Genomic DNA, 458,374 nt, shown 5'->3' on the forward strand with positions numbered 1-458,374 from the left:
CCACGTGGGGCCAGCCGCGACCGATCAACGACCCGGCCTCCCAGCGCTGCACCATCTCGGCGTCGCGGATGTCGGCGCGCACCATCAGGAAGGAATTGATAGCCGCCAGGATGGCGCCCACACCGATGCCGACCAGGACCAACCGGATCCCCGCGCTCACCCCGTCCCTCCGGGACAACGCGTAGACGGCAAGGGCCGTCACCACCCCGCCGACGACGGCAGCCACGGCGGTCTGCAGCAGCCCGCCGCCGAGAAGCAGGATCTGGATCACCGCGCCGGTCGCCGCCCCGGTCGTGAACCCGATGATGTCCGGGGATCCCAGGGCGTTGCGGGACAGGCTCTGGAAGACCGACCCGGCGATGCCGAGGCTGCCGCCGACCAGCGCTGCGGTGAGGAACCGGGGCAGCCGACGGCCGCGCACCGTCCGCACCACCCGCTCCTCGCCGTCCCCCACGAGCGCCCGGAAGACGTCGTCCGGGGCCACCTCCAGGGTGCCGGTAGTCATCGTGACGATGCCGATGACGGCGGTGACCAGGGCCAGGACGAGACCGACCCCAAGCGCCCGCGGAGCCACCCGCAGCGAGAAGGGCCCGAGCCGCAGCACCCAGCCGCTGACGATGGTGCGTCGGCGCGGCGAGCGCCGCCACAGGTTCAGGGTCGTCACAACGAGGCCATCCTCCGCGAGCGGACCAGCATCACGAAGACCGGCCCACCGAGCACGGCCGCCGCGATGCCGGTCTGGAGCTCACCCGGCGCGATCGCCCAGCGCCCGACCGTGTCGGCGGCCACCAGGAAGGCCGGCGCCACCACCAGGACCGTGGGCAGCAGCAGTCGCTGGTCGGGGCCGACGAGGGAGCGCACGATGTGCGGGGCGGCCAGTCCGACGAAGCCGATCGGCACGGCGGCGGCCGTGGCTGCCCCGGCGAGGAGGACGACCGCGATGGCCGCCCCCGCGCGGGTCACCCCCGGGTTCACCCCCAGCGCGCGGGAGGCGTCCTCGCCCAGCGCGATCGCGTTCAACGGCCTGATCAGGACGAGCGTGATCGCCACACCCGCCAGCACGAACGGGAGGACGATCACGGTCACGTCCAGGCCCCGCCCCTGCAGGCTCCCCACGGCCCAGTACCGGAACTGGTTGAAGGCCGCCTGGTTCCCCAGCAGCATCGAGTTGGTCAGGGCGAGGAGCAGCACGCTGATCGCGGCGCCGGCGAGCGCCATCCGCACGGGGGTCCCCTGGCTCCGGTGGGCGGTGCCCAGCAGGTAGACCAGCACCGAGCTGAGCGCGGCCCCGATGAAGGCGAACCACAGGTAACCCCCCACGGTGGTGACGCCGAGGTAGCCGATGGCGATCACGACGGCGAACGCCGCCCCGGCGTTCACGCCCAGGAGTCCGGGCTCGGCCAGGGGGTTGCGGGTCACCGCCTGCATCAGGGCCCCGGCCGCGCCCAGGGCCGCTCCCACGACGATGCCCAGCACGAGCCGTGGCACCCGGGACTTCACGACGATCAGGTGGTCGCTGTTGGTGGGGTCGTAATGGAAGATCGCGTCGATCGTGGTGCCGAGCGGCACGGGGTGGGAGCCGATCGCCAGGCCTCCGACGCCGGCCACCGCGAGCGCGACGACCGCCAGGCCGACCAGGAGCCCAGCCCGCGCGGCGTTCCGGCCGGCGGTGGGTCCCGCAGCGGTGTATCGGGCCGGGCGGCGGGACCGTCCCGGCCTGGCGGGACCCGTGGGGCCCGCGCCAGGTCGGGACGGGGCGGGGTGACTCACTCGCCGCCGAGCCCCGCAACGATCGCGTCGATCATCTGCTTGCCGGAGTAGTAGTCGATCCGGAACGAGGTCGGGCCGGTGGCGTACACCTGTCCGTTGGCCACCGCCGGCGTGTTGGCCAGCAGCGGGTCGTTCACCAAGGAGTCGGCCTGCTCGTCGCCGCCGGCGATGACGAAGACCACCTCGGGGTTGGCGAGGGCGGCGGGCAGGTTCTCGGCGGTGAAGAAGCTCACGTCACTCCGGACCTGGTCGGCGAGGTCCTCCGGGCCGACCACGTAGTCGAACCCGAGACCGATCAGGATGGCCGCCTGCGAGCTCTCCGCGCTGAACACGCCACCGCCGTCGGCCCCGTTGTATGCCAGGGCGGTCGCGGTCTGGCCCGGGAGCGTCAACGAGGCCGCCGCCTCGTCGACGTAGGCCTCGAAGTCGTCCAGGGCCACCTGGACGCCGTCCTCGGCACCGGTCGCCTCCCCGAGGGTGACGGCGAGGTCCTCCCAGGTGTGGGCGCCGTAGTCCAGCATGATCGTCGGCGCGATCTCGCTGAGCTGGTCGTAGGAGTCGACCGTGGCGTCGGCGCCGACGGTGGAGCCGATGATCAGGTCGGGCTCCATCGCCTCGATCGCCTCGATGTCCAGCGCCAGGTTGGGTAGAGCACCTCGACACCGCGCTCGTCGGCGACATCGGCCCACTGCGCGAAGAAGCCCTGGTCGTCGGTCAGCGGCCCGGTGCCGGTGGCCGCGCTGGCGCTCACCGGCGCGTCGATCGCCAACAGCGTCCCGGTCAGCGTGATCGAGGTCGAGACGACGACCGTGGGCTCCTCCGGGATCTCCGTGGTGCCGGACTCGTGCTCGATCGTGCGGGGCCACTCCCCCGCGGCATCGTCCGCAGCGTCGTCCTCGCCCGTGGCGTCGTCGGCGGATTCCTGGCTGTCGTCGGTGCCGTCGTCCCCGTCGGTGGCGACCTCCTCGGGAGAGGTGTCCTCCGACTCCGCGTCGTCAGCAGAGGAACATGCGGTCAGCACGAGGGCCGCGCTGCACAGGGCAGCCACCAGGGGGCGGAAGGCACGGGGACGATGGGTCAGACTCACGGAGAGCACCTTTCAGGAACGAGACGGGAACGCCAGACGACAAAAACATTAGGCGTGCCTTACCTCCGACGAGGACCACGTATGACCTCCATCACGCGGCCGAGCCGTGGCGGCGCCCGGCACCCCTCCCGGCAACTCGTGGCAACCGCTGTCCTAGCGCGCCCGGCGCCGCTAGATTCCGGCATATACCCCTCGGCGAACCCGGCTGGGGCAGCAACCGACACGTTCGCGTGTCGCCCGACAAGGAGCATGCATTGACCGAACACGCGGGGCTTGAGACCCAACTCTCTCGGGAGAAGGACCCCTACCGTCTCGACCCGGAGAACATCCAGGACCCACCGAAGACCTGGAAGGGCAGCCTGCGCTTCCTCGGCCCCGGCATGATCACCAGCGCCGCCGTCGTGGGGTCGGGCGAGTTGCTCACCGCCACCGCGCTGGGCGCCCAGGTCGGGTTCGTCCTGTTCTGGCTCGTCTTCGTCTCCACCTTCGTCAAGGTGTGGGTCCAGGTCGAGCTCGCCCGGTGGTCGATCTCCACGGGCAAGCCCGCCATCAACGGCTACAACGACGTCCCGCCCAAGATCGCCGGCCGGGGCTGGATGGCATGGCTGGTGCTGTTCATGTTCCTGCAGTTCCTGATCGGTCAGGCCGGGGTCATCGGCGGCAGCGCGCTCGCCTTCTCGATGTTGCTCCCCATCGGGGGCGATCCGTTCTCCACCATGTCCATCGGCATCTGGGTGCTCATCCTCGTGCTGGTCGTCATCGCGATCCACATCTCCAACCGCTACGAGATCGTCGAGAAGCTGTCCACCGTGCTGGTGGTGCTGGTCACCCTGTTCGCCGTGGTGATGGTCTTCCTGGTGCAGTTCACCGAGTTCTCCTGGAGCATCGCCGACCTGGCGGGTGGGATGCGCCTGCAGATCGCGGCCGGCGGCATGGGCGTGGCCCTGGCGATGTTCGGGATGACCGGTGTGGGGGCCGGTGAGATCACCGCCTACACCTACTGGACGGTCGAGAAGGGCTTCGCCGCCTGGACCGGACCCAACGACGGTTCCGAGGCCTGGGCGCAGCGCGCCCGCGGCTGGATCAAGGTCATGAAGCTCGACGCCTGGGTCTCCTGGGTCATCTACACCGTCTCCACCGTCGCCTTCTACATGCTCGGCGCCGCGGTGCTGCACCCGCAGGGCCTGAACCCGCAGGGCACCGAGGTGATGGAGGTCATCTCCAGGATCTTCAGCGGCACGGTCGGCGAGTGGGGCGGCGTGGTCTTCCTCTTCGGTGCCGGCGTCGCGCTCTACAAGACGATCATCGCCAACGTGCCCAGCCTGGGCCGACAGGTCGGCGACACGCTGTCGGTCTTCGGCGCCTTCGACTGGACCGACATGCACAAGCGCGACACCTGGATGCGCGTCATCATGATCGTGCTGCCGATCACCTGGGGCACGCTGGCCGTCGTGGTCAACTCGCCCCTGGCCCTGGTGATCGTCGCCGGCATCCTGAACTCGCTGTACCTGATGGGCGTGGCCGTCTCCACGCTGTACCTGTCCCGGACCGAGACCGACCCGCGGGTCAAGGACGGCAAGGTGTTCACCACCCTGCTGATCGTCTCGGCGATCGCGATCTTCTCGGTCGGGATCATCTCTCTCATCGACATGTTCTGAGCCAGGAGGCAATCGTGCAAGCTGTCGTCGTTCACGGAGCCGGAGACCTGCGGGTCGAGGACGTGCCGGACCCCACCTGTCCCCCGGACGCTGTGCTGGTCCGGATGGAGTGGGGCGGGGTGTGCGGGTCCGACCTGTCCTACTGGAAGAACGGGGCCTCGGGGACCGCCATCCTGCGGGACCCCCTGGTCCTGGGCCACGAGGTGGCCGGCCGGGTCGCCGAGATCGGCGCGGCCGTGGACCCCGCCGCCCTCGGGGACATCGAGGTCGGCACCCCGGTGACGGTCCACCCCGCCACCCTGGTTGGGGACGAGGGCCTGCCCGAAGACCTGGCCGACCGGACCAACCTGTGGCCCCAGGTGCGCTACTTCGGCTCGGCCGCCTTCCAGCCGCACGAGGCGGGTGGCTTCAGCGAGTTGCGGGCCGTCCGGCCCGACCAGCTCCGCCGGCTGCCGGACGGGGTGTCGACCCGGGAGGCGGCCCTGGCCGAGCCGCTGGGCGTCGCGATCCACGCCCTGCACCGCGCCGGGGACATCACCGGCCGGTCGCTGCTCGTCAACGGCTGTGGTCCGATCGGGTTGCTGGCCGTGGCCGCGGCCCGCGCCATGGGCGCCCGCCACATCACGGCCGCGGACCTGTCCCCCGCGGCGCTCGACCTGGCGACCGCCCTCGGCGCCGACGCGGTGGTGGACATCTCCGCCGGCGACGCGCTGCCGGCGGACGTCGAGATCGCGGTCGAGGCGTCCGGGGCCCCCAGGGCCCTGGGCGGGGTCATCGCCGCGGTCCGCCGCGGCGGCGTGCTGGTCCAGGTGGGCAACCTGCCCGCCGGCGAGGTGAGCGCGGCGCTGGGCAACATCGTCACGCGGGAGATCGACTACCGGGGCTCCTACCGGTTCGTCGACGAGATCTCCGAGGCGCTGACCATGCTGGCCGGCCCGGTCGACTTCACCCCCGTGATCACCCACACCTTCGACCTGGCGCAGGCCCAGGAGGCGTTCGAGGTGGCCGCCGACCGGTCCACCGGCTCCAGCAAGGTCCTGCTCCGACTCAGCTGATTCCCCACCACGCACCGCCCGGTGGCGTGCCACCGGGCCGTGTGTAGTGTGAGGAGTGCCGAACGCGCCCACGGCGCGCACCCGCTTCAAGTGGAGGTTCCAGATGGCTGACTATGCCCTTCCCGACCTGTCCTACGACTACGGGGCACTGGCCCCGCACATCTCCGGCGAGATCATGGAGTTGCACCACTCCAAGCACCACGCCGCCTACGTGACCGGGGCGAACACCGCCCTGGAGAAGCTGGCCGAGGCCCGCGACAAGGACGACTTCGCCAGCGTCAACATGCTGGAGAAGAACCTCGCCTTCAACCTGGGCGGGCACGTGAACCACTCGGTGTTCTGGAAGAACCTGTCCCCGGACGGCGGTGACAAGCCCGAGGGCGACCTGGCCGCCGCGATCGAGGACCAGTTCGGCTCCTTCGACGGCTTCCGGGCGCACTTCACCGCCAACGCGACCGGCATCCAGGGCTCCGGCTGGTCCATCCTGGCCTGGGACAGCGTGGGCCAGAAGCTGATCATCGTCCAGCTCTACGACCAGCAGGGCAACCTGCCGATCGGCCTGGTCCCGCTGCTCCTGCTGGACATGTGGGAGCACGCGTTCTACCTGGACTACAAGAACGTCAAGGCCGACTACGTCACGGCCTGGTGGAACATCATCAACTGGGCCGACGTCGCGACCCGCTTCGAGGACGCGCGCACCAAGACGGCGGGTCTGATCGTCCCCCAGTGACGCGCCTGCCGGGCGCCGCCCGCCCGACCTGACGGTCGGCATACGGCAACCCGCACGACAGGACCCCGCGGACCGAGCGTCCGCGGGGTCCTGTCGTGTCCCCAGATCCGGTGCAGGACGGCCTGTTCCCTTGACAGGGAGCCCCCTCCTCTGGTGAGACTTCGGCACCAGACATCACGCGAGGGGGACACCACGTGGAGACAGAGACCGGCCTGGCCATCATGGGAGTACTGGGGGTCGCCTACGGCCTCGGGGTGGCGTTCGCCCCCGCCAGCCTGCGGGAGGGCCCGCACTGGGGCCGCCTGGTCCAGGGCGGCGCGGTGTTCCTGCTGCTCCTGCTGGTCGTCCTCGTCGGCATCCCGTACCTGAGAGGGGACTCATGAGCACGCAGGACAACGCCGCCCAGAGCGTCTTCAAGACTCCGGGCGCCCAGCTCACCGCGCTGCTCGCGGTGGTCTACGGCATGGGAGTCGCCTTCGGTCCCCAGCTGTGGGACCAGGAAGGGTTCTGGGACGTGTGGCTGATGGCCGGGGCCGCGGTGGTCGGGTTGTGCTTCATCGCGACCATCGTCGTCCCGCTGGTCCGCGGGCTCCGCTGACCCCGGCCCACCCTCCGGCGAGGGTGGCGTCCTGCGGTCAGCGACCGCCGGGCATCTCCATCAGGTCACTCTCGGCCGGAGCCTGGACGTCCACGTCCTCGCCCCAGCTATTGATCGTCATCTCGGTCTTGACGTCCGCCATGTCGAAGGCCACCTTGCGCATCAGGTCGTTGTCGTCGACCCACACGTCGTAGGCGATCGTGTCGGGCATCCCGGCGACGCTCTCCTGACCGCTGGCCTCCATCGCCGCGGCGGTGTCCACGTTGAGCGTGTAGTGCTCCATGGACTCGCCCTCGATCTGCTCGGTGCCGACCAGGGTGATGCTGGTGGTCCCCTCGTCCCAGGCGTCCCAGGTGCTCTCCATGTCGATGGCCGACGTCGGGTCCTCGCCACCGCCCAGGGCGAGCTCCTCGGGGCCCATCCGTATGTACTTGCCCTCGCCGGTCATCTCCGGGATGGACATGTACATGGAGCCGTCCAGCATGATCATGTGGACCTGCCCGAGCTCGGCGATCTCCATGGTGGCCTCCATCGCCGGGGAGTTCCCGCGCATGTCGGCCTGACCGGTCATCGTGATGTTCTGGCCCTGGCCCTCCATCGACATGTCGAACGCGAAGGACCCGAGCACGTCGTTGCCGGGGGCCTTCAACCGGGCCATGAACTCGTCCTTGTCCACGTCCGAGCCCGCGGCGGTGCCGCCCTCGTCCCCGGAGTCCCCGGTGTCACCACCGTCCTCGTCCCCGGTCTCCTCACCGGTGTCGCCGCCCGTGTCCCCGGTGTCGCCACCGTCCTCGTCCCCGGTCTCGTCGCCGGTGTCCCCCTCGTCCACCGGCTCGTCGGCGCCCTCGTCGGACCCCTGGGACTGGCTCGGCTCGACGACCTCCGGGGCGTCGCTGTCCCCGCAGCCGGCCAGCACCAGCGCCAGGCCGGCCACCGCCAGGCCGCTCGTCCGGGTCTTGGTCAGAAGCTTCATGGGTGTCCCTCTCGATCAGGTGATCGCCGTTTCCGTACGATCTGCTCGTCCCACGGTCTCACGCTGGATGCGCACTCCGACAGAGACCTGTGTTCTCATTGCTATAAACCTGACGTCCCATACCCTTCCGAGGTTCCATGAACGGCAACTCCACATTCCGCTACCACGACACCGCGGTCCTCTCGATCACGGCGGTCGACGCGCCGGTGGTGATGACCTCGGCGGAGTTCGACACCCGGATCGGCGACTCCTACCGGCGCAACGGGTTGCGCCCCGGGATGCTGGAGAACCTGGCCGGGATCACCGAGCGGCGCTGGTGGGCGGACGGCACCAGCTTCGTCGACGGTGCGATCGAGGCCGGGGCCAAGGCGATCGCGGCCTCCGGGGTCGACCCGCAGCGGATCGGGCTGATGATCAACACCTCGGTGTGCCGGGACAACCTGGAGCCCTCGGTCGCGGTCCGGATCCACCACGAGCTGGGGATGCCGAGCCACTGCCTCAACTTCGACCTGACCAACGCCTGCCTCGGCTTCGTCAACGGGATGCAGCTGGCGGCCACGATGATCGACGCCGGTCAGATCGACTACGCCCTGATCGTGGACGGGGAGGACGCCCGCCGCACCCACGAGAACACCCTGGACCGGCTGTCCTCCGAGGACGCCACCGCCGAGGACCTGCTCGGGGAGTTCGCCAGCCTGACCCTGGGGTCGGGCGCGGCGGCCATGGTGCTGGGCCGGGCCAGTGAGCACCCGGAGGGGCACCGGGTCGTCGGGGGCGTCTCCCGTGCCGCCACGGAGAACCACGGGCTGTGCGTCGGGGACTACGAGAAGATGAGCACCGACACCCGGGGCCTGCTGGTGGCGGGTATGCAGCTGGCCGGGGAACTCTGGGAGGACGCCAGGTCCGAGTTCGACTGGGCCGACATGGACCGCTACATCGTGCACCAGGTCTCCCAGGTGCACACCAAGCAGACCGTCAAGTCGCTCGGCCTGGACCTGGACCGGGTGCCGCTGACCTTCCCCTACCTGGGCAACGTGGGCCCGGCGGCCGTCGCCATCACGCTGGCCAAGGAGGCCGAGGAACTGACCTCCGGGGACCGGGTGCTGATGATGGGCATCGGCTCCGGCCTGAACATGACGTGCCTGGAACTGGCCTGGTGACACCCCGCGCCACGCCGGGGCTGGACCCGGCGTGGTCACGCACCGTCCGCTCCCCCGACGCCGAGGGTGTCCCGCGCACCTGGCACGTCCTGGACAACCTGGCCCAGTTGCAGGAGCGGGGCGAGCAGGTGGTCGGCACCGTCGTCTGCGTGCACGGCAACCCGACGTGGTCCTACCTGTGGCGCCGCGTCCTGGCCCAGGCGCCCCCCGGGTGGCGCGTGGTCGCCCCGGACCACCTCGGGATGGGGTGGTCCGAACGGCTCACCGACCCGCGCGGCCTCGGCCAGCGGATCGCCGACCTCGACGCCCTCACCACCACCCTCGGGGTGTCCGGGCCCGTCGTGCTGCTGGCGCACGACTGGGGAGGTCCGATCGGGCTGGGCTGGGCGCTGCGGCAGCGCACCGACCTGGCGGGGGTGGTGCTCACCAACACGGCCGTGCACCAGCCGTCGGACGCCGCCTTCCCCGCCGCCATCCGGGTGGCGCACAGCTCGGCGATGCTCGACCTGGTGTGCCGCCGCACCCCGGCCTTCGTCCGGGCGGCGACCGCCACATGCCGGCCCGCGCTCCCGGCCCCGGTCCGGGACGCCTTCGCCGCGCCGTACGCCACCGCGGGCCGCCGTCAGGCGGTCGCCGACTTCGTCGCCGACATCCCGTTCCGGTCCGGCCACCCCAGCGCCCCCGTCCTGGACGACATCGCCGGCCGCCTGTCCTCCGAGCTTGCCGACGTCCCCACCCTCCTGGTGTGGGGCCCCCGCGACCCGGTGTTCTCCCAGCGCTACCTCGAGGACCTGCTGCGCCGCCTCCCCCACGCCGACGTCCACCGCTACCAGGACGCCTCCCACCTGGTCCTGGAGGACCGCCCCGAGGGCGTCGACCTGATCTGGTCCTGGATCGAGGGGTCCGTCGGAGCTGCAGGATTATCGGGTGACCCGATAATCCTGCCCTTCGGGGCAGAAGCTTCCCGGGACGAAGCGCCAGGTTCCGGGGTGAAGCAACCGGACAGCGCCCCCGGGGTCCCGATCAGGGTCGACACCACCCACCCGGACGACACGTCCATCGCCGAGCTCACCGACCACGGCCGCACCATCACCTTCGGGGCACTGGCCGAGCGCGTGGCGGCCGTGGCGGCGGCGCTGCACGCCCGCGGGGTGCGCGAGGGAGACCGGGTCGCGGTGCTGGTGCCTCCGGGGATCGACCTCACCACGCTGGTGTATGCCGTGTGGCGGCTGGGCGGGGTCATCGTGGTCGCCGACGCCGGGCTGGGGCTGCGTCGCCTCGGCGGCGCCCTGCGCGGCGCGGGGCCCGACCACGTCGTCGGGATCGGCAAGGCGCTGCTGCTGGCCCGCGGGACCCGCGTGCCCGGCCAGCGGATCCGGTTCGACACCGCCGACGCCGACACCCTGGCCCTCGAGGGAGCGGCCCTGCCCCCCGCCCCGGAGCCCGCGGCGGACGCGGAGGCGGACGGGGCGATCCTGTTCACCTCCGGCGCGACCGGCCCACCCAAGGGGGTGATCTACACCCGGGGCCGGTTGGAGGCCCAGGTCGCCCTGCTGCGGGACACCTTCGACCTCGTGCCCGGCGACCGGCTGGTCGCGGCGTTCGCCCCGTTCGCCCTCTACGGGCCCGCGCTCGGGCTGGGCTCGGCCGTCCCGGACATGGACGTCACGGCCCCCCACACGCTCACCGCGGCCGCGCTGGCCGAGGCGGTCGCGGCCGTCCGGGCCAGCGTGGTCTTCGCCTCCCCCGCGGCGCTGCGCAACGTGGTGGCCACCGCCGACGACCTGACCCGGCGGCAGGCACACGCCCTCCAGCGGCCGCGCCTGGTGCTCTCCGCCGGTGCCCCCGTGCCGGTGGCGCTGCTCCACCGGGTCCGCGCCCTGCTGCCGCACGCGGCGACCCACACGCCCTACGGCATGACCGAGGCGCTGCCCGTCGCCACGATCGACCCGACGACCGGTGACCCCACGGACACCACCGACACCGACCCGGCCACCGGCGAACCCGACGGACCCGGCGGCGTGTGCGTCGGCATACCGGTGGACCGCGTCGAGGTGCGGATCGCCCCGCTGGACGCCGAGGGCCGGGCCGGGGACGGGTTGACCGACGAGGTCGGCGTCACCGGCGAGATCGTGGTGCGCGGCCCGCACACCAAGGCCCGGTACGACCGCCTCTGGGGCACCCAGCAGGCCAGCGAGCGACCCGCCGGGTGGCACCGCACGGGCGACGTCGGCGAGCTCGACGACCGGGGCCGGCTCTGGGTGCAGGGCCGGCTGGTGCACGTGGTGTCCACCCCGGACGGCCCGGTGACCCCGTATGCCGTGGAGCACCGGATCGAGCGCCTGGACGGCGTCAGCGCCGCCGCCGTGGTCGGGGTCGGCCCCCGGGGCACGCAACAGGTGGTCGCGGTGGTCGTCCCGGAGGAGCGGATCGCCTCGGGTCTGCGGCGGCTCGGGGGGACCCCGCTCGCCGGCGCCGACCTCGCCGCCCGAGTGCGGGAGACCGCCGGCGTGCCCGTCGCGGCCGTGCTCCTGCGGGACTGGCTGCCGGTCGACGTGCGGCACGCCTCGAAGGTCGACCGCGGCGCGCTGGCCGTCTGGGCGACCCGCCTGCTGCACGACCGTCCGGCCGCCCGGGCACTGGCCCGCCGTTCCGGCCAGGCCCCGGCCACCAAGAGCCGCTGATGCGGGTCCTCGTCACCGGCGCCAGCGGGATGCTGGGCCGCGCCACCGCCGACCAGCTGGCCGCGCGGGGCGACGAGGTCACCGTGATGCAGCGCCGCCCCTCCGCGGGCGCCCACCGCCAGGTCCTGGGTGACGTCGCCGACCCGGCGGCGGTGGCCCAGGCGGTCGCCGGCCAGCACGCGGTCGTGCACCTGGCGGCCAAGGTCGACGTCGTCGGGCCGTGGGCCGAGTACGAGCGCACCAACGTGGAGGGCACCGGCCACCTGCTGCGCGCCGCGCGGCAGGCGGGGGTGCGGCGGTTCGTCCAGGTCTCCTCGCCGTCGGTGGCCCACGCCGGCCGGTCGCTGACCGGTGTCGGCGCAGGCCCCGCGGACCCCGAGCACGCACGGGGCAACTACGCCCGGAGCAAGGCCGCGGCCGAGCTCCTGGCGCTGTCCGCGGACGCCTCCGGCTTCGCCGTCACCGCGGTGCGCCCCCACCTGGTGTGGGGACCGGGCGACACCCAGCTCGTCGGGCGGATCCTGCAGCGGGCCCACGAGGGCCGCCTGCCGCTGCTGGGGCGGGGCACCCCGCTGGTGGACACGACCTACATCAGCAACGCCGCCGACGCGCTGGTCGCGGCGCTGGACCGGATCGGGGACGCCCACGGGCAGGCCTTCGTGGTCACCAACGGCGAGCCGCGCCCGATCGGGGAACTGATCGCCGACATCTGCCGGGCGGGCGGCGCCCCCGTCCCCCGGCTGCGGATCCCGCCCCGCCTGGCCTGGGGCGCCGGCGCGCTGGTGGAGGGGGCCATGGCGGTGTGCGCGGCGGTCCCCGCGCTGCCCACGATCACCGAGCCACCGCTGACCCGGTTCCTGGCCGAGCAGCTCAGCACGGCCCACTGGTTCGACCAGCGGCGCACCCGGGAGGTCCTGGCCTGGACGCCCAGGGTGAGCCTGGACGAGGGGCTGGGCAGGCTGTCGGCAACCGGCTGAGGTTTCGGATACCGTGGGTACCCAGTACTTGGACCGACGTGAGGGTCATGAGCGACACAGCAGCACTGGCACGAGGCCTCGCCGTCAGGGCCGCCTACGGGGGCGGGACACTGGCGGTCGCGGGCCTACTCGGCGTCGGCCTGTTGCGGGCCCAGGTTGCGATCGCCAAGCACGTCATCGGGGACACCCCCGGCTTCTCCCATGACGACGAGGGCAGCTACGGCGCGGGCATCGGCGACCCCCACCGGATCCTCGTGCTCGGGGACAGCACCGCGGCCGGGGTGGGCGCCGGCAGCTCCCAGCACACCATCGGGGCAACCATCGCCACGGGTGTCGCGGCCCTCTCGGGCCGGCCCGTGGAGCTGCGCAACGTCTCCCGCAGCGGCGCCACCTCCCCGCAGCTGATCGCGCAGACGGACCGCGGGCTGGCGGCCATGCCGGAGCCCGAGGTGGTCGTCATCATGATCGGCGCGAACGACGTCAAGGAGCGGATCGACCAGGACTACGCGGTCCGCTGCCTGTCCGAGACGGTGCACCGGCTGCGCGCGGCGGGCGCCGAGGTCGTCGTCGGGACCTGCCCGGACATGGGCACCATCCGACCGATCCCCCAGCCGCTGCGCTCCCTGGTCCAACGGTGGAGCCGTGACCTGGCCGCAGCCCAGACCGTCGGCGTCGTGCAGGCCGGCGGGCGCAGCGTCTCGCTGGGCGACCTGCTCGGGCAGGAGTTCTGGGAACAGCCCGCGGAGATGTTCAGCGAGGACCGGTTCCACCCCTCCGCCGCCGGGTATGCCCGGGCCGCCGCTGTCCTGTTGCCGAGCGTCTGCGACGCCCTGGGGATGCTCACGCCGGACACCGGGCGCGCCCCCGACCACCACCGTGGGGAGCGGGTGGAGCCGCTGGTCACCGCCGCGGCCCGGGCCGCTCGCGAGCCCGGCAGCGAGGTCACGCCCGTCGAGGCCGAGGGCCACGGACGGCACGAGCGCAGCCGGTGGGCCCAGCTGCTGCGGCGCCACGGCGCCGACGTCGCGGGGTCCCGGGACGGCACGCCTCCCGACCCACCAGCGCCCGGGGCGGCGGACGGGGCCACCGCGGCCGGTGACGAGGCCGACGCACCCGGCTGACGACATACCCCTGGGAGCCCGTCTCCCCCGGCGCCTAGACTCGGCGCAGAGCCCAGCCCATCAACCCTGGAGGACCCATGCCCGAGGCCGTCATCGTCGCCGCAGCCCGCACCCCGATCGGACGGGCCTTCAAGGGCTCGCTGACCAGCGTGCGCCCCGACGACCTCGCCGCGGGCGTCATCCGCGCGGCGCTGGACCAGGTGCCGGACCTGGACCCGGGCCTCGTCGAGGACCTCTACCTGGGCTGCGCCGAGCCGTGGGGCGAGCACGGCTCCAACATGGCCCGCGTGGTGTCCGTGCTGCTCGGGCTGGACCAGCTGCCGGCCTCGACCGTCAACCGGTTCTGCGCCTCCTCGGTGCAGACCACCCGGATGGCCTTCCACGCGATCAAGGCCGGGGAGGGAGACATCTTCATCAGCGCCGGGGTCGAGTGCGTCTCCCGCTACGTCGACTTCGCCGGCGCGGGCGGCAGCAAGGCCGACTGGCAGAACCCCGTGTTCGCCGACGCACAGGCCCGCAGCGCCGCGATCGCCGCGTCCAACGAGACGTGGACCGACCCCCGGGAGCAGGGGCTGCTGCCCGACATCTACCTGGCCATGGGGCAGACGGCCGAGAACGTCGCCACCTCCCGCGGGATCAGCCGCGAGCGGCAGGACGAGTGGGGGGTGACCAGCCAGAACCGCGCCGAGGCCGCGATCGCCGCCGGCGTCTTCGAGCGGGAGATCGCCCCGGTGACGCTGGCCGACGGGACCGTGGTCAGCACCGACGACGGCCCCCGCGCCGGCGTCACCCTGGAGAAGGTCTCGACCCTGCAGCCGGTCTTCCGGGAGGACGGCACCATCACGGCGGGCAACTGCTGCCCGCTCAACGACGGCGCCGCCGCCCTGGTCGTGATGAGCGACACCAAGGCCAAGGAGCTGGGGCTCACCCCGCTGGCCCGGGTGGTCTCCACGGGCGTCTCGGCGCTGTCCCCCGAGATCATGGGCCTGGGCCCGGTCGAGGCCTCCCGGCAGGCGCTGGCCCGCGCCGGGATGACCATCGCGGACATGGACCTCTACGAGATCAACGAGGCGTTCGCCGCGCAGGTGCTGCCCTCGGCCGACGACCTGGGCATGGACTTCGACAAGCTCAACGTGCACGGCGGTGCGATCGCCCTGGGCCACCCGTTCGGTTCCACCGGCGCCCGGATCAGCACCACCCTGATCAACGGGCTGCGCACCCACGACGGCCAGTTCGGGCTGGAGACCATGTGCGTCGGCGGCGGTCAGGGCATGGCGATCGTGCTGGAGCGCCTTTCCTGACGGTCAGTCCGGCGGGCCGACCGCCGAGTCCTCGCGGTCGTCCCGGGACTCGGGGTCCGGGACGTCCCGGACCCCCAGCGAGTCCAGGGCCAGCGGCCCCAGGTAGGCCTCCGTGGCGATGAGGCCGGCGAAGACCAGGCAGGTAGCGGCCCACGGGGCGTGGTCGTAGAGCACGCCCGCCAGCACCCCACCGGCTGCCGAGCCGAGGAAGACCGCGTTGCCGACCAGGCTCATCGCCGTCCCCACCCGTTCCCCGGCGGACTCCGTGACCGCGGCGTCGGTGATCGGCGACAGGGCCGCCCAGGAGGCGCCGGTCAGCACCCAGAGGACCGCGATGGTCACCGGGTCGGGGGCGAAGGCGAGGGACCCGGCGCAGACCGCCGAGGCCAGGCTCGCCACGACGAAGGTCGCCCGGCGACCAAACCGGCGGACCAGGCCGTGCAGGGGCCGTGGGAGGACGGTCATCGCGATCCCGCCGGGGAGGAAGACCAGCGCGATCTGGTGGACGTCGAGGTCAAAGGACCGTTGCAGGTGCAGCAGGAGCAACAGGCCGACACCGGCCGCGGCCAGCCCGGAGAGCGCCTCGGTGGCCAGCAGCACCCGGAAGCGGCGTAGGCCGCCGGGCACCGGGGTGGGACGCCGGCGGGGCTGCGCGGTCCGCCCGGCATACGCCAGGATGCCGGACCCGACCAGGCACACCGCGGCGAGGACCAGGAACACCCCGCGGAAGTCCAGCGCCGGCAGCAGCACCATCGCCGGGACCCAGAAGAACCAGGACCCGAAGGCGACGGCCGAGTAGAGCGAGGCGAAGGCGCCGTCGTCCTCGGCCAGGTACTCGGAGACGATGGCCCTGACCGTGACCCAGAACACCGCGCCACCGGCCCCACCGACTGCGGCCGCCGCGTAGGCCAAGTCGAAGGTGGGGGTCAGGGCGTATCCCGCGAGGCCGAGCCCGAAGAGGCCGGCTCCCAGGGCGGCGGTCCGTGGTCGGTTGCGGGTGTCCGCGAGCCAGCCGGCGACCGGACGGGCGAGCACCGAGGCCACCAGTTCCACCGCCAGCAGGACCCCGATCGCCGTCCCGGAGGCCCCGAAGGCGGACCCGGCCCACAGCGGCACCAGGAAGTCCAGGATCTCGCCGGACCCGCCGATGAGGACCGCCCCGCGGATCGCGGCCCGCCGGCGACCTGCCGGACGCGCGTCCTCGCGCACCTGCCCACCCCCGGTCGTCCTCACCGGCCCCATCGTGCCAGCGGCGGGCCCCCTGGACCCATGACAGGTGTCACCGAGAAGATCGCTAGAGGCTGCGCCGAAGCGCGGTGAGACGGGCGGCGAGCTCCTTGGTGGGTAGGCCCGCCTGCTGGTGGTCGTAGACCATCACCTTCAGCTGCTCCAGCAGCACGGCCGGCCCCAGGTCGGGCACCTCCACCCTGGCCCGCCCCTCGGCGTCGGCCACGCCGTCGGCCAGGGTCTGCACCAGGTCACGCACCACCGGGACACGAGAAAGCGCGTGGTCCAGCGGCAGCTGCTGCCACCGCCGGACCACGCGCTCCAGCTCGGTCCCGACCGTCTCGTGCGCCGCACCAGGGGTCGGGGTCACCTCAGTCGCTCTGCAGGATCGCGAAGAGGCGCAGGAACTCGATGTAGAGCCACACCAGGCTGGCGATCAGCCCGTGGCCCATCAGCCAGGAGTACTGCTCCGGCGCCCCGGCCTTGACCCCACGGTCGATGGAGTCGAAGTCCACCGCCAGCGAGTAGGAGGCCAGGCCGACACCCAGGATCGAGATGAGCCAGCCGAACTGGCTGCCGAACAGGCCCCAGCCGTCGCCGAAGCCCATGAAGCTCGCACCGAGGTTGACCAGCAGGAACACCAGGTAGCCCATGGCGGCCATGCCGAAGATGCGGCGCGACTTGCTGGTGACCTTGATGAAGCCGATCTTCCAGGCCAGGAACATGCCGGCCGCGGTGGCCATGGTGGCCACGACCGCCGTGGTGACCACGCCGTTGTAGAGGGAGTTGAAGGTCACGCTCACGGCGCCCAGGAACAGGCCCTGGAGCACGGCGTGCACCACGATCAGCGGGACGCTGACGGTCTTCTTGAAGGCGATCGCGAAGCTCAGGCCGAGCGAGCCGAACATACCGAGCATCCAGATCGGCATCCCGAGCTCGGGCTGGGCACCCACGACGAACCAGGACCCGGCGGCGAAGGCCAGCACGATCCCGAAGATCATCATGGACTTCATCACGACGTCGTCGATGGTCAGACGTCCGGTCTGGGCCGGGCCGGCCGGCGGCTGCTGGTACATCTGCTCCAGCTGCTGCGGCGACATCGTCTCGGACGGGCCGGGGTACCCCATGGGGGCGCCCTGCTGCGGCCCTCCCTGCGGGGCGTATCCCGGGTGCTGCTGGGGGTTCTGAGACTGCTGCGGGGCGTTGCCGAAGCCGGCGTAGCCCTGCGTCTCCTTGTCGATCCGGTTGAATACGGGGTTAGTTGCCATGCGGCCCTCCTGAGGGTCGGCAAAGGTCACGTCTGTCACAGTCTAGAGCGTGTGGGGAGGCCACGGTGTTCCCATCCGCCACATTTTTCTCTTGGCCGCTGTCGGTATGGCGGGATAGCCTGCTCTGACTCGGGTTTCGGGGAGCCGCCGTGTCAGCTTGGGAAGGAGCCGGTATGCCGTCCGCTCGGTCGCGTCGTCCACGCACGCTCGGTGCTGCGCTGGTGGTCGGGCTGCTGGCGAGCGGACTGCCTGCCGCGGCCGTCGCCGCGCCGGCCTCCCAGGGTGCGGACCAGGGCACGGTCCGCACGCTCCTGCCCGCCCGTCCCGGTGGGGAGCAGCAGGGCTACCCGCGCCAGGTGCAGCTGCCGGTGCAGCCGGAGGACCCCCAGGATGCCGCCATCAAGTTGGGCCTGACGCCCTACCACGCGATCGCGCCGAAGCTGAACGACCTGCAGCTGACCTCCAACCGGGTCAGCGCCGAGGTGATCGGCAGCACCGTGACCGGCCGCCAGCTCTACCTGGTGACCCTCACCGCGCCGGAGACCCCGGCGGAGACGGCGGCCCAGGACCGGATGCGGGAGAAGATCCTGACCAAGCCGGCGCACGCCAAGAACGACCGGCGGCTGCGGCAGGAGTACAAGACCCCGGTGTTCCTGAACAACAACATCCACGGCAACGAGTGGGAGGGCACCGACGCGGCGCTGCGCCTCATCGAGGAGTACGCCACCAGCAGCGACCCCGCGGTCCAGCAGATCCTGGAGCAGAACCGGATCTACCTGGTGGTCACCGCCAACCCGGACGGGCGCAACGGCAACACCCGCGCCAACGCCTCCGGCTTCGACCTGAACCGCGACTTCCTCACCGCGACCCAGCCGGAGTCCATCGCCGTCCGGGACGCCCTGGTCCGCACCCAACCGCTGCTCATGCTCGACCTGCACGGCTACGTGAACGGCACGCTGATCGAGCCGACCACCCCGCCGCACGGCGAGAACTACGAGTACGACCTGTTCATCAAGCACGCCTACCCCAACGGGCTGGGCATGGAGTCGGCGATCAACGACCTCGGGTACACCCCGGGTGAGGACGGCGTGCGGGCCCCGCAGATCCCGTTCCGCGACTGGGCGGAGGGCTGGGACGACTGGCCCCCGATCTTCACGCCGCAGTACGCCGCCTTCCACGGTGCCGTCTCGCACACCGTCGAGATCCCGTTGCGGGTCAACAACGCCGACTACGGGTTGCCCGAGGAGGAGCTGCAGCGGCGGTCGGCGATCAACACCGACGTGGCGCACGCCGCGATGACCGCCACCATCGACTACGGCATGGAGCACCGCGAGGAGCTGCTCGCCGACCAGATCGAGATCTTCCGTCGCGGGCAGGCCGGTGAGCCGCAGACCCCGGTCAGCGAGGACCTGTTCCCCGAGATCGGGGAGGAGGACGTCTACCTCACCGACTACCCGCGCGGCTACGTCATCCCCGCCGGGGAGGACCAGCGGTCCTCTGCCGCGGCCGCCCGGCTGGTCGACCACCTCATCGCCAACGGCGTCGAGGTGCACATCACCCGCGGCAAGCAGACCATCGACGGGACGACCTACCCCGCCGGCAGCTACGTCGTCGACATGCACCAGTCGCTGCGCGGGATGGCCAACACGATCCTCGGCGCGGGCACCGACATCTCCGACCGGGTCGACGCGATGTACGACATCTCCGGCTGGAGCCCCGGCCTGCTCTGGGGGGCCGATGTGGTGACCGTGCCCGAGGGCGCCACGCTGCGCACCCAGGGTCGACCGATCACCGAGGCGGTGCCCACCGGGGGCGTCACCGGCGACGCCGACCTCGTGCTGCCGCTGGACGACCCCACCGACGTGGCCGCGCTGAACTCGCTGTTCGACGCCGGGGTCTCCGTGGAGTTCCTGGCCGACGGCACGGTGCTGGTCGGTGAGGAGGACCACGAGCAGGCAGAGCGGGTCGCGCGGGACTTCGGCGTCACCCTGACCGCCGCCCCGGACGACGCCGGGGGTGCGTCCCTGGACCGGCTGACCGTGGCCGTGGCGGCCGGCGCGGACGAGCGCTGGGCGCTGGAGGAGATGGGCTTCGACATCGTCCCGGTCACCCCGACGGTCCTCAACGACGGCTTCGACTGGGGGCAGGTCGACACGCTGTACGTCTCCTCGGGCCTGACCTGGGAGGCCCTGGACGACGACGCCCGCACCGACCTCACCCGGTTCCTGGCCGGCGGCGGGGGCTTCGTGGGCCGGGACCGGGCCGGGGCCAACCTGAACTCCGCCGCCGACCTGCTCGAGGCCGACCTGGTCCGTGGCCGGGGCGACGCCAACGGCGTGGTCTCGGTGGACAGTGCCGACAGCGCCGTCGCCGGGGCCGCCACCCCGGACACCTTCGTCTACTCCCCCGCCTGGTTCACCGACCTGGGTGAGGAGGTCACCGTGGAGCAGTCGTATGCCGAGGACGGCCCGTTGGTCAGCGGCCGCTGGAGGCCCGCCGCGGACGGCTCCGGAGGCCCGGCGGACGCCCAGGGCCAGCCGGCGGTGGTCAGCGGGGTGGACGAGTCCGGTGCGGGGGTCGTGCTGTTCGGCACCCAGCCGATGTTCCGGGCCCACCCCAAGGGCCAGTACCCGTTGGTGGCCCGGGCCCTGATCTGGTCCACCACCCAGGGCTGAGCTCGGGACCCGCCGTGGCCCGGACCCCACAACCCGGGTCGGACCTGCGGGTGCCCGCGGGGCCCGGCCTGCCCGAGGGCATGGTGATCCCCGCGGGCGAGTTGCTCGAGCGCTTCTCCCGCGCCTCCGGTCCCGGCGGCCAGGGCGTCAACACCACCGACAGCCGGGTCGAGCTGCTGTTCCGCCCCGAGTCCTCCATCGCCGTCGCCGAGCTGCGCGACGGCGTCCGGGACCGGTTGTTGCGCAACCTCGCGCCCCAGCTGACCGGCGGTCAGCTGGTCCTGGTCGCCTCCGAGCACCGCGCCCAGCGACAGAACCGGGTGGCGACCCGGCAGCGCCTGATCGAGCTGCTCCGCACGGCGGCCGCTCCCCCACCGCCGCCCCGGCGTGCCACCAAGCCGACCCGGGGGTCGCAGCGCCGACGCCTGGCGGCGAAGAAGCACCGGGGCCAGATCAAGTCCGGGCGCGGTCGGGTCCCCCGCGACCCGGCCGGCTGACCTGCCCCGGCAGCCGCTCCGGCCGGTGGAATGATGGGATCCGCGACCCCCGCGGACTGCCCAAGGAGAGCGACCCGATGAATGCCGTCACCGCCCAGCCGGACCCGAGCAACACCCCCCTCACGCCGCTGTCGTTCCTCGGCCGGTCGGCGGACGTGTGGGCCGACAAGGTCGCGGTCGTCGACGACGGCCGGCAGCTGACCTACGCCGAGTTCGCCGAGCAGGCGCAGGCGGTGGCCCGTGCCCTGGAGGCCGCCGGCGTCGCCCCCGGCGACCGCGTCGCCTACCTGATGCCCAACGTCACCGAGCAGCTCGTCGCCCACTTCGCGGTGCCGCTCGCCGGTGGCGTGCTGGTGGCGATCAACACCCGGCTCGCCGCGCCGGAGATCGGCTACATCCTCGAGCACTCCGGGGCCAAGGTCCTCGTGGTGGACGGGCGCCTGGAGCAGCTGGCCGGGCGCGCCCTGGCCGACACCCCCGGCGACATCACCCTGGTCGTCGCCAACCGGAAGGGTGACCCGGTCGCCGGCGCCACGACATACGAGGACTTCCTGGCGGCGGGCACGGACACGGTGTTCCCGTGGGAGGTCGAGGACGAGCTCGCCCCTATCAGCATCAACTACACCTCCGGCACGACGGGACGGCCCAAGGGCGTGGTCTACACCCACCGCGGGGCCTACCTGAACGCGCTCGGCGAGCTGCTGCACTCCCGGCACTCCCCGGAGTCGGTCTACCTGTGGACGCTGCCGATGTTCCACTGCAACGGGTGGTGCACGCCGTGGGCGATCACCGCCTACGGCGCCCGGCACGTGTGCCTGCCCGAGGTGCGCGGCGACCGGATCTGGGAGCTGATCCGGCAGGAGGGCGTCACCCACCTGAACGCCGCCCCCACGGTGCTGACCGCGATCATGGCGGCCGACTCCGCGGGCGAGCTGCCGCAGCCGGTCACCGTCACCACCGCCGGTGCGCCGCCGAGCCCGACCACGATCGGCCAGATGGAGGACCTCGGCTTCACCCTGATCCACGTCTACGGGCTGACCGAGACCTACGGTCCCTACTCCGTCTGCGAGGTCCAGGAGCCCTGGCTCTCACTCGGCCCTGACGAGCGCGCCCGGCTGAAGGCCCGGCAGGGCGTCGGGATGCTGCAGGCCGAGCGGCTGCGCGTGGTCGACCAGGACATGGTGGATGTCCCCGCCGACGGCGCGACGATGGGCGAGATCGTGATGCGCGGCAACAACGTGATGGCCGGCTACTTCCGCGACCCGGAGGGCACGCAGGAGGCCTTCCGGGGTGGCTGGTTCCACTCCGGCGACCTGGGCGTCATGCACCCGGACGGGTATGTCGAGCTGCGGGACCGCGCCAAGGACGTCGTCATCTCCGGCGGGGAGAACATCTCCACCGTCGAGGTCGAGCAGGCGCTGATGAGCCACCCCGCCGTGTCGGAGGCGGCCGTCGTCGGCGTGCCCGACCCGGACTGGGGCGAGCGCCCCAAGGGGTTCGTCACCGTCCGGCAGGGCGCCACCACCACCGGCGAGGAGCTCATCGCGCACGTCCGCTCCCGTATCGCGCACTACAAGGCGCCCCGGGAGGTCGAGCTGGTCCACGAGCTGCCCAAGACCTCCACCGGCAAGATCCAGAAGTTCGTGCTGCGCGAGGCGGAGTGGGACTCCAAGGAGTCGCGCATCCAGGGCTGAGGCGCCTGGTGGAGCAACGGGCAGATCGCGGTGCCTGCGGGGAGTACGACGCCGTGTGCGGCTGGTGCCTGGCGATAAGGTGCTGTTCGTGGAGAAGCCCAACGACGAGGTCGTCGTGACCACCGAGGCTCTGTCGGCGTTGGCCGGGGCGCAGGAGGCGTTCGCTGGCGCGGCCGAGGACTTCGGCGCGGGTGATGAAGGGGACGTGCAGGCGCTGGTCGATGAGGTCGGGGCCGGGGCCAGGCTTCGTGATCCGGGTGCTGGTCGATCGCCCGTTCTTCAGGTCGGGCACCCGTCGCTGGTGAGCAGATCGCGCTGTCGCATGGTCAAACTTCGAACACCTCTGGTGCCCCCGACGGGATTCGAACCCGCACTGGGCCCATTTTAAGTGGGCTGCCTCTGCCGGTTGGGCTACGGGGGCACGGTCAGGTTACCCGCCCCGGACCGGTCACAACCTGGCGATCACCGCGTCCAGCATCTGCTCGGTCAGCTTGCCGGTGAAGGTGTTCTGCTGGCTGACGTGGTAGCTGCCCAGCAGCCGCACCGGGCGCCCCTCCGGCGTGCGGAGCTCGGCCTCGGCGCCGTGGCCGAACTTCGGCTTGGGGCGGGGCACGGTCCACCCGAGGCCGCGCGCCGTCGCGATCGCCGCATCCCACCCGATCGAGCCGAGGGCCAGCACCGAGCGCAGGTGCGGACCGGACAGCTCCAGCTCCCGGGCCAGCCACTGCCCGCAGGTGTGCCGCTCCTGCGTGGTCGGCTTGTTGGCCGGCGGCGCGCACCGCACCGCCGCCACGATCCGTATGCCGTGCAGCACCAACCCGTCCCCGCTCGCCACGCTGGTCGGTTGGCTCGCGTAGCCGGCGCGGTGCAGCGCCGCGTAGATCCAGTCCCCGCTGCGGTCCCCGGTGAACATCCGCCCGGTCCGGTTGGTCCCGTTCGCCGCCGGCGCCAGACCGACGACCAGGACCGGGGAGGACGGGTCGCCGAAGCCCGGGCCGGGACGCCCCCAGTAGGGCTGGTCGGCGAAGGAGGCCCGCCGCCCCGTGGTGGCCACCGACTCCCGCCACCGGACCAGCCGGGGGCAGGCACGGCATACCGACACCATGGCGTCCAGCTCGGCCACGGTGTCCGCCGACCGGGCCAGCCGCCCCACCCGCGCGGTGGTGCGGGCGACCGGGGTGTCCGCGTCCGCAGGGTCCCCCGGCCACCCCGTCCCAGGGGGCACGGGCGAGCCGAACGGCTGGCCGGTGACCGGGTGCGGGTCCGTGGGCGGGGCCGCCATCAGGCCGGGCTGGCCTGGGACAGCGCGATGCCGTCGAGGATGTCGTGCTCGGAGGCGCGCACCGTGGTGATGCCGGCGTCCCGCTGGACCTGCTGGATCACGGTGCGCCACACCAGGGCCCCGGCGCCGATGACGTCGACCCGGCCCTCGTGCATGAAGGGCAGCGCGGCCCGCTCGGCACGGGTCATCCGGACCAGGTCGGAGCAGGCCGCGATCGCCTCGTCGACGGGCAGCTGCGCCCCGTGGATCCGCTCCGGCCGGTAGCTGTCCAGCCCGAGGGCGTGCGCGGTCACGGTGGTCACCGACCCGGCTAGCCCCACCAGGGTGGCGACCCCGGAGAAGTCGACCGCCTCCGCGGCGCGGCCGGTCGCGACGGCGATGTCCCCCAGCGCCGGCCAGACCTCCTCCTCGGTGGGCGGGTCGCTGTGCAGGTGCCGCTCGGTCATCCGGACGCAGCCGATGTCGACCGACAGGGCGGCCTCCACGGCGTCGGTGCCGCGGACGAACTCGGTCGAGCCGCCGCCGATGTCGACGACCAGGTAGGGGGCGGCCACCCCGCCGGAGCGCAGGTCCCCGGTCGCCCCGGCGAACGACAGCGAGGCCTCCTCGTCGCCAGTGACCACCTCGGGGGTGGTCCCGAAGGCCGCGAAGGCGCGTTCGATGCCGGCGGTGAACTCCGCGGCGTTCTCGGCGTCCCGGGAGGCGGAGGTGGCCACGAACCGGACGGAGGCACAGCCGGCGCCGGTGCACTCCGCGGCGTACCTTTCCGCGGCGGCCAGGGTGCGCACCATCGACTCCGGCGCGATCCGCCCGGTGGCGTCCACCCCCTGGCCGAGCCGGACGATCTCCATCTGCCGGGTCACCGGGGACAGCGCCCCGTCGGCCGTGACGTCGGCGATCAGCAGGCGGATCGAGTTGGTGCCGCAGTCCACCGCGCCCACGCGGGTCATCAGGGTCCCTCCGTCGGGTCGGGGTCGGTCACGTCGCTGCAGCAGCCACCCTCCCACCAGTCCGGCAGCGCCGCGAGCGCCTCGTCCCCCAGCGGGTTGATGCCGGGGCCGACGGACAGCGAGTGCGCGACCAGCACGTGCAGACACTTGACGCGGGTCGGCATACCGCCGGCGGAGATGCCCTCGATCTCCGGGACCGCTCCCAGCTGTCCCCGGCGGGTCAGGTAGTCCACGTGCGCCGCGGCATACTGCGCGGCGAGCTCGGTGTCGGTGCCCAGCCGCTGGGTCATCTCCTTCATCATCCCCTCGCTCTCGAGGGTGGAGATGGCACCGGTCAGCCGGGGGCAGGTCGCGTAGAACGAGGTGGGGAAGGGCGTGCCGTCCGGCAACCGGGGCTCGGTGCGGACCACGTCGACGCACCCGCAGGGGCAGCGGTGGGCGATGGCCACGACCCCGCGGGGGGCGCGCCCCAGCTGTGCGGCGACGACCGCCAGGTCCTCCTCGGTGGGCTCCTGCGGGCCGATCGTCCCCGGGTGCTCAGCGCTGCCCAGCACCGTCGACCTCGGGCACTCCCTCGTTGGCGGAGACGACCGACTCCCAGACCTCGCCGTACCAGGGCCGGTGCTCGTGCACGTCCGTGGTCACCCCGGCCATCCCGGGCAGCGGCTCGGTGACCTGCTCCTCGGTGTCGTCCAGCACGGTGAACGCGGTCTCCCCCGGCTTGACGAACCGCAGCCGGTCGCGGGCCTCACGCTCGATCGTCTCCGGCTCCTTCCAGGCCTCGACGTCCGCCTGGAGCTCGGCGATCCGGTGCTCCTCGCGGGCGACGGCCTGCTCCATCCGGGTGATGTCGGAGCGCTGCTCGATGTAGCCGCGCAGCGTGGGCGTCAGGAACAGCGCGAGGAAGGCCAGCAGCACCACCAGGATCCCGAGCCGCCACACGTGCGGCGGCGCGGTGCGGCGGGCGGCGCGGGTCGTGCCCTGCGGCCGCACGGGGGCACCGGTCGCCGGCCGGGTCCCGGCCCGCTGGCGGGTGTCACGGGACCGCGGGGCGGGACGGTTCGCCCCGCCGCGGCCCGGTCCCCTGCTCGATGCCATCTGGTATGCCGTGTCCGTTTCCCCGGTGCGCCCGGTCGGTCCTGCCTGGTCCCTGGTCCGTTGCCCGCCTCAGCCCTCGCCCCCGGCGAACCGGGGGAAGGCGCCGGCCCCGGCATACACCGCGGCATCGTCCAACTCCTCCTCGATGCGGAGCAGCTGGTTGTACTTGGCAACCCGCTCCGAGCGGGCCGGGGCCCCGGTCTTGATCTGCCCGCAGTTGGTGGCCACCGCCAGGTCGGCGATCGTGGTGTCCTCGGTCTCGCCCGACCGGTGGCTCATCATGCAGCGGTAGCCGTTGCTCTGCGCGAGCGTGACCGCGTCCAGGGTCTCGGTCAGGGTGCCGATCTGGTTGACCTTGACCAGCAGCGCGTTGCCGACGCCGTCGGTGATGCCGCGCTGCAGCCGGGTCGGGTTGGTGACGAACAGGTCGTCCCCGACCAGCTGAACCTTGCTGCCGAGACGGTCGGTGATGGCCTTCCAGCCGTCCCAGTCCTCCTCGTCGAGCGGGTCCTCGATGGAGACCAGCGGGTAGGCGTCGACCAGCTCGGCGTAGTAGTCGATCATCTCGGCGGCCGACTTGGTGCCACCCTCGAAGGTGTAGCCGCCGTCCTCGTGGAACTCGCTGGCGGCCACGTCCAGGGCGAGCGCGATGTCGCTACCGGGGGTGTAGCCGGCCTTGCCGATGGCCTCCACGATCAGGTCCAGCGCCGCCCGGTTGGACTCCAGGTCGGGCGCGAACCCGCCCTCGTCGCCGAGCCCGGTGGCCAGCCCGCGGTCCTTCAGCACGGCCTTGAGCGCGTGGTAGACCTCGGTGCCCCAGCGCAGCGCCTCGCGGAAGGAGCCGGCGCCGATCGGGGCGATCATGAACTCCTGGATGTCGACGTTGGAGTCGGCGTGCGACCCGCCGTTGAGGATGTTCATCATCGGCACCGGCAGCAGGTGCGCGTTGGGGCCCCCGACGTAGCGGAACAGCGGGAGCCCGGCCGAGTCCGCCGCGGCCCGGGCCACCGCGAGGGAGACCCCCAGGATGGCGTTGGCGCCCAGCTTGCCCTTGTTGTCGGTGCCGTCCAGGTCCAGCATCGCCTGGTCGACGAGGCGCTGCTCGCTGCCGTCGAGGCCGACCAGCTGCGGCTCGATGTCCTCCATTACGGCGTCGACCGCCTCCTCGACCCCCTTGCCCAGGTAGCGGTCCTTGACCCCGTCGCGGCGCTCGACGGCCTCGAACGCGCCGGTGGAGGCGCCGGAGGGCACGGCGGCGCGGCCCACGGTGCCGTCGTCCAAGCCGACCTCGACCTCGACGGTGGGGTTGCCGCGCGAATCGAGGATCTCGCGGGCGATGATGGCGTCGATACTGGCCACGGTGGGACTCCTTGAGCGTCAGGACACGAGGTGCTCCCGAGCGTAGCCGTCCCAGCCCCTCCGCCGCTGCACCGACCCTCGGGCCCGGCGAAGATTCTCGGCTGCTTCACCCCGGAACCTGGCGCTCCGTCCCGGGAAGGTTCTGCCACGAAGCACAGGATTATCGGGTGACCCGATAATCCTGCAGCCCCCCGAAGTCCTGCTCGGCCAGGTCGCGCAGCAGGGCCCGGAGGGCGGCCGAGGGGTCGACGCCCTGGGCTCGGGCCTGCAGCACCACGGCCATCAGGGCCGCGCCGGGGTCGGTCGAGGCTTCGGGGTCGGCACCGTCGGTGCGGGTCCGGTCGGCCACGAGCTCGCGCAACCGGTCCCCGTGGCCGGCGCGCTCCAGGCGGGAGGCGACCTTGGCGGCACGGGCCAGCTCCGGCATCCCGGCCGGGATGCCGTCCAGCGGGTGCTCCCGCTCGGGCTTCTCGGTGGCCTTGATCTGCTCCCAGTTCGCCTCCACGGCCGCGGCGTCGGGAGCGTCGACGGCGCCGAAGACGTGCGGGTGGCGCCGGACCAGCTTGGCCACCAGCCCCGCGGCCACGTCGTCGATGTCGAAGCCGGCTTCCTCGTCCTCGTCGGCGACCCGCGCGTGGAAGAGCACCTGCAGCAGCACGTCGCCGAGCTCCTCGACCAGGTGCTCACGGTCCCCGCTCTCCACGGCCTCGACCGCCTCGTGCGCCTCCTCGATGAGGTAGGGCACCAGCGACCGGTGCGTCTGCTGGGCGTCCCACGGGCACCCGCCGGGCGAGCGCAGCCGGTCCATCACCGCCACCGCGTCCAGCAGCCGCGAGCCGGGCAGGTCCCAGGCTCCGACGAGGACCTCGATCTCGGGGGCGTCGCCGCGGCGGGCCACCTCGGCGGCCAGCGCGTCGGTCAGCCCCGGGTCCGCGTCGGCCGAGCCGACCCAGACGACCTGCCGGTCGTCCGCGGCCTGGTCCACCAGGTGCCGGGCCAGCGGGGCGGGGTCGGTATGCAGTGCGGCCGCCACGACGACCCCGGCGTCGGCGAGGGCGCGTGGTTGGGGCGAGGTGGTGTCACGGGCCAGCACCAGGTCGGCCGCCTCGAGGCAGGCCCAGGCCTCACGCGAGAGCAGCCCCGGGGCGATCCGGGGCGTGGTCAGCAGCAGGCTGAGCCGGGACCGCGGCTGGCTCAGTTGCCGGCTCCCGGCTCCTCGGCGGGTGCGGAGTCGCCGGTGTCCTCCCCGCCGTTCGACACGATCCAGTCGGGGGTCGACTGCACGACCGCGGCCGTGGCCGGGTCCCAGGTGCCGAAGCGGGGGTTCACCTCGACGTCGACCTCGGCCAGGGCGGCCTGGAGCTCGGCCGGGTCGATCGAGCCGGTCGACCCCTCGAAGATCCGGCTGCGCGCGAAGTCCAGGAGCACGTCGCTGGGGTCGGTGACGTCCAGCTCCTGGAACTGCCCGATCAGCGCCTCGTCGGTGAGCGGGTTGTCGGGGAAGAACGACTCCAGGGCCGGGCCCTTGGCCAGCGAGGTGATCATCGTTTGCGGCGTCTCCGGCTGCTGGGCGAAGCTGTTCCACTGCTCGGCGGCCTCCTGCAGGTCCGACTGCGAGATGGCCTCGCCGTTGACCTTGACGGCGAAGTCGCCCTCGGCGGCACCACAACCCGAGAGCAGGAGCGTGGCGGCGGCGGTCGCGGCGAGCAGCGCGCGGGAGCGTCGGGTCCGGGCACGGAGCAGGTCTGCAGGCTTCACGGCGCCCATTCTGTCACCTCGCCCCCGTCGCGCCGACACCGGAAGCGCCGGCGCCGGACGCGATGTCGTCCAGGAGCACCGCCCGGACCAGCTGGGCGGCCCAGTCCAGGACCGCGCCGTCGCGCAGCGGCTTGCCGCCGACCCGGGCCGTCTTGGGCGCCGGCACCAGGATGGTGCGCACCGCGGGCTTGATGATCGTGCCCGGGTAGAGCCGGTTCAGCCGCAGCTGCTGGCTCTCCCGCAGCGGCCCGACCGGGCCGAACCGGACGGAGCTGCCCTGCACCGCGATGTCCGCAATACCCGCCGACCGGGCCACGGTCCGCAACCGAGCCACCTCCAGGAGGGTCTGGACCGGTGCCGGCGGTGGCCCGTAGCGGTCGACCAGCTCGGCCTCGATCTCGGCCAGCTCGGTCTCGTCCTTGACCTGGGCCAGCTTGGTGTAGGCCTCCAGCCGCAGCCGCTCGCCCGGCACGTAGTCGTGGGGCAGGTGCGCGTCGACCGGGAGCTCGATCTTGACCTCGACCGGCGCGGCGTCGCCCTCGCCCTTGAAGTCGGCCACCGCCTCCCCGACCAGCCGGACGTAGAGGTCGAAGCCGACGCCCGCGATGTGCCCGGACTGTTCGCCGCCGAGCAGGTTGCCGGCACCGCGGATCTCCAGGTCCTTCATCGCCACGGCCATGCCCGAGCCCAGGTCGGTGTGCGAGGCGATGGTCTGCAACCGGTCCACGGCCGTCTCGGTGAGCGGCTTCTCCGGCGGGTAGAGGAAGTAGGCGTAGGCGCGTTCCCGGCCGCGCCCGACCCGGCCCCGCAGCTGGTGCAGCTGGGACAGCCCGAGCTGGTCGCCGCGCTCGACGATCAACGTGTTGGCGTTGGAGATGTCCAGGCCGGTCTCCACGATGGTGGTGCAGACCAGCACGTCGAGCCGGTTCTCCCAGAAGTCGAGGACCACCTGCTCCAGCTGGTGCTCCCCCATCTGGCCGTGGGCCACCCCGACCCGGGCCTCGGGGACCAGGTCGCGGATCCGGGAGGCGGCCCGGTCGATCGAGGACACCTTGTTGTGCACGTAGAAGACCTGGCCCTCGCGGAGCAGCTCGCGCCGCACCGCCGCCGCGATCTGCTTCTCGTCGTAGCCGCCGACGAAGGTCAGCACCGGGTGCCGCTCCTCCGGCGGCGTGGCCAGCGTCGACATCTCCCGGATGCCGGTCACCGCCATCTCCAGGGTGCGCGGGATCGGGGTGGCCGACATGGCCAGCACGTCGACGTTGGTGCGCAGCGCCTTGAGCTGCTCCTTGTGCTCGACACCGAAACGCTGCTCCTCGTCGATCACCACCATGCCCAGGTCCTTGAACCGGACGGCTGAGGACAGCAGCCGGTGGGTGCCGATCACCAGGTCGACGGACCCGTCGGCGACCCCGGCGATGGTCTCCTTGGCCTCCGCGTCGCTCTGGAACCGGGACAGCGAGCGCACCACGACCGGGAACTGGGCGTAGCGCTCGGAGAAGGTCTGGAAGTGCTGCTGCACCAGCAGCGTGGTGGGCACGAGGACGGCAACCTGCTTGCCGTCCTGGATCGCCTTGAAGGCCGCACGGACCGCAATCTCGGTCTTGCCGTAGCCGACGTCCCCGCAGATCAGCCGGTCCATCGGGACCGGCTTCTCCATGTCGGCCTTGACCTCGTCGATGGAGGAGAGCTGGTCGGGGGTCTCGACGAAGGCGAAGGCGTCCTCCAGCTCGCGCTGCCACGGGGTGTCCGGCCCGAACGCGTGCCCGGAGGTCGCCATCCGGGCGCTGTAGAGCCGGATCAGCTCCCCGGCGATCTGCCGGACGTGCTTCTTGGCCCGCGACTTGGTCTTCTGCCAGTCGGCACCGCCGAGCCGGTGCAGCGTCGGCGCCTCGCCGCCGACGTACTTGGTGACCTGGTCCAGCTGGTCGGTCGGCACATACAGCCGGTCCGCGGGCTGGCCCCGCTTGGAGGCGGCGTACTCCAGCACCAGGTACTCCCGGGTGGCGCCCTGGACGGTGCGCTGCGCCATCTCCAGGAACCGGCCGACGCCGTGCTGCTCGTGCACCACGTGGTCACCCGGCCGCAGCTGGAGCGGATCGACCTGCGCGCGCCGGCGGGACGGCATACGGCGCATGTCCTTGGTGGAGCCACCGGCACCGGCCTGACCGGTCAGGTCGGTCTCCCCCACCACGACCAGGCCCGCGTCGGGCAGCACGAATCCCCGCCCGACCGAGCCGGTGGTGACGTGCACGAGGCCGGGTTCGAGCTCCCCGAGCGGGGCGTCCAGCCGGTGCGCCACCTCCCGGCCCGCCAGCACCTCGGCGACCCGGCGGGCCAGGCCCGGCCCCTCGAGCGCGAGCACCACGCGCTGGTCCGCCGCGATCCACTCGCGCAGGTCGGCGAGGACGGCCTCGGTGTCCCCGCGGTATGCCGGCACCGCCGAGGAGGACACGTCGAGCTGGCGGACGGTCTCCTCGGGCCGGTCCCCGGCCGGGTCGTCCGCGAGCGCGGCGAGCTCGGTGTCGGCGGCGAACGAGGCGAGCGACCACCACGGACGGCCCGTCGCGAGCGCGTGCTCCCTGGTCTGGGCCAGGCTCCAGTAGGAGGCGGTGCCCAGCACCTCCTCGAGGTCGACGGGCGTGGCCGAGCTCCCGCCACCGGCCGCGGCCGCCCAGCTGGCACCGAGGAACTCGGCGCTGGTCGTGACCAGGTCGTGCGCCCGCGTCCGGACCCGCTCGGGGTCCAGCAGCAGCACCCGGGTGTCCTCGGTCAGGCAGTCCAGGACGGACTCCATCCCGTCCACCAGGGCGGGGGCCAGCGACTCCATCCCCTCCACGGCGATGCCCTCGGCCACCTTGCCCAGCAGGTCGGCGACGCCGGGGAGCTGCTCGACGAGTGCCGCGGCCCGCTCCCGCACCTGCGGGGTCAGCAGCACCTCCCGGCACGGGGGCGCCCACAACCCGTGGGGCGCGATCTCCAGCGACCGCTGGTCGGCGACCTTGAACCAGCGGATCTCCTCGACCGTGTCGCCCCAGAACTCCACCCGCAGCGGGTGTTCCTCGGTGGGCGGGAAGACGTCGAGGATCCCGCCGCGCACGGCGAACTCGCCACGGCGCTCCACGAGGTCGGTCCGCACGTAGGCGGCCCCGGCCAGCGCCTCGACCACCTGCTCCAGCGGGCGTTCGTCCCCGGCGTGCAGCTCGACCGGGACCAGGTCGCCCAGCCCGCGCACGATCGGCTGCAGCACCGCCCGCACCGAGGCGATGACCACCCGCAGGGGGCCGTATGCCGGGTCCGCCGGGTCCGGGTGCGCCAGGCGCCGCAGCACGGCCAACCGGCGCCCGACCGTGTCGCTGCGCGGGCTGAGCCGCTCGTGCGGCAGGGTCTCCCAGCTCGGGAAGGTCGCGACCGCGTCGGCCGGCAGGAAGTCGCGCAGCGCGGCGGCCAGGTCGTCGGCCTCCCGCCCGGTCGCGGTGACCGCCAGCATCGGGGCGGCGCCGGCGAGCTCGGCGACCAGCGCCGGGCGGGCGCCGGGGGTCACCGAGACGTCCACCAGGGGTTCGCCGGACGCGGCCGCCTCCAGGGCGGCGGTGACGCCCGGGTCACGGGTGATCGTGCCCAGCAGGGGCAGCAGGTTCATGGGTCTCCCGGGGAGTGAGTTCTCGGCGCACCAGGGTACGCGCCGTGACCGACAGGCCGACCAGAGCGCAGGCTCCCATTAGGCTGACCGGCAGAGGGAACCCACCGACGGCCCCGGACACGTGCCGTCGTGGGTCCGAACGAGGAGGAACGCAGGGTGCTGACGCAGACGGGGAACAGGGCGGGACACCGAGGGCCGGGTGCCAGGGTGCCGTGGCTGGCCACGCTGGCGGCGCTGGTGCTGTGGGCGGTCGTCCTGGTCGCCCCGCCCGCCGGTGCCGAGGAGCCGGGCAACCTCAGCGACCAGATCCACGACACCGCCGGCGTGCTGTCCGGGTCCGAGGGCGAGGTGCAGGACGCCCTCGACCAGCTCCAGGACGACGCCGGCCTGCAGCTGTGGGTCGCCTACGTCCCGACGTTCGACGGACTCACCGGCGCGGAGTGGGCCGAGCAGACCTTCGACGCCTCCCAGATGGGCGGCAACGACGTGCTGCTCGCCGTGGCGGTCGAGGACCGCGCCTACTCGTCCTGGACCACGGAGCAGAGCGGGCTGACCCCGGAGGGCATGTCCGTGGTGGAGCAGGACTTCATCGAGCCGGCGCTCGGCGACGACGACTGGGCCGGTGCGGTCGTGGCCGGAGCCGAGGGCCTGGCGCAGGTGCACGACGACCCGCCCTCCACCGGCGGCGGGTCCAGCGGATCCGGCGGGTCCTCCTCCGGGGGTGGCATCGACGTCCCCTGGTTCTTCCTGGTCCCGGCGGGAGCGATCGCCGCGTCGGGCATCATCAGCGCGCGCGGTCGCAGGGCCGCCCGGCGCCGTCCTGCCCCGCCGGCCGGGATGCCCACCGAGAACGCCACGACGCAGGGGGTGCCCACCCAGGAGCTGGAGCGGCAGGCCGCCGAGGCCCTCGTCGGGCTGGACAACGCGGTGCGCTCGGCCGAGGAGGAGCTGGCCTTCGCCGAGGCACAGTTCGGGGAGCAGCGCACCCAGGAGTTCCACCAGGTGCTGGGGCACGCCAAGGAGCAGGCCCGACAGGCCTTCTCGCTGCGCCAGCAGCTCGACGACGACCGGGAGGAGCCGGAGCCGGTCGCCCGGACCATGCTCGGCCAGATCATCGCGCTGTGCTCGGGGGCCCGGTCCGCCCTGGACCAGCGCGCTAAGGAGTTCGCGAAGCTGCGCTCCCTGGAGGACCGGGTGCCCGAGTTCCTCGAGGAGCTCGCCGGACGGGTCACCGAGGTGCGGGGCCGGTTGCCGGTGGCGGAGCAGCAGATCCAGGGCCTCTCGGCCCGCTACCCGGCGATGGCGCTCGGGACCGTCACCAAGCAGAAGGACCAGGCGGCCCAGCTGTTGGACAGCTGCGACGGCTTCATCGCGGCCGGGCGGGAGTCGGTCGGCAGCGGCAACCGCCCCTCCGCGGTGGCCGCGGCCCGCGCGGCCGAGGAGGCCATCGGCCAGGCGGTCCGGCTGCTGGACGCGATCGACCGCGCCGGCGACGAGCTGGCCAACTCCCGCGAGGCCCTCTCCCAGGCGATCGCCTCGATCAGCTCCGACATCCGGGACGCGGCCCGGCTGGCACCCAAGGACCAGACCGTGCAGCGTGCCGTGGCCAAGGCCCGCGAGGTCATCGAACGCGGCCAGGACGCCCACACCAGCGGGGACCCGCTGGCCGCGCTGGCGGCGCTGGACGCCGCCGAGTACCAGCTGGACACCCTGCTGGAGCCGATGCGCGACGCGGAGTCGCACCGCACCAAGGTGCGGGTCGACTTCACCGAGCGGGCCCAGCGGGTCGGGGCCCGGCTGCGCAGCATCGACGAGACGATCAGCACCACCCGCGGCGCCGTGAACTCCTCGGCCCGCACCCGGATCTCCGAGGCGCTGCGCCTGTTCGACCAGGCCCAGGCCGCGGCTGCCGAGGACCCCACCCAGGCGTCCTCGCTGCTGAACCGGGCCGAGCAGCTCGGCGAGCAGGCGCTGTCCGAGGCGCAGCAGGACATCGACCGGTTCGACGACTGGGGCGGCGGACGGTCCCGACGCTCCGGTGGGCTCGACCCGGTCTCCCTCATCCTGGGCGGGATCCTCTCCGGCGGCGGCCACCACCACGGCGGCTGGGGCGGGGGCGGCGGCAGCTCGTGGGGCGGCGGCGGAGGAGGCGGCGGCTTCGGGGGCGGTGGCGGCTTCGGCGGTGGGGGCGGCGGCGGAGGCGGGTTCGGCGGAGGTGGTGGCCGCTTCTGACCTTGTCCCGACGCGCAGTCACCCCGGGTCCCGGTCACCCCGGCGCCTGACGGAACCATCTGCATACGTATAACGTCCATCTAGCGAACCCTGACCATCCACGAGTCACGACCGGACACCGATCCACGACCAGGCAGGCACTTTCGAAGGTCTGCCCGAAAGGACCACACGATGACGCAGAAGCAGACCATCCTGGGCCGTATCAGCCAGTTGGCCAAGGCCAACATCAACTCGATCCTGGACCGCGCCGAGGACCCGGAGAAGATGCTCGACCAGTTGGTGCGCGACTACACCAACTCGATCGCCGAGGCGGAGGAGGCGGTCGCCCAGACCATCGCCAACGTGCGGATGGCCGAGGCCGACCTGAAGACCGACGAGGACGCCGCGCAGGAGTGGGGCCGCAAGGCCGCCGCCGCCTCGGCCAAGGCCGAGGAGATGGCCGCCGCCGGTGACACGGCGGGCGCCGACAAGTGGAACAACCTGGCCAAGGTGGCGCTGGGGCGCCAGATCGGCTTCGAGAACGACGTCAAGACCGCCCGCCCGGCCATCGAGCAGCAGAACGCGACGGTCGACCAGCTCAAGAGCGGCCTGACCACGATGAAGACCAAGCTCGAGGAGCTGAAGTCCAAGCGGGGCACCCTGGTCGCCCGCGCCCGCAGCGCCGAGGCGCAGACCAAGGTGCAGGACGCGATGAGCGCCATCGACGTGATGGACCCGACCAGCGAGCTGTCCCGGTTCGAGGAGAAGATCCGCCGCGACGAGGCCCTCGTGCAGGGTCGCGCCGAGGCGCAGGCCACCCGGCTGGAGGACGCCTTCGACGAGCTGGAGAGCAGCGACGACGACGCCGAGATCGAGGCCCGGCTCGCCGCGCTGAAGAACCAGGGCTGAGCAGGCACGTCACCCTACGACGCCAGGGCCCGCCGGCCGCACGGGTCGGCGGGCCCTGGCGCGCCCGGAGGGACAGGGGGAACCATGAGCACCGACCGCACGAATCGCCGTGAGCCGGCCGGGACCACCCCGGCGCGCCGGCTGCTGGCGCTGCTCACCCTGGGGGTGACGCTCGCGCTGGCGGTCGCCGCCTCCCTGGTGGGGGTCGCCGGCACCGCCTCGGCCGAGGAGCCGTTCGCGCTGCCGGACCGGGTGGTCGACCGGGCGCGCGCCCTGACCGACGACGGACCGGTCCGGACCGCGCTGGACGACCTGCGCGAGGAGACCGGGATCGACCTCCACGTGGTCTACGTCCGGGACTTCGCCGGTCTGGACGGCCCCACCTGGGCCACCCGCACCGCCGAGCTCAGCGGGCTGCCCGACACCGCGTTCGTGCTGGCCATCGCCACCGAGGACCGCCGCTACGGGACCGTCTTCGACGCCGACGAGGTGAGCGCCGACACGGCGGCCACCGTCGAGTCCGACTGGATCGAGCCCGCCCTGCGCGAGGACGACTGGGCCGGTGCCGCGACCGCCGCGGCGCAGGGGTATGCCGAGGAGTCGGACGGCCCCAGCCCGGGCGCGTTCGTGATGTTCGTGGTCGCGGTCGGCGCCGGCATCGTCACGGCCGGCACCGGCCTGTGGCGGGCCTTCCGTGGTGGCCGGAAGAACGCCCGCGCGTGGTCCGCGGCCATCGGCGACCGGCTCTCCGCGATCGACCGGTCCCTGGTCGAGCTGGACGGCCGGCTGCAGTCCGCCGGGTCCGAGCAGGCGTATGCCGAGGCCGAGTTCGGGCCGGACGCCGCGGGCGACTGGCAACGGGCGGTGCAGCGGGCCCGTGCCGGCCAGGACGAGGCGCACCGGTTGCGGTCCGCGTTCACCCCTCCCCCGTCCGGGGACCCCGCGCACCTGCCGGCCGAGCTCGACGACATCACCGCCCGGATCGACGCGGCCGGGGCCGCGCTCACGGCCCAGTCGCGGCGGATGGACGCGGCGCGGGACCTGGCGGGCGGCGGGCCGGCCGCGGTCCACGAGCTCCGGCAGCGGCTCAGCGCCACCGGGTCGCACCTCGGCGACCTGGCCGCCGCCGTCCCGGGCCGGGTGCAGGACGGCCCGCCGGGCCTGCAGCAGTTCTGCGACCGCGACCTCGAGCGGGCCGGCGAGGCCGGCGCGGAGGGGCTGGACCTGGTGCAGCGGGCCGAGGCCGCGCTGGGCCACCGACGGACCTACCAGGCCGCGACGCTCCTCACCGGGGCCGGCGGCGCCCTCGCCACCGTCGAGGAGTCGATCGGCCGGCTCGGCGACCCGGCCGCGGCGCTGGCCAGGTTGCAGGGCGAGGCGGAGGTGCTGACCGCACGCCTGGAGAAGCGGCTGCGCACCGCCCGGAACTACACCGGCGCCGCGCCGGGCACCGGACGGCAGCCGCCCCGCTACAGTTCAGCCGTGGACTTCCCCCCGCTCCTGGAGGCGGTTGCCCGGGCGGAGGAGACCCTCGCCGCCGACGAGGGCGGCACCGCCGACCCGGTCGAGTACCCCGAGGCCCTGCGCACCGCCCTGGCCTCCCTGGAGCGGGCCCTGGTGCCGCACCTGGCCGCCGAGCGCCGGCGCGCGCACGACGCGGAGGTGGCGAACGGTCGCGGGCCCCGGAGCAGGTTCCGGTCCGGCGCCCGCCGGAGTTCCCGCCGTAGGTCCCGGTCCGGCGGACGCCGCCGCTCCGGTGGAGGAAGGTTCTGACCATGCGACGACAGGTCCTGCACCCCGTGGCGGCCCGGGTGTCCGCGCTGCTCACCGCCCTGCTGGCGCTGGTCCTGCTGACCGGCGCCCCGGCATACGCGACGGATCCGTTCAACCTGCCCGACGAGCTGGTCGACGAGGCGGGCGTGCTCGACGACGACGCCGCCGTGCGGGCGGCCCAGGACCGGTTGCAGGCCGAGGGCGGGCTGCAGCTCTTCCTGGTCTACGTGGACGACTTCTCCGGCATGGACGGCCCCTCGTGGGCGGACAGGACCGCAGAGCTGTCGGGCCTCGGGGCGCAGGACCTGCTGGTCGCGGTGGCCGTCGAGGACCGCCGGTGGGGCTACTCGGTGCACGAGGACTCCGGGCTCTCCGACGGCCAGGTGGACGAGGTCGCCAGCGACTACATCGAGCCGCAGCTGCGGGACGGGGACTGGGCCGGGGCGGGCGTCGCGGCGGCCGAGGGCTACCTGGAGAAGGCCAACGAGGAGTCGGTCACCGGCCGGGTGCTGCTGATCGGTCTCGGCGTGCTGCTCGTGGCGGGGATCGGCTACTTCGTGGGGCGGGCGCTGCTGCGGCGCCGTCGGGCCCGGCAGGTCGCGCAGGAGGAGCAGGAGCTGCGCGAGGCCCGGGCGCAGGAACTCGGCTCCGCCCTGGTGGCGCTGGACGACGAGCTCGAGTCGGCCGAGTCGGAGCTGCTGTATGCCGAGGCCGAGTTCGACCCCGACCTCACCGTCCCGTTCCGCGAGGCGCTGGAGGCGTCCCGGGCCGAGTCGGTCCAGGCCTACCGGCAGCGCAGCGAGCTGGGCGAGGTCACGACCGTCACCTCGCACACCGAGACCATGAAGACCCTGGGCGACCTCGCCGACCTCGTCCATCAGGCCGGCTCGCGGCTGGCCGAGCACGCCGCAGCCTTCGCCGAGCTGCGCAAGCTGGCCGACCGCGCCCCGGAACGCACCACCGAGCTGTCCGGCGCGCTGGAGGCGGCCCGGGGTCGGCTGGACGACCTCGCCTCCCTGCTCGCCGCCCGGTCCGACCTGACCGCGGGGCAGCAGGAACAGGTCGGCGACCAGGTGACCGAGGGACGGCAGTGGCTGGACCAGGCCGACGCCGCCCTCGGCCAGGCCCGCGAGCGGGTCGACCGGGGCGACCCCGAGGATGCCGTCGTGCCGCTGCGGACCGCCGAGGGCCTGCTCTCGCGGGTCGGCCAGCGGCTGGACCAGCTCTCCGACGTGGACCGGCTGGTGGGCGAGTGGACCGCCCTGCTGGAGGAGGCCCGGGCCTCGCTGTCCTCCGACGTCTCCGACGCGGCCCGGCTCGCGCCGCAGGACGCCACCGTCACCGGGCTCGCGGCGGAGGCCACCGCCGCGCTGGGCCGGGCCACCGACGGCTCCGAGGACCCAGTGGACCTGGCCGAGGAGCTGGGTCAGATCGAGGGCCGCCTGGACGACGCGCTCGAGAGCTACCGGGAGGCCGAGGAGACCCGGCGCAAGCAGCAGGAGGCGTATGCCGCGCAGCGGCGGCGCACCGGGTTCCGGATGGACTCGCTGAACAAGGCGGTGCAGTTGGACCGCTGGGCGCTGTCCGACCGGCAGCGCCAGGAGGTCCAGGAGATCAAGGACCTGGTCACCTCGGCGGAGGCGCTGTCCGCCACGGATCCGGTGCGGGCCAAGACCGACCTCACGGCGGCCACCAACCGGGCCGGCCGAATCCTGGCCGTGATCAACTCGGCGCGCGCCGCCCGGGTGGTCGACGAGACGGACTCGGGCTCCGGGTGGGACTGGGGCTGGGGTTCGGGCGGTTCCGTCGGCTCGTGGGGGTCCTCGCGGTCCAGTAGGTCGAGGAGCTCCTCGCGGTCCAGGAGCAGTTCGTCGCGGCGCAGCTCCTCGCGGTCCAGCTCCTCGAGCCGTCGCTCGTCGGGCTCGCGGCGCTCCGGTGGCGGGCGGTTCTAGCCGGTTGGTCGGCGCGCGGCCGGCGGCCGTCGCCCTCGGCGGGAGTGGCTCAGCGGGAGTGGCTCAGCGGGAGTGGAAGCGCTGTTGGGCGGCCTCCAGGCCTTGGTGCACCAGGTCGTGCACCGCGTCCACACCGTCCCCGATCAACAGTTCCACCTCGACCCGGTCGCGGGCCGGGAAGTCGGACAGCACGTAGTCGGCCGGGTCCTGCCGTCCGGGCGGCCGGCCGATGCCCAGCCGCACCCGTAGGTAGTCCTTGGTGCCGACCGACTGGCTGATCGAGCGCAGCCCGTTGTGGCCGCCCTCGCCCCCGCCGCGCTTGAGCCGCACGGCGCCGAAGTCGATGTCCAGCTCGTCGTGGATCACGACCAGCTGCTCGACGGGGACCTTGAAGAAGGACAGCAGGTTCTTCACCGGGCCGCCGGAAACGTTCATGTAGGTCATCGGCTGTGCGAGCAGCACCCGCGGCCCCGGCGCTCCCCCGGGCAGCGTGCCCAGCCGGATCTCACTGAGCCAGGCCCGCGCCTTGTGCTCCCGCGCGCTGGCCCCGGCCTGCTCGGCCAGCTCGGCGATCACCATCGCGCCGATGTTGTGCCGGTTGCCGGCATACCGGGGTCCGGGGTTGCCCAGCCCCACGACCAGCCACGGGTCCATGCCAGCCTCCTGTACGGCGGGATGCTCGGGTCACCCCGAAACGGGCTGCAGGATTCTCGGGTTACCCCGGAACCTGGCGCTTGCGACCGGGAAGGTTCTCCCCCGAAGCGTCAGATTATCGGGTGACCCGAGAATCCTGCAGTGGTCTGGGACGACGCTCAGGCGTCCTCGGACTCACCGGCGGACTCGCCCTCGGCAGCGGCGGCGTCGCCCTCGGACTCGCCCTCGGCGGCCTCGGCGGCCTCCTCGTCGGACTCCTCGTGCTCGATGCCGGCCTCGGCCTCGGCCTCGGCGAGCTCCGCCTCCAGGGCCTCCTCGGAGATGGCCTGGGTGACGTTGACGACCAGGGCCTCCGGGTCGGTGATCAGGGTGGTGCCGGCGGGCAGCTCGACGGCACCGGCCAGGATCTGGCTGCCGGCCTCGAGACCCTCGACGGAGACGGTGAAGTTCTCCGGGATGTTGGTGGCCTCGGCCTCGACCTGCAGGGTCGCGTTGTCGACCGTGACGACGGTGTCCGGGCCGGCCTCGCCCTCGACGTAGACGGCGACGTCGACGATGACCTTCTCACCCTTGCGGACGATGACCAGGTCGACGTGCTCGATGAACCGCTTGACCGGGTCGCGCTGCACGTCCTTGGCCAGGGCCAGGTGCTCCTCGCCCTCGACGTCCAGGCTCAGCACGGCGTTGGACATCTTCAGGGCCATCATCGTGTCGTGGCCCGGCAGGGTCAGGTGGATCGGGTCGGTGCCGTGGCCGTAGAGCACGGCGGGCACCTTGTCGGCGCGGCGGATGCGGCGGGCGGCACCCTTGCCGAACTCGGTGCGCCGCTCGGCGGAGATGTTGAGGTTGTCGGACATGTCGTGGCCTCCAGGATGAACGTGGGGGTGTGGTCGGTACTGGGCGGTGGGCCTCGACGCGGGACGCGGCACGAGAGGTCGGCGGCCAGCCGACTCGCGGAGGCGCACCGCGTCGATTCACGGAGCAGCCAGACCACGTCGTCGGTTACCGGTCATCAGTGGTCGTGCAGCGTCCCTCGCCGAGGCAACACCGGACAGTGTAGGCGCTGCCCCCTGGCAGCCCCAAAACGCCCCGGACCTCGGCTCCCGCGGCTACTCCGGACGCACCGGCGCGGAGCCGGTCAGGCGTTCCCGTCGAACATGCTGGTGACCGAGCCGTCCTCGAAGACCTGCCGGATGGCCTGGCTGATCAGCGGGGCGATCGACAGCTCGGTGACCTTGTCCAGAGCCCGGGCCTCGTCGCTGAGCGGCAGCGTGTTGGTCACGATGACCTCACGGGCCACGGAGTCCCGCAGCCGCTCGACCGCCGGGTCGGAGAAGATGGCGTGCGTCGCGGCGACGACCACGCTGCTGGCACCGTCGGCCATCAGCGCGTCCGCGGCCTGGCAGATCGTGCCCCCGGAGTCGATCATGTCGTCGACCAGGATGCAGGTACGCCCGGTGACCTCACCGACGACCCGGTTGGCCACGCTGTGGTTGGGGCGGGTGGTGTCGCGGGTCTTGTGGATGAACGCCAGCGGCGCCCCGCCCAGGCGCCGCGACCACTGCTCGGCGACCTTGATCCGGCCGGCGTCCGGGGAGACCACGGCCAGGTCCTCCGTGCCGTAGTGCTCCTTGACGTGGTCGGCCAGGATCGGCAGCGCCATCAGGTGGTCGACCGGGCCGTCGAAGAAGCCCTGGATCTGGGCGGTGTGCAGGTCGACGGCCATCAGCCGGTCGGCCCCCGCCGTCTTGAACATGTCCGCGATCAGCCGCGCCGAGATCGGCTCGCGCCCCCGGTGCTTCTTGTCCTGCCGGGCGTACCCGTAGAAGGGCAGGACCACCGTGATCCGCTTGGCCGAGGCCCGCTTGAGCGCGTCGACCATGATCAGGTGCTCCATGATCCACTCGTTGATCGGCGCGGTGTGGCTCTGCAGCACGAACGCGTCGCAGCCCCGCACCGACTCGTCGAACCGCACGTAGATCTCGCTGTTGGCGAACTCGTATGCCTGGGTCGGCACCAGCTGGGTGCCCAGCGCGGCCACCACCTCCTCGGCGAGCGCGGGGTGGGCCCGGCCGCTGAACACCATCAGGTTCTTCTCGGTGGTCTTCAGGATGCCGGTCACGCCGGGTCGCCTTCCTGTCCGGAGCCGGTATGCCGTGCCGTCCGGGCCTCCTCGGCCGCCGCGGCGGTCTTGCTGCCGGCCCGGCGCCGGTCCACCCAGCGGGGGATGTTGCGCTGCTTGCCCCGGGCCACGGCCAGCTCGCCCGGGTCGGTGCCCTGGGTCACCGCGGACCCCGCGGCGACGTAACTGCCGTCGGCGAGGTCGACCGGTGCCACGAGCACCGAGTTGCTACCCACGAAGGTGTGCGCGCCGATGGTGGTGTGGTGCTTGTCCACCCCGTCGTAGTTCGCGAAGATCGTGCCGGCCCCGATGTTGGCGCCGGCACCGATCGTGGCGTCCCCGGCATACGTCAGGTGCGGCACCTTGGCGCCCTCCCCGATCCGGGCGTTCTTGGTCTCCACGAAGCCACCGATCTTGCCGTTGGCCCCCAGCTCGGTCCCTGGGCGCAGGTAGGAGAACGGTCCCACCGTGGCGCCGGCGCCGATCAGGGCCAGCTCGGTCTGCGCCCGGACGACGGTCGCGCCGTCCCCGACCTCGGTGTCGGTCAGCGTGCTGTCCGGGCCGATGACCGCCTCGGACCCGACGATGGTCGCGCCGAGCAGCTGGGTGTTCGGCCGGATGACCGTGTCCTTCCCCACCGAGACCTGGCTGTCGATCCAGGTGGTGGCCGGGTCGACCACGGTGACACCCTCGCGCATCCACCCCTCCACGATCCGGCGGTTCAGCTCTGCACCCATCCGGGCCAGCTGGACGCGGTCGTTGACGCCCTCGGTCTGCCAGAGGTCCTCGATCATGTGCGCCCGGACGGCGCCACCGGCCTCGCGCGCCAGGCCGAGCACGTCGGTGAGGTACTTCTCCCCCTGCGCGTTGTCGGTCGTCACCCGGGTCAGCTGCTCGCGCAGCACCCCGGCGTCGAAGGCGTAGATGCCGGAGTTGATCTCGCGCACGTCGAGGGCGTCGGCGAACTGCCCGCCGGTCTCCCGCTCGCGGACGGCGTCCTTGTGCTCGATGACCCGGAGCACCTGGCCATCCGCGTCGCGCACGACCCGGCCGTAGCCGGTCGGGTCGGCCAGCTCGGCCGTGACGACGGTCACCGCGTTGCCGGCCTCCTCGTGCGCCGCCGTGAGGTCCTGCAGCGTGGCGGTGCTGAGCAGCGGGACGTCCCCGTAGGTGACCAGCACGGTCCCGGTCAGGTCACCCGGGAGCACGGTGAGCCCGCACTCCACGGCCCGGCCGGTGCCCTTGACCTCGTCCTGGTCGGCGATCAGGGCGTCGGCGTCGACCTGTGCGACGTGGCCCGCGACCCGGTCGCGGTCGTGCCGGACGACGACGGCGAGGTAGCCCGGGGAGGTGCCCCGCGCCGCGGCCAGCGCGTGGCCGAGGAGCGTGCGCCCACCGATCGGGTGCAACACCTTGGGGACCAGGGACTTCATCCGGGTGCCCTCGCCTGCCGCGAGGACGATGACGGCTGCCGGGTGGTGGGTGCTCACGCCGATGCGCTCCGAACTGTCGGGGGGGGCTGTCGGTTGCATGCTACTCGCCGGGAAGGTCCGGGCGTGCCTACCCCGGGAGGCAGACAGCGGGCTCCCCGGGTAGGAATCGAACCTACGTCGCTAATCCTGATTCAAAGTCAGGCGGCCCCTACCAGCAGAGCAACCGGGGAACGCCCGGACATGTGCCCGGGACCCACCAAGGTTAGGACAGATCCGCGGCGGATCCGACCCGGGTTGACATGATGGGGGCGTGACTCCCCGGGAATCGAAGGTCTCTGCCGCTGCCCGCCACCGGATGACCGGCCCCCAGCGACGTGAGCAACTCATCACGATCGGGCGCCGACTCTTCGCCGAGAAGGGCTTCGAGGGGACCACCGTCGAGGAGATCGCCGCCTCCGCCGAGGTGTCTAAGCCGGTGATCTACGAGCATTTCGGGGGCAAGGAGGGCCTCTATGCCGTGGTGGTGGACCGGGAGATCTCGGCCCTGCTGAGCTCGATCACCGAGGCCCTGACCAAGCCGGGGCACGCGCGCCTGCTCCTGGAGCGGGCCGCGATGGCCCTGCTGGACTACATCGAGACCTCCACGGACGGCTTCCGGATCCTGGTGCGGGACAGTTCCCCCGGCCAGTCCACCGGCTCCTTCGCCAGCCTGATCAGCGACGTTGCCACCCAGGTCGAGCACATCCTGGCCGCCGAGTTCAAGCGGCGCAAGCTCGACCCGAAGATGGCCCCGCTGTATGCGCAGATGCTCGTGGGCATGGTGGCGACCCCGGGCGGGTGGTGGCTGGACTCGCGCAAGTTCAAGAAGGAGGACGTGGCCGCCCACCTGGTCAACCTGGCGTGGAACGGCCTGGCCGGCATGGAGGCCAAGCCGCGGCTGCGGGAGAAGCCGGACAAGGGCTGAGCCCCCGGCGGATCAACGCCGCGTGCCGTCCCGCCCCTCCGGCTCGAACGGGATCAACAGCCGGCGTAGCTGGTCGGCCACCTCCTGCTGGTGCTGCGCCCCGAGGCCGGCGAGCATCTCCCGCTCACCGTCGACGAGGTCGGACATCGCGGCGTCCACGAGCTGCCGGCCGCGGGCGGTCAGGCCGACCAGCACCCCGCGGCGGTCGGTCGCCGACGGGTGACGGTCCACCAGGCCCCGCCCCACGAGCCGGTCGACCCGGTTGGTCATCGTCCCGCTGGTGACCAACGTCTCGCGGATCAGCTGCCCCGGCGTCAGCTGATAGGGCTCGCCGGAGCGGCGCAGCGCCGACAGCACGTCGAACTCCCACCCCTCGAGGCCGTGCTCGGCGAACGCGGTGCGGCGGGCCAGGTCGAGGTGCCGGGCCAGCCGGGAGATGCGGGACAGGACCTCCAACGGGGCGACGTCCAGGTCCGGGCGCTCCCGGCGCCACGCGGCGACGATCCGGTCGACCTCGTCGACTGCCTCCTCCGTCATGGACCCAGGGTAGACGCAGTCGAGATTCTCGACGTCAAGACTTTGCCGGTCGGGTCAGGGCTCGACGACCTCGGCGGCCTCCAGCCACTCGGCCTCGAGGGCCTCCTCCTGGGCGGTGACCTCGGCCAACTCGGCGGTCAGGTCCGCGAGCGCCTCCGGATCGGTGGCGGCCTCGGCCATCCGCTCGTGCAGCTGGGCCTGCCGCGCGTGCAGCTTGTCCAGCGCCTTCTCCACCCGGGCCAGCGCCTTGCGGGCCTCGCGCGCCTGCGCGGGCGAGGGGCCCTCGGGCTGCGCCCCGGCGGGTGCGGCCGGCGCGGCACCACCGGCCGGACGGGCGGGCGCCGACCGCACTGCCTCCTGCCGACGGCGCAGCTCCAGGTACTGCTCGACCCCGCCCGGCAGGTCCCGCAGCGAACCGTCCCCGAGCAGCGCGACCTGTCGGTCGGTCATCCGCTCCAGCAGGTACCGGTCGTGCGAGACCACCAGGAGCGTCCCGGCCCACCCGTCGAGCACGTCCTCCAGGGAGGTGAGGGTGTCGATGTCCAGGTCGTTGGTCGGCTCGTCGAGCAGCAAGACGTTCGGCTCGTCCATCAGCAACCGCACGAACTGCAGCCGCCGCCGTTCCCCACCGGACAGGTCGCCCACCCGGGACTGCTGCCGTCCGCCGGTGAAGCCGAGCCGGGTGGCCAGCTGGCTGGCGCTGATCTCCTTGCCGCCGAGCACGGTGAAGGACCGCACCTGCGTGATCGCGTCGATGACGGTGCGCCCGGCCAGCGGCTCGAGTTCCTTCAGCTCCTGGCTCAGGTAGGCGACGGCGACGGTCTTGCCGGTCTTCAGGGTGCCGGTCTCCAGCGGCAGGTGGCCCTGCAGCACCCGCAGCAGCGTGGACTTGCCGGCGCCGTTGACCCCGACGATGCCGTACCGGTCCCCCGGCCCCAGCCGCCAGGTGACGGAGTCCAGGATGACCCGCTCGCCCAGCCGAACCGTGGCATCCACCAGGTCGAGCACGTCCTTGCCAAGCCTGGTGGTCGCGAACCGGACCAGCTCCACCTCGTCGCGCGGCGGGGGCTCGTTGCCGATCAGCTCGGAGGCCGCGTCCAGGCGGAACTTCGGCTTGCTGGTGCGGGCCGGGGCGCCGCGGCGCAGCCAGGCCAGCTCCTTGCGCAGCAGGTTGGCCCGCCGCTCCTCGGTGACCGCCGCGACCCGGGCACGTTCGGCGCGGGCCAGGACGTAGGCGGCGTACCCGCCCTCGTAGGTGTGCACCTGGCCGTCGGTGACCTCCCAGGTCCGGGTGCTCACCGCGTCGAGGAACCACCGGTCGTGGGTGACCACGACCAGGCCGGTGCCGGGGCGGGTCCGCCGCGTCGACAGGTATGCCGCCAGCCAGGCGACGCCCTCGACGTCGAGGTGGTTGGTGGGCTCGTCGAGCAACAGCAGGTCGGGGTCGGCCACCAGCAGGGAGGCCAGCGCCAACCGCCGCTTCTCCCCTCCGGACATCGGGCCGACCAGGGCGCCCAGCCCGCCCACCGCCGCGGCGTCCAGCCCTCCGAGCAGTCCGTGCAGGATCTCCCGGACCCGGGCGTCACCAGCCCACTCGTGCTCGGCCAGGTCGCCGAGCACGGCCTGCGCCACGGTGTCCTCCGGCGCCAGCTCGTCCTGTTGGCTGAGCATGCCGCTCACCAGCCCGCCGACCCGGATCACCCGGCCGCCATCGACCTCCTGCGTGCCGGCCAGCACCCGGAGCAGGGTGGACTTGCCCCCGCCGTTGCGGCCGACGACCCCGATCCGGTCGCCGTCGAGGACGCCGACGGAGACGCCGTCGAGCAGCACCTGGGTGCCGACCGTGAGCGAGGCCCGGTCGGTCGTGACCAGCCCCGCCATCAGGAGGTGGACCCGTCGGTCGACCCGGAGGTCGACGTGGTGGGGCCGGGCGCGGACGGCGTGAAGGAGCCGACCACCTGGGCACCGGGGACCGGCCCGTCCACCCGGACGATGTCCCCCTCCGGACCGCGGGCCGCCAGACCCACGGTGAGGTCGATGGCCGCGTCGCTAGAGCCGACCAGGAAGGCCACGGTCGGGCCGGACCCGGACACCACGGCCCCCTCGACGTCCAGGTCCAGCCCCGCCTGCACCACCGTGGCCAGCGTCGGGTCCAGGCTCATTGCCGCCTCCTGCAGGTCGTTGTGCAGCGCGGCACCCACCGCGGTGGACTCCATGGTGCGCAGCGCCGTGAGCAGCTCCCCGGTCGGCTCGGGGTCCGGTGGCGTGTGGCCGGCCGCCTCCCGCAGCCGGTCGCACTCGGCATACACCTCGGGTGTGGACAGGCCACCGTGCCGGCTGATCCACAACACCCAGTGCAACCGCCCCCGGGCCAGCACCGGCGCCAGCTGCTCACCCCGACCCGACCCGATCGCGGTGCCCCCGTGCAGCAGGAAGGGCACGTCCGAGCCCAGCCGCGCGGCGAGCACGGCCAGCTCGTCCCGGCTGAGCCCGAGCCCCCACAACGCGTCGCAGGCCACCAGCGCCCCGGCCGCGTCGGCGGACCCCCCGGCCATCCCGGCCGCGACGGGGATCTGCTTGTCGATGGTGATCGAGACCGGTTGCTGCCCCCCGGACTCCTCCGCGAGCAGGCGCGCCGCCCGCAGCGCCAGGTTGCTGCCGTCCTGCGGCACCCGGTCGGCGTGCCGCCCCCCGACCCGCACCGACCAGTCGTCCGACGGGGTCACGATGACGTGGTCGTAGAGCCCCACGGCGTGGAACACCGTGGCCAGCTCGTGGTAGCCGTCCTCCCGCAGCGGCCCGACCACGAGCTGCAGGTTGATCTTGCCGGGGACACGGGCGGTCACCCCAGTGGGTGTGGCGGCGAGTGTCATGCGGTCACCCTATGGGCTGGGCCGGGATGTCCGGCCAACCCCCGGTCCGGTCCCTGCGCGCCGGTCAGCGGCCGCGGGCAGCGGCGACCGCGGCGAACTGGGTGACGTCCAGGCGTTCGCCCCGGGCCTGCGGGTCCACGCCGGCGGCGCGCAGCACCCGCTCGGCCTCCGCGGCGGAGCCGGCCCAGCCGGCCAGCGCCGCCCGCAGGGTCTTGCGCCGCTGCGCGAAGGCCGCGTCGACCACGGCGAACACCTCTTCCCGGGACGCCGGCGTCGGCGGCGGCGGGCGCCGCACCATGGAGACCAGGCCGGAGTCGACGTTCGGCGCGGGCCAGAAGACAGTGCGGCCGACCCGACCCGCGAGCCGGACGTCCGCATACCAGGAGGCCTTCACGCTGGGCACCCCGTAGGCCTTGCTCCCCGGGGCGGCCGCGAGCCGCTCGGCCACCTCCAGCTGCACCATCACCAGCACCCGGTCCAGCCCCGGCAGCACCTCGAGCAGGTGCAGCACGACCGGCACCGACACGTTGTAGGGCAGGTTGGCCACCAGGGCGGTCGGCTGCGGGTCCGGCACCTCCCGCACGGCCAGCGCGTCCGTATGCAGCACGGTCAGCCGGTCCGCCAGCGCCGGGGCGACCTCGGCCACGGTGTGCGGCAGCTGACCGGCCAGGGTCGGGTCGATCTCGAGGGCAGTGACGGCGGACACCTCGGGCAGCAGCGCCAGGGTCAGCGACCCCAGGCCGGGGCCGACCTCCAGCACCACGTCGTCGGGCCCCACCCCGGCGCTGCGCACGATCTTGCGGACCGTGTTGGCGTCGATCACGAAGTTCTGCCCCCACTGCTTGGTGGGTCGCACGCCCAGCCGGGAGGCCAGGGCCCGGACCTGCGCCGGCCCGAGCAGCCCGGAGTCCTCCGTCACCACGGCCCGTAGACCGCCTCGCTGTTGGCGGACAGCGACTCGCACAGGGTCGGCACCGCCAGGTTGAGGGTGGCCGCCATCGCCCGCACGGTGAGCGGGACCAGGTAGGGCGCGTTCTGCCGCCCCCGGTGCGGGTGGGGGGTCAGGTAGGGGGCGTCGGTCTCGACCAGCAGGTGCTCCGGCGGCGTGACGGCCAGCGCGTCCCGCAGGCCGCGGGCGTTCTTGAAGGTGACGGTCCCGGCGAAGGACAGGTAGTAGCCGCGCCGGACACACTCCCGGGCCATCTGCGCGTCACCGGAGAAGCAGTGCAGCACGGTGCGTTCCGGCGCGCCCTCCTCGTGCAGGATCCGCAGGACGTCGGCGTGGGCGTCCCGGTCGTGGATCTGCAGCGCCAGGCCGGTCCGCTTGGCCAGCTCGATGTGCCACCGGAAGGCCTCCTGCTGGGCCGCGATGCCGTCCTCGCCGGTGCGGAAGTAGTCCAGCCCGGTCTCCCCGACCACACGGATCCGCGGGTGGGCGGTCAGTTCCTCGATCTCGGTGAGCACCTCGTCCAGCTCCCCCGCCGCGGCGTGCGCCGGCGCCTCGTTGGGATGGATCGCCACGCCCCCGAGCAGGGCCGGGTGCTCCTGCACGACCTGGGCGGTCCACCGGGCGCTGGCCCGGTCGCACCCGACCTGCACCAGCCGGTCGACCCCGACGGCGCGGGCCGCCTCCACCGTCGCGGCGATATCGGGAGGGGGCGCCCCGTCCCGGCCCACGTCCAGGTGGCAGTGGTTGTCCACCACCGGGATCGGCAGCGGGTCCGGGGCCGGGGGCAGGCTCATTCGGTGCGGGCCATCCGCTCGAGCTCCTCGTCGGCGGCCCCCGGGTCGATCTTGCGGAACACCGGGGTGGGGGCGGAGATCGGCGTCCCCACCGCGACCGGACGCGACGCCCACTCCGGTGTCTTGGTGTAGTCGCCGGTGATGACGGGGTAGGTCCGGTCCTCCAGGTCCAGGTCCTGCACGTCCTCCCGGCGCGGCATCGGCATGAACTCCCCCTCGCCGCCCAGCACCCGGTGCACGACGTTCGCGCTGTGCGGCAGGAACGGGGCGAGCATCGTGTTGAGGTCGCTGACCGCCTGTGCCAGCACGTGCAGCACGGTGGCCAGCCGGTCGCGCTGGTCCTCGCCCTTGAGCTTGAACGGCTCGGTGACCGAGACGTACCGGTTGACCTCGCCGACCACCCGCATCGCCTCGGCGATGGCGGCGCGCTGGCGGTGCCGACCGATCAGGTCACCGACGGTGCCGAACCCGTCCGCCACCGTCTGCAGGACCGCCCGGTCGACCTCCTCCAGCTCACCGGCCTCGGGGATCTGCCCGAAGTTGCGGTGGATCATCGTCGCGGTGCGGTTGACCAGGTTGCCCCATCCGCCGACCAGCTCGGAGTTGTTGCGCTGGATGAACTCGGCCCAGGTGAAGTCGGTGTCCTGGCTCTCCGGCCCGGCCGCACAGATGAAGTAGCGCAGCGGGTCGGGCCCGTAGCGGGCCAGCACGTCACCGACATAGATCACGTGCCCGCGCGAAGTGGACAGCTGCTTGCCCTCCATCGTCATGAACTCGCTGGCGACCACCTGCGTCGGCAGGTTGAGCACGCCGTACTCCCCCGGCTCCCCGCCCCTGGCCCCACGACCGGCATACGCCAGCAGCTCCGCCGGCCAGATCTGGGCGTGGAAGGTGATGTTGTCCTTGCCCTGGAAGTAGTAGGAGACCGCCTCCGGGTCGTTCCACCACTCCCGCCACCGCTCGGGCTCCCCGATCCGGCGGGCCCACTCGATCGCAGCCGACAGGTAGCCGATGACGGCGTCGAACCAGACGTAGAGGCGCTTGTTCGGGTTGTCCCGCCAGCCCTCCAGCGGGATCGGGATGCCCCAGTCGATGTCGCGGCTCATCGCCCGGGGGCGGATCTCCTCCAGGATGTTCTGGGAGAACTTGATGACGTTGGGCCGCCACGTGCCGGACGCCTCCCGCTCGTCCAGCCACTCCGCGAGCGCCTCGGCCAGCGCCGGCAGGTCGAGGAAGAAGTGCTGGGTCTTCACGAACTCGGGGGTCTCCCCGTTGATCTTGCTGCGGGGGTCGATCAGGTCGGTCGCGTCCAACTGGTTGCCGCAGTTGTCGCACTGGTCCCCGCGGGCGTCGGCGTACCCGCAGATCGGGCAGGTCCCCTCGATGTAGCGGTCCGGCAGGGTGCGACCGGTCGACGGGCTGATCGCGCCACTGGTCTCCTGCTCCACCATGTAGCCGTTGCGGTAGCAGGACAGGAACATCTCCTGGACGACCGCGATGTGGTTGCCGGTCGTGGTCCGCGTGAACAGGTCGTAGGACAGGCCCAGGTCGACCAGGTCCTGGACGATCACCGAGTTGTTCTTGTCGGCGAGTTCCTGCGGGGTGACCCCCTGCTGGTCCGCGGTCACCAGGATCGGGGTCCCGTGCTCGTCGGTGCCGGACACCATCAGCACCTCGTGACCCGCCATCCGCATGTAGCGGCTGAAGACGTCGGAGGGGACGCCGAACCCGGCGACGTGGCCGATGTGGCGGGGTCCGTTGGCGTAGGGCCAGGCGACGGCAGACAGGACGTGGCTCATGGCGCCCATCCTAGGCGGCCTGAACTGCAGGATTGTTCCCGGTAGCCCTAGCGCGAACGGCCCGGGATGCCTAGGGTTTCGGGTAGCCGGTGACCTGACTCACCGGGTTTCACGATTCGGGAGACGCGATATGCAACGACGCATGGGCTCGGGGAGAGCCAGGACTGGGCTGCACCGCTTGGTGACGGCCGCGGCGGGGACGGCACTGGTGGCCGCGGCACTGGCCCCGGTCGGTGCCACCGCGGACGAGGTGGACCGGGACGACCTCGGCACCGCCAGCGACTACGGGGTGACCGCACCCGAGGCGAGCGCCAAGTTCCAGGACGGACAGCTCTCCGGCGCCGACCAGGTGCCCTCGGCATACTTCATCCAGCTCCGGGGGACGCCGACGGCGACGGGCGGATCGGCATACCTGAGCACCCTGCAGCGCTCCTCCTTCCTGTCCCAGGCCGCGGAGGCCGGCGCGGACCTGACCGTGCGGCAGACCTTCGACACCCTGTGGACCGGCCTGTCGGTCGACGCGGACGAGGCGGACGTGCGGCTGGCCGCGCAGTCCGACGCGGTCGTCGCCGTCTACCCGGTCTACCGGACCGACCGGCCCGAGCTGGCACCGCAGGACGACCCGCGGTTCGGCCCCCAGATGGCCAGCGCCCTGGCGATGACCGGCGCCGACAAGGCCCACGAGATGGGCTACACCGGCGAGGGCATGCGGGTCGGCATCATCGACACCGGCGTCGACGTCGACCACCCGGACTTCGGGGGCGGCGGCACGCCCACCGACGGGGTCCACGACGACTGGCAGACCCCGCAGCTGCAGTTCGGCTACGACCTGGTGGGCGACGCCTACAACTCCAACCCCGACGACCCGGCATACGACCCGGTCCCGGTCCCGGACGGCAACCCGGACGACTGCCAGGGGCACGGCACCCACGTGGCCGGCATCGCCGCCGGCAACGGTGACCCCGACGAGGGCGGGATCATCGGCGTCGCCCCCGACGCCGAGCTGGGCGCCTACCGGGTGTTCGGCTGCGAGGGTTCCACCGAGGCCGACATCATGCTGGCCGCGATGGAACTGACCTACCAGGACGGGATGGACGTGGTGAACATGTCCATCGGCTCCTCGTTCATGAGCTGGCCGCAGTACCCGACCGCCGTCTCGGCCGACACCCTGTCCGATGCGGGCGTCGTCGTCGTGGCCTCGATCGGCAACGAGGGCGACACCGGTACCTGGTCCGCCGGTGCCCCCGGCGTCGGGGAGAAGACGATCGGCGTCGCCTCCTACGACAACACCCAGGTCAGCGCGCCCTCCTTCACCTACGGCCCGGAAGAGACGGGCGTGCCCTACTTCGTGGCCGCCGGCTCCCCGGCCGCGCCCACCGAGGGCACCCAGACCGTGGCCCGGCTCGGTGACCCCGGCACGGCGGACGCGCAGGCGTGCACCGCCGACGGCGGCATCACCGAGGACCTCACCGGCAAGGTGGTCCTCATCGAGCGCGGGGTCTGCGCCTTCTACGAGAAGGCGTTCAACGCCGAGGAGGCCGGCGCGATCGGCGTCGTGCTCTACAACAACGTCCCCGGCATGATCAACCCCACGGTGGAGGGTGACCCGGCGATCACCGTCCCGGTCGTGATGATCTTCCAGCAGGACGGCCACGACCTCGACGCCTCCATCGTCGAGGGCGACGCCGACATCACCTGGACCACGCAGACCTCCTCCCAGCCCAACCCGACGGGCGGGATGATCTCCGAGTTCAGCTCCTACGGGATGACCGCCGACCTGACCCTCAAGCCCGACCTGGGGGCCCCCGGCGGGAGCATCTACTCCACCATCCCGCTGGAGAAGGGTGGCCACGGCAACAACTCGGGCACCTCGATGTCGTCCCCGCACGCCGCGGGTGCCGCCGCCCTGCTGCTGCAGGCCCACCCTGACCTGGCCCCCCAGCAGGTCCGGGACACGCTGCAGAACAGCGCCGACCCGGCCATGTGGTCGCTGAACCCCGCCGCCGGGCTGCTCGAGGGCGCCCACCGGCAGGGCGCCGGCCTGATCGACGTCGACGACGCGATCCTGGCCACCGCCGCGATCAGCCCGGGGAAGCTGTCCCTGGGCGAGGGCACCGAGGCCATCACCCAGACCGTCGAGGTCAGCAACGACGGCGAGAGCGACGTGACCTACACGATCGCCAACAACGCCGAGACGGTCGCCACCGGTGCCCCGACGACCGACCCGGGCTACTTCTACGCCCCGGCCACCCTCGAGGCCCCCGAGTCGGTGACGGTGCCGGCCGGCGAGACGGTGTCGGTGGAGCTGACCCTCACCCCGCCGGACCAGGACGGGCTGCAGTACACGGGCTACGTGGAGTTCACCGCCGAGGACGACTCGGTCCTGCGGGTCCCGTATGCCGGGTACAGCGGCGACTACCAGGAGATCGAGGTGCTCACCCCCGGCGCCATCGAGGGCGTGGAGTTCCCGGTCCTGGGCCAGCTCGTCGACTGCGCCGTGCTCGAGGGCTCGGAGTGCATCGGCGGCGGCACCTACGACATCTTCCCGGACACCGGTGAGGGTGACGAGCCGGTCTACGACCTGGCCGAGGGCAACATCCCGGTCTTCCTGGCGAACCTGGGGCACCAGTCCCGGTCGATGACGCTGACGGCATACGAGGCCAACGCCGACGGCAGTCAGGGCGAAGAGGTCGGCGTCGTCGAGGTCGAGGACTACCTGCCCCGGAGCGCCAGCCCCACCGGGTTCAGCACGTTCACCTGGGACGGCACGTTCGAGGGTGGGACCGTCCCGGACGGCAAGTACGTCCTGGAGGCCACCGTCCTGAAGGCGCTGGGTGAGCCCGGCAACGAGGCGCACCAGGAGACCTGGACCAGCGAGCCGTTCACCATCGCCGACGCCAGCGCCGACCCGACCTCGCCGACCGTCACCCGCTACACCGGCTACGACCGGTATGCGACGGCGGCCCGGATCTCCGCCGAGTACGAGCCGGGCGTCGACACGGTCTACATCGCGACGGGTCGCACCTTCCCCGACGCCCTGACCGGGGCGGCCAAGGCCGCGCTCGACGGGGTGCCGGTGCTGCTGACCCGTCCCGACGAGCTCCCCGCCGCCACGCTCTTCGAGCTGGACCGGTTGAAGCCGGCCGACATCGTCGTGCTGGGTGGGACCGCGGCCATCGAGGACGACGTGCTGACCGAGCTGGAGGACTACACCGACGGCACCGTCAGCCGGCTCTCCGGGGCCGACCGGTATGCCACGGCGGCGGCGATCTCCGGCGAGTACGCGCCGGGCGTCGACACCCTCTACGTCGCGACCGGGCGCAACTTCCCGGACGCGCTGGCCGGTGCCGCACGGGCCGGTGTGCTCGAGGGCCCGGTGCTGCTGGTGCGCACCGACGAGGTGCCGGAGGCCACCGCGGCCGAGCTGGAGCGGCTGGCGCCGCAGGAGATCGTGGTGCTCGGTGGCACGGCCGCCGTCAGCCAGGGGGTCGCCGACACCCTCGGTGACTACGCGGACGTGGTGGACCGGATCGGTGGCAAGAACCGCTACGCCACCGCCGCCGACCTGTCCTCGGCCTACGAGCCCGGCACCGAGGTGGCCTTCGTGGCCACCGGCCTGGACTACCCGGACGCCCTGGCCGGTGCGGCCCGGGCCGGTCACCTGGGCTCCCCGGTGCTGCTGGTCCGTCCCGACGAGATCCCCGCGGAGACCCTCGCCGAGCTGGAGCGCCTGGAGGCCCCCCAGGTCGTCGTGCTGGGTGGCACGGGGGCCGTCTCCGACGAGGTGCTGGGCCAGATCGAGGACCTGGTCTACGGCGACTGACCGCCCCCGGCAACAGGCGCCAAACGGGTGGGCCCGCGGAGCAGGTGCTCCGCGGGCCCACCCGTCGTGCCGGTCGTCTTGCCGGTCCTGACAGGTCCTGCCGGTCCCGTCCGGTTCAGACGACCACGTCGGCGGAGACCCGCTTGGCGTGCCGGAAGCCCAGCAGGCTGAGCACGAACATCAGGGCCGAGGCGATGTAGGCGCCGATGGCGGCGATGCCGGCGATCGTGCCCATCGTGGCGAAGGCGTAACCGTAGAGCAGCAGCCCGCGCAGCGTCTCGCCCTTGAACCGGGACTCCCGCTGGGCGGTGAGCTCGGCGGCGAGCTCCTCGTCACCGGCCTCCTCGGCCGCGGAGATGTCGGCGCCCAGCTCGGAGTAGGTGCGACCGTCCGTCGCCTGGTCCATGTGGACCTTGATGAAGTAGTCGGCGTAGGCCCGGGCGTGGGCGCCGGTGGTCATCTGCTCCCCCGCGAACTCCCGGAGCGGGGCGTACTCCTCGCCCTCGATGGCGGGGCCGGACGGCATGGTGATGTTCTGGGCGGACAGTTGCTCGTGGACCTGGTTGCCCACGAAGGTGCTGGCCCAGGTCAGCAACCCACCGGTCACCAGGAGGACGACGGCCATCAGCAGGCCGGCGGCGGACAGGAGGTTGTCGAGGGTCTTGCGGCGCATGAGGGTGCTGCTCCTAGGGAGTCCGGGGTGTGATGCCCCCACCTTCGGTGGGGTCCTCTCCACCATCGCCCAGGGCAGGCGCCCCGGCCCAGGGACCAACGTCCCGTCCCGACCCGCCGGAGGACACCCCTGTCGCGGGACCTGGATGCCGGCATACGGCATGGAACCGGGTGGAGGTGAGACACGTCAGAGGGGCGACGTGGTTCACTGAGAACCGACGGGACCCGCCGGAGGTCCCGCCGAGACGAAGGGGGCGAGGCCTCAGATGCTCGCTGCACTCACCGGGATGGGCCTGTCCGCCGCGGCCGGCCTCAACGCCTACATACCGTTCCTCATCGTCGCTCTGATCGCCCGCTTCACCGACGTGATCAACTTGCCCGCGCAGTTCGCCTGGATCGAGTCCGGGTGGGCCATCGGCGGTGCCGCCGTGCTGCTGTTCGCCGAGGTGGTGCTGGACAAGGTGCCGGTCGTGGACCACCTCAACGACGCCATCGGCACGTTCATCCGCCCTGCCACCGGCGGCCTCATCTTCGCCGCCACCCAGGCCGCGGAGGACCTGGAGCAGAGCAGCGGCTTCCTGCAGGAGAACCCGTGGATCGGCGTGGTCGCCGGGATCGTGATCTCGGGGCTGGTGCACACCGGCAAGGCGGTCACCCGCCCGGCCGTGAACGGCACCACGATGGGCTTCGGGGCGCCGGTCGTGTCGGCGGCCGAGGACACCGCCTCGGTGTCGCTGAGCCTCGTCGCGATCTTCTTCCCCGTCATCGTCTTCGTCCTGCTGATCCTGATGGTGTGGGGAGGCTTTGTCCTGTGGCGCGGGGTGCGCCGGCGCAAGCTGGCCAAACAACAGGCGCTGCGGGACGCCGGCTACTGAGCCACCGGCGTCCCGGCCACTGGCTGGGTCACTGGATGAACCGTCGGGCGATCCAGTTGCCCAGGAACTGCACGGACTGCACGAGCGCGATCAGCACGACGATGATCAGGAGCATGATCGCGTAGTCGAACCGCTGGTAGCCGTAGGTCAGGGCCAGGTTGCCCAGGCCCCCACCGCCGACGGCCCCGGCGACCGCGGTCGCGTCGATCAGCGCCACGAAGATGAAGGTCAGCGACAGGATGAGTGGCCCCAGGGCCTCCCTGCCCACGAACCCGAACAGGATGTGCAACGGCTTGGCCCCGACGGCGCGGGCCGCCTCGATCGCGCCGGGGTCGACCGCCACCAGGTTGGACTCGGCCACCCGGGCGATGCCCACGGACGCCGCGATCGTCAGCGGCAGGATCGCCGCGGCGGGCCCGATGCTGGTGCCGAGCAGGTTGCGGGTCACCGGGGTCAGCGCGATCAACAGGATGATGAACGGGATCGGGCGCAGCGTGTTCACCACCAGGTTCAGGCCCACGTGCACCGCCCGGTTAGCCAGGATCTGCCCGGACCGGGTGGCGAACAGGAAGAGCCCGAGGACCAGGCCGATGATGCTGGCGAAGAAGAACGAGACGGAGACCATGAAGAGGGTCTCCCACAACGCGACGCCGACCCGGTCGACGGTGCTGGCACTGAACAGGTCGCTCACCAGGTGCTCACTTCCGCGTGCTGGCGCAGGCCGGCGACGAACGCGTCGACGTCCTGCCCCTCGCCATACAGGGCCAGGCTCAGCTGACCGTAGGGCAGGCCCTTGGTCCGGGAGATCCCCCCGGTGATCACGGTGAAGTCGACGTCGTGCTGCCGGGCCAGCCGGCTCAGCACCGGGGACCGGAGCAACGACTCCTGGACGACCACGGAGATGCCCGTGCCGGCGAACCCCTCGCGCAGCTCCCGGCGGTCCTCCTCCGACAAGGTCATCCGGGTGTAGGAGCCGACCAGTCCGGCGCTGACCGGGTGCTCGGGGCGGGAGAGCACCTGGTGGACCTCGCCGGTCTCGACGACCTGGCCCCGGGACAGGATGGAGAGCCGGTCGGCGAGGCGGGCGATGACGTCCATCTCGTGGGTGACGACCACCATGGTGATGCCGAACTCGGTGTTGGCCGCCCGGAGCAGGTCGATGATCTCGGTCGTGGTCTGGGGGTCCAGCGCGCTGGTCGCCTCGTCCGCCAGCACGATCGAGGGCCGGGTGGCGATCGCGCGGGCGATCCCGACCCGCTGCTTCTGCCCACCGGAGAGCTGGCGCGGCTTGGCGAACGCCTTGCCGTGCAGCCCGACGAAGTCGATCAGCTCGGCGACCCGGGCGTTGATCGCCTCCTTGCTCCACCCCGCCAGCTTCAGCGGCACCGCGATGTTGTCGTAGACGGTGCGGGCGTTCCACAGGCTGAACTGCTGGAAGACCATGCCGATCGAGCGGCGTAGTGCCCGCATCTCGTCCGGTCGCAGCCCGGCCAGGTCCGTGCCGTCGACCGCGATCGTGCCGGAGGTGGGGCGTTCCAGGCCGTCGATCATCCGCAGCAGGGTCGACTTGCCGGCCCCGGACTGCCCGATCAGGCCGTAGATCTCCCCCGCCTCGATCGACAGGGAGACGTCCTGGAGCGCCAGCTGCGGGTCGGCGCCCTTGGCGCCCGGGAACTGCTTGGTGACGTCGGTCAGCCGGATGCGTTCAGTCATGGTGGTGGGTCCGCCGGGGTGACCCGGTCACTCCTGCGACAGCTCGGCCAGCGTCGAGCGGAGCTGGTCGACCGGGAACTCCACGATGGTGGACTCCCCGCGCTTCTCCTCCTCCAGGGCGGTCACCACCCGCTCGTCCCGGTAGGTCTCCTCCAGCAACGGCCACGCCTCGTTGTCGACGTTGTCCGCGCGGGTGGCCACGACGATGATGTACGGGGCCGAGGACTCCGCCGACGCGTCCTCGAGCACCAGGGCGTCGTCGCTGGTGATCCCCAGCGCCGGGTCGAAGTCGTCGGTGGCCACGACCACCGCCTCGACCGACGGGTCCTCGTATGCCGTCTGCACCGACTCGTGCGCCAGCCGCACCAGCTCGATGTTGCGCGGGTTGCTGGTGATGTCCTCCTCCACCGGGAACACCCCGGCGTCCGGGTCGACCTCGAGCACCCCGGCGGTCTGCAGGATGAACAGCGCCCGGGAGAAGTTCGCCGGGTCGTCCGGGACCGCGATCCGTGCCCCGTCCGGGATCGAGTCCGCCGAGTCGTGGTCCTCGGAGAACAGGCCCCAGCTGGAGATCACGGTGGAGAACAGCGGCGTGACGTCCGACCCCGTCTCCTTGTTGAACTGGCTGAGCCAGGCGACGTGCTGGAAGGAGTTGGCGTCCACCTCACCCTCGATCAGCGCCGTGTTGGGCAGGTACGGGTCGGTGAAGTTGGTGAACGTGATGTCCAGCCCCTTCTCCTTGCCCACCTCGACGATCTTGTCCTGGAAGTCGCTCTGTGCGGTGTCGGCGATGTGCAGCGGGATCAGCTCACCGGTCTCGTCCTCCCCGCCCAGCAGCCGCGGGACCAGGAAGGCCCCGGCGCCCACCAGCAGGACCGCGACGAGCGCCGCGATCCCGAGCCTCTTGCGCTTGCCGGACGCGGCGTCGAAGTGGGCCTGGATCTCCTGCGAACTGGACTGCGGGGCGTTGGGTTCCTGCGGCATTGACTCTCCTGGGGCGGGCACGGGTTGACGAGCGATGCATAACGTACCCTTTGTTGTTCGCCAAGTTAAACTTGGGGTCGCCTGGGTGCAGGATTATCGGGTTACCCCGGAACCTGGCGCTATCGACCGGGAAGCTTCTGCTACGAAGCACAGGATTATCGGGTCACCCGATAATCCTGCAGGGGGGCCAGCGCAGCGGGTCAGCCGGAGCGGCGGGAGGCCAGAACGGCGTCGTAGAGCTCCTTGCGGCGCAGGCCGGTGCGGGCGGCCTCCTCGGCACAGACGTCCTTGAGCCGCTCCCCGGCGGCGACGCGGGCCCGTATGCCGTCGAGCACCTCGTCGAGGTCGACGGCACCCCGGTCGCGGGTCGGGTCGGCGCCGGCGACGACGACCGTGATCTCGCCACGGACGCCGTCGGCCGCCCGGTCCCGCAACTGTCCCAGCGGACCTCGCCAGACCTCCTCGTAGGTCTTGGTCAGCTCGCGGCAGACGGCCGCCGGCCGGTCCTCCCCCAGGGCCGCGGCCAGGGCGGCGAGCATCGCGGCGAGCCGGTGCGGGGCCTCGAAGAAGACCATCGTGCGGGGCTCGTCGACCAGGGCCGCGAGCCAGCGGTCCCGCTCCCCGGCCTTGCGGGGCAGGAAGCCCTCGAAGCAGAACCGGTCGACCGGCAGGCCGGAGACGGCCAGCGCCATCAGCACGGCGCTCGGCCCGGGCACGCAGGTCACGTCCAGGTCCTCCGCGACGGTGGCCGTGACCAGGCGGTAGCCGGGGTCGGACACGGACGGCATCCCCGCGTCGGTGACCAGCAGCACCCGGTCGCCGGCGGCGATCCGCTGCACCAGTTCGGGGGTGCGCGCCGCCTCGTTGTGCTCGTGGTAGCTCAGCACCCGACCGGTCGGCTGCACGCCGAGCCGGTCACACAGCCGACGCAACCGGCGGGTGTCCTCGGCGGCGACCAGGTCGGCCCCCGCCAGCTCCTCCAGGAGCCGGGGCGAGGCGTCCCGGGGATCCCCGATCGGCGTCGCCGCCAGGACCAGGACCCCCGGGGCCGGCCGGCTCACGAGCGGTGACGGTATGCGCGCTGCAGGTCGCCGTTGAGCTGGGAGATGACGTTGAGCGGGATGCCCTTCGGGCAGGCCCGGGAGCACTCACCGAGGTTCGTGCAGCCGCCGAAGCCCTCTTCCTCGTACTGGCCCACCATCGAGAACACCCGGGCGTCCCGCTCCGGCTGGCCCTGCGGGAGCTCGCCGAGGTGCGTGACCTTGGCACCCATGAAGAGCATGCCCGCGGCATTCGGGCAGGCGGCGACGCAGGCGCCGCAGCCGATGCACTCGGCGGCCATGAACGCCCGGTCGGCGTTGTCCTTGGGCACCGGGGTGGCGTGCGCGTCCGGGGCGGAGCCGGTGTCGGCCGAGATGAAGCCGCCGGAGGCGATGATCCGGTCGAAGGAGCTCCGGTCCACCACCAGGTCGCGGATCACCGGGAAGGGCTCGGCCCGCCAGGGCTCGATGACGACCTCGTCCCCGTCCTTGAAGGAGCGCATGTGCAACTGGCAGGTGGTGGTCCGCTCCGGCCCGTGGGCCTGACCGTTGATCATCAGCCCGCACATACCGCAGATGCCCTCGCGGCAGTCGCTGTCGAAGGCCACCGGCTCCTCGCCCTTGGCGATGAGGTCCTCGTTGAGGACATCGAGCATCTCCAGGAAGGACATCTCCTCGGAGACACCCTCGATCGGATAGGTGACCATCCGGCCTGCGTCGGCCGGGCCGTCCTGCCGCCAGATCTTCAGGGTCAGCTTCACTTGTAACTCCGTTGCTTCAGCTCGATGAACTCATACTCCAGGTTCTCCTTGTGCAGCACCGGGTTCCCGGAGTCGCCGCCCCACTCCCAGGCGGCGACGTAGGCGAACTCGTCGTCGTGCCGCAACGCCTCGCCGTCCTCGGTCTGGGACTCGGCCCGGAAGTGCCCGCCGCAGGACTCGCGGCGGTGCAGGGCGTCGATGCACATCAGCTCGCCGAGCTCGAGGAAGTCGGCCACCCGGCCGGCTTTCTCCAGCGACTGGTTGAGCGTGTCGGCCGCCCCGAGCACCCGCACGTTGCGCCAGAACTCCTCGCGCAGCGAGCGGATCAGGTCGATCGCCTTGCGCAGCCCCTCCTCGCTGCGCTCCATCCCGCAGTACTCCCACATGATGTGGCCGAGTTCCTTGTGGAAGGAGTCGACGGAGCGTTCCCCGTTGATGGAGAGCAGCTTCTCGATCCGCTCCTCCACCGAGGCGCGCGCCGCCACCACGTCCGGGTGGTCCTCGGCCAGCGGCTCGTAGGGGCCGTTGGCGAGGTAGTCCCGGATGGTGTTGGGCAGCACGAAGTAGCCGTCGGCCAGGCCCTGCATCAGCGCGGACGCCCCGAGCCGGTTGGCACCGTGGTCGGAGAAGTTGGCCTCGCCGGCCACGAACAGACCCGGGATGCTGGACTCGAGGTCGTAGTCGACCCACAGCCCGCCCATCGTGTAGTGCACGGCGGGGTAGATCCGCATCGGGACCTGGTAGGGGTTCTCCCCGGTGATCCGCTCGTACATGTCGAACAGGTTGCCGTACTTGGCCCGCACGGCGTCCTCCCCGAGGCGGGAGATGGCGTCGGCGAAGTCCAGGTAGACACCGCGGCGGAAGTCCCCGACCTTGGGCCCGACCCCGCGGCCCTCGTCGCACATGTTCTTGGCCTGCCGGGAGGCGATGTCCCGGGGCACCAGGTTGCCGAAGGAGGGGTAGATCCGCTCCAGGTAGTAGTCGCGGTCCTCCTCGGGGATCTCCCGCGGGTCCTTTTCGCAGTCGTCCCGGTTCTTCGGCACCCAGATCCGGCCGTCGTTGCGCAACGACTCGCTCATCAGGGTCAGCTTGGACTGGTGGTCACCCGAGACCGGGATGCAGGTCGGGTGGATCTGGGTGTAGCACGGGTTGGCGAAGTAGGCGCCCTTACGGTGCGCGCGCCAGCTCGCGGTGACGTTGCAGCCCATCGCGTTGGTGGACAGGAAGAAGACGTTGCCGTAGCCGCCGCTGGCCAGGACCACGGCGTCCGCCAGGTGGGTCTCGATCTCGCCGGAGACCATGTCGCGGGCCACGATCCCCCGCGCCTTGCCGTCCACCACGATGAGCTCGAGCATCTCGTGCCGCGGGAACATCTGCACCGTCCCGGCGCCGATCTGCCGCTCCAGCGCCTGGTAGGCCCCGATCAGCAGCTGCTGACCGGTCTGTCCCCGGGCGTAGAAGGTGCGCGAGACCTGCACGCCACCGAACGAGCGGTTGTCCAGCAACCCGCCGTACTCCCGGGCAAACGGCACGCCCTGCGCCACGCACTGGTCGATGATGTCGACGCTGACCTCGGCCAACCGGTAGACGTTGGTCTCCCGGGAGCGGTAGTCGCCACCCTTGACCGTGTCGTAGAACAGCCGGTATGCCGAGTCGCCGTCACCCTTGTAGTTCTTGGCCGCGTTGATCCCGCCCTGGGCGGCGATCGAGTGGGCCCGGCGCGGGCTGTCCTGGTAGCAGAACGACTTGACGTTGTAGCCGGCCTCCCCCAGCGTCGCGCCGGCCGAGGCACCGGCCAGGCCGGTGCCCACGATGATGACGTCCAGCTTGCGCCGGTTGGCCGGGTTGACGAGTTTGGCGTCGAACTTGCGCTGTTGCCACATCGTGACGATGTCGGTTTTCGGCGCCTTGGCGTCGGCGACCGGCTCGCCCTCGGTGTAGAGGCCTTCGATCAGCGTCTCCGTCATGGTGTGTGCTGCTCCGTCCTGGTCAGGGTCCGCTCGGGGGCGTGGGTCACGGGATGAGTCCGAACAGGATGCTGAACGGCGGGGCGAGGAAGCCGATCACCACGACCGCGGCGACCGCGACCGAGACGACCCGGATCACCTCGGCGCGGTCCAGGCTGGTGTTCAGGCCCAGCGTCATCGCGGCGCTCCAGACCCCGTGCAGCAGGTGCATGCCCAGGGCGAGGACGGCGATCACGTAGATCAGGACCGCCCACCACACCTCGAAGCTGGACACCAGCCGGTCGCTGGGTCGGCTGAAGTCGCCGTTGACCTGGATCGTGTTGGTGGTGAAGTGCAGCAGGTGGAAGACCACGAAGAGGAGCAGGGCCACGCCGCCCCAGCGCATCGCCCGGGAGACGAAGATCGACTTGGCGGCCTTGTTGACCTGGTAGCGCGTCTTGCGGGCGGCGCCGGCGCGGGCCCACAGGGTGAAGGCCGACCACGCGTGCAGCACCAGGCTCACCAGCAGGGTGATCCGCATCACCCACAGGAAACCACCCTCCGGCAGCATCGGTGAGCCGAAGGTGCGCAGGTGGTGGGCGTACTCATCGAACGCGTCCTTGCCGGCAAAGATCATCAGGTTGCCGTACATGTGGGCGAGGATGAAACCGATGAAGATCAGGCCGGTCACGGCCATGACGGTCTTCAGCAGGATGCTATTGGGCCCGGAGCGCGGGCCGGCGGAGACGGTTTGGGTGGCCACGGCACCGGACTCTACTACTCGGCACGCGCCCGACTGCGGGAACCTTGCACTTTCCCGCCTACGATGTCGCCCGTGGATGCAGGGGAGGACGCCGGCGCGCTGCGCGAGCGACTCCTCGGCCCGGCGCCCGGACGGCGCGAGGTGCGGTGGGGCTGGTGGGGCCCGCTGATCGCGATGGTGCTGGGGGGCATCCTCCGGTTCGTCCACCTGGGGCACCCGCACCAGCTGGTCTTCGACGAGACCTACTACGTCAAGCAGGCCTGGTCCCTCATCCAGTTCGGCCACGAGCGGCACATCAAGGAGGGGCTGGAGGAGCCGGACGCGCTGTTCACCGCCGGCAACCCGGACGTCTTCGGGACCGCGCCGGACATGGTGGTGCACCCACCGGTCGGCAAGTGGATGATCGGGGCCGGCGAGTGGCTGTTCGGGGTGGACAGCTCGTTCGGCTGGCGGTTCGCCTGCGCCGTGGTGGGCACCCTGTCGATCCTGATGCTGGGCCGGGCCGCCTGGCGGATGTTCCACAACGCCACCCTGGCCACCGCCGCCGCCACCCTGCTGGCCGTCGACGGGCACCACTTCGTCCACTCCCGGACCGGCCTGCTCGACGTCTTCGTGATGTTCTGGGCGCTCGCCGCGTTCTGCGCGCTCCTGGCGGACCGCGACCGCACCAGGGCACGGCTGGCCGACGCGGCGGCCAGGATGGGACCGGCGGCCGTGGCGGCCAGCCGGTTCGGCCCCGGGACCGGGATCCGCTGGTGGCGCCTGGTGGCCGCGCTCTGCCTGGGACTGTGCCTGGGCACCAAGTGGTCCGGCGGCTACTTCCTGGCCGTCTTCGGCCTGATGACCGTCTGGTGGGACATCGGGGCCCGACGCACGATCGGGGTGCCCCGGTGGTTCCGGGCGGGGGTGGTGCGCGACGGCATACCGGCCTTCCTGACCGTCGTGCCGATCGCGGTGCTGACCTACCTGGCGACGTGGGCCGGATGGTTCGCCTCCACGGACGGCTACAAGCGGCAGTGGGCGGCCAGCCACCCCGCCGAGGGGCTGACCCGGTTCCTGCCGGACGCGCTGCGCTCGCTGTTGAGCTACCACCAAGAGGTCCTGGCCTTCCACGTCGGCCTGCAGAACGAGCACAAGTGGTCCTCGAACCCGTGGTCCTGGATCATCCAGGGCCGCCCCACGCTGTTCTTCGCCGAGTGGCCCTCGCGCGGCCAGGACGGGTGCACGGCCAACGAGTGCGTCAAGTACATCGCCTCGCTGGGCAACCTGTTCGTCTGGTGGGGGGCCACGGCCGGGCTGCTCGTCGTGGTCTTCCTGTGGCTGCTCGGCCGGGACTGGCGCGCGGGCGCGGCCCTGGCCGGGATCGCCGCGGGGTGGCTCCCCTGGTTCCTCTACCAGACCCGCACCATCTACTCCTTCTACGCCGTCGCGTTCGTGCCCTGGCTGGTGCTGGTCGTGGTCTGTTGCCTGGGGTTGGTGCTCGGCCGGGATTCCGACCCACCCGCCCGACGACGGTGGGGTATGGCGATCGTCTGCACCTACGTGCTGCTCGCCGTGGCCCTCTTCGCCTGGTACTACCCGGTCTACACCGCCGAGGTGATCCCCCGGACGCAGTGGCAGTGGCGGCTGTGGTTCGACTTCTGGACCTGAGGCACCCCACCCGGCCACCGTGATCCGCGCCCGCCCGGTGAGCTCCTCGCTAGGATGCGACCCGATGCGACTCACGAGACTGGTCACGCCCCTGCTCGTGCTCGGGTTGCTGGCGGGGTGCGGGACGGACGGGGACGACGGCGACGACGGGGCACCGGGGACCCGACCGCAGGACGCCGCCGCGTCCACCACCCGGACCGCGCCGGCACAGGGGCAGGATCCGTCCACGTCGCCCGAGGAGGCCACCACCGAGGAGGCCACCACCGAGGAGGCCACGAAGCCGCCCTGTGACGCCGGCGAGCGGGCCGAGTGGCACGACCTGATGGGGACCGGCGGACCGGACGCCTTTCAACTCGGCGAGGGCGGCCCCGGGGTCGTCCTGCTCCACCAGAACGACGGTCGCGCGTGCGCCTGGGTCCCCTTCGCCGACCAGTTGGCCGCGCAGGGGTATGCGGTGCTGGTCCCCGTGATGGAGAGCGGGACCTGGCCGCAGCCGGTCATCGCCCGGGGGGCCGAGCAACTGCGGGGCGGGGGCAGCGACAGCATCGCCCTGGTGGGAGCCTCGATGGGCGGCACCTACGCCATCGCCGCAGCGCCCGACCTGGCGCAACCACCTGACGTCGTGGTGGCCGTGTCGGCTCCCGGGTACTACCGGGGAGCGAGCGCGCGGGACGTCATCGGCGACCTGACGCTCCCGGTCCTGCTCGTGGCGGCCCAGGAGGACGCCGGCTTCGCGGACGAGGGCCAGACGATGGCCGCGGCCGCCCAGGACGCGGAGCTGGTCATCCTGCCGGGGTATGCCCACGGCATCCGGCTCCTGGAGCAGGACCCCGATGCGGCCCGGGCGGTGCTGGATGCGTTGCACGAGCACGTCCCGGTAGACGCGGGGGCCGACTGAGTCCGGCCCTGCTCCCCCACCGGTCCGACTCCTACTCGGTCAGGCCCATCGCCTCGGCGAGCGCCAGGTGGCGGCTCCCCTCCTCGGCGCGCCCGGCCCGCTGCAGCGTGCGGGCCAGCACCAGGTGGGCGTAGGCGTCGCTGGGCCACCGCTCCACGATGACCTTCAGCTCCTGCTCGGCCCGCCCGAGCTGGGCGGAGTGGTAGTAGGAGCGCGCCAGCAACAGCCGCAGCTCCTGCTGGTCCGGCTCCTCCTCGACGAGGTCGCGCAGGATCTTGGCAGCGCCTGCATAGTCCTTCGTCTCGAACAGGAAGGTGGCCCGGTCGTAGCGGGCGGCCGCGTCGGTCATGTGCCCGAGTCTGCCGCATCCTCCCCTCACCCTCACCCCGGACAGTTGCACCTGCGGTCGGCAGGGGCGACAGTGGGGTATGCCGCGCCGCACCACCGACTACCGCGGGCTCGCCGAGTCCAGCCGGGTCCGGTTGCTCCGCGCGATCCAGCTGTCCCCCGGGAGCACTCTGCGCCAGCTGACCGAGCGCACCGGGATCCACGAGAACACCGCGCGCGATCACCTGCGCACCCTCGAGCAGGAGGGGTTGATCACGACCCGGCCGCTCCGCAGCGGTCGGCGCGGCCGCCCCGCCACGACATACACCGCGGTCGATGACACGAGCACCAACGAGGCGGCCCACCGCCGGGTCGAACGGGCACTGCAGAAGCGTCGGCTGCTCCGCACCCTGCTGCCCGAACACGACCGGACCGGCGGGCTCGCCGAGGCCGCCGTCCACCAGTTGGATGTCCTGCAGGAGCACCTGGACGACACCGGCTTCGACCCGGAGGTCGACCCCCGGCGGATGGTGGTTGGGCTGGTCCCCTGCCCGTTCCACCGCATCGTGAGCGAGGACCAGGAGCTGGCCTGTGCGGCGCACGCCCGCCTGCTCCAGGACACCCTGGCGCAGGTGCCGGGGCCGGTCCGGTTGGAGGAGCTCCGCCCGTTCGTGACCCCGCAGTCCTGCGAGGTTCGACTGGCCTACTACGAGGCGTCGGAATAAACACGGTCGAAACTCCGGGGTGCCTCGGACCGGTCCTAGCATGTCGCTCGGACTCGCCTGCCGCGCAACCAGGTGCATTCTCGTCCCGGCCTTTGCTGCCCTGCGCGCGTGGTGGTGGTCCTCGGATCGTTGACGCGAGACAGGACGGGCCATGGCTGGATCACGCGACCAGGACACCCTCGTCACCAGGGGTGTGGGGAAGCCGGCAGGAAGCGGTCGGGTCGACCTGACTATCTCCAAGGGATGGGTCCAGGGGGTGGCCCTGGTCCTGGTCTTCGGCTTCCTCGTCATGGGGATCCTCGCCTACCGCACCTACAGCGACGGGATGCCGCAACCCGAGCGGGTGGTCGACGAGTCCGGCACCGTGGTCTACACCGGCGAGGAGATCACCAACGGCCAGGCGATCTTCCTGCGCCGGGGACTGCAGCAGTACGGGTCGGTCATGGGCCACGGCGGCTACCTCGGTCCCGACTACACGGCCGAGTCCCTGCGGCTCGGGACCGAGCACATCCGGGCGGACCTGGAGCAGCAGGGCGTGCCGGACCCCAGCAGCGCCGTCGTGGACATCCAGCGGGCGAACCAGTATGACGAGGCGACGGGGACGCTGGTGCTGACGGCCGAGCAGGTGGCCGCCTTCGACCACCTCACGGAGCACTACGCGACGGTGTTCGGGGAGGACTCCACCAAGTACGGGCTCATCCCCGAGATGATCACCGACCCCGAGCAGATCCACGACCTCACGGCCTTCTTCTCCTGGACCGCGTGGGCGGCCGCCGCGGAACGGCCGGGCCACTCCTACTCCTACACCAACAACTGGCCGCCCGACGAGAGCGTCGGCAACACCCCCACCGCGGACATCCTGGTGTGGTCGGCGATGTCGTTGGTGGCGTTGTTGGCCGGCTTGGGGGCGCTGTTCGCCCTGTACGGCCGGTGGAGCCGGAAGATCGGCTGGCACGGGAACGAGGCCCCGTCGCTGGCCTTCCTCCAACCGGGCAAGGTCGCGATCACCCCGTCCCAACGGGTCACCGCGTGGTTCTTCCTGGTCGTGGCCGTGCTGTTCCTCGTGCAGGCCACGCTGGGGGCGGCGATCGAGCACTACCGCGCGGACCTGTCCACCTTCTTCGGGCTGGACCTGGCCCGGCTGCTGCCGTTCAACCTGGCCCGCACCTGGCACGTCCAGCTCTCGCTCCTGTGGACCGCCGCGTCCTTCCTCGCGGCCGGCATCTTCCTCGCGCCGATCATCTCCGGCCGGGAGCCCCGGCGACAGTCCTGGCTCGCGACCGGGCTCCTGGTGGCGCTGGCCCTGGTGGTGGCCGGCACCCTCACCGGCACCGCCCTGAGCACCTTCGGCGTCGACTGGGCCGAGGGTTCGGTCTTCTTCGACCAGCAGTGGGAGTACCTCGACCTGCCGCGCTTCTGGCAGGCCCTGCTGGTGATCGGGCTGTTCCTGTGGATCGCGATCATCTACCGGGCGATCCGGTCCAGGCTGCGGACCGAGAGCAAGTTCAACATGCCGTGGCTGTTCTTCTACGCCGGCCTGGCGATCCCGGGGTTCTACGCCGTCGGGCTGCTCGCCGGGACCGAGACGCACATCACGGTCGCCGAGTTCTGGCGGTTCTGGGTGGTGCACCTGTGGGTGGAGGACTTCCTCGAGCTGTTCACGACGGTGATGGTGGCCTACATCTTCGTGATGCTCGGGGTGGTGCGCCGCAAGATCGCGATCCAGATCATTTTCCTGGACGTCATCCTGTACTCGATCGGCGGCGTGCTCGGCACGATGCACCACCTGTACTTCTCCGGGACCCCGGTCGAGCACATGGCGCTGGGCGCCTTCTTCTCCGCCCTCGAGGTCATCCCGCTGACCTTCCTCACCGTGGAGGCGTGGACCTTCCTGCAACTCGGGTCCCGGCAGGAGTCCCGCAGCAGCGCGCCCTTCCCGCACCGGTGGGCCGTCATGTTCCTGGTGGCGGTCGGCTTCTGGAACTTCGTGGGCGCCGGCGTCTTCGGTTTCCTGATCAACCTGCCCATCGTGTCCTACTACCAGATCGGCACCGCCCTGACCGCCAACCATGCCCACGGCGCGATGATGGGCGTCTACGGGATGCTGGCGGTCGGGCTGGCGCTGTTCGCTCTCCGCTACATCATCCCGCCGCAGCGGTGGCCCGACCGATTGGCCAAACTCTCCTTCTGGTCGCTCAACGTCGGGCTGGCCTGGATGGTCTTCGCCACCCTGCTGCCGCTCGGGGTCCTCCAACTGTGGCACTCGGTCAACGAGGGCTACTTCGAGGCACGCACCCTGGGGTACATCTCCGAGCCGGGCAACGCGATCCTGGAGTGGCTGCGGATGCCCGGGGACGTGGTCTTCCTGGTCACCGGCATCCTGCCGTTCCTGTGGATCGCCTGGCTCGGTGTGCGCCACGGGATCCCGGCCACCACCCACACCATGGAGCCGGAGACGCTCTTCGTGGAGGAGCACGAACGGGCCCGGGAGGACCGCACCGGTCTGGTCGCGGCGGGCGGCGGTGGCCCGGCCGGCGGCAGCGACGCCGGTCGGACCGCGGGCCGCGACGGGCGGGACGACCCGTGATCGACCTGACCTCGGTCGCCCCGACGACCTGGTTCGCCACCGGGTATGCCGTGGTGCTGGTGATCGTCGCCTACGGGATCGACCTGATGTCGCACCGGGCGGCCCGCAACCTGGAGTCGCACCGCACGGCCGGCTTCGTCTACCACGAGGACCACGACGCCTGGGTCTGCCCGGAGGACCAGTGGCTGTGGCCGCAGTCGTTCGATCCCGACAACCGGGTGATGCGCTACCGGGGCAGTCCGACGATCTGCAACGCCTGCCCGGTGAAGGACACCTGCACCAGCTCGGCCGGGGGCCGGGAGATCCAACGCAACGTCGACCCGTGGCCTGCCTCGGAGTCGGCCCGGTTCCACCGGGGACTGGCCTGCACGGTCGCGACCCTGGCGGCCGCCTGGCCCCTGGTCAGCGCGTTCGTGGCCCCCACACCGACCGAGTCCTGGGGCCTGGCCGGCATGACCCTGCTGGTGGTCCTGGTCTCGCTGCCGCTGTGGTCCCACCTGCGCCGCGCACGCGTCGACCCGGAGGGCGTGGTGTTCCGCAGCTCCGACGACAACGCGGCCGACCGGGCACAGACCGCACACCACCAGCTGACCCGGCGGACCGCATACTGGTCGGACCGCAAGCACCCCGCCGTGGGTGACTCGGCACCCGGTCACGGGAGAGCCCGATGATCCCCCCGCCCGTCGTCGTCGCCGTCCTCGTCATCCTGCTGGTGGCCCTCCTGCTGGTCTGCGTGCGGATCGTGCCCGAGTACCAGCGGGCCATCGTCTTCCGGTTGGGTCGACTGCGTGGGCCGCTCGGTCCCGGGCTCGTCTTCCTGCTCCCGGGCCTGGACAAGCTGGTCCGGGTCGACCTCCGGGTGGTGACCCTTACCATCCCTCCCCAGGAGGTGATCACCCGGGACAACGTGACCGCCAGGGTCAACGCCGTCGTGCTGTTCCGGGTCGTCGACCCGGTGAGTTCGGTGATGGAGGTGGAGAACCACGCCGTGGCCACCTCCCAGATCGCCCAGACCAGCCTGCGCTCGGTCGTCGGCCGTGCGGACCTCGACACCCTGCTCGCCCACCGTGCGGACCTGAACGAGGACCTGACCTTCTCGCTGGCCAGGCAGACCAAGCCCTGGGGTGTGGAGGCCCAGGTGGTGGAGATCAAGGACGTCGAGATCCCCGAGATGATGCAGCGGGCGATGGCCCGTGAGGCCGAGGCCGAACGGGAGCGCCGGGCCAAGGTGATCAGTGCCCACGGTGAGCTCCAGGCATCCCAGGAACTCCGGGACGCCGCGGCCACGCTCAGCGAGAGCCCCGCCTCGCTGCAGCTGCGCTACCTCCAGACCCTGTTGGAGCTCGGCGCGGACCAGAACTCCACTGTGGTGTTCCCGCTCCCGATGGACATCGTGGGTCCGCTCCTCAACGCCTTCGGCGGCTCCCGCGGAGCGGGGCCCGCGACCTCGCCGTCCCCACTCTCCAGCAGCCCTCCCGCTGACCAGATCCCGACCACCGACAAGGGGGAATGATGCCCTCCTCCCAGCCCGACGCAGCCACGTCCGACATTCCCCCGCCCGGGCGTCCGGTGCTCCTGGAATCGACGCCGCCGGGGTTCTGGGCGCTCATCCTGGGCGGATCCGTCATGGTCCTCGCCCCGCTGTTCGGGTTCCTGATCGGCACGGCGAACGGTCCTGGTGACGGGGACGCCCTGCTGAACCCGATCTACCTCTCGCTGTTCATCGGGGTCGTCGTCGGTGGGTGCGGTGGGTTCATCGCCCTGTGGGGTGGGGCGCGGCTCTACCGTTCGCTCCACCCGTCCGGGTCCGCCGCAGGCGGTGTGGACTCCCCGGCGGGCGGTACCGACCCGGCGACCACCCCGGCACCCGAGACCACCGACTGAGACGGCGCCCCGACCGCGAACTGGCGCAGCAACCCCGGCGTGGCCGAGTCCGCCAGGTCCACCGCCATGGTCAACGGCAGGTCGCGGATCTCGACCGACTCCGGCCCGGCGGCCGTGGTGGCCACCAGCGTGGCCAGCCCGCGCCTGCGTTGGAAGAAGCTCTGCCGGACGTTCCAGCCGATGATGCCGTCCCGCTCGAGTACGTGCCGCTGGCGCAGCAGCGACCCCTGCTGGCCCACCAGGTAGCGCGGGGTCAGCCCGTGCCCGAGGTTGCGGTACTCCTCGAAGCCGATCCACAGCCCGATCAGGGCGAATCCCAGTCCGACCAGCGCGGGCACCCACCAGGGCCAGGACAGGAACACGGCGGCGGTGATCGCCAGTGCGAGCACGATCACGGTGTTCCACTGCGCCTGGACGAACTGCCGCATCCGGGACCGGGGCCCGTGCCGGCGCAGCCGCTTGGTCAGCGCCCCGTCCTCCTCCAGCACGGTGTGGCCCACCTGCTGGTCCACCGCGCGCGGGGAGGGTGGGAGGATCTTGCTGGTGCCGCCCGAGCCGACCCCGGTCGCCAGGGTGAACAGCTCGGCACCCCGGACCATCCGCAGCAGGAGCGCCTCGGTCATCCGCACGCCACGGATCCGGGCCTCCTCGACCGTGGTGGCGTTGGTGGTGAGCAGGCCGCGGGTGACCCGCAGCGTCCCGCGGCGCTCCCGAACCACCCGCAGGTTCCACCACTGGACGACGTAGTTGAGCGTGGACAGCGCGATCCAGGCGATCAGGAGGACGAGGGTGAGCGACCCGACCACCACGATCAGCGCCTGGGCGGCCACCCACTCCCAGGCACCCTCCACCGCGGAGAGGTCCACGTCGATGTCGTCGATGAACTGTGACCCAACACCGAAGATCGCCGCCACGATGGCCAGGCTGGACAGGCTGAACGGCGCGAAGCGCAACCAGGACCAGTCGATCCGGGCCAGTTCCTGCTCGTCCCCGTCGAGGTCGGCTGCGCCGTCCGGCACGCCCGTCGTGGGGTCGTGGCTGCCAGCCCCACCGGCGGCCTCTCCAGCCGCTGTACCTGCGACCCCTGCCCCTGCGGCGCCGGTCCCCCGGGCTCCTGCAGTGCCCTGCCCCACGACCTCGCTACGTCCCAGCAGGTAGCGCCGCAGCTGCGCGGCCTCCTCCTTGCCGAGGGCGTCCAGCTCGATCTGGGTGTCGTCCACGCCGGTGCCGACCTTGACCTTGGTCAGGCCGAGGAGCCGGTGCAGCAGGGAGGACTCCAGGTCGACGCTGCGCACCCGGTCCAGCGGAGCCGTCAGCACGTTGCGGCTGATCAGGCCGCGGTGGACCTGCAGCTGGGTGTCGGTGAACCGGTACTTGGTCGTGACCCACGGGATCATCCCGAAGATCAGTGCCGCCACGGCCGCGATGAGCGCCCCGCGCGCGGCCCAGTCGCTGCCCACGCCCCGCCCGATCCCGAACAGGGCGACCAGGATCGGCGCCGCCAGGCTGATCAGCGTCCGCACCGGCGTCACCAGCAGCATCTTGGGGTTGAGCTGGTGCCATGCGTCGGTCCGCGCCACCTCCGGGGGCGGCGGCAACGGGTATGCCGGCCCCTGGGGCGGTTGGTGCGGTGGCCCCTGCGGCGGCCCGCCAGACGGTGGTCCTGGTGGCCCGGGGAACGGCCGTCCGGTGGGGGGTGGCCCGGGGGGCGGTCCCTCGGTCACGTCGCGTCACCCTCGATGGAGCCGGTGATCTCGGTCAGTTCGGCCACCAGCCGCTCGGCCACGTCCTTGTCGAGCCCCACGATGCTGATCGGGCCCGCGGCGGAGGCGGTGGTGACCGTGATCGAGGCGATCTTGAACATCCGCATCAGCGGGCCCTGCTTGGAGTCCACGGTCTGCACCCGGGACAGCGGGGCGATCCGCTGTTCCCTGGTGACCCACCCGGTCCGGGTGTAGACGGCCGTGGGGGTGACCTCCCAGCGGTGCACGGCATACCGGTAACGCGGCTTGACCAGGATGTCCACGAGCGCCACGACGGCAGCCACGACCAGGATCGCCGTCGCCCACCACCACCGTTCCGGCAGCGCGAACAGGTATACCCCGGTCAGGATGGCCAGGAAGATCACCTGGCCGATCAACGACTCGGTGGTCCAGTAGGCCACCGCCCGTGTGGACACCCGGTGCTCCGGGTCGCGGAGTTCCAGCCCACCGTCCTGCGGCGGGTGCAGCGGCCCGTCCCCCTCACTCATGGGTCCAGCCTCTCACGAGGGACCGGAGCGACCCCCACCCCGGGACGGCGACCACCCCTCACCGCAGGCTGGCCACCAGCAGCGCCTTGATCGTGTGCAACCGGTTCTCGGCCTGGTCGAAGACGATGCTCGCCGCCGACTCGAAGACCTCGTCGGTCACCTCCACGCCGCCGGCCAGGTCCGGGTACTGCGCGACCAGCTCCCGGCCTACCGCGGTGTCGGTGTCGTGGAAGGCCGGCAGGCAGTGCATGAACTTGACGCGCGGGTTGCCGGTGGCCTGCATCAGCGCGGCGTTGACCTGGAACGGCAGCAGGGCCTCGATCCGTTCGCCCCACGCCTCGACCGGCTCACCCATGGACACCCAGACGTCGGTGTGCACGAAGTCGACCCCGGCCACCGCCTCCTGCGGGTCCTCGGTCAGGGTGACCCGGGCGCCCGTCTGCGCGGCGATCTCCCGACACTCCTGCACCAGTGCCTCCTCCGGCTGGAGCGCGGCCGGCGCACCGATCCGCACGTCCATCCCGAGCTTGGCGCCGATCAGCAACAGCGAGTTGCCCATGTTGTTCCGGGCGTCGCCCAGGTAGACGTAGGAGATCTCGTGCAGCGGCTTGGCGGAGTGCTCCACCATGGTCAGCACGTCGGCCAGCATCTGGGTGGGGTGCCAGTCGTCGGTCAACCCGTTGAACACCGGCACCCCGGAGTGCTCCGCGAGCTGCTCCACGAGGGCCTGGTCGGACCCGCGGTACTCGATGGCGTCGAACATCCGGCCCAGCACCCGGGCGGTGTCCTTGATCGACTCCTTGTGCCCGATCTGGCTGGACGTGGGGTCCAGGAAGGTGGTGTGCGCCCCCTGGTCGTAGGCCGCCACCTCGAAGGCGCACCGGGTGCGGGTCGAGGTCTTCTCGAAGACCAGGGCGATCGACCTGCCGGTCAACGACCGCTGCTCGGTGCCCGCCCGCTTGGCCGCCTTCAGTTCGGCCGACAGGTCGAGCAGGTGCCGGATCTCGGCCGGGGTGTGGTGCCGCAGGGACAGCAGGCTGCGCCCGCGCAGGTTGACGGCCATAGGGCCTCCTCGGTCAGCGGTCAGGGGTACCCAGATTAGGGCCCGGGGGTCCACCGGCGTGACGCGCCCGTGCCGGCCGCCGTGGACCGTCGCCCGGGGCCGGGGGCCAGCGGGCGACCGGATACGCTCGACCTCGCCGGCCGTCGACCGGCGACGACCCGACACAGTGAGGTGAGCCGTGGACCCGGAGGAACTCGAGGCGATGGTGGGGGCCGTGCGCGACTTCGCCCAGGGCGAGTTCGCGCCGAACGCCGTGCAGTGGGACCAGGACAAGCACTTCCCGGTCGATGCCCTGTCGCGCGCCGGGGACCTGGGCCTGGGGGGCATCTACACCCGCGAGGACGTCGGGGGCTCCGGCCTGAACCGCGCCGCGGCCGTGCGGATCTTCGAGGAGCTGGCCAAGGCGGACACCGCGCTGGCCGCCTACATCTCGATCCACAACATGGCGACCTGGATGATCGACTCCTTCGCCGACGACGAGCAGCGCCAGCGGTGGATCCCCTCCCTGACCTCGATGGACGTGCTCGCCAGCTACTGCCTCACCGAACCCGACGCGGGGTCGGACGCCGCGGCGCTGCGCACCACCGCCCGCCTGGACGGCGACCACTACGTGCTCGACGGGGTGAAGCAGTTCATCTCCGGCGCCGGCGCCTCCGGGGTCTACGTGGTGATGGCGCGCACCGGTGAGGCGGGGCCGAAGGGGATCAGCACGTTCATCGTGCCCGGGGACGCCGAGGGCCTGAGCTTCGGCGCCAACGAGCGCAAGATGGGCTGGAACACCCAACCGACTCGGCAGGTCATCATGGACAAGGTCCGGGTCCCGGTGGCCCAGCGGATCGGCGCCGAGGGCCAGGGCTTCAGCATCGCCATGAAGGGCCTGAACGGCGGCCGGCTCAACATCGCCGCCTGCTCCCTCGGGGGCGCCCAGTGGGCCTACGAGCAGGCCATCGCCTACCTGAAGAGCCGGGAGGCTTTCGGCCAGCCGTTGATCAACCAGCAGGCCCTGGTCTTCCAGCTCGCCGACATGGGCACCGACCTGGAGGCCTCCCGGCTGCTGCTGCACCGGGCCGCGGACGCGCTGGACGCCGGGGAGAAGGACCTGGTCCGGCTCTGCGCGATGGCCAAGAAGTTCGTCACCGACGCCTGCTTCGAGGTCGCCAACCGCGCCCTGCAGATGCACGGTGGCTACGGCTACCTGTCCGAGTACGGCGTAGAGAAGGTCGTCCGCGACCTGCGGGTCCACCAGATCCTGGAAGGCACCAACGAGATCATGCGCGTCATCGTCGGTCGCTCGATCGTGGAGGCAGGCAAGTGAGCGGGGAGAGCAGCCCCGGGACGGCCGCCGACGAGGCCCCCGTCCTGTTCAGCACCACCGGGCACCTGGGCCACATCGAGCTCAACCGGCCGCGGGCGATCAACGCGCTCACCCACGAGATGGTCGGCCTCATCCGCGCCCGGCTCGACGCCTGGGCCGACGACGCCGCCGTGCAGACGGTGCTGCTGACCGGGCGCGGCGAGCGCGGCCTGTGCGCCGGCGGCGACATCGTCTCCCTCTACCGGGACGCGACCTCGGGCGACGGCACCTCCTCGGCCGACTTCTGGCGCGACGAGTACCACCTGAACAACCTGATCGCCGAGTACCCCAAGCCGTTCGTGGCCGTGATGGACGGCATCGTCCTCGGCGGCGGCATCGGGCTGTCCGCGCACTCCCGGATCCGGGTGGTCACCGAGCGTTCCTCGATCGGTATGCCGGAGACCGGCATCGGCTTCATCCCGGACGTCGGCGGCACCTGGCTGCTGTCGCATGCCCCGGGCCAGCTGGGCACCCACCTCGGGTTGACCGCCGGCTCCGTCGGGCCCGGCGACGCCCTGCTGGTCGGGCTGGCCGACCACTACGTCCCCAGCGACCGGATCCCGGACCTGGTGGCGGCGCTGGCCACGGACGACGCGGCCGAGGCGGTGGCCCGGTTCGCCGAGGCCGCACCGGAGGCCCCCCTGACGGCCGACCGCGAGTGGATCAACACGGCATACGGCGGGGACAGCGCGGTGGAGATCGTCGCCGCGCTCCGGGACCGCCCGGAGGAGGCCGCCCGCAAGGCGGCCGAGCGGATCACCCGCAAGTCCCCGACCTCGGTCACCCTGACCCTCGAGGCGCTCCGGCGCGCCGCGACCTTCCCCGGGCTGCGGGACGCGCTGGAGCAGGAGTACCGGGTGGCGCTGCGGGTCTTCGCCGGGCCCGACTTCGCCGAGGGGGTGCGGGCCCAGGTGATCGACAAGGACCGCAACCCCTCGTGGACGCCGCCGACCCTGGAGGAGGTCGCGCCCGAGGCCGTCGCCCGCGCGTTCGCCCCGCTCACCGACCGCCCCGAACTGGGCCTCACCGGCCACCCCGACGACACACCATCCGGCACACCTTCGACGACACAGGAGTGAGCAGCACCATGAGCAAGGTCATCGCGTTCCTCGGACTCGGCAACATGGGCGGCCCGATGGCCGTCAACCTCCTCAAGGACGGCCACACCGTGCACGGCTTCGACCCGGTCGAGGCGGCCCAGCAGCACGCGAAGGAGAACGGTGTCGACGTCCGCGGCACGGCCGCCGAGGCGGTCGAGGGTGCCGAGGTGATCATCACCATGCTGCCCAGCGGCAAGCACGTGCTCGACGCCTACCAGGGCGCCGAGGGCATCCCCGGGCTGCTCGAGCTCGCCGCGCCGGACACCCTGTTCATCGACTGCTCCACCATCGCGGTGGCCGACGCCCGGGAGGCGGCCCGGCTGGCGCACGACGGTGGGCACCGCGCCATCGACGCGCCCGTCTCCGGCGGCGTGGTCGGCGCGGAGGCCGGCACCCTGGCCTTCATGGTCGGCGCGTCCGAGGAGAACTTCGCCGCAGCCCAGCCGGTCCTGGAGCCGATGGCCAAGCGGATCGTGCACTGCGGCGAGGCCGGGGCCGGCCAGGCCGCCAAGGTGTGCAACAACCTGATCCTGGCGATCTCGATGATCGGCGTGAGCGAGGCGTTCGTGCTGGGCGAGCAGCTCGGCCTGACCCACGAGGCACTCTTCGAGGTCACCTCCAACGCCACGGCCACCTGCTGGGCGCTCAACACCAACTGCCCGGTCCCCGGACCGGTCCCGACCAGCCCGGCCAATCGCGACTTCACCGGCGGTTTCGCCAGCGCCCTGATGGCCAAGGACCTGGGCCTGGCGATGCACGCCATCGAGTCCACCGGCACCGAGTCCCGCCTCGGGTCGATGGCCGCCCAGATCTACCAGGACTGGGCCGCGGGCGAGGCCGCGCGCCTGGACTTCTCCTCGATCATCACCGAGATCCGCGAGCACTCCACCGCGACTGACGGCGGTGCCGCATGACGACCTACGAGCACATCCTGGTGACCCGGGAGGACCGGGTCGGGGTGATCACGTTGAACCGGCCCAAGGCCCTCAACGCGCTCAACAACGCCCTCATGCTGGAGGTCGTGGCGGCCGCGCAGGAGCTGGACGCCGACCGTGGCATCGGCGCGATCCTGGTCACCGGCTCGGAGAAGGCGTTCGCCGCCGGCGCCGACATCAAGGAGATGCAGGCGCAGAGCTACCAGGACGTCTACCTGTCCGACTGGTTCGGCCCGTGGGACTCCCTCGCCCAGGTGCGCACGCCCCTGGTCGCGGCCGTGTCCGGGTATGCCCTCGGCGGCGGCTGCGAGCTGGCGATGCTGTGCGACGTGCTGCTGGCCTCGGAGACCGCGAAGTTCGGCCAGCCGGAGATCACCCTGGGTGTCATCCCCGGCATCGGCGGCTCGCAGCGGCTCACCCGCGCGATCGGCAAGGCCAAGGCGATGGACCTGGTGCTCACCGGCCGCACCATCGGCGCCGAGGAGGCCGACCGCTCCGGCCTGGTGTCCCGGGTGCTGCCCGCCGAGGGCTTCCTGGAGGCGGCGAAGGCGGTCGCCACCACCATCGCCGGGATGTCGCTGCCGGCGACCTACGCGGCCAAGGAGGCCGTGAACCGCGCCTTCGAGACCACGCTGTCCGAGGGTGTCCGGTTCGAGCGGCGCACCTTCCACGCCACCTTCGCCACCGACGACCGCACCGAGGGCATGACGGCCTTCGTGGAGAAGCGCGCCCCGGAGTGGCGGCACGGCTGAGCGGCCCCGGACGTCCCCGTCCGCTGCCGTCACCACCGACCCGGTGCGCATCCTCCTGGTCCACCCGCCGGCGCTCTCGCCGGTGGTCTTGCGACCGCTGCGCACCGTGCTGGAGGCCGCGGGGCACGAGGTGGCCGTGCCCGACTACACCGCGGAGTTGACGGTCGCTGCCTCCTGGTGGCGACGCGCCACGCGGGAGTGCGTCCGCGCGGTCGACGCGCTGCTCGGGTCGCCTCCGGTCCGGGAGGGCGCCCGCGACTACGCCGGCACCGGACCCGGGCCGGACCTGCTGGTCGGCTACTCCGGCTCCGGGGTCCTGCTGTCGCCGATCGCCGCGTCCCGCCCGGCAGGTCGGGTGGTCTTCCTGGACGCGCTGCTGCCCGCCGAGGGCCGGGAGACGGTGCCCTCCGAGCAGGTCCGGGCATTCACAGCCCGGCTGCTGGCCGAGCACGGCGGGGAACGGCTGCCGCGGTGGACCCGTTGGTGGCCCGCCGACGACCTCGCGGCGCTGCTGCCCGATGCCTCCCTGCGCGAGGAACTGGACGCCACCAGCCCCGAGCTGCCCGGCGACTTCTACGACGAAGCGGTCGGGGTCTCCCCCGGCTGGGAGCCGGACCGCGTCGACTACGTGCAGCTCAGTGACGGGTATGCCGAGCAGGCGGCGGCCGCGGCCGGGCGCGGCTGGGTCGTACACCGACTGCCCTCGGACCACCTGGCGGTCGTGACCCGGCCGGAGGAGATCCGGGACTTCCTCACCGGGTGAACCGGCCGGCCTCCCGCCCGTCGAGTCGTCCGGGCGCCGCGCCCCGCCCGCAGATCACCAGGAGGAGGTCCTGGGCCCGCCCGGTGACCTCCGACCCGGTCCCCAGGCCCCAGTCGAGATCGGTGGCCGCCAGGCGGACGCCGTCCAGGTCGACCCCGAAGTAGCGCAGCTGGTCCGGTCGGGTCCCGCCCAGGACCATCGCGATCCGCTCGACCGGCACGCTCCGCCCGGTGCCCAGGCCCTCGGTGATGTCCAGCCCGTGGATGGTGTCGTGCGACAGGGCACCCAGCCGGCCCCCTCCCGGCGGCTTCCAGGGGTGCTCGATGTGCTCGGCCACGCAGGTCCTCAGCTGCTCCGGCGTCAGGGCTGCCGCGTCCCTCCGAGCGGCCCGGTCCGCCATCCGGTTGAAGTTGCCGCGGGCCCGCACCACCCCGGCGAGCACCCTGGGCAGCGAGTAGCGGTAGGCCATCGTGATGTGGGCCACCACCTCCCGCACCCGCCATCCCGCGCAGAGCGTCGGGCTATCCCACTCATCCGGCGCCAGGCCGGTAAGCAGGTCGGCCAGGGCGCGGCGCTCCGCCCTGATCGCCTCGCCCACCTGCTCGTCGGTCGGGTTCGCCGGCACGCTCATCGGTTCCTCCAGACGTCGTGGTCGGGTCTCACCGGGTGCAGACCCCGGCCGGCCGCCGGACTAATCGGTCAGATCCCGAGCACCTGCTGGGCGATGGTGAAGTAGATCAACAGGCCGGTCGCGTCGCAGAAGGTGGAGATGAACGGCGTGGAGAAGACGGCGGGATCCACCCCCATCGCCTTGGCCGCCAGCGGCATCGCCCCGCCGACCGTCGCCGACAGGGTGCACACGCTGAGCAGGGTCAGCCCGATCACCGCCCCGATGCCGGAGTCGTAGAAGGCCGAGGCGACCGCCCAGCCGAGGACCCCGAGCAGGGAGCCGAGGAGCGCCCCGGCCCGCAGCTCCTTGAAGGCGACCCGCCCGACGTCGCGCGGCCGGGCCTCCCCCACCGCGAGCGCCCGGGTGACGGTCGTGGCGGCCTGCGACCCGGTGTTACCCCCGATGCCGGTGAGCAGCGGGATGAACAGGGCCAGCGCGACCCGTTGCTCCAGGGTCGCCTCGAAGAGCTCGAGCACGTTGACGGTGAGCACGGCGGAGACGCCGAGCACGAGCAACCAGACGATCCGGGACCGGGTGATCTGCCGCACGGGGGTGCGCAGGTAGGGCAGCCGCAGCGGCTCGGCGCCACCGGCGCGGGCCTCGTCCTCGTCGCGGGCGGCCTCCACGATGCGCGTGGCGTCGTCGATGGTGAGCATGCCCAGCAGCCGCTCCTCCCGGTCCAGCACAGGGAAGGCCAGCACCCGCCGCTCCACGCACCGCCGGGCCGCCTCCTCGGCGTCCTCGTCGGCATACGCGAACATCGGCGTCACCATGTGGTCGGCCACGAGGTCCCCGCCGGGCGGCAGCAGCAGGCTGCGCAGGCTGATCACCCCGACCAGGCGTCGCCCCTGCTCGACCACCGGGATCGTGTAGATCGTCTCCGACGCCGCGCCGCCGGCCCGGACCCGCTCCAGGGCGGCCCCCAGCGTGTCGGTGGGGCGCACGGACACGAAGTCCGGCGTCATCCGCCGCCCCACGGAACCCTTCGGGTAGCCCAGGACGACGTCGGTCCGCGCCCGGGAGTCCTCCGGGACCGAGCGCATCAGGCTGGTGGCCACGGTCGCCGGGAGCTCGTCGAGGAGGACGACCCGGTCGTCCGGGTCGAGCCGGGCGAAGACCTGCGCCACCTCCCGCTCGCCGAGCTGCTCGACCAGTTCGCGTTGCGCCGCGGGGTCGAGGGCCTCGAAGACCGCCAGGGCGGCGCCCTTCTCCAGCAACCGGAAGGCCACCGCCTGCTGGGGGTCGCCCAGCCGCTCGAGGGTCGCCGCCACGTCCTGTGGTGCGTACCGGGTCAGCAGGTCCGCGGTCCCCCCGAGGTCGTCGTCCGCCAACGCCTCGCGGAGGGACTGCAGGAGGCTGTCGTCCATCTGTGCTCCTTGGGCTGCGGGCTCCCCCGTGGCGCCAGCGGTCGGGCGGGGAGCCCGGTGGCCACCATAGCCGCGGCCCCGTGACAGCCTTGGAGGCGTGACCGACTACTTCGCCGGCGACCCCCGCAGCAACCGGGAGCGGATGCTCGCCGGAGACGACTACATCGCCGACGACCCCGACCTGACCCGGGACTCACAGCGGGCGATGCGCCTGCAGGCCGCCTACGCTACGGCATACCCGCAGAACCCGATCGCGGCGCGGACGATGCTGCGCGAGCTGCTCGGGGAGATTGGTGAGGACGTGGAGGTGCGCCCCCCGTTCTTCGTCGACTACGGCACGCACCTCACGATCGGCGATGGCACGTTCATCAACTACAACCTCACCGCCCTGGACGTCGCCCCGATCACGATCGGGCGGGACTGTCAGATCGGTCCCAACGTCCAGCTGCTGACCCCCACACACCCGCTGGACCCCGAGCGGCGCCGCGCCAAGATCGAGAGCGCCGCGCCGATCCAGATCGGGGACAACGTCTGGCTCGGCGGCGGGGTCATCGTGCTGGCCGGGGTGACCATCGGCGAGAACAGCGTGATCGGTGCGGGCGCCGTCGTGACCGAGGACATCCCCGCCGATGTCGTCGCCGTCGGCACGCCCGCCCGCGTGGTCAAACACCTGGCCTGAGCCCTACCCGCCTGGCGCATTATTTAATCACAATATAGAGTGATTAAAAGCGCAGGATCGTCCTGCAGCGCCACGGGAAGGGAATGCAGATGAGTATCGCCGAGCGCTCCACTCGGACCACGTGGACCGGCCCCCTCGCCAGCGGGTCCGGCACCCTCGACGGGGGCAGCAGCCAGGCCCTGGACGGCCAGGAGGTCACCTGGGCAGCCCGCACGGAGGCACCGGGCGGCAAGACCAGCCCGGAGGAGCTGGCGGCCGCCGCGCACTCCTCGTGCTTCTCGATGGCCCTGGCGCTGAAGCTGGGCGAGAACCAGACCCCGCCCGGACGCCTCGAGGTCGACTGCACGGTGACCCTGGACGCGGTCGACGGCGTGCCGACGATCACCACCTCCGCGCTCACCGTGAAGGCCCAGGTCGACGAGCTCGACGCGGACCGCTTCGCCGCGATCGTCGACGAGGCCGCGGCCCTCTGCCCGGTGTCGCGCCTGTTCACCGGCGCCGAGGTCTCCGTCCAGGCCGAACTCGTCCAGGGCTGAGCGACGGCGATGAGCGGCATCGCGAGCCCCAGCGTCCCGGGCGGCGCGACGGACGTGGACGAGGCGAAGGGCCACTGGCTGCTCGCCGGCCTCGGCAAGCGCGTGCTGCGGCCCGGCGGCGTGGGCCTCACCCGGACGCTGCTGGCCGGGGCCAGACCCGAGGGCGCCGACGTGGTCGAGCTCGCCCCCGGCCTGGGTCGGACCGCGTCCGAGATCGTGGCGGCGGGCCCCCGCTCGTACGTGGGCGTGGACCGGGACCCCGCCGCGATCCGGGCCCTGACGCAACTGCTCGGGATCCGCGGCGCGGTCCGGCAGGGCGATGCGGCCGCGACCGGGCTCCCTGCGGCCAGCGCGGACGTGGTGGTCGGCGAGGCCCTGCTGACCATGCACGGCGACCGCGACAAGGCGGCCATCATCACCGAGGCCGTGCGGCTCCTGCGGCCGGGCGGCAGGTATGCCATCCACGAACTGGGACTGGCCCCGGACTCGATCTCCGACCAGATCAAGACCGACGTGCGGCAGGCGCTCGCCCGGACCATCCGGGTGAACGCCCGGCCGCTCACGGCCGCCGAGTGGCAGGCCCTGCTGACCTCCCACGGACTCGTCGTCGACCAGGTCGAGTATGCGCCGATGGCACTGCTCCAACCGCGCCGGCTGCTCGCCGACGAGGGTCTCGGCGGCACGCTCCGGTTCGCCGGAAACCTGCTGCGCCACCGGCAGGCCCGCCGACGGGTGCTCGCCATGCGTCGGGTCTTCCGGGCCAACCGGGACCACCTGACGGCCGTGGCCCTCGTCGCCCACAAGCCGCATTCCGACGACCCCGAACGATGACGCCACCACCACCCACCCGCCGAGAAAGGCACCACCGTGCACCTCCGCACCGCCCGTGAGGGCCTCGTCCGCCAGGCACCCGCACCGCACAGCCCCACCGTCACCGTCTTCTTCGGCGGGGACGAGGACGGCACGGACGTGGGCCTGGTCGCCGTGACCGTTCCGCCCGGGGCCGGCATGCCGCCCCACAAGCACGGCGGCTCCGACGTCATCCTGACCCCCACCTCGGGCAGGGTGCGGATCACCAAGGGCGAGGAGTCGATCGAGGTCGGCGTCGGTGACGCCGCGCTCATCACCAAGGACGAGGCCGTCGCCCTGACGAACCCAGGTGACGAGGAGGCCCGGGTCATCGTGGCGGCCGGCCCGGCCGACTTCGTCGCCGGGATCCGCGCCTGGCCGGAGCCGGTGACCGCCGCCTCCTGATCGGCGGTCGGACTATCCCCCCGGGTGGGCGGCCCCGACGGGCTGCCCCGCCCGAGCCGGTCCGCCCGGAATCACCGACGCAGGCTGGAGGGAGACACCGAGAAGGCCCGCGAGAAGGCGTAGGAGAAGCCCGCCGGTGAGGCATAGCCGAGGGAGGCGGCCACCGCCGTCACGGACTCCTCCCGCAGCCGGGGCACCGCGCTGAGCAGCCGGGCCCTGGTCCGCCACGAGGCAGGGCTCGTCCCGGTCTCCTGCCGGAAAGCCCTGGTGAAGGCACGCTCACTCATGGCCGCGGCGCGCGCCCAGTCCGCATTGCTGACGGCCAGCGCCGGGTCGGCGAGGTAGTCGCGGCACAACCCGGCGAACACCCCGTGCCGTGGCAGCGCGACGTGCAGGGGCAACCCGCTGAGCGCCGAGAGCTCGTGCAGGACCAGGGCGACGAGCGCGGCGTCGCGTCCCGCCGCCGCGTACTCCGCCTCCATCTCCACGGCGCCGAGCAGCAGTTCGCGCAGCAACCCGCTCACCTGCACCACGGCGCACTCCCCCGGCCACCACGGGACCGCCGCCGGCTCGACATACAGGCTGGCGGTGCGCACGTCGAGCATCAGCACCCGGTGCCGAGTCCGCGGCGGGATCATCACGGCACGCTCCCCCGGCACCATCCAGGTGCCGTCCGCCGTCTCCACGCGCATCGTGCCCGTGGCCGCATAGAGGAGTTGGACGCGGCGGTGGTCGTGCCAGTCCAGCAGGTATCCGGAGGGATAGTCCGTCGCGATCGCCAGGACGTCCCGGTCGAGGTGGTCGACCTCCGCGACGGGAATGTTGCGCACGCGGTCATCGTAGTGGCTGCTTTTCGTAAGAACGGTGCCGACCTTCGATTGTCGGCACCGTTGCCCCTCGGGTGGGATGGACCGGTGGGTGACCTACTGCTTCTCCTGTCCATCGGCGCGCTGTCCGGCGTGACGACCGTCCTGTTCGGCTTCGGCGGCGGCTTCGTGACCGTCCCCGTCGTGCTCTGGGTCGACGCCTCGCTCGGCGCCCCCGCCCCCACCGTCGCGGTGGCGACCTCCTCGGTCGTGATGGTCATCAACGCCGCGGTCGCGACCCTGGCCACCCGGCGCCAGGTACTCACCCGCCTCCGCCCGGCGATCCCGCTCCTGGCCCTGCTCGCCGTGGGCGGCGCGATCGGGGCACTCCTGGCCCGGGTCGCCCCGTCACCGGTGATCACCTGGGGCTTCATCAGCTACCTGGTCGTCACGATCGCCGACGTGACGGTCCGGAAGGGCTTCGTGCAACCGACACGGCAGACCGCAGCGGCAGCGGACCGGTTCGAGATCCGGAGCGGGCTCGGGGCGCCGATCGGGGCGGTCGCCTCGTTCCTGGGCGTCGGCGGCAGCGTGATGACCGTGCCGTTGCTGCGCCGGGCCGGCCTGGACATGCGCACCGTCACCTCGCTCGCCAACCCCCTCACCCTGGCGATCAGCCTGCCCGCCTGCATCGTCTTCCTGCTCGGGAACCCGGTGGGCGACCTGGCCGGCGCCGCCCTGGTCGGCGCGGTCGACCTGCGGGCGGCTGCGCTGCTGCTCGCCGGCGGCCTGCCGGTGATCGTCCTGCTGCGGCGTCGGCCGCCTGCGGTCTCCGACCGGGCGCACGCCGTCGGCTACATCGTGCTGCTGTGCCTCGTCCTCGGCGCCATGGTCCGCACCGTGTAGTTACATAGGTAACCTATGTATACTCGTGGCTTGTGACCCCACCCCCAGACCATGCGCTAGCACGGGACCGCGCCCTCGGCAGCGACCTGGTGACCTACGCCGCCCGCCTGGTGCGGGCCGTCCGTCAGCAGCTCCCGCAGGGCCCCGGAGCCCGGATCCTGTCGATCCTCGACCAGCACGGGGCACTGTCCGTGACCGCGCTGGCCGGGATCGACCGCTGCTCCCAACCCACGATGTCGGTCGCGGTCCGCCAGCTCGAGGAGCAGGGCCAGGTGAGCCGGGTCGCCCATCCCGACGACGCGCGGAGCACCCTGGTCCACCTCACCGACGGGGGCCGGGCCGAGCTGGCCCGGGTGCGCGAGGCGAACGGCCGCATGGTGGCCGAGCGCCTGACCGGGAGCACGACACACACCACCGAGGACCTGCGCACCGCGGTCGCACTGCTCCGCGACCTGCTCGACGCGCCGGCCTCCCCCACCGACCCAGGAGGAGCATCGCCGTGACGGCAACCGAACCGCATACCACCACCACCGACCAGCCACCGACCGGCGGATCGATCCTGCGCCAGCCACGTGCCGTGTGGGCCGTCGCCTTCGCCTGCGTGATCGCGTTCATGGGCATCGGTCTGGTCGACCCGATCCTGAAGGAGATCGCCGCCCAGCTGGAGGCGACGCCGAGCCAGGTGTCGCTGCTGTTCACCAGCTACATGGCGATCATGGGCGTGGCCATGCTGGTGACCGGGGTCGTCTCCAGCCGGATCGGCCCGAAGCGCACGCTGCTGCTCGGACTGGCCCTGATCACCGTCTTCGCCGGCCTGGCCGGACTCTCCGGCTCCGTCGGTGCCGTGATCGGCTTCCGCGCCGGGTGGGGGCTGGGCAACGCGCTGTTCGTGGCGACCGCGCTGTCCACGATCGTCGCCGCGTCGAAGGGCTCGGTCGGCCAGGCCATCATCCTCTTCGAGGCGGCGCTCGGGCTGGGCATCGCCACCGGACCCCTGATCGGCGGGCTGCTGGGTGAGATCTCCTGGCGCGGCCCGTTCTTCGGCGTCTCCACGCTGATGACCCTGGGCCTGGTGGCGACGGCCTTCCTGCTGCCGTCCACCCCGCCCAGCGGGCGCCGCACGACGCTGGCCGACCCGCTGCGCGCCCTGACCCATCCCGCGCTGGCCTTCCTGGCCGTCGTCGCCATCTGCTACAACCTGGGCTTCTTCACCCTGCTGGCCGCGGGCCCGTTCGCGCTGCCGAGCCTGGGGATCATGGAGATCGGCTGGGTGTTCTTCGGCTGGGGCCTGCTCCTGGCGTTCACCTCGGTGGTCCTCGCCCCGTGGCTGCAGCGCCGGATGGGCACCGTGCCCGCGCTCACCACGGCCATCGCCCTGTTCGCCGCCGACCTGTTGGCGCTGGCCCTCGGCGCACAGCACGAGGCCGTGGTCGTGGTCGGCATCGTAGTCGCCGGCGGCTTCCTCGGCATCACAAACACGCTGGTCACCGAGGCGGTCATGGGATCTGCCCCGGTCGAGCGGGCCGTGGCCTCTGCGGCCTACTCCTTCGTCCGCTTCACCGGCGGAGCCATCGGACCGTTCGTCGCCCTCAGCCTGGGCGAGAGTCACGGGGTGTCCGCCCCGTTCTGGTTCGGCGGCACCGCGGTGGTGGTCGGCGTGGTGGTCCTCCTGGCGGGCAGCACCACCATCCGACGCGCCCTGGAGGGCCCCGGCGGTCACGGCGCGGGGCAGCACGGCCCGGCGGACCCGGCCGTCCGGGCGGAGGCAGAACTGGTCGGCGACGCCGGCTGATCCGGTGAGCGCCACCCACTGCCGGCTCTCAACTCGTCGGCGGATGGGTTGGGAGGCGACTACCCGGACGGTGGTTGCCAGAGCTCGATCGGGAGCCCCTCGGGGTCGTAGATCCGCGCGAACAGTCCGTAACCGGCATCCCCGTCGTCGACGACCCGTTCCACGTCGATGCCGGCGGCCTCGAGGCGGTCGGTCAAGGCGTCGAGGTCGTCGACGCGGAGGTTGAGCATGAACTGCTGGTCGGCCGGAAAGTAGCCGGAGTCAGCGGGGAACGGCGCCAAGACGGTGCCGCCCGCGGACTGTTCCCACACGCTGGTCTGGCCGGCATCGATCCCCAGGTGCTCGCGGTACCACGCGGCGCGTGCGTCCGGGTCCTTGCTGCGGAAGAACAACCCACCGATCCCGACGACACCCATCATCGACCTCCGTCCCACGGGCCAGGCGGTTCCACCCCGGAAACGACGGAGGCCGCCCTCTCGGGCGGCCCCATAGTCGTCGGCTGCGCCCTCACGGGGAGGGCGACCGGGTGGTGGAGCTGAGGGGAATCGAACCCCTGACCTTCTCATTGCGAACGAGACGCGCTACCAACTGCGCCACAGCCCCAAGTACTGCTTGCGGCTACGAACTTTAGCACCAGGTCGCCCGGATTCCGATTCAGGTCCGGCGAGGGCCCCACGGCCCGCGTCCGGGCCTCACAACTGGGCGAGATCCTCGACGGTGGGCTCCCAGGACCCGGCGGCGACGTTGGCCGGCACCTGGTCGGCGCTGGTCACGCCGGCGATCACCGAGGAGACGCCCGGCTGGGCCGCCAGACCGCCGATCGCGACGTCGAGCACCGACCGGCCGCGTTCGGCGGCGAAGGCCTCGATCCGTTCGATCTCGTCCCAGTCCGCGCCGGCGAGCCGCTCCGCCTGGGAGTCCGCCGCCAACCGGCTCCCCGCCGGTGCGGCCTGGTCCCGCCGGTACTTGCCGGTGAGGAGCCCGTACTCGAGCGGGAAGAACGGCAGGATCCCCACGCCGACGGTCTCCGCCGCCGGGATCAGCTCCTGCTCGGCCGCGCGGTCCAGCAGGGAGTACTTGTTCTGCGCCGACACGAACGCGGTGTAGCCGCCGGTGCGGGCCGTCCAGTCGGCGTCGACCACCTGCCACCCGGCGAAGTTGGAGGACCCGACGTAGCGGACCTTGCCCTCCTGGACCAGTTCGTGCAGCGCCGCGAGGGTCTCCTCGATCGGGGTCACGGGGCACGGCCGGTGCATCTGGTAGAGGTCGATCCAGTCGGTGCCGAGCCGGCGCAGGCTGGCCTCGACCGCCCGGCGGATGTAGCGGCGGGACCCGCGGGCGCCCCAGTCCGACCCGTTCGCCCCCTGCATGTCCATCCCGAACTTGGTCGCGACGACCACGTCCTCGCGCCGCTCGCCCAGGGCCGCCCCGAGCAACTTCTCGCTCTCCCCCAGCCCGTAGGTGTCGGCGGTGTCGAAGAGGGTGACCCCCTCCTCGATCGCGGCGTCCACGATCCCCTGGACGGCGTCGGCGTCGATCCGGGCGCCGAAGGCGTTGCAGCCGATCCCGACGGTGCTCACCATGAGTCCGGAACTGCCCAGCGGGCGGTAGGTCATCTCAGTCATCCCCCCATCCTGCACGTCGGGTCGCGGGCCGCTACGCCGGGCTCCCCGCGATGTTGACCATCCACGGGGTGCCGAAGCGGTCCACACACATCCCGAAGTGGTCGCCCCACGGCGCCTGGGCCAGCGGCTCCACGACCTGCCCGCCCTCGACCAGGGCGTCCCAGTAGCCGCGCAGCTCCCGCTCGTCGTCCCCGCTGAGCGACATCGAGAAGTTCGACCCGGGCGCCAGATCCGTCCCCGCTGGAGTGTCGGCCCCCATCAGCACCATGCCCGAGGGGGTCGTCAGCTGGGCGTGCATCACCTTGTCCGCCTCGGCCGGATCGTCACTCGCGGCCGCGCCGAACTCACCGAAGGTGCTTAGCCCCAACTCCCCGCCGAACACGCCCTGGTAGAACTCCATCGCCTGCCGCGCGGTGTCCCGGAAACTGAGGTAGGCGTTGAGTTGGGTGGGCATTGCAGGCTCCTTCGCAGGCGGCGGTCTCTCGCCTCATCATGCTCCGCCCCTGCGGGGTCCGCCACCTGGTCAGGTCAGCCGACGTGGTGCACGGCGGGCAGGTCCTCGAACTCCTCGTCCAGGGCCAGCGCGTTGCCGTCGAACGGAAGGTCCTCGACCGGTGTGTCGGCCGCGGCACGGTCCCTGGCCCGGGGTGCCCGGGCCTTGAGCGTGTAGGTCGGCGGGGGGACCGGGACGGGCTGCCAGGTGCCGGGCTCGAGCTGCGCGGCGGGCGCTTCCTGCCGGGGGTCCAGGTCGGCCGCGGGCACCGACGCCTCGACCGCCTCCACGTCGTAGAGGGCGTCCCTGGTCCGGGACGGCGCGGCCGCAACGGTCACGGTGGCCTGGGCCGCCACGGGTGCTGCCTGGTAGATCGGGGCCGAGCCGCGCACCCGCGCGGCGGCGACCGGGGCTCCGGTGAGCCGTGCGGCACCGCTGGCCCGGCGCACCGGGCGCCGTGTCGCTGCGGGGGCCGCCTGGGCGCGGCGACGCTCCGGGCGGGGGGTGACCTGCGGGCGCCGGGACGGGTGCCGCACCGGGGAGGTGGACCGGCGTCGGGCGCGGGCGACCGAGAAGCGGACGTAGCCGAGGGCGGCACCGAAAGCGGCCACCCCGGCCGGGGCGGCCCACCAGGTGCCGGTGACCGCCAGCGCGATACCCGCGACGAGCAGGACGGCACCGATGACCAGGGCCAGCGCCCGGGTGCGCGCCGGGGTCAGCAACGGAGCCGACGCCGTCACCGTGCGGCGGGTGCTGGTCGCGCCGCGTCGCTGGGGTGCCGCCGCACTGGACCTGGTCGGCGGCGCGGCCGGAGTCGGCCCGGTGTTCGCCGTCGGCCCAGTGTTCACAGTCGGCCCGGCGGTCGTGGCAGCGTCCCCGACGACGGTCAGCCGGGGCTGGGCCCGCTTGACCACGACGTCGGGGTGCGCCGGACGGGACAGGCCCACGGCATACGACTGCCGTTGCGGTGCCGCGACGTTCATCTGGGGCAGCACCCGGCGCCGCTCCAGGACGCGCATCGCCTCGGAGAACCGGTCGACCGAGCGGGCGGTGGCGACGTGATCGCGGCGACGGATCCAGTGCTGGACGACATAGACAGCCCAGACCGTGATGATCACGAAGAAGATCAGGCTGCTCGGGGTCACACGGCGACCATACAAAGGCGCCGAGCACGGCGAGGGGAGTTTTGCGGTGTGTCGCCCAAGCGACGGGTGTGACTGGTGCGATTTAGCTCCGGGGGTGGTCCGGGGACCTCCGGGACAGCGCCCCGACCAGGGTCCCGCCGGCCAGCTCGTCCGCGGTCACGGCGAAGCTGCGGTGGTCCCGCCAGTCCCCCGCGACGTGCACCAGGCCGACCCGTTCCCCCTCGTCGCGCAGTCCCAGCCGGCGGGCGACGGCCAGGCTGTCGGTGTTCTCCGGCCGGATGTTCACCTCGACCCGGTGCAGCCCGTAGTCGGTCAGCGCATGGTCGATCAACATCGCCAGCGACCAGGTCGCCAGTCCCCGCCCGACCGCCTCCCGGTCCAGCCAGTATCCGGCGGTCCCGGTGCACCGCGGCCCCCACACCACGTCGAACAGGTGCATCTGGCCGACCACGCCCGTCCCGTCGTCGATCACGAACGGCAGCGCCCGCCCCTCCCGGGCGGACCGGTCCAGCCCGCGGCGCAGCTGGCCGAAGGTGAGCCGGGGCTCCACCCCATACGGGATGGTGGCCTCCCACGGCTGCAACCACTCCCGGTTGCGGGCCCGCAGCTCCTGCCACCGTCCCCGGTCACCGCGGGCCAGGGGTCGCAGCGTCACCACCGACCCGTCGGGCCGCCGGGCCTGCAACCGCACCGGCCACCGGCTCACCCGGCGCCCCCCGCGCTGCTCACCGGGACCAGTCCCCCGAGCGTCCGCCGGACTTGGCCACCACCTGGATGCCGGTGATGGTCGCCAGCTTGTCCACGGCCTTGATCATGTCCACCAGCGCCAGGGCCGCGACGCTGACGCAGGTCAGCGCCTCCATCTCCACCCCGGTACGGTCGGCGGTCCGCACCGTGGCGGTGATCCGCACCCCGTCGTCCTGCACCTCGAGGTCGACCTCGACCGCGTGCACCGCCACCGGGTGCGCCAACGGCACCAGGTCCGGCGTGCGCTTGGCCGCCTGGATGCCGGCCACCCGGGCCACGCCCAGGGCATCGCCCTTGGGCACCGTGCCGCCCCGCAGCGCCTCCACCGCCGCGGCCGACAACAGCACCTTCCCCTCGGCCGAGGCCGCACGCACCGTGACCGCCTTGGCCGAGACGTCCACCATGTGCGCGGTCCCGTCGGGCCGCAGGTGGGTCAGCCGGTCGGGGCCGCTCACCCCTGGTCCTCGTCCTCGGCGTCGGACTCCTCCTGCGCGGCCAGTCGCGCCTCGATCTCCGGCAGGGGGCGGAGCAGGTGCACCTGGACCTCCTCACCCGCCTGGACCTCCTCGGCATCCGCGTCGATGATGGCCAGCCCGTCGGCCGCCGCGAGCCCGGCCACCAGGTGGGACCCGGGACCGCCGGCCGGTTCACAGGCGTACTCCCCGGTGAGGTCCCGGCTGAGCCGGACGCGGGCATACTGCCGCCGACCCTCCGGCGTGCGCCAGCCCTCGACGACCAGCGCGGGCAGCACCACCGGCTGGTCGAGCCGACCGGAGATCTTGGCCAGCGCCGGGCGGATGAACACCTCGAAGCTGATCAGCGCGCTGACCGGGTTGCCCGGCAGGGTGAACACCGGCACTTTGCGCTTGCCGAGCAGGCCGAAGCCCTGCGGCTTGCCCGGCTGCATCGCCACCTCGGAGAACTCCATCGACCCCTCGCCGGTGAGCACCGCCTTCACCGCGTCGTAGGCGCCCTTGCTCACGCCCCCGGTGGTGATGATGACGTCGGCGTGGTCGAGGTGGTGGGTGATCTCGGCCTTGATGCTCTTCTCGTCGTCCACCAGGTGCCCTAGGTGCGAGGCGTAGTAGCCGGCCCGTCGCACCGCCGACACCAGCATCGGCCCGTTGCTGTCCTGGATCTGTCCCGGCCCGGGCGTGCTCCCCAGCGGCACCAGCTCGTCACCGGTCGAGAGCACCACCACCCGCACCGGCGCCAGCACCCGCACGGTGCTGATGCCGGCCGAGGCGATCACGGCGACCTCGGCCGGACCGATCGTGGTGCCGGCCCGGACCAGCAGGTCGCCGACCCTGGCGTCCTCCCCCGCGCGCCGCACGTGGGCACCCTCCCGCGGGGCCACCTTGATGAGCACCTCGTGGGGGCGCTCGTCGGTGTCCTCCAGCGGGACGATGGAGTCCGCGCCCTCGGGGACCGGGGCCCCGGTCATGATCCGCCAGACACTGCCCGGGGTGTGCGTATGCGGTTCGCCGGCCCCCGCGGCGATGTCACCCTGGACGGGCAGCAGCTTCGGGTGCTCCGGGTCGACGCCCTCGAGCTCGGCGGCGACCACGGCATACCCGTCCATCGCCGAGTTGTCGAAGCGCGGCAGGTCCACCCCGCAGGTGACGTCCTGCGCCAGGACCAGGCCCCCGGCCTCGTCCAGCGGCAGCGCGACCTCCTCACCCGGCTCGACCTGGTCCAGGATCCGTGCCAGGTGCTCCTCGACGGTGATCATGCCTGTCCTCCCTGTCCCGCGACGTAGTCCTGCAACCACGCGCTGAAGTCCGCGCCGAGGTCGGGGTGCCCCGCGCCCAGCTGCACCACGGCCTTGAGGTAGTCGAGCCGGTCGCCCGTGTCGTAGCGGCGCCCGCGGAAGACCACCCCGGTCATCCCCGACCCCTCACCCGTGGCGGTGGCCAGTTGCAGCATGGCGTCGGTGAGCTGGATCTCCCCGCCCCGACCCGGCTCGGTGTGCTCCAGCGCCTCGAAGATGCGCGGGTGCAGGACGTAGCGGCCGATCACCGCCAGGTTGGACGGCGCCTCCTCCACGGGAGGCTTCTCGACCAGGCCGGTGACCGTCACGACGTCGCCCTCCGCGCCGTCCGCGATCTCGGCGCAGCCGTACTTGTCCACCTGGTCCCGGGGTACCTCCATCAGGGCCACGACGGATCCGCCGCGCTCGGCCTGCACCGCGATCATCTGCTCGAGCAGGTGGTCCCGCTCGTCGATCATGTCGTCACCGAGCAGCACGGCGAACGCTTCGTCGCCCACGTGGTGCCGGCCGCACAGCACGGCGTGCCCGAGCCCGCGGGGCACGCCCTGTCGGACGAAGTGGACGTCGATGTCGCTGCTGCGCCGGATCCGGTCTGACCGGACCGTGTCCCCCTTGGCCTCCAGCGCCGCCTCCAGCTCGTGGTGCCGGTCGAAGTGGTCCTCGATCGCGCCCTTGCCACGACCGGTCACCATCAACACGTCGGTGAGCCCCGCCCGGTTGGCCTCCTCGACGATGTACTCAATCGCCGGGCGGTCCACCACCGGCAGCATCTCCTTCGGGATCGCCTTCGTGGCGGGCAGGAATCGGGTCCCCAACCCGGCCACGGGGATCACTGCCTTGCGGATACCTGTGCTAAGACCCTCGCTCATGGACCCCCACAGTAGTGGGCGGTGCGCCGGGCGGGCGGTCAGGGACAATCGGGGCATGCCCGACCCCTCCTCCCCCGCCCAGACCCCCACCCCGGAGAGCAACCCCGTGGCCGCCAAGACGGCGCTCCGGGCGCAGCTGCTGGCCCGTCGCCGTGCCCTCGCCGACGGCTTCGGACCTGACGGGCGCCGGGAGTTGGCGGACCGGCTCGCCACCGCCGGGATCGACTGGTTCCTCCGGTATGCCGCAGCCTCGGGCCGCCCGGACGCCCCGGCCGGGTGGACGGTGACCGCCTACCAGTCGCGGCGCACCGAGCCACCGGTCGAGGACCTCGTGGATCGGCTCCGGGCCCGGGGGGTGCGCGTGCTGATGCCGATCACGCTGTCACTGGAGTCCGGCCAGCTGGACTGGTTCGACGTCGCCGACCCCGACAGCACTCCGCTGGCCCGTGGCGTGATGGCCGAGGTCGACGTCGCGTTCACCCCCGGCCTCGGCGTGGACGGTCGTGGCATCCGGATCGGCAAGGGTGGCGGCTACTACGACCGGGCGCTGCAGCTGCTCCGGCCCGACACTCCCACCGTGACCGTCCTGCACGAGCACGAGCTGCTCCCCCACGTCCCCGACGAACCGCACGACACCCCGGTCTGGGGCGTACTCACCGCCGACGGCGTCCACCAGTTCTCGTCCCGCGAGGGGTAGCAGTTGGAGCGACCCCGGGGCCTGGGTGGGCCCTGAGGTCGCGGCATAGGTCGGTGTCGGCGTGGGGGTGTTGGCGTCGGGGTGTCCGGCGTTATGGGTGGTTGAGCAGGGCTGGGGTGGGTGCCACCCCGAGATCTCGGGGTGGTCGGTATCGGGTGTTGCGGGCCCAGGTGGTGCCTCCGGGTGGCCGGAATTCGGGGATCCCGTCGCCGGGGTGGAATCTGATCTGCCAGTGTTGGTCGTGGATCAGGTGGTGGTGGAACGCGCAGAGCATCACGCCCTGGTCCAGGTTCGTCTCGCCCCCGGTGGACCAGGGGTTGCCGGCGTGGTGGAACTCACACCACCCCGGGGGTCGGTCACAGCCGGGCATCGCGCATCCTTGGTCGCGTTGCCCGATCCCGATCCGTTGGTGCTTGCTGAACAACCGGCGCAGGGTCCCGTGGTCCAACGGCAGGCTCTTACCGTCGAAGACCTGGGGCAGGATCTGTTGGGTGCAGGCCAACCGGCGGATCTGTCCGGCGGTCAACCGGATGCCAGTCGAGGTCGTGCCGCACCCGGTCCCGGTGGCGAGTTTCTCCTGGGACAGGGAGACCGCGACCACGGCCGCCGAGCCACCGGACTGGACGAACCCGTCGGTCGGGGTGTGCTCGATCAGGGCGCAGAACGCCTGCCCCAGTTTCTGCGGGTAGGACCGGTCATCACCGCGGCCACCCGACCCGTCCGGGCCACCCGGCCCGGCAGAGCTACCAGAGCCGCCGCCGGTTGCGGTTTCGGGTCGGGTGGTGTGGAGGTGGTTGCGGCGGGGTGAGGCGACCGCGTCCAGGATGGTCTTGAGGAGGTCGCCCTGGACGGTGGGGATGGTGAAGCCGCCCTGGTAGGTGCCCTCACCGGTCTCTCGCATCCAGAACGTGGTCAGGGACCGGGCGCGGCGTTCGCGACGGGCCACGACCTGTTCCTCATCGGCGTCGGTCTGCTCCGGGGTGGCCCGGAAGACTTCGCTGATCCGGTCGCCCCTGGCCCGCAGGTCCCGCAGCGTCATCGTGCCGGCCTGGCCGAGCAGGGTGGTCTCTGCCGTCGCCCGCTCCTCAGGGGTCACGTCTTCGGGTAGGTCTTTGAGGATCTTGCCGATCACCTGTGCCTGGGCCCGGGTGATCTGCCCGGCGCCGAAGGCGTCCTCGGTCGCACCGGCGCGTGCTTGGTGCAGGGTGTCGCCGAGCCGAACCAGTTCATCGCCCTCGCGCCGGTCCCCGCCGAAGTCGGACCCGAGTAGCGACCCTGTCGAGGCTGCGCCGTGCTGGCGGGCCGTGCCGGCCGCTTCCAACACCCGGGCTGCGGCCATCTTGTGCGCACAGACCTGCTCGGCCACCCGCGACAACCGGGCATACAACGCCCGCACCGCGGGCGCCTCCAGGCCCGCCCACGCCTGACGCGGCACCGCACCGAGGGCGGCCTCCACCCCCGCCACCATGGCCTCCACCGGATGCGGCAGTGGCGCTACCGGGTGCCCGGCGACCGATCCGGTGGCCGGGTCGGCGACCTGTTCCGGGGCGACCTGGACGGGTCCAGGAACCTGAGACGGTCCGGCGAGCGGGGGCGGTCCGGGAACCTGGGACGGTCCGGGAACGTGAGGCGGCCCGGTCAGCACCATCGGCGCTTCCTCCTGCGGGTGTACCGCCATTCCCCTCACCACCCTCCGGCATCCCACCTGCCACTCCGACCAACGTCCTTCCCCGGGACCCTGATCGAATCTTTGTCCTAATCTAACCCACCCACCGCACCTTCGTCAATACGTTCGACGAAAAAATGTTCGAGAATTTTCGGCCGCCACCTCACGCGTCCGGTCGGGGCTGGGGTGGGTGTGGGCGCGGGACCGTCAGTTGTCGCTCCCCGGCGGCAGCAGGGTCAGGGTCTGCTCGCCGGCCTCCTCGACCGCCTCCGGGGAGTGCACCCAGGGGTAGGTCTCCCCCTCGATCCAGGCCTGCGTCTGGTCGTTGTAGTTGCGGTGGAACGGGTGCCCGGAGTTCCCCGTCTGGTTGACCCAGCGGGAGGCGTCCAGGTCGGCCAGGTCGACGACCATCCGCATCGAGGGCGCAGCGGTGACCTGGTAGGTCCCGGACCCCGCGTCCCAGCTGTTGGCGTTCACCAGCGCCGAGCCGCCCGGCATGCCGTAGGGGCCGTCGCTGAAGATGCCCTGCACGATCTCGGGCACGCCCTCGGCGCTGAACACCTCGTGGCTCATCGAGACCCGGTGCAACCGGCCCCACTCCCAGTCCTCGGGGTTCTTGCTCAGCCGCCGGGTCAGGTCCAGCCGTGCCTCGACCATCGCGTTGCGCAGCACCTCGTCGCGGGTTTCGACGACGCCCACGGTGCGCTTGTCGTCCCACCACGGGTCCTCGGGCTTGGACAGCAGGTTCTCGGTCAGCGTCATCCAGCGGGCGTTGCCGGTGGCGTGCAGGTCGCTGGGCAGCTCGTCGTTGAAGGTCTGCTCCAGCACCTGGGCCCACACCGCGTAGAAGTAGGTCGCGGCCGCCGACTGCTCGCCGCTGGCGGGCGCGGTCCGGTCCCAGTCGCGCAGCAGGTCCTGGGCCTCGGTGTAGAACGCGTCGTCCAGGTCGACCTCGAGCAGGGCCGGGACGAGGGCATCGGCGAACTCGCTGTAGGTGTCGGTCTGGATCGTGGTCATCGTGTCGGTCGTCAGGGGCCCCTCGGCAGCCGCGGCATGGAGCAGGTCGAGGATCCGCTGGGACCGGTAGCCGGTGTCCCACTCGGTCGTCAGGAACGGGGTGTTGAACCGCGACACGGCCTGGTTGGCGGTCACGATGATCCCGTCGTCGGGGTTCAGCACGAAGGGGAGCTGGCTGAACGGCACCCAGCCCTTCCAGTCGTATGCCGGATCCCACCCGGGCGATGGCCAGTAGCCGGGCGGTTTGCCGGTCGTGGAGCTCTGCCGCACCGGGATCAGGCCGGGGGCCTGGTAGCCGATGTTGCCCTCGGTGTCGGCATACACCAGGTTCTGGGAGGGGACGGCGAACAGCTTGGCCGCGGCGCGGAACTCCTCCCAGTCCGTCGCGGAGTTGAGCGCGAACACGGCCTCGGCCGTCCGGGACTTCTCCAAGCCGGTCCAGGCCATGGACACGTCGTAGCGCTGGGAGGACTCCACCCCGTTGACCGGGGCGCTCTGGCCGGCGTCCCGGACCCCGTCGATGGCATCGGATAGGATCGGGCCGTGGTCGGTGGCGCGCACCTCGATCTCCACGTCCTCCCCGCCGGCCACCCGGATGGTCTCGGCGCGGGTCTCCAGCGGCACCCAGGTGTTCTCCCGCCGGTACTGCCCGTCCTCGATGTCCTCCCAGTAGAAGTCGGTGACATCGGGATCCAGGTTGGTGAACCCCCAGGCGATGTTCTGGTTGTGCCCGATCACCACGCCGGGGAAGCCGGCGAAGGTGAACCCGGAGACGTCGAACGGGCAGGCCTGGCTCACCTCCCTGCAGTGCAGACCGGCCTGCATCCAGATCCCGGGCTGGGTGACGCCCAGGTGCGGGTCGTTGGCCAACAGCGGCAGACCGGACTCGGTGTGCTCGCCGGAGACGACCCAGGAGTTGGACCCGACGCCGTCGTCGCCGGACAGCAGCGGCGGGATCGCCGCGAGCGCGGACTCGGTCCGCTCCAAGGACGCCAGGTCGACCGGGTTCTTCGGCCGGACCGGATCAGGTCCCGGCGTCACCGCACCGCCCCGGTCGCCGGTCGTGGCGTCGTCAGTCGGCTCGTCCGCGGGGTCGGTGACTGCCGTCCCTCCCTGACTCAGGTCGGCCTTCCACTCGTCGTCGCTGAGGATCGGATCGTGCTGGTCGAACGGGTAGTCGGGGTAGAGCGAGGTCAGCTGGTTCAACGACACGTCGCCGGCCAACCGGGCGCGGGCGAGCTCGTCGGTGTAGTTGCCGCGCAGGTCCCACGCCATCGCCTTGAGCCAGGCCAGGGAGTCGACCTCGTCCCACGGCTCGATCGAGTACCCGGGCGCGGTCTGGGCCAGCAGGACGTACTCCAGCCCGACCTGGGAGGGGCTGGGCCGCTCGGCCAGGTAGGCGTTGACGCCCGCGGCGTAGGACTGCAGGTAGCGCCGCGCCTCCGGGGACAGGGTCGGCAGCTCGGCCTCGGCCACCCGGCGCCAGCCCATGGTCCGGATCACCGTGTCGGTCTCGACCCCCGCCTCCCCGACCAGCTCGGAGAGGCGGCCGGCGGTGACGTGCCGGCGCAGGTCCATCTGGAAGAAGCGGTCCTGCGCGGCGACGTAGCCCTGGGCGAGGAAGAGGTCCTCCGGCGTGTCGGCATACAGGTGGGCCACCCCGAGCTCGTCGCGCACGACGGTCACCGGCGCGGTCAGTCCCGCGACCTCCAGGTCTCCCGCCGTCTGCGGGAACGACCGGCGCACCAGGCCCACCCCGAGCACGGCCGCCGCGACGAGCACGATCACCAGGATGGCGACCAGCGGGAGCAGGACGCGGCGGAGACGGGAGGCAGGCACACCCCGAGCGTATGACACCGAGCGCCGAGTCCGGCGCAGCGCCGTACACTACGTTCTCGTGCCCAAGTACTCATACGCCTGCAAGGACTGCGGCCACAACTTCGACATCCAGCAGTCCTTCCACGACGACCCGCTGACCACCTGCCCGGAGTGCGGCGGGGCGCTGCGCAAGGTCTTCGGCAACGTCGGGGTCGTCTTCAAGGGGTCCGGCTTCTACCGCACCGACTCCCGCTCCGGGTCCACCGCCTCGGTGCCGGCCTCCACCGGGTCGTCCTCCGGCTCGTCCTCGGACTCCTCGGGCGGTTCCGGTTCCTCCGGCTCCTCCAGCGGTTCCGGTTCCTCCAGCACCTCGGGGTCCTCCAGCTCCTCCGGCACATCGGGCGGCTCGGGCTCCAAGGCGTCGTCCACAGGTTCGGGTTCGTCGGCCAAGAGCGCCTGATCCGCGCCTAGGATCGGTGGGTGACCACCGCCGCACAGCATCCGGGCAACACCGCTGTCCCGCCCCGCGCCGAGATCGGCGTCATCGGCGGGTCCGGGCTCTACGAGTTCCTCGAGGACGCCGAGCCGGTCCGTGTCGACACCCCGTTCGGCCCGCCCAGCGGTGACCCGGTCATCGGTGAGGTCGCCGGCCGGACGGTCGCCTTCCTCCCCCGCCACGGCACGGACCACCGGTTCCCCCCGCACCGGGTGAACTACCGCGCCAACCTCTGGGCGCTGCGTGCCCTCGGGGTCCGCCAGGTGTTGGCCCCCTGCGCCGTGGGGTCCCTCGTCCCGGCGCACGGTCCGGGCACCATCGTGCTGCCCGACCAGGTCATCGACCGCACCTCCGGCCGCCCGCACACCGTGTATGACATGGAAGGGCCCGTCGTCCACGTCGCCTTCGCCGATCCCTACTGTCCGTCGGGCCGGGCCGCCGTGCGTGCCGCGGTCTCCCCGGACGCCGGACCGGTCGTCGACGGCGGCACCCTGGTGGTGATCAACGGCCCCCGGTTCGGGTCCCGCGCGGAGTCCCGCTGGCACGCTGCGGCGGGCGGCACCGTCGTGGGGATGACCGGGATGCCCGAGGCGTCGGTCGCCCGGGAGCTCGCGATGTGCTTCACCGCCGTCGCGATGGTGACCGACCACGACGCGGGCGTCGAGGCGGGCGAGGCGGTCACCCACGCCGAGGTGCTCGCAGCGTTCGCGGCCAACATCGACCGGCTCCGGGGACTGCTCATGTCGGCCATCGAGGCGCTGCCCGCGCACGAACCGGACGACACGGCGACCTGCCCGTGCCGGCGCGTGCTGGACGGCATGACGTTGCCGATCGAGCTGCCGAGGTAGACGGCCGTGCGGGGGCGGGCGCAGCAGGAGCAGAAACAACGGGGTCGGACTGGGCGGGGACCCATCCGGACGCTGCGGGCCGGGGACCGGCGCGGCCAGTGGCGTCGCGGACTGCTGCGTCGTGGGGCCGCGGCGGCCCTGGCCGGCGGGGCGGTGTGGGCCGCGACCTCCGCCCTCGCACCCGAGCCACCCGACCCCGGCACCCCCGTCGTGGTGGCGGCCCACGACATACCGGTCGGTGCCTCCCTGGGTGACGGCGACCTGGACACCGTGCGGTGGCCGGCAGACACGCTGCCCGCCGGGACCTTCACCCGTGCCGAGGACCTGCGCGGCGAGGTGACCAACGCCCCCCTCCGGGCCGGTGAGCCGGTGACCGACCTGCGGGTCGGGTTCGCCGCCACGCTCACCGGGTTGTCCGGTGACCTGGTGCTGACCCACGTCCCTGTGACCGATCACGCACTCGCGGGGGCGCTCCGGCCCGGGACCCGGGTGGACGTGCTGAGCACCGTAGACGGGTCGTTGCTCGCCGGGGACGTCCTCGTGACCGCCCTCTCCCCCGCCGGGCAACACGGTTCTGACCTGGGCTTTTCCGCCACCGGGGATGCGGACTCGCCGGCCGGTTTCTACGCCGCGGTGACCGACGACGAAGCGGCGCGGCTCGCCCCCGCCACGGGCCCTGCGGGCGCCCTGACGGGCGGGGTCACGGTGGTCCTGCGACCGCCGGACACGCCACGGTGACCGTGTTCGTTCCCTAAGTCGGCTATTCTGCCCTGCGGCCTTAGATACCGACCGGTATCCAGGCAACCCAGAACGACACACCCAACCATGTGCCCCATTGGCACGTCTCGGAGGAAGAAATGATCCAGGGGTTCAAGGACTTCATCATGCGGGGGAACATCGTCGACCTCGCGGTCGCGGTGGTCATCGGCACCGCGTTCGCGGCCGTCGTGGACGCGGTCGTCAGCAACCTGATCAACCCGCTGCTGGCCCGCGTGGGTGGCGGCGGCGTCGGTGAGGGCCTGGGCATCCAGCTCGGCGATGCCGGCAACCCGGCAACCTTCATCAACCTGGGCGCGATGATCAACGCGCTGATCGTGTTCCTGCTCACCGCCGCCGTGGTCTACTTCGTCATCGTCGTCCCGATGAACAAGATCAACGACAGGCGCAAGCGTGGCGTCGAGGAGCCCGAGGAGGAGGTCTCCGAAGAGGTGGCCGCACTCCGCGAGATCCGCGACCTGCTCGCCAACCGCGGCTGATCTCAGCAACCCGCTGACCTGACCGGCTCGACCGGTCGGTCCGACACGAGGCCCGGACACGCACCGCGTGTCCGGGCCTCGCGCTGTCTGTGCCCGAGCGGTGGTGCCGCCCCCGGCACGGCACGTTCAGCCCCAGTGCGGCGGCCGTTGCTCCCGGAGCCAGCTCTCGTGGCCCGACTGCCGCGGTGGCTCGCCCCAGCCGAGGTCGGTGTCGTCGACCGTCTGCTCCGGCAGGTCCGGCTCCGCGGGCCTCGCCGGGGCCGGGGCTCCCGCGTCATCGCTGCCGGGCGGGACGGCTTCCGGCGGACTCGCCGCCGGAGGACTCGCCGCCGCTGGGGCGGCCCCGGCACGCGGTGGCGTCCGGGTGGTGCCGGTGACCGGCCGGCCGACGTGCGTCGGGGGGCTCACCACCCTCCGGTGGCGCCGGGCGGGTCGCGGGGTGCTCACCGTCGGCCCCGGGCTGCGGAGGCTTCCCGGGTGATCTCCAGGATGCGTGCCACCTCGCGGGCCGGGTCGCGGAACAGGTCGGTCGACCACACCTGCACCGGCACCCAGCCGCGCATCCGGAGCTGCTCTGCACGCAGCCGCAGCTCGTCCCGGCTCACGACCTGGACCGGGCTGCTGTCGGTGTGCACCGCGACCAGTGGGCGCCCCGTCTCCTGGGGGTCGTCCACCACCAGCTCGATCCCGAAGCGCCCGGTGCCGTACCCCCCGCGGACGGTGAGGTCGTGCGCGCGCAACTTGTCCGCCAGGTCTGCCACGAGCGGGGAGTCGAACTCCGAGGTCCCGGGCGTCTGCCGGGCGCCCTCGGCGGCCCGGCGGAGCAGGTCGAGACCCGGGCCGTCGGGCCACTCGTCCACCGGACCGTCCGCGACCACGATCACCGACCGGCGCGCGACGCTGAGGGCGGTCGCGACCCAGTCGGGGTCGACCGGTCGCAGTGGTGAGAGGGCGAGCAGGACGCGGTCCCGGACCTCCGCCCCGGCGCGGTCCACGGTCGTGGCCAGCAACGACTCGGCGGCGTCCTCCCTGAAGGAGCGCCCCAGGTCCAGCAGGGCGATGCGTCCGCGCAGCGCGCGGTCCAGGTCCTCGGCCAGCGCGGGGTCCTGGGCCAGCACGGCCAGCGACTGCCAGGGCGTGGTCTTGGCGTGTTCCATCACCAGGTCCACCATCCGGGTCACCACCCGCTCGGTGCCCGCCGCGGGGAGCACGGTCACCCGCGGGCTGCGCAACACCCCGGGGTATGCGTGGGTGTCGGGATGTGCCCGCTCGAGGACCGGCTGCACCAGCCGCTGGTCGATCGGGCGGTAGAGGACGTCGAGCCCGAGCACCGGCAGCACGCCGCTCAGCGCGGCGAAGGCCGAGCCTCCCGCCACGGTGCTGTCCGCGGCCCGGTCCTCGGCGCGCTCGTCCACGCAGGCGATGAACGGTCGCGCGGGTAGGTCGTGGCTGCTGCCCAGGCCCAGCACCTGCCCGGCCCGGTGCAGGCCGGGCACGGCGTGGGCGATGGGCAGCCGGGCCGCGTCCTCGACCACGACCAGGTCGAAGTCCAGGTCCGTCGGCAGCGTTGCGGGCACCACCAGGGGGCTGGCCGTCCATACCGGCCGCACCGCCTGCGCCACGTCCCTGACCTCACCCAGCAGTGCCGCGACGTCCAGGACGGGCGGGCCGTCCACGGCGTCGCGCAACCGCTCGACCTGGTCCGGGTGCCGGGCGACCGCACCGGCGGCGACGCGCGCGGCCGAGTCCCGCACGGCGTCGGCGGTACGCGCCATCCGCTCGCGGTCGACCGCGGCGAAGTCCTCCAGGGCCGAGTGCAGCTCCGGTCCCCGCTGCCGGAATCCCTGCTGCCCGGTGACGAGGTGGTCGGCCAGCGAGGCCCAGAACACCAGGTCGACCTCGCCCGCGACGTCGTCCGCCGCGACCCCGCGCCGGGCGAGGTCGTCGACGAGGTCACCCAGCCCCTCCTCCCGCAACGGCTGCAACAGTCCGTATGCCGTGGCCGTCACCGGGAGCCGGTCGGTCCGCGCCTCCAGCCGGAGCAGCCGCTCCAGCACCTGGTCCAGGTGCGTGGTGTGCAGGTCCTTGCCCGGGTCGGTCGGTTCGAGCACCCCGGCCAGCCAGTCCAGGTCGGACTCGATCCGCTCGTAGGACTCGGCGGCCGCCTCCCAGCCCGCAGGGGTGGTGGGCCGGGCCGCCCGGCCGGCCAACGCCTCCCACTCCGTCTTCTCCTGCGCGGCCGCACGCACGTGGGCCGACAGGTCCGTCGGCGGCGAGCCCGGACGGAGCAGCCCACGCACCTGCCGGCGCAACCGGCTACGGGCCATGGCCGAGGGCCGTTCCTCGCTCCCCCGCTGGGTCAGGGCGCTGACGAACTGGTCCAGCGGCGCCTCGTAGATCTGCGGGCGGAAGACGTCCAGGGTGTCCCGGGCGCGACCCATGAGCTCCAGGTGGGACCCCCACTGGCGCAGCGTGAGCGGCTCGGGCAGCCCGGCCTCGGCGCAGACCTCGCGGACGGCCGCCCGCGCGTGCTCCAGCTCGCCCCCGACCAGGCGGCGCACCAGGTCCTCGGCCCGCCCGGCGTCGTCCTGGGAGACCACGGCGGCGCCGTACCAGGGGTCCTCGCTCCGGCCCCGCTCCCAGGCCCCGATCGATGCGGCCTCGACCAGCGAGCCGATCACCTCGGCGCGTCGGTCGGGCACCAGGTCACGCAACGGCCCGCCGGTCAGCCGGACGTGCGAGACCGGCGGACGAGGACGCCCGGCCAGCTCGGTCAGCGCCACCTGCGCCTGCGCCAGGGAGGCCTCCCACGGGGCGTGCCTGGTGTGCATGGTCCGGTAGTGCTCCACCAGCGGCGTGGCCGCACCGGAGGCCGGCATCTCCGCCGCGTCGTCGGGCCCGGCCTGGTCCGCGGCTTCCCCCACGGAGCCCTCCGGTGACCACCCCGCGGCGTCGCAGGAGGCCAGCAGGTCGGCCGCGAGGTCCCGTGCTCCCTGCGGGACCTCGCGCAGCGGGAGCACGAGGTGGTCCAGCCCGACCTGGGCCAGGCGGAGCCGCAGGGAGTCCAGCGTGGGCCGGTGCTCGGACAGCACCAGCACCCGCTTGCCGGCGGCGACCCGGTCCGCGACCACGTTGGCCACGGTCTGGGTGCGGCCCGTGCCGGGCATCGCCTCCACGACCAGGGACTTCCCCTCGCGCACCGCGCGGATCACGGCCCGTTGGGCGCGGTCGGCGTCCAGCACCACCGGGTCGTCGAGTGCCTGCTCATGGGTCTCATCGGCGGTGACGCCGCCGTGCGTCTGGCCGGAGTCCCCGCCTGCAGCACCGTCGGCGTCATCGTTCGCTTCACCGTCCGCGCCCGCGCTGTCGGTGCCCGCACCGTCCCCGCCCGCGACCTCCCGGGCCAACCGGTCCACCAGGCCGGCTCCCGGCATACCGTCGGTCGTCTCCGCCGCGAACTCGGCCACGAACGGCAACTTCGCCCACGGGTAGGTGCTGATCACCATCTGCGGGCCGACCCCGAAGCCCGGCACGTCGGCGCACAGCTCCTCCAGGAGCTGGTAGGTGGGGCGCGGGTCGAAGCCGGCGCGCCGGGTGCTCAGCCCCGCGAGCTCGGCGGGGTCCAGCTCCAGGCCGAGCTCGCTGGTCAAGTAGTGGGCCAGGACAGGGTTGAGTACGACGTCCCGTTCCAGGGTGATCGCGAAGTCCCGGTGGCTGGCATCCGTCGGGACGATCGTGCACCCGCGCAGCAGCACCGGTGCCCGGGGCGGCACCGGTGCCCGGCGCAGCGTCCAGGTGGCCATCCCGACGGCGATGAAACCGCTGGTCAGGCCGTGTTCCCGGGAGAGTTCGACGGTCTTCGCCCGGATCGCGCCGACTCGGCGCCGCGCCTCGGTCAGCGCCACGGTCTCGCGGACCAGCTCGGAGAGCAGGGTGGTGACCCCGGCGAGCAGCTTGGCCACGCCGCCGGGGTGGGCGACGGTCAGGTCGAAGGTGCCGGTCGGCAGGTCCCGGTGCCACAGGAGGGTGTTGCGTCCCCCCAGCTCGCTGGCCTGGTGCCGCCAGTCGGCCCGGACCTCACGGACGGCGTCGCCACGGGTGTCGGGCGGGGCGTCGGCGGGGTTCACGGAGTCAGGCTAACCATTCTGCGGGCCGAAATCGTGCCGACCCCCAGGGCGAGCGCGACGATCGCCGACAGCAGACACAACCACCCGTAACCGTAGGCGCCGAGGACGATCCCGGCCAGCGCCCCTCCCGCGGCTGCGGAGAGTCCCATCACGATGTCCGCGGCGCCCTGCACGGCGGAGCGGTCATCGGGTGGCACCGCCCCGGCGAGCAGCCCCGACCCGGCGACCATGGTGCACGACCAGCCGACGCCGAGCAGGAAGAGTCCGGCCATCAGCAGCGGGGACCAACCGGCCTCGGTGAGCCCAGCCAGCAGGCAGGCGAGCAGCAGGATGCCCACGCCGCACAGCACCACCGTCGGGGCGCCCCACCGGTCGGTGAGCGTCCCGACGACCGGCGAGAACCCGTACATGCCGAGGATGTGGATCGAGATGACCAGCCCGATCACCTCGACCTCTGCGTGCCCATGCTGCATGTGGACCGGCGTCATCACCATCACCGCCACCATGACGACGTGCCCGCCAGTGATCGCGGCCGCACCCAGCAGCGCCGCCGGGGTCGCCAGGATGATCCGTGCCCCCGCGATGACCGACCGGCGGGCCGGACGCAGGCCCGGGCCCGGCAGTGGCCCGTCGACCAGGGCCCTCGCGGTCAGCAGTGGGTCGGGGCGCAACCATGTGGTCAGGAGGACCCCGGCGACCGCGAACCCGAGGGCGCTGAACACCAGGGCGCCGCTGAGCTCGGGCAGCCCCAGCATCCGGGCTACCCACTTGCCGGGGCCGATGAGGTTGGGGCCGAGCACCGAGCCGATCGTGGTTGCCCACAGGACCATGCTGAGCTGACGCCCGCGGTGCGCGGGCTCGGCGAGGTCCGCTGCGGCATACCGTGCCTGGGCGTTGGCGGTCGTGGCCGCACCGAACAGGGCGGTGCCGGCGAGGAGCAGAGGGAAGGAGCCGACCACGGTCGCGGTGATCGCCACGACGGCACCCACGATCCCCACGACGTAGGCCGCGACCAGACCGGCTCGCCGTCCACGCACCGCCATGATCGCCGCGACGGGCGCCGTGAACAGGGCCGCACCCAGCACCTGGGTGGTGTTGGCCAGGCCGGACAGCGACTCATCCCCGCTGACCTCGACCGCCAGCAGGGCGCCGACGGCGATGCCCGACGCCACTCCTACTCCCCCGAGCACCTGCGACCCCATCAGGGTGCGCAGCGTCCGTGCCTGGATGGCTGGCACCGTGGACGGGTCCACGCTCACGGACGGTCCTCCTTGCTCGAGCACCGGAAAGTCTCCGGCTCAGGCGGAGGCGCGACGGTACTGGCTGATCGACAACGGGACGAACACCAGCAGGATGATGACGACCCAGATCAGTGTGTACAGCACGGGGTGCTGCATCGACCAGACCTCGGGCACCGGGATCGCGGGATTAGTGTTGCCGAACAGCTGGCGGACGGTCGTCGCGAACCATTGTGATTCCAACATCCCTTCACTAGAGTCCGCGATACGGAAGACGGCGTTACCGGGGTCGGTCGCGCCCTGCACGGAGGAGACCCGCGTGGCCGACAACCCCAGTCCCCCGGCGAACCCTCGCGGGCACCTCGACGATGCCGACTTCGTCATCGCCCTCCCGCACGACTCACTGCACAACGTGGAGCTCGCGCCGACGCCGCCGCGCGAGCGCAAGTGGGGCACCTTCGAGATCTTCAACGTCTGGACCAACGACGTCCAGAGCCTGGCCGGCTACACCCTCGCAGCCAGCCTGTTCGTCACGGCCGGGATCAACGGATGGATGGTCTTCGCCGCGATCATCCTCGCCGGCGTGCTCGTGATGTTCTTCGTCAACCTCTCCGGCAAACCGTCGGTCAAGTACGGCGTGCCCTACCCGGTCGTCGCCCGGGCCTCGATGGGCGTCCGCGGGGCGATGTTCCCCGCCACGGTCCGTGGCATCGTGGCGATCTTCTGGTACGGCGCGCAGACCTACTTCGCCTCCACGGCCGTCGCGCTGGCGCTGTACGCCTTCATCGACACCCCGCCGACGGCCACCGTGCTGGGGATGAACTGGGTGGACTGGCTCTCCTACGCGGTCGTCGCCGCCTTCCAGATCCTGTTGTTCCTGCGCGGGCTGGACGGGATCGTCCGGTTCCTGAACTTCGCCGGTCCGGCCGTGTATGTCGTGATGGTGCTGCTGCTCGTGGCGATCTGGTGGCAGGCGGGCAGCGACCTGCTCGACGGTGTCGGCTCGCTGTTCGGCGGGGACAAGACCGGCGGCGCGGCCGTCAACGCCTTCTTCGCCGTGGTCGGCACGATGGTGGCCTACTTCGCGGCCGTGATCATCAACTTCGGTGACTTCGCCCGGTTCTCCCGCAGCGAGCGGGAGATGCGACGCGGAAACTTCCTGGGGCTCCCGGTCAGCCTGACCTTCTTCACCTTCCTGTCCCTGTTCATCACCGCCGGTGCCTACATCGTCTTCCAGGACGGACAGGGCGAGCCCGCGACCAATCCCGCGGAGATCGTCGGCGCGGTCGACAACGTCCTGTTGACCGTGATCGCGGCCGTCACCTTCTTCATCGCCACGGTCGGGATCAACCTGGTGGCCAACTTCATCCCGCCCGTCTACGACATCGCCAACCTGGCCCCGTCGAAGATCAACTTCCGGATCGCGGGGGTGATCACGGCGGTGCTCGGCTTCGTCATCGGCGCCCTGTGGGTCGTGGTGATCGGCAACGCCGGGCTGCCGAAGTTCGTCGACACCCTCGGCGCCGTGCTGGCCCCGCTCTACGGGATCATGATCGCCGACTACTACATCATGCGGAAGCAGCGGCTCAACATCCAGGACCTGTACTCCCGCGACCCGGGCGGCACCTACGCCTTCTCCAACGGGTGGAACACGCGGGCGCTCTGGGCCTTCGCCGTCGCCGGGCTGTTCTCGATCGCCACCGTGTGGGTCCCCGCGCTGGCCGACCTGAGCGGCTTCTCCTGGATCATCGGGGCCGTCCTCGGAGCCGTTCTCCACCTGGTGGTCATGCGCGGCCAGCAGATCATCACCTCCGACGCCGACCGCTGAGCCCGGTCGCACTGGGTGTGCGGCGCGGTGAGATAGGCTCGGCCCCGGAATTGCCGTACCAACCACGCACGCCCCGCGCGCGTCACGGAGGGTTCGCCGATGTCCCGCCCTCGTAGCTCAGGGGATAGAGCACCGCTCTCCTAAAGCGGGTGTCGCAGGTTCGAATCCTGCCGGGGGCACTTTGTGTTTCTGCAGTTCAGATGCCTTCTCCCGTCTGCAGTGGCAGTGGTCGGCCTGAGGTTTGGCCCGGACTGGTGCCTGATTGGTGCCCGAAGGCGCGGTTGATCCGCTCGATGGCGGCCCGCTCGGCATCGGTGCCCATGAGGTGCCCGTAGGTGTCCAGCGTCAGCTTCGTGGAGCTGTGACCGAGCCAGACGGCGATGGTCTTGATGTCCACCCCCGCGGCGATCCACAGACTGGCGGCCGCGCAGGTCATGTGGCCGGCGCCCGTCCGTGGTCTCGTTCCACCGGACGGCGCGCCGCCAGTTCTGGGCGTGCAGGTATCCGCCCTGGCTGGCCGGGAAGAGCAGGTCCTCGGGGCCCAGCCCTTCCAGACGTGCCTCGACCACCGGAAGGGCCAAGGACAGCAGCGGAACGATCCGGCTGCGGCCGCTCTTCGTGGTCGTCCGCTCGATCACCTTTCCGGTGCGCCCCGACTGCGGCAGGGACCTGGCGACGACCACCGCCGGGTACGGGACGCTGGTGACGTCGCGGGCGCGCAACCCGCGCAGCTCGCCGAAGCGCAGCCCGGTCAGCCCCAGGAAGAGGGTCACGTCGGCCTGCGGGCCGGCGTGCTGCCGCTGCTCCTCCACGACGCTCAGCAGCTCCTCCATCGTGAAGGGCCGGAACTCGCCCCGGGCTCGGCCGGAGTCGGGCCGGGGCAGCCGGACGACCGTCGCCGGGGAGTCACGGATCACCCGTGAACGAGGTCGCTCAGCAGGCTCTCCCCCACGAGACGCTCCAGTCCCCACCGACCGTCGACGTGCCGGTACAGCGCCGTCGCGCTCACCCCCAGCTCGGCGGCCACGGCCTTGACGCTCAGGCCCGCCATGCCGAGGGCCCGGCCGGCGCGGACGATGTCGGCCCGGTCGATCCGGGGCGGACGACCGCCCACTCGCGTCCCGCTGGTCACTCGCGGCTCCTCGGGAGACAGATTGGTTAGGGGGTGTAACTAAGGTCCCTAAACACACCCGAGGGCGTTTGTCGACACCCTGTGCCGACCAGCCGAGGTCACCAGCCGACGTCCGCGCACCCCTCGTGGTCCCGCGGCTCGACCTGGAGCGTGGCGTGCGCGATGCCGTGCCGGTCCCGGAGCACGTCCCGCGCTCCGTCGAGCACGGCGTGCGAGCTGGCCACGTCCTCGGTCACCAGGTGCGCGGTGGCCACGTTCATCCCCGAGGTCAACGTCCACAGGTGGACGTCGTGTACGTCGCGCACCCCCCGCACCGCCGCCAGGTCCGCGGTGACCGCGTCGAGGTCCAGGCCCTCCGGCACGTGCTGCCCCAGGACGGCGAACACCTCGCGCCCCAGCACCACCGCCCGGACGGCCACGAAGACCCCGATCGCCAGCGCGACCACGGTGTCCCACACGGCCGAGCCGGTGAGGCCCACCAGCCAGGCGGCGACGAGGACCCCAACCGAGCCGAGCGTGTCGGCCAACACTTCCAGGTAGGCCCCCTTGACGTTCAGGCTCTCCCGGGAGCCGCCGTGCAGGAGGGCGAGCGCCGCCAGGTTGACCAGCAGACCGAGCAGCCCGACCAGGAGCATCGTGCCGGTGTCCACCTGCACCTGCTCACCGATCCGCTGCAAACCCGTCACCACGACATACGCGGCCACGCCGAGCATCATCAGGACGGCCAGCAGCGAGGCGAAGACCTCGGCCCGGTAGGAGCCGTAGCTGCGCCGACCCGACCGGTCCGGCCGCGTCGCGATCCGGGTGGCGGCCAGCGCGGCCCCCAGGGTGACCACGTCCGCGGCCATGTGGCCGGCGTCCGAGAGCAGGGCGAGGGACCCCGAGGCGAGGGCGGCCACCAGTTCGACCACGAAGAAGGCGGCGATCAGGCAGAACGACACCGCCAGGCGCCAACGGTGCCGACCCCCTGCGTGCCCCACGGGCGGGCCGTGCGAGTGTCCCATCCTCACGCAGCCCCGTCCGGCCTGGCCGGCCCCAGGTCCCGCTCCGGGTGCACCGCCTGGGTGTGCTCGGTGTGCGCGACCGCCAGGTCCAGCAGCATCCGCACGTGTGCGTCGTCGAGCCGGTAGTACCCCTTGCGCCCCTCCCGCCGCACCGATACCACGCGGTGCGCCCGGAGCAACCGCAGCGCGTGCGAGACCGCCGACTCGCCCTGACCGGTGACCGCGGCGAGGTCGGACACGCACAACTCCCCCTCGGTGAGCGCGATCAGCAGGCGCAACCGGCCCGGGTCCCCCAGCAGCGAGAAGACGTCCGCCGTGTCGACGACGTCCTCGGTGGCCGGCATCCGGGTCCGGATCGCCGCCACCCGACCCTCGTGCTCGAGGCATTCCGGGTCAATATCTGACGATCTGTTCATATATAGATGATCGCCCGCGCCGCGGCGAAGGTCAAGTCCTCTGCGAGAGTGGGACGGTGACGACACCGCACGGATCCTGGCCCTCCCCCATCGGGGCGGCCGACATGTACGCCGCCTCGGTCGCGCTGGACGCACCCCGCGTGGACGGCGCCGACACCTACTGGCTCGAGGGGCGGGCCGAGGAGGGCGGGCGCACCGTCCTCGTCCGGCTCTCCGCCGACGGGACCCGGGAGGACCTCACCCCGGCGCCGTGGAACGTGCGCTCCCGGGTGCACGAGTACGGTGGCGGGGCGTATGCCGTGTCCGCCGGCCAGGTGGTCTTCACTGAGTTCACCACGGGGCAAGTGGTCCGCTTGGACGCGGACGGGGCCCACCCGATCACCCCGGACGCAGGTGGGGCTGCCGTCGGCTTCGGCGGCCTGACCCTAGACCCCGCCCGGCGCGTCGTGTATGCCGTGCGCGAGGACCACCGTGGTGGCGGGGAGCCGGTCAACCTGCTGGTGCGGCTCGACCTGGACGGGGCCAACGCCGACTTCGGGACCCCGGTGCTGGGCCGCAGCGAGCCGGCCAGCGACTTCGTCTCGGCCCCGGTGCTCAGCCCCCGGGGCGGGCACCTGGCCTGGGTCGCCTGGGACCACCCGGACATGCCGTGGGACAGCAGCGTCCTGCTCGTCGCGGACCTCGACGCGGCGGGCCTGGCCGAGGGCACCCGCCACCACACCCCCGTGGCCGGCGGGCCGGGCGAGTCGGTCGAGGAACCGACCTGGCTGTCCGAGGACCGGCTCCTCTTCGTCGGCGACCGCACCGGCTTCGGCAACCTCTCCACGGTGGACCTCACGCCCGACGGGGCGACCTCCCCGACGGTGGTCGCCCCGCAGGAGATCGAGTTCGGGTGCCCGCGCTGGACCCTGGACACGCGCGTCCTGGCCCGCACCGGCGCAGGCACCGTCGTCGCCCGCTGCAGCGTCGACGGGTTCGGGCGGCTCGCGGCCTGGGATCCCGCGACCGGGCAGACCCGCCTGGTGGACCTCGCGGTCTCCGACGTGACCGAGGTCGTCGGGGGCGGGGCGGGCACGTCGGACGACACCGTGGTGGCGCGGTGCCGCTTCGTCGACGGGCCGGCGGCGCTGGTCCGGATCGACGTCGCCGACGGCTCCCTGGAGGTGCTGCGGTCCTCCTCCGACGGCGCGATCGACCCCGCGTACGTGAGCCGGCCGGAGCCGGTCAACTGGACCTCCGAGGACGGCGCGACCGCCCACGGGTTCTACTACCCGCCGACCCACCCGGACGCGGTGGCGCCCGCCGGTGAGTTGCCGCCGCTCATCGTCAAGACGCACGGCGGACCCACGGCGGCGGCGGTCCCCGGCTACGCACCCGGCATCCTCTACTGGACCTCCCGCGGCATCGGGGTCCTGGACGTCAACTACGGCGGCTCGACGGGCTACGGCCGCGCCTACCGGCAGCGTCTGGCGGGGAGGTGGGGGATCGTCGATGTGGCCGACGCCGCGAGCGGTGCCCTGGCCCTGGCCGAGGCGGGTCGGGTCGACCGCGCCCGGATGGCCATCACCGGCGGCAGCGCCGGTGGCTACACCACGCTCGCCGCACTGACCTTCCGGGACGTCTTCGCCGCCGGGGCGAGCCACTACGGGATCAGCGACCTGGCCGCCCTGGCCGCGGAGACGCACAAGTTCGAGTCCCGCTACTGCACCGGACTCGTGGGGCCGTGGCCCGAGGCCCGGGCGACCTACGAAGAGCGCTCCCCCATCCACCACACCGACCGGCTCAGCTGCCCGATCATCCTGCTCCAGGGCGACCAGGACCGGGTCGTCCCGCCGAACCAGGCGGAGCTGATGGCGCAGGCGCTGCGTGACAAGGGCCTGCCCGTGGCGCTGCTCATCTTCGAGGGCGAGGGGCACGGGTTCCGGTCGCTGGACAGCCTGGTCCGGGCACGGGAGGCCGAGGCGGCGTTCTACGGCCGGGTGTTCGGGTACGCACCGGCCGACGACCTGCCGGACCTGGAGATCGAGAACCTGTAACCCGGCCGGGGTCGTGCCCGGTCTGCCTTCAAGCGGTGAGCTGGATCGTCGTGGCGTGCGGGATCTGCCGGTAGCGCTCCGGGGTGCAGGTGAGCAGGATGACCTGGGTCCGCTCGGCCGGTCCGTCGAAGACCGCCCCGACCCGGTGCAACCGCTCGGGGTCGGTGTAGCCCAGGGCGTCGTCGATGATCACCGGCACCCCCTGCTCCCGGTCCACCAGGCCCGCGACGGCGAGCCGGGCCAGGATGCCCAGCTGCTCCTTGGCCCCGCCGGACAGCTGGTCGAAAGGCACCAGCGTGCCGTGCAGCCGGCGGGCCGCGATGGTCAGGTCCGGCGCCACCTCGACGGAGAAGGAGGACCCGTAGACCAGCCGCCCCAGCCGGTCGATCTCGGCGGCATAGGGGCGCACGTAGGCGCGGTGGGCGTCTTCCCGGTGCCGCCGCATGGTGTCGTACAACTGCCGGGCGGCACGGGCCCGACGGTCCACCGCCTGCAGGCGGGCGCGAGCGTCGTCGAAGGCCGCGAGCGCCTGGTCGTAGGCCTCGGCCCGTCCCTCCCCGGCCGCCATCTGCACCTTCGCGGAGACCTGGATCGCCTCCTCGCGCGCCCGCGCCGCCTGCGCCAGGTGGTCGCGCAGTTCGCGCCCGGCCGACTCCAGCCGCTGCCGGACCCCCTGGGGGTCGGCCTCGGCCAGCTCGCGTCGGGCCTGCCCGGCGCCGGCCTCCAGCTGGGCCAGCTCGGTGGCCAGCCTGGTCACTGCCTCCTCGAGCGCTTCGTCACCGGTGCCCTCGCGCGCGGCCTGCAACGCCGCCCGGTCCTGGTCCACCCGCTCCCGCTGCGCGGCCAGTCCGGCCTGCACCGTGGCCTGGCGCAGCCGCAGCTGCTCCAGGGAGCGCTCGGCAGCCCGGTGCTCACGTGCGGAAGCCTCGGCCGCCTCGGCCGCGGCCCGACGGTCCTGCTCCGCGGCGCGCCGCACGGCACGGGCCTGCTCCGCATCAGCCGGCAGCGGGTAGTCCTCGGGCCGGTCCGCCCGGTAGCGATCGGCCTGGTCCGCCAAGGACTCCAGGCGCTCGGCGAGGAGGGCCGGGTCCTCTCCGGAAGCCAGGTCCTCGACCCGGTCGGTCCACCGGCGCACCCGGGCGACCGCCTCGACCCGCGCCTCGTGCGCCGCGCGCGCCGAGTCCAGGTCGGGCACGCCGGCCCGCTCCAGCAGTCCGGCCACCTGCTGCTCCGCCTGCGCCAGCTGCTCGGCCCTCTCGCGGCCCGACTGCTCCGGCGTGAGCACCAGGCGCAGGACGCCGGGCACCTCGATGACCAGGTCTCCGGTGAGGGGCCGCTGGACCGAGGCGCCCTCGGTCAGGGGGACCGGCTCGCCGTCCACCAGGACCTGCGCTCCGGGGGCCAGGGCCTGCAGGTCGACCGCGCCGCTGGCGACGGTGTGCCGGGCCCGCAGCAACGAGGCCTGCTGGGCCGCCTCGTCCACCTGCCCCCAGAGCTCGGGCGTGAGCGTGAGGCCGGACAGCTCGGACTGTGCCGAGGCGAGCTCGGCCGTGGCCTCCCCGAGCAGCCGCACCCGGCGGGTCAACTCGTCCCCCCGCTCCTGGTCCGCCAGGTGCGCCTCGTCGGCCGCGGCCCGCCGGTGCACCTCCTCCGCGGTCTCCCTGGCCCTGGCGGTCTCGGTCGCGCGCGCCGCCAGGGGCTCCAGCCCCTCCTCGAGGGCGGCGACCTCGGCGTCGAGGCGGGCCCCCTCGTCCTCCGCCGCGGCGACCGCACGCTCGGCCGCTCCGAGGGCGGCCACCGCTCCGCTGCGGGCATCCAGGTCCGCGCGGGCCCGTTCGGAACGCTCCGCGGCGTGCTGACGCCGGTCGCGGGCGGCCGCATGGACCCGCTCGAGCTCGGCCACCCGTGCGACCTGGGCGGTCAGCCCCTCGACGGCACGCTCGAGCTCTGGCTGTCGCGCGCCGAGGGCGGCCGAGGCGGCCCGCAACCGCTCGTCCTCGCGCACCAGCTCGTCGGTCTCCTGCACCCGCTGGAAGGCCTCGACGGCAGCATCCCGTGCGGCGTGGGTCGCGGTGAGGGCGTCGCGCAGCTCCCGGGTGGGCCGGCCGCCCGGGGTGAAGTAGCGCAGGTACTCGCGCTCCACCCGATCCAGCAGGTCGAGCCCGTCCTCGGCGTGGAGCTCGGCACCGCTCGCCCCGTCCAGCGCCTGGGTGAGCACGCCGCTGTCCGTGAGCGAGACCTGCCCCAGCTCACCCGCCTGGGTGAACCGGAGCGCGTCCCACAACCGTTGGTCGAGCGCCTCGCCCAGGATGGCGTCCAACCGCTCCTGCGCGGCGCTGCCGGTCAGCTGCTCGCGGACCGGCGAGAGCACCTCAAGGGTCGTGCTCGGCGACCGCAGCCACTGCTTGGCGAACCGCACCCGGTACTCGCCCACCGTGAACTCGGCCGCGACGAACGGGCCGACGTCGCGTCCGACCGGTTGCAACTCCTTGACCCGGCTCGACTGGGAGGTCGCCTTGGCCCGCGGGTCGAGCAGCCGGTCGAGGGCCTCCAGCAGGGTGGACTTGCCGACCTCGTTGGGCCCCTCGATGACCACGACGCCGTGGTCGGGGAAGGTGACGGTGCGCTCCCGCACACCCTTGACGTCGCGCAGCGTCAGCTCGTGCAGTCTCATCGTGCCCCCTGGGTGCTCAACCGGTAGAGCAGGGCGAGGGCGTCCTGGGCGCTCTGCCCGTCCCACTCCCGCTCGGTCTCGTGGTGCCAACCGGCCAGGTCGTCACCGTCGGCGATCTCGTCCGTGGTGTCCCGCGCGGCCTCCGGGTCGACGTCGGCCACCGCCGCGGCACCGGCCCCCGCCGCTCCCCCGAGCCCGCGGATCTCCTCGGCTGCAGCGGCCACGAAGCCGCCCCAGCCCAGGTCGCCGAGGTCCTCGTCGTCCGCGATGACGGCGACGTGGTGGTGACGCTCCCAGGTGTGCAGCGCGGCGAGCACCTCCCCGTGGCCGGCCAGCATCTCCTCCAACCGGGCGTGGTCGGCCAACCCGAGGGCCCCGCGCAGCGACACCCGCACCACGGTGCGGTCGCGGGAAGGGAGCGCCGACAGCTCGCGGTCCAGCGCCTCGACGTCGGCGGCGCAGGTGATCTCGCGCTCGAGGGACCGGAAGCTCCAGGTCCCGACCTGGTGCGGGTCGACCCGGGGAGGTGAGCCGTCCCCGACCGTGACGACCAGGACGTCACCGGGCGCCTGCTCCCGCGGGTCGGTGACCTCGGGGGTGCCGGAGTACCACACGGCGCCCGACCCGCCCACGTCGGTGCGCGAGTGCCGGTCGCCCAGGGCGACGTAGTGGATGCGGCCCGCGGCCAGGGCCTCCTCGACGGGGGCCAGCGCGATGCCGGCCCGGTTGTGGCGGTCGGGGTCGAGCAGGTCGACCGCACCGTGGCCGACCACGATGCGCACGGTGCCGTCCGCGGGTCCGACCGTGGCCAGGGCCTGGCCCACCAGGTCGGCGTCGGGGTGCTTGCTCCCCCACGGGGCGGCGACCAGCTCGACCCCCTCGCGCACCGTGACCGGCCCGGCCCCGTCCAGCACGACCACGTGCGCCGGGCAGTACTTAAGGAAGGTGTCGGAGCGGTAGATGGTGGCCGCGTCGAGCGGGTCGTGGTTGCCCGGCAACAGGTAGACCGGCACCGGCACGTCGGCCAGCGCCTCCAGGGTCCGGCGCACGGTCTGCCGGGAGAGCTGGTTGGTCTCGAAGACGTCGCCGCAGACGACCACGAACTCACAGTCCTGCTCGGCGGCGACCTCCCCGATCCGGCGCACCGCCTCCACCCGGGCCGCGGCATACCGCGCCTGCGCCTCCGCCGGCAGCCAGCGACGGGTCATCCCGATCTGCCAGTCGGCCGTGTGCAGGAACCGGACCATCGGCGGCGTCCTCCCTCTCGTTGGTGGTGTGCCCTCACCGTATGAGGAGGCACCGACAGAGCGGGTCAGGCAGGCCGCGCAGCCGTGGAAAGGGGCCAGCACCGGATTTTCGATAGAATGCCGCCCATGACCTCCGACGAACCACCCCCTGGTAGTACCGAGCCGGGCGACACCCGGCACCCCAGCACCCCCCTCGAACGGCAGGTGCCCCACCTGTGTTGATCGTCGGTGGCCTCGCCGTCATCCTCCTGCTCACCCTCCTGACCGGCTACTTCGTGGCCCAGGAATTCGCCTACGTCGCGGTTGACCGCGGCAAGCTGCGCCACCTCGCCGACCAGGGCGACAAGGCCGCCGCCCGCGCCCTCGACATCACCTCCCGCCTGAGCTTCTCGCTCTCCGGCGCCCAGTTCGGGATCACCGTCACGGTGCTCCTCGTCGGGTTCGTCGGCGAGCCGCTGCTGGGCACCGGCCTGGCCGAGCTGCTGGGCTTCACCGGCCTCTCCGAAGCCGGCCGGCTGTCCCTGTCGGTGACCGTCACCCTGCTGTTCAGCACCTTCCTGCAGATGGTCCTGGGCGAGCTGGGCCCGAAGAACTGGGCGATCGCCGAGCCGGTCAAGCTGGCCCGCGCGCTGTCCCGCCCCACGGCCATCTACCTGGCCGTCGCCGGGCCCGTGATCGCGCTGTTCGACGCGGCCTCCAACAAGTTGTTGCGCTCGGTGGGGATCGAGCCCGTCGAGGAACTCCCCCAGGGCGCAACGCCCGAGGACCTCACCCGGATCATCGCCGAGTCGCACACCGGCGGCCAGATCGACGCCGACCTGTCGCGGATCCTCGAGCGCGGTCTGGCGTTCCGCGGCCACGTCGCCGAGGAGGTCATGACCCCGCGGATCGACGTCGACACCGTCCAGGCGGACGAGCCGGCCAGCCGGGTCATCGAGCTGCTCGGCGACGGCCACTCCCGCTTCCCGGTGATCGGCCGGGACATCGACGACATCGTCGGGGTGGTCGGCCTGCACGAACTGCTGGAGGTCCCCCCCGCCGAGCGTTCCACCGTCCTGGTCCGCGAGCTCGCCAGCGACGCCCTGATCATCCCGGAGAGCCTGCCGCTGCCCCGCGTGCTGGAGGAGCTGCGCGAGCAGCACCGCCAGCTGTCCATCGTGGTCGACGAACACGGCGGCTTCGCCGGCGTCATCACCTTCGAGGATGTCGCCGAGGAGGTCGTCGGCGAGATCTGGGACGAGGGTGACGAGGCCGAGGACCCCTCCGTCCCCCACCAGGACGGCTCCTGGCAGGTGCCCGCCCGGCTCCGGCTGGACGAGGCGACCGAGGTCACCGGGGTCGACCTGCCCGAGGACGAGGACTACGACACGGTCTCCGGGCTGGTGATGGACCGGTTGGGCCGCACCGCCGAGGAGGGCGACACCGTCGAGGTGGTCTGGCAGGCGCGGGACGATCACGGCGACCCGGAGGTGCACCGGGTGCGGATCGACGTCCTCACCGCCGCCCGGCACGTGCCGGAGACGGTCGCGATCCACCCCGCCCAGATCACCGAGGGGCTGCTGGACGACGCGGACGAGGCGGACGACGCCGAGCTCGTGGCGCAGGCGCCCGACCCGGAGCCGCAGCCCGAACCGGTGGTCCGTGGGTCGCGTGAACCGGCACCCGCCCGGCAGGAACACCACGTGATCGGAGGTATGCCGTGGGCGTGACCGTGGGTCTTCTGGTCAGCCTCCTGCTGCTGGCCCTCAACGCCTTCTTCGTGGCGGCGGAGTTCGCCGTGATGGCGGCCAAGCGCCACCGGCTGGAGGAACGCGCTGCCGAGGGTAGCCGGGCGGCACGGTCGGCGGTCAACGCCAACCGCGAGCTGTCCCTCATGCTCGCGGGCGCCCAGCTGGGGATCACGCTGTGCACCCTGGGCCTGGGTGCCCTCGCGGAGCCGGCCGTCGCCTCCCTGCTGACCCCGCTGTTCGAGCTGACCGGCCTCACCCACTACGTCAGCCACCTGATCGCGCTGGTCCTGGCCGTGGCGCTGGTGGTGTTCCTGCACATGGTGGTCGGTGAGATGGCCCCCAAGTCGTGGGCGATCTCGCACCCGGAGACCTCCTCGATGCTCCTGGCGATCCCGTTCCGGGCCTTCACCTGGGTGGTCCGTCCGGTGCTGCACGTGTTCAACGAGGGCGCCAACGTGCTGCTGCGCCTGGTCGGGGTGGACCCGGTCGACACGCTGGCCAACAGCCACGGCCCGGCCGAGCTCCAGCTCCTGCTCGCCCAGTCGCACGAGCACGGGGTGTTGCCCGACGAGGAGCACCAGATCCTCAGCGGCGCGCTGCGGCTGGAGGAGCTCACCGTCTCGGCCGTCATGTTCGACCGGTCGGAAGCGGTGTGCGTCCCCGAGGGGGCCACCGCCTCCGAGGTCGAGTCCCTGTGCCGGGAGAGCGGCCGGTCCCGGCTGTTCGTGACCCGTGACGAGGAGATCATCGGCCTGGTGCACGTCCGGGACGCCGTCCTGGCCACGGCCGGTGGCGGGGACGCGCCCCTCACGGACTTCCTGCAGGCGCCGGTGGTGCTGCTCGACACGCTGCCGCTCATCGACGCCGTGGCGCGGATGCGCGACGAGCGCGGACAGCTGGCGCTGGTCCGGGACGCCGCCGGGGAACTCGTCGGCCTGGCCTCCTTCGAGGACATCCTGGAGGAGATCCTCGGGGAGTTCTACGACGAGACGGACGTGGCCGCCGGGGCCGAGACGCCCGCCTGACAGCAGGCTCGTCCCCACTGCGGTGGCGTGCCGTCCCCAGTGCGGTGGCGGGCCCTACCCCGACGCAGGTACCCGGGCACCGGGTGCTCCCAGCAACCCCCGGCGGGGTGTCCCCAACACGAGGACACCCCGCCGGTCGGCCACGGGTATCCCCCAAGCGCCGGACGGGCACCCGAGTCGGTACCCGTCGCACACCTGCCGGTGCCTCGGTGCCTGCCGGCGCCTCGGTGCCTGCCGGTGAGACCCTCGCCCCGCGCGCGCCGCCTGCCCCCGGATCCCCCGCATTCCCCGGAGCCCCCAGGTCCCCGGAGACGCCCGAAGGGCCCCTCCGTCGCGGAGGGGCCCTTCGGGGTGGAGCTGGTGTGGCTGTGCGGTGCTCAGCCGACGCGGCCGTAGCCGCTGACGCCGGAGAAGACCGAGCGGTAGGTCACACCGACGCTCGGGTTGCCCGCGTCGTAGACCATGCCGTTGCCGGCGTAGATGCCCACGTGGTAGGCCGGGTAGCCCCAGAAGACCAGGTCGCCGGGCTGCGGGTTGCTCACCGGGGTGGCGTAGGCCTGCTGGGCGGCCGCGGTCCGCGGCAGGCTGATGCCCACCTGAGCGAACACGTAGGAGGTGAAGCCGGAGCAGTCGAAGCCGGTGGCCGGGCTGCTGCCGCCGTTCACGTAGCTGTAGCCGACGTACTGCGCGGCGATCCCGGTGACTCCACCGGTGGCCGGCGGCGCCGGGGCGGGCTCGGGGGCCGGGGCCGGCTCGGGAGCGGGCTCCGGGTTGGCGGGGGCCGCCTCGCGGACCTCGTCCCGGCTGCCGCTGGTGCTCTCGCGGTCCTCGGTGGTGGCGGTGGTGGCGAAGTCGGTGGACTCGGCCTCGACCGAGGCCTCCTCCTCGACAACCTCAACCTCGGGCTCAGGCTCGGGCTCGGGCTCGACCGGGGCGACGCCCACGAAGCCGAGGGCGCCGAAGTCGGTCTCGGTGTCCGCGTCGGCCTTCTTGGCCTTGACGGGCTTGTCGGTGGGGACCGTGACGGAGGGCAGGCTCACCGCGAGGGCGTCGATCGAAGCCTCGTCGGCCGGGTTGGCCGGCAGCGAGGCGACGGAGACCTTCCCGGCCAGCGCCGAGACGTCGTCGAAGCTGGTGCCCGGCGCAGCGGAGGCCGGGACCACGGCGGCGGCCAGCAGGCCACCGGACGTCGCCGCGACAGCCGTCGCCTTGGCAGAGCGGGTGAGGGTGGTGCTGGCCACGGTCAGGCGGCTGGGCGCACGGTGGCGTCCGGGAATGCGTTGCGACACGTTTTACCTCTCCAGAGCCTACGGGGTGAGCTGTCGGGCTCGGGCTGGAGTGTGCCCGGACCGCCCGGTGAAGCACCTGAGCGGCCTTCGCCCCAAGGAGTCGAAACTCCGAGTGGTGGTTCCCCCGCTCCTGTCAAGCGGTTGGTCGTGACTACCCCGTGCACACTGACAGGACTCGGCTGCGTGGCGGGGGTCCCACCAGGGGGGAGGGACGTTGAAGACTGTACACACGCTCCGCGGCCAAGTCACGTTTCGGTAAAGGGCCTGGGGAGAGTTTGCCAGCGCTATAAAATTGGACCCTCTCTGACCTGCGGAAACGTCGCTTTCCACAGTGCGCGTCCAGCATTTTTGTGAGGGACTTCACAGCAACCTGCGGGCCACTACGGCGCGTCAGAGGGGGCTCCGGCCACCCCGCGGGGCCCGGCTCGGATCAGGCCGGCGTGCCGAAGATGTGCGCCGCGATGTCGCCCGGGAGGGACACCGCAGACCCCTCGTCCAGCTCGGTCCCACCGGCGATCACCCGGTCCCCCTCGCGGCGCACCTCGACGGTCTTGCCCGGCAGCACCCCGGCGTCGGTGAGCAGGTCGAGGACCTCGGGCTCCACCTGGGCCGGCTCGCCGATCCGCGTCACCACGAACCGTTGCGACTCCTCGGTCGCCAACCCCTCCAGGTGGGTGTCGGGTTCACCTCCGGAGGCGCTGCGGGGCGGCGCGGAGACGCCACCCAGCTCCTCCAGCCCGGGGATCGGGTTGCCGTAGGGCGACTCGTCGGGGGTCGCGATCAGCCCGAGGATGCGCCGCTCGACGCGCTCGCTCATCACGTGCTCCCAGCGGCAGGCCTCGTCGTGCACGTAGGAGAAGTCGAGCCCGATGACGTCGACGAGCAGCCGCTCGGCGAGGCGGTGCTTGCGCATCACCCGGGTCGCCGTCAGCCGCCCCTCCTCGGTGAACTTCAGGTGCCGGTCGTCGTCCAGGGTGAGCAGCCCGTCGCGCTCCATCCGCGCCACCGTCTGGGAGACGGTCGGGCCGGAGTGCCCCAGCCGCTCGGCGATCCGCGCCCGCATCGGGACGACGCCGTCCTCCTCGAGTTCGAACACCGCCTTGAGATACATCTCGGTAGTGTCGATCAGGTCCGTCATGGTGTCCGCCCTCCGGGTGATGCAGGTCAACACTGATTCTATGGAGCATCCTGTCGCATGTGCAGCGCCGGGTGTGACGATCGGTCCCAGCGTGACGACATACCATGTGCCCGTGCTCGTCCGTCCGTGAACCGTCAGGAGCCCACGACACATGACTCGACAGTCCAAGAAGGCTGCCACCAACTCCCGCGCCGAGCGGGTGGCCCAGCTCCAGAAGGAGGCCAAGGCCAACGAGCGACGCCGCGCGTCGGGCCTGTGGATCGGCCTCGGCCTGGTGCTGGTCCTCATCGGCGGCGCCGTGGCGTGGGCCATCTTCCACCAGATCAACAACCGTCCGGACCTGGGCGCGACGGTGGTCTACGACGACCCGGTGGACCCCAACGACAACATCAGCCGCGACCACGTGCCCGGCGCGGTGGAGTATGACCAGACGCCCCCCGTCGGCGGCGACCACAACGCCACCTGGCTGAACTGCGGGATCTACGACTCCCCGGTGCCCAACGAGCACGCCGTCCACTCCCTGGAGCACGGCGCGATCTGGATCACCTACCAGCCCGACCTGCCGCAGGACCAGGTGGACCAGCTCGAGGAGATCGCGGACGAGGACTACATCCTGCTCTCCCCCTACGAAGGCATCGACAGCCCGATCTACGTGACCGCGTGGGGCCTGCAGCTGGCCGTGGACAGCGCCGACGACAACCGGATCCCGGCGTTCATCACCGAGTGGAAGCAGGGCCCGCAGACCCCCGAGCCCGGCGCCGCCTGCTCGATGGGCACGGACCTCGACCTGGTCCCCCGGGGCTGAGATGACCGACGAGCAGTCACCCGACACCGACCCGGAAACCGGCGAACCGGCGGCGTCCGGGGCCGCCGTCCAGCCCGACCAACCCGGTCGCTCCGGACGGCCGGGACCGGGCGAGCGCGGGCGGTGGCAGAGCTTCGGCGCCCCGGTGCTCGCGGTGGCCTCGGTGATCGCCCTGGTGCTGGGGACGCTCGTGGGCTGGGTGGCGTTCGCGCCGCACCATCCCGGCACGCACAGCGCCGAGGCGGGCTTCGCCAGGGACATGAGCGAGCACCACCTGCAGGCCGTGGAGATGTCGTTGCTGGTGCTGGGCCGCTCGGACAGCGCCGACGTCGACACCCTCGCCTACGACATCGCCTCGGCCCAGGCCAACCAGATCGGTCAGATGGAGGCGTGGTTGCGCTCCTGGGGCCTGCCGACCGCACGCCCCGGCGCCCGGATGACGTGGATGGAGGGCCACGAGACCCACGCGGACCACGGTGACATGGAGATGGGTCCCGGTGCCCCCAAGATGCCGGGGATGGCGAGCGCGGAGGAGATGCAGCAGCTGCGGGACGCCGAGGGCGAGGAGGCCGAGATCCTCTTCCTGCAGCTGATGATCACCCACCACATCTCCGGGGTCGACATGGCGCAGGCCGCGGTCGACCTGGCCGACGACCCCGAGGTGGTCCGGATCGCCCAGGCGATGGTCAACGCCCAGCAGAGCGAGATCGACCTGATGACCGACATGCTGGCCGACCGCGACGCCGAGCCCCGCGAGGACCTCACCGAGATGGGGCCGCACGAGGACCACGGCAGCGACGAGGACGCAGCGACCGCCACCGACGACGGGGCAGCCGACGACGATGCCCACGACGACGGCGGCCACGACCACTGAGGTGGATAACCCCTGGACCGCCCGCGGGTGCCGACCTAGGCTGGGCGCACACGAGAAGGGAGGTGGTCCGAGAGTGAATTCTTCAAGGACGCGTGAGGTGATCGAGCGCTGAGGCGTTCGCCGAGGCGAATACACCTCGGTCACCGGAGCCCGTGAGGAGCGCGAGTTCGTCCATCGCGCTATCGGTAACCCTTCCCCCGTCCGATGACGGGAGGAGGCCCGGCCTCACGGGCTCACCCATGTCCGGGCCCGGTCCGCTCAGGGTTGCAGCCGGGTGACCCGCCAGGCGCCGGCGTCGGCGAGGTCCCCCGTCCCTTCCCGGGTGAACACCAGGCGGTCGTGCAGCCGGTTGCGGCGGCCGCCCCAGAACTCGACCCGGTCCGGCACGATCCGGAAGGCCCCCCACTCGGGCGGAACCGGCACGTCGGTGGCCCCTCCGTGGTCGGGGTAGCGCTCGGCATACCCGGCGAACGCCGCCTCGAGGTCCTCCCGCGAGCCCACGGGCTGGGACTGCGCGGAGGCCCACGCGCTGATCCGGGCACCCCACGGGCGCTGCCGGAAGTATGCCGTGACCTCCGCCTCCGGGATCTCCTCGGCCGACCCGCGGAACCGGACCGCACGGAACATCGAGGGCCAGGTCAGCGAGGCGGCGACGGCGGGGTGGGCCCGCAACTGCCGGCCCTTGGTCGAGGCCAGGTTGGTGACGAAGCCGGGGCCCCGCGGGTCCAGGAAGCGCATCAGCACGGTGCGCACGTCCGGACGCCCGTCCTCGTCGACGGTGGCGACCGACAGCGCGGCGGGCTCGGGGACGTCCCCCAGGTCCTGCTGGCGCGCCACGGCGGCATCGACCCACGCGGTCACCTGGTCGTAGGGGTTGTCGGCGAGGTCGGCCTCGGCCAGGCCGTCCCCCTCGTAGTCGATGCGGTCGCCTGTCATGCCCCGATTATCAACCTCGCCTATCGTGGAGGCTCAGAGGGATCGACGCAGGAGGAAATCGCATGGCAGGCAAGGCCAAGGCGGTCGGCACCGCGCTGAAGTACGCGCCGATCGTGTACACCGCGGCCCAGAAGTACGGCCCGGTCGTGTGGGAGCAGTTGAAGAACCAGCGCGAACCGGCGGAGAAGTACGTGCAGGCCAAGGTGGCCAAGGGCAACCAGCGCAAGAAGGCCCTGGCGCACGCCGGCACCCTGGTGGACGGCGCCGTGCTGCAGGTCTTCCACGACAGCACCGCCCACTGGGTGGTGTTCTCCGGCGACGAGCCTGTCGGGGTGCACCCGCCCACCCAGGCCTCCTACCAGGAGCTGCTCGACCGGGCCGACCTCTCCCTCAAGGTCCGCCCCCACGAGCCGCACCGGGCCCGCCCGTTCGGCACCACCAGGGCGCCCTTCCGGTCCCGGCCGGGCCACGGCACCCCGCCACCGCAGGCACCCGGCCCCACGGGCCCGTCCGACAGCCGGACGGAGCCGACCGACGGCACGACCCGCGCCGTCACCGAGCTCCCGACGGACCGGCGGGGTCAGCGCCCGACGGCGTAACCCTGCATACCGCGGGGGTTGGCCCCCGCCGCCACCAGGCCGGTCCCCGGATCGCGGGAGACCGCGCACATCCGCCCCAGGCTCCAGCCGTCGCCGACCCGCACGTCGTGCCCACGGGCCCCGAGGTCGGCCAGGACCTCCTCCCCCAGTCGGTCCTCGGCCACCACCACGCCGGGCTCGGTGAGCCGCGGGGCGAACGACCCCGGGAAGCTCGTGGTGTGGAACATCGGGGCGTCGATGGCCTCCTGCAGCGAGGCCCCGCCGACCAGGTGGCGCAGCAGGAACAGGGACTGCCACTGGTCCTGCTGGTCGCCGCCGGGTGAGCCGCAGGCGAGCACCGGCTGGCCGTCGCGGAGCACCAGGGTCGGGGTGAGCGTGGTCCGCGGGCGGCGCCCGGGCACCAGCGAGGACGCCAGGCCCTGCTCCAGCCAGGTCATCTGCAGGCGGCTGCCGAGGGCGAAGCCGAGCTCGGGGATGGTCGGCGAGGACTGCAACCAGCCCCCGCTGGGCGTGGCCGAGATCATGTTGCCCCAGCGGTCGACGACGTCGATGTGGCAGGTGTCCCCGCGGGTGACGCCGTCGGACTGCACGGTCGGTTCGCCCGTCGTGGGGTCCGCCACCCGCCCGTCCGGCCCGCGGCGTGCCTGCTCGGCGATCCGGGGTGCGCGGCCGCCGGGACTGCCCGGGCGCAGCCCGAGGTCGGCGGTGTCCCCCACGAGCGCGGCCCGTCCGCGCAGGTAGTCCGGGTCGAGCAGGTCGGCCGCCGCCGCGGCCGCATCGGTGTCCCCGAGCCAGGCCTCCCGGTCCGCCATCGCCAGCTTCCAGGACTCGACCACGGCATGGGCGCCGGCTGCGGTGTCGGGTCGCAGCGCGTCGGCGTCGGTCACGCCCAGGGAGTCCAGCATCCCGAGCACCTGCAGCAGCGCCGGCCCCTGGCCCCAGGTGTCGGTCTTGGCCACCGTGTGCCCCTGCCAGGACACGGTGACCGGCTCCTCCCAGGTGGCCTCGTATGCCGCGAGGTCGGCCCCGGTGAGCACGCCCGGCAGGACGTGGCCACCGGAGTGCCGGAACGGGCGGCGGGCGAACCGATCGATCGCCTCGGCCACGAACCCCTGCGACCACGCGCTCCTCGCCGCGTCGACCTGGGCCTCCCGGGTCGACGCGGCGGCCCGTGCCTCGTCGACCAGCCGCTCCAGGGTGTCCGCCCAGGTCGTGTTGCGGAACAGTTCCCCGGCGACCGGTGGCCGGCCGCCGGGCAGCCACAGCTGCGCCGAGGTCGTCCAGTCCTGCTCGAAGAGGTCCTGCACCGCGCCGACCGTGGCGGCGGCCCGGGCCAGGAACGGGTGCCCGTGCCGGGCGTAGTGCACGGCCGGCGCGAGCACGTCCGCCAGCGGGAGGCTGCCGTGGTCACGCAGCAGCAGCAACCAGGCGTCCACAGCTCCCGGGACGGCCGTGGCCAGCGGGCCTGCGCCCGGGACGGCGTCCAGCCCCTGGTCGGCGAAGTGCTCGGGCGTCGCCGCCGCGGGTGCCGGTCCCTGCCCGCAGAGCACCCGGGGCGCCGGGTCCTGTGCCGTCGCGATGATCGCCGGCAGGTCCCCGCCGGGCCCGTTCAGGTGCGGCTCGACGACCTGGAGCACGAAGCCTCCGGCGACGGCGGCGTCGAAGGCGTTGCCGCCCAGCTCCAGCATCCGCATCGCGCTCTGCGAGGCGAGCCAGTGCGTGCTGGACACCATGCCGAAGGTGCCGGTCAGGGTCGGACGGGTGGTGAACGTCATACCGGTATATCTCTCTCTCAGATCACGCTGGCGACGACGGCCACCAGCAGCATCAGGACGAGGGCGCCCACCACGATCTTGCGCCGGGTGCGGGCGGTCATCAGGAGATCCGTTCGGGCAACGGCTGGACCGGGCCCCGGTGCAGCGTGAGCCGGCGCCGGCCGTCCCGCTGGATCCTGACGTGGATGTTGTCGGTGCGCATGACGTAGATCGTCGCAGCCAGGACGGCCGCCCCGCACATGAACGCGGCCATCAGCATCGTCCAGCGGGCGCCGAACTGGTCCCCGATCCAGCCGATGATCGGCGAGCCCAGCGGGGTCCCGCCCATGAAGACCGCCAGGTAGAGGGCCATCACCCGGCCACGGACGGCCGGGTCGACCGACAGCTGCACCATCGAGTTGGCGGTGACCATGACGGTCAGGGCGCACAGCCCGGTGGGGATCAACGTCACGGTGAACACCTCGAAGGTGGGAGCCAGGCCCAGCAGCAGGGTGCACACCGAGAAGCCCCCCATGGCGCCCAACAGGTAGCGCAGCCGGGGCCGCTCCCGGCGGGCGGCCAGCAGCGCCCCACCGAGCGACCCGATCGCCATGACCGACCCCACCAGGCCGTACTCCTCCACGCCCTTGTCGAAGACCTCGGTCGACATCAGCGCGTTGGTGATCTGGAAGTTCATCCCGAAGGTCCCGTGCACGAAGATCAGGGCCATGATCAGCATGATGTCGGGGCGGTGCCGCACGTAGGCCAGCCCCTCCCGGATCCGCCCCTTGCCCTTGCTCCGGGGCGCCGGGGTGAGGCGTGCGGGGTCCATCGCGACCAACGCCCCGATCACCGCGATGAAGGTCGCGGCGTTGATCAGGAAGGTCGGGCCGGTGCCGAACCAGGCGATCAGCAGGCCCGCCACGGCGGGGCCGATCAACCGGCCGCCGTGGAAGGAGGCGCTGTTCAGGCCGACCGCGTTGGTCAGCTGCTCGGGCGGCACCATCTCGGACACGAAGGCCTGCCGTGCCGGCGCGTCGATGGCGGCGGCGCTGCCCTGGAGCAGGGCCAGCAGGTACATGTGCCACAGCTCCATCACCCCGAGCAGCACCAGCAGGCCCATCAGGGCCGCGGTGAGCCCCATCACCGACTGGGTGACGACCATCACCCGGCGCTTGGCGAACCGGTCGCTGACCGCGCCGGCCACCGGGGCCAGGAGCAGCATCGGCAGGAACTGCAGGCCGGTCACGATGCCCAGCGCCTGCGCCGACCCGTTGGTCAGCTCGGTGAGCACCACCCAGTCCTGGGCCACGCGCCCCATCCAGGTGCCGGTGTTGGAGACGATGCCGCCGGCGGCGTAGATCCGGTAGTTGCGGATCCGCAGCGAGGAGAACATGGCGCTCATTCGGCCAGCACCCTCCCCAGGATCTCGGTCGCCCGGGTCAGCACGTCCCGTTCGCGGGAGGTCAGCCGGCCCAGCCGGTCGGACATCCAGGCGTCCCGCTTGGCCCGCTCGGACACCACGGTGGCCTGCCCCTCGTCGGTGAGCGAGAGCTGCACCACCCGGCCGTCGTCCGGGGAGCCGGCGCGCGCCACGAGGCCACGGTCGACGAGCGCGGAGACGGTGCGGCTCATGCTCGGCGCGCTCACCCGCTCGCTGGTCGCCAGGTCCCCCACCGTGCTCGGCGAGTCGGCCAGCCGCACCAGCACGCTGAAGTGGTGCGGCGCGATATTGCTCGAGGCCTCGAAACGCACCCGGCGCGACACCCGCATACAGGCGATGCGGAGGTCGTGCGCCAGGTGGACGACTTCGGGTGCGGGCGCGGGGGCGGCAGGCAAGAGGCGGCTCCGGGAGAGTGCTCGGGTGGGACGACTACTTACCTTAACTTATTACTTCTGCTAACTATTTCCGGCCCGGACAGCGACAGGGCCGCCCCCAGATCGGGGGCGGCCCTGTCCGGGCGGCGGGTCGGTGCTCAGAGACCGATGACGTCCCGCACCGGGTCGAGCGCGAAGTAGATCACGAAGAGCACCGCGATGACCCACATCAGCGGGTGCAGCGAGGCGGCCTTGCCGCGGCACACCTTGAGCAGCACGTAGGTCACGAAGCCGGCGCCGATCCCGGCGGTGATCGAGTAGGTGAACGGCATCAGGATGATGGTCAGGAACGCCGGGAAGGCGATCTCCATCTGCCGCCAGTCGATGTCGGCCACCTGCTGCATCATCAGGAACCCGACGATGACCAGGGCCGGGGTGGCCGCCTCGTAGGGCACCACCTGCACCAGCGGGGTCAGGAAGGTCGCGAGGAGGAAGAGCACGCCGGTGGTGACCGCGGCCAGCCCGGTCCGCGCGCCCTCGGCGACCCCCGCCGTCGACTCGATGTATGCCGTGTTGCTGCTGACGCTGCCGGCGCCACCGACCGCCGCGGCCAGGGAGTCCACCACCAGGATGCGCCGGGTGTTGGGCGGGTTGCCGTCCTCGTCGAGCAGGCCGCCCTCGGCGCCGACGGCGACCATGGTCCCCATCGTGTCGAAGAAGTCGGCCAGCATCAGGGTGAAGACCAGCAGGACCACCGACACCGCGCCGATCGCCTCGAACGACCCGAGCAGGTTGAACTGGCCGAGCAGCTGGAAGTCCGGGGTGCTGACCACCTGGTCCGGCAGCGCCGGGGTGGTCAGGCCCCACCCCGTGGGGTTGTCCTCGGTGCGGCCGCCGATGCCGCCGACGGCCTCGACCACGATCGCCAGCACGGTGGCGCCGAGGATGCCGTAGAGGATCGCGCCCTGCACCTTGAGCAGGTACATGACCGCGATGGCCAGCAGCCCGAGGATGAAGATGAGCGCCGGCCAGCCGGCCAGGAAGCCACCGACCCCCAGCTCGACCGGGGTCGCCCCGCCGAACGGCGCCCGGACGATGCCGGCGTCGAACAGGCCGATCAGGGCGATGAACAGCCCGATCCCGACGCTGATCGCGATCTTGAGGTCGCGGGGGATGGCGGTGAAGACCGCCTCCCGGAAGCCGGTCAGCACCAGCAGCAGGATCACGATGCCCTCGAGCACGATCAGGCCCATCGCGTCGGCCCAGGTCATGTTCGGCAGCGTCGCGATGGAGAAGGCCACGACCGCGTTGAGGCCGAGGCCGGCCGCCATCGCCAGCGGGTAGTTGGCGACGGCGCCCATCAGGATGCACATCACCCCGGCGATCAGCGCCGTGGCGGCGGCGATGGCGCCCAGGTTGCCCCCGGCCAGCATCTCCCCGGTGCCGTCGGGGACGCCGCCCAGGATCAGCGGGTTGAGGACCACGATGTAGGCCATCGTGAAGAACGTGACGACCCCACCACGCACCTCGCGCGCGACGGTCGAACCCCGTTCGGTAATCCGGAAATACCGGTCCAGGCCCGACGTGGGCGTCGGAGCCGCGTGTGTGGAATTGGTAGTCATGGCACGTAGGTTAGGGCCATGTGGGAGATCCGGGCGTGAGCAACTCCGAGATCGTGCCGAAGCCCGTCACGGTCCGCACGATCACCATCGTGCGGATCGGCATCGTGCTGTGGGCGGTGGCGCTCGTCGTGGTGCTGGCCGTGCCCGCGCTGCGCACGGGTGACCGCGACTGGTGGGTGTGGGTGCCGGTCAGCGGGATCCTGCTCGGCCTGATCGGCCACGTCTACCTGACCCGCGGCCGGGGCAACGCCTCCGACGCCTGACCGTCAGTCGCTGGTGATCACCAGGTCGTCGTCGTCCAGCACCGGGGCCTCGATCTTGTCCGGCTCCCCGGGGTCGATGTCGACCTCGCTGTGCGCGCCGCACCCGTGGTCCAGGCTCACGACCGCGCCGTCGTCGGGGGACCACTCGCTGGCGCACACCCCGAAGACCTGCCGGAGGGCCCCGGCCATCGGCAGGAAGTAGCCGCAGCTGCTACAGGTCGCGGTGGCCTGGCGGGCCACCTCGGAGCGCGGCCCGTGGTCCCCGTCGTACCAGCGCTGCGCCGCCGCGTCGCGCCCCTCCGCGGACAGCACCCGGGGCCGGCCGAGGCCGAGCTCGAAGAACGCCATCTGGTCGACGTCCTCGTCCCCGGTCGCCTCGAACCCCGCCTCCAGATTGGGGTCGTCGTCGACGAAGGGGGTCACGTCCCCGGCGCCGACGTCCCCGGGAGCCAGGCGTTCGGCATACGGGAGCCACTCCGGGGACAGCAGGGCGCCGTCGCCGGGCACCAGGTTGGTCTCGCAGATGGTCGCCTTGCGGGCGCGCGGCGGGCGGGCGACGGTGATCGCCCAGCGCCAGCCGGGGTATGCCGTGGCCGTGCAGCCGAAGTAGTGGGTCGCCAGGCGTTCGCCGGACATCTCGGCGCCCTGGTACTCCCCGACCGTGCCCGGCTCGGCGATGCCCTCGGCGGCGGTGCGCGCCAGGTCGACCGCAGCGGTGAGGACGGCGTCGGGCTTGGTGGCCACGGCGGCGGCCATCAGCGGGCCCCGGCCTCGAACTGGTCGGCGAGCGCCCGCAGGCTCTTGCCGAGCGAGCTGGCGAGGCGCCCGTCCGGGTAGTGCCCGCGGCGCAGCCGGTTGGAGGCGTCGTCCAGCACCTTGATCAGGTCCTCCACGACCACCGCCATCTCGTCGGCCGGCAGCCGGTCCCGCATCGCCATGGTCCGGGTGACCGAGGGCGCCGGCTCGAGCAGCCGCACGTGCAACGCCTGGTCACCGCGGCGGCCCTGGGCGACGTCGAACTCGACCCGGGCCCCGCGCTTGAGGGTGGTCGCGCCCTCCGGCAGGGCGCTGGAGTGGACGTAGACGTCGGCACCCTCGTCGCTGGAGAGGAAGCCGAAGCCCTTCTCGTCGTTGTAGAACCTGACCTTGCCCGTGGGCACTGTGCACCTCTTGTGTGGATCGTCGCGGGAGGGTGGTTGGGGGCGACGACCGCCTCGCGCGGCTGCCGTCGAGGTATCAGGTTAACGTCTCGCGCCGCGGATAGCCGCTTCCGTGCCCAGTCACGGGGCGCTGCGGGCCCGGCGCTACCGTCCGCCGCCGGCCGTCGTCGGCCACCGCCAGCCGCCCGAACGCGCCGAACGCACGCGTTGTTGCCGCGATCCGGTCCAGAAACCGGCAACAACTGGTCCATTCGGCGCACCGGGTGGGGCGGTCAGGCGGCCAGCGCCGCCCGGAGCTCCGCGGCCAGCTCGGCGTCCAACCCATCGTCCAGGTCGTCCGGACGCTGGGCCTGTCCACCGCTGGCGGCGACCAGGGCGGCATACGCCCCGGCGCGGGCGACCAGTTCCTCGTGCGTGCCGGTCTCGCGGACCCGGCCCTGCTCCAGCACCACGATCTGGTCGGCGTCCCGGACGGTGGACAGCCGGTGGGCGATGGTGATCACGGTGCGTCCCCGGCCGAGCTCGTCCAGGGCCTCCTGGACCGCGAGCTCGGTGCGGGTGTCCAGCGCGCTGGTGGCCTCGTCGAGGATCAGCACCCGCGGGTTGCGCAGCAGCGTGCGGGCCAGCGCCAGGCGCTGCTGCTCGCCGCCGGAGAACCGGTGGCCGCGAGCACCGACCATGGTGTCGTAGCCCTGCGGCAGCGCGGTGATCACCTCGTGGACCTGGGCGGCCCGCGCCGCCCGCTCGATCTCCTCGTCGGTGGCGTCGGGGCGGGCGAAGCGCAGGTTCTCCCGCACGGTGGCGTGCAGCAGGTAGGTCTCCTGGGACACCACGCCGACGACCGCGGCCCGCTGCTCGGACTTCAGGTCCCGCAGGTCGGTGCCGTCCAGCGTGATCCGGCCCGAGGTCGGGTCGTAGAGCCGGGTGACCAGCGCGGCCAGGGTGCTCTTGCCGGACCCGGTGGGGCCGACGATGGCCACGTGCGACCCGGGCGCGAGGTCCAGGTCGATGTCGCGCAGCGCGTCCCGGTCGCCGTCGGCGTGCCGGAAGGTGACGTGCTCCAGCCGCACCCGGCCCTGCGCCCGCGCCGGGTCGAACTCGGCCGGCCGCGCCGGCTCGAGGACACCGATCGGCAGGTCGAGGTACTCGAAGATCCGGCTGAACAGGGCCAGCGATGCGGTCACCTGGACACCCACGTTGAGCAGGCCCATGACCGGGCGGAAGATCCCCGCCTGGAGGGCGGTGAAGGCGACCAGGGTCCCGATGGTGATCCCCTCGGAGGTCACCGGGAGGCCGGCGATGAGGTAGAGCAGCGCCGGGATCACGGCGAAGATGATGCTCATCGTCGCCGTCCGCCAGCGACCGGCGATCTGCGCGGCGACCTCCAGCCCGAGCAGGTCGGAGGAGGCGGTGTGGAACCGGTCGGCCAGCGCCGGCCCGGCACCGAGGGTCTTGCTGAGGCGGGCGCCGCTGACCGACAGCGACTCCTCGACCTGGGCGTGCATGCCCGCGAGCGCCTTCTGCCGGCGGTCGGTGGCGTCCCGGCGCAGCCGGGCCACCGAGCGGGTGACCAGCACGGCCGGCGGGATCACGATCAGGGAGAGCAGCGCGAGCTGCCAGCTGAGCGCGACCATGGCGATCAGGGTGCCGATCACCGTGGCGACGTTGGCGGCCAGCGAGGTGGCGGTCGAGGTGACCACGCCCTGCAGGCCGGAGATGTCGTGCGTCAGCCGCGACTGCACCTCTCCCCCGCGGGTGCGGGTGAAGAAGTCGAGCGACTGCTTCTGCAGGTGGCTGAACAGGTCGGTGCGCAGGGTGTGCATGATCCGCTGGCCGACGGTGGTCGACAGCCAGGTCTGGATCACCCCCAGCACGGAGGTCAGCACGGCGATGCCGACCATGGCGCCGACCAGGACGAGCAGCAACCGCACGTCCTGGTGCGGGATGGCGTCGTCCACGGCCGCCTTGGTCAGGAACGGCGTGGCCAGCCCGACCGTGGAGCTGGTGACGATGATCGCCAGCACGACGGCGAGGGTCCACCGGTGCGGCCGGAAGAGGGCGAGCACGCGCTGCGCGCTCACCGGGTGGCTCTTGAGCTGAGCCTTGTCCTTGGGGTTGGGGCGGGCGGAGTCTGCTCCACGCCCACCACCGGAGCGAGTCTGGAACGCGGTGTCCATGCAACCACTCCCTTTCTGTTCGGGTTGACCGGTCATCGGTGCCGGCCGTGCTCTCGTTGTCGATACTGAGGTTACCTCATTTTGTGGTTACCGCGCAACTCTGCTAGGCTACCGACCAGTGGCAGCCAACACATGCATCAACAGAGCACCATCCAGGCGCCACCCGAGGGGAGAAACCCACATGAACGACCACACCACGAACCACGAAACCCCCGACCACCGCGAGCCGCACCCGCGCCACGGACGTCGCCACCACCGCCCCGAGCTGGACCTGACCGACCCCGAGCTCAGCGAGCTCGACCTGGTCATGCACCTGGCCCGCAGGCTGCGCCGCGGCGCCGCGGTCGAGACGGCCCCCTGGGGCCTGTCCCCGCACCAGGTCCGCGCCCTCCGGGCCATCGCCTGGGGCGAGGGCGGACGCCGACGGGGCCACGGTGGCCCCCGGCGCGGCCGGGGAGGACCCGGACCTGGGCGCCACGGACGGCCGGACCAGCGGCCCGGGGAGACCCCGGCGCCGCACGAGGACGAGCAGCGGGAGGGCGCCCAGGGTGCCCCCACGCAGCTGCGGGTCAGCCAGCTGGCCGAGCGGCTGCAGATCGCGGCCCGGTCGGCGACCGAGGTCGTCGACTCCCTCCAGGAGGCCGGGCTGGTCCAGCGCACCCCCGACCCGGAGGACCGGCGCGCCGTGCTGCTGACGCTGACCGACAACGGCCGGCAGGTGCTGCAGGAGATCCACGCGGCACGCCGTCAGGCGGCCCAGGACGCGGCGGGCCAGCTGAGCGAGGAGGACCGCGCGGAACTGCGCCGGCTGCTCGTCCAGCTGCTCGAGTCCCTCGAGGCGGAGCCGCAGGGCTGACGCACGCGAGGTGACGGGCACGGCATACCAGCGCGTGCCCCGACCGACGGAGAAGGACCCCCGGCGCCACGTGCCGGGGGTCCTTCGTCGGTGGGGCGGGCTCGCTCAGACGGAGACGGGCTTGCCCTCCTCGGCGCCCACGTCCCGGGCGACCCCGGCCAGGTAGTCCTGCTCCACCGGGGCGTCGTCGGTGAAGACGTAGGCGACCTCGCGGTGCTCGGACAGGTCGACCCCGCGGGCCTCGTCCTCGGCGGAGACCCGGAACCCGATGGTCTTGCTGATCGCCAGCGCGATCACCAGGGTGAGCACCCCGGTGAAGACGAGCGTGACGACGGTGGCCGCGACCTGGGCGACCAGCTGGTCGGCCCCGCCGCCGTAGAACAGGCCGCCACCGGCGCCGTCGACCGGCAGCGCCAGGAAGCCCAGCGCGACGGTGCCGATGAGGCCGGCCACCAGGTGGACCCCGACCACGTCGAGGGCGTCGTCGTAGCCGAAGCGGTACTTCAGGCCGATCGCCAGGCAGGACCCGACACCGGCCACGATGCCCAGGACCAGCGAGCCGACCGGGCTGAGGTTGGCGCAGGCCGGGGTGATCGCGACCAGCCCGGCGACGACACCGGAGGCGGCACCGACCGCGGTCGGCTTGCCGTCGCGGACCGCCTCGGTGACGTTCCAGGCGATCATCGCGGCGGCCGGGGCGACCAGCGTGTTGACCCAGATCAGGCCGAGCTCCTCGGAGCTGCCGGCGGCGCCCCCGTTGAACCCGAACCAGCCGAACCACAGCAGCGCCGCACCCAGCATCACGAAGGGCACGTTGTGCGGCTTGTGGAAGCCGGGCGCCCAGCCGTTGCGGCGACCGATCACGTAGACCAGGACCAGCGCGGCCAGACCGGCGTTGATGTGGACCACGGTGCCGCCGGCGAAGTCCATGGCCACCCCGAAGGTGCGCCCGACCCAGCCTTCCTCGCCGAGCAGGCCGCCGCCCCAGACCATGTAGGCCAGCGGCGCGTAGACCAGTGTCACCCAGATCGGCACGAAGACCATCCAGGCGCTGAACTTGGTGCGGTCGGCGACCGCCCCGGAGATGAGGGCCACCGTGATGATGGCGAAGGTCGCGCCGAACCCGACGCCGATCAGGTCGGTCGTGCCCACCAGGTTGCTCAGGCCGAAGAACGCGGTCGGGTCGCCGGACAGGCCGCCCAGGATCCCCTCCCCGCCGCTCATCGAGTAGGCCCACAGGACCCACACCACGCCCACCAGGCCGATGGACACGAAGCTCATCATCATCATGTTGAGGGCGGCCTTGGCCCGGGCCATGCCGCCGTAGAAGAACGCGAGCCCGGGCGTCATCAGCAGCACGAGCGCCGCCGACACCATCACCCAGACGTCGCCTGCAGTCAGCTCCATCTTGTGCCTCCAACGAGTCGGGGGTGCGCAGGGGGAACGCACCCGTCGTCCGGTGCGGACCGGCCGCACCGCTGCGCCGGAGTCTTGACCCGGGATGTTTCGCCGGCGGCGCGCGGGTGTTTCGGGGACGTGACGGGTGTTTCGGGCAGGTAAAACCTCGCGGCCGGGCCCGCCGGGCGGGGCCGGTCCGCTAGGCGCGCGGGAGGAGGGCCGCGCAGCGGGCGAGCCGGTCCAGCCACCAGGCACGGCGCTCGGGGCCGGCCGCGAGATCGCCTCCCCCGCCGGCCGTGAGCCCGGGCACCAGGTCGCCACGGACCGTCTGCAGGGCGTCGGCCACGGAGATCGAGCCGGCGACGGGCACCAGCGAGGGTGTCGCGACGTCACGGGCGAGCAACTCGACCGTGCCGAGCCCGCAGGCGTGTTCCAGGGCGGGCAGTGCGGCGGCCAGGGCCACGCCGGCCGCCATCCCCACCGAGGTGTCCAGGGCACTGGAGACCACGGCCGGCAGACCGCAGTCGGCCACGATCCGCAGCGCCGCGGCGACACCGCCCAGCGGCGGCACCTTCACCACGACGAGGTCGGCCGCGCCCTCCCGGGCCACCCGGAGCGGGTCCTCGCTACGCCGGATCGACTCGTCGGCCGCGACCGGCACGTCCACGCCGTCGCGGGCCAGGTCGCGCCGCAGTCGCGCGAGGCCGGGCACGTCCGCGCAGGGCTGCTCCGCATACTCCAACCCGTATGCCGACAGCCGGGTCAGCGCCTCCCTCGCCTGGTCCGGGGTCCAGCCGCCGTTGGCATCGACCCGGATCCGGGCGGCCGGCCCCAGCACGGCCCGGACCTCGGCGACCCGGGCCATGTCGTCGGCCAGCTCCTGCCCGCGCTCGGCGACCTTCACCTTGGCGGTGGTGCACCCGTCGTACCGGGCCAGCACCTCCCCCACCCGGTCGGGTCCGACGGCCGGCACCGTGGCGTTGACCGGCACCCGGTCGCGGACCGGCTCGGGCCACCCGGCCCACCCCGCCTCGACGGCTGCCGCCAGCCAGCGGGCCGCCTCCTCGTCGGCGTACTCCGGGAACGGGGCGAACTCGGCCCAGGCCAGCGGGCCGTGCAGCAGCACCGCTTCCCGTTCCAGCACCCCGCGGAAGCGGACCCGCATCGGCAGCGACACCACCGTCGCGGCGGCGACCAGTTCCTCGGGCGAGGGTGCGGGGGTGGCGGCGGACGGCATACCGGCAGTGTGCCCTGCCGGTGGCGGACCGTGCTGCGGCGGGCGGCTGGTCAGCCGTCGCGGGAGGACAGCACGCAGAACTCGTTGCCCTCGGGGTCGGCCAGCACGGTCCAGGTGACGGACTCCTCCTGGCCCACGTCGACCCGGGTGGCCCCGAGCTCCTCGAGCCGGGCGATCTCGGCGTCGCGGTCCTGGCTGGTGTGCGGGGCCAGGTCGATGTGCAGCCGGTTCTTCACCTGCTTGCCCTCGGGCACCGGGACGAAGACCAGCCCCTGGCTGCGCCGTTCCCACGGGATCTCCTGCCAGGTGTCCTCGTCCAGCCAGCCGGGGACGAGGACCACCTCGTCGTCCGCCTCGTGCACCACCTGGTAGTCCAGCACCCGCGCCCACCAGCGCGCCTGCGCCCGCGGATCGTGACAATCGACGACGACCGTGTACCACTTGAGAGCCATGCACCTATCCTCAGGACTCGTGAGCACCGAGGAAACCCCCACCGACCGCCCTACCGGACAGCAGGTGTCCGCAACCTTCGACCCCGCCGCCTGGCAGGAGGTGCCCGGCTTCGAGTTCACCGACATCACCTACCACCGGGCGACCGGGGAGGGCGCCGGGTCGGGGGTGGTCCGGATCGCGTTCGACCGGCCTGAGGTGCGCAACGCCTTCCGCCCGCACACCGTCGACGAGCTCTACCGGGCCCTGGACCACGCCCGGATGAGCCCGGACGTGGGCGTCGTGCTGCTCACCGGCAACGGGCCGAGCACCAAGGACGGCGGCTGGGCGTTCTGCTCCGGCGGGGACCAGCGGATCCGGGGCCGCTCGGGTTATCAGTATGCCGAGGGAGAGACCGCGGACACCGTCGACCAGGCGCGGGTCAAGGCGGCCGGGGGCCGGTTGCACATCCTGGAGGTGCAGCGCCTGATCCGGACCATGCCCAAGGTCGTCATCGCCGTCGTCAACGGGTGGGCCGCCGGGGGCGGGCACTCCCTGCACGTGGTGTGCGACCTGACCATCGCCTCCCGCGAGCACGCCCGATTCAAGCAGACCGACGCCGACGTGGGCAGTTTCGACGCCGGATACGGCTCTGCCTACCTGGCCCGGATGGTCGGGCAGAAGTTCGCCCGCGAGATCTTCTTCCTGGGCCGCACCTACGACGCCGAGGCGATGCACCGGATGGGCGCGGTGAACCTGGTGTTCGACCACGCCGACCTGGAGCGCGAGTCCCTGGCGGTGGCCCGGGAGATCCTCGGCAAGTCCCCCACCGCCCAGCGGATGCTGAAGTTCGCCTTCAACCTGGTCGACGACGGGATGATGGGTCAGCAGGTGTTCGCCGGTGAGGCGACCCGGTTGGGCTACATGACCGACGAGGCCGTGGAAGGCCGCGATTCTTTCCTGGAGAAGCGCACCCCCGACTGGTCCGGCTTTCCCTGGTATTTCTGATCCCGCCACCCTCGGGTGAGACGGACATCACAGGAATCTGCGGGATCCGATCGACGATTACGCACGTCAGAGGGTCGTTCGTCGATTTTAGGGCGAGCACCTGCCCATGAAACAATGGGCTGACCGAGATTACCCATGTTTGGGGGAAGGAAATCACAATGCGACGCGCACTTGTTAGCGCCCTGGCCGTTCCCGTCCTGCTGCTCTCCGCCTGTGGCAGCGACGACGACGGCGCGGAGGTCGTGGAGCCCAACGGCCAGACCACCGAAGAGACCACCGACGACGCCGCCGAGGAGACCGACGACACCGCCGTCGAGGAGACCGACGACGACGCGGCCGAAGAGACCGACGACACCGTGCTGGGTGGCGGCGACGACGCCGAGGCCACCGAGGACGAGGGTGTCGAGGACGGCATCGGCGCGACCCAGGACGACGAGGCCGAGGACACCGACGGTGACGACTCCGCCGCCGGCGAGTCGGCCTCCGGTGACGAGCAGGCCGCTGCCGACCGCACCAAGGAGTGGTTCGTGGCGTTCGTCAGCGGTGACGAGGCCGTCTGCGACATGATGCTGGACTTCGTCGGCGACCCGACTGTCCCGATGAAGGACTCCGAGAACTACGACCTCTGCAGGAACATGATCCCGGGCATGGTGGGCGACATATTCGCGGACAGCCCTGAGATCGTGGGCGTCATCGAGTCGATGGAGATCAACGGCGCGACCGTCGAGGGCGACACCGCAACCATCACCCAGGAGCATTTCTCCGATATGTTCGGAGAAGCATTTGGCGACACCGAGATCAAGCTGAAGAACATCGACGGTGAGTGGTACGTCGACATGAACAGCCTCTCCGGCATGTGATCGAGTCAGCACGCTGAACGCCGCGGCGCCGGATCCCCTCGGGGGTCCGGCGCCGCTGCCGTTCCCGGACACCTACGCTGACGGGGTGGACCTGCCCGCCCCGCTCGCCGTCGGCCCCGGCATCCCCCTCGGGCCGGTGCTCACCGCGATCTCCGAACGCCTGACGACGGGCGGCCCGCCCCTGCTCCCCCGACCCGTGGGGACGGAGCCCCCGGAGCAGCTCACCCCCGCTGAACGGACGGATCCCCTCCTGGCCGGTGCCGCGGCCGTGCTGGCCACCTCCGGCTCCAGCGGCACGCCGCGGCGCGTCGCCCTCCCCGCCGCGTCGTTGCGGGCCTCGGGCTCGGCGACGGCGCAGCGGCTCGGGGGCCCGGGGCAGTGGCTGCTGGCCCTGCCCGCCCACCACGTCGCCGGATTCCAGGTGCTGGCCCGCTCCGCCCAGGCCGGCACGGTGCCGGTCGTCCTGCCGCCCGGGCCGTTCACCGCCACGGCATTCTCGGCGGCGTCGGCGCGCCTCGACCCAGGCGTCCGCCACTACACCTCGCTGGTGCCCACCCAGCTCTCCCGGGTGCTGGAGGACCCGGGAGCCGCTGCGGCGCTGGCCTCCTTCGACGCCGTCCTGATCGGCGGGGCGGCCCTGCCCGACCCGACCCGGGAGGCCCTGACGGCCCACCGCGTGCCGGTCGTGACGACATACGGGATGACCGAGACCTGCGGCGGCTGCGTCTACGACGGCAGTCCACTGCCGGGCATGCGGGTGGCGCTGGAGGCCGACGGACGGATCCGGCTGGGCGGCGCCGCCGTCGCGGCCGGGTACCTCGGGATGCCGGAGCTCACCGCGCAACGCTTTGTCACCGACGAGGACGGGGTGCGCTGGTTCCGCACCGACGACCTGGGCGAGCTGGACCCGGCCACCGGGCGGCTGCGGGTGCTGGGGCGGATCGACGACGTGATCAACACCGGGGGCCTCAAGGTTGCGCCCGCCGACGTGGAGTCGGCGCTGCTGGGGCTGCCGGAGGTCCGGGCCGCCGTCGTCCTGGGGATCCCGGACCCGGAGTGGGGTCAGCGGGTCGCGGCCGCCGTGGTGCTGCGGGACGCACCCCCGGCCGGGGCAGCGGCCGACGCAGACCTGACCGCGGCTGTCCGCCAGGCGTTGCGGGGCCGTCTGCCGGGTCACGTCCTGCCCCGGCAGGTCGTCCGGGTCGGGGAGCTCCCGCTGCTGGCCTCCGGCAAGCCGGACCGGGTCGCCCTGCGTGCACTATTGGCCCGCGGAAGTGGCAGAATAGGAGGTCAACCCCGGTCCTGACATGGGATCCGGGACACCCGAGCGGAGGAGGTCCCCGTGCCCAGAGTCATCCTGGCCGTGCTGGTGCTGGCCTTCTCGATCTACACCGCGGTGGACGCGATCCAGACCGAGGACGACAAGATCCGCAACCTGCCCAAGGTCGTGTGGGTCGTGGTCTGCCTGTTCTTCCCGATCGCCGGCGGCCTGACCTGGTTCATCGCCGGACGCCCCCGCGAGTCGCTGCTGCGCCGGCAGCCGCCCCCCGGCCCCCGCGGGCCCGACGACGACCCCGACTTCCTGCGGGGGATCTGACCCGGTGGCCACACCTTCCCAGTGGGTCGCCGGTGCGCGCCCACGGACGCTGCCTGCCGCCGTCGCACCGGTCGCCGTCGGCACCGGCTCGGCACACGCCCTCGGCGACGCCGACGCCGCCCTGGCCGTGCTGGCCCTCATCGTCGCCCTCGCCCTCCAGGTCGGCGTGAACTACGCCAACGACTACTCCGACGGCGTCCGCGGCACCGACGAGGACCGGGTGGGCCCGCTGCGCCTCGTCGGGTCCCGGCTGGCCGACCCGGGCAGCGTCAAGGCCGCCGCGTTCGCCTGCTTCGGGCTGGCCGCGCTGGCCGGCCTGACCCTCGTCGCGCTGGCCGAGGCCTGGTGGTTCCTGCTGATCGGGGCGGTCGCGATCGTGGCCGCCTGGCAGTACACCGGGGGGCGCCGACCCTACGGGTACCGCGGCCTGGGCGAGGTCGCCGTCTTCGTCTTCTTCGGGCTGGTGGCCGTGCTGGGCACCACCTACACCCAGGTGCACACCCTGGACCTCGCCAGCTGGGCCGGCGCCTGCGGCGTCGGGTTCCTGGCCTGCGCGATCCTGGTCACCAACAACCTGCGCGACATCCCCGGGGACACCGACGCGGGCAAGCGGACCCTGGCGGTCCGGCTCGGCCCCGCCCGCACCCGCTGGTTGTATGCCGTGCTCGTGCTCGGTGCGTTCGTCGCCGCCGGGGTGGCCGCCCTGGCCCAGCCCTGGAGCCTGCTGGCGCTGGTGGCGCTCCCCGTGGCCTGGTCCCCGGTGCGCCGGGTGCTGGGCGGCGCCGACGGCCGCGACCTCATCCCGGTCCTCGGCCGGACCGGGGTGCTGCAGCTGGCCTACGCCGCCCTGCTCACCCTCGGGCTGGTGCTGTCCGCCTGACCCGGCTCACGGCGTACAGGCGCCCCTCCCCACGCTTGGGCACTCGCCCCTCCCCACCCGTGGAAACTTCTGGGGCCTATGACCCCCAAAAGTTTCCCCACCACCGTAGAACCCGCCACCCCTCACCACGCGTGGAAGCTCGCCCCTCCCCAAGTGTGGAAACTTTCGGGGCCTATGACCCCTAAGAGTTTCCCCACGAGCGCGAGAGCGACGCTACCGTCGGGGGCCGACTCCCCGGGCGTGTGGCCGGTGCTGCCCGCCTGACCCGGCCCACGGCATACGGGCCCCTCTCCCCACGTGTGGAAACTCTTCGGGCCTATGACCCCCCAAAAAGTTTCCCCACGAGCCCGGGAGCGGCGCTACCGTCGGGCGATGACGGCGGACCTTCCCGAGCTGCTCCTACCGGACGCCGCCGCGTGGCGCGAGGAACACCACGCCGACTCCCCCTGCGTGTGGCCGGTCCTGTCCGCCTGACCCGGCTCACGGCGTACCGGCACCCCTCCCCACGTGTGGAAACTCGCCTCTCACCATGTGTGGAAACTTTTCGGGCCCATGACCCCCAAAAGTTTCCCCACGAGCGCGGCAGCGGAGCTACCGTCGAGGGATGACGGCGGACCTGCCCGAGCTGCTCCTGCCAGACGCCGCCGCGTGGCGCGCCTGGCTCGAGGAACACCACGCCGACTCCCCGGGCGTGTGGCTGGTGCTGCACAAGAAGGGCGGCACGGTCACGTCGCTCACCTACGAGGACGCCCTCCTGGAGGCGCTGTGCTTCGGGTGGATCGACGGGCTGACCAAGCGCCGGGACGCGGGCAGCTACCAGCAGCGCACGACGCCCCGCCGCCCGCGCAGCACGTGGTCGCCCAGCAACGTGGAGCGGGTCGCCCGCCTGGAGGCCGAGGGCCGGATGCACGAGGCGGGGCGTGCGCAGGTGCGACGCGCCCAGGCTGACGGGCGCTGGCCACGGGTGTAGTTTCGGGTCATGCAGATTCCGGAGAAGCTCGAGGCGGCGCTGTCGGACCAGGTGACGATGGAGCTGGCCGCCGCCACCACCTACCTGCAGCTGGCGATCGAGCTGGAGAGCCTCGACCTGACCGGCATGGCGTCCTGGATGCGCGCCCAGTCCGAGGAGGAACGGGTCCACGCGGACAAGTTCATCGCGCACATGGTCGACCGGGGCTCGACGCCGAAGATCGGCACGATCGAGGGTCCCCAACTCGAGGTCTCGATAGCCGTGGACGCCTTCGAGGCGGCGCTGGCCCACGAGCAGCACGTCTCCGCCTCGATCCGCGACCTCTACCGGCTGGCCGAGTCCGAGGGCGACCTGGACTGCCGGCCGCTGCTGCACTGGTTCCTGGATGAGCAGCTCGAGGAAGAGGCCACGGTCGGCGAGATCGTGAACCGGCTCAAGCTGACCGGTGACGACGGCGGCGGGCTGCTGCGGATGGACGCCGAGCTCGGTGCCCGCAACCCGGCCGTCCAGGGCGACAACGAGTAGACCGCACCTCCGCGGGAGAGAGGAGCCTGTGCGATAGCCAGGGTCAGCGGTCGCCCTGGTCCCAGCCCTCGGCCTCGGCGTCCTCGTCGTCCTCGTCGGTGCGCTGCCCCGCGAGCTTCTGCTCCCGCTCGGCGCGCCGCCGGGCAACCTTCTCCTCCAGCTGCCGGGCCATCTCCTCGCGGGGGCGCGCCAGCAGGAAGAACGAGGTCACCATCGAGAACAGCGCCGCGAAGATCAGCGCCCAGATCTCGTGGACGCCCAGCCAGAGCAGACCGAGCAGGAAGACCGCAAAGATCAGCAGCCGCCAGATCGTGTACTGCACCATCAGCGAGCCCTCACAGCCCCGAGTAGGAGTGCAGCCCGACGAAGAAGGTATTGACCACGGTGTAGTTCAGGATGATGCAGGTGAAGCCGGCGACCGCCACCCAGGTCGCCCTGCGCGCGGTCCAGCCGGTGGTGGCGTGCGCGTGCAGGTATGCGGCATACACCACCCAGATCACGAAGGACCAGACCTCCTTGGCGTCCCAGCCCCAGTAGCGGCCCCAGGCGTGCTCGGCCCAGATGGCGCCGGCGATCACGGTGAAGGTCCACAAGGGGAAGCCCACGACGTGGATGCCGTAGGTCATCTGCTCCAGCTTCCTGGGCGTGGGCAGCGCCCCCAGCCACCGCCAGGCCGGGCGGCCGGTCCGCTCCGACTGCTCCTTGACCAGGAACAGGAGGGCGGTCAGGAAGCCGATCGCCAGCAGCCCGATGGTCAGGGTGGCGACGGTGACGTGCACGATGAGCCACAGTTTGCTGTTCAGCGAGGGCAGCAGGGCACCGGCGGGGGTGTACCAGTTCGCGACCGCGACGCCCAGGATGAGCAGCGACAGCCCGGTCACGAAGACCCCGAGCCAGAGCCGCTCCGAGCGCAGGCTCCACAGCGAGTAGAGGACGAGCAGGAAGGCCACGGCCATCAGCGCGAACTCGAACATGTTGCCCACCGGCGGGCGGCTCACCGCCAGCCCGCGCAGCCCGATCGAGACGATCAGGGCGAAGGTGGCCAACCAGGTCAGCTGCAACCCGATGACCCCCCAGCGACGGCTCGGCGGCTCGGCCACCTGAGGCCCGGCGGGCGGCTCGTCGGCGGCGTCGGTCCCGCCTGCCGCCCCGAGGGAGGCGTCGGCCGCGCCGGCCAGCGCCAGCTCACGCTGCTGGGAGACCCCGTGCCCCCGCGTCTGGACCGCCAGGTGCATCGCGAACGCCAGCATCGCCAGCGTCAGCACCGGGAGCGCCACGTAGAGCGCCATGTTGGCGGTGTCCGCCATCTGCTCGCTGGTCATGCCTTGTCCTCCGTCAGGGCCCGGGCCGCGGGGGTGCCCAGTGACTCGGTGATCCGTTCGTACAGCGCGTCGACGCCGTCCTGCAGGGCCGCGTCGGCCCCCTTGGCGAGACCGGCGACCTCCACCACAGTATGACCCTCGCGCCCCTCCGGGTCCGCCACCACCCGGACGAACAGCCGACGCCGGCGGACCAGGAGCATCGCCATCAGCGCCGCGAGCAGCACGATGGAGCTGACCAGCACCGGGATCCGGCCCGGGTCGTGCCGCACCGCCAGGCCGCCCCAGCGGACGACCTCGGACATCTCGATGCTGCCGCGGCCCCCGGGAAGGTCGACGGTCTCCCCGGGGGTGAGCAGCACCCGGGTGCGCTCGCCGTCGTCGTCGAAGACCTCGTCCATCGAGGCCACGTCGAGGGTGTAGACCGACTGGGCGCGACCCTCGGGGAACAGGTCGCCCTCGTAGACCCCGAGCACCAGCGCGGGCGCGGCGAGGTCAGGGAAGACCGAGATCGGGCCCAGCTCCTGGTCGAACTCCAGGGTCGGCAGGAAGAACCCGTAGAACCCGATGTTGGGCTCGGTGCCGGCCACCTTGATCGCCCCGGTCGAGGAGTAGTTGTCGTCCTGCGGCAGGAACGGCGTGGCCTGCTGGTACAGCACCTCGCCGTCGGGGTCGCGCACCGTGACGACCGGGGCATACCCGTTGCCCAGCAGGTAGATCGAGGTGCCGTCCAGGCCGAGCGGGTGGTTGACCGCCAGCACCCGCTCGGTGGTCTCCTCCCCGGGCGCCGGCGCCGTCGTGACCGTCCCGCTGAACTCCCGCGGGGCGCCCAGCTGCGCCTCGTTCTCGGCCTCGAAGTCCACCCGCAGCTCGTCCAGGGTGAGCACGAAGGGCTCGATGTCGTCCAGGTCCACCCAGGGGCCGACCTGGAGCGTGTCGTAGCGCCCGACCGTGCTAGTAAAGGTCTGACCCTCGGGCAGGATCACCTCCCCGCGCCAACCCAGCAGGTGCCCCATGGCGACGGAGACGATCACCGCCAGCAGCGAGACGTGGAAGAACAGGTTGCCGGTCTCCTTGAGGTAGCCCCCCTCGGCCGACACCTCCCCCGGGCGGTCGTCCTTGCGGATCCGGTAGCGCCGCGCGCGCAGCGCCATGCGGGCGGCGGCCAGCACCTCCTCCTCGGGGGCCTGCACGACCTCGGTGCGGTATGCCGGCAGTCGCCGCAGGTGGCGCGGTGCCCGTGGGGGTTGGGCCCGGAGGGCACGGATGTGCTGCCGGGTGCGGGGCAGGATGCAGCCGACCAGCGAGACCATGAGCAGCAGGTAGATCGCGGCGAACCACGGCGAGGCGAAGACGTCGAACATCCCGACCCGGTCCAGCCAGGGGCCGACCGTGGGGTTGTCCTCCAGGTACTCCCGGACCCGGACCGGGTCGATGCTGCGCTGTGGGTAGATGGATCCCGGGATGGCTGCGACCGCGAGCAGGAGCAGCAGCACCAGGGCGGTGCGCATGCTCGTGAGCTGGCGCCAGATGAAGCGCGCCCACCCGACGGCGCCGAGGGTGGGTTGCTGCACGGTGCGGTCGGCCATCAGAGCACCGTGGTGAACGAGGAGGTGAGCCGGGTCTGGATCCAGGCGGTGACCTGCTCCCAGACCCCGCTGATCATCAGCAGCCCGAGCACCACGAGCAGCGCGCCCCCGACGGCCTGGACGACCCGGTGCCGGTCCCGCAGCCAGCGGGAGACCCTGCTGACCCAGCCGAGCCCCGCCGCGATCAGCAGGAACGGCAGACCGAGGCCCACGCAATAGGCGGCCGAGAGGACCAGGCCGCGGCGGACGACCCCGTCGTCGTAGGGCGGCAGCGAGGCCGCCAGGGCCTGGATCGCGCCGAGGACCGGGCCGGTGCAGGCGCTGAAGCCCAGGCCGAAGACCACGCCCAGCAGCGGGGCGCCGGCCAACCCGGCGGCCGGCCGCCAGCGGGGCTGCCAGCTCGCGGTCGGCGCCCACACCATCACCACGCCCAGCGCCAGGACCAGGACGCCACCGATCCGCAGCAGCAGGTCCTGGCGTTGTTGCAGCGCGAGGCCCAGGCTGGAGACCGCGACCCCCATCACGATGAACACGGCGCTGAAGCCGAGCACGAACAGCGCCGCCCCGGCCAGCAACCGGCCGCGACCGCGCGAGCTGCCGCCGGCCGCCGGCTCCGGAGACATCCCGGTGATGTAACCCAGGAACCCCGGCACCAGCGGGAGCACGCACGGGGAGGCGAAGGAGACCACCCCGGCCAGGGCGGCCAGGCCGAGGGCCAGCAGCAGCGGGCCCGAGACGACGACCTCACTCACTCTGCGAGCACGTCCTCGACCATGCCGACCAGCGTCGTCTCGTCGACCTGACCGGCGACCCGGGCGGCGACCAGCCCGTCCCGGTCGAGCACCATCGTGGTCGGCCGGGGGTTGGCCCAGCCCTTCAGGGCGACCAGCGTCTGCCCCCCGTCGTCGGCCAGCGACGGGTAGCCGATGCCCTGGACCTTCTCGAACGACTTGGCCGCGTCGAGGCCGTCGCGGTCGTTGACCCCGATGAACTGGACCGGGTCGCCGGCCTCCTGGAAGTGCTCGTAGGCGGCCTGCAGGTCCGGCGCCTCGGCCTTGCACGGGCCGCACCAGGAGCCCCAGACGTTGATCACCACCACCTCGCCGAGGTGGTCCGCGGACGACCAGTCCTGCCCCTGCAGGGTGGTGCCGGACAGGTCGATCCGGACCTCCCGGTCCCCGACCGCCACCTGTTGCAGGGTGCCGTCACCGGCGATGTAGCCCTTCTGGTCACCGGCCCGTGCCTGCTCGGCGATGGTCCCCTCGTCCGAACAGCCCGCGACCCCCAGCAACGCCACCACCGACAGCGCTCCCGCCCACCGCCCCGCGGCCCCCACCCCGGTGCGCCGGATCCGTGGCCTCATGCCCCGGCGCCCGGACGGGCACGCGCGACAAGGTCGACCGCCGGCTCGGAGTAGCTGAGGCTGACCGGGTCGTCGCCCTCGTAGGTCAGCGTGGTGAGGGAGGCCAGGGCGCACTCCCGGTTGCGGGGGTCGTGCCACAGGCGCTTGCCCTCGATGGTGCGCCGCAGGGTCCAGATCGGCAGCTGGTGGGAGACGATCAGCGCCTCGTGGCCGCGTGCCGCGCGGCGGGCCGTGTCGACCGCGGCCAGCATCCGGACCGAGATCTCCTTGTACGGCTCGCCCCAGGACGGCTCCAGCGGGTTGCGCAGGTAGGGCCAGTGCCGGGGGTTGCTCAGCTTGCCCTCGCCCTGGCCGAAGGTCATCCCCTCGAAGTGGTTGGCCGCCTCGATGACCCGCTCGTCCACCTCCGGCTCCAACCCCAGCGCCTCGGCGCTCGGGGCCGCCGTCTCCTGGGCCCGCTGCAGCGGCGAGGAGACCAGGTGCACGATGTCGCGGCCGGTCAGGTGCTCGGCGACCCGCTCGGCCATCTGCCGGCCGAGGTCGGACAGGCGGAACCCCGGCAGGCGCCCGTAGAGGACGCCACCGGGGTTGTGCACCTCGCCGTGGCGCAGCAGGTGCACGACGGTGCGCGTCGATCCGGTCGTCGTCATGGCCCGATTGTCCCCCATCAGTCTGAGGGCGGGGTGAGCATGTCCTCGACCGCGCCCGGCAGCGCCGCCAGCACGTGGTCGACGGCCTCGTCATCGTGCGCCCCGCTGACGAACCAGGTCTCGAAACAGCTCGGCGGCAGGTGCACCCCGCGGCGCAGCATGCCGTGGAAGAACCGGCCGAACGCCGCGGTGTCCTGCGCCCGGGCGTCGTCGTAGTCCCGCACCTGCCCGTCCCGGAAGAAGACGCTGAACATGGTGCCTGCCCACTGGATCCGGTGGGGCACCCCGGCCGCAGCGAAGGCCTGCGCCACCCCGTCGGCGATCGCCCGCGCCGCGGTCCCGACGCGGTCGTACAGCTCGGGGGTGCACCCGCGCAGGGTGGCCAGCCCGGCGGCCGTGGCCACCGGGTTCCCGGACAGCGTCCCCGCCTGGTAGACCGGCCCCTCCGGCGCCAGGTGCGCCATCACGTCGGCGCGTCCGCCAAAGGCAGCGGCCGGGAATCCCCCGCCCATCACCTTGCCGAAGGTGAACAGGTCCGGCGCCCCCTCGGCATACGGACCCTCGAGACCGAACCACCCGCCGGCCGACGCCCGGAACCCCGTCATCACCTCGTCGGAGATGAGCAGCGCACCGTGCGCGCGGGTGACCCGGAGCAGTGCCTGGGTGAAACCCGGATCCGGCGGCACGATGCCCATGTTCCCGGCCGCCGCCTCGGTGATCACGGCCGCGATCTGGTCCCCGCGCTCGGCGAAGGCGGCCTCCAGAGCGGGCACGTCGTTGTAGGGCAGCACCAGGGTCTCCCCCGCGCTGCTCGGCGGGACGCCGGGCGAGTCCGGCAGCGCGAAGGTGGCCAGCCCCGAGCCGGCCGAGGCCAGCAGCGCATCGACGTGCCCGTGGTAGCACCCGGCGAACTTCACCACGACCGAGCGGCCGGTGAACCCCCGGGCGAGCCGCAGCGCGCTCATCGTCGCCTCGGTGCCCGAGCTGACCAGACGGACCTGTTCGACAGGGTCGACGCGGGCCACGATCTCCTCGGCGAGCGCGACCTCGTTCTCGCTGGGGGTGCCGAAGCTGAAGCCGCGGGCGGCGGCCTGGGTGACCGCCGCGAGGACGTCGGGGTGGGCGTGGCCCAGGATCATTGGCCCCCACGAGCAGACCAGGTCGACATAGCGGCGGCCGTCCAGGTCCTCCAGCCACGCGCCCCGGGCGGAGCGCATGAACCGCGGGGTGCCACCCACCGACCCGAAGGCGCGGACCGGGGAGTTCACCCCGCCCGGGGTCACCGCCCGGGCGCGGGCCATCGCCGCCGCGGAGGCGGGGGCGTCATCGGGGTATGCCGGGGTGCCGGCCTGTGGGGTGGGCCCGTCGGGGTCGCTGGGAGGGATCACCGACCCAGTGTCTCAAGCCGAGTCGCTGAGCCGGGCGGCGGCGTGGGTGCGGACCGGGTTCTGCGCGGCATCGGTGAGGCCGGCCACGTCGAGGGCGTCCACGACGACCTGCATCGCCTCGCCGAGGGCCGCGAACTGCTCCGGCTCCAGCAGGTCGACCAGGTTGGCCCGCACGCTCTCCACATGGATCCGCGACAGGTCGACCAGCGCCGCCCGACCGGACGCCGTGAGCGTCAGCTCGACCCCGCGACGGTCCTCGTGGCAGGTGCGCCGCTCGACCCAACCGCGGCTCTCCAGCCGGGTCGCGGTGTGGGTGAGTCGGCTGCGGGACTGCACCACCTGGTCGGCCAGCACCGACATCCGCAGCCGCCCCCCGGGGGCCTCGGAGAGCATCGAGATGATCTCGTACTCGGTCAGCCGGATCCCGTCCGTGGCCAGGGCCTGGTCCAACGCCTCGTTGAGCAGCCGCTGGCCCCGGAGGAAGGCGCGCCAACTCCGTTGTTCGTCCTCGGAGAGCCAGCGGCCCTCCTGGTCGGCGGCTCGAGCCATCTCCATCAACCTCTTTCGACACGGGAGGCGGGACGGCGCCCACCACCCCGTGATTCTACCGAGCGGCGTTCGCTCCGCACGTTTTATTGAATACTTAACTATACCCCTTCGACTGGTAGCACGCTCGGGGCACTGGTGGAACGGTCGAACGTGCTACCAGTGCCCCGAGCGTTCTCCCAGTGATGGGCGGGCCGCGATCGGGCCGCTACCCTGGAAACCCGCACCGCCACACCACGCATCGAGGAACCCATGGGCCTGCGACACCTGGCCACCGGCAACTGGACCGTGGACCCGGCCCACAGCGAGGTCGGGTTCACGGCGCGGCACGTGATGGTGTCCAAGGTCCGCGGGACATTCCGGGAGTTCACCGCCCGCGTGGAGATCGCCGCACCGTTCGAGGACTCCACGGTGACCGCCGAGGTCAACCTCGCCTCGGTCGACACCCGCAACACCGACCGGGACACGCACCTGCGCTCCGGGGACTTCTTTGACACCGAGGTCTTCCCGGCGATGACCTTCCGGTCCCGCGAGGTCTCCGACACCTCGATGACCGGGGACCTGACGATCAAGGACATCACCCGACCGATCACCTTCGACCTGGAGTTCATCGGCACCTCGGAGGACCCGTGGGGCGGCTTCCGGGCGGGCGTCGAGGCCTCGGCGGAGATCAACCGGAAGGACTGGGGCCTGACCTGGAACGTGGCCGTGGAGTCCGGCGGCGTCCTCGTCTCGGAGCGGATCCAGATCCACCTGGACGTGGAACTGATCCAGCCGACAGGCTAATCTCCTCTCACACCTGTCGATCGGTCTGGCCCCCAGGACCGGTCGACCTCCCCGGCCCCGCCGTGACGCGCCCCCTGTTCCCGTCACGGTGGGGCCGTTCATCTGCAGCCCGGGACCGCCAGGTCACGCGTCCGGTGGGGTGCGGGGGCCGCCCGACCAGACGTCCGGTGGGGTGTGGAGGCCGCCAGGTCGCACGTCCGGTCGGTGGGGGGCCGCCGGTCGGTGGGGGTCGCCGGTCGGTCAGTGGGGGGACAGCAGGTGGGCGGCGTGCTCGGCGTAGTAGGTCAGGACGATCTGCGCGCCGGCGCGGCGGATCGAGGTCAGGGTCTCCAGCACCATCCGGTCCCGGTCGATCCAGCCGTGGGCGGCGGCGGCCTCGATCTGGGCGTACTCCCCGGACACCTGGTAGGCGGCGACCGGCACGTCGGAGACCTCGGCGACCGAGCGCAGCACGTCGAGGTAGGGCAGCGCGGGCTTGACCATCACCAGGTCCGCCCCCTCGGCCAGGTCCAGGCGCAGCTCGCGCAACGACTCGGTGAGGTTCGGCGGGTCCTGCTGGTAGGTGGCGCGGTCACCCTGCAGGGTCGAGCCGACCGCCTCACGGAACGGCCCGTAGGCCCCGGAGGCGTACTTGGCGGTGTAGGCCAGGATCGCGGTGTCCTGCAGTCCTGCCTCGTCCAGCGCCGCGCGGATCACCCCAACCTGGCCGTCCATCATCCCCGAGGGACTGACCACGTGGGCACCGGAGCGGGCCTGCACGACCGCCATCTCGGCATACCGCTCCAGCGTGGCGTCGTTGTCGACCCGGCCCTGCCCGTCGAGCACCCCGCAGTGGCCGTGGTCGGTGAACTCGTCCAGGCAGGTGTCGGCCATGAGCACGGTGTCGTCGCCGAGGTCCTGCCGGAGTGCGGCCAGCGCCCTGTTCAGCACCCCGTCCGGGTCGGTGCCTCCGGTGCCGGTGGCGTCCCGTCGCTCGGGGACCCCGAAGAGCATCAGGCCACCGACCCCGGCCCGCACCGCCGCGTCGGCGGCCGCCCGCAGCGAGTCGGTGGTGTGCTGCACGACCCCGGGCATCGACCCGATCGGCACGGGCTCGGTGATGCCCTCGCGGACGAACATCGGCAGCACCAACTCGGCCGGGTGGACCCTGGTCTGGGCCACCAGCCGGCGCATGGCCGGGGTGGTGCGGAGCCGGCGGGGACGTTCGGTCAGGGAGTGCCGGACGCTCACGCCCGTGCCTTGGCCCGGCGGGAGCCGGTGCGCCGCTGGCTGGGCCGGACGACCGGTTCACCGGCGGCCCGTGCCTCCTCGACGGTGTGCCGGGCAAACTCGGCGAGCGCGTCCACCAACCGTTCGGCACGTGCCTCGGGCGCGATCACGTCGACCCGCAGACCGTGCTCCTCGGCGGTCTTGGCGGTGGCCGGGCCGATGCAGGCGATCACCGAGTTGGCGTGCGGCTTGCCGGCGATGCCCACCAGGTTGCGGACGGTGGCCGAGGAGGTGAAGCAGACGGCGTCGAACTTGCCGGTCTTGATCGCCTCGCGCATCGGTGCGGGCGGCGGGGCCGAGCGGACGGTCCGGTATGCCGTGACGTCGTCGACCTCCCAACCCATCTCGCGCAGGCCGGCCACCAGGGTCTCGGTTGCGATGTCGGCGCGGGGCAGGAACACCCGGTCGATCGGGTCCAGCACGTCGTCGTAGGGAGGCCACTCGGCGAGCAGGCCGCGGGCGGACTCCTCACCGGTCGGCACCAGGTCGGGCTCCAGGCCCCAGTCGCGCAGCGAGTCGGCGGTGGCTCCCCCGACGGCCGCGATCTTCAGCCCGGCGAAGGCCCGGGCGTCCAGGCCGAGCTCGATGAACTTCTCCCGCACGGCCCGCACCGCGTTGACCGAGGTGAACCCGATCCACTCGTAGCGTCCGGTGACCAGGCCGTGGATCGCCCGGTCCATCTGCTGCGGGGTGCGCGGCGGCTCGACGCTGATCGTGGGGACCACCTCGGCGGTCGCGCCGTAGGAGGCGATCCGGTCGACCATCGGGCCCGCCTGGTCCTTGGTGCGCGGCACCAGGACGTTCCAGCCGAAGAGCGGCTTGGTCTCGTACCAGGACAGTTCCTCGCGCAGCGCCACGGACTGCCCGACGACGGCCACGCCGCCGTGCTCGAAGCCGGCCTCGGCGAGCTCGGCGATGGCCTCGTCCAGCTGGGTGACGGCGGTGCGCTGGGTGACCGTGGTGCCCCGCTCGGTGAGGCAGACCGGGGTCTGCCCGTCCCGACCGGCGGACAGCAGCGCGGTCAGCGCGCGGCGCAACTCGGTGGCGCTGCCGAGGACGACGACGGTGACCCCGTCGGCGACCGACAGGCTCCAGTCGGTATGCCGGTCGGCGCCGTCGACGATGTGCAGTGTCCCGCCGTCCTGCCCGGTCAGCGGGACCCCGGCATACGCGGGCACGGACCAGGCCGAGCTCACCCCGGGGACGATCTCGAAGGGGATGCTGGCCCGGCGGCAGGCCAGCGCCTCGGTCACCAGGCCGCTGAATGCGCTGGGGTCACCGTCCATCATCCGGACCACCAGGGCGCCGGGCTCGTGCAGCTTGCCGACCTCCTTGACCAGCATCTTGGCCCGGGAGGTGCGGGTCAGCGAGCCGCTGGTGCCGCGGCTGGCCGCCAGGACGGTCGCGTCGGGGCGGATGAAGCGGGCCAGCTGGTCGGCGTCGTGCAGCGTGTCGAGGAGCACCACGTCCGCCGCCTTGAGATAGTCCCTGGCTCGGACGGTGAGCAATCCCGGGTCGCCGGGTCCGGCGCCGACGAAGGCGACCCGTGCGGTCGCCGGGGAGACGGGGGAGAAAGCGGTCTGTGTGCTCACGTGTCACGCTCCGTGGTGTGGTTGCCGGCGTGGTCAGCGCCGGCGGTGGGGGCCCCCGCGGGGTCGGGGGTGCCCGTAGACGCCAGGTCGGCGAGGAACAGGTCGGCTAGCTGGTGCCCGAGCGACACCGGATCGGCGCCGCTCACTTCGTGCCGCGTCGCCCGACCCTGTAGGTCGGCGAACCCGGTCAACGTCATGGCCCCCCTGGGATCCCCTCCGGAGTCCGGTCCGGTCGCGCCCCCGAGGCGGGCCACCGCCCCCACCGGCGCCGTGCAGCCGGCCTCGAGCCGGGCCAGCAGGGCGCGCTCGGCCTCCACGCAGGCGCGGGTGTCCGGGTCGTCCAGCTCCGCGCACCAGGCGGTGACCGCCTCGTCGTCGTCCCGGCACTCCACGGCCAGGGCGCCCTGGCCGGGGGCCGGCAGCATCTGCACGAACGGGAGCACCTCGGTGGCCTCGTCGATCCGGCCGACCCGGGTCAGCCCGGCGGCGGCCAGCACGACGGCGTCGAGGGTGCCGGAGCGGACCTGGCCCACCCGGCTGTCGATGTTGCCGCGGATGTCGCGGATCTGCAGGTGGGGGGCGAAGACCGCCAGCTGGGCGGCGCGGCGCGGCGACCCGGTGCCCACGACCGCCCCCTCGGGCAGCCCGGCGAGGGTCAGCCCGTCCCGGGCCACGACGACGTCCCGCGGGTCCTCGCGCTCCGGTATCGCGGCCAGGACCAGGCCCGGCACGGGTGCCACGGGCAGGTCCTTCAGCGAGTGCACGGCCACGTCGATGCGGTCCTCCAGCAGGGCGGTGCGCAGCGCGCTGGCGAAGACACCGGTGCCCCCGATCTCGCGCAGCGAGGCGGTCGACTCGTCCCCCTCGGTCCGGACCGGCACCAGGTCGACCTGGTGGCCCCGGGCCCGCAACAGGTCCGCGACCCACCCGGCCTGGGTGGTGGCCAGCTCGCTGGCCCGGGTGCCCAGGCGCAGCCGGCGGGTCGCGGTGGCACCGGGCAGGCACTCCTGCTCGGCCTCGGTCAACGGCGGCGTGTGCCGCAGGGTCGGGGTCATACCAGGCCCCCCGTCTCCGGGGGCGTGGAGACCGCCGCCACGTCGTAGGGGTCCAGGTCGAACAGCTCGCGGAGCACGCTCGCGTAGTCACCCCGGCCGTCGGTGTCCGAGGCCAGGGCCTTCACCCGGACGGTGGGGGCGTGCAGCAGCTTGTCGACGACCCGCTGCACCGTGCGCTGGACCTCCTGGCGCTCCCGCTCGGGCAGGTCCGGGAGCCGCTGGTCGAGTCGCTGCAGCTCGGCGGCCACCACGTCCGCGGCGCGCGAGCGCAGCGCGGTGACGGTGGGCGCGACGGCCTGGGCACGGCGGGACACCAGGTAGGCGCCGACCTCACCGGTGACCAGCTGGCGCACCTCGGCCACCGCCGGGTCCACCTCGGCACCGGAGTCCTCGGCGCGTTCCTGCAGGTCCGCCAGGCTCCACAGGCCGACCCCGGGCAGGGCACCCACCCCGGGGGCGACGTCGCGGGGCATCGCCAGGTCCAGGATGGCCAGCGGGGTGTCCGCGCTCCCCCGCACCCGGCGCACGGCCGCCTCGTCGACCACGTGCTGCGTCGCGCCGGTGCAGGTGACGATCAGGTCGGCCCGGGCGCCGAGCTCGGGCAGCCGGGACCAGTCCTCGCTCCGGAAGCCGTACTGCGCGGCCAACCGGTCCGCCCGCTCCCGGGTGCGGTTGATCACGGTGACGTCGCTGATCCCGCTGCGGGACAGGGTGGCCGCGGCCAGGCCGGACATCGAGCCGGCACCGATCAGCACGGTGCGCGCACCGGCCAGGGACTCCAGGTGGCCGGCCGCACGCTCCAGCCCGAGCTCGACCAGGGACCGGCTCACCCGGTCGATGCTGGTCTCGGTGTGCGCCTGCTTGCCAACCCGGAGCGCGTGCTGGAACAGCGGGTTGAGCACGGTCCCGGCGGCGCCCTCGTGCTGCGCGGCGCGGAAGGCCGCGCGGACCTGGCCCAGGATCTGCCGCTCCCCCACGGCCATCGAGTCCAGCCCGGAGGCGACCGAGAAGAGGTGGTGGACCGCACGGTCCTCGTAGTGCACGTACAGGTGCGGCGACAGCTCGTCCAGGGCGACCCCGGACAGGTGGGACAGCGCCTGGCCGACCTCCTGCAGGGCACCGTGGAAGGTGGCGGCGTCGACATACACCTCGGTGCGGTTGCAGGTGGCCAGCACGACCGCCTCACCCACGTCCTCCCCGGCGCGGACGGCGGCGGTCAGCGCGGCGGCGCCGGCATCGCCCGGCGAGGCCTGCTCGACCAGGTCCATCGGGGCGCTGCGGTGCGAGAGACCGACCACGAGCAGACTCATCCGACTCCCTCCGTCGTGCGCGCGGGCGCGGGCGTGTCCGTGACGACCTGGTCCGCCAGTGCGCGGCGCTGTTCGTGGAAGGCCAGGATCTGCAGCTCGGTGGCCAGGTCGACGTGGCGCACATCGACCCCCTCCGGGACGGTCACCAGGCAGGGCGCGAAGTTCAGCACCGAGCGGACACCCATGGCGACCAGCTCGTCGGCCACGGCCTGGGCGGCCTCGGCGGGCGTGGTGATCACCCCGATGGCGATCGACTCGCCGCTGGCCACAAGGTCGGACAGGGTGCGCACGGTCAGGCCCTCCACCTGCTCCCCGACGACCGACTCGTCCTGGTCGGCGAGCGCCACGATCCGGAAGCCGCGGGAGGTGAAGCCGCGGTAGCCGGCCAGCGCCCGGCCGAGGTGACCGAGACCGACAATGACGACGGGCCAGTCCTGGGTGAGGCCGAGTTCGCGGGAGATCTGGGCGGACAGCTGGCCCACGTCGTAGCCGACCCCCCGCACGCCGTAGGAACCGAGGCGGGAGAGGTCCTTGCGCAGCTGGGCGGATCGGACCCCGGCCGCGTCGGCCAGCTCCTCGGAGGAGATGGAGGTGACGCCGCGCTCACCGAATTGGCCCAGGGCCCGCAGGTACCCCGGGAGCCGCCCCACCGTCGCCTCGGGCACACCGCGGGGGGCGGGCTCGGAGATCACGGTGGCACCGACTCCTCTCGGGTCCGGGCGCCTTATATCAGAGCCTCGGAAGGTCGTTCAGGTACCCCCTCACCTTATGTCCTTGTGAACGTTTGCACAAAGTCGATCAGCGGCGACCACGACGGCGACGGAGCGCCCGCTGGAGCACGTCGGGGGCGACCCGCCAGTAACTCAGTTCCCGTCCGTCGACGAAGAGGACCGGCACCTTCTCGGCATACCTCCCGGTCAGGTCGGGTCGGTCCGCCAACTGCACCCGGTGCCAGTCGACGCCGGCCCGCGCGCAGACGTCGGCGACCACGGCCTCCGCCTCCTCGCACAGGTGGCAGCCGTCCCGGCCCAGCAGGACCACCCCGGGGGGCAGCTCGGGGCCACGCGACCGGCGCCACGGCATACCCGGCACGTCCTCAGTAGAAGACCGAGGTGCGCTCGCGCAACAGCTCGAACAGGGTGTGCTGGATCGTCTCCCGGACCCGGTCGGTCAGCTCGTAGACCACGGCCGGGTCCTCGGCGGCACCCTCGCCGCGTCCCGAGGTGTCGATGGGGGCGCCGAACTCGATGTACCACTTGCTCGGCAGCGGGATCATCCCCAGCGGGCCCAACCACGGGAAGGTCGGGGTCAGCGGCAGGTAGGGCAGCCCCAGCACGCGCGCCACGGCCGCGGCGTTACCCAGCATCGGGTAGGTCTCCTCCGCGCCGACGATCGAGCACGGGATGATCGGCACCTCGCAGCGCAGCGCCGCGGCCACGAACCCGCCGCGGCCGAACCGCTGCAACCGGTAGCGGTCCTTGAACGGTTTGCCGACCCCCTTGAAGCCCTCCGGCCAGACGCCGACGACCTCGCCGGAGCGCAGCAACCGCTCGGCGTCGGCGTTGGTCGCCAGGGTGCTGCCCATCCGGCGGGCCACCGGGCCCATCACCGGGGTGCCGAAGACCAGGTCGGCGCCCAGCATCCGCAGGTTGCGCTGCCGGGGGTGGGTGTCGTGCACGGCCACCTGGGTCATCAGGGAGTCCAGCGCCACGGTGCCGCTGTGGTTGGCGACCACCAGGGCGCCCCCCTCGGCGGGGATGTTCTCCACGCCCCGCACCTCGACCCGGAACCAGGTCTTGTAGAGCGGGCGTAGCAGGGGCAGCACCACGTGGTCGGTGAAGTCGGCGTCGAAGCCGAACTCGTCGATCGAGTAGTCCCCGGTCAGTCGCCGCCGCAGGAAGGCCAGCGTGCCGGCGACGGCGCGGTCCAGGTCGGCCCCGGTCAACCCGGCGACGGCACCCGCGCCGCGCAACGCCTGGATGACCAGCATCACCAACCGTTCCAGGTCGGACTCGGCGGGCGTCGCGGACTGCGTCTCCTGCGTCACATCAGCTCCTGCTCGGCGTGCTGCTCGGGGCGGTCCCGGTCCCGCGTGGCGGACAGGAAGGACTCGTAGGCGCTGCGGGTGGTGTATGCCGGGGCGAACCCCAGCTCCGTTCGCATCCGGGTGGTGTCCACCACGCGGCCGAAGGCCAGGCCGTCCATCTGGTCGCTGGGCAGTGAGGCCCACCCTGCCTTGCGGACCGCCCAGTTCAACGCGCCCCGGGTCCCCGGCACGACCGGCATCCACGGCCGGCCGGTCATGGCCACCGCCTGGCTGGTGGCCAGCACCCCGTCGCCGGCCACGTTGCAGGTGCCGACGGCCGGGCCGACGGTGGCCCGCACCATCGCCGCGACGGCGTCGTCCTCGTGCAGGAACTGCAACCGGCCGTCCCGACCGAACGGGACCGGCAGCACGGGCATCGTGAAGTAGTCGGTCAGGACCGTCCGGATGCTGGGGCCGATCACGTTGGCCATCCGGAGCATGGTCACCTCGAGCTCCGGGCGCCGCCGGGAGAGCCCGCGCACGTAGCCCTCGACCTCCATCGAGTCGCGGGCGAAGCCCGAGCGCGGGATGACGCGGGCCGGCATCTCCTCGGTGAACACCGCCGGGTCCCGCGGGGAGGAGCCGTAGACCCCGGCCGTGGACTTCACCACGACCCGCTGGACCGACTCGGTTTTCTGGCAGGCGGCCAGCAGCTGCATCGTGCCGAGCACGTTGATGTCCTTTTGCACCACCCGTCCGCCGGCGTCCCGCGGCGTGGCGATGACCCCCATGTGCACGACCGTGTCGACCTGCGCCTGGGCCATCAGCCGGCCCACCAGCGGGCTGCGGATGTCGGTGCGCACGAACTCGCCGCGGCCGATGGGGTGGGCGGGCGCCACGAGGTCGACGCCGATCACCCGCTCGACGTCCGGGTCCTCGGACAGCCGACGGGTCACCCGCCCGGCCAACTCCCGGGCGACCCCGGTAACCATGACTATCCGGGCCATCGACCGTCCCCGTGCGACGCGACCGGCGAACTCATGAGGTGCAACCTACCTCCCACCACGGCTCCCCGGACAAACCAACGGCGCCGTTCCCCGAGGGTCCGGCGCCGTCACAGGCTCACTTCTTGTTGCGACGCTGGTGACGCGTCTTCCGCAACAACTTGCGGTGCTTCTTCTTCGCCATGCGCTTGCGGCGCTTCTTGATGACAGAGCCCATTGGCTCACCATGTCCTTCGTCTCGTGGGTGTCGATCGGGCCGGACGGGCCGCGTGCCGCCAGGCAGCGGGACCGACCGAACAGTCGGCCTAGCGTAACCGGCGGGGTCCGGCGGACCCAAACGCGGCCCGGCGGGTCAGGCGGTGCCGTGGTAGGAACCGCGCAGGTATTCGTCGACGGCCTTCTCCGGCACCCGGAACGAGCGCCCTACCCGCACGGCGGGCAGCTCACCGGAGTGGACCAACCGGTAGACCGTCATCTTGGACACCCGCATCACGGCCGCCACCTCGGCCACCGTCATGAATGTCATCCCGGCCATCGGGGTTTCCTCAGCCATCGACGCGTTCCGTTCTCTCGCACATCACTCGATCGGGGCCACCGCGCGGCTTCCCCTCCGGCCATGGCACCTTTACTGTCGGGTAAACACTAGGGGCTGATGGTGCGTTTGCGAAAGTAGTGACGCAGGTTTGTCCAGTCGACACGCCTGGAAGCGCCGATTTTCTGGCCTGTTTCGTGCCGGCTGGGTCGCGCTCGCCCAGGGATGGCTGTCAGTCGAACCAGGGGTCCAGGCCCCACGGCGGGAACGACGCGCGGCGGCTCGCCATGACGGCGGCGTCCACCGGGTCCTCCGGCTGGTAGCCCTCCGACCACGTGCCGTACTCGATGTCCCGCCCCCCGAGGTCCCCCATCCGCGCCGGCCCGACCCGGCCATACACCTGGTTGGTGTAGTCCAGCCAGGACTGCGGCACCTCCGTGGTGAGTGGGACGGGACGGTGCGCGGCCACGGCGGTGAGGTGGGTCCAGGCCCGCGGGACGACGTCCACCAGCTCGTAGCCACCCCCGCCGAGCGCGACCCACCGGCCGCCGCACAGCTCGTGCGCCAGGTCGTGCACGGCCCCGGTGGCGGCGACCATCCCGTCGATCGAGACGGCGAGGTGGGCCAGCGGGTCGGCGAAGTGGCAGTCGCAGCCGTGCTGGGTGACCAGCACCTGGGGGCGGAAGGCGCGCAGCAGCGGCGGCACGACCGCGTAGAAGGCCCGCAACCAGGCGGTGTCGCCGGATCCCGGCGGCAGGGCCACGTTGACCGCGCTGTCCGGGGCGTCGGGACCGCCGGTGTCGCCGGGGAAGCCGGTGCCCGGGAAGAGTGCCTGGCCGCTCTCGTGGATCGAGCAAGTGAGCACCCTCGGGTCGTTCCAGAAGACCCGCTCGACCCCGTCCCCGTGGTGCACGTCCAGGTCGACGTAGGCGACCCGTTCCACCCCCTGGGCCAGCAGCCAGGAGATCCCCACCGCGATGTCGTTGTAGACACAGAAGCCGGCGGACCGGTCCGGCATCGCGTGGTGCAGCCCCCCGGCGATGTTCACCGCGTGGGCGGCCTGCCCCTCCCAGACGGCCCGGCAGGCCTTCAGCGTGCCGCCCACGGCCAGCGAGGTCGCCTCGTGCATCCCGGCGAAGGCGGGGGTGTCCTCGCTGCCCAGCCCGAACGAGCCGTCGGCCAGCCCCGGGTCGGCGGACAACTCGCTGACCCGGTCCACCAGTTCGGGGGTGTGCACCGTCAGCAGGTCCTCGCGCGTGGCCGCCTCCGTCGGCTCCACCCGCACCGTGGGGGCGTCCAGGATCCCCAGGTCCTGGCTCAACCGGTGGGTCAGGTCCAACCGGGAGGGGTGCATGGGGTGTCCCGGCCCGAAGTCGTAGGCCGTGAAACGCTGGTCCCAGACGACCATGGCGTCGATCATGGGTTCACGCTAGACCACGACGGTCGGGCGAGACGAGGAGAGGCACAGATGAGCAAGCACCGCCTGTTCGACGAGGACGTCCTGGTGATCGGGCTGGGCCGGTTCGGCGCCGCGGCCGCGATGGAGATGGACCGCCTCGGCTACCGGGTGCACGCGATCGAGTCGGACACCGCGCTGGCCGAGCGGTTCTCCCGCAAGCTGATGCGGGTGCTCTCCATCGACGCCACCGACCCGGAGGCGATGCGCCAGGCCAAGCCAGGCTCGTTCCGGGTCGCCGTGGTGGGGATCGGCACGTCCATCGAAGGGTCCCTGCTCACGGCCGGGAACCTGGTGGACGCCGGGGTCGCCTCGATCTGGGCCAAGGCGGTCTCCGGGGAGCACGCCCGGTTGCTCGAGCGGATCGGGGTGCACCACGTGATCTTCCCCGAGGCCGAGTCCGGCAGCCGAGTGGCCCACCTCGTCAACGGCAGGATGCAGGGCTACATCGAGTTCGAGGACGGCTACGCCATCGTGAAGATGTCGCCGCCGCAGGAGATGATCGGTTTCACCCTCGCCGAGAGCGACATCCGCAAGCGCTACGGCGTGACGATCGTGGGCATCAAGGCGCCCGGCGAGGACTTCACCCACGCCGTGCCCGACACCAAGGTCGGCGAGCACCACCGGCTGATCGTGTCCGGGCCCAGCCAGCTCATCGAACAACTCGCCGCGCGGCCCTGACCTGGGCCGGCTGCGGGGGCCGGCGAAAGCGGGCGCTCAGAGGTTGGTCGGGGTGCCCCCGGAGGACCCCAGGGGCAGCACCATGGCCGTCTCCTCCGCATCCTCGTCCGTGTCCACACCGCGGATCCGCATCGGCCGACGGCTGTCGGTCGGGCGGAACCCGAAACTGCTGGCGAAGGCGACGGCCCGGCCGTTGTCGGTGCCCACCCAGTAGACGATGTGCTTCATCTCGTCCTTGCGCGCCTGCTGCGCCGCGGCCTCCATCAGCCGCCGCGCCACACCGGCACCGCGCTGCTCGGGGGCGACCCACAGTCCGAACAGTTCCGCCACGCCCTCCTCGACGTAGCGTTCCTGGCCGATGCTGGCTACCCCCACGACGGCACCGTCACGCTCGGCGAGGAGCCGGCGCGAGCGGTTCATCCGGTCCCGCCACCGGCTCTCGGGGTATTCCTTCTCCTCCTCGACGGAGGCCACGAACGCCTCGGGGGACTCGGTCAGCGCACGCAGCCGGACGTCCTTGTAATCGGACCAATGCTCTTCGTCCAACACCCGCACGCTGATCTCTGTCATGCGCCAACCTTGCCACAGCCCGGCCCCCTGGTGCGATGCGCCCTCCCGGAAACGACCGGTGCTGCGAGGTCAGACCAGGTCAGTTCCCCGCCGACAACTCCCGGGACCTGCGGGCCGCGGCCTCGATGGCGGTGAGGAAGGCGGCACGCACCTTGTGGTCCTCCAGCTCGCGCAACGCGGCGACGCTGGTGCCACCGGGGCTGGAGACCTGCTCGCGGAGCACGGTGGGGTGCTCCCCCGTCTGCCGGATCATCGTCGCCGCGCCGTAGAGCGTCTGCACGGCCAACTCGGTGGCCGTCGAGCGGGGCAGGCCGAGGAGCACGCCCGCCTCGATCATCGCCTCCACCACGTAGAAGATGTATGCCGGACCGCTGCCACTGAGCGCGGTCACCGCATCCAGGTGCTTCTCGTCGAGCACGACGACCTTGCCGAAGGTGGTCAGCAGCCGCTCGGCCTGCTCCAGGTGCTCGTCGGTGCAGTGCCGACCCGGACTCATCACCGACATCGCCTGGTCCACCAGCGCGGGGGTGTTCGGCATCACCCGGACCACGCTGGTGCCCTCGGGCAGGCGCTGTTCCAGGTAGTCGGTGGTGATGCCGGCCGCGATCGAGATCACCAGGGCGGCGGGCGCGAGGTGGCCGGTGAGCTCGGTGAGCAGGGAGTTCATGTCCTGCGGCTTGACCGCCAACACGACCACGTCGGCATTGGTGGCCGCCTCCGCAGGTCCGGCCGCCCGCACGAAGTGCTCGTCGGCCAGCTCCTGGGCGCGCCTGGTGTCCCGGTCACAGACGACCAGGGCGCCCCGGTCGTGCCCCGCCCGGACCAGCGCCGACAGCAGCGTGCCGCCCATGACGCCGGCCCCCATGATGGTCACGCTCTCCATACTGGGTGCTCCTCGCCCCTCGTCATCGGTGGTGCGTCAGCCCCGGGTGGCCAGGGCGCGCAGGAAGAATCGCAGGTTGGACGGTCGTTCCGCCATCCGGCGCATCAGGTAGCCGTACCATTCCTCGCCGTAGGGGATGTAGACGCGGACCCGCTCGCCCCGCTCCGCCAACCGGACCTGTTCGTCGGGGCGGATCCCGAGCAGCATCTGGTACTCGTAACTACCCGGCCGCCGACCGTGCCGGTCGGCGAGCACCCCGGCGATCTCGACGAGCCGTGGGTCGTGGCTGGCCACCATCGGGTAGCCCTCGCCGGCCATCAGGATCTTCAGACACCGCACGTAGGCCTTGTCGACCTCCGCCTTGTCCTGGTAGGCCACCGACTCCGGCTCGCGGTAGGTGCCCTTGCAGAGCCGCACCCGGCTGCCCTCCCCCGCCAGGTCCCGGCAGTCCGCCTCCGTGCGGTACAGGTAGGACTGCAGCACCGCCCCCACCCACGGCCAGTCCTGACGCAGCTCGCGCAGCGTCTCCAGCGTGGCGTCTGTGGTGGTGTGGTCCTCCATGTCGAGGGTCACCGTGGTCCCCACGTTCGCGGCGGCCTGGCAGATCCGGCGGGCGTTGTCCAACGCGATCCGGTCCCCGTCCCGCCCCAGCGCCTGCCCCAGCGCACTCAACTTCAGGCTCACCTCGACCCGGCCGTCGGACGTGGCGCCGGCCTCGGCGAGCGCGGTCAGCAGCTCCAGGTAGGCGTCCCGGGTGTGCGCCGCCATCTCCGGGTCCAGGGTGTCCTCACCCAGGTAGTCGATGGTCGCCAGCCGGTTCGTGGCGGCCAGCTCCCCCGCGACCGCCACCGCGTTGGCGGTGCTCTCCCCTGCCACGAAACGCTGCACCACCGATCGGCTGACCGGCGCCTTCTCGATGGTGTCCCGCATCGTCGTGCTGCGGGACATCGCCAAGAGGCTCTGTCGCATCAACGTGGCCGGATCAAGCTGTGCCGGGTCCATCGGGCCTCCTCGTCCGCCCTCGGGTCATCGGCGCCGGCGCGGCACCGGCGGCTCTCCCCAGGCTAGTGCCTGCCCACCCCCACCCCCGACCAGACGTCCCACCTGGCGGCCCCAGCCCCCGTCCAGACGCGTGAGCGGGCGGCCCCAGCACCCGTCCAGACGTGTGAGCTGGCGGTGATTCGCCCCCACCGGACGTCTCGCCTGGCGATCCCGGGCGAGGGTCTCGAGCCGCGTAGGCAGGTCGCATGAAGCTCCCGGGTGGTCCGCGTGTGAGCAACCAGCGCCGTACAGGGTGGTGCGGTCAGGTGTGCGCACTCTTGGGGCAGTTCTGGGGGATGCCAAGGCCAACGCGACCATCGGCCGCGCGCCTTCCGGTGAGGGCGCACATCGCAGGGACACTTCACGCGTTCGGTGGCAGCCAGACACCGCCAGCTCATGCGTCTGGTCAGGGTCGGAACCCGCCAGCTCACGCGTCTGGTGGGGGTGGGAGGCCGCCCGCTCGCACGTCTGGTGGGGGTGGGAGACCGCCCGCTCACGCGTCTGGTGGGGGTCTGGGGCCGCCAGCTCGCGCGTCCGGTCGGTTAAGGCGGCGGGAGGACCGAGGTGACGGCGCGGGTGAGCAGGTCGACGATCTCGGTGACCTCCTCGGACGTCACGACGAGGGGTGGGCCGAGGAGGACGAGGTCGCCGCGGGAGCCGTCGGCGCAGCCGGTGGAGGAGTACACCAGCAGCCCCAGCTCGCGGGCGGCGGCGACGACCCGCTCGGTGACCCGCAGCGACCGGTCGAAGGGCTCGCGGGACTCCCGGTCCGCGACGAACTCGACGCCCACGAGCAGGCCCCGGCCGCGGACGTCCCCGACGTTCGGGTGCGCCCCGAGGGACCGCACGATCTCGGCCGCCAATTGCGCGCCACGATCCGCCGAGGCCTCCACGAGTCGCTCCTCGCGCAGCCGGCGGAGCACGGCCAGACCGGTGGCGGCACCGACCTGGTGGTGGGAGTGGGTGAAGCCGTGCACGAACCCGGCGGTCGAGATCGCCTCGTGGACCGGCCCGCTGGCCACCGCCAGGCCCAAAGGCCAGTAGCCCGACGACGCGCCCTTGCCCGCCGTCAGCAGGTCGGGACGCAGCCCCCAGTGGTCGCTGCCGAACCAGGCACCGGTCCGTCCGAAGCCGGTCATCACCTCGTCGGCGATGACGAGCACGCCGTGCCGGCGGCAGACCTCGGCCACGGCGGGCCAGTAGTCGTCCGGCGGCACGCACGCGCCCAGCGCCGCGCCCGCAACCGGCTCGGCGATGAACGCCGCCACCTGCCCGGGCCCCACGCTGGTGATCAGCTCCTCCAACGCCTCGGCCTGGCGCGCCCCGCACCCCACGGGGTGGCTGTCCGGGAAGGGGCAGCGGTACTCGTAGGGCGTGCTCGTATGCCGGGCGTGCCCCAGCCACGGCTCGTAGGGCCGGCGCAGCGACGGTCGACCGGAGACGTCCAGCGCCCCACGGGAGTTGCCGTGGTAGGCGCCGACCCGCCCGATCACCACCGACCGGTCCTCCCCCCGGGCGAGGTGGTAGGCGCGGGCCATCTTCAGGGCCGTCTCGACCGCCTCGCTGCCCCCGGAGACCGGGTAGACCCGCGGGTCGTCGACCGGGAGGACCTCGGCCAGTTCCAGGGCGTAGGTCTCCAGCACCTCGGAGGTGAAGACCGACCCGTGGGCATAGGCGACGGCGCCGGCCTGCTCGGCCATCGCCGCGACCACCTCGCCCCGGCCGTGACCGACCCCGACCACGATCGCGCCGCCCGCGGCATCGAGGTAGCGTCGACCCTCCTCGTCGAACATCTGCACGCCGCGTGCGTGGCTGACCCGGGGCGGACCGGCGGCGGTGGCCCGGGAGAAGACGTGCCCGCTCACCGGTTACCCACCGCCATCACCGGGTCCTCACTCCAGCACCCGCACGCGCCCCCGCCGCTCAGCGCCGGCTCACCGTGCGACGACCTCGACCACGGCCTCGGCGAGGATCCGCAGCCCGGTCTCGACCTCGGACCGGTCGATCACCAGGGGCGGGGCCATCCGGACGACGTTCTCACCGGCCTCCAGGACGAGCAGACCACGCTCGAAGGCCGCCATCTGCACCGCCTCGGCGATCTCGCCGCTGGGGAACTCGATGCCGATCATCAGGCCCACGCCGCGCACGTCGACCAGCGTGTCCGGGTGCTGCGCCTGCAGCGCGCGCAGGCCCTCGAGCAGCGCGTTGCCCTGCTCCGTGGCGTTCTCCAGCAGGCCCTCCTCGCGGATCACCTGCAGCGTGGCCAGGCCGGCCGCGCAGGGCACCGGGCTGCCGCCATACGTCGAGCCGTGCGCCCCGACGCCCCAGCTCTCCATGATCGAGGCCCGCGCGATGAACGCCCCGAGCGGCAGGCCGGAGGCGAGCCCCTTGGCGCTGAGCAGGATGTCCGGCTCGACCCCGGTGTGCTCGATGGCCCACATCTTCCCGGTGCGCCCCGCCCCGGACTGCACCTCGTCGGCGACCAGCAGGATGCCGTAGCGGTCGCACAGCTCGCGCAGGTCGGCCATCCACCCGTCGGCGGGCACGATGTAGCCACCCTCCCCCTGGATCGGCTCGACGAAGATCGCCGCCACCTCCGAGGGGTCGACGTCGTAGCGGAACAGGGTGTTCTCCAGGTAGTCGATCGTCCCGGTGTCGCGCCCGCCCTCCGCGGCGATCCGCGGGTCGGCGAACGGCACGTGGTGCACGCCGGGCAGCAGGGGGCCGAACCCCTTGTGGTACTTCGCCTTCGAGGCGGTCAGGCTCAGCGCTCCGTAGGTCCGGCCGTGGAACGCGCCGTTGAAACTGATCACGTACGGCCGCCCGGTCGCGTAGCGCGACAGCTTGAGCGCACCCTCGACGGCCTCGGCGCCGGAGTTGGTCAGGAAGACCCGCACCGGGTCGCTCATCGGCGCGACGTCGGCCAGCGCTTGGCACATCTGCGAGTAGATCGGCAGGAAGAAGTCGCTCGCGGAGTAGTGCAGCAGGTCGGCCGCCTGCTCCTGCACCGCCCGCACGACGGTGGGGTGCGCGTGCCCGGTCGAGTTCACCGCGATCCCGGCGTTGAAGTCGAGGAACAGGTTGCCGTCGACGTCCTCGAGCGTCGAGCGCCACCCGCGACGCGGCGCCAGCGGGTAGGCGCGCGGCAGGGAGGGGCTGGTCACGGCACCGTCCGCGGACAGCACCTCCTGGGCCGCCGGGCCGGGCAGCGCGGTCCGCACGTCGGGCACCGGCCGCTGCGGGTCGAACCACTCGGGTTGCTGCTCGCCGGTGCCGGTGAGTTCGGCGCGGACGTCTGTCGTGGTCATCGGGACCACCTCTCTGTGCCGGTCAGGCACGCTCTGCAGGACGGGGTATGCCGTGGGGCGGGGGCACCGCCCCACGGCGGGGGCATGTCGTAGGTCGGGTCGGACGCGCCCGGTCAGGACACGACGCTCTGGGACTGTTCGCGCAGGTAGAGACCGAGGTAATACAGGCCGCCACCGGCCTTGCCGGAGCTGCCCGAACCCTTCCAGCCGCCGAACGGTTGGACCCCGGGCCAGGCGCCGGTGGTGGCACCGGCGGGCCGGTTCACGTAGACGACCCCGGCGTGGATGGTGTCCAGGAACCAGTCGATCTCCGCGTCGTCCCCGGAGAAGAAGCCGGCGGTCAGGCCGAGCGGGGTCTCGTTGGCGCGGGCCATCGCCTCGTCCAGGGAGTCCACCGCGGTGACCGCGACGAACGGGACGAACAGCTCCTCGGCGAACAGCCAGTCGTCCGAGCGCAGGTTGCCCACGACCGTGGCCTGGACGTAGTGTCCGGGGAACCCGTCGGTGCCCTGGAGGACCTCGCCACCGGCGACGACCCGTCCGGACTCCCGGGCGTGGTTCACCGCCTTCTCGAACCGGGCGACGGCGTCGGCGTCGATCACCGGGCCCATGAAGGTGTCCCGCTCCAGCGGGTCGGCCGGGGTGACCTCCTCGGCCTTGGCGGCCAGCTTCGCGAGGAACTCGTCGTGCACCGAGGCGTCGACGTAGACCCGGGAGCAGGCCGAGCACTTCTGCCCGGAGAAGCCGAACGCGGACCGGGCGACACCCTGGGCGGCCTTGTCCAGGTCGGCCGAGGCGGCCACGATCGTCGGGTTCTTGCCGCCCATCTCGGCCACGACCGGTTTGGGGTACCCCGCGGCGGTGGAGTCGCGAAGGATGGACATGCCGACCGCGTAGGAGCCGGTGAAGGTGATGCCGTCGACCTCCCGGTGGCCGACGACGGCCTTGCCGACCTCGTCGCCGCCGGGCAGGAACTGCACCGCACCCTCGGGGACCCCCGCCTTGAGCAGGATCTGGTAGATGCGCCAGGCGGTGTGGCTGCCCTGGACGCTGGGCTTGAGCACCACCGTGTTGCCGGTCAGCAGCGCGGCCGCGGCCGGCCCTGCGGCGAGGGCGGCGGGGAAGTTGAACGGGGCAATGACCGCCCAGACTCCGTGCGGCTTGAGCACGCTGCGGGTCTTCTCGGCCGCGGTGAGGCTGTCCATCGGGCGGTCGTAGCCCTCGTTGGCCTCCATCTGGTCGGCGTAGTAGCGGAAGAAGACGGCGGCCTCCTCGACGTCGCCGAGCGCCTCCAGCCGGTTCTTGCCCACCTCCATCGTCACCAGGGCGGCCAGCTCGTTGGAGTACTCGGAGATCAGGTCACCGACCTTGCGGATCACCGCCATCCGGTCCTGCCAGCTACGGCCGGCCCACTCCGGCGCGGCCGCGCGGGCATCCTCCATCGCCTTCTCGATGGCCGCCGGCGACGCGGCCCGGACCCGGGCGATGACGACCGCCGGGTCGGCGGGGCTGGTCACCTCGACGGGGTCGCCGGGACTGTCGTCGCCCGGTGCCGCGATCTCGGCGCCCAACCAGCCGCGCGCCGTCTCGATGCCGGCCTCGTAGGCCACGTGCATGTCCTCGTTGTCTGCGGTCAGGGTCGCGTACGTCACGCGGAACTTCTCAGCCACCGTTGGCTTCCTCTCATCAGCGGGGACCCGCGAACTGCAAAATCGCCGGTCAGACGCCTCTTTGACCGATAATCTTCCTGTCGAACTGCGTCCACACAGAACTCTATCCCGTCCGAGGCGCCATTTCGATGTCTCAGGGGGTACGTCGGCGGAGCGTCAACGAGCCGAGCGCCAGCGCGACGACCCCGAAGGCGGCCAGCACCAGCAGGTCGACCGCGACGTCGGGCAGCGGATCGGGTTGGCGGGCGACGGCCAGCATGGCGTCCACCGCGTAGGACAGCGGCAGCACGTCGGAGAGCCACTCCAGCACGCGGGGCAGCTGCTCGCGGGGCACGATCAGCCCACAGAGCAGGAACTGGGGCAGCACGAACGCCGGCATGAACTGCACCGCCTGGAACTCGGTCCGGGCGAAGGCGCTGGCGAACAGCCCCAGGGCGGTGCCGACGACCGCGCCGGCCACCGCCACGACCACCAGCAGCCAGACCGGTCCCCGGACCTCCAACCCGCACACCCAGACGGAGAACCCGGTCGCGATGAGTCCCTGCACGACGGCCAGCGACCCGAAGGCGAGGGCGTAGCCCAGCAGGAAGTCACCCCGCCCCAGCGGCGTGGACAGCAGCCGCTCCAGGGTCCCTCCGGTCCGCTCCCGCAGCGTCGCCACGCTGGTCACGATGAACATCACGACGAACGGGAAGATGCCCAGCACCGGGGCCCCGATGAGGTCGAACAGCCCGGTGTCCTGGGCGATCCAGGCGAGCAGCCCGATCAGCACGCAGGGCACGACCAGGAGCAGCGCGAGGGTGCGGTGGTCGGCGCGCAGCTGGGCCAGGACCCGCCGGGTGGTGGCCAGCGTCAGGGCCGGGTTCATCGCCGCCCCCCGCGCTCGATGAGGGCCAGGAAGGCTCCCTCGGCATCGGCCGCCCCGGTCGCCTCCAGCAGGTCCGGCAGGGGGGCGTCGGCCAGCACCGCGCCGTCGCGGAGCAGGACGAGCCGGTCGCACCGGGTCGCCTCGTCCATCACGTGGCTGGACACCAGCAGCGTGGTCCCCCGGTCGGCCAGCTCGTGGAACAGGTCCCACAGGTCGCGGCGCAGCACGGGGTCCAGCCCGACGGTGGGTTCGTCCAGGACGAGCAGCTCGGGGTCGCCCACGAGCGCCATCGCCAGGGAGACCCGGGAGGCCTGGCCGCCGGAGAGCCGCGCGACCTCCCGGTCGGCGTGGTCCCCGAGGTCCACCCGGTCGATGGCCCGGTCCACGGCGCCGCAGGGCGCCCGGAGGATCTGGGCGAAGTAGTCCAGGTTGTCGCGCACCGTCAGGTCGCGGTACACGCTCGGCGTCTGGGTCACGTAGCCGACCCGGTGGCGCAGGCCCGCGGAGCCCGCCGGCTGTCCCAGCACGGTCACCTCGCCGGCGGCGACCACCTGCACCCCGACGACCGTGCGCAGCAGCGTGCTCTTGCCGCTGCCGCTGGGCCCGAGCAGCCCGACCACCTGGCCGGCCGGCACGGTGAGCGCCTCGATGTCCACGACGCACCGCCCGCCGCGCTCGACCCGCAGGCCCCGCACGCCGAGCGCGGGATCGGGAGCCAGGCGGGGAGGCGCCATACGAGGAAATCTACTCCGGTATCGGCGTCCGCGCCCGGTCCTGGCCAAGGTGCTCCCGGGTGAAGGCGAGCGCCTCGGCCAGGTCGAGTTCGCGTCGTTCCGGATCGAGCTTGCGGGTGCCCACCTCGATGGTGACCGCCCCGGCATACTCCTGGTCCAACAGCCACCGGAGCAGCTCGGCGCACGGCTGGTCCCCGCGGCCGGGGACCAGGTGCTCGTCCTTGAAGGAGCCGAGGCTGTCGGCCAGGTGGATGTGGGAGACCCGCGCCCCCAGCTTCTCGGCCAGGTCCACGGCGTCGACCTGCCCGGTGGCGGCGTGGGAGACGTCCAGGGTCACGTGCGCGTAGTCCTGGTCGAGCGGGTCCCAGTGCGGCAGGTAGGCCTGCATCTCGGAGGTGGCGGCCCGCCAGGGGAACATGTTCTCGACCGCGATCTTGATGCCGTCCAGGTCCTGCTCCCGCCGGGACACCCCCTCGACGAAGCCCGAGGCGTACTCCCGCTGCCAGCGGAACGGTGGGTGCACGACGACGGTGTCCGCGCCGACGTCGGCGGCCAGCTGCAGCGAGCGGTCGATCTTGCCCCACGGCTGCCAGCCCCAGATCCGCTGGCTGAGCAGCAGGGTGGGGGCGTGGATCGCGCCCACCGGCAGGCCGTGCAGGTCCGAGAGGGCCCGCAGCGCCCCGGCCTCCTGGGTCACCGGGTCGGTCCAGACCATCACCTCGACGCCGTCGTAGCCGAGACGTTCGGCCAGGTCGAAGGCGTAGGCGCAGTTCTCCGGGTAGACCGAGGCGGTGGACAGCAGGACCGGCAGCGTCATTGCGACATCCAGTCCAATCGCCGCAGGATGACGCCCTCGCGCAGCGCCCACGGGCAGATCTCCAGCTCCTCGATGTCGAACAGCTCCATCACCGACTCGACCACGATCGCCCCGGCCAGCACCTGCGGTGCGCGGGCCTCGGACACGCCGGGCAGGGCGCTGCGCTCCGCGGCGGTCATCGCCGCGAGTTCGGGCACCCGGGCGGTCAGGTCGGCCCGGGCGAGGGTGCGCCGCACGTACGGCCCCTCCCCGCTCGGGGCGGCGCCACAGACCCGGCCCAGGGCGCGGATCGTCTTGCTGGAGCCGACCACCCGGTCCGGGACCCCGACCTTCTTGATGTCGCGGCGCACGTCGGCGATTTCCGCCCGGACGTTCTTGCGCAGCTCCTTGAGCTGGCCCGGGGTCGGCGGGTCGCCGTCCAGCTCGCGGGTCAGCCGTCCTGCCCCCAACGGCAGGCTGACCGCGACGTCGGCGTCCTCGTCGATGCCGGCGGCCAGTTCCAGCGATCCGCCGCCGATGTCGACCAGCAGCAACCGGCCGGAGGACCAGCCGAACCAGCGGCGGGCCGCCAGGAAGGTCAACCGGGACTCGTCCTCCCCGGCGAGCACCTGCAGGCCCACGCCGGAGGCCGCCTCGACCTGGGCGAGCACCTCGTCGGTGTTGCCGGCGTCCCGGATCGCGCTGGTGGCAAAGCCCATCAGCTCGGACACGCCCCGGCTCTCCGCCACCTCGGTGCACTCCTGCACGAAGTCCGTCAGCATCTGCGCGCCGGCCGCCGAGATGTCGCCGTCGGGGGTGAGGTGCTCGGCCAGCCGCAGGACCACCTTGTGCGAGTAGTCCGGGAGTGGGTGCGCCCCCGAGTAGGCGTCGACCACCAACAGGTGCACGGTATTGGATCCGACGTCGATCACACCCAGGCGCATGTTCTGCAGGTTAGTCCCCCCGGGGCCGGGTTGCCGCACCCGCGGTCCCGTCCGGGTCCGGCCGGGGAGCGTCGGGCGGGGCATCCGGCACGGCCTCGGCGGGGGTGGGCACGAGCGTATGGGGTGCCGTCACGTGGGCGGGTCGGCCCCGTCCTCCGCCGTAGGAGATCTGCCGCACCGGTGGCCGGTTGACGAGGTCGGCCAGGAACACCTTCCGGGCCGCCAGGATGAGCGCCCCCGCGGCCACGAAGAGCACCCCGGCGATGCCCCAGGCGGCCTGGTAGCCCACCCACCCGACGACGGCCCCGAACAGGGCGGGCCCGGTGGCGCCGCCGATGAAGGCCCCACCCTGCACCATGCCCGACGCGGCCCCCGGCGCGTCGCGCCCGACCCGGACGACGGCATACAGCAGCAGACCCGGCCAGGACCACCCGAGCGCGAAGGCGACGAAGCCGGCGAGGACCACCGTGGCGGGCGACTCGATCGCGAGCACCCCCAGGGCCAGTCCCCCGATGACCATCTGCAGCGCCACGCCCGGCAGGTTCCGTCCGTGCCGCCCGTCGGCGCGGTGGCCGAGCAGCACCCGCAGGACGAGGTTCGCCCCGCTGCCCACGGCCATCAGCACCCCGGCCTCGCTCGGGGTGAGCCCGACGTGGAACCCCCAGGAGGCCAGGAACGAGCCGAGGGAGTTCGCCGCCGCGCTGGCCAGGGTGATCGCCAGCAGGGTGATGACCAGGGCGCGCATCGGTGGCCGGTCCCGTTCCGCCCCGGCGGCCACGGGCCCTTCCACGGTGCGCGGCAGCCGGAGGCCGGAGAGCAGCACCAGGAGCCCGCCGACCCCGGTGGCGGCGAAGGTCCACCGCCACCAGCCGAAGGCGCCGAGCGTGGGCACCGCCAGGCCGGCCAGCATGATCGAGATCGGGATGGCGGACTGCTTGATCCCGAAGCCGAGCCCGCGGCGGTGGGCCGGGATCACCCGGGCCATCGTCAGGTTGGCGGTCACCTGGCAGGCCGCGTTGGCCATCCCGAGGAGGACCAGCAGCCCGAGCAGGACCACCCACGAGTGCGCCAGGAGAGCCACCCCGAGGCCGCCGACCGCGGCGATCGCCCCCGCCAAGATGGTGCTGCGGCGCCGCCCCATCCGGTCGGTGAGCCCGCCCCCGAGCAGCGCCGCGAGAGCTGCCGAGCCGAAGAAGACGCTCACCGCGATCCCGAACCGGACCTCGTCGAAGCCCAGCTCCTCCCGGACGAAGACCGACTGGGAGCTGAGCAGGAAGACCGGCAGCGTGCCCAGCGTGGTCATCAGGCTGGCCCCCACGACCGTTCCGGTGAACGGTGGGAGGTGGGGTCGCGGCATACCACGACTGTAGGGCCGCGTCCCGGACCGGCCGGAGGCAGACCCACCTAGAGTGGTCCCCATGGGCAGCACCGGGCCGGGAGCCACTTTCGTGACGACGCCCCTGGAGACCCCGCTGGACACGGCGCGCACCTGGGTGGAGTTCACCGACCCGGCCGAGCCCGCGCAGCGGCTGCGCTGCGACCTCACCTGGCTGACCTCCTCCTGGCACTGCATCTTCGGCCAGGGCTGCCCGGGGATATACGCCGACCGACCGGACGACGGGTGTTGCACCCTCGGCGCGCACTTCACCGACGCCGACGACGTCGCCCGCGTCGCCGCGGTCGCCGCCGACCTCGGCCCGGACGAGTGGCAGTTCCACGGCCTGCCCGAGGGGTGGCGGGACCTGGACGAGGACGGCTCCACGGTCACCACGCGGGTGGTGGACGGCGGTTGCGTGTTCCTGAACCGCCCCGGCTTCCCCGCCGGTGCCGGGTGCGCCCTGCACCAGCACGCCGTCGCCACGGGGGTGCCGCCGCTGACCACCAAGCCCGACGTCTGCTGGCAGCTGCCGGTGCGGCGGTCCTACCGCACGGTCGAGCTGCCTGACGAGACGTCCTACCTGGAGATCACGATCACCGAGTACGACCGCCGTGGCTGGGGCCCGGGTGGTCACGACCTGGACTGGTACTGCACCGGCAACCCGCAGGCCCACACGGCCGCCGAGCCGGTCTTCCTGAGCCTGCGCGACGAGCTGGTCGAGCTGGTCGGGCCGCAGGCGTATGCCGAGCTGGCCGCCCACTGCGAGGCGCACCTGGGCGCCGTGGGCCCGGCGCGCAGCACCGGCCCGGCGGACGCCCCGGGCGCCGTGGGCCCCGCCGGCCGGCGCCAGCTCCCGCTCCTGGTCCACCCCGCCACCGTCCGCGCCCGGGGCGCTGGCGCCAGCGGTGTCGGTGACGGCACCTAGGTTGGTCCCGTGGCTACCAAGACCTCGCGCACCCCGACCCTGCGCTGCACCGAGTGCGGCTGGACGACGATCAAGTGGGTCGGTCGGTGCGGCGAGTGCCAGGCCTGGGGGACCGTCGCCGAGGTCGGTCAGGCCCCGGCCCGCACCGCCTCGGTGGTGCCCGAGCGCCCCGCCGTCCCGATCGCCTCGGTCGACCTGACCCTGGCCCGGGCGGCCTCCACCGGGGTCGGCGAGTTCGACCGCGTGCTGGGCGGGGGTCTTGTGCCCGGCGCGGTCGTGCTGATGGCCGGCGAGCCCGGCATCGGCAAGTCGACCCTGGCGCTCGACGTCGCGGCCCGGGCCGCCCGCGAGGGGCGCACCGTGCTGTACGTCTCGGGAGAGGAGTCGGCGGCCCAGGTGCGGCTGCGCGCGGAGCGGATCGGCGCGGTGGCCGACACCCTCTACCTGGCCTCCGAGACCGACCTCGGCGCGGTGCTCGGCCACCTGGAGAAGCTGCGGCCCTCCCTGGTGGTCGTCGACTCCGTGCAGACCGTGGCCAGCGTCGACGTCGAGGGTGCCGCGGGCAACGTCAGCCAGGTCCGCGAGGTCGCCTCGGCGCTGATCCAGGCGGCCAAGCGCACCGACACCGCGGCCGTGCTGATCGGCCACGTGACCAAGGACGGTGCCATCGCCGGGCCCCGGGTGCTGGAGCACCTGGTCGACGTCGTGGTGCAGTTCGAGGGCGAGCGCCACTCCCGCCTCCGGCTCGTCCGCGCGGTGAAGAACCGGTTCGGCCCCACCGACGAGGTCGGCTGCTTCGACATGGGCGACTCCGGCATCGTCGGCCTGCCCGACCCGTCCGGCCTGTTCCTGACCAACCGGGACCGCGCCGTCCCCGGCACCTGCGTCACCGTCACCCTGGAGGGACGCCGCCCGCTGGTCGCCGAGGTGCAGGCGCTGGTCACCGAGGCCCACGGCAACCCCCGGCGCACCACGAGCGGGCTGGACAGCTCCCGGCTGGCCATGGTGCTCGCCGTGCTGACCCGCCGGGCGGACGTCTTCCTCGGCAACCACGACTGCTACGCCTCGACCGTCGGCGGGGTCCGCCTCGGTGAACCGTCCGCCGACCTCGCCGTCGCCCTCGCGGTCGCCGGGGCCCGCTTCGACCGGGCCCTGCCCCAGGGCACCATCGCGGTCGGCGAGGTGGGCCTGGCCGGCGACCTGCGCCCGGTCACCGGGCTGCCCCGGCGGCTTGCGGAGGCGGCCCGGATCGGGTTCCACCGCGCGGTCGTGCCCGCCGGCTCGCTCACCGAGGGGCGGCCGCCGTCGTCGATGACGGTCTTCGAGGCCAGCACCCTGGCCGAGGCCGTGCTGGGGGCGCACGCGGGCTGAACGACCCGCCGGTCGCCCACCGTCCACGCCGCCCGGGCGGCTCGCCCCAGGGGCCGACTCGCGCCCGTCGTCGCCTTGGTCTCATTCGGGTCACAACCCCCGCGGACCCGGCGCGTCGAGCACCTGCCCTCGTTAGAATCTCCAGCGTCTGACCACGACCTCGATGCACCCCAGGACGGAGCCCTCGGTGGACCGCCGCGACGAAGACCTCTTGCGCACCACGCTGGCCGCGGTGGCCCCCGGCACCGAACTGCGCGACGGCCTGGAGCGCATCCTGCGTGGCCGGACCGGGGCGCTGATCGTGCTCGGCTACGACCGCACCATGGAGTCGCTGTGCACCGGCGGGTTCGAGCTGGGCGTCGAGTTCTCCAGCACCGGCCTGCGCGAGCTGGCCAAGATGGACGGCGCGATCGTGCTGGACCGGGACGGGACCAAGATCATGCGGGCGGCCACCCAGCTGGTGCCCGACCCCACCATCGAGACCCGGGAGAGCGGCACCCGGCACCGCACCGCCGAGCGGGTGGCCAAGCAGACCGGGCACCCCGTGGTGTCGGTCAGCCAGTCGATGGCCATCGTGGCCGTCTACGTCGGCAACCTGCGGCACGTCCTGGAGGACTCCAGCCAGATCCTGTCCCGGGCCAACCAGGCGCTGCAGACGCTGGAGCGCTACAAGTCCCGCCTCGACGAGGTGAGCGGCACGTTGTCCGCCCTGGAGATCGAGGACCTGGTCACGATCCGGGACGTCACCGCGGTGCTGCAACGCCTGGAGATGGTGCGCCGGATCAGCGACGAGATCGAGCAGTACGCCCTCGAGCTCGGGACCGACGGCCGGTTGATGAGCCTGCAGCTGGAGGAGCTCACCGGGGGGCTCGGCAACGACCGCGAGCTCGTGGTCCGGGACTACATCGACTCGGCCAAGCACCCCCGCTCGGTCGAGTCGGTGCTGGACTGCCTGTCCAAGCTGTCCTCGACGGACCTGCTCGACCTCACCTCGGTCGCCCGCTGCCTGGGCTTCGTCGTGGTCGGCGACGCCCTGGACTCCTCGGTCGTCCCCCGCGGGTTCCGCCTGCTGTCCCGGATCCCGCGGCTGCCCGGGGTCATCGTGGACCGGCTCATCGAGGAGTTCGGCTCGCTGCAGGACCTGCTGTCCGCGGGCGTGGAGGAGCTGCAGGTCGTCGACGGGGTCGGGGACAGCCGGGCCCGCGCGGTCCGGGAGGGGCTGTCCCGCCTGGCCGAGTCCAGCATCCTCGAGCGCTACGTCTGAGCCACCCCGCCGCCGTGCCCTCCGCAGTCCCCCCGCGCCCACCCGCGCCCCCGGCACCCGCCGAGCTGCACGCCCGGGTGCTGCCCTGGTATGCCGAGCACGCCCGGACCCTGCCGTGGCGCGACCCCGACTGCTCCCCCTGGGGCGTGCTGGTCTCGGAGGTGATGCTGCAGCAGACGCCGGTCGCCCGGGTCGAACAGGTCTGGCGGGAGTGGTTACGCCGCTGGCCGACGCCGCCCGACCTGGCGGCCGAACCCGCCGGGGAGGCGGTCCGTGCCTGGGGCCGGCTCGGCTACCCCCGCCGGGCGCTGCGGCTGCACGCCGCGGCCACCGCCATCACCGAACGCTTCGACGGGCAGGTGCCTGCCACCCCCGAGGAACTGCGCAGCCTGCCAGGTGTCGGTGAGTACACCGCGGCCGCCGTCGGGGCCTTTGCGTTCGGGGTGCGCGCGGTGGTGCTGGACACCAACGTCCGCCGGGTGCTGGCCAGGGCCTGCGGCGGGACCGGCCAGGGAGCACCGTCGCTCACGGCGGCAGAGCGCCGGCTGGCCGAGGGCGTGCTGCCCCACGACCCGGCGACGTCCGCCACCTGGAACGTCGCGGTGATGGAGCTGGGGGCGCTGGTGTGCACCGCCCGCAACCCCCGCTGCGCCGACTGTCCCCTCGCCCCTGTCTGTCGGTGGGCCCTGGCGGGCCATCCGGCATACGACGGCCCGGTGCGCGCCCCGCAACGGTGGCAGGGCACCGACCGGCAGTGCCGGGGGCTCCTGGTCGACCGGGTGCGGTCCGGGACGGGCCCGGTCCCTGCGGCGGACCTGGCACCGGTCTGGCCGGACGCCGCGCAGCGGGACCGGTGCCTGGCCAGCCTGCTGGAGGACGGCCTGCTCGAGCAGGTGCCTGGCGGCTACGCCTTCCCGGCCTGACTCCTGGCCCATCCCCCCTACCCCGACCGGACGTGCCGTCTGGCGGTCTGTACCCCTGACCGAACGCGTGGTCTGGCGGTCTGTACCCCTGACCGAACGCGTGGTCTGGCGGTCTGTACCCCTGACCGAACGCGTGGTCTGGCGATCTCCACCCGAGGCTGACCCCTGTCTCGCCCCCGACATGCCCGGCCCACTCCCCGCCCGTACCGCCCCCGGACACGGGACCGCGCCCCGGGATGGCTTCCCGGGGCGCGGTCTCGATGGGGGTTGGGGTTAGGTCACCCGACGGTCACTCCAGGGTGGCCAACTCCTCGGCCACCTCGGTGGAGACCGCCGTCGTCCCACCGAGCACGTAGACCGTGCCCGGCTTGAGCCGCTCGAGCTCGGCCCAGGTGGAGTCCGGGATCTCGGTCGGCTTGGTCAGCAGCACCGGAGCTTCGACCAGACCGGCGCGAGCCGCTCCGGCCAGGGCGTCCGGCCAGTTCTGACCCGAGGCCACGAAGACATTGGCGTTCGTCTCGTAGTCCGCCGAGATCTGCACCGCGGTCTCGTACCGGGTGTCGCCGCGCAGCCGCTCGACCGCACCGAACTCACCCAGCGCCTCGACCACGTCCTCGGACACGGCCTCGGTGCCACCGAGCACCTTGATGTCGGTCGGGTTCAACCGGTTCAGCTCCGTCTCGGTCGCGAACGGCACCTCGTCCGGGCGGACCAGCAGGACCGGCCCGTCCAGGGCACCGGCGCGGGCCGCGCCGGCCAGCGCGTCCGGGTAGTTGCGCCCCGTGGCGACGTACACGACGTCGGCCGAGTCGAACTCCTGGGCGATCGCCGCAGCGGTCTCGTACCGGTCAGAGCCGCGCAGGCGGCTGATGTCGGCGTCCGGCAGGTGGTCGCCGATCGCCTCGAGTACGTCGTTCGAGACGGCGCTCGTCCCACCGAGGACGATCACGTTCGCCGGGCCGAGGCGACCCAGCTCGGTGAGCGTCTGCGGGGGCACGAAGTCCGGACGGGTCAGCAGGACCGGCGCCTCGACCGACCCGGCCAGCGCGGCCGAGGCCAGCGCGTCCGGGTAGTCGCGACCGGTCGCCACGAACACCGTGTCGGACTCGTCATACAGGCCCGAGATCGCCGCCGCGGTGCCGTACCGGTCGGAACCGGACAGCCGCACGACGTCGGGGTGGACCGGGCCCGGCTCCTCGACGCAGGAGGCGTCCAGCAGGTCGAAGTCCTGCGTGACCGTCTCACCGCGCGGCACCGTCACCGCGGCCGACTCCGGACGGTAGCCGTCCTTCGTGGCCGTGACGTCGGACTCCCCGACGCGGGTGTCGAACCACGTCGCGTAGGTGCCCTCGGCCGTGGTGGTCAGGAACCACCCCGGGTGGTCGCCGTTCGGGGAGATGTCCACGCCGGCTCCGGCCAGCGGGCTGGCCTCGCCCTCGCAGGTCTCACCCTGGACCAGGCCCTGGAGCTTGCCCCAGAACAGCGGCGCGTTCACCGTCATGGTGACCGGCACCTCGGGCGCAGCGCCCGGGGCGTTGGAGGACACCCGGATCGCGGCCGAGTAGGTACCCGGCTGCGGGACGTCACCGTTGGTGGTGACCTCGACGGTCACCTCCTCGCCTGCCGGCACGGTGAACTCGGTCTGCGACAGCTCCAGCCAGTCGACCTCTCCGCCGGCCGACCCGCACTCGTCGTAGCCGGGCAGCTGCTCGGCGTCGGGAGTCGGGGTGAAGCCGCCGGAGGATCCACCGACCTTGGCGAAGCCACAGGCCGCGCCACCGCGGTAGACCGCCGTGTTGGAGTTCGGCAGGTCCTCCCAGGCGTCGGTCTCCGGGTCGTAGGCGAACGTGGTGTTGCTCACCGAAGCGCCCTGGACACCACCGTTGACGATCAACTGGCCGTTGGCGACGGCGTAATTGCTCGCCCAGGTGTCGACCGGAGCGTCAGCGATGGCGCTCCAGGTGTCCGAGGCCGTGTCGTAGACGTAGCTGTCCGCGGTCCCCGCCGCACCACCGTTACCGCCGGTGCAGTAGATCGCGTCGCCGATGCCACCACAGGAGGCGAAGGCGACCGGGGCGGGGTAGTCCGCCAGTTCGGTCCAGCTGTCGGACGCGACGTCGTATGCCGCCACGCCGGTGCCCATCGGGGTGCAGTCCGCGGTGGTGCACCCACCGACGGTGTAGAGCTTCCCACCGGCGACGGCCTGACCCGCGGCGGACACCGCGGACGGCGCCTCCGCACCCTCGGTCCAGGCATCGCTGTCCGGGTCGTAGATGTACGTCGAGGTCACCGGGTCACCGTCGGACCAGCCGCCGGCGACGACGAGCTGACCGTTGATCGCACCCACCGAGACAGCCTGACCCGGAGCGGGCAGCGGAGCCACCTCGGTCCATGCCAGCGCCTCGTTGTCGTACTTCAGCACGGTGTCGCGCGACGCGGTGCCGTCGGTGCCACCGATGGAGTACCAGTCGCCGTCGAGCGAGACGACGCGGTTGTCCATCACCGTGGCCGGCAGGGCGCCCAGGTCGACCCAGGGCTCGTCGGACGGCGTGGCCTCAGCCTCGAAGTCACCGGCGGCACCGTTGGCGGGCGCCGCGGCGAACGAGGTCTCGACCTCACGCTTGATCTCCGGCGCGCCCTCGGCGGCCGCGATCTCGTCCCGGGTCATCCGGGTTCCGTCCGCACGGAGCAGCTCGAAGTCACCCGGGATCTCCTCCAGGACGACATCGACCGCGCCGGTGCCGTCGTTGGAGATGACCAGGTCCTCGGTCGCGGAGTCGCCCAGGTCCACCTCGGTGTCGATCGACTCCGGGGTGACCATCAGGTGACCGGCCCCGAGCTCGAAGTCGCCACGGACCACGTCGTCGGCGACGACGGTGATGTCCTCCGACTTCGACTCGTAGTTGCGGGCGGCCGCCTCGAACGCGTGGCTGCCCGGCGTGCCGCTGAACAGCCAGTAGTAACCGTCGTCCAGGTTCTCGTCGGCCTCGGTGGCCGCCGTGACGCCCTTCTCGTCCTCGTTGTCCAGGTTGGTCACCGAGGCGCCGACGATGCCGTCGCCGGTGTTCAGGTCGTAGACGTTGCCGACGACCAGACCACCCTCGATCGGCTCACAGGCGCGGTTGCCGAGGAACACGTCGTCGACCTGCCACCAGTAGTCGTAGGAGGCCTCGTAGTGGAACCGGACCTGCACATCGGACTCACCGGCAGCGTCCGGAGCCGGCAGCACGACCTCGCCGCGGGTGTCCGCGGTGTAGGACTCCAGCGTGGTCCAGGTGGACCCGCCGTCGGTGCTGACCTCGACCGAGCCAGACTCACCAGCGCCCAGGAAGGCGTTGTAGTCGTGCTTGAAGCCGACGACCGGGTCGCTGAGGCTGCTCATGTCGATGGACGGGGACACCAGCGAGGTGTCCTGCGTGACGCCGCTGCCGGCGTTGTCGCTGTCGATGATCGCGAAGCCGCCCTCACCACCGGTGAGGTTGCCGCGCGAACCCGGGTCGTCGAAGACCCAGACCGACCCGCTGTCGGCGTCGTCGGTCACGGTCCAGCCGTCGGGCACCTCGGTGCCGTCGAAGGTCTCGGACACGCCCTCGGTGACGTGCTGGTAGCCGGGAGCCGTGCAGCTCTCGGAGTCCACCGTCAGCCCGAAGTCGACCGTGGCGTTGGCCGCCGCGTCCGGGGTGACCTCGACCTCCTCGCTGCCCACCGTGTACCCGGGGTACTGAGCGGTGGCCTTCAGCGTGTAGGTCGTGCCGGCCGGGACCTCGACGGTGTACTCACCGGTCTCCGGGTCGCTGAACGCCTGGACCGGCGTGCCCTCGATCGAGATCGCGGCGTACAGCGGCCAGCCGTGCCCGGAGGCGTCGGTCACCGTGCCGGAGATCGTGCCGGCCTCGGCCGGCTCCAGCGCGAAGTCCTGCGTCGTGGTCTCCTCCGCGACGACCGTGGCGGTGGCGCTGTCGTCCCCGTACCCGAAGGCGGAGACGTCGACGTCGTAGTCGCCGGCGGTGAGCAGGGCGTTGTACTTGCCCTCGTCGTTGGTGGTCAGGTCGCGCTCGATGTCGCCGCTGATGTGCACGGCGGCGCCGGAGATCGGGTCCCCGGTCGAGGCGTCGGTGATCGTGCCGGTCAGCGTGCCGGTGTCGCCCGTGGGGGCTTCCTCCATCGCGGCCAGCACGTCCAGGCGGCCCTCACCGAAGACGTTGTTGTTCTCGGCGGTGCCACCGCACTGCAGGTCCTCGGTGTCGATCGCGGTGCCGTTGAGCAGCGCCCGCGTCGCGTCGATGTCGCCGACCAGGCTGGGCGCACCCGACCAGAGCAGCGCGACCGCGCCCGCGGCGTGCGGGGCGGCCATCGAGGTCCCGGTGTAGGAGGCGTAGCCGTTGCCGGGGACGGAGGAACGCACGTTGGAGCCCGGTGCCGAGATGTTCGGCTTGATGACCCCGTCCTGGCCGGCGCCCCGGCTGGAGGACGGTGCGATCACGTGGCTGCTCGTGTAGTTGCCCACCGAGTAGTTGATCGCACGGCTGCCGGGCGACCCGGAGGTGTTGCAGGCCGAGCCGCTGTTGCCGTTGGCGAAGACGCCGAAGATGCCCGACGCGTTCCAGGCCTCCTGCCACTCCTCACCGAACGGGTCGTTCGAGGGAAGCGTGGTGCCCCAGGAGTTGTTGACGATGTGCGGCCGCTTCGAGGCGTCGGCGTTCTCCCCGTTGAGGTCCGTCGGTGCCAGCACCCACTCCATGGACTCCAGCAGGGCGGCATCGCTCGGGCAGCACCCGCTCGTGGCGATCCAGGTGGCGCCGGGCGCCACACCGATCTGGTTCTCCCCGCCGTCGTCGCCGATCATGGTGCCCATCGTGTGGGACCCGTGGCCGTCGTAGTCGGTCGGGAAGTCGCTGCTGCCCTGCACCTCCAACCAGTTGTAGTTGTGGTCGAAGGTGCCGTCACCGTTGTTGCCCCGGTAGTGGGACACCAGTGCCGGGTGGTCGTACTGCACACCCGTGTCGATGTTGGCCACGACGATGCCCTCGCCGGTCACGCCGTACTCGGACCAGACGTCGTCGGCGTTGATGTCGGCGACACCCCACTCCACGGCCGTCGGGGACATCTGCGGCTCGTCGAGCACGTCGTCCGGCTGCTCGACCTCGAAGCTGGCGATGATCCGGTCCACGCCCTTGTCGGCGGCCAGCGAGGTCACCAGCGCGGCATCCCCGGCGTCGACCTTGATCACGTTGGAGATGTAGAAGTGCTGGTAGCTCACCCCCTGCTCGTCCAACTGGGCGCGGACGTCGGCCTGGCTCTTCTCAGCCGTGTCGCGCAGGGCCTGGTACACGGCCTCGCCACGGGCGTCCCAGTCCGCGATGGACGCGAACTGGGTCAGGTCCGGCCGCTCGGCGAAGTGCACCCAGAACTCGGCACTCCCCTTGGCGTCCAGTTCTTCCTGGACCTGGGCGTCGATACTGGCCGGCGCCTTCTCGGTCTGGAGTCCTGGGGACGCCATATCGGCCGGCGGGCTGGCGGTCGCTACGGTCGCGCCGAAACCTGATGCAATCAGCGATGCACCGGCGAGACCGACGAGCCACCCCCTCCGGTGTTGATGTATTGCCACGGTGTTTCCTCCTGAGGCGTTACGGAATTTCGGGATGACCCCGACCCTTTGACGCTAGGAAGCGGAAAGCCTGCGGACAACGGATCTGGATGGACAATCCGTGGACAACGTGGGCAGTTCCTGGACAGCGGGAACTTCGCAGCAACGCCAGACGTCCGCCGGCCCCTCGGGGCAACCGGCGGTGCGGCGTCTGCGCTGTTCAGGACCCTGGCTTCGGGCCTACCGCGGAGATGTGCCGCCGGGTCACGGCCCGGAAGCCGATGCCCCGGACCGCCTCGACGACGATCGGGGCCGGCAGGTTGTTGAGCTTGCGCCGCAGCCGCTTCACGACCGCGTGGACCTGGGAGGCGTCACCGACGTGCGGGGTCCCCCAGACCTGCTCGGAGAGGGCGGCGAAGGACCAGACCCGACCCAGGTCACTGGCGAGCGCACTGAACAGCGCGAACTCCAGCGGCGTAAGTTGCACCTCGCGGGTCCCGGCGGTCAGCACCTGACGGTCGGCGACGATGCGCAGGCCCGGGGCCGCCAACAGGGCCACCGGAGGGGTCGGGCGGGGACGCTCCCGCGCTCCGCTACCGGACGCGCGGTCCGGAACTTCGGCGCCGTGGCCGGCGGGGGCCTGGCCCGCCACCCGCTCGGCAGGTGCGGCCGTGCCCGCGAGGATGCGTTGCGCCTCCTCCGCGGAGGACACCACGAGGACCGGCCCCAGGGCACCGAGGCGGGCCATCAGCCGGGTCCGCTGCTCGACCGTCTCCGCGACCAGGACCAACAGGTCTGAGGTCGCGACGGATGGGGCACCAGTACTCTCCGCTCCCATCAGGAACGGAACAACCTGGGTCATCCGTCAGCGCCTCCCGCCTGCGAGGTGAGGACCCCCACTGGATCCCCGGTTCCCTCCGCCTTCCAGCAACCTCCCGGATACCGGGTGGTACCGCAAGCGTTACGGCCAAGACGTTGCCAGTTCTTTAGTCTCCCTTGAAGTTTGCTGCCCTGTCAGGTCACAGGATGTCGTCGGTGGTCCCGCGGGAGCGGTAGTTGAGCAGCTTGCGCCGGGCGTGCAGCGCCTTGACGACGGGGGTGGCGACGGGACTCAGCCTCAGGTCGTAGGCGGGGAACCAGTAGCGGTCGGTGCTGAACTTCAACTTCATCTTGAACACCCCGAAGGAGTGCTTGGACTCGTCCAGCACCCGGGGGATCCCCCAGAAGTCGAAGACCGAGTAGCCGTGCTCCTTGGCGTCCAGCATGGCGTTCCAGTAGAAGGCGTCGGGGGCCTTGGCGTCCTTGCGCTTGTCCTGACCCTCGGCGGGCGGCCGGTCGTCCCGGACGCTGCCGCCGTACAGGTAGAGGGTGGACTCCCCCAGCCCCAGGAAGAAGCCACCGGCCAGCGCCTGACCCTCGTGCCGGGAGAGCACCAGGTAGGTCTCGGAACCGTGCTTGTTGCCCTCGCGGAACAGCGTCTCGTAGTAGGCCCGCGGGAACGCGCCGAGCTGGGCCCGGGTGTTGGTCTGGTCAAAGATGTGCCAGAACGCCTCGAAGTCGTCGTCGCGACCGGCCTGCACCCCCATCTTCTGCGCGGTCCGCACGTTGCGGCGGGCCATCTTGTGCAGACCGGAGAAGAGCTCGTCCTCGGGACGGGTCAGGTCGGCCAGGATGGTGTGCTCGGGCTGCTCGGTCTTGGCCCGGTGGAAGGCCCCGTATGCCGGGGGCACGTCCCGCTGGTCGGCGGCGACGTCCTCGGCCTGGCCCACGTCGCCCGACGCGGCCGGGATGGCCCTGGGCGGCTCCACCTTCAGGTAGGCATCGGTCACCTTGGCGAGGCGGCGCAGCGCCGGGGCGAGCTCGGGCAGCAGCGCGACGTCCTCCAGGGCGGGCCCGCGGGGTGCGTAGAGCGTGCTAAGGCCGGGGACGAGCCGCTTGCGCAGGAGTTGCAGGGCACCCACCGTGGAGCCGTTGCGGCGCACCAGGAAGCGCATGGGCTGCTGGCCCAGCACCTTGCGGGCCTCGCCGTAGCCCCAGCTCTGCAACGGGCTGGTGAACGGCTGGGCGGCGACCACGCGGTTGAACTCGGCAGGGTCATCGATCGGATCCAGGGAGACAGGCACGCCCCCGATTATGCCCGTCGGGCGCCCTGCCCCGTGACAGGCGAGCGGCCCGGGCCCCGTCGGGGTCCGGGCCGCTCGGCACTGGAGGTCACTCGCTGCTGGTGGCCTCCACCGGGATGGTGTCCGGGGTGCGGGACTTGGCCGCTCCGGTGAACGTGAAGGCCTCGTCGCGGCCCTCGCCGTTGGTGTCCACGAGGACGATCTGCCCCGCGGTCAGCTCGCCGAACAGGATCTTCTCCGAGAGGGCGTCCTCGATCTCCCGCTGGATCGCGCGCCGCAGCGGCCGCGCGCCCAGCACCGGGTCGTAGCCCTTCTTGGCCAACAGGTCCTTGGCCGCCTGGGTGAGCTCGATGCCCATGTCCTTGTCCTTGAGCCGCTCGTCGAGCTTGGCGATCATCAGGTCGACGATCTGGACGATCTCCTCCTGCGACAGCTGCGGGAAGACGATGGTGTCGTCGACCCGGTTGAGGAACTCCGGACGGAAGTGCTGCTTGAGCTCGTCGGTGACCTTGTTCTTCATCCGCTCGTAGTCGCCGGCCCCGTCGTTGCCGGAGCTGAAGCCGAGCGAGACGCCCTTGGCGATGTCGCGGGTGCCCAGGTTGGTGGTCATGATGATGACCGTGTTCTTGAAGTCCACGACCCGGCCCTGGGAGTCGGTCAGACGGCCGTCCTCCAGGATCTGCAACAGGCTGTTGAAGATGTCCGGGTGGGCCTTCTCGACCTCGTCGAACAGGACCACCGAGAACGGCTTGCGCCGCACCTTCTCGGTCAGCTGACCGCCCTCCTCGTAGCCGACGTAGCCGGGGGGCGAACCGAACATCCGGGACACCGTGTGCTTCTCGGAGTACTCGGACATGTCCAGCGTGATGAGCGCGTCCTCGTCGCCGAACAGGAACTCGGCCAGCGTCTTGGCCAGCTCGGTCTTCCCGACGCCGGTCGGGCCGGCGAAGATGAACGAACCTCCGGGACGCCGCGGGTCCTTCAGGCCGGCCCGGGTGCGCCGGATGGCCTGGGACAGCGCCTTGATGGCGTCGTCCATCCCGACGATCCGCTTGTGCAGCTCGTCCTCCATGTTGAGCAGCTTGCTGGACTCCTCCTCGGTGAGCTTGAAGACCGGGATCCCGGTCGCCGCGGCGAGCACCTCGGCGATCAGCTCCTCGTCGACCTCGGCGACGACGTCCATGTCGCCGGCCTTCCACTCCTTCTCCCGCTCGGCGCGCGCCTGGGTGAGCTTGTGCTCCTCGTCGCGCAGCCGGGCCGCCTTCTCGAAGTCCTGCGCGTCGATCGCGGACTCCTTCTCCCGCTTGGCGTGCGAGATCTTCTCGTCGAAGTCGCGCAGGTCCGGCGGAGCGGTCATCCGGCGGATCCGCAACCGGGCCCCGGCCTCGTCGATCAGGTCGATCGCCTTGTCCGGCAGGTAGCGGTCGTTGATGTAGCGGTCGGCCATGTTGGCGGCGGCCACCAGGGCGCCGTCGGTGATGGACACCCGGTGGTGCGCCTCGTAGCGGTCCCGCAGACCCTTCAGGATCTCGATCGCGTGGCTCAGCGTGGGCTCGGCGACCTGGATCGGCTGGAACCGGCGCTCCAGCGCCGCGTCCTTCTCGATGTGCTTGCGGTACTCATCCAGCGTGGTCGCGCCGATCGTCTGCAGCTCACCGCGGGCCAGCATCGGCTTCAGGATGCTGGCGGCGTCGATGGCGCCCTCGGCGGCACCGGCCCCGACGAGGGTGTGGATCTCGTCGATGAACAGGATGATGTCGCCGCGGGTGCGGATCTCCTTGAGGACCTTCTTCAGCCGCTCCTCGAAGTCACCGCGGTAGCGGGAACCGGCCACCAGGGCCCCGAGGTCCAGGGTATAGAGCTGCTTGTCCTTCAGCGTCTCCGGCACCTCACCGCGCACGATGTCGGTGGCGAGGCCCTCGACGACGGCGGTCTTGCCGACGCCGGGCTCGCCGATCAGCACCGGGTTGTTCTTGGTGCGCCGGGACAGCACCTGCATGACCCGCTCGATCTCCTGCTGGCGACCGATGACCGGGTCGAGCTTGCCCTCCCGGGCCGCCTGGGTCAGGTTGCGGCCGAACTGGTCGAGCACCAGGGAACCGGAGGGGGTGCCCTCCTGGGCGCCCGCCCCGACACCGGCGGTCGCGGCCTCCTTGCCCTGGTAGCCGGACAGCAGCTGGATCACCTGCTGGCGGACCTTGTTGAGGTCGGCGCCCAGCTTGACCAGCACCTGGGCGGCCACGCCCTCGCCCTCGCGGATCAGGCCGAGCAGGATGTGCTCGGTCCCGATGTAGTTGTGGCCCAGCTGCAGGCCCTCGCGCAGCGAGAGCTCCAGCACCTTCTTGGCGCGCGGGGTGAACGGGATGTGGCCGGTCGGGGACTGCTGCCCCTGACCGATGATCTCCTGCACCTGCTCGCGCACCGCGTCCAGGGAGATACCGAGGGACTCCAGCGCCTTGGCTGCCACGCCCTCGCCCTCGTGGATCAGGCCGAGCAGGATGTGCTCGGTCCCGATGTAGTTGTGGTTGAGCATGCGCGCCTCTTCCTGCGCGAGCACCACCACTCGCCTGGCGCGGTCGGTGAACCGTTCGAACATCGTCACTCCTGACAGATTGGCATGAGAGCAGCGAACTTCCCTCGATGCTACGTGCGTCTGCTGGCCTCAACGCCCTCGTGCGCAGCACTGTTCCACACCTGGCAGCCTCGGGGGGCACTGTTCGCCCACGGCAGAAGCATCCAGGCGGGTGGGTGATAATCGGCGGCCGAGCCAGCCAGGGCGCAACCGTGCAGGACGCAGGGCCCGGGCGGACACCGAGGAGACCGGAGGAGAATCGATGCGGATCGCGCGACACGCCTTGACAGCCCTCACCCTGGGCGCGTTGGCCCTGGGGCTGGGCGCCTGCAGCGGCGACGACGCCGGGACCGACGACGATGCGACCAGCACCGCGGCAGCCGACGGGTTGGAGGGCAGCATCCCCACCAGCGGCTGGTGGTGCCGGATGATCAAGGAGGACTCGGTCGCCGTGGCCACGGACGGTCGCCAGGCAGAGGCCCGCGAGGTCCTGCGGCAGAACGACGAGAGCGGCCACCTGTGCGAGGTGGTGCTCCCGGTCGAGGAGGACTCGACCGAGACCGAGACGGTCATGGCCTTCCAGATCCAGGCGGACGCCGAGGACGCGGCCGAGCAGATCCGCTCGGAGATGGCAGGCCGCGACGACGCGGAGCCGGGACCGGACTACCTGGGCGAGTCCTACGTCGTGCCCGGCGCCGCATACGCGATCGTGCCGTGCGGCGCGCCGGTGGGCAGCCCGGACGAGGGCCAGCAGGTGCCCTACGTGCTGTCGGTGACCACCACCACCGAGGCCGGCAAGGAACTCACCGACGCGCTGACCGAGCCGCTGCGGCGCAGCCTCATCGAGCTGGACCAGAGCGTGAAGTGCAGCCCGAAGGCGGCGCACGAGGAGGTCGTCGGGGACGACGCGGGCGCCACGACGGCACCCTGACCGCGCAACCCTGACCGCGCGGGGTCTACGACGCCGGCGGACTACCCCGCCTTCTTCTTCGTCGTCGACCGCTTGGCGGCCGTCTTCTTCGTCGTGGACTTCTTGGCCGTGGACTTCTTGGCCGTGGACTTCGTGGTGGAGGCCTTCGTGGTCGAGGACTTCGCCGTGCCCTTGTCCGTCGAGGCGGTCTTCTTCACCGCGGCGCCCTTGCGTGCGCTGGGCTTGGAGGTCTTCGAGGCACCGGCGTCCTCCCCGTCGTCCGGGTCGGCGCCGGCCTCCCCCCGGGAGGCCTTGGCCCGGTCGACGCTGCGCTGCAGGGCCGCCAGCAGGTCCACCACCTGGCCGTCGTCCTCCTCCTCGGTCTCGGCGACCTCGGAGACGTCGCCCCCCTCGATCTTGGCCTGGACCAACTGCTCCACGGCCACCGTGTAGTCGTCCTCGTAGGCATCGGGCTCGAAGTCACCGGCCATCGAGTCGACCAGCATCCGGGCCATCGCGACCTCGCTGTCCTTGGGCTCCCCCACCTCGTCCAGGTGGTCCAGCTCGCCGACGTCCCGCACCTCGTCCGGCCACAGCAGGGTCTGCATCAGGATGGCGTCGTCGAGCACGCGCAGCACCGCCATGGTCATCCGGGTGCGCACGGAGACCGTGACCACGGCCACCCGGTCGCTCTCCCGCAACGCCTCGCGCAGCAGCCCGTAGGCCTTGGCCCCCATCGCGTCGGGCTCGATGTAGTAGGCCTTGTCGTAGAGGATCGGGTCGATCTGGTCGGCGGGCACGAACCGTTCGACGCTGATCTCCTTGGAGGATCGGTTCGGCAGCGACTTGAAGTCCTCGTCGGTGAGCACGACGGTCTTGCCGTCGGCGGTCTCGTACGCCTTGGCGATCTCCTTGTAGGGCACCTCCTCCCCGTCGGCCTGCGCCACCCGCTTGTACTTGATCCGGCTCCCGTCGCTGCGCCGGACCTGGTGGAAGCTCAGGTCGTGGTTCTCGGTCGCGGAATACAGCCGCACGGGCACGTTGACCAGCCCGAACGACACGGCACCCTTCCAGATTGCTCGCACTGTTACAGGATGGACCCATGCGCCCCATGCTCGCCACTCCGGGACGGCCGCCCGGTCGCGCCGCAGCCCCCGTCCCCGACGGTCCCGGCTGGGCCCACGAGCTGAAGTGGGACGGGATCCGGCTGCTGGCCGAGGTCACCGACGGCACGCTGCGGCTGAGCACCCGCACCGAGCGGGACGTCACCGTGGCATTCCCCGAGCTCGGTCCCCTCGTCGGCGTCGCCGAGGACCTCCTGCTGGACGGCGAGCTCGTCTCGCTGGCCGACGGGATCCCCTCCTTCCAGCGACTCGCCGAGCGGGTGCACACCACGTCGGCACGCAAGGCGGCACAGCTGGCGGCCGCCCGTCCCGCCACCTACATCGCCTTCGACCTGCTGCGGGTCGACGGGTTGGACCTCACCGTGCTGCCGTGGAGCCAGCGCCGCGACGCGCTGGAGCGCATCCTGCCCGAGCGTGGGCCCTGGCAGGTGTCCCCGGTGTATGCCGACGGCCGGGGGCTGCTTGCGGCGACCGCCGAGCAGGGGCTGGAGGGGATCGTCAGCAAGCGGCGCGACTCGGCATACCTCCCGGGCGTGCGCAGCCCGGACTGGGTGAAGTTCCCGCACCGGGCGACCACCAGCTGGGTGGTCGGCGGGTGGCGCCCGGAGACCGGCCGCTCCCGCCTCGGCGCCCTGCTCGTGGGCGCCCCCGCCCCCGGCGGGTTGACCTTCCGCGGGCGGGTGGGCAGCGGGCTCGCCGGGAAGGCCGGCGCCGCGCTGCAGGAGCACCTGGCGGCGCTGCCCCGGGTGGACTGCCCGTTCGTCGACGAGGTGCCGGCCGTGGACCGGGCGGGGGCGACCTGGGTGCGACCCGAGCTCGTGGTGGACGTCGCGTCGCTGGGCCTGACCGGGGCGGGACGGTTGCGCCAGCCCAGCTACCAGGGCTGGCGACCCGACCTGACGCCGGAGGAGCTCTGAGATGGCCAGCGGCCCCGTGCAGTCGGTGAGCGTCGGTGGGCGCACCCTCCGGGTCAGCAGCCTGGACAAGGTGCTGTTCCCCGCCACCGGCACCACCAAGGGCGAGGTGCTCCAGTACTACGTGCAGGCCGCCGACCGATTGCTCCCCCGGCTCGCCGGCCGCCCGGTGACGCGGATCCGCTGGCCGCACGGGGTCTCGGGGCAGAGCTTCTTCGAGAAGAACCTACCCAGCGGGGCGCCGGACTGGCTGCGCTCGGTGACCATCCGGGGGCACGGGTCGCGGTCCGGCCGGGAGTCGGTCACCTACCCCCTCGTGGAGGACCTGCCCACGCTGGTCTACCTGGTCAACCTCGGGTCCCTTGAGCTGCACGTCCCGCAGTGGCGGGTGGACGGGGACGGGCACCCCCTGCCCCCGGACCGGATGGTCGTCGACCTGGACCCCGGCCCCGGCGCCGGCCTGACCGAGTGCGCCCGGGTGGCGGTGCTCGTGCGCGACCAGTTGGCGGCGGTGGGACTGGACACCCAGCCGGTCACCAGCGGGAGCAAGGGGATGCAGCTGTATGCCGAGCTGGACGGGGACCGCACGTCCGAGGAGGTGAGCGAGGTGGCACGGACCCTGGCGCAGCTGCTGGCCGAGCGCCACCCCGACCTGGTGGTGTGGAAGATGACCAAGGCGCTGCGCCCCGGCAAGGTCTTCCTCGACTGGTCGCAGAACAATGCCGCGAAGACGACCATCTGTCCCTACTCGCTGCGGGGCCGGGAGCGGCCCCAGGTGGCGGCACCCCGCGAGTGGGCCGAGGTGGAGGCCGCCGCCGACGGCTCCGGGAGCCTGGTCCAGGTGACCTACGACGAGGTGCTCGGACGCTGAGCACGCGACTGGCCCCCGACACCCAGCCGGGCGTCGGGGGCCAGTTCCTCCCGATCGTGCGGGGAGGTGGTCGCGATCAGTGCGCCGCCCGGTAGGCCTCCTGGACCTCCTGGGAGACCCGCCCGCGGTCGCTCACCTTGAAACCGTTCTCCCGGCCCCACTCGCGCATCCGGGCCAGCTCCTCACGGGTGGAGCTGCTGGGGCCACCCGAGCTGCGGCGGCGGGTCTGGCGACGACCACCGGAGCGGCGTGCCACGCCGATCCAGGGCGCCAGGTCCTCACGCAGCTTGGCGGCGTTCTGGGTGGACAGGTCGACCTCGTAGGTCACGCCGTCCAGACCGAACTCCACGGTCTCTTCCGCCTCTCCCCCCGACAGGTCATCGACGAGAATCACCTGAACTCGCTGTGCCATGTAACCGTTCTCCATTCGTCAGTCTGAACTGAGTGCGGATTGCATTCGGAGTTAATCTACGTGACCGGAGAACAAATGCAAAGGCAATTCAGGGTTTTATCAGGAACGGTGTCGCGCAGATCACGATGAAGGTCGGATATTCCCGTCGGTCTCGCGTCGCCGGTCCTCGAGTTCCTGCTCCCACTGGCGGACCGCGGCGCGTTCCCGCCGGTCTCCCTCGATGATGTGTTTCATGATCACGTAGAAGAGGTACAACAATCCCGCCGTGGGCAGGAGTGCGGCCACATACGGCCACAAGTCCGATAGCCAGCTCATCTCACGCCTCGGGTTTCACGAAGGGGAACAGAATAGTCTCCCGAATGCCGGTGCCGCCCAGCAACATGAGCACCCGGTCGATGCCCACGCCGACCCCACCCATGGGTGGTGCGCCGTGCTCGAGGGCCCGCAGGAAGTCCTCGTCCAGCTGCATCGCCTCCGGGTCCCCGGCTGCAGCCAGCAGGGACTGCTCGGTCAGCCGTTCCCGTTGCACCACAGGGTCAATCAGCTCCGAGAAGCCTGTGCCGCGCTCGGTCCCGCCGATGATGAGGTCCCAGGCCTCGATCAGGTCCGGACGGTCCCGGTGCTGTCGCGCCAGGGGCTGCGCCAGCGGCGGGTAGTCGCAGACGAAGGTGGGCTGGAGCAGGCCGGGCTCCACGAGTTCACCGAAGAGTTCGAGGGCCATCTTCTGCCCGCTCCAATTCGGGTCCACCTGGACCTCTCGGTCCTGCGCAATACGGAGCAGGTCCTCGACCGGGGTGGCGACATCCACGGTCACGCCGACCGCGTCGGACAGTCCTTCATAGAAGCGCAACCAGGTCCATTCGCCATCGAGATCGATCACCCCTGCCGGCGTTTCGATTTGACGTGACCCCACGGCATCGGCCGCCGCGAGAATCATTCGTTGGGTCAGTTCCGCGATGGAGTGCTGGTCACCATAGGCCTGATAGGCCTCGACCATCGTGAACTCCGGGCTGTGCGTGGAGTCGATTCCTTCGTTACGGAAGACCGGCCCGATCTCGTAGACCCGCTCGATGCCCCCGACAACGGCCTTCTTGAGATTGAGTTCCAGGGCGATCCGCAGGCTCATCGGGAGGTCAAAGGCATTCAGGTGGGTCCGGAACGGGCGGGCCGTGGCCCCACCGTGGATGGTCTGCAGCACGGGCGTCTCGATCTCCACGTAGCCCTCGTCCACCAGCACCCCGCGGATGGCGTGCATCACCGCGGCCCGGTCCCGCACGGCCCGGCGAGCGTCCTCGCGCACGACCAGGTCGACATACCGCCGCCGGACCCGCTCCTCCTCGGACAGTTCCTTGTGCAGGACGGGGAGCGGGCGCAGCGCCTTGCTGGCCATCTGCCACTGGTCGGCCATCACCGACAACTCGCCCCGCCGGCTGCTGATCACCCGGCCGTGGACGAACACGTGGTCGCCGAGGTCGACCAGCGACTTCCAGCGCGCCAGGGACTCCTCGCCGACCTCCGCGAGGCTGAGCATGGCCTGCAGCCGGGTGCCGTCGCCGGCCTGCAGGGAGGCGAAACACAGCTTGCCGGTGTTGCGCACGAAGACCACGCGTCCGGCGACCCCGACGACGTCCTGGGTCTCCTCCCCGGTCTCCAGGTGGGCCCACTGCTCCCGGACCTGGGGGATGGTGTGGGTCACGGGAACCTGGATCGGGTAGGCCTGCCCACCCTCGGCGAGCAGTTGGTCACGCTTGGCCCGCCGCACCCGCATCTGCTCCGGCAGGTCCTCCACGGACGGGCTGGTGTCCGGGGACGTGGTGGGCTGGGTGTCGGTCGGGGTGCGCGCGTCGGTCACTACCTCAGGGTACCCAGCCGCACCTCACCACAACGAAGCGCCGCTGACCCGCTCCTCGAGCAGCAGGAGGGTCCGCTTGCGCTCCACGCCACCGCCGTAGCCGGTCAGCGACCCGTCGGCGCCGACCACCCGGTGGCAGGGTACGACGATGCTGATCGGATTCCGTCCGTTGGCCAGCCCGACGGCCCGTGCGGCGCCGGGGGCGCCGATCCGCTCGGCCAGCTGGGCGTAGCTCCAGGTGGTGCCGTACGGGATCGTCCGCAGGGTGGACCACACCCGCTGTTGGAACTCCGTGCCGGCCGGCGCCAGCGGCAGGTCGAAGTGGGTGAGTTCGCCGGCGAAGTATGCCGACAGCTGGCTGGCCGTGTCGCGCAGCACCGGCGGGGCCTGCCCCGGGTCGACGCGCGGCCCCCACGCCTCGGGCGGGGGTGCGTGCCGGTGCGCCTCCATGTAGACCCCCGCCAGGCGGTCGCCGTCGGCCACCAGCGTGAGCGTCCCGATCGGGCTCCCCACCTCGACCCGGACCCGGCCGGGACCCGTGCCGGTCGTGGCGTCCATACGCGCTCCTTCGTGCCGTCCGTTCACGCGATCTCCTGGGTCTGTACGGGCAGGGTGGCTACCGGGTGGGTGGTCGCGGCCCACAGCGCCTGGACCGCGTAGGCGCGCCAGGGTCGCCAATCCTCCGCCCGCGCCAGCAGCCCGCGCTGGTCGACCGGCAGGCCGAGGGCGGCGGCACCCGCCCGCACGCCGAGGTCGGTGACCGGGAAGGCGTCCGGGTCGCCGAGGCCGCGCAACGCGATCACCTCGCGCGTCCACGGCCCCACCCCCGGCAGCGCGTCGAGCCGGGCGCGCACCCCGTCCCGGACGGCGTCGGCCCCCAGGTCGAGGCTGCCGTCCGCCGCGGCCGTCGCCAGGGCCAGCAGGGCGCGGCGCCGGCTCGCCGGCATCCCCGGCAGCCTGGGGTCGTCCGGGCCCACTGCCGCCAGGTCCGCGACCCGCGGGAAGAGCAGGTCCGGCTGGCCGGGCCGCAGCACCAGCGACGGGGGCAACGGCTCCCCGAGCCCGCGGACCAGTCGTCCCGTGGTCGTCGCGGCGGCGGCCGTGGACACCTGTTGCCCGAGGACGGCCCGCACCGCGAACTCGACCGGATCCACCGTCCCCGGCAGCCGCACGCCCGGGCGTGCCGCCACGGCCGGCGCCAGCGCCGGGTCGGCGGAGAGGACCTCGTCGACGGCCGCCGGGTCGGCGTCCAGGTCCAGGCACCGGCGGCACCGGTTGATGGCGGTGGTCAGGTCGCGCAGGTCCTGCAGCCACAGGTCGGCGGTCACGTGCCGGTCGCCGTCACGTGGCGGGTGCAGGCGCACCAGGCCCGCGCCCCGGGGCAGCCGGAGGGTGCGTTCGAGGGAGCCGTCCACCCAGCGCTCGATGCCGGGGACGGCCGTCGCGGCCAGGTGGCCGAACAGGCTCGGCGCGTGCAGCGGCGCCCGGAACGGCAGCCGCAGCCGGAGTCGCTGGGACCCGGTCGGGTCCGACGGCGGGACGTGTCCTGCGTCCCGGCGGCCGCCCACGGTTGGGCTCCGACGCACCCGGCGCCGCAGGTGGGTGGGCGTCTCGGCGAAGACGGCCCGCACGGTGTCGTTGAACGAGCGCACGCTGGAGAAGCCGGCCGCGAAGGCCACCTCGGCCATCGGCAGGTCAGTGGTCTCCACCAGGATCCGCGCGGTCTGCGCCCGCTGGGCCCGGGCCAGGGCCAGCGGCCCCACGCCGAGCTCGGCGGTGACCAGGCGCTCCACCTGGCGCGCGCTGTAGCCCAGCCGGCGGGCCAGACCGTCCACCCCGTCGCGGTCGACGACCCCGTCGGCGACCAGGCGCATCGCCCTGGCCACCAGGTCCTCCCGGGCGTTCCACTCCGGCGACCCGGGGCTGGCGTCGGGGCGGCACCGCTTGCAGGCGCGGAAGCCGGCCGCCTGGGCGGCCGCCGCGCTGGGGTAGAAGACGACGTGCTCGGCGCGGGGTGGGGTCGCCGGACAACTCGGCCGGCAGTAGATGCCGGTCGAGGTCACGGCGGTGGTGAACCACCCGTCGAACCGGGTGTCGCGGCTGCGCACCGCCCGGAGGCAGCTCTCCCGGTCCTCGTGCATGTCCCCCAGCATGCGCCCTCGGACCGCCCAGACCTAGCAGGTTTCCGACATCCGCGTCGGACGCGCGAGACTGGGCCGGTGACCTGGACCCCGTGGGACGACGCCTGGCAGCAGGCGCTCTACGGCCCCGAGGGTTTCTACCGGCGTCCGGAGGGCCCGGCCGGCCACTTCGCCACCTCCGCCCAGGGGCTCGGACCGGCCGGGGCCGTCCTGGCCGGTGCGGTCCGGGAGCTCGCCGGGCGGGTCGGTGCCCGCACCGTCGTCGAGGTCGGGGCCGGGCGCGGGGAGTTGCTCACGGCCCTGGCCGCCCTCCCGGGTGCCCCGGAGGAGGTCGCCACCGTTGCCGGGCCGGTGGCACCCGGCCCCGTGCAGTTGCTCGGCGTGGACGTCGTCCCGCGACCGTCGGGCCTCCCGGCAGACGTGGGCTGGCGGGTCTCCCCCGGCGGCGCGGCGCTGCCCGAGGACCTGACCGGCCTGCGGGACGTCCTGGTCCTGGCGCACGAGTGGCTCGACGTCGTGCCCTGCCCGGTCGTGGAGCGGGATGCCGCCGGGGTCTGGCACACGGTGGAGGTCGACCGGACCGGGACGGAGCGTCATGGCGGCGCGGTGGCCGGGGCAGACCTGCAGTGGCTGGAGGCCCACGTGCCCGGCGACGTCTGGCGGACCGAGGTGGGCCGGCCCAGGGACGCCGCCTTCGCCGACCTGACGAGCCGTGTCGACCGTGGCGCCGTGCTCGTCGTCGACTACGGCCACACCCGGGCCGGCCGACCTCCCGGTGGCACCCTCACGGCATACCGCAACGGGGTGCAGGTCCCACCCGTGCCGGACGGGTCCTGCGACCTGACGGCCCACGTGGCCGTGGACACCCTGGGCGCCGACCGCCTGGTCCGGCAGCGGGACGCGCTGCGCGACCTGCTCGGCCCGGCCACGCTCCCCCCGCACGAACTCGCGGGACGCGACCCCGCGGCATACCTGGCCGCCCTGGCCCGGTCGACCGCCCGCACCGCGATCACCGCATCCGGCGGACCCGGCGACTTCTGGTGGGCGCTGAGCGGCTGCGGCGGGGCCCCGCTCGGCTAGCGTGGGGTCCGTGACGCCACAGGACCTCGACATCGCCCTCGGCGCCGGCGGGCTGACCACCACCGAGATGGTGCTCAACATCGGGCCGCAGCACCCGGCCACGCACGGCGTGCTGCGGCTGCGCATCACCGCCGACGGCGAGCGCATCGTGGCCGCCGAGCCGGTCGTCGGCTACATGCACCGCGGCGCCGAGAAGCTGTTCGAGGTGCGGGACTACCGACAGATCATGGTCCTGGCCAACCGGCACGACTGGCTGTCCGCGTTCAGCAACGAGATCGGGGTCGCGCTGACCGTCGAGGCGATGCTGGGGATGGAGGTCCCGGAGCGGGCGACCTGGACCCGGACCCTGCTGGCCGAGCTGAACCGGGCGCTCAACCACCTGATGTTCCTCGGGTCCTACCCGCTGGAGCTCGGCGCGATCACCCCCATCTTCTACGCCTTCCGCGAGCGCGAGGAGCTCCAGGCGGTGATGGAGGAGATCAGCGGCGGGCGGATGCACTACATGATCGCCCGCGTCGGCGGACTGCGCGAGGACATCCCCGACGGTTGGCTGGACCGGGTGGACGCCGCCGTCGCCGCCGTCCGTGGCCGGCTCCCCGAGCTGGAGGCGCTGCTGGTCGACAACCCGATCCTGCGCGGGCGCACCGTCGGCGTCGGGGTCCTGTCCCCCGAGATGGTCCGGGAGTACGGCGTCTCCGGCCCCATCGCCCGCGCCTCCGGGGTCGACCTCGACCTGCGCCGCGACGAGCGCTACCTCGCCTACGGCGAGCTGTTCGGCCCGGACGGTCCGGGCCGAGTCGTCACCCGCACCGCCGGCGACTGCCACGCCCGGCTCGAGGTCCTGCTCGAGCAGGTGCGGGTCAGCCTGGACCTCGCCGAACGCTGCACGGCCGTGCTGCGGGACCTGCCCGACGGCCCGATCAACGTCAAGCTGCCCAAGGTCCTCAAGGTGCCCGAGGGCGAGCACTACCTGGCCACGGAGAACCCGCTCGGCTTCAACGGCTACTACCTGGTCAGCCGTGGCGACAAGGTGCCCTACCGCCTCAAGCTCCGCTCGGCCTCCTTCAACAACGTCCAGGTCCTCTCCCGGATGCTCCCCGGCCACGTCGTCGGCGACATGGTCGCCATCCTGGGCTCGATGTTCTTCGTCGTCGGCGACATCGACCGCTGAGCGGACCGGGGACCCTGCAGGATTATCGGGTCACCCGGTAATCCTGCTCTTCGTAGGAGAACCTTCCCGGTCGATAGCGCCAGGTTCCGGGGTGAAGCGCCTCCCAGCGCCCGTCAGGGCCCGTAGCGGACCACGCCCGCACCGCCGAGCTCGCTCTGCAGCCGGGAGGCCAGCCCGCGCCCGGCCCGCTGCCAGCGACGGTGCGCCGCCTCGTCGACGATCTCGTAGCGCCCCTCCGCCGCCCCGACCAACTGCTCCCACTCGGCGTTCCACGCGCGCAGCAGGTCCCGCAGGGCCGGGGTGATCGGGAGGGTGTCCAGGTCGACCATCCCCTCGTGGTCCCACACCGGGTCCGCGGAGTACTCCGGGAAGACGCGGTATGCCGTCCGCTCGCCACCACCCATACCCCGATCCTGCCAGGTCCCGGCCCGGCACCCGGCACCGTCAGGAGCCGGCCCCCAGCACCGCCAGGGCGTCACCCAGGGTGCCGAACCCGCGGGCACACAGCACGTCCCGCGTCGTCGCCGGGTCACAGCGACTCTCGACCTGGCGCTGCATCGCCTCGTCGAGGGTGTCCATGCTGTCCTGGGAGAGCACCCACCCCAGCGGCGCGGTGACGCTGGGGAAGGTGGTCTGGTTGACCACCACGACCGAGTGCGGGCGCCACTGCTCGATGGCCTCGACGATCTCGGGGTGGGGCACGTCCGGACCGATCGTTGCCCCGAGCCCCAACCGCCAGGGGCCGGTGAGCGCGGCCACACGCTGGAGCAGTGCGCCGGTGTCCGACTGGGACTTCGCCGCCCGGCTGTTGGCGACTGGCGGCACCAGCAGCTCGTTGGTCAGGTTGTTGCGCGGGGCCGCCAGGTCGCTGCCGGTCCCGTTGTCCAGGTAGACGACCAGCGGCACCACCAACTCGATCGCGTCCTCCGACCCGGCCAGCGCGGCCCGGTTGTGCTCCTGCACCAGCACCAACCACTGCGGCGCCAGGTCGACGAGGGTGCCCAGTCCGGTGTTCTCGGTGTAGCCGCCGTCGACCAGCTGCTGCACCGGCCACTCACCGCACGGCCCGATCACCCCGGACGGCGTGACGTAGGGAAAGCGGGCGGTGAGCATGCTCGCGGTGGCGGTGCTCAGCTCACCGAGGCAGCCCGGCTCCGCGGCCGCGTAGTCGGCCAGCAGGTCCACCGACCGGGGGGCGGGGCGGTCCAGCGCGTCGCAGCTACCGTCGGCCGGCGCCGACGGCCCCTCGGCCGCGGCGTCCCCGTCGGCCGTGCCCCCGAGCCCCAGGGTCCGCCCCGGCGCGGCGTTCTCGGCGACGTCGTCGGGCAGCTCCGGGTCGGCGAGCTCGAGCTGGCTCACCAGCATCCGGCAGCCCGTCGTGGCGGACGTCGAGGTCAGCACCAGGTGCCCGGAGGCGGAGCCGGCGACCGGCGGCGTCTCGTCGGGCAGGAACAGGTGCGCCAGCGCGGTGGTGTTGTGCTCCCACGAACGCTCCATCAGGCCCGCCCGGTCCACCCACCGCGACCCCGCACCCGCCACCGGCAGCGGCACGCCCGCCGCGCTGTAGACCAGGTCGCGCACGAACAACCCGACCACGCCCGACCCGAGCGCGTCGGCCCCGGTGATCCGGACGACCTCCTCGCGGGCCCCGCCGACCGGGGCGAACCGGGTGGTGGCCAGCCCCACCGCGCCGCCGCTCGCACCGCCGGACAGCAGCGTGGACCGGGCCCCGCAGGCCCCGTCCCCGGTAGCGGGGGCCAGCCAGGACCCGCCGTCGGAGGTCATCTGCCGACCGCTGAGCACGTCGAGCCCGGCCGCGGTCCAGTAGGCACCGCGCACGCCGCCGCCCTCGGCCGCGACCAGCAGCATCGGGCGCAACGTCACCTCGCGTCCCCCCGCGGTGACCGTATGCCGACACGCCCCGGGGTCGGCCAGCCACGCCTCGAAGGCGGTGCGCAGGTCGGCGCGGGCGGGCAGCGGCCGCTCCCGGGCGTCGGCGCTGCGCACCCCGTGCACGTCGGAGGAGCCGCCGACCGTCCCGGCCACCAGCAGGGTGACCACCAGCAGGGTGACGACGGGCGCGACGCTGAGCCGGATACCGGGCAGCCAGAACACGTGCGGGGACCCGCCGTACTGCAACAGCACGACCGCCCCGGCCACCAACGTGGTCAGCAGGGTCAGCGCCAGCACGACGCAGGCGATGACGCCCACGCCGGCCCCGAGCTGGGCCGGCAGCGAGCCGACCACGAGCAGGCCGAGGGTGCTGCCGGCCAGCAGGGCCGCGGCCACGGTCGTCTGGCGCCGCGTCGTCGGGTGACCCGGGGACAGGATCGAGGTGAGCCGGCCCCACACCCGCTGGCTGCGGGTCCGTGGGACGTGCTGGGTCGGCTCCAGCCGCTCCAGCACCGCGTCGCCCACCGGCCAGGCCGCCAGCGCGACCCCCGCGCCGAGCATCAGCAGGACCCAGCTCCAGGCGCTCCCGCCGTCCAGCACGATGGGGGCGGCGAACGACCGGACCAGCCCGAGCCCACCGACCACCGGCACCAGCACCGCGAGGATGTCGCCGACGGCGCGCACCGGGCGCACGTGCTCCGGCCGCAGCACCCGCGCGTCGGGCCTCCTGACCTGGCGGTGCACCCAGCGGGTGACCGGCCCCGTCGGCGGCCCGGACAACCAGCTGCGCAGCAGCAGGGACGCGGCACCGATCACGGCCGGGACCCCGGCGAAGACCAACACCCGGGGCCAGCTCCGACCGTCCGTGCCGGTGACCGCCGGCAGCAGCACGGCGATCGCCAGGACCGCACCGGCGCAGATCAGCCAGAACCAGACCAGGGGCTGGGGCCGGTCCCCGTCCTCGGGCCACCCGTGCACCCGCCACCAGGTGAAGTCGCTGCGCATCCGCCCCAGCACGAGGACCACGACGCCGAGCACCGCCAGCGCGACCGACGCGGCCACCCCGTGCGCCAGGCCCGTGGGGTCGTCGGTCCAGCGCCGCTGGATGTCGGGCAGCTGGTCGAGCATGTCGGGCCCGGGCAGGATGCTCATCGTGAGCAGCGGGAGCAGCGCCACCACCGAGAACCGGTGGGTGTAGAGCGCCCGCAGCACCCGGGCCACCGCCCTTCGCCAGCTGGGGTCGCCCCGCCGGAACAGCCGGCGCAGCACCACGACGGAGGCCAGCAGGAGGCCCAGCCACTTGGCCCCGCTGACCCACGGGAGGACCTCCGCCGCCAGCGGGACGTGGTCCGTGCCGAGGGCGACGACCAGGGCCAGCCCGTTCTCGGTGAGGTCGACGGCGGCGGCGACCAGGACGATCCGGTATGCCGAGGGCAGGCTCGGGTGCAGCAACCGGCCCAGGAGGGTCACGTAGAGCACGATCAGGACCAGGTCCAGCAGCAGGTACCCGACGAGCCACCCCTGCAGCCGTCCGTCCTGGGCCAGCGCCTGGGCCACCGAGCGCCACCCGTCGGGGCTGTGGTCCAGCAACCGGGAGGGCCCCATCAGGTCGGTGAACGGCCAGGTCCGCGCCCGGTCGTCCAGGACGGCGCCGGAGAGCCGGTTGATCTCCCCCAGCACCACCATCAGCACGGTGATCCCGGTCAGGGCACAGGCGGTGGCGATGTCGAACCGCGGACGCGAACCACGCTCCGGCAGCGGCGGCACAGGGGCACCTGCCATGGGTGCAGCATGGGCGCCTCCCAGCCGCGGGTCAAGGGGTTTGACCGGGCGTTATTCGGGCAGTGGGTCCGGCACCCGGCCGCGGCCGGGCGCCTCGCCGCGCCCTTCGTCGTCGTCATCGGACGGCGGGACCCGGCAGCACGACTGGGTGACCATCCCGCAGACCACGAGGACCAGCGCCCCGGCGGCGCTCACCAGCGCCCTGAACAGCAACGACCGGACCGAGGGGACGTCGGCGTCGGGAGCGGCGAGGAAGGCGTTGGCCAGGTACCAGCCGACCAGGACCGCCCCACCCAGGGCGCTGGCCTGCGCAGCCACCAAGGTGCCCCTGGCCCGCTGCGGCGTCATCTGGCCGGGAGTCCGGGGCCTACCGCCCAGGGTCCGCGCCCGCTGGCTCTGCGACCCCGTGCCTGTCCCGCCCGGACCGCCCGGGCCGCCCGGGGGCCGGACCGAGCCTCGCACCTGCCAGCCGGCGACGAGGACGACGGCGGACAGGATCAGCAGCGGCGCCAGCGCCAGCCAGGGCAGCGTGGGCAGGTCGCCCCCCGCCCGGCGCCAGACCAGCAGCAGGACGAGGCACCCGATGGTGGCCGCGACCGTGGTGATCCCGACGCCGGCCCAGCGGACGCCGCCCTGCCGGTCACGCACCGGTGCCCCGCCCAGGCTCGTCCGTCAGGGGGGTCACACCGTCCAGCCCGATCCGGTCGAGCTGCTCGGTGACCGGCACGACCTGCTCCCCGACGCGCAGCACGGCGGCGGGGTCGACCGCCGCCCACGGGGCGAGGACGAAGGCCCGCTCGTGCGCGCGGGGGTGCGGCAGCGTCAGGGCCGGGTCGTCCGTGCGCACCTCGTGGTCGGTGCCGGGGGTGCCGTACTGGATCAGGTCCAGGTCGAGGGTCCGCGGGCCCCACCGCACCTCGCGGGTGCGGCCGTGGTCCTCCTCGATCCGGTGCAGCGCCGCCAGCAGGGAGGCCGGGGTGAGCCGGGTGCGGGCGACCGCGACGGCGTTGACGTAGTCGGGCTGTTCGGGCCCGCCCACGGGCGCGGTCCCGAACGTCGGGGAGAGCCGCACCGCCCGCAGCCCCCGGACCCGGTGCAGCGCCCGTCCGGCGGCCCGCACCGCCCGGGCCGGGTCCCCGAGGTTGGCGCCGAGCGCGATCACAACCGGTTCGTCCCGGTCCCGCCGCACGGTCACCGCCACGTCGCCGAACGGCACGCCGACGGGGGCCTGCGGCTTGTGCACGGTCACCGTCACCGTCTCCACCAGCGGGCGGGCCAGCACCCGGTCGGCGATCCGGCCGGCCACGGCCTCGATCAGGTCCAGCGCCGGCCCGGTGACCACCTCGACAACGTCGGCCGCAACCTCGGCATAGCTCACGGTGGTCGACAGATCGTCGGTCGCCGCGGCGGCGGACAGGTCCAGGTCCAGCACCACGTCGACGACGAACTCCTGCCCGTCGCGCTTCTCGAAGTCGAGCACCCCGTGGTGCCCGTATGCCGTCACGCCGGTCAGCGTGATCCGGTCGCGGCCGCGGTCAGCGGGCATCGCGCACTCTCCGCAGCACGGCCAGCGCGTCCCGCGTGCCGGGCACGTCGTGCACCCGGACCGCCCAGGCGCCGGCCTGGGCCGCCAGCACGCTGGTCGCGGCGGTCGCGGCGTCCCGCTCGACCGGCGGGGTGGGGTCGGCCGTGTCGTCGGTGAGCCGGCCCAGGAAGCGCTTGCGGGAGGTCCCGACGAGCACCCGGTAGCCCATCGCCACCACCTGCTCCAGCCCGCCGAGCAACTGCCAGTTGTGTCCGGCGTCCTTGCTGAAGCCGAAGCCGGGGTCCACGATCAGCTGGTCGGCTGCCACGCCGGCCGCACGCAGCGCGTCGACCCGCTCCCCGAGCTCGGCCACGACGTCGGTCACCACGTCGTCGTAGCTGGCCAGCTCGTCCATCCGCACCGAGTGGGCCCGCCAGTGCATCACCACGAACGGGGCCCCCGAGCGCGCCACCAGGGACGCCATGGCCGGGTCGGCCAACCCCCCGGAGACGTCGTTGACCATCGTGGCCCCGGCCGCGAGCGCCTGCTCGGCGACCTCGGCACGCATCGTGTCGACCGACACGACGACGTCCCGGTCGGCCAGGGCCCGCACGACGGGCAGCACTCGGGCCAGCTCCTCCTCCACCGGCGGCCGCTCGGCGCCGGGGCGGGTGGACTCGCCGCCGACGTCGACCAGGTCGGCCCCCTGGGCCACCAGCTCGAGGCCGTGCTCGATGGCGCGCTCCGGCTCCAGCCACATGCCGCCGTCGCTGAAGGAGTCGGGCGTGACGTTCACGACCCCCATCACCAGCGGGAGGTCGGCGGGGGTCATCGCGACCGGTCCGCCATGACCAGGCTCATCGCCTCGGCCCGGGTCGCCGGGTTCCGCAGCTGGCCGCGGACCGCGGAGGTGATCGTGCGGGCGCCGGGCCTGCGGACCCCGCGCATCGACATACAGAGGTGCTCGGCCTCGATGACCACCAGCGCCCCCTGCGGGCCCAGGTGCTCCTCGATGGCGTCGGCGATCTGGGAGGTGAGCCGCTCCTGGACCTGCGGGCGCCGGGCGAAGACGTCGACCAGCCGGGCCAGCTTGGACAGCCCGGTCACCCGGCCGTCGGCGCCGGGGATGTAGCCGACGTGCGCGACCCCGTGGAAGGGCACCAGGTGGTGCTCGCAGAGGCTGAACATCTCGATATCGCGGACCAGGATCATCTCGCTGTGCCCGACGTCGAAGCTCGTGGTGAGCACCTGCTCCGGCCGCTGCACGAGCCCGGAGAAGAGCTCGGCGTAGGAGCGGGCCACCCGGGCCGGGGTGTCCCGCAACCCGTCACGGTCCGGGTCCTCCCCGACCGCGATCAGGATCTCGCGGACGGCCGCGGCGATCCGGGCATGGTCCACGGGTGCCACCGTGGGCATCTCCCCGGCGTCGCCGTTGCCGTTGCCGTTGTCCGGCCGGTCCCCGGCCACGTCAGTGCGGTCCCTGGCCGGGGTCGACGAAGCCGCCGTCGGGCACCTCCACCACCGCGGACGGCGGGTGCTCCTCGGAGGACGGCTGGTGCCCGTTGGACATCGCGCGGCGCTCGGCGTCGGTCATCACCGGCCCCCGCTGGTGCACGTTGCGCTGCTCGCTGCTCAGCCAGACCGGCCGCTGCGGACGCTTGACCACGTCGGCGAAGATGTCGGCGAGCGCGGGGGCGTTCAACGTCTCCTTCTCCAGCAGCTCCAGGACCAGCTTGTCCAGGATGTCGCGGTTGTCGTTGAGCGCGTGCCAGGCCTCGTCGTGCGCGGCCTCGATCAGGCGGCGGACCTCCTGGTCGACGACACCGGCCAGGTCCTCGGAGTAGTCGCGCTCGTGCCCCATGTCGCGACCGAGGAAGACCTCGCCACCACCGGAGCCGAGCTTGACCGCACCGACCCGTTCGCTCATCCCGAACTGGGTAACCATCTTGCGGGCCAGGCCGGTCGCCTTCTCGATGTCGTTGGAGGCACCGGTGGTCGGGTCGTGGAAGACCATCTCCTCGGCGACCCGGCCACCGAGGGCGTAGGCAAGCTGGTCGAGCAGCTCGTTGCGGGTCGTGGAGTACTTGTCATCGGCCGGCAGCACCATGGTGTAGCCCAGGGCACGTCCACGGGGCAGGATCGTGATCTTGGACACCGGGTCGGTATGCCGCATGGCCGCCGCCACGAGGGCGTGCCCGCCCTCGTGGTAGGCGGTGATCTTCTTCTCCTTGCTGCTCATCACCCGGGTGCGCTTCTGCGGGCCGGCCATCACCCGGTCGATCGCCTCGTCGAGGAAGTGGTCGGTGATGACCTTCTCGTCGGAGCGGGCGGTGAGCAGCGCGGCCTCGTTGAGCACGTTGGCCAGGTCGGCGCCGGAGAACCCGGGGGTCCGCTTGGCGACGGTCATCAGGTCGACGCCCTCGGCCAGCGGCTTGCCCTTGCCGTGCACCTGGAGGATATGCAGCCGGCCCATCATGTCGGGCGCCTCGACGGCGATCTGCCGGTCGAACCGGCCCGGGCGCAGCAGCGCCGGGTCCAGGATGTCGGGCCGGTTGGTGGCCGCGATCAGGATCACGTTGGCGTTGGCGTCGAAGCCGTCCATCTCGACCAGCAGCTGGTTCAGCGTCTGCTCCCGCTCGTCGTGCCCGCCGCCCAGGCCCGCACCGCGGTGCCGCCCCACGGCGTCGATCTCGTCGACGAAGATGATGGCCGGCGCGTTGTCCTTGGCCTGCTCGAACAGGTCCCGGACGCGGGAGGCACCGACACCGACGAACATCTCGACGAAATCGGAGCCGGAGATCGTGTAGAACGGCACGCCCGCCTCCCCGGCGACCGCGCGGGCCAGCAGCGTCTTGCCGGTGCCGGGCGGGCCGTAGAGCAACACGCCCTTGGGGATCTTGGCGCCCACGTCGAGGAACTTGCGCGGGTCGGCGAGGAACTCCTTGATCTCGTGCAGCTCCTCCACCGCCTCGTCGGCACCGGCGACGTCGGCGAAGGTGACCTTGGGCATGTCCTTGCTGGCCAGCTTGGCCTTGGACTTGCCGAACTGCATGACCCCCCGGCCGCCGCCCTGCATCCGGGTCATCAGGAACAGGAACAGACCCAGGATCAGCAGCAGGGGCAGGACCGTGAGCATCAGCGAGACGAACCAGTTCTGCTGTGCCGGGTCGTCGGTGTAGCCCTCGCTGGGCGGGTGCTCCTCGAGCGTCGACACGACCAGGGTGCCGCGGGAGGGCACGTAGTAGGCCTGGACCCGGTCGGTCTCGGAGACCTCGTCGTTGCTGAACGTCTCGCCATCCTTGAGCACCAGGTCGACCCGGTCGGGGGTGACCGTGGCGGAGGCCACCTTGTCGGAGGTGATCAACGTCATCGCCTCGGAGGTGTCGATGCGGTTGTAGCCGCTCGGCATGGTCAGGGCGTACCAGAGCACGCCCAGACCGAGGATCATCAGGATCCACATCCAGGGGCCACGGGTCGTGCGCTGCTTCGTCATCTATCTTCGGGGCCCGGCGGCCCCGTTCCTCCTGCTCAGATGGTCATCGGTCCTGCCTGCCGACAACGCGTGGTGGTCTCCCAGTGTTCCAGACGCCGGGCCGGGCCCGCGCGCCCGTCGCGCTCAGGAGTACACGTGCGGTGCGAGGGTGCCGACCACCCTCAGGTTGCGGTAGGCCTCGGCATAGTCCAGGCCGTAGCCGACCACGAAGTCGTTCGGGATGTCGAACCCGACGTAGCGGACGTCGATCTCCACCTTGGCGGCCTCCGGTTTGCGCAGCAGGGTGCAGATCTCGACCGAGGCCGGCTTGCGCGAGCGCAGGTTGGTCCGGATCCAGCTCAGCGTGAGCCCGGAGTCGATGATGTCCTCGACGATCAGGACGTGCCGGTCGGTGATGTCGGTGTCCAGGTCCTTCAGGATCCGCACGACGCCGGAGGACTTGGTGCCGGAGCCGTAGGAGGAGACCGCCATCCAGTCCATCTCGGCCGACCCGGGCAGCGCCCGCATCAGGTCCGACATCACCATCACGGCGCCCTTGAGCACCCCGACGAGCAGGACGTTCTTGTCCTGGTAGTTCTCCCAGATCTGCTCGGCCAGTTCCTGCAGCCTGGTCTGGATCTGCTCCTCGGTGAGCAGCACCTTCTCCAGGTCAGCACCCATCTGCGCGGCGTCCACGTCGTCTCCTGCGAATCGGGGTCGGGCGGGCCTGCCGGCCCGTTGCGGTCCCCATTCAACCCGTCCCGGCCCGCTCCAGCCACATCCGCCCTTCCGCGCGGTGGGCCCGCAACCCTCCCGGGAGGTCGATCGGCCCCTGCCCGTGCCAGCGCAGGAGCAGGTCGTCCACCGCCCGCAGGTGCCGCCCGGTGAGGGCACCGGACGGGCTGCCGTGCTCGGTCGCCAGCCGCTGCCATAGGCGCCGCCGCACCGCGGGGTGCAGGTCGGTCAGGGCGGGCACCGGCCACGGGGGGTCACCCAGCTCGCGGTATGCCGTGTCCGCCACCTCCTGGAGGGCGTCGGCGTCGTCCCGGAGCAGGTCGGCGCTGCGGGCCAGCGCCGCGGGCAGGCCCGGTCCGAGCGTGTCCTCCAGGTGCCGTAGCGCGTTGCGGGCCCGCACCCGGGTGAACCGGGTGTCGCCGTTGTGCGGGTCCTGCCAGGGGGCCAGCCCCAGCTCGGCGCACACGGCCTCAGTCTCCTCCCGGGCCAGCCCCAGCAGCGGCCGGAGCAACAGCACCCGGGGACTGCCGGGCAGGACCCGGGCGGACGGCATACCGGACAGCGACCGGGTCCCTGAGCCGCGGGCGAGCCCGAGCAGCACCTGCTCGGCCTGGTCGTCCCTGGTGTGTCCGAGCAGGACCGCGTCCGCCCCGAGGGAGCGGGCGGCGGCGGCCAGCGCCTCGTGGCGGGCGGTCCGGGCGGCCTCCTCCGGGCCCCCGGGTCCGCGCTGCACGGTGGGAGCAACCACCTGCACCGGCGCCAGCCCCAGCGCGCAACAGGCGTCGGCGGCGGCCTCGGCGACCTCCCCGGAGCCCTCCTGCAGCCCGTGGTCCACGACGACGGCCCCGGCGACGCCGCCGGAGCGGGGCAGCTCGAAGGCCGCCGCGGCCGCGAGCGCGAGGGAGTCCGGGCCACCGCTGCAGGCGACCAGGACGGTGCAGCGTTCCAGCCCGTGGGCGGCCAGGGCCCGCCGCACGCCGACGCGGGCGGCCGCCACCGCGGGGTGCGGTCCTGCCATGTCAGCCCGGCCGGTTCAGCCCAGGACGCGCTGGACCCAGCGGCCGGGTTCGACGATCTCCTCGGCCCGGGGCAGCGTCTCCGGCGAGGTCCACACGGTGTTGAACTCCTCCCGCCCGACCTGGTCCACGACCGCGCGGACGAAGGCCGCGCCGTCCCGGTACTGGCGCATCTTGGCGTCCATGCCGAGCAGTCGGCGCAGCACCCGGTCCAGCGACCCGGCGCCCTTGCGGCGGTTGTCGAACTTGCGCCGGATCACCGCCACGGTCGGGATCACCGAGGGGCCCACGTCGTCCATGATCACGTCGGCGTGGCCCTCCAGGAGCGACATCACGGCGGTGATCCGGGCCAGTTCCTCGCGCTGCTCCGGGGTGGCCACGAGCGCGGTGATGTCGATCTCCCCGCGCAGCACGCCCGGCAGGTTGGCCAGCACCTGCTGGATCCGCTCACCGGCCTGGTCGGGGCCCGGGGCCAGTTCGGCGCCGAGTCCGCGCGCGGAGTCGATGATGTGCCCCCGCAGCCAGGGCACGGCGGTGAACTGCACCCGGTGGGTCTCCTCGTGCAGGCAGACCCACTGGCGGAAGTCCGTGGGGTCCACGCCCAGGTCCCGTTCGGCCTGCAGCACGTTGGGCGCCACGAGCAGGAGCGCGGGGTCCCCCTGGGGAGCGAGGTCGTACTGACCCAGCACCTTGGTACTGACCCAGGCCAGCATGCCGGCCAGTTCGGTGCCGGTGACCGCCCCGCCCCACGCCGTCGCGGCCCCTGCGGCCCGGTGCGAGCCCCCGGAGGCGCGCTGGGCGCCCTTGCGCCGCTGCCGCTCCACCACGGTGTCGAGCACCGGCCCCAGCATGGCGCGCATCGAGGCCGCGTTGGCCTGGATCCAGCCCGCACGGTCGACCACGAGGGGCGCGGGCGCGCCCTCGGGAGCCTGCAGCCGGCTGGTGCTGGCGACGGGTTCCACGGCGGCCGCGGCGGCGGCGCGGAGTTCCTCGACGAGTGCGGCCACCTCGCCCGGCGTCGACTTCGGACCCGCGGGGACGAGGCGGCGACCGGCGGCGGCCGCCAGGTCCCAGTCGACCATGTCGGACCCGGCAGGTGCCCCTCCGGACTCCGCGGCTTCGGTGCGGGCTTCGGTGCGCATACCCCCAACCTACGTGTCGGGGCCTCAGCAGCCGCAGCGGGCGAGTTCGGTGACGAAGTCCTCGGTGGTCGCCCGGGCCTCGAGGATCAGCGGCTCGTCGACCCGGTCGGCGATGATCACGTACACCAGCAGCCGGTCGTCCCGGGTGACCACGGTGCCACCGAGCGAGGTGACTCCCGGCAACGACCCGGTCTTGGCCCGGGCGACGCCGCGGGCGGGCTCCTGGCGGTCGGCCAGGAAGCGGTCGTGCAGGGTGCCGGTGTAGCCGGCGATCGGCAGGTCGCCGAGCACCCGCTCGAGCTCGGGGTGCTCCCCGCTCGTCCCGGCCACGAGGACGTCGCCCACCACCCGGGCGGGGATGGTCGTGCCGTCGGAGAGCCCGGAGGTGTCGCTCAACCGGACCCCGCTGACGTCGATCCCGTAGCCGGCGACCTGGTCGATCACCCACTGGTTGATGTCCTCGCGCTCGACCCCGATGCCGGCGCGGATGGCCGCCTGCCGGGCAAGCTGCTCGACCATCGCGTTGTCGCTGTCGGCCAGGGCCAGCGTCAGGACCTCTCCGGCCGGGGCGGAGGACACCGTCGCCAGCAGCTCGGCGTCCTCGGGGGCAGAGGTCTTCGGCACCTGGTCGTCCGCGTCCCCCTCGACCGGCACGCCCGCGTCCTCCAGCGCCTCGGCGAAGGCGGCCGCCGTGACCTGCGTGGGGTTCCGCGGGGCGGGGTGGTAGACGAAGGCCCGGTCCTCGCCGAGCCCGAGCATGGTGATCGGCCCGGTGTACCCCTCGGCGAGCCAGTAGTCCGACCAGCCGGGGGCCGCCAGCTCACCGGCGCCGTAGCCGGCGTCGACGTGCAGCGTCACCGGGGGCGCCTCCGGCCCCCGGGCCCGTGCCACCTGCTCCGCCAGGTCGGCCAGTCCCGCCCGCCCGACGACCGCGTCGGGGTCGCCGTGACCGCGGTCGAGCAGCATGTCGCCGCCGGAGACCAGGTAGATGTCGTCGGCCTGCTGACCGACTCCGCCGACGACGGTGGTGTCGAAGGTCTCCTCCATCGGCAGCACGGTGACGATGGCCGCGGCGGTGAGCAGTTTGGTCAGCGAGGCGGGGGTGGTCTCCCGGTCCGGTGCGGCGTCCATGAGGTGCTCCCCGGTGAGCGCGTCCCGGACGGTGACCGAGACCCGGCCGCCCAGCCACGGGTTCTCCAACTCGTCGGCCACCGCCGCCTGCACGGCCGCCGGGTCCACGGCGCTCCCCTCGTCGACCGGGACCACCGGGGACGGTGGGACCGGGCTGGCGACCGGGCGGACCCCGTCACCGGTCGGCCGGGCGGTCGCGGTCGCCTGCGCACCCGCGTCGGCGGCAGGGGTCGACTCCCCCGTCGAATCACCCGTGGCGTGGGCGACGGACCCGCCGCCGAGGAGGGCGAGCGCGAGGCAGGACCCGGCGACCAGCCCGCGTCCGCGACGTGCTCCCATGAACCTACGCTTTCGTGTTTGACCCCAACATGTACGAAACTCCTCTCAGAGCGTAGACAACTTCCGACCGCGAAGGGCAGCGTGCCATGCATTTCGACGTCACCATCGAGATTCCCCAGGGAAGCCGTAACAAGTACGAGGTCGACCACGACACCGGTCGGATCCGCCTGGACCGGATGCTGTTCACCTCGACCCGCTACCCCGCGGACTACGGCTACATCGAGGACACCCTGGGTGAGGACGGTGACCCGTTGGACGCCCTGGTGCTCCTCGACGAGCCGACCTGGCCGGGGTGCCTGGTGGCCGCGCGACCGATCGGCATGTTCCACATGCGGGACGAGGCCGGCGGTGACGACAAGATCATCTGCGTCCCGGCCGACGACCCCCGCAAGGGCAACATCCGCGAGCTGGAGCACATCAGCGACCACACCCGGCTGGAGATCCAGCACTTCTTCGAGGTCTACAAGGACCTGGAGCCCGGCAAGTCCGTCGAGGGCGCTCACTGGGCCGGCCGCGAGGAGGCCGAGCGGACGTACCACGAGTCGGTCGCCCGGGCCAAGGAAGCCGGCCTGACCACCGCCCGCTGGCCGGGCCCGCACGCCAACAGCTGACGTTGCCCTGACGTTGCCCTGACCCACCAGTCCCGACCGGACGCGTCACCGGACGGCCCCACGGGGGCACCGGACGCGTCACCGGGCGGCCCCACGGGGGCACCGGACGCCTAACCTGGCGGCCCACAAGGGGCACCGGACGCGTCGCTACGGCCACAGCATCTTCGCCGCGCTACGCACCGGTGAGCTGATGACCTTCGTCAGCGACCGGTTCGTGGTCACGGTCCGCCGCGGGGAGGCGGCCGAGCCGGACTGCCGTCGGCCTCAGAAGCTGGGGCGGCCGACCGTCGGCAGTACACCGCCGATGTAGTCCAGGGAGGTGACCATGACACCGTCCCAGGCGGCGTGGATCACCTGTCCGCCGCCGACGTAGAGCCCGACGTGGAAGATGCCTGAGGGCGCCCCGTTGGTGCTCCAGAACACCAGGTCCCCGCGCTGCGCCTGCGACAGCGACACCTTGGTCAGCATGTTGTACTGGCTGCCGCTGTGGTGCGGCATCTGCACGCCGACCTGGCGCCACGCCATCTTGGTCAGGCCCGAGCAGTCGAACGCGTCGGGTCCTTCGGCGCCCCACACATACGGCTTGCCCATCTGGGCGTACGCGTAGGCGAGCGCGGCCTCGGCACCCGGTGCCGGCGCGGCCGGCGGCTCAGGCTCCGGCTCGGGGGCCGGCGGAGGCGGAGGCGGCGGCGTGGGGGTCGGCGTGGGGGTCGGCGTCGGCGTCGGCGTGGGAGTAGGCGTCGGCGTCGGGGTGGGGGTAGGCGTCGGCGTCGGGGTGGGGGTAGGCGTCGGTGTCGGGGTAGGCGTCGGTGTCGGGGTAGGTGTGGGAGTCGGGGTAGGAGCGGGGGTGGGCGTCGGTGTCGGGGTCGGTGTAGGCGTCGGAGCCGGCTCGGGCTCCGGCTCGGGCTCCGGCTCGGGAGTGGGCGCCGGGGCCTGGGTGGGAGCCGCCGGCGTGGTGGGTGCGGGCGCCTCGCGGCGACGACGCTCCTCTTCCTCCCGCTGGCGCTCCTCCTCCTCGCGCTGTCGCTGCTCCTCGGCGGCCTTCTCCTCGGCGGCCTTGCGCTCCGCCTCGGCCTTCTCTGCGGCGATCCGGTCGGCCTCGGCCTGGAGCCACGCCTGACGGGCGTTCTCCGTGTCGACGGAGACCTGGCGCACCCGGGCGAGTTCCTCGATGGTGGATTGCCGCTGGGCCTCCAGCCGGGTCGTCTCTGTCTGGGCCGTGGCCACGGCCTCGTCGGCGGCCTGCGCGGTGCGGTCGGCCTCCATCGCCGCGGCCTCGGCCTGGGCCGCGGCCAGTGCGGCCTCGCGCTCCAGGACGTCGGCGGTGCCGGAGGCGGTCGTGGCCTCCTGGACCTCGCGGTTGCGGATCTTGCCGATCACCTCGAGCGACCCCGCGCGCTCCAGGACGGTGTCCGTCCCCTGGTCGAAGAGCACGCCGAGCGTGCCCAGCCCACCGCTCTTGTAGGCGGTGGCGGCGTGCCGCCCCAGCACCGTGTTGGCGTCGTCGGCCTGGGCGCGGGCGGCGGCTGCGTCCTCGGCGAGCGCGTCCGCCTCACCCTGCTTGGTCTCGTAGTCCAGCTGGGCGGCCATCGCGACCTCGCCGGCGGCCGTGGCCCGGGCCTGTACCTCGCGCAGCTGGCCGGTCAGGTCGAGCACCTCGGCATCCATGGTGGCGACCTGGCCCTCGACCCGGGTCACCGCCTGCTGGGCGTCCCGGACGTCCTGTTCCGAGGGCGGGCGGTCGTCCTCGGCGGCGAGGGCGGGGACACCACCGCCCAGCACGAGCAGACAACTCAACGTGAAGGCGGCGCGTCGCACTCGGGGCGAGCTAGGCACAGGTCTGACCTTCCGGCGGGGAGACAGGACAACGAACAGGCGTGGCAGAGCCGGGGTTGACAGTAGTGTCAGTTGGGCACTCTGGAAACAGTGATCACACGCATTTGCGCTGGTCACAGGGTTCTCACTCGTCACAACGGCCCCACGCCATACGTGGCGTTCGAAATCACACGAATGTCGTTCCGCCGCTCACCCGAGTCCCACCGATGTGATTTCGAACAAGACCCCAAGTCACATCACGATTTGATAACGAAACGGGGGTAGCAGGTACTCTGGAGCCTCGGCCGCCGTCCTATCGGCGATGACCGAGCGGGCACCGGCCTGCACCACAGTGGAGGGAACCATGACTGCACCAACCAATGGCGTCTTCGACCGCCCGCAGGGGGCGGACCCGTACGCGCCAGAGCCCGGCAACGCGGGCAAGAAGACCGGAATCATCATCACCCTGGCCCTCGTGGCCGCCCTCGTGATCGGCGGTGGCGCCTTCGCGGTGACCCGGGTCCTCGGCGGCGGCGGCGACCAGCCCTCGAGCGCGCTCCCGGGCGGCAGCGCCGCCTACGTCCGGATGGACATCGATCCCAGCGTCGGCCAGAAGATCGCCGCCGTGCGCTTCCTGAAGGACCTCGACCCGGAGGTCACCGCGACGCTGGAGAGCGACGACATGCGTCGCGAGTTCTTCGAGATGATCGCCGAGGACGAGCCGTCGCTGAGCAACATCGACTACGACACCGACATCGAGCCCTGGCTGGGCGACCGGCTCGGCGTGGGCGTCGTCCCGCAGGGCGAGGACGAGCCGCAGGTCGCGGTCGCCCTGCAGGTGACCGACGAGGGCGCCGCCGAGGAGGGCCTCACCAAGCTGTTCGAGGCCTCCGAGGGCTCCGACCAGGCCGGCTGGTTCTTCCACGGCGACTACGTCGTGCTGTCCTCCGCCGAGATGATCGACGACGTGCAGGCCGGCGTCGAGGCCGGGACCCTGGCCGAGAACGAGACCTTCACCGGTGACATCGAGGCGCTCGGCGACGAGGGCGTGCTGTCCTTCTGGGCCGACGGCGAGCAGCTCGCCCCCTACCTCGACGACGCCGAGGGCGCGCTGGACGGGGTCCCGGACCCGACCGGCATGTCCGGGGTCGCCGGCCCGGGCGCGATCGGCGGGTTCCTGTCCGGCTCCACCCTCGACGAGGCGCAGACCGGCCGCGTCGCCGCCGCCGTCCGGTTCGGCGAGGACCACATCGAGCTGCACGGCATCACCCGCGGCTTCCCGGTCCAGATCGAGGACGGCGACACCGCCCAGCTGGTGCAGGACCTCCCCGAGGACACCGCGGTGGCCTTCGGCCAGGAGCACGGCGACCAGCTCGTCGCGATCGCCTTCGAGCAGATGAACAAGGCGATGCCGGACGAGATGGCCCAGATGCAGTCCGAGGCGTCCGCGCAGGGCTTCGAGATCCCCGGTGACATCCAGACCCTGGTGGGTCAGAGCCTGGCCATCGGGGTGGGCCCCCAGATCGCCGAGATCGACCAGATCGACGACCCGTCCCAGATCCCGGCCGTGATCCGGGTGCAGACCGACACCGACGCCGCCAACGCGGTCATCGACAAGGCGGTCGTGGCGGCCGGCGCGACCCCGGAGGACCTGGAGGCCTACGTGGTGCGCCGGGTCGACGACGGCGTGCTGAGCCTGGGCCTGAGCCAGGACTACGTGGACAGCGCCGTCGCGGGCGGGCTGGGTGACAACCCGACCTTCCAGTCCGCGGTTCCCAACGCGGCCGAGGCCGACAGCGTGTTCTACGTCGACCTCAACGCCTTCGAGCAGTACTACCTCTCGGAGATCACCGACGAGAACACCCGCGCCAGCGTCGAGCAGATCGCGGCCGTCGGCATGAGCGCCACCTGGTCCGGCGAGAACGGCGAGTTCACCCTGCGGGTGGTCGCTGACTGACCTCCGGTCCCACCGAAGGGCCCGTCCGATCGTCCGATCGGGCGGGCCCTTCGTCGTGCCCGTGTCAGGATGCCGGTATGCCGTTGACCGTGCGCCGGGCGCTGCCCGAGGAGTTCGACCGGGTCGGCGAGATGACCGCGACGGCCTACGTGCACGACGGCCACCTGCCCGCCGACTACTCCTACGTGCAGGTGCTCCGGGACGCGCCCGCCCGGGCCCGGGAGGCCGACCTGCTGGTCGCCACCGACGGGACCACCCTGCTGGGCACGGTCACCTGGTGCCCGGACGGGTCGGCATACACAGAGCTCGCCGGCCCGGGCGAGGGCGAGTTCCGGATGCTCGCGGTGCCCCCGGAGGCGCGACGTCGCGGCGCGGCCCGGGCCCTGGTGCGAGCCTGCCTCGACCGGAGCAGTGCCGCGGGGCACACCCGGGTCGTGCTCTCCACGCAGCCCGGTATGACGGCAGCCCACGCGCTCTACGCCTCGTTCGGCTTCGTGCGTGACCCCGACCGGGACTGGGAACCGGCCCCCGGCGTCCAACTGCTGGCCTACGCCCTCGAGCTGGGGCCAGGTAGCTGACGGGCCCGGGGAACCAGGGCCCTCAGGCCGGCGGGAGCTGGATGCCCTTGGCGGCCAACTGGGCCAGGGCGCGCTCGTAGGCGTCCTCGATCTCCCGCACCTGTGCATCGTCGAGTCCCCCGCGCCACGACCCGGCGTGCAGCGACCCGGCGGCGACCTCGTCGTCGAAGAAGCGCCGCACCGGCTCACTGTCCGTCACCCCGGCGAACTCGAGCAGCCCGGCATACTCCTCCTCCCGCCGGCTCACCACGAGGGACTCCAGCCGGATGGCCCGGACCCGGTCCGGATCGGCCTTGCTCATCGACTGCGCGATCCGGGTCATCCCCTGACGCCACCAGGTGAGCGCCGAGAGCGTGTCGTCCGGTCCCCACGACCGGCGCGCCACCGACGACGCCACGTCGCGGCCGTCCCGGACCATGTGGACGACCCGGGCGTCCGGGAACATCCGGCAGAGGGCGTCGGCACGCTTGCCGTTCGGCGGGGTCATCTCCACCCAGGTGCGGGCGCCGGTGCGCTCGACGAACGGCTGGACCAGGTCGTCAATGAACTGTCGGCAGGCCCCCCACGGGTCCGCCTCGTGGGCCGCGTGCAGCCGGGCCAGCCCTGCGTCGAGCGTGGACTCCTCCGCGATCACGTGGATGCCGCGGGGGCCCGAGTTGTTGGGCGGCCGCCAGAACCAGAGGCGTCGCAGCTTCTCCTCGAAGGTCGCGACGTCGGTCCTGCCCGCCGCCACGTCGCACAACCCGCCGGCGTCCACGTGGAACCGGAGCTCGATCGGGATGAGGGCCAGGTCGGGGTGCTGACCGAGGAGCTGGGCCGCGATCGTCGTGCCGCTGCGTCCGGTCCCCCCGACGAACAGCGGGGCGACGACGGCCCTGCCTCCGGGGGTCGCAGGTGTGGATCCGGGAAGCACGCTGCGGGGAGCTCCTCACGAGACGGGACGGGGATTCCTCGTAGCCTAATCGGGCTGCCCGCCCCGGTGCCGGGGGCTCCGGATCATGACGAGAGGCCCCGACCAGCGTGCGTGCTGGTCGGGGCCTCTCGTGCCGGAGCCGCCTATCGGAATCGAACCGATGACCTATTCATTACGAGAGACGCGAGGGTTGGGAACCACCGTCACGGAACGTACTGACCAGCGAGAACCGTGGGCAGTGACTGCAGCCGTGACGGTGCGAGAGGATTCTCCGGTGCCAAAAGTGCGCCACTGTCAGGGGCACGGTGTAGGCAGTTCACCATGACCGAGACATCGTTCGAAGACCCGCAAGCCCTCATCGCCAATGCTGCCGTCGCCGCCTGGGAGGCTCATGCTCGGGCTGCCCGTCTTCCATTAATGGAGTGGACGTTCGAGAACACCGACGACGTATGGACCATGGTTGGAAGGCCCTCCCACGAAGGGGCATCAGCCATCACCGCCGCAGTCGAGTGGACGAACGCCTTGGACCAATTCGGAGACGGTTGGCCGGAGCCAAACAAGAAGCACGGGGTCTGGACCTGGACGAAGCATGTTGGTGTCCTGGTCGAACTAGCCGTCGTCGCCGACCGTGACGCATTGGAGCAGTGGCGGGGAGAGCAGGCCGAGGACCCAGACTGGCGAGAAGGAAAGCGAGCATGAAGATCCGGGCCTCCGCGCGAAGGAGCGGCGAGTGGTGGGCCATCTCGGCCCTTAACGTCGACGGGCTGCATACCCAAGCACGGGATCGCGACGACATCGCACCCATAGTGGCGGATGCGGCAGCCCTGTTGCTTGCAATGCCGGCGGAACATATCGAGGTTGAAGTCATCTTTGACGTCCGGGAGGACTGATGCCCACTGGGGTCGAGCCGGAGCGGCGTAGGCGGGGGTGCGCAGAGGGCGAGGCACGAGCCCGGAGCGCGGGGGTCCCTGCCGGAGCCGTCGTAGGCCGACCGCGCCGAAGGCGCGCCTTGAGTCAGTAAGGAAAGTTCTCACGGCGCACGGAGAGATTTACCCACATGCCGATGTGCGGTGAGGTCCCAGAAGGCACGGTGACCACGTCCCATGGTGCACCTGCATGCATCCTTCACACGATTTCCGGACTCAGCGTGAAGGATGCGTGCACGTGGACGGAACCTGCGGGTCCAGGGAACGTCCGGATCTGCCGCGCTGCGGAAGCGATGGCACTCCTCAGGAGTCTTCACCCGGCCGCGACGTGCGTCTCGTATTCCGTGCCGAACGCCACCGAGCACCTCACCGCACCCCACGCCGACGCCGGCCGCCAGTTCCGTCCTGACGGTCAAGGATTGGGGCGATTGGCATGCGTCTGCCGCGTCGCACACCCGGACTGCCGCATCGCGCGCTGCCGGTGACAGACTGAGGACATGCGGTTCCTGCAGGCAGACGAGGTGGCTGTCGGGCTGCGTGTGTTGTACGCCGGGCATGCGGACTTCCTCGGGATTGCTGATCCCGAACTGCTGCAGCGCGGGCACATCTTGGTGCATCACCACCCCGGCGTCGTCAAGAAGTTCTACGGGCCCGGCGTCAATCACTGCATCGTTGAGTTCGTCGGACTTGAGGATGAGCCGATTAGCTTTGCGGTGGGTTTCGACCATCTTGAAGACGGTCACTATGCAGGTTTGCTTGTGCCAACCGAGGAGGAATGGCAGCAAGCGGACTCCTCCGGATGGTGGACAGCGGCGCCCGGATCCTGACGCCAGTGACGGCTACCTCACTCTGTGGCGGCATGGGCGCTTGTCGCACGCTACTGCCGCGATGAGCGTGACCGTATGGCGATATGCATCGGTGGCATGTCGACCTGAGTAGTTGGCGCCACCATCGGCAGGACGATAGCGTGCTGACGCAGAGGTGTTCCGCTCGGCGCGGTTCCTGAGCTGTTCGGACATAGTCAGCCCGTCCCTGATAGAGGCCGACAATCAGGCCGAGAGTGAGCCGGGTCAAGCGGCTTCCTCCGCACCGGCCCAGCCTTCGCAGGCGCGGAGCGCGTCCCTTAAGTTGCTACCAACTACGCCGCTTGACGCGGGGAACGAAGGCCCACGATGAACGGCCAGGGACGGGCACCCATCTTCGCGCCTGGCCGACGTCCGGCACCTACATGCCTGGTGTCGCGTTTGTGCTCAGTGTTGCCAGTGCGCGCGACCGTGTGTGCCAAAAGTGCGGAACGGCTGGCTCTTCCCGAGGTGCTTAAGGAAGCTGGCCGCGCCGGGCTCATGGACGACGACGCAGCTCGCTCTTTGCCTTCACCAGCAGGAACGCCCCCGACCGGAGTCGAGGGCGTTGCTGGAGCCGCCTATCGGAATCGAACCGATGACCTATTCATTACGAGTGAATCGCTCTAGCCGACTGAGCTAAGGCGGCCTGCGCCGATGGCGCCAGAGGAGGATAACTGATCGCCCCGACGCGGAGCCAATCGGTGCCTCCTCAGCAGCTGAGCCCGTCCTCCGGGACCGTCCCGTCGATCAGGTAGGCGTTGACGGCGTCGTCCACGCAGGAGTTGGACCGGCCGTATGCCGTGTGCCCGTCACCGTCGTAGCTGACCAGGACCCCGGACTCCAGGGTGTCGGCGAGCCCCTCGGCCCACTCGTAGGGGGTCGCCGGGTCGCGGGTCGTGCCGATCACCACGATCGGGGCGGCCCCGGCGGCGTCGAACTCGGTCAGCGTGGTCTGGGCGTCCACCGGCCAGGTCTCGCAGACGTCCTTGTCCATGGTGAACAGGTGGGCGCCCCAGGTCGGTGAGACGTCCTCGTACATCTGGCGCATCTCCTCCTCGCTGAGCTCCTCCTCCTCGGTGGACTCCAGGCAGTTGACCGCGTAGAACGCCTGCTGGCTGTTGTCCGAGTAGGTCCCGTCCGAGCTCCGACCGGCGTAGATGCTGGCCAGGAACATCAGCATGGTGGCGTCCCCGTCCTGGGCGTCCCGCAGCGCGTTGGTCAGCAGGGGCCAGCCGGCCTGGTCGTACATCGCGACGATGATGCCGTACATCCCCCAGCCCTCGGTCAGCTCGCCGGCGGGGTCGCCGTCCAGCGGGATCGGGTTGGAGTCCAGCTCCTCGAGGAAGGCCGGGATGGCGGCCATCGCGCTGTCCACGTCGTTGCCGAGCGGGCAGTCGCCGCCGTCGACGCAGTCCTCCACGTAGGACCGGGTGGCCCGCTCGAAGCCCTCGGCCTGCCCCATCCCCTGCTGGTAGCCGGGCAGCGTCGGGTCCACGGCGCCGTCCAGCACGAAGCGGCCGACGTTCTCCGGGAAGAGCTCGGCGTAGGTCGCCCCGAGGTAGGTGCCGTAGGAGGCGCCGAGGTAGTCCAACTGGTCCTCCCCCAGCGCCGCCCGCAGCACGTCCATGTCGCGGGCGACCTCGACGGTCGAGACGTGGCCGAGCAGGTCGCCGACCTTCTCGCCGCAGGCGGTGGCGAACTTCTCGCCGAGCGCGGCGGCCTCCTTCTCCTCCTCCTCGTCGTCCGGGGTCGGGTCGAACCCGAGGAACTCATCCATCTCCGAGTCCTCCAGGCACCGGATGGGCGCCGAGCCGCCGACCCCGCGGGGGTCGAAGCCGACCAGGTCGTAGACGTCGGACACCGAGCCGTCGACGACCGCACCGGCCATCTCGGCGTACTCCACGCCGGAGGCGCCCGGGCCGCCGGGGTTGAGGACCAGGGACCCCTGCCGCTCGCCCGAGGCCGGAACCTTGAGCAGCTCGATCTGGATAGTGTCGCCCTCGGGCTCCTCGTAGTTGATCGGCACCTCGAGCAGGGCGCACTGGTTGGAGCCGCAGTCCTCCCACGCCAGGTCCTGCTCGTAGAAGTTCTCCAGGCCCGCGGGCACGGCCGCGGTGCTGCCGCCACCGTCCTCCGTCGTGGCGGTGCCCTCGTCGGTGGAGCCGCCCGTGGAGCCGCCTCCGTCTCCCTGGTCACCGCCGCTGCTGGAGCTGCCGCCGTCACCCGAGCCGCCCCGGTCACCGGGGGCCGCCGATTCGGGAGCGCCGCCGGAGCAGCCCGCCAGGAGCAGCAGCGTCGCGATCGCCCCGGTGGCGGCCAGCCGTCCCAGGACCCCACGGCCACCGGGTCGTCGGACCCCCCGTCGCTGGTTCCGTGTCCGCACTGTGTCGCCCTCTCGTCCGTTCATCCGTGAGCCCCCGTCGTCGACCGCGGCAAGACCAAGCCAATCATCATCGCCTCCAGGACCAGCAACGGCGCCCCGTTGGCGACCAGCCGGGCCCGCGCGAGACCGATCGTCTCCAGGGCCCGCAGCAGCTCCTCGGGGGTGAACGCGCGGGCGACCTGACGCACCTGGTCCAGCTCGGTGGCGTTGACCGCGTCGAGCCCCGAGCCGCTGCCCAGGACCAGCGCGTCACGGTAGACCGAGGCCAGGTCGGTCAGGGCGGCGTCGATGGTGTCGTGCCGCTGCCGGGTCGACTGTCGCTTGCGGTCCTCCTCCCACCGCCTGAGGTGGGCGCGGATCGAGGGGGGCTGGGTCCGGGCGTCCGGGTCCGCGCCGAGCTGGCGCAGCAGTTCCCGCCGCTCGTCGTCGCCGTCCTCCCCCGCCGCCTTCGCGGCTCCCTCGACGGCGTCCTCGTGCAGCTCGGCCGCGGCGGTGAGCGCCGCCCCGAGCCCGGTCAGCCGGGTCGGTATGCCGATCACGGCCCGCCGGCGGGCCCGCGCGCTCTCGTCGGTGGCCAGTCGGCGGGCCAGCCCGATGTGGCTCTGCGCCGCGCGGGCGGCGTAGTGCGCCATCGCGACGTCGACCCCGTCCCGACGCTGCAACAGCTCGGCCACGGCGTCGGCCGGGGGCGTGCGCAACCGGACGTGCCGGCACCGGGACCGGACGGTGACCAGCAGGTCCTCGAGGCTGGGCGCGCACAACAACCAGACCGTGCGCGGGGGTGGCTCCTCGATCGCCTTGAGCAGTGCGTCGGCCGCCTGGTCGTTGAGCCGGTCGGCGTCCTCGATGACCAGGATCCGCCACCGTCCCGTCGTGGGCCGGGTCGCGGCGGTCTGCGCCAGGGCCCGGGCCCGGTCGACCCGGATGAAGGTCTCGCTGGTCGCCACGACCGTCAGGTCCGGGTGGCTGCCGACCTGCACGGTGTGGCAGGCCGGGCACTCACCGCAGCCGGCACCGGCGGGTCCGTCGGCCCGCTCGCACTGCAGCGCGGCGGCGAACGCCCTGGCGGCGACGGACCGTCCGGAGCCGGGCGGTCCGGTGAACAGCCAGGCGTGCGTCATCGAGCCCGGGGTGCTGGCCGCGCGCCGCAGCTCGGCCACCACGGGCTCCTGGCCGACGAGCTCGTCGAAGACGCTCACCGGGCAGCCACCCCCGCCAGGTCGGTGACGGCGGTCAGGACCTGCTCGTGCAGGGACTCGGCCGGCAGCGTCGCGTCCAGCACGAGGTAGCGGTCCGGCTCGGCGGAGGCCAGGTCCAGGAACCCCTGCCGGACCCGGTCGTGGAAGTCCCGACCCTCGGACTCGAGCCGGTCGTGCACGTCCCCGCGCCGCTCGTGCCCGGTCCCGGAGTCCACGTCGAGCAGCACCGTCAGGTGCGGCACCAGGCCGCCGGTGGCCCACAGCGACAGGCCGCGCACGTGACCGGCGTCGAGCCCCCGGGCCGCCGCCTGGTAGGCGATCGAGGAGTCCATGTAGCGGTCGGTGAGCACCGTCCTGCCCTGCCCGAGCGCAGGCTCGATGACGGTCGCCACGTGGTGCGCCCGGTCCGCGGCGAAGAGCAGCGCCTCGGCGCGCGGTGCCACGTGGTCGCCGTGAAGCAGCACCTCGCGGATCGCCGTGCCGACCGGCGTGCCCCCGGGTTCCCGGGTGGTCAGGACCTCCTGCCCCCGGGCGACCAGGGCCTGGCCGAGCAGCCGGATCTGGGTCGACTTCCCGGCCCCGTCGCCGCCCTCGAAGGCGACGAACAGTCCGGAGTCGGCCATGCGGCATACGGGTGGATCGACGGGCACGGACCCGAGCCTAAGCGACGCGACTGACCATCAGCTGGGGTTGTCCACGTCCGGGACCTGCCAGCGCCTCGCCCAGGCCTCCAGCGCAGGCAGTTCCAGCACGGCCTCGTAGTCCAGGACGGCCCGTTCGTCACCGGCCAGCAACAGGTCGTCCCGGTCCGACCCGGCCCCCGGCTCCTGCACCGGGAAGTGCCGGGCCGCCACGGCGGCGACCTCCTGCCCCCGCGGGCCTGCGGCCTCGACGGCCCGCGCGTCGAGCCTGGCCACGGCCGGGAAGGGCACCTGCCCCCACGCCCGCTTGAGCGAGCGCAGGTGACCGCGGGCCTCCTCACCGGCCGGCAGCGCCGGGTCGTCGGGGTCGATCCGGTGCAGCGTGTGGCACCAGGTGGCGAAGTGGGTCCCGGTGCCCACCGAGCGCCGGTAGGGCCCTGCGCCGTGCCAGTCCGTCTCCCCCGCCAGCGCGTCGGCCTCGGCGGCGAGCGTGGCGACCCGGGGGTGCCGGAGCAGCCGGTCGTAGTCCATGTCCGGGGCGACGTGGCCGAAGGACAGCCCCATCAGCGCGAACTCCAGGCACTTGGGGCACTCGTGGCAGAACCGCTCGGCCTCCAGCGTGCGGGTGCACATCACCATCTCGGCGAACGCCTCGGGGTAGGCCTGGAGGACCGTGCCGAAGGACACGTACTCCCCGATCGCGAAGTGGGTGCTCTCGCTGTGCAGGTCCCACCCGAGGACGTCGGCGCAGTAGCGCCGCAGGTGCCGCAGCTTCTCGGCCCGTCCCGCCGGGTTGGCGAACCGGATCGCCCCGCTCCTGGTGCGCGTCGTGCGGTAGCCGAGGGCGGTCCGGGAGAAGACCACCTCGTGCACCCCGCGGTGCACCAGCAGCGGCAGCATCGCCGGCACGTAGATGTTGATGTGCGGCCGCGGCCCGGGGCGGTCGTTCCGCAGGACCGCCAGGTAGTCGGTGGTGGCCACGTGCTCCGGCGCCCCGGTGCGGCGGCGGGCCGGGGCCAGGATCGTGTCGCGGCTGCGGCGGGTGGCGCGTTCCCGCGTCTGGGTGCCCAGCGCGAACAGCTGCACCAGGTGCAGCAGGAGCACCTCGCCGGCCGGCCGGCTCTCCACGAGCGCCTGGTGCGCCAGCGTGCTGTCCTTGCCCCCGCCGTAGGTCACCGCGAGCGGCGTGGGCCGCGGCCGCCGGAGCCGGTCGGCGAGCGTGCGTCGCCCGGCCGGCTGCACGGCATACCGACGGGTGTCGTCCACCGCCCCCTCGAACTCGACGTTCGGGGTGTCCAGGTAGGCCCGCCAGAAGTCGAGCGTGACCTCGCCGACCGGTTCGGGGAGGACGACGGTGACGGCCTTGGCGGTCGCCGACCAGATCTGCAGCTGCAGACTCAGCAACACCTCGTAGAGGACCCGGCGGTCCATCCGGTCCACCCGCACCCTGCCGTAGTCGACCCGCCAGGTGTTGCGGCTCTGGTAGGGGTTCTCGCCGTCCTGCTCCCAGCTGAACCGGACCCGTCCCCGGACCACCTCCGGGGCGTGGATCCGCACGGTCAGCGACTCAGCCTTGGCCATCGGGGGACCTCACCCGTCGGCAAGGTCGGTCAGCGACCCCTCGCCCCGCAGCGCGTCGAAGATCAGCGAGGTCTCGGCGTGCAGCACGCCGGGCCGGTTCGTCAGGTGGTCCAGCACGAAGTCGCGCAGCGCGTCGGCGGACTCGGCGGCCACGTGCACCAGGTAGTCGACCGCACCGCTGACGTGGTAGGCGCCCAGCACCCCGGGCAGCCGGGGCACCTCCTCGCTGAAGGTCTCGAAGTGGCTGCGCCGGTGACCCCCGAAGCGGACCGCGATCATCGCCTGCACCGGCCGTCCGACGGCGGCGGGGTCGATCCTGGCGTGGATCCCCTGGATCACTCCCCGCTCCCGCAACGACCGGACCCGCACCAGGCAGGTCGACTCGGCGATCCCGACCGCCCGCGCAAGCGACGCGTTGGGGGTCCGACCGTCCTCCACCAGGAGCCGCACGAGGGCCCGGTCGGTCCGGTCGAGCGCGGCCGGGACCGGGGCTTGCACCATCTTCGCCATGCCCGGGAGTCTATCGACTGCCGTATGCAGATCCAACGATGATTCTCCATGTCTGACGAATCTTCCACGTCCAGATTGACTGCTTGCGGCGCATTCTTCACCATGGGAGGACGGACACCGCCGTTCGACGTCTACCAGGAGCCACCCGTGAGCAGGTCAGTACCATCCTCCCGTTCGATCGACACCTCCGCCGTGCACGCCGCGCGCGAGGACCTGGCCGGGCTGGGGGTGCATGTGCCGCCGATCGACCTGTCGACCACCTACCCGTTGCCCGACGTGGAGTCCGGGGGCGACTCCTACGAGCAGCTGGCGACCGGCGGCCGCCTGGGGGGCGGCGCGAGCCCGGTCTACCAGCGCCTCTGGAACCCCACCGTGGCCCGTTTCGAGGAGGCCCTGGCCACCCTTGAGGAGGCCGAGGAGGCGGTCGCCTTCGGCTCCGGCATGGCCGCGCTGAGCGCCACCCTGCTGGCCACCGTGGCCGGGGGCAAGCCGCACGTCGTGGCGGTCCGTCCGCTCTACGGCGGCACCGACCACGTGCTGGCCACGGGGCTGCTGGGCACCCGCGTCACCTGGGCCGACGCCCGCGGCGTGGCGGGCGCGATCGAGCCGGACACCGGGCTGGTCGTCGTCGAGACCCCCGCCAACCCCACCCTCGAGCTGGTCGACATCGCCGACGTCGTCCGGCAGGCCGGCGACGTGCCGGTGGTGGTCGACAACACCTTCGCCACCCCCGTGCTGCAGCGACCGCTGACCCACGGCGCCCGGATCGTGCTGCACTCGGCCACCAAGTTCCTCGGCGGCCACGGCGACCTCATGGCCGGCATCGTCGCCACCGACGCGGAGTGGGCCGGCCGGATCCGCTCGATCCGCGCCCTCACCGGCGGCCTGCTCCACCCGTTGGCGGCCTACCAGGCGCACCGCGGCCTGCAGACGCTGCCGGTCCGGGTCCGCGCCCAGCAGGACTCCGCGCAGGTTGTCGCCCGCTGGCTCGCCGGTCACCCCCGGGTCCGGGCCGTCCACTACCCCGGGCTGCCGGGCTGTGACCCGCTGGGGCTCGTGGGGACCCAGCTGGCCGGCACCGGCGCGGTCCTCGCCTTCGAGGTGGAGTCGTATGCCGTGGCCGCCGCCACCGCCGACTCCTGCCGGCTGATCCAGCACGCCGTCTCCCTCGGCGGGGTCGACACGCTCATCCAGCACCCGGCCTCGCTCACCCACCGTCCGGTCGCGCCGGAGGCCCGCCCGGCCGCCTCGGTGCTGCGGCTGTCGGTCGGCCTGGAGGACCCCCGGGACCTGGTCAACGACCTGGAGCTGGCGCTCGCGGCGGCCCACCCGGCTGCCCAGGCGGCCGCGCACGCCGCCGCCGCGTGGGTGCAGGCGCCCGTCTAGGACGGTCATCGACCACGAGGACGTGATCGAGCCGGCGGCTCAGGCCTTCTTGGTCGTGCGCTTCGCGGTTGTCTTCCGCGCCGTGGTCTTCCTGGCGGTCGTCTTCTTGGCCGTGCTCTTGCGGGCCGTCCGCTTGCGGGTCGTGGGGCCCTTGGCCCGCTTCTCCGCGAGCAGCTCGAACCCACGCTCCGGCGTGATCGTCTCCGGGTCGTCGTCCTTGCGGAGGGTCGCGTTGGTCTCCCCGTCGGTGACGTAGGGCCCGAACCGGCCGTCCTTGACCACCACCGGCTTGCCGCTGGCCGGGTCCGCACCCAGCTCCTTCAGCGGCGGGGCGGCGGCTGCCCGGCCCCGGGTCTTGGGCTGGGCGTAGATCGCCAGCGCCTCCTCCAGGGTGATCTCGAAGAGCTGCGCCTCGGTGCTCAGCGACCGCGAGTCGGTCCCCTTCTTCAGGTAGGGCCCGTAGCGACCGTTCTGGGCGGTGATGTCCTCCCCGCTCCCCGGGTCCTGGCCCACGACGCGGGGCAGGCTGAGCAGCTTCAGCGCCGTGTCCAGCTCGATCGTGGCCAGATCCATGTCCTTGAACAGGCTGGCCGTGCGCGGCTTGACCTTGGCGGTCTTCTTGGCGGCCTTCTTGACCGGCTTCGCACCGTCCGAGGCGCCCTCGGCGGCGGCCGGCGCCGGCTCCTCGGGGAGCACCTCGGTCACGTACGGACCGTAGCGGCCGGCCTTGGCCACGATGTCCCGCCCGGTGCTCGGGTCCTGCCCGAGCACCCGGCCGTCGTCGGCGGAGGCCTCGAGGAGTTCGCGGCCCTTCTCCGGGGTCATCTCGTCGGGCGCGATGTCGTCCGACACCGTGGCCCGCCGCGGCTCCTCGGCCCCGGTGTCCTCGACATACGGGCCGTAGCGGCCCACCCGGACCACGATGCCGTCACCGATCGGGATTGTGGACACGCCGCGCGCGTCGATCTCGCCCAGGTCCTGGACCAGGTCGCGCAGCCCCTCACCGGAGGTGGCCTCGTCGCCGAAGTAGAACCGGCGCAGCCAGGCCACCCGCTGCTCGTCGCCGCGGGCAATCCGGTCCAGGTCCTCCTCCATCGAGGCGGTGAAGTCGTAGTCCACCAGTCGGGAGAAGTGCTGCTCCAGCAGCTGGGTCACCGCGAAGGCCAACCAGGTCGGGACGAGGGCGTTGCCCTTGGTCCGCACGTAGCCCCGGTCCTGGATCGTGCCGACGGTCGCCGCGTATGTCGAGGGTCGGCCGATGCCCTTCTCCTCCAGGGCCTTGACCAGGGTGGCCTCGGTGTACCGGGCCGGCGGGGAGGTCTGGTGCCCCTCCGCCTCGGCGCGCAGCACGTCGAGCACGACGCCCTCGGCCAGCTTGGGCAGCCGGCGCTCGGTCTCCTCCGCCGCACGCCCGTAGCGCTCCTCGTCCCGGCCCTCCTCGTAGGCCGCCAGGAACCCGCGGAAGGTGATCACGGTCCCGGAGGCGGAGTACTCGGCCTCCTTGGCCGCGTGGTCGGCCGGGAGCGTGGCGGTGAGCTTGACGGTGGCGGTGGAGCCCTTGGCGTCGGCCATCTGGGAGGCCACGGTGCGCTTCCAGATCAGCTCGTAGAGCTTGTACTCCTGACCGCGCAGCTCGCCGGCCACCTGGGCCGGGGTCCGGAAGGAGTCCCCCGCGGGGCGGATCGCCTCGTGCGCCTCCTGGGCGTTCTTGCTGGCCTTGCCGTACCGGCGCGGGGCGTCGGGGACGTACTCCGCGCCGTACAGGTCCCGGGCCTGGCTGCGGGCCGCGGTGATCGCCGACTCCGACAGCGTGGTCGAGTCGGTCCGCATGTAGGTGATGTAGCCGTTCTCGTACAGCGACTGGGCGACCCGCATCGCGGTCTTGCTGTTCAACCGCAGCTTGCGGGAGGCCTCCTGCTGCAGCGTGGAGGTGGTGAACGGGGCGGAGGGACGGCGGGTGTAGGGCTTCTCGGAGACCTCGCGGACCACGACCTCGGCGGCCCGGGTGCCCTCGGCGATCGAGGTGGCGGCCGCGGCGTCCAGGTGCCGGACGTTGGCCGTCTTCAGTTCCCCGGCGTCGGTGAAGTCCCGCCCGACCGCGACCCGCTGCCCGTCGGTGGCGGTGAGCCGCGCGGTGAAGGTCTGGCCGCCGTTGGACTGCGGGGCGAAGTCGCCCTCGACGTCCCAGTAGCTCGCCGTGCGGAAGGCCATCCGCTCGCGCTCCCGCTCGACCACCATCCGGGTCGCCACGGACTGGACCCGCCCGGCGCTCAGCCCCTGCTTGACCTTGCGCCACAGGACCGGCGACACCTCGTAGCCGTAGAGCCGGTCCAGCACCCGCCGGGTCTCCTGCGCGTCCACCAGGCGGGTGTCCAGCTCCCGGGTGTTGTGCGCGGCCCGCTGGATCGCTTCCTTGGTGATCTCGTGGAAGACCATCCGCTTGACCGGCACGGTGGGCTTGAGCACCTCGAGCAGGTGCCAGGCGATCGCCTCGCCCTCGCGGTCCTCATCGGTAGCCAGCAGGAGCTCGTCGGAGTTCTTCAGCGCCCGCTTGAGCTCGCTGACCTTCTTCTTCTTGTCCGCGTCGACCACGTAGTAGGGATCGAAGTCGTTCTCGACGTCGATCGCGAACCGGCCGTAGGGACCCTTCTTCATGTCGGTCGGCAGCTCGCTGGGGTTCGGCAGGTCCCGGATATGGCCGACGCTGGCGTCGACCGAGTAGTCCGAGCCGAGATACTCACCGATCTTGCGTGCCTTGGCGGGTGACTCGACGATGACGAGTTTGCGATTGCTCACGGGACGACCTCTTTCTGCACCCTCCCACGTGTCGCGGATTCGTCGCGACGTCGGCGTCGGGGGGTGACCGGGCACACCGTAACCCATGAAACCCGGCGGGCGCGCCGGCTCCCCTACTCGACCTCTTGCCCGGTGAAGAACGCGGTGGTCTGGCGCTCGGCCGCCCGTGCCGCAGCGTCGTCCGTGCCGGCGGCGACCGACAGGTCGGCCCACCGGCGGCTGCTCGCGCCGATGAACTCGCGGGCGCTGGGCGTCTGCTCCCACCCGGAGCCCTCGGCGGGCTTGTCCGTCCCCGTGGCCAGGTGGAACGCTAACCCGAGGAAGGACAGGTCCCAGCCCACCCCGGTCGCGCCGGGTCCGTAGGTCGTCCAGAAGTCGCTCGGGAACTCCGCGGTCGCCGTGTGCTCGAGGGTGAGCCGGGCACCCTTCCCCTCCGGCTCGACCCGGACCTCGATCCACGAGACGTTGCCCTGGAACTCCCAGGTGGCCTTGAAGACCGATGGCGGCTCGCACCGCTCGATCGTGCCGCCGGCGTTGCCCTCGACCTGGTAGCGGCCACCCAGCTCCAGGTCACCGGAGACCGGGGCGAACCACCGGGGCAGCCGCTCGGCCCGGGTGCAGGCGTCCCACAGGTCCTCCACCGTCGTGGCGTAGACCTGGCTGATCCGGGAGACCAGGGTGGCGGTGCCGTCCCCGTGCTCGGCGATGTCCAGGTCCCGGTCGACGGCGTCGACCTGTCCGGCGCTGATCGTGCTGATGTCCTCGCTCATGATTCGCCTGCCTGTCGTGTTCGTCGCTCGCGCTTGCCGCGGGCGATCTCGGTGTCGAGGGCCGCCAGCCGCGGCGCCCAGAAGGCACGGAATCCCGACAACCACTCCTCGGCCTCTCGCAACGGGGCCGGGTCGATGGCATACAACCGGCGCGGTCCCTCCGCGCGCATCGTGGCGAAGCCGTTGAGCCGCAACACCTTCAGGTGCTGCGAGACGGCCGGCTGACTGATCCCGAACTCCGCCCCGATGGCCTCCGCGAGCGCCCCCGCCGAGAGCTCGCCGTCCGCGAGCAGCTCGAGCAGGCGCCGGCGCACCGGGTCGCCGAGGATGTCGAGTGCGTGCACCACTGGAGTATTTCACCCTGCACTTATTTAAGTCAATACTTATTGAAGCGCAGTGCGTCAGGAGCATCCAGCAGCTGCCCGATGGCGTGCCTGCCCTCCCGGCCGTCCTCACCGGGCTGGACCGCCGCGAGGGTGCGCAGCGCAGCCACGATTGCCCAGGCCCGTCCGCGCAGCCACCAGCCGTCGTCCGCGCCGGTGAGCCGGCTGTAGCCGACCACGAACTCGACGCGTCCCTGGAGCTCGAAGCACAGCCAGCCGGCCGCCAGGTCCGCTGCCGGGTCACCCGGGCCGGGACCGTCCGGGCCCGGCCCCTCGAAGCCGGTGATCCCCACGAGGCGACCACGGTCCACCAGCAGGCGTGCGGGGTCCAACCGGCCGTGCACCCAGGGCGCCCACGCGGTCGTCGACGGGGCCGCCCCGAGCAGTTGCTCCCACAGCCGGAGCACCTGCTGTGCCCGGTCCTGGCCATCCAGCGCCTCGACCACCCCGGCGTCGGTCAGCCACCCTCGGACGGCGGCGTCGTGGTCGGCGAGCAGGCCACCCTCGGCCACCTCACCGCTCGCCTCCTGCCCCGGCGCACCCGCGTGCAGGTCGGCGGCCGCGAAGCGGGCCAGCCGGGGCGCCCACCAGGCCCTCGCCCGCACCGCCTGCCCCGTGGCGGGCCGTCCCGGGACCCACCGGTGGACCGTCCACCCCCACGGGAAGTAGTCCGTCGGGTCCCCGGGCCGGACCGGGTACGGCACCGCGATGCCCGCCCCCGGCCGCACACCCTTCCCGCTCCCGGTGCGGGTGCCGGCATCGGCGCCCGTACGCGCGGCGATGTCGCGCAGCGCCCGGGTCTGCCGCTCGAGCCGGGCGGCTCCGGCGGCGGTCCGTGGCAGGCGCACCGCGAAGTGCTGCCCCACGCGGACCAGCGCGACGCCGTGCTCGGACCGGCCGGTCCCGTCACGGACGGTGTGCAGCGGGCGGTCGGCCAGGTCCGGGTGCTGGTCCAGCAGGAGTCGGCGCACCAGGTCGGGGTCCACCGGCCCGGCCGGGTCACCCACCTGGCTCACGGTCGGGGGCACGGCGTCAGGTCGCAGGTGCCTGCTCCTCCTCGTCGACGTCCACGGCCGAGCCGGCGAACTGCGACTGGTAGAGCGCGGCATACGCCCCGTCGGCCGCGAGCAACTGCTCGTGCGTCCCCTGCTCCACGATGCCCCCGTCCTGCATCACCAGGATCAGGTCCGCGTCGCGGATCGTGGAGAGCCGGTGCGCGATGACGAAGCTGGTCCGGTCGCTGCGCAACGCGTTCATGGCGTGCTGGAGCAGCAATTCGGTGCGGGTGTCGACCGAGGAGGTCGCCTCGTCCAGGATCAGGAGCGCCGGATCGGACAGGAAGGCCCGGGCGATGGTGATCAGCTGCTTCTCCCCGGCGCTGATGTTGCCGCCCTCGGAGTCGAGCACCGTGTCGTAGCCGTCCGGCAGCGAGTGCACGAAGCGGTCGACGTAGGTCGCCTCGGCCGCCTGCAGGATCTCGGCCTCGGTGGCGTCAGGGCGGCCGTAGGCGATGTTCTCCCGGATGGTGCCCTGGAACAGCCAGGTGTCCTGCAGCACCATCCCGATCCGGGAGCGCAGGCCCTGCCGGGTCAGGTCGGTGATGTCGACCCCGTCCAGCGTGATCCGCCCCGAGTCCAACTCGTAGAACCGCATCAGCAGGTTCACCAGGGTGGTCTTGCCGGCGCCCGTCGGACCGACGATCGCGACCGTCTGTCCGGGACGCACCTGCAGGTCCAGGTCGTGGATCAGGGGGCGCTCGGGGTCGTAGGCGAACGCCACGTCCTCGAAGGCGACCTCACCCCGGGGCGCCAGCAGGCTCACCGGGCTCCCGCTCTCCGGCAACTGCTCCTCGGCGTCCAGCAGCTCGAAGACCCGCTCGGCCGAGGCGACCCCGGACTGCATCAGGTTGGCCATCGAGGCGACCTGGGTCAGCGGCTGGGTGAACTGCCGGGAGTACTGGATGAAGGCCTGGACGTCACCCAGGCTCATCGTGCCCGAAGCGACCCGCAGCCCACCCAGGACGGCGATCACCACGTAGTTGAGGTTCCCGACGAACATCATCGTCGGCATGATGATGCCGCTGACGAACTGCGCACCGAAGCCCGCTGCATACAGGTCGTTGTTCGCCGTGTCGAAGGCCCGGCGGCTCTCGGCCTGGCGGCCGAAGACCTTGATCAGCTCGTGCCCGGTGAAGGACTCCTCGACGATGCTGTTGACCTCACCGGTGTGCCGCCACTGCTTGATGAAGTAGGCCTGCGCCCGCTTGCCGATGACGGCGGTGAGCACCATCGAGATCGGGATGGTCACCAGCGCCACCAGCGCCAGGGTCGGCGAGATGACGAACATCATGGTGATCATCGCGACCACCGTCAGCAGCGAGGTCAGCAACTGGCTCAGCGTCTGCTGCAGGCTCTGCGACACGTTGTCGATGTCGTTGGTCACCCGGCTGAGGAGCTCACCGCGCGGCTGCCGGTCGAAGTAGGGCAGCGGCAGCCGGTTCAGCTTGTCCTCGACGTCGCGCCGGAGGTTGTAGATGGTCCGGTTCACCACGACCACCAGCACCCGGGCCTGCACCCAGGACAGCAGCGCCGCGATCAGGTAGATCCCGAGGACGAGCAGGAGCACCTCGGCGACCGCGCCGAAGTCGATTCCCTCGCCGGGCACCAGGTAGGCCATCGCGGCCACCATGTCGGCCATCGTGTCCTCGCCCGCGGCCCGCAGCCCCTCGACGGCCTGCTCCTGGGTCACCCCGGCCGGCATCTGCCCGCCGATCCACCCGGCGAAGATCAGGTCGGTCGCCTTGGCCAGGATGTAGGGCCCGACGGCGTTGAGCACCACGCTGATCGCCGCGAGGGTCACCACGACGATCAGTAGGGCCCGGTCCGGGCGCAACAGCCCGAGCAGCCGCTTGGCGCTCGCGCCGAAGTTGGTCGGCTTCTCGACGGGGGCCGCCAGACCCCCACCGGGCCCGTGCGCGCTCCGCGGCGGTCCGCGCCGCTCCTGCGCCGCGCGCTCCTCGGCGGACTTGATGCCCTCGCTCATCCGGCCACCTCCGCCACGGCCTGGGACTGCACGATCTCCTGGTATGTCGTGCAGTCGCCGAGGAGGTCCTCGTGCGTCCCGATCCCGACCACCCGGCCGTCCTCGAGGACCACGATCTGGTCGGCACCGATGATCGTGGAGACCCGCTGGGCCACCACGATCACGGTCGCGTCGGCGGTCTCCGGCTCCAGCGCCGCCCGGAGCCTGGCGTCGGTCGTGAGGTCCAGGGCAGAGAACGAGTCGTCGAACAGGTACACCGCCGGGCGGCGCACCAGCGCCCGGGCGATCGCCAGCCGTTGCCGCTGACCACCCGAGACGTTGCCGCCGCCCTGCGCGATCGGGGAATCCAAGCCTTCCGGCATCTGCGCGACGAAGTCGGCCGCCTGGGCGATCCGGAGGGCGTCCCAGAGCTGCTCCTGCGTCGCGTCCTGGTCGCCGTAGCGCAGGTTCTCGGCCACGGTGCCGGTGAACAGATAGGGCTTCTGCGGCACCAGTCCCATCCGCGACCAGACCTCCTCGAGCCCGGCCGAGCGGACGTCGACCCCGCCGACCAGGACCGCCCCCTGGGTCACGTCATACAGCCTCGGGATCAGCGAGAGCAGCGTCGACTTGCCGGACCCGGTCGAGCCGATGACGGCCGTGGTCTGCCCCGGCCGCGCGGTGAACGACACGTCCTGCAGCACCGGCACGTCGGCGCCGGGGTAGGTGAAGGTGACGTCGCGGAACTCCACGGACGCCCGGCCCGGCGGGATCTGCTCGGGACTCTCCGGTGGGAGCACCGAGGTGCTGGTGTCCAGCACCTCCACGATGCGCCCCGCGCTGACGGCCGCGCGCGGGATCATGGTCGCCATGAAGGTGGCCATCATCACCGACATCAGCACGAAGATCAGGTAGGACATGAAGGCGGTGAGCGCCCCGATCTGCATCTCGCCGTCCTCGATCCGGTGCGCACCGAACCACAGCACCGCCACGGTCGAGGCGTTGAAGATCACCATGACCAGGGGGAACACCATGGCCATCAGCTTGCCGACGGCGAGCGCGGTGCCGGTGTACTGGGTGTTCGCCTCGGCGAAGCGGGCCCGTTCGTGGTCCTCCCGGACGAACGCCCGGACCACCCGGATGCCGGTGATCTGCTCCCGCAGGATCCGGTTCACCCAGTCGATCGACTCCTGCATCACGGTGAACTGCGGCACCATCCGCCGGATGATGAGGCCGACCACGAGCGCCAGGAGCGGGACCGCCACGGCCATCAGCCAGGACAGCCCGACGTCCTCGCGCAGCGCCATGACGATGCCGCCGACCATCATGATCGGCACGGTCACCATCAGGGTCAGGCCCATGAAGAGCACCGTCTGCACCTGGGTGATGTCGTTGGTCGACCGGGAGATCAACGTCGGCGGGCCGAACCGGCCGACCTCCTGGGCGCTGAATGAGGCGACCCGGTCGAAGATGCGTGCCCGCACGTCCCGGCCCACCGAGGCCGCGGTGCGGGACCCGAGGAAGGTCGCGGCGATCGTCACCGAGATCTGCAGCAGTGAGACCCCGAGCATGATCGCCCCGAGCTCGAGGATGGGCCGGGTCTGCCCCAGCGCCACCCCCTCGTCGATGATCCGACCGTTGAGGCTGGGCAGGAACAACGAGGCGATGGTGCTGGCCAGTTGCAGGACGAGCAGCACGACGATGAAGGCGGTGTAGGGGCGCAGGTGCTCGCGCAGGAGTCGGACGAGCATCAGCTCACCGGCCGATCAGCGGGACCGCCCCGCGCGGGGACGTGTTGGATCACCCGCAGAGACTACGTCGCGGGCCCCGCCCCCACCACCGACTTTCGGCTCATTTCGCACTGGGCGTATGCCGTGCCCCGCGGAGGGCGATCACGCCCACCGGCCAGGGCCCTACCCGTACATGAACGGCAGGTCCCGCGCGGTAAACATGGCCAGGAGCAGGTTCGGCGGCCGGTCGGCCGGCACGTCGAGGGTCACCACGGCGACCGTGTCGTCGACCGCCACCTCCCGGACCTTCGCGTAGTCGCTGATCGGCACGCCGCCCTGGACCGAGCGACCCTCGGCATACAACTTCTCCAGCACGGGTGCCGCCTCGTCGGCGGCTGCCTCGGTCGCGAAGTGGTAGGCGACCGTCACCACCGTCTCGCCGTCCTCCACCGCGAACCCCAGACCGACCACGTCGAACGGCGCATCGACCAACTGGTCGGTCAGCCCGGTGATCTGGGCCTCGGCCTCTTCGGTGCCGCCCTCGCCCAGCAGGGTCGCCGGGGAGAACGGCACACCCGGGCCGAGGTGGGCCCCGACCACCCCGGCGTCGTCCAGCGTGCCGGCGACCGCGGCATACGACTCGTGGTCCGCCAGCGTCGGCCCACCTCCCGCGTTCCACTGCTGGACGGATGCGGTGCTGAGCGAGGCCACCAGGGTCGACCCCTCCTGGGCCATCCGGAGCGGCTGGCCCAGCGGGCGCGATGGGGTGCGCGTCTCCAGGTAGCTGCTGAGGTCCTCCCCCTCACCCGCGGTCGAGACGCCGTCGGCCGCTTCCGGGAGCCCGGCCAGCGTCTTCTCGTCGAAGTCCCCCACGACGACGGTGAACCGGTGGGGCGCCGCGTCGACCTCGGCATACGCATCGACGTTCCGGACCGACCAGCCCAGGTCCTCGGCCACCTCGGACGGGCGGCTGAGGCCCTGGTCGAGGAGCGCGGCCAGCGGGATGAACACCCGACCCGTCCCGCCCTCCTCCTGCGGCGCGCCGATCAGGCCACCGATCCACGCCACGAGTTCCTCGTCGTCGGCGCCGTCGGGTCGGGTCAGCCCGGCCAGCTCGGAGGCACCGACGAGGTCACCGGTGCTGACGGTGAGTGTCCCGTCGGAGGAGATGTCAGGTAGCTCCGCGAGCGCCCCGAGGACGGAGTAGTCCTCCCCTGCCGCCAGCCCGGTCGTCCGCGACTCCTCGGCTGTCCCGGTCTCCTCGGTTGTCCCGTTCGCCGACTCCGTGGACGAACCTCCGTCCCCACACGCCACGAGGGTCAGGGCCAGCGCGAGCACGGTAGCCGCGGTGAGTGATCGGTGAAGCCCCATGGCAGTGAAACTCCCAGTCGTGTGGTGATCGGTCATCGTTGGATGTGCCGCTGTGACGCGGTCCGACCTGAGTCCGTTCCCGCGCCCTGCCACAGCATCCCAGCCGTGACCAGCTCGGTGACCAGGTCCACGCCCTGTCGCAGCACCGCGTCGGGATCGGCATCGAGCAGGCCGGCGATCGCCTGCAGCGCCTGACGGGCGGTGAGTTCACCGTCACAGACCCCGACCAGCGCCGCCCCCAGGGTGTCGAGCCGCACGGTGCGCCGCAGCCCTCCACCCTGCCGCAGCTGGATGACCGCGGGGTCGGGGGCTCCGGGCCGCCCGACGCGTTCCTCCGTGACGTCGTCGGCGACCTCCCAGGCGATGTCGAGCAGTTCGTCCGGCGACCGCTCGGCCAGCCAGTTCCGGGCCCACACGCCGGACAGGACGCTCGGCCCCATCGGCGTCGCGACCGGTCCCGGTGACTCGACGAGGTCCCGCCACGGGTCCCGGGGCGTGGCGGGTTTGTGCAGCGTGACCACCCCGAGTCCGATGGTGGCCACCCCGCGCGCGGCGAAGTCGTCGAGCCAGGCATCGTGCAGCGCCTCGAACTCCGGCGAGCCGGGCAGGTGGCCGCCGTCGCGCACCCAGGTCTCGGCATACTCCGCAGGGTCCTGTTGGTCCCGCTGGATGACCCAGGCGTCCAGGCCGGTCCCCTCCAGCCATCCGCCGACCCGGTCGCGCCAGTCCTCCCCCGCACGGCTCTCCCAGTTGCCCAGGAAGTGCGCGATCCCGCCCGGGGTGAGGTAGTCACCCACCGAGCGCACCAGGCCGGCCACGATGCCGTCGCCCCGCGCCCCGCCGTCCCGGTAAGTGTATTGCGGCACGCCCTCGGCCCGTGGCGTGATCACGAAGGGCGGGTTGGACACGATCAGGTCGAACTGTTCGCCGACCACCGGCTCGAACAGGGAGCCTGCGCGCAGGTCGAGGTCCATCCCGTTGAGGGCCGCGTTGAACGCGGCATAGGCCAGGGCCCGGTCCGAGATGTCGGTCGCCGTCACGGACCCCACATGGGTCGACAGGTGCAGGGCCTGCACGCCACACCCGGTACCCAGGTCCAGCGCACGTTCGACCTGGGGCCTCGGTGTCCAGCTCGACAGGGTCGTCGATGCGCCACCGACACCCAGGACGTGGTCGACCGGCAGCGGCCCGTGTGTCACGGTCTCCCCGTGGTCGGACGCCACCCACCAGGTATGCGTCTCGTCACCGTAGGGGCGCAGGTCGCACCCGGCCGATCCGTCGGCGCCGAGCAAGCCCATGGCCCGCAGGCCCGCCGCCCCCGTCCTCGGCAACGCCGCGTCCAGGGTGTCGTCGTCCACCGGTCGGCCGAGGGCCCAGAGCCGGATGAGTGGTGCGCACCCCTCCCCGGACGCCGTGGCCCGCATGGCCGGACCGGTGTGACCACGGTGCAACGCGGCAGCGGCGACCGGGCCCAGGATCTCCTCGACCCCCTCCACGGTGTAGCCAGCGTCGCTCAGGTCCGCCCGGAGCCCAGCCACCTGGTCGGCGCCGGCACGGGGCGGGTCAGCGGACGGCCGGTCAGCGGACCGCGGCTCGGCGGACGGCCGGTCAGCGGACGGCGGGTCGGCGGACGGTGCTGGGTGAGGAGCGGTCGCGGGGTCCACGCGGCCCACCGTAGCCGGACGTGCGGGGCGGTCCGCTCAGAACGGCGGGTCCTCGGTGGGCGGGTGCTCGAAGGGCCGCTCGGTCTCGGCATCGCACCCGGTCGGCCGGTCACCGAGAGCGGCGAGGATCTCCTCCGGGGTGAGCTGCCCGAGCGGGGGTCCGCTGCGGCGCCGACCACCCGGCCCACCGATCCGGTGACGCAGCCTGATCGGCGCGCGCTCGTGCAACAGGTGCCGTTCCCTGGCGTCCAACTCGTACTCGGGGTGGTCCTCGTCGGCGGCGAGCCGCCCGTCGGTGTCCCGGAAGCAGAGTGCTGCGTAGATCAAACGGTCCTGGAGGTCGCCGTCACCCACCGCGGACGACAGGCCCGGGATCGCTTCGGAGTCCTCCCCCGGCGTCGTGGTGGGAGTCGTGGTGGGAGTCGGGGTGGAACCCGGCGACTGGCTGTAGACACGGTAGTCGTGCGCCCGGGTCACGTAGCACCGGCCGAACAGGGTCCGCCAGGTCACCCGACGTGTTGCGTCCATCTCGGATTTCCAGACCTCCCAGGTCTTGAACTGGTGGTGCGGCTTGTGCTTGCCATCGACATTGATCTCCGAGGTCAACCCTCCCCGCACGCCGTCCACGTACGGCACCTCGTGGTCCTTCTCGCACCTGTCGAACGGCACCCGGCACCCCGGCGCCCGACAGAACACGTCGGCGGCACGGATCTGGGCGCGCATCCGGGCATCCGGGCGGTAGGCGGTGATGGATCGCTCCACCACTCGACCGTCCAGGGGGTCGGTCACCAGGCGGTGGAAAACCCCGCCGGCCTGGGTCGCGAGTTCGCGGACGTGCTCGGGCGTCAGGTACCCCCGGCCGGGGACGGCACCCACCCCTGGGGCCTCGGGGTCGAGCAGCGCCTCCAGCGGGACGATGACCTCGAAGTTCACGGACGGTCGACCCTCCAGGATCCGGGCGATCCCCTCGTCGACCATGCCCAGCAGGCCCGGCTGTTCCGGATCGAGGGACTCATCGGGGCTCTCTGGACCGGGGGGCCGATCATGCGCGTCCGGGTCTGGAGGTCCACCGTCACCGTCGTGATCAGGAGGTCCGGAGTGGGAGTCGCCCTTCTTGACTCCGCCCGTCTTCGAGCCGCCCGTCTTCGAGCCGCGCTCCTTCGAGCCGGGCGTCGTCGTCGTGCCGTGGACCAGCAGGGACATCGCGATGTCCGAGCGCAGCTGGGACAGGGTCCGTTCGTCACCGGCCGCCTTGACGGCGCGGGCCACCTGATCGATCCGGTCGATGGCCGCGACGACCGAACTGGTCCCGGCGTTGATCGACAGGCAGCCGATGCCGTTGTCCTCGAGCTCGGCGTAGACGTCCCTCCGTGCCAGCGCGGCCCTCCGGGACTCACGCGCCGCCTTGGGGTCCTCGCCCATCAGCGCAGTCACGAGGCGGGCCAGCGTGTCCTTGGTCTCACCCAGCGAGGGCCGGGCCTGGTGCTCCGGGGCGATCCCGGAGTCCCGGGCCGACCGTGCCCGGTCCGAGTCGGGACCGAACATCCGGGCCGCTACCTCGGCAGCTACCTCGACCGGCATCCGACGGCATGCCTGCCACCAGGCCCTGACCTGGGACCAGCCCACCTCACCCGAGGCGAGAGCAGCCAGCGGGATGGACGCCGCCTGGCGCGGTGCCACCGCGAAGCCCACCCGGTCGTGGCAGTCCTGGATGCCCCAACCGGTCAACAGCTGGAGTTCGTGGGCCAAGGTCGACTTCGTCCTCGCCCGCCAGTCCTCGCGCGCTGTCTTGGAGAGCTCGTCGGGCGATGCCACACGCTTGCGGGCGAGGAACTCCTCACCGGTGACCTCCATGAGGTCGACCGCCACCCCGGACAGTGCGGCCTCGGACCAACGCTGAAGGACCACGAGCCCGTCGACGGCAGCGGTCAACTCCTCGGCACTGGCCCGTCGCTCTGCTCGGGTCCGGCTCCCTGCTGGGGTCTCGCTACCCGCCGGGGTCGCGCTCTCCCCACGGGTCCGGAGCACCGTGGACACGGCGCAGAGGTGCCGCACCACGTGCTCGGGGAATCCGGAGTCCGCCAGGACGCGGGCCAGCTCCTGCTCGCGCTCCCCGACGTGGTCAGGCTCGACCTCCTCCGGCTCCCGCACGACCTCGAGCGGAAGTCCCTGGATGCGGCCCGTGTGCCGGTCGAGCCGGACGCTCGGCGTCGAGTGCGCCGATCCGGCAGGCAGCAGCTCGGGGGGCAGCCCTCCGCCAGGCAGCGCCTCGGCAGGCAGTCCTCCGCCAGGCAGCGTTCCGGCAGGCAGCGATCCGCTGGGCAGCACCCCGGTGCGGAGGAACCACTCCTCGGCCGCGGAATACCCGTGTCCCCGCCGGGGAGACCCGTCGCCGCCGAGGGGCAACTCGGGCCCACCGTTCCCGGACACTGCTCCGCGATCCACCGGACTCGCCCCCTCTCCTCGACGACCCGCCCCGACAGCCCTCCCGACCACCAGGATCCTTGCTGAAAACCACGCTAGGGCACACCACCGACAGAGCGGCTGACCTGCAGAAATACCCCACCCGAGCCCCCGTAGCCCGATCGTCCCGACGTCACCAGTGCCAGGTGAACCCGACGACCGTCGCCTCGACATCGGTGAGCGCCTTGTGCACCGAGTGGTCCGGACGCAGCACGACCGGCTCGACCGAGACGGGGTCGTCCTCGAGCCCCTCCCACCGGGCATACCCGACCTCGGCGGGCGGTCGGTCGGGGTGGAACTGCACCTCCAGGGCTACCGAACCCACCCGCCGGGACACGCCCCGGCGGAAGACGGTCGGGGGAGGTTCGTCATACCGGAAGACCGTGTGGTACTCCAACGTGGTCGACTCCCCCGGGGTCAGCTCCCGCGCGAAGTGGATGTCCACCGCGAAGAGGCCGTCGCCGAGCGGGTGCACCCGGCCCGCGCGACCCCCGCGCGCGACCTCGATCGAGGCCGCGGAGGTGTCGAACTGGTAGGTGTAGTAGGAGATCGACTCGATCGCCTCGATCACCTGGATGGTCGTGTGCCGGAGCGGCAGGCCGTCCCTACCGATGACGTGGTGTTCGTTGAGCGCCCGGGTGATGTAGTGGCTCGCGGGCAACGGTCGGTAGGCCTTGGTATGCAGGGGGCTGGGTTCTTCCCGGTCCGCCCGCATCTGCTCCCACAACTGGGTCTGGTGCGACTCGGTGAACCCGAAGGCCTGGATGAACCACTCCAGGGTGCGCCGCGAGATCACCCGGCCGGTGAGGGCCCGGCCGACGGGGTCCTTCAGCCGTCGCGGCAGCCGTTCGTCGGCCTCGTCGGCCTCACCGTTGTCCCAGAGATACTCCGCGATGACCATGGCCACCGCCCCCCGGTGGACCGCCTCGTTTCCGCCCCGGAGCACGTGCCTGCGCCACTGCCGGCGGTAGGGCTCGTACTCGGCCAGCAGCGTTCGGAGTAGCAGCCCGGTCCCGGGTGCGCTCGGACGTTCGGCGGACGTGCTCATGGGTGTCCTTGGCTGGAGGGTCGTGATGCACGTTACCAAGACCTGGACCCACTCCACGGACGCTGCCCGACAGCAGAACAGACCGACCCCCGGCCGGAGCGGCCGGGGGTCGGTTCGTGCTGCGGCGACGGGGCCGCCGGGAGGGTCGGGATCAGGCCTGGGGCGTGCCCGCGTCCGCCGTCTCCTCGACGTCGCCACCGATGGCCAGGTCGCGCCGCTTGCTGATCCAGACTGCGGCGACGATGACGGCCATGGCAACCAGGGCGATCAGCCACCGGAGCAGCCCGTTCGCGTCGTCGCCGATGGACAGCGCCACGACCGCGGGGGCGATCAGCAGCGCGACCAGGTTCATCACCTTGAGCAGCGGGTTGATGGCCGGGCCGGCGGTGTCCTTGAACGGGTCCCCGACGGTGTCACCGATGACGGTCGCCTCGTGGGCCGCAGTGCCCTTGCCGCCGTGGTGACCGTCCTCGACGATCTTCTTGGCGTTGTCCCAGGCACCACCGGAGTTGGCCAGGAAGACGGCCATCAGCACACCGGTGCCGATCGCGCCGGCCAGGTAGCCGGCCAGCGCACCGACCCCGAGGGCGAAGCCGACGGCGATGGGGGCGAAGATCGCCAGCAGACCCGGGGTGGCCAGCTCCCGCAGCGAGTCCTTGGTGCAGATGTCGACGACGCGGGCATACTCCGGCTTCTGGGTGTAGTTCATGATGCCGGGCATCTCGCGGAACTGGCGACGCACCTCGAAGACGATGGCACCGGCCGCCCGGGTGACCGCGTTGATGGCCAGACCGGAGAACAGGAAGACCACTGCGCCACCCAGCAGGACGCCGACCAGCGCCCGCGGGTCGAAGACCATGTAGGACTGCAGCAGCGAGCTGACCTCGTCGGCACTCACCGACGTACCGTCGTCGACCATGCCGCGCAGCGACTCCACGATGGCGTCCAGGTAGGAGCCGAAGAGCGCCGTCGCGGCCAGCACCGCGGTCGCGATCGCGATGCCCTTGGTGATCGCCTTGGTGGTGTTGCCGACCGCGTCCAGCTCGGTCAGGATCTGAGCGCCCTCGCCGTCCACGTCGCCGGACATCTCGGCGATGCCCTGGGCGTTGTCGGAGACCGGGCCGAAGGTGTCCATGGCGACGATGACGCCGACCGTGGTAAGCACGCCGCACCCGGCGAGCGCCACGAAGAACAGCGACAGGATCAACGAGCCGCCACCGAGCAGGTAGAGCAGGTAGACCGCCGCGGCGATGGTGGCCGAGGTGTAGACGGCCGACTCCAGGCCGACGCCGATGCCGGAGAGCACGACGGTGGCCGGACCGGTCAGCGAAGTGCGGGCCACGTCCTTGGTCGGGCGGTCCTCGGTGCCGGTGAAGTAGCCGGTGAGCCACAGGATGAACGCGGCCAGGACGATGCCGATGAGGACCGCCGCCGCCGCGTGGACCGCGGGGTTGAAGTCCAGCTCCGGGGTGGTGAGGCCGAACAGCGCCATCGGGTCATTGACCTCGATGTCGTCAAAGTCCCACGGCAGGAAGACGAACGCGGCGAGGGCCGAGGCACCCGCGGCGATGAGCGCGGAGACGTAGAACCCGCGGTTGATGGCGGTCAGGGCACTCTCGTCCGGGCGGGCCTTGGTGATATAGACGCCCAGCATGGCGGTCAGCGCGCCGATGGCCGGGATGATCAGCGGGAAGGTCAACCCGCTCACGCCGAGCGCCGCGGTGCCCAGGATGAGCGCGGCGACCAGCGTCACGGCATACGACTCGAAGAGGTCCGCGGCCATCCCGGCGCAGTCGCCCACGTTGTCGCCGACGTTGTCGGCGATGGTGGCGGCGTTGCGGGGGTCGTCCTCGGGGATGCCGGCCTCGACCTTGCCGACCAGGTCGGCGCCGACGTCGGCGGCCTTGGTGAAGATGCCGCCGCCGACCCGCATGAACATGGCCAGCAGGGCGGCGCCGAAGCCGAATCCCTCGAGCACCTTGGGCGCGTCGCCCTGGTAGATCAGCACCACCAGCGAGGCACCGAGGAGGCCGAGGCCCACGGTGAACATGCCGACGGTGCCACCGGTGCGGAACGCGATCCGCATCCCCAGGTCGCGCCCGGAGGTGCGTGCCGACTCGGCGACGCGCATGTTGGCCTCGGTCGCCAGGCTCATCCCCAGGTAGCCGATGGCGGCCGAGGACGCAGCACCGAGGAGGAAGAACAGCGAGCGGCCGATCCGGACACCGGTGTCGTCGGCCGGGAGTGCCATCAGGAGGAAGAAGGCCAGGACGGCGAAGATGCCGAGCGTCTTGAACTGTCGTCGCAAGAACGCCTGGGCCCCCTCCTGGACCGCGGCACCGATCTGCTTCATCGAGTCCGTGCCGGGCGAGGTGGCCAACACCTCCTGCCGGAACTTCCACCCCATAATCAGGGCAGCGATCGAGATCAGCAGCACGACCACGACGATGGAGTACTCCCCACCGCCGAGGTCGATGTCACGCGTCAAAACTGGCGTCATCGTTCCTCCTGGGCACGTCGGCATCGACGCACGGACCGTAATGGTGTCGCCGCAACTCTAGGGGGTGGTCCCGGCGACTCACGCGCGACCCACGGCATACGGTGGCCGGAGGATGACGGACACCCCCACCCGGACCGGCCGGTTCGACCCCGCCAGCATGCTCGCGCAGCTCTCCCGAGGCGACGAGCGGCTGATCCATGTGCACCGGGTCTCGGCCCGCGAGGCGGTCACCGCACCGTGGCCGGACTGGGTCGATCCGACGGTGTATGCCGCATGGTCGGGTCGCGGGATCACCCACCTGTGGCGGCACCAGGCCGAGGTCGCGGCGCTAGCGCGCGAGGGACGGCATGCGGTGTGCGCGACCGGGACCGCCTCCGGAAAGTCGCTGGGCTACCTGCTGCCGGTTCTCTCGGCGCTGGCGGAGGGGACGGCCGCGCCGACGGGGCGGGGCGCGACGGCCCTCTACCTGGCACCCACGAAGGCCCTGGCGGGCGACCAACTGTCCGGGCTCGAGTCGCTGGCCCTGCCCGGGGTGCGGTGCGCGACCTACGACGGGGACACCGCCCCCGAGGAACGGCGCTGGATCCGCGACCACGCGCACTACGTGCTGACCAACCCCGACCTGGTGCACCACTCGCTGCTGCCGGGCCACCCGCAGTGGGCGCCCTTCCTGCGGGCCCTGCGGTTCGTGGTGGTCGACGAGTGCCACGTCTACCGGGGCGTATTCGGGGCGCACGTCTCCGCGGTGCTGCGGCGGCTGTTGCGGGTGGCGGCCCGCTACCGCGCCCGACCGACGGTCTTGCTCGCCTCGGCGACCGTGGCCGACCCCGCGGGGCACGCCTCGCGGCTGGTGGGGCAGGACGTGGTGGCGGTCACCGAGGACGCCTCTCCCCGCGAGGCCACGACGTTCGGGCTCTGGGAGCCCCCGTTGACGACCGAGGGCACCCGTCGCAGCGCCGTCGCCGAGACGGCCGACCTGCTGGCCGATCTCGTGGTGCGCGACGTGCAGACCGTGGCCTTCGCCCGGTCGAGGGTGGGGGTCGAGGTCGTGGCGCAGGCGGCCCGGCGGGGGCTGGAGCCAGTGGACGCGGGGCTCGCGCGGAGGGTGGCGGCATACCGGGGTGGCTACCTGCCGGAGGAGCGGCGCGAGCTCGAGGAGCAGCTGCGGTCGCGGACCCTGCTCGGGCTGGCGGCCACCACCGCCCTGGAGCTCGGGATCGACATCGAGGGGCTGGACGCCGCGCTGCTGGCCGGGTGGCCCGGCACCCGCGCCTCGTTCTGGCAGCAGGCGGGGCGGGCGGGGCGCTCCGGCGCCGAGTCGCTGGCCGTGCTCGTCGCGGGGGACGACCCGCTCGACACCTACCTGGTGCACCACCCGGAGGCGATCTTCCGGGCGCCCGTCGAGTCCAGCGTGATCGACCCGGCGAATCCCCAGGTGCTCGCCCCGCACCTGGCCGCGGCCGCCGCGGAACTGCCGCTCACCGAGGAGGACACGGCGTGGTTCGGTCCGTCGGTGCCCGAGCTGGCCGAGGCCTTGGTGGCCGGTGGGGTGCTGCGCCGCCGCCCCAAGGGGTGGTACTGGGCCCGCCCGGACCGGGCCGCCGACCACGTGCGGCTGCGTGGCATCGGCCAGCAGGTCCGGATCGTGGACTCCGGCACCGGCGGGGTGCTCGGCACCGTCGACGAGCCGCGCGCCCCTTCGGTGGTGCACACCGGAGCGGTCTACGTGCACCAGGGACAGCCGTATGTCGTGACCGGGCTCGACCTGTCCGACGGCAGCGCCCTCGTGGTCCCGGGGGACCCCGGGTGGAGCACGCAGGCGAGGTCGGTGAGCGAGTTCGTCGTCACCGGGGTCCGCGAGGAGGTGGCCTGGGGACCGGTGCGGTTGCACCTGGGGTCGGTGCGGGTGACCAGCCAGGTGACCTCGTTCCTGCGCAGGCTGCCGTCCGGGGAGGTGATCGGCGAGCACCCGCTGGACCTGCCTCCCTCCTCGCTGGACACGAGCGCCGTCTGGTGGACGATCCCCGAGGCGGAGCTGGCGCGGGCCGGCGTCGAGGAGGGCGACGTGCCCGGCGCCCTGCACGCTGCCGAGCACGCCTCGATCGGGCTGCTCCCGCTCATCGCGACCTGCGACCGGTGGGACATCGGCGGGGTCTCGACGGCACTGCACCCGGACACTGGCCTGCCGACGGTGATGGTCTACGACGGGTATCCGGGTGGTGCCGGATTCGCCGAGCGGGGCTTCCACCGTGCCGCCGAGTGGCTGACGGCCACGCTGCAGGCGATCGACTCGTGCGGGTGCGCCACCGGGTGCCCGTCCTGCGTACAGTCCCCCAAGTGCGGCAACGGGAACAACCCGTTGGACAAGGCGGGAGCGGCGGCGGTCCTGCGACACGTCCTGCTCGGTACCCCGCCTGACGCGACCGGACCCTGACTCGGCAGTAGTGTCGGGGCGTCCTGATTTCTACCGCACCGAGGTGGTTCCATGCTCGTCATCGGCTTGATCCTCGTCCTGATCGCCCTCGTGGTGGTCGGGTTCATGGCCTTCGGCACCGCCAACCTCGACAAGGTCGAGATCGACCTGGGCGTGCTGACGGCCAACCTCAACCCCCTGGAGATCTTCGGCCTGGGTGCCCTGTGCATCGTGGTCCTGGTGCTCGGGCTGCTCCTGATGTTCACCGGTCTGCGCCGGCAGCGACGCAAGCGCAAGGAGCTGCAGGAGCTCCGGCAGAAGGCCGACCTGGCCGAGCGCGCCGCACCGCGCCAGGACGCCCGCCCCGAGACGCGTCCCCAGACCCGGCCCCAGGCACGGCCCGAGGCCCGACCCCAGGCACGGCCCGAGAGCGGGGCACCCCAGCAGAGTCTGCCCAGCGACCGGGCGGTCCGGCGCGACCCCGGGACGCCCCCGGACGGCGACCGGATCGTGACCGACCGCCCTGGAGGTCCCGACGGCTCCCGCTAGGGATCCTGGAGCGGCACGCCACCCGCCCGCGCCCGCGCCTGTGCTGCGCCCAGCCCGGTGACGCGGTGCTCGACCTCGACGAGAACGGTGATGCTCGGGCCGAGGTCGCCGCTGCCGGCCGCGGTGCGGCACTCGGTGAGCCTGGCCCCGTTGCGGTCGGCGACCACCCCGGCCCGGTCACACGCGGCCGATCCACTGGCCCCCTGCAAGAGTTGACCCGCGCCCGCCAGTGCCGACAGGTCGGCGGCGGATCGTGCCGCACCGGCCGCCGACAGCGCCGCGCCGACGGCGAGCAACAACCCCAGGAGGACCAGGCTCACCGTCGCTATGCCCAGACCGAGGACCGTGGCGGAGCCGCGGTCCCGGGACTCCCCTGGACACAGGAGACGGCCCTCGCTGCGCGGGTCACCCCGCCCACCCCCGGACATCAGCGACCAGCGGGAGCAGCGCCGGGCTCGAGGTCCGCCGCTGCCCGCGAACGGGCCGCAGGCCCGCCGAACAGCAGCTTGCGGGCGGGCGCCGTCACCTCCACCACGACCTCACCGCCCCCGACGTCGATGTCGATCCGGGACCCCTCCGGCGCGACCCGTGCGGCAGCATCCCTCGCCTCCCCCACGGCATCACCGCGGGACGCGGCCCGTGCCGCGACACGGGCCGCGTCCGCGCACCGGACCTGGTCGGCGGCCAGTCCGAGGCCGGCCAGACAGAGCGCGAGCACCACGAGCACGGCCGGGATGACGACCGCCAGCTCGGCCGTGGCCATCCCGCGCTCGGCGCGGTGCCCGCGCATGGTCACAGCGCGACCGACAGCGCAGTCGTGATGACGGTCGTGACGAGTTCGGTAATCCCCCCGGACTTCACGATCGCCAACAGCACCGCGGCGAAGGCGCACGCGGCCAGCGTGCCCACGGCATACTCCGCCGTCGACATGCCTGCCTCGCGCGCCGCCGCCGCTGCCGCCACCGCTGCACCCAGCCGGCGCCACCCGTGGCGCCGCTCCAGTGATTTCCTCATGGTTGTCTCCTCCCTGACGGGAACCCGTTGTTCCCTCTGGGTGAGACTCACTCCGCGGGCGGTCGTACCGACAGACCCCGGGTCGCTTCTGTGGACGGGTGGCCGGCGGATCCCACGTTGTGCACAACGGGGTCGTTCCGCACGACGTGGTTGCCGGCAGACGGGTGATCGGCGGGGTCAGCGACCGGCCGTTGCGGCGGTGCTCAGCCGTGGATCAGCTGGTCACTGGGCAGCGCGGTGATCAGCCGGGTGACGCCGTCGGGCTGGGTGACCCCGAGACGGGCGCTGGCACCGGGGAGGACCCAGACCTTGGGGCTCTCGGTGGAGGCCGCGGTGCCCTCGGGAAGCCACTCGCCGGTCCAGCCGGTGAGGGCATCGGTCAGGGCGCAGCGTCCGGGGCGGGTCTGCAGGCTGTTCACCTGGACGCGTGCCGGGGCCACCAGGCGCAGGGCGTCGTCGTCCGGGAGGTCGGTCCCGGTGTTGATGTAGACCTGACCGTAGGCGTCCGCGGGCAGGTCGAGCAGGACCTGCTGGGCGGCCAGCCGGTCGCAGGCGTCAGCGAAGATGCACACCCGGATGGAGGGTCCTCGCTGTCGGCTCACGCTTGCGAGTGTAGGTTAGCCTAACCAACGCTGGCAACCGGGGCCAGAAGTCCGGTCTTCGTGACCTCTGACACGTCTGCCCCGGGTGCCAGCGGCGCCCGGGGCAGTGTGGTGGAGCGGATCAGTCGATCAGCCGGCGATGTGCGCCTGCAGGAACCAGCGGTCCTTGACCAGGCCCTGCTCGATGGCGATGGCGATGTCCTGGCTGGCGAGGTCGACCTCGTCCAGGCCCTTGATCGCCTCGCGGACGGTCACCAGCGCCGCGTCGAGCTGCGCGATGACCTGGGGGATCAACTCGGTGGACGAGGTGAAGCCCTCGGTGAGCGCGGGCAGCGTGTTCTTCGCGGCGACGGTCTCGATCCGCGAGTCGAGCGGCAGGCCCAGGGCGACGACGCGCTCGGCGGCGGTGTCGGCGAACTCCTGCGCGTGGGCGACCACGTCGTCGAGCAGCTCGTGGACCCCGACGAAGTTCGGGCCACGGACGTGCCAGTGGGCCTGCTTGCCGTCGACGACCAGGGCCTCCATGTCGATCACGACGGGGGTGAGCAGCTGGGCGGCGCCGGCGGCGACCTCGGAGGAAGTGGAAAGGGCGTCAGCAGTACGGGTGCTGGTCATGGATTCTCCTAAACTTGTTGGTTCGGCCGCGCCGTGTTTCCCGCGGCCTACGACCACTAATCTCCTCCATTCGAGACCCCTGTCGCAAGCAAGCCCAGGCTGACCTTAGCAACGCCTTGCTAACACTGGAAAGCCTTACCTGACCTGCGATGACGTAGCATCGTGCGGGCCGACACCGACCACGCCAGGGGGGCGCCATGATCGACCACGTCAGGGTCTTCGCCGAGGACATCGCGGCCGGCCTGGATCCGGGAGAAAAGGCACTCTTCGCCGGGCAGGCGCACTACACCCACGGGCACGAGGATCTCGGGCGAACCGACCGGTCCGTGTCGTTCGACCCGCTGAACGGTGCGCAGTGGGAGCCGGCGAATTCGGCGGTCGAGCGGCTCGTCGGGGGCACCACGCTGATCGGCTTCCCGGGCTGCCTCGCGCAACGGCTCGCGGCCGCGGCACACACCAACCTGGTCCTGACCGACCAGCGACTGCTGGTGGGTAGTTATGGCGATGGTCCCCTCCGGGTGGAGTGGGCTGCGCCCCGGACGGACCTGGTCGAGATCGCGCACCGTCCGAGGTTCCTCCAGGTCGGGAGGGTCGAGGTGGGCTTCGCGGACGGGTCGGCTGTGCGACTCATGTTGGGCATGTTCTCCCCGCGCCCAGCGAAACGGCTGGTGGCAGCCTTCCGTGACGGCTGACCCCGAGCACGGCTGATCCGGGCACGGCTGATCGGTCCGCGACGGAGGGCCCGGTCGACCGATGCGCTGGATCAGGGGGACAGCAGCACCCCAGTGGCCAGGGCGAGGACGAGCGGGAGCACCGTCGTGAGGATGAAGGCCGGCAGGAAGAGCAGCCCGAGCGGTAGTACCAGGCGGACCCCGAGGCGCGCGGCGGCCGTCTCCAGCCGCGAGCACCGGTCGCGCCGCAGGTCCGCGGCCGCGGTCGTCAGCAGATCCGCGGGAGGCACCCCCGCCCGTTGGGCTAGGGCGAGCGCCCGGTGGACGGGCTCCCACTCGGCACCGGCCGCCTCCCAGGCCCGGTCGTCGTAGCCCCAGGCGAGGGCGGCGGCGACCCGGGCCAGGTCCGTCTCCCGGCGCCCGCCCAGGACCTCGGCGACACCCTCGACCGCTGGGACGACCGCTGATCCGGTGGCGATCGCGAGCGCAATGAGCTCCATGGCCTCGGTCACGCCGACCTCGGGTGGGGAGCGGCGACGCAGTGGCCGGCCCCGACGCCCCCGCCACGGTGCGCCTCCGCCCCAGACGTCGCTGAGGCCCCCTACTCCCCCGCGGCGCCGGGGTTCCCAGGCAGCGTTCCTGCGGCCCATGGGTCCCCATGCGAGGAAGACGGCCAGACCGAGGAGCGCCCCTGGAAGCACCTCCAGGAGGACCGGGGGCAGCAGCTCGGGACCCATCATTCGTCCTCGGTGACCCTGGCCACCATCCGCCGCACGACGACCCGGCCGAGGAGCAGGGTGACGAGCCCGACGCCAAGGCTCGCCTGCGCGAACGCCGTGCCATACAACGCGCCGGGCGACACCCCCAGCAACATCCCGACGCCCATCCCACCGACCGGCAGCAGCGTCAGCAAGGTCGAGGTCGCCCGCGCCCCCGCCGTCGCTGCCTCGACCCGTCGCTCCTGTTCGAGCCGGGCCCGCGCGACGGTCGCGGCCGTCGTGAGGGCGTCCGCGAGCGGGGCGCCGGTCCGTTCGCTGAGCGCCCAGGCCCGACCGAGCGCCGCCAGGTCGGGGTCGCCACTCCGACGGGCGATCTTCTGCCAGACGGGGGCCACGGCACGGCCTTCCTGCGCTGCCTGCACGACCGGGACGACGACCTCGTGCCGGACCCGGTCGGACACCGCCGCACCGGCGACATCGAGGGCCTCGACCGTCGGAAGCCCCGTACGCAGCGCGGCTGCCGCGGAGTCCAGGAGGGTCAGCACGGACCCTTCCCGGGGACGGTGGATCCTCGGGAGCAGGCCGGACACCCAGCGCGCCACCCCCGAGTCGCGCCACGTCCCGCCGGGGAGCCGGTCTGCCCGACCTGGCGCCGGCGCCCCGACCAGCGGGTCCACCATCCCTAACCCAACGGCCGCCCCTAACCCGACGGCTGCTGAGCGCGCCCGCAGCGACCGGCGCGAGGGCCAGCAGAGCACCGCGAGGCACAGCAGGATGCCGGCGGTCACGGTGACCCCGGGGGCAGATCCAGCCGTCGGGCCAGGACCGGCCAGCCGCTGTCCTGCGTATGGCCGGCGGCGTGCACCGTCATCGCGGGTTCCACCCGCACCCTCTCGTCCTCCCCACGGGTGAGGACGGCCACCTCGCGCACGTAGCGGCGCCCGCGGTCCCGCGCCAGGTGCACGACGACGTCCAGCGCGCTACCGACCTGGGCATGCACCGCGGGCGGCCCGAGGCCAGCCAGCGCACCGAGCGCCTCGAACCGGCTCACCACGTCGGCACTGGCGTTGGCGTGCAGCGTGCCACAGCCGCCCTCGTGCCCGGTATTGAGCGCCGCGAGGAGTTCCCGGACCTCCGGGCCGCGGACCTCTCCCACCACGAGCCGGTCGGGTCGCATCCGCAGGGACTGCCGGACGAGCGTGGTGAGCGTGATCTCGCCCCGTCCCTCGATGTTCGGCGGACGACCCTGGAGCCGGATGACGTGGGGGTGCTGGATGGCCAGTTCACGCACGTCCTCGACCACGACGATCCGTTCGTCCCCGGCGACCCGACCGAGCATCGCCCCCAGGAGGGTGGTCTTGCCGGTGCCGGTGCCCCCGGTCACGACGAACGCCAGCCGCTGGGCCACCACGGCGGCCAGGACGGCGGCCACCTCCGACGGACACATCCCCAACCGCTGCAGCTCGGCGAGGTCGGGGGCGAGTCTGCGCGGCACCCGCAGGCTCAGGTGCGCCCCGCCCTCCACCAGGGGCGGGAGGACCGCGTGCAGCCTGATGCCGCCGGGCAGCAGCCCGTCCACCGCGGGGTTGGCATCGTCCAGTCGCTTGCCGGCGAGGGCGGACAACCGCACCGCCAGCCGCCGGGCGGCCTCCTCCGCGAGCGGGCGCCCGTCCGCCCTGCGCAGTCCCTCGCCGGCATCGACCCAGATGCCGGACGCGCCGTTGACCAGGATGTCGGTGACGGTCTCGTCGGCCAACAGGTCCTGCAGCGGGCCCAGCCCCAGCACGGAGCGGTGCAGCTCCTCGCGAAGCCCGGCGGCACCGTCCTCGCCCAGTCGCCCGAGCTGGGTGTGGGCGACCTCCTCGACCCCCTGCTCCGACGGTCCGCGCCCGGCCCGGACCTGCCGCCAGACGGCCTCGTCCGTCGAGGGCATCAGTCCGCGCTCCCCGTGATCGGTCCGTCGGTCCCTGCGGTGGCCGCCGGCATCAGGTCGGCGAGCAGTCGCTCGGCCACCCGGGCCACCTGCCCCTTGCTGCCGACGGGCCGCCCCCGGAGCAGGTCGGCGGCGACCGACCGGTCCTCCCCCAGCTCGGCCAGGACCGGCAGCCCGAGCCAGGCCTGGATCCAGTCCGGATCCACCCCGACGGCAGCGGTCCGGACCACCGTCCCGACGAAGTCACCCCTGCCCTCGACCATCCCCCGGGCGGCGCGCAGCGTGTCCAGCCCGGCGCCGACCAGCAGGACGACGTCGTCGCAGGAGTCCAGCCATTCCTGCCACGACTCGCACCCCGGCGGGGGGAGGTCGATCAGGACCACGTCCCGACAGGACCCCAGGGCCGGAATGACCGACCAGGGCTTCGGGACCGCCACGGGAGGCGCGGGCGTCCAGGACAGCACCGCCAGCGAGCCCGCCGCGTCACCTCCGGTCCTGGGGAGCTCGGCCAGCAGCGCCTCACCACGGGGGGCACGCATGGTCGCCAGGTCCGGCCACCGCGCACCGGGCTCCGGGTCCAGCCCCACCAAGAGGTCGAGCCCACCACCCCACGGGCAGGCATCGACGAGACCGACGTCCAGGCCGGCTGCTGCGGCGCGGACCGCAAGTCCGGCCGTCAGGACGCTCGCCCCGACCCCGCCGGAGGCCCCCTGCACGCCCAGCACCCAGCCCGACCGTCCCGGTGTGGTCGACGAGGTCCGCGTGGTCGGCAAGGTCCGTGTGGTCGTCATGGGGACCAGCCAACGCCGCGACGGCAGCCGGGACGAGGGGCAGGCCGGATCTGTGGACCGCGCAGTCCGCGCGCCACCGTTGTGGATAGACGATGGGCGGACGACCGCACGAGACGGCGCGAGAACTGGCCGGAGAAAGGGGACGGCCCCCGCGGGGGGAGCGGGGGCCGTCGACGTCACAGGTCAGGGGGGGATGACCCGTGACGCCCGCGCTCAACCCTTTCGGGGAGCGCATGCATTAAGTATGGCCCCTGACAGGGGCCGATGCAACTCGTGCGAGGCACTTCGGCGCGGCGCGGCCACGCGATCATGACGTTTCCGCAGATGGCAGTCTCTTGACGAGTTGATCGATTGATCTTTGCCGAACACTTACCTTTGCTCGTGGGGGCCGATCTGCCGCACAGATGGCCTCGGGCCACCGCAGATGCGGGAGGTGGTGCGGTGACCGTCCGAACGAACAGAGCGTGCAATGCGTATGTCGGCTCGGGGCAAGCCCCGGTCTCGACCGGTCCAACCAGTGGACTGCCCGCGCGTGGGTGCTCGGACGGTCACCGCCGAGGCGATCGCCATCGCGCTCTCCTCCGGATCATTTCTACTCCTCCCGGAGACTCTTGGGAAGACCTCGACCGTCCGCGCCGGGACGGCCGACAGAGGCCGGTGGGGCACCGGTCGTGATGCGTCCGGCCAGCACCGCGTCCGCGATCCGGGTCCCCTCCGCACAGGCCGTCTCGATCCCCTCGGCGCAGTGCTGCAACCAGAGCCGGACCCCGTCGACGCCGCCCTGCCCGTATGCCGTGAGCGCACCCCGGTAGTCCGCGCCCGCCTTGGCGCTGTGGCCGGCCTCGACGACGGCCACCCCCGTGGGGTCCAGCCCACCGGCCCGCACGACCGCCCGCTCCAGGGCACGGGCCACGATGAAGTTGCCCCGCACGAACGGTCGGACGGTGACGATCTCGGCGTGGACCAGGGCGGCGACGAGCAGGCTGGACGCCCCGGAGTCCAGCGCCCGCAGCAGCATTGCGACCTGCCCCATCCGGTCCGCCACCTCGCCGGCATCCGGCGCCGGTCCGAGCTCGGCCATCTCGCGGCAGTCCTCCCCCGGCACCCGGGGGCGCCCGACCTGCTCGGCGGGCAGCAGGTCCGCACCGGCCGCGACGTGCAGCCGGGCCAGCACCTGCGCCGGCGAGCGCAGCGCGACGGCGTCGACGAACTCGGTCGCCGCGGTCGCCTGGACGACCGCCTTGGCGGTGCGCTCAACCGGCCCGAGGGTGTCGGGCCAGGTCCCCGCGCCGCGCATGATGTCCCGCAGCACGGCCAGGCTCCCCTGCGAACCGGCCACCTCGGCCCCCTCCAGCAGCGCGGAGGCGGCAGCCCCCCGCACGCGGGACTCCGCGGCCGCCTCGGGGATCCGACGCCGCAGCGCCTGGTGCCAGCGCAGTTCGGTGCAGGCGGCGCGGGCCCGGTCGACGGACTCCCCCACCCCGGGTAGCTCGAGCAGTGCGCCCAGCTGTCCCGCGACCGACTCCTGACCCGTGCTCACCGGCTCACCCTATGCACCGCCCGGTCCCCCGGTGGCCACGGATGCCCAACCGGCCCGGCGGCTGCGACGTCTCACCAGGTGTGACGCCACCCGCGCCGCACGGCAGGGGCACCGCCCCGAGCAAGGAGGACACCATGAGCACGAACCGACGCCGGCACTGGTCGGCCCTGATCGCGGCACTGGCACTGGGCGTGGCGGTCCCGGCCAGCATCCCTGCGGCGAACAGCGCGCAGCCCCAGCCCACGGCATACGCCAACGGCGCGGTGGCCGGCGCGCGGTCCGGCACCTTCACCCCCGCCAGCTACTGCGGGATCGTGTGGGGGTCGTTGGCCAGGCACAACGCGGTGAGCTACACCACGGGCACGGTGGCCAACGTCCGGTCCGGACGCCACGCCTGCTACGACCGGCTCGTCGTCGACGTCGCCCACGTCCCGGAGTCGCTGAGCTACGACGTCCGCTACGTCGACGCGGTGCGCCGCCCCGGCTCGGGCACGAAACTCTCCCTCAACGGCGGGGCCGACCTGCAGATCGAGCTCCGGGCGCCCGCCTACGACGGCTCGGGGAAGGCGACCTACCAGCCCGCGGACCCGATGCACCTGGTCGCGGTCGGCAGCTACGACACCTTCCGCCAGGTGGCGATGGCCGGCAGCTTCGAGGGATCGACGACCTTCGGGCTCGGGGTACGGGCCCGGCTGCCCTTTCGGGTGCTGGTGCTCGACGGCCCGGGGTCGGGAGCACGGCTGGTCATCGACGTGGCGCACCGCTGGTAGCCGCGGATCCTGCCGCCCGCAGCCTCGTCCGCCCCGCTCGTCGATCCGGGGCGGGCGACGCTTGCCCAACACCCAGTGGCAGTGTTGGCTGGAGGAAACCACCCCTGATCGAGGAGGCATTGTGGCCGAGGAGACCCTGTCCAATCTGCTGGCGGAGGACCGCACGTTCCCGCCCAGCGACGAGTTCGCAGCGCAGGCCAACGGCACGCAGGCGATGTATGACGCCGCCGCCGAGGACCGGGAGGGGTTCTGGGCCGACCAGGCGCGGTCGTTGCTCACCTGGGAGACCGACTTCACGCAGACCCTCGACTGGTCGCAGGCGCCGGTCGCCAGCTGGTTCGTCGGTGGCCGGCTGAACGCGTCGGTGAACTGCCTGGACCGGCACATCGAGGCGGGGCTCGGCGACCGGGTGGCGATCAACTTCGTGGGTGAGCCGGGCGACACCAGGACGTTGACGTATGCCGACCTGCACGAGCAGGTGCAGCGCGCGGCGAACGCGCTGGCGGCGCTGGGCGTCGGCACCGGGGACCGGGTCGCGATCTACCTGCCGATGATCCCCGAGGCCGCGGTCGCGATGCTGGCCTGCGCTCGGCTGGGCGCCCCGCACTCCGTGGTCTTCGGTGGCTTCTCCTCCGACGCGCTCCGCACCCGCATCGCCGACGCCGAGGCGAAGGTGGTGATCACCGCCGACGGTGGCTACCGCAAGGGCAAGCCCTCCGCGCTCAAGCCGGCCGTGGACGCCGCGCTCGAGGGCGAGACCACGGTCGAGAAGGTCCTCGTCGTGCGGCGCACCGAGACCGAGGTCGAGTGGGACGAGGGGCGGGACCTCTGGTGGCACGACGCTCTGGAGGCGGCCGAGCCCACGCACACGCCCGACTACTTCGACTCCGAGCACCCGCTGTTCATCCTCTACACCTCCGGCACGACCGGGAAGCCCAAGGGGATCTTCCACACCACCGGTGGCTACCTGACCCAGTCCGCGTTCACCTGCTCGACGGTGCTCGACATCCACCCGGAGACCGACGTCTACTGGTGCACCGCCGACATCGGCTGGGTCACCGGGCACAGCTACTCGGTGTACGGGCCGATGTCGCTGGGCGCCACCCAGGTGATGTACGAGGGCACCCCGGACACCCCGCACCAGGGCCGCTGGTGGGAGATCGTGCAGGACTACGGCGTCACGATCTTCTACACGGCACCGACCGCGATCCGCGCGTGCATGAAGTGGGGTTCGGACATCCCCGCGAAGTTCGACCTGAGCTCGCTGCGCCTGCTCGGGTCGGTGGGTGAGCCGATCAACCCGGAGGCGTGGATGTGGTACCGCCGCGTCATCGGGGGCGACCGCTGCCCGATCGTGGACACCTGGTGGCAGACCGAGACCGGCGCGATCATGGTCAGCCCGTTGCCGGGCGTCACCGCCACGCGTCCCGGCTCGGCCCAGCTGGCCATCCCCGGGATCAGCGTCGACGTCGTCGACGAGGCCGGCAACTCGGTCCCCGACGGGCACGGCGGCTACCTGGTGATCCGCGAGCCGTGGCCGTCCATGCTCCGCGGCATCTGGGGCGACCCGGAGCGGTATGCCGAGACCTACTGGTCGAGGTTCCCGGACGTCTACTTCGCCGGGGACGGTGCCAAGAAGGACTCCGAGGGCAACATCTGGGTGCTGGGCCGGGTCGACGACGTGATGAACGTGTCCGGCCACCGCCTGTCCACCACCGAGATCGAGTCCGCACTGGTCTCCCACCCCAAGGTCGCCGAGGCGGCCGTGGTGGGCGCCACCGACACGATGACCGGGCAGGCCGTGGTGGCCTTCGTCATCCTGCGCGGCGACGCGGTCGAGGAGGCCGACGAGGAGGGCGAGGGTGCCGAGCTGGTCGCCGAGCTCCGCAGCCACGTCGCCAAGGAGATCGGGCCGATCGCCCGCCCGCGGCAGATCATGATCGTCCCCGAGCTGCCCAAGACGCGCTCGGGCAAGATCATGCGCCGGCTGCTGCGCGACGTGGCCGAGAAGCGGGAGGTCGGCGACGTCACGACGCTGGCCGACAGCAGCGTCATGGACCTCATCAAGGACGGCATCTCCTCCGGCAGCCCGGCGTCCCAGGAGTGATCCCTGACTGACCGCCAGGAGCGGTGACGGAAGGCCCGGGAGCGCCCGCTCCCGGGCCTTCCGCGAGCACCTTCCGACCACTGGTGAAGTCTTTGCCAAACTCTTAATCAAAGGGGGAGTGCGGACGAGCTAACGACCGGCAGACTAGGGGTCATCGACAGTGCGGCCGTGTACCTCTCCCTCGGACGCAGGCCCGCACCGGCTGTCACGGGACCGGTGAAGTCGAAGCAGTGCCCACCCGGCACAAACAGGGGGTGCCGGGTGGGCACTGTCATGTCCGGGGGTCGTTCGGGCCACACACCACGCTGACCACGTCCCACCCTGCCTCGAGTCGGCGAACGAGACGGCGGTTCGCTACAGTCGCCCCTATGTCTACGACTGGGAACCAGACTCCCGACCGCACCCTGGGACAGCTCGTCTCCGACGCCACCGCCGACGTGTCGGCCGTCGTCCGCAACGAGATCGAGCTGGCCACGGCCGAGATCAAGGCCGACGTGACCAACGCCGGCAAGGGCGCCGGATTCTTCGTCGGCGCCGGCGTGCTCGCCGCGTACGGTTTCGGGGTCGCGCTGCTGGCCGGGGCGTGGGGCCTGGTCGCCGCCGGACTGCCCGAGTGGGCCGGGCACCTGATCGTCGCGGGCGTGCTGTTCCTCATCGCCGCCATCCTCGGCTTCATCGGCCTGCGCAACGTGAAGAAGGTCGAGGGCAAGCCCAAGCGGGCCATCGACAACGCCCAGCTCACCGTCGCGGCGGTCAAGCCCTCCCCCAAGCCGGGTGCCAAGCCGGCCGCGAAGCCCGGTTCCAAGCCGGCCGCCTGAGACAGCCGCTCAGGGCAGCTCGCGGTAGACCGAGGGGTCCCAGGGCATGTCGAGACCGGCCAACCGCAGGGTGGCGTCGAGCAGCCCGGCGGTGAACCCCCACACCACCAACCCGTGGGCGTCGAAGGCCGGCCCGACGTAGCCGCTCGGGTGCCGCACCGAGAACCGGTGGGCCGGGTCCAGCAGGTGCGGCAGGCCGACCTGGACGACCCGCTCCACCTCGGCCGGGTCGCGCACCCCGACCGGCCCCGGCTCACGCCACCACCCGACGACGGGCAGCACGTCGTGGTCGCTCACCGGCAGGTGCAGCACCGGCAGGGTGGTGACCACTTCGACCGACGCCGGGACCAACCCGATCTCTTCCTCCGCCTCCCGGAGCGCGGTGGCGATGAGGTCGCGGTCCTGCGGCTCGCGACGTCCGCCCGGGAAGGCCGCCTGGCCGGCGTGCGAGCGCATCGTGTGGGCCCGCTCGGTGACCACCAGCTCGACACCCTCCGGCCCCGCACCTGGGGCACCGGGGGCGCCGTGGCCGGGGCCGGCACTGGGCCCGGGGCCGAACAGGATCAGCACGGCCGATTCCTTGGCGTCGCTGTGCTCGTGCGCCAGGAACCGGCTGAACTCGTGCTCCGGCACCCGTGCGGCACGCTCGGGCAACTCGGCCAGCCAGTCGGGCATCCCCTCGTGGCCGGGCGGCCGGGTGTCGGCACTCATCGTGGGGGTCCCGTCTTGACCAGTGCTGCGGCCTTCTCCGGGTCGGTCACCCCGGTCCCGTAGCTCGGGCACAGCCGGGCCACCGGACACGCCCCACAGGCCGGGCGGCGGGCGTGGCAGGTGCGGCGGCCGTGGAAGATCAGGGTGTGGGACAGCTGGGTCCACTCCTTGCGCGGGAACAGCGCCCCGACCGCGTGCTCGACCTTGACCGGGTCCTCCTCCGCGGTCCAGCCGAAGCGCCGCACCAGCCGCCCGAAGTGGGTGTCCACCGTGATCCCGGGCACCCCGAAGGCGTTGCCGAGCACGACGTTGGCGGTCTTGCGCCCCACGCCGGGCAACGTCACCAGGTCCTTGAGGCGGCCCGGGACCTGCCCGTCGTAGCGCTCCACCAGCGCGGCGCCCAGCTTCAGCAGCGAGTCGGACTTGGCGCGGAAGAAGCCGGTCGGCTGGACGATCGTCTCGAGCTCGGTGCGGTCCGCCCCCGCCAGGGCCGTGGCGTCGGGGAACCGGGCGAACAGGGTGGGCGTGATCGAGTTGACGCGCACGTCCGTGGTCTGCGCGGACAGGACGGTGGCGACCAGCAGCTGGTAGGGGTCCTGGAAGTCCAGCTCGCAGTGCGCGTCGGGGTAGCGTCCGGCGAGGATCTTGGCCATGCGACGGGCCCGCCGGGTGAGGGCGAGGGGGGTCTCGCCGGTCGGTGTTGCGGTATCGGGAGTCACCCCCAAACCCTAGACACGCTGGCCGACAGTGCTCCCACCCTGCCCTGACCAGCGCAACAGTGGCAGACTGGCCAGCGTGGACCACCACCATGTGATGAAGACACCGTTGTTCGCCGCACTTGATGAGACCTCTGCACAGCGGCTCATGGAGTCGATGCAGCGCACCCAGCTCCACCGGAGCGAGACGGTGTTCAACGAGGGCGACCCGGGCGACTCGCTCTACATCATCCTCACCGGCAAGGTGAAGCTCGCCCGCACCAGCGGCGACGGCCGGGAGAGCCTGATGTCGGTGCTCGGCCCCGGCGAGATGTTCGGCGAGCTGAGCCTGTTCGACCCGGGTCCCCGGCTGAGCAGCGCCATCGCCGTGGCGGACACCAAGCTGATCTCGCTCGGCCACCAGGACCTCACCGAGTTCCTCACCGCCCACCCCGAGGTCTCGATGCAGATGCTGGCGGGCATGGCGCACCGGCTGCGCCGCACCAACGAGGGCATCTCCGACCTGGTGTTCACCGACGTGCCCGGCCGCGTCGCCAAGGCCCTGCTGGACCTCTCCCGCAGGTTTGGCCAGCGCAGCGAGCAGGGCGTCCAGGTGGACCACGGGCTCACCCAGGAGGAGCTGGCCCAACTGGTCGGTGCCTCCCGGGAGACCGTCAACAAGGCCCTGGCCGACTTCGCCGGGCGCGGGTGGCTGGTGCTGGGCGCCAAGTCGGTGACGCTGATCGACCTGGACCGGTTGCGGCGCCGCTCCCGCTGAGTCAGCGGGTCAGGGTCAGGGTCAGGACAGACCCAGGTAGTCCAGCTGCGCCAGCACGCTGTTGCGGGCGGCCGGCCACACCGTGCGCGGCACATCGGCATACACCGTCTGCACGACCAGGTCCGCGAGATCCGGCTCCTCCCCCGTGCCCTCGGCACGCGGGGCCGGCGCGGCGCCCTCGGCCCGCAGCGCGGCCACCGCGTCGCCCACCTGCTGCAGCCGCTCCTGCCGGTGGTCCAGGTAGTAGCGCAGCCACTGCTCCGCCTCGGCGACGACCGGGCCGTGGCCCGGCGCGATGGTGCCCACCGACCCGTCGGACGCGAGCCCGTGCATCCGCCGGGTGCTCCCCAGGTAGGCCTCGATCGAACCGTCGGGATGGTTGACGACGGTCGTGCCGCGGCCCAGGACCATGTCGCCGGTGAACAGCACGCCCTCGGTCGGCAGCAGGAAGCTCACCGAATCGCGGGTGTGGCCGGGGGTCAGCAGGGCCCGGAGCCCGATCCCGTCCACCCCGACCTCCTCGCCGTCGGTGAACGGCTCGCCGCGACCGGCACCGCGCACCGGTGCCCCGGTGAGCTCGGCGAACCGCTCGGCCGAGCCGGTGTGGTCGTCGTGCCAGTGCGTCAGCAGGGCCAGCCCGACCCGTTGGCCGCGGGCCGTGACCCGGGCCAGGACGGACTCCAGGTGCCCCTCGTCCAGGGGGCCGGCGTCGATCACCACGGCCTCGGCCGAGCCGGGGTTGGACAGGATCCAGGTGTTGGTCCCGTCCAGGGTCATCGGCCCGGGGTTCGGGCAGACCTGGCACCAGACCCGGTCGCCCAGGGGGCCGCCGGTCCAGGGGGCGTCGCCGCCGGTGACGTCGATCATGGCTGCTCCTCGGTCAGGTGGTGCGGGGTCGTATGCCGTGTCCCGCCGCGTCGATCGGCGCCCGCATCCACATCTGGTCGCTGTGCTCGACGGGCCAGGGCATGACGGGCCAGAGCGGGACGGGGGTCGCCAGGAGCGCCTCCACAGAGGGGGCCGCCGTCAGGTGCTCGAGCATCTGCACGGTCGGTGGCAGCATCCGCTCCCTGCCGGCCGCGAAGTCGGCCAGCGCCTGCTGGGGCGTCACCCAGTCCGCCCGCACGGCCTCGCTGGTCCGGTCGTCGGCGCGCTGCCCCTCGGGCATCCGGGCGGCGAAGAACCGGGTGGTGTAGCGCCGCGGCTCCGCCTCGGGCGTGATCCAGTGCGCCCGGGCCTGCAGCAGGTCGCTGCGCAGCACGAGCCGGCGCCGGATGAGCAGTTCCCCGAAGGACTGCTCCCGGGCCAGCAGCTCGTCCCGCTCGCGGTCCCAGGCCGGGTCGGTGAGGTCGGCCACGACCGAGTCCTGGTCGGGGCCGGCGAGCAGCACGCCGCACTCCTCGAAGACCTCGCGCGCGGCGGCGATGACCAGCTCCCGGGCGGCCACCTCGTCGGTATGCAGCGTGCTGGCCCACTCCTGCGCCGTCGGTCCCGCCCACGGGACCCCGGGGTCGGCGTCGCGGGCATCGACCCCGCCGCCGGGGAAGACCACGGCGCCCGGGGCGAACGGCATCGTGCTGGTGCGACGCAGCACGAAGACCTCCAGCGCCGCGGCGGTCTGGCCGGTGTCCCGCAGCAGCATCACCGTCGCCGACGGCTTGGGCACGACGGGCTCGCCCGAGGAGTCCTCCAGCCAGGCGCGGGCGTGGCCCACGAGGTTCTCCGGCATCAGGAAGTCGCGGTAGGGCGCGTCCGGCCCGTCGGTCGTCATGGTCGGCCGGGGTCGGTCAGGAACGGACGGAGACGGTGATCTCGACCTCGACGGGGGTGTCCATCGGCAGGACCGCCACGCCGACCGCGGAGCGCGCGTGCGTCCCCGCCTCGCCGAACGCCTGCCCGAGCAGCTCGCTGGCGCCGTTGATCACGCCCGGCTGCCCGGTGAACGACGGGTCGCTGGCGACGAAGCCGACGACCTTCACCACCCGGGTCACCCGGTCCAGGTCGCCCACGACCGACTTCACCGCGGCGATCGCGTTGAGCGCGCACAGGCCGGCCAGCTGCTTGGCCTGGTCGGCCGGCACAAGGCCGGGGCCGTCGCCGACCTTGCCGGTGGCCGGCAGGTCACCGTCGACGAACGGGAGCTGTCCGGAGGAGAAGACGAGGTCGCCCTCCTGGATCGCCGGCACGTAGGCCGCGACGGGCGGGACCACCTCAGGGACGGAGAACCCCAGCTCGGCCAGCCGCTGCTCGACCGCGGATCCGCTGCTCATCCCTTCTCCCTCTTCAGGTAGGCGACCAGGCTCGTCCCGTCGGGTCCGGGGACCACCTGGACGAGCTCCCAGCCGTCCTCGCCCCACTGGTCGAGGATCTGCTTGGTCGCGTGGACGATCAGCGGCACCGTTGCGTACTCCCACTTAGGCATGCGGGCACCATACGCCCCCGGTGTCCCGCGCGGGTCTTACCGGGTGGGTGACAGCGGCCCGAGGGCCTCCGGCCGCACGCCGGTCGTCATCTGCTCGACCAGCAGTTTCGCGGTGGCCGGGCCCTGGCACATGCCCCACATGCCGTGGCCGCCGTGCACCCAGACGCCCGGCAACCGGGTGGCCCCGACGAGGGGCAACCCGTCCACCGTGACCGGTCGGGAGCCGACCCACTCGTCCTGCCGCGAGTCCAGGTCGAGCCCGGTGAGCAACGGACGGGCGCTGGCCACGATCGAGGCGATCCGCTGGGGGTCCAGCGGCTCGTCGGCGCCCCGGAACTCCATCGTCCCGCCGACCCGGACCCGTTCCGCCAGGGGCGTGCAGATGACCCGCTCGTGCGGGAAGTAGACCGGGGTCTGCACCTGCTCCTGGCCGTCCACGAGCGGCTGCGGCACGGAGAAGGAGTAGCCGCGGCCGGGGCGCAGCGTGGTGCGCACGCCGTACTGCCGGGCCAGCTGCGGCAACCAGGCGCCGGTGGCCAGGACGACGGCGTCCGCCAGGACGGGGGGTGCCCCGACGACGTCGACCGCGACCCCGCCAGGGCCGTGCCGCAGGCCGCGCACCTCCGCGCCCTCGCGCAGGTCGGCGCCCCTGGCGCGGACCGCCTCACCCAGCGCCGCGACATACCGCCCGGGGTCCAGGAAGCGCTGACCGTCGATCCGGATGGCCCGCCGCACGGACGGGGTGATGACGGGGGCCGCCTCCCGCATCGCCGCCAGGTCGATCTCGGCGTGCTCGATCTGCAGGCCCGCCTCGCGGATGTGCTCGAACTCGGTGAGCAGTCCGTCGGCGTGCTCGTGCTCCCGGAACGCGGCGATGAACGGCCCGGAGGTGCTGCGCGCCGACAACCCCGGGTCCGCCTCGATCTCGTCGTAGGCGTCCAGCGCCATCCGGTTGAGCGGGACCAGCGCGGCCATCGTGCGGCGCCACTGCGGCATGGTGCACCGGGCGGCGAACCGGAGCAGGAAGCTCCACAGGCCGGGGTCGGGGGTGATCGGGACGTGCAGGGGAGCGGCGGGGTCGAGGACCGCCTTGATCCCGTAGCGGAGCACGGAGGGCTCGGCCAGCGGGATCGCCATGCCCGGGGTCAGCCAGCCGGCGTTGCCCCACGAGGAGCCGGCGGCCACCGCCGATCGCTCCAGGACGGTGACGCGCACCCCCTGTTGCTGGAGGAACCAGGCCGTGGAGAGGCCGACGATGCCGGCTCCCACGACGACGACGTGTTCGGGCGGGGCGAAGTGATCCGGCGACGGTGCCATGGGCTGACCGTACCAACGGCCGATCCGGCCCCGGGCTTGCCCCGGACCCGGCCAGGGCGTAGACACTGGGACTGTGGCCGATGACCCCCGCGAGGTGCTGACCCGACCCGCCCCCGACCCGGACCGCTCCGTCGCGTTCGGCCCGGGTGCCCACGAGGTCTACGAGGTGTACGCGGCCGCCTCCGACCCCGGTGGCACGGCGGGCGACCCGGGACGCTGGCTGGTCCTCGTGCACGGGGGTTTCTGGCGCAGCGGGTACGACCGCACCCACCTGCGGCCGCTGGCGGCGGCGCTGGCCCGGGACGGTCACCAGGTGGCGCTGCTGGAGTACCGCGGGACCGGCGCCCAGGGCGGGGGCTGGCCCACCACCTTCGAGGACGTGCGCGCGGGGCTGGCGGCGCTGCATACCGGGCAGATGGTGCGCGAGATGCTGCTCGTGGGCCACTCCGCGGGTGGCCACCTCGCCGTCCTGCTGGCGCACCACCACCCCCGGGGCGTGACCGGGGTGGTGTCCCTGGCCGGCTGCCTGGACCTGCGGATGACGGCCGAGCTGGGCCTCGGGGACCGGGCGGCGCAGGCCCTGCTCGGCGGGGAGCCGGACGACCTGCCGGACCGGTATGCCGAGGCGGACCCGGTCGCGCTCGGCGCGCCTCCCGTGCCGGTCCGGTTGGTCCACGGGGCGGACGACGACCGGGTGCCGGTCGGGGTCTCCCGGTCGTGGATGGACCGCGTCGGCCGACCCGGGACGGACCGGTTGGTGGAGCTGCCCGACTGCGAGCACTTCGGGCTGATCGACCCGCTCCGTCCGGCATACGCCGTGCTGACCGAGCAGGTCGCGGCGTGGTGAGGGCGGACGACGCGGCGTCCTGGCACGGCGGGAGCGGGCGACCCCGGCTGCACGTGGTGACGGGCAAGGGCGGGACCGGCAAGACGACCGTCGCCGCGGCGCTGGCGCTGGCCCTGGCCGGGGCGGGACAGCGCGCGCTGCTCTGCGAGGTCGAGGAGCGGCAGGGGATCAGCCAGGTGCTGGACGTCGCGCCGCTCGGTGACCTGGAGCAGCCGGTCACCGCCGGGCTGGACGGCGGCGAGGTGATCGGCCTGTCGGCGCAGGCCGGCACCGCCCTGGTCGAGTACCTCCGGCTGTTCTACAAGCTCGGCCGGGCCGGGGACCTGCTGCGCAAGATGGGCGCGATCGACTTCGCGACGACCATCGCCCCCGGCGTGCGGGACGTGCTGCTCGGCGGCAAGATCTACGAGGCCAGCCGGCGGACCCGCGGCGGCAGGCACACCCGTCCGGGCGCGGCGGGGTCCGCGGATCCGCACGAGTACGACGCGATCGTGCTGGACGCGCCGCCGACGGGCCGGGTCGGCCGGTTCCTCAACGTCACCGAGCACCTGGCGGACCTGGCCCGGGTCGGGCCGATCCGGGCCCAGGCCGACAGCATCAGCGAGCTGCTGCACTCCCCCGCCACCGCCGTCCACCTGGTGACCCTGTTGGAGCAGATGCCGGTCCAGGAGACCGCGGACGCCCTCACCGAGCTCACCGGGACCGGGCTGCACCCCGGAGCCGTCATCGTCAACCAGGTGCGGGCGACCGAGGCCGCCGCCCCGCTGGCGCTGCTGCGCGAGGACGGGCAGCCGGATCCCGAGGTGCTCACCGACCAGCTGGCCTCGGTCGGGATCCGTCCGGGTCCGGCGACGGTGCGCGGGCTGCTGCAGACCGGCCGGGAGGCGCTGGACCGGTGGGAGCTGGAGCAGGCCCTGCACACCGAGGTCGAGGCGATGGGGCGTCCGGTGCTGTCGCTGCCCCACCTGCCCGAGGGCATCGGTCCGGACGCGGTGCTGCGCCTGGCGTGGGCGCTGCGCGACCAGGGGGTGGCGCCGTGAGCGGCACCACCGGGGCGCCCGGGCTCGACCTGGGCGCCGTGCTGGCCGATCCCGCGGTCCAGGTCGTGGTCTGTTGCGGCTCCGGCGGGGTCGGCAAGACCACGACGGCGGCGGCGCTGGCGCTGCGGGCGGCCGAGCACGGCAGGCGGGTGGTGGTGCTCACCATCGACCCGGCCCGGCGGCTGGCCCAGTCGCTGGGTCTGGTCGAGCTGGACAACACCCCCCGCCCGGTCGCCGGGGTGGACACCAGCGCGGGCGGCTCGCTGGACGCGATGATGCTCGACATGAAGCGCACCTTCGACGAGGTGGTGCTCACCCACGCCTCGCCGGAGGCGGCCCAGGAGATCCTCGACAACCCGGTCTACCAGGCCGTCTCCTCATCCTTCGCCGGCACCCAGGAGTACATGGCGATGGAGCGGCTCGGGCAGCTGCGCGCCCAGGCGGAGGCCGAGGGCCGGTGGGACCTCATCGTCGTCGACACCCCGCCGTCGCGCTCCGCCCTCGACTTCCTGGACGCCCCGGCCCGGCTCGGCTCCTTCCTGGATGGCCGCTTCATCCGGCTGCTCACCGCCCCGGCACGGGTCGGTGGCCGGGCCTCGCTGAAGCTCTTCGGCACCGGGATGTCCGTGGTCAACGCCACGCTGGGCCGGCTGCTGGGCCGGGAGTTGCTGCGCGACGTGCAGACCTTCGTGCTGGCGATGGACACCGTCTTCGGGGGCTTCCGGGCCCGGGCCGACACCACCTATGCGCTGCTGCAGGACGACGCCACCCGGTTCGTCGTGGTCGCGACGCCGGAGCGGGACGCGCTGCGGGAGGCCGGCTACTTCGTGCAGCGGCTGGCCACCGACCGGATGCCGTTGGCCGGCCTGGTGCTGAACCGGGTCACCGTCGCCGCGGCGCCGCTGTCCTCGGCCCGCGCCACGGCCGCGGCGGAGGCGCTGGACGAGGCCGACCCGGCGGCCGAGGGAGGGCCCACCCACGACGCCGGCGAGGGACCGGCGTGGGCTCCCCGGCATACGGCCGCCCTGTTGCGCACCCACGCGGACCGGGCCGAGGTGGCCGCCCGGCAACGGCAGCTGATCCAGGGCTTCACCGCCGGCCACCCCCGCCTGCCGGCCGTCCAGGTGCCGGCCGCGGCCGCGGACATCGCCGACCTGGACGGGCTCCGCCTGGTCGGCTCCGCCCTCGCCGGAGGGCCCGGGACGGACGGGTCGGCGCCGCTCGCACAGACCTGATTCCCAGGGTCCACCCGTTACGCTGGTATCCATGCGTCTCGCCACAGCCCTCGCCAAGGTCACCTCCCTCCTGGGGGCGTTCGTGGCGATCGCCATCCTGATGGGTCTGATCGGCGCCGGTCTGCTGCTGCCCGTCGTGGGGGCGACCGGGACGGCCGCCCGGGAGGGCGTGGGCATGTTCGAGCAGCTGCCCGGCGACCTGGAGCGCCAGCCGCTGGCCCAGCGGTCCCGCATCCAGACTGCCGACGGCAAGCTGATCTCCAACCCCGCCCAGGAGAACCGGATCATCGTCGACCTCGACGACATCTCCGAGGAGATGCAGATGGCCCAGGTCGCCATCGAGGACGAGCGGTTCTACTCCCACGGCGGCCTGGACCCCCAGGGCCTGGCGCGGGCGCTGGCCTCCAACGCCACCTCCGACACCACCCAGGGTGGGTCCACGCTGACCCAGCAGTACGTCAAGCTGATGCAGCAGGAGGAGGCGCGGCGCAACGAGGACTCCGAGGCCCTGCAGCAGCTGGCCGCGCGCAGCGGCATGGAGGGCTACGTCCGCAAGCTGCGCGAGCTGAAGTACGCGGTGACCCTGGAGCAGCGCCTGTCCAAGGACGAGATCCTCGAGGGCTACCTGAACCTGGCGTTCTACGGTGACAACGCCTACGGCGTGGAGGCGGCCGCCCAGCACTACTTCGGGGTGAAGGCCAAGAACCTCAACCTGCCGCAGGCGGCGACCCTGGCCGGCGTGGTCCGGGCCCCCGGGGTTACCGACCCGGTGCACAACCCCGAGGCGGCGGTGGCCCGGCGCAACGTCGTGCTCGACAAGATGTACGAGCAGGAGCTGATCTCGGAGAAGGCCTGGCGCGAGGCCCGCGAGTCCGAGCTGGAGTTGGAGGTCCACGAGACCCGCCGCTCCTGCATGAGCTCGGCCCACCCCTACTTCTGCGACTACGTCACCGAGTGGCTGCTGCAGAACGACGCGCTCGGGGCGACCCGCGAGGAGCGGGAGCAGCTGCTGACCACGGGGGGTCTCACCGTGACCACCACCCTGGACGACGAGCTGTCCAAGTTCGTGCGCAACACCACCAAGGACTTCACCCCCCGCGGCAACGACTACCGGCTCGCGTCCGCGGCGGCCATCGTCGAGCCCGGCACCGGCCACGTGCTGGCCATCGGGCAGAGCTCGCAGTACGACATCCAGGAGTCCAGCGACCGGATCTCCAAGACCTCGGTGAACTGGAGCGTCGACTACGCCTACGGCGGCAGCGAGGGCTTCCAGATCGGCTCGGTCGCCAAGGCCTACACGGTCGTCGAGGCCCTGGAGAAGGGCGTCCCGATGGAGAGCAACATCTCGGTCCGCCGCGCCGTCCAGGTCGACGCCAACGGCAACTGGAACAACCCGGAGGAGCCCGGCTCGCGCCCGGTGGGTACCACCCACCCGGCGGCGATCTTCACCCCCGACGACTTCCAGGAGGGCTGCACCCTGGGCCAGCCCGAGTGGGCCGTGCGCAACGCCGAGGACGCCAACCACGAGCGACAGATCAGCCTGCGCAAGGCGGTCGGCTGGTCGGTGAACACCGCCTTCGCGACGCTGGCCTCCCAGGTCGGCACCTGCGACATCCGCGACACGATGGCCGCGATGGGGCTCAACTCCGGTGACGGCGACGAGTACGGCGCCGGCCAGGCCGGCGTGCCGCCCACCTTCGTGCTGGGCGCGGACAACGCCAGCCCGCTGACCGTGGCCAGCTCCCTGGCCACGATCGCCGCCGGTGGCCTCTACTGCCCGCCGATCCCGGTGCTCAAGATCGAGGACGCCAACGGCGACGAGATCCCGCTGGCGGACACCCAGTGCGAGCAGGTCATCGACCCGGACGTCGCCGCCGGCACCGCGGCCCTGATGAGCGAGGTGATCGACCCCAACGGGTCCGGCTCGCTGGCCCAGCTGGCCGACGGCCGCGAGGCCGCGGGCAAGACCGGCACCGCCGACGAGAGCAAGCACACCTGGTTCGCCGGGTTCACCCCGAACATGTCGGCGGCGGTCTGGATCGGCTCCCCCTACGAGAAGTACGACGGCGACCTGAAGGACCTGACGCTGGGCGACCACCGGGTCAACGGCTGGCTCTACGGCTCCAAGCTCGCGGCCCCGATGTGGAAGCAGCTGATGGACCGCGCGCTGGACGGCGAGGAGATCGAGGAGTTCGACGAGCCCTCGCAGAAGATGCAGTACGGCGAGGACAAGCCGGTGCCCGACGTCACGGGGATGACCGTCGAGGAGGCCATCTACGAGCTCGGCAAGGAGGGCCTGGCCGCCCAGGAGGTCCGGGTCTCCTCCAGTGCTCCGGTCGGGACCGTCGTGGCCACCAGCCCGGGTGCGGGCAGCACCGTCAAGGCCGGCACGACCATCCGGCTCAGCGTGTCCGGTGGCTACACCCCGCCGCGCAGCAGCCCGCCCCCGAGCGCCCCACCGGCCGACGACCCGCCCGAGGACGACCCGCCGGAGGACGAGGACCCGCCGGAGGACGAGGATCCCCCGGAGGATGACGAGCCCAGGTTCGGTCCCGGGGCGACGGACGAGTCCGCCGACACCGGGGTCGACGCCGCCGACGGCACCGAGGGCTGACGCCTCCCGCGCCGCCGGTGCGACCCGGTCCTACTGCAGGGCGCGCTTGACCGCGGCGGCCACGCGACCGCCCTCGGCCTGCCCGGCGACCCTGGGCTGCAAGACCTTCATGACCTGGCCCATCTGCGCCATCCCGGTGGCGCCCACCTCGGCCACGGCCTCGGTCGCCATCCGGTCCAACTCGGCGTCCTCCAGCTGGGCCGGCAGGTAGGCCTCCAGGATCGCCAGCTCGGCGTTCTCCTGGGCGGCCAGCTCCTCCCGTCCCGCGTCGGCGAAGGCCGCCGCGGACTCCCGACGCTTCTTGCCCTCCTTGGTGAGCACCGCGAGGACCTCGTCGTCGGACAGGGTCCGGGCCTGCGTGCCGGAGACCTCGGCGTTGGACACCGCCGTCAGCACCATCCGCAGGGTCGCCGAGCGCACCTTGTCCTGCGCCCTGATGGATTCCTGGAGGTCGTGCTGGAGGGTGGCCTTGAGACCGGTCGTGGGTGCAGTCATGGCCCCATCCTCTCACCGGGGGTCGGCACGGCCGCGCAGATTCCTGTGGCATCGTTTCGCCTATGCATCCGGTATGGCGTGTCGGCGGTTCACTGGTCGGGGCCGGGCTGGGGGTGCTCGGCTGGAGCACGCTGGTCGAGCCCCGGGCGTTCGCGCTGCGCCGGTTCGACGTGCCGGTGCTGCCCGCCGGCTCCCGGCCGCTGCGGGTCCTGCACCTGTCCGACCTGCACCTGCTCCCCAGCCAGCGCTACCGGATCGACTGGGTCCGCGGTCTGGCCGCCCTCGCGCCCGACCTGGTGGTCACCACCGGGGACAACCTGGCGGGACCCGACGCGGTGCCCGCGGTCCTGGACGCCTACCGGGACCTGCTCGGCATACCCGGGGTCTTCGTCCTCGGCTCCAACGACTACTTCCCGCCGACCTACAAGAACCCGCTGCGCTACTTCAACGACAGCCACGCCCGGGGCGAGCACCTCACGCCCCATCGGCTGCCCACGCAGGACCTGGTCGACGGGTTCACGGCGGCGGGCTGGGTGGACCTGGACAACGCCCGGACCCGGTTGACCGTGGGCGGGCTGGACCTCGAGTTCGTCGGCGTGGACGACCCCCACCTGGAGTACGACGACTACGCCTCGATCGCCGGCCCGGCCGACCCGGCCGCCGACCTGATGATCGGCGTCACCCACGCGCCCTACCAGCGCATCCTGGACCCGATGGCCGCCGACGGGGCGCGGCTGCTGCTGGCCGGCCACACCCACGGCGGCCAGGTCTGCGTCCCCGGCCACGGGGCGCTGGTGACCAACTGCGACCTGGACACCAGCCGCGCCAAGGGGCTGTCCCGGTGGTGGCCCGGGGCCGCCCGTGCCAAGCCCCGGGCGATGCCCCCGGAGGGCGCGGCCTACCTGCACGTCTCGGCCGGCCTCGGTGCCGCCCCGACCTCGCCGTTCCGTCTCGCCTGCCGCCCGGAGGCCTCGTTGCTGACCCTCCGCGAGGCCCGCCGATAGCCCGTCCGGGCCCGCTCCGCGGGCGGACCGTCCCCGTGACCGGGGCGCGCGGCACCCGGATTCGTTGCGCGGGCGGAGCGTGGGCTATTCTTGCCGTCGCTGCGTGCCGCAAGGCACCAGCCACCGGGGTGTGGCGCAGCTTGGTAGCGCGCTTCGTTCGGGACGAAGAGGTCGCAGGTTCAAATCCTGTCACCCCGACCCTGTGATGTCTCAGGACATCGCGGAGGGCCGAACCCACGAGATGTGGGTTCGGCCCTCCTTCGTTTCAGTCCTGCGTCCCGGTAGCGCTGGATGTGTCGGGCTTCAGCTCGCGAACCAGTTCCTGATTCGACACCAGAGGGGCAATATGTACATGATGTACATATTCCGCTAGGAAGCAGGACGTCATGGCACCCCCGCTGTGTCAGCGCGCCGACGCAGGCACGGTTCCCGGCGGCACGCTGCAACGCGGTCAGGTCCCCCATCACACCAACTCGTGCGGAGGGAACCGTTTCCAAGGCACCGCCAGGAGCCGCAACTTTCTGCGGACCCGCCGGCTTCCGGAGCCTCATCCACAGCATGGTAGCCACGCCCGAATCACTTCGGTACCCATCGAGGCCCCCAGCTCCGGGCGATCGTCACGTATGACGTGGCAGGAGAGAATGCCCTCATAGGCGCCAAGAGGAATGGCGACACCGGGACGATCGGGCGCGACGAGGGAGACGATGGTGAGTAACGACGAGGTGCGACCAGCGGGATTGACGGTCGACCTCACGGCACGTGTCGGTGACCAAGTCTTCCGAGCGCTGCGGACAGCCATCGTGAACGGTGAGCTTCCGGAGGGCTACCGCCTCCGGATCCGTGACCTCGCCGACGAGCTCGGCACGAGCGTGATGCCGGTCAGGGAGGCCATCCGGCGGCTCGAGGAGATCGGGCTGGCGGAGGCCGTCCCGTACCGCGGCGCGGTCGTCAAGCAGCTCACCGGGGAGGAGTTGCTGAACATCTACGGGGTGCGCCGCCTGCTCGAGGTAGAGGCGGCCCGCGCCGGGGTCCCCCACGTCGACGGGGCCACGCTGGAGGCCGCCGAGTCCGAGTTCACCGCCCTGGAGCTGGCCATCACCGAGCAGCGGGCCGTGGACTACCTCGACCGCGACGAGGCGCTGCTCACCCTGCTGTACGGCGCATCGGGCAACCCCGTGCTGGTCGAGACGATCACCGCGCTGTGGCTGCGCTGCCGCAACTACAAGATCGTGGGAGCTACCCAGGAGCTCACCGCCGGTCACCCGGAGAACCTGTCGCTCTACCAGCGACAACTCCTCGACGCCGTGGCGTCGGGCGACGCCGACGCGGCGGGCGAGGTCACCGCGGCCTCCATCGACGCCGCCATCGAGCGGATCCGGACGGCCTTCGCCGGCTGAGCCCACGGCATACCCCCCTCGCACCCCATCCCCCGCCCGAGACGGTCGCGCCGCATCTTGTGTGATTTGTGATCACATCCTATTCTTGCCGTCATCACTGACCACAGAAGGGACCGGTGCCATGAGGGACGCCGTGATCGTCGGCGGAGGGCTCGCCGGGTTGACCGCGGCGTGGCGCCTGCGGTTCTGGGACATCGAGCTGCTCGAGGAGAGTCCCCGGATCGGCGGCCGCATCCGCTCGGAGACGCGCGGCCGGTACTTCATGAACTGGGGCGGTCACGTGTTCGCCGGGGCCGGCTCGTCGACGGACACCCTGCTCCGCGAGACCGGGACCAGGACGGTCGAGGTGCCCGGTGCGCTGAGCGGTCTGGCGATGAACGGGCGCCTGATCACCTCCGGGTGGATCCCGACCTACCCGTTCCGCATCCCGATGCCCGGCTCCTCGCGGGCCGCCCTGCTCAGAGCCGGGGCCCGGATCAGCCTCGACGTGCTGCGGTATGCCCGGGCGTCCCGGCTCCGACCCGGCGAGACGGGCGCGACGCGCCAGCAGCGCATCTACGACTTCGAGAACGACCGCTCGTTCGCGGACTACATCGGGGAGCTGCCCGAGGACGCCGAGGCCCTGTTCCGGCCGACCGTCTCCCGCTCGGCCGGGGACCCCGACGAGCTGTCGGCGGGGGCCGGCATCGGCTACTTCAACCTGGTGTGGAACATCGGCCAGGGACTGAACCGCAGCATCCTGGGCGGGCCGTCCACCCTCACCGAGACCCTCGCGGCGGCCCTGGGCGACCGGGTGCAGACCCGGACCCGGGTCGAGGAGGTCGTCCAGCACCCCGACCACGTGGTCGTCCGGTTCACCCGCGACGGGGTGTCGCAGCAGGTGCGGGCCAGGACGGTCGTGCTGGCCACGCCCGCGCCGGTCAGCCACCGGATCGGGGTGGACCTGCCCGAGGACGTCCGGGACGCCCTGTCCAAGGTCGCCTACGGCTCCTACGTGAGCGCCGCCTTCCTGACCGGCGAGACCACCCGCAAACCGTGGGACGACACCTACGGGATCGCGACCCCCAAGCGGTCCTTCAGCGTCGCCCTGAACATGGGCAACGTGGTCCACGGCCTGAGCCGCGAGCGGCACCCCGGCGGCAGCCTGATGACCTTCTCCCCCGCCGGGCTCGCCCGGCAGCTGATCGGACGCACTGACGAGGAGATCACCGCCACCTACCTGCGGGACCTGGACGGGTTCCTGCCCGGCTTCTCGGAGGACGTCGTGGAGGCGCGGGTGCAGCGCTGGGAGCTCGGGGCGCCCTACTGCTTCCCGGGGCGCGGGGCCCTGCAGCCGGTGCTGACCAGGGCCGGGTCCCGGGTCCACCTGGCGGGCGACTACCTCGGCACGCTGTATACCGAGACCGCCATCGAGTCCGCGTACACCGCTGCCCAGGCGATCCGCAGCACCCTGGCCTCCGAGCGCCAGGTGGCCGCGGTCGCGGACCGCCGGTCCGTGGCGGAGCACGTCTGATGGCCACCCCGCTCGGCGGCGTCCTGACCGCCCTCGCCACGCCCTTCGACTCCTCCGGGGAGATCGACGCCGGCCTGCTGGCCCGGGTCGTCGACCGCTCCGTCTCCGCCGGGGTCGGCGGGGTGGTGGCCGGCGGCTCCACCGGCGAGTTCGCCGCGCTGGACCACGACGAGCGCCTCCGGTTGGTGGAACTGGTGACCGAGCAGACCGCCGGGCGGGTCCCGGTGGTGGCCCAGACCGGCGCCACCTCGACCCGGGAGGCCATCAAACTCTCCCGGGCGGCCGAGCGGGCCGGCGCCGACGTCCTCATGCTGGTGACCCCCTACTACGAGCCGCTGTCCGTGGCCGAGACGGTGGCGTATCTCAAGGACGTGTGTGCCGCGGTCGACCTGCCGGTCATGCTCTACAACATCCCGGCCGCGACCGGCGTGGCGCTCGACCTGGAGACCGTGGCCGCGCTGGCCGAGGAGGTCGACACGATCCGGTACGTCAAGGACTCGAGCGCGAACTGGGAGTTCGGGCTCCAGCTGATCCACCACCTCGGCCCGCGGGTCGGGACCTTCATCGGGTGGGACGCCTACGCCTACAGCGCGTTGGCCGAGGGTGCCACCGGCGTCCTGGCCGGGACGGCCAACGTGGTCCCGGAACACCTGGTCGCCCTGCACCGCGCGGTCCGGGACGGGGACCACGACCGGGCCCGCCGGATCTGGGGCGACCTCTACCCCGCGATCGACGCCATGCTGTCCCAGCCGTTCGTCGCCGCCGTCAAGGACGGGCTGCGGTTGACCGGGCTCGATGTCGGGCTCCCCCGCCCCCCGGTCGCCCCGCTGGACGGCGGGGCCTCGGCGGTCCTGCAGCGGGCGCTGGAGCAGCTCCCGCCCGTCGCACCCACCGCCGCGACCTGACGGCGCGCCGCGGCCCGGGTATCGCCCCGGGCGGCCCGGGACTATCGTGTGGCTGCCGAAGGACGCGATGGAGGGTCGACGTGGAAGTTCAGTGGTGGAGCATCTTGCCATTCGTCACCATGCTCGGGTGCATCGCCGTGCTCCCGCTGATCGAGGCGACCTCCCACTACTGGGAGAAGCAGCGCGTCCAGCTGCTCATCGCGTTGCTGCTCGGGGTCCCGGTGGCCCTGTGGTTCATCATCGGCGGGGACAGCTCGGCCGTGGTGCACGCGCTGATCGAGTACGTCCAGTTCATCTGCCTGCTGCTCGCCCTGTTCGTGGTCTCCGGGGGAATCTTCCTCAAGGGCGACATCCAGGCCAACCCCCGCAACAACACCATCTTCCTGGGCTTCGGCGCGGTGATCGCCTCGTTCATCGGCACCACGGGCGCGGCGATGCTGCTGATCCGGCCGCTGCTGAACACCAACGCCGAGCGGAAGTTCCGCACGCACACGGTGCTGTTCTGCATCTTCATCGTGGCCAACTGTGGTGGCCTGCTCACCCCGCTGGGTGACCCACCGCTGTTCCTGGGGTTCCTCCGCGGGGTGCCGTTCACCTGGACCTTCGGGCTGTGGCCGATGTGGCTGTTCGTCAACGCGGTCCTGCTGGTCACCTACTACGCCCTGGACAAGAAGTTCTACGCCCAGGAGCGCCCGGAGGACGTCGCGCTCGACACCTCCTCGATCACGCCGCTGGGCGTCAAGGGCCGGGTCAACCTGATCTACCTGGCGATCATCGTCGCCGCGGTCGCCTTCGCCCCGTCGATCGACATCCACAACATCGAGGCCGGGCACGCGGCCTTCCTCGACTGGATCCCGGTCCGGGAGATCATCATGCTCACCGTGGCCACGGTCTCGTTCACGACCGGCGACAAGGTCGCGCGGTTCGTGGACAACAACTTCAAGTGGGGCCCGATCCTGGAGGTCGCGGCCCTGTTCATCGGCATCTTCCTGACGATGATCCCGGCCCTGAAGTACCTCGGCCAGATCGCCCCGAACCTGCCGTTGAACGAGGTCACCTTCTTCATCTTCACCGGCGGCCTGTCCTCGATGCTCGACAACGCCCCGACCTACGTCACGTTCTTCGAGATGGCCCGCGAGCTGGGTGGGGAACCGGCCGTGGCCGGCGTCTTCGAGCCCTACCTGGTCGCGATCAGTCTCGGCGCGGTGTTCTGCGGGGCGATCACCTACATCGGCAACGGCCCGAACTTCATGGTCAAGGCGGTCGCCGACAGCGTGGGCGTCAAGATGCCCTCCTTCGGCGGCTACGTCGTGCAGGCCTTCACCTACCTGGTGCCGACCCTGGTCGCCATGGTCTGCATCTTCATCGCGGACTCCACCTGGGCGTTGGTCCTCGGCCTGGTGCTCACCCTGGGCCTGCTCCTCCGGGCCGTCCTGGCGGTCCGGGCTCACGACGACCCGGTCGAGCAAGAGTCCGCGGCGGACTGAGCCGGACGTCGGCGGCCGCCGGGGCCGGGTCCCCCCCCCCGGTGTGGTTCACGCCCGGTGGGTGGTTCAGGAGTTGAGCGGATCGGACTCGGCGTGGAGCGCGGCCATCTCGGCCTCCATCACCATCTCCTCGTCGGCGTCCAGCCGGACGTGGGAGAGCAGGCTGTGCAGCACCCGGACGGCCGCGGCGCACCGCTCGCCCCAGGCCGACAGGTAGCTGAACTGCCACCACCACAGGGCCTCCAGGATCCGCCCGTCGGTGAAGTGGCTCCAGCCGTAGTCCAGGTCGGCGGCGACCGCCGTCAGGTCGTCCGCGAGGGACCCGGGCACCACCTCCCCGGAGAGCACGGGGTCCTCCACGTCGACGTAGTCGTCGACCCCACCGAGCATCTGGCGCAGCCCGGTCCGCACCGCCTCCAGGTCGGTGTCGGGTCCGGGGTCGGGCTCGAAGCGTTCCTGGGGCACCACGTCGACCATCGCCCCCAGCCGGGCGCCGGCCAGCTGCATCTGTGAGGCGGCCAGCAACAGGACGGGCAGGGCGGTGTCGGCGCTCTGGCCGGCGGCGACCTCCCGGATCGTGGCCAGGTAGCGCTGGACCTCGAGCCCGGTGTCGGAGGCCAACTCGGCCACGGCCGTGTCGGTTCCGGTCTCGGCGGCCCCGGATGGGTCGGTCATCACGTCCTGCTCTCCTCGGCGGAGCCCGCGGCGCGGGGACGCCTCAGGCCTCGATCAGCCGTCGACCCTCGAACGCCCTGCCGAGGGTGACCTCGTCGGCATACTCCAAGTCTCCACCCACCGGCAGTCCGCTGGCTAGCCGACTGAGCTGCAGCCCCATCGGTTTGAGCAGCCGCGCCAGGTAGGTGGCCGTCGCCTCCCCCTCGAGGTTCGGGTCGGTCGCGATGATGATCTCGGTGATCGCGCCGTCGGACAGCCGGGTCATCAGCTCCTTGACCCGCAGGTCGTCGGGTCCGATCCCCTCGATCGGGCTGATCGACCCACCCAGCACGTGGTAACGGCCGCGGAACTCGCGGGTCCGTTCGATCGCCACCACGTCCTTGGCCTCCTCGACCACGCAGAGCAGGGCGGGGTCGCGGCGGGGGTCCAGGCAGATCCGGCACTGCTCGGCCTCCGCGACGTTGCCGCACACCGTGCAGAAGCGCACCTTGTCCTTGACCTCCGACAGCGCCCGCGCCAGGCGGTCGACGTCATCGGGGTCCGCGCTCAACAGGTGGAACGCGATGCGCTGCGCACTCTTCGGCCCGATGCCGGGCAACCGGCCGAGCTCATCGATCAGGTCCTGGACCACACCTTCATACACAATGCTCCGACTGTATGCCGTGAGGTGCCGTTCGGACGACAGGACTCACCCGGGAGGGGTCTTGGGTGGGTCGACCCGGTCCGCTCGGCCCGGGAGGAGCACCGCGCGCAGTGCGCGGGTGTCCGCGACCACCTCGACGTGCGGCTCGGCCCGCAGTGCGGCCGATTCGCCGGCGCCCCAGGTGACCCCGATCCCGTCCATCCCCGCCGCGGCCGCCGCCTGCAGGTCCACGACGGCATCCCCCACGTAGACGCAGTCCGCCGGGTCCACGCCGAGCCGGTCCACGGCATACGCCAGCGGGGCGGGGTCCGGCTTGTGCCTGGCGGTGTGCTCCAGCGCGGCCAGCACCGGCAGCGCGCCCTCCAGCCCCAGCGCCCGCAGCCCGAGGTGGACCGTGTCCTCGCCCTTGGAGGAGACCACGCCCGCCCTCACCCCGGCTGCGTCGAGGTCGGTCAGCAGGTCCGCCATGCCGTCGACCTGGCGGATCTGGTCGTCGTGGTTGGCCAGGTTCCAGTGCCGGTAGGTGGTGATCAGCTCGTCGGCCCGTTCGGGGTACCTCTCGGCGAAGACGGCGCGCAACGACCGGCCGATCCAGGACCGGATCTCCGCCTCGGGCGACGAGATGCCCAGCACCTCGTGCAGCGTGTGGTGGAAGGAGTTGATGATCAGCGGGATGGTATCGCCGAGGGTGCCGTCGAAGTCGAACAGCACGACCGGCCAGCGGGGTGCGGGGGTCACGGCCACCAGGGTCACACGGACGGGTGGTCGGGCCGGCGCTGGTTGTACTCCCCGGCGAGTTCCTGGCCGGACATGGCGTGGATCGCCGCCATGATCTCGTCGGTCGCCTCGCGCCGGGCCCGACCGGCCGGGACGCCGTCGAACCGCCCGGTGAAGTCGATCGGCGTGCCGAACTCCACCCGGAACTTGGTGATCCGCGGGAACTTCGCCCCCACCGGCTGGATCTTGTCGGTGCCGGACAGGGCGACCGGGACCACCGGGCAGCCGGCGGTCAGCGCCAGCCACGCCACCCCGGTGCGGCCCTTGTAGAGCCGGCCGTCCCGGGAGCGGGTGCCCTCGGGGTAGATCCCGAACGCCCCGCCGCCGCGCAGGTGCTCCAGGGCCAGGTCGAGGGACTCCTGGGCGGCCCGGGTGTTGTCCCGGTCCACGGGGATGCTGCCGATCGCGGTGAACCAGGTCCGGCTGAGCCACCCCTTGGGGCCGCTCCCGGTGAAGTAGTCGGCCTTGGCCAGGAAGGAGACCTGCCGGGGCGCGGTCAGCGGGATGACCACGCTGTCGGCGAAGGACAGGTGGTTGCTGGCCAGGATGACCGGACCGTCCAGGGGCACCCGCTCGGCCCCGACGACGTCGGGGCGCCAGAGCGCGAGCCCGGTCGGTCGGGCGACCACGTGCAGCAGCCGATACAGCATCAGTCCTCCTCGCGGATCCTCGCCTCTAGCGAGAGTATTCCTCGTCGATCGCGATCACGGTGCCGCCGAGCACGGATTCCACGACCGGTTGTCCGACCGCTCCGGAGGTCTCCAGGTCCTCGTCGTCGTCGTCGGGCACATCACCGCCCGGCACCGGGACCGGTGCGGCGGGTGCCGCGGTGACTCCGGCGGCCGGTGCGGCCGGACCCCCGGCGGCCGGTGCGCCCGGATCCGCGGCGGCCGTCTCGCCCCCGGAGTTCCTGTCCCGGGGGGTCCGGTCGATAGATCGCTGGTCGTCGGCGCGCTGGTCCCCGGAGCCGCGCGGATCCGCCTCCACGTCCGTCGCCGGACCGGGGGGCTGCGGCCCACCGGGGCCCTGGGTCGCCCATGCCGGGGCCCCCTCGGCACCCGAGCGGGCCGACCAGTCCGGTGGCGCTGGCTCGCCCGCGGTCGGGCGGCCCCGGGAGGCGTGGCCGCCGGGGGCGCCCAACTGCTCGGCCATGCTCGGATCGGCCCCACGACCTTGCCCTTCCGGCTCTCCCTGCCCTGCGGGCGCGGGTGGGCCGCCGGACGGTCCGCCGGGGCCGGAGCTACCGGGCCCAGTGCCGGGGCCGCCACAGTTGTCCATGGGGACTCCCTCGACCCTGGTGTCCAGGCCGATCGCCTCGATCAGGGCCTGCCGGACCACCTCGGCGTGGTGCCCCTGGCTGAAGGTGTTGGCCAGTCCGGCGGTCCCGATCCCGAGCAGCAACCGCTGGCCGTCGAAGTCGAGCACGCGGCTGTTCACCGACACGAAGGTCCAGGTGACCTTGCGGATGTCCTTGATCCGGTCCAGCACCTCCGGCCACGCCCGCCGCACTGCATCAGTGTCGAGCGACCCCGGGGCGCGACCGGCGGAGGCCTGGGCGGGTGGCTCCTGAACTGGTTGTTCTTGTGCCCGTTGCTGCTGCGGCGGTTGTTCCTCGGCGGCCGGCGGCCGCGACCCGCGCTGCTCCCGGGATCCTGCGGTTCCGTCGGGCTCGGCTGGCGACTGGGCGTCCGAGGGTTCCGGTCGGGACTGCGGCGCGGAGGGACCGGTCGGTGGCCCGGACGGGGCCGCAACCGGTGCGCTGGCAGGGCCCGCCGGGGCAGGCACCCCGGAGCCGGCCGCGAGGCGCCGCTCGATGCGGTCCAGCCGTGCGGCGTGGCCGGACTCCCCCTCGGCAGCGGGCAGCAGCAGGCGGGCGCAGATCAGCTCCAGGTGCATCCGGGAGGACACCGCCCCCGTCATCTCCGACAGGCCCCGGCTGACCACGTCGGCGCTGCGGGTCAGCGCCGACGGGCCGTAGGCGCCGGCCTGCTGGCGCAACCTGGCCACCTGGTCCTCGGGGAGCCCGCGGAGCAACCCCCCGGTCCGGTCGCCGACGGCCGCGACCACGATCAGGTCGCGGTACCGCTCCAGCAGGTCCTCGACGAAGCGCCGCGGGTCGTGCCCGGACTCCATCACCTTGTTGACCTGGCTGAACACGCTGGCGGCGTCGGCGGCCGCGACCGCGTCGACCACGGCGTCCAGCAGCTCGACGTCGGTGAAACCGAGCAGCGAGGCGGTGCGCTCGTAGGTGAGCCCCTCGTCACCCGCCCCCGCCATCAGCTGGTCCAGCACCGACAGCGAGTCGCGGACCGAGCCGCCCCCGGCGCGCGTCACGAAGGACAGGACGCCCTGCTCGAGGGCGACGCCCTCCGCCTCGCACAGCTCCTCCAGGTAGGCGGTCAGCCGCTGGGGCGGCACGAGGTGGAACGGGTAGTGGTGGGTCCGGGACCGGATCGTGGAGAGGACCTTCTCCGGCTCGGTCGTGGCGAAGATGAACTTCACGTGCTCCGGTGGCTCCTCGACGACCTTGAGCAGGGCGTTGAAGCCGTGGGGCGTCACCATGTGCGCCTCGTCGATGATGTAGACCTTGTAGCGCGACTGGGCCGGTCCGAAGGCGGCCCGTTCGCGCAGGTCCCGGGCGTCGTCGACGCCGCCGTGGCTGGCCGCGTCGATCTCGATGACGTCGACCGACCCAGGCCCACCCCGGGCCAGCGACACGCACGACTCGCACGTGCCGCACGGATCGGGGGTCGGCCCCTGCTCGCAGTTCAGGCAGCGCGCCAGGATCCGGGCGCTGGTGGTCTTGCCGCAGCCGCGGGGGCCGCTGAACAGATAGGCGTGGTTCACGCGACCGCTCCGCAGGGCCTGCATCAGCGGCTCGGTGACGTGTTCCTGGCCGATCACGTCGGCGAAGGTCTCCGGGCGGTAGCGGCGGTAGAGCGCTGTGGTCACCCGATGACCTTAACGGCCGGGACCGACGTCCCCCACCGGCTGTCCACCGGACCGGTCGCCGCCCTCAGCGCACCTGCAGGACGTGCATCCGGTGCGCGGCCCTGGTGAGCACGACATACAGGATGCGGGCGCCGCCGGGTGCGGTGCGCACGATCTCCTCCGGGTCGACCACCACGGTCGCGTCGTACTCCAAGCCCTTGGTCGACAACGGGTCGATGACCAGGACGCGTCCGTCGTGCTCGCCCTCCAGCCCGGCGAGCGCATCCCGCCACTTCTCCGGGGTGATGACCGCGATCGACCCGTCGACCTGGGCCCCCAGCTCCGCCACGGCGGCGGTGACCCCGGCTGCGACGTCGGCCTGGGCGACCGTCTGCTCGACCGGGTCGACGCCGGTGTCGCGGACCGCGTCCGGGATGTCCGCGTCCGGCACGTACTGCCGGATCAGCCGCGCCGCGTAGTCGAAGATCTCCTTGGCGTTGCGGTAGTTGGTGGTCATGTGGAAGCTGCGCCTGGGCGCCCGGCCGAACGCCTCCTCCCGTGCGCGGGCGGACTCCTCGAGGTCCGGCCAGGAGCTCTGCGCGTCGTCACCGACCACCGTCCAGGACGCCCAGTTGCCGCGCCGCCCGATCATCCGCCACTGCATGGGCGACAGGTCCTGCGCCTCGTCGACGAGGACGTGTGCGTACTCGTCGCCGGCGGTGATGCTGCCGGCCAGCAGCCGCTCCATCGGGTCCTGGACGACGCGCTGGTATGCCGTCCGCTCGCCCTGGGGGGTCACCGCCAGGTCCGCGGTGTCCCGGCCCAGCTTGATCGCCGAGACCCCGTACTGGGAGACGTCGTCCAGCTCGTCGATCTCGTAGAAGCCGCGTTCCTCCGAGGGCAGGTCCACCACCTGTCCGAGGCGGGCGGCGAGGTCGTCGATGAGGGCGACGTCGGCCACGCTCCACTCCCCGGTCGAGGTCGCGACGGTCAGCGACTCCGCCAGCGCGTCGGCCTCCTCCTCGGACAGCACGCCCTTGCCGAGCCGGCGGGCGGTGTCCCGGTCGGCCAGCCAGAGCAGCACCTCACGCGGGTCGACCGGTCGCCACCACTCGCGGGCGAACGCCTCGACGTCGCCGGAGTCGCCGAACTTGTCCAGGAACTCCTCGCGCTCGCCCTGCCGCACCTGTATCCAGGCCGCCTCACCGAGGGCCACCAGGGCGGCCTCGAACGAGCTGTTGCGGTGGTGGTGGCGCAGTACCTGCCGGCGCACCGACGCGAGCTGCGGCGGGTCGAGGCGCACCGCGTGCCCGGCGACGAACACCCGCAGCGTGTCGGGCGCACCCGGGATCGGCTCGCGGGCCGCCCGGCCCAGCACGGTGCGGATCCGCAGCGAGCCCTTCAGCGCCGCCGCCTCCTGGGAGTCGAACCGGGTGGCCGTGACGCCCCCGACCACGTCACCCAGCGAGCGCAGCGTGACGGTGTCCTCGCCGAGGCTGGGCAGCACCCGCTCGATGTAGGCGGTGTAGGCGGCGGAGGGGCCCACCACGAGGACCCCGCCGGACTCGAACCGGCGACGGTCGGCATACAGCAGGTAGGCGGCGCGGTGCAGCGCGACCACGGTCTTACCGGTGCCCGGCCCGCCGGTGATCGTGGTGACCCCCGCGGCCTTGGCGCGGATCGCCTCGTCCTGGTGCTGCTGGATGGTGGCGACGATGTCACGCATCCGCGCGCCGCGGCTGCGGGTGAGCGCGGCCATCAGCGCCCCGTCGCCGACCACGACGATGTCCTCGGGGGCCTCCGGCACCATCAGGTCGTCCTCGACGCCGATGACCTCCTCGCCGCGGCAGCGCAGCACCCGGCGCCGGATGACGCCCTGCGGGTCGGCCGGTGTGGCGCGGTAGAAGGGCGCGGCGGCGGGTGCCCGCCAGTCGATCACCAGCGGTTCGTACTCGTCGTCCCGGACGCCCAGCCGGCCGACGTAGCGGACCTCCCGGTCCGCGGCGTCCGACCCGTCGCCGGAGCCGTGGTCGAGGTCGAGGCGGCCGAAGACGAGACCCTCGTGCTGGTACTCCAGGGAGGCCCGTCGCTTGGAGGCGTTGTAGACGAGGGCGTCGCGCTCGAACAACCCGGCGAGCTCCTCCTCGCGCGGGTCGCCGGTGCCCTTGCGGTCGGTCTGTCCCCGAGCCATCCCCTCGGCGTGCACGAGTTCCACCCGGGCAGCGGCCTTCGCGAGCTCGGCATAGACCCGGTCGACATGGTCCTGCTCACGCGCGATCTCGGCAGCCACGATGTCGTGGGTTGCTGCGGTCACCAGCATCTTCCCTTCAGCCCTGCATGCCTCGGTCACGGGTGTGGCACAAATGGGTCAGACGACTTTACCCGGTCGGGCGGCCGGGCACGGTCACCCGGGACGGGCGTGCCCCCTCAGAACCAGCCGCGGCGGGCGGCCTGCACGCCCGCCTGGAAGCGGGTGCCGCCTCCCAGGTGCTCCATCAGGAACCGGATCCGCCGCTCCACCGTGCGGGTGGACACCCCGATGCTGCGGGCGATCATCTGGTCGGTGGCACCGGCCGCGAGCAGGCCCAGGATGCGCACGTCCCGGTCATCCAGCGGCATGCCCTTGCGTCCGCCCTTCTCCCCGGGCCGGGGGGTGAGCGGGACCCCGCGCGTGTTGCCTACCTCGACGAGGGCCCGCAACCCGGCGAGGACCGCAGCCCGGCGGATCAGGAACGACCCGCCACCCTGCTCGTCGTGCTGGCTCAGGTCGACCAGCGCCGCGGTGTGGTCGGCGATGACCACCCCGAACGGCACGGCCCCCATCACTTTCACGGACGCCCCTGCCGCCGACTGCCGTTCCAGCTCGGCGAGGACGCCCGGCTCGCCCAGCAGCGCCCGGTCGACCACCATCGCGACCGTGTCCGCGCGCCGCTCGAGGCGCTCCGTGGTGTCGGCCCGGTCCAGCCAGACCCGGGCGGCCGGACTGTCGGCGACCATCATCAGCAGCTCGCGGTGCGCCATGCCCTCGACCGACCGCATGCCGGCCGCGGCATCGTCCGGGATACCCAGGCCCTCGATCCCGCCCATCCCCACCTCGGCGTCGGGGGCGCCCTCCCGGCTCTGCCGCCAGATCACCCCGAGCTCGGAGGCGAACGACCGGGAGAACCGGGCCCGGGCCTCCAACAGGGCCGCGAGCCGGGGCAGGCTCTCCTCGGGAGGTTGGATCTCCCAGCGGCCGGGACCGTCCTCGGTGATCAGCCCGCGGCCGACAAGTTCCTTGCCCACCCGCCGCACGTCGTCGGGGTGGTATCCCTCCAGCTCGAGCCCTTCCTGTGTCGGCGTCCCGAGCCGGATCATCGTCATATAGACCCGGGAGAGGTAGTCCTCGAACTCCGGACCGTGCAGCTCTGCCAACCTGCTCATCGCGCTCCCTCCAGCGGTAATACCTGCAGGTCAGACCGGGTTCACCGGCCGTTAACCCGCCCGTCACCCTGGCGGGCGCTCTGACGGGTTAACGACAATGACTATAAGCCGCCACGCGCTCAAGATGACATGTCCGGTCAGGTCGTGTCATGGTGTGTCTACGGCTTCGGCCGGCGCGGGGACGTGCGAGTCGTTGGTATCCCCCCCACCAACTGACCCTGCTCCGCGCATCGTGGCCCTCCTGGGAGAACACCCCCCCTGCCTCCCAGGAGGGCCACGAACCATTTCCAGCCCCGTTCACCCCGCCCCGCCCCCCACCCCCACCACGACCGGACGCGTCACCGGGCGGTCCCACCCCGCCACCGGACGCACGAGCGGGCGGCCACAGCCCGCCACCGGACGCACGACCGGGCAAAGTCGCCCACTATCGTGGCCGCCGTGAAGGTCTTGGTGATCGGCTCAGGTGCCCGCGAGCACGCCATCGTCCGCGCCCTGGCAGCCGACCACGCCGTGGACGCCGTGCTGGCCGCACCGGGCAACCCCGGGATCGACCTCATCGCCCGGTGCCTGCCCGACTGCGGCCCGATCACCGACCCGGACGCCATGGCGGAGCTGGCCACCGAGGTGGGTGCCGACCTGGTGGTGGTCGGCCCCGAGGCGCCGCTGGTGGCCGGGGTCGCCGACGCGATCCGCGCGGCCGGCATCCCGTGCTTCGGGCCGTCGGCCGCGGCGGCCGAGCTGGAGGGCAGCAAGGCCTTCGCCAAGGACGTCATGGCCGCGGCCGGAGTGCCGACCGCCATGGCGCACGTGTGCTCCGACGCCGATCAGGTCGCCCGCGCCCTAGAGGCGACCGGCGCCCCCTACGTCGTCAAGGAGGACGGTCTCGCGGCGGGCAAGGGTGTGGTCGTCACCGACGACATGGACGAGGCCACCGCCCACGCCCGCACCTGCCTGGCCAAGGCCGGAGGGCGCGTCGTCGTCGAGGAGTTCCTCGACGGCCCCGAGGTCTCCCTGTTCTGCATCACCGATGGCAGCACCGTCCTGCCGCTCGCGCCGGCGCAGGACTTCAAGCGGATCGGCGATGGCGACACCGGCCCGAACACCGGCGGCATGGGCGCCTACAGCCCGTTGCCGTGGGCCCCGGACGGGCTCGTCGAGGACGTCCTGGAACGGGTGGCCCGCCCGACGGTCGCCGAGATGCAACGCCGCGGCACCCCGTTCGCGGGGATCCTCTACGTCGGGCTGGCCCTGACCTCGCGCGGGCCGCGGGTGGTCGAGTTCAATGCCCGCTTCGGCGACCCCGAGACCCAGGTCGTGCTCGCCCGGTTGCGCACCCCCCTGGGCCAACTGCTCCGCGCCGCGGCGGAGGGGCACCTCGAGGAGATCCCCGACCTGCAGTGGCACGACCGGTCCGCGGTCACCGTAGTCGTGGCCGCCGACGGCTACCCGCAGGCCCCGGTGACCGGGTCGCCGGTGACCGGCCTGGAGGACGTGGCCGCGCTCGAGGACGTGCACGTGCTGCACGCGGGCACCCGGGCCGCCCCCGAGGGGGTCCTCGCCTCGGGCGGGCGCGTCCTGTCCGTGGTCGGCCTCGGCCCCGACCTGGCGGCGGCCAGGGACCGCGCGTATGCCGGGGTGCAGCTCATCGGTCTGGCCGGGGGCCAGCACCGCACCGACATCGCCGACCGCGCCATCCGAGGAGAGATCCGGCTGTGACGACGACCCCCGACCGACTGCCCGGTGACCTCCCGGGCCACGTGGCGATCTACTCCGGCAAGGTGCGCGAGCTCTACGCGCCCCTCGACCCGGACACCGGCTTGGTCGACGAGAGCCGGCTGCTGCTGGTGGCCTCGGACCGGATCTCCGCCTACGACTACGTGATCGACAGCCCGATCCCGGACAAGGGCGCGGTGCTGACCCAGCTGTCCCTGTGGTGGTTCGAGCAGCTCGCCGACCTGGTCGACAACCACGTGGTCTCCACCGCGGTGCCGGACGCCGTCGCGGGCCGGGCGATCTATGTGCGCCGGTTGCGCATGCTGCCGGTGGAGTGCATCGCCCGCGCCTACCTCACCGGCGGCGGGCTGGCCGAGTACCGCGACGGGGGCACCGTCAGCGGCGTCCGGCTGCCCGCCGGCCTGGAGGACGGCTCCCGGCTGCCGGAGCCGGTGTTCACGCCGACCACGAAGGCGCCCCTCGGCGAGCACGACCTGCCGATGACCTACGAGGAGGTCGTGGCCCAGCTCGGGCCAGCGCTGGCCGAGCGGGTGCGCGAACTGACCGTGCAGATCCTGTCCCGCGGCAACGAGATCGCGGCCGAGCGCGGCATCCTGATCGCCGACACCAAGGTGGAGTTCGGGGTCGATCCGGCCGCCGTGGGGGTGGGCCCGGACGACGAGGTCGACTGGACCTCCCTCGACCCCGACAGCCTGCAGGTCGTGCTGGCCGACGAGGTCCTCACCCCCGACTCCTCCCGCTTCTGGCGGGCCGACGAGTGGGCGCCGGGTCGGGCCCAGACCTCCTACGACAAGCAGGTCCTGCGGGACTGGCTGACCTCGGCGGCCAGCGGGTGGGACCGGTCCTCGGGCCAGGCCCCGCCACCGCTGCCCGAGGAGGTCGTGGCGCTCACCCGGGACCGCTACGTGGAGGCCTACCAGGCGCTGACCGGTGAGCGGTTCGCCCCGCCTACAATCGACTGACCGACCCAACACCCCCGTCAGGAGCGCCCCGTGGGCACCGTGATCGTCGACGTCATGCCGAAGCAGGAGATCCTCGACCCCCAGGGCCAGGCCGTCGCCGGCGCCCTCGCCCGACTCGGCCTCGGCCGGTTCACCGACGTGCGCCAGGGCAAGCGGTTCACCCTGACCGTGGAGGAGGAGGTCACCGAGGAGGTGCTCGCCGCGGCCCGCGAGGCGGCCGAGACGTTGCTGAGCAACCCGGTGATCGAGGACGTGGTGTCGGTCCGGGCGCAGCAGGACGTCGACTCGGTCCGGGCGGCGGAGGACGCCCGGTGAGGGTCGGGGTCGTCACCTTCCCCGGGTCGCTGGACGACCACGACGCCCAGCGGGCAGTCCGGCTGGCCGGCGGGGAGCCGGTCGCGCTCTGGCACGCGGACGCCGACCTGCACGGGGTGGACGCCGTCGTGCTCCCGGGCGGCTTCTCCTACGGCGACTACCTGCGCTGCGGGGCGATCGCCCGGTTCGCCCCGGTGATGGACCTGCTCGTGCCGGCCGCCGAGGGCGGGTTGCCGGTGCTGGGCATCTGCAACGGCTTCCAGGTGCTGTGCGAGTCCCACCTGCTGCCGGGGGCCCTGGTGCGCAACGACCACCAGCAGTTCGTATGCCGTGACCAGCGGTTGCGCATCGAGCGCGCGGACACCGCGTGGACCCGTGACTACGGGCAGGGGCAGGAGATCGTGGTGGCCCTGAAGAACGGCGAGGGCGGCTACGTCGCGGACGAGGCGACCCTGGACGAGCTCGAGGGCGAGGGCCGGGTGGTCGCCCGCTACCTGGAGGTCAACCCCAACGGCTCGTTCCGCGACATCGCCGGGGTGAGCAACGCCCGCGGCAACGTGGTCGGCCTGATGCCGCACCCCGAGCACGCGGTCGAGCCCGGCTTCGGGCCCTCCCTCGACGGGCTCGGCTTCTTCACCTCCGTCCTGCACCAGGTGGTGAACGCGTGAGCACCACCCAGCCCACGGCATACCGCACCGACACCGTCACCGACGCCCAGGGGAGCCCGGACGTGGTCCAGCCTTGGGCGGACCTGGGGCTCAAGGAGGACGAGTACGCCCGGATCCGGGAGATCCTGGACCGCCGGCCCACCAGCGCCGAGCTGGCCATGTACTCGGTGATGTGGTCCGAGCACTGCTCCTACAAGTCCTCCAAGGTGCACCTGCGCCAGTTCGGCGAGAAGACCACCGAGGCGATGCGCGAGCACCTGCTCGTCGGCATCGGCGAGAACGCGGGCGTCGTCGACATCGGCGACGGCTGGGCGGTTACCTTCAAGATCGAGAGCCACAATCACCCCAGCTACGTCGAGCCCTACCAAGGGGCGGCGACCGGCGTGGGCGGGATCGTGCGCGACATCATGAGCATGGGCGCCCGCCCGATCGCCGTGATGGACCCGCTGCGGTTCGGCGCATTGGACCACCCGGACACCGCCCGCGTGCTGCCCGGCGTCGTGGCCGGGATCGGCGGATACGGCAACTGCCTGGGCCTGCCCAACATCGGCGGCGAGGTCGTCTTCGACGCCTGCTACCAGGGCAACCCGCTGGTGAACGCCTTGTCCGTGGGCTCGATGCGGGTGGAGGACATTCATCTTGCCAAGGCCTCCGGCGCAGGCAACCTGGTCATCCTGTTCGGTGCCAAGACCGGCGGCGACGGCATCGGCGGCGTGTCGGTGCTGGCCTCGGAGACCTTCGACGACGAGGGACCCAGCAAGCGACCGGCCGTGCAGGTCGGGGACCCGTTCGCCGAGAAGGTGCTCATCGAGTGCTGCCTGGACCTGTATGCCGCGGGCGTGGTGGACGGGATCCAGGACCTGGGTGGGGCCGGGCTGAGTTGTGCCACCAGCGAGCTGGCCTCCAACGGCGACGGGGGGATGCGGGTGCAACTGGACACGGTGCCGCTACGCGACGCCTCGCTGCGCCCGGAGGAGATCCTGATGTCGGAGTCCCAGGAGCGGATGATGGCCGTCGTCGAGCCGGGCCGGCTCGAGGAGTTCATGGCGATCGCCACGCGGTGGGACGTCGAGGCCACGGTGATCGGCGAGGTCACCGACGGCACGAACCTGGAGGTCTACTGGGGCGAAGACTTGATCGTCGACGTTCCGCCGCGCTCGGTGGCTCACGATGGCCCGGTGTATGAGCGGCCGTTGGCCCGGCCGGAGTACCTCGACGACTTGCAGGCCGACGACACCGGGTCCCTGGAGCGTCCGGTGGACGGGGACGGGATCCGGGACGCCCTGCTGGCGGTGTTGGCCCATCCGAATATGGCCGATCCCTCCTGGATCACCCGGCAGTACGACCGCTACGTGCGCGGCAACACCGCCCAGGCAATGCCCGACGACGCCGGTGTGGTGCGGGTCGACGAGGAGACCGGCCGCGGCGTCGCCCTGTCCACCGACTGCAACGGCCGATTCACCAAACTCGACCCGTATGCCGGGGCGCAGCTCGCCCTAGCCGAGGCCTACCGCAACGTCGCCGTCGCCGGCGCCCGTCCGCTCGCGGTCTCGGACTGTCTCAACTTCGGGTCCCCGGAGGACCCGGGCGTGATGTGGCAGTTCAGTCAGGCGGTCACCGGCCTCGCCGACGGGTGCGTCGAGCTCGGCATCCCGGTGACCGGCGGCAACGTGTCCTTCTACAACCAGACCGGGGACGTGGCGATCCACCCGACCCCCGTCGTGTCGGTCCTCGGCGTGCTCGATGACGTGGCCGACCGGAACCGCTCCGGCTGGGACGCCGAGCGGCAGGCGTTGTTCCTGCTCGGCACCACCCGCGACGAACTGGACGGTTCGGTGTGGTCCGAGGTCGCCCACGGGCACCTGGGTGGCCTGCCGCCCACGGTCGACCTGGCCGCGGAGAGGCTGCTGGCCGACACGGTGCTCGCGGCCACCGCCGCCGGCCTGGTCCGGGCGGCACACGACCTCTCCGAGGGCGGCCTCGCGGTGACCCTGGCCGAGGGCGTCCTGCGCGAGGGTGTCGGGGCGACCGTGTCCCTGGCGGAGTTGCGGGACCGGGACGGCGTGGACGATTTCACCGCACTCTTCAGCGAGTCCGCGGCACGGGCCGTGGTGGCCGTGGACGGCGAGGACGCGCAGGCCTTTGCCCGGTTGTGCGCCGAGCAGGGCCAACAGGTCATCCGGCTGGGCGACACCGGTGGCACGGATCTGCACGTCGACGGACTGTTCCGACTCTCGACGGAAACGTTGCGGGAGGCGAACACCGGGGTGATCGAGGCGGCACTCGGCTAAGTCGCGGTGGTCCGGCTGCCGTCCGCGTCTGGTGCTCAGCCCAACAGGTCCACTCCGTAGGTGGCCAGCACCCCGAAGGCGACGCCCCACAGGATGATGGAGACCACCTGCCAACCGATCACCGCGTTGCGGGAAGCGCCGAAGGAGACCATGGCGCCGGACGTGATCTGGCTGGGCAGGATCGTCTGCCCCACCAGGCTCACGCCCGCCACGCCGTAGCGGTCGAAGGCGCGGCGCAGCTTCTGACGCTTGGGGGAACTCTGGTCCGGCTGCTCCCCCTTAACCCGCCCTCGCACCGCATGGGCGCCGAGCACGACGACCAGCATGGAGGCGACATTGCCGAGCACGGCCGCTCCGACCGCGACAGGCAGCGGGAGCCCGGCGAGCACACCGACAACCGCACCGAGATAGGACTCCACGAACGGGATCCCCCCGGCCGCGATGACGCCCAGCCACTGCAGCCAGCTCGGCAGCGACGCGGTGAATTCCTGGAGTGCCTCGATCATGAATCGATGTTAGCACAGTGTACTAGCACAGCGTGCTATGCGACGTGCTAGATTTCGTGCTTCCAGGAGGAGGGTGCGGGCGTGAGTGACCGGCAGACGCAGATCGTGCAGGCCGCGCGGGCCATCGTGGCCGAGCGCGGGGTGGGCGCGCTGAGCGTGCGCAGCACCGCCGCCCGCGCGGGCATCGGGGCCAGCACGCTCCGGCACTACTTCCCGACCCAGCAGGCGCTGTTCGACGCGGTGGTGGGCGCCGCCTTCCACGACGAGCTGGACGATCTGCGCATCGCGGACACCCGGGTCCCGGCCGGCCAACGGCTGACGGAGTGCATGGCGCAGTTCCTGCCCCCGAGCGAGAACGACATCCCGGGTCTGCTCAACTGGCTCACCATGTACACCGCCGCACTGGGGCCGGAGCGGACGGAACAGGGCACCCGGGCGCTGACCAGCCTGACCGCCCTGGGCCGGCAGCGGGTGCACGGGTGGCTCGAGGTGCTGCACGCCGACGACCTGCTGCGGCATGCGGACCTGTCCCGGCACACGACCGTGCTGATGACCTACCTGGACGGGCTCTGCCTGGCCCTGCTCGCGCCCGGGCCAGGCGGCATCACCGTCGAACAGGCGAGGGGGCACCTGAGGGAACTCATCGACGCGATGGTGGTGGCTCCCTCGTGATCCCGTACAGCTCGCAGTCCACGTTGTAGTACCGGCCCGTGGCGCCGCGGTGCTCCATCCCCAGCCGACGGCATACGGCCTGTGACGCCGTGTTCCCGAGGTGGGTGACGGCCAGGATCTCCGCCAACCCGCCGGCCCAGCCGTGCTCCATGATCCGGGCCGCGGCCTCGGTCGCGTATCCCTGGCCCTGGGCGTCGGGGTGCAGGTGCCAGCCGATCTCGACCTCACCGGAGGGCTGCAACGGCTCCGGGCCCGACGCGGGCAGTTCCTTGAGCAGGACCGACCCGACCGGGGTGGCGAGGCCGTGGGGGACGATCGCCCAGACGCCGTAGAGCGGGTGGTTCAACGACGACAGGCGCTCCAAGGCACCTCGTGACTCGTCGGGCGACTCCAGGGCGCGCGGACGGGCCCCCAGGAATTGGGCCACCTCCCACCGGGAGTAGATGTCGAAGTGCGCCGTGACGTCACTCGTGCGCCACCCCCGCAGGTCGAGACGATGCGTCGTGAAGGTCTGCACCGCACCATTCTTGTTCACCGTGTCGATTCCGGAGAGGGTGGGACGTCATCAGGGTGACCGGGCGCAGGGCCCGGCGCGACGCAGAGGAGCAACTCATGAGCGAGAGCACGCCCGCACCGCTGAACACCGTCACGTGGTGGGAGATCCCCACCACCGACCTGGCGGCCGGGAAGACGTTCTACGCCGCCGTACTGGGATGGAGTTTCACCTCGTTCGGCGACGACGAGAACTACGCCGGCATCCTCAACGGGGAGGAGTTGGTCGGCGGGTTGTACCGGGTCGAGCCCGACACCCCGACCACCTCGCCGGTGCGGATCTACGTCAACGTCCCCGACCTCGAAGCGACCCTGGCCGCGGCCGAAGCCGCCGGAGGGTCCGTGCTGACCCCTCGCGAGGAGGTCGGTGGCGACATGGGCTGGTGGGCCGAGATCGCCGACCCCGACGGCCGCTGGCTCGGGCTCTGCACCGGGAGCCCGGCCGCCGGCTGAAGGTCAGACGTCGTCCAGCGCGGCCTGCACCTCCCCCTCCGACAGGGCCGGCCTTGGTCATCGGTCCATCCTGTCGAGTGTGGACCGGCGGCCGGCTTGGAAATTTCGGCGCTGCCGCCCGGCGTCAGTCCTGGCCCAGCAGGTCGAACCGCTGGATCGTCTCGTCGCGACCGGGACCCACGCCGATCGCGGAGACTCGCGCGCCGATGAGTTCCTCGAGACGCAACACGTAGTTCTGCGCGTTCTCGGGAAGCTCTTCGAAGGTGCGGCACTGGCTGATGTCCTCCCACCACCCTGGCAGCTCCTCGTAGATGGGCTTGGCGTGATGGAAGTCGGACTGGCTGACCGGCATCGTGTCGTGCCGGGTGCCCTGAACGTCGTAGGCGACGCAGACCGGCACCTTCTCCAGGCCGGTCAGGATGTCCAGCTTGGTGATCACGAAGTCGGTGACCCCGTTCATCCGTTGTGCGTAGCGACCGACGACCGCGTCGACCCAGCCGCAGCGGCGGGGACGGCCGGTGGTCACCCCGAACTCCCCACCGGTCTTGCGCAGGAACTCACCGTGCTCGTCGTTCAGTTCCGTGGGGAACGGGCCTTCGCCGACCCGGGTGGAGTACGCCTTCAAGATGCCGATCACCCGGTCGATCCGGGTCGGCGCGACCCCGGAGCCGGTGCAGGCACCGCCGGCGGTCGCGTTGGAGGAGGTCACGAACGGGTAGGTGCCATGGTCGACGTCGAGCAAGGTGGCCTGGCCGGCCTCGAAGAGCACGTTCTCGCCCCGGTCGAGCGCCTCGTTCAGCACCAGCGCTGTGTCGGTGACCATCGGCCGGATCCGCTCGGCGTGGCGCAGCAACTCCTCCATGACCTCGTCGACCTCGACGGCGCGACGGTTGTAGATCTTGGCCAACACCTGGTTCTTGACATCCAACGCCGCGGTGACCTTCTGGCGAAGGATCGACTCGTCATACAAGTCCTGGATCCGGATCCCCACCCGGTTCATCTTGTCCGCGTAGGTCGGCCCAATCCCGCGCCCCGTCGTGCCGAGTCTGCGGCTGCCGAGGAACCGCTCGGTGACCTTGTCCAGCACCCGGTTGTAGGGCGGGATCACGTGCGCGTTGGCGCTGATCACGAGCTTGGAGGTATCCACGCCGCGGGCCTCGAGCCCGTCCAGCTCCTCGATCAGCACGGAGAGGTCGACCACCACGCCGTTGCCGATGACGGGAGTGCACCCCGGGGTGAGGATGCCGCTGGGGAGCAGGTGCAGCGCATACTTCTGGTCGCCGATCACCACGGTGTGGCCGGCGTTGTTGCCGCCGTTGAACTTCACCACGTAGTCGACGCGGCTGCCGAGGAGATCGGTCGCCTTGCCCTTCCCCTCGTCGCCCCACTGGGCGCCGATCAGGACGATTGCAGGCATTCGAGGATCCTTGTCATGGAGGGGACCGGACCGGGACAGCCTACCGAGCCACGGGTCAGCTCCCGATGATGCCTCGCCTGGCCACCGCCAGGCCCAGCTGGAACCGGGTCTCCACCCCGTGCTCGGTCATCATCGCCGCGATCCGCCGGCGCAGGGTGCGCAGCCCCAGCCCGAGGTGCCGGGCGATCGCCTCGTCCTTGAACCCGAGGGCGAGCAGCTCCAGGACCTTCACGTCGACCTCGGCGGTCTCCCCGTCGTGCACCGCCTCCGCCCGCCGCCAGATCGACTCGAAGAGCACCGTCACCATCGCGACCAGCGACGGCAACCGGATGAGCAGGTAGTCGTCGTCCTCGCCGCCGGGGTCGAGCAGCACGGCGGAGGTCCCGAACACGGCGAACTCCAGGGGCACCTCCCCCAGATAGCGCTGCACCTCCCCCTCCGCCGCACGGCGCTCGGCGAAGGAGTGCCAGTGTGGGTCGGTGAGCACCGCCAGCGGGTAGATCGAGCGGTACTCCCGTCCCGTGGCCAGGTTCTCCCGCCGGTTCCGCTGCACGCCGCTCTCGTGCCCGGGGCCGGCCTGGACGTGGGCGGTGATGGCCAGGACGGGACCGGTCGAGCTCTGCAACAGCAGCTCCACCATGGCCGGCGCCTCCGCCCGCGGCACCTCCTCCAGCGCCGGCAGCCGCGGACCCGTGAGCTGCAGCCCGCGGCGGTAGTCGGCCTCGAACACCGAGATCGCCTGGCGCAGGTCGAGCAGCTGGGCCCGGCGTTCGTCCAGCAACGCCTCCTCGGTGGCCAGCAACCGACCCAGGCTCCCCCGGGGGTCGTCGGCCCGCAGCAACCGGTCGTCGGTGCGGCGCACCAGACGCAGCCGGATCAGTTCGCCGAGCAGGTGCCCGGCCCGCGCCGAGCTCCACCCGAGCTCCTCGGCGTGCTGCTCCAGGGTCGCCGGCAGTTCCCGCAGGACACGACGGAACAGCAGCTCCGCCCCGGGGCTCAGGACGGCGCCGGATCGTTGATCATTCACACGTGGCAGGTTAGTGCCACTGGCAGACTAATGTCAGCCTTGGGCTGTTCTGCACGACATAGTAGTTGTCGATTCGGGCATGTCGACAGGGGACGCGAACGCCTGATGATTGGGGGGTGCGGCCGAGGCCGGTGGCTCTCCAGCACCGGCATCGGCCGCCCTCCAACTTCTCCGCGGCTAACTCCCTACAGCCCGAGCGCCTCGGCCGCCTCCGGCGAGGAGTCCCGCAGGAACGAGGCGCACCGCTGCTGCTCGTCGGTCTCGCCGATCGTGCCGGCGGCACGGCTCAGCGCGGCGAGCGCCCGCAGGAATCCCTGGTTCGGCTCGTGCGACCACGGGACGGGGCCCTGACCCTTCCAGCCGGCACGCCGCAGCGAGTCCAGCCCGCGGTGGTAGCCGGTCCGGGCGAACGCATACGCCTCGAGCACGTCGTCCTCGCCCAGCGCGTCCTCGGCCAGCACCGCCCACACCAGGCTGGAGGTGGGCACCCGGGGCGCGACCTCGCGCGGGTCGACGCCCTGGGCCAGCGGGGCGCTGGCCGGGTCCTCCGGGAGCAGCGTCTCCGGGATGCCGAGCAGGTTGCCCCCGCTCACTGGTGCTTTCCGGCCGAGCGCAGGTTCTCGCAGGCCTCCACCACGCGGGCCGCCATCGAGGCCTCGGCCTCCTTGCCCCAGGTGCGCGGGTCATACATCTTCTTGTTGCCGACCTCGCCGTCGATCTTGAGCACGCCGTCGTAGTTGGCCAGCATGAACCCGGCGACCGGCCGGGTGAAGGCGTACTGGGTGTCGGTGTCGACGTTCATCTTCACCACGCCGTAGTCCACCGCGTCGCTGATCTCCTGGGCACTGGAGCCCGATCCCCCGTGGAAGACCAGGTCGAACGGCAGCGACCCCGCGTCGAGTCCCTTGGCCTGCACGACCGCCTCCTGGGCGGCCTTGAGGATCTCCGGGCGCAGCTTGACCCCGCCGGGCTTGTAGACGCCGTGCACGTTGCCGAAGGTCAGCGCCGTCAGGTAGCGGCCCTTCTCCCCCAGCCCGAGCGCCTCCACGGTCGCCAACGCGTCCTCCGGCGTGGTGTAGAGCTTGTCGTTGATCTCGTTCGCGACGCCGTCTTCCTCGCCGCCGACCACCCCGATCTCGACCTCGAGGATGATGTTGGCCGCGGCCGCCTGCTCCAGCAGCTCCTGGCCGATCTGCAGGTTCTCCTCGAGCTCGACCGCGGAGCCGTCCCACATGTGCGACTGGAAGTAGGGCAGGCCGCCGTTCTTCACCCGCTCGGCCGAGGCCTCGATCAGCGGCCGGACGAACCCGTCGAGCTTGTCCTTGGGGCAGTGGTCGGTGTGCAGCGCGATGTGCACGTCATAGCTCTTGGCGACCTCGGCCGCGTAGGCGGCGAAGGCCAGCGACCCGGTCACCATGTTCTTCACGGACGGGCCGGACAGGTACTCCGCGCCTCCGGTGGAGACCTGCACGATGCCGTCGCTCCCGGCGTCGGCGAAGCCCCGGATGGCGGCGTTCAGGGTCTGGCTCGAGGTGACGTTGATCGCCGGGTAGGCGAACGAACCGGCCTTGGCCCGGTCCAGCATGTCGGCGTAAACCTCGGGGGTGGCGATGGGCATGGATCCTCCTCGATCACGTCGCCGGGTGGCGACTCACCGGCGGTGGCGCTACGTGGCCCTCATGCTTCCACACCCTGGCCGAAGACGTGCTGGCGCACCCAGGCGTGCATCGCGATCGCCGCGGCGGCCCCCGCGTTCATCGACCGGGTCGAGCCGAACTGGGCGATCTCCAGCACGGTGTCGCAGGCGCGGACCGCCTCCTCCGACAGGCCCGGACCCTCCTGCCCGAAGAGCAGGACGCACTGCCTCGGCAGCGTGGTCGTCTCGAGGGGAACCGCGCCGGGGACGTTGTCCAGCCCGATGATGGGTATGCCGTGGCCGTCCGCCTGCCCGTCGGCCCAGCTGCGCAGGTGGGCCACGTCGGGGTGGTGGTGCTCGTGCTGGTAGCGGTCGGTGACCATCGCGCCGCGCCGGTTCCAGCGGCGCCGCCCGACGATGTGGAAGGCCGCGGCGTTGAACGCGTTGGCGGTGCGGATCACCGACCCGATGTTGAAGTCGTGTCCCCAGTTCTCGACGGCCACGTGGAAGCCGTGCCGGCGGGTGTCGAGGTCGGCGACGACGGCCTCGTGCCGCCAGTAGCGGAACCGGTCGGTGACGTTGCGCCGGTCGCCCTCACGCAGCAGATCCGGGTCGAGGTGCCCGGGCAGCTCCCCGTCCGGGCCCACCGGCCAGGCGCCCTCCCACGGGCCGACGCCGACCCTCGGCATACCGTCGCCGTGCTGCGCCCCCTCGTCCGGGCTCACACCGGCTCGGCCCGGCGCGAACGCAACCGGTTGACCAGCCACCAGGCGAGCAGCAGCACCACGACGACGATGACGACCTTCTGGAAGATGCCGGCGTAGTCCTCGACCAGGTGCCAGCGCTCCCCCAGGTGGTAGCCGGCGAAGACGAAGATGCTGTTCCAGACCAGGCTCCCGGCCAGGGTCAGCACGGTGAAGGTCAGGACCGGCATCCGTTCCACGCCGGCCGGGATCGAGATCAGGCTGCGGAAGATCGGGATCATCCGGCCGAAGAAGACGGCCTTGCGGCCGTGCCGCTCGAACCACGCCTCGGTGCGGTCCAGGTCGTTCATGTTGGTCAGCGGCAGCCGGGCCCAGATCGCCCGGAGCCGGTCCCGACCGAGGGCGACCCCGAGCGCATACAGCGCGAGCGCACCCACCACCGAGCCCGCCGTCGTCCAGAACAGTGCCTCGGCGACGCTGAACTGGTCCCCCCGGCTGGCGGTGAACCCGGCCAGCGGCAGGATCACCTCGCTGGGCAGCGGCGGGAAGAGGTTCTCCAGGGCGATCGCCAGGCCGGCCCCGGGACCGCCGAGGGTCTCCATCAGGTCGACGGCCCAGCCGGCGACGCCGGTGAGCTCCTCACCGTTGCTCATCACGTTCTCCAAGTGTGCGGGTGGTCAGTCTCGGTTCAGGGCAGGGTCAAGGTCGGCGCAAATCTTCGTCGGCACGCACGTCCGTCACAAGGACAAGACTAGGGATCGACCGCGACCCCGGGCAGTGTGGCTGTCCCCCGGTTTCCCCGTGGGATGGCACCCTGCACCGGCTGGGCAACCCTGCCGACAACGGACGATGCCGGGCGGGGAGTTCCCCGCCGGGCCCCGTCAACCGTAGTCGGATCGGCGGATTCGCACTAACGTGAGTGACAGACGTGCCTCGACAGCTGTCGGGGGGCTCCTCGCGGCGGCGTCCCTGACGCTGCCGCCCGAGAGAAGAGGACGGAAGAGTTATGGGCGATGTCACGTGGTGGCTCGTACTGGTCCTGCTGCTGGTGCTGATCGGCGTGGCCGTGTGGCTGTTGTTGCGGCGGCCGGCCGGGGGCGACTCCAGCAAGACCGGTGCCACTGAGTACCCCGACCAGCAGCACCAGGCCGGGCCCGCCGGCCACGGTGCAGGGGCGGCAGCCGGGCCGGACGCCGGCGCGAGCGGTGCCCCGCCCGCCGGGATGGGCACCCCCGCCTCGGCCGGGGCCGCCGGCGCGGCCGGTGCGCCGTACGACCAGGCGGCCGAGGACCAGGCTGGCGGGGACCAGACCTACGCGGAGCAGGACTACGGCCAGCAGGACTACGGCCAGCAGGACCAGGGACAGGACTACCCGCAGCAGGACTACGCGGGCCAGCAGGACTACGCGGGCCAGGAGGCGGAGGCCACCTACACCGACACCGCGACCGGCGAGGACGTGGCGGTCGGGCCGGAGGCCTCCTACGACGGGGGTCAGGACCACGAGGCTCCGCAGGGCGGGTACCAGCAGGACGACGTCCAGCAGGACGAGTTCCAGCCGGGCGACGCCCCACAGGATGACTTCCAGCAGGGCGAGACGCCGCAGGGCGACTACGCGCAGGACGCGGGGCAGCAGGACGCCGGGAGCGACCAGTGGGCCGCCCCGACCGAGGCCCCCGGAGCAGGCGCGGCCACGGAGTCGGACGGCTCCTACGCCGGCGCCGACAGCACCTACGACCCGGCGACGGGCACCGAGGCGACCTACACGGAGTCGGACTACGCCGAAGCGGACACCGCCGCGGCCGACTACACCGAGGCGGGAGCCCCCGCCGCCGACTACACCGAGGCCGACTACACCGAGGTGGATGCCCCCGCGACGGCCGACGGGACCGACGGCGGCTACGTCGGCGAGGCAGAGGCTGCTCCCGAGCCCGCCGCCGGGGACACCTGGGCCGCCGGCACGGATGCGGGCACCGACCAGGGCGACTACCAGGAGCCCACCGGTGACCAGGAGCCCACGGGCTACCAGGCCGACGCCGGCGCGACGGCCGGCGACTCCTGGGCGGAGCCGACCGAGACGACCGATGCGGGCGTACCCACCCAGGCGGGCGTGTCCACCGACGCGGGCGTGTCCATCGACGCGGGCGTGTCCACCGACGACGGTCCCTGGGCGGAGGCCGAGCAGGACCTCACCGGCGCGGGCACCGACTCGGACGCGTGGGCAGCCGGCACCGATGCGGGTGCGCCCACCGACGAGGTGGTCACCGACGCGGGCGGCGAGGCAGCCGGCGACCCTTGGGCCGCACCGGAGCCCCAGCCCGAGTCCACCCCGGAGACCACCCAGTTCGAGGCCAGCCAGCCCGAGGCCACGGACGAGGGCGACGGCGGGTTCGGCACGGCGGCGACGGTCGCCGGAGCCGGTGCCGTCGGTGCGGGAGCGGCCGGCGCGGCCTACGCCACGCGGGACGACGACCCCGAAGGCGCAGCGCCTGCTGACTCCGGCGCCTACCCGACCGATGAGGCAGCCGACCAGACCCAGCAGCCGGCGGATGGGGCATACGACAGCCCCGTGCAGACCCAGGCCGACTTCGGCGTCGAGGACTCCACGGCGGTGGACAGCGGTCAGGCGGACAGCGGCGCGACCGACTTCACCTCGACGGAGGACACCGGCACCGGCTACACCGACGTCGGCACCGCCGAGCAGGTCGGCACGGAGCAGGTGGACGGCGGCCAGGGCGACGCCGTGCAGGCACAAGCCGGTCAGACCGGCGGCGACTACGGGTATGACGAGGCCCACGAGGGTGCGGATGCCGCCGCCGACGGTGGCGAGTTCCCCCAGGGTTCGTTCGGGCCCGGGTCGGCCGACCCGGCCGAGGACGGCTCCGGACCCACCGGCTGGGCGATCAAGGGCAACGCCGGGTCGATGCTCTTCCACACCCCGGAGTCGCCCTCCTACGAGGCGTGCCGCGCCGAGGTCTGGTTCGAGAGCGAGGAGGCCGCCAAGGCGGCCGGGTTCGCCCACTGGGACCGCAAGCAGCGCTGACCTGACGTCGCGCCGCAACGAACGGCCCCGGTCGGATCTCTCCGACCGGGGCCGTTCGGCGTCTCCGGCTCAGGCGAGGTCGAGCTCGGTCAGGCCGTATGCCGCCCGGTACTCGATCCCCTGCTCCCGCACCTTCTCCTCGGCTCCGCTGGCCCGGTCCACGATCACGGCGACCGCCACGACCTCGCCCCCGGCCTCGCGCACCGCCTTGACCGCGGTCAGCGGCGAGCCGCCGGTGGTGGAGGTGTCCTCGACCACCAGGACCCTCCGGCCGGCGACCGAGGGGCCCTCGATCCGCTGCTGCAGTCCGTGCGCCTTCTCCGACTTGCGCACGACGAAGGCATCCAGCCTCTCGCCGGCGGCCGCGGCGGCGTGCAGCATGGCCGTCGCCACCGGGTCGGCGCCCATCGTCAGGCCACCGACCGCATCAACCTCCAGGTCGGCGACCAGGTCGCGCATCACCTGACCCACCAGCGGGGCGGCCTCGCCGTCCAGGGTGATCCGGCGCAGGTCGACGTAGTAGTCCGCCTCACGCCCGGAGGACAGCGTCACCCTGCCGTGCACCACGGCCTGGGAGCGGATCAGGTCGAGCAGGCGGTCTCGCGCATTCGTCACGGCCGGCAGCCTACCGAGTGCGGCGGCCGTAGGATGCTGCCGACCCCTTCCCAGGGGTCGCGCTCCCGGGGGGAGCGACAGCCCAGACCTACCGCGGAGCCGCAGTCCATGACCTCATCGCCGTACGACCCGTTCACCGCGCCACCGCCCGGGACCGGGTCGGGCTACCCTGCCGCCGGACCGCCCGACCGGTGGCGACCGAACACCGCCCTGGCGACCGCGCTGGCGGTGCTCTTCGCCCTCCTGGCGCTCTCCCTCGTCCTCAACACCGTCGGTCTGGTCAGGCGGTCGTTGGTGCTGTCCGACTCCGCGAACCTGACGGGCCTCAGCCCGGCCGAGCTCGACAGCATCGACCTCTGGGTGAACGCCCCCGTCGTGGTCTACCTCATCCTGGTCCTGTTCACGGCGCCCACCTTCATCGTCTGGCAGTACCGGCACGCGAAGAACGCGCGCCTGCTTGGCCAGACCGAGGGGCTCGGGCCGGGGTGGGCCATCGGCGGGTGGTTCATCCCGATGGCCAACTGCGTGCTCCCCGCGGTGCAGCTGCGGGGCGCGAACCGGTGGTCGCACCCGGCGGGCTCCCGGCCCGGGGGCGCGTCCGCGCTGATCATCCCCTGGCTCGCCTGCCTCGCCATCGGCAACACGGTGGTCCGCTTGGCCGCGATGGGCGAGCCGGCGGAGTCCGAGGGACTGGGGGCCTACCTGGACTGGATCGTCACCAGCGACCAGGTCGAGGCCGCGGGCACCGTCCTGATGATCGCGGCGGCCGTGCTGGCCCTGTGCATGGTGCGCACCCTGACGCAGCAGCAGGAACAGCAGCGGCCCGTCGCCGCCACGCCGTGGTCCTCACCCGAGAGCCCCTGGCAGGGCGCGCCCACCGGGTACGGCCAGCCCTTGGCATACCCGTGGGGTCCGCCGCCGGCGCAGCAGCACGGCCACCAGCAGCAGGGTCAGCCGTGGCCCGCCCCGCCCTCGGACCAGACCCCACCGCCACCCTTGCCGCGGTGAGTCCGCAGACTGGGGGCATGGAACTACGGATCTTCACCGAGCCCCAGCAGGGCGGCGACTACGAGGACCAGTTGCGGCTGGCGCGCACCGCGGAGGACTGCGGCTACGGGGCCTTCTTCCGCTCCGACCACTACCTGTCGATGGGCTCGGGCGACGGCCTGCCGGGCCCCACCGACGCCTGGATCACCCTGGCCGGTCTGGCCCGGGAGACCTCGCGGATCCGGCTCGGGACGCTGGTCAGCTCGGTCACCTTCCGGCACCCCGGACCCACCGCGATCAGCGTGGCCCAGGTGGACCGGATGAGCGGCGGACGGGTGGAGTTCGGCCTCGGTGCGGGATGGTTCGAGAGCGAGCACACGGCATACGGGATCCCGTTCCCCGACGTGCGCGGCAGGTTCGACGCGCTCGAGGACGCCCTCGCGGTCATCACCGGGATGTGGCGCACGCCGGAGGGCCAGACGTTCAGCCATGAGGGGCCGACGGTCACCGTCACCGACTCCCCCGCGCTGCCCAAGCCGGCGCAGACGCCCGCGCCACCCGTCGTCATCGGGGGCCACGGCCCCAAGCGGACGCCGCGGCTGGCGGCCCGCTACGCCGACGAGTTCAACGTCGCGTTCTCCGGCATGGCCGAGTCCGCGGCGCAGTTCGGCCGGGTGGACCAGGCCTGCGCCGACGCCGGGCGTGACCCCGGGTCGCTGACCCGGTCGGTGGCCCTCACCGCCTGCGTCGGCAAGGACGAGGCGGAGGTGGCCCGGCGGGCGGACGCCATCGGGCGGAACCTGGCGGACCTGCGCGCCGACGGCCTGGCCGGCAGCCCGGCCGAGGTGGTCGAACGGCTCGGTCGCTGGCGGGAGGAGACGGCCGTGGAGCGGGTCTACCTGCAGCTGCTGGACCAGGGCGACCTCGCCCACGCGGAACTCATCGCGGCCGAGGTCATGCCCCAACTGGGCTGACCGCGACCGCGCTTGTCGCCGGACCGTCGCAGCGAGGACCGGCATGCGCCGAATGGACGCCTTGTTGCCGCTCTGGCGGCCAGGAGCGGCAACAACGCGTACATTCGGCGCCTCTCGGGCCCGGACGGGAGGCGTCGGTCGCGGTCAGCACCCGAGCTGCCGGTCAGCCCGCGGGTCAGCGCCCGAGGTGGCTGCGCAGGAAGTCGAGGGCGGCCGGGTAGGCGTCCAGCTTGTTGGCCCGCTTGGCCAGGCCGTGGCCCTCGTCGTGGTAGACCCGCAGCTCGCACGGCACGCCCTTGCCGTCGAGGGCGGCCTTGATCTGCTCCGCCTCCGACAACGGCACGCGAGGGTCGTTGGCGCCGTGGATCACGAACAGCGGGGCCACCACCTGGTCGAGGTAGGTGATGGGTGAGGCCTTGACCAGGAACTCCCGGTCCTTCTCCAGCGAGCCGTACTCGCGCTCGCGGGCGGCGCGCCGGTAGTCCGAGGTGTTCTCCAGGAAGGTGACCAGCGAGCTGATCCCGACGATGTCGACCCCGGCGGCCCACAGGTCCGGTTGCATCGCGACCCCGGCGAGGACCATGTAGCCGCCGTACGACCCTCCCCAGAGCGCGGCGCGGTCCGGGTCCAGCCCCAGCTCGGGGAGCCAGGAGTGCAGCGACCGGAGGTCCTCCACGGAGTCCAGCCGCAGGTCGACGTCGTCCAGGCTGATCCAGCGCTTGCCGTAACCGCGGGAGCCACGCACGTTGGGCACCAGGACGGTGAAGCCGGTCGCAGCCAGCGCCTGGATGACGGGGTGGAAGGTCTGCTCCGCCGCCGACTCCGGACCGCCGTGCACGTGGAGCACGGCGGCGCCCGCCAGCCGCGGGTCGGCCCCCGCGGGCGGGGCGTAGACGAAGCAGGGGACCTGCTCCCCGTCGGGGGTCGGGACCCGGTGCACGGTGGGGCTGGTCAGGGTCCCCGCCAGGTCGGGCTCCACCTCGGCCGCCGAGGAGGCCACGGTCCGCGCGGTACCCTCGGCCGCGTCCACGAGCAGCACGGCCCCGGGCTCGGTCGGCGCGCTGAGCGAGACGACGAACCGGGTCGAGTCCGCGGACCACACGACGTCCGGGATCCCGCGGACGCCGGTGTCGAGGCGGTGCCGGAGCGTGCCGTCGGCATCGTGCAGCGCGAGGTCCATCGCCCCGTCGACCAGGGTGCCGACGACCATGGACGCCCCGTCCGGGGACACCCAGCAGGCGAGGTCGTGCGCCTCGTCGGCCACCAGCTCGGTCCAGTCCTCACCGTCGCGGCCGACCCGCCAGACGGCGGTGAACTCGCGGCCGGTGTTGCTCGCCATGATCAGCGCCTCGTCGCCGCTAGCCCACGCGACGTGGTGGTGGGCCGCCAGCTCGTCCGGGTCGGTGATCCCGCCGTCCCCGACCGCGCCGGGCCCGACCAGGTCGACCACCGTCGAGGCCGGGCGCATGCTCAGCCGGGTGACCGCGGCGCTGCGCCGGTCAGCCGAGACGGCGACCGCCGCGACATACCCGCCGCCGTCGAAGACCACGGTCTCCGCGCCGGTCTCCAGGTCACGGACCACCACGTCCATGTCGACGCCGTTGCGCCGGTTGGTCGAGTAGGTGAGGGTCGCCCGGTCCACGTCCTGCAGCACGTGCATGTATGCCGGGTCCGTCACCACCGGCGTCAGGTCGTCCAGCCCGGCGGGCGCGGACCGTTCGGCAGAGAGGTCCAGCAGGGACAGCTGCATTAGCTCATCACCCCCCTGGTCGTGCTGCACGACCACCTGGCGGCGTCCGGGCAGGTAGCGGCCGGAGCACCGGCCGGGCAGGTCGGTCAGCGGCGTCCTGGTCCCGTCGGCGGCGATCTCCACCAGCTGGGTGCTGCCCAGTGCGTCGTGACCGGCCAGCACCCGCCCCTCGCCGTCGACGTCGAAGGCGACCCAGGTACGGATCCCCAGCAGGGCGGCCACGGTGTCGGGGGCGGCAGCAGTCATCCGGCCACGATAGGCGGCACCCGTCGCGGCAGGTCGGGGGGTGTCACCCGGCGCCGGCGGATCCCGGGCCGGCCGGCTGTCCGGCCTCGAAGTACTCCCGGAGCTCCGCCGGCAGTTCGGGCACGGCGAGTGTCGAGCCGTCGCCGCGCAGCGACCGGGTGGCCATGACGCCCGCGGCCACCGCCTCCCGGGCCGCGACCGGGCTCGTCTCGGTGGGACCCCCCGACGCCGCGAACCGGAGGAACTCGGCGATCAGCAGCGGGTCCGCCCCGCCGTGGCCACCGTCGCCGGCCCCGATGTCGACGACCCGGTCGGGCTCGGCATACCCCTCGGTCCGGGTGGTCCACACGTGGATCCGCCCGCCCGGGCCGTCCCCGAGGTTCTCCACCCGTCCCTCCGTGCCGATCACCGTGTAGTTGCGCCAGTAGTCCGGGGTGAAGTGGCACTGCTGGTAGGAGGCCAGCACCCCGTTGTCCAACCGCATCTGCATCATCGAGATGTCCTCGACGTCGATGACCGGGTTGAGGTCCCGCTGGCGCAGCGGCGGCCAGTTCTCCAGCGAGTACCAGTCGCCCATCCGGCGGTCGGAGTTGTCGCGGCGGTCGCCGACCCGGCCGTAGACCGCGAGGTCGCCGACGGCCGACACGGTCCGGGTGTAGCCGCCGGCCAGCCAGTGGATCACGTCGAGGTCGTGGGCGCCCTTCTGCAGCAACAGCCCCGTGGTGTTGGCCCGCTCGGCGTGCCAGTCCTTGAAGTAGAAGTCCCCGCCGTGGCCCACGAAGTGCCGGCACCAGATGGCCCGGACCTCCCCGATCGTCCCGGCCTCGATGATCTCCCGCAGTTGCCGGATCACCGGCATGTGCCGCATGTTGTGGCCGACGTACAGCCGGGTCCGGGTGCGGTAGGCCGTCGCGAGGATCTCGTCGGCATCCTGGACGGTCACCGCCATCGGTTTCTCGCAGAAGGTGGGTATGCCGGCCGCCAGGGTCCGCAGGGCGACGTCGGCGTGGGCGTGGTCCGGGGTGAGCACCAGCACGGCACCGGGCCGGCGGTCGATGAGTTCCTGGAGGTCGTCGGTGACCAGGGCGTCCGGCAGCCGCTCGGCCGCCGTCGCTCGCCCGCGCGGGCTGGTGTCGCAGACGACGCCCACCCGGGCGCCCTGCCGTTCGACGTGCTCGGCCAGGCCTGCCCGCAGGCCGAAGCCCACGATCCCCACGTCCAGGTCCATCGGCCGGCTACGCGCGGTAGGCGTGCGGGTCGTCCCCCGTCGCGACGCCGCTCTCGTGCTCGGCGTGCGAGAGCGCCTCGCCGAGCAGCCGGTGGACGTGCGCGTCCCGCGCCGAGTAGTGGATGAACGTCCCCTCCCGCCGCGACTGGACCAGGCCAGCGAGGCGCAGCTTGGCCAGGTGCTGGCTGACCGCCGTCGCCGAGGACCCCACCAGCTCGGCCAGGGCCGCGACGCTGCTCTCCCCCTGCAACAGGGCCCAGAGGATCTTCACCCGGGTCGGGTCGGCGAGCAGCCGGAAGGTCCCCGCGGCCAGTTCCGCGTGGTCGTCGTCCGGGACGGGCAGGATCGGTCGGTCGTGCACGCCACCATCCTAGGCCGCCCCTGCATACCTGCATGGATACGCAGGTACGATGGGATCATGCAGGACCACGGTCACGAGCACCCGCACCCGCACCCGCACCCGCACGCACGCGCGCATCCGCGGCCGCATCCGCATCGGCACGAGCACGGCAGCACCCGTCTGACCCGGCTCCGACACGCGCTGACCCCGCACAGCCACGACCACTCCGCGGCCATCCGGACCGCCGACGAGGCTAGCCGGGAGGGCACCCGTGCGGCCTGGTTCAGCCTGGCGGGGATGGGTGCCACGGCACTGCTGCAGGTCGTCATCGTGGCGCTCAGCGGGTCGATCGCCCTCCTGGCGGACACGGTCCACAACCTGGGTCACCTGGCGACCACGATCCCGCTGATCATCGTCTTCCGGTTGGGGCGCCGGCCGCCGACCCGGCGGTACAGCTACGGCTACCGGCGCGCCGAGGACCTGGTCGGCCTGCTGATCGGCCTGGTCATCGCCCTCTCGGCCGCGCTGATCGTCTGGGAGTCCCTCCGGGCCCTGGCACAGCCCCGCGAGCTCACCCACCTGGGCTGGGTGCTGGCGGCCGCCCTGGTGGGCGCCCTCGGCAACGAACTGGTCGCCGGCTACCGCATCCGCGCCGGGCGACGGATCGGATCGGCCGCACTGATCGCCGAGGGCCAGCACGCCCGCACCGACGCCCTGACCTCGCTCGCCGTGGTCCTCGGGGTCGGCGGGGCCTGGCTGGGACTGCCGCAGCTGGACGCGATCGTCGGGCTCTGCATCGCCGCGGTCATCATCGGCGTCCTGGTCTCCACCATGAGGACGGTCGTTCGTCGGCTGATGGACGGGGTCGACGACGGGACCGTGGAGCAGGTCGAGTCGGCCGCCGCAGGCGTCCTGGGCGTTGTTACCGTCGACCGGTGCCGAGCCCGCTGGGCCGGGCACCGGCTGGAGGCCGACCTGGACGTCGGCGTGGACCCGCAACTGACGGTCGAGCAGGGCCACGCCATCGCCCACGAGGTGCACCACACCCTGGTGCGGGCCGTGCCCCACCTGGACCGCGCCACGGTGCACGTCAACCCCGCCGGTGTCCGGACGGCGCACCAACCCGTGGGCTGACGCTCCCGGGCTGACGCTCCCGCGGGTCTCCTCCCGAGCCGGGGTGTCCAAAGGAGACCCGCGTCCCTTGCGTCAGACCGCTGCGACGGTCTCCTGCCACACGCCCACGGCCTCTTCGACCTGCTCCTCGTCGACCACGAGCGCCGGGATGAAGCGGACCACCTGGCCCCACGCGCCGCAGGTGAGCAGCAGCAGGCCGCGCCGCGCCGCCTCCTGCTGCGCCGCTGCGGCGGCCGCGCCGTCCGGGTTGCCGTCGGCGTCGCGGAACTCGTTGCCCAGCATCAGGCCCAGGCCGCGCACGTCGGTGATCCGGTCGTCGCCCGCGGCGACCTTCTCGAGGCCGGCCCGCAGCTGCTCGCCGCGCGCGGCGGCGTTCTCGACCAGCCTCTCCTCCTGGATCACGTCCAGGGTGGCGATGGCCGCGGCGCAGGCGACGGCGTTGGCACCGTAGGTGCCGCCCTGGGAGCCCGGCCAGGCCTTGGCCATCAGCTCCTCGGAGGCGGCGATGCCGGAGAGCGGGAAGCCGGAGGCCAGCCCCTTGGCGGTGATGACCACGTCCGGCTTGCCGTCGAAGTGGTCGTGGCCCCAGAACTTCCCGGTGCGCCCGAACCCGGTCTGCACCTCGTCCAGGATCAGCAGGATGCCGTGCTTGTCGGCCCGCTCGCGCAGGCCGGCCAGGAACTCGGCGTTGGCCGGGACGTAGCCGCCCTCCCCGAGCACCGGCTCGACCAGGAAGGCCGCCGTGTCGGCGGGGGCGCTGACCGTCTGCAGCGTGTAGTCGAGCTGGGCCAGCGCGAACTTCGTGGCCTCCTGCTGACTCCACCCGAAGTGCGTGGGGTCCGGGAACGGGGAGATCGCCACGCCGGCCATCAGCGGGGAGAAGCCCGAGCGGAACTTGGTGCCGGAGGTGGTCAGCGACGCGGCGGCGACGGTCCGGCCGTGGAACCCGCCGTGGAAGACCACGATGTTGGGCCGGCCGGTGGCCTGGCGGACCAGTCGCAGGGACGCCTCCACGGCCTCGGACCCCGAGTTGGCGAAGAAGACGCGGTTCAACCCGGCCGGCAGGACCTCACCGAGCCGCTCGGTGAGGGTGAGCAGCGGGCGGTGCATCACGGTGGTGTACTGCGCGTGGATGATCTTGCCGACCTGCTCCTGGGCGGCGGCCACCACCTTCGGGTGGGCGTGCCCGGTGCTGGTGACGCCGATGCCCGCGGTGAAGTCCAAGTAGCGGCGATCGTCCTCGTCGAAGATGAGCGCTCCCTCGCCGCGTGCTGCAATGACTCCAGTGGCTTGCTTTAGAACCGGTGACAACGTCGCCACGGCGGGCCTCCTTTTGGTAGATTGTCGACAATCAGAGCGTAACCCACTGCAACGTCTTTGAGGAGTAGTGCGCCGTGAAGGATTCCACCCGGTCTGTCGTCCAGGACGTGCCCAAGCAGTTGTTCATCGGCGGCGAATGGTCCGACGCCTCCGGCGGCGCCACCTTCGCCGTGCTGAACCCCGCGACCGGGGAGGAGATCTGCCAGGTCGCCGACGCCACGCCGGAGGACGCCCGCCGCGCGCTGGACGCCGCGGTCGCCGCCCAGCCGGCGTTCGCGAGGACGACCGCGATGCAGCGCCACGAGATCCTGATGACCGCGTTCCGGCTGCTCCACGAGCGGATCGAGGACCTGGCGCTGCTGATGACCACCGAGATGGGCAAGCCGTTGGCCGAGGCGCGCGGTGAGATCAGCTACGCCGCGGAGTTCCTGCGCCACTTCGCCGGCGAGGCGCTGCGGATCGACGGCGGCTACCAGTCCGCACCGCAGGGCAACGCCCGCTTCCTGGTCGCCAAGCAACCGGTCGGGCCGTGCCTGCTGATCACCCCCTGGAACTTCCCGATGGCGATGGGCACCCGCAAGATCGGCCCGGCCATCGCGGCCGGCTGCACCAGCGTGATCAAGCCGGCGCACCAGACGCCGCTGTCGATGCTGGCCTTCGTGGACATCCTGCGGGAGGCCGGGCTCCCCGACGGCGTGGTCAACTGCGTCGCCGCCACCGACTCCGGCGGCACCATGGAGCCGCTGATCCGCTCGGGGCTGGCCCGCAAGCTCTCCTTCACCGGCTCGACCCGGGTCGGCAAGATCCTGCTCGAGCAGTGCGCCGACAAGGTGCTGCGCACCTCCATGGAGCTGGGCGGCAACGCCCCGTTCGTGGTGTTCGAGGACGCCGACCTGGACGAGGCGGTCGCCGGGGCGATGGCGGCCAAGATGCGCAACATGGGCGAGGCCTGCACGGCGGCCAACCGGATCTACGTGCACGAGTCGGTCATCGAGGAGTTCGGCGCCAAGCTCGCCGCGAAGATGGGCGCGCTCACCGTCGGCGACGGGGCGGAGGACGGGACCGACGTCGGGCCGCTCATCGACGAGGCCGGCCTGGGCAAGGTCCGCACCCTGGTGTCCGACGCCGTGGACCGGGGTGCGACCGTGCTCACCGGCGGGGACCCGGTCGAGGGCCCCGGCTACTTCTACCGCCCGACGGTACTGACCGGCGTCCCGAGGGATGCCCGGATGTCGGCGGAGGAGATCTTCGGACCGGTCGCCCCGCTCACCCCCTTCACCACGGAGGAGGAGGCGGTCGCGCTGGCCAACGACACGCCATACGGGCTCGTCTCGTATGTCTTCACCAACGACCTGCGCCGGGCGCTGCGGATGGCCGAGGCGATCGAGAGCGGCATGGTCGGGCTGAACCAGGGTGTGGTGTCCAACCCCTACGCCCCGTTCGGCGGGATGAAGGAGTCCGGGCTGGGCCGCGAGGGCGGGTCGGTCGGGATCGAGGAGTTCCTGGAGACCAAGTACATCGGGATCGCGCTGGCCGACTGACCCCGTCGCGGTCCGGGCCTGCGCGCGGGCTGGTCAGCCCTCGGTGTCCGGGTCCTCGGCGGCGAGCGCCTCCTCGCTCATCCCGACCAGCTCGCTGACCGCGTCGGCCATGTGCTTGACGATGAGCTCGTCCAGCAGGTCGGCGTCGCCGTCGCGCAGCGCCCGGGCGATGGCCTGGTGCTCGCGCACCCGCACCTTGTCGTTCTCGTAGGTGCTGCCCAGTGCATGGATGCAGATCCGGGCCTCCGCCGCCTGGGTCTGGTGGATCCGTCGCAGCCGCTCGCTCTCGGTGAGTTCGACGAGCAGCACGTGGAAGGCGATGTCGGCCTCGGCCACGCCGTGGGAGTCCCCGGCCTCGGTGGACTCGGTCATCGCCTCGACCGCACCCTCCAGGGCGTCGGCGGCCGCGGACCGGTCGGCGGGGTCGGACCGGACCAGCACCCCCGCGGCGCACCGCTCGATGGCCTCCCGGGCGAGGTACATGTCCCGCACGTTCTCCGGGGTGAGGTCGACCACGAACAGGCCGCGGTTGCGGATCGAGGTGAGCAGGCCCTCCTGGGTGAGACGCTGCAGGCCCTCGCGCAACGGGCCGCGGCTCACCCCGAGCTGGCGGGCCAGCTCGGCCTCGTGCAGCTGGGCACCGGGCGGGAAGTCGCCCCGGGCGATGGCCTCCCGGACCCGGGTCGCGATCCGGCTCGGGGTCGACTGCTGGACCAGCGGCGCGAGCACCGTCGTGGCGCCGTCGTCCCCGTTCACCGGGCCACCCGGGGGCGGAACAGGGTGCCTAGGCCGGTGAGGTCGTCCGGGACCCCGCGACCGGTCAACCGCAGGCCCTCCCAGACCGTCACCTGGTTGGCGGTGAGCACCGGCATCCCGGCGACCTCCTCCAGGTGGTCCAGCCAGGCCAGCGTGTGCATCGCGGTGTCCGGGACCAGCACCGCGTCGGCGCCCTCCCGGTCCGCCCCGGCGACGATGGCTGCGACCTGCTCGCGACCCAGGGTCCCGACCTCGGCGGCGGTGACGATGCCGTGGCTGCCCATCGAGAGCACCTCGATCCCACCGCGCTGTAGGAAGCTCACGAAGTGCTCCGCGACATCCTGCGGGTAGGAGGCGGCCACCGCCACGCGGCGCAGCCCCAGGTCGTGGGCCGCGTTCACGAACGCGATCGAGGTCGACGACGTGGGCAGCCCGGTGGCCTGTGCGAGACGGTCCACCTGCTCCCGCGCGCCGTCCCAGCCGAAGACAAATGACCCGGACGTGCAGGCCCACATGACCGCGTCCGGCCGGTGCGCGCTGGTCAGTTCCCGGGCGCCCTCGACCAACCGGTCGTGACCCCCCAGGTCGAGCAGCGCGTCCACCCGGTGCGCGTCCTCCCCGACCGAGGTGTGCACGAGGGGCAGCCGGATGCGGTCCCCGAGACGGGCCTGGAGCGCCGGGAAATCGTCCTCGGCGCTGTGGCCGGGATACAGCAGTCCCACCGTGGTCATCGGGCGCCTTCCCTTCCGGAGATTGTCGACAATACTAACCTAGCGAGGCGTGATCGCGGCTCGGATCGTGGCTGGTGGACCGTCCGATCACGACTGGTAGACGGTTTGGGGCACTGGTGGCATGTCCGGACATGCCACCAGTGCCCCGCAGCGTCTACCAGTGGCGGCGCCCAGACGTGGAGCAGCGGGGGCACCTGTGGCGCCAGCGTCGCAGGCAGCGGAGTCGGCACGGTCGTCACGGGCCGAGCAGCCGCAGCGCCGCGAGCGCATAGGCCCGGGCGGCCACGAGCAGTTCGTCGACCCCGACCGACTCGTCCGGGCGGTGCGCCTGGTCCGCGACCGAGCCGGGGCCCAGCACCACGACCGGCACCCCGGCGTCGCGGGCCAGGAAGCCGCCGTCGCAGGCCGCCGTCCACCCGGCGAGCGGCAGCCCCGGGCCGCCGGCGGTGGCCAGCGCCGAGTCGGCCGCCCGCACCAACGGGTGGTCGGCGGAGGTCTCGAAGCCGGGCATGTCCATCGGCATGGTGACCTCGATCCCCAGGCCGCGGGCGGGCAGGTCCAGCAGGTCGAGCCGCGCCCGGATCGCGGCGAGCACCTCGGCGGGGTCCTCCTCCGGCAGCAGCCTCCGGTCGGCCGCGATGTGGCAGCGGGCGGGCACCGTCGAGCCGCCGCTGCCGCCCGTGACGACGCCGACGTTCCAGGTCGCCGGGCCCACCAGCGGGTGCGCATCGGCCGCGAGCTCGTGGTGCCACCGCTCCAGCTCGGTGACGACCGCGGCCGCGCCGTAGATGGCGTTGCGGCCGTCGTCGGGGTTGCCGGCGTGCGCCGCGACCCCCTCGATCTCCACCTCGACGTAGGAGGCCCCGCGGGCGGCGATGATCAGTTGCAGGTCGGTGGGTTCGGCGACGATGCACCCGGCCAGCCGGAGCCGACCCGGGTCCCGCACGTAGTCCCGGATCCCCAGACCCATCATCTCCTCGTCGACGACCGCGGCCAGTTCCAGCGGCCCGGCGAGGGCGACGCCCGCCCGGCGCAAGGCGTCCATGGCCACCACGGACGCGGCCAGTCCCCCGAGCATGTCGGTCGACCCGCGGCCGTAGACGCGCCCGTCCCGCAGCTCGCCGCCGAACGGGTCGACGGTCCACCCCTCGCCCAGCGGGACGACGTCGGTGTGCCCTAGCAGCAGCAGGCCGGAGCCGTCCCCACCGGGCAGGACGGCGCTGACGTTCGGCCGGCCGGGCGCCACCTCGGTGACGTCGACGGAGAAGCCGCGCTCCCGGCATACGGAGGCCAGCAGCTCGGCCCGGCCCTGCTCCTCCCCCGGCGGGTTGGTGCCCGGCACGCGGACCAGCGCCCGGGTCAGCGCGACCAGGTCTGCGGGGTCGATGAGGTCCAGGACCTCCTGCTCCCGCGGGGTGGGGCCGGCCACCTCAGCCCTCGGCACGTTGCCGGTCGACGGCCGCCCGCAGCCGGCGCACACCCTCGCGGATCCGGTCCGGCGGCGTCGAGGCGAAGCAGAGCCGCAGGGCGTCCGGGAAGCGGCCCTCGGCGGAGAAGGCGTTGCCCGGGATGTAGGCCACCCCCTCGGCGAGCGCGATCTTGAACAGCGCCTCGGTGTCGATCGCCGGCTCGAAGGTCACCCACAGGAAGAAGCCGCCCTCGGGGTCGGTCCACCGGGCGATGTCCCCGAAGTGCTCGGTGAGCGCCTCCTGCATGGCCTCCTTGCGCTTGCGGTACTGCACCCGCTGGGTGGCCAGGTGCTCCTGCAGGTAGCCACCGCGCAGGAAGCCGGCGACCAGGCGCTGCATCGGCAGGTTGGTGCAGGTGTCCATCGCCTGCTTGGCGTTGATCAGCAGCTGCCCCAGGCCGGGGTCGGCATCGACCCAGCCGACCCGCAAGCCGGGGGCGATGATCTTGGAGAAGGTGCGCACCGAGAAGACCAGCGGGCTGCCGGCGGCCAGCTCGTGCAGCGTCGGCAGCTCCTCCCCCGCGAAGCGCAGCATCCCGTAGGGGTCGTCGTCGATGACCATGCTGCCCCACTCCTGCGCGAGCTCGAGCAGCTCACGGCGGCGGGCCAGCGACATGGTCGCCCCGGAGGGGTTCTGGAAGGTGGGGATCGTGTAGATCACCTTCGGGCGCCGCCCGGTGCGGGCCGCCTCCTCGCGCAGGTGCTCCACGACCATGCCCTCGTGGTCGACCGGCACCTCGAGCAGCTGCGCCTGGTAGGACAGCGCGGTGGCGCTGCCGTTGGTGTAGGTCGGGGACTCCACCGCCACCAGGTCGCCCGGGTCGACGAACAGCTTGAAGCCCAGGTCCAGGCCCTGCATGCCACCCGCGGTGATGGTGAGCCGCTCGGGCGTCGTGGCGTCGCTGGTGCCCTCGAGCGTCTCCAGCAGCGCCTCGCGCAGCGGCGGGTCGCCCTCGGTGGCCGCGTAGTCGTAGGCGTCCGAGGCCCCGACCCCCAGGGCCTGCCTGCCCACCTCGGCCAGCGCCTCGGTCGGGATCGCCTCGGGGGCCGGGCTGCCCATCGCGAACCGCACGATGTCGTGGGTCTGGCTCGCCAGGAGCGAGGTGCTGGAGTCGATCACCGACCCGACCAGGTCCGCCGTGCGGCTCGCCAGGGGGAGGGTGGGCTGGGTGCTCATCGGGGTGCCTCTCGTTGCGGTGTCTTCGTCGGTATGCAGTGTGCTCACTTCTTCTTCACGACCAGTTCCTGCGGGAGCGGGGCCAGCCGCTCCGGGCCGTCCTCGCCGACCAGGACCGGCTCGGACAGCTCGTAGCCCCAGCCGTCCATCCACATCCCCAGGATGACGTGGAAGGCCATCCCGGGCTGGATGAGCGTCAGGTCCTCGGCGCGCAGGCTGATCGTGCGCTCGCCCCAGTCCGGCGGGTAGCCGATGCCGATCGAGTAACCGACCCGGGACTCCTTGACGTAGCCGTAACGGGCGATGGTGTCGGCGAACGCCGCCTGGACCTGGCGGCCGGTCGAGCCCGGGCGGAGCATGTCCAGGGCCGCGTGGAGCCCCTCGGTGACCGCCCCGGCGCAGCGGCGCAGCTCCTTGGGCGGCTTGCCCAGGCTCACCGTGCGGGCCAGCGGCACGTGGTAGCGGTGGTAGACGCCGGCCAGCTCGATGGTCGTCGCTTCGCCCTTGCGCAGCGGCAGGTCGCTCCAGGTCAGGTGCGGGGTGCCGGCGGTCTCCCCGGTCGGCAGCATCGGCACGATCGCCGGGTAGTCGCCACCGAGCTTGCGGGCGCCCAGCGCCTGGGCGTACTGGATGTGGGCGACCACGTCGCACTGCCGCCGGCCCGGCTCCACGTTGTCCAGCGCGATCTGCATGACCGTCTGCGCGATCTCCCCGGCCACCCGCATCTTGTCCTGCTCCAGCGGCGACTTCACGATCCGGACCCAGTTGACCAGCTCGAGGCTGTCGACCAGTTCGGCGTGCTGCAGCCGGTCGCGCAGCGCCAGGTAGCTGCGCGCGGAGAAAAAGTGCGCGTCCGTCTCCGCCGCGACCCGGCTGCCGCGAGCGTCCTCCAGCACCCCGACCTCCAGCGCCTTCTCCGCGATCCAGTCGAACGGGTGCACGTCGGGGCGGTGCACCAGCTCCTCCGGGTAGCCGTGGATCAGGTCGGTCGACAGGTATGCAGTGTAGTGCGCGCCCTGGGCGTCCATCGCCCGCATGAACAGCTGCGGCTCCCCGGTCGCCGGCACGATCAGGCACTGCGGCGTGTAGAACGACCAGGCGTTGTAGCCGGTCAGGTAGTAGAGGTTGGCCGGGTCGGCCACCACCAGGGAGGAGATCTCCCGCCGGGCCATCGACTCCTGCACGCGGGCGAGCCGGTCGCGGTACTCCCGGACCGGGAAGGGACGGGACTCGATGTTCTCCCACTCGACGAGGACGCCGCCGTCAGCCATGGCCGTCCATCTCGCCGACGACCGGTGCCACGCTCCGCGCCCGCCGGCGCCGCCCGCCCAGCAGTGACTGCCCGGGGCCCTTGGCCCGCAGCCCCATCCGGGCCATGGCGGCCCACATGGTGACCTGGTTCGCGGTGAGCACCGGCACCCCCAGCTCGGCCTCCATCGGCGCGATCAGGTCGTAGCACATCAGGTTGGTGCAGGAGACGAAGACCGCGTCGCAGGAGTTGACCGCGGCGGCCCGGACCAGGGCCACCGTCTCCTCGTAGGGCACCCGCCAGATCTGACCGGACAGGCCGAACGAGGACACCCCGGTCACCTCGATGCCGGCCTCGGCCAGGAACGCCTCGAGGCGCAGCGTGATCGCCTCGTCATACGGCGTGGCGACCGCCAACCGCCGGATGCCGAGGTGACGCAGCGCCTCGACGAGGGCGCCGCTGGTGGTCACGGCGGCGGGCGCGCCGGCCCCCAGCATGGCCTCGACGAGGGAGCGCTCCCCCTCGAGCCCGCCGACGAAGCTGCCGGAGGTGCAGCCGTAGGCCACCACCCTCGGCTCGGGAACCAGCAGTTCCCGGGTGCAGGCGGCCACCATGTCGTGGTCGGAGACCAGCACGGCCTGGTCCACGGTGACCGGCACCGCGGCATACGGCGTGCGGGTGATCATCAGGTTGGCGCCCTTGGGCACCCAGCGCCAGAGCTCCCGGTCCAGCGCGAAGTCGTAGGGCACCACGACACCGACCGCGGGACCCGCGGTCGAGGTGGCGCTCAGACGATGAGTGGTCATGCTGCATGGTGCCTCACCACGTCGATTGTTGACAATAAGACACTCGCTTCCTACCGTGACTTTGGTGACCCAGCCCCGGCCCGTGGTGGCCGTCCTCTGCGCCCAGACCGACGACGCACCGCCGTTCCTCGACGAGCTGGCCGACCGCATCGACTTCCGGCTGACCGACGCGGCCGGGCTCGCGCAGGCCCTGCCCGGGGCCGACGGGCTGTTCCTGTGGGACTTCTTCTCCACCGCGCTGCGCGACGCCTGGGGGGCGCGCGACCGGTTGCGCTGGATCCACGTCGCCGCCGCGGGGGTGGACACCCTGCTGTTCGACGACCTGCGCACCTCCGACGTGATGGTGACCAACGCCCACGGCACCTTCGACCGGCCGATCGCCGAGTACGTCCTGGGCGCGGTCCTGGCCCACGCCAAGCTGGTCCACGAGAGCCACGACCTGCAGCGGGAACGCACCTGGAAGCACCGCGAGACCCGCAGCGTCCAGGGGTCGCGGGCCCTCGTGGTCGGCACCGGCGGCATCGGCCGGGAGATCGCCCGGCTGCTCACCGCCGTGGGCGTGCGGGTCGGCGGCGCCGGCAGCCGGGCCCGCGACGGCGACCCCGACTTCGGTGCGGTGGTGGACAGCGCCGAGCTCGCCGCCCACGTAGGCGGGGTCGACTACCTGATCAACGCCGCGCCGCTCACCCCCGCCACGGCGGGCCTGATCGACGCCGCGGTGCTGGCCGCGCTGCCCGCCCACGCCCACCTGGTGAACATCGGCCGCGGACCCACGGTCGTCGAGGACGACCTGGTGGCGGCGCTGCGCGCGGGCGAGCTGGACGGCGCCACGCTGGACGTCTTCACCACCGAGCCGCTGCCCCCGGAGTCACCGCTGTGGGACGCCCCCGGCGTGGTGGTGACCGCCCACATGTCCGGCGACGTCCTGGGCTGGCGGGACACCCTGGCCCGCCAGTTCGTGGACAACGCCCGGCGCTGGGTGGACGGTGCGCCGCTGGCCAACGTCGTCGACAAGGAGCGTGGCTACGTGCACAAGGAGGGAGGCGTCCGATGAGTGACACCGACCTGTCGATGCTCACCGCGACCGAGCTGGCGCAAGGTTACGAGCAGGGCCGCTTCACCCCGGTCGAGGCCACCGAGGCGGCGCTCGCCGCGGTCGCCGAGCGCAACGGCCCGGTCAACGCGATGCTCTTCGTGGACGAGGAGGCCGCCCTGGCCGCGGCGCGCGAGTCGACCACCCGCTGGGCGGAGGGCAGACCACTCGGCCCGGCTGACGGCATACCGACGGCGCTGAAGGACCTGCTGCTGACCAAGGGCTGGCCCACCCTGCGCGCCAGCACCCTGATCCCCGACACGGGACCGTGGGACGTCGACTCCCCCGCGACGGCCCGGCTGCGCGAGGGCGGGGCGGTGCTGTTCGGCAAGACCACGACCCCGGAGTTCGGGTGGAAGGGGGTCACCGACTCGATCCGGCACGGCGCCACCGGCAACCCGTGGGACCCGGGGCTGACGGCCGGCGGGTCCAGCGGCGGTTCGGCGGCGGCGGTCGGGCTCGGGATGGGGCCCTGGTCGGTGGGCACCGACGGCGGGGGCTCGGTGCGGATCCCGGCGGCGTTCACCGGGACGGTCGCGCTCAAGCCGACCTTCGGGCAGATCCCGATCTTCCCGCCGAGCCCCTACGGCACGCTCTCGCACGCCGGCCCGATGACCCGCTCCGTGCGCGACGCCGCGCTGCTGATGGACCTGCTCACCCTCCCGGACAGCCGGGACTGGCACGCGCTGGCCACGCCGACGCGGTCGTATGTCGACGGGCTGGACGACGGCGTCGCCGGGCTGCGGATCGCCTACTCCCCCACCCTCGGCTACGGCACCAACGACCCGGAGGTCGAGGCCGCCGTGACCGCCGCCGTGCAGGTGCTGGCCGAGGCCGGGGCGCGCGTGGAGCAGGTCGACCCGGGGGTGCAGGACCCGGTCGACGCCTTCCACGTGCTGTGGTTCACCGGCGCGGCCAAGGTCGTCGAGCACTACGGGCCGGACGCGCTGGAGCAGATCGACCCGGGCCTGGCCGACGCGATCCGCCGGCACGGGCTGGGGGCCAGCGCCTCCGACTACCTCGACGCCACGGCGGTCCGGATGGACCTCGGCGTGCGGATGGGCGCCTTCCACGAGGAGTGGGACCTGCTGCTCACCCCGACGATGCCGATCCCGGCCTTCCCGGTCGGTCAGCCCGCCCCCGACGGGTGGCCCTCCGACCTGTGGACCTCGTGGACGCCCTACACCTACCCGTTCAACATGACCCAGCAGCCCGCGCTCAGCCTCCCCTGCGGGTTCACCGGCGACGGGCGTCCGGTGGGCCTGCAGGTGGTGGGCCCGCGGCACGCCGACGCCCTGGTGCTGCGCGCCGGGCAGGCCTACCAGGAGCGCACCGACTGGCACCGGCGGGTGCCGCCGCTGGTGCACCCACCCCACCCCACGACGGAGGAAGCATGAGCCGGTTCATCACCATCGGGTTGGAGTCCCGGGGCGTCACCGCGCGCGCCCGGCTGCTCGACGACGCCGCACCCCGCACCTGCGCCGCGGTCTGGGACGCGCTGCCGCTGGGCGGGCAGGTCTACCACGGCAAGTACGCCCGCAACGAGATCTACACCCTGCTCGAGACGTTCAGCCCCCGGGACCCGGGCCGGGAGAACACCACGGTCACCCCGATCCCCGGTGACGTCTGCTGGTTCACCTTCTCCGGCGACGACCTCGGCAACCCGGCCTACGGGTACGAGACGGAGGAGGAGCACCGCCAGCAGGGAGCGATCATCGACCTGGCGGTCTTCTACGGCCGCAACAACCTGCTGATCAACGGCGACCAGGGCTGGGTCCCCGGCAACGTCTTCGCCACGATCACCGAGGGCCTGGACGAGCTGGCCGCCGCCTGCCAGGACATCTGGATGGGCGGCGCCCGCGGCGAGTCCCTCACCTTCGCCCGCGCCACCACTCCCTAAACCGACCGGACGCGCGACCTGGCGGCGTTCCACCCCCACCAGACGCGTCACCGGTCGGCGTCCCACCCCCACCAGATGCGCCATCGGTCGGCGTCCCACTCCACCGAACGCGTCAACGGTCGACGAGCAGGCCTCGACCTACGTCGAGTATCCGGCGGACCGCCAGCCGACGCGTTCGGTCAGGGTCAGGAACCGCCCGACCACGCGTCCGGTCAGGGTCAGGAACCGCCCGGTCACGCGCTCGGTCGGGGTCCGGGACCGCCACATGACGCGTCCGGTCGCGGGGTAGCCGACGGAGAGGCCAGCTCGTCGAGGCTGATGAGCACCAGCGCGGAGGTCCAGGCCAGGGGCGCGACGGCGGCGGGCTGGCCGTCGAAGAGCACCTTCTCCGGCAGCGAGCCCGCCTCGGTGCGGTGTGCGTCGAGCCAGTCCAGCCAGGCCAGGGCGGAGGCGCGGTCACCGGTGGCCGCCGAGGCCAGCGCCTGGAGCGCCGTCTGCGGGGTCCAGGAGATCCCGTCCCGCCGCCACCCGGCACCGGGCGCGACGCCGCCGGCGGGACGCTCCATCTCCGGCAGGGCGGCCAGCCGCGCCGCATCGGCCCCGGGGAGCGGACAGCGGGTGAACGGCGGCAACAGGAACGTCACGGCGGCGTCGGGACGACCGCCGGCGTGCCGCGGGAACTCCGGCCCGAACGCCGCCTCGACCGCGACCCGCAGGTCGGCCGCCCGCCGGTCCAGAGACGAGGGGTCGACGCCGACCTCGGCCCAGGCGGCCGGATCGATCAGGCCCGCCGCGTCCAGCTCGGCGGCCGCCTCCAGCCCGGCCAGCGAGGTGGCCGCGATGCCCAGCGTCAGACGCCGCTCCGGCACCTCCCAATAGTCCGGCGAGGGCAGCGGCAGCCCCGTCACGGGGTCGAGCTGCCCCAGGATCCGCGCGGTCGAGCGGGTGACCAGCGGCGTCAGGGTGGTCGCCACCGAGCGGCGGGTCGCGGGCGCCTCGGCCTCCAGCACCTCCCGCGCCGCCCACAGGCTCCAGCCCGGCCCGTCCTCCTGCAGTCCGCGGCCGTCCGGCACCGGACCCGACCCGTCCGGCAGGTAGCGCGCGTGCATGCTGCCGTCCGCAGCCTGCTGTCGCTGCACGAACTGCAGCACGTCGAGCGACTCCTGCCGGTGCCCCGTCCGCGCGTAGGCGACCGCGACGAACGCGGCGTCCCTGGGCCACACGTAGTCCCACCCCCGCGAGCCCGCGGCCAGGACCGCACCAGGCTCGGCACCCTCCGGGCCGGTCAGCGCGCGCAGGTCCAGCAGGGCGCGCCGCGCCATCTCCTCGTATGCCGTGCCCTCCCCCGGCAGGTCACCGCGCCTCAACCAGAGCCAGTCCGCGGTGGCCCGGGCCGTCCCCGTCCCGAGCCCCAGGGACACCGCCTCGTCGCTCGCCGAGCCCGGGGGTGGCAGCACCCTGGAGGAGCCGATCAGGTCGGCCCGCTCGGCCTCCCACCGCTCCCGCGGCAGCGCCACCAGCCCGCCGTCGGACTCCCGCACCACGGTCACCTGGTAGAGCGGGTAGGTGGCGTGCTCGTTCCGCCAGAACTGGCCCGACAGGACCCCGGCCACGACCAGGACGGCGACCACCAGGGCAGCCAGGTGGGTCCGGCGGACCCGCCGCCGGAGCGCCTGTGGTCCGGACGTCACCCGGCGATCACCCGGAGCGGTCCACGGTGCGGCGCCGCCGGGCGATCATCCCCGAGACACCCCGCACGGCACGGCGCGGCAGGACCCGGACCCCGCCCGTGACCAGCCGGTACTGCCAGGACGGCACGGAGACCACCTTCCCGGCGGCGGCGTCGGCCAGGCCTTGCGCGACGACGTCTCGAGCCTGCAACCACAGCATCTCGGGCAGCGCCGACATGTCCATCTTGGCCCGGTCGTGGAACTCGGTGTGCGTGTAGCCGGGGCACACGGCGGTGACCGTGACGCCGGTGCCGGACAGCTCGGTGGCCAGCGCCTCGGAGAAGACGGTGACCCACGACTTGAGCGCCGAGTAGGTGCCCATCACGACGAACCCGGCCACCGACGACACGTTCACGATCGCGCCGTGGCCGCGACCCCGCATACTGCGTCCGGCGGCGTGGCTGAGCACCAGCACCGCCCGCACCATCACGTCGAGCGCGAGCTCCTCCTCGGCGACGTCGCCGGAGAGGAAGCCGCGCTCCTGCCCGAACCCCGCGTTGTTGACGAGCAGGTCGACCGGGCGGGCCCCGTCGGAGAGCCGGTCGGCGACCCGCTGCAGCTGCGCCCGGTCGGCCAGGTCGGCCGGCAGCACCTCGACGTCGATGCCGTGCGCGGCGCCCAGTTCCGTCGCCATCGCCTCCAGCCGGTCCCGACCCCGCGCGACGAGGACCAGGTCGTGGCCGCGGTCGGCCAGCTGCCGGGCGAACTCGGCACCCAGGCCGGCGGACGCCCCGGTGATCAGTGCGGTTGCCATGCCCGGCAGCCTACGTGTCGGGGCCGCCTCCTAGGGTTGGGCAGGTGCGCATCGCTACCTGGAACGTCAACAGCATCCGCGCCCGCGTCGACCGGGTGACCGCCTTCCTGGAGCGCCACGACGTCGACGTGCTCGCGATCCAGGAGACCAAGTGCCGGGACGACCAGTTCCCGCACCTGCCGTTCGAGGCGCTGGGCTACGAGGTCGCCCACGTGGGCCACAACCAGTGGAACGGCGTGGCCGTCGTCTCCCGGGTGGGGCTGGAGGACGTGCAGGTGGGCTTCGCCGGGATGCCGGGGTGGGGTGAGCCGGTCGCGGCGGAGGCCCGCGCGCTGTCGGCCGTATGCCGTGGGGTCCGGATCGTCTCGCTCTACGTCCCGAACGGGCGCGGCCTGGACGACCCCCACATGGTTTACAAGCTGGACTGGCTGGCCCGGCTGCGGGACGCCGCCCACGGCTGGCTGGAGGAGGACCCGCAGGCCCAGGTCGCGCTGATGGGCGACTGGAACATCGCGCCGCAGGACGAGGACGTCTGGTCGATGGAGTACTACCTCGACAAGAGCCACGTCAGCCCGCCGGAGCGGGCGGCCTTCCAGGCCGTCCTCGACGCCGGCTACACCGACGTGGTCCGGCCGCACACGCCCGGACCGGGCACCTACACCTACTGGGACTACACCCAGCTGCGGTTCCCCAAGCGGCAGGGGATGCGGATCGACTTCGCGCTCGCCACCCCCGCCCTGGCGGAGCGGGTCGAGCACGCCGAGATCGACCGGGAGGAGCGCAAGGGCAAGGGCGCCTCGGACCACGCACCGGTCATCGTCGACCTGCGGGCCTGAGCAGCGCCAGCGGCAGGGTCGCCAGCGAGAAGGCCGCCGCCACGAGCAGCGCCGTGCTGAAGGACGTGCCCGCAGCGACCATCCCCACGAGCACCGACCCCAGCCCGGTGCCGGCGTCGAACCCGATGTTCCACACCGCGCTCGCCTGCCCGTAGTGCCGCCGGGACACCGCCTCGAAGGTCACCACCAGGGTGAGGTTCTGCAGCGCGCCGTAGGCGAGACCGACGAGGAACAGGCCGACCAGCAGGGCTGCCGCGGCCGTGGCCAACGGGTCCCGGACCGCCCAGGCCACCACGCTCATCCCAGCGACCGTGGTCAGGACCAGCGGCCAGATGAAGGGCTGGGCGCCGAACCGGTCGGCGAGCGCACCGACCCGCCACCGGGTGAGGGCGGCACTGACGTTCATCACCATCAGGCCCACGAGGGTCAGCGACGCGCTCGAGCTCATCTGCGCCGTGAAGGTCAGGAGCGCGCCGCCGGCCAGGGTGACCCCCAGCAGCAGCGCCATGGGGCGTAGCAGCGCGAGCCACGGCACGGGCTCGCCGGTGTCCTCGGCCTCGGGGGCCTGCCGCAGCACGTGCGCCAGCCGCCAGGCCGGGAACACCCCCAGCAGGGGCAGCGCCCCGACGACGAAGACCACCCAGTAACCCAGCGTCTCGGCCACCCACGGGGCGGCGGGCAGCAGGACCACCTGCGCCCCGGCAATGGCCAGGCCGTAGGCGCCGACAGCCCGGCCCCGCTGGGCCGCCGGGACCAGCTCGGCCACGGCCGCGCTCCCGGTCACCGTGAGCACCCCGAAGCCGAGTCCCCGGATCGCAGAGAGCACCAGGATCGTGCCCAGCCCGTCGCCGAGCATGAAGAGCAGTGACGGCACCCCCATCAGCACCATGCCGGCGACCAGCACCGGGCCCCAGCCAAACCGGCGCAGGGAGCCCGGCACGAACGGCTGGGTGAGCACGGTGAACAGCATCAGCACGCCGTTGACCAGGCCCGCCCCGCCCTCACCGGCGCCCCCGTGCACCGCCCACAGCGGCGCGACCGGCATGAGCGCGGCATACCCGGCGAAGCCCAGGACGGTCGCCCCGAGGAGCGCCGACACCCCGGGGGCCCGCCACACCGAACTCATCCGGTGGACGCTACCCGTGGGGTGGCCACGGGACCCCGCCGGGTCCGGCCACGAGGCGGCTCAGCCCTTGGCGGCTTTCGCCGCGGCCTTCTTCTCCTGCTTGTAGGCCCGCACCGCCTTGAGCGAGGCCTCGTCGACGACGTCGGCGATGGACATCGTCACCCCGTCCTTGCCGTAGTCGCCGGCGGCCTCGCGCCAGCCCGCGGCGGGCAGCTCGAACTGCTTGCCGAGCAGGGCCAGGAAGATGCGCGCCTTCTGGTCACCGAAGCCGGGCAGCGCCTTCAGCCGCTTGAGGACCTCGCGGCCGTCCGGGTCCCCCTCGGTCCAGATCGCCGCGGCGTCCCCTCCATAGGTGCCGGCCACCTCGGCGGCCAGGTCGTGGATCCGCTGGCCCATCGACTTGGGGAAGCGGTGCACGGCCGGCGGCGTGGCGCAGACGGCGATGAAGTCGTCCGGGTCCATCGCCGCGATCTGGCCCGGGTCGACCGCACCCAGCCGCTCCTCCAGCTTGCGCGGCCCGGAGAAGGCCACCTCCATCGGGATCTGCTGGTCCAGCAGCATGCCGACCAGCACGGCGAAAGGGTTGTCGGCCAGCAGCCGGTCGGCCGCGGTGTCCCCGGCCAGGTGCAGTTGCGCAGTCATGACCCCGATCCTGCCTCACAGCCCGGTCAGCTGCCACCCGCCCTCGGCGCTGCGGTCGGTGAACCCGAGGGCGTGGTTGATCGCCAGCATGTGCGCGTTCTCCGTGGCGTTCCAGGTGTGCACCCGCGCCACGTCGGGCAGCTCCCGGGCGAGCACGGCCAGGTTGGCCGCCTTGACCAGCATCCCGAGCCGGTGACCCCGGTGCCCCGCGTGGACCAGCGTGTCCTCCTGGTAGGCGACCTGCGGCTTGTCGCCCGGCTGGACGAACTCGGTGTAGGCCACCGGCTGCCCGGTCGCGACCTCGCGGGCGATGCTGGTGACCTTGCGTCGCCCCAGCGCTGCCGCGACCCGGTCCCCCGTGGCCACCCGCTCCGCGTCCCACTCCTCCGGCTCCAGCTCGAGGTCCCCGGACGGCACGTCGGTGCTCATCCGGGCCATCAGGTCGGCCATCCCGGCCCGCAGGTCCTCGGGGGTCGGCCCCACCCAACTCAACACCTCGTATGCCGATCCGGCCACCTCGCGCGCCCGCGCGGCCTCGGTGGCTGCCCGCGGGAGGGCCGCCGCGACGTCCAGGACGCTGTGCCGCTCCACCTGCTCGAGCTCGAAGCCCAGCTCCAGGAGCGTGCCGGCCACCTTGTCCCGCGGCAGCCGCCCGGCACCGGTCCGCGGCACGAGGAGCTCACCGTCGCCACCGAGCGGGTGGGACATCCACACCTGGGCGGTCCGACGCCCGGCCGCGACGACCTCGGCCCGCACCTGCTCCCAGACCGCGGGCAGGACCGTGCCGGGGTCCGCGTCGGGGTCGACCGCGAAGTCCCCCTCGGCGAGGGTGGTGTTGTCCTTCAGCGGCATCCCGAAGGAGGCGCCGCCCACGACGCGCTCCCCGTCCAGCGCCACGACCAGCAGCTTGCGTCGGTAGGTCTGCTCGGCATACGCCGTAGCGGTCACCTCGGCGGAGTCGGCCAGGTCGTCGTCACCGAAGGTCGCCACGCAGTGCCGCCGGTAGACCTCGGCGAATGCCGCGACCAGCGGGGACGTCGCCTCCCCGCCCCGGGGCGGCGGCACGGTGCGCACGGACAGGTCCATGCCGTCAGTGTCCGGCTGACGGCCGCCCCCGGACAAGGGGTTTACCGGCCGCCGCGCCACGGCGCCGAGTGGACGCGGTTTTCGCGCATTTGCGGCCAGGACCGTGCACGAGGCGTGCACTCGGCGCGAGGCTGCCGCCCGGTCAGCCGCCCAGCACCCGCTCCAGGTAGTCGTTGGCGAACACCCGGTCGGGGTCCAGGTCGTCCCGCACCGCCAGGAAGTCGCCGAACCGGGGGTATGCCGGGGCCAGGTCGGCGGCGGTCCGGCCGTGCATCTTGCCCCAGTGGGGACGGCCGTCGTGGGCCTGCAGCAGCGCCTCGACCTCGGGGAAGTAGTCGTCGTCGCGGTCCCGCCAGTAGCGGTGCACCGCGACGTAGCCGCTGTCCCGCCCGTATGCCGTGGAGAGCCACCGGTCGTCGGCGGCGGCCGCGCGGAACTCCAGCGGGAAGGAGATCCGCCACCGGCGGCGCTCGATCAGGGCCATCACCTCCCGGGCGACCTCCGGGAGCGCGGCGACCGGCACGGCATACTCCATCTCCCGGAACCGCACCGCCCGGCGGGTGGTGAACACGGCCGGAGACAGGTCGCGGAAGGACCGGTGCCCGGTGACCCGGTCGGCCACCCGGTTGACCAGCGGCGCGACGGCAGGCACCCGGGTGGCCAGGCCGCAGGTGAGGCCGAACAGCCCGTTGGCGACCAGGTCGTCGTCGAGCCGGCGCCGCCACCCGGGCAGCGGTCGGCGGGGCCGGTCGGCGGGGAGGCGGGTGTTCGTCTTGGTCAGCGCGGTGCCGGTGTGCGGGAACCAGTAGAACTCCACGTGGTCGCGCGTGCGGACCCGCTCCATCCACTGCGCCAGGACCGCGTCGACCGGCTCGGGCGCCTCGACCGCGTCCAGCAGGAACTCAGGGACGCACTGCAGGGTGATCTCGGTGATCACGCCGAGCGCTCCGAGGCCGAGCGCGGCCGCCGGCAGGAGATCCGGCCGGTGCTCGGCGTCGATCACCACCACGTCCCCGCGCCCGTCGACCAGCCGCAGGCCGACCACCTGGGTCGCCAGCCCGCCGAAGCCCAGGCCGGTCCCGTGCGTGCCGGTGGACACGGCGCCGCTGACCGACTGCGCGTCGATGTCGCCGAGGTTCGGCATGGCCAGCCGGTGCGGGGCGAGCAGCCCGGGTATGTCGTGCAGCCGGGTGCCCGCCGCCACCGTCACCCGGCCGGTGGTCGGGTCGGCGTGGCGCAGCCCGGTGAGGCCGGCCAGGTCGAGCTGGAGGTCGGGGGCGACGGCGATGGCGCTGAAGCTGTGCCCGGCGCCGACGGGCTTGACCCGCAGCCCCTCGTCGGCGGCCTCCCGGACGGCGGCGACCACCTCGTCCTCGGTGGTGGGGGCGAGCACCCGCACCGGTTCGGCGGTCTCGGTGCGACCCCAGGTGCGCCAGGTGGCGCCGGCCCCGGGCCGGAGTGTGGCGGTGGTGCTCATCCGTACGTCTTCCCCTCTCCCCGGTAGGTCGGCCAGGCCTGCGTGACGCGGTCGCCCTCGACGACGTGCAGCTCGGTGACGCGTTCGCACAGCTCGCCGGCCTTGGCGTGGCGGAACCAGACCCGGTCGCCGACCCGCAGCCGGTCGGCGCCGGGGCCGGTCAGCGGGGTCTGCACCTCACCGGCGGCCTCGTTGGCCAGGTAGCCCAGCCCCGGCGGCCAGGCGATGGTCGGCAACCGGTCCGGGCCGGGCGGCCCCGAGGCGACCCAGCCGGCGCCGCCGACGGTCACCATCCCCGGGGCCGGCGTCCGGACCACGTCGAGGGCGAAAGCCACCGCCGGGCGTGGTTGGAACGCCCCGTACCCGTCGAACAGGCCGGGCCCGAACAGCCCGCTGCCCGCGGCGACCTCGGTGACGCTGGGGTCGGTGCGGGTGCGCTCCAGGGACCCGGTGCCCCCGGCGTTGACGAACTCCAGGTCCGCGACCTCGCGGACGGCGGCGACCGCCTCGGCGCGGCGACCGGGCAGCTCGCGCCAGGAGAGTGCCTGCAGCCGGCGGACGGCGACCGCGCGGGCCCGGGCGGACCGCGGTGCCGCGGCGGGTGGACGGTCGCCGAGCCCGGCCAGCTGCGCCTCGTAGGACATGACCCCGACCAGGGCGAACCCGGGGCGCGCGGCGATGGCCCGCGCGGCCGCCCCGGCCCGGTCGGCGGTGCGCAGCGGGGACCGGCGGACCCCGACCCAGAGACCGGGCAGCGCCAGCGAGGCGTCCAGCTCCAGGCACAGCCGCACCGTCTCCCGCTCCCCCGGCGCTGCGACGGTGTCGACCAGGTCGAGGTGGGCGGGGTCGTCCACGACGAGGGTGATCGCCGCGGCGGCCCGGGGGTCGTGCACCAGGTCCCGGAGGGCGGCCCGGTCCACCGTCGGGTAGGCGACGACCACGTCGTCGGACACTCCCTCCCGGACCAACCACAGTGCCTCGGGCAGCGAGTAGGCCAGCACCCCGGCATACCCGGGCAGTGCGAGCACCCGCTCCAGGACCGCGCGGACCCGGACCGACTTGCTGGCCACCCGGACCGGCTTGCCCGCGGCCCGGGCGGTGAGGTCGGCGGCGTTGCGGTCGAGCGCGGCCAGGCCCAGGGCGGCGAGCGGGGTGTCCAGGTGGGCCGTGGCGGCGCTGAGCCGGGGCCAGGTCCCTGCGGGGGTCGGCTGCTCGGGGGCGGGGTGCGGCACGGTCATCGGTCAGGACCGGATCGAGTCCAGTTGGCTCTCCCGGTCGACCTTGGCGACCCGGTGCCAGCCCAGGAGCACGGCCACGGCGGCGGCGACGACCGAGCAGATCCCGGCACCCAGGAAGACGGTGTGCACCTGGACGACGGCGGCGTCCAGCACCGCGTTGCTGTCGCCCGGGTCGGGCAGCGCGGCCACCGCTTCGTGGAACCGGCGCAGCCCGACCGCGGTGAGCAGCGCCAGCCCGACGACCATCCCGACCATCCGGGCGACGACCACCAGCGAGCTCACCGTGCCGTGGGCGTGCTCGACCGCGTCGGCGAGCGCGGCGTCGTTGACCGGGGCGATCGCCAGCCCCACCCCGAGGCCGGCCAGGACCAGCACGATGGTGGTGGGGACCGTGTCGGCCAGGGAGGTCCGGTCCCAACCGGCCATCACGAACAGGCAGATACCGGCGAGCAGCAGCCCGGGGGCGGCCACCACCCCGGGGCCGAGGCGGCGCAGCGCCACCCCGCCGGCGACCGCCCCGACGGGGACCGCCACCAGGAAGCGGACCAGCTCGAAGGCGGCGTCGGTCTGGGTGGTGCCCGGCGACAGGCGCGCCAACAGCGGCACGTCGACCACGATCGCCACGATCGCGGCCCCCACCAGCAGGCTGACCACCAGGGCCGGCGTCACCCGGCCGCGGACGACCCCGGCCTGGATCAGCGGGTTGGCCGCGGTGCGCTGCCGGATCCAGAAGGCCAGCAGGGCGACCGCACCGACCGGCAGCAGCCACAACCCCCAGGGCCCGAGCACCTCGCTCTCCGGGTCGGCGGTGGAGAAGGTGAGGACCAGCGCGCCCAGCGCGAGGGCGACGAACGCGGCGCCGAGCACGTCGGCGCGCAGCAGCACCGGGAGCCAGCGGCGGGCGGTGACGACCGCGAGCAGGAGCACCGCCACCGTGGCCGCGGCACCGATCGGGGTGGCCACCCGCGAGGAGGAGTCCTCCGCGAACGGGATGAACGGCTCGCCGTACTCGATCGAGGTGACCAGGGCGTCCGGCGCCCAGAGGGTGAGCGTCCACAGTCCCGCCGCGGCCAGGGCCAGCACCGCGGCCAGCAGCGAGACGGCCCGCGAGTGCCCTGCGGCGGAGCGCGGCACGGTCCCCTCGGGCACCGGCTGCAGCTGGCCGGCCGGCATCAGCCGCCCGACCAGCCAGACCCCGAGGAAGAAGAGCAGGCCGAGCACCACGTTGAGCCAGAAGATCCCCCGCCAGCTGGACACCAGCAGGATCGCCGCGCCGAGCAGGGGCCCGAGCACCGAGCCCAATTCCTGGACGGCCCCGACGATCCCCAGCGGGGTGCCGCGGCGGCCGGGCGGCCACAGGTCGGCGACCAGCGCCAGGGTGGCCGGCACCAGCCCGCCCCCGCCGAGTCCCTGAAGTACCCGCCCGCCGATCATCACCGGCAGGTCGACGGCGGCCGCGGTCACGGCCGAGCCGACCACGAAGATGAGCAGGCAGGCCAGCAGGATCCGGCGGCGTTCGACCAGGTCGGAGAGCCGGCCGATCAGCGGCAGCACCGCGATGTACCCCAGCAGGAAGCCGGAGATGATCGGGGCGCCCTTCTGCAGGGACTCGATGCCCAGTCCCGCCCCGGCCATCATGTCCGGCAGCGCCAACACCACGACATACGTGTCGGCCGCGGCCAGCGCGACCGCGGTGGAGGCGACGCCGAGCAGCGCCCGCGCGCCGCGCGGTTGGTCGGAGGTCACCGGTGGGGTGTCGGTCACCGGGTCAGGGTGCCTCGATGGTCACCGGGGTGCCGAAGTCGTCGAGCGTCAGCGCGTAGGTCGAGTCGGCCGGCGGGTAGAACGGTCCGGTGATGGTGACGGTCCGGGCCTCCCAGCTCTCCTCGACCAGGCCGTAGGTGACCTCGAAGGTGCCCTCGGCGTCACCGACCCCGAGCAGGTCGACGACCGCCTGGCCGGGCAGCGTCCCGGTGACCTGCTGCACGATCTCGCGGCCCTCCCGCGACTGGTCGCCGAAGGCGGCGTCCTCGGTTGTGGTCAGCAGGCTGACGATCCCCTCCTCGGGGTCGAACAGCTTGGCCGGGTCGGGGACGTTGAGGTCCTCGGGCTTGGTGGTGATGTAGTCGGGCGTGAACGGCAGCTGGACGTGGAGCTCGCCGGCGAAGGCGATCGTCGGGACGTCGGCCTGGATGCCCGAGACGTTGGCGGTGATCGTGCCCTCGAACGCCGGCGGGTCCATGGTGCCCGAACCGACCGCCTTGATGATGTAGTTGTCGAGGTCCTCGGGCAGGTTGCTGCCGGTCATCTCCAGCGAGACCGACCCGGCGTCCGTGAGCACCTCGCGGGCCTGGGCCAGCCGGTCCTCCGGGGTCGGCGCCTCGGTCGTCTCGACCGGGTCGTCGGTGTCGGGCTCGTCGTCGCCGCTGCACGCCGCGCTGCCCAGCAGTGCCGCCAGCGACACAGCAGCGGCCAGGGTTCGCCCGCGTCCCCGGCCGGTGTGAAGGCTGCTCATCATCGTTCCCTCCCTGGAGGCGGACCTGTCGGGACTCAACCTATCCGGCCCGGCGGGCGACGAGGTAACCCTGCGGCTGCGGCTCGCCGTCCCGGCCCGGGCGGCCGCCCCAGAAGACCACCTCGAAGCCGGCGTCGGTGACCCGGCGCTCCATCTCCTGCGGGGAGTGCCAGTAGATGTCGAAGGCGATGCCGAGGTCGAGCGTGCCGCCGCCCCGACGCGGGCTGTCGTCGCCGACCTTGAAGGCGGTGGCCAGGTAGCCACCCGGCCGGACCACGCGGGCCAACTCGGCGAAGGCCCGCGGCGCGTCCTCCGGCGGCAGGTACATCAGCGAGTACCACCCGAGGACCCCGGCCAGCGAGGCGTCGTCGAACGGCAGCCGGCGCAGGTCGGCCACCTCGAAGGGGTATGCCGGATGGTCCCGTCGCGCGACCCGCACCATCTCCTCGGACAGGTCGACTCCGTGCGGCTGCAGGCCCTGGTCTGCCAGGTAGGGCGCGAGCCGGCCCGACCCGCTGCCGATGTCGCCGACCGTCGTGCCGAGTCCGGCGTCGCGCACCAGCCGGCAGAACAGGTCGAGGACGGCCCGGTCCTCCGGGATCTCCTCGAGCGCGTCGGCCAGCCGTTCGGCATACAGCTCGGCGAGCACGTCGTGCGCCTCGCGCAGCTCCTGGGTCCTGCGGTCCACCCCGTCACGGTAGGTCAGGGCACCGACGGGACGGACCACGGCGCGGGCCGTGATCCGTCCCCGGTGGCGCAGGTCAGGCCAGCCGCAGCTCGTCTGCGTCGGGGTCGAGGTCCACGGACACCGTCTGGCCGTCGCGGACCTCGCCGGCGAGCAGGGCCCTGGCCAGCCGGTCGCCGATCTGGGTCTGCACCAGCCGGCGCAGCGGCCGGGCGCCGTAGGCCGGGTCGTAGCCCCGGTCGGCGAGCCACGCGGTCGCGGCGTCGGTGACCTCCAGCTCGATCCGGCGGTCGGCCAGCCGGCGGGCCAGCTGCTGCACCTGCAGCCCCACGATGGTGGCCAGCTCGTCCCTGGTCAGCGCGTCGAAGATGACGACCTCGTCGAGCCGGTTGAGGAACTCGGGCTTGAACGCGGTGCGCACCGTGGCCATCACCTGCTCCCGCTTGGTCTCCCGGTCCGAGAGCGGGTCCACCAGGAACTGGCTGCCCAGGTTGGAGGTCATCACCAGGATGACGTTGCGGAAGTCGACCGTGCGTCCCTGGCCGTCGGTGAGCCGGCCGTCGTCGAGCACCTGCAGCAGGATGTCGAACGTCTCCGGGTGGGCCTTCTCCACCTCGTCCAGCAGCACCACGGAATACGGCCGTCGCCGGACCGCCTCGGTGAGCTGGCCGCCCTCCTCGTAGCCCACGTAGCCGGGCGGCGCGCCGATCAACCGGGCGACCGCGTGCCGCTCGGAGTACTCGCTCATGTCGATGCGGACCATCGCCCGCTCGTCGTCGAACAGGAAGTCGGCCAGCGCCTTGGCCAGCTCGGTCTTCCCGACGCCCGTCGGGCCGAGGAACAGGAAGGACCCGGTCGGCCGGTCCGGGTCGGAGATGCCCGCCCGCGAGCGCCGCACCGCGTCGCTCACCGCGCGCACCGCCTCGGTCTGCCCGATCAGGCGCCGGCCGAGGAACTCCTCCATCCGGAGCAGCTTCTCGGTCTCCCCCTCCAGCAGCCGGCCGGCGGGGATGCCGGTCCAGGCCGAGATGACCTCGGCGATGTCGTCCGCCCCGACCTCGTCCTTGACCATGGGGTCACCGGAGCCCTCGGTGTCCTCCGAGCTGCGCTCGGCCTCCTGGGCCGCCTCGAGCTCCTGCTCGGCGGTCGGGATCTCGCCATAGAGCAGCCGGGAGGCCGACTCGTAGTCGCCCTCGCGCTGCAGCTTCTCGGCGCGGGTGCGCAGCTCGTCCAGGCGGGCCTTGAGCTCACCGACCCGGTTCAGGCCGGACTTCTCCGCCTCCCAGCGGGCGTTGAGCGCGGCCAGCTGCTCCTGCTTGTCGGCCAGGTCGGCCCGGAGCCGGGCGAGCCGCTCGCGAGAGGCGTCGTCGGTCTCCTTGGTCAGGTGCAGCTCCTCCATCCGGAGCCGGTCCACGGCGCGCTGCAGCTCGTCGATCTCCACCGGCGAGGAGTCGATCTCCATCCGCAGCCGGGACGCGGCCTCGTCGACCAGGTCGATCGCCTTGTCCGGCAGCTTGCGGCCGGTGATGTAACGGTCGGACAGCGAGGCGGCCGCGACCAGCGCTGAGTCGGCGATGGCCACCTTGTGGTGCGCCTCGTAACGCTCCTTGAGCCCGCGCAGGATAGCCACGGAGTCCTCGACGCTCGGCTCGCCCACGAAGACCTGCTGGAAGCGGCGCTCCAGGGCGGGGTCCTTCTCGATGTGCTCGCGGTACTCGTCCAGCGTCGTGGCACCGACCATCCGGAGCTCCCCGCGGGCCAGCAGCGGCTTGAGCATGTTGCCCGCGTCCATCGACCCCTCGGCGGCACCGGCCCCGACGACGGTGTGCAGCTCGTCGATGAAGGTGACGATCTGGCCGTTGCTGGCCTTGATCTCCCCGAGCACCGCCTTGAGCCGCTCCTCGAACTCGCCGCGGTACTTCGCGCCGGCCACCATCGCCCCCAGGTCGAGGGAGATGAGCCGCTTGTCGCGCAGCGACTCCGGCACGTCACCGGCGACGATCCGCTGCGCCAGGCCCTCGACGACGGCGGTCTTGCCGACACCGGGGTCCCCGATCAGGACCGGGTTGTTCTTGGTCCGGCGGGACAGCACCTGCACCACCCGCCGGATCTCGGAGTCGCGGCCGATGACGGGGTCCAGGCTTCCCTCGCGGGCGGCCTCGGTCAGGTCGTTGCCGTACTTGCCCAGCGCGTCATAGGTGCCCTCGGGGTCGGCGGAGTCGACGGCGGCACCTCCCCGCAGGGCCGGGATCCGCTGTGCGATCGCCTCGGCATCCAGCCCGAACGTCCCGGTCCGCGCCAGCGCCAGCAGCAGGTGGTCGGTCGACACGAAGGTGTCGCCCATCGACTGCATCTCCTGCTGCGCGGCCGTGAGCACCGCCAGGGTCTGGCGGGAGAGCTGCGGCGTGCCGACGGTCGACCCGGACACGGACGGCAGACCGGACAGCGCGGTGTCCGCGGCCTGGGTCGCGCTCGCCGCGGAGCTCCCGACCGCGTCGAGCAGCGGCCCCGTCGTGGTGTCCCCCTGCTGGGCGAGCGCCCGCAGCAGGTGCGCGGGCTCGACCTGCGCGTGCCCGGCCGCCGCGGCTTCCCGCACCGCGGTCGAGAGGGCCTCCTGTGCCTTCGTGGTCAACTGCAGATCCATCGGTATGCCGTCCCCTTCCGTTCGTGTGCAGACTCGTCCGAATCTCTGGTTGCGTCAACTACCCCAAAGTTGAGTCTATTCCGCTCAACCCTAGGTCTTGCGAGCCGATGCCCCGGACCTCGTGCCCCCGGGCGCCCGCTAGGTTGGGCGGGTGCTGATCTCCGCCTTCCCCGCCGGGCCGCTGGCCGCCAACTGCTACGCCGTCGCCGCCGGCCGCGACCGCGAGTGCGTCATCATCGACCCCGGCCAGGACAGCGCCGACGGCATCGAGGCGATGCTGGTCGAGCACGGGCTGACCCTCCGGGCGGTGCTGGTCACCCACGGGCACTTCGACCACATGTGGCAGGCGCAGGAGGTGGCCGATCGCCATACCGTCCCGGTGTGGATCCACCCCGCGGACCGCCACCTGCTCAGCGACCCGATGGCGGCCATCTCCACCGAGTCCGCCGCCATGCTCCGCGCGCAGCTCGGCCTCACCGAGGTCGGGGAGTTCCGCGAGCCGCAGCAGGTGCGGGACGCGGTGGCCGGTGCGCGGATCGAGATCGACGGGCTGACCCTGACCGTGGACCACGTGCCGGGCCACACCCCGGGGACGGTGGCCTACCGGGCGGACTACGACGGGCCCGAAGAGTTCTCCCAGGTGTGGTTCACCGGCGACTTCCTCTTCGCCGGCTCGATCGGCCGCACCGACCTCACCGGCGGCGACCACCCGACGATGCAGCAGAGCCTGGCCCAGGCGGTGCTCCCGCTCCCCGACGACGTCGTGGTCTTCCCCGGCCACGGCCCGCACACCACCGTGGGTCGCGAGCGTGCCCAGAACCCCTTCCTCCGGGACCTCCCACCCACCTCCTGACCCCGGCATACCGGATCGACCCCCGGCGTACCTGCTCTCCTGCGCACCAACCCCCGCGCCGCTCCGACATCAGCGCCTTCCTGCCCCGCGAGCGGCAAAGTGCCCCCGAAGCGGCAAATGTCGCGACATTTGCCGCTCGCAGGGAGATTTGCCGCTCGCAGGGAGATTTGCCGCGCACCGGGACATTTACCGCGCGCAGGCACGTATGCCGCCCGCGTCGCCGGGAGCGGCCAGCTCGCGCCAGACAGCCACCAAGCACCGAGCCCCCGACGCAAGCGCCGTCCTGCCCCGCAAGCGGCAGAGTGCCCCATAAGCGCCAAATGTCGCGACATTTGCCGCACGCCGGGACATTTGCCGCCTCCCGAGAAATTTGCCGCGCACAGGCACGTATGCCGTGCACGGTGACGCTGCGGGCACCCGGGTGGCATGCTGCCGCCATGGAGAGCGACCACGACCTGCGGGATCAGGTCCTCGCCGCCCGCATCGAGCGGTGGCGCCCCGACCTGCTCGAGGCCCTCGCCGAGCTCTACCCGGACCCGGACGCCGTCGCCGACCGGCTGCTCGAGCTGGCGGCGCGCGCCTACCGGGAACGCCCGGAGGACCTGCACGCGCTCGACCTGGCCCGCAGCCTGCGACCGGACTGGTTCCAGCAACCCTCGATGCTGGGTTACGCCTGCTATGCCGACCGGTTCGCGGGTGACCTGCGAGGGGTCGCCCGGCACACGGCATACCTGAAGGAGCTCGGGGTCACCTACCTGCACCTGATGCCCCTGCTCACGCCCCGGCCCAAGCCCAACGACGGGGGCTACGCGGTGCAGGACTACCGCAGCGTGCGGCCGGACCTGGGCACCATGGAGGACCTGGCCGAGCTCACCCAGGTGCTGCGGGCCGAGGGGATCAGCCTGTGCCTGGACCTGGTGCTCAACCACGTCGCGGCGGAGCACGAGTGGGCGCAGCGGGCACGGGCGGGCGAGCGGCGCTACCTGGACTACTTCCTCACCTTCGCCGACCGGGACCTGCCCGACGCCTACGAGCGGACGCTGCCGGAGGTCTTCCCCGACTTCGCGCCGGGCAACTTCACCTTCGACGAGGACCTCGGCCGCTGGGTGTGGACCACCTTCAACGCCTGGCAGTGGGACGTGAACTGGGCCAACCCCGACGTCCTGGTGGAGTACGCCGACACCGTCTGCTTCCTGGCCAACCAGGGCGTCGAGGTGCTGCGGCTGGACGCGATCGCGTTCACCTGGAAGCGGATGGGCACCGACTGCCAGAACCAACCGGAGGTCCACGCGCTGACCCAGGCGCTGCGGACCGTGGCCCGGATCGTGGCCCCCGCGGTCGTCTTCAAGGCCGAGGCGATCGTCGGGCCGCGCGAACTGCTGCCCTACCTGGGGCAGGGGCGGCACCACGGCAAGGTGTCCGACCTCGCCTACCACAACGGGCTCATGGTGCAGGTCTGGAACATGCTGGCCACCGGCGACGTGCGCCTCACCGCCCACGCGCTCGCGCAGCTCCCACAGGCCCCGAGCACCACCGCCTGGATCACCTACGCCCGGTGCCACGACGACATCGGGTGGGCGATCGACGACCGGGACGCCGCCGCGCTCGGGCTGCACGGCTGGTCGCACCGCCGCTACCTCGCCGACTTCTACGCCGGTGACGTCCCGGGGTCCTTCGCCCGGGGGCTGCTGTTCCAGGAGAACGAGCAGACCGGGGACCGCCGCACCTCCGGGATGCTGGCCTCGCTCGCCGGGCTCGAGACCGAGGACCCCTATGCCGTATGGCGTGTCCTCCTGGTCCATGCGGTGATCCTTGGCTTCGGTGGGGTGCCCGTCCTCTGGATGGGCGACGAGCTGGGCCTGACCAACGACTGGGCCTGGGACCGGGACCCCGACCACGCCGACGACAACCGGTGGCTGCACCGGCCCCGGTTGCCGTGGGACGCGGCCGGCGAAGACGGGTCCGGGCCGGCGGGCAACCACGAGGTGCGCGCGGGCCTGGGTCACCTGGTCAGGGTCCGCCAGGACCTGCCGCACCTGCACGCGTCGACCCCCTCGACGCCGATGCTGACCCGGGACCCCGGCGTCCTGCTGTTGCGGCGCGACCACCCGCTCGGCCCGATGGTGGCCGCCTACAACGTCACGGCCGAGCACCGCCCGGTCCCCGAGAGCGTGCTCCGGGAGGCCGGACTGGACCCGGACCGGTGCGTGGACCGGATCTCCGGCACCCGCCCGACCTGGCACCCGGGGGCCGGCGAGCGCTCGCTGTGGCTCACGGAATACCAACCGGTGTGGCTGGTCGCCACCGAGACCGCCGCGCACTCGCTCGGGTAGCCAAGTCCAGCCAGGCCCGTTACCGTGGACGGCCGTTGTGCCCACCGTTGCGCACGACGTTGCCCGCAGCGTCGCCGCGGAGGCGGCCCCCTGCCCCCGCCGAGCGACCTTGCCCCCGACCTCACCCGAAAGGCGTGAGCCCGCCGGGTGGCCGCGGCCCACACGTGGTCGGCCAACCGGCACCGAGGAGAGTTCATGAACCGCTCCACGCACACCCCTGCCCGCTCCCGCCACACCCGCAGCCGGGTCGCCACCCGCCTCGTGGGTGCCGGCGCCGCCGCGATGGTCGCCGTCGGACTCGGCGCCGCGAGCGCCAGCGCCTCCGGCTACGACCCCGGCGTCTGGGACGACGTCGCGCAGTGCGAGTCCAGTGGCGACTGGCACATCAACACCGGCAACGGCTTCTACGGCGGCCTGCAGTTCCACCCCGCCACCTGGAACGGTTTCGGCGGCGGCGAGTACGCCGGCTACGCCCACCAGGCCAGCAAGGCCGAGCAGATCGCGGTCGCCCGGCGGGTGCTCTACACCCAGGGCCCGGGCGCCTGGCCGGTGTGCTCGGTGCAGGCCGGCCTCACCACGACCAACGGCGGCGCCGACCCGGACGCCCAGCCCGGCGACGGCGGCACCCCGCCCGAGGAGCCGGCTCCGCCGGAGGACCCGCCGGCCACCCCGCCCGGTGAGGTGACCCGCTACGTCAGCGCCAACTACGCGGCCAACGTGCGCTCCGGCCCCGGCGAGCAGTATGCCGTCGTGGGCTCCGAGCCGCGTGGGACCGAGGTCTCCGGGGAACTGCACTCCTCCGGCTGGCTGAACCTCGGCGACGACCGCTGGATCGGCCCGGCCGTGCTCTCCGAGTACCCCGTGTGACCCGACCCGACGACCCGCTTCCCGGGCTGACCCCCGAGCAGCGCGCCCGGGTGGCCGGCTGGCTCCCGGGTGCGCGGCTCGTGCGGGACCACAGCTGGGGACTCGTCGACACCGCCGTGCGGCAGCTGCGGCACGGCGGTGTCGACGTCGTGGTCAAGGCGGCCGGCCCGGACAACCACCACATCGGCCGGGAGCTCACCGCCCACGAGACGATGCTCGCGCCGTGGACGGCCATCGGCCGGGCCCCGCGGCTGCTGCACGGCGACCGCGACCTCAACATCCTGGTCGCCAGCTACCTGCCCGGGGACCTGGTGCAGGACACCCCGGCCGCCGCCGACCCGGACACCTACCGGCAGGCGGGGGAGTTGCTCGCGGCCCTCCACCAGCAGGGCTCCCGGACGGACGAGTGCTACGAGGCCCGGATGGACGCCGCTGCGCTGACCTGGCTGGACCGGCCGCACCGGATCGACCCTGATACCTGCGGGGCACTGCGGGAGGCCATCGCCGGCCACCGGCACGAACCGGTCGAGGTGGTCCCGACCCACGGCGACTACCAGACCCGCAACTGGCTGGTGGCCGACGGCACCGTGTCCGTCATCGACTTCGGGCGGGCGCAGTGGCGCCCCGCGCACACCGACCTGGCCCGGCTCGCCACCCGGGAGTTCCCCGGGCACCCCGAGCGCGAGGAGGCGTTCCTCCAGGGCTACGGCAGCGACCCGCGCGAGCCCGCGGCGTGGCGGCGGACGACGCTGCGCGAGGCGATCGGCACGGCCGCCTGGGCCTACCAGGTCGGCGACCGGCCGTTCGAGGAGCAGGGCCACCGGATGATCGCCGCCGCGCTCCGCACCGCGGGCTGATCGCCTATTCGGTCCCGCCACCCCCGACGAAGGCCTGCGGCACGTGGAACAACTGGCTCTGGTCGTCCCGGGCCAGCGGCCAGTCCCCCAGCCACCCGTAGTGCGCCGGGAACGCCCCGCCATCCCCGAACGCCGCCTCGGCGGCCCCGTCACTGACCCGCGACTCCGATGCCCCGGCGTCCGCGGCCCGACAGGTGGCGTAGGCCTGCACCGGCGCCAGGTCCGCGGCCCGGATGATCGCCGCGACCGCCGCGTGGTCCGGGTGCGGGTAGGAGAAGCACCCGTCCGCCTCCCCCGGGAAGTAGTAGGCGCCCAGCACCCGGTCCGGCGCGCGGTCCAGCAGGCCGAACTCCGCGGGGTCGGTGATCACCTGTTCCGCCGCCCAGGTGGCCTCCTGCTCGGTCAGGTCCCCGTCCCCCAGGTCGAAGGCGACCAGGGCGCCGCGCCCCTCGGCGTCGCGCCACACCAGGGCGTCGGCGTCGACGGTCACCTCACCGTCGTCGTCGCGTCCGACCGCGACGTCGTCGGGGTCGAGGCCGGTCACCCGCTCGGGCTCGGCCGGCAGGGCACCGGGCAGCGTGGCGTCCTGCTCCCCCATCTGCTCGAAGAAGCCGGTCCAGGACGCGAGCCGGGCGTCGGCGCAGGTGGACGTCCACCGTCCGCCGCCGGTCTCGGAGTCGCAGTAGGAGCTCTGCTCACCGCGGGTCATCAGCACGAAGACGGTGTAGGAGTCCTCCCTGCCCTCCACCTGGCTCCAGACCTGGAACTCGTCGTCGGGGTGCGGCAGCAGCACGTAGGTGACCTCGGCGACCGGGTCGGCCCCGTCGTCGGGGGCGGCGCCCGAGCAGGCCGCCAGGGTGAGGCCGAGGCAGGCCACCGCGACCCACCGCACCCCGTTCACGGGGCCAGGATACGCAGCCCACGACATACACTCCCGGGGTGACGCACGCGACCATGGTCTCGGGGACGAAACTCCACCGAGTCGCCTCGCTCGACGTGGTCCGGGGGTTGATGCTCGTCGCGAGCGTGGGGGTCAACTCGGTGATCAACGCCTCCGGGCAGAGCGAGCACCACCCGTGGAACGGCGTGCACCTGATCGACCTGATCTTCCCCATCTTCGTCACCCTCACCGGGGCCGGCATCGCCTTCGCCTACGTCCGCGGCATCAGCAACCCGCGCCGCCTGGTGCGCAGGGTCGTCGTGCTCACCACGGCCGGCTTCGTCTACGGGGCGCTCACCACCGCCAACTGGGATCCCGCGACCACCCGGGTCTTCGGCATCCTGCAGCTGTATGCCGTGGTGATCCTCCTCGTCTGCCTGGCCCACATCTGGATCCGGACGACGCTGGGCTGGGTCGTCGTGGTGCTGGTGCTCACCGCCGGCCTGACCCTGCTGCACACGGTGTTCATGGTGCACTGCGGCGGGATGGTGACGCGGGAGTGCAACCCGTCGCTGACCATCGACCTCCAACAGGCCTGGCTGGCGCACACCTACCACCTGGGCGAGTCCGGCCACGACCCGGAGGGGCTGGTGTCCATGGCCGGGGCGACCCTGCAGGCCTCCGTCGGCGCCCTGTTCGGTCACGTCATCCTGAACGCCCGGGCGGCCCAGGACCGGGTGACCGTGGTGCGACGCCTCGGCACCGCGGTGAGCCTGGGCCTGGTGGTCCTCGCCGCCGCCTCGATCCTGCTCCCGGTGTTGGTGGGTGCCGAGCCGCTGCCGGTGATGAAGCGGCTGTGGACCCCGCCGTTCGCCGTGCTGACCGGCGCGGGCACCGGGGTCGTCCTGCTGCTCGCGTACCTGCTGATCGACCACGGCGACTCGCAGGAGCGGGCCGCCCGGCTCCGGCCGCTGGAGCCGTTGCTGGCGCTGGGACGCAACTCGCTGCTCGTCTACTTCGGCTCGCACGTGCTCAACGCGCTGTTCCGGCAGTGGGGCTGGGTGCAGCCGCTCACCGGCACGCCCTGGGAGCACCTCTTCCCCGTCCTATCCATCCTGGCGTGGACGGCCCTGGCCATGGTGCTCAACCGGCACCGGCTCTACCTGCGCGCCTGACCGCCGATCCGCTCGCGGGCCAGCCGCACCAGCGCGGTCATCTCCTCCGTGGCACCCGGTATGCCGTCCGCCGGCCACCACCGCACGTCGAGGGACTCCTCGCTCACCACGGGCCGGGCCCCGCCGCGGGCCACCGCGAGGAAGCGCACGTCCAGGTGGTGCACGTCGCCGCGCTCGCCGCAGAACGGCACCTCGTGCTCGTCCAGGTGGACCGGGACCGGGTCGAGGTCGAGCTCGTCGGCGGCCAGGCCGGACTCCTCGACCGCCTCGCGCAGGGCGGCACCGGCCAGCGTCTCGTCGCCGGGCTCGCAGTGGCCGCCGAACTGGAACCAGCGCCCGGCCTTGCGGTGCAGCGTGAGCAGCACCTGGCCACCGTCCGGGGACACCACGAGCACGCTGGCGGTGAGGTGGTCGGGGTGGCACTCCCGGCTCAGGCCGTCGTCGTAGTCGTACAGGTGCCCACCGAACCGGTCCCGCAGCAGGGCCTGCTCCGGGGTCGGCGGCACCCAGGCGGTGAGGGTGCGGAGCGCGTCACGGTGCAGCGATCGGGAAGTCACCGGACCAGTCTGCCCCGAACCCACCCGGATCAACCGGCCACGCCCTCCCCGGGTGCGGGCCCCGTCCGTGTCACAGTGACCGGATGCGACCGATCCCGCGGTTCTGGACCACCGCCGACGCCGACGTGCCCGGACCGGACGGCGGCAACCTCGCCCTCCGCGTCTGGGGCTGGTCGACCACCTCCCTGGCGGACGCGGCCAGGGTCGCCGCGGACCGTCTCGCCCAGGTGCGGCGCAAGGCCGAGGTCGGCGAGCCCCTGCAGCGCGGGCAGTACTACCCGCGCCTCCCGCTGCGCGAGGAGACGCTGGCCGAGGTCACGGCCGAGGACGGCACGCTCCTGGCGGTCGTCACCCGCAACCGCTACGGCGCCGAGGTCCTCAACACCGACGCCCTCCTGATCGCCGACATCGACCTGCCCGAGCCCACCCGGCCGAGCGGCGGCGGCCTGCTCGGGCGCTTCCTCGGTCGTGGCGGTACGAAGGCCGGACCCGACCCGCAGGAGGACGCCCTGCACCGGATCGACCAGTTCGCCCGGGCACACCCCGACCTGGGCGTGCACACCTACCGGACGGCCGCCGGCCTGCGGGTCCTGGTGACCGGTGGGGACCTGCCACCGGGCACGAAGGCCGCCGAGCAGGTGCTCAGGGAGCTGGACTCCGACCCCGTCTACATCCTGCTGTGCACGACCCACGAGACCTACCGGGCCCGGCTGACGCCGAAACCGTGGCGCTGCGGGCACGCGGCCAAGAGTGTCGGGTGGCCCTACCCCGAGGACCGCGTCGGGTATGCCGAACAGTGGGTGGACAGGTACAACGAGCTCGCCACCGGGTACAGCTCGACGCACCACCTGACCTCGGTCGGGCCCGCACCAACACCGCAGGAGCAGCAGGTCATCCAGACCCACGACTGGGTGTCCAGGGCCACCGAGAGCCTCCCCCTGGCCTGACCCCCGCTCGACGAGAGCGACGTGCGGGACGAACGGGACGTGCAGCACCGCGGTTACCTGCCGCCTGTCCTCGTGGTGGGGACACGTTCGCGGGCGGGGAGCCGGGGGTGCGGCCGGCCGCCGGGCCTAGTGGCACCGGTACCCGGCCTGGCCGACTCGTGCCCGCCGTGTCGGCGGCTACCAGTCAGACAAACCGGGTACCAGTGGGCACGCTGCCTGCATGGACGGGCCGGGCCAAGCTGTCCCCATTTCGAGGACACCGCAGGTCAGGCCCGCCATTTCCGGACGGCACTAGGGGGTCGGCAGCACAACCGCAACGAAAAGACGTGTCAGGACGACAAAACCGCTACGAAAACTGGTGGCGAGTCGGTCGCCGCCAGGCGTCCCACATCCCGTCGCGGGCTGCTCGATCAGCCGATCTGCAGGCTGACCCAGATCACCAGACCGCCGGCCACGAGGCCGCCCAGCCCCTGGGCCCAGTGGGTCTGGTAGCGCCGCGCCGCGGGGAGCAGCTCGCGCAGGCTGAGCGCGATCATCATCCCGGCGACCAGCGCCAGGGTGAGCACGAGCAGCTCGTCGGGCAGCAGCGCCCGGAGCAGGAAGTAGCCGACCAGGGCCCCGACCGGCTCGGCGAGCCCGGACAGGGCGGCCCAGGTGAGCGCCCGCTGCCGGCTGCCCGTCGCCGCGTAGATCGGGGCCGCGACCGCCATCCCCTCGGGGATGTTGTGGATCGCGATCGCCACGACCAGGGTGGCGCCGAGCTGCGGGGACTCCAGGGTGGCCAGGAAGGTCATCAACCCCTCGGGCAGGTTGTGCGCCCCGACGATGAGGGCCACCAGCAGGCCGCTGCGCAGCAGCCGCTGGTTGGCCAGCAGGTCCGCCGGGCCCTGCCGCTCCTCCCCGCCCGCGATGTCGGCCGGGTTGATGCTGTGCGGCAGCAGCGCGTCGATCAGGAAGACGAGGCCGACCCCGGCGGCCAGCACACCGGCTGTCCACCAGCTGGACCCGGAGACCTCCGAGGCACGCAGGGTGCGCAACGTCAGGGGCAGGATCTCCACGACCGACAGCACGATCATGATGCCGGCCGCGAAGGCCAGCCCGACGGCCAGCGGACCCCGCCGGCGCATCCCGGGGTGCAGCGCCAGCGCACCGCCGACGATCGTCGCCGCCCCGGCCAGGGTGGCGGCCGCGATCGCCCAGAGCATCCGCGGCGGTCAGCCGCGGAAGGCGGCGTGCCCGGTGAGCGCCTGCCCCAGGACCAGGGTGTGCATCTCCGTGGTGCCCTCGTAGGTGAGCACGGACTCCAGGTTCGCGGCGTGCCGCAGCGGCGCGTACTCCGAGCTGATCCCGTTGGCCCCGAGCACGCTGCGGCACTCGCGGGCGATCGCCAGCGCGCGGCGCACGTTGTTCAGTTTGCCCAGGCTCACCTGCTGCGGCGTGATCTGACCGGCGTCCTTGAGCCGGCCCAACTGCAGCGCCAGCAGCATCCCGGTGATGTAGTCGGTCCCGAGGTCGACCAGCTTGGCCTGGGTCAGCTGGAAGCCGGCGATCGGCCGGCCGAACTGCTCGCGCGAGCCGGCGTAGTCGATCGCGGTCGTCAGCGCGTCCCGCGCGGCACCCATGGCGCCGAAGACGATGCCGTAGCGGGCCTCGGACAGCGCCCCCAGCGGGCCGGACAGGCCCTTCGCGCCGGGCAGCATGGCCGAGTCCGGCAGCCGCACCCCCTCCAGCACCAGCTCGCTAGTGACCGAGGCACGCAGCGACAGCTTGCCCTTGATCTCCGGCGCCGAGAACCCCTTGGTGTCGGTCGGGACGACGAACCCGCGGATGCCGTCCTCGGTCTGCGCCCACACCACGGCCACCGACGCGACCGAGCCGTTGGTGATCCACATCTTGGTGCCGTCCAGCACCCAGTCGTCCCCGTCCCGCCGGGCGCGGGTGCGCATGTTGCCGGGGTCCGATCCCTGGTCCGGCTCGGTCAGGCCGAAGCACCCGATGGCCTCACCGGTCGCCATCCGGGGCAGCCACTCCTGCTTCTGCTCCTCGCTGCCGTAGGCGTGGATGGAGAACATCGCCAAGGAGCCCTGCACGCTCACCAGGGAGCGCAGCCCGGAGTCGACCGCCTCCACCTCGGCGCAGACCAGGCCGTATGCCGTGGCGCTGGTCCCCGCGCAGCCGTAGCCGTCCAGGTGCATCCCGAGGAGCCCGAGGGAGCCCAGCTCCTTGGCCAGGTCGCGCACCGGGAGCGCCCCGTCGAGGTACCACTGGGCCACGTGCGGCCGGGCCAGGTCGGCCAGCGCCTTGCGGGTGGTGTCCCGGATCGCCAGGTCCTCCTCGGCGACACCGAGATCCAGGGCGCCGAGCTGGTCGAGGGTCCAGACCTTCTTGGTGGTCCTGTCGGTGGACGGGGACATGCGTGACCTCCACGGTGAGACGGGACACCCACTCTACGGGCGGCACGTGCGGACCGGGAGGCGGGCGGTGCTGGCACGATAGACCCATGACCGAACGGATCCCGGTGGACTGCTGGCTGACCGACATGGACGGCGTCCTGGTGCACGAGGAGCGGGCGCTGCCCGGCGCCGCCGACTTCATCGCCACCCTCATCGACACCGGGACCCGGTTCCAGGTGCTCACCAACAACTCGATCTACACCCCCAGGGACCTCCGGGCGCGGTTGCTCTCCGGCGGGATCGACGTGCCCGAGGACAACATCTGGACCTCCGCCCTGGCGACCGCCACCTTCCTGCACGCCCAGCGGGAGGGCGGCACGGCATACGTGATCGGCGAGGCCGGTCTGACGACCGCGCTGCACGACGTGGGCTACGTGCTCACCGACCGCGACCCCGACTACGTCGTCCTCGGGGAGACCCGCACCTACTCCTTCGAGGCGATCACCCGCGCGATCCGCCTCGTGGTCGGGGGCGCCCGGTTCATCGCCACGAACCCGGACCCGACCGGCCCCTCGGCCGACGGGCCGCTGCCGGCCACCGGGTCGGTGGCCGCGCTGATCACCCGGGCGACCGGGATCACCCCCTACTACGTGGGCAAGCCCAACCCGCTGATGATGCGCAGCGCGCTGAACCGGATCGACGCCCACTCCGAGCACACGGTGATGATCGGGGACCGGATGGACACCGACATCGTCAGCGGGCTCGAGGCCGGCCTGCGCACCGTCCTGGTCCTCACCGGGTCGACGTCCGCCGCCGAGGTGGAGCGTTTCCCCTACCGCCCGACCGCGGTGCACGACTCGATCGAGAGCGTCGTCCCACTCGTCCGGGAGTTCTACCCCGAGGGGTGACGCCCCGCGGCAAGCATTGCGACTGTTGACCATTCGCGGGGAAAGTCTTTACCACAGTGACGCGTGTGATCCGCGTTGCGCCGCGCCCAAAAGGTTGTCAGGCGCCTCAACCTGTCGGTAGGTTTCCCCTCGGACGTCCATGGGGGGCGTCCGCACCGAGCTGGATGTCGGCGGTGTCAACCCGATGCCGACCGCCCCGGCGCACAATGGAATGGGGAAACGTGTCACACACACAGAAGAGGACGCGCGGCCGCATTGTTGCGGCTGTCGCGGGTCTCGGCATGGTGGCCAGCGCGCTGCCTGCCGTTGCCGCGAGCGCCTCGTCGGTCTCCGCTGACAAGCAGGCCGACAAGGTGACCAGCGAGGTCCAGGCCGACCTCGACAAGAACGGTGAGGCCAACGTCTGGGTTCACTTCAGCAACCGTCCCGACCTGTCGCAGTTCGAGGGACTCAACTGGTCCGACCGCGGCAAGGCGGTCAACGCCGCGCTGCGTGCGGCCGCCGACGAGAGCCAGGCCGACCTCCGCGCCCAGCTCGACGCGGCCGGTGTGGACTACAAGTCCTTCTACATCACCAACGCGATCAAGGTGAACTCGGCCGACCTGGACCTGGTCAAGTCGATGGCCGCGGACGCTGGCGTGGACAAGATCTACCCCGAGTTCGAGGTCGTGCAGCAGGAGCCGGTGTCCAAGACCGCCACCGACATGGCTCCCCACGCCACCGAGTGGGGCCTGGACAACATCAACGCCCCGGCCGTCTGGGACCTGGGGTACACCGGTGAGGGCATCGTGGTCGCCACGGTCGACACCGGTGTGGCCGGTGAGCACCCGGCCCTGGCCGAGCACTACCGTGGCACCGAGACCGGCAGCGACGACTACAACTGGTTCGACCCGCAGGGCGGCGCCGACAGCCCGACCGACTACGACGAGCACGGCACCCACGTGACCGGCACGATGGTCGGCGACGACGGCTCCGGCAACCAGATCGGTGTCGCTCCCGGCGCCAAGTGGATCGCCGCCGCGGGCTGCTGCCCCGACGACGAGGCCCTGCTCTCCTCCATGGAGTGGATGCTGGCCCCGACCCCGGTCGGTGGCGGCGAGGGCGACACGGACATGCGTCCGCACATCGTGAACAACTCCTGGGGCACCACCGCCCCCTCGAACGACCCGTTCGGTGAGGAGATCCAGGAGGCCTGGGCCGCCGAGGGCATCTTCGGCGTGTGGTCCAACGGCAACAACGGCCCGGAGTGCAACACCTCCGGCTCCCCGGGCAGCCGTACGCTGAACTACTCGGTCGGCGCCTACGACGTGAACAACACGATCGGCGACTTCTCCTCGCGCGGTCCGGGTCAGGACGGCGAGATCAAGCCGAACATCTCGGCCCCCGGCGTGAACGTCCGGTCCTCCGTGCCGGGTGACGGTTACGCCAACTTCAACGGCACCTCGATGGCCGCCCCGCACGTTTCGGGCGCCATCGCGCTGCTGTGGTCCTCCAACCCCGACCTGGTCGGTGACATCGAGGCCACGACCGAGCTGCTGAACACCACCGCGATCGACACCGCGGACGACCAGTGTGGCGGCACCGCCGAGGACAACCCGGTCTACGGTGAGGGTCGTCTCGACGCCCTGGCCCTGGTCGAGGCCGGCGCCGGCGAGGAGCCGGAGCCCCCGGCCCTGGAGGTCGTGCGCTACCAGGGTGAGCACCGTTACGACACCGCCGCGGAGATCTCCACCTACTACGGTGGCGACATCGACACGGTCTACGTGACCACCGGTCAGGGCTTCGCCGACGCGCTGGCTGGCGGCTCCGCCGCCTCCAACGGCCTGTTCGGCACCATGGAGACCCCGGAGGGCAACCCCGCTCCGGTGCTGCTGGTGCGCGGCCAGGACGACAACCTGGACTCGGCGAAGTTCCACACGATGTTCAAGGAGCAGCTGACCAACATCGACCCCGAGAACATCGTGGTCCTGGGTGGCACCGGCGTGGTCTCCGAGGGCATCGAGGCCGAGCTGGGTGACTACGCCCCGAACGTGCGCCGCATCGGTGGTGCCGACCGTTACGAGACGGCCGCGCTGCTGGCCGCCGAGTTCGACTCCCCCGACACCATCTACGTGGCCCGCGGCAACGGGGACAAGGCCTTCGCCGACGCCCTCGCGGGCTCGGCCGCGGCCGGCCGGGACAACGCCCCGGTCCTGCTGGTGAAGGACACCGAGGTTCCCCCGGCTGCTGCCGAGGTCCTCGCCGACAACCCGGACGCCACCGTCGTGGTCCTGGGTGGCACCGCCGCCGTGTCCGACGCGGTCTACGCCGAGGTCGGCGCCTCCGAGCGCCTCTCCGGTGACAACCGCTACGAGACCGGCCTGGCCGTGTCCGCCGGGTACGAGGCCGCCGACGTGGTCTACGTGGCCACCGGCCAGCAGTACGCCGACGCCCTCGCCGGTGGTGCTCTCGCCGGCTCCGAGGACGTCCCGGTCCTGCTGGTCCGCGGTAGCGACGACAACCTGTCCGGCAAGTTCGGTGCCGGCATCGAGGAAGAGATCGCTCGCCTCGGCGCCAGCAAGGTCGTCATCCTCGGCGGTACCTCCGCGGTGTCCCAGGGCATCGAGGACGACATCGCCGACGGCGTCGACGACTGAGGTAGTCACCACCTGAGCAGCACACGCTGACTCACACCGAGGCCGCCGGGCCGGGGAACCACTCCCCGACCCGGCGGCTTCGTCATACCCCCTGGCTGCAGGATTCTCGGGTCACCCGATAATCCTGACCTTCGACCCAGAACCTTCCCGGGACGAAGCGTCAGGTTCCGGGGTGAAGCACCCCCAGGGCAGCAAGAAGCAGCACACTCGGGCCACGATCGAAGCACCGACCCGGTCATCGACGGAAGCGAGACGACCTCACGGCCGAGCGCATACCCTGACACCGTGATCAGTGTCGAGCGCGTCGCCGAGTTCGCGGCTGCCCTGGCCGTCCCCGCTCACGCACCGACCGGTGACCAGGTGGCCGCGCAGCGATGAAGATCGACCTGAAAAGGGAGCGTCCGGACCTGTACCGACCACCGACCACGGAGTTCACCGAGGTCGACGTCCCACCGATCACCTAGCTGGCCATCGACGGTCACGGCGATCCCAACACCTCGCCGGCCTACACGGCGGCGGTCGGCGCCCTCTACGCCAGCGCCTACGCCACCAAGTTCGCGTTTCGCGACCGCACGGGCGAGGACTTCGTGGTCAGCCCGCTCGAGGGCCTGTGGTCCAGCGAGGACCCCACGACGTTCACGGAGCGCCGCAAGGACGAGTGGGACTGGACGATGCTCATCGCCTTCCCGGAACCCGTCGACCGGGAAGACCTGGCGCAGGGACTGGCCCGCGCGGCACACAAGAAGCCGGAGCTACCGGTCTCGGACGTGCGGGTGCTGGAGCTGACCGAGGGACGGTCCCTGCAGATCATGAACGTGGGCAGCTACGACGATGAGGGCCCGACCCTGGCCCGGCTGCACCATGAGGTGATGCCCGAGCGGGGGTTGACGTTCAACGGGCCGCACCACGAGATCTACCTGGGCGACCCGCGCAGGGCGGCCCCGGAGACGTTGCGGACGGTGTTGCGTCAGCCGGTCCGTCCGTTGGGCAACGCGCCGACCTAGGACCAGTCCTCGTCGGACCGCGGACGCCACAGCACCAGCGCGGTCGACGGGGCGACCTGACGGGGACGCCGCCCGGGCGGGAGCACGGTCACCTCGCCGGCCGCGCCGGCGGCGAACACCCGCCGCGCGGACCGGACGGTCCGCTCGAGCTCCTCGTTCTGGGCGGTGAGCTCCGCCACCCGGGACCGCAGGGCGTCCAGCTGCAGCTCCAGCTGCATGATCCGCTCGATCCCCGCCAGGCTGATGCCCTCCTCCTGGGAGAGCCGCTGGACCTCGCGCAGCCGGGAGACGTCCCGGGCGGAGTAGCGCCGCCCGCCGCCGCGGGTGCGCTGCGGCGTGACCAGGCCGAGCCGGTCGTACTGCCGCAGCGTCTGGGCGTGCATCCCGGCGAGCTCGGCCGCGACCGAGATGACGAACACCGGGGTGTCGTCGTCGTGGTGTCCCCGCCTGCCCATCGTGCTCACCTCCGTCGGTGTCGGTCCGGATCGATGTCTGCTGCCGGGGCGGGTGCCTCCGGCTGGGGTCAGGTGCGCGCCCTGGCGTAGATGTCCTCGCGGGGCCCGGGGCCGTCGGCCTCGTCGGCCTGCAACGCCTCGACCGCCTCGCGCGCCGTGTCGCTGAGCCGTTGCGGCACCACGACCTGCACCTTGGCGAGCAGGTCACCTGTGCCGGACTTGCCGGCGATGCCACGGCCCTTGACCCGCAGCACCCGGCCCGAGGGGGTCCCCGGCGCCACCTTGACCTTCACCCGGGCACCCTCCAGCGTCGGGACCTCCACGGTGGCGCCCAGCGCGGCCTCCGAGAAGGTGACCGGCAGGTCCACCGTGAGGTTGAGCCCGTCCCGGCCGAAGACCGGGTGCGGCTGGACCGTCACGTGCAGCAGCAGGTCGCCCTGGGGCGCACCGGGGTCGCCGGCCATGCCCTTGCCGCGCAGCCTGATCTTCTGCCCGTCCTTGACCCCGGCCGGGATCCGGGTGGTGACCCGGCCGCCCTCGGGGGTCTGCAGGGTCACCGTGTCACCGGTGGCCGCCTGCCGGAAGCTGATCGTGGTCCGGGCCTCCACGTCCCGACCCCGGCGCGGCCCACGGGTCGCACCGTAGCCACCGAAGCCGCCCGGGCCGAAGCCCCCGCCGAGCAGGTCCTCCAGGTTGACGCCACCGGACCCGCCCCCGCCGGTGCTGAACCGGACGTTCTGCGCCCCGCCACCCCCGCCGCCGAACATCTGGGCGAAGACGTCCTCGAAGCCGGCACCCCCGCCGGCACCGCCCCCACCGGCGGTGAACCGCGCACCGCCCCGGGACATCTGCCGGATCGCGTCGTACTGCTGGCGCTCCTCGGGGTCGGACAGCACCGCGTTGGCTTCGCCGATCTCCTTGAACCGTTGCTCGGCCGCGGCGTCCCCCGGGTTCTTGTCCGGGTGGTACGTGCGCGCCAGCTTGCGGTAGGCCTTCTTGATCTCCGCGGCGTCGGCGTCACTGCTCACCCCGAGCACGGCATAGAAGTCCTTGTCGAACCAGTCCTGACTGGCCACCTGTCCTCACCTCCCACACATTGTCGTAGCAATCTCCGCGTCCCCCGCACTCTTCGTCGGGGTCGGGTCGTTCCCATCATCCACCGGCCGGTCCGCCCCGGCCGGCGGTGGGGCCGCGCGCCGCGAAGGCTGCCGCGGCCCCACCGGGGCTCCGGTCGGTCAGCTGGCCGGGTCGGCCACGGCCACCCGGGCCGCCCGCACCAGACGCTCCCCGACCAGGAAGCCGGGCTGCATGACCTGGACGATGGTCGTCTCGGTCGCACCCTCGGGCAGCTCGGCCTCGGGCAGGTGCATCAGCGCCTCGTGCACGGTCGGGTCGAAGACCTCACCCACGGCGCCGACCTCCTGCACGCCGAAGCGCCCCAGGACGCCGGTCAGCTTGTCGGCGATCGCGGCCATCGGCCCGTCGGTCAGGTCGCCGTGCGCCCGCGCGGAGTGGATGTCGTCCAGCACCGGCAGCAGCGCCTCGACGACGCTGCCCACGGCCGCCTCGGTGTCCCGCACCCGGTCCCGGTCGACCCGCCGCTTGTAGTTGACGTACTCGGCCTGCAGCCGGCGCAGGTCCTCGAGGCGGTCGGCCGCGAGCTGGGTGTCCGGGTGCGCCTCCTCGGCACCCCCGTCGCCCTGCTCGTATGCCGTCCGCTCGCCGTCCGCGGGCGCCTCCCCCTCGGTGGTGGTCTCCTCGCGGGCCGGGCCGGGGGTGGTCCCCTCACGGACCTGACCGGTCTCCGGGTCGAGCCGGCGCTTGTCCCGGATCACCGGGCCGGTGGCCTCCTGCTCGTCCTCCCCGGGGCCCTGCCCCGGGGAGGCGTTGACGTCGGTCACTTGGTCTCCTCGTCGTCCTCGACGACCTCGGCGTCGACCACGTCGTCACCGGCGGAGCCGGCCTGGGCGTCGTCACCGGCGCCCGGGAAGCCCTCGCCACCGGGGAACCCGGCACCGGCGCCCTCGGCACCCGCGGACTGGTCGGCATACAGCGCGGCACCCATCTTCTGGGACTCGGCCGACAGCTTCTCGGTCTTGGTCTTGATGTCCTCGGCGCTGGCGCCGGACTCCGGCTTCAGCGCCTCCTTGAGGTCGTTCAGCGCCTCGTCGACCGGGCCCCGGGCGTCGCCCTGGACCTTGTCGCCGTTGTCGGCCAGGAACTTCTCGGTGGAGTAGACCAGCTGCTCCGCGGTGTTCCGGCTCTCGGTCTCCTCGCGGCGCTTCTTGTCCTCCTCGGCGTGCGCCTCGGCGTCCTTGATCATCCGCTCGATCTCCTCCTTGGGCAGCGCGCTGCCGCCGGAGATCGTCATCGACTGCTCCTGGCCGGTGCCCCGGTCCTTGGCGGACACGTGCACGATGCCGTTGGCGTCGATGTCGAAGGTGACCTCGATCTGCGGCACCCCGCGGGGGGCCGGGGAGATGCCGGTCAGCTCGAAGTTGCCCAGCGGCTTGTTGTGCTGGGCGATGTCGCGCTCACCCTGGTAGACCTGGATGCCCACGGTCGGCTGGTTGTCGGTCGCCGTGGTGAAGACCTCGCTGCGCTTGGTCGGGATCGCGGTGTTGCGCTCGATCAGCTTGGTCAGGATCCCGCCCTGGGTCTCGATGCCCAGGCTCAGCGGGGTGACGTCGATGAGCAGCACGTCCTTGCGCTCACCCTTCAGCACACCGGCCTGCAGGGCGGCGCCGACCGCGACGACCTCGTCGGGGTTCACGCCCTTGTTCGGCTCCTTGCCGCCGGTGAGCTTCTTGACCAGCTCGGCGACGGACGGCATACGGGTCGATCCGCCGACCAGGACCACGTGGTCGATGTCGGCGAGCTTGATCCCCGCGTCGGAGATGACCTGCTCGAACGGGGCCTTGGTGCGGTCCAGCAGGTCCGAGGTCATCTGCTCGAACTGGGCGCGGGACAGCGACTCGTCCAGGTGGATCGGGCCGTTGGCGCCCATCGAGAGGTACTGCAGGTTGATCGAGGTCGAGGTGGAGCTGGACAGCTCCTTCTTGGCCTGCTCGGCCGCGTCGCGCAGCCGCTGCATCGCGATCTTGTCGGTGGCCAGGTCGACGCCGGTCTGGTTCTTGACCGTGGTCAGCAGGTGCTGGACGATCCGCTCGTCCCAGTCGTCACCACCGAGCTTGTTGTCACCGTGGGTGGCGCGCACCTGGATGGTGGAGAACCCGTCCTCCGGGTCCTTGCCCACCTCGAGCAGCGACACGTCGAAGGTGCCACCACCGAGGTCGAAGACGAGGATCAGCTCGTCCTCCTTGCCCTTGTCCAGCCCGTACGCCAGCGCGGCGGCGGTCGGCTCGTTGATGATCCGCAGCACGTTGAGGCCGGCGATCTCGCCCGCCTCCTTGGTGGCCTGCCGCTCGGCGTCGTCGAAGTAGGCCGGCACGGTGATGACCGCGTCGGTGACGTCCTCGCCAAGGTAGGACTCGGCGTCCTTCTTCAGCTTCATCAGCGTGCGGGCGCTGATCTCCTGCGCCGTGTAGGTCTTGCCGTCGATGTCGCCGGTCTTCCAGTCGGTGCCGATGTGGCGCTTGACCGACCGGATGGTGCGCTCGACGTTGGTGACGGCCTGCCGCTTGGCAACCTCACCGACGAGGATCTCCCCGTTCTTGGCGAAGCTGACGACCGACGGCGTGGTGCGCCCGCCCTCGGCGTTCGCGATGATCTTCGGCTCCCCGCCCTCGAGGACGGCGACCGCGGAGTTGGTGGTGCCGAGGTCGATCCCTACTGCTCGTCCCATGTGTGTTCTCCCTGTATGCGGTGTGGTCCGGCCTGCAGCCGAGACCGGGTGGTCTGTGGTTCCGTCGCCCAACTTGCATCCGCAGACCCGACCCTGTCAAATCGAGACTCAGTGAAGTTGAGTACATCTGACTCAACTCCGACCAGGGCCCGATTGTTCCCGGGGTTGGCACGCGCCCGACAGGCAGAAGGGTGCCTCGGGACATGACCTGCTGGACGCCGCGCTGTTCTCGGTCGCACTACCGATCTGCGCCGCGGACACCGGCGCCGGGCGCGCGGCCGCGGATGAGTCCCTGTCCGCCCAGCACAGCGGCCTCCGCCGCTGGTGAGCGACCGCAACTACTTTCAAGACGTCGTCCGCGACGTAGAAGACGAACCGGTAGTGGGACCGCGGTACTCGTGCGTGGCGGAAGGTCCTGTCGGACCCTGGAACCGGCACAACCGGTGCTGATTCACGCCACTCCATGCAGCGGTCGACGACCTGGTCGTAATCAGCGCGGAACCGTGCACCCCGGCCCTGCCCGCCCTTGTCGTACCACTGGATCGCGTCGTCCAACTCGCGGAGCGCCTCGGGATGGAACCCGGCGCGGAGGATCAAGCGTCTCTCGCAGCGGCGCGCGCGTCGAGATACGCGTCGGCCTCCTCCCGCGTCAGCGTCCTCACAGCGCCGCTCTCGAGCTCGTCGGCCCGTAGCGCCACGACCGAGGCCCACGCCGCGTCGATCGCCGACTGGTCGGCCTCGTCGGCCTCGTAGAGCACGTCGGCGACCCGAGAGCGCTCCTCGGGCGAGAGCGCCATCGCGGCTCGGATCACCTCGGCCAGGGTCATGCGGCCATTCTATCGATGAGCCCGACATCGCCCCAGATCTTCTCCACAGGCCCGACGGCTCGGCTTGCCGCTGGCATGCCGGCATCGACCGAAACTCGATTCACGCTTCGCCGCCGACCTCGACGCGGCCTTCGACAACGCCCGTGTCATCCTGCGCGCGCGGCGGCGGTGAGCGCCTCGATCGCGGCGCCGATGGCCGGCCGCTGTGCGGTGTCGGTGCGCCACAGGGCGAAGATGCGCCGGGTGATCGGGGGCTGCACCTCCCGGATCTCCACTCCCTCCGGCACCGGCCCCCGTCCGAGCCGCGGCATCAGTGCCATGCCGAGGCCCGCTGCGACCAGGGCCAGGATCGTCTGGTGCTCGCCCGCGGTATGGGTCAGGCGCAGCCCGGGGTGGTGCTCGACGAGGGCGCCATGCAACCAGTCGTGGCCGAACTCGCCGGCGGTCCAGCTGATCCATTGCTCGTGTGCGCAGTCGCTCAGGTCGACGGCCGCTCCCGAGGATGTCAGCTCGTGCCCGGCCGGCAGGGCGAGGTCGGCCACGTCGTCGAGCAGGTGGGTCATCTCGACCCCGGGCGGCGGGGTCGGCTCGCCGTGGAACCACTTGTCCACGATGACCACGTCTACCGCCCCGCGGACGAGCAGGGGCACGGCCTTGGCCGGTTCGCGCTCGTGGGACTCCACGCTCAGCAGCGGATGGTGGTCCTGGAGGCTACGCAGGGCCGCGGGGAGAAGTCCCCTGGTCGCGGTCGGGAAGGCGGCAATCGCCATCCGGCCGGACACCTCGCCCCGCTGAGAATCGGGCCGATCATGAGTGGATGAGCACGTCTTCTGCGCCGGGCAGCTCCTCCTTCACCGCCCGCGACTTGTCCCTACTTTTGGGCGCGGGTGTGATGTGGGGATCCTCCTACCTGCTGATCAAGATCGGCCTGGAGGGCTTCGCCCCCGAGACGGTTGCTTGGCTGCGGCTGCTCTTCGGGGTGGCGACCCTGACCATGCTGCCCGGCGCCAGGCGCGGGTTGCAGCACCGGCACGACTGGTGGCTGGTGGCCGTCCTCGGGCTGGTCTGGATGGCGGTGCCCTTCGTCCTCTTCCCGATCGCCCAGCAGCACATCGACTCCGCTCTGGCCGGGATGGTCAACGGTGCTGCGCCGCTGTTCACCGCACTGATCGCGGTCCTCTGGTTCCGCAACCGGCCCACGACGCAGGTGACCGCCGGGCTGCTGGTCGGCTTCCTCGGTGTCGTCGCTATCGCCGACCCCTCGGTCACCGGGCGGGCCACCCTCCTGGGCATCCTCCTGGTACTCGCCGCCACCGTGTTCTTCGGAGTGGCGTTCAACCTCTCCGGCCCGCTGCAGGGCCGTAACGGTGCCCTCTCGGTGATCTGGCGGGCCGAGCTCGTCGCCCTGGCCGCGACCACGCCGACCGGCGTCTACGGGCTGACCGACTCCACGCCGACCTGGGCCAGCCTCGCTGCCATGGTGGCGCTCGGCGCGCTCTGCACCGGGGTGGCCTTCTACTTCTTCGTCACCCTCGTCGGCCGGGTCGGAGCCACCCGCGCCTCGGTCACGGTCTACCTGGGCCCGGTGGTCGCCATCGCCCTCGGCGCGTTGCTCGCCGGCGAACGGGTGCATCCAGTCGCCCTGGGCGGAGCCGCACTCGTGTTGCTCGGGGCCTACCTCACCTCACGCGGAACCCGGGCGCGAAGCCGCCCGTTGGCGCAGGATGGCGTGCGTCTCCTCGGGACCAGTCGCGCGAGAACCGACAGATCATCGACGGCATCATGACGTCATGAATGCCACCCCGTTCGAGTCCAAGCCCACGCTGACCGGTGAGCTCGTCACGTTGCGCCCCATCCGGGCCGAGGACGCCGACGTCATCGACGTCATCATCCGCACGGACCCGGAGGTCGCCATCCTCACCGGATCGGTCCACTCCAGCAGCGATGAGCCTGAGGACATGCCGCTGGAGGACCTGCGCGCCGTCTACCGGCAATGGGCCGAGGCGGACGACCGGCTCGTCCTCGCCGTCATCGACAACGCCGACGGCCAGATGGTCGGTGAGGTCATCCTCAACGAGTGGGACAAGGGCAACCGGTCCTGTGGCTTCCGCACGCTGATCGGCGCGGCAGGTCGGGGACGAGGGCTCGGCACCGAGGCCACCCGTCTCATCGTCGAGCACGGTCTCACCACGATGGGCCTGCACCGCATCAGCCTCGAGGTCTATGACTTCAACCCCCGGGCCCGCCGCGTCTACGAGAAGGTCGGTTTCGTCCACGAAGGCACCGGTCGCGAAGCACTCCGCTTCGACGACGAGTGGATCGACGTGCACTACATGGCCATCCTGGCGCCCTGATGCCCCGCGCAACGTACCGCCATCGACATCCCACGCATACCCTCAAGCATTCGTTCGCCAACCTCGACCGGGTCCTCGGCGCTGTGCCAGCGCCCTTGGTCATGACGTTGCGCGACGTCGACCGCGGTCAGGGCAGCGAGGACCTCTACCTGCACCAGGTCCCCGACTTGCTCACCGAGTTGGCTCACCGCGCGCGCGTGGCGAGCATCACTGCGTCGTCCGCCCTCGAGGGCGTTGTCGTCAAGGACCGCGGCCGCGCCGCCGCCATCATCGCTAACAAACCTATCGAGCTGCGCACCCGAAACGAACGAGAGTTCGCTGGATACCGTGCTGCCCTCGACGACCTCTTCGCCGAGGACTGGGGCCCCCTGAACGTCGGGCTGCTCCTACACCTGCACCGGCTACTGCTCGGGGAGACCAAGGCCAGTGGGACCTTCAAGCAGAGCGACGACCTTGTCGTCGACCGGTCCCCCGACGGCATCCGACCGTGCGATTCAAGCCAGTCCCCGCCGTTCGCACCGAGTCCTATACAGCGGACCTCATCGACCGGTACACCGAGGCTGTCAAGGAAAACAAGCACCACCCCGTACTCCTCGTCGGTCTGTTCGTGCTGGATCTGCTCATCATCCACCCGTTCGACGACGGCAACGGTCGTGTAGCACGAGCACTGACGAACGCCCTCCTCGCCGAGGCCGGGTACGGGGTCGGCCGCTACGTCTCGCTCGAGCAACTCATCGCCGAATCTGCCGACGATTACTACCAGACATTGCTTGACTCAACCCAGGGCTGGAACAACTACGCCCATGATCCGTGGCCCTGGTTGGCGTACTTCAGCACGCTCCTCGCTCGCAGCTACGCCCGATTGGCTGAGGGCGTCTCGGCAGACAGGTCTGGAGGCACGAAATCGGAGCGCGTCCGTGAGCACGTCCTGAGGCACGGCGCACCCGTCTTTGCCATCTCCGACGTCAGGGCCGCCCTCCCCGGAATCAGTGATCCCACCATCCGACTCGTTCTCAATCAACTGAAGAACGAAGGGTTCCTCAAGCCCCAGGGCACAGGACGCTCGGCCGTGTGGTTGCGTGTCACCCCATGAGGCCGCTCTCGACGTCTCGTGACCCGCAGCACGGTATGTCGTGAGACCCGTGGTGAGGAGTGTCGATTCCGTCGGGGCACGCCCGTCATGGGCGTGAGGCCCGCACAGTGCGGGCAGAAGAGGAGGAAGCCATGAAGTACCTGATGCTGCTGATGTCGGAGGGCGAGCGGCCACCGTGGGACGAGCAGACGCCGGCGGAGCAGGCCGCCGCGTTGCAGCAGCACGACGACTTCGGGGCGGCATGCGAGGCCCGCGAGGGCGTGCGCATCCTGGCGGCCGAGGCGCTCGACGGCCAGCCCACGGTCGTGCGCACGCGCGGGGGCGAGCGCAGCGTGACGGCGGGACCGTATGCCGAGTCGGTCGAACAGCTCGGCGGGTTCTACCTGATCGAGACCCCCGACCTGGAGACGCTCCTGGACCTGGCCCAGAGCCTGCCGCCCTACGACCTCCAGTTCAGCCCGGTGGGAGTGGCCTGAGCGTCCGGTGACGGAGGCACCTAGGACCGCGGGGCGCAGGGACCGTTCGGCAGGTCTCGGACCGGCGCCTGCAGGACGACCCCGCCGGCACGCGGCAAGGTCTGTCGGTAGACGCCCGTCGTCTCCCGGCCGGACTCCCCGAGGGCGGCATCCATCGCGATCCACGCGTCGCCGATGTCCGGGGGCGCGGAGTCGAAGCGGACGCTGGCGCCCCGGTCGGCGCCCTCCACCAGGACCGTGTCGAGGCCCGGGACGGCACCGTCCGGGGCGGGAGTCCCGGCCGTGACCACGATGGTGTCCTCGGCGGTCCCGTCGTAGGTCAGCACGAGGTCGACCTCATCCAGACCGTGGCTGGCCAGCTGGTCCCGCAGCCGCGGCAGCAGGTCGGCGACCGCACCACCGATCTCCGACTCGTCGTCCACGTGCGCCTGCAGCGCCGCCAGGCGCAGGGTCGGCAGCGTGCTGATCTCAAGGTTGCTGCTCATCGTGTGGTGTCCTCTCTGGAGCGCGGTGAGGCGCGTGCGCACCTCCTGCAGACGTGTTGTCGCCTCGTCGATCTGGTCCACGAGCTCGCGCTCCCGGTCCCGGAGGAGCCGGGTGAGCCGCTGCTGCGAGAGCTGGCCGCCGAGCAGGTCCCCGATCGCCTCGAGGCTGAACCCGACGGCCCGCAGCGAGGCGATCGCCCGGACCCGCCCGACCTGGTGCCGCGCGTACCGGCGGTAGCCGGTGAACTCGTCGACCGAGGAGGGGGCCAGCAGGCCCACCTCCTCCCAGTGCCGCAGCATCCGCCGGGACACCCCAGTCGCGTGCGCCATCTCTCCGATGCTCAACATGTCAGGACCCATCGCAGACCCTCCCACCGTGTCAAGGTCAATCGCCGGTCAGGTCGCGCAGCCCGGGTGTCGTCATACCCCCATCCTGCGCTAACCCGGCTCACAGGCTGCGCGAGATGAGTTCCTTCATGATCTCGTTGGTCCCGCCGTAGATCTTCTGCACGCGGGCACCGGCATACAGGCGGGCGATCGGGTACTCCATCATGTAGCCGTAGCCGCCGAAGATCTGCAGGCACCGGTCGGCGACCTCGCACTGCAGGTCGGTGCTCCAGTACTTCACCCGGGAGGCCGTCGCGGCGTCCAGCCTCCCGTCGAGGTGCAGCCCGATGCAGTAGTCGAGGAAGGTGCGTCCCGCGAGCACGTCCGTGCTCACCTCCGCCAGGGTGAAGCGGGTGTGCTGGAAGGTCGCGATGGGGGCACCGAAGGCCTCCCGCTCCTTGGCGTAGGCCACCGCCAGTTCCACGGCGAGGTCGGCCGACCCGACGGCGCTGATCGCGATCGCCAACCGTTCCTGCGGCAGTTGGCGCATCAGCTGGTAGAAGCCCTGCCCCTCCTGCTCGCCCAGCAGGTTCTCGACCGGCACCCGCAGGTCCGTGAAGGAGAGCTCGCGGGTGTCCTGACCGTGCTGCCCGATCTTCTCCAGCACCCGTCCCCGCTGGTAGCCGTCGGCGCCCTCGACCTCAGCCAGGATCAGCGAGATGCCCCGTGCGCCCTCCCCGCCGGTGCGGGCGACGATCACGACCAGCCCGGCGTGCGAGGCGTTGGTGATGAACGTCTTGCTGCCGTTGATCACGTAGTGGTCGCCCTCCCGGCGGGCGGTGGTGCGAATCCGTTGCAGGTCGGACCCGGTCGACGGCTCGGTCATCGCGATCGCCCCGATCAGCTCGCCGGCGGCCATCCGTGGCAGCCAGCGCTGCTTCTGCTCCTCGGAGCCGTAGGCGAGCAGGTAGTGCGCCACGATCGAGGAGTGCACGGCATAGCCCAGCGCGTCGTCGCCGGAACGCCCCTGCTCCCAGAGCACCGCGGCCTCGTGGGCGAAGCTGCCGCCGCCACCGCCGTACTCCTCGGGCACCGAGACGCACAGCAGGCCGGCCGCACCGGCCGCCCGCCACGTCTCCGCGTCGACCTGGTGCTGCGCGGCGAACCGCTCGGCGTGCGGCGTCACCTCGCGCTCGAAGAAGGTCCGGGCGAGTGCCGCGACGTCGGCGACCTCGTCCTCCATCCAGGGCGAACGGTAGCTCGGGGACTGCACGGGCTCGGGCACGGGGCTCTCCTTCGGTGGGTCCGGGTGGGGGGTTCGGTCGTCGGTCAGTGGGGTCCGGTCGGGCGGGGCGCGACCGCGACCAGGGGCAGGTCCCGCTCCTGCGCCCACTCCTGCCAGGCCCGCGCCGTCCGCGTCGTGAACAGGTCGGCCAGCCGCGGCCGGGTCAGGCCTGCCGGGTCGACGCCCAGGGCCTCCGCGAGCCGCTGGGCGAAGTGCGGTTCGAGCGCGGCGAGCGCGACCTGCCCGTCCGCCGCGGCATACAGGTCGTAGGTGGGCAGGCCTCCCCCGAGCAGCCCGCCCGGTGCGGTCAGCCCGTGGGTGAAGGGGGCGGCCAGGGTCGTCGCGACATCGGCCAGCACGACCGTGCGGTGGGTGCCCTTCCCGGTTCGGGAGCACTCGACCAGCGCCGCGGTGGCCTCCGCCGCGGCGCGCTCGCCGCCGGCCAGGTCCACGGCCAGGGTGGTCGGCAGCCGCCCGTCCCCGAGCAGTCCGGCGGCCGCCTGGTAGGTGAGGTCGTGACCCGCCACGTCGGCACGTGCCCCCGTGTGGCCCACGATCTCGACCTGGCACAGCCGGGTATGCCGTCCGCCCACCGAGGCGGGGTCCAGCCCGAGCCGGGCGAGGGCGGCGGGGCGGGAGCTGGTGACCAGGACGTCGGCCGCTGACAACAGCACCTCCAGCCGCTCCCGCCCGTCCCCGTCCTTGAGGTCGAGCCGCTCGATCGTCTGGCCCGCGTGCAGTTCGGCGAAGTAGGCGGGGGCGACCTGCTCCAGGGGGTCGCCGCCCGGTGGGAGCACGGTCGTGGCGCTGGCGCCCTGGGCGACCAGGCGGGCCACGGCGGCCGGCCCCGGCAGGTTGACGGCGAGACTGACCACCCGGATGTCCTCCAGCGGTCGGCTCATGTCCGCACGATACCTACCGGGTCTTTCGCTGGGGCGCGTTTGCCCGCATCATGGTCCGGTGACTGCTGTGGACGGCGCCGGCCGGTGACCGGCACGGAATACCTGGCCTTCGTCGGGGCGAGCCTGGTGCTGGCCGTCACGCCCGGCCCGGACACCTTCCTGACGCTGCGCTTCGGGGCCCGGGGCTTCCGTGCCGGGGTCGTCTACACCCTGGCGGTCACCGTCGGGATCGTCGCCTGGGCGGTGCTCACCCTCACCGGTGTCGCCGTGCTCCTGGAGACCTACCCCGGCCTGCGGGTCGGCATCACCCTGGTGGGCGGCAGCTACCTGGTCTACCTCGGCGTCGCCGCGCTGCTGCCGGTCATCCGGCGACACCGGGCACGGCGGCTGCAGCGCGCCCCGCGGGCCGCCGCCCTGGTGACCGCCGGCGGGCCCGCGCCAGCCACCGGGGAGCACGACGTCGGCCACCTTCCGGCGGCGCCGGGCGACCCGGTCGCACCGGGTGTGCCGACCCCGGGTGTCCGGTCGGGTCGGTCGGTCTTCGGCACCGGCCTGGTCAGTTCGTTGACCAACCCGAAGACGGGCCTGTTCTTCCTCGCCCTGCTCCCGCCGTTCCTGCCGGCCTCCCCGGACCTGCTCGACCGCGGCCTGCTGGTCGCCACCGTGGCCGCCGCCATCTTCGTCTACGGCGTCCTGCTGTCCGCGGTCGCCGACCGGGCCGGTCGGTTCCTGACCGGCGGGTCCGGCCCGGACCTGGTCGACCTGGTCTCAGGCACGATCCTGGTCCTGCTGGGCCTGACCATCATCCTGCTCTGACCTCGACCCCGTCACCGGTCGAATCCCCGTCCACGGATGAACACCGGTCAACCGACGGGTGGCTGCCCCATGGAGTGGGGCAGCCACCCGTGTCCGCTGCCACACCTTGATGGTCGGCTGACGGGTGGACCTTCAACCCCGGGTGGGCCGGTCCTCGATGAGGGTGAGCGCGACGTCGACGATGTCTGCTCGCGGGAGCGCGGGCACCTCGGCCACCGGCAACCAGCGCGCCACCTCGGTGGTGCCATCAACCTCGGTGGTGCCCAACTCTCCGCCGGTGATGGTGGCCTCGAAGATGAACCGTTGGGACCGGAACGGCCTGCGATCGGCTGTCGCGCCGACGGTGAAGTGGTGGTCGGCCAGGAGCGGCCCGAGCGCCACGTGGTAGCCCGTCTCCTCGTAGGCCTCCCGCACCGCGGCGTCCTGCAGGGACTCGTCGAACTCCACTCCGCCGCCCGGCATGGTCCACCCGGGCTCGCTGCGGGCGTCGCCCTTGAACCAGGTCAGGAGGATCCGCCCGGCACGGTCGGTGAGCAACACGTACGCGGCGAGCCTGGTGTCGTAGTCCCTGAAGTCCACCCGGCGACAGTAGGCGATCAGGGGGCCAGCCTCACCCGGATATCGGAGCGCTGCCCGCAGCCCAGCGCCGACCGGGCACGTCCAGCCACCAGTCAAAGAGGTCGATGGCCGGCGTCCCGAGGATCACCTCAACGGGCTCGGTCAGGTGCGCCGTCGCGGCGCGCAGGTCGGTGAAGGCGATCCGGTGCGGGGCCAGCAGCAGGTCGTCCGCGAGGCGGCCCTCGACGATCGTCGCCGTCGGTGTCTGCACGGTCGTTCCCGTCGCGTCCGTCCCCGGCGCGCTGCCGTGGTCGGTGAACAGTTGCGGCACCCGGTCCGCCAGCGCGGTGTCGACCACGGTGATGCCTGCCCCGGTGTCCAGGACCGCGTTCACGCTGAGGCCGGGCCACGAGACCGGGATGCGGAGGTGGCCGGTGTCGTCGAGCGGGAGGCGGTGCGTCGGGCCGGGCGGGTCGTCCCCGCAGACCAGCACGCCCTCGCGCGGCCGGAAGGTGAACGGCTCCCTGCCCAGCACGTCCAGACCGAGCAACGCCCGGGCCCCGGGTTGCTCCGGGGGCACCAGCTCGACCTCCAGGTCGGACACGCGCACCCCGCCGAACTCGAGGCCACCCAGCCGGGCACTCCGGGACCGGCCGCTGCCGAGCACGCCGCGCGACTCGGCATACCCTCCCCCGTCCCCACTCGAGGATCGGTCCACCAGCTGGGTGCGCGGACTGCCGGTGTCCAAGCACATCGTCTCTTCCCACCACGGGCCCTCCCGGGACTGCGCGATGGCGACCCGCACGGACCACGTCCAGCTCAGGGGGTCCTCCTCGTCGGGGACCCTGGCCACCAGAACGACGCTCATACGGCGAGGGTATGTCGTGCCACGATGGGGATCGTGGTGGAGGCCGGGGACGGAGTAGGCGCGGCGGCGCACGGGCGCAGCGACCCTCCCCCGCGCGAACCACGGTCGGAGTACCCCACCCTGCCGGCCGGGCAGGACGCCGGCGGGACCCGGCCGAGGTGGGAGCCGGGGACGGTGATCTTCTGGGTGGCCGCACCCGACTTCGGCCAGCCCATGCGGGTGGTGCGTGACGACGACAGGGGGCTGGTGGCCTGGCTGCCCGCCGGCTCCGACTGCCTCGCGGCGCGCCTGCCCGGTGGCCGCGAACTGCGCGAGGTCGCGACGGCCGACCGGTTGGACCTGCCGAGGACGCCGACCCGGGTGACCTGGCGCGGGCCGGGCATCCTGCGGGTCGCACCCGCCGGCGCGACCCGGTCCTACTGGTACTTCCGGGAGGAGGACGGGAGCCCGCGGGGCACCTACGTCAACATCGAGCTCCCGCACCGCCGCGGCCGGTCCAGCACGGTGACCCGTGACCTCGTCCTCGACCTGCTGGTCGCGCCGGACGGCAGCAGGGAGTGGAAGGACCGGGACGAGCTCGAGGAGTTCTGCAGCCTCGGGATGCTCTCGACCGGGCTCCGCGACTGGATCCTGCGTCAGGGCGCCCTGGCCGCCGAGGCCGTGGAGCAGCGGGCCTGGCCGCTGGACGAGGCCTGGTCCGGATGGACCCCACCGGACGGCTGGGACGACCCGCTGCCGCTGCCCGGGTGGGTCCGTTACGAGGCCGACGAGGTGGGCACCGACCGCCGCAACAGGGCGGGCAGGTAGGCCGCCCCCGGGGCGGCGTCACTCTCGGCCGCCGTGTCGTCGGGGTTGGAGAAGGCACACCGGCGCATCGACAGACATCCGCAACCGATACAGGAGTCGAGACCGTCCCGGAGCCGTTCCAGCGCCCGGATCTGCTCGTCGAGCCGGGCGCGCCAGTGCCGGGAGATCCGCTGCCAGTCGGCCTTCGTCGGCGTCCGGTTCTCCGGCAGCCGGCTCATCTCCTCCCGCACCTCCTCCAGACTCAGCCCGATGTTGCTCGCCGCGCGGATGAAGGCCAGCCGGCGCAGCACGTTGCGCTCGAACCGCCGCTGACCCCCGCCGGTCCGGGTCGCGTGGATCAGTCCCTGTGCCTCGTAGTAGCGCAAGGCCGAGGGCGCAAACCCGCTGCGGTGCGCCACCTCCCCCACCGTCAGCGCGTCCCGGGTGTGCTTCATGACGCCCTCCAAAATCTTTCAACCTACCTTGAACTCTGCCACTCGGAAGGCCAGCTGGTCAACGGGGTTGACTTCAAGCGAACTTCAACTTTCACGATGGGGTGCACCACGACACCGAAGGAGTCCCCCATGCCCATCGCACTCATCACCGGCGGGTCCGCCGGCCTCGGCCTGGCCCTCACCCGGTCGCTCACCACCGACGGCTGGACGGTCGTCACCGACGCCCGCGACGCTGGCCGCCTGAGCGCGGCCATCACGGACTTCGCGGACCGGGTCCACGCGGTCCCCGGTGACGTCACCGACCCGGCGCACCGGCGCGCCCTGGTGGCCGAGGTCAACCGGTTGGGCCGGCTCGACCTGTTGGTACACAACGCCAGCACCCTCGGCCCGGTCCCCCTGCGACCGCTGGCGGAACTGGAGGCCGATCAGCTGCGCTCGGTGTGGACCACCAACGTCGACGCGCCGCTCGAGCTGACCCGCGCCCTCCTGCCCCGTCTCCTCGAGGACGACGGGGTGCTCCTGGCCATATCGTCCGACGCGGCCGTGGCGCACTACGAGGGCTGGGGACCGTACGGCGCGTCCAAGGCGGCGCTGGACCACCTCACCCTGACGGTGGCCGAGGAAACTGGCGTGACGGCATACGCCGTCGACCCCGGCGACATGCGCACCCAGATGCACCAGGACGCCTTCCTCGGCGAGGACATCTCCGACCGGCCACTGCCCGCGACCGTGGTGCCGCACATGCGGGCGTTGCTCGACGCCCGCCCCCCGTCCGGTCGCTACCGGGCCGCCGACCTCGACGTGCCCGTGGCGAAGGGAGCCTGACATGACCGCGCTCAGCACCCGCCCCGCCACCCGGTTCCGCTCACCCGGAGACATGACCGCCCCCGCACCGCCGGAGACCCGCGGCCTGGCCCGCGACGAGGTCCGGCTCCTGGTCGGCACGCGGGAGGGCATCACCCACACCCGGTTCCGGTCGCTGCCGGACCACCTGCGGGCCGGCGACCTGGTCGTGGTGAACAACTCGGCCACCCTGGCTGCCCAGGTCGACGGCGACCACGCCGGCACCGGACCCGTCGTGGTGCACGTGGCGACGCCGCTGGACGACGGCAGCTGGGTGGTCGAGGTGCGTTCGGCCCCTGCGGCAGCCGAACCCGTGCTGGACCTGTCCGCCGGGGACGTGCTGCAGGTGCACGGGGTCACGCTCACCCTGCTCGCCCCCTACCCGCACGAGGGCTCCTCGCCGAGCGGCGCCGGCAACCGGCTCTGGCGGGTCGCCCCGGAGGGTGGCCTCGCGGACGTGCTCGACCGGCACGGCCGGCCGATCTCCTACGGATACCTGGACCGCGCCTACCCCTTGTCGGCCTACCAGACCGTCTTCGGCCACCTCCCCGGGAGCGCGGAGATGCCGTCGGCCGGCAGGCCGTTCACCGATGCGTTGGTGACCCGGCTCGTCCGCGCGGGTGTGGGGGTCGCCCCGATCACGCTCCATACCGGCGTCTCCTCCCAGGAAGTCGGCGAGGGCCCGCAGGCAGAACGGTTCGCCGTGCCCGAGGTCACCGCACGTCAGGTGAACACCGTCCGACTGACCGGCGGGCGCGTGATCGCCGTCGGGACGACCGTGGCCCGCGCGCTGGAGTCCGCGGTGACCTCAGGGGGCAGGGTGGTCGGGGACTCCGGGTGGACCGACCGGGTCATCACCCCGGACGACCCTGCGCGGGTGATCGACGGCCTGATCACCGGTTGGCACGACCCCGAGGCCTCCCATCTCTTGCTCGTCGAGTCGGTCGCCGGGCCGGAACTGACCCAGCGGGCCCACGACGCGGCCGTCGCGGAGGGCTACCACTGGCACGAGTTCGGCGACTCGGCGTTGCTGCTCCCCTGACATCGTTGCCCCTGACATCGCCGCGGGGTGCGCGTTAGCGTGGCCCCGTGGTGACACCGTCATGACCGACCAACCCGCGCCAGGGGACAAGGCGCCCCGGGCCTACCGCCGGGGCCGCGGGCACCGGTTCGAGAACCGGGTCATGACCTTCGCGGCCGGGCTGGGCCTGATCCCCCACTCGACCGTGCTGATCACCCGGGGACGCAAGACCGGGCAGCGGCGGGAGAACCCGATCACCGTGCTCGACCACGGGGGACGGCAGTGGCTCGTCGCGCCGTACGGGCCGGTGCCGTGGGTGCTCAATGCCCGGGCCGCGGGGCGGGTGGAGATCCGCCGGCGGGGGCGCACGCGCGCCTACCGGGTGACCGAGGCCGGTCCCGAGCAGGCCGGGCCGGTGCTCAAGGACTACGTCCGGATCGCCACGGTCACCCGGGCCTACTTCGTGGCCGACAAGGACGACCCCGCCGAGGCGTTCTCGGCCGAGGCCGACCGGCACCCGGTGTTCGAACTGACCCCGGCCGACTGAGCTGCCTCCTCGCCAATACCGACCGGCGAGGCTACGACCGTGGCCACCACCCGGGAGGTCGCGTAACCAACCAGCCCTCCGGGAGACTCAGGACGGTTCATGACACGGCCGACGAGGTGGGCACCGACCGCCGCACCAGCGGGAACCCCGCCAACGCCATGAACTCACCGCGGTCGGCCGTGACAGCTCGAAGATCGCCATGCACTTTGGGTCATGCAGAATACGTCGCCGCACGCGCATCCTGCATGACGCAAACTGCATGGCCCTCCGACGGCCGCGTCCAGGCAGCGGAGGCCGCGTCCAGGCAGCGGAGGCCGCCCCCGGGGCACGGTGGACGCCCCCGGGGCAGGGTGGACCCCCCGGGGCAGGGTGGACGCCCCGCCTCAGGCCTGCAGCCGACCCGCCAGCTGCCGGGCGAGGTCCGCGAGGCAGGCATCGAGCAGGGCGTCGTCCCGGCTGGCGAGCCAGTTCTGGGACAGGCCCACGAGCTGGGCGAAGACCATCTCGCCCAGGACCTTTACGTCGGCGTCCCACCGGAGGTCTCGGGAGGCCGCCAGTTCCTCCAGCACCCGGGCCATCCCGGCGCGGTAGTCCTGGATGCTCTCCCTGGCCAGCGCGGCGAGCACCTCGTCCCGGGCACCCATCAGCGTCAGCTCCTGCAGCACCAGCTCGACGCCGGGCTCGTCCCGCAGGCTCGCGGCGCAAGCACGCAGCGCCTCGCCGAGCACCTGCTCGGGGGCACCTTCCTGCTGCGCCGCGCGGTGGATCAGCTGCATCGCCGAGTCGATGTCGGCGGCGAAGACCGCGGCGATCAGCTCCGCCTTGGAGTGGAAGGCGTAGTGCACCGCCCCGAGGGGCACCCCGGCGCGCTGCGCGACCGCCCGGGTGGTCAGGCTCCAGGCGCCCTGGTCCTGCATCACCTCCATAGCGGCCCGGGTCAACTGCCGGCGCCGCTCCTCGACCGGCACGTGGGCGCGCGTCGCCTTCGCCCGGCCGCTCATCGGGCGTACTCCCGCCGGGGCTCCGCCCGGTCCGTGGCGGTGGGTCCGTCGTCCTGCCCCCCGGCGCTCCCGTGCGACCGGCGACCCGGCCGGCGCAGCAGCACGAGGGCCTGCACCCCGGCATACGCACAGACCACGGTGGCGACGCCGAAGACCAGCGACTGGCCGGAGGCGAAGGCCTGGTGCGCGACGTCCAGGAACGGCTCGACGAGCCCCGCGGGCAGGTCGGCGGCGACGTGCTCGGCACCGCCGAGCGTCTGCTGCGCCGCCTCGAGCGCCGCGGCGGGCACCCCCTCGGGGGCGCCGTCGGCCAGGCTGCTGCGGTAGACCGCCAGGCCGAGGGTGCCCAGCACGGCGGTGCCCATCGCCCCGCCGAACTCGTAGGCGGTCTCGGAGATCGCGGCGGCGCCACCGGCCCGCTCCTGCGGCGCGCTGGAGACGATCGCGTCGACGGTCAGCGTCTCGGCCAGCCCCACCCCGGCGCCGGCGAACACCCCCGCGACGAGGAGCAGCGCCAGTTCACCGTCGCTGCTCAGGAAGGTCGCGACCAGGAAGCCCGCGGCCGCCAGGAGCATCCCCCCGCCCACGACCAGGGACATCGGCAGGCGCGCGGCCAGGCGGGGCGCGACCAGCGCGCCGACGATCGTGGCCACCGCCAGCGGCAGGATCCACAGGCCGGCCTCCAGCGGGGACATGCCTACCACCAGCTGGAGGTACTGCGGCAGGAAGAACAGCATCCCGAGGAAGGCGAAGACGCTGAGCAGGTTGGTCACGACGGCGACGCTGAACGTGCGCCGCGCGAACAGCCGGACGTCGAGCAACGGCTCGGCCAGCCCGAGCTGACGCCGGACGAAGACGACCAGCAGGACGATCCCGATCAGGACGGTGCCCACGGCGACCGCCGACAGACCGTCCTTGCCGAACGCCTTCAACCCGTAGACCAGGGTCAGCATGCCGCTGATCGAGAGCAGCGCGGACAGGACGTCGAACGGACCGGGCGCCGGGTTGCGGGACTCCGGCAGGAACAGCAGGGCACCCACCACGAGCAGCACCATCACCGGCACGTTGATCAGGAAGACCGACCCCCACCAGAAGTGCTCCAGCAGGAATCCCCCGAGGATCGGGCCGACGGCGGACCCTCCGGCGAAGGCCGAGCCCCAGACGGCGATGGCCATGGTGTGCTCGCGCGGATCCTGGAAGATCGTCCGGATCAGCGACAGGGTCGAGGGCATCAGGGTCGCCCCGCCCACACCCAGCAGCGCCCGAGCCGCCAACAGCATCTCGGGGCTGGTGGACACGGCCGCCAGGACGGAGGCCGCGCCGAACGCGCCCGCCCCGATCATCAGCAGCCGGCGGCGCCCGATCCGGTCGCCGACGTTGCCCATCAGCACCAGCAGCCCGGCGAGCAGGAACGAGTAGATGTCGATGATCCACAGCAGCTGGGAGCTACTCGGCGCCAGGTCCTCGCTCAGCGCGGGCACGGCGAAGCCGAGGACGGACATGTCGATGCTGATCAGCAGCACCGGAAGGACCAGCACGGCCAGGCCGGTCCAGCGACGCACGCGTGGGGTCACGGTGCTCCTCCGGGGGGTCTTCGGGCGGGCAGTGCCCCGCCGACGCGTCCCAGTCTGACAGAAAGTTGGTCATCCGTCCAAGTCGGTTGACCAAGTCGCTCGGGGAGCCAGGTCCGCGAGCGCGGCGTCGCTGTCGGCCAGGGCCTGCCGGTCGTATGTCGAGGCGAAGGCGAGCACCTCGGCCGCGCCGGTGCGGTCCACCAGGTCCTCCAGCGCTGCGGCGACCTCGTCGCGGGTGCCGTGGACCCCCTGGGCCAGGTGTCGCTCGACCAGCGCCTGCTGCCGCGGCGTCAGGGTGCGGTGCGGAGCCGGCCGCAACGGGGGAAAGGCCCCGGTCTCGCGCGACTCGGCCATCGCCCATGCCTCGTGCAGCGCCAGCCCGCGGGCCTCCTCCCGGGTCGCACCGATCAGCACGTCCACGCTGATCAGCACGGTCGGCTCCGGGTGGCCGGGGCTGGGTCGGTAGGCCTGTCGGTACTGCTCCAGCGGCGCGAGGTCGCCGTGCAGCACGGGCCCGCCGACCACGACGGGAAGGCCCCGCTCGGCGGCCACCGCCAGCCCCGACCCCGTGGCGAGGACATAGACCGGCGGCGGCTCCGCGTCCTGCGGCATGACCGTCACCGGGCCGGTCCCGTCGAGGAACCCGACGAGCTCGGTCAGGTCCGCGGCGAAGTCCTCCGGCCCGTAGCGTCGGACCCGGAGTGCCTCGCGCACCGGGGCCGTGAACCCCAACGAGCGCCCGACGCCAAGGTCGATCCGACCCGGGTGCAGGGCCGCGAGCATGCGGGCCTGCTCGGCGACCACGATCGGGCTGTGGTTCGGCAGCATCACCCCGCCCGAGCCGACCCGGATGCGCTCGGTCCTGGCCGCGATCGCGGCCATCAGCACCGGCGGGCTGCCGCTGGCGATGCCCGGGACGGCGTGGTGCTCGGCCACCCAGATCCGGCGGAAGCCCAGGGCCTCCGCGCGGCGGGCCCGGTCCACGGTGTCGCGCAAGGCCTGCCCGGCCTCCTCGCCCTCCCGGGTGCGCGACCGGTCCAGCAGGGAGATCGGGACGGAGATCGCGGTCATACCCGGGTCAACGACCCGGACCCCTGGTGACCTTCCCCATCCGCTCGATCGCCTCGGTCAGGATCGCCCGGGAGGTGGCGAAGTTGAGCCGGACGCGGCCGACCCCACCCGTCCCGAAGGCGGGACCGGCGCTCAGCGCCACCCGGCACTCCTCCAGGAAGGCCGCCTGCGGGCCGGCGCTCGTGGTGACCAGTCCCGGCTCGACCCCGTCCCCGTCGGGCAGGCCCAGCCCCCGGCAGTCCAGCCACGCCAGGAAGGTGGCCTCGGGCACGGCATACCGCACCTCGGGCAGGTGCTCGGCGAGCAGGTCCGCCACCAGGTGCCGGTTCTGCTCCAGTCCCGCGAGGAGCGCGTCCAGCCAGGGCCCGCCCTCGGCATACGCCGCCGTGTGGCCGATGGCGGCCAGGTGGCTGGCGCCGTGGCCGACCACCTCCGGGACCCGGGCCAGGTCCTGCGCCGCGTCCTCGCCCGCCATCGCCACGGCCGCCTTGAGGCCGGCCAGGTTCCACGCCTTCGAACCCGACATCAGGGACAGCCCGCGCTCCCCGCCGTCGACGTCGAGGTAGGGCACGAAGCTCGCCCCGGCATACACCAGCGGCGCGTGGATCTCATCGACCACGACGCGCACGCCGTGCTCGGCCGCGAGGGCGGCGACCGCGGTCAGTTCCTCCCGGGTGTGCACCGTCCCGGTGGGGTTGTGCGGGTTGCACAGCAGGTATGCCGCGCGCCGCCCGTCCGCCGTGGCCCGGCCGAAGGCGTCGTCGAGGGCCGCCAGGTCGATCCGGAGGTGCTCGTCGAGCGGCGCCTCCTCCACCCGGCGGTCCAGGTAGGCCGCGAACGCGTAGAACGGCGGGTAGACCGGGCAGTTGACCACGACCGTGTCGCCGGGGTCGGTGACCAGCCGGAGCATCTCGACGACGCCGAGCATCACGTCGGGCATGATCGCCACCCGATCCGGGTGCGGGCCCTCCCACCCCCACCGCTGGCGGGCGAAGCCGGCGAGCGCCTCGGCATACGGCCCCGACCCGGAGCAGTAGCCGGTGTCCCCGCGGGACATCGCGTCCGAGACGGCCCGGTGCACCGCCTCGACGAGCGGCACGTCCATCTCGGCGACCCACAGCGGGAGCACGTCCTCGGGGTAGGCGCGCCACTTGATGCTGGTGCGGGTGCGCAGCTGGTCCAGGGTCAGCTGCTCGAGGGGGTTGGGGTGCGAGGGGCTCATAGATCCATCCTGCCCGAGCGCCGTTCCGGTCGGCACCGGGGCAGGGGGGCTACCCGCCCTGGTTCACCTTCTCCTGCGAGTTCTCGAACTCGGGTGAGTCGAACACCTCACCGGCCAACGGGTCGCGGGTGTGCTCGACCTGCACGTCCCCGGTCCCCAGGTCGACCCGCACGTGCCCCGGGCTCAGCGGTCGGTAGGGGACGATCGGCCTGCCCTCGCCCATCCCCGGCCCGGCCTCGCCCGGCTCGAAACCGCCGAGCGTCGCCGAGATCCCGCGCAGCCCCTTCAGGGCCCCGCGGCGCTGCGCCGGCGCACCGCCGTCCGCTTCGTCGCCACCCGGTTGCGGGAGCACCTGCAGGTAGTTCGGCATCGTCGCCACTTCGTGCCGGAAGGCCCTGAGCAGCGACAGGCAGGCCAGCACCAGGATCACCGACAACGGTGCCGCGGTGAAGATCGACAGGGTCTGCAGGGCGGTCAGCGCCACGCTGCCCCCGACGACGAGCAGCGCCGCCGCGGCGGCACCCTCCAGGACGGACCAGTAGACACGGGTCACGATGGGCGTCTCCACGGTCCCGCCCGAGGCGAGCATGTCGATCACCAGCGAGCCGGAGTCCGAGGAGGTGACGAAGAAGAAGACGATCACGATCATGGCCACGACGCTCAGCACGGTGGTCAGGCCGCCGGGCAGCGACTCCAGGAACTGGAAGAGGGCGGTGTTGCTGTCGACCGTGGTCGCGCCCGTCTCCGGGTCCACCACCGTCATCGAGCCGCTCTCCTGCTGGAGGCGGATCGCAGAGTTGCCGAAGATGGTGAACCACAGCAGGCTGGCCACGGTCGGCGCGAGCAGCACGCCGACCACGAACTCCCGGATCGTGCGCCCGCGCGAGATGCGGGCGATGAACATGCCGACGAAGGGCGCCCAGCTGGTCCACCAGCCCCAGTAGCCGATGGTCCAGGCGGCCTCCCAGCCGTCACCGGTGAAGGCGCCCACGTGCCACATCGACTCGGGCAGCAGGCTGAGGTAGGTCCCGACGTTCTCCGGGAAGGACTTCATCAGGAAGATCGTCGGTCCCAGGACGAACACCAGGACCGCCAGCAGTGTGGCGACCGACATGTTGAAGTTGGAGAGCCACTTCAGGCCCTTGTGCACCCCGGAGACCACGGACCAGACGGCGATCGCGGTGATCACCACGATGAGGCCGATGATCAGGGCGGGGACCTCTCGGCCCAGCCGAGGAACTCCAGGCCACCCAGGATCTGGCTGACCCCGAAGCCGAACGAGGTCGCCACGCCGAACAGGGTGCCCACGATGGCGATCGTGTCGATGGTGTGCCCGATCCAGCCCTCGACCCGCTTGCGGCCGATGAGCGGCTCCAGCAGCCACCGCACCGCGAGCGGGCGTCCCCGCCGGAAGGTCATGGAGGCCAGACCCAGGCCCACGACGGCGTAGATCGCCCAGGGGTGCAGCCCCCACTGCAGCATCATCAGGCCCACCGACTCCTGGGCCGCGGGCAGCGACTCCGCCTCGTTCCCGAAGGCCTCGGGCGGGATCACGTAGTGCGACAGCGGCTCGGCGACCCCGAAGAACACCAGCCCGATCCCCATACCGGCGCTGAAGAGCATCAGGAACCAGGACACCAGGCCGAACTCCGGACGTTCGTCGTCGCGACCGAGCCGGATCCGGCCGACGCGGGACACGGCGCAGTAGAGCGCGAAGAACAGGAAGATGTTGACGGCCACCACGTACCACCACCCGACGCCGTCGGTGATCCAGCCGTTGAGCTGGGTCACCCCTTCGTCGAGGGCCTCGCCGGCCGGCTGAACACGATGGTGGCGATGATCAGGCCGATGATCGCCACGGACGCGCGGACGAAGACCCCCGACCGAGTCGTCCCCATCATCCGCCCCTCCGGAGCCGTCCGGGCGTCGAGGCCATGCGCGGGCCAACTTCCTCAGATCGTGCGGGCTGCGGTCGTGGGCCGGTCGGCCCGGTGGACCGCCAGCCATCCGTGTGAGCTGGTGTCACCTCCCGCGGTACCAGGTCTGGGGACTGCGCGCCGCAATCCTGTCATAGTCCGGACCACCGCGGACCGGGCTGTGCCACACCTCCCCCGGTCAGCGACGGCCGGAAAAGGGGTGGCGGCCGGCCGCGCCGACCCGGCAGGGTTCGTGGCATGACGGACGTGCACTGGCTCGGCCAGGACCAGATCTGGGACACCGTGGCTGCGGAGAACTACGACTCTCCGGGCACCGGCATGTTCGCCCCGGAGGTGCTCGGCCCCACGGTCGACCGGTTGGCCGGGCTGGCTGGGGACGGGCCGGTCCTGGAGTTCGCGATCGGCACCGGTCGCGTCGCGGTGCCGCTCGCCGGGCGGGGGATCCCGGTCAGCGGCATCGAGTTGTCCGCGCCGATGGTCCAGGAGCTGCGCCACAAGGTCGACGAGACGACCCTGCCGGTCGTCATGGGCGATATGGCGACCGCCCGGGTGGCCGGTGAGTTCTCGCTGGTCTTCCTGGTGTTCAACACGATCGCCAACCTGCTCACCCAGGAGGAGCAGGTCGCCTGCTTCCGGAACGCCGCGGCCCACCTGCGGCCCGGTGGCCGGTTCGTCATCGAGCTCTGGGTGCCGGAGCTGCGGTCCCTGCCCCCGGGCAAGCGCGCCACCGTCGGGGCGGTGGAGGACAGCTACCTCCTGGTCGACACCTACGACGTGCTGCACCAGCACGTGGTCTCCCACCACGTCCGGTTCGGCGACGGCCGGGAAGCCCGGATCGGTCGCACCCCGCACCGCTACGTCTGGCCCGCGGAGCTGGACCTGATGGCCCAGCTGGCCGGCTTCGAGCTGGAGTCGCGGCACGCCGACTGGACCGGCGGCGAGTTCACCGCCGAGTCGACCTCGCACGTCTCCGTCTACCGCCTGCCCGGCGCAGCCGACGCCTGACTAGCGATGTCCTCGGGACGAGGACACCTCACGGCCGGACACGCATCGTGCCGAGTGGACGCGTTGTGGCCGCTCCCGGCCGAAAGAACGGCAACAAGGCGTACGGTCGGCGCCTCCTCGCTCAGCCGCCAGCGTCGGCCAGCACCTCGGCCAGGCGGCGCCGGCCGTACTCGACGAACGCCGGGTGGGTGTCCCAGTAGTAGGAGATCCCGTCGACGGCCAGCGCCAAAATCCACCCGCGGGCCCTCAGCCAGGTCACGTCGTCCACCCCCAGCTCGCGCCGGTAGGTCTCCCGCGCGGCCGGGGACACCATCGCCCACACGGCACCGGCATCGATCGTCGGGTCGCCGACCGACAGGCCGCCGAAGTCGACCACGGCGCTCAACCGGTCGTCGGTGACCAGCAGGTTGAACGGGATCAGGTCGGTGTGCACCCAGCGGTCCTGCTGCTGCGCCGGGAGCGCGCACGCCTCGTCCCACAACCGGGCTGCGCGGTCGAGGTCGTCGGGCAGGCCCCGTCGGCGGCAGCCGGCCAGGCCCCGTTGGACCAGGTCGTCCACGGCGGACAGATCACCGGCACGGAACCAGCCCGGACGCCGGTGGACCGGCACCTCGGGCAGCGGCGCGTCCCACAGCGCCCGCACGAACTCGGCCAGGTCCCGGACCAGCCGGTCCTCGTCCCGGACCGGGTTGGTCCACGCGTCCTGGCCAGGCAGCCAGCGGTAGACCGCCCACGGCCACGGGAACCCGGGGCCAGGAACCCCCCTCTCGACCGGCTCGGGGACCGGGAGCGGCAGGTGCGGGGCGAGCGTCGGCAGCCAGGCCAGCTCCGCGGCGATGGTGGTCACGGAGCTGCTCCGCCGGGGCATCCGCACCACGAGGTCCGGGCCCAGCCGGTAGAGCACGTGCGCCGACCCCGCGGAGTGCAGCCGGGTCAGCGGGAGGTCGTGCCACCGGGGGAACTGGGCGTCGACCAGCCGCCGCACCACCTCGGGCGCGGCCACCAGTTCGTCGGCGTGCAGCACCGGCTCGTCGTCGACGAAGCCGGTCGCCGTCGGTCCGCCACCCATGCCCCCAGCGTAGACGGCCCGGGACGGACGTCCGCTGGCTTCGCCCGGTCCGGCGGCTCGGCACACCCGGTCCGGGCGAGCAGCGGGGCTCAGCCCTCCGGCATGACGGTGGCGGCCAGCACCGCCCCGAGTTCCTGACACGCCGCCAGGGCCTGCCGGTCCGGCTGCCCGGTCACCTCCAGCGGCGGGGCGACGGCATCCCAGCCGAGCGCCGAGGCGATGCTCCCGATCGCCCGCACGGCACCCTCCAGGCCCTCGTTCCCGTGGACGTACACGGCATACGGGCGGCCCCGGGTCGCATCCAGGCACGGGTAGTAGATCTGGTCGAAGAAGTGCTTCAGCGCCCCCGACATGTAGCCGATGTTGGCCGGCGTGCCGAGCAGGTAGGCGTCGGCCTCCAGGACGTCCACGGCCGAGGCGGTAAGGGCCGGCCGCACGACCACGTCCACGCCCTCGATCTCCTCGTCGCGCGCCCCGGCGAGCGCGGCCTCGAGCAGCGCCTGCATCCCCGGGGACGGGGTGTGGTGCACCACGAGCAGCCGCCTCCGGTCGGCGACGGGCTGCGTCGCGGGGTCCTGGGGCCGGGTCATGCGCCTCAGGCTACGGGCTGTCGAGGAGGACCGGGAGGGGCCCCGCGCTCAGTACGCTTGTCCCGTGTCCGTGACGCCCACCGCGCCCCATCGTGCCGCCCGGCTGCCCTACCGGGTGGTCGCCGTGGCGACGGTGCTGACGCACTTCGGCTTCGTCGTGCTGGCGGTCTTCGGCGGCTACCTGGCCTGGTGGCAGCCGTGGGTGGTGTGGCTGCACCTGCCGGCCCTCGCCTGGGCTGTCGCCGGTCAGGTCCGGGACCTGGAGTGCCCGCTGACCGTGCTGGAGGACTGGGCCCGGCTGCGCGGCGGGTGGCCGGCGCTGACGCGGACCGGCTTCATCGACCACTACCTCACCGGGGTGGTCTTCCCGGCGTCGTGGAAGCCGGCGATGCCCTGGATGCTGCTGGCCCTGGTCATCCCGTCCTGGGTCGGGCTCGCCCTGCGCTGACCGGCCCCGCGGCCACGGGATCGACCGGGTCGCGGCTCAGGTCCCCGGTCCGGCCGCGACGACCCGGCCACCGTCGGCGCCCGCGCCGGGGCCGAGCTCGATGGTCCAGTCCGAGGTGGCCAGCGCGGCGGGGTCGTGCTCGACGACGACCACGGTGTGCCCCGCGTCCACGAGCGCGTGCAGCGTCGCGAGCAGCCGGTGCACGTCCGCCGGGTGCAGGCCCGAGGTCGGCTCGTCCAGCAGGTAGAGGGTCGCCGCACGACGCTCCTTCTGCAGCTCGGTGGCCAGCTTGATCCGCTGCGCCTCGCCGCCGGACAGCTCGGTCGCAGGCTGCCCGAGGGTCAGGTAGCCCAGCCCCAGGGCCTGCAGGGCGGCGAGCGCGCGCCGGACCGGGGGCTCGCCGTCGAACACCGGCAGCGCCTCGTCGACGGTGAGCCGGAGCACGTCGGCGATGGTCCGGCCCTCCCAGGTGACCTCGAGCGTCTCCGGGTTGTAGCGGTCACCGCCGCAGGTCGGGCAGGTGGAGTAGGTCCCGGGCAGGAACAGCAGCTCGACCGCCACGGCACCCTCCCCCTGGCAGGTCTCACAGCGCCCGGCGGCGGTGTTGAAGCTAAACCGACCGGCGGTGAAGCCGCGCTCCCGGGCCGCGTCGGTCTGCGCGAACCGCTTGCGCACGTGGTCGAACAGCCCGGTGTAGGTCGCCAGGTTGGACCGCGGCGTCCGGCCGATCGGCTTCTGGGTGATCGGCACCAGCCGGGTCGGGCGCCCCTCCCCCTGCGCCGACGCCAACCCGACGCTCCCCCCGTCGTCGGTGGGCTCGTCGGGATCCGGCTGGTCCTCCACGCGGGCCAGTCGGTCGCCGACGGCATCGTGTATGCCGTGCAGCAGGGTGGTCTTGCCCGACCCGGACACCCCGGTGACGGTGGTGAAGGCCCGCAGCGGCACCCGGACCTCCAGCTGCTGCAGGTTGTGGGCGGACAGGCCGGAGACGGTGAGCCACCCGGAGGGTTCGCGTGGCCCGGCCGCGGTCCCGGGGCCGTCGGCACGGACCTCGCGCGGGTGGACCGGCTGCGCCAGGTAGCGGGCGGTGACCGACCCGGCAACGTCGGCCAACCCGTCGACCGGCCCGGAGTAGAGGACGTGGCCGCCCTGCGTCCCCGCGCCCGGGCCCACGTCGACCACCCAGTCGCAGGCGCCGACCACGGCCATGTCGTGCTCGACCACGAGCACCGAGTTGCCGGCCTCGACCAGGCCGCGGAGCACTGCCAGGAGCGGTTCGACGTCGCGGGGGTGCAGCCCGGCGGAGGGTTCGTCGAGGACGTACACCACGCCATACAGCCCGGAGCGCAGCGACGTCGCCAGCCGGAGCCGCTGCAGCTCCCCGGTCGAGACCGACGGTGTGGGACGGCCCAGGTCGAGGTGGCCGAGCCCGAGGGTGAGCAGGACGTCGAGCCGCCCCGTCAGGTCGGTCAGCAGCATCCGCTCGGCGGCCTCCGTGGCGGTGCCGTCCTCCGGCAGGTCCGCCAGCCGGGAGCGCAGGACCGGCAGCAGGTCGGCGACCGGCCGGTGCTGCGCCTCGTCGATCGCCATCCCCTGCCAGGTGACCCGCAGCGCGTCCGGTCCGAGCCGGCGGCCCGCACAGAGCGGACACGGCGAGGTCTGCACGAACCGCAGCGCCCGGGCCCGTTGGGTGGCACTCTTGGTCTCGCTCAGCGTGCGCATCAGGTAGCGGGCGGCGCTGGAGTAAGTCCCCTGGTAGGGCCGGTGGATCCGCTCGGGGTCCCGGTCGGCCACGACGGTGACCACCGGCTGCTCGTCGGTGAACAGGATCCAGTCCCGGCTCTCCTGCGGGAGCTCGCGCCACGGTGCATGGATGTTGTGGCCGAGGGTGGCCACGATGTCGCGGTAGTTCTTGCCCAGCCAGGCACCGGGCCAGGCGGCGATGGCCCCCTGCGCGATCGACAGGTCGGGGTCGGGCACCATCGAGGCCTCGGTGGGCCGGTGGACCACCCCGAGGCCGGAGCACTCCGGGCAGGCGCCGACCGCCGTGTTCGGCGAGAAGTGGTCGGAGTCCATCGGCGCGACGTCCTCGGGGTAGTCCCCGCACCGCGACCACAGCATCCGCAGGGTGTTGCCGGTGGTGGTGATCGTGCCTACGGTGGAGCGGCTGGACGGCGCGGCCTGCCGCTGCTCGAGGGCGACCGCCGGCGGCAGGCCGGTGATGTCCCGCACCTGCGGGTCGATCGCGGTGTGGATCAGCCGCCGGGCGAACGGCGCGACCGAGTCGAAGTAGCGCCGCTGCGCCTCCCCGTGGACCGTCCCGAACGCCAGCGAGGACTTGCCCGACCCGGAGATCCCGGTGATCGCCACGAGCCGGTCCCGCGGGATCTCGACGTCGACGTCGCGCAGGTTGTGCAGCCGGGCACCGTGGACGTGGATGGTCACCGACCCATCCTCACACCCCGTCGCCGCCCCCGTCCGGGTCGCTCGGCCCCGGGTCGTGGGGGCCCGGCTCGTGGGGGCCCGGGTCGTTGGGGTCCGGCTCGCTGGGGTGCCCGGTCGCGTGCCGGGCGGCCAGGATGTGGGAGCGCATGACGGCCTCGGCCCACTCCCCGTCGCCGGCGCGGGCGGCCTCGACCAGTTCCTGGTGGTGCTGCATCGAGCGCTCGAGGGAGCGGGGGTCGTACTGCCGGAAGGTCCGGGTCACGATGGCGGGCCGGAACAGCGCCTGCAGCGCGATCGCCAGGTGCCGGTTGCCGCAGCGCTCGACGAAGACGGCGTGGAAGGCGTTGTTCAGCGCGGTGAGCCCGGCCGGGTCCTGCCCGCCCCGGACGACCTCCTGCATCCGGGCGTTCAGGTCCTCGAGCTCGGCCAGGTCCTCCTCCCCGAGCCCGGGCACCGCCAGCCGGCAGGCGACCGGCTCGAAGTGCGCCCGGATGTCGTAGAGGGCCGCGGTGTCCTCGGGGGTGAAGGACACCAGCTGGGCGCCCTTGTTGGGGGTGGCGTCGACCAGCCCCTCGGCAGCGAGCCGCTTCAACGCGTCCCGCACCGGGGTGCGGCTCACCCCGAGGTCGCGGGCCAGCGCCTGCTCGAAGAGCCGCTCACCGGCCTCGAACCGCCCCTCGGAGATCTGGGCGAGCAGCTCGGCATACACCCGGTCAGAGGCGTCGCCCGAGGTGGGCTCCGCGGACTCGCCGGCTCGCGGTTGCGACATGCGCTCCCCCTTCGGGTCGGCGGGCCGGGGCCCGCTGGGTCAGTCCGGCCAGCGCGCGCCGGCCAGGTCGGCCCGGCTGCCGCCGCGCGTCACGAACGACGTGGACGGTATGCCGGTCAGTTCCACGCTGCGTTCTACCACAGCCAGGTATGCCGTGAGGTCGATTCCGGTGCGGATGCCCAGGCTGTCGCAGAGGTGGACCAGATCCTCCATCGGCGCGTTGCCCAGGACCGTAGGGTCGCCGGGGAACCACAGGTCGCCGCCGAGGCCGGCGAACGAGGCCTCCAACCAGGTCGCCCCGGCGGCCAGTGCCGCGAGCGCGTTGGCGGGGGCGAACCCATTGCGGTTGTGCAGGTGCACACCGACCTCCAGGTCCGGGTGCCGGGCGAGGGTCTCGGTGACGCCGGCGAAGACCTCGCCGGGGTGCTCCTGCCCGGAGGTGCAGGCCAGGTAGACCCCGGCGGCCCCCGCGTCCACGGCCGCGTCGACGACCCGCTCCCGCTCGGCGCGCGGCACCGGGCCGCGGGCGGGGGCGAAGAAGGAACAGGCCACGGCCACCACGAGGCGCGCCCCGGCGGACTGCACGACACGGGCCACCTCGGGCAACTCGGCGAGGAGCTCGGCGGTGCCCCGCCGCTGGTTGCGCCGGCTGACCTCCTCGTCCGCGGACACGACGACCACGACCTCGTCCAGCCCGCAGTCGGCGGCGCGCTGGGCGCCGCGCAGGTTGGGCGCCAGGCCGCGGTAGCGCACGCCGTCCGGGCGCGGGACCGCCGCCATCACCTCCGCGGCGTCGGCGAGCTGGGGCAACACCTTGGGGTGGGCGAAGGACACGGCCTCGATCTCGGTGACGCCCGCGGCGATCAGCAGGCGGACCAGCTCGACCTTGTCCTCGGTGCGCAACGGCTCGGGCACGGCCTGCAGCCCGTCGCGCAGCCCCACCTCGACCAGGCGCACGGAGTCGGGCAGGGCGTGCGTCGTCATACCAGCCCCCGCTCCCTCAGGTCGGCGAGACGGTCGGCGGCGATGCCGACCTCGGCGAGCACCTCCTCGGTGTGCTCCCCGAGCGGGGCACCCGGCCACCGGACCCCGCCGGCGGTGCGGGACAGCCGGGGGAAGACGTTCTGCATCTTGAGGCCGCCGAGGACCGGGTGGTCCACCTCGGTGATCGACTCGCGGGCGGCGAACTGCGGGTCGGCCAGCATCTCGACCGGGCGGAAGATCTTGCCGTGCGGCACTGAGTGCTCGACCAGCAGCGCCTCCAGCTCCTCGGCCTCGAGCTCGGAGGTGAACTCCCCGATCAGCGTGTCCAGCTCGACCTGCCGCTCACCTCGCGCCAGGTGGGTGGCGTATCGCTCGTCGGTCGCCAGGTCCGGCCGGCCCATGGCCGCGGCGAGCCGGGCGAAGACGGTGTCCTGGTTGGCCGCGATGAGCATCCAGGTCCCGCCCTTGGTCGGGTAGACGTTGCTCGGGGCGATCTTGGGCAGCACCGCGCCGGTCCGCTCCCGCTGGTAGCCGGTCAGCTGCCACTCCGGCACGAGCGACTCCATCACGCCCAGCACCGCCTCGTAGATCGCGGAGTCCACCATCTGACCGCGGCCGCTGACGTCGCGTTCGCGCAGCGCGGCCAGGGCACCGATCGTGGCGAACATCGCGGCCAGCGTGTCACCGATCGAGATGCCCATCCGGGACGGCGGGGTGCTGGGGTCGCCCACGACGTAGCGCAGCCCACCCATCGCCTCCCCGATCGCGCCGTAGCCCGGCCGCTCGGCATACGGCCCGTCCTGCCCAAAGCCGGAGACCCGGACCATCACCAGACCGGGGTTCAGCTCGCGCAGCGCCTCGTACCCCATCCCCCAGCGCTCCATGGTCCCCGGCCGGAAGTTCTCCACCAGCACGTCCGCGCCGGCGATCAGCGACCGCGCGATGTCCTGCCCCTCCGGCTCGCGCAGGTTCAGCGTGACCGACTTCTTGTTGCGTCCCACGACCGACCACCAGAGGGACTGCCCCTTCGGCAGCTCCCGGCCCCACTGGCGCAGCGGGTCGCCGCGGCTCGGGTCCTCGATCTTGACCACGTCGGCGCCCAGGTCCCCGAGGAGCTGACCGCAGAACGGACCGGCCAGCAGCTGGCCGACCTCGACGACCCGCAGGCCCTCCAGCGGGCCGGATCCGGCGGGCTCGGGCTGCGGTGGCTCGGGTGCGGTGGTCACGGTGGCGGCTCCTTGTGGTGGGCGCGGGCAACGACGATTGCGCGATCTATTGCATGCAATGTGACAGAAGAATCTCGGATTCTCAACCCTTGTGTCCCAGATTCTTGAATGATTGTATGCAGACCCCTTGACGGGTGGACCGGTCCGCCCTAGCGTGGGCGCCAGTCAGACCCGTGACCGATGACCCGTTCCCGGCGCCGCCGCGCGCCGTCTGAGGAGGACCCATGACCTTTCGGCTCGGCGTGGACGTGGGTGGCACCTTCACCGACATCCTGCTCATCAACGAGGAGACCGGGGAGTCCTTCCGGGAGAAGACCTCCTCCACCCCGGAGGACCAGTCGATCGGCGTCCTGCGCGGGATCGAGGCGGTCTGCCGCACGGCCGGGGTGGGCACGGACGAGGTCCGCGCGGTGCTGCACGGCACCACGGTCGCGACCAACGCGATCCTGGAGCAGAAGGGCGCGCGGGTCGGCCTGGTCACCACCCGCGGGTTCCGGCAGATCCTGCAGATCGCCCGCTCCTTCGTCCCCGGCGGGCTGGCCGGCTGGATCATCTGGCCCAAGCCGGAGCCGCTGGCCGCGCTGGAGGACACCGTCGAGGTGACCGAGCGGGTCGGCAGCGACGGCGAGGTCGTCACCGAGCTGGACGAGGACGACGCCCGGGCCCAGCTGACCAGGCTGCGCGACCAGGGCATCGAGGCGCTGAGCATCAGCTTCATCAACGCCTACGCCAACGACCGGCACGAGGTCCGGGTGGCCGAGCTGGCCGCCGAGATCCTCGGCGACATCCCGATCTCCCGGTCCTCGGCGGTCCTGCCCGAGCTGCGCGAGTACGAGCGCACCCTGACCACCGTGGCCAACGCCTACGTCCAGGGCCAGGTGGCCCGCTACGTGCGCAACCTGGAGGGCCAGCTGCACGGCTCCGGGTTGGACGCGGACCTGTCCATCCTGCGCAGCGACGGTGGCCTGGTCTCCGCCGCGGTCGCCGCGGACAGCCCCGTGTCGCTGCTGCTCTCCGGTCCCGCGGGCGGGGTCACCGGCGCAGCCTGGGTCGCCGAGCAGGCCGGCTTCGAGGACATCCTCACCTTCGACATGGGCGGCACCTCGACCGACGTCGCCCTGGTGCAGGGGCTGACGCCCCGGGTCGGCCGCGAGACCAACGTCGGCGACCTGACCGTGCGCGCCACCTCGCTCGACGTGCGCACGGTCGGCGCCGGTGGCGGCTCGATCGCGCACGTGCCACCGCTGACCCAGGCGCTGCGCGTCGGCCCCCAGTCCGCCGGCGCCGTCCCCGGTCCCGCCTCCTACGGGCACGGCGGCACGGAGCCGACGGTGACCGACGCCGACGTCGTGCTGGGCTACCTGCCGCAGGAACTGGCCGGCGGCGAGATCAGCCTCGACGTCGAGGCGGCGCACGCCGCCGTGAAGGCGATCGGCGACGCGACCGGCCTGCCGTCCGTGCAGGCCGCGGCCGAGGGCATCTACGACATCGTCAACGAGAACATCTACGGGGCACTCAAGCTGGTCTCCACCCAGCAGGGCTTCGACCCGCGCGACTTCGCCCTGATGGCCTTCGGCGGGGCCGGCCCGCTGCACGCCAACGCGCTCGGGGTGCTCACCGGCGCCTGGCCGGTCATCATCCCGCCCTCCCCCGGCGTCCTCGCCGCGTACGGCGACGCCACGACGAGCATGCGGGACGAGGCGGTGCAGACCCTGATCCGCCGGTTCGGCGAACTCACCGACGAGGAGCTGCGCTCGCTGCTGCACGGCCTGGCCGAACAGGCCCGGACCTCGCTGCTCGAGGCGGGTCTGTCCGAGGAGGAGCTGACCACCAGCTTCGCGGTGGACCTGCGCTACCACGGGCAGGGCTTCGAGATCCCCGTGACGATCGACGCCGCGGACCTGGACGGTCCCGCGCTGGACACGTTGCGCGCGGCCTTCGACGCCGAGCACGACCGGCTGTTCAACTTCCTGCTGTCCAACGAGCACGAGCTGGTGACCGCCCGCGCCACCGTGAGCGGCCCCCGCCCGGAGATGGCCGCCACCGTGCTGGACGAGGGCGGGCCCGACCCGTCGGCGGCCGCCCGGCGCACCCACCAGCTGTGGGTCGAGGGCCAGGAGGTCGAGGCGACGATCTACGACCGCGCCAAGCTGCTGGCCGGCAACGTGGTCACCGGCCCGGCCGTGATCGCCGAGATGGACTCCACCACGCTCGTGCTCCCCGGGCACGCCGCCACCGTGCACCCCAGCGGCAGCCTGCTCATCCGCCCCACCGACTCCGCCGCGAAGGACTGACCCATGGCCGACTTGCTCCAGACCGTGACCGAGCCCCTGCCCAGGGTAGACGTCGACGTGGTCACCCTCGACCTGATCGAGAACGGGCTGCGCAGCGCCCGCTACGAGATGGACGAGGTGCTCTTCCGCACGGCGCTCTCCCCCGGCATCCGGGAGCAGCACGACGAGTTCCCGCTGATCGGTGACCCCGAGGGCAAGATGGTGGTCGGTCAGTTCGGGCTGTCCATCCCCGACTTCCTCGACAACTTCGAGGGCACCATCGAGGAGGGCGACGTGCTGATGACGTCCGACCCCTACTCGTGTGGTGCGGCGATCAGCCACGCCAACGACTGGTTGGTCGTCATGCCGATCTACTTCGAGGGCCGGATCGTCGGGTGGGCCTCGCAGTTCGGGCACATGTCGGACGTCGGCGGCAAGACTCCCGCCTCGATGCCGACCGACGCGCGGACCATCTTCGAGGAGGGCGTGGTGATCCCACCCTTCAAGCTCTACAAGAAGGGGCAGCTGGACGAGGACGCTCTGCGGATCATCCTCAACCAGGTCCGCAAGCCCGACTGGAACCGGGCCGACCTCAACGGCATCGTCGCCGCCTGCCGCACCGCGTCCCGCCGGGTCCAGGAGATGTGCGCCAGGTTCGGCGCCGACACCTACACCTCGGCGCTGGAGGCCCTGCTCGACCGCAACTACCGGGCGATGAAGACGCTGCTGGCGATGGTCTTCGAGGAGGGCAAGCCGCTGTCCTTCACCGACTACATCGACGACGACGGCCGGGGCAACGGCCCGTTCGAGCTGACCATGACGATCACCCGCACCGGAGACAAGGTGCTGATCGACCTGGCCGGGAGCAGCCCGCAGGCCGAGGGCCCGATCAACTACTACATCAACGAGAACCTGATCCGGATGTTCTTCGGCATCTACATGATCACCGTCGCCGACCCGCAGATCCTGTGGAACGACGGCTACTACCCGCTGGTGGACGTCAACATCCCCGAAGAGTCCTTCTGGAAGCCGAAGTACCCGGCGGCGCTGAACGGCCGCAACCACGGCATCGGCCGGCTGTTCGACCTGTTCGGCGGCCTGCTCGGCCAGTCCAACCCGGACCTGCTCAACGGCGCCGGGTTCTCCTCCTCCCCGCACTTCATGTACTCGGGCAACTACTCCGAGGGCGAGCGCAAGGGCGAGTGGTTCCAGCTGTACTCGATCGGCTTCGGCGGCATCCCCGGCCGACCGGTCGGCGACGGCCCCGACGGCCACTCGCTGTGGCCCTCGTTCGTCAACATCCCCTGCGAGTACCTGGAGTCCTACTACCCGCTGCGGATCGACCGCTGGGAGACGGTGACCGACACCGGCGGCGCCGGGCTGCACCGCGGGGGCAACGGGGTCGACGTCTCCTACCGCTTCCTGGAGCCGGGCACCATCGCGATCCACGACGACCGCTGGCTCACCTACCCGTGGGGCGTCCTGGGCGGCGAGCCCGGCGCGCGCGGCACCAAGTGGATCGAGCGGGCCGACGGCACACGGGAGGTGCTGCCGAGCAAGGTACACGACGTCGAGGTGCACCGCGACGACGTGCTGCACTTCGTCACCTGGGGCGGTGGCGGGTGGGGCGACCCGGTAGAGCGGGACGCCGACCTGGTGGCGCTGGAGGTGCGGCGCGGCCTGATCTCCCCGGAGGGCGCCCGGCGCTACGGCGTGGTCTGCGACGAGGCCGGCACGGTCGACGCGGCGGCCACCGACGCGCTGCGCACCCAGATCCGGTCCGGCCGGACCGGCGACCTGCCGCTGTTCGACAAGGGCCCCGACCTGGAGACGATCCTGCGCACCGCCCAGGAGGAGACCGGACTGCCCGCCCCCACCGCACCGAGACCGCTGTGACCGGACACCCCCACCACAGGACCTCCGCGGCGGGCCCCGACGGCACGGACCGCGACGCCGCTCCTGTCTCCGAGGCGTTCGCGGAGGGATTCGCCGGGTCGCTGTCGCCCGGCCGACGCCCTGCCGTCCTCGCCGTCGACCTGATGCGCGCCTACTTCGAGCCGGGCAGTCCGTTCTGCCTGCCCGACGACGGGTGCGTCCGGGCCGCCGCGGAGGTCCTGTCCAGCGCACGGGAGGCGGGGGTGCCGGTCATCCACACGGTCGTGCGCTACGGCCCCGACGGTGTCGACGGCGGTGTGTTCCTGCGCAAGGTGCCGGCCCTCCGGCTGCTGATCGGGGACACCGACCTGGGCCGGCCGATGCCCCAGGTGGCCCCGCTCCCCGGCGAGCCGGTGGTGGTCAAGCAGTACGCCAGCGCCTTCTTCGGCACCTCGCTGGCCTCCACCCTCCAGTCCATGGGGGTGGACACCGTCGTGGTCCTCGGCGTGAGCACCAGCGGCTGCGTCCGGGCCAGCGCCGTCGACGCGCTCCAGCACGGCTTCGTCCCGCTCGTGGTGCGCGAGGCGGTCGGCGACCGCGAGCCGGCGGTGCACGAGGCGTCCCTCTACGACCTGCAGGCGAAGTATGCCGAGGTCGTCTCGCTCGCCGACACCACGGCATACCTCTCCGGCACCGGCCGGGCGGACTGACCCGCCCCGTCCGGACCGGCGCGGCGGTGGGAAGGTCCGCGCGGCTCAGCGGCGGTAGACGTCCACCAGCAGGCTGTGCTCGACCCCCGTCGTCTCCTTCCCACCGCCGAGGATCTGCTGCAGCAGCCGCGGGGGCTTGGGGAAGTCCTCGGGCAGCGCGTCGTTGTAGGCACGGTGCTCCTCCAGGGAGGCCACCGCCGCGTCGAGGTACCCGGTGACGTCGATGTAGTGGCTCCCGTCCCGCGGCGAGGGCACCACGATGGTGGGCACGTGCCAGGGTTCGAGCCCCTCCTGCACCAGTTCGGGGAAGATCCACCGGTTGCCGGCGGCCGCGCAGGCGTCGAGCGTCTCGACACCGACGGCGCGGTGGTCGGCCTGGTTGAGCGCCCCGGGCCCGAAGGTCAGCGCGAACGGCGTGCCGACGACCAGGTCCGGGCGGGACCGCCGGATCTCCCGCGCGATGTCGCGGCGCAGCGCGAGCCCCGGCTCGACCACGCCGTCACGGTGGGTGCCGAACCGGACCTCGCTCACCCCGACGACGGCCGCGGAGGCCCGCTCCTCCTGCTCCCGGACCGCGGCCGCCTCGTCCGGATTCATCGTGTCGATCCCCGCCTCCCCCCGGGTGAGCAGGAAGTAGTGCACCTCGGCGCCAGCCGCGATCCACTTGGCGACGGCGGCCGAGGTGCCGTACTCGATGTCGTCCGGGTGCGCGACGACGCACAGCACCCGCTCGAAGGCGTCGGTGAGTTCCTGGACCTGGCGGGGGTTCGTGGGGGTGGTCACACCACGACGCTACCCGCACCCGGCGAGGGCCGCCCGTCCCCCGCGGGAATGCCCCGGAGGGTGCAGCGGTTCCCCCGGCATGAAGATCGACATCTGGTCCGACATCGTGTGCCCGTTCTGCTACATCGGCAAGCGCCACCTCGAGCTCGCCCTGGAGCAGTTCCCGCACCGCGACCAGGTCGAGGTCGTGTGGCACAGCTTCCAGCTCGACCCGTCGGCCCCCGCCGAGGTCACCGAGCCGTCCAGCCAGATGCTGGCCCGCAAGTACGGCATGTCGGTCGAGCAGGCCCGCGCCAACCAGCAGGCGCTGGAGCAGCAGGCGGCCGGTGTCGGCCTGGAGTACCACCTGGAGACCACCCGGACCGGCAACACCTTCGACATCCACCGGGTGATCCACCTGGCCGCCGAGCAGGGCCTCGGCGACGCCGCCCACGAGCGGTTCATGAAGGCGCACTTCACCGACAACGAGCCGGTCAACGACCCGGAGGTGCTGGTCCGCCTGGCCACCGAGGTCGGGTTGGAGGAGTCCCGGGTCCGCGAGGTGCTCGCCGGCCAGGAGTATGCCGACGCCGTCCGGGCCGACATCGACCAGGCCCGCGCCTACGGCGCGCGCGGGGTGCCCTTCTTCGTGCTCGCCGAGGCCGTCGGCGTCTCCGGCGCCCAGCCGGTGGAGGTCTTCACCCGCGTCCTGGACCAGGCGTGGGCCACCGCCAACCCGCTGCAGATGGTGGGCGACGCGGCCGATGGCGAGGCGTGCGAGGGCGACTCCTGCGCGGTGTGACGCCCTTCGCGGACCCCCGCGGCGCCTCCCCCGCACGCGACGATCAGACGGGGGTGGCCAGCAGCTCCGTGAGGTGAGAGTCGACCTCGGCCAGGTAGGACTCCTCGAAGCCGAACAGCCCGAAGTGGCCGGCGACCGTGTGCAGCACCCGCAGCTCGCTGTTCGGCGTCAGCGCCTGCTCGGCGGCGCAGTCCCGCGGCGGGAAGAACATGTCCTCGTCGTGCGGCATCACGAAGACCTTGGCGGTGACCCGCCCGAGCGCCGCGGCGAGGTCGCCGCCGGTGTTGCGGGCGACGTCGCCGCGCTGCCACTTCCACCCCATCACCAGCAGCGCGTTGGGGTCCATCGCGGTGAAGACGGCGCGGATGAACCGGTCGCGGAACTCCTCGAAGGTGTCCCAGGTGACGTCCGGCAGCTCGATGCCGCGCCAGAACTCGGTCTTCCAGAACTCCGTCGACAGACCCAGCACCGCCCAGATGTCGGCGTGCCGGGCCAGCCCCGCCACCACGTCCGCGTGGTCGGCATACTCCCCGCCGTTCCAGCCCGGGTCCGAGGTGATCGCGTCCAGCAGCGTCTGGGTGAACAGGAAGTCGTGCGGGGTGTTCTGGGCCGTGCCGGCGATCGGGGCGGCGCGCAGCACCTTGTCCGGGAAGCGCACCGCCCACTCCCAGGTCTGCTGCGCACCCATCGACCCGCCGACGACCAGCGCCAGTCGCTCGATCCCGAAGACCTCGCGCAGCAGCTGCTCCTGGGCACGCACGTCGTCCCCGATCCGCACGTCCGGGAACTTCGACATCGCGATCTCGCCGTCGGTGTTGTGCGGCGAGGTGGACAGCCCGTTGCCGATCTGGTTGACCACGACGATGAAGTACTTCTCCGGGTCCAGCGCCCGCCCCGGCCCGATGTAGACCAACTCCCAGGTCTGGTGCGTCCCGGAGAACCAGGTCGGGATCAGGATCGCGTTGTCCTTGGCCTCGTTGAGCTCGCCGTAAGTGGCCACCGCCAGCTGCAGGTCCGGGATCACCCCGCCCTCCTCGAGCTCGAACCGGCCGAGCGAGTGGAGCTCGTAGGCCCCCTGGACCTCGGGCGTGTAGAACGGGTTCTCTAGGGCCATCGGACTCTCCTCATCGAGTGGGACCGGGGGTATGCCGCCAGCCTAGAGCCGGCCACCCCTGCAGGATTATCGGGTTACCCGGTAATCCTGCGCTTCGTACCAGAAACTTCCCGGTCGATAGCGCCAGGTTCCGGGGTGAAGCCGGCCCGAGGTGCCGATCCCGGGCGTCGATCCGGTCCGGGCCGCCTCACCGGTGCTGGACCACGTTGATCACGTTGCCGTCCGGGGCCCGCACGAAGAACCGGCGCACCCCCCACTCCTCGGTGGTCAACGGGTGCACGATCTCGTAGCCCAGCTCGCGGGCCTCGGCGTAGGCGGCGTCGACGTCCTCGGCGTGCACCGAGATCACCGGGTCTTCCGAGGCCCGGGCGTCCCGGGTGAGCAGCTACAGGTGGGCGCCGGTCTCCGGCGAGGTGAAGCGGGCCACCCAGCCCAGGTTGAACTCCTCGGTCGCCAGCCCCAGGAAGCCGGTGTAGAAGGTCCGGGCCGAGTCGATGTCGGGCACCCTCAGGTCGGCCGTCACCCGCGTGATGCGCATCGCTGCTCCTGCCTGTCGCGGACCTCCCGATCCTGCCAGACCTCGACCAAAGTCGCCCCCGGACAGATGCTTTGGACCGATGCACCCCTCCCGCCAGCCGCCTACGGTGGTGCCTCGTGAACCCGCTCCGCCTCCGCATCCTGCCCGTGCTCGGGCTGTACCTCCTCGCCCCGTGGATGGCCGAGTTCTCCTGGGGCGGGCTGGGCCTGACCGACATGGTGGTGGGCCTGCTCTACCCGCTCTACGGCTGCGCCGCGCTCCTGGTCCGCGAGGTCGCCCGCCGCACCGGCCGCGGCTGGCCGACGATGCTGCTGCTGGCCGGCGCGTTCGGGGTCCTCCAGGCCGGCGTGGTGGACCAGTCCATGTTCAACCCGCACTACCTCGACTTCGACTTCACCCAGCCCGCCCACGTCCCGGGCCTGGGGATCTCGGGGATCTACGCGCTGAGCTTCGTGGTGGGGCACGTGGTGGTGAGCATGGCCGTGCCGATCGCCCTCGTCGAGACGTATGCCGTGCGCCTGGGTCCGCGACCGTGGCTCGGCCGGGTGGGGCTCACCGTCGTCGCGCTGCTCTACGTCCTGGCCGCGGCGGCCAACTACGTGGACGTCAAGGAGAACTACGGCCACGGCTTCCAGGCGGCTCCGGCGCAGACCGGCTTCGCGGTCGCGCTGGTCCTGGTCCTGGTGCTGCTGGCGCTGACCCGGCGCCCGGGCACCCAGCCCGTCACCGGTGGGACCGCGCCGGCGCCCTGGCTGGTGGCGCTCGGGGCCTTCCTGGCCTACCAGTTCTGGCTGCCGCACGAGAGCTGGGCCGGGGTCGCGGTGGCCGTGGTGGTGCTGCCCGTGGCGGCGCTCACCCTCACCCGGTGGTCGCGGCGCGCGGGATGGGGACCGTGGCACCGGTTCGCGGCGGCGGCCGGGGTCGCCCTGGTGGGGCCGATCACCGCGTTCACCAGCGACCCGTACGAGGAGGTCGCCGCCTCCACCGAGCTCCTCAACGACGCGATCGCCACGCTCATCCCGCTGCTGCTGGTCGCGGCCGGGTGGTGGACGCTGCGCGCGACCGGGCCCCGGGTCGCGCACGGGGCGGCCCGCTCCGCCGTACCCTCGGACGGGTGAGCCGCTGCCAGTTCGTGACCGCCGCCCAGCTGGAGTCCGCCCAGGTCCTCGACCTGTACGACGCGGTCGGCTGGACGGCCTACACCCGTGACCCCGTGGCCCTGCACGAGGCCCTGGCCGGCTCGCACCGGCTCGTCGCCGCCCACGGCCCCGACGGCCGCCTCGACGGGCTGGCCCGCTCGATCTCCGACGGCGCCACCATCGTCTATCTGCAGGACATCCTGGTCCGGCCCGCCACCCAGCGCACCGGCCTCGGGCGGGCGCTCGTGCAGACCCTGCTGTCGGCATACGACGAAGTGCGCCAGCAGGTGCTGATCACCGACACCGAGCCCGGCCAACGGGCCTTCTACGAGGCCCTCGGGTTCACCGAGGCCCACGACATGGACCCCGGGATCCGGGCCTTCGTGCGGTTCCGCTGACGGCCCGGTGCGAGGATGGGGGTCCGGCGCCACGGCATACCGACTCCCGGGAGGTGATCCCCGTGGACCCGACCATCGAGGCCGTCGAGGGTGACATCACGACCCAACGGCTGGACGCCATCGTCAACGCGGCCAACAGCTCCCTGCTCGGCGGGGGCGGGGTGGACGGCGCCATCCACGCCGCCGCGGGGCCGGCCCTCCTGCGGGAGTGCCGCGAGCTGCGGGCGGGGCGCTACCGCGACGGCCTGCCGGTGGGTGAGGCGGTGGCGACCGGCGCCGGCGACCTGCCGGCCCGCTGGGTGATCCACACCGTCGGCCCGAACCGGCACCGCGGCCAGACCGACCCGGCGCTGCTCGCCGCCTGCTTCACCCACTCCCTCGACGTCGCCACCGAGCTTGGGGCCGGCAGCATCGCCTTCCCGGCGATCAGCGCCGGGGTCTACGGGTGGGACGCCGACGAGGTGGCCCGGGTCGCGGTCGACGCGGTCCGGGGCCGGGTCGACGGGGGCGAGCCGGTGCCGGGACTCATCCGGTTCGTGCTGTTCGGGCAGCGGGTGCACGACGCATTCCGGGCCGCGCTGCAGGCCTGACCCGGGCTGCTAGCGGACCACGAGCCAGGCGAGCGCCCCGGCCGCCAGCGCGACGACCACCGCGACCGCGGCGTGGAAGATCGGGCTGCGCGCGAGGACGGCGATGAACTCCCGGAGGACGGCGGAGGGGAAGTAGTAGCGGGCGGTCGGGGCCCCCACGACCTGGGCGTCCAGGCCGAGCTCCCGGGCGATGATCGCCGCCCGGAAGGCGTGGAAGTCGTTGGTGGTGACCACCAGCGAGGTGCCCAGCCCCTCACCCAACAGGAGGTCCCGGGACAGCGTCAGGTTCTCCTCGGTGGTGCGGGACCGGTCCTCGACCCGCACCAGCTCGGCGTCGGCCCCCTCGCGCAGGGCGTACCGGGCCATGACCGCGCCCTCCGGCGCGTCCTCGTCCGACCCCTGGCCGCCGGACAGCACCAGGACCGGGCGCCGCCCGGCCTCCTGCTCGGACCCGAGGATCTCCAGGCCCCGGTCGATCCGGGCGGCCAGCAGCGGCGGGACGCGGTCCCCGAAGACCTTGGACCCCAGCACCACGATGGCGTCCATCCCCGGGTGCGGCGCCTGCCGGGCATAGACGGCGCCGTAGACCACGAACGCGGTCAACAGCAGGCCGAACGTCGCCGACACCGCCAGGCCGGCCACCGCGGGGATGACCAGCCAGCTCCAGGACAGCACGATCCCCAGCCCGAGCAGGAGCAGCAGCCCGGCCACGCCACCCAGCGCCCCGAGGGTGAGCAGGTTGCCCAGCCCGTGGCCCTCGCGGCGGACCACGACCACCCCGGTGTAGGCCAGGTAGCCGACGAGCACCAGGTTGGCCACGACCAGTCCGACGGCCAGCAGGACCGCCAGGCCGCCCCCGACCATGGGGGACAGCGTCACCACGGTCAGCACCACCGAGACCACGAGGTAGCCCACTGCGCCGACGACGGCCACGGCCGAGCTCAGCCGCCGCGGGTCGGAGCCGCGCTGGCGCAGCCCCCTGCGCAGGTCCGGCTCCCGGGCGTCGACCAGCACCAGGCCGGACGCATAGCCGCTGATCCCCCGCGTGTCGACGAAGACGAGGCCGGCGAGACGGTGCATCCGGCGTCGGCGTGGCTGGCCAACGAGTCGGCGCACATCGAGGACGAGGCGGACGAGCACGACCTGCACGCCTTCCAGGCGATCCGCCGGATGGACGAGATCCTGGTCAACAACTTCATGGTGTTCCAGGACGTGGTCGAGGAGGGCTGCTACGACCTGGTCGTCGGCGACGAGGCGTGGGACGTCGACTACTTCCTGCACGAGAACCCCGAGCTGAAGAGGTTCGCGTTCGCGTGGATGACCGACTTCGTCGGGTGGGTCCCCATGCCCGACGGCGGCGAGCACGAGGTCGCCCTGACCGCCGACTACAACGCCGAGATGATCGAGCAGCGGGCCCGCTACGGCAGGGTCCGCGACCGGTCGATCTTCGTGGGCAGCCCCGAGGACGTCGTCGACCTCCCCTTCGGCCCCGGCCTGCCCGGGATCCGGGAGTGGACCGAGGCCAACTTCGACTTCGCCGGCTACGTCACCGGCTTCGTGCCGCCGACGCAGCAGGAGCGCGAGCAGGTGCGGCGCCGGCTCGGCTACGGCGAGGACGACCTCCTGTGCGTCGTGACGGTCGGCGGCTCCGGGGTCGGCGGGCCGTTGCTGCACCGGGTGCTCGACGCGGTGCCCGCCGCCCGCCGGCTGGTGCCCGGGCTGCGCTTCCTCGTCGTCACGGGGCCACGCATCGACCCGGCCGGCCTGCCGCGGCGGCGCGGCGTCAGCTATCGCGGCTACCTGCCCGAGCTCTACCGTCAGCTGGCGGCCTGCGACCTCGCCGTGGTCCAGGGCGGGCTGACCACCTGCATGGAGCTCGCGGCGGCCGACCGGCCCTTCCTCTACGTGCCGCTGCGCCACCACTTCGAGCAGAACGTCCACGTCCGGCACCGGCTGGAGCGCTACGGCGCCGGGCGCTGCGTGGACTACGAGGAGGCCTGCGACCCCGACGCGCTCGCGGTCGCGATGGCCAAGGAGCTGCACCGGGAGGAGCACGCCATACCCGTGGAGACCGACGGTGCGCAGCGGGCGGGCGAGATGCTCGCGGAGCTGATCTGATGCGCGCCCGGCGGCCTGACCAGCTACTAAGGCCGCCGGGGTGACCCGGCTCCCACATGGTGGTCACGGCTCGCCCCCGCTCCCCGGTATGCGGCCACCAGCAGCGGGTGCAGCTGCATCAGGTCGGCGTCGGGCGAGACGGCCCTCACGTGCACCAACGCGTCGCTGCGCTCACTGACGACCACGTCCCAGCCGGCCGAGCCCAGCCCCTCGGCCAGTCCCCGGAGCTCGTCCGCGTTGGGCCAGCTGGCCCTGCCGACGTAGAACGTCGGACGCCCGGACCTGGGGAGCGAGACCTCGCAGAAGCGCCGGCGCGGTTTGTCGGTGCCCCCTGGGCGCACCGCATACCAACGCCAGCGGGAGGAGCAGTTGCTCTCCGTCGCCACGAACTCGCCGACGTCGGCCCGGACCGCATTCTCCAGCGCCGCTATCCGATCGAGGACGGTCGGGTCGCTGATCCGGGCGCGCTGGTTGCTCACCCGGGAGGCCAGGTCGAGGACCCGGGCGATCGCCGGCTCCCGCTCACGGGTCTGGTGGCCCATCGTGACGGAGGTGATCTGCATGACCTCCTCGACGCGCTGACCGTCCACGGACTGTCCGTCGCGGAGGTCGAGGGCGTCTGCATACCTCGTGATGAACTCTAGGAACGCCCCGAACCGGTCCTTCTCGACGCCGTGCGTCACCCACGGCTCCTGGTCCTCCGGGTCACCGCTGTCATCCGCGAGCCGGAGCACGCCCTCGAGGAGCGCGCCCTTGCCGTCGGCGTCCCTCTCGTCCAGCTCGGCGTAGAAGCCGGCGTAGGCGGTCTGCAGTGCCGCGCTGCCAAGGAACTCGACCGGTCTCAGCCGGGGTGCGGACCCGCCCCGGACGTGGTCCTGGATGCACGTGTTGAGGGCGACGGCGTTGAGGATCCGCTTGACCGAGCGGGGATTGCGTCCGATCGAGGAACGGAGCAGGTCGACAGCCGTGGCCGAGTCCTCACCCAGGTCGGCGCTGTGCGCCCGCAGCAGCGGTTCGATCTCGAAGGAGGACACCGGCATGTGGAAGGGGACCTGGATGATCTTGTCGAAGAAAGCGGCGGCCTTGCGCTCGTCGAACTCGGGGCCGTACTTGTCACGGACGCCCTGGCGGACGACGTTGAAGTCGATGGCGAGCACGTAGACGCATCCGTCCACGTCCATCACCGTCTTGAGGATCTCCATGATCTCCACGGCCCGGGTGGGGCGGATCCGATCCAGGTCGTCGACGAAGATCACCGTCCGGTGCGCTGGTCCCTTGGCGCTGTTGTTGACCGCGACGATCTCGGCGAACTCCTCGCGAAGCTCCTCGAACAGCCCGGCGGGTCCACGGTCGTCCCCCGTCTCCAGGAGCTTCCCGACGAAGGCGTCCACCGTGGTCGAGGCGATGTCGCCGCCGATCCGGTCGGCGACGATGTGGCTGAACGTGCTGGCCGCCGCCCGGCCGGCCTTCGTCGTCGCCAGCCACGCTCTCCGCAGGAAGGCGTTCTTCCTGCCCGTGCCGTCGTCCGTCAGCCGGGTCATGATCGTCTGGAGCAGGTGGAAGGGGAGGTCCTCGCCGAGGTCGAACTGCGAGTACTGCCAGGTGTTGAACGAGACGACGGTGGCGTCGCGGAGGTGGCCCTGCACCAAGGACATCGTCGATGTCTTGCCGGTGCCCCAGTCACCCTGCACCGCGATGGTCATCGGCATGGGGCAGCGCAGGATGAAGTCCGCCAGACCCGCGGCGTAGCCGCTGATCCCGAGCTGGTCGTCCCGCTCCGACCCGACGGGCAGGTCGCTGATCCCGATTCCGTCCACAGTGAGGTTCCTTTCCTCGTGCAGGTGTGAAGTGCGCTTCCGGGCGCTACGCGTCGCCACCGCGGGCCGGTGCCCAACCGCGCAGTCCCGGGTCCCGCGCGCCCCGGTCGAGACGGCCGAGGACGGCGAAGAGGTGACCACCGGGGACCGGCGTTCGGCAGCTCAGCACCGACACCACCGTGAGGATGAGGAACCCGGAGAGCAGCTTGTCCGCCAGCGACATCATCAGGTTGGCGTGAAGCACGGCGAGCCAGTGCGGCTCACCCAGCGCGGTCAGGCCGTTGACGAACCCTGCCGAGTGCCCGGTGTCGCCGCCGAACAGCAGCAGCAGCAGAGGGGTGGCGAGGGAGGTGCAGACCAGACCGACCAGCACCGTCAGGCCGAAGAACCGCGGCAGCGAGCGCCCCTGGCCGAAGCGGCGCACGCCATACCCCCAGACCAGCGCCCCCGCGATGTTGACCACGACGAAGGGCACGGTCGTGAGGCCGTGCAGTCCCGTCCCCACCAGGTGCGTGGCGATCGCGACCAGCACCCCGTGCCAGGGTCCTAGCGCGATGGCGGCGATCCCGGTGCCGGCCATGTCGAGGAAGATGGTCAGGCCGAAGGCTTCCACCGTGGCGTATCCGAGCAGGTTGAGAGCGAGGCAGCCGAGCAGGACCAGTGCCCGGTATGCCGTCTCCCGGCCGACGGTCTCGTCGTCCGCGGGGCGAGGGGCCGGGGCCGGGCGGGCGGGGGCGTCCGGGGCCGTCGCCGGGGATGGGTCTGCGGCCCGGTCGGGCCGGACGGGCGGGGTGGTGGCGATGACCTCGGACGCCAGGCGGACGTGCAGGCACCGCTGCCGGAAGTGGTCACCGTCCCCTCCGAGCGCCTGCGCGATGTCGGCGACCAGGTCGGCGTCCAGACGGGTGCGGTCCTGGCGGAAGGCGTCGTAGACCGTGGTCCTGGCAGGGCGCGCGAGCCGGTCCGGCACCCCGGAGGCCTCCCGCAGCGCGGCGACCCGACGCACGATCTCGGCGTAGGAGGTGCCGCCGGCCTCGCCCCTGAGCCTCTGCAGGTCCCGCACGACCTGGTCGACGGAGTCGTCCGAAGCGTCCGTCTCCACGGATCCACCCCTTCCCTGCTGCGTCACCATTGCCCTGCCGGCACGTGCCCGTAACGGACCGGTTGCTGGCGACTGTAGCGTCGGCGCGACCTGTTCGCCGTCGTCCGATGCCGTTCGGAGTTGTTCGGACCGTCCCGGAACCACCTGACCAGCAGTGATCCGGCTCCTAGCGTGTCCCCTGTCGATCTCCATGCACACCCAAGGACGGCCTGATGACACGTTTCACTCTCCGACGCACCGTCGCCACCGTTGGTGCAGCGTCTCTCATCCTCACCGGCTGTGGATCTGCAGAACCGGACGCAGGAGGGCCGGTGGCGTCGGCGGAAGGAGCGCCACAGGACACGGCACCGGAGACGGACGACCCAACAGCGACGACCGACGCGGCGGCGGGGTCGGCCGACGCGGCCGCCACGACCACTCCGGCACCACCGCCGGAAGCCGAGGCCGGGCTGCTGATCAATGACCTGAGGGAGGACATCCCGCGCCAGGAAGTGAGCCAGCCGACCGAGGGAGTCTTCGGGACGCCGGACGGGACGGTGGAGATCACGTCGGTCGGCCGGGCGGACTCCGTCCCAGGACATGTGCATGGAGGTCCGGAGTCGGCATACGTCGCCGCTCCCGGGGAGGAGTTCTACGTCTTCGAGGTCAGCTTCGTGCCGGGCGAGGACGATCAGACCCCACCGACCGAGCTCCACGTGGACTCCCAGGGCACCCGGAAGCTGGTGAAGGAGCTGTCGCAGGGGGACAGCTCCTTCCTCGCAAGCCTGCCCGTGGGAGGCGAGGGTGCCAGCCTGGTGGTCTCGGCCGACGGCCACGAGCAGGTCTTCGACATCGCGACAGGGGCCCGGGTCGCCGATCCGCTCACCGACACCTACCTGCGCCGGGTGGTGCAGCAGGACCTGACCGACGTCCTCAGCTACGGGCCGGTCCCCGGTTACGAGGACCGGCAGTTCACCGCAGACGTCCGGCTGCGGTCGGCCCGCATCACGCCCTACGTGCCCCCGCGCATCGGGTCGCAGCGGTGGGCCGAGCCCGGGAGCATGTGGCTGGTCATGGAGTACCGGCTCGAGTACGACGCCACCAGGGCTGGCTGGTCCGACCGACACGCCACGCTGACCTGGACGATCGAGGGTGCGGAACCAGTCGTCCAGGAGGGTCGGCTCTGGGGGAGGGACGAGGAGGTCGTGATGAGCATCCCGGCGGACTTCGACTCCTTCGACGTGGCGGTCGCCAACCAGGCGGAGCTGCGCGAGCGGTTTGGCGGCAGCACAGTCAAGGAGTTCGGGTCCGAGTCGTTCAGCCTCAGCTTCCCCGTCGACTGAAGGGCACGGCGACCGACGGCGCCGTCACCGTCGGGCCGAGTCAAATGTTCATCAGGGTTCCTGAGGAGGAGTTCACGGTCACCTTCCCGACCGCTGACGCCAGGTGAGCCGACGCAGATCTCCGCTCCACGACGCGGTGCAGCCACGCCTTCACCGGCGCGAGGAAGACGGCCACTGCCGCGCTGGCCAGCAACGAGGTGCCCCGTCCCGCCTCGGCCCCGAGCACGCCGGTCGCCAGGGCCAGCGTCCCGAAGTAGGTGGCCAGCACGATGCCGGTCATCACGGCATACACGATGGTGCGCTCCAGGACCGCTGCGATGTCGAAGAGCCCGGCCCGCAGCACGCCGATCCCGACGGGGGCCGGCGCGGCCGGGACGTCTGCCGCTGGGGGAGGGGACGGAAGTCGCCCTGACTGCTTCAGCGCAGGGGATCGTCGAAGGTGATCGTGATGTTCTCGTATCCCAGCGCACCGAGCAGGCCGCGCAGCATCGCGGTCGTGTTCTCCTCGGCGAGGTCGACCAGCATGCCCTCGCCGCTGGCCGCCGCGGTCATCTGCTCGACGGCCCTCAGCTGGGCCTCACGCTCCAGGTCCGAGCCCTTCCACCTGTTGGTGATGCCCTTGTCGTGGCTGACGACGTAGCTGGTCGCGAGGTCGAGCACGGGCGTGCCCACCGTCGGAGCCGGCAGGGTGATGGCCACCATCGTGCCGTCGTCGGACACCGTGACGCTGCTCTCGTCGAGGCCGCTGAAGTCCACCACCCCGTCGACGTCCCCCTTGCCGACGTAGAGGACCCGCTCGCCGCTGACCCAGTCAGGCAGGTATGCGGTGTCCTTCTCGATGTCGACCACGGTCTCGTAGTGCGCCTTCGCGGCGTGGAACTCGCTGATCTCGGTGAGCGACTCCAGCACCGACGGGCCGGTGCGGTCGGTCGTCCCCTCCTGGAAGGGGTTCCACGAGGGTTCGTAGTCGAGGACGCCGGCGGCGCCGACCAGCGCCAGGATCAGGACGGGAATCGCCAAGATGACAGCCAGCAAACGAATGCCCCGGCGCCGGTGAGCGCCCGGATCCCCCACTGGTGTGGCCGGGGACGGCCCCCGTCGGGCCGGACGGGGCGCAGGTAGACCAGGTGCTGGCCCAGCGTCGCCCCGGCGCTGGCCGGCACCACCAGCAGGAACACCACGGCGGCGGCGAGCGTGGCGCCGACCTCGATCAGCACCGTGTGCCCCGTGTAGACGCGGTCCGTGAGGTAGAGGGCGATCCGCACCGCCACCGGCACGCCGGTGCCGACGAGGAGGACCGACAGCACGTCCACCGTCATCCCGGTCAGGCGGCGCAGCGGCCGCACCGGCTGCGGCCGGTCGGCCGGGTCGGTGTGCTGACCCGGCACCCACCGCAGCACCGGGGCCAAACCGACGCCGATCGCCGCGCCGAGCGTGTTGGCCAGCAGGTCGTCGGTGTCGAACAGCCGGTAGGCGAACGGGTAGGTCCACCACAGGCCGGCCAGCTGGGTCAGCTCGATCAGCAGCGACCCCCCGAGGCCGAGCGCGATGCAGCGTCCGGGGCGCCACCGGAACAGGTGCCGGGTGAGCATCCCCAGCGGCACGAAGAACGCGACGTTGAGGACCACCTGGCGCAGCATGGAGTCGCGCAGCAGGCCGCCGATCCCCCCGGAACGGTCGATCTCGGTGAGGAAGTGGAACGGGACGAACTGGGCGCGCAGCGTCCCGTCGCAGATCAGCTGCGCGGCGTCCGGCAGCGGGACGATCGTGTAGGCCCACAGCGCCATCAGGTAGATCAGGCCGCCGGCGCTCAGCAGCGCGTGACCCGGCCCGGTGGTGCCGCGGCGGAAGCTCCAGGCGATGTAGGGGATGAAGGCCAGCGGGACCAGCACGAGGCCGAAGAAGACCGCCAGCAGGGCGGAGGCGCTGAACCCGTCCACCCCCGCAACCCTAGGGGCTACCGGCGCGGCTCACCCGGCAGGATGACCGGCCACCAACGGCGTATCGGCGCCGATCGCACCCAGTTTGGCCGCCCCGCCCGGGGAGTCCAGCGGCTCCTCCCGCCCGGGGAGCACCTGGGTGAAGAACTCCTCGTTGTCCCGCAGGTAGGGCCCGAACTGCTCGGGGAGGTCGTCCTCGTAGTAGATCGCCTCGACCGGGCACACCGGCTCGCAGGCGCCGCAGTCCACGCACTCGTCCGGGTGGATGTAGAGCGAGCGCGCACCCTCGTAGATGCAGTCGACCGGACACTCCTCCACGCACGCACGGTCCATCACGTCGATGCACGGCTGGGCGATCACGTAGGTCACCGCGGCCTCCTTCCGGTCGATCCAGCGGGTGGTCCGGGTCTATTATTTCACAATCCTTTGTGTAAAATAAAGGGCATCCGGCCATCCCGGGGCCGAGGGTCCCCGGGCGCCGTCGACGAGCAAGGAGCACGACCATGGACGAGGTCATCTACGCCGACTTCACCAGCCCCGCCGCCTACCTGGCCGGCCTGCGCCTGGACGCCCTGGCCGCCGCGGGCGAGCCGGTCCCCGACTGGCGGCCCGTCGCGTGGCACCCCCGGCTCCCCCGGACCGGGCTGGGCCTGGACGCCGAGGGCCGGGCCAACCAGCAGCGGGCCGTGGAGCGGGTCCGGTCGCTCACCGACCCGCGCGAGGAGTTCCCGGCCAGCGCCCCGGGCTTCCTGCCGCACCCGGACGGCCCGATCTCCGCGTATGCCGAGGCCTACCTGGCCGGCGTCGGCCCCGAGGTCAGGCGGCTGCTGCTGCACGCCTACTGGGCGGAGCACCAGGACATCGGCAACCCGGAGGTGCTGCGCCGGCTGCTGGCGCCGGCGCTGAAGTCGGGCCACAGCCGCACGGATGCCGTGCGCAACTTCGGGTATGCCGTGTCCCCCGCCCGGATGCCGCTGTCCACCCTGGCCTTCCACCTGATGCGGGACTGGCAGCAGGCCTGGCAGGCGCTGGGCACGCACCCCGACGTCACGCTCGTGGCGCCGGGCCGGCCGGCGCTCACCGGTGCCGCCGCGCTCGACGCGCTCGGCGTCGTCGGGGCACCCCAGACCGTCTCGGCCTGACCACCGGACCACCCAGGGTCGGCACGGTGCGCGACGACCAGCCCCACCTCCCGCGCTGGGCGCGGGCCCTGGCGCGCCGCGTCCTGGACCGCGCGGCGCAGGAGGCGGCGGACGCGATGCAGACCTGGGGGCCGGTGCCGGACGCGTCCCCCGAGCAGGTCTCCCGGGCACGCCTGGAGCTGGTCGAGCTGCTCGTGGACCTCGGGCGGCCCGAGGAGGCGCGGGAGGTCGCCCGGCGGTACCGGCCCCGCCCGTGACCACCGGTCAGGGACCGAGCAGCCCCTGCTCCCGCAGGGCCGCGACCGCCCCGGTGCGGTTGTCCACCCCGAGCTTGTCGAAGGCGTGCGCCAGGTGCGTCTTCACGGTGGCCTCGCTGATGAACAGCTCCTTGGCGATCGCCCGGTTGGCGCGGCCCTGCGCGACCAGACGCAGCACCTCGAGCTCCCGGTCGGTGATCCTCGGTCCCGGTCGACGCATCCGGGTCATCAGCCGGTGCACCAGGGCCGGGGCCAGCACCGTCTCGCCGCGCGCGGCCGCGTGCACCGCGTCCAGGATCACCTGCGGCGCCGCGTCCTTGACCAGGTAGCCGGCTGCGCCGGCCTCGACGGCCCGGACGATGTCGGCGTCGTGGTCGTAGGTGGTCAGGATCATCACGGCGGGCGGGTCGGCGGCCGCCCGCAGCCGCTCGGTGGCGGTCACCCCGTCGATCCCCTCGCCCAGCCGAAGGTCCATCAGCACCACGCCGGGCGCGAGCCGCGGCGCGAGCGCGAGGGCCTGCTCCCCGGACCCCGCCTCGCCCACGACCTCGAGGCCGGGGTCGGTCTCCAGCAGCGCCCGCAGGCCGGACCGGACGACCGGGTGGTCGTCCACGATGAGCACCCGCACCGTCACGGTGTCCTTCCCTGTTGGGGTCCCCGCAGCGGCAGGTGCGCCGCCAGGGCGGTGCCGTCCCCGGGCACGCTCTCCACCTCGAGGCCGCCGCCGAGGTCGCGCAGCCGGTCCCGCATCGCGCGGAGCCCGTAGCCCCCGCCACCGGCCGCGAGCCGCCCGGCCGACCACGCCGCGACGTCGAAGCCCACCCCGTCGTCGAGCACGTCCAACCGCACGGTGTCCCCGGCGTTGGTCAGCGTGACCGCGACCGTGCGGGCCGCGGCGTGGGCGCGCACGTTGGCCAGGGCGGACTGCGCCACCCGCAGCAGGGCGACCTCCTCGGTCGTGCTGAGCACGGCGACCTCCCCGTCGACCTCCAGGCGGGTGTCCAGCCCGGTCTCCTGCTCGAGCCGGGCCAGCAGCCGCCCCAGCGAGGCGGCGAGCCCGACGTCCAGCTGGGCCGGCGTCAGGGCGCGGACCACGGCGCGGGACTCGGCCAGGTTCTCCGCGGCGGTGGCCTCGATCTGCCCGAGGAGCTCGCGCAGCCGGGCGGGGTCCTGCTGCTCCGCCCCGGCCCGGGACAGCAGCAGGATCGAGGAGAACCCCTGGGCCAGCGTGTCGTGGATGTCCCGCGACAACCGGGTCCGCTCGGTCAGCGCCCCGGCCTCCCGCTGGGTGCGCGCCAGGTCGTCGTGCAGCTCCACCATCTCGGCCTGGGTGCTGACCAGGCGGTCGACCAGCTGCTGGCGCTCCCGCGCCTCCCGGGTGAGCAGCTGGGCGCCCCACCCGATCCCGACAGCCACGACGCACCCGATGGCGGGCCCGACGACGGCCGCCGGGTGCGCCCCGACCGTCAGCTGGGCCGCCACGACGGCGGCCAGCACCGCCACGGCATACGGCAGGGCCCAGCGCAGCCCGAGCACGTGCACGCACAGCAGCCACAGCGAGAAGGCGACCCAGACGAACTCGGTGGAGACGAGCAGCAGGCCACCCCAGCAGATGGTGAGCAGCACCAGCCACCACGGACCGGACCGGCGGACGGGGCGCAGTGCCCCGACCGCGTAGACCGCCAGGGTCACCGGGACGAGGACGGCCAGCGGCGGGTATGCCGTGCCGGTCGCCACCGCGCGCCAGGTCCCGATGGCCAGGAGCACCAGGAACAGGGCGTGGCTGCCGGTCGCCAACAGCCGCGCCGCACCCGCGGCGGGGTGCGGCGACGGCTGGACGGCGCTGGTGGTCATCGGGCTCCTGCGGTGACGGGTGCGGGCCCCACGCTATCCGTTGGCGGGGACGTCGGCGGCCGGTCGCGAGGGCCACCACATCCGGTCGCCGAGCAGGGCGAACAGGGCCGGCACCAACACGGTGCGGACCACGAGGGTGTCCAGGAGTACGCCCAGCCCGACGATGAGGCCGAGCTGGCCGAGGGTGACCAGGGGCAGCACCCCCAGGGCAGCGAACACCCCGGCCAGGACGACCCCGGCGCTGGTGATCACCGCACCCGTGTGCGCCACGGCCCGGACCATCCCCCGGCGCGTGCCGTGCGCCGCGGCCTCCTGCCGGGCCCGGTGCACCAGGAAGATCGTGTAGTCGATGCCGAGGGCGACCAGGAACAGGAACGCCAGCAGCGGGACCATCACGTCCAGCGCGGGGAAGCCGAAGAGGGTGCGACCGATCCAGGCCCCCGCCCCGATCGCGGCCGCGGAGCTGGCCACGTTGACCACGAGCAGCAGCAGGGGGGCGACCAGCGCCCGGAGCAGCAGCACGAGGACGGCGAGGGCCACCGCCAGCACCAGCGGCGCGACGACCAGCAGGTCGTGGTCGGCCGCCGCGCGGGCATCCAGGTCCTGGGCCGTCGCGCCACCGACGAGCGCGTCGGCCCCCGGCACGCCCTGCACGGCGGTCCGCACGGTGTCGACCAGGTCGAGCGCGGCGTCGGTGCCCGGGGCGGGCTCGCCGACCACGCTGAAGCGGACCAGCTCACCGGCGTCGGTGTCGCTCGTGCCGGTCTCCCGGACGGCGACGACGCCGTCCACACCGGTGAGGGCCTGCTCGACCTCCTCGGAGGCCCCTGCGGCGGCGACCACGACGAGGGGCGAGGCCTCCCCGGCCGGGAAGTGCTCGGCGAGCACCTCCAGACCGGCGGCGGACTCGGAGGCGACCCGGAACTTCTCGGTCTGGGTCAGGCCGACCGAGGTCCCGAGCAGGCCGGTCGCCAGCACCGCGAGCAGGGCCACCGAGGCCGCGACGACCCGGGCGGGGCGACGCACCACGACCCCGGCGATCCGGGACCAGACACCGTGCTCGGTCGGGTCGGTCGTGCCGGGGCGCGGCACGAACGGCCAGAAGGCGCGGCGTCCCACGACGGCCAGGGCCGGGGGCAGCACCAGCAGGACGGCGGCCAGCGCGATGACCAGTCCGGCCGCCGAGGCGACGCCCAGCCCGCGGGTCCCGGGGAGGGTCGCCAGCGACAGGGTGAGCAGCGCCAGGACGACCGTGACGTTGCTGGCCAGGACCGCGGGGACGGCCCCGCGCCAGGCCGTGGCGAGCGCCGCCCGGTGGTCGGCCGTGCGGTGCAGCCCCTCCCGGTAGCGGGAGATGAGCAGGAGCGCGTAGTTGGTCCCCGCACCGAAGACCAGGACGCTGACGATCCCGGCGTCGAACTGCAGGTCCAGCGCGCGGCCCAGGGCCGCGGTCGCCACGGCGGCCAACTGGTCGGCGGTGCCCACGACGGCGAGGGGCACCAGGAACAGGATCGGGGACCGGTAGGTGAGGATCAGCAGGAGGGCGACGATCCCGACGGTCACCAGCAACAGGGTGATGTTGGCCCCGTCGAAGGCCGAGGCGACGTCCGCGCCGAACGCCGGACCGCCGGTCACCTGGGCGGTCAGCCCGGCCGGCAGCGCCCCGTCGTCCTGCTGCGCCGCGACGGCGTCCCGCAGTTGCCCGATGGTGTCGGCGTTCGCGCTGTTGTCGGCGCCGAGGGTCATCGGCACCTGGAGGATCGCGGCGCGGCCGTCCTCGGCGGTCAGGGGTGGGGAGGCCTCGTGGCCGGTGACCGCGCTCAGCCCGGTGGCCAGCTCTGCACCGGCCGCGAGGTCGCCCTCGGTCAGGGCCGCCCCGTCGCGGGACAGCACCACCAGCACCGGGGCGACGTCCGAGCCGGGGAACTGGTCGGCCAGCGCCTCGGCCATCGCCGACTCCGAGGTCGCGGGCACCGAGTCGGCACGGGCCGGCGCCTCCTCCCCGCGCAGCGGACCGAGCACGGCGAGCATCGCCACCAGGGCCAGCGCCAGCGCGACCCAGGCGCCCCGGCGCGAGGTGAGCCACCCTGCGACGCCCGTGCGGCGGGGCGTCGGCCCGCCCGCGGCTCCGCCGTATGTCGACGGCCGCGTGGCCCCGTGCGTGGCCCGGTGATGCGTGGTGTGCGTGTGACGGTCTGGCGCCTGCGTGGACATCTCTCTCCCTGGAATCGACTGATTCCAGGGAACCGCCGATCCGGCTCCGTCACATCGGCGTTCCGGGCGGCTCCCCCATCATCCGTTCGGATGATGTCCCCCGGCTCCTCCCCCTCGACCGGACGCGTCGTCTGGCGGCCTCCCACCCCCACCGGACGTCTCATCGGTCCAGGATCCGCCCCCACCGGACGCGTCGTCGGTCCAGGCCGGGGCCGCCCTGCAGACCAGCGACCTACCCGCGGGCCGGCCACCCCGGGTCGCGCCCGAGCAGCGCCACCAGCTGGTCGAGCCGGGACTCCGACGGGGTCGGGAGCGGCGGCGCGAAGATGCCTGCGGCGGCGTGCGAGCTCACCCGCGGCTTCTCGTAGGCGAAGGCGGCCTCGACGGCGTCCGGCACCCCGGCATACGGGACGCCCGCCCCGCGGGCCAGGTCCCAGGCGTGCACCGTGAGGTCGACCAGCATCTGGCTGGCGTACTCGCGGGTGCCGATCTGCCCGAAGGAGACGTGGACGGGTGCGGCCGGGTCGGCCGTGCCGAAGGCCAGCATCGACCCGGCGACCGCGCGGCGCCACGCCCCGGCCGGGTCCTGGCCCAGCACGTCGCCGTCGTAGCGGTCACCGACCTGGTCCAGGGTCTCCCCGCGGAGCAGGTGCGGCGCCCAGAGGTGCTCGCTGGTGAGGTGGTTGAGCACGTCCCGCACGCTCCACCCGGCGCACGGCGAGGGCGCTTCCCACGCATCCGGCGCGATCCGGTCCACGACGGCGCCGACCTCGCGGGCGGCCTCGGGCAGGAGCACGATCTCGGTGCGTTCGTCCATCCCCCTACCCTGCCCCTCCGGTGGCGCCGAGCGCATCCCGGGTGGGTTTCCGGACCGAGCGCCGGGCATTGCTGCCGGTGGCCCGCCGCGTCTCCAGGCTGGTCGTCACCTCCTGCTCGGCGACCTCCAGCCGCTGCAACAGCTGTGCCTTGGCCTCCTCGGGGCGCCGCTCCATGATCAGCGTGCAGTACTCCCGGTGCAGCCGCAGCACCTCGGTGTAGTCCGACGGTTCGTCGCTCTCCACCTGGGACAGGGTGAGGTTCATCCGGGCCATCAACCGCTCGTGCAGGCTGATCAGGTACCTGGAGCCGGTGAGCGCGACGGTCTCGGAGTGGCACCGCCGGTCCGCCTGGACGAGCCCGTAGTGGTCCCGGCCGGCGACCGCCTCGGCCATCTCCTCCAGCGTCTCCCGCAGCGGCGCGAAGGCCTCGTCCGGCAGCGACGCCGCGGCATCGATCCCCGCGCACTCCAGGACCCGCCGGGCGACGTACATCTCCCGGACCTCCTCCACGGTGAGCGTGGTGACCTGCAGGATCCGGGTGCTCGGGTGCCGGGTCAGCAGGCCCTCGCCCACCAGCGTCTTGAGCACCTCGCGCAGCGTCGGCCGGGAGATCCCCAACTCCTGGGCCATCGCCTCCTCGGTCACCGCGTCCCCGGGCTGCAGGGTGCCGTCGAGGATCTGCGCCCGCAGGATCGACAGGCCCTGCTCGGCGACGGTCTCGCGTCGCACCTTCGCCACGGGTCTTCTCCGTCCCGGGGACGTCCCTGTCCCCCTGGTCTTACCTACCGACATGGTGCAAACTACCGGGTCGCCTGCCGGGAGGGACGCCCCCGGTCACTGCTCGCCGGGTTTGCGGGGGGTGCGGGGGCTGGCGATCTCGGCGACCCCCTCGAACCGGGCCGGCCGGAAGTCGGCGAACCGCGCGTCCTCCCCGTCACCGAGCACCTCGGCCGCAACGGCCTCGCTGAGGAAGGGGGCCAGGGTCACCCCGCTGTGCGTCGCGACGACATACAGCCAGTCCCGGTCCACGGCGGGTCCGACCACGGTCAACCCGTCGGCGGGCATCGCGCGCCGTCCCACGAGGACCCGGCGGATCCGGGCTCCGGCGGCCTGCGGCACGACCGCGCGCAACCGCTGCAGGAACTCCTCGGCCAGCGGCGAGTCGGGGCCGGGCACCGCCTCCGGGTCGGCCGTGGCGTCGAGGTCCAGGGCCTGCAGCAGCAGCCGCCCGCCCCCCGACGGCCGCAGGTTCAGCCACGGGGTCGTCACCACCCGGTCCAGGCGCACCGGCACCGGGTCCGTCTCCAGCAGGTAGCCGACCGTCAGGTCGCCCGGTTCCTGGTAGGTCGCCATCGGGACGCTCGTGCCGGCGAGCGCGGCCAGGTCCGAGGTCCACCGGCCGACGGCCGAGACGACCCGGTCGGCCGCCAGCACCGTGCCGTCCGCCAGGGTGACCTGCGCCCCGCCGTCCCCGCCGGAGAGCGCGACGACCTCGTCACCCGTGCGCAGCCGGACCCCCGCGCGCAGGCCCTGCCCGAGCACGTGCGCCAGGTAGAGCTGCGGGTGGACGAAGGCCTCCTCGCGGAAGTAGGCGACCAGCGCGGCCGCGTCGGGGACGAGCACGTCGGGCAGCAGGTCGCGGGCCCGGGCGGGGTCGATCTCCTCCACCGGGTAGCCGCGCTCCACCATCCGGTCCATCCGGCCGCGCAGGTGCCGCACGTGGGCCTCGTCGACCGCGATCTCCACGTGCCCGCCGGCGCCGAGCCAGTCACTCCCGTCCGCCGCCAGCCGGTGGTGGGCGCGCACCCCCTCGGCGTTGAGCGCGAAGTAGCTGTCCGGCTCCTTGCCGTTGGAGTTGACCCACGCGTATGACGTGGCGGAGGTGCCCGCGCCGACCGGTCCCCGGTCGACCAGGGTGACCTGCGCGCCGCGGCGCGCCAGCCCGGTGGCGATCGAGGCCCCGACCACTCCGGCGCCGATGACGACTGTCTGCATACCTGCTCCTCGTTCGGGTTGTGGGGTCACAGCACCTTGCTCAGGAAGTCTTGCGTCCGGCGGTGCTGCGGGTTGACCAGGACGTCCTGGGGCGGGCCCGCCTCGACCACGACGCCGTCGTCCATGAAGACCACGGAGTCGGCGACCTCGCGGGCGAAGCCCATCTCGTGGGTGACCACGATCATCGTCATGCCGGACCGGGCCAGGTCCTTCATCACGTCCAGCACCTCCCCGACCAGCTCGGGGTCCAGCGCCGAGGTCGGCTCGTCGAAGAGCATCAGCTTGGGCTCCATCGCCAGCGCGCGGGCGATCGCCACGCGCTGCTGCTGGCCGCCGGAGAGCGCGCCGGGGTAGGCGTGGCTCTTGTCCGACAGGCCGACCCGCTCGAGCAGGCCCATCGCCCGCTCCTTCACCACCTGGCGGCGCTCACCGCGCACCCCGACCGGGGCGGCCATGATATTCTGCAGCACGGTCATGTGCGGGAACAGGTTGAACCGCTGGAACACCATGCCGATCTCGGCCCGCATCCCGGCGACCTCGGACTCCTTGAGCTCGTAGAGCTTGCCCTGGTGCTCCCGGTAGCCCACCAGCTGGCCGTCCACGGTGAGCCGGCCGGCGCTGATCGTCTCCAGGTGGTTGATCAACCGGATGAACGTGGTCTTGCCCGACCCGGACGGCCCCAGCAGGGTCATCACCTCGCCGCGGCGGACCTCCAGGTTGATCCCCTTGAGCACCTCGAGGGTGCCGAAGGACTTGCGGATGTCCTCCGCCCGGACCATGGGGCGATCGGTGCTCTGGGTGTCGGTCATCGCTGCTCCTGCCCCTCGGTCCGGACGCCGCGGCGTCGTTGCAGCTCGATCAACCGCCGCATCCGCCCGCCGGCCAACCGGTCGCTGCGGCTGTAGTGCCGCTCGATGTAGTACTGCCCCACGGTGAGCACCGAGGTGACGATGATGTACCAGATCGAGGCGGTGATCAGCAGCGGGATGGTCTCGAAGTTGTCGGCGTAGATGAGCTGCGCGGCATACAGCAGCTCGGGGAAGGCCAGCACGCTGACCAGCGAGGTCGTCTTCAACATCGAGATGGTGTTGTTGCCGGTCGGCGGGATGATCACCCGCATCGCCTGCGGCAGCACGATCTGGCGCAGGATCCGGCCGCGCTTCATGCCCAGCGCCTGGGCGGCCTCGGTCTGTCCCTTGTCGACGGACAGGATGCCGGCCCGCACGATCTCGGCCATGTAGGCGCCCTCGTTGAGCCCGAGCCCCAGGATCGCCGCCATGACCGGGGTGATCAGCACGTTCGTGTCGAACTGGACGAACTCGGGACCGAACGGGACGCCCAGCGAGATCACCGGGTAGAGCGCCGAGATGTAGCCCCAGAAGAGGAGCTGGACGAAGACCGGGGTGCCGCGGAAGAACCACAGGTAGAGCCAGCTGGTCCAGGACAGCGCCGGGTTGCTGGACAGCCGCATGACCGCCAGGCACACCCCGAGCACCACGCCGAGCACCATGGCGATGGCGGTCAGCTGCAGGGTCTTGAGCAGGCCGTCCAGGATGCGGACCGAGGTGAAGTACTCCCCGACCACGTCCCAGCCGAAGTTCTCGTTCGTGAGCAGGGTGTTGACCAGCATCGCGGCCAGGACCGCGATCACCGCGTAGCTGATCCACCGGAACGGGTGGCGCAGCTTCACCACCTTCTGCGCGTGCCCGGCCTGGGTGGCCGGGGTCGTCGAGGCGACGGTCACGGCATACCCCCTCCGGCCGCGGCGGGACCGGACCTCACTCCAGCGCCCCGTTGATCTCGGACGCCTCGATCCCGATGTCCTGCAGGTTCCACCGGGTCAGGATCTCCTCGTAGGCCCCGCTCTCGATGAGCAGGTTGAGGGCGCCGTTGACCGGCTCGACGAGCTCGCTGTCCTTGGGGAAGGCCACGCCGCCGGGGTTCGGGTTGCGCACCAGCGGGCCGACGACCTCGAAGTCCTCGGGGTTCTTCTGCGCCGCGTCGAGCAGCGGAGGGGCGTCCAGCATGACCCCGTCGATCCGCCCGCTCTTCAGCGCGAGCTGGGCCTGCGGGCCGTCCTGGTAGACCTGCGCGGTCGGCGGCTCCTTGCCGTCCTCCTCGCAGCGCGGCCCGTGGGCCGGCAGGAAGGTGGACTGCTGGAGCGAGCCGCGGATCACGCCGATGTCTACCCCGCAGGCCTCCTCGGAGGTGATCCCCTCCGGGTTGCCCGCCGGCACCATGATCATGGTGCCGTTCCAGTAGAAGGTGGCGAAGTCGACGACCTCCTCGCGCTCCTTGGTGTCGCCGATCGAGCCCATCGCCATGTCGACCTTGTGCGCCTCCAGCGCCGGGATGATGCCGTCGAAGGAGGTCGGAACCATCTCGATCTCCAGCCCCAGCACGTCGCCGATCGCATCGGCCAGGTCCGGCTCGAGGCCGACCAGGGTCTTCCCGTCGGGGCCCATCGACTCGAACGGCGGGTAGTTCGGGTTGATCGCCATCCGGATGACGCCGGCCTCCTTGAGGTCGTCCGGGACCTGGGCGGCCAGTTCCTCGTCGACCTCGATGACCGGGCCGGAGGAGGCAGCGGCCCCGTCCGCCGACGCGTCGGCGCCGTCGGCCGGTTCGTCACTCGGGGAGGAGCCGAGCCCGCAGGAGGTCAGCAGCAGGGCGGCGGCCAGGGTGAGGCCACCCCGGGACAGGTGGTGGGACAGGGACATGCGTTCTCCTCTTGTCATCTTGTCTGACAGTAAGGCACCCTGACACTGGCTCCGGACCGGCGTCAAGGGACTCCCGGGTCAATTCCTGGCAAAGTCCGACGTTCGCCCGCCCCGGACGTCCGGCCTACAGTGGAGTCATGCCGAACCTGTCCGAGGTCGAGATCCGCGACGAGTCCATCCGCCTGGGCCAGCTGCTCAAGCTGGCCAACCTCGTGCAGGACGGCGCCATGGCCCGGATGGTGATCGAGAACGGCGAGGTGACCGTGGACGGCCAGGTGGTGGTCCGCCGCGGCACCCAGGTGCGTCCCGGCGCGGTGGTGGGGTATGCCGGGGAGTCAGTCCTCGTGACCAGCGGCGGCTGAGCGGTGGGCCACGGCTCCCACCACGACGCGGGCGCCTTCGGGCAGCCGCTCCGGCAGCAGTTCGAGGCCTTCCTGGACGAGCACCGCGCGGCGCTGCGCGGCAGCCTCGACGGGCTGACCGAGGAGCAGGCCCGCCGGCAGCTGGTGCCGTCGAAGACGACCCTGCTCGGGCTGCTGAAGCACGCGACGTTCGTGGAGCAGGTGTGGTTCGACGAGGCCGTCACCGGTCGCTCGAGGTCGCAGATCGGGATCCCGGAGACCCCTGACGAGTCGTTCGACCTCGCTGAAGACGACACCATCGAGTCGGTATGCCGCGCCCACCAGGAGGCGTGCGCGGCCTCCCGCCGGGCGACGGCAGACCTCGCCGTCGACGACCTCGTGCACGGCAACCGGCGGGGTGCGCTGCCGCTGCGCTGGGTTTACCTGCACGTGCTGCGCGAGCTGGCCCAGCACTGCGGCCACGCCGACATCCTGCGCGAGCAGGTCCTGGCCGGCCGGACAGAGCACCCCTAGGGCCGGGCGGGCCCGGCAGGGGGCCTACCGCACCGTCACCCGTCGTCCACGGTCGCCATGGCCTCCTCGACGGCCGGCACCAGCCGGGCCCGGAGCGGCTCGATCAGGGACATCGCGTAGGTGTTCGTGATGTGCGAGCCCTGCCGGTAGACCAGCACGTCGCCGATGACCGGTGGGCACTCCTCCAGCGGACAGATCCAGTCGTTCATCGAGATGAAGGTCGCGGTGGGCACCTCCTCGGCGGCCCGCCGCAGCGGCCGGGTGCCGCTGCCGTCGCCCCGCTCGAAGGTGCACTGCGACACGTCGTCCCGGTGCTCCGAGACGCACTCGTAGACGCTGAGCTCCCCCGGGGCCGGGGTATCCGCCAGCACGACGACCGGGATGCCGGCCTCACCCAGGTCGGTCCAGTAGTCGACATACCCCTGCGCCATCAGCTCGGTGCGCTCCGCGTCGGTCCCCTCACCGGCCCGCCCCTTGACCCCGGACACGATGACGACGTCGGGGCGTTCCGGGCCGAGCAGCCGCTCGCGGAGCTGCTCCCCCCACCGCGCGCAGCTGCCGTCCTCGTCGACCTGCGCCGAGGACCACGGGCACCCGGACCGGTTGTAGGTGCGCACCGCCCACCCCTCCTGGGCACCGATCTCCTCCAGCACGTCGCCCCACTGCCCGATCTTGGAATCACCGGCCAGCGCCACGACCAGGTCCCCGTCGGGGTCACCGCCGTCGCACCGGATCACCTCGGTGCTGCCGACCGACCCGGCACAGCCGCGCGGATAGATGCTCGGCACGTCCTCGATCGCCAGCAGCGGGTCCGGGGTGATCGACTCCGGGGTGAGGTCGATCTGGTCGATGTCCGGCCCGGCCGCCGCGGGGTCGGCCGGCTGCGTCGGCTCGTCGTCCTCGGCCGGGTCCTCCCGCGGCTCCGCCCTACGGCTCGCCGCGTCGTCGCCCCCCGCACCCTCGGCCCCCGAGCCACCGGGCACCGCGGCGGTCTCCCCCGCCCCGTCTCCCCGGTCCACCAGGGAGCCCGCCCCCGCCGCGGGGCCGTCGGCCTGCTCGATGGAGGACTCCATCCCGCGCACCAGGCCGAACCCGGCGCCGGCACCGACGACGGTGCAGGCCGCCCCGACCGCGAGCGCCAGGACGGGCACCCGCGCCATGACGGCGGCCGTCCGGACCGGGTCCTCCACCAGCACGTAGGTCAATCGGGCAGGGAGGAAGGCGAACAGCGAGATGGCGATCCCCTGCCAGAGGGCCAGCTCGCCCCACGCCGCCGCAGCCACGACGAGCAACGGCCAGTGCCACAGGTAGAGCGAGTAGGACAGCGCGCCGGTCCCCCGCATCGGGGCGCTGCCGAGGAACCGGACCGGCCCACCGGCCCGGGCGTTGAACCCGCCGGCGATCACCGCCGAGGTGCCCAGCGTCGGCAACAGCGCGGCATACCCCGGCCAGGCGGTGTCCGTCCCCAGCAGCACGGCCGACCCCAGCAGCGCCAGCACCCCGGCCCAGGCCAGCGCGGTCGCGGCGGTGGGGGTGAGCCGCTGCCAGGTGGCGGCGGTGAGCGCGACCAGGCTCCCGATCCCGAGCTCCCACAGCCGGGTGGTCGTCACGAAGTAGGCGGTCTGCGGGGACAGCGCGGTCTGCACCACCGACCAGGTGAGCGAGGCCAGCACGACGACCGCGAGCAGCAGCCCCAGCAGCGGCCGGGTGCGCAGCCCGTGCCGCCGGACCAGCCAGGCGCCGAGCACCATCAGCAGCGGCCACACGATGTAGAACTGCTCCTCCACCGCCAGCGACCAGTAGTGCTGGACCGGGGAGGCCACCGAGTCCTCGGCCAGGTAGTCCACGGAGCGGTCGGCCAGCCGCCAGTTGATCAGGTAGACGGCCGAGCCGACGAGGTCGCCGCCGATCTCGGCCCACCGGATCCGCGGGACGAACAGCCAGGTCAGCACCCCGGTCACGACCAGCACCAGGGACGCCGCGGGCAGCAGCCGTTTGGCGCGCCGGGCGTAGAAGGAGGTCAGCGACACCCGCCCGGAGCGCTCCACCTCGCGCACCAGCAGGCCGGTGATCAGGAAGCCGGAGATCACGAAGAAGACGTCGACCCCGGCAAAGCCCCCGGGCACGAGGGGCACCCCCGCGTGGAAGGCCAGCACCATCAGCACCGCGACCGCGCGGAGCCCCTCGATGTCGGGGCGGAAGGATGCGTTCGCCGCCGCTCGGCCAGCCACCTGCGTACTGTACGTCGGCGGGGGGCCAGGACCCGCCCGGCGCACCGCGCGGGTCCCCGGGTGGCGCGACGGGGGTCTTCGCGTCACGCTGGGGTATGCCGACACTCAGCCACCGCGACCGGGTCACCCGGGCGATGGAGCAGACCCCGCGGGCGGACTTCCTGCCGCGCGCGGTGCGGCACGCCGCGGCCCGGAACACCGCCCTGCAGATCGGCTTCGGGTCGACCTGCTCCCAACCGAGCACCGTGGCCACGATGCTGGAGCTGCTCGAGGTCCGGCCCGGGGACCGGGTGCTCGACGTGGGCGCCGGCTCCGGGTGGACCACCGCGCTGCTGGCCCGGCTGGCCGGACCGGACGGGTCGGTCCGCGGCACGGAGCGGGTGACCGCGCTGGCCGAGCTGGCCGCGGCCCGGCTGGTCGACGCGGGCCTGGGCACCGCCCGCATCGACCCGGCGGAACCCGGGGTGCTGGGCGCACCGGACGGCGCGCCCTACGACCGGATCCTGGTGTCGGCGATGGCACAGACCCTGCCGCAGGCGCTGGTCGACCAGCTCGCCGACGGGGGCCGGATGGTGCTGCCGCTGGCCGGCCGGGTCGTCCGGGTGGACCGGCACGGGGAGGCGACCCGGGTCACCAGGTCACCGGGGTGGTACCGGTTCGTGCCGCTGGTCGAGCCGTGACCGGTCCGGTCAGGTGTGGTCGGGGTCGACCAGGTCCTGGTACTCCGGGTGCCGCTCCAGGTAGGCCTGCACGAACGGACAGGTCGGGATGATCCGCAGGTTGTCCTCCCGCAGCTGCTCCAGGGTGCCGCGGACCAGTGCCCCGCCGACGCCCTTGCCCTCGAACGAGGGGTCGACCTCGGTGTGCGTCAGGTTGATCGTGGTGCCCGAGGTGACATAGGCCAGGATCCCGGCGACCTCGCCGCCCAGGGACGCCTCGTAGCGGGACTCGGCCGGGTCGTGCGTAACGGTGACCTCACTCATGACCCCACTGTGGCACCTCCCCGGCGGCGGCGCTGCGCGGGTGGGCAGGTCACGCAGGTCAGGAGTCGGCGATCCCGTTGCGCAGGTGGTCCGGGACCTGGGGGCAGTCCGACCCGGCGAGACGTTCGTCCAAGTTGGAGATCCGCCGGGTCAGCGGCCCACGACTCGCCTCCTCGATGAACTCCTCGCGGTCGATCAGCCAGTAGACCGGTGACCCGCTCTGCGCCTCGCAGGTCCGCCAGTCGGTCGCCAGGTGGTCGTAGACCTCGGCCCAGTCCTCCTGGGTGAGGTCGGCGTAGGCCCACGCCGGCTGGTTCAGGATGGCGCACCGCCGGGCGGCCCAGGCCAGGTCGACGTCGCGCATGTCCTGGACCACCCAGGGCACACCGTCCTGCACCCTGGCCTGGTAGCCCTGCCCGGCGATGCACTGCGACATCGCCCCCGGCCAGTCTTCGACCGGGACGGTCTGGGTGTCCGCGGGGTCGATGTCCTTGGGTCGCACCCAGGACAGCCGGTAGCCGTTGGAGTACCAGAGCCACTCCAGCTGGTAGACGTAGGCGTCGACGGTGAGCGAGGTGTGCCCCCGCGGACTCCCGAGGAGCCGGACCAGGGTCTCGCTGGGCTCGCCGTTGGTCCGCTCCAGGGCACCCGCCTCGAGGGCCTCGCGGGCGGCGTCCGTCGCCTCGTGCCCGAGGTCGACGGGCCGGTCGTCGGCCACGCTCTCCCCGGCGGGGACCGCCTGACCCCCGGAGCGCACGGCCTGGTCCAGCCAGACCGCGCTGCCGCCGATCGCGAGCACGGCGGCCATCGCCCCGGCGACCACCGCGGTGCGGCGCCGGCGGGTGCGCCGACGGGCCCGCTCGGTCAGCGCCTGGCCGGGGCTGACCACGGGGTCCATCGGCTCGGCCGCCTCGCTGAGCAGGGCGGCCAGCCGCTGCTCGCCACGCGTGGGGATCCTCACCGGTCCGCACCCCCTCGGCCGAACAGCCCGCGGAGGCCGGCACCGGCCTCCCGGCGCTCGGCATCCGCCGTCCACCCCGAGACGGTCGTCTCGTCCTCGCTGAGCACCGAGGAGTCCCGCAGCGCCTGCATACCGCGGGAGGCCCGGCTCTTCACGGTGCCCTCCCGGCAGCCGAGGACCCGGGCTATCTCGGCCACCGACAGGTCTTCGTAGTAGCGCAGCACCAGCACCACCCGCTGGTCCACCGGTAGTTCGCGCAGCGCCGCCCGGACACTCACGACCGAGGCCACCCGGTCATCGAGCGACCGGGTTTCCCGTTCGGGATCGGAGTCCGGCAGGTGTTCGGTGGGGACCTCCCCGGACCAGCGGCGGCGCCGGTCGCGGACCAGCAGACGCACCATCGTGGTGCGGGTGTAGGACTCCGCTGCCCCGATCACCTCCAACCTGTGCCACGAGTCGAAGGTGCGCAACAACGCTTCCTGCAGCAGGTCCTCGGCAGTGTGCCGGTTGCCGGTGAACAGGATGGCCGCCCGCAGCATGGACGCGTAGCGCGCGTCGACGAATGCCGTGAACTCCTTGCTGCGGCGCACCCTCGCTCCTCGTCTGTCCCCGGCCCCGGGCGTCTGTCGCCCGGGCGCTCCATCAGCAAAGAGGCCCTGGCCGGGCGAACGGTTCCACTCCCCACCACCGTATGCCCACGGGCCGCTCAGCGCGTGGGTGCGCCGTCGGTCTCCTCGCGGGGGGCGGCGCCGCGTCGCTGCAGAAAACGGTCCACCACGGCACCGAGGATCACCGCGAGGGTGATCGCCAGGACCGCACCCAGCAGTGGGTTCTCCTCCATCCAGTGACCTGCCACGGCCCCGATCGCCACCGAGTACGCCGCCCAGGAGGTGACCGCCAGCAGGTCGCAGGCGATGAACCGGCCCCGGTGGAACCGGGTGATCCCGGCGGTGACGTTGACCGCGACCCGACCGACCGGGATGTAGCGAGCAACGATGATGATCATCGCCCCGCGTCTGGCCAACTGTTGGTCAGCCCAGTCCAGCATCGTGGACATCTTGAACCGCTTCGAATGACGCAGCCGCCGCAGTCCCCCGTTCCGCCCGAGGGTGTAGGCGATGTTGTCACCGGCGAAGGCTCCGCCCGCCGCGACCAGGAACAAGAGCACCAGGGACGGCTCGCCCACGGACGCGCTCACCGCCGCCAGTGCGACCACGACCGACTCGCTCGGAAGCGGCGGGAAGAAACCGTCGAGCAGGCACAGCGCGAAGACCACCGGCAGCACCCAGGTCGCCCCCGCGTGGTCCTGGATGAACTGGTTCAGAGCGTCGAACACGTGCGACCTCCCGGCGCTCTCGTGGATGGATCCGTCCCGACACGGGCGGCTCCAAAATACCCCCTGCTCCCCCGGCCGCGTCAGACCTGTTGCAGCCACCGTTCCAGCCGGGACTCCTGCTCCTGCGCCAGCGCGCGCACCAGGGCCACCTGTTCGACGTCGTGCAGCCGGGCGAGGTCCCCCAGGGTCGCGCCGGAGCGCAGTTCCTCCTGCAGGGTGGTCAACTCCATCCCGAGGACCCGAGCAGCGGTGTGCAGGTTCGTGCCCCCCGGGCCGAGGATGCCGGCCGCCGGCTCGGCCGGCGTCGACCCGGTCGGGACGGGGGCCGCGGCGCCTTCGGCGCCGGCGACCCGGTAGCCGGGCGACACCAGGTCCGACGGGAACGTGATGGCCGTGGCGGTGCCCCTATCGGAGTCCGGCGCCTGCCCCGGCCCCCCGGCCGGGTCATCGTCGTCACCGCTGTCCTGACAGACCGTCTCGCTTCCCTGGTCGGTGCCTGCCCTCGCGGCGGGTGCCACCAATCCGATCCCCAGCACGCTCGCCGTCCCCAACGTACCGGCGGTGACTGCTGTGGCAAACCGTCGCTTCATCGCAGATGTCCCTTCCCCGGGGCTCGGCCGCCGCTCGCCGCGACGGCCTCGAGAGACCATCGTTCCTGCCGTTCCTGAGATCCGGCTGGGAGTGCGTGCGCGGGCCCGACAAATCGGGTTGCTTCCGTTGGCACGACCCCGCGAGGCTGACGTCATGACCTCATACATCTCGCACACCTCAGTCGATTGCCGCGACGCGTTCGCCCTCTCCGAGTGGTGGAAGCAGGTCCTGGACTACGTCGACGATCCGGAGGACCCGAACGCGGCGGGCCATGAGGAGTGCCTGATCCAATCCCCTGACGGGGAGCACCGGGTGCTGTTCATCGAGGTCCCCGAGGGCAAACAGGTCAAGAACCGGATCCACTTCGACCTGCGTCCCTCCTCGGGCAACCAGGCCGAGGAACTCGCGCGCCTGTTAGGGCTCGGCGCCACTGAACTCGAGGACCGCCGCGACAGCTACGGCCCGGGCACCGGCTGGGTTGTGCTCGCCGACCCGGAGGGCAACGAGTTCTGCATCCTGCGCAGTCTGGCCGAGCGTCGCGAACCCACGGTGACCTGAGCCCGCGGACGCAGCCAGTGCCGGACGGTCTCAGTGCGGATCGGCCCGCAGCGGCAGGGTCGCCGCCAACCGCCACCCACCCTCGCCGGTGGGGCCGGCGTCGAGTTCGCCGCCGAGCAACTGCACGCGCTCGCGCAGCCCGATGACGCCGAACCGGGAGACCGCGAAGCGGCGGGGCGGTTGCCGCTGTTGCTCCTGCCCCAGGGCGTTGACCACGTCCGCCCGGACAACCCCCTCCTCGACGTCGACCGCGACCTCGAACCGGACGGCGGCGCTGGGGGTCGAGTGCTTCAGGATGTTCGTGGTGCCCTCCCGAAGCAACCGCGACATGGTGGTCCGCACCCCGAACGGCACCTTGGACAGGTCCCCGGAGACGGCCGTGGTGACCGGGTGACCCAAATCCTCCAGGGACGCGGCGAGGTCGGCCAGTTCCGACCCCAGGTCGATGCTCGCCGCGGAGCTCGAGACCTCGTCGGTCGACGGGGGCTCGCGCATCAACCGCAGCAGCCGGCGCAGATCACCCAGCGCGGCCCGGGCCGAGTCGCCGATCACCTCGAAGGTCTCCCGCTCCGCACCGCCCTCGGGTGCCTGCATGGCACCGGCGCTGGACTGCATCGCGATGACGGTCAGGTCGTGGGCGACGATGTCGTGCAGTTCACGGGCCAGTTCGTCACGCTGCAACTGGATCAGGTCCCCGGCGCGCCGGTCGAACTCCTCGATCTGCCGCCGGTCCTCGGCGCGGGTCGCCAGCAGGTAGCGCAGCGAGAGGCCGATGACCAGGGCCAGCACGAGCATCGCCAGGTAGCCGGAGACGAACGCCGAGGAGCTCAGCGCATGGTCCAGGAACGGGTTGACGATGGTCCACGCCACGGTGGTCACCAGGGCGATGACGAGCCCATGCCGCACCGCGGCGAAGGCCAGGAACCCGACGACGATGAGGATCTCGAGGGCAAAGGTCCCCGGCTGTGTCTGGGTGGCCACGAGCAACGCCTGCAGCAGCACCAACGGGACCCACGCCCACCCCGGTCGGAGCGCCACGACCAGCCACATCAGCACGTCTACCACGCACAGCGTCAGCTCCAGGGCCAGCGGGCCGAAACCATCGGGCCCGGAGTCCAGGACCCGCCATGCGGTGACCGTGTTGCCGACGAGGGCCACCGAGATGATGACGACCCGCAATACCAACGGCAACTGCCCCCCGGACCAGAATCCGGGGGGCAGGCGAGAACCGTTCTTCAGCAGACCCACGGGACGAGGCTACAGAGGTCAGGCATCCGGAACTGCGGGTCCACCTCCCCGTCGGTCAGCGTGGCAACGGTGGGAGCGAGCTCGCTCCCCGGGCCGGCGGCCTGGGCCGGGACGACCCCCACTGCCAAGGCGATCGCGGCGACGGCTGCGGTGAGAATGATCCGGGGAGAGCTGGTGGTGGCGCGCATCGGGTTCCCTGCCTTCGGTTTCAGGTGGCCGGCTCGCCGCTGCGGTGGCCGGTGCTTTCAACCACTACGTTTCCCGCTGCGGGGTACCCGCGAACACATCCTTCCGTCCCCTGTCCATAGAGACAATAGGATGAATCGCCTGTCCGACATTGGTTCTTGCCGCATGCCGGATCGCCCGGCATGAGGGTGCGCTCGCCCCAGTCGCGCCGTCGGTCCACTAGGGTCACGGCTATGGATCCGATCGCCGGGGGCGAACCGCTACGTGTCCTGCTGGTCGATGACCAGAAGCTGATGCTCGAGGCCATGCGGGTCTTCATCGACAACGTCGAGGACTTCACCGTCGTCGGGGAGGCTGCCGACGGGGTCGTGGCAGTGCAGCAGGCACGGGCGCTGCGACCCGACATTGTGCTGATGGACCTGCAGATGCCCCGGATGGATGGTGTCGAAGCGACCCGCGCCATCCTCGAGGAGAATCCCGACCTGTTGGTCGTCGCGGTGACCACCTTCCACTCCCAGGAGTACGTCATCCCGGCGCTCAAGGCCGGGGCGAGCGGCTACCTGCTCAAGGACTCGACTCCGGCCGACATCGTTGCCGGGGTCCGGGCGGTGGTCGCCGGAGAGTTCGTGATCTCCTCCCAGGTGACCGACGTCCTGGTCCGCAGCGTCCGGGAGGACCAGTCCCCCGCCCCGGCGCAACGCTCCACGCCCGAGGAGCTCGGGTTGAGCGACCGCGAGATGGAGGTCATCGAGCTGCTGTGCCAGGGCAGTTCCAACCGGGAGATTGCCCAGCAGATGCACCTGGCGGAGCCGACGGTGAAGTCGCACATCGGCCGGATCATGCAGAAGCTGGACGTCCGCGACCGCGTCCAGATCGTCATCACCGCCTACCGGTCGGGACTGGCGCAGCTCTGAGTCACACGCCGAGTGGCCGGACCCGTCGGGGTCCGGCCACTGGTCACGCAACGCTGCGGGAGCGCCGCGTCAGCGTCGTTCGAGGCGATCTATCCGCTGCTCCAGCGAGATCACCCGGGCCCGCAGGTCGGGGTCGATGTGGTCGGCGGTGTCCCGGCTGCTGATGAGGCGCACGACCTGGACCAGGCCGCCCATCGCGATCGCCAGGAGCACGATCCAGGCGTACCAGGGGATGGCGTCCACGGTCTCTCCTCTCGTTCGTCGGCGCGGGTGCGTCCGACCATCCCATTGAGCCATTCCACCGGGAGCCGGGGGTACCGACAAAAGTCGCTATCTCCGTGCGACCAAGGTGTCCGCCAGGTCGCGACCAGCGACGGATTCCAGGGGTTCCCCCAGGTCAGCAGAGTTGAGGCAGCCGGCAACCGTCGGTCTGTTTCAACTCAGGGCACACGAAGGAGAACACCATGGAGAACAACAGCATCGAGCTGCCGGACCTGGACTTCGACGGGATCGAGGTGATGTCGGTCCGCGAGGCCGTCGCCGTCCCCGAGACCGGCGCCACCAGCGGCTCGAGTTCCTGCAGCTCGACCTCCTGCTGCGGGTCCAGCTCCTGCTGCTCGTCCGGTTCCTGCGGCTGAACCAGCACATCGGTACCCGGGCCGGAGCGCCGCGCTCCGTGGCGCTCCGGCCCAAAACCGCAACCGAGACCGAGACATCCCCGCTGAGAGGAAAGAGCACCATGAACACGATCTCTGCCACCGGACTGCTGAAGTCCTACGGCGACCGCGCGGTCCTGCGGGGGGTAGACCTGCAGGTCCCCGAGGGCAGCATCTCCGCCCTCCTGGGCCCCAACGGGGCCGGCAAGACCTCCCTCGTGGAGATCCTGGAGGGCCACCGCCGCCGCGACGGCGGCTCCCTGCAGGTCCTTGGCCTGGACCCCGGCTCGCGCGCCGACTTCGGTCAGCTGCGCCGGGTGATGGGCGTGGTCCTGCAACAGACCATGCTGGAGCCCGGCCCGTCCGTGCACGACCTGCTGCGGCGCCAGGCCTCCTACTACCGCCGGCCCGCGGACGTGGACGAGATGGTCAGCACCCTGGAGCTGACCGACCACGTCTCCGCCTCCGTGCGTTCGCTCTCCGGCGGTCTGCGCCGCCGGCTCGACATCGCACTCGCCCTCATCGGCCGCCCCCGGATCCTCTTCCTGGACGAGCCGACGACCGGGCTGGACCCGCTCTCCCGCCGCAACATCCGGGCGCTGATCACCGAGGTCAACACGGCCGGCACCACCGTCGTGCTGACCAGCCACGACCTCGAGGAGGTCCAGCAGCTCGCGGACCGGGTGCACGTGCTCTCCGGCGGCAACTTCGTCACCGAGGGGTCCCCGAGCGACCTCATCCACTCCTCCGGCACCGCCACCCGGGTCACCTTCCGGATCGGCTCGGCCGACACGGCGCTGTTGCCCGGGGGCGCGGTCCTGGAGGGCGACACCGTCCGCTACGAGGTCACCGACCAGGACGCCCTGCTCGCCCAGCTGAGCTCCTGGTCCCGCGACCAGGGCGTGCAGCTGGATGGCCTGACCATCTCCCAACCCTCCCTCGACGACGCCTACGCGGCCCTCGTCGGGGCCACCACCACCGACGGAGGACGCTGACATGACCACCCTGGCCGACACCCGCGCCCCGAGCGCGACCCAGGAACGCACCCCGCTCTGGCGGCCGTTCCGGATCCACGCCGAGCTGGACCTCAAGGACTTCTGGCGCTCGCCGATCCAGCTGGCCTTCATCGTGGCGATGCCGGTGATGTTCTACGTCATCTTCGGCTTCGCGATGCGCGACGGCGCCGCCGCCGAGGTCACCCACGGCGCGAACACGCTGACCCAGGCGAACCTCAGCTTCGCCGGCGTGCTCGTCTTCGCCCTGCTGTCCGTCGTCCTGGCCAACGTCGCCATCTCGCTGGCCATCAAGCGGCACCACGGCCTGTTCAAGCGGTTCCGCACCACGCCGGTCTCCCCGGTGTCGGTGATGGGCGGCTTCCTGGTCAACACGCTGGTCAGCATGTTCATCGTGTTCGGCGCGGTCACCGCGATCGGTGTCCTCGGCCTGGGCGTGCAGCTGCCGACCGACCGGCTGCTCACCCTCGGGGCGGTGTCCCTGCTGGGCTTCCTGGCGATCGCCCCGCTCGGGGTCGCGCTGTCCCTCGTCCCGCCGAACGCCGACTCGGCCGTCCCCCTGGTCAACGCGGTGTTCTTCCCGGTGGCCTTCATGTCCGGGGCGTTCGTGGCCATCCCGTTCCCCGGGCCGGTCCAGCAGGTCATCGACCTGCTGCCGGGCAAGCCGCTGATGGACCTGTTCACCCCGGCGCTGGCGGGCACCGGCCCGGTCTGGGACTCCGGTGCCGCGCTGGTCCTGGTCGCCTGGGGCATCTTCGGCACGGCGGCCTCGGTCGCCTTCTTCTCCTGGGCCTCGGAGTCGGAGCCGCGCACCTTCTCCCGCCTGCGGGCCACCGGGGAAGAGTCCTGATGAGCACCGTCGCCCTCCCCCCGGTCCGGTCCGGCCCACGCATCCGGACGGCGGTCACCCCCGACTGGGTGTCCAGGGTCAACCTGCGGCACTACCAGGACCTGGTCGACCCCGACCTCGCCGCCACCGACGAGCAGCGGTTCGCCGACCTGGTCGCCGAGGAGGACTTCCGGGCGGAGATCGCCGAGGCCGCGGCCGCCGCGCTCACCGAGCTGGTCGGCACCGACCGGGAGCGCAGCAGCCGGCTCTGGCTGCCGCTGCGCCGGGCGGTGCTGGCCGGCCGGCACCCCAAGGCCGGGCACCTGTCCGACCCGGACGCCGCCGCCGACCCGACGGTGAGCGCCTGGCTGGACAGCTGGCGGCGCACCGACCGGCTCGAGGAGACCCTCGACGGGGAGTATGCCGACGGGCTCGCCCGGGAGCGCGCCGTCGTCACCGAGTGGACGCGTGACCCGGACGTGCAGCTCAGCACCGTGATGACCAGCCGCTCGTTGTTCCGGGCGGTCGCCTCCCGGGCCGGCACGGACGGGGCGCTGACCAAGCGGCAGCGCAAGTCCGAGCAGTCGCTGGTCACCTACTTCGGCCGGTCCACCACCAAGGTGAGCCCGTTCTCCCGCTACACCGGCACCGCCTTCCACGGGCCGGACGAGGCGGCCGGGCCGCTGGGTCGCGACCACGTCAGCGTGGTGGCCCTGCGCCACCTCATCGTGCGCCGGGCGGCCCGCCGGCTGGCGCAGGACCCGGTCGACCGGCTCGACCTGACCTGGCGGGTGTCGGACACCTGCCGGCTGGACGGGGACGTGCTGGTCATCCACCGGCGCCGCTGGGTGGAGGACTCCAGCGCCAAGTCCGACACGGTCAACGAGGACGACCTCCGGCTGCCGCTCAACGGGGCCTGGGCCGAGGTCTGGCCGCTCGTGGTGGAGACCGCGACCGAGCCGGCCCGGCTGCGCGACCTGATCGAGGTCGTCGCCGACCGGTTCGGCTGGCCGCAGGAGCACACCGCCGCCGTGGTGGACGTGCTGATCGGCTACCAGGCGATCGTGCCGGCCGTCCCGGTACGTGAGCAGGAGCCGGACTACCTCGGGCAGTGGCTCGCGGTGCTCGCCCCGCTCCGGGGCGAGACCTCGGCCGCCATCCGCGCCGCCGTGCGGCAGAGCCTGCGCGGCGAGCGGGAGATGGCGACCGCGGGACCGGACGACCGGGCCCGGCTCGTCGAGGACACCGAGCAGGCCTGGCGGGAGGTCGTCGGCGACGGGGTCGAGCACCCCTTCGTGGAGGACTGCTACCTGGACACGGCCGCGCCGGTCGCGGGCGACCAGGTGGGCACCTGGGCCGACCAGACCGCCGAGCTCGGCCCGCTGCTGGTGGTGATGGACGACCAGCGCATCCTGGCCGCCGCCCTGGAGAGCGTCTTCGTGCGCACCTTCGGGTTCGGCGGGACCTGCCGGGACCTGCGCGCCTTCGCCCGGGCCGCCTACGAGACGTTCCCGCTCACCCAGCGGCTGCTGGACGGGCAGGTCCCCGACGACATCGCGCACATCGTCGGTCCGTTGCGGGCCGCCCGGTCGATCATCGCCGACCACCTCGTCGAGCTGGGCCGCAGCGGCACCAGCCCGGTCTTCCTGGACCCGGCGGTGCTGGACCGCGCCGCCGAGCACGTCCCGGACCGCGAGTGGGACCGGCCCCGGTCGATCACCGTCTTCGGCCAGCCGGCCGGCCCGGAGTTCGTGGTCAACCACCTCTACGGCGGTCGGTCGCGCTACTTCAGCCGGTTCCTGGCCCAACAGCCCGGGGAGACGCTCGCCCGGGTGCGGGAGACGGCGCGGGTCACCGGCCCGGACGACGCGCGCCAGGTGCACATGCGCCCCGCCCTCGGGTTCAACGCCAACCTCAACCCGCTCCTGGCGCCGGAGGAGCTGCGGCTGACCGACGAACACCCCGGGGAGACCGCCCGGCTGTCCGTGGAGGACCTCGCGCTGGTGCACGACCCGGCCACCGGGGTGCGGATCGTGCTGGCGGCGACCGGGGAGTCGGTCGACGTGCTCTACACCGGGTTCCTGGTCCCGCACGCGCTCCCGTCCGAGGAGATGCTGCTGGCGATGGTGGCCGGCGCGCCGTACTTCTCGTTCAACGAGCTGACCCTGGACCTGCACGCCAGGCTCCAGGCGACCCGCGAGGACTGCGTGCGGGCCCCCCGCATCCAGCACGGCGACCTGGTCCTGTTCCGCTCCCGGTGGGCGCTGCGCTCCTCCTTCCTGGCCGCCGAGGTCGGGGTGGATGAGCCGGTGCGGCACCGCGAGCTGGGCCGGGCCAGGGCCCGCGTGGGGCTGCCCGCCCAGGTCTTCGCCCGGCCGCTGTTCGGCCGGCAGATCACCCCGCTCGAACGGGCGATGAGCCCCCGGCCGCAGTTCCTGGACCTGGGCTCCCGCCTGCAGACCGCCGGCGCGCAGAAGCGCACCGCCCCGCTCGGGGACAACCTCCTCGTCGAGGAGTTCCACCCCCGTCCCGACCAGCACGGCACGCGGTCCCCCCGCGGCCGGCACGCCACCGAACTGTTCTACGAGATCACGCTCGCACCAGGAGGACACCGATGAGCACCACCGACCCGACCGTCATCCGCGGTCTCCGCATCAACTACTACGCCGAGGACAAGCGCCGTCTCATCCACGACTGCCTCGTCCCCCTGGCCAAGGAGGCGCACGACGCGCCCGGCATCGCCTCGGCCTGGCTCCAGTCGAACTGGCGCTTCGGCCCGCACACCATGCTCTACCTGCACGGCGCCCCGGCGGCCGTCGACGCGCTGCTGCCGCAGCTGCAGGCCCGCGCCGAGGCCCACCTGGCGACCGACCGGTCCACCCGGGTGATCACCGACGAGGAGTGGGAGCGCACGTCATACGACCTCGGTCGTCTCGAGCTGGTCTCCCCGCCCTACCTGCCGCTGGAGCCCGACAACACGGTGTCCGTCCAGGACGGCGGTCCCTCCGACACCTTCCTGCGCACCGAGCGCGCACTGCACGCCAAGGGCCGGACCATCGGCTCGGGGCTGGACTGCCTGCACGACGCCTCCGGGCGGCTGTTCGACGGGCCGGACGCCACCAACGCGGTGTTCCGCGGGATGGCCGCGCTGGCGGTGAACTACCCCCGGTGGGGCCTCATCTCCGGCTACCAGGCCTTCCTGTCGCACTGGAAGGAGTACTTCTACTGGACCGACACCGACGGCCGGCTGAGCCGCCCGCTGGAGCGGTCGTGGGCCGCCCAGCGCGACGGTCTGGTGGCCGTGGTGCAGCGGGCCAAGCAGCGCCAACCGGGCGAGTCCACCGGCGACCCGGTCCTGGACCGCTGGATCGCCTGGGTCGAGGAGCGGATGCCGGACGCCCTGGCGTTGGCCGCGACCGAGGACATCCTGCCCTACCCGCACCCGTCCCGGCTGGAGAAGGCCGAGACCTTCGGCCCAGACCTGGCCGTGCAGTGGTCCGGTTCCGACGAGCGGGACTACAGCGACTTCCACGCCGCGTTCCGCCAGCTGGACTTCACCAAGCTCGGCAACGGCACGGACTTCGCCGCCTACCGGTTCCTGATCAACAGCTTCTTCGAGCTGCTCCCCCTCGTCGGGGTCACCCCGATGCAGCGCTACTCGCTGGCCTACCTGTTCACCGAGGCCGCCCAGGACGTGGTCGGCGAGCGTTGGGACACCACGATCGCCCGCACCGTCGAGCGGCAGCGGGCCGCCGAGCCGGAGCTGCGGCCGACCCTTCCCTGGGCAGGTTCCCATGTCTGAGCAGACCCTCTCCCCACCCCGCCGGCTGCGCCGGTCGGTGAGCGCCCGGACCCTGGAGGGCCGCGGCATCGCGGTCAGCGCCGGCCGCACCGCCGTGGTGCTGGACGGTGCGGCGGCGGAGCAGCTGTGGGCCGCGATCGAGCCGGTGCTGCGGGCCGGGGTGGCCGTGCCGGACCTGCTGGACCGGCTGCCCGCCGCGGCCCGGCCGGCCGCCGGCGGCCTGCTGGACCAGCTGGAGGAGCACGCCCTGCTCTGTGCCGCCACCGCACCGGCGGAGGGCCCCCTCGGGGAGCACTTCGAGCGCACCGCCGACGACCCGGCCGCGGCGAGCGCCGCCGCGGCCCGGACGGCCGTCGAGGTGGGCGGTGACGACGCGGGACTGGTCGCCGAGATCCTGGAGGCCTTCGCCGGGACCGGGCTCCGGGTGCGGGCCTCCCGCACCCCCGCCGTCCCGCTCCCGGGCGCACCGGGGGCCACGGTCACCACGTACGCCCCCGGGGCGGAGCCCGGCGACGGGGACGCGGGCCGCAGCGTGCTCGTCCTGCGGGCCGGCGACTGGCGCCTGGTCGGGCCGGCCCCGGACTCCCGGGGAGCACGGGAAGCGCTGCGCAGCTGGGCGACCCGGGCCCGGGCCCTCGCGGGACCGGCCAACGCGGCCAGGGACGGGATCGCCGACCGGCTCGCCGGGGCCCAGGCGGTGCTGGACACCCTGACCACGCTGTCCGCCGACCGACCTGGGGCACCGGCCGCGACCCCGGCCCGCTACCACCTCACCTCCCCGGACGTGGTCTCGGAGGTGCACCCCCTGGTGGCGCTGCCGGACCTGGCCCCGGGCGGTGAGTTGCTGGCGCCGGAGGTCCTCATCGGTCACGGTGCCGGCGGGGCCGGCACGGACGGTGATTTCCTGGAGCAGACCGAGCAGCTCTGGCTGGGCCCGCTCAGCCCGTGGTCCGGTCCGGTCCCCGACGACCTGCCGCAGCTGCCGGTCGGCCTGGCGGTCGCCGGCACGGCCGGGCACCCGGTGGCCGAGGCCGGCGTGGACACGGCGGACGCCCGGGCGGCCTGCGTGGAACGGCTCGCCGAGCTGGCCGCCGCAGCCAGCGCCGCAGCCTCCGACTCCGCCACCGGCCCGTCGGGCGTGATCGGGGTCGGGCGGGACCCGTCGCACGCGGTGGCCCGCGCGGTCAGCCACTGGGCCCACGCGCACCTGACCTGGGCCGACCCGGACGAAGGCCGGCCCGAGACACTGCCCGGCTCGCCGTTCGCGCGCCGGCTGTGGACCGCGCTGACGATCCGCGAAGGGGTGGTCGCGAGCACCCGGACCCGCACGGCCACGGTCGAGGGGGCCCCGGACCTCGTGCTCGTCGAGGTGCTCGACGCCGCGGGCGGCGTGCTCGGCTCGGGCCTGGCGACCACCGCGGCCGCCGCCCTGGACGAAGCACTGGTGCCGGCCGTCGGCTCCGCGCTGGCGCAGGGTGACCCGCGGACCACGGTCGAGTCGGCGCCGCGCCCCCGGTTGGAGCCGACCCGCCTGGCGCTGGCCGCCTGGGCCGCGGCCGCGCACGTCGAGGTGCGCCGCCCCGGCGGGGCAGCGGGGTGGGAACGCCTCGGGCTCCACCCGCGGACCGTGACCGCACGGACGTCCGGATCGGGGACGACGTCATGACGACCCTGACGATCGCGCCACCCGCCCCCGCGCGGGACAACGCACCCGACCCGTATGCCGAGGTCGTCGACCGGCTGGTCCGGGACGGGGTCGCGCGGGCCGACGGCACGGCATACCGGCTGGAGCTGCGGGCCGACGCCGACGAGCTGCTGCTCGGCACCGCCCCCACGGGCGGGGTCCGGGGCTGCCTGGACTGCGCCCGGCTGTGGCGCCGCGACACCAGCTCCCTGCTCCCCTCGACCGGGGCCAGGACCTGGCTGGTCAGCGCGCCGTGGGCCCGGACCGTCGCCGCGGCCGTGGCCGACCACCTCTCCAGCGGCTCCCCCGCCGCCCCGGGACGGGTGCGGGTCGTCAACCGCAGCGACGGGACCGTCGAGGACCACGGCTACCTGGACCACCCGGACTGCGGCAGCTGCGCCCCGGTCCCGTCCCGGACCGCGGCCACCCCGCTCGACCTGACCACCCCCCAACCGGCGACGGCGGGGACCCTGCGGGTCCGCCCGGTCGAGACGGCCGCCTGGACGGCCGCGGTGACCGACCGGCGGCACGGACCGCTGGCGCTGTCCTACCGCGACGAGTTCTCCCCGCTCGCGCTGGTCACCTCCGAGTTCGTCGCGCCGGGGCACCGGCTGCGGGAGAGCGGCTATGGGCGGTCGACGACCTTCCCCGGCTCCACCGGGCCGGCGCTGCTGGAGGGGATCGAGCGGGTGCTCGGCGCCCGCCGTCCCGCCGCCGTCGACACGGTGCGGGCCAGCGCCCGGGAGCTCGGCACGGACGCGGTGGACCTGACCACCCTCGGCCTGCACGACCCCGCGCTGATCGCCCGCGCGCACGGCTTCACGCCGTGGACGCCGGAGCTGGAGACCTCCTGGGTCGCGGCCAGCTCCGCGCTCCGGGCCGGACCGGTGCTGGTGCCCGAGCAGATGGCCTACTGGCGGGTCCCCGCCGGCCAGCAGCGGTTCGTCTACGAGTCGTCCAACGGCTGCGCGGTCGGCGGCTCCCTGGAGGAGGCCGCGTTGCACGGCTACTACGAGGTGGTGGAGCGGGACGCCTTCCTGCTCACCTGGTACTCCCGCACCCGGCTGCCCCGCATCGCCGGCGCGGGCGAGGACCCGCAGGTGGGCCACCTGCTGGACACGCTGCGCTGGCACGGCCTTACCGTCGACCTGCTCGACATGACCAGCGACCACGGCGTCCCCACCGCCCTCGCGGTGATCACCGCGCCGGACGAGGTCGCCGAGCAGGACCTGTTCCCCTCGCTCAGCCTGGCCTCGGCCACCCACCCCGACGGGCGGCAGGCGATCCGCACCGCGCTGGAGGAGGTCGCCACCAACGTGCTGATGTACCAGCGGTGGAAGCAGCTGCGCCCGTCAGTGTCGGCGCAGCGCTGCCGCCCGATGCTGGAGGACCACGACCTGGTCGAGTTCCTGGAGGACCACACCGGCCTGCACGGCCTGGTCGGCGCCCGGCCGCTCAACGAGTTCCTTCGGCACCCCGCCGGCAGCACCGACATCGACACCTTCTGCGACGTCCCCGTCTCCACCGACGTCGCGCACCAGCTGGGCCGGCACCTGGACCGGCTCGCCGAACTGGGCGGCGACCTGATCGTCGTCGACCAGACCGACCCGACGTTCGCCGGGGCGGTCCCCGTCCACGCCGCGAAGGTCCTCGTCCCCGGGAGCGTGCCGATGACCTTCGGCCACCTGCACCGGCGACTGCACGGGCTGCCCCGGCTCCACCGCGCCTCGGCGCTTCTGAAAGGAGGTGTGCCGTGGTCGACACCCGGACAGATCGTCCCCGCACCACACCCGTTCCCGTGACCACCGGCACCCGGCAGTTCTGGGAGCAGTCCTTCGGCAAGGCGGTCGGCGAGACCACCACCCTGTTCGGCACCCTGCCGGTGCCGCACGCCCCGGAGGAGGACCTCGGCACGGTCGACCCGGACCTGCGCCGGGCCATCGGGTCCGCCGCCCCCGGGACCCCCGTCGCCCGCCCCGCCGACCCGTGGGCCGCGCTGGAGGCCGCCGCCTCGGCCGCCGTCACCGTGCGCCGCGCGGTCGCCGCGGACCGGTACGTGCTGCACCGCGCCTACCCCTCGCCCCGCGCCCTCTTCGGCGTGGACCTCGAGCGGGTCGACGCGGCGGGCCGCCGCGAGGTGCTGCTGCCGTGGAGCGGGGCCACCGCCCCCGCGGACCGGCGCCGCTCCCCCGACCACGCGGGCACCCCGGACCGCCGCGGGCTGGTCGCCCGGATCCGCCCGGACCGCTACCCCACGCCGTATGCCGGGTTGCGCCCCTCCCTGGCCCGGCTGGAGGCCGGCCACCTGCTCGCCACCGTCGCGGCGGCCGCGCACCACCTCGGGGTCGACCCGGCCACCGTGCTGCACGCGCACGGCGACGAGGTCGCCCGCCTCACCCAGCGACCGGACCCGACCGGTCCCGGGTGGACCATCGCCCCCGACGTGATCGGGTCGCTGGTCCGGGCCAGCAGCGACGGACCGGACGGACCGCCGCCCACCGTGGACGCCTGGTTCGCCCGGCGCACCAGCGGCCCCTCGACCGCGAACCTGATCACCTCCCGCGAGGTCCCGGACCCGGCCCGGCAGCGGATCGACGCCGTGGTCGCCGCGGGACTGGCCGCCGTCGCGCCGTTGTACGCCGCGGGCGCGCTCACCGTGCACCGCACCACCCTCGTGGGCCGGGGCATGTCGGAGCGCTACCTGACCCCGCTGCGCCCGGACGGCGCGGGACCGGAGCGCCCGATGGCCTCGACCGGGGCCTGGGCCTCCGCCGCCGGGTTGACCTGGTCGGTCGACCCGCGCCGGCTGGCCGCGGTGATGGGACCGGGCGCCCTGGAGTCGGTGCACGTGCTGCTCGGCTGGCTGGCCCAGTGGGTCTGCCTGTCCGCCGCGGCCTGCGGCATCGCGGCGCGACCGGCCCGCAACTTCGACGAACCCACCTGGGCCCACGACCTCGGCCTCGACGCCGGGGCCGTCCCCGCCTACCAGGTGTGGCTGCGCCCCCTAGCGGACAACGACCTGACACCGGCCGCCTGGACGACCTACGGGAGGAACACATGACCACCACGACGCCCCGGCCCCCGGACACCCGGGAGCACCCCACGACGGGCGGCGCCCCACCGGCCACCGACCCGCCGTGGACGACCACCTGCATCTACGCCCACCTCACCACCCCGGGCACCGACGCGCTGATCCGCGACTGCGTGGCGCCGCTGGCCCAGGAGCTGGTCGCGCAGGGCCGGGCCACCGGTTGGTTCTTCCTGCGCTACTGGCACGGCGGGCCGCACGTCCGGGTCCGCTTCCGGGACCCCGACCCGGCGGCGGTGGACGGCTTCGAGGCCGCCGTCGCGGCCTGGTTGGCCGACCACGCCGAGGACCGGGTGGACCTGGACCCGGGCCGGTTCCACGCCCGGTTCAGCCAGCCCGACCCGGTGCCGTGGCACGGGCACGGGCAGATCGTGCGGGAGCCCTACCTGCCCGAGGTGGACCGCTACGGCGGCCCGCGGGCGCTGGCCAGGTGCGAGGAGTTCTTCGAGCTGAGCAGCCGGATCGCCGGGGCGGTGCTGCGCACCGGCGACCGGACCAAGGTCTTCGCCGTCGGCCTGGACCTGATGACGCTGGCGATGGGTGCCGCCTCGCCCGCCGCCCTCGACGCCGCACGGTCAGCCCGCCGCTACTTCTCCTCCTGGGACTTCGTGGACGAGGCCTCCTCGGACCGCGACGGCGCCCTGCAGCAGGCCGAGGGGTTGCGCCGCGACTGGTCGCAGGTGTGGGACAAGCGGGTCGCCGCCGTCACGGCCGCGGTGCAGGACTCCCCCGGCTCCACGCACGGCCTGTGGCGCCGCGGCATCGAGGACCTGCTCGCCGACCTGGACCGGATCAGCGCGCAGGACGGGCTGACCCGTCCCCCCGCCGCCATCCTCTGGTCGTTGATCCACATGATGAACAACCGGCTCGGGATCTCGGTCCACGAGGAGCGGGTGCTCAGCTGGCTCGCCTCGGCGATGACGCTGGGGTGGACCTCCGTGGCGGACTACTTCGAGGACACCCCGCACGCGCTCGACCGGGCCTACCTCGAGGGCAGCAAGTATGCGGTGCGCACCCACGCGGCCGCCCAGTGGCCGCGCCCGCCCTCGGGCGAGGCCGGGCACGAGCGGCCCGGGGGTTTCCCCACCGTCCCGCTGCCCGCACCGGCCCCGCTGCGGCACCGCCTGGACGAGGTCCTCGAGGACCGCCGCAGCTCCTACGGCGACTACGGCGGCACCCTGGACCTCCCGGTGCTGGCGACCGTGCTCGGGTGGGCGGCCGGCGAGGTGGAGAGCCGCGCCGTGCAGTGGGGCGACACCAGGATCGTGCCGCGCACCCACCCCAGCCCCGGGGGGCGCTACGCCACCTCGGTGCTGGTCAACGCCTGGGCGGTCACCGGGATCGACCCGGGGCTGTATGCCTACGCCGCCCCCGGGCACTCCCTGGTCCGGCTCGGCCCCGCGCTGACCCGGGACACCGTCCAGCACGCGTCGCCGACCTTCGGCAGCGGGCAGGACCGCGCCGCCAACGGACCACCGGTGGTGCTCACCGACACCGTCCCGGCCGTGCTGCTGCTGGCCTCCGACATCACCTCGCTCCGGCCCAAGTACGGCCTGCGGGCGCTGCGGCTGCTGCTGCAGGAGTGCGGCCACCTGGCCCAGAACCTGCTGCTGTGCGCCACGGCCGCGGGCTGCCGGTCCATCCCGGTGTCGGCCTTCTCCGACGACGAGCTGAGCACCGCCGTGCACCTGGACGGCATCGACGGCTTCGTCTCGGCGCTCCTCCCGCTCGGTCCCGCACCGGACTGAGCACCACGAACCCCGACCGGGAGGACCGCGACCCGGTCGGGCGGAGTCCGCTCCGTCACCCCCGCGGCCCCGAGCGACCGGACCAGCCGGCGCTCACCACCGAAAGGAACACGCTCATGGCACACACCCAGTCCAAGGAATGGTCCACCTCCTACGAGATCGCCGCCCTCACCGGCGCCGGCTGCGCGGTGCTCGGCCTCGGGGCCGGCATGGTCGCCAAGCAGCCCGGGATCGGCGCGGTCCTCGGGGCCGGCGTCGGCCTGATGGTCCGGGCCGCCGCCGTCGCGGTCGGGGCGCGCAGCGGTCGATGAGTCCGGTGACGAGGACCCCCGGCGCCGGTCCGTCCGCGACCACCACGGTGGACGCGGACGGGCCGGGGCTGCCCCCGGCCGGGGTCCTCACCGGGTGGTACCGGGACCTGCACCACTGGCCGGAACTGTCCGGGCTCGAACAGCGCACCGCCGCCGTGCTGGCCGACCGGCTCGGCACCTGGGGCTGGCAGGTGCACCGGCAGGTCGGCGGGGAGGGCGTGGTCGCCCTGCTGGACGCCGGGCCGGGCCCGACCGTGGTGCTGCGGGCCGAGCTCGACGGGCTCCCGGTCCGCGAGCAGACGGACCTGCCGTTCCGCTCCGTCCGCGAGCAGCGGCTCGGTGAGCACACCGTCCCGGTGTCGCACGCCTGCGGCCACGACGTCCACCTGGTCGCAGCCTGCGGCGCGGCCGCCGCCCTGGCGGCCAGCCGGTCGCGGTGGGGCGGGCGGGTCGCCGTCGTCCTGCAGCCCGCCGAGGAGACCGGGTCGGGAGCCCGCGCCATGCTCGCCGACGGGCTGCGCGACCTGGTGGGGCCCGCGGACCACCTGCTGGCACTGCATACCAGCGCGCTGCCCACCGGGCAGGTGACCTTCCGTCCGGGGCAGATGACCTCCGCCGGGCTCGACGTCTCGCTGACCTTCCTCGGCGAGGGCGGGCACGCCGCCTGGTCCACCTCCGCGCCGACGCCGGTGCAGCGGGCCGCCGAGTGGGTGCACCGGGTCAGCGGCCGGCTCGGCGGCGAGGGCTCCGTGCTGACCGTCGGGTCGATGACGGCCGGCAGCTGCGCCAACGTGGTGGCCGACCGGGCCGAGCTGCGGCTCAGCCTCCGGGCGGACACGGCCGCTGCCTGCCAGGACCTGCTGCGCGAGGTGCGGCGCTCCGTGCACGGCGCGGCCCAGCCGGCCGGGGGCCGCAGCGAGGTCGCCATCCGGGCCGTCTACGAGCCGGCCGTGAACGACGACGGGACGAGCGGTCCCGTCTACCAGGCGCTGCGCACCGCCCGGGTGCCGACCTACCTGTTGCCCGCACCCTCCCGTGCCTGCGACGACGTGGGCACCCTCGCGGACGGGTTGGGCGCCGGGCTGGCCTACTGGTTCGTCGGCGCCAACGACGCCGCCCTGTTCTCCGCGGCCGACCTGGACCTCGTCCGGGCCGGGGAGCAGCCGCGCGGGGTCCCCGGCAACCACTCACCCCGGTTCGCGCCCGACCCGGCGGTGCTGCCCGAGGCCGCCCGCCAACTGCTCCTGGCGGCCCGCGGCTGCCTGGCCGCCCCCGGCTGACCGGGCCGGACGGTCGGCCTGGCCAACACCCGCCGGCTACAACCAGTCGACGTGCGGGGACACCAGCGCGTACCCGACGAACGCCACGACGTCGAGCAGGGTGTGCGCGACGACCAGCGGCATCACCCGCCGGGTGCGGGTGTAGATCCACCCGAAGAGCAGCCCCATCGCGATGTTGCCGAGGAAGCCGCCGAACCCCTGGTACAGGTGGTAGCTGCCGCGGATCATCGCCGAGGTCACGATGATGGTGAACGTGGACCACCGCGTCTGGGTCCACCGGGTGAACAGGTAGCCGACCATCACCACCTCCTCCAGGACCGCGTTCTGCAGGGCGGCCAGGACCAACACCGGGATCCCCCACCAGACCTCCGGCAGCCCGGCGGCCGAGATGGTCGTGTTCATCCCGAGCCCGCGCGCCAGCAGGTAGAACGCCAGGCCGGGTATGCCGATCACCGCCGCCAGCGCCGTCCCGCCGAGCAGGTCCCGCCCCGGCCGGGTCAGGTCGAAGCCGAGCATCGCCCGCGCGTCGGACCGTTCCCGGGCCAGCAGGTGGAGGGCGAGCACGACCGGCACCAGGGCCAGCGCGATGTCGGCCAGCTGGTAGGCCAGGTCCAGCCACGGCCGGTCCGGCACCACCGAGGTGTTCATCGAGGTGGTCTGGGAGGCCAGCGGCTCGGCCCGGGTCAGCTTGTTGACGATCGAGAGCAGCGCCCAGACCGCCGAGGCGCCGAGGCTGACGCCCAGCACCAGGACCGTCTCGGTGACCAGTTGCCGTCGGGTGAGCACCACCAGACTGTATGCCGTGCAGCTGCCGGTCTGACGGCATACCAGAACGGCACCCGTGCGAGGTCACAGATTGGTCACAACCGTAGACATCCCGGGCCAGGAGGGAAAGACTGCCTCCGTCTCCCGGTTCGGCTTCGCCCCAATCTTTTCCGTGGGTCCGTGCTGCCCCGGGCACAATCACACCGGATTCAACGAAAGAAGATCACCAGTGCGAATCACCTCGTCTGGGGCCCGGCGGCGCACGCTCGCCGCCGTAGCCGCAGCATCCGTGATCGCCCCCCTCGGGATGAGCGCCGCCACGGCAGCGCCCCAGCTCGACGCGGGCGAGAAAATGACCTACATCGTGCAGCTGCGCGACACCCCGATCGCCGCCTACCAGGGCGGCGTTTCTGGTATCCCGGCGACCAGCCCGGCCCCCGGCCAGAAGCTGGACATGGGCAGCAACGCGACCCGCGCCTACTCGGACTACCTGGCCGACAAGCAGGCGTCCGCGCTGTCCGCGGCCGGCGTCAGCAGCGACGCGCTGGTGACCTCCTACGACGTGGCCTTCAACGGCTTCGCCGTCGAGCTCACCCGGTCCCAGCTGGCCGGGCTGAACAAGAACCCCGACGTGGTCCAGGTCTGGGAGGACGAGATCCGCACCGCGGACACCGTCCAGACCCCCGATTACCTGGGGCTGTCCGGTGACGGCGGCGTCTGGGACGAGTACTTCGGCGGCTACGAGAACGCCGGCGACGGCATCGTCGTCGGGGTCATCGACACCGGTATCGACCCGCTGAACCCGAGCTTCTCCGACGAGGGCATGTCGGAGGCGCCGGAGGGCTTCACCTGCGACCCGGGCGAGGACTACTACGCCGAGTTCGAGTGCAACAACAAGGTGATCGGGGCCCGCTACTACGGGGCCGAGTACGGCAACACGATCATCCCCGAGGAGTTCGTGTCGGCCCGCGACTACAACGGGCACGGCAGCCACACCGCGGGCACCTCCGCCGGCAACCACGGCGTCGACATCGAGATCCTCGGTGCGCACATCGGTGAGGGTTCCGGCATGGCCCCCAAGGCGCACATCGCCGTCTACAAGGGCCTGTGGATGACCTCCGACGGCAACGGCAGCGGCACCACCGCCGGCCTGGTCCAGGCGATCGACGACGCGACCGCCGACGGCGTCGACGTCATCAACTACTCCATCTCCGGCTCCAGCACCAACATCATGGGCCCGGACGAGACCGCCTTCCTGTTCGCCGCCGACGCGGGCATCTTCGTGTCCACCTCCGCGGGCAACTCCGGCGACACCGTCGGCGAGTCCTCGGTGGCGCACAACGCCCCCTGGACCATGACCGTGGCGGCGAGCACGCACAACCGTGGCGCCACCAACTCGGTCACCCTCGGTGATGGCACGACCTTCGACGGCGTCGGCTACGGCGGCCCGCTGGAGGCCACCGAGCTGGTCAACGCCGTGGACATCCCGGCCGAGGGCGTGGACGCCAGCGAGGCCGACCTGTGCGCGACCGGCGCCGTCGACGACGAGGGCGCCGCCGGCAAGGTCGTCGTCTGCACCCGCGGTGCGTACGCCCTGGTCGACAAGGCCGCCGAGCTGATCGACTCCGGCGCGGCCGGCATGGTCCTGATCAACGACCCGGCCGGCGCCGGTGGCCAGAACGCCATCATCTACGGCCTGCCCGCCACGCACCTGCTGGCCGAGGACGGCCAGGTCGTCAAGGCGTACGCCGCGACCGACGGTGCCACCGCGGAGATCTCCGACACGGACAACACCCCGGTCAATGCCCCCGAGATGGCGGCCTTCTCCTCCTACGGCCCGGCCCTGGCCGGCAACGGTGACCTCCTGAAGCCGGACATCACCGCACCCGGTGTCGACGTCGCGGCGGCCTACCACGCCAGCCACGACGACCCGGGCGTGCCGACCTTCAACCAGATCTCCGGCACCTCCATGTCCGCCCCGCACATCGCGGGTCTGGGCGCGCTGATGAAGCAGGAGTTCCCGGAGTGGAGCCCGGCCGCGATCAAGTCGGCCATGATGACCTCCGCCCGTCAGACCGACGACAGCGGTGCTCCCATCCAGCGCGGCGGCGCCGACGCCTCCCCGCTGGACTACGGTGCTGGTGAGGTCCAGCCCGCCCCGTCCTACAACCCGGGTCTGATCTACGACGCGGGCACGCAGGACTGGCTGAACTACGCCTGCGCCATCGACCAGCTCGACGGCTGCGACGAGGACATCGACGCCAGCGACCTCAACTACCCGAGCATCTCGATCGGTGCGCTCGCCGGGGCCCAGACGGTCACCCGCACGGTGACCAACGTCGGGGACGCCGAGGCGACCTACACCGCCGAGGTCGAGGCGCCGGCCGGCACCACGGCCACCGTCGAGCCCAGCACCTTCACGGTCGCCCCGGGCGAGACCGCCACCTACGAGCTCACGCTGCAGGTCACCACGGCCCCGCTGGGTGAGTACACCTTCGGCGCGATCACCTGGAGCGACGGCGCCGGGCACGACGTCCGCAGCCCGATCGCGGTGCTGCCGTCGGCCTTCGCCGTCGACGACGAGGTGGCCGGCGAGGGCGTCGAGGGTGACGTCGACGTCACCGTCAACGCCGGTGTCGAGGGCACCGCGTCCGCCGGTGTCGAGGGCCTGGCCGAGGGCAGCATCGAGACGGTGCCGCTCGAGGCCTCGGACCAGTACCTGGACGACGGCGCCCTGGATGTCACCATCCCCGAAGGCACCTCGCACCTGCGGCTGCAGACCTGGGACGAGGACTACGACGGCATCGACCTCGACCTGTTCTTCGTCGACCTGGCCACGGGGCAGATCGTCGCGCAGTCCGCGGTCGGCGGTTCCACGGAGCAGATCGATGTCTCGGACATCCCGGCGGGCGACTACTTCCTGGCCATCGACTGGTACGACGGCGCCGAGGGCGACACGATGGACGCCTACGTCACGCAGTACATCGTGCCGGCCGAGGACGCCGGCAACCTGACCGTCGACCCGGCCGAGTTCGAGGTCGCTGTCGGCGACCAGGTCGACGTCAACCTGGCCTGGACCGGCCTGAACCCGGACAGCACCTACCTCGGTGAGGTCAACTGGGCCATGGACGGTCAGGCCGCCGGCCGCACCTTCCTCACGGTCGACACCTCGGCGGACGCCGAGGAGCCGGTGGTCGAGCGGTGGTCCGGGCAGGAGCCGGACGCCGACCGGTACGGCACCGCCGCCGTCATCGCCGCCGAGTTCGGCAGCGCCACGACGGCCTACGTGACCACCGGTGAGGTCTACGCGGACGCGCTCGTCGGGTCGGCTCCTGCCGCCTCCGGCATGCGCACCCAGGCCACGCCGGGCGGCGACGCCGCCCCGGTCCTCCTGGTCCACCAGGACAGCGTCCCGGACGTCACGTCCGCCTCGCTGGCCGACCTGGGCGTTGAGAACATCGTCATCCTCGGTGGCACGAGCGCCGTCTCCGAGGGTGTCGAGGCCGAGCTGGCCGCCGACTACAGCGTCGAGCGGATCTCCGGCTCCGACCGTTACGAGACCGCGGCCGAGCTGGCCAAGCTCTACACCCCCGGTGTGGAGAAGGTCTACGTCGCCGTCGGCCAGGAGAACGAGACCGGCCTGTTCGCCGACGCGCTGTCCGGTGCGGCACTGGCCGGCGCCGAGGGTGTGCCGGTCCTGCTGACCCGCACCGACGAGGTGCCGGACGCGACCGCCGAGGCCCTGGAGTACCTCCAGGCCGAGGAGGTCGTGGTGCTCGGTGGCACCGCCGCCGTGTCCGAGGCCGTCGAGCAGGAGATCGGCGCCGACTCCCGGATCGGTGGCAAGGACCGCTACGCCACGTCCGCGATGGTCGCCGACGCCTACGAGGCCGGGGTGGCCAACACCCTGATCGCCTCCGGTCGCAACTGGCCGGACGCCCTCGCGGGCGCCTCGTACGCCGGCACCAACGGCATCCCGGTGCTGCTGACCCGTCCGACCGACGTGCCGGAGTCGATCAGCACCAAGCTGGATGAGCTCAGCCCGGAGCGGCTCGTCATCCTGGGTGGCACCAGTGCCGTGTCCCAGGACGTCGAGGACGCCCTGAACGAGGTGTTCCCGTTCTGATCAGGACCTGATCAGCGACACCGCTGAGCAACGCCGCGGGCCCGTCCCCTCTCCGGAGGGGGCGGGCCCGCAGCCGTGTCACGCGCCGGTGGCCAGGAGGGCGAAGCTGACCAGCCAGTGGGTGGCCATGAAGTCGCCGTCGGTGATCTCCGGGAGCACCGCCGCCACCTGGGCGTCGGCCCCCGCCCGCAGCACCCCGGCCGCCTCCGGGTCCAGGTGCGGCGCGAGCACCCGCAGCTGCCAGGCCCGGGACAGCGACAGCCCGAGCAGGTGCGCCAGCTGGCCGTCCGTGCCCTCCCCCACGGCGGGCACCGCGAGCAGCTGCTCGTGGTCGCCCTGGCCCAGCCCGGGCAGGAAGGTGCGCAGCCACTCCCCGAACTCCTCCCCCAGCAGGTGGCTCATCAGCTCGGCCTCGCTCAGCGCCGGCGACAGGAAGTCGGTGCCGGACGGTTCGGTGCGGGTGCCGTATGCCGTGTCGCCGGCGAACCAGTCCAGCGCCCGTCCGCGCACGGCCGCCACGACCTCGGGCCGGTCCAGCGCCGCGGGCCCGAAGGCGCGCAGCAGCAGGCTCATCGCGAAGGCGTCGTTCTGGTGCTTGCCGTGCCGCACCGGGTAGTCCTGGCGAGGCAGCCAGTCGACCACCCGCTCGGCGACGAGGTCCGCCAGCGGCGCCACCGCCCCCGCCCACCGGGCGGCCGGGTCGGCCGCCGGACCGGACCCGTCGGCCAGCCGCCGCAACCCGCCCGCCAGCATCGCCGCCCAGGCCCACCCGTAGGGCCGCTCGAAACCGGGCCGGGCCCGCAGGTAGTCGACCTCCACCTCCAGGTGCTCGGGCGTCAACCGCTCCTCCAGCAGCGCCACCGTGTCCGCCACCTCACCCTCGGCCTCGAGGACCTGCGCCTGCCGGTCCAGCAGGGTCACCAGCGACCACTGCATGTGCACGCAGGAGTGCCAGTCCAGGCTGCCGTGGAAGGCCGGGTGCAGCAGCTGCGGCGTGATGTTGGTGTCGTCGGGTCCGTGCGCGGTGTGCCCCGAGCTGTAGGGGTATGGCGTGCCGATCACCCGTCGGGCGATCCGGGCCCAGGAGGCGGCGTGGTCGGTCAGCGTGGTGTCGGGTGCCATCCCCCCGTTCTACCCTTCCTATGCTTGCGGCCATGACGCTGCCCTCCGACACCACGTGCTACTACCTGCCCCTGGGCGACGACACGTTCCAACCGACCGTCCACGCGCAGGGCGCCTGGGCGGAGGAGGAACAGCACATGGCGCCCGCCTCCGGGCTGCTGACCCGGGCCCTGACGCTGCACGAGCCCCGGGAGGACCTCCAGCTGGCCCGGATCTCCTTCGACATCCTCGGGATGATCCACGCCGCGCCGAGCCGGATCCGGACCCGCACGCTGCGGCCCGGGCGCACCATCGAGCTGATCGAGGCCACGATGAGCGTCGGCGACCGGGACGTGGTCCGGGCCACCGCGTGGCGGTTGTCCCGGCAGGACACCAGCGCCGTCTCCGTGGTCGAGGACCCGCCCCTGCCGGCCCCGCCGGCGTGGGAGCCCAGCGAGACGATGCACCAGACCTGGGCCGGGGGCTACATCGCCTCGATCGACGTGTGGGCCGCACCCGAGAGCCGGTCCGGCAGCGCCCGGGTCTGGTTGCGCAGCGAGCACGACCTCGTCGAGGGCAAGGAGAGCAGCGCCCTGGCCCGGTTCGTCGGCCTGGTCGACACCGCCAACGGCATCGCCACCCGGCAGCCACCGGGGCGCTGGATGTTCCCCAACACCGACCTGGGGATCCACCTGTACCGGTCGCCCCGCGGGCGCTGGGTCGGGATGGACACCACGGTCAGCTGGGGCGCCGAGGGGGTGGGCCTCACCTCCACCGTGCTGCACGACGAGCACGGCCCGGTCGGCCGCGCCGAGCAGATCCTGACGGTCCGTCCGCTGCGCGGCTGACCCCGGCGGGTCTGCCCTCCGCTGACTTTGCCGAACCGTGACCAAACTTCTTTCGGATCCGGTGCAACCTTCCGCCGCCCCGCGACGTCTTCTAGGTGTCGGGGACGGGCAACCTCCGACAACCGCGCTGGGGGGACCGCTCGGGGGCGAGCGGGAAGCGCAGGGGTGGGACGAAGGCAGGGGCGCCGACGCAGGGGGTCGGCGCCCCTCCTTCATGTCCGCCACCACCCACCCGGCCCGGGCCCGAGCCGCACCCGCAGCGGGCCGGCGGACGGCATACAAAAAGAATCTCGCCAACCGTGCAACCTCCCGCGGGGCCAAGGCGTCTTAGCAGGTGTCGGAGGCGGGCACTTCCGACCACAGCACCGGGAGGGACTGCTCGGGGGCGAGCAGCGGTGCGGGGGGATGACGGAGGGCGTCGGCTCATCGCAGCCGGCGCCCTCCCTCGTGCCCCGGGCGGACCTGCCGGGAGGGCTCCCAGAACCCGTCGCAAGAAAGTTTCGGGCGCCGTGCAATGTCCGCCCGCCCCCGGCGCATCTAGGTGGTGTCGGAGCAACCAGCCGACAACGCGCCGGAGGGGCTGCCCGTGGGGGTGCAGGTGGCGCGTGGGGTGAGGGTAGGGCGCCGACGCAGGGGGTCGGCGCCCTCCTTCATGCCCGGAAAACTTTCTCGCCGGGGCACGGATCCGATCGCCCGGCCGCTGCGTCATAGGGTGAGGACACGAGGAAGGTGACACATGTCTGCAACGAAGTTCCGACAGAACCGTCCGCTCCTCCGGGGGACCGGTGCACTGGCCGCGACCACACTGGCCTTCGCCCTACTGAGCGGGTGCGGCTCCGAGACCGACGACGAGACCCCGCCCGGATCGACCGCCGGGAGCAGCGAGACCGAGCAGGACCAGACCACCGCGCCCGGTGACGACGACGCGGCCACCGAGACCGAGGGGAGCATCGTGAACCCGCCCGACGACGGCGCCAGCGCCACCGCCCTGCCCACCAACGAGGTGCCGGCCCAGGTCCAGGAGGCCGAGGAGACCCAGGCCGCGGTCGCCGACCTGGCCGAGCGCGAGGGGGTGGACGAGTCGGAGGTGACCCTCGCCGGCTACCGGGAGGTGACCTGGCGCTCCGGGGCCATCGGCTGCCCCGAGCCCGGCAAGATGTACACCATGGCGCTGGTCCCCGGCCGACAGCTCATCCTGGCTGTGGACGACACGCTGTTCGCCTACAACGCGGCCGACGGCGAGGCCTACAACTTCTGCGCCGCGCCCGAGGACCCCGCCCCCGGCGGGACCCGCTGACCCGGCGCCACCCGCCGGTCCCATGACGGGGGGGGCGGCCCTTCTCGGTCGGGGCCGCCCCCCCTATCCCCGCCGCCCGGGGCGTATGCCGTCCCGCACCCGCCGCAGGGAGTTCACCCGTGGCCGCGGGTCACCCGCGCGGCGCGGGCTGCCCGAAGTGGGCTGGCCGGGCGAAGGCCACGGCGATGAGCACGCCGAGCGCCAGCGCGGCCGCCGGGACGAGCATCGCGTCGGCCATCGCGTCGGAGTAGCCGGCCGCGATCTGCGGGGGCAGCGCGCCGCCCATCCCCTGCGCCGGGGCACCCCCGGCCCCGGCCGACTCCGCGACCGGCCCGAGGTGGGCAACGAGCCGGGTCTCGATGACCGCGGCGATGGCGGCGCTGCCGAGCACCGCTCCGACCTGCCGCGTGGCGTTGTAGACCCCGGAGCCGGCGCCGGCCGCGTCCAACGGCAGGTTGCGCGTGGCGGTCGTGCCCAGCGGCGCCCACAGGAAGGCGCTGGCGACGCCGAACAGCCCGATCGGGGCCATGATCTGCCACACCTGGGTGTCCGGTCCCATCGCCCGGGACAGCCAGAACATCGCGGCGGCCGCCCCCAGGAAGCCGAAGGCGCTCAGCCCGCGCGGGTGCATCCGGTCGACCAGCCGCCCCACGACCGGCGCCAGGACGAACGAGGCCACGGCCATCGGCACCAGCAGCAGCCCGGCCCGGGTCGGGCTGTACCCGTGCACCACCTGGGCCCACAGCATGAACGGGAACGCCATGCCGGTCACCGCGAACGACACCAGCGAGATCCCGCCGTTGGCCAACGAGAAGTTGCGGTCCCGGAACAGCCCCAGCGGCACGAGCGGCTCGCGGCGCATCACCGCCCACCACCCGACGGCCAGCGCCAGGGCCAGCACCCCCGCACCGATCAGGAGCGGCACCGAGACGATGCCGGTGATGGTGCCCCAGTCGTAGCTCTCCCCCTCCTGGATGCCGAAGACCAGCAGGAACATCGCCACGGCCGACAGGATGACGCCCACCCAGTCGAAGCTGTGCGTGTGGGTCGGCAGCTGCGGCACCAACCGGGCGGCGAGGACGAAGGCCACAACACCGACCGGGACGTTGACGAAGAAGATCCACTCCCAGCCGGGCCCGTCGACCAGCACGCCCCCGAGCACCGGCCCGACCAGAGTGGCGATCCCGGCGGTGGCGCCCCACAGGGCCATCGCGCCGCCCCGCCGCGCGGCCGGGAAGGTGCGGGTGATCACGGCCATCGTCTGCGGGGTCATCATCGAGGCGCCCAGGCCCTGGACGGCCCGCGCCACGATGAGCTCCTCCACGGTGCCGGTCAGTCCGCACCAGAGCGAGGCGAGGGTGAACACGGTGAGCCCGACGAGGTAGATGGTCTTCGGGCCGAAGCGGTCCCCCAGCCGCCCGGTGATCAGCAGCGGCACGGCATACGCGAGCAGGTAGGCGCTGGTCACCCAGATGACCTCGGTGACCCCCGCGCCCAGCCCCGTCATGATCGCCGGCACCGCCACCGACACGATGGTGGAGTCCACCAGGATCATGAAGAACCCGATCACCAGCGCCCACAGCGCCGGCCACGGATTGCGGTCGTCGGTCAGGTCGGTGGTGCGGGTGGGATCGGTCTGCGTCACCGCAGCAGTCTCCTCCTCCCCCGCCGCCGACCACGCACGAATATCCGGCCCGGTGACCAGGATCACAGCGGCGTCGCCGGCCGGTCCCTCGGTCGTCGGCGGCAGCCCCCGGCCGTCAGTGGCGGCGGAGCCGGTGCACCAGCTCGGCCCGGACCTGGGGCCACTCGGTGGCGATGATCGAGTAGACGGCCGTGTCCCGCAGGCTGCCGTCGGCCATCCGCAGGTGGGAGCGCAGGACACCGTCCAGCTTGGCGCCGAGGCGTTCGATCGCCTCGCGGGACTGGTGGTTCATCCAGTGCGTGCGGAACTCCACGGCCGGGCACTCCAGCACCTCGAAGGCGTGCGTGAGCAGCAGCAGCTTGGACTCGGGGTTGGTGCCGGTGCCGTGCGCCGACGCGCGGTTCCAGGTCGACCCGATCTCGACGCGGGGCAGCTCCCGGTCGATGTTCATGTAGGTCGTCATGCCCAGCGCCCGGCCGGTGCTGTCGCGCACCGTGAACGGGATCATCGACCCGGCCTCCTGCAGCGCCAGCCGCCGCTCGATCTCGGCGGCCATCCCCGCGGCGTCGGGGACGGTGGTGTACCAGAGGTTCCACAGCTGCCCGTCGGTGGCCGCCTCGACCAGGTCGTCGTGGTCCTCGGGGCGCAGTTGCTCGAGGCTGACGAGCCGTCCGGACAGCGTGGGGGCGGTTATCTCCATCACACCAGGAGGCTACTGCCCAGAACGTGACGAAACGCACTCTGTCCTGGGCCGATACCGCCTGTCAGGATTGTTGACAATGTCGTATCATGGGATTGCCCGATGGATCGATGGGGCTCCACCCGGCACCGCCCAACCCTTCCACCCCCTTTCCTGAAACGGACACGCTGCACCATGACCGGCCCCTACGGCATCTCCCCCCGAGTCTCCCCCTCTATGTGCCCCCGCTGCGGCACCCGCGTCGACCTGACCGCGAACGGCACCGTCGCCCCGCACAACACCCGCGTCGCCGGCCCCTCCTGCGACGGCTCCGGCATGGCCCCCGGCGCCATCCCGCCGTGGCCCGGCACCGTGAAGCTGTCGACCCCGATCCGGATGCCCCGGGTCCGCTCCGCCCGGTCCACCCGCTCCGCCCGGTCCACCCGCTCCGCCCGGTCCACCCGCTCCGCCCGTCGCCAGGACGCCACCCCCGCCTCCTGACCGGACGCGTCACCTGGCGCCCCCAGCCCCTCACCAGACGCGTCACCTGGCGGGCCAGCCCCTCACCGGACGCGTGAGATGGCGGCCCCTGAGCACCACCGGACGCGTCACCTGGCGCCCGGTGGTGCGTCCGGTCACCGGTGAGAGCGACCGACGACACGTCCGGTCACCCCTGAGCGCCGCCATCTCACGCGTCCGGTCGTGGGAAGGTCAGAGGAGCGCGAGGTTGAAGCGGTCCACCATCACCCGCACGCGCTCGCCGGGCGCCAGCACCTTCGACTGGCTGGCCAGGCCCTCCATCGGCCCGACGCCGTCCACGTCGAGCGTCACGTGCTGGGCGTCGGCGACGGCGACGGATCCGGTGACCGTGGCCTCCAGCGGGCCGTCGGAGTCCACCCACAACCCGGAGCGCCGCAGGGCCAGGGTCGCGGACCCGCCGTTCGGTATGCCGGCAGCACGGGCGATCCGCTCCGCACCCTCGCCGGTCAGCACCGAGCGATAGCCCAGGAACCGGGCGACCTGCTCGTCGACCGGGGCCCGCCACACCTCCCGGGTCGGCCCGTGCTGCACGATCCGGCCCGCGAACATCACCGCCATCTCGTCGGCCACGGTGAACGCCTCGTCGTGGTCGTGGGTGACCAACAAGGCCGTGGTCCCGGTCTCGACCAGGATCGCCCGCAGGTCCGTGGCCAGCCGCTCGCGCAACGACCGGTCCAGCGCGGACAGCGGCTCGTCCAGCAGCAGCAACCGCGGCTCGGCCGCCAGCGACCGGGCCAGCGCGACCCGCTGCTGCTCACCGCCGGACAGCGTGGTCGGGCGGCGTTCGGCATACCCGTCGAGCCCGACCAGGGCCAACAGCTCCTTGACCCGCACCGCGCGATCGGTCGCCCCGACGCCCTGCAGCTTCAGCGCATACCCGATGTTGTCGCCCACCGACAGCTGCGGGAACAGCTGCCCGTCCTGGAACATGAGCGCGAACCCCCGCCGGTGCGTCGGCACGCCGGCCAGATCCTGACCGCCCGCCGACACCCGCCCGGTCGACAGGTGCTCCAGCCCGGCGATCGCGCGCAGCAGCGTCGACTTGCCGCACCCGGAGGGCCCGAGCACCGCGAGCACCGTGCCCTCCGCCAGCGACAGCGACACCTCGTCGACGGCGACGGTCCGGTCGAACCGGACGGTGACGTCCTCGAGCTCCAGCACCTGGCTCCTCTCCGCCGGCGGCGACAGGCACGCCGACCCGCACTAGGTTAGGTCCCAGCCCGGGCGACCGGCGTCCGGCGCGACGCCTGGAGGCAGTCATGGCCAATCACGTGTATGCCGTGTCCGAGCTGGTCGGCAGCTCGCCGGACGGGGTGGAAGCAGCGGTCACCAACGCGCTGGCCTCGGCCCAGCAGACGGTCCGCAACCTGGACTGGTTCGAGGTGACCGAGATCCGCGGGCACCTGACCGACGACGGGTCGGTCGGCGACTGGCAGGTCGGGATCAAGCTCGGGTTCCGCGTGGAGAAGTAACTGCCCCGCCCCGTCTCACGGGTCCAGCCGCCACCGGAAGACGACCTCGGGGCGGCCTGTCCCACCGAGCCGGTGGCTGCGCACGGCCGCTCCCTGGTCGACCAGTCGCTGCAGGTAACGCCGGGCCGTCACCCGCGAGGTGCCGACGTGGCCGGCGACGTCCGAGGCCGACAGCCCCTCCTGGCCGGCGCGGTCGCGGAGCACGTCAATGACCTGGTCGAGCAGCTGCGGGCTCAGCCCCTTGGCCGGGATGGCGCCGGTGACGACCGGGTGGTGCAGGCGGGCCAGCATGGAGTCGATCCGGCCCTGGTTGCTGTCGGCGCTGCCGCCCAGCTCGTCCCGGTAGTGCCGGTAGGCGTCCAGCCGTTCCCGGAGGTCGGCGAAGGTGAACGGCTTGAGCAGGTAGCCGACCACCCCCAGGGACACTGCGAGCCGCACCAGCTCGGTCTCCCGCGCGGCCGTGATCGGCAGCAGGTCGATCGCGCGGCCGGACGCGCGCACCGAGCGGGCGATCTCCAGACCGTGGCCGTCCGGCAGGTTGAGGTCAAGCAGGACCAGGTCGATCTCCTCCTTCCCCAGGGCCCCGACGGCATCCCGGGCCGTGCCGACCGTGGCGACCACCCGGAACCCCCGCACCCGGGCCACGTACTCCGCGTGCCCGGCGGCGGTCAACGGTTCGTCGTCGACGACCAGCACCCGCAGCTCCGGCGCCACCTGCTCCGGCCCACCACTCACGAGCCACTCCCCACCTGGGCGGTGACCGGCAGGGTCACCATGAACGAGGCTCCCGGCGGGGGCCCGACGGACACGCTGCCGCCGAGCAGCTGCACCGTCTGTTGCACCAGCGCCAACCCGAGCCCGCGACCGCCCGGCGCGGTGGCGGCCTTGGTCGACCAGCCCTTCTCGAAGGCGTGCCGCAGGGCGTCGTCGACCAGCCCGGGGCCGTTGTCCGCGACCACGAAGACGACGGTCCCCTCCCCGGTCTGGATGTCCACCGTGATCACCTTCGGCTCCGACCCCTCCACCTGGGTCAGTGCGTCGATGGCGTTGTCGACTAGGTTGCCGAGGATCGTCACGGCACTGCGGGCCGGCACGACCCCTCGCGGCAGGTGTGCGTCCGGGTCGAGCTCGAGGAGTATGCCGCGCTCGGCGGCCTGGGCGGTCTTGCCCAGGACGAGCGCGGCCACCGAGGGCTCCTGGAGCGCCGCGACCACGGCGTCCCTGGCCCGCTGGGAGGTCCGCAGTTCCTCCGTCGCGAACTCCACGGCCTCCTCGGCACGGCCCAGCTCGATGAGGGTGATCACCGTGTGCAGCCGGTTCGCGGCCTCGTGCGCCTGCGCGTGCAGGGCGTCGGCCAGTGCGTTCGCGTCGCCCAGGCGCCCCGTGAGGTCCGCCAGCTCGGTCCGGTCCCGCAGGGTGGTCAGGGTCGCCACCACCGTGCCGTGCCTGCGGACCGGGCCGGAGGACACCAGGAGGGTGCGACCCCCGCTGACGTGAGGGACGTCGACGTGCCGGTCGGGGCTCGCGATCATGTCGCGCAGCGCCCCGGAGAGCTCCAGGTCTTCCAGCGTGCGCCCGACGTCGGTGGCCCGGAGCCCAAGCAGCCGCTGCGCCTCTGGGTTGACCACCTGCAGCCGCCCGTCGGGGTCGCTGATGATCAGCCCCTCGTGGATGGTGTGCAGCACCGCCTCGTGGTGGTCGTCCAGGCGCCGCACCTCCCGGGCGTTCAGGCCGCGGGTCGCCTCCCGGACCCGCCGGGCCGCCACCCAGGCACCCAGGCCGGACAGCAGGGCGACCGCGCCGCCGGCGATCGCGATGTCCGGGACCAGGGCGCGCAGCGCGTCGTCCACCCTGGTGCGCTGCAGCCCGACGGAGACCAGGCCCTCCACCTGGCCGTCGACCAGCACGGGGACCACGGTGCGGGTGGACAGCCCCAGCGACCCCTCGTAGTCCTCCAGCACGGTGCCACCCTGCTGCGCCGGGGCGATCGTGCCGACGAAGCGTTCGCCGACCAGTTCCGGGGTGGGGTGGGTGTAGCGGATGCCGTCCGGCGACATGACGACGATGAAGTCGGCGCCCGTGCGGTCCAGTTCCCGCGCGACGACGTCCGCGAGGTCGCCCTCGGGGTCCGTCGAGGCCGAGACGGCGTCGCGCACGTCGTCGGTGGCGGCGAGCGTCGCGGCGATGGTCACCACCCGGGTCCGGGTCGTCTCCTCGACCAGGCGGTCCGCCCAGCGGTAGGCGAGCAGCACCGAGAGGGCAGCGACGACCAGCGCGAACACCACCTGGATGGTGAGCACGTGGGCGGCGATGCTCCGTGGCTTGCTGAACACTATGACCACAAGGATGCCTGGCAAGGCCTCCCGGAGACAGCCTGACGCTCGGTCGAATCAACTCGAGCAAAGGAGCTTCCTGTGATCGCCCTGCACACGACGATCAGCATCGTCGCCATCATCCTGCTCATCATCCGGTTCCGGATCGACCCGATCATCGCGCTGGTCGCCGGGTCGTTGTACCTGGGCCTGGCCTCCGGCATCGGCTTCGCCGCGACGCTCACCGCGATCACGACCGGCTTCGGCGAGATCATGGCCAAGATCGGTCTCCTCATCGGGTTCGGCGTCCTCATCGGGTCGCTGCTCCACGCGGTCGGCGCGTTCCGCGCGATGGTCGAGGCGCTGGTGCGCCTGGTCCCCGCGAAACGCCTGCCCTACGCGCTGGCCATGGCGCTGGCCACGATCTTCCCCTCGATCTACGTGGACGTCCAGGTCGTGCTGGCCGCCCCCGTCGCCCGGTCGTCGTCCGGGCTGATCGGTCCCCGCGGCCTGCCGCTGCTGGCTGGGGCCTTGGGCACCGGCATCTTCTGCGGCTACGTCTTCGTCGTGCCCGGGCTCGCCGCCGTCTCCATCGCCGGCCTGCTCGAGGTGCCGCTGGGCACCTACCTGCTCTACGGCATCGTCATCGGCCCGGTCACCGCGCTGCTCACGGTGTGGCTGTTCGGCCTGCTGCTGCGGACCGGCTGGTGGAAGGCCGACCGGGACGAGGAGGAGAACGAGGCACTCCTGGAGGCCGAGGAGGAGGAAGCCAACGGCCACCTCAAGCCCCGCTGGCGCCCGTCCCTCGGGGTCGCCGTCCTGCCGATCCTGGTCCCCCTGCTGATGATCGCCTTCGGGGCGTTCGCCGGGCTGGCGGAGCGCTCCAACGCCTTCATCGAGTTCATCGGTAACCCCACCTTCGCGCTGTTCGTCGGCCTGCTCGGGGCGTATGCCATGGCTCGCCGCAGCCTCCGGGTCGGCGGCACCACGGCCGCCTTCGAGAAGGGGCTGCACACCACCGGCGAGATCCTCCTGGTCACCGGTGTCGGTGGGTCGCTCGGCGCGGTCATCGAGGCCACCGGCCTGGCCGAGGTGCTCGGCGGGCTGTTCTCGGTGAACGCCGCCGCGCCGGTGCTCGTCAGCGTGCTGCTGGCCTGGTTCATCGCCGCCCTGTTGCACCTGGCGATCGGCTCGGTCTCGGTCGCGGCCATCACGGCGGCTGGGATCATCGCCCCGATCCTGGGGTCGCTGGGCGTCGCGCCGGTCGTGATCGGACTGGCCATCGCGTCCGGCTCGCTGTTCGCCTTGCAGGTCAACAGCAACTTCTTCTGGATGTTCAAGGCCCTGCTGGGGCTGTCCACCTCGGGCAGCCTGAAGACGTTGACGGTCGTGACCTCGATCGCCAGCCTGGTCTCCATCCCGCTCGTCCTGACGGCCAGCCTGGTGGCCTGACCGTCTCCGTCGACCGGGCACGTCGCCCCCTGGGAAACTGTCCTCGAGACGAGGACACCGCAGGTCAGCCCTTGAACCTGGGCCTCACGCCGCGCGCCGGATGGCGCCGAGCCAGGGCTCCAGCCCGTCGCGGGCGACCTCCCAGCGGGGACCCCTCGCGCGCAGTTCGTCGTCGGTGAGCAGCACGCCGTCGAAGGCCTCCCGCAGGCGCGGGCGGACGTCGTCCTCGAGCAGGCCGGTGAAGAGCAACCGGGTCAGCGGCCTGGCGCGGCCCCACGAGCCGCGCGTCCCGATGCTGACCTGCCCGCCGGCGCCGTCCCAGACGCCGACCTGCCCGGGGCGGCTGGCGACCCAGAAGCAGCCCCGGGTCCGCAGCCGCCCGCTGCCGAGCGCGGGGACGCCCTCTCGGAACCGCTCCGGGTGTAGCGGCAGGGTCGTGGTCAGCTCCATCCGCCAGGCGGACGGACCCTGCGCCTCCCGCCACCTGCCCTGGTAGACCTCGGCGACCCACCGCTCGCTGGCCCGGTGGTCGTGCAGGCCGGCGAGCAGGGCACCCGCGGGGAGGTCGGGACCGCCCA

Annotated in this window: 426 protein-coding genes, 6 tRNA genes, 1 pseudogene and 1 riboswitch (2 of these 434 cut by a window edge); of the genes and pseudogenes, 165 read left to right on the forward strand and 268 right to left on the reverse strand. The window is 72.5% G+C overall.

Translation table 11 applies throughout. The features are described from left to right. The 4 genes from FB467_RS15965 to FB467_RS19155 all read right to left on the reverse strand — a co-directional run. A protein-coding gene (locus FB467_RS15965; RefSeq protein WP_228393391.1) for a FecCD family ABC transporter permease crosses the window boundary here: on the reverse strand, window positions 1–664 show its 5' portion. The gene continues 404 nt to the left of window position 1, outside the view; only the first 664 of its 1,068 coding nucleotides appear in the window; it begins with the start codon at window positions 662–664; the stop codon falls past the left edge of the window. Further along, the gene (locus tag FB467_RS15970) at window positions 661–1,608 is read right to left on the reverse strand and encodes a FecCD family ABC transporter permease (protein ID WP_228393392.1); all 948 of its coding nucleotides are present in this window, start codon (window positions 1,606–1,608) and stop codon (window positions 661–663) included. Before FB467_RS15970 ends, FB467_RS15965 begins: the two co-directional genes overlap by 4 nt. A gap of 158 nt (window positions 1,609–1,766) precedes the next feature. Continuing rightward, the gene (gene fepB, locus FB467_RS19150; protein WP_244932749.1) at window positions 1,767–2,381 is read right to left on the reverse strand and encodes a Fe2+-enterobactin ABC transporter substrate-binding protein; all 615 of its coding nucleotides are present in this window, start codon (window positions 2,379–2,381) and stop codon (window positions 1,767–1,769) included. Then, window positions 2,366–2,857, reverse strand: coding sequence for a hypothetical protein (locus FB467_RS19155; protein WP_228393394.1), 492 nt, complete (start codon window positions 2,855–2,857; stop codon window positions 2,366–2,368). Before FB467_RS19155 ends, fepB begins: the two co-directional genes overlap by 16 nt. Before the next feature lie 254 nt (window positions 2,858–3,111). Here FB467_RS19155 and FB467_RS15980 point away from each other — a divergent pair, with 254 nt between their 5' ends. The 5 genes from FB467_RS15980 to FB467_RS16000 all read left to right on the forward strand — a co-directional run bounded on the left by FB467_RS15980 (window position 3,112) and on the right by FB467_RS16000 (window position 6,898). Next, window positions 3,112–4,515: an Nramp family divalent metal transporter gene (locus tag FB467_RS15980; protein WP_228393395.1), complete on the forward strand. Its 1,404-nt coding sequence runs from the start codon at window positions 3,112–3,114 to the stop codon at window positions 4,513–4,515. Window positions 4,516–4,529: 14 nt separating this feature from the next. Continuing rightward, a complete protein-coding gene (locus tag FB467_RS15985; protein ID WP_141785981.1) occupies window positions 4,530–5,570 on the forward strand; it encodes an L-idonate 5-dehydrogenase in 1,041 nt (346 codons plus the stop codon). A gap of 103 nt (window positions 5,571–5,673) precedes the next feature. After that, window positions 5,674–6,300: a superoxide dismutase gene (locus tag FB467_RS15990; RefSeq protein WP_141785982.1), complete on the forward strand. Its 627-nt coding sequence runs from the start codon at window positions 5,674–5,676 to the stop codon at window positions 6,298–6,300. Window positions 6,301–6,494: 194 nt separating this feature from the next. Next, window positions 6,495–6,683, forward strand: a complete 189-nt coding sequence (locus FB467_RS15995; RefSeq protein ID WP_141785983.1) for a hypothetical protein — start codon at window positions 6,495–6,497, stop codon at window positions 6,681–6,683. Continuing rightward, on the forward strand, window positions 6,680–6,898 hold the full coding sequence (locus tag FB467_RS16000) for a hypothetical protein (protein ID WP_141785984.1): 219 nt from the start codon (window positions 6,680–6,682) through the stop codon (window positions 6,896–6,898). The genes FB467_RS15995 and FB467_RS16000 overlap by 4 nt, the downstream gene beginning before the upstream one ends. 37 nt (window positions 6,899–6,935) lie before the next feature. On the opposite strand, the gene FB467_RS16005 is transcribed toward FB467_RS16000, so the two are convergent. Next, window positions 6,936–7,871 (reverse strand): LppX_LprAFG lipoprotein, encoded by a 936-nt coding sequence (locus tag FB467_RS16005; protein WP_141785985.1) that lies wholly within the window; start codon window positions 7,869–7,871, stop codon window positions 6,936–6,938. 137 nt (window positions 7,872–8,008) lie between these two features. Between FB467_RS16005 and FB467_RS16010 the strand changes: the two genes are divergently transcribed. The 5 genes from FB467_RS16010 (at window position 8,009) to FB467_RS16030 (ending at window position 15,114) form a co-directional block, all read left to right on the forward strand. After that, entirely contained in the window at window positions 8,009–9,031 is a 1,023-nt protein-coding gene (locus tag FB467_RS16010; RefSeq protein WP_141785986.1) for a 3-oxoacyl-ACP synthase III, read from the forward strand. Next, the gene (locus tag FB467_RS16015; RefSeq protein WP_141785987.1) at window positions 9,028–11,715 is read left to right on the forward strand and encodes an alpha/beta fold hydrolase; all 2,688 of its coding nucleotides are present in this window, start codon (window positions 9,028–9,030) and stop codon (window positions 11,713–11,715) included. The genes FB467_RS16010 and FB467_RS16015 overlap by 4 nt, the downstream gene beginning before the upstream one ends. After that, on the forward strand, window positions 11,715–12,692 hold the full coding sequence (locus FB467_RS16020; protein ID WP_141785988.1) for an NAD-dependent epimerase/dehydratase family protein: 978 nt from the start codon (window positions 11,715–11,717) through the stop codon (window positions 12,690–12,692). The genes FB467_RS16015 and FB467_RS16020 overlap by 1 nt, the downstream gene beginning before the upstream one ends. 47 nt (window positions 12,693–12,739) lie before the next feature. Continuing rightward, complete coding sequence (locus FB467_RS16025) at window positions 12,740–13,813, forward strand: SGNH/GDSL hydrolase family protein (protein WP_141785989.1); 1,074 nt, start codon at window positions 12,740–12,742, stop codon at window positions 13,811–13,813. A 77-nt stretch (window positions 13,814–13,890) separates the two neighbouring features. Further along, window positions 13,891–15,114 (forward strand): acetyl-CoA C-acetyltransferase, encoded by a 1,224-nt coding sequence (locus FB467_RS16030; RefSeq protein WP_141785990.1) that lies wholly within the window; start codon window positions 13,891–13,893, stop codon window positions 15,112–15,114. Window positions 15,115–15,117: 3 nt separating this feature from the next. Here FB467_RS16030 and FB467_RS16035 read toward each other — a convergent pair whose 3' ends face one another. The 3 genes from FB467_RS16035 to FB467_RS16045 form a co-directional block, all read right to left on the reverse strand. Then, window positions 15,118–16,347 carry an MFS transporter gene (locus FB467_RS16035; RefSeq protein WP_228393400.1) on the reverse strand — a complete coding sequence of 410 codons (1,230 nt, stop codon included), beginning with the start codon at window positions 16,345–16,347 and terminating at the stop codon, window positions 15,118–15,120. Between the two features lie 61 nt (window positions 16,348–16,408). After that, a complete protein-coding gene (locus tag FB467_RS16040; RefSeq protein WP_141785992.1) occupies window positions 16,409–16,711 on the reverse strand; it encodes a hypothetical protein in 303 nt (100 codons plus the stop codon). Window position 16,712: 1 nt separating this feature from the next. Beyond that, on the reverse strand, window positions 16,713–17,609 hold the full coding sequence (locus tag FB467_RS16045) for a Bax inhibitor-1/YccA family membrane protein (protein ID WP_141785993.1): 897 nt from the start codon (window positions 17,607–17,609) through the stop codon (window positions 16,713–16,715). 173 nt (window positions 17,610–17,782) lie between these two features. Here FB467_RS16045 and FB467_RS16050 point away from each other — a divergent pair, with 173 nt between their 5' ends. From FB467_RS16050 to FB467_RS16060, 3 genes are all read left to right on the forward strand, one after another. Next, a complete protein-coding gene (locus FB467_RS16050; protein ID WP_141785994.1) occupies window positions 17,783–20,284 on the forward strand; it encodes a M14 family zinc carboxypeptidase in 2,502 nt (833 codons plus the stop codon). An 80-nt stretch (window positions 20,285–20,364) separates the two neighbouring features. Then, on the forward strand, window positions 20,365–20,781 hold the full coding sequence (arfB, locus tag FB467_RS16055; protein WP_141786727.1) for an alternative ribosome rescue aminoacyl-tRNA hydrolase ArfB: 417 nt from the start codon (window positions 20,365–20,367) through the stop codon (window positions 20,779–20,781). Between the two features lie 77 nt (window positions 20,782–20,858). Next, on the forward strand, window positions 20,859–22,475 hold the full coding sequence (locus FB467_RS16060) for an acyl--CoA ligase family protein (RefSeq protein ID WP_141785995.1): 1,617 nt from the start codon (window positions 20,859–20,861) through the stop codon (window positions 22,473–22,475). A 344-nt stretch (window positions 22,476–22,819) separates the two neighbouring features. On the opposite strand, the gene FB467_RS16070 is transcribed toward FB467_RS16060, so the two are convergent. The 9 genes from FB467_RS16070 to mfd form a co-directional block, all read right to left on the reverse strand. Beyond that, window positions 22,820–22,896: transfer RNA gene (locus FB467_RS16070), tRNA-Leu, on the reverse strand. 27 nt (window positions 22,897–22,923) lie between these two features. Continuing rightward, entirely contained in the window at window positions 22,924–23,757 is an 834-nt protein-coding gene (locus tag FB467_RS16075) for a uracil-DNA glycosylase (RefSeq protein WP_141785996.1), read from the reverse strand. After that, window positions 23,757–24,707, reverse strand: coding sequence for a Ppx/GppA phosphatase family protein (locus FB467_RS16080; protein ID WP_141785997.1), 951 nt, complete (start codon window positions 24,705–24,707; stop codon window positions 23,757–23,759). Before FB467_RS16080 ends, FB467_RS16075 begins: the two co-directional genes overlap by 1 nt. Next, on the reverse strand, window positions 24,707–25,261 hold the full coding sequence (locus FB467_RS16085) for a DUF501 domain-containing protein (RefSeq protein ID WP_141785998.1): 555 nt from the start codon (window positions 25,259–25,261) through the stop codon (window positions 24,707–24,709). The genes FB467_RS16080 and FB467_RS16085 overlap by 1 nt, the downstream gene beginning before the upstream one ends. Next, a complete protein-coding gene (locus FB467_RS16090; RefSeq protein ID WP_141785999.1) occupies window positions 25,245–25,805 on the reverse strand; it encodes an FtsB family cell division protein in 561 nt (186 codons plus the stop codon). Before FB467_RS16090 ends, FB467_RS16085 begins: the two co-directional genes overlap by 17 nt. A gap of 69 nt (window positions 25,806–25,874) precedes the next feature. After that, complete coding sequence (gene eno, locus FB467_RS16095) at window positions 25,875–27,164, reverse strand: phosphopyruvate hydratase (RefSeq protein WP_141786000.1); 1,290 nt, start codon at window positions 27,162–27,164, stop codon at window positions 25,875–25,877. Window positions 27,165–27,324: 160 nt separating this feature from the next. Continuing rightward, on the reverse strand, window positions 27,325–28,257 hold the full coding sequence (locus FB467_RS16100) for a nucleoside triphosphate pyrophosphohydrolase (protein WP_228393401.1): 933 nt from the start codon (window positions 28,255–28,257) through the stop codon (window positions 27,325–27,327). Window positions 28,258–28,358: 101 nt separating this feature from the next. Continuing rightward, entirely contained in the window at window positions 28,359–28,922 is a 564-nt protein-coding gene (locus FB467_RS18600; RefSeq protein WP_170230796.1) for a SurA N-terminal domain-containing protein, read from the reverse strand. A gap of 13 nt (window positions 28,923–28,935) precedes the next feature. Beyond that, window positions 28,936–32,565: a transcription-repair coupling factor gene (gene mfd, locus FB467_RS16105; protein WP_141786001.1), complete on the reverse strand. Its 3,630-nt coding sequence runs from the start codon at window positions 32,563–32,565 to the stop codon at window positions 28,936–28,938. A gap of 207 nt (window positions 32,566–32,772) precedes the next feature. On the opposite strand from mfd, the gene FB467_RS18825 reads away from it, so the two are divergent. From FB467_RS18825 to FB467_RS19420, 4 genes are all read left to right on the forward strand, one after another. Beyond that, window positions 32,773–34,797 carry a TPM domain-containing protein gene (locus FB467_RS18825; protein ID WP_194288369.1) on the forward strand — a complete coding sequence of 675 codons (2,025 nt, stop codon included), beginning with the start codon at window positions 32,773–32,775 and terminating at the stop codon, window positions 34,795–34,797. 171 nt (window positions 34,798–34,968) lie between these two features. Next, window positions 34,969–35,685, forward strand: coding sequence for a PspA/IM30 family protein (locus FB467_RS16115; protein WP_141786003.1), 717 nt, complete (start codon window positions 34,969–34,971; stop codon window positions 35,683–35,685). An 84-nt stretch (window positions 35,686–35,769) separates the two neighbouring features. Continuing rightward, window positions 35,770–37,458, forward strand: coding sequence for a TPM domain-containing protein (locus FB467_RS16120; RefSeq protein ID WP_141786004.1), 1,689 nt, complete (start codon window positions 35,770–35,772; stop codon window positions 37,456–37,458). 2 nt (window positions 37,459–37,460) lie between these two features. Further along, window positions 37,461–39,410 carry a TPM domain-containing protein gene (locus FB467_RS19420; RefSeq protein ID WP_141786005.1) on the forward strand — a complete coding sequence of 650 codons (1,950 nt, stop codon included), beginning with the start codon at window positions 37,461–37,463 and terminating at the stop codon, window positions 39,408–39,410. A gap of 63 nt (window positions 39,411–39,473) precedes the next feature. Here FB467_RS19420 and pth read toward each other — a convergent pair whose 3' ends face one another. From pth to FB467_RS16150, 5 genes are all read right to left on the reverse strand, one after another. Beyond that, complete coding sequence (gene pth, locus FB467_RS16130) at window positions 39,474–40,064, reverse strand: aminoacyl-tRNA hydrolase (RefSeq protein ID WP_141786006.1); 591 nt, start codon at window positions 40,062–40,064, stop codon at window positions 39,474–39,476. A gap of 158 nt (window positions 40,065–40,222) precedes the next feature. Beyond that, the gene (locus FB467_RS16135) at window positions 40,223–40,921 is read right to left on the reverse strand and encodes a 50S ribosomal protein L25/general stress protein Ctc (protein WP_141786007.1); all 699 of its coding nucleotides are present in this window, start codon (window positions 40,919–40,921) and stop codon (window positions 40,223–40,225) included. A gap of 281 nt (window positions 40,922–41,202) precedes the next feature. Continuing rightward, window positions 41,203–42,186: a ribose-phosphate diphosphokinase gene (locus FB467_RS16140; protein ID WP_141786008.1), complete on the reverse strand. Its 984-nt coding sequence runs from the start codon at window positions 42,184–42,186 to the stop codon at window positions 41,203–41,205. Then, complete coding sequence (glmU, locus tag FB467_RS16145; protein WP_141786009.1) at window positions 42,183–43,676, reverse strand: bifunctional UDP-N-acetylglucosamine diphosphorylase/glucosamine-1-phosphate N-acetyltransferase GlmU; 1,494 nt, start codon at window positions 43,674–43,676, stop codon at window positions 42,183–42,185. Before glmU ends, FB467_RS16140 begins: the two co-directional genes overlap by 4 nt. 94 nt (window positions 43,677–43,770) lie before the next feature. After that, window positions 43,771–43,849: transfer RNA gene (locus tag FB467_RS16150), tRNA-Gln, on the reverse strand. A 125-nt stretch (window positions 43,850–43,974) separates the two neighbouring features. Between FB467_RS16150 and FB467_RS16155 the strand changes: the two genes are divergently transcribed. After that, window positions 43,975–44,583, forward strand: a complete 609-nt coding sequence (locus tag FB467_RS16155; protein ID WP_141786729.1) for a TetR/AcrR family transcriptional regulator — start codon at window positions 43,975–43,977, stop codon at window positions 44,581–44,583. A gap of 12 nt (window positions 44,584–44,595) precedes the next feature. Here FB467_RS16155 and FB467_RS16160 read toward each other — a convergent pair whose 3' ends face one another. The 6 genes from FB467_RS16160 to metG all read right to left on the reverse strand — a co-directional run bounded on the left by FB467_RS16160 (window position 44,596) and on the right by metG (window position 51,535). Continuing rightward, window positions 44,596–45,120, reverse strand: a complete 525-nt coding sequence (locus tag FB467_RS16160; RefSeq protein WP_141786010.1) for a MarR family winged helix-turn-helix transcriptional regulator — start codon at window positions 45,118–45,120, stop codon at window positions 44,596–44,598. A gap of 54 nt (window positions 45,121–45,174) precedes the next feature. Then, entirely contained in the window at window positions 45,175–47,001 is a 1,827-nt protein-coding gene (locus FB467_RS16165; protein ID WP_141786011.1) for an ABC-F family ATP-binding cassette domain-containing protein, read from the reverse strand. Then, window positions 47,001–47,993: a 4-(cytidine 5'-diphospho)-2-C-methyl-D-erythritol kinase gene (locus FB467_RS16170; RefSeq protein WP_141786012.1), complete on the reverse strand. Its 993-nt coding sequence runs from the start codon at window positions 47,991–47,993 to the stop codon at window positions 47,001–47,003. The genes FB467_RS16165 and FB467_RS16170 overlap by 1 nt, the downstream gene beginning before the upstream one ends. 64 nt (window positions 47,994–48,057) lie before the next feature. Further along, window positions 48,058–48,915, reverse strand: coding sequence for a 16S rRNA (adenine(1518)-N(6)/adenine(1519)-N(6))-dimethyltransferase RsmA (rsmA, locus tag FB467_RS16175; protein WP_141786013.1), 858 nt, complete (start codon window positions 48,913–48,915; stop codon window positions 48,058–48,060). After that, window positions 48,909–49,736, reverse strand: coding sequence for a TatD family hydrolase (locus FB467_RS16180; RefSeq protein WP_141786014.1), 828 nt, complete (start codon window positions 49,734–49,736; stop codon window positions 48,909–48,911). Before FB467_RS16180 ends, rsmA begins: the two co-directional genes overlap by 7 nt. Then, window positions 49,733–51,535, reverse strand: a complete 1,803-nt coding sequence (metG, locus tag FB467_RS16185; protein WP_141786015.1) for a methionine--tRNA ligase — start codon at window positions 51,533–51,535, stop codon at window positions 49,733–49,735. Before metG ends, FB467_RS16180 begins: the two co-directional genes overlap by 4 nt. A 181-nt stretch (window positions 51,536–51,716) precedes the next feature. Here metG and FB467_RS19425 point away from each other — a divergent pair, with 181 nt between their 5' ends. Beyond that, the gene (locus tag FB467_RS19425; RefSeq protein WP_141786016.1) at window positions 51,717–55,358 is read left to right on the forward strand and encodes a S8 family serine peptidase; all 3,642 of its coding nucleotides are present in this window, start codon (window positions 51,717–51,719) and stop codon (window positions 55,356–55,358) included. Between the two features lie 115 nt (window positions 55,359–55,473). Here the strand turns inward: FB467_RS19425 and FB467_RS16195 are convergent, their stop codons facing one another. Next, complete coding sequence (locus FB467_RS16195; RefSeq protein ID WP_141786017.1) at window positions 55,474–56,031, reverse strand: hypothetical protein; 558 nt, start codon at window positions 56,029–56,031, stop codon at window positions 55,474–55,476. Window positions 56,032–56,296: 265 nt separating this feature from the next. Here FB467_RS16195 and FB467_RS16200 point away from each other — a divergent pair, with 265 nt between their 5' ends. After that, window positions 56,297–56,905, forward strand: a complete 609-nt coding sequence (locus FB467_RS16200) for a DUF4126 domain-containing protein (protein ID WP_141786018.1) — start codon at window positions 56,297–56,299, stop codon at window positions 56,903–56,905. 28 nt (window positions 56,906–56,933) lie between these two features. On the opposite strand, the gene FB467_RS16205 is transcribed toward FB467_RS16200, so the two are convergent. The 7 genes from FB467_RS16205 to FB467_RS16235 all read right to left on the reverse strand — a co-directional run bounded on the left by FB467_RS16205 (window position 56,934) and on the right by FB467_RS16235 (window position 64,112). Then, entirely contained in the window at window positions 56,934–57,596 is a 663-nt protein-coding gene (locus FB467_RS16205) for a methionine ABC transporter permease (RefSeq protein ID WP_228393310.1), read from the reverse strand. Then, entirely contained in the window at window positions 57,593–58,618 is a 1,026-nt protein-coding gene (locus tag FB467_RS16210; protein WP_141786019.1) for a methionine ABC transporter ATP-binding protein, read from the reverse strand. The genes FB467_RS16205 and FB467_RS16210 overlap by 4 nt, the downstream gene beginning before the upstream one ends. A gap of 27 nt (window positions 58,619–58,645) precedes the next feature. Then, window positions 58,646–59,602, reverse strand: coding sequence for a MetQ/NlpA family ABC transporter substrate-binding protein (locus FB467_RS16215; RefSeq protein ID WP_141786020.1), 957 nt, complete (start codon window positions 59,600–59,602; stop codon window positions 58,646–58,648). Window positions 59,603–59,802: 200 nt separating this feature from the next. After that, on the reverse strand, window positions 59,803–60,663 hold the full coding sequence (gene rsmI / locus FB467_RS16220; RefSeq protein WP_141786021.1) for a 16S rRNA (cytidine(1402)-2'-O)-methyltransferase: 861 nt from the start codon (window positions 60,661–60,663) through the stop codon (window positions 59,803–59,805). Continuing rightward, entirely contained in the window at window positions 60,660–61,403 is a 744-nt protein-coding gene (locus FB467_RS16225) for a succinate dehydrogenase/fumarate reductase iron-sulfur subunit (protein ID WP_141786022.1), read from the reverse strand. The genes rsmI and FB467_RS16225 overlap by 4 nt, the downstream gene beginning before the upstream one ends. Beyond that, window positions 61,400–63,370 carry a fumarate reductase/succinate dehydrogenase flavoprotein subunit gene (locus tag FB467_RS16230; protein WP_141786023.1) on the reverse strand — a complete coding sequence of 657 codons (1,971 nt, stop codon included), beginning with the start codon at window positions 63,368–63,370 and terminating at the stop codon, window positions 61,400–61,402. The genes FB467_RS16225 and FB467_RS16230 overlap by 4 nt, the downstream gene beginning before the upstream one ends. A gap of 46 nt (window positions 63,371–63,416) precedes the next feature. Next, window positions 63,417–64,112 carry a succinate dehydrogenase cytochrome b subunit gene (locus FB467_RS16235; RefSeq protein ID WP_141786024.1) on the reverse strand — a complete coding sequence of 232 codons (696 nt, stop codon included), beginning with the start codon at window positions 64,110–64,112 and terminating at the stop codon, window positions 63,417–63,419. 63 nt (window positions 64,113–64,175) lie between these two features. Between FB467_RS16235 and FB467_RS16240 the strand changes: the two genes are divergently transcribed. Both FB467_RS16240 and FB467_RS16245 read left to right on the forward strand, forming a co-directional pair. Then, entirely contained in the window at window positions 64,176–65,762 is a 1,587-nt protein-coding gene (locus FB467_RS16240; protein ID WP_141786025.1) for a dolichyl-phosphate-mannose--protein mannosyltransferase, read from the forward strand. A 64-nt stretch (window positions 65,763–65,826) separates the two neighbouring features. Next, complete coding sequence (locus FB467_RS16245) at window positions 65,827–66,660, forward strand: alpha/beta hydrolase (protein WP_141786026.1); 834 nt, start codon at window positions 65,827–65,829, stop codon at window positions 66,658–66,660. 31 nt (window positions 66,661–66,691) lie between these two features. On the opposite strand, the gene FB467_RS16250 is transcribed toward FB467_RS16245, so the two are convergent. Beyond that, window positions 66,692–67,009, reverse strand: a complete 318-nt coding sequence (locus tag FB467_RS16250; protein WP_141786027.1) for a tetratricopeptide repeat protein — start codon at window positions 67,007–67,009, stop codon at window positions 66,692–66,694. 79 nt (window positions 67,010–67,088) lie between these two features. On the opposite strand from FB467_RS16250, the gene FB467_RS16255 reads away from it, so the two are divergent. The 5 genes from FB467_RS16255 (at window position 67,089) to FB467_RS16275 (ending at window position 72,183) form a co-directional block, all read left to right on the forward strand. Beyond that, window positions 67,089–67,712 (forward strand): helix-turn-helix transcriptional regulator, encoded by a 624-nt coding sequence (locus FB467_RS16255; RefSeq protein WP_170230802.1) that lies wholly within the window; start codon window positions 67,089–67,091, stop codon window positions 67,710–67,712. 151 nt (window positions 67,713–67,863) lie between these two features. Continuing rightward, a complete protein-coding gene (locus FB467_RS16260) occupies window positions 67,864–70,299 on the forward strand; it encodes a nitric-oxide reductase large subunit (RefSeq protein WP_141786029.1) in 2,436 nt (811 codons plus the stop codon). Further along, a complete protein-coding gene (locus FB467_RS16265; protein ID WP_211350629.1) occupies window positions 70,296–70,970 on the forward strand; it encodes a hypothetical protein in 675 nt (224 codons plus the stop codon). The genes FB467_RS16260 and FB467_RS16265 overlap by 4 nt, the downstream gene beginning before the upstream one ends. Next, window positions 70,967–71,812, forward strand: coding sequence for an SPFH domain-containing protein (locus FB467_RS16270; protein WP_141786030.1), 846 nt, complete (start codon window positions 70,967–70,969; stop codon window positions 71,810–71,812). Before FB467_RS16265 ends, FB467_RS16270 begins: the two co-directional genes overlap by 4 nt. Continuing rightward, window positions 71,812–72,183: a hypothetical protein gene (locus tag FB467_RS16275; RefSeq protein ID WP_194288335.1), complete on the forward strand. Its 372-nt coding sequence runs from the start codon at window positions 71,812–71,814 to the stop codon at window positions 72,181–72,183. The genes FB467_RS16270 and FB467_RS16275 overlap by 1 nt, the downstream gene beginning before the upstream one ends. Here the strand turns inward: FB467_RS16275 and FB467_RS16280 are convergent. The 3 genes from FB467_RS16280 to FB467_RS16295 form a co-directional block, all read right to left on the reverse strand. Then, window positions 72,081–73,781: a PH domain-containing protein gene (locus FB467_RS16280; RefSeq protein ID WP_211350630.1), complete on the reverse strand. Its 1,701-nt coding sequence runs from the start codon at window positions 73,779–73,781 to the stop codon at window positions 72,081–72,083. The two genes, FB467_RS16275 and FB467_RS16280, sit on opposite strands and share 103 nt — an antisense overlap. Before the next feature lie 122 nt (window positions 73,782–73,903). Further along, complete coding sequence (locus FB467_RS16290) at window positions 73,904–74,434, reverse strand: PH domain-containing protein (RefSeq protein ID WP_141786033.1); 531 nt, start codon at window positions 74,432–74,434, stop codon at window positions 73,904–73,906. A gap of 58 nt (window positions 74,435–74,492) precedes the next feature. Then, entirely contained in the window at window positions 74,493–75,497 is a 1,005-nt protein-coding gene (locus FB467_RS16295; RefSeq protein ID WP_141786034.1) for an ornithine carbamoyltransferase, read from the reverse strand. A gap of 178 nt (window positions 75,498–75,675) precedes the next feature. On the opposite strand from FB467_RS16295, the gene FB467_RS16300 reads away from it, so the two are divergent. Genes FB467_RS16300 through FB467_RS16320 form a run of 5 tightly spaced genes read left to right on the forward strand, consistent with a single transcriptional unit; the run spans window position 75,676 to window position 80,401 of the window. Continuing rightward, the gene (locus FB467_RS16300) at window positions 75,676–76,812 is read left to right on the forward strand and encodes an acyl-CoA dehydrogenase family protein (protein WP_267128619.1); all 1,137 of its coding nucleotides are present in this window, start codon (window positions 75,676–75,678) and stop codon (window positions 76,810–76,812) included. Continuing rightward, window positions 76,809–77,930: an enoyl-CoA hydratase/isomerase family protein gene (locus FB467_RS16305; RefSeq protein ID WP_141786035.1), complete on the forward strand. Its 1,122-nt coding sequence runs from the start codon at window positions 76,809–76,811 to the stop codon at window positions 77,928–77,930. The genes FB467_RS16300 and FB467_RS16305 overlap by 4 nt, the downstream gene beginning before the upstream one ends. Window positions 77,931–77,938: 8 nt before the next feature. Beyond that, window positions 77,939–78,865 carry a 3-hydroxyisobutyrate dehydrogenase gene (mmsB, locus tag FB467_RS16310; protein ID WP_141786036.1) on the forward strand — a complete coding sequence of 309 codons (927 nt, stop codon included), beginning with the start codon at window positions 77,939–77,941 and terminating at the stop codon, window positions 78,863–78,865. After that, the gene (locus tag FB467_RS16315) at window positions 78,862–79,638 is read left to right on the forward strand and encodes an enoyl-CoA hydratase (protein WP_141786037.1); all 777 of its coding nucleotides are present in this window, start codon (window positions 78,862–78,864) and stop codon (window positions 79,636–79,638) included. The genes mmsB and FB467_RS16315 overlap by 4 nt, the downstream gene beginning before the upstream one ends. 43 nt (window positions 79,639–79,681) lie before the next feature. Next, on the forward strand, window positions 79,682–80,401 hold the full coding sequence (locus tag FB467_RS16320; RefSeq protein WP_141786038.1) for a hypothetical protein: 720 nt from the start codon (window positions 79,682–79,684) through the stop codon (window positions 80,399–80,401). Here FB467_RS16320 and FB467_RS16325 read toward each other — a convergent pair. Both FB467_RS16325 and mgtE read right to left on the reverse strand, forming a co-directional pair. Then, on the reverse strand, window positions 80,391–81,032 hold the full coding sequence (locus tag FB467_RS16325) for a maleylpyruvate isomerase family mycothiol-dependent enzyme (RefSeq protein WP_141786039.1): 642 nt from the start codon (window positions 81,030–81,032) through the stop codon (window positions 80,391–80,393). The genes FB467_RS16320 and FB467_RS16325 overlap by 11 nt on opposite strands. A 68-nt stretch (window positions 81,033–81,100) precedes the next feature. Further along, window positions 81,101–82,438: a magnesium transporter gene (gene mgtE / locus FB467_RS16330; RefSeq protein ID WP_141786040.1), complete on the reverse strand. Its 1,338-nt coding sequence runs from the start codon at window positions 82,436–82,438 to the stop codon at window positions 81,101–81,103. Window positions 82,439–82,580: 142 nt separating this feature from the next. On the opposite strand from mgtE, the gene FB467_RS16335 reads away from it, so the two are divergent. The 4 genes from FB467_RS16335 (at window position 82,581) to FB467_RS16350 (ending at window position 84,907) form a co-directional block, all read left to right on the forward strand. Further along, window positions 82,581–83,117 carry a sugar O-acetyltransferase gene (locus FB467_RS16335; protein ID WP_211350695.1) on the forward strand — a complete coding sequence of 179 codons (537 nt, stop codon included), beginning with the start codon at window positions 82,581–82,583 and terminating at the stop codon, window positions 83,115–83,117. Window positions 83,118–83,206: 89 nt separating this feature from the next. Beyond that, a complete protein-coding gene (locus tag FB467_RS16340; protein WP_141786042.1) occupies window positions 83,207–83,653 on the forward strand; it encodes an OsmC family peroxiredoxin in 447 nt (148 codons plus the stop codon). 9 nt (window positions 83,654–83,662) lie between these two features. After that, on the forward strand, window positions 83,663–84,484 hold the full coding sequence (locus FB467_RS16345) for a class I SAM-dependent methyltransferase (RefSeq protein ID WP_141786043.1): 822 nt from the start codon (window positions 83,663–83,665) through the stop codon (window positions 84,482–84,484). Window positions 84,485–84,520: 36 nt separating this feature from the next. Continuing rightward, window positions 84,521–84,907, forward strand: a complete 387-nt coding sequence (locus FB467_RS16350; RefSeq protein WP_141786044.1) for a cupin domain-containing protein — start codon at window positions 84,521–84,523, stop codon at window positions 84,905–84,907. A 71-nt stretch (window positions 84,908–84,978) separates the two neighbouring features. On the opposite strand, the gene FB467_RS16355 is transcribed toward FB467_RS16350, so the two are convergent. Further along, window positions 84,979–85,737, reverse strand: a complete 759-nt coding sequence (locus FB467_RS16355) for an AraC family transcriptional regulator (RefSeq protein ID WP_141786045.1) — start codon at window positions 85,735–85,737, stop codon at window positions 84,979–84,981. Between the two features lie 84 nt (window positions 85,738–85,821). Here FB467_RS16355 and FB467_RS16360 point away from each other — a divergent pair, with 84 nt between their 5' ends. The 3 genes from FB467_RS16360 to FB467_RS16370 are packed head-to-tail and all read left to right on the forward strand — an operon-like array spanning window position 85,822 to window position 88,411. Next, window positions 85,822–86,619 (forward strand): sulfite exporter TauE/SafE family protein, encoded by a 798-nt coding sequence (locus FB467_RS16360; RefSeq protein WP_141786046.1) that lies wholly within the window; start codon window positions 85,822–85,824, stop codon window positions 86,617–86,619. A 32-nt stretch (window positions 86,620–86,651) separates the two neighbouring features. After that, entirely contained in the window at window positions 86,652–87,122 is a 471-nt protein-coding gene (locus FB467_RS16365; protein ID WP_141786047.1) for a MarR family winged helix-turn-helix transcriptional regulator, read from the forward strand. Continuing rightward, a complete protein-coding gene (locus tag FB467_RS16370; RefSeq protein ID WP_228393308.1) occupies window positions 87,119–88,411 on the forward strand; it encodes an MFS transporter in 1,293 nt (430 codons plus the stop codon). Before FB467_RS16365 ends, FB467_RS16370 begins: the two co-directional genes overlap by 4 nt. A gap of 59 nt (window positions 88,412–88,470) precedes the next feature. On the opposite strand, the gene FB467_RS16375 is transcribed toward FB467_RS16370, so the two are convergent. The 9 genes from FB467_RS16375 to galU all read right to left on the reverse strand — a co-directional run bounded on the left by FB467_RS16375 (window position 88,471) and on the right by galU (window position 95,061). Next, on the reverse strand, window positions 88,471–88,827 hold the full coding sequence (locus tag FB467_RS16375; protein WP_141786048.1) for a VOC family protein: 357 nt from the start codon (window positions 88,825–88,827) through the stop codon (window positions 88,471–88,473). 111 nt (window positions 88,828–88,938) lie between these two features. Further along, window positions 88,939–89,014, reverse strand: a tRNA-Ala gene (locus tag FB467_RS16380). An 89-nt stretch (window positions 89,015–89,103) separates the two neighbouring features. Further along, window positions 89,104–90,027, reverse strand: coding sequence for an aldo/keto reductase (locus FB467_RS16385; RefSeq protein WP_141786734.1), 924 nt, complete (start codon window positions 90,025–90,027; stop codon window positions 89,104–89,106). 40 nt (window positions 90,028–90,067) lie between these two features. After that, a complete protein-coding gene (locus FB467_RS16390; RefSeq protein WP_141786049.1) occupies window positions 90,068–90,490 on the reverse strand; it encodes a VOC family protein in 423 nt (140 codons plus the stop codon). Window positions 90,491–90,564: 74 nt separating this feature from the next. Next, window positions 90,565–91,674: a hypothetical protein gene (locus FB467_RS16395; RefSeq protein ID WP_141786050.1), complete on the reverse strand. Its 1,110-nt coding sequence runs from the start codon at window positions 91,672–91,674 to the stop codon at window positions 90,565–90,567. Between the two features lie 82 nt (window positions 91,675–91,756). Then, window positions 91,757–92,329 carry a GNAT family N-acetyltransferase gene (locus tag FB467_RS16400; protein WP_228393520.1) on the reverse strand — a complete coding sequence of 191 codons (573 nt, stop codon included), beginning with the start codon at window positions 92,327–92,329 and terminating at the stop codon, window positions 91,757–91,759. 70 nt (window positions 92,330–92,399) lie between these two features. Beyond that, window positions 92,400–92,876 carry a cyclic pyranopterin monophosphate synthase MoaC gene (gene moaC, locus FB467_RS16405; RefSeq protein WP_141786052.1) on the reverse strand — a complete coding sequence of 159 codons (477 nt, stop codon included), beginning with the start codon at window positions 92,874–92,876 and terminating at the stop codon, window positions 92,400–92,402. Beyond that, window positions 92,873–94,153 carry a molybdopterin molybdotransferase MoeA gene (locus FB467_RS16410; protein ID WP_141786053.1) on the reverse strand — a complete coding sequence of 427 codons (1,281 nt, stop codon included), beginning with the start codon at window positions 94,151–94,153 and terminating at the stop codon, window positions 92,873–92,875. The genes moaC and FB467_RS16410 overlap by 4 nt, the downstream gene beginning before the upstream one ends. Next, on the reverse strand, window positions 94,150–95,061 hold the full coding sequence (galU, locus tag FB467_RS16415) for a UTP--glucose-1-phosphate uridylyltransferase GalU (protein WP_141786054.1): 912 nt from the start codon (window positions 95,059–95,061) through the stop codon (window positions 94,150–94,152). The genes FB467_RS16410 and galU overlap by 4 nt, the downstream gene beginning before the upstream one ends. A gap of 55 nt (window positions 95,062–95,116) precedes the next feature. Between galU and FB467_RS16420 the strand changes: the two genes are divergently transcribed. Further along, window positions 95,117–95,758: a 5-formyltetrahydrofolate cyclo-ligase gene (locus FB467_RS16420; RefSeq protein ID WP_170230805.1), complete on the forward strand. Its 642-nt coding sequence runs from the start codon at window positions 95,117–95,119 to the stop codon at window positions 95,756–95,758. Window positions 95,759–95,849: 91 nt separating this feature from the next. On the opposite strand, the gene FB467_RS16425 is transcribed toward FB467_RS16420, so the two are convergent. Both FB467_RS16425 and FB467_RS16430 read right to left on the reverse strand, forming a co-directional pair. Further along, the gene (locus FB467_RS16425) at window positions 95,850–97,223 is read right to left on the reverse strand and encodes an HNH endonuclease signature motif containing protein (protein ID WP_170230806.1); all 1,374 of its coding nucleotides are present in this window, start codon (window positions 97,221–97,223) and stop codon (window positions 95,850–95,852) included. Between the two features lie 408 nt (window positions 97,224–97,631). Then, a complete protein-coding gene (locus FB467_RS16430; protein ID WP_141786057.1) occupies window positions 97,632–100,280 on the reverse strand; it encodes a penicillin acylase family protein in 2,649 nt (882 codons plus the stop codon). 58 nt (window positions 100,281–100,338) lie between these two features. On the opposite strand from FB467_RS16430, the gene FB467_RS16435 reads away from it, so the two are divergent. The 4 genes from FB467_RS16435 to mscL all read left to right on the forward strand — a co-directional run bounded on the left by FB467_RS16435 (window position 100,339) and on the right by mscL (window position 102,859). After that, entirely contained in the window at window positions 100,339–100,719 is a 381-nt protein-coding gene (locus FB467_RS16435; protein ID WP_141786058.1) for an FmdB family zinc ribbon protein, read from the forward strand. 20 nt (window positions 100,720–100,739) lie between these two features. Then, window positions 100,740–101,603 carry an S-methyl-5'-thioadenosine phosphorylase gene (locus FB467_RS16440; RefSeq protein ID WP_141786059.1) on the forward strand — a complete coding sequence of 288 codons (864 nt, stop codon included), beginning with the start codon at window positions 100,740–100,742 and terminating at the stop codon, window positions 101,601–101,603. 6 nt (window positions 101,604–101,609) lie between these two features. After that, the gene (gene cpaB / locus FB467_RS16445; protein WP_141786060.1) at window positions 101,610–102,341 is read left to right on the forward strand and encodes a Flp pilus assembly protein CpaB; all 732 of its coding nucleotides are present in this window, start codon (window positions 101,610–101,612) and stop codon (window positions 102,339–102,341) included. 119 nt (window positions 102,342–102,460) lie between these two features. Then, the gene (gene mscL / locus FB467_RS16450) at window positions 102,461–102,859 is read left to right on the forward strand and encodes a large conductance mechanosensitive channel protein MscL (RefSeq protein ID WP_141786061.1); all 399 of its coding nucleotides are present in this window, start codon (window positions 102,461–102,463) and stop codon (window positions 102,857–102,859) included. A gap of 126 nt (window positions 102,860–102,985) precedes the next feature. Here mscL and FB467_RS16455 read toward each other — a convergent pair whose 3' ends face one another. From FB467_RS16455 to FB467_RS19180, 4 genes are read right to left on the reverse strand one after another with little or no spacing between them, the layout of a single operon-like run. After that, complete coding sequence (locus FB467_RS16455; protein WP_141786062.1) at window positions 102,986–103,267, reverse strand: hypothetical protein; 282 nt, start codon at window positions 103,265–103,267, stop codon at window positions 102,986–102,988. Between the two features lie 35 nt (window positions 103,268–103,302). Then, window positions 103,303–106,986, reverse strand: a complete 3,684-nt coding sequence (locus tag FB467_RS16460) for a hypothetical protein (protein WP_141786063.1) — start codon at window positions 106,984–106,986, stop codon at window positions 103,303–103,305. Further along, on the reverse strand, window positions 106,983–108,245 hold the full coding sequence (locus FB467_RS16465; RefSeq protein WP_228393483.1) for an MFS transporter: 1,263 nt from the start codon (window positions 108,243–108,245) through the stop codon (window positions 106,983–106,985). Before FB467_RS16465 ends, FB467_RS16460 begins: the two co-directional genes overlap by 4 nt. A gap of 39 nt (window positions 108,246–108,284) precedes the next feature. After that, window positions 108,285–108,470: a hypothetical protein gene (locus tag FB467_RS19180; protein WP_228393482.1), complete on the reverse strand. Its 186-nt coding sequence runs from the start codon at window positions 108,468–108,470 to the stop codon at window positions 108,285–108,287. A 73-nt stretch (window positions 108,471–108,543) separates the two neighbouring features. Here FB467_RS19180 and FB467_RS16475 point away from each other — a divergent pair, with 73 nt between their 5' ends. Both FB467_RS16475 and FB467_RS16480 read left to right on the forward strand, forming a co-directional pair. Then, window positions 108,544–110,052 carry an NCS1 family nucleobase:cation symporter-1 gene (locus tag FB467_RS16475; protein ID WP_170230464.1) on the forward strand — a complete coding sequence of 503 codons (1,509 nt, stop codon included), beginning with the start codon at window positions 108,544–108,546 and terminating at the stop codon, window positions 110,050–110,052. A gap of 106 nt (window positions 110,053–110,158) precedes the next feature. Continuing rightward, window positions 110,159–110,231: transfer RNA gene (locus FB467_RS16480), tRNA-Arg, on the forward strand. Between the two features lie 17 nt (window positions 110,232–110,248). Here FB467_RS16480 and FB467_RS18610 read toward each other — a convergent pair. The 4 genes from FB467_RS18610 to FB467_RS16500 all read right to left on the reverse strand — a co-directional run bounded on the left by FB467_RS18610 (window position 110,249) and on the right by FB467_RS16500 (window position 112,553). Then, entirely contained in the window at window positions 110,249–110,449 is a 201-nt protein-coding gene (locus FB467_RS18610; RefSeq protein WP_170230807.1) for a hypothetical protein, read from the reverse strand. A 516-nt stretch (window positions 110,450–110,965) separates the two neighbouring features. Then, window positions 110,966–111,184: a helix-turn-helix domain-containing protein gene (locus FB467_RS16490; RefSeq protein WP_141786065.1), complete on the reverse strand. Its 219-nt coding sequence runs from the start codon at window positions 111,182–111,184 to the stop codon at window positions 110,966–110,968. A 98-nt stretch (window positions 111,185–111,282) separates the two neighbouring features. After that, the gene (locus FB467_RS16495; protein WP_342354725.1) at window positions 111,283–112,194 is read right to left on the reverse strand and encodes a cation diffusion facilitator family transporter; all 912 of its coding nucleotides are present in this window, start codon (window positions 112,192–112,194) and stop codon (window positions 111,283–111,285) included. Continuing rightward, entirely contained in the window at window positions 112,191–112,553 is a 363-nt protein-coding gene (locus FB467_RS16500; RefSeq protein ID WP_342354726.1) for an ArsR/SmtB family transcription factor, read from the reverse strand. Before FB467_RS16500 ends, FB467_RS16495 begins: the two co-directional genes overlap by 4 nt. Before the next feature lie 107 nt (window positions 112,554–112,660). On the opposite strand from FB467_RS16500, the gene FB467_RS16505 reads away from it, so the two are divergent. After that, entirely contained in the window at window positions 112,661–114,640 is a 1,980-nt protein-coding gene (locus FB467_RS16505) for an alpha/beta hydrolase family protein (protein ID WP_228393481.1), read from the forward strand. A gap of 28 nt (window positions 114,641–114,668) precedes the next feature. Here FB467_RS16505 and FB467_RS19430 read toward each other — a convergent pair whose 3' ends face one another. Then, complete coding sequence (locus FB467_RS19430; protein ID WP_141786067.1) at window positions 114,669–117,314, reverse strand: AAA family ATPase; 2,646 nt, start codon at window positions 117,312–117,314, stop codon at window positions 114,669–114,671. After that, a complete protein-coding gene (locus FB467_RS16515) occupies window positions 117,311–118,561 on the reverse strand; it encodes a metallophosphoesterase (protein ID WP_141786068.1) in 1,251 nt (416 codons plus the stop codon). Before FB467_RS16515 ends, FB467_RS19430 begins: the two co-directional genes overlap by 4 nt. 215 nt (window positions 118,562–118,776) lie before the next feature. Here FB467_RS16515 and FB467_RS16520 point away from each other — a divergent pair, with 215 nt between their 5' ends. Together FB467_RS16520 and FB467_RS16525 are read left to right on the forward strand one after the other, a co-directional pair. After that, window positions 118,777–120,270 carry a hemolysin family protein gene (locus FB467_RS16520; protein WP_141786069.1) on the forward strand — a complete coding sequence of 498 codons (1,494 nt, stop codon included), beginning with the start codon at window positions 118,777–118,779 and terminating at the stop codon, window positions 120,268–120,270. Beyond that, a complete protein-coding gene (locus FB467_RS16525) occupies window positions 120,267–121,316 on the forward strand; it encodes a hemolysin family protein (RefSeq protein WP_228393295.1) in 1,050 nt (349 codons plus the stop codon). Before FB467_RS16520 ends, FB467_RS16525 begins: the two co-directional genes overlap by 4 nt. A 377-nt stretch (window positions 121,317–121,693) precedes the next feature. On the opposite strand, the gene FB467_RS16530 is transcribed toward FB467_RS16525, so the two are convergent. Together FB467_RS16530 and FB467_RS16535 are read right to left on the reverse strand one after the other, a co-directional pair. Further along, window positions 121,694–122,557, reverse strand: a complete 864-nt coding sequence (locus tag FB467_RS16530) for a C40 family peptidase (RefSeq protein WP_170230808.1) — start codon at window positions 122,555–122,557, stop codon at window positions 121,694–121,696. A 48-nt stretch (window positions 122,558–122,605) separates the two neighbouring features. Then, window positions 122,606–122,762: riboswitch (cyclic di-AMP (ydaO/yuaA leader) on the reverse strand. A gap of 273 nt (window positions 122,763–123,035) precedes the next feature. Further along, the gene (locus FB467_RS16535; protein WP_141786072.1) at window positions 123,036–123,743 is read right to left on the reverse strand and encodes an iron-dependent transcriptional repressor DtxR; all 708 of its coding nucleotides are present in this window, start codon (window positions 123,741–123,743) and stop codon (window positions 123,036–123,038) included. 151 nt (window positions 123,744–123,894) lie between these two features. On the opposite strand from FB467_RS16535, the gene FB467_RS16540 reads away from it, so the two are divergent. Together FB467_RS16540 and FB467_RS16545 are read left to right on the forward strand one after the other, a co-directional pair. Next, window positions 123,895–124,548, forward strand: a complete 654-nt coding sequence (locus tag FB467_RS16540) for a thioredoxin-like domain-containing protein (RefSeq protein WP_141786073.1) — start codon at window positions 123,895–123,897, stop codon at window positions 124,546–124,548. Between the two features lies 1 nt (window position 124,549). After that, a complete protein-coding gene (locus FB467_RS16545; RefSeq protein WP_141786074.1) occupies window positions 124,550–125,422 on the forward strand; it encodes a DUF305 domain-containing protein in 873 nt (290 codons plus the stop codon). A 258-nt stretch (window positions 125,423–125,680) separates the two neighbouring features. On the opposite strand, the gene pdxH is transcribed toward FB467_RS16545, so the two are convergent. Then, window positions 125,681–126,358 (reverse strand): pyridoxamine 5'-phosphate oxidase, encoded by a 678-nt coding sequence (gene pdxH, locus FB467_RS16550; RefSeq protein WP_141786075.1) that lies wholly within the window; start codon window positions 126,356–126,358, stop codon window positions 125,681–125,683. A gap of 62 nt (window positions 126,359–126,420) precedes the next feature. On the opposite strand from pdxH, the gene FB467_RS16555 reads away from it, so the two are divergent. Next, entirely contained in the window at window positions 126,421–126,957 is a 537-nt protein-coding gene (locus tag FB467_RS16555) for a hypothetical protein (RefSeq protein WP_141786076.1), read from the forward strand. Here the strand turns inward: FB467_RS16555 and FB467_RS16560 are convergent. The 4 genes from FB467_RS16560 to FB467_RS16575 all read right to left on the reverse strand — a co-directional run bounded on the left by FB467_RS16560 (window position 126,939) and on the right by FB467_RS16575 (window position 132,151). Beyond that, a complete protein-coding gene (locus FB467_RS16560; RefSeq protein ID WP_141786077.1) occupies window positions 126,939–128,732 on the reverse strand; it encodes a gamma-glutamyltransferase family protein in 1,794 nt (597 codons plus the stop codon). The genes FB467_RS16555 and FB467_RS16560 overlap by 19 nt on opposite strands. Window positions 128,733–128,832: 100 nt before the next feature. Beyond that, on the reverse strand, window positions 128,833–130,116 hold the full coding sequence (locus FB467_RS16565; RefSeq protein WP_141786078.1) for an MFS transporter: 1,284 nt from the start codon (window positions 130,114–130,116) through the stop codon (window positions 128,833–128,835). Beyond that, window positions 130,113–130,550 carry a MarR family winged helix-turn-helix transcriptional regulator gene (locus FB467_RS16570; RefSeq protein ID WP_228393294.1) on the reverse strand — a complete coding sequence of 146 codons (438 nt, stop codon included), beginning with the start codon at window positions 130,548–130,550 and terminating at the stop codon, window positions 130,113–130,115. The genes FB467_RS16565 and FB467_RS16570 overlap by 4 nt, the downstream gene beginning before the upstream one ends. Window positions 130,551–130,687: 137 nt before the next feature. After that, window positions 130,688–132,151: an NCS2 family permease gene (locus tag FB467_RS16575; protein WP_141786079.1), complete on the reverse strand. Its 1,464-nt coding sequence runs from the start codon at window positions 132,149–132,151 to the stop codon at window positions 130,688–130,690. Between the two features lie 35 nt (window positions 132,152–132,186). Here FB467_RS16575 and FB467_RS16580 point away from each other — a divergent pair, with 35 nt between their 5' ends. Next, entirely contained in the window at window positions 132,187–132,414 is a 228-nt protein-coding gene (locus FB467_RS16580; RefSeq protein ID WP_228393293.1) for a DUF2530 domain-containing protein, read from the forward strand. 3 nt (window positions 132,415–132,417) lie between these two features. On the opposite strand, the gene FB467_RS16585 is transcribed toward FB467_RS16580, so the two are convergent. From FB467_RS16585 to FB467_RS16595, 3 genes are all read right to left on the reverse strand, one after another. Next, window positions 132,418–133,170 (reverse strand): DUF3027 domain-containing protein, encoded by a 753-nt coding sequence (locus tag FB467_RS16585; RefSeq protein WP_141786081.1) that lies wholly within the window; start codon window positions 133,168–133,170, stop codon window positions 132,418–132,420. After that, on the reverse strand, window positions 133,170–133,574 hold the full coding sequence (locus FB467_RS16590) for a cold-shock protein (RefSeq protein ID WP_141786082.1): 405 nt from the start codon (window positions 133,572–133,574) through the stop codon (window positions 133,170–133,172). The genes FB467_RS16585 and FB467_RS16590 overlap by 1 nt, the downstream gene beginning before the upstream one ends. A gap of 272 nt (window positions 133,575–133,846) precedes the next feature. Next, window positions 133,847–135,751: an ABC transporter ATP-binding protein gene (locus tag FB467_RS16595; RefSeq protein ID WP_141786083.1), complete on the reverse strand. Its 1,905-nt coding sequence runs from the start codon at window positions 135,749–135,751 to the stop codon at window positions 133,847–133,849. Between the two features lie 181 nt (window positions 135,752–135,932). Between FB467_RS16595 and FB467_RS16600 the strand changes: the two genes are divergently transcribed. Continuing rightward, window positions 135,933–136,607, forward strand: coding sequence for a MarR family winged helix-turn-helix transcriptional regulator (locus tag FB467_RS16600; protein WP_211350631.1), 675 nt, complete (start codon window positions 135,933–135,935; stop codon window positions 136,605–136,607). 105 nt (window positions 136,608–136,712) lie between these two features. Here FB467_RS16600 and FB467_RS16605 read toward each other — a convergent pair whose 3' ends face one another. From FB467_RS16605 to FB467_RS16615, 3 genes are all read right to left on the reverse strand, one after another. Next, complete coding sequence (locus FB467_RS16605; protein ID WP_141786084.1) at window positions 136,713–138,014, reverse strand: ammonium transporter; 1,302 nt, start codon at window positions 138,012–138,014, stop codon at window positions 136,713–136,715. A gap of 190 nt (window positions 138,015–138,204) precedes the next feature. After that, entirely contained in the window at window positions 138,205–139,242 is a 1,038-nt protein-coding gene (locus tag FB467_RS16610) for an o-succinylbenzoate synthase (protein ID WP_141786085.1), read from the reverse strand. Window positions 139,243–139,292: 50 nt separating this feature from the next. Further along, window positions 139,293–139,694, reverse strand: coding sequence for a VOC family protein (locus FB467_RS16615; protein WP_141786086.1), 402 nt, complete (start codon window positions 139,692–139,694; stop codon window positions 139,293–139,295). A gap of 19 nt (window positions 139,695–139,713) precedes the next feature. Between FB467_RS16615 and FB467_RS16620 the strand changes: the two genes are divergently transcribed. From FB467_RS16620 to FB467_RS16650, 7 genes and pseudogenes are all read left to right on the forward strand, one after another. Next, window positions 139,714–140,679, forward strand: a complete 966-nt coding sequence (locus FB467_RS16620) for a 1,4-dihydroxy-2-naphthoyl-CoA synthase (RefSeq protein WP_228393292.1) — start codon at window positions 139,714–139,716, stop codon at window positions 140,677–140,679. Between the two features lie 158 nt (window positions 140,680–140,837). Continuing rightward, window positions 140,838–141,539: a hypothetical protein gene (locus FB467_RS16625; protein ID WP_141786088.1), complete on the forward strand. Its 702-nt coding sequence runs from the start codon at window positions 140,838–140,840 to the stop codon at window positions 141,537–141,539. Between the two features lie 85 nt (window positions 141,540–141,624). Then, entirely contained in the window at window positions 141,625–142,845 is a 1,221-nt protein-coding gene (gene menE, locus FB467_RS16630) for an o-succinylbenzoate--CoA ligase (protein ID WP_141786089.1), read from the forward strand. 36 nt (window positions 142,846–142,881) lie between these two features. Next, window positions 142,882–143,136, forward strand: a complete 255-nt coding sequence (locus FB467_RS16635; RefSeq protein WP_141786090.1) for a PLD nuclease N-terminal domain-containing protein — start codon at window positions 142,882–142,884, stop codon at window positions 143,134–143,136. 4 nt (window positions 143,137–143,140) lie between these two features. Beyond that, window positions 143,141–144,016: a 1,4-dihydroxy-2-naphthoate polyprenyltransferase gene (locus tag FB467_RS16640; protein WP_141786091.1), complete on the forward strand. Its 876-nt coding sequence runs from the start codon at window positions 143,141–143,143 to the stop codon at window positions 144,014–144,016. 604 nt (window positions 144,017–144,620) lie between these two features. After that, window positions 144,621–144,974, forward strand: a pseudogene (locus FB467_RS16645) (YdeI/OmpD-associated family protein); the annotation flags it as partial. 21 nt (window positions 144,975–144,995) lie between these two features. Next, complete coding sequence (locus tag FB467_RS16650; RefSeq protein WP_141786092.1) at window positions 144,996–145,511, forward strand: ferritin; 516 nt, start codon at window positions 144,996–144,998, stop codon at window positions 145,509–145,511. Window positions 145,512–145,554: 43 nt separating this feature from the next. On the opposite strand, the gene FB467_RS16655 is transcribed toward FB467_RS16650, so the two are convergent. Genes FB467_RS16655 through FB467_RS16690 form a run of 8 tightly spaced genes read right to left on the reverse strand, consistent with a single transcriptional unit; the run spans window position 145,555 to window position 152,369 of the window. Continuing rightward, window positions 145,555–145,836 carry a DUF4229 domain-containing protein gene (locus FB467_RS16655; protein ID WP_141786093.1) on the reverse strand — a complete coding sequence of 94 codons (282 nt, stop codon included), beginning with the start codon at window positions 145,834–145,836 and terminating at the stop codon, window positions 145,555–145,557. 10 nt (window positions 145,837–145,846) lie between these two features. Continuing rightward, window positions 145,847–146,833, reverse strand: a complete 987-nt coding sequence (gene ccsB / locus FB467_RS16660) for a c-type cytochrome biogenesis protein CcsB (RefSeq protein WP_141786094.1) — start codon at window positions 146,831–146,833, stop codon at window positions 145,847–145,849. Continuing rightward, entirely contained in the window at window positions 146,830–148,419 is a 1,590-nt protein-coding gene (gene resB, locus FB467_RS16665) for a cytochrome c biogenesis protein ResB (protein ID WP_141786095.1), read from the reverse strand. Before resB ends, ccsB begins: the two co-directional genes overlap by 4 nt. Next, window positions 148,419–149,171, reverse strand: coding sequence for a cytochrome c biogenesis CcdA family protein (locus FB467_RS16670; RefSeq protein WP_141786096.1), 753 nt, complete (start codon window positions 149,169–149,171; stop codon window positions 148,419–148,421). Before FB467_RS16670 ends, resB begins: the two co-directional genes overlap by 1 nt. Beyond that, window positions 149,168–149,782, reverse strand: a complete 615-nt coding sequence (locus FB467_RS16675; protein WP_141786097.1) for a TlpA family protein disulfide reductase — start codon at window positions 149,780–149,782, stop codon at window positions 149,168–149,170. The genes FB467_RS16670 and FB467_RS16675 overlap by 4 nt, the downstream gene beginning before the upstream one ends. Then, window positions 149,779–150,432 carry a histidine phosphatase family protein gene (locus FB467_RS16680; protein ID WP_141786098.1) on the reverse strand — a complete coding sequence of 218 codons (654 nt, stop codon included), beginning with the start codon at window positions 150,430–150,432 and terminating at the stop codon, window positions 149,779–149,781. Before FB467_RS16680 ends, FB467_RS16675 begins: the two co-directional genes overlap by 4 nt. Window positions 150,433–150,449: 17 nt before the next feature. Then, window positions 150,450–151,817: a glutamate-1-semialdehyde 2,1-aminomutase gene (gene hemL, locus FB467_RS16685; RefSeq protein ID WP_267128617.1), complete on the reverse strand. Its 1,368-nt coding sequence runs from the start codon at window positions 151,815–151,817 to the stop codon at window positions 150,450–150,452. A gap of 15 nt (window positions 151,818–151,832) precedes the next feature. Next, complete coding sequence (locus FB467_RS16690; RefSeq protein ID WP_141786099.1) at window positions 151,833–152,369, reverse strand: MarR family winged helix-turn-helix transcriptional regulator; 537 nt, start codon at window positions 152,367–152,369, stop codon at window positions 151,833–151,835. 249 nt (window positions 152,370–152,618) lie between these two features. Here FB467_RS16690 and FB467_RS16695 point away from each other — a divergent pair, with 249 nt between their 5' ends. Next, window positions 152,619–153,152 (forward strand): YceI family protein, encoded by a 534-nt coding sequence (locus FB467_RS16695; protein WP_141786100.1) that lies wholly within the window; start codon window positions 152,619–152,621, stop codon window positions 153,150–153,152. A gap of 240 nt (window positions 153,153–153,392) precedes the next feature. Here the strand turns inward: FB467_RS16695 and hemB are convergent, their stop codons facing one another. From hemB to FB467_RS16750, 11 genes are all read right to left on the reverse strand, one after another. Further along, window positions 153,393–154,382, reverse strand: coding sequence for a porphobilinogen synthase (gene hemB, locus FB467_RS16700; protein ID WP_228393291.1), 990 nt, complete (start codon window positions 154,380–154,382; stop codon window positions 153,393–153,395). Further along, window positions 154,379–156,013 carry a bifunctional uroporphyrinogen-III C-methyltransferase/uroporphyrinogen-III synthase gene (locus tag FB467_RS16705; protein WP_141786101.1) on the reverse strand — a complete coding sequence of 545 codons (1,635 nt, stop codon included), beginning with the start codon at window positions 156,011–156,013 and terminating at the stop codon, window positions 154,379–154,381. The genes hemB and FB467_RS16705 overlap by 4 nt, the downstream gene beginning before the upstream one ends. Beyond that, window positions 156,010–157,068, reverse strand: coding sequence for a hydroxymethylbilane synthase (hemC, locus tag FB467_RS16710; protein WP_141786102.1), 1,059 nt, complete (start codon window positions 157,066–157,068; stop codon window positions 156,010–156,012). Before hemC ends, FB467_RS16705 begins: the two co-directional genes overlap by 4 nt. After that, a complete protein-coding gene (locus FB467_RS16715; RefSeq protein ID WP_141786103.1) occupies window positions 157,065–158,378 on the reverse strand; it encodes a glutamyl-tRNA reductase in 1,314 nt (437 codons plus the stop codon). The genes hemC and FB467_RS16715 overlap by 4 nt, the downstream gene beginning before the upstream one ends. Continuing rightward, entirely contained in the window at window positions 158,375–159,070 is a 696-nt protein-coding gene (locus FB467_RS16720) for a redox-sensing transcriptional repressor Rex (RefSeq protein WP_211350633.1), read from the reverse strand. Before FB467_RS16720 ends, FB467_RS16715 begins: the two co-directional genes overlap by 4 nt. Before the next feature lie 106 nt (window positions 159,071–159,176). Next, window positions 159,177–159,461, reverse strand: a complete 285-nt coding sequence (locus FB467_RS16725) for a glutaredoxin family protein (RefSeq protein ID WP_170230809.1) — start codon at window positions 159,459–159,461, stop codon at window positions 159,177–159,179. A 13-nt stretch (window positions 159,462–159,474) separates the two neighbouring features. Beyond that, entirely contained in the window at window positions 159,475–160,425 is a 951-nt protein-coding gene (locus FB467_RS16730; protein WP_228393290.1) for a lysophospholipid acyltransferase family protein, read from the reverse strand. Next, entirely contained in the window at window positions 160,422–161,411 is a 990-nt protein-coding gene (locus FB467_RS16735; protein ID WP_141786104.1) for an NAD-dependent epimerase/dehydratase family protein, read from the reverse strand. Before FB467_RS16735 ends, FB467_RS16730 begins: the two co-directional genes overlap by 4 nt. Window positions 161,412–161,526: 115 nt before the next feature. Then, window positions 161,527–161,625, reverse strand: coding sequence for a 30S ribosomal protein bS22 (locus tag FB467_RS16740; RefSeq protein ID WP_003792170.1), 99 nt, complete (start codon window positions 161,623–161,625; stop codon window positions 161,527–161,529). A 135-nt stretch (window positions 161,626–161,760) separates the two neighbouring features. Continuing rightward, window positions 161,761–161,961 (reverse strand): helix-turn-helix domain-containing protein, encoded by a 201-nt coding sequence (locus FB467_RS16745; protein ID WP_141786105.1) that lies wholly within the window; start codon window positions 161,959–161,961, stop codon window positions 161,761–161,763. 211 nt (window positions 161,962–162,172) lie between these two features. Continuing rightward, complete coding sequence (locus tag FB467_RS16750) at window positions 162,173–163,360, reverse strand: acetoin utilization protein AcuC (protein WP_141786106.1); 1,188 nt, start codon at window positions 163,358–163,360, stop codon at window positions 162,173–162,175. A 48-nt stretch (window positions 163,361–163,408) separates the two neighbouring features. On the opposite strand from FB467_RS16750, the gene FB467_RS16755 reads away from it, so the two are divergent. Further along, window positions 163,409–164,077: a potassium channel family protein gene (locus FB467_RS16755; RefSeq protein WP_141786107.1), complete on the forward strand. Its 669-nt coding sequence runs from the start codon at window positions 163,409–163,411 to the stop codon at window positions 164,075–164,077. 36 nt (window positions 164,078–164,113) lie between these two features. On the opposite strand, the gene FB467_RS16760 is transcribed toward FB467_RS16755, so the two are convergent. The 11 genes from FB467_RS16760 to FB467_RS16810 form a co-directional block, all read right to left on the reverse strand. Further along, complete coding sequence (locus tag FB467_RS16760) at window positions 164,114–164,647, reverse strand: GNAT family N-acetyltransferase (RefSeq protein WP_141786108.1); 534 nt, start codon at window positions 164,645–164,647, stop codon at window positions 164,114–164,116. A 79-nt stretch (window positions 164,648–164,726) separates the two neighbouring features. Continuing rightward, the gene (proC, locus tag FB467_RS16765; RefSeq protein ID WP_141786109.1) at window positions 164,727–165,530 is read right to left on the reverse strand and encodes a pyrroline-5-carboxylate reductase; all 804 of its coding nucleotides are present in this window, start codon (window positions 165,528–165,530) and stop codon (window positions 164,727–164,729) included. A gap of 36 nt (window positions 165,531–165,566) precedes the next feature. Next, complete coding sequence (locus tag FB467_RS16770) at window positions 165,567–166,478, reverse strand: proline dehydrogenase family protein (protein WP_244932750.1); 912 nt, start codon at window positions 166,476–166,478, stop codon at window positions 165,567–165,569. Between the two features lie 635 nt (window positions 166,479–167,113). Beyond that, on the reverse strand, window positions 167,114–168,436 hold the full coding sequence (locus tag FB467_RS16775; protein ID WP_228393289.1) for an aminotransferase family protein: 1,323 nt from the start codon (window positions 168,434–168,436) through the stop codon (window positions 167,114–167,116). 69 nt (window positions 168,437–168,505) lie between these two features. After that, on the reverse strand, window positions 168,506–169,879 hold the full coding sequence (locus FB467_RS16780) for an aminotransferase class III-fold pyridoxal phosphate-dependent enzyme (protein WP_141786111.1): 1,374 nt from the start codon (window positions 169,877–169,879) through the stop codon (window positions 168,506–168,508). Between the two features lie 113 nt (window positions 169,880–169,992). Continuing rightward, complete coding sequence (locus FB467_RS16785) at window positions 169,993–171,531, reverse strand: aldehyde dehydrogenase family protein (protein ID WP_228393288.1); 1,539 nt, start codon at window positions 171,529–171,531, stop codon at window positions 169,993–169,995. A 151-nt stretch (window positions 171,532–171,682) separates the two neighbouring features. After that, a complete protein-coding gene (locus FB467_RS16790; protein WP_141786113.1) occupies window positions 171,683–172,417 on the reverse strand; it encodes an ABC transporter permease in 735 nt (244 codons plus the stop codon). Beyond that, window positions 172,414–173,151, reverse strand: coding sequence for an ABC transporter ATP-binding protein (locus FB467_RS16795; RefSeq protein ID WP_141786114.1), 738 nt, complete (start codon window positions 173,149–173,151; stop codon window positions 172,414–172,416). The genes FB467_RS16790 and FB467_RS16795 overlap by 4 nt, the downstream gene beginning before the upstream one ends. A 10-nt stretch (window positions 173,152–173,161) precedes the next feature. Continuing rightward, window positions 173,162–173,968: a sugar phosphate isomerase/epimerase family protein gene (locus FB467_RS16800; protein WP_141786115.1), complete on the reverse strand. Its 807-nt coding sequence runs from the start codon at window positions 173,966–173,968 to the stop codon at window positions 173,162–173,164. Further along, window positions 173,965–174,891 (reverse strand): Ppx/GppA family phosphatase, encoded by a 927-nt coding sequence (locus FB467_RS16805; protein ID WP_141786116.1) that lies wholly within the window; start codon window positions 174,889–174,891, stop codon window positions 173,965–173,967. Before FB467_RS16805 ends, FB467_RS16800 begins: the two co-directional genes overlap by 4 nt. A 10-nt stretch (window positions 174,892–174,901) precedes the next feature. Next, window positions 174,902–176,248: an MFS transporter gene (locus FB467_RS16810; RefSeq protein WP_170230810.1), complete on the reverse strand. Its 1,347-nt coding sequence runs from the start codon at window positions 176,246–176,248 to the stop codon at window positions 174,902–174,904. 61 nt (window positions 176,249–176,309) lie between these two features. Here FB467_RS16810 and FB467_RS16815 point away from each other — a divergent pair, with 61 nt between their 5' ends. From FB467_RS16815 to FB467_RS16830, 4 genes are all read left to right on the forward strand, one after another. After that, complete coding sequence (locus FB467_RS16815; RefSeq protein WP_141786118.1) at window positions 176,310–177,194, forward strand: DUF3109 family protein; 885 nt, start codon at window positions 176,310–176,312, stop codon at window positions 177,192–177,194. 9 nt (window positions 177,195–177,203) lie between these two features. Then, window positions 177,204–178,565: a DNA repair protein RadA gene (gene radA / locus FB467_RS16820; RefSeq protein ID WP_141786119.1), complete on the forward strand. Its 1,362-nt coding sequence runs from the start codon at window positions 177,204–177,206 to the stop codon at window positions 178,563–178,565. 163 nt (window positions 178,566–178,728) lie between these two features. Then, the gene (gene disA, locus FB467_RS16825; protein ID WP_141786120.1) at window positions 178,729–179,829 is read left to right on the forward strand and encodes a DNA integrity scanning diadenylate cyclase DisA; all 1,101 of its coding nucleotides are present in this window, start codon (window positions 178,729–178,731) and stop codon (window positions 179,827–179,829) included. A 14-nt stretch (window positions 179,830–179,843) separates the two neighbouring features. Continuing rightward, a complete protein-coding gene (locus tag FB467_RS16830; protein ID WP_280525447.1) occupies window positions 179,844–180,752 on the forward strand; it encodes an HhH-GPD family protein in 909 nt (302 codons plus the stop codon). Window positions 180,753–181,041: 289 nt separating this feature from the next. Here the strand turns inward: FB467_RS16830 and FB467_RS16835 are convergent, their stop codons facing one another. The 4 genes from FB467_RS16835 to FB467_RS16850 all read right to left on the reverse strand — a co-directional run bounded on the left by FB467_RS16835 (window position 181,042) and on the right by FB467_RS16850 (window position 191,058). Beyond that, a complete protein-coding gene (locus FB467_RS16835) occupies window positions 181,042–186,252 on the reverse strand; it encodes a cell wall-binding repeat-containing protein (protein WP_228393429.1) in 5,211 nt (1,736 codons plus the stop codon). A 307-nt stretch (window positions 186,253–186,559) separates the two neighbouring features. Next, window positions 186,560–187,201 carry a winged helix-turn-helix domain-containing protein gene (locus FB467_RS16840; protein ID WP_141786122.1) on the reverse strand — a complete coding sequence of 214 codons (642 nt, stop codon included), beginning with the start codon at window positions 187,199–187,201 and terminating at the stop codon, window positions 186,560–186,562. A gap of 157 nt (window positions 187,202–187,358) precedes the next feature. After that, window positions 187,359–188,462, reverse strand: a complete 1,104-nt coding sequence (locus FB467_RS16845; protein ID WP_141786123.1) for a lipid II:glycine glycyltransferase FemX — start codon at window positions 188,460–188,462, stop codon at window positions 187,359–187,361. Window positions 188,463–188,550: 88 nt separating this feature from the next. Then, the gene (locus FB467_RS16850) at window positions 188,551–191,058 is read right to left on the reverse strand and encodes an ATP-dependent Clp protease ATP-binding subunit (RefSeq protein WP_141786124.1); all 2,508 of its coding nucleotides are present in this window, start codon (window positions 191,056–191,058) and stop codon (window positions 188,551–188,553) included. Between the two features lie 238 nt (window positions 191,059–191,296). Here FB467_RS16850 and FB467_RS16855 point away from each other — a divergent pair, with 238 nt between their 5' ends. Beyond that, window positions 191,297–191,965, forward strand: a complete 669-nt coding sequence (locus tag FB467_RS16855; RefSeq protein WP_141786125.1) for a hypothetical protein — start codon at window positions 191,297–191,299, stop codon at window positions 191,963–191,965. Window positions 191,966–192,006: 41 nt separating this feature from the next. Here the strand turns inward: FB467_RS16855 and ku are convergent, their stop codons facing one another. After that, on the reverse strand, window positions 192,007–193,029 hold the full coding sequence (gene ku / locus FB467_RS16860; protein WP_141786126.1) for a non-homologous end joining protein Ku: 1,023 nt from the start codon (window positions 193,027–193,029) through the stop codon (window positions 192,007–192,009). Between the two features lie 17 nt (window positions 193,030–193,046). Here ku and ligD (FB467_RS16865) point away from each other — a divergent pair, with 17 nt between their 5' ends. Further along, window positions 193,047–193,985 carry a non-homologous end-joining DNA ligase gene (gene ligD / locus FB467_RS16865; RefSeq protein ID WP_141786127.1) on the forward strand — a complete coding sequence of 313 codons (939 nt, stop codon included), beginning with the start codon at window positions 193,047–193,049 and terminating at the stop codon, window positions 193,983–193,985. A gap of 1 nt (window position 193,986) precedes the next feature. After that, the gene (ligD, locus tag FB467_RS16870) at window positions 193,987–194,853 is read left to right on the forward strand and encodes a non-homologous end-joining DNA ligase (protein WP_141786128.1); all 867 of its coding nucleotides are present in this window, start codon (window positions 193,987–193,989) and stop codon (window positions 194,851–194,853) included. 76 nt (window positions 194,854–194,929) lie between these two features. On the opposite strand, the gene FB467_RS16875 is transcribed toward ligD (FB467_RS16870), so the two are convergent. The 5 genes from FB467_RS16875 to FB467_RS16895 all read right to left on the reverse strand — a co-directional run bounded on the left by FB467_RS16875 (window position 194,930) and on the right by FB467_RS16895 (window position 199,258). After that, window positions 194,930–195,265 (reverse strand): histone-like nucleoid-structuring protein Lsr2, encoded by a 336-nt coding sequence (locus FB467_RS16875; protein ID WP_141786129.1) that lies wholly within the window; start codon window positions 195,263–195,265, stop codon window positions 194,930–194,932. Window positions 195,266–195,385: 120 nt separating this feature from the next. Further along, window positions 195,386–195,580 (reverse strand): hypothetical protein, encoded by a 195-nt coding sequence (locus tag FB467_RS16880; RefSeq protein ID WP_141786130.1) that lies wholly within the window; start codon window positions 195,578–195,580, stop codon window positions 195,386–195,388. 1 nt (window position 195,581) lies between these two features. After that, window positions 195,582–197,033, reverse strand: coding sequence for a lysine--tRNA ligase (gene lysS, locus FB467_RS16885; protein ID WP_141786748.1), 1,452 nt, complete (start codon window positions 197,031–197,033; stop codon window positions 195,582–195,584). Window positions 197,034–197,141: 108 nt separating this feature from the next. Next, window positions 197,142–197,675, reverse strand: coding sequence for a methylated-DNA--[protein]-cysteine S-methyltransferase (locus FB467_RS16890; protein ID WP_141786131.1), 534 nt, complete (start codon window positions 197,673–197,675; stop codon window positions 197,142–197,144). A gap of 23 nt (window positions 197,676–197,698) precedes the next feature. Further along, complete coding sequence (locus FB467_RS16895; RefSeq protein WP_141786132.1) at window positions 197,699–199,258, reverse strand: AlkA N-terminal domain-containing protein; 1,560 nt, start codon at window positions 199,256–199,258, stop codon at window positions 197,699–197,701. Between the two features lie 78 nt (window positions 199,259–199,336). Between FB467_RS16895 and FB467_RS16900 the strand changes: the two genes are divergently transcribed. Both FB467_RS16900 and FB467_RS16905 read left to right on the forward strand, forming a co-directional pair. After that, window positions 199,337–200,338 (forward strand): SAM-dependent methyltransferase, encoded by a 1,002-nt coding sequence (locus tag FB467_RS16900; RefSeq protein ID WP_141786133.1) that lies wholly within the window; start codon window positions 199,337–199,339, stop codon window positions 200,336–200,338. 67 nt (window positions 200,339–200,405) lie between these two features. After that, window positions 200,406–201,509 (forward strand): NADH-quinone oxidoreductase subunit D, encoded by a 1,104-nt coding sequence (locus FB467_RS16905; protein ID WP_141786749.1) that lies wholly within the window; start codon window positions 200,406–200,408, stop codon window positions 201,507–201,509. Between the two features lie 113 nt (window positions 201,510–201,622). Here the strand turns inward: FB467_RS16905 and FB467_RS16910 are convergent, their stop codons facing one another. The 11 genes from FB467_RS16910 to FB467_RS16960 all read right to left on the reverse strand — a co-directional run bounded on the left by FB467_RS16910 (window position 201,623) and on the right by FB467_RS16960 (window position 214,544). Continuing rightward, the gene (locus FB467_RS16910; protein ID WP_141786134.1) at window positions 201,623–201,913 is read right to left on the reverse strand and encodes a hypothetical protein; all 291 of its coding nucleotides are present in this window, start codon (window positions 201,911–201,913) and stop codon (window positions 201,623–201,625) included. A gap of 40 nt (window positions 201,914–201,953) precedes the next feature. Further along, entirely contained in the window at window positions 201,954–205,184 is a 3,231-nt protein-coding gene (locus FB467_RS16915) for a hypothetical protein (protein WP_141786135.1), read from the reverse strand. 51 nt (window positions 205,185–205,235) lie between these two features. Next, on the reverse strand, window positions 205,236–205,832 hold the full coding sequence (locus FB467_RS16920) for a DUF3180 domain-containing protein (RefSeq protein ID WP_170230811.1): 597 nt from the start codon (window positions 205,830–205,832) through the stop codon (window positions 205,236–205,238). After that, the gene (gene folK / locus FB467_RS16925; RefSeq protein WP_141786137.1) at window positions 205,825–206,730 is read right to left on the reverse strand and encodes a 2-amino-4-hydroxy-6-hydroxymethyldihydropteridine diphosphokinase; all 906 of its coding nucleotides are present in this window, start codon (window positions 206,728–206,730) and stop codon (window positions 205,825–205,827) included. The genes FB467_RS16920 and folK overlap by 8 nt, the downstream gene beginning before the upstream one ends. Next, window positions 206,720–207,541, reverse strand: a complete 822-nt coding sequence (gene folP, locus FB467_RS16930; protein WP_228393470.1) for a dihydropteroate synthase — start codon at window positions 207,539–207,541, stop codon at window positions 206,720–206,722. The genes folK and folP overlap by 11 nt, the downstream gene beginning before the upstream one ends. Beyond that, complete coding sequence (gene folE, locus FB467_RS16935) at window positions 207,538–208,125, reverse strand: GTP cyclohydrolase I FolE (RefSeq protein WP_141786751.1); 588 nt, start codon at window positions 208,123–208,125, stop codon at window positions 207,538–207,540. Before folE ends, folP begins: the two co-directional genes overlap by 4 nt. Before the next feature lie 52 nt (window positions 208,126–208,177). Further along, window positions 208,178–210,202, reverse strand: coding sequence for an ATP-dependent zinc metalloprotease FtsH (ftsH, locus tag FB467_RS16940; RefSeq protein ID WP_141786138.1), 2,025 nt, complete (start codon window positions 210,200–210,202; stop codon window positions 208,178–208,180). Between the two features lie 123 nt (window positions 210,203–210,325). Next, entirely contained in the window at window positions 210,326–210,877 is a 552-nt protein-coding gene (gene hpt, locus FB467_RS16945; protein WP_141786139.1) for a hypoxanthine phosphoribosyltransferase, read from the reverse strand. A 55-nt stretch (window positions 210,878–210,932) separates the two neighbouring features. Further along, complete coding sequence (gene tilS / locus FB467_RS16950) at window positions 210,933–211,934, reverse strand: tRNA lysidine(34) synthetase TilS (RefSeq protein ID WP_141786140.1); 1,002 nt, start codon at window positions 211,932–211,934, stop codon at window positions 210,933–210,935. Window positions 211,935–211,949: 15 nt separating this feature from the next. Next, window positions 211,950–213,074, reverse strand: a complete 1,125-nt coding sequence (locus FB467_RS16955) for a zinc-dependent metalloprotease (RefSeq protein WP_141786141.1) — start codon at window positions 213,072–213,074, stop codon at window positions 211,950–211,952. A 24-nt stretch (window positions 213,075–213,098) separates the two neighbouring features. Then, window positions 213,099–214,544, reverse strand: a complete 1,446-nt coding sequence (locus tag FB467_RS16960; protein WP_141786142.1) for a D-alanyl-D-alanine carboxypeptidase/D-alanyl-D-alanine-endopeptidase — start codon at window positions 214,542–214,544, stop codon at window positions 213,099–213,101. An 86-nt stretch (window positions 214,545–214,630) separates the two neighbouring features. Between FB467_RS16960 and FB467_RS16965 the strand changes: the two genes are divergently transcribed. Further along, entirely contained in the window at window positions 214,631–215,155 is a 525-nt protein-coding gene (locus FB467_RS16965) for an inorganic diphosphatase (protein WP_141786143.1), read from the forward strand. A 264-nt stretch (window positions 215,156–215,419) separates the two neighbouring features. On the opposite strand, the gene FB467_RS16970 is transcribed toward FB467_RS16965, so the two are convergent. Then, window positions 215,420–216,973 (reverse strand): C40 family peptidase, encoded by a 1,554-nt coding sequence (locus tag FB467_RS16970; RefSeq protein WP_141786144.1) that lies wholly within the window; start codon window positions 216,971–216,973, stop codon window positions 215,420–215,422. A 361-nt stretch (window positions 216,974–217,334) separates the two neighbouring features. Here FB467_RS16970 and FB467_RS16975 point away from each other — a divergent pair, with 361 nt between their 5' ends. After that, window positions 217,335–218,927, forward strand: coding sequence for a DUF3352 domain-containing protein (locus FB467_RS16975; RefSeq protein WP_170230812.1), 1,593 nt, complete (start codon window positions 217,335–217,337; stop codon window positions 218,925–218,927). 77 nt (window positions 218,928–219,004) lie between these two features. Next, on the forward strand, window positions 219,005–219,505 hold the full coding sequence (locus tag FB467_RS16980; protein ID WP_141786146.1) for a GNAT family N-acetyltransferase: 501 nt from the start codon (window positions 219,005–219,007) through the stop codon (window positions 219,503–219,505). Between the two features lie 22 nt (window positions 219,506–219,527). On the opposite strand, the gene FB467_RS16985 is transcribed toward FB467_RS16980, so the two are convergent. After that, window positions 219,528–220,418: a sulfotransferase family protein gene (locus FB467_RS16985; protein WP_141786147.1), complete on the reverse strand. Its 891-nt coding sequence runs from the start codon at window positions 220,416–220,418 to the stop codon at window positions 219,528–219,530. A 321-nt stretch (window positions 220,419–220,739) separates the two neighbouring features. Here FB467_RS16985 and FB467_RS16990 point away from each other — a divergent pair, with 321 nt between their 5' ends. The 3 genes from FB467_RS16990 to FB467_RS17000 all read left to right on the forward strand — a co-directional run bounded on the left by FB467_RS16990 (window position 220,740) and on the right by FB467_RS17000 (window position 222,171). Next, window positions 220,740–221,117, forward strand: a complete 378-nt coding sequence (locus FB467_RS16990) for a hypothetical protein (RefSeq protein ID WP_141786148.1) — start codon at window positions 220,740–220,742, stop codon at window positions 221,115–221,117. Continuing rightward, window positions 221,114–221,308: a transcriptional regulator gene (locus FB467_RS16995; RefSeq protein ID WP_141786149.1), complete on the forward strand. Its 195-nt coding sequence runs from the start codon at window positions 221,114–221,116 to the stop codon at window positions 221,306–221,308. The genes FB467_RS16990 and FB467_RS16995 overlap by 4 nt, the downstream gene beginning before the upstream one ends. A gap of 533 nt (window positions 221,309–221,841) precedes the next feature. Further along, window positions 221,842–222,171 carry a hypothetical protein gene (locus FB467_RS17000; protein ID WP_141786150.1) on the forward strand — a complete coding sequence of 110 codons (330 nt, stop codon included), beginning with the start codon at window positions 221,842–221,844 and terminating at the stop codon, window positions 222,169–222,171. Between the two features lie 587 nt (window positions 222,172–222,758). On the opposite strand, the gene FB467_RS17005 is transcribed toward FB467_RS17000, so the two are convergent. The 6 genes from FB467_RS17005 to FB467_RS17030 all read right to left on the reverse strand — a co-directional run bounded on the left by FB467_RS17005 (window position 222,759) and on the right by FB467_RS17030 (window position 228,503). Next, window positions 222,759–222,835 (reverse strand) — tRNA-Thr (locus tag FB467_RS17005). A gap of 63 nt (window positions 222,836–222,898) precedes the next feature. Continuing rightward, a complete protein-coding gene (locus FB467_RS17010) occupies window positions 222,899–224,572 on the reverse strand; it encodes an alpha/beta hydrolase (RefSeq protein WP_228393445.1) in 1,674 nt (557 codons plus the stop codon). Between the two features lie 20 nt (window positions 224,573–224,592). Continuing rightward, window positions 224,593–225,771, reverse strand: a complete 1,179-nt coding sequence (locus FB467_RS17015; protein WP_141786152.1) for a DNA polymerase III subunit delta' — start codon at window positions 225,769–225,771, stop codon at window positions 224,593–224,595. Beyond that, the gene (gene tmk, locus FB467_RS17020; RefSeq protein ID WP_425325842.1) at window positions 225,768–226,421 is read right to left on the reverse strand and encodes a dTMP kinase; all 654 of its coding nucleotides are present in this window, start codon (window positions 226,419–226,421) and stop codon (window positions 225,768–225,770) included. Before tmk ends, FB467_RS17015 begins: the two co-directional genes overlap by 4 nt. Window positions 226,422–226,451: 30 nt before the next feature. Beyond that, window positions 226,452–227,993 (reverse strand): hypothetical protein, encoded by a 1,542-nt coding sequence (locus FB467_RS17025; protein ID WP_141786153.1) that lies wholly within the window; start codon window positions 227,991–227,993, stop codon window positions 226,452–226,454. Window positions 227,994–228,002: 9 nt separating this feature from the next. After that, the gene (locus FB467_RS17030; protein ID WP_228393446.1) at window positions 228,003–228,503 is read right to left on the reverse strand and encodes an Lrp/AsnC family transcriptional regulator; all 501 of its coding nucleotides are present in this window, start codon (window positions 228,501–228,503) and stop codon (window positions 228,003–228,005) included. Between the two features lie 147 nt (window positions 228,504–228,650). Between FB467_RS17030 and FB467_RS17035 the strand changes: the two genes are divergently transcribed. Then, on the forward strand, window positions 228,651–229,889 hold the full coding sequence (locus FB467_RS17035) for a trans-sulfuration enzyme family protein (protein ID WP_228393447.1): 1,239 nt from the start codon (window positions 228,651–228,653) through the stop codon (window positions 229,887–229,889). A 39-nt stretch (window positions 229,890–229,928) separates the two neighbouring features. Here FB467_RS17035 and topA read toward each other — a convergent pair whose 3' ends face one another. The 11 genes from topA to FB467_RS17090 all read right to left on the reverse strand — a co-directional run bounded on the left by topA (window position 229,929) and on the right by FB467_RS17090 (window position 247,635). Continuing rightward, window positions 229,929–232,685, reverse strand: coding sequence for a type I DNA topoisomerase (topA, locus tag FB467_RS17040; protein ID WP_228393448.1), 2,757 nt, complete (start codon window positions 232,683–232,685; stop codon window positions 229,929–229,931). 113 nt (window positions 232,686–232,798) lie between these two features. Continuing rightward, window positions 232,799–233,455: an SRPBCC family protein gene (locus FB467_RS17045; RefSeq protein ID WP_141786156.1), complete on the reverse strand. Its 657-nt coding sequence runs from the start codon at window positions 233,453–233,455 to the stop codon at window positions 232,799–232,801. Continuing rightward, window positions 233,452–233,799 carry an ArsR/SmtB family transcription factor gene (locus tag FB467_RS17050; protein ID WP_141786157.1) on the reverse strand — a complete coding sequence of 116 codons (348 nt, stop codon included), beginning with the start codon at window positions 233,797–233,799 and terminating at the stop codon, window positions 233,452–233,454. Before FB467_RS17050 ends, FB467_RS17045 begins: the two co-directional genes overlap by 4 nt. 32 nt (window positions 233,800–233,831) lie before the next feature. After that, on the reverse strand, window positions 233,832–234,845 hold the full coding sequence (locus FB467_RS17055; protein ID WP_141786158.1) for a protein kinase family protein: 1,014 nt from the start codon (window positions 234,843–234,845) through the stop codon (window positions 233,832–233,834). A 25-nt stretch (window positions 234,846–234,870) separates the two neighbouring features. After that, window positions 234,871–236,880 (reverse strand): ABC transporter ATP-binding protein, encoded by a 2,010-nt coding sequence (locus FB467_RS17060; RefSeq protein ID WP_141786159.1) that lies wholly within the window; start codon window positions 236,878–236,880, stop codon window positions 234,871–234,873. Beyond that, window positions 236,877–238,610: an ABC transporter ATP-binding protein gene (locus FB467_RS17065; protein ID WP_141786160.1), complete on the reverse strand. Its 1,734-nt coding sequence runs from the start codon at window positions 238,608–238,610 to the stop codon at window positions 236,877–236,879. Before FB467_RS17065 ends, FB467_RS17060 begins: the two co-directional genes overlap by 4 nt. A 162-nt stretch (window positions 238,611–238,772) precedes the next feature. After that, complete coding sequence (locus FB467_RS17070; RefSeq protein WP_141786161.1) at window positions 238,773–239,960, reverse strand: hypothetical protein; 1,188 nt, start codon at window positions 239,958–239,960, stop codon at window positions 238,773–238,775. A 32-nt stretch (window positions 239,961–239,992) separates the two neighbouring features. Beyond that, a complete protein-coding gene (locus tag FB467_RS17075; protein ID WP_141786162.1) occupies window positions 239,993–241,498 on the reverse strand; it encodes a DUF7059 domain-containing protein in 1,506 nt (501 codons plus the stop codon). Between the two features lie 162 nt (window positions 241,499–241,660). Continuing rightward, a complete protein-coding gene (locus tag FB467_RS17080; protein ID WP_141786163.1) occupies window positions 241,661–244,069 on the reverse strand; it encodes an HNH endonuclease signature motif containing protein in 2,409 nt (802 codons plus the stop codon). A gap of 151 nt (window positions 244,070–244,220) precedes the next feature. Continuing rightward, window positions 244,221–245,135: a hypothetical protein gene (locus tag FB467_RS17085; protein WP_141786164.1), complete on the reverse strand. Its 915-nt coding sequence runs from the start codon at window positions 245,133–245,135 to the stop codon at window positions 244,221–244,223. A 151-nt stretch (window positions 245,136–245,286) separates the two neighbouring features. Continuing rightward, window positions 245,287–247,635, reverse strand: coding sequence for a sodium-translocating pyrophosphatase (locus tag FB467_RS17090; protein WP_141786165.1), 2,349 nt, complete (start codon window positions 247,633–247,635; stop codon window positions 245,287–245,289). 112 nt (window positions 247,636–247,747) lie between these two features. Between FB467_RS17090 and FB467_RS17095 the strand changes: the two genes are divergently transcribed. Next, on the forward strand, window positions 247,748–250,069 hold the full coding sequence (locus FB467_RS17095) for a DEAD/DEAH box helicase (protein WP_141786166.1): 2,322 nt from the start codon (window positions 247,748–247,750) through the stop codon (window positions 250,067–250,069). A 51-nt stretch (window positions 250,070–250,120) separates the two neighbouring features. Continuing rightward, the gene (locus tag FB467_RS17100) at window positions 250,121–250,597 is read left to right on the forward strand and encodes a hypothetical protein (protein WP_141786167.1); all 477 of its coding nucleotides are present in this window, start codon (window positions 250,121–250,123) and stop codon (window positions 250,595–250,597) included. On the opposite strand, the gene FB467_RS17105 is transcribed toward FB467_RS17100, so the two are convergent. The 5 genes from FB467_RS17105 to FB467_RS17125 all read right to left on the reverse strand — a co-directional run bounded on the left by FB467_RS17105 (window position 250,594) and on the right by FB467_RS17125 (window position 252,828). Further along, window positions 250,594–251,025, reverse strand: a complete 432-nt coding sequence (locus FB467_RS17105; protein ID WP_141786168.1) for an Rv3654c family TadE-like protein — start codon at window positions 251,023–251,025, stop codon at window positions 250,594–250,596. The two genes, FB467_RS17100 and FB467_RS17105, sit on opposite strands and share 4 nt — an antisense overlap. Beyond that, entirely contained in the window at window positions 251,025–251,387 is a 363-nt protein-coding gene (locus FB467_RS17110; protein ID WP_228393418.1) for a TadE family type IV pilus minor pilin, read from the reverse strand. The genes FB467_RS17105 and FB467_RS17110 overlap by 1 nt, the downstream gene beginning before the upstream one ends. A 2-nt stretch (window positions 251,388–251,389) precedes the next feature. Continuing rightward, window positions 251,390–251,611, reverse strand: a complete 222-nt coding sequence (locus FB467_RS17115; RefSeq protein WP_141786169.1) for a DUF4244 domain-containing protein — start codon at window positions 251,609–251,611, stop codon at window positions 251,390–251,392. A gap of 203 nt (window positions 251,612–251,814) precedes the next feature. Next, entirely contained in the window at window positions 251,815–252,213 is a 399-nt protein-coding gene (locus tag FB467_RS17120) for a hypothetical protein (protein WP_141786170.1), read from the reverse strand. Window positions 252,214–252,342: 129 nt separating this feature from the next. Then, window positions 252,343–252,828: a Dps family protein gene (locus FB467_RS17125; protein ID WP_141786171.1), complete on the reverse strand. Its 486-nt coding sequence runs from the start codon at window positions 252,826–252,828 to the stop codon at window positions 252,343–252,345. A 197-nt stretch (window positions 252,829–253,025) separates the two neighbouring features. On the opposite strand from FB467_RS17125, the gene FB467_RS17130 reads away from it, so the two are divergent. After that, on the forward strand, window positions 253,026–253,520 hold the full coding sequence (locus FB467_RS17130) for a hypothetical protein (RefSeq protein WP_141786172.1): 495 nt from the start codon (window positions 253,026–253,028) through the stop codon (window positions 253,518–253,520). A gap of 71 nt (window positions 253,521–253,591) precedes the next feature. Here the strand turns inward: FB467_RS17130 and FB467_RS18615 are convergent, their stop codons facing one another. The 5 genes from FB467_RS18615 to FB467_RS17155 form a co-directional block, all read right to left on the reverse strand. After that, window positions 253,592–254,011 (reverse strand): type II secretion system F family protein, encoded by a 420-nt coding sequence (locus FB467_RS18615; protein WP_170230813.1) that lies wholly within the window; start codon window positions 254,009–254,011, stop codon window positions 253,592–253,594. A 224-nt stretch (window positions 254,012–254,235) separates the two neighbouring features. Further along, on the reverse strand, window positions 254,236–254,763 hold the full coding sequence (locus FB467_RS17140; protein ID WP_170230814.1) for a type II secretion system F family protein: 528 nt from the start codon (window positions 254,761–254,763) through the stop codon (window positions 254,236–254,238). 239 nt (window positions 254,764–255,002) lie between these two features. After that, window positions 255,003–256,151, reverse strand: a complete 1,149-nt coding sequence (locus FB467_RS17145; protein WP_141786175.1) for a TadA family conjugal transfer-associated ATPase — start codon at window positions 256,149–256,151, stop codon at window positions 255,003–255,005. After that, a complete protein-coding gene (locus tag FB467_RS17150) occupies window positions 256,151–256,942 on the reverse strand; it encodes a CpaE-like family protein (protein WP_141786176.1) in 792 nt (263 codons plus the stop codon). Before FB467_RS17150 ends, FB467_RS17145 begins: the two co-directional genes overlap by 1 nt. Before the next feature lie 592 nt (window positions 256,943–257,534). After that, entirely contained in the window at window positions 257,535–258,482 is a 948-nt protein-coding gene (locus FB467_RS17155) for a Fic family protein (protein ID WP_211350634.1), read from the reverse strand. 134 nt (window positions 258,483–258,616) lie between these two features. On the opposite strand from FB467_RS17155, the gene FB467_RS17160 reads away from it, so the two are divergent. From FB467_RS17160 to FB467_RS17170, 3 genes are all read left to right on the forward strand, one after another. Further along, on the forward strand, window positions 258,617–259,252 hold the full coding sequence (locus FB467_RS17160) for an AMIN-like domain-containing (lipo)protein (RefSeq protein ID WP_141786177.1): 636 nt from the start codon (window positions 258,617–258,619) through the stop codon (window positions 259,250–259,252). A gap of 121 nt (window positions 259,253–259,373) precedes the next feature. After that, on the forward strand, window positions 259,374–261,359 hold the full coding sequence (gene acs / locus FB467_RS17165) for an acetate--CoA ligase (protein WP_141786178.1): 1,986 nt from the start codon (window positions 259,374–259,376) through the stop codon (window positions 261,357–261,359). Between the two features lie 368 nt (window positions 261,360–261,727). Continuing rightward, entirely contained in the window at window positions 261,728–262,177 is a 450-nt protein-coding gene (locus FB467_RS17170; protein ID WP_141786179.1) for a phage holin family protein, read from the forward strand. 9 nt (window positions 262,178–262,186) lie between these two features. On the opposite strand, the gene FB467_RS17175 is transcribed toward FB467_RS17170, so the two are convergent. Both FB467_RS17175 and nth read right to left on the reverse strand, forming a co-directional pair. Beyond that, window positions 262,187–262,888 carry an NUDIX hydrolase gene (locus FB467_RS17175; RefSeq protein ID WP_228393471.1) on the reverse strand — a complete coding sequence of 234 codons (702 nt, stop codon included), beginning with the start codon at window positions 262,886–262,888 and terminating at the stop codon, window positions 262,187–262,189. Beyond that, complete coding sequence (nth, locus tag FB467_RS17180; RefSeq protein ID WP_141786755.1) at window positions 262,885–263,541, reverse strand: endonuclease III; 657 nt, start codon at window positions 263,539–263,541, stop codon at window positions 262,885–262,887. Before nth ends, FB467_RS17175 begins: the two co-directional genes overlap by 4 nt. Before the next feature lie 142 nt (window positions 263,542–263,683). Between nth and FB467_RS17185 the strand changes: the two genes are divergently transcribed. Next, window positions 263,684–264,361: a Crp/Fnr family transcriptional regulator gene (locus FB467_RS17185; RefSeq protein ID WP_228393472.1), complete on the forward strand. Its 678-nt coding sequence runs from the start codon at window positions 263,684–263,686 to the stop codon at window positions 264,359–264,361. Window positions 264,362–264,382: 21 nt separating this feature from the next. Here FB467_RS17185 and FB467_RS17190 read toward each other — a convergent pair whose 3' ends face one another. The 5 genes from FB467_RS17190 to FB467_RS17210 are packed head-to-tail and all read right to left on the reverse strand — an operon-like array spanning window position 264,383 to window position 268,100. Beyond that, complete coding sequence (locus tag FB467_RS17190) at window positions 264,383–265,228, reverse strand: MBL fold metallo-hydrolase (RefSeq protein WP_141786180.1); 846 nt, start codon at window positions 265,226–265,228, stop codon at window positions 264,383–264,385. Window positions 265,229–265,241: 13 nt separating this feature from the next. Further along, window positions 265,242–266,132: an NUDIX hydrolase gene (locus tag FB467_RS17195; RefSeq protein ID WP_211350635.1), complete on the reverse strand. Its 891-nt coding sequence runs from the start codon at window positions 266,130–266,132 to the stop codon at window positions 265,242–265,244. Between the two features lie 16 nt (window positions 266,133–266,148). Further along, window positions 266,149–266,631, reverse strand: coding sequence for a RidA family protein (locus tag FB467_RS17200; RefSeq protein ID WP_141786181.1), 483 nt, complete (start codon window positions 266,629–266,631; stop codon window positions 266,149–266,151). Then, window positions 266,628–266,783, reverse strand: coding sequence for a Sp36 family protein (gene sp36 / locus FB467_RS17205; protein WP_141786182.1), 156 nt, complete (start codon window positions 266,781–266,783; stop codon window positions 266,628–266,630). Before sp36 ends, FB467_RS17200 begins: the two co-directional genes overlap by 4 nt. A gap of 36 nt (window positions 266,784–266,819) precedes the next feature. Beyond that, on the reverse strand, window positions 266,820–268,100 hold the full coding sequence (locus tag FB467_RS17210) for an NAD(P)/FAD-dependent oxidoreductase (protein ID WP_141786183.1): 1,281 nt from the start codon (window positions 268,098–268,100) through the stop codon (window positions 266,820–266,822). A gap of 73 nt (window positions 268,101–268,173) precedes the next feature. Between FB467_RS17210 and FB467_RS17215 the strand changes: the two genes are divergently transcribed. The 4 genes from FB467_RS17215 to FB467_RS17230 are packed head-to-tail and all read left to right on the forward strand — an operon-like array spanning window position 268,174 to window position 273,836. After that, the gene (locus tag FB467_RS17215) at window positions 268,174–268,947 is read left to right on the forward strand and encodes an alpha/beta hydrolase family protein (protein ID WP_141786184.1); all 774 of its coding nucleotides are present in this window, start codon (window positions 268,174–268,176) and stop codon (window positions 268,945–268,947) included. Then, window positions 268,941–269,987, forward strand: a complete 1,047-nt coding sequence (locus FB467_RS17220; RefSeq protein WP_228393473.1) for an ArsA-related P-loop ATPase — start codon at window positions 268,941–268,943, stop codon at window positions 269,985–269,987. The genes FB467_RS17215 and FB467_RS17220 overlap by 7 nt, the downstream gene beginning before the upstream one ends. Then, window positions 269,984–271,222: an ArsA family ATPase gene (bagB, locus tag FB467_RS17225; RefSeq protein WP_211350636.1), complete on the forward strand. Its 1,239-nt coding sequence runs from the start codon at window positions 269,984–269,986 to the stop codon at window positions 271,220–271,222. The genes FB467_RS17220 and bagB overlap by 4 nt, the downstream gene beginning before the upstream one ends. Before the next feature lie 31 nt (window positions 271,223–271,253). Further along, window positions 271,254–273,836, forward strand: a complete 2,583-nt coding sequence (locus FB467_RS17230; protein ID WP_141786186.1) for a penicillin-binding protein — start codon at window positions 271,254–271,256, stop codon at window positions 273,834–273,836. A 30-nt stretch (window positions 273,837–273,866) separates the two neighbouring features. Here the strand turns inward: FB467_RS17230 and FB467_RS17235 are convergent, their stop codons facing one another. After that, window positions 273,867–274,331 carry a GatB/YqeY domain-containing protein gene (locus FB467_RS17235; RefSeq protein ID WP_141786187.1) on the reverse strand — a complete coding sequence of 155 codons (465 nt, stop codon included), beginning with the start codon at window positions 274,329–274,331 and terminating at the stop codon, window positions 273,867–273,869. Window positions 274,332–274,393: 62 nt separating this feature from the next. Here FB467_RS17235 and FB467_RS17240 point away from each other — a divergent pair, with 62 nt between their 5' ends. The 6 genes from FB467_RS17240 (at window position 274,394) to FB467_RS17265 (ending at window position 280,637) form a co-directional block, all read left to right on the forward strand. Then, window positions 274,394–275,335, forward strand: a complete 942-nt coding sequence (locus FB467_RS17240) for a metallophosphoesterase (protein ID WP_141786188.1) — start codon at window positions 274,394–274,396, stop codon at window positions 275,333–275,335. Window positions 275,336–275,459: 124 nt separating this feature from the next. Then, window positions 275,460–275,533 (forward strand) — tRNA-Pro (locus FB467_RS17245). A gap of 506 nt (window positions 275,534–276,039) precedes the next feature. Then, window positions 276,040–276,732, forward strand: a complete 693-nt coding sequence (locus tag FB467_RS17250; RefSeq protein ID WP_141786189.1) for a GntR family transcriptional regulator — start codon at window positions 276,040–276,042, stop codon at window positions 276,730–276,732. A 121-nt stretch (window positions 276,733–276,853) separates the two neighbouring features. After that, on the forward strand, window positions 276,854–278,245 hold the full coding sequence (locus tag FB467_RS17255; RefSeq protein ID WP_141786190.1) for a protoporphyrinogen/coproporphyrinogen oxidase: 1,392 nt from the start codon (window positions 276,854–276,856) through the stop codon (window positions 278,243–278,245). Beyond that, a complete protein-coding gene (locus FB467_RS17260; protein WP_141786191.1) occupies window positions 278,245–279,150 on the forward strand; it encodes a dihydrodipicolinate synthase family protein in 906 nt (301 codons plus the stop codon). The genes FB467_RS17255 and FB467_RS17260 overlap by 1 nt, the downstream gene beginning before the upstream one ends. A 104-nt stretch (window positions 279,151–279,254) precedes the next feature. Beyond that, window positions 279,255–280,637, forward strand: a complete 1,383-nt coding sequence (locus FB467_RS17265; protein WP_244932753.1) for a sodium:proton antiporter — start codon at window positions 279,255–279,257, stop codon at window positions 280,635–280,637. Window positions 280,638–280,703: 66 nt separating this feature from the next. Here the strand turns inward: FB467_RS17265 and FB467_RS17270 are convergent, their stop codons facing one another. From FB467_RS17270 to FB467_RS17300, 7 genes are all read right to left on the reverse strand, one after another. Further along, window positions 280,704–281,312 (reverse strand): DUF5063 domain-containing protein, encoded by a 609-nt coding sequence (locus FB467_RS17270; protein WP_141786193.1) that lies wholly within the window; start codon window positions 281,310–281,312, stop codon window positions 280,704–280,706. 43 nt (window positions 281,313–281,355) lie between these two features. Continuing rightward, complete coding sequence (gene recR, locus FB467_RS17275) at window positions 281,356–281,955, reverse strand: recombination mediator RecR (RefSeq protein WP_141786194.1); 600 nt, start codon at window positions 281,953–281,955, stop codon at window positions 281,356–281,358. 45 nt (window positions 281,956–282,000) lie between these two features. After that, window positions 282,001–282,693, reverse strand: a complete 693-nt coding sequence (locus FB467_RS17280) for an HAD family hydrolase (RefSeq protein WP_141786195.1) — start codon at window positions 282,691–282,693, stop codon at window positions 282,001–282,003. Between the two features lie 11 nt (window positions 282,694–282,704). Next, window positions 282,705–283,382 carry a lysophospholipid acyltransferase family protein gene (locus tag FB467_RS17285; protein WP_141786196.1) on the reverse strand — a complete coding sequence of 226 codons (678 nt, stop codon included), beginning with the start codon at window positions 283,380–283,382 and terminating at the stop codon, window positions 282,705–282,707. A 25-nt stretch (window positions 283,383–283,407) separates the two neighbouring features. Continuing rightward, a complete protein-coding gene (locus FB467_RS17290; protein WP_141786197.1) occupies window positions 283,408–285,684 on the reverse strand; it encodes a DNA polymerase III subunit gamma and tau in 2,277 nt (758 codons plus the stop codon). A gap of 64 nt (window positions 285,685–285,748) precedes the next feature. Next, on the reverse strand, window positions 285,749–287,983 hold the full coding sequence (locus tag FB467_RS17295; RefSeq protein WP_141786198.1) for a HelD family protein: 2,235 nt from the start codon (window positions 287,981–287,983) through the stop codon (window positions 285,749–285,751). 107 nt (window positions 287,984–288,090) lie between these two features. Beyond that, window positions 288,091–289,086, reverse strand: coding sequence for a helix-turn-helix transcriptional regulator (locus FB467_RS17300; protein ID WP_141786199.1), 996 nt, complete (start codon window positions 289,084–289,086; stop codon window positions 288,091–288,093). Window positions 289,087–289,524: 438 nt separating this feature from the next. Between FB467_RS17300 and purD the strand changes: the two genes are divergently transcribed. The 5 genes from purD to purL are packed head-to-tail and all read left to right on the forward strand — an operon-like array spanning window position 289,525 to window position 295,056. Continuing rightward, window positions 289,525–290,802 carry a phosphoribosylamine--glycine ligase gene (gene purD / locus FB467_RS18830; protein WP_141786200.1) on the forward strand — a complete coding sequence of 426 codons (1,278 nt, stop codon included), beginning with the start codon at window positions 289,525–289,527 and terminating at the stop codon, window positions 290,800–290,802. Further along, the gene (locus tag FB467_RS18835; protein WP_228393331.1) at window positions 290,799–291,782 is read left to right on the forward strand and encodes a phosphoribosylaminoimidazolesuccinocarboxamide synthase; all 984 of its coding nucleotides are present in this window, start codon (window positions 290,799–290,801) and stop codon (window positions 291,780–291,782) included. The genes purD and FB467_RS18835 overlap by 4 nt, the downstream gene beginning before the upstream one ends. Before the next feature lie 54 nt (window positions 291,783–291,836). Beyond that, a complete protein-coding gene (gene purS / locus FB467_RS17315) occupies window positions 291,837–292,097 on the forward strand; it encodes a phosphoribosylformylglycinamidine synthase subunit PurS (RefSeq protein WP_425325852.1) in 261 nt (86 codons plus the stop codon). Then, a complete protein-coding gene (gene purQ, locus FB467_RS17320; RefSeq protein WP_141786202.1) occupies window positions 292,094–292,765 on the forward strand; it encodes a phosphoribosylformylglycinamidine synthase subunit PurQ in 672 nt (223 codons plus the stop codon). Before purS ends, purQ begins: the two co-directional genes overlap by 4 nt. After that, window positions 292,762–295,056, forward strand: a complete 2,295-nt coding sequence (purL, locus tag FB467_RS17325; protein WP_141786203.1) for a phosphoribosylformylglycinamidine synthase subunit PurL — start codon at window positions 292,762–292,764, stop codon at window positions 295,054–295,056. Before purQ ends, purL begins: the two co-directional genes overlap by 4 nt. A gap of 35 nt (window positions 295,057–295,091) precedes the next feature. On the opposite strand, the gene FB467_RS17330 is transcribed toward purL, so the two are convergent. Continuing rightward, on the reverse strand, window positions 295,092–295,562 hold the full coding sequence (locus FB467_RS17330; protein ID WP_141786204.1) for a hypothetical protein: 471 nt from the start codon (window positions 295,560–295,562) through the stop codon (window positions 295,092–295,094). A gap of 81 nt (window positions 295,563–295,643) precedes the next feature. Here FB467_RS17330 and FB467_RS17335 point away from each other — a divergent pair, with 81 nt between their 5' ends. Further along, entirely contained in the window at window positions 295,644–296,234 is a 591-nt protein-coding gene (locus FB467_RS17335; protein WP_170230815.1) for a TetR/AcrR family transcriptional regulator, read from the forward strand. Here FB467_RS17335 and FB467_RS17340 read toward each other — a convergent pair. Further along, on the reverse strand, window positions 296,203–296,751 hold the full coding sequence (locus tag FB467_RS17340; protein WP_141786206.1) for a GNAT family N-acetyltransferase: 549 nt from the start codon (window positions 296,749–296,751) through the stop codon (window positions 296,203–296,205). The two genes, FB467_RS17335 and FB467_RS17340, sit on opposite strands and share 32 nt — an antisense overlap. A gap of 95 nt (window positions 296,752–296,846) precedes the next feature. On the opposite strand from FB467_RS17340, the gene FB467_RS17345 reads away from it, so the two are divergent. After that, window positions 296,847–297,239, forward strand: coding sequence for a VOC family protein (locus tag FB467_RS17345; protein ID WP_141786207.1), 393 nt, complete (start codon window positions 296,847–296,849; stop codon window positions 297,237–297,239). Window positions 297,240–297,363: 124 nt separating this feature from the next. Here FB467_RS17345 and FB467_RS17350 read toward each other — a convergent pair whose 3' ends face one another. From FB467_RS17350 to FB467_RS17375, 6 genes are all read right to left on the reverse strand, one after another. Beyond that, on the reverse strand, window positions 297,364–298,656 hold the full coding sequence (locus FB467_RS17350) for an adenylosuccinate synthase (RefSeq protein WP_141786208.1): 1,293 nt from the start codon (window positions 298,654–298,656) through the stop codon (window positions 297,364–297,366). A 55-nt stretch (window positions 298,657–298,711) separates the two neighbouring features. Continuing rightward, window positions 298,712–299,683: a helix-turn-helix domain-containing protein gene (locus FB467_RS17355; RefSeq protein ID WP_141786209.1), complete on the reverse strand. Its 972-nt coding sequence runs from the start codon at window positions 299,681–299,683 to the stop codon at window positions 298,712–298,714. 185 nt (window positions 299,684–299,868) lie between these two features. Further along, window positions 299,869–300,276: a DUF3151 domain-containing protein gene (locus tag FB467_RS17360; RefSeq protein WP_141786210.1), complete on the reverse strand. Its 408-nt coding sequence runs from the start codon at window positions 300,274–300,276 to the stop codon at window positions 299,869–299,871. Next, window positions 300,273–301,301: a class II fructose-bisphosphate aldolase gene (gene fbaA, locus FB467_RS17365; RefSeq protein ID WP_141786211.1), complete on the reverse strand. Its 1,029-nt coding sequence runs from the start codon at window positions 301,299–301,301 to the stop codon at window positions 300,273–300,275. The genes FB467_RS17360 and fbaA overlap by 4 nt, the downstream gene beginning before the upstream one ends. A gap of 59 nt (window positions 301,302–301,360) precedes the next feature. After that, window positions 301,361–302,008 carry a TrmH family RNA methyltransferase gene (locus tag FB467_RS17370; RefSeq protein WP_141786759.1) on the reverse strand — a complete coding sequence of 216 codons (648 nt, stop codon included), beginning with the start codon at window positions 302,006–302,008 and terminating at the stop codon, window positions 301,361–301,363. Window positions 302,009–302,040: 32 nt separating this feature from the next. Then, window positions 302,041–302,676: a DedA family protein gene (locus FB467_RS17375; protein WP_141786212.1), complete on the reverse strand. Its 636-nt coding sequence runs from the start codon at window positions 302,674–302,676 to the stop codon at window positions 302,041–302,043. 353 nt (window positions 302,677–303,029) lie between these two features. Here FB467_RS17375 and FB467_RS18625 point away from each other — a divergent pair, with 353 nt between their 5' ends. Continuing rightward, window positions 303,030–305,063 carry a sunset domain-containing protein gene (locus FB467_RS18625; protein WP_153390283.1) on the forward strand — a complete coding sequence of 678 codons (2,034 nt, stop codon included), beginning with the start codon at window positions 303,030–303,032 and terminating at the stop codon, window positions 305,061–305,063. Between the two features lie 69 nt (window positions 305,064–305,132). Here FB467_RS18625 and pyrE read toward each other — a convergent pair whose 3' ends face one another. Further along, the gene (gene pyrE, locus FB467_RS17385) at window positions 305,133–305,678 is read right to left on the reverse strand and encodes an orotate phosphoribosyltransferase (protein WP_141786213.1); all 546 of its coding nucleotides are present in this window, start codon (window positions 305,676–305,678) and stop codon (window positions 305,133–305,135) included. A 108-nt stretch (window positions 305,679–305,786) separates the two neighbouring features. On the opposite strand from pyrE, the gene FB467_RS17390 reads away from it, so the two are divergent. Both FB467_RS17390 and FB467_RS17395 read left to right on the forward strand, forming a co-directional pair. Then, window positions 305,787–306,686: a DUF4328 domain-containing protein gene (locus FB467_RS17390; protein ID WP_170230816.1), complete on the forward strand. Its 900-nt coding sequence runs from the start codon at window positions 305,787–305,789 to the stop codon at window positions 306,684–306,686. A 17-nt stretch (window positions 306,687–306,703) separates the two neighbouring features. After that, a complete protein-coding gene (locus FB467_RS17395; RefSeq protein ID WP_141786215.1) occupies window positions 306,704–307,639 on the forward strand; it encodes an LLM class F420-dependent oxidoreductase in 936 nt (311 codons plus the stop codon). Window positions 307,640–307,814: 175 nt separating this feature from the next. Here the strand turns inward: FB467_RS17395 and FB467_RS17400 are convergent, their stop codons facing one another. The 3 genes from FB467_RS17400 to FB467_RS17410 are packed head-to-tail and all read right to left on the reverse strand — an operon-like array spanning window position 307,815 to window position 311,224. Further along, complete coding sequence (locus tag FB467_RS17400) at window positions 307,815–309,635, reverse strand: S9 family peptidase (protein WP_141786216.1); 1,821 nt, start codon at window positions 309,633–309,635, stop codon at window positions 307,815–307,817. A 43-nt stretch (window positions 309,636–309,678) separates the two neighbouring features. Next, window positions 309,679–310,863: a Gfo/Idh/MocA family protein gene (locus tag FB467_RS17405; protein ID WP_141786217.1), complete on the reverse strand. Its 1,185-nt coding sequence runs from the start codon at window positions 310,861–310,863 to the stop codon at window positions 309,679–309,681. A gap of 7 nt (window positions 310,864–310,870) precedes the next feature. After that, window positions 310,871–311,224, reverse strand: coding sequence for an ArsR/SmtB family transcription factor (locus FB467_RS17410; RefSeq protein ID WP_141786218.1), 354 nt, complete (start codon window positions 311,222–311,224; stop codon window positions 310,871–310,873). Window positions 311,225–311,281: 57 nt separating this feature from the next. Here FB467_RS17410 and FB467_RS17415 point away from each other — a divergent pair, with 57 nt between their 5' ends. Further along, window positions 311,282–312,337, forward strand: a complete 1,056-nt coding sequence (locus FB467_RS17415) for a cation diffusion facilitator family transporter (protein WP_141786219.1) — start codon at window positions 311,282–311,284, stop codon at window positions 312,335–312,337. 72 nt (window positions 312,338–312,409) lie between these two features. Here FB467_RS17415 and FB467_RS17420 read toward each other — a convergent pair whose 3' ends face one another. Beyond that, window positions 312,410–313,657 (reverse strand): aspartate aminotransferase family protein, encoded by a 1,248-nt coding sequence (locus tag FB467_RS17420; RefSeq protein ID WP_141786220.1) that lies wholly within the window; start codon window positions 313,655–313,657, stop codon window positions 312,410–312,412. Window positions 313,658–313,731: 74 nt separating this feature from the next. Here FB467_RS17420 and FB467_RS17425 point away from each other — a divergent pair, with 74 nt between their 5' ends. After that, window positions 313,732–315,198, forward strand: a complete 1,467-nt coding sequence (locus tag FB467_RS17425) for an NAD-dependent succinate-semialdehyde dehydrogenase (protein WP_141786221.1) — start codon at window positions 313,732–313,734, stop codon at window positions 315,196–315,198. Between the two features lie 33 nt (window positions 315,199–315,231). Here the strand turns inward: FB467_RS17425 and FB467_RS17430 are convergent, their stop codons facing one another. From FB467_RS17430 to FB467_RS17455, 6 genes are all read right to left on the reverse strand, one after another. Further along, window positions 315,232–315,954 (reverse strand): GntR family transcriptional regulator, encoded by a 723-nt coding sequence (locus FB467_RS17430; RefSeq protein ID WP_194288342.1) that lies wholly within the window; start codon window positions 315,952–315,954, stop codon window positions 315,232–315,234. Further along, window positions 315,951–316,685, reverse strand: a complete 735-nt coding sequence (locus tag FB467_RS17435; RefSeq protein WP_141786222.1) for a maleate cis-trans isomerase family protein — start codon at window positions 316,683–316,685, stop codon at window positions 315,951–315,953. The genes FB467_RS17430 and FB467_RS17435 overlap by 4 nt, the downstream gene beginning before the upstream one ends. Window positions 316,686–316,920: 235 nt before the next feature. Next, entirely contained in the window at window positions 316,921–318,129 is a 1,209-nt protein-coding gene (locus tag FB467_RS17440) for a M20 family metallopeptidase (RefSeq protein WP_228393332.1), read from the reverse strand. Beyond that, the gene (locus FB467_RS17445) at window positions 318,116–319,330 is read right to left on the reverse strand and encodes an aminotransferase-like domain-containing protein (RefSeq protein WP_141786223.1); all 1,215 of its coding nucleotides are present in this window, start codon (window positions 319,328–319,330) and stop codon (window positions 318,116–318,118) included. Before FB467_RS17445 ends, FB467_RS17440 begins: the two co-directional genes overlap by 14 nt. A 44-nt stretch (window positions 319,331–319,374) precedes the next feature. Beyond that, the gene (locus FB467_RS17450; protein ID WP_141786224.1) at window positions 319,375–320,601 is read right to left on the reverse strand and encodes a M24 family metallopeptidase; all 1,227 of its coding nucleotides are present in this window, start codon (window positions 320,599–320,601) and stop codon (window positions 319,375–319,377) included. Beyond that, the gene (locus tag FB467_RS17455) at window positions 320,594–321,385 is read right to left on the reverse strand and encodes a maleate cis-trans isomerase family protein (protein WP_170230817.1); all 792 of its coding nucleotides are present in this window, start codon (window positions 321,383–321,385) and stop codon (window positions 320,594–320,596) included. The genes FB467_RS17450 and FB467_RS17455 overlap by 8 nt, the downstream gene beginning before the upstream one ends. Window positions 321,386–321,449: 64 nt before the next feature. Here FB467_RS17455 and FB467_RS17460 point away from each other — a divergent pair, with 64 nt between their 5' ends. Genes FB467_RS17460 through FB467_RS17470 form a run of 3 tightly spaced genes read left to right on the forward strand, consistent with a single transcriptional unit; the run spans window position 321,450 to window position 324,378 of the window. Continuing rightward, complete coding sequence (locus FB467_RS17460; RefSeq protein WP_228393333.1) at window positions 321,450–322,439, forward strand: D-2-hydroxyacid dehydrogenase; 990 nt, start codon at window positions 321,450–321,452, stop codon at window positions 322,437–322,439. Beyond that, a complete protein-coding gene (locus FB467_RS17465) occupies window positions 322,436–323,875 on the forward strand; it encodes an amidase (protein WP_211350637.1) in 1,440 nt (479 codons plus the stop codon). The genes FB467_RS17460 and FB467_RS17465 overlap by 4 nt, the downstream gene beginning before the upstream one ends. Then, on the forward strand, window positions 323,872–324,378 hold the full coding sequence (locus tag FB467_RS17470) for a DUF3830 family protein (RefSeq protein ID WP_141786226.1): 507 nt from the start codon (window positions 323,872–323,874) through the stop codon (window positions 324,376–324,378). Before FB467_RS17465 ends, FB467_RS17470 begins: the two co-directional genes overlap by 4 nt. Before the next feature lie 233 nt (window positions 324,379–324,611). On the opposite strand, the gene FB467_RS17475 is transcribed toward FB467_RS17470, so the two are convergent. Next, window positions 324,612–326,069 (reverse strand): glycoside hydrolase family 15 protein, encoded by a 1,458-nt coding sequence (locus FB467_RS17475; protein WP_141786227.1) that lies wholly within the window; start codon window positions 326,067–326,069, stop codon window positions 324,612–324,614. A 7-nt stretch (window positions 326,070–326,076) separates the two neighbouring features. Further along, entirely contained in the window at window positions 326,077–326,862 is a 786-nt protein-coding gene (locus FB467_RS17480) for an SDR family NAD(P)-dependent oxidoreductase (RefSeq protein WP_141786228.1), read from the reverse strand. A 44-nt stretch (window positions 326,863–326,906) separates the two neighbouring features. On the opposite strand from FB467_RS17480, the gene FB467_RS17485 reads away from it, so the two are divergent. Next, entirely contained in the window at window positions 326,907–327,698 is a 792-nt protein-coding gene (locus tag FB467_RS17485) for an exodeoxyribonuclease III (RefSeq protein WP_141786229.1), read from the forward strand. Here FB467_RS17485 and FB467_RS17490 read toward each other — a convergent pair. The 9 genes from FB467_RS17490 to clpB all read right to left on the reverse strand — a co-directional run bounded on the left by FB467_RS17490 (window position 327,676) and on the right by clpB (window position 339,111). Next, entirely contained in the window at window positions 327,676–328,824 is a 1,149-nt protein-coding gene (locus tag FB467_RS17490) for an MFS transporter (RefSeq protein ID WP_141786230.1), read from the reverse strand. The genes FB467_RS17485 and FB467_RS17490 overlap by 23 nt on opposite strands. A gap of 60 nt (window positions 328,825–328,884) precedes the next feature. After that, complete coding sequence (locus tag FB467_RS17495) at window positions 328,885–329,466, reverse strand: HhH-GPD-type base excision DNA repair protein (protein ID WP_141786231.1); 582 nt, start codon at window positions 329,464–329,466, stop codon at window positions 328,885–328,887. Between the two features lie 15 nt (window positions 329,467–329,481). After that, a complete protein-coding gene (locus FB467_RS17500) occupies window positions 329,482–330,552 on the reverse strand; it encodes a GNAT family N-acetyltransferase (protein WP_141786232.1) in 1,071 nt (356 codons plus the stop codon). Window positions 330,553–330,694: 142 nt separating this feature from the next. Beyond that, window positions 330,695–332,029 carry a D-arabinono-1,4-lactone oxidase gene (locus tag FB467_RS17505; RefSeq protein ID WP_141786233.1) on the reverse strand — a complete coding sequence of 445 codons (1,335 nt, stop codon included), beginning with the start codon at window positions 332,027–332,029 and terminating at the stop codon, window positions 330,695–330,697. Then, on the reverse strand, window positions 332,026–333,267 hold the full coding sequence (locus tag FB467_RS17510; protein ID WP_141786234.1) for an alanine racemase: 1,242 nt from the start codon (window positions 333,265–333,267) through the stop codon (window positions 332,026–332,028). Before FB467_RS17510 ends, FB467_RS17505 begins: the two co-directional genes overlap by 4 nt. A 3-nt stretch (window positions 333,268–333,270) precedes the next feature. Next, entirely contained in the window at window positions 333,271–335,031 is a 1,761-nt protein-coding gene (locus FB467_RS17515; protein WP_228393433.1) for an MFS transporter, read from the reverse strand. Window positions 335,032–335,035: 4 nt separating this feature from the next. Continuing rightward, window positions 335,036–335,782: an LppX_LprAFG lipoprotein gene (locus tag FB467_RS17520; protein WP_170230818.1), complete on the reverse strand. Its 747-nt coding sequence runs from the start codon at window positions 335,780–335,782 to the stop codon at window positions 335,036–335,038. A gap of 40 nt (window positions 335,783–335,822) precedes the next feature. Then, window positions 335,823–336,470 carry a class I SAM-dependent methyltransferase gene (locus FB467_RS17525; protein ID WP_141786236.1) on the reverse strand — a complete coding sequence of 216 codons (648 nt, stop codon included), beginning with the start codon at window positions 336,468–336,470 and terminating at the stop codon, window positions 335,823–335,825. Window positions 336,471–336,543: 73 nt separating this feature from the next. Continuing rightward, window positions 336,544–339,111: an ATP-dependent chaperone ClpB gene (gene clpB / locus FB467_RS17530; protein ID WP_141786237.1), complete on the reverse strand. Its 2,568-nt coding sequence runs from the start codon at window positions 339,109–339,111 to the stop codon at window positions 336,544–336,546. Between the two features lie 151 nt (window positions 339,112–339,262). Between clpB and FB467_RS17535 the strand changes: the two genes are divergently transcribed. The 4 genes from FB467_RS17535 (at window position 339,263) to FB467_RS17550 (ending at window position 344,021) form a co-directional block, all read left to right on the forward strand. Beyond that, on the forward strand, window positions 339,263–339,964 hold the full coding sequence (locus FB467_RS17535; protein ID WP_141786238.1) for an MBL fold metallo-hydrolase: 702 nt from the start codon (window positions 339,263–339,265) through the stop codon (window positions 339,962–339,964). A 437-nt stretch (window positions 339,965–340,401) separates the two neighbouring features. Further along, window positions 340,402–342,297 carry an alpha-amylase family protein gene (locus FB467_RS17540; protein ID WP_141786239.1) on the forward strand — a complete coding sequence of 632 codons (1,896 nt, stop codon included), beginning with the start codon at window positions 340,402–340,404 and terminating at the stop codon, window positions 342,295–342,297. A 195-nt stretch (window positions 342,298–342,492) separates the two neighbouring features. Next, window positions 342,493–343,164 (forward strand): transglycosylase family protein, encoded by a 672-nt coding sequence (locus FB467_RS17545; RefSeq protein WP_170230819.1) that lies wholly within the window; start codon window positions 342,493–342,495, stop codon window positions 343,162–343,164. Then, window positions 343,161–344,021: a phosphotransferase gene (locus FB467_RS17550; protein WP_141786240.1), complete on the forward strand. Its 861-nt coding sequence runs from the start codon at window positions 343,161–343,163 to the stop codon at window positions 344,019–344,021. The genes FB467_RS17545 and FB467_RS17550 overlap by 4 nt, the downstream gene beginning before the upstream one ends. 4 nt (window positions 344,022–344,025) lie before the next feature. On the opposite strand, the gene FB467_RS17555 is transcribed toward FB467_RS17550, so the two are convergent. Continuing rightward, a complete protein-coding gene (locus FB467_RS17555) occupies window positions 344,026–344,922 on the reverse strand; it encodes a hypothetical protein (RefSeq protein WP_141786241.1) in 897 nt (298 codons plus the stop codon). A 38-nt stretch (window positions 344,923–344,960) separates the two neighbouring features. On the opposite strand from FB467_RS17555, the gene FB467_RS17560 reads away from it, so the two are divergent. After that, a complete protein-coding gene (locus FB467_RS17560) occupies window positions 344,961–346,076 on the forward strand; it encodes a heparan-alpha-glucosaminide N-acetyltransferase domain-containing protein (RefSeq protein ID WP_141786242.1) in 1,116 nt (371 codons plus the stop codon). Here FB467_RS17560 and FB467_RS17565 read toward each other — a convergent pair. Next, window positions 346,061–346,633: an NUDIX hydrolase gene (locus tag FB467_RS17565; RefSeq protein ID WP_141786243.1), complete on the reverse strand. Its 573-nt coding sequence runs from the start codon at window positions 346,631–346,633 to the stop codon at window positions 346,061–346,063. The two genes, FB467_RS17560 and FB467_RS17565, sit on opposite strands and share 16 nt — an antisense overlap. Before the next feature lie 83 nt (window positions 346,634–346,716). On the opposite strand from FB467_RS17565, the gene FB467_RS17570 reads away from it, so the two are divergent. Beyond that, window positions 346,717–347,580, forward strand: a complete 864-nt coding sequence (locus FB467_RS17570; RefSeq protein ID WP_141786244.1) for a hypothetical protein — start codon at window positions 346,717–346,719, stop codon at window positions 347,578–347,580. Between the two features lie 410 nt (window positions 347,581–347,990). Here the strand turns inward: FB467_RS17570 and FB467_RS17575 are convergent, their stop codons facing one another. Together FB467_RS17575 and FB467_RS17580 are read right to left on the reverse strand one after the other, a co-directional pair. After that, window positions 347,991–348,785 (reverse strand): ZIP family metal transporter, encoded by a 795-nt coding sequence (locus FB467_RS17575; protein WP_141786245.1) that lies wholly within the window; start codon window positions 348,783–348,785, stop codon window positions 347,991–347,993. 9 nt (window positions 348,786–348,794) lie between these two features. Next, window positions 348,795–349,994: an acyl-CoA dehydrogenase family protein gene (locus FB467_RS17580; protein WP_141786246.1), complete on the reverse strand. Its 1,200-nt coding sequence runs from the start codon at window positions 349,992–349,994 to the stop codon at window positions 348,795–348,797. Window positions 349,995–350,080: 86 nt separating this feature from the next. Between FB467_RS17580 and FB467_RS17585 the strand changes: the two genes are divergently transcribed. The 3 genes from FB467_RS17585 (at window position 350,081) to FB467_RS17595 (ending at window position 354,521) form a co-directional block, all read left to right on the forward strand. Further along, the gene (locus FB467_RS17585) at window positions 350,081–350,881 is read left to right on the forward strand and encodes an HAD-IIA family hydrolase (protein WP_141786247.1); all 801 of its coding nucleotides are present in this window, start codon (window positions 350,081–350,083) and stop codon (window positions 350,879–350,881) included. A 281-nt stretch (window positions 350,882–351,162) separates the two neighbouring features. After that, complete coding sequence (locus FB467_RS17590; protein WP_170230820.1) at window positions 351,163–353,517, forward strand: cell wall-binding repeat-containing protein; 2,355 nt, start codon at window positions 351,163–351,165, stop codon at window positions 353,515–353,517. A gap of 470 nt (window positions 353,518–353,987) precedes the next feature. Then, window positions 353,988–354,521 carry a GyrI-like domain-containing protein gene (locus FB467_RS17595; protein ID WP_342354735.1) on the forward strand — a complete coding sequence of 178 codons (534 nt, stop codon included), beginning with the start codon at window positions 353,988–353,990 and terminating at the stop codon, window positions 354,519–354,521. On the opposite strand, the gene FB467_RS17600 is transcribed toward FB467_RS17595, so the two are convergent. From FB467_RS17600 to FB467_RS17630, 7 genes are all read right to left on the reverse strand, one after another. Continuing rightward, window positions 354,518–354,976, reverse strand: a complete 459-nt coding sequence (locus FB467_RS17600; RefSeq protein WP_141786249.1) for a heat shock protein transcriptional repressor HspR — start codon at window positions 354,974–354,976, stop codon at window positions 354,518–354,520. The two genes, FB467_RS17595 and FB467_RS17600, sit on opposite strands and share 4 nt — an antisense overlap. A 68-nt stretch (window positions 354,977–355,044) precedes the next feature. Then, a complete protein-coding gene (locus FB467_RS17605; protein WP_141786250.1) occupies window positions 355,045–356,052 on the reverse strand; it encodes a DnaJ C-terminal domain-containing protein in 1,008 nt (335 codons plus the stop codon). A 159-nt stretch (window positions 356,053–356,211) separates the two neighbouring features. Further along, the gene (locus FB467_RS17610) at window positions 356,212–356,877 is read right to left on the reverse strand and encodes a nucleotide exchange factor GrpE (protein ID WP_141786251.1); all 666 of its coding nucleotides are present in this window, start codon (window positions 356,875–356,877) and stop codon (window positions 356,212–356,214) included. Next, on the reverse strand, window positions 356,874–358,781 hold the full coding sequence (gene dnaK / locus FB467_RS17615; RefSeq protein WP_141786252.1) for a molecular chaperone DnaK: 1,908 nt from the start codon (window positions 358,779–358,781) through the stop codon (window positions 356,874–356,876). The genes FB467_RS17610 and dnaK overlap by 4 nt, the downstream gene beginning before the upstream one ends. A 132-nt stretch (window positions 358,782–358,913) precedes the next feature. Next, window positions 358,914–359,378 carry a type II toxin-antitoxin system RelE/ParE family toxin gene (locus FB467_RS19570; protein ID WP_170230821.1) on the reverse strand — a complete coding sequence of 155 codons (465 nt, stop codon included), beginning with the start codon at window positions 359,376–359,378 and terminating at the stop codon, window positions 358,914–358,916. After that, window positions 359,375–359,608: an addiction module protein gene (locus FB467_RS17625; RefSeq protein WP_141786254.1), complete on the reverse strand. Its 234-nt coding sequence runs from the start codon at window positions 359,606–359,608 to the stop codon at window positions 359,375–359,377. The genes FB467_RS19570 and FB467_RS17625 overlap by 4 nt, the downstream gene beginning before the upstream one ends. Before the next feature lie 146 nt (window positions 359,609–359,754). Then, window positions 359,755–360,390: a LysR substrate-binding domain-containing protein gene (locus FB467_RS17630; RefSeq protein WP_228393468.1), complete on the reverse strand. Its 636-nt coding sequence runs from the start codon at window positions 360,388–360,390 to the stop codon at window positions 359,755–359,757. A gap of 35 nt (window positions 360,391–360,425) precedes the next feature. Here FB467_RS17630 and FB467_RS17635 point away from each other — a divergent pair, with 35 nt between their 5' ends. The 4 genes from FB467_RS17635 (at window position 360,426) to FB467_RS17650 (ending at window position 363,531) form a co-directional block, all read left to right on the forward strand. Further along, window positions 360,426–361,394 (forward strand): DMT family transporter, encoded by a 969-nt coding sequence (locus FB467_RS17635; protein WP_141786256.1) that lies wholly within the window; start codon window positions 360,426–360,428, stop codon window positions 361,392–361,394. A gap of 4 nt (window positions 361,395–361,398) precedes the next feature. After that, complete coding sequence (locus tag FB467_RS17640; RefSeq protein WP_141786257.1) at window positions 361,399–361,962, forward strand: GNAT family N-acetyltransferase; 564 nt, start codon at window positions 361,399–361,401, stop codon at window positions 361,960–361,962. Window positions 361,963–362,449: 487 nt separating this feature from the next. After that, window positions 362,450–363,055: a Fic family protein gene (locus tag FB467_RS19190; protein WP_141786258.1), complete on the forward strand. Its 606-nt coding sequence runs from the start codon at window positions 362,450–362,452 to the stop codon at window positions 363,053–363,055. A 131-nt stretch (window positions 363,056–363,186) separates the two neighbouring features. Continuing rightward, a complete protein-coding gene (locus FB467_RS17650) occupies window positions 363,187–363,531 on the forward strand; it encodes a YciI family protein (RefSeq protein ID WP_141786259.1) in 345 nt (114 codons plus the stop codon). Between the two features lie 20 nt (window positions 363,532–363,551). Here the strand turns inward: FB467_RS17650 and FB467_RS17655 are convergent, their stop codons facing one another. The 3 genes from FB467_RS17655 to FB467_RS17665 all read right to left on the reverse strand — a co-directional run bounded on the left by FB467_RS17655 (window position 363,552) and on the right by FB467_RS17665 (window position 366,530). Beyond that, on the reverse strand, window positions 363,552–364,346 hold the full coding sequence (locus FB467_RS17655) for a MerR family transcriptional regulator (RefSeq protein ID WP_141786260.1): 795 nt from the start codon (window positions 364,344–364,346) through the stop codon (window positions 363,552–363,554). Window positions 364,347–364,464: 118 nt separating this feature from the next. Continuing rightward, complete coding sequence (locus tag FB467_RS17660) at window positions 364,465–365,586, reverse strand: acyl-CoA dehydrogenase family protein (RefSeq protein ID WP_141786765.1); 1,122 nt, start codon at window positions 365,584–365,586, stop codon at window positions 364,465–364,467. An 86-nt stretch (window positions 365,587–365,672) separates the two neighbouring features. After that, window positions 365,673–366,530 carry a CoA transferase gene (locus FB467_RS17665; protein WP_141786261.1) on the reverse strand — a complete coding sequence of 286 codons (858 nt, stop codon included), beginning with the start codon at window positions 366,528–366,530 and terminating at the stop codon, window positions 365,673–365,675. An 84-nt stretch (window positions 366,531–366,614) separates the two neighbouring features. On the opposite strand from FB467_RS17665, the gene FB467_RS17670 reads away from it, so the two are divergent. After that, on the forward strand, window positions 366,615–367,346 hold the full coding sequence (locus FB467_RS17670; RefSeq protein WP_141786262.1) for a LysE family translocator: 732 nt from the start codon (window positions 366,615–366,617) through the stop codon (window positions 367,344–367,346). 132 nt (window positions 367,347–367,478) lie between these two features. Here the strand turns inward: FB467_RS17670 and FB467_RS17675 are convergent, their stop codons facing one another. After that, window positions 367,479–367,925, reverse strand: coding sequence for an NUDIX hydrolase (locus FB467_RS17675; RefSeq protein WP_141786263.1), 447 nt, complete (start codon window positions 367,923–367,925; stop codon window positions 367,479–367,481). Between the two features lie 31 nt (window positions 367,926–367,956). Then, on the reverse strand, window positions 367,957–368,772 hold the full coding sequence (locus FB467_RS17680; protein ID WP_141786264.1) for an aspartyl protease family protein: 816 nt from the start codon (window positions 368,770–368,772) through the stop codon (window positions 367,957–367,959). Window positions 368,773–368,796: 24 nt separating this feature from the next. Between FB467_RS17680 and FB467_RS17685 the strand changes: the two genes are divergently transcribed. After that, window positions 368,797–369,579, forward strand: coding sequence for a ribonuclease FAU-1 family protein (locus tag FB467_RS17685; RefSeq protein WP_141786265.1), 783 nt, complete (start codon window positions 368,797–368,799; stop codon window positions 369,577–369,579). On the opposite strand, the gene soxR is transcribed toward FB467_RS17685, so the two are convergent. After that, window positions 369,528–370,013 (reverse strand): redox-sensitive transcriptional activator SoxR, encoded by a 486-nt coding sequence (gene soxR / locus FB467_RS17690; RefSeq protein WP_141786266.1) that lies wholly within the window; start codon window positions 370,011–370,013, stop codon window positions 369,528–369,530. The two genes, FB467_RS17685 and soxR, sit on opposite strands and share 52 nt — an antisense overlap. Before the next feature lie 129 nt (window positions 370,014–370,142). On the opposite strand from soxR, the gene FB467_RS17695 reads away from it, so the two are divergent. From FB467_RS17695 to FB467_RS17705, 3 genes are all read left to right on the forward strand, one after another. Beyond that, on the forward strand, window positions 370,143–370,838 hold the full coding sequence (locus FB467_RS17695) for an SDR family NAD(P)-dependent oxidoreductase (protein WP_141786267.1): 696 nt from the start codon (window positions 370,143–370,145) through the stop codon (window positions 370,836–370,838). Between the two features lies 1 nt (window position 370,839). Next, window positions 370,840–371,898, forward strand: a complete 1,059-nt coding sequence (locus tag FB467_RS17700; RefSeq protein WP_141786268.1) for an S-adenosylmethionine:tRNA ribosyltransferase-isomerase — start codon at window positions 370,840–370,842, stop codon at window positions 371,896–371,898. Window positions 371,899–371,959: 61 nt separating this feature from the next. Continuing rightward, window positions 371,960–372,424 (forward strand): nitroreductase family deazaflavin-dependent oxidoreductase, encoded by a 465-nt coding sequence (locus FB467_RS17705; RefSeq protein ID WP_141786269.1) that lies wholly within the window; start codon window positions 371,960–371,962, stop codon window positions 372,422–372,424. A 383-nt stretch (window positions 372,425–372,807) separates the two neighbouring features. Here FB467_RS17705 and FB467_RS17710 read toward each other — a convergent pair whose 3' ends face one another. The 6 genes from FB467_RS17710 to FB467_RS19435 all read right to left on the reverse strand — a co-directional run bounded on the left by FB467_RS17710 (window position 372,808) and on the right by FB467_RS19435 (window position 379,083). After that, window positions 372,808–373,425 carry a TetR/AcrR family transcriptional regulator gene (locus FB467_RS17710; protein ID WP_141786270.1) on the reverse strand — a complete coding sequence of 206 codons (618 nt, stop codon included), beginning with the start codon at window positions 373,423–373,425 and terminating at the stop codon, window positions 372,808–372,810. Continuing rightward, entirely contained in the window at window positions 373,422–374,999 is a 1,578-nt protein-coding gene (locus FB467_RS17715) for an MFS transporter (RefSeq protein ID WP_141786271.1), read from the reverse strand. Before FB467_RS17715 ends, FB467_RS17710 begins: the two co-directional genes overlap by 4 nt. Window positions 375,000–375,068: 69 nt before the next feature. Continuing rightward, a complete protein-coding gene (locus tag FB467_RS17720; protein WP_141786272.1) occupies window positions 375,069–376,070 on the reverse strand; it encodes an MsnO8 family LLM class oxidoreductase in 1,002 nt (333 codons plus the stop codon). A 7-nt stretch (window positions 376,071–376,077) separates the two neighbouring features. Then, window positions 376,078–377,292 (reverse strand): MalY/PatB family protein, encoded by a 1,215-nt coding sequence (locus FB467_RS17725; protein WP_141786273.1) that lies wholly within the window; start codon window positions 377,290–377,292, stop codon window positions 376,078–376,080. 49 nt (window positions 377,293–377,341) lie between these two features. Next, a complete protein-coding gene (locus tag FB467_RS17730; RefSeq protein WP_267128622.1) occupies window positions 377,342–378,484 on the reverse strand; it encodes a BCCT family transporter in 1,143 nt (380 codons plus the stop codon). Between the two features lie 14 nt (window positions 378,485–378,498). Next, the gene (locus tag FB467_RS19435; protein WP_267128621.1) at window positions 378,499–379,083 is read right to left on the reverse strand and encodes a BCCT family transporter; all 585 of its coding nucleotides are present in this window, start codon (window positions 379,081–379,083) and stop codon (window positions 378,499–378,501) included. 383 nt (window positions 379,084–379,466) lie between these two features. Between FB467_RS19435 and FB467_RS17735 the strand changes: the two genes are divergently transcribed. Beyond that, a complete protein-coding gene (locus FB467_RS17735) occupies window positions 379,467–380,234 on the forward strand; it encodes a class I SAM-dependent methyltransferase (RefSeq protein ID WP_141786274.1) in 768 nt (255 codons plus the stop codon). 121 nt (window positions 380,235–380,355) lie between these two features. Here the strand turns inward: FB467_RS17735 and FB467_RS17740 are convergent, their stop codons facing one another. Both FB467_RS17740 and FB467_RS17745 read right to left on the reverse strand, forming a co-directional pair. After that, on the reverse strand, window positions 380,356–381,303 hold the full coding sequence (locus tag FB467_RS17740; RefSeq protein WP_141786275.1) for an aminoglycoside phosphotransferase family protein: 948 nt from the start codon (window positions 381,301–381,303) through the stop codon (window positions 380,356–380,358). An 89-nt stretch (window positions 381,304–381,392) separates the two neighbouring features. Beyond that, window positions 381,393–381,893 (reverse strand): flavodoxin family protein, encoded by a 501-nt coding sequence (locus FB467_RS17745; protein WP_141786276.1) that lies wholly within the window; start codon window positions 381,891–381,893, stop codon window positions 381,393–381,395. Window positions 381,894–381,957: 64 nt separating this feature from the next. Between FB467_RS17745 and FB467_RS17750 the strand changes: the two genes are divergently transcribed. Further along, complete coding sequence (locus tag FB467_RS17750) at window positions 381,958–382,341, forward strand: DUF2784 domain-containing protein (protein WP_170230822.1); 384 nt, start codon at window positions 381,958–381,960, stop codon at window positions 382,339–382,341. 36 nt (window positions 382,342–382,377) lie between these two features. Here FB467_RS17750 and FB467_RS17755 read toward each other — a convergent pair whose 3' ends face one another. Genes FB467_RS17755 through FB467_RS17770 form a run of 4 tightly spaced genes read right to left on the reverse strand, consistent with a single transcriptional unit; the run spans window position 382,378 to window position 387,765 of the window. Beyond that, the gene (locus tag FB467_RS17755) at window positions 382,378–384,786 is read right to left on the reverse strand and encodes an excinuclease ABC subunit UvrA (protein ID WP_141786278.1); all 2,409 of its coding nucleotides are present in this window, start codon (window positions 384,784–384,786) and stop codon (window positions 382,378–382,380) included. 10 nt (window positions 384,787–384,796) lie between these two features. Continuing rightward, complete coding sequence (locus tag FB467_RS17760) at window positions 384,797–385,555, reverse strand: GntR family transcriptional regulator (protein ID WP_141786279.1); 759 nt, start codon at window positions 385,553–385,555, stop codon at window positions 384,797–384,799. Between the two features lie 39 nt (window positions 385,556–385,594). Continuing rightward, window positions 385,595–386,539, reverse strand: a complete 945-nt coding sequence (locus FB467_RS17765; RefSeq protein WP_141786280.1) for a beta/alpha barrel domain-containing protein — start codon at window positions 386,537–386,539, stop codon at window positions 385,595–385,597. Further along, complete coding sequence (locus FB467_RS17770) at window positions 386,536–387,765, reverse strand: CaiB/BaiF CoA transferase family protein (protein WP_141786281.1); 1,230 nt, start codon at window positions 387,763–387,765, stop codon at window positions 386,536–386,538. Before FB467_RS17770 ends, FB467_RS17765 begins: the two co-directional genes overlap by 4 nt. A gap of 224 nt (window positions 387,766–387,989) precedes the next feature. On the opposite strand from FB467_RS17770, the gene FB467_RS17775 reads away from it, so the two are divergent. From FB467_RS17775 to FB467_RS17785, 3 genes are read left to right on the forward strand one after another with little or no spacing between them, the layout of a single operon-like run. Continuing rightward, window positions 387,990–390,059 carry a hydantoinase/oxoprolinase family protein gene (locus FB467_RS17775; protein ID WP_141786282.1) on the forward strand — a complete coding sequence of 690 codons (2,070 nt, stop codon included), beginning with the start codon at window positions 387,990–387,992 and terminating at the stop codon, window positions 390,057–390,059. Window positions 390,060–390,062: 3 nt separating this feature from the next. Beyond that, entirely contained in the window at window positions 390,063–391,934 is a 1,872-nt protein-coding gene (locus tag FB467_RS17780; RefSeq protein WP_141786283.1) for a hydantoinase B/oxoprolinase family protein, read from the forward strand. Next, on the forward strand, window positions 391,931–392,623 hold the full coding sequence (locus FB467_RS17785; protein WP_141786284.1) for an isochorismatase family protein: 693 nt from the start codon (window positions 391,931–391,933) through the stop codon (window positions 392,621–392,623). The genes FB467_RS17780 and FB467_RS17785 overlap by 4 nt, the downstream gene beginning before the upstream one ends. Window positions 392,624–392,668: 45 nt before the next feature. On the opposite strand, the gene FB467_RS17790 is transcribed toward FB467_RS17785, so the two are convergent. Then, window positions 392,669–393,406, reverse strand: a complete 738-nt coding sequence (locus FB467_RS17790; protein WP_141786285.1) for a PIG-L deacetylase family protein — start codon at window positions 393,404–393,406, stop codon at window positions 392,669–392,671. A 79-nt stretch (window positions 393,407–393,485) separates the two neighbouring features. On the opposite strand from FB467_RS17790, the gene FB467_RS17795 reads away from it, so the two are divergent. Beyond that, window positions 393,486–394,187, forward strand: coding sequence for a DsbA family oxidoreductase (locus FB467_RS17795; RefSeq protein WP_141786286.1), 702 nt, complete (start codon window positions 393,486–393,488; stop codon window positions 394,185–394,187). Between the two features lie 43 nt (window positions 394,188–394,230). Here FB467_RS17795 and FB467_RS17800 read toward each other — a convergent pair whose 3' ends face one another. The 3 genes from FB467_RS17800 to FB467_RS19200 form a co-directional block, all read right to left on the reverse strand. Beyond that, window positions 394,231–395,301 (reverse strand): alpha/beta fold hydrolase, encoded by a 1,071-nt coding sequence (locus FB467_RS17800; RefSeq protein ID WP_141786287.1) that lies wholly within the window; start codon window positions 395,299–395,301, stop codon window positions 394,231–394,233. 187 nt (window positions 395,302–395,488) lie between these two features. Beyond that, on the reverse strand, window positions 395,489–395,650 hold the full coding sequence (locus FB467_RS19195; RefSeq protein ID WP_228393355.1) for a VOC family protein: 162 nt from the start codon (window positions 395,648–395,650) through the stop codon (window positions 395,489–395,491). A 36-nt stretch (window positions 395,651–395,686) separates the two neighbouring features. After that, window positions 395,687–395,839 carry a VOC family protein gene (locus FB467_RS19200; protein WP_228393354.1) on the reverse strand — a complete coding sequence of 51 codons (153 nt, stop codon included), beginning with the start codon at window positions 395,837–395,839 and terminating at the stop codon, window positions 395,687–395,689. Window positions 395,840–395,955: 116 nt separating this feature from the next. Here FB467_RS19200 and FB467_RS19205 point away from each other — a divergent pair, with 116 nt between their 5' ends. The 3 genes from FB467_RS19205 to FB467_RS17815 all read left to right on the forward strand — a co-directional run bounded on the left by FB467_RS19205 (window position 395,956) and on the right by FB467_RS17815 (window position 397,966). Continuing rightward, complete coding sequence (locus tag FB467_RS19205) at window positions 395,956–396,957, forward strand: hypothetical protein (protein ID WP_228393353.1); 1,002 nt, start codon at window positions 395,956–395,958, stop codon at window positions 396,955–396,957. Then, entirely contained in the window at window positions 396,954–397,376 is a 423-nt protein-coding gene (locus FB467_RS19210) for a GNAT family N-acetyltransferase (protein ID WP_228393352.1), read from the forward strand. The genes FB467_RS19205 and FB467_RS19210 overlap by 4 nt, the downstream gene beginning before the upstream one ends. 62 nt (window positions 397,377–397,438) lie before the next feature. Next, window positions 397,439–397,966 carry an O-acetyl-ADP-ribose deacetylase gene (locus FB467_RS17815; RefSeq protein ID WP_141786289.1) on the forward strand — a complete coding sequence of 176 codons (528 nt, stop codon included), beginning with the start codon at window positions 397,439–397,441 and terminating at the stop codon, window positions 397,964–397,966. 9 nt (window positions 397,967–397,975) lie between these two features. Here the strand turns inward: FB467_RS17815 and FB467_RS19215 are convergent, their stop codons facing one another. Then, a complete protein-coding gene (locus FB467_RS19215) occupies window positions 397,976–399,046 on the reverse strand; it encodes a YdcF family protein (protein ID WP_228393351.1) in 1,071 nt (356 codons plus the stop codon). On the opposite strand from FB467_RS19215, the gene FB467_RS19220 reads away from it, so the two are divergent. Beyond that, complete coding sequence (locus FB467_RS19220; RefSeq protein WP_228393350.1) at window positions 399,041–400,084, forward strand: glycosyltransferase; 1,044 nt, start codon at window positions 399,041–399,043, stop codon at window positions 400,082–400,084. The two genes, FB467_RS19215 and FB467_RS19220, sit on opposite strands and share 6 nt — an antisense overlap. Before the next feature lie 26 nt (window positions 400,085–400,110). Here FB467_RS19220 and FB467_RS17830 read toward each other — a convergent pair whose 3' ends face one another. Both FB467_RS17830 and FB467_RS17835 read right to left on the reverse strand, forming a co-directional pair. Then, the gene (locus FB467_RS17830; RefSeq protein ID WP_141786291.1) at window positions 400,111–401,901 is read right to left on the reverse strand and encodes a KAP family P-loop NTPase fold protein; all 1,791 of its coding nucleotides are present in this window, start codon (window positions 401,899–401,901) and stop codon (window positions 400,111–400,113) included. 46 nt (window positions 401,902–401,947) lie between these two features. Then, the gene (locus FB467_RS17835; RefSeq protein ID WP_141786292.1) at window positions 401,948–403,003 is read right to left on the reverse strand and encodes a hypothetical protein; all 1,056 of its coding nucleotides are present in this window, start codon (window positions 403,001–403,003) and stop codon (window positions 401,948–401,950) included. Between the two features lie 311 nt (window positions 403,004–403,314). Here FB467_RS17835 and FB467_RS17840 point away from each other — a divergent pair, with 311 nt between their 5' ends. Then, window positions 403,315–404,325 carry a hypothetical protein gene (locus FB467_RS17840; protein ID WP_141786293.1) on the forward strand — a complete coding sequence of 337 codons (1,011 nt, stop codon included), beginning with the start codon at window positions 403,315–403,317 and terminating at the stop codon, window positions 404,323–404,325. A gap of 40 nt (window positions 404,326–404,365) precedes the next feature. Here FB467_RS17840 and FB467_RS17845 read toward each other — a convergent pair whose 3' ends face one another. The 4 genes from FB467_RS17845 to fdxA all read right to left on the reverse strand — a co-directional run bounded on the left by FB467_RS17845 (window position 404,366) and on the right by fdxA (window position 406,634). Continuing rightward, window positions 404,366–404,668 carry a hypothetical protein gene (locus tag FB467_RS17845; RefSeq protein ID WP_141786294.1) on the reverse strand — a complete coding sequence of 101 codons (303 nt, stop codon included), beginning with the start codon at window positions 404,666–404,668 and terminating at the stop codon, window positions 404,366–404,368. A gap of 74 nt (window positions 404,669–404,742) precedes the next feature. Continuing rightward, window positions 404,743–405,345 (reverse strand): DUF4230 domain-containing protein, encoded by a 603-nt coding sequence (locus FB467_RS17850; RefSeq protein WP_170230824.1) that lies wholly within the window; start codon window positions 405,343–405,345, stop codon window positions 404,743–404,745. Continuing rightward, window positions 405,327–406,265: a VanZ family protein gene (locus FB467_RS17855; protein ID WP_141786296.1), complete on the reverse strand. Its 939-nt coding sequence runs from the start codon at window positions 406,263–406,265 to the stop codon at window positions 405,327–405,329. The genes FB467_RS17850 and FB467_RS17855 overlap by 19 nt, the downstream gene beginning before the upstream one ends. Window positions 406,266–406,295: 30 nt before the next feature. Further along, window positions 406,296–406,634: a ferredoxin gene (gene fdxA, locus FB467_RS17860; protein WP_141786297.1), complete on the reverse strand. Its 339-nt coding sequence runs from the start codon at window positions 406,632–406,634 to the stop codon at window positions 406,296–406,298. 134 nt (window positions 406,635–406,768) lie between these two features. Here fdxA and FB467_RS17865 point away from each other — a divergent pair, with 134 nt between their 5' ends. Next, window positions 406,769–407,407, forward strand: a complete 639-nt coding sequence (locus tag FB467_RS17865) for a DsbA family oxidoreductase (protein ID WP_141786298.1) — start codon at window positions 406,769–406,771, stop codon at window positions 407,405–407,407. Window positions 407,408–407,433: 26 nt separating this feature from the next. Further along, window positions 407,434–407,664: a hypothetical protein gene (locus FB467_RS17870; RefSeq protein WP_141786299.1), complete on the forward strand. Its 231-nt coding sequence runs from the start codon at window positions 407,434–407,436 to the stop codon at window positions 407,662–407,664. Between the two features lie 7 nt (window positions 407,665–407,671). Here FB467_RS17870 and FB467_RS17875 read toward each other — a convergent pair whose 3' ends face one another. The 9 genes from FB467_RS17875 to FB467_RS17915 form a co-directional block, all read right to left on the reverse strand. Beyond that, window positions 407,672–408,298, reverse strand: a complete 627-nt coding sequence (locus tag FB467_RS17875) for a response regulator (protein ID WP_141786300.1) — start codon at window positions 408,296–408,298, stop codon at window positions 407,672–407,674. Next, a complete protein-coding gene (locus FB467_RS17880; RefSeq protein WP_141786301.1) occupies window positions 408,295–409,518 on the reverse strand; it encodes a sensor histidine kinase in 1,224 nt (407 codons plus the stop codon). The genes FB467_RS17875 and FB467_RS17880 overlap by 4 nt, the downstream gene beginning before the upstream one ends. Window positions 409,519–409,551: 33 nt before the next feature. Continuing rightward, window positions 409,552–411,732, reverse strand: a complete 2,181-nt coding sequence (locus FB467_RS17885; protein ID WP_141786302.1) for an MMPL family transporter — start codon at window positions 411,730–411,732, stop codon at window positions 409,552–409,554. Window positions 411,733–411,964: 232 nt separating this feature from the next. After that, a complete protein-coding gene (locus FB467_RS17890; protein WP_141786303.1) occupies window positions 411,965–412,549 on the reverse strand; it encodes a TIGR03086 family metal-binding protein in 585 nt (194 codons plus the stop codon). A gap of 4 nt (window positions 412,550–412,553) precedes the next feature. Then, window positions 412,554–413,288, reverse strand: a complete 735-nt coding sequence (locus tag FB467_RS17895) for a GntR family transcriptional regulator (protein WP_170230825.1) — start codon at window positions 413,286–413,288, stop codon at window positions 412,554–412,556. 96 nt (window positions 413,289–413,384) lie between these two features. Continuing rightward, window positions 413,385–414,545 (reverse strand): NAD(P)/FAD-dependent oxidoreductase, encoded by a 1,161-nt coding sequence (locus tag FB467_RS17900; RefSeq protein ID WP_141786305.1) that lies wholly within the window; start codon window positions 414,543–414,545, stop codon window positions 413,385–413,387. A gap of 26 nt (window positions 414,546–414,571) precedes the next feature. Beyond that, the gene (locus FB467_RS17905; protein WP_280525448.1) at window positions 414,572–415,354 is read right to left on the reverse strand and encodes an amino acid ABC transporter ATP-binding protein; all 783 of its coding nucleotides are present in this window, start codon (window positions 415,352–415,354) and stop codon (window positions 414,572–414,574) included. Beyond that, window positions 415,351–416,289, reverse strand: a complete 939-nt coding sequence (locus FB467_RS17910) for an amino acid ABC transporter permease (protein ID WP_228393436.1) — start codon at window positions 416,287–416,289, stop codon at window positions 415,351–415,353. Before FB467_RS17910 ends, FB467_RS17905 begins: the two co-directional genes overlap by 4 nt. Before the next feature lie 34 nt (window positions 416,290–416,323). Then, window positions 416,324–417,265, reverse strand: coding sequence for an ABC transporter substrate-binding protein (locus FB467_RS17915; protein WP_170230826.1), 942 nt, complete (start codon window positions 417,263–417,265; stop codon window positions 416,324–416,326). A 137-nt stretch (window positions 417,266–417,402) separates the two neighbouring features. Between FB467_RS17915 and FB467_RS17920 the strand changes: the two genes are divergently transcribed. Both FB467_RS17920 and FB467_RS17925 read left to right on the forward strand, forming a co-directional pair. After that, window positions 417,403–417,627, forward strand: a complete 225-nt coding sequence (locus FB467_RS17920; protein WP_141786307.1) for an RNA-binding S4 domain-containing protein — start codon at window positions 417,403–417,405, stop codon at window positions 417,625–417,627. A 3-nt stretch (window positions 417,628–417,630) separates the two neighbouring features. Beyond that, window positions 417,631–418,140 (forward strand): DinB family protein, encoded by a 510-nt coding sequence (locus FB467_RS17925; RefSeq protein WP_141786308.1) that lies wholly within the window; start codon window positions 417,631–417,633, stop codon window positions 418,138–418,140. A 35-nt stretch (window positions 418,141–418,175) separates the two neighbouring features. Here FB467_RS17925 and FB467_RS17930 read toward each other — a convergent pair whose 3' ends face one another. Further along, window positions 418,176–420,371, reverse strand: coding sequence for an acyltransferase family protein (locus tag FB467_RS17930; protein WP_141786309.1), 2,196 nt, complete (start codon window positions 420,369–420,371; stop codon window positions 418,176–418,178). A 95-nt stretch (window positions 420,372–420,466) separates the two neighbouring features. Here FB467_RS17930 and pcm point away from each other — a divergent pair, with 95 nt between their 5' ends. Continuing rightward, window positions 420,467–421,051 (forward strand): protein-L-isoaspartate O-methyltransferase, encoded by a 585-nt coding sequence (pcm, locus tag FB467_RS17935; RefSeq protein ID WP_141786310.1) that lies wholly within the window; start codon window positions 420,467–420,469, stop codon window positions 421,049–421,051. 9 nt (window positions 421,052–421,060) lie between these two features. On the opposite strand, the gene FB467_RS17940 is transcribed toward pcm, so the two are convergent. From FB467_RS17940 to FB467_RS17960, 5 genes are all read right to left on the reverse strand, one after another. Further along, window positions 421,061–421,354 (reverse strand): GNAT family N-acetyltransferase, encoded by a 294-nt coding sequence (locus FB467_RS17940; RefSeq protein WP_141786311.1) that lies wholly within the window; start codon window positions 421,352–421,354, stop codon window positions 421,061–421,063. Window positions 421,355–421,412: 58 nt separating this feature from the next. Beyond that, on the reverse strand, window positions 421,413–422,315 hold the full coding sequence (locus FB467_RS17945) for a hypothetical protein (RefSeq protein WP_141786312.1): 903 nt from the start codon (window positions 422,313–422,315) through the stop codon (window positions 421,413–421,415). Further along, window positions 422,312–422,905 carry a SigE family RNA polymerase sigma factor gene (locus FB467_RS17950; RefSeq protein WP_211350638.1) on the reverse strand — a complete coding sequence of 198 codons (594 nt, stop codon included), beginning with the start codon at window positions 422,903–422,905 and terminating at the stop codon, window positions 422,312–422,314. The genes FB467_RS17945 and FB467_RS17950 overlap by 4 nt, the downstream gene beginning before the upstream one ends. Window positions 422,906–423,021: 116 nt before the next feature. Further along, on the reverse strand, window positions 423,022–423,651 hold the full coding sequence (locus tag FB467_RS17955) for a DedA family protein (RefSeq protein ID WP_228393491.1): 630 nt from the start codon (window positions 423,649–423,651) through the stop codon (window positions 423,022–423,024). A gap of 80 nt (window positions 423,652–423,731) precedes the next feature. Then, window positions 423,732–424,169: a hypothetical protein gene (locus tag FB467_RS17960; protein WP_141786313.1), complete on the reverse strand. Its 438-nt coding sequence runs from the start codon at window positions 424,167–424,169 to the stop codon at window positions 423,732–423,734. Between the two features lie 226 nt (window positions 424,170–424,395). Here FB467_RS17960 and FB467_RS17965 point away from each other — a divergent pair, with 226 nt between their 5' ends. Beyond that, the gene (locus FB467_RS17965) at window positions 424,396–424,800 is read left to right on the forward strand and encodes a VOC family protein (protein ID WP_141786314.1); all 405 of its coding nucleotides are present in this window, start codon (window positions 424,396–424,398) and stop codon (window positions 424,798–424,800) included. 30 nt (window positions 424,801–424,830) lie between these two features. On the opposite strand, the gene FB467_RS17970 is transcribed toward FB467_RS17965, so the two are convergent. Together FB467_RS17970 and FB467_RS17975 are read right to left on the reverse strand one after the other, a co-directional pair. After that, the gene (locus tag FB467_RS17970) at window positions 424,831–426,048 is read right to left on the reverse strand and encodes a sensor histidine kinase (RefSeq protein ID WP_141786315.1); all 1,218 of its coding nucleotides are present in this window, start codon (window positions 426,046–426,048) and stop codon (window positions 424,831–424,833) included. Then, on the reverse strand, window positions 426,036–426,236 hold the full coding sequence (locus FB467_RS17975) for a hypothetical protein (RefSeq protein WP_141786316.1): 201 nt from the start codon (window positions 426,234–426,236) through the stop codon (window positions 426,036–426,038). The genes FB467_RS17970 and FB467_RS17975 overlap by 13 nt, the downstream gene beginning before the upstream one ends. Window positions 426,237–426,467: 231 nt before the next feature. Here FB467_RS17975 and FB467_RS17980 point away from each other — a divergent pair, with 231 nt between their 5' ends. Beyond that, entirely contained in the window at window positions 426,468–427,148 is a 681-nt protein-coding gene (locus tag FB467_RS17980; RefSeq protein ID WP_141786317.1) for a response regulator, read from the forward strand. Between the two features lie 69 nt (window positions 427,149–427,217). On the opposite strand, the gene FB467_RS18635 is transcribed toward FB467_RS17980, so the two are convergent. Then, on the reverse strand, window positions 427,218–427,391 hold the full coding sequence (locus FB467_RS18635) for a hypothetical protein (RefSeq protein ID WP_153390429.1): 174 nt from the start codon (window positions 427,389–427,391) through the stop codon (window positions 427,218–427,220). Window positions 427,392–427,612: 221 nt separating this feature from the next. Here FB467_RS18635 and FB467_RS17985 point away from each other — a divergent pair, with 221 nt between their 5' ends. From FB467_RS17985 to FB467_RS18030, 11 genes are all read left to right on the forward strand, one after another. After that, window positions 427,613–427,786, forward strand: coding sequence for a thiazolylpeptide-type bacteriocin (locus FB467_RS17985; RefSeq protein ID WP_141786318.1), 174 nt, complete (start codon window positions 427,613–427,615; stop codon window positions 427,784–427,786). Window positions 427,787–427,887: 101 nt separating this feature from the next. Next, window positions 427,888–428,799: an ABC transporter ATP-binding protein gene (locus FB467_RS17990; protein WP_141786319.1), complete on the forward strand. Its 912-nt coding sequence runs from the start codon at window positions 427,888–427,890 to the stop codon at window positions 428,797–428,799. Between the two features lies 1 nt (window position 428,800). Further along, window positions 428,801–429,667 carry an ABC transporter permease gene (locus FB467_RS17995; protein ID WP_141786320.1) on the forward strand — a complete coding sequence of 289 codons (867 nt, stop codon included), beginning with the start codon at window positions 428,801–428,803 and terminating at the stop codon, window positions 429,665–429,667. Further along, window positions 429,667–432,264: a lantibiotic dehydratase family protein gene (locus FB467_RS18000; RefSeq protein ID WP_141786321.1), complete on the forward strand. Its 2,598-nt coding sequence runs from the start codon at window positions 429,667–429,669 to the stop codon at window positions 432,262–432,264. Before FB467_RS17995 ends, FB467_RS18000 begins: the two co-directional genes overlap by 1 nt. Next, the gene (locus tag FB467_RS18005) at window positions 432,261–433,448 is read left to right on the forward strand and encodes a hypothetical protein (protein ID WP_141786322.1); all 1,188 of its coding nucleotides are present in this window, start codon (window positions 432,261–432,263) and stop codon (window positions 433,446–433,448) included. The genes FB467_RS18000 and FB467_RS18005 overlap by 4 nt, the downstream gene beginning before the upstream one ends. After that, the gene (locus FB467_RS18010; RefSeq protein WP_141786323.1) at window positions 433,441–435,114 is read left to right on the forward strand and encodes a hypothetical protein; all 1,674 of its coding nucleotides are present in this window, start codon (window positions 433,441–433,443) and stop codon (window positions 435,112–435,114) included. The genes FB467_RS18005 and FB467_RS18010 overlap by 8 nt, the downstream gene beginning before the upstream one ends. After that, window positions 435,111–436,934 (forward strand): YcaO-like family protein, encoded by a 1,824-nt coding sequence (locus FB467_RS18015; RefSeq protein ID WP_141786324.1) that lies wholly within the window; start codon window positions 435,111–435,113, stop codon window positions 436,932–436,934. Before FB467_RS18010 ends, FB467_RS18015 begins: the two co-directional genes overlap by 4 nt. Next, entirely contained in the window at window positions 436,931–438,193 is a 1,263-nt protein-coding gene (locus tag FB467_RS18020) for a hypothetical protein (RefSeq protein WP_141786325.1), read from the forward strand. Before FB467_RS18015 ends, FB467_RS18020 begins: the two co-directional genes overlap by 4 nt. Then, window positions 438,190–439,968, forward strand: coding sequence for a thiopeptide-type bacteriocin biosynthesis protein (locus FB467_RS18025; protein WP_141786326.1), 1,779 nt, complete (start codon window positions 438,190–438,192; stop codon window positions 439,966–439,968). Before FB467_RS18020 ends, FB467_RS18025 begins: the two co-directional genes overlap by 4 nt. Window positions 439,969–440,084: 116 nt before the next feature. Next, window positions 440,085–440,279, forward strand: a complete 195-nt coding sequence (locus FB467_RS18640; RefSeq protein ID WP_170230827.1) for a hypothetical protein — start codon at window positions 440,085–440,087, stop codon at window positions 440,277–440,279. Between the two features lie 5 nt (window positions 440,280–440,284). Next, window positions 440,285–441,559 carry an amidohydrolase gene (locus tag FB467_RS18030; protein ID WP_170230828.1) on the forward strand — a complete coding sequence of 425 codons (1,275 nt, stop codon included), beginning with the start codon at window positions 440,285–440,287 and terminating at the stop codon, window positions 441,557–441,559. Between the two features lie 36 nt (window positions 441,560–441,595). Here FB467_RS18030 and FB467_RS18035 read toward each other — a convergent pair whose 3' ends face one another. Continuing rightward, window positions 441,596–442,345, reverse strand: a complete 750-nt coding sequence (locus tag FB467_RS18035; protein ID WP_228393479.1) for a CPBP family intramembrane glutamic endopeptidase — start codon at window positions 442,343–442,345, stop codon at window positions 441,596–441,598. Window positions 442,346–442,613: 268 nt separating this feature from the next. Between FB467_RS18035 and FB467_RS18040 the strand changes: the two genes are divergently transcribed. Continuing rightward, entirely contained in the window at window positions 442,614–446,450 is a 3,837-nt protein-coding gene (locus tag FB467_RS18040) for a cell wall-binding repeat-containing protein (protein WP_141786329.1), read from the forward strand. A 78-nt stretch (window positions 446,451–446,528) separates the two neighbouring features. On the opposite strand, the gene FB467_RS18045 is transcribed toward FB467_RS18040, so the two are convergent. After that, window positions 446,529–447,572 (reverse strand): DUF2891 family protein, encoded by a 1,044-nt coding sequence (locus FB467_RS18045; RefSeq protein WP_141786330.1) that lies wholly within the window; start codon window positions 447,570–447,572, stop codon window positions 446,529–446,531. Window positions 447,573–447,592: 20 nt separating this feature from the next. Between FB467_RS18045 and FB467_RS18050 the strand changes: the two genes are divergently transcribed. Then, window positions 447,593–448,399, forward strand: coding sequence for a thioesterase family protein (locus FB467_RS18050; protein WP_141786331.1), 807 nt, complete (start codon window positions 447,593–447,595; stop codon window positions 448,397–448,399). Window positions 448,400–449,135: 736 nt separating this feature from the next. After that, window positions 449,136–449,696 carry a hypothetical protein gene (locus tag FB467_RS18060; protein ID WP_141786333.1) on the forward strand — a complete coding sequence of 187 codons (561 nt, stop codon included), beginning with the start codon at window positions 449,136–449,138 and terminating at the stop codon, window positions 449,694–449,696. A gap of 130 nt (window positions 449,697–449,826) precedes the next feature. On the opposite strand, the gene FB467_RS18065 is transcribed toward FB467_RS18060, so the two are convergent. After that, window positions 449,827–451,341, reverse strand: a complete 1,515-nt coding sequence (locus tag FB467_RS18065; protein ID WP_280525449.1) for a DHA2 family efflux MFS transporter permease subunit — start codon at window positions 451,339–451,341, stop codon at window positions 449,827–449,829. A 115-nt stretch (window positions 451,342–451,456) separates the two neighbouring features. Further along, window positions 451,457–452,041, reverse strand: coding sequence for a GNAT family N-acetyltransferase (locus FB467_RS18070; RefSeq protein ID WP_141786334.1), 585 nt, complete (start codon window positions 452,039–452,041; stop codon window positions 451,457–451,459). A gap of 174 nt (window positions 452,042–452,215) precedes the next feature. On the opposite strand from FB467_RS18070, the gene FB467_RS18645 reads away from it, so the two are divergent. Beyond that, a complete protein-coding gene (locus tag FB467_RS18645) occupies window positions 452,216–452,521 on the forward strand; it encodes a hypothetical protein (RefSeq protein ID WP_153390302.1) in 306 nt (101 codons plus the stop codon). A 210-nt stretch (window positions 452,522–452,731) separates the two neighbouring features. Here the strand turns inward: FB467_RS18645 and FB467_RS18080 are convergent, their stop codons facing one another. Beyond that, complete coding sequence (locus FB467_RS18080) at window positions 452,732–453,721, reverse strand: ABC transporter ATP-binding protein (RefSeq protein WP_141786335.1); 990 nt, start codon at window positions 453,719–453,721, stop codon at window positions 452,732–452,734. Window positions 453,722–453,819: 98 nt separating this feature from the next. Between FB467_RS18080 and FB467_RS18085 the strand changes: the two genes are divergently transcribed. Then, window positions 453,820–454,032: a dodecin gene (locus FB467_RS18085; protein WP_141786336.1), complete on the forward strand. Its 213-nt coding sequence runs from the start codon at window positions 453,820–453,822 to the stop codon at window positions 454,030–454,032. A gap of 15 nt (window positions 454,033–454,047) precedes the next feature. Here FB467_RS18085 and FB467_RS18090 read toward each other — a convergent pair whose 3' ends face one another. Then, window positions 454,048–454,767 carry a response regulator gene (locus FB467_RS18090; protein ID WP_228393361.1) on the reverse strand — a complete coding sequence of 240 codons (720 nt, stop codon included), beginning with the start codon at window positions 454,765–454,767 and terminating at the stop codon, window positions 454,048–454,050. Then, window positions 454,764–456,365 carry a sensor histidine kinase gene (locus tag FB467_RS18095; RefSeq protein ID WP_170230829.1) on the reverse strand — a complete coding sequence of 534 codons (1,602 nt, stop codon included), beginning with the start codon at window positions 456,363–456,365 and terminating at the stop codon, window positions 454,764–454,766. The genes FB467_RS18090 and FB467_RS18095 overlap by 4 nt, the downstream gene beginning before the upstream one ends. A gap of 81 nt (window positions 456,366–456,446) precedes the next feature. Between FB467_RS18095 and FB467_RS18100 the strand changes: the two genes are divergently transcribed. Beyond that, window positions 456,447–457,796 carry a GntP family permease gene (locus FB467_RS18100; RefSeq protein WP_141786338.1) on the forward strand — a complete coding sequence of 450 codons (1,350 nt, stop codon included), beginning with the start codon at window positions 456,447–456,449 and terminating at the stop codon, window positions 457,794–457,796. A gap of 84 nt (window positions 457,797–457,880) precedes the next feature. Here the strand turns inward: FB467_RS18100 and FB467_RS18105 are convergent, their stop codons facing one another. After that, window positions 457,881–458,374, reverse strand: partial view of a GTP-binding protein gene (locus FB467_RS18105; protein ID WP_141786339.1) — the 3' portion only. The gene runs 604 nt beyond the window's last position; only the last 494 of its 1,098 coding nucleotides appear in the window; its start codon lies beyond the right edge, outside the window — the gene reads right to left on this strand; it ends in the stop codon at window positions 457,881–457,883.

The sequence above is a fragment of the Ornithinicoccus hortensis genome (assembly GCF_006716185.1).
Taxonomy (GTDB): Bacteria; Actinomycetota; Actinomycetes; order Actinomycetales; family Dermatophilaceae; genus Ornithinicoccus; species Ornithinicoccus hortensis.

Coding starts and splice junctions, on each gene's coding strand:
- fepB (WP_244932749.1), bottom strand. CDS start 2,381: ATGGAGCCCGACCTGATCATCGGCTCCACCGTCGGCGCCGACGCCACG.
- FB467_RS15990 (WP_141785982.1), top strand. CDS start 5,674: ATGGCTGACTATGCCCTTCCCGACCTGTCCTACGACTACGGGGCACTG.
- FB467_RS16000 (WP_141785984.1), top strand. CDS start 6,680: ATGAGCACGCAGGACAACGCCGCCCAGAGCGTCTTCAAGACTCCGGGC.
- FB467_RS16005 (WP_141785985.1), bottom strand. CDS start 7,871: ATGAAGCTTCTGACCAAGACCCGGACGAGCGGCCTGGCGGTGGCCGGC.
- FB467_RS16010 (WP_141785986.1), top strand. CDS start 8,009: ATGAACGGCAACTCCACATTCCGCTACCACGACACCGCGGTCCTCTCG.
- FB467_RS16020 (WP_141785988.1), top strand. CDS start 11,715: ATGCGGGTCCTCGTCACCGGCGCCAGCGGGATGCTGGGCCGCGCCACC.
- FB467_RS16025 (WP_141785989.1), top strand. CDS start 12,740: ATGAGCGACACAGCAGCACTGGCACGAGGCCTCGCCGTCAGGGCCGCC.
- FB467_RS16030 (WP_141785990.1), top strand. CDS start 13,891: ATGCCCGAGGCCGTCATCGTCGCCGCAGCCCGCACCCCGATCGGACGG.
- FB467_RS16045 (WP_141785993.1), bottom strand. CDS start 17,609: ATGGCAACTAACCCCGTATTCAACCGGATCGACAAGGAGACGCAGGGC.
- FB467_RS16050 (WP_141785994.1), top strand. CDS start 17,783: ATGCCGTCCGCTCGGTCGCGTCGTCCACGCACGCTCGGTGCTGCGCTG.
- arfB (WP_141786727.1), top strand. CDS start 20,365: ATGGTGATCCCCGCGGGCGAGTTGCTCGAGCGCTTCTCCCGCGCCTCC.
- FB467_RS16060 (WP_141785995.1), top strand. CDS start 20,859: ATGAATGCCGTCACCGCCCAGCCGGACCCGAGCAACACCCCCCTCACG.
- FB467_RS16075 (WP_141785996.1), bottom strand. CDS start 23,757: ATGGCGGCCCCGCCCACGGACCCGCACCCGGTCACCGGCCAGCCGTTC.
- FB467_RS16080 (WP_141785997.1), bottom strand. CDS start 24,707: ATGACCCGCGTGGGCGCGGTGGACTGCGGCACCAACTCGATCCGCCTG.
- FB467_RS16090 (WP_141785999.1), bottom strand. CDS start 25,805: ATGGCATCGAGCAGGGGACCGGGCCGCGGCGGGGCGAACCGTCCCGCC.
- mfd (WP_141786001.1), bottom strand. CDS start 32,565: ATGAACCTGCTGCCCCTGCTGGGCACGATCACCCGTGACCCGGGCGTC.
- FB467_RS16115 (WP_141786003.1), top strand. CDS start 34,969: ATGACGCAGAAGCAGACCATCCTGGGCCGTATCAGCCAGTTGGCCAAG.
- FB467_RS16120 (WP_141786004.1), top strand. CDS start 35,770: ATGAGCACCGACCGCACGAATCGCCGTGAGCCGGCCGGGACCACCCCG.
- FB467_RS19420 (WP_141786005.1), top strand. CDS start 37,461: ATGCGACGACAGGTCCTGCACCCCGTGGCGGCCCGGGTGTCCGCGCTG.
- pth (WP_141786006.1), bottom strand. CDS start 40,064: ATGGACCCGTGGCTGGTCGTGGGGCTGGGCAACCCCGGACCCCGGTAT.
- FB467_RS16135 (WP_141786007.1), bottom strand. CDS start 40,921: ATGTCCGACAACCTCAACATCTCCGCCGAGCGGCGCACCGAGTTCGGC.
- FB467_RS16155 (WP_141786729.1), top strand. CDS start 43,975: ATGACCGGCCCCCAGCGACGTGAGCAACTCATCACGATCGGGCGCCGA.
- FB467_RS16160 (WP_141786010.1), bottom strand. CDS start 45,120: ATGACGGAGGAGGCAGTCGACGAGGTCGACCGGATCGTCGCCGCGTGG.
- FB467_RS16165 (WP_141786011.1), bottom strand. CDS start 47,001: ATGGCGGGGCTGGTCACGACCGACCGGGCCTCGCTCACGGTCGGCACC.
- FB467_RS16170 (WP_141786012.1), bottom strand. CDS start 47,993: ATGACACTCGCCGCCACACCCACTGGGGTGACCGCCCGTGTCCCCGGC.
- FB467_RS16180 (WP_141786014.1), bottom strand. CDS start 49,736: ATGAGCCTGCCCCCGGCCCCGGACCCGCTGCCGATCCCGGTGGTGGAC.
- metG (WP_141786015.1), bottom strand. CDS start 51,535: ATGAGCCACGTCCTGTCTGCCGTCGCCTGGCCCTACGCCAACGGACCC.
- FB467_RS16195 (WP_141786017.1), bottom strand. CDS start 56,031: ATGCGCCGCAAGACCCTCGACAACCTCCTGTCCGCCGCCGGCCTGCTG.
- FB467_RS16200 (WP_141786018.1), top strand. CDS start 56,297: ATGCTCGCTGCACTCACCGGGATGGGCCTGTCCGCCGCGGCCGGCCTC.
- FB467_RS16210 (WP_141786019.1), bottom strand. CDS start 58,618: ATGACTGAACGCATCCGGCTGACCGACGTCACCAAGCAGTTCCCGGGC.
- FB467_RS16215 (WP_141786020.1), bottom strand. CDS start 59,602: ATGCCGCAGGAACCCAACGCCCCGCAGTCCAGTTCGCAGGAGATCCAG.
- FB467_RS16230 (WP_141786023.1), bottom strand. CDS start 63,370: ATGACGGAGACGCTGATCGAAGGCCTCTACACCGAGGGCGAGCCGGTC.
- FB467_RS16240 (WP_141786025.1), top strand. CDS start 64,176: ATGTCGCCCGTGGATGCAGGGGAGGACGCCGGCGCGCTGCGCGAGCGA.
- FB467_RS16245 (WP_141786026.1), top strand. CDS start 65,827: ATGCGACTCACGAGACTGGTCACGCCCCTGCTCGTGCTCGGGTTGCTG.
- FB467_RS16250 (WP_141786027.1), bottom strand. CDS start 67,009: ATGACCGACGCGGCCGCCCGCTACGACCGGGCCACCTTCCTGTTCGAG.
- FB467_RS16255 (WP_170230802.1), top strand. CDS start 67,089: ATGCCGCGCCGCACCACCGACTACCGCGGGCTCGCCGAGTCCAGCCGG.
- FB467_RS16260 (WP_141786029.1), top strand. CDS start 67,864: ATGGCTGGATCACGCGACCAGGACACCCTCGTCACCAGGGGTGTGGGG.
- FB467_RS16270 (WP_141786030.1), top strand. CDS start 70,967: ATGATCCCCCCGCCCGTCGTCGTCGCCGTCCTCGTCATCCTGCTGGTG.
- FB467_RS16275 (WP_194288335.1), top strand. CDS start 71,812: ATGCCCTCCTCCCAGCCCGACGCAGCCACGTCCGACATTCCCCCGCCC.
- FB467_RS16290 (WP_141786033.1), bottom strand. CDS start 74,434: ATGAGTGAGGGGGACGGGCCGCTGCACCCGCCGCAGGACGGTGGGCTG.
- FB467_RS16295 (WP_141786034.1), bottom strand. CDS start 75,497: ATGGCCGTCAACCTGCGCGGGCGCAGCCTGCTGTCCCTGCGGCACCAC.
- mmsB (WP_141786036.1), top strand. CDS start 77,939: ATGAGCAAGGTCATCGCGTTCCTCGGACTCGGCAACATGGGCGGCCCG.
- FB467_RS16315 (WP_141786037.1), top strand. CDS start 78,862: ATGACGACCTACGAGCACATCCTGGTGACCCGGGAGGACCGGGTCGGG.
- FB467_RS16325 (WP_141786039.1), bottom strand. CDS start 81,032: ATGAGCGTGCCGGCGAACCCGACCGACGAGCAGGTGGGCGAGGCGATC.
- mgtE (WP_141786040.1), bottom strand. CDS start 82,438: ATGGACGACAGCCTCCTGCAGTCCCTCCGCGAGGCGTTGGCGGACGAC.
- FB467_RS16335 (WP_211350695.1), top strand. CDS start 82,581: ATGCTCGCCGGAGACGACTACATCGCCGACGACCCCGACCTGACCCGG.
- FB467_RS16340 (WP_141786042.1), top strand. CDS start 83,207: ATGAGTATCGCCGAGCGCTCCACTCGGACCACGTGGACCGGCCCCCTC.
- FB467_RS16345 (WP_141786043.1), top strand. CDS start 83,663: ATGAGCGGCATCGCGAGCCCCAGCGTCCCGGGCGGCGCGACGGACGTG.
- FB467_RS16375 (WP_141786048.1), bottom strand. CDS start 88,827: ATGGGTGTCGTCGGGATCGGTGGGTTGTTCTTCCGCAGCAAGGACCCG.
- FB467_RS16385 (WP_141786734.1), bottom strand. CDS start 90,027: ATGACCTACCGCCCGCTGGGCAGTTCCGGACTCATGGTGAGCACCGTC.
- FB467_RS16390 (WP_141786049.1), bottom strand. CDS start 90,490: ATGCCCACCCAACTCAACGCCTACCTCAGTTTCCGGGACACCGCGCGG.
- FB467_RS16410 (WP_141786053.1), bottom strand. CDS start 94,153: ATGATCACCGTCGAGGAGCACCTGGCACGGATCCTGGACCAGGTCGAG.
- galU (WP_141786054.1), bottom strand. CDS start 95,061: ATGAGCGAGGGTCTTAGCACAGGTATCCGCAAGGCAGTGATCCCCGTG.
- FB467_RS16420 (WP_170230805.1), top strand. CDS start 95,117: ATGCCCGACCCCTCCTCCCCCGCCCAGACCCCCACCCCGGAGAGCAAC.
- mscL (WP_141786061.1), top strand. CDS start 102,461: ATGATCCAGGGGTTCAAGGACTTCATCATGCGGGGGAACATCGTCGAC.
- FB467_RS19180 (WP_228393482.1), bottom strand. CDS start 108,470: ATGTTGGAATCACAATGGTTCGCGACGACCGTCCGCCAGCTGTTCGGC.
- FB467_RS19430 (WP_141786067.1), bottom strand. CDS start 117,314: ATGAGACTGCACGAGCTGACGCTGCGCGACGTCAAGGGTGTGCGGGAG.
- FB467_RS16515 (WP_141786068.1), bottom strand. CDS start 118,561: ATGGTCCGGTTCCTGCACACGGCCGACTGGCAGATCGGGATGACCCGT.
- FB467_RS16535 (WP_141786072.1), bottom strand. CDS start 123,743: ATGACGGACCTGATCGACACTACCGAGATGTATCTCAAGGCGGTGTTC.
- FB467_RS16540 (WP_141786073.1), top strand. CDS start 123,895: ATGACTCGACAGTCCAAGAAGGCTGCCACCAACTCCCGCGCCGAGCGG.
- FB467_RS16545 (WP_141786074.1), top strand. CDS start 124,550: ATGACCGACGAGCAGTCACCCGACACCGACCCGGAAACCGGCGAACCG.
- pdxH (WP_141786075.1), bottom strand. CDS start 126,358: ATGACAGGCGACCGCATCGACTACGAGGGGGACGGCCTGGCCGAGGCC.
- FB467_RS16555 (WP_141786076.1), top strand. CDS start 126,421: ATGGCAGGCAAGGCCAAGGCGGTCGGCACCGCGCTGAAGTACGCGCCG.
- FB467_RS16560 (WP_141786077.1), bottom strand. CDS start 128,732: ATGACGTTCACCACCCGTCCGACCCTGACCGGCACCTTCGGCATGGTG.
- FB467_RS16565 (WP_141786078.1), bottom strand. CDS start 130,116: ATGAGCGCCATGTTCTCCTCGCTGCGGATCCGCAACTACCGGATCTAC.
- FB467_RS16575 (WP_141786079.1), bottom strand. CDS start 132,151: ATGACTACCAATTCCACACACGCGGCTCCGACGCCCACGTCGGGCCTG.
- FB467_RS16585 (WP_141786081.1), bottom strand. CDS start 133,170: ATGGCCGCCGCCGTGGCCACCAAGCCCGACGCCGTCCTCACCGCTGCG.
- FB467_RS16595 (WP_141786083.1), bottom strand. CDS start 135,751: ATGGACACCGCGTTCCAGACTCGCTCCGGTGGTGGGCGTGGAGCAGAC.
- FB467_RS16600 (WP_211350631.1), top strand. CDS start 135,933: ATGAACGACCACACCACGAACCACGAAACCCCCGACCACCGCGAGCCG.
- FB467_RS16605 (WP_141786084.1), bottom strand. CDS start 138,014: ATGGAGCTGACTGCAGGCGACGTCTGGGTGATGGTGTCGGCGGCGCTC.
- FB467_RS16610 (WP_141786085.1), bottom strand. CDS start 139,242: ATGCCGTCCGCCGCCACCCCCGCACCCTCGCCCGAGGAACTGGTCGCC.
- FB467_RS16615 (WP_141786086.1), bottom strand. CDS start 139,694: ATGGCTCTCAAGTGGTACACGGTCGTCGTCGATTGTCACGATCCGCGG.
- FB467_RS16625 (WP_141786088.1), top strand. CDS start 140,838: ATGCGACGCGCACTTGTTAGCGCCCTGGCCGTTCCCGTCCTGCTGCTC.
- FB467_RS16650 (WP_141786092.1), top strand. CDS start 144,996: ATGCAGATTCCGGAGAAGCTCGAGGCGGCGCTGTCGGACCAGGTGACG.
- FB467_RS16655 (WP_141786093.1), bottom strand. CDS start 145,836: ATGGTGCAGTACACGATCTGGCGGCTGCTGATCTTTGCGGTCTTCCTG.
- ccsB (WP_141786094.1), bottom strand. CDS start 146,833: ATGACCAGCGAGCAGATGGCGGACACCGCCAACATGGCGCTCTACGTG.
- resB (WP_141786095.1), bottom strand. CDS start 148,419: ATGGCCGACCGCACCGTGCAGCAACCCACCCTCGGCGCCGTCGGGTGG.
- FB467_RS16675 (WP_141786097.1), bottom strand. CDS start 149,782: ATGAGGCCACGGATCCGGCGCACCGGGGTGGGGGCCGCGGGGCGGTGG.
- FB467_RS16680 (WP_141786098.1), bottom strand. CDS start 150,432: ATGACGACGACCGGATCGACGCGCACCGTCGTGCACCTGCTGCGCCAC.
- FB467_RS16690 (WP_141786099.1), bottom strand. CDS start 152,369: ATGGCTCGAGCCGCCGACCAGGAGGGCCGCTGGCTCTCCGAGGACGAA.
- FB467_RS16695 (WP_141786100.1), top strand. CDS start 152,619: ATGGGCCTGCGACACCTGGCCACCGGCAACTGGACCGTGGACCCGGCC.
- hemC (WP_141786102.1), bottom strand. CDS start 157,068: ATGACCCCGACCCTGCGGCACACGCCGCCGTTGACCGAGGCCGAGCAG.
- FB467_RS16715 (WP_141786103.1), bottom strand. CDS start 158,378: ATGAGTCTGCTCGTGGTCGGTCTCTCGCACCGCAGCGCCCCGATGGAC.
- FB467_RS16725 (WP_170230809.1), bottom strand. CDS start 159,461: ATGCCGTGGCGCCGGTCGCGTGGCCCCGAGCTGCCCCCCGGGGTGGTC.
- FB467_RS16735 (WP_141786104.1), bottom strand. CDS start 161,411: ATGGCCCGGATAGTCATGGTTACCGGGGTCGCCCGGGAGTTGGCCGGG.
- FB467_RS16740 (WP_003792170.1), bottom strand. CDS start 161,625: ATGGGCTCTGTCATCAAGAAGCGCCGCAAGCGCATGGCGAAGAAGAAG.
- FB467_RS16745 (WP_141786105.1), bottom strand. CDS start 161,961: ATGGCTGAGGAAACCCCGATGGCCGGGATGACATTCATGACGGTGGCC.
- FB467_RS16750 (WP_141786106.1), bottom strand. CDS start 163,360: ATGATCGACGCCATGGTCGTCTGGGACCAGCGTTTCACGGCCTACGAC.
- FB467_RS16755 (WP_141786107.1), top strand. CDS start 163,409: ATGAGCAAGCACCGCCTGTTCGACGAGGACGTCCTGGTGATCGGGCTG.
- FB467_RS16760 (WP_141786108.1), bottom strand. CDS start 164,647: ATGACAGAGATCAGCGTGCGGGTGTTGGACGAAGAGCATTGGTCCGAT.
- proC (WP_141786109.1), bottom strand. CDS start 165,530: ATGGAGAGCGTGACCATCATGGGGGCCGGCGTCATGGGCGGCACGCTG.
- FB467_RS16770 (WP_244932750.1), bottom strand. CDS start 166,478: ATGTCCCGCAGCACGACGATGCGGGACACCATCGAGAAGGCGCCGGTC.
- FB467_RS16780 (WP_141786111.1), bottom strand. CDS start 169,879: ATGACCACGACAGACGTCCGCGCCGAACTCACCGGCACCGGCGAGCAG.
- FB467_RS16790 (WP_141786113.1), bottom strand. CDS start 172,417: ATGAACCCGGCCCTGACGCTGGCCACCACCCGGCGGGTCCTGGCCCAG.
- FB467_RS16795 (WP_141786114.1), bottom strand. CDS start 173,151: ATGGCGCCTCCCCGCCTGGCTCCCGATCCCGCGCTCGGCGTGCGGGGC.
- FB467_RS16800 (WP_141786115.1), bottom strand. CDS start 173,968: ATGACGCTGCCGGTCCTGCTGTCCACCGCCTCGGTCTACCCGGAGAAC.
- FB467_RS16805 (WP_141786116.1), bottom strand. CDS start 174,891: ATGCGCCTGGGTGTGATCGACGTCGGATCCAATACCGTGCACCTGTTG.
- FB467_RS16810 (WP_170230810.1), bottom strand. CDS start 176,248: ATGCCGCGACCCCACCTCCCACCGTTCACCGGAACGGTCGTGGGGGCC.
- FB467_RS16815 (WP_141786118.1), top strand. CDS start 176,310: ATGGGCAGCACCGGGCCGGGAGCCACTTTCGTGACGACGCCCCTGGAG.
- disA (WP_141786120.1), top strand. CDS start 178,729: ATGCACCCCAGGACGGAGCCCTCGGTGGACCGCCGCGACGAAGACCTC.
- FB467_RS16835 (WP_228393429.1), bottom strand. CDS start 186,252: ATGGCGTCCCCAGGACTCCAGACCGAGAAGGCGCCGGCCAGTATCGAC.
- FB467_RS16840 (WP_141786122.1), bottom strand. CDS start 187,201: ATGACCCAGGTTGTTCCGTTCCTGATGGGAGCGGAGAGTACTGGTGCC.
- FB467_RS16850 (WP_141786124.1), bottom strand. CDS start 191,058: ATGTTCGAACGGTTCACCGACCGCGCCAGGCGAGTGGTGGTGCTCGCG.
- FB467_RS16855 (WP_141786125.1), top strand. CDS start 191,297: ATGCGGATCGCGCGACACGCCTTGACAGCCCTCACCCTGGGCGCGTTG.
- ligD (WP_141786127.1), top strand. CDS start 193,047: ATGCGCCCCATGCTCGCCACTCCGGGACGGCCGCCCGGTCGCGCCGCA.
- ligD (WP_141786128.1), top strand. CDS start 193,987: ATGGCCAGCGGCCCCGTGCAGTCGGTGAGCGTCGGTGGGCGCACCCTC.
- FB467_RS16875 (WP_141786129.1), bottom strand. CDS start 195,265: ATGGCACAGCGAGTTCAGGTGATTCTCGTCGATGACCTGTCGGGGGGA.
- FB467_RS16880 (WP_141786130.1), bottom strand. CDS start 195,580: ATGAGCTGGCTATCGGACTTGTGGCCGTATGTGGCCGCACTCCTGCCC.
- lysS (WP_141786748.1), bottom strand. CDS start 197,033: ATGCGGGTGCGGCGGGCCAAGCGTGACCAACTGCTCGCCGAGGGTGGG.
- FB467_RS16890 (WP_141786131.1), bottom strand. CDS start 197,675: ATGGACGCCACGACCGGCACGGGTCCCGGCCGGGTCCGGGTCGAGGTG.
- FB467_RS16895 (WP_141786132.1), bottom strand. CDS start 199,258: ATGCACGAGGACCGGGAGAGCTGCCTCCGGGCGGTGCGCAGCCGCGAC.
- FB467_RS16905 (WP_141786749.1), top strand. CDS start 200,406: ATGGTGCTCAACATCGGGCCGCAGCACCCGGCCACGCACGGCGTGCTG.
- FB467_RS16910 (WP_141786134.1), bottom strand. CDS start 201,913: ATGGGTGGTGGCGAGCGGACGGCATACCGCGTCTTCCCGGAGTACTCC.
- FB467_RS16915 (WP_141786135.1), bottom strand. CDS start 205,184: ATGGCAGGTGCCCCTGTGCCGCCGCTGCCGGAGCGTGGTTCGCGTCCG.
- folK (WP_141786137.1), bottom strand. CDS start 206,730: ATGCCCGCTGACCGCGGCCGCGACCGGATCACGCTGACCGGCGTGACG.
- folP (WP_228393470.1), bottom strand. CDS start 207,541: ATGACCCCCGCCGACCTCCCGCTGGTGATGGGGGTCGTGAACGTCACG.
- folE (WP_141786751.1), bottom strand. CDS start 208,125: ATGCCCACGGTGGCACCCGTGGACCATGCCCGGATCGCCGCGGCCGTC.
- ftsH (WP_141786138.1), bottom strand. CDS start 210,202: ATGACGAAGCAGCGCACGACCCGTGGCCCCTGGATGTGGATCCTGATG.
- tilS (WP_141786140.1), bottom strand. CDS start 211,934: ATGGCAGGACCGCACCCCGCGGTGGCGGCCGCCCGCGTCGGCGTGCGG.
- FB467_RS16955 (WP_141786141.1), bottom strand. CDS start 213,074: ATGCGCACCGAAGCCCGCACCGAAGCCGCGGAGTCCGGAGGGGCACCT.
- FB467_RS16960 (WP_141786142.1), bottom strand. CDS start 214,544: ATGGGAGCACGTCGCGGACGCGGGCTGGTCGCCGGGTCCTGCCTCGCG.
- FB467_RS16965 (WP_141786143.1), top strand. CDS start 214,631: ATGCATTTCGACGTCACCATCGAGATTCCCCAGGGAAGCCGTAACAAG.
- FB467_RS16975 (WP_170230812.1), top strand. CDS start 217,335: ATGACTGCACCAACCAATGGCGTCTTCGACCGCCCGCAGGGGGCGGAC.
- FB467_RS16980 (WP_141786146.1), top strand. CDS start 219,005: ATGCCGTTGACCGTGCGCCGGGCGCTGCCCGAGGAGTTCGACCGGGTC.
- FB467_RS16990 (WP_141786148.1), top strand. CDS start 220,740: ATGACCGAGACATCGTTCGAAGACCCGCAAGCCCTCATCGCCAATGCT.
- FB467_RS16995 (WP_141786149.1), top strand. CDS start 221,114: ATGAAGATCCGGGCCTCCGCGCGAAGGAGCGGCGAGTGGTGGGCCATC.
- FB467_RS17000 (WP_141786150.1), top strand. CDS start 221,842: ATGCGGTTCCTGCAGGCAGACGAGGTGGCTGTCGGGCTGCGTGTGTTG.
- FB467_RS17025 (WP_141786153.1), bottom strand. CDS start 227,993: ATGGCCAAGGCTGAGTCGCTGACCGTGCGGATCCACGCCCCGGAGGTG.
- FB467_RS17030 (WP_228393446.1), bottom strand. CDS start 228,503: ATGGCGAAGATGGTGCAAGCCCCGGTCCCGGCCGCGCTCGACCGGACC.
- FB467_RS17045 (WP_141786156.1), bottom strand. CDS start 233,455: ATGAGCGAGGACATCAGCACGATCAGCGCCGGACAGGTCGACGCCGTC.
- FB467_RS17060 (WP_141786159.1), bottom strand. CDS start 236,880: ATGAGCGAGGGCATCAAGTCCGCCGAGGAGCGCGCGGCGCAGGAGCGG.
- FB467_RS17065 (WP_141786160.1), bottom strand. CDS start 238,610: ATGCTCGTCCGACTCCTGCGCGAGCACCTGCGCCCCTACACCGCCTTC.
- FB467_RS17070 (WP_141786161.1), bottom strand. CDS start 239,960: ATGGGGCTTCACCGATCACTCACCGCGGCTACCGTGCTCGCGCTGGCC.
- FB467_RS17085 (WP_141786164.1), bottom strand. CDS start 245,135: ATGAGCACGTCCGCCGAACGTCCGAGCGCACCCGGGACCGGGCTGCTA.
- FB467_RS17090 (WP_141786165.1), bottom strand. CDS start 247,635: ATGACGCCAGTTTTGACGCGTGACATCGACCTCGGCGGTGGGGAGTAC.
- FB467_RS17095 (WP_141786166.1), top strand. CDS start 247,748: ATGACGGACACCCCCACCCGGACCGGCCGGTTCGACCCCGCCAGCATG.
- FB467_RS17100 (WP_141786167.1), top strand. CDS start 250,121: ATGCTCGTCATCGGCTTGATCCTCGTCCTGATCGCCCTCGTGGTGGTC.
- FB467_RS17105 (WP_141786168.1), bottom strand. CDS start 251,025: ATGTCCGGGGGTGGGCGGGGTGACCCGCGCAGCGAGGGCCGTCTCCTG.
- FB467_RS17110 (WP_228393418.1), bottom strand. CDS start 251,387: ATGCGCGGGCACCGCGCCGAGCGCGGGATGGCCACGGCCGAGCTGGCG.
- FB467_RS17115 (WP_141786169.1), bottom strand. CDS start 251,611: ATGAGGAAATCACTGGAGCGGCGCCACGGGTGGCGCCGGCTGGGTGCA.
- FB467_RS17125 (WP_141786171.1), bottom strand. CDS start 252,828: ATGACCAGCACCCGTACTGCTGACGCCCTTTCCACTTCCTCCGAGGTC.
- FB467_RS17130 (WP_141786172.1), top strand. CDS start 253,026: ATGATCGACCACGTCAGGGTCTTCGCCGAGGACATCGCGGCCGGCCTG.
- FB467_RS17145 (WP_141786175.1), bottom strand. CDS start 256,151: ATGCCCTCGACGGACGAGGCCGTCTGGCGGCAGGTCCGGGCCGGGCGC.
- FB467_RS17150 (WP_141786176.1), bottom strand. CDS start 256,942: ATGACGACCACACGGACCTTGCCGACCACGCGGACCTCGTCGACCACA.
- FB467_RS17160 (WP_141786177.1), top strand. CDS start 258,617: ATGAGCACGAACCGACGCCGGCACTGGTCGGCCCTGATCGCGGCACTG.
- FB467_RS17170 (WP_141786179.1), top strand. CDS start 261,728: ATGTCTACGACTGGGAACCAGACTCCCGACCGCACCCTGGGACAGCTC.
- FB467_RS17175 (WP_228393471.1), bottom strand. CDS start 262,888: ATGAGTGCCGACACCCGGCCGCCCGGCCACGAGGGGATGCCCGACTGG.
- nth (WP_141786755.1), bottom strand. CDS start 263,541: ATGGCCAAGATCCTCGCCGGACGCTACCCCGACGCGCACTGCGAGCTG.
- FB467_RS17190 (WP_141786180.1), bottom strand. CDS start 265,228: ATGATCGACGTCACCGGCGGCGACGCCCCCTGGACCGGCGGCCCCCTG.
- FB467_RS17195 (WP_211350635.1), bottom strand. CDS start 266,132: ATGACGACCGACGGGCCGGACGCGCCCTACCGCGACTTCCTGATGCCG.
- FB467_RS17200 (WP_141786181.1), bottom strand. CDS start 266,631: ATGAGCAGCGGATCCGCGGTCGAGCAGCGGCTGGCCGAGCTGGGGTTC.
- sp36 (WP_141786182.1), bottom strand. CDS start 266,783: ATGCCTAAGTGGGAGTACGCAACGGTGCCGCTGATCGTCCACGCGACC.
- FB467_RS17210 (WP_141786183.1), bottom strand. CDS start 268,100: ATGGCACCGTCGCCGGATCACTTCGCCCCGCCCGAACACGTCGTCGTC.
- FB467_RS17230 (WP_141786186.1), top strand. CDS start 271,254: ATGCGTCTCGCCACAGCCCTCGCCAAGGTCACCTCCCTCCTGGGGGCG.
- FB467_RS17235 (WP_141786187.1), bottom strand. CDS start 274,331: ATGACTGCACCCACGACCGGTCTCAAGGCCACCCTCCAGCACGACCTC.
- FB467_RS17240 (WP_141786188.1), top strand. CDS start 274,394: ATGCATCCGGTATGGCGTGTCGGCGGTTCACTGGTCGGGGCCGGGCTG.
- FB467_RS17250 (WP_141786189.1), top strand. CDS start 276,040: ATGGTGAGTAACGACGAGGTGCGACCAGCGGGATTGACGGTCGACCTC.
- FB467_RS17255 (WP_141786190.1), top strand. CDS start 276,854: ATGAGGGACGCCGTGATCGTCGGCGGAGGGCTCGCCGGGTTGACCGCG.
- FB467_RS17260 (WP_141786191.1), top strand. CDS start 278,245: ATGGCCACCCCGCTCGGCGGCGTCCTGACCGCCCTCGCCACGCCCTTC.
- FB467_RS17270 (WP_141786193.1), bottom strand. CDS start 281,312: ATGACCGACCCATCCGGGGCCGCCGAGACCGGAACCGACACGGCCGTG.
- FB467_RS17285 (WP_141786196.1), bottom strand. CDS start 283,382: ATGCTGTATCGGCTGCTGCACGTGGTCGCCCGACCGACCGGGCTCGCG.
- FB467_RS17295 (WP_141786198.1), bottom strand. CDS start 287,983: ATGCTGGTGACCGCAGCAACCCACGACATCGTGGCTGCCGAGATCGCG.
- FB467_RS17300 (WP_141786199.1), bottom strand. CDS start 289,086: ATGAGCAGGTTGGCAGAGCTGCACGGTCCGGAGTTCGAGGACTACCTC.
- purS (WP_425325852.1), top strand. CDS start 291,837: ATGCCGAAGCAGGAGATCCTCGACCCCCAGGGCCAGGCCGTCGCCGGC.
- FB467_RS17330 (WP_141786204.1), bottom strand. CDS start 295,562: ATGATCGAGGCACTCCAGGAATTCACCGCGTCGCTGCCGAGCTGGCTG.
- FB467_RS17345 (WP_141786207.1), top strand. CDS start 296,847: ATGAGCGAGAGCACGCCCGCACCGCTGAACACCGTCACGTGGTGGGAG.
- FB467_RS17350 (WP_141786208.1), bottom strand. CDS start 298,656: ATGCCTGCAATCGTCCTGATCGGCGCCCAGTGGGGCGACGAGGGGAAG.
- fbaA (WP_141786211.1), bottom strand. CDS start 301,301: ATGCCCATCGCCACCCCCGAGGTTTACGCCGACATGCTGGACCGGGCC.
- FB467_RS17370 (WP_141786759.1), bottom strand. CDS start 302,008: ATGCCGAGGGTCGGCGTCGGCCCGTGGGAGGGCGCCTGGCCGGTGGGC.
- FB467_RS17375 (WP_141786212.1), bottom strand. CDS start 302,676: ATGAGCAACGGTGAGGAGCTCACCGGCGTCGCCGGCTGGGCCGTCGAC.
- FB467_RS18625 (WP_153390283.1), top strand. CDS start 303,030: ATGGGCGATGTCACGTGGTGGCTCGTACTGGTCCTGCTGCTGGTGCTG.
- FB467_RS17390 (WP_170230816.1), top strand. CDS start 305,787: ATGACCTCATCGCCGTACGACCCGTTCACCGCGCCACCGCCCGGGACC.
- FB467_RS17395 (WP_141786215.1), top strand. CDS start 306,704: ATGGAACTACGGATCTTCACCGAGCCCCAGCAGGGCGGCGACTACGAG.
- FB467_RS17400 (WP_141786216.1), bottom strand. CDS start 309,635: ATGACTGCTGCCGCCCCCGACACCGTGGCCGCCCTGCTGGGGATCCGT.
- FB467_RS17405 (WP_141786217.1), bottom strand. CDS start 310,863: ATGGACCTGGACGTGGGGATCGTGGGCTTCGGCCTGCGGGCAGGCCTG.
- FB467_RS17415 (WP_141786219.1), top strand. CDS start 311,282: ATGCAGGACCACGGTCACGAGCACCCGCACCCGCACCCGCACCCGCAC.
- FB467_RS17435 (WP_141786222.1), bottom strand. CDS start 316,685: ATGACCACGGTGGGACTGCTGTATCCCGGCCACAGCGCCGAGGACGAT.
- FB467_RS17445 (WP_141786223.1), bottom strand. CDS start 319,330: ATGAGCACCCAGCCCACCCTCCCCCTGGCGAGCCGCACGGCGGACCTG.
- FB467_RS17450 (WP_141786224.1), bottom strand. CDS start 320,601: ATGGCTGACGGCGGCGTCCTCGTCGAGTGGGAGAACATCGAGTCCCGT.
- FB467_RS17455 (WP_170230817.1), bottom strand. CDS start 321,385: ATGACCACTCATCGTCTGAGCGCCACCTCGACCGCGGGTCCCGCGGTC.
- FB467_RS17465 (WP_211350637.1), top strand. CDS start 322,436: ATGAGTGACACCGACCTGTCGATGCTCACCGCGACCGAGCTGGCGCAA.
- FB467_RS17470 (WP_141786226.1), top strand. CDS start 323,872: ATGAGCCGGTTCATCACCATCGGGTTGGAGTCCCGGGGCGTCACCGCG.
- FB467_RS17480 (WP_141786228.1), bottom strand. CDS start 326,862: ATGGCAACCGCACTGATCACCGGGGCGTCCGCCGGCCTGGGTGCCGAG.
- FB467_RS17490 (WP_141786230.1), bottom strand. CDS start 328,824: ATGAGTTCGGTGTGGCGGGCCCCCGGGGTGTCGGCGCTCCTCGGGGCG.
- FB467_RS17495 (WP_141786231.1), bottom strand. CDS start 329,466: ATGACTGCGCAACTGCACCTGGCCGGGGACACCGCGGCCGACCGGCTG.
- FB467_RS17500 (WP_141786232.1), bottom strand. CDS start 330,552: ATGGACCTGTCCGTGCGCACCGTGCCGCCGCCCCGGGGCGGGGAGGCG.
- FB467_RS17505 (WP_141786233.1), bottom strand. CDS start 332,029: ATGAGCACCACCGCCACACTCCGGCCCGGGGCCGGCGCCACCTGGCGC.
- FB467_RS17510 (WP_141786234.1), bottom strand. CDS start 333,267: ATGACCGTGCCGCACCCCGCCCCCGAGCAGCCGACCCCCGCAGGGACC.
- FB467_RS17520 (WP_170230818.1), bottom strand. CDS start 335,782: ATGAGCAGCCTTCACACCGGCCGGGGACGCGGGCGAACCCTGGCCGCT.
- clpB (WP_141786237.1), bottom strand. CDS start 339,111: ATGGATCTGCAGTTGACCACGAAGGCACAGGAGGCCCTCTCGACCGCG.
- FB467_RS17540 (WP_141786239.1), top strand. CDS start 340,402: ATGGAGAGCGACCACGACCTGCGGGATCAGGTCCTCGCCGCCCGCATC.
- FB467_RS17545 (WP_170230819.1), top strand. CDS start 342,493: ATGAACCGCTCCACGCACACCCCTGCCCGCTCCCGCCACACCCGCAGC.
- FB467_RS17570 (WP_141786244.1), top strand. CDS start 346,717: ATGCGACCGATCCCGCGGTTCTGGACCACCGCCGACGCCGACGTGCCC.
- FB467_RS17575 (WP_141786245.1), bottom strand. CDS start 348,785: ATGCTCTGGGCGATCGCGGCCGCCACCCTGGCCGGGGCGGCGACGATC.
- FB467_RS17580 (WP_141786246.1), bottom strand. CDS start 349,994: ATGTCCCCGTCCACCGACAGGACCACCAAGAAGGTCTGGACCCTCGAC.
- FB467_RS17585 (WP_141786247.1), top strand. CDS start 350,081: ATGACCGAACGGATCCCGGTGGACTGCTGGCTGACCGACATGGACGGC.
- FB467_RS17590 (WP_170230820.1), top strand. CDS start 351,163: ATGGTGGCCAGCGCGCTGCCTGCCGTTGCCGCGAGCGCCTCGTCGGTC.
- FB467_RS17600 (WP_141786249.1), bottom strand. CDS start 354,976: ATGGGCAGGCGGGGACACCACGACGACGACACCCCGGTGTTCGTCATC.
- dnaK (WP_141786252.1), bottom strand. CDS start 358,781: ATGGGACGAGCAGTAGGGATCGACCTCGGCACCACCAACTCCGCGGTC.
- FB467_RS17625 (WP_141786254.1), bottom strand. CDS start 359,608: ATGACCCTGGCCGAGGTGATCCGAGCCGCGATGGCGCTCTCGCCCGAG.
- FB467_RS17635 (WP_141786256.1), top strand. CDS start 360,426: ATGAGCACGTCTTCTGCGCCGGGCAGCTCCTCCTTCACCGCCCGCGAC.
- FB467_RS17640 (WP_141786257.1), top strand. CDS start 361,399: ATGAATGCCACCCCGTTCGAGTCCAAGCCCACGCTGACCGGTGAGCTC.
- FB467_RS17650 (WP_141786259.1), top strand. CDS start 363,187: ATGAAGTACCTGATGCTGCTGATGTCGGAGGGCGAGCGGCCACCGTGG.
- FB467_RS17655 (WP_141786260.1), bottom strand. CDS start 364,346: ATGGCGCACGCGACTGGGGTGTCCCGGCGGATGCTGCGGCACTGGGAG.
- FB467_RS17660 (WP_141786765.1), bottom strand. CDS start 365,586: ATGGAGGACGAGGTCGCCGACGTCGCGGCACTCGCCCGGACCTTCTTC.
- FB467_RS17665 (WP_141786261.1), bottom strand. CDS start 366,530: ATGAGCCGACCGCTGGAGGACATCCGGGTGGTCAGTCTCGCCGTCAAC.
- FB467_RS17680 (WP_141786264.1), bottom strand. CDS start 368,772: ATGAGCGTCGTTCTGGTGGCCAGGGTCCCCGACGAGGAGGACCCCCTG.
- FB467_RS17685 (WP_141786265.1), top strand. CDS start 368,797: ATGGGGATCGTGGTGGAGGCCGGGGACGGAGTAGGCGCGGCGGCGCAC.
- soxR (WP_141786266.1), bottom strand. CDS start 370,013: ATGAAGCACACCCGGGACGCGCTGACGGTGGGGGAGGTGGCGCACCGC.
- FB467_RS17695 (WP_141786267.1), top strand. CDS start 370,143: ATGCCCATCGCACTCATCACCGGCGGGTCCGCCGGCCTCGGCCTGGCC.
- FB467_RS17700 (WP_141786268.1), top strand. CDS start 370,840: ATGACCGCGCTCAGCACCCGCCCCGCCACCCGGTTCCGCTCACCCGGA.
- FB467_RS17705 (WP_141786269.1), top strand. CDS start 371,960: ATGACCGACCAACCCGCGCCAGGGGACAAGGCGCCCCGGGCCTACCGC.
- FB467_RS17710 (WP_141786270.1), bottom strand. CDS start 373,425: ATGAGCGGCCGGGCGAAGGCGACGCGCGCCCACGTGCCGGTCGAGGAG.
- FB467_RS17720 (WP_141786272.1), bottom strand. CDS start 376,070: ATGACCGCGATCTCCGTCCCGATCTCCCTGCTGGACCGGTCGCGCACC.
- FB467_RS17725 (WP_141786273.1), bottom strand. CDS start 377,292: ATGAGCCCCTCGCACCCCAACCCCCTCGAGCAGCTGACCCTGGACCAG.
- FB467_RS17735 (WP_141786274.1), top strand. CDS start 379,467: ATGACGGACGTGCACTGGCTCGGCCAGGACCAGATCTGGGACACCGTG.
- FB467_RS17740 (WP_141786275.1), bottom strand. CDS start 381,303: ATGGGTGGCGGACCGACGGCGACCGGCTTCGTCGACGACGAGCCGGTG.
- FB467_RS17745 (WP_141786276.1), bottom strand. CDS start 381,893: ATGACCCGGCCCCAGGACCCCGCGACGCAGCCCGTCGCCGACCGGAGG.
- FB467_RS17760 (WP_141786279.1), bottom strand. CDS start 385,555: ATGTCGCAACCGCGAGCCGGCGAGTCCGCGGAGCCCACCTCGGGCGAC.
- FB467_RS17765 (WP_141786280.1), bottom strand. CDS start 386,539: ATGACGACGCACGCCCTGCCCGACTCCGTGCGCCTGGTCGAGGTGGGG.
- FB467_RS17775 (WP_141786282.1), top strand. CDS start 387,990: ATGACCTTTCGGCTCGGCGTGGACGTGGGTGGCACCTTCACCGACATC.
- FB467_RS17780 (WP_141786283.1), top strand. CDS start 390,063: ATGGCCGACTTGCTCCAGACCGTGACCGAGCCCCTGCCCAGGGTAGAC.
- FB467_RS17795 (WP_141786286.1), top strand. CDS start 393,486: ATGAAGATCGACATCTGGTCCGACATCGTGTGCCCGTTCTGCTACATC.
- FB467_RS17800 (WP_141786287.1), bottom strand. CDS start 395,301: ATGGCCCTAGAGAACCCGTTCTACACGCCCGAGGTCCAGGGGGCCTAC.
- FB467_RS19200 (WP_228393354.1), bottom strand. CDS start 395,839: ATGCGCATCACGCGGGTGACGGCCGACCTGAGGGTGCCCGACATCGAC.
- FB467_RS19215 (WP_228393351.1), bottom strand. CDS start 399,046: ATGCACCGTCTCGCCGGCCTCGTCTTCGTCGACACGCGGGGGATCAGC.
- FB467_RS17865 (WP_141786298.1), top strand. CDS start 406,769: ATGGACGAGGTCATCTACGCCGACTTCACCAGCCCCGCCGCCTACCTG.
- FB467_RS17880 (WP_141786301.1), bottom strand. CDS start 409,518: ATGACCACCAGCGCCGTCCAGCCGTCGCCGCACCCCGCCGCGGGTGCG.
- FB467_RS17885 (WP_141786302.1), bottom strand. CDS start 411,732: ATGTCCACGCAGGCGCCAGACCGTCACACGCACACCACGCATCACCGG.
- FB467_RS17890 (WP_141786303.1), bottom strand. CDS start 412,549: ATGGACGAACGCACCGAGATCGTGCTCCTGCCCGAGGCCGCCCGCGAG.
- FB467_RS17900 (WP_141786305.1), bottom strand. CDS start 414,545: ATGCAGACAGTCGTCATCGGCGCCGGAGTGGTCGGGGCCTCGATCGCC.
- FB467_RS17905 (WP_280525448.1), bottom strand. CDS start 415,354: ATGACCGACACCCAGAGCACCGATCGCCCCATGGTCCGGGCGGAGGAC.
- FB467_RS17915 (WP_170230826.1), bottom strand. CDS start 417,265: ATGTCCCTGTCCCACCACCTGTCCCGGGGTGGCCTCACCCTGGCCGCC.
- FB467_RS17920 (WP_141786307.1), top strand. CDS start 417,403: ATGCCGAACCTGTCCGAGGTCGAGATCCGCGACGAGTCCATCCGCCTG.
- pcm (WP_141786310.1), top strand. CDS start 420,467: ATGCCGACACTCAGCCACCGCGACCGGGTCACCCGGGCGATGGAGCAG.
- FB467_RS17940 (WP_141786311.1), bottom strand. CDS start 421,354: ATGAGTGAGGTCACCGTTACGCACGACCCGGCCGAGTCCCGCTACGAG.
- FB467_RS17965 (WP_141786314.1), top strand. CDS start 424,396: ATGACCTCATACATCTCGCACACCTCAGTCGATTGCCGCGACGCGTTC.
- FB467_RS17975 (WP_141786316.1), bottom strand. CDS start 426,236: ATGCGCGCCACCACCAGCTCTCCCCGGATCATTCTCACCGCAGCCGTC.
- FB467_RS17980 (WP_141786317.1), top strand. CDS start 426,468: ATGGATCCGATCGCCGGGGGCGAACCGCTACGTGTCCTGCTGGTCGAT.
- FB467_RS17985 (WP_141786318.1), top strand. CDS start 427,613: ATGGAGAACAACAGCATCGAGCTGCCGGACCTGGACTTCGACGGGATC.
- FB467_RS17990 (WP_141786319.1), top strand. CDS start 427,888: ATGAACACGATCTCTGCCACCGGACTGCTGAAGTCCTACGGCGACCGC.
- FB467_RS17995 (WP_141786320.1), top strand. CDS start 428,801: ATGACCACCCTGGCCGACACCCGCGCCCCGAGCGCGACCCAGGAACGC.
- FB467_RS18000 (WP_141786321.1), top strand. CDS start 429,667: ATGAGCACCGTCGCCCTCCCCCCGGTCCGGTCCGGCCCACGCATCCGG.
- FB467_RS18005 (WP_141786322.1), top strand. CDS start 432,261: ATGAGCACCACCGACCCGACCGTCATCCGCGGTCTCCGCATCAACTAC.
- FB467_RS18010 (WP_141786323.1), top strand. CDS start 433,441: ATGTCTGAGCAGACCCTCTCCCCACCCCGCCGGCTGCGCCGGTCGGTG.
- FB467_RS18015 (WP_141786324.1), top strand. CDS start 435,111: ATGACGACCCTGACGATCGCGCCACCCGCCCCCGCGCGGGACAACGCA.
- FB467_RS18025 (WP_141786326.1), top strand. CDS start 438,190: ATGACCACCACGACGCCCCGGCCCCCGGACACCCGGGAGCACCCCACG.
- FB467_RS18640 (WP_170230827.1), top strand. CDS start 440,085: ATGGCACACACCCAGTCCAAGGAATGGTCCACCTCCTACGAGATCGCC.
- FB467_RS18045 (WP_141786330.1), bottom strand. CDS start 447,572: ATGGCACCCGACACCACGCTGACCGACCACGCCGCCTCCTGGGCCCGG.
- FB467_RS18050 (WP_141786331.1), top strand. CDS start 447,593: ATGCTTGCGGCCATGACGCTGCCCTCCGACACCACGTGCTACTACCTG.
- FB467_RS18060 (WP_141786333.1), top strand. CDS start 449,136: ATGTCTGCAACGAAGTTCCGACAGAACCGTCCGCTCCTCCGGGGGACC.
- FB467_RS18070 (WP_141786334.1), bottom strand. CDS start 452,041: ATGGAGATAACCGCCCCCACGCTGTCCGGACGGCTCGTCAGCCTCGAG.
- FB467_RS18645 (WP_153390302.1), top strand. CDS start 452,216: ATGACCGGCCCCTACGGCATCTCCCCCCGAGTCTCCCCCTCTATGTGC.
- FB467_RS18085 (WP_141786336.1), top strand. CDS start 453,820: ATGGCCAATCACGTGTATGCCGTGTCCGAGCTGGTCGGCAGCTCGCCG.